The 461373-nt window shown below is 33.3% G+C and carries 460 protein-coding genes, 1 tRNA gene, 1 other RNA gene, 3 riboswitches and 5 other annotated features (1 of these 470 only partly in view); of the genes, 82 read left to right on the forward strand and 380 right to left on the reverse strand.

The annotated features are described in order from the left end of the window. Window positions 1–377: 377 nt before the first annotated feature. Window positions 378–1067 carry an MgtC/SapB family protein gene (locus CAB05_RS13180; protein WP_088000471.1) on the forward strand — a complete coding sequence of 230 codons (690 nt, stop codon included), beginning with the start codon at window positions 378–380 and terminating at the stop codon, window positions 1065–1067. Window positions 1068–1130: 63 nt separating this feature from the next. Continuing rightward, complete coding sequence (locus CAB05_RS13185) at window positions 1131–2123, forward strand: potassium channel family protein (RefSeq protein ID WP_158093266.1); 993 nt, start codon at window positions 1131–1133, stop codon at window positions 2121–2123. Between the two features lie 54 nt (window positions 2124–2177). Here CAB05_RS13185 and CAB05_RS13190 read toward each other — a convergent pair whose 3' ends face one another. Both CAB05_RS13190 and CAB05_RS13195 read right to left on the reverse strand, forming a co-directional pair. Then, window positions 2178–2582, reverse strand: a complete 405-nt coding sequence (locus tag CAB05_RS13190) for a YugN-like family protein (protein WP_088000475.1) — start codon at window positions 2580–2582, stop codon at window positions 2178–2180. Window positions 2583–2729: 147 nt separating this feature from the next. Further along, window positions 2730–4082 carry a glucose-6-phosphate isomerase gene (locus CAB05_RS13195; protein WP_088000477.1) on the reverse strand — a complete coding sequence of 451 codons (1353 nt, stop codon included), beginning with the start codon at window positions 4080–4082 and terminating at the stop codon, window positions 2730–2732. A gap of 195 nt (window positions 4083–4277) precedes the next feature. Between CAB05_RS13195 and CAB05_RS13200 the strand changes: the two genes are divergently transcribed. Further along, complete coding sequence (locus tag CAB05_RS13200) at window positions 4278–4511, forward strand: DUF378 domain-containing protein (protein WP_088000479.1); 234 nt, start codon at window positions 4278–4280, stop codon at window positions 4509–4511. Window positions 4512–4551: 40 nt separating this feature from the next. On the opposite strand, the gene CAB05_RS13205 is transcribed toward CAB05_RS13200, so the two are convergent. After that, entirely contained in the window at window positions 4552–4938 is a 387-nt protein-coding gene (locus CAB05_RS13205) for a CvfD/Ygs/GSP13 family RNA-binding post-transcriptional regulator (RefSeq protein WP_088000481.1), read from the reverse strand. A 387-nt stretch (window positions 4939–5325) separates the two neighbouring features. Between CAB05_RS13205 and CAB05_RS13210 the strand changes: the two genes are divergently transcribed. Then, the gene (locus tag CAB05_RS13210; RefSeq protein WP_235821490.1) at window positions 5326–6162 is read left to right on the forward strand and encodes an alpha/beta fold hydrolase; all 837 of its coding nucleotides are present in this window, start codon (window positions 5326–5328) and stop codon (window positions 6160–6162) included. 47 nt (window positions 6163–6209) lie between these two features. On the opposite strand, the gene CAB05_RS13215 is transcribed toward CAB05_RS13210, so the two are convergent. From CAB05_RS13215 to kapD, 6 genes are all read right to left on the reverse strand, one after another. Continuing rightward, on the reverse strand, window positions 6210–7610 hold the full coding sequence (locus CAB05_RS13215) for a sensor histidine kinase (RefSeq protein WP_088000485.1): 1401 nt from the start codon (window positions 7608–7610) through the stop codon (window positions 6210–6212). Next, on the reverse strand, window positions 7607–8287 hold the full coding sequence (locus CAB05_RS13220; RefSeq protein ID WP_088000487.1) for a response regulator transcription factor: 681 nt from the start codon (window positions 8285–8287) through the stop codon (window positions 7607–7609). The genes CAB05_RS13215 and CAB05_RS13220 overlap by 4 nt, the downstream gene beginning before the upstream one ends. Further along, window positions 8284–9270: a YncE family protein gene (locus CAB05_RS13225; protein WP_088000489.1), complete on the reverse strand. Its 987-nt coding sequence runs from the start codon at window positions 9268–9270 to the stop codon at window positions 8284–8286. Before CAB05_RS13225 ends, CAB05_RS13220 begins: the two co-directional genes overlap by 4 nt. Before the next feature lie 120 nt (window positions 9271–9390). Continuing rightward, window positions 9391–10137, reverse strand: a complete 747-nt coding sequence (locus CAB05_RS13230) for a FixH family protein (RefSeq protein ID WP_088000491.1) — start codon at window positions 10135–10137, stop codon at window positions 9391–9393. A gap of 116 nt (window positions 10138–10253) precedes the next feature. Next, window positions 10254–10427, reverse strand: a complete 174-nt coding sequence (locus tag CAB05_RS22305) for a hypothetical protein (RefSeq protein WP_167374471.1) — start codon at window positions 10425–10427, stop codon at window positions 10254–10256. Window positions 10428–10523: 96 nt separating this feature from the next. Then, complete coding sequence (kapD, locus tag CAB05_RS13235) at window positions 10524–11144, reverse strand: 3'-5' exonuclease KapD (RefSeq protein ID WP_088000493.1); 621 nt, start codon at window positions 11142–11144, stop codon at window positions 10524–10526. 240 nt (window positions 11145–11384) lie between these two features. Here kapD and CAB05_RS13240 point away from each other — a divergent pair, with 240 nt between their 5' ends. Further along, on the forward strand, window positions 11385–13256 hold the full coding sequence (locus CAB05_RS13240) for a transglycosylase domain-containing protein (protein WP_088000495.1): 1872 nt from the start codon (window positions 11385–11387) through the stop codon (window positions 13254–13256). Between the two features lie 105 nt (window positions 13257–13361). Here CAB05_RS13240 and CAB05_RS13245 read toward each other — a convergent pair whose 3' ends face one another. The 7 genes from CAB05_RS13245 to CAB05_RS13275 form a co-directional block, all read right to left on the reverse strand. Then, window positions 13362–13919, reverse strand: a complete 558-nt coding sequence (locus CAB05_RS13245; RefSeq protein ID WP_088000497.1) for a DUF5366 family protein — start codon at window positions 13917–13919, stop codon at window positions 13362–13364. A gap of 208 nt (window positions 13920–14127) precedes the next feature. Next, a complete protein-coding gene (locus tag CAB05_RS13250; RefSeq protein ID WP_217348569.1) occupies window positions 14128–14502 on the reverse strand; it encodes a PaaI family thioesterase in 375 nt (124 codons plus the stop codon). 162 nt (window positions 14503–14664) lie between these two features. Beyond that, the gene (locus CAB05_RS13255; RefSeq protein WP_088000502.1) at window positions 14665–15126 is read right to left on the reverse strand and encodes an SRPBCC family protein; all 462 of its coding nucleotides are present in this window, start codon (window positions 15124–15126) and stop codon (window positions 14665–14667) included. 22 nt (window positions 15127–15148) lie between these two features. Continuing rightward, a complete protein-coding gene (locus tag CAB05_RS13260) occupies window positions 15149–15781 on the reverse strand; it encodes a 3D domain-containing protein (RefSeq protein WP_174567296.1) in 633 nt (210 codons plus the stop codon). Between the two features lie 89 nt (window positions 15782–15870). Then, complete coding sequence (locus CAB05_RS13265) at window positions 15871–16188, reverse strand: YuiB family protein (RefSeq protein ID WP_088001676.1); 318 nt, start codon at window positions 16186–16188, stop codon at window positions 15871–15873. A gap of 82 nt (window positions 16189–16270) precedes the next feature. Continuing rightward, complete coding sequence (locus tag CAB05_RS13270) at window positions 16271–16750, reverse strand: NUDIX domain-containing protein (protein WP_088000504.1); 480 nt, start codon at window positions 16748–16750, stop codon at window positions 16271–16273. A gap of 226 nt (window positions 16751–16976) precedes the next feature. Further along, a complete protein-coding gene (locus CAB05_RS13275; protein WP_142283101.1) occupies window positions 16977–18194 on the reverse strand; it encodes an NAD(P)/FAD-dependent oxidoreductase in 1218 nt (405 codons plus the stop codon). Between the two features lie 425 nt (window positions 18195–18619). Between CAB05_RS13275 and CAB05_RS13280 the strand changes: the two genes are divergently transcribed. Next, complete coding sequence (locus CAB05_RS13280; RefSeq protein ID WP_142283102.1) at window positions 18620–19609, forward strand: NAD(P)/FAD-dependent oxidoreductase; 990 nt, start codon at window positions 18620–18622, stop codon at window positions 19607–19609. A gap of 279 nt (window positions 19610–19888) precedes the next feature. Here the strand turns inward: CAB05_RS13280 and CAB05_RS13285 are convergent, their stop codons facing one another. Continuing rightward, on the reverse strand, window positions 19889–20242 hold the full coding sequence (locus tag CAB05_RS13285; protein WP_088000508.1) for a HesB/IscA family protein: 354 nt from the start codon (window positions 20240–20242) through the stop codon (window positions 19889–19891). A gap of 15 nt (window positions 20243–20257) precedes the next feature. Continuing rightward, on the reverse strand, window positions 20258–21109 hold the full coding sequence (dapF, locus tag CAB05_RS13290) for a diaminopimelate epimerase (protein ID WP_088000510.1): 852 nt from the start codon (window positions 21107–21109) through the stop codon (window positions 20258–20260). A 426-nt stretch (window positions 21110–21535) separates the two neighbouring features. On the opposite strand from dapF, the gene CAB05_RS13295 reads away from it, so the two are divergent. Beyond that, window positions 21536–22219, forward strand: coding sequence for a DUF2225 domain-containing protein (locus CAB05_RS13295; protein ID WP_158093267.1), 684 nt, complete (start codon window positions 21536–21538; stop codon window positions 22217–22219). Window positions 22220–22301: 82 nt separating this feature from the next. On the opposite strand, the gene CAB05_RS13300 is transcribed toward CAB05_RS13295, so the two are convergent. The 4 genes from CAB05_RS13300 to CAB05_RS13315 all read right to left on the reverse strand — a co-directional run bounded on the left by CAB05_RS13300 (window position 22302) and on the right by CAB05_RS13315 (window position 26340). Next, on the reverse strand, window positions 22302–23402 hold the full coding sequence (locus tag CAB05_RS13300) for a Ger(x)C family spore germination protein (RefSeq protein ID WP_088000515.1): 1101 nt from the start codon (window positions 23400–23402) through the stop codon (window positions 22302–22304). After that, window positions 23399–24490 carry a GerAB/ArcD/ProY family transporter gene (locus CAB05_RS13305; RefSeq protein ID WP_088000517.1) on the reverse strand — a complete coding sequence of 364 codons (1092 nt, stop codon included), beginning with the start codon at window positions 24488–24490 and terminating at the stop codon, window positions 23399–23401. The genes CAB05_RS13300 and CAB05_RS13305 overlap by 4 nt, the downstream gene beginning before the upstream one ends. After that, entirely contained in the window at window positions 24480–25976 is a 1497-nt protein-coding gene (locus tag CAB05_RS13310) for a spore germination protein (RefSeq protein WP_088000519.1), read from the reverse strand. The genes CAB05_RS13305 and CAB05_RS13310 overlap by 11 nt, the downstream gene beginning before the upstream one ends. Before the next feature lie 127 nt (window positions 25977–26103). Next, window positions 26104–26340, reverse strand: coding sequence for a YuzB family protein (locus CAB05_RS13315; protein WP_088000521.1), 237 nt, complete (start codon window positions 26338–26340; stop codon window positions 26104–26106). A gap of 197 nt (window positions 26341–26537) precedes the next feature. Between CAB05_RS13315 and CAB05_RS13320 the strand changes: the two genes are divergently transcribed. Further along, window positions 26538–27605: an NAD(P)/FAD-dependent oxidoreductase gene (locus CAB05_RS13320; RefSeq protein ID WP_088000523.1), complete on the forward strand. Its 1068-nt coding sequence runs from the start codon at window positions 26538–26540 to the stop codon at window positions 27603–27605. 68 nt (window positions 27606–27673) lie between these two features. Here the strand turns inward: CAB05_RS13320 and CAB05_RS13325 are convergent, their stop codons facing one another. The 4 genes from CAB05_RS13325 to CAB05_RS13340 form a co-directional block, all read right to left on the reverse strand. Further along, entirely contained in the window at window positions 27674–28138 is a 465-nt protein-coding gene (locus CAB05_RS13325) for a YndM family protein (RefSeq protein WP_088000525.1), read from the reverse strand. A 142-nt stretch (window positions 28139–28280) separates the two neighbouring features. Beyond that, window positions 28281–29243 (reverse strand): SPFH domain-containing protein, encoded by a 963-nt coding sequence (locus CAB05_RS13330; protein WP_088000527.1) that lies wholly within the window; start codon window positions 29241–29243, stop codon window positions 28281–28283. A gap of 18 nt (window positions 29244–29261) precedes the next feature. Continuing rightward, complete coding sequence (locus CAB05_RS13335; RefSeq protein WP_088000529.1) at window positions 29262–29681, reverse strand: NfeD family protein; 420 nt, start codon at window positions 29679–29681, stop codon at window positions 29262–29264. 156 nt (window positions 29682–29837) lie between these two features. Next, window positions 29838–30140, reverse strand: a complete 303-nt coding sequence (locus CAB05_RS13340) for a YuzD family protein (protein WP_088000532.1) — start codon at window positions 30138–30140, stop codon at window positions 29838–29840. 119 nt (window positions 30141–30259) lie between these two features. On the opposite strand from CAB05_RS13340, the gene CAB05_RS13345 reads away from it, so the two are divergent. Beyond that, a complete protein-coding gene (locus CAB05_RS13345; RefSeq protein ID WP_025671774.1) occupies window positions 30260–30487 on the forward strand; it encodes a NifU family protein in 228 nt (75 codons plus the stop codon). 224 nt (window positions 30488–30711) lie between these two features. Here the strand turns inward: CAB05_RS13345 and yutH are convergent, their stop codons facing one another. Further along, window positions 30712–31719: a spore coat putative kinase YutH gene (gene yutH, locus CAB05_RS13350; protein WP_088001680.1), complete on the reverse strand. Its 1008-nt coding sequence runs from the start codon at window positions 31717–31719 to the stop codon at window positions 30712–30714. 742 nt (window positions 31720–32461) lie between these two features. Between yutH and CAB05_RS13355 the strand changes: the two genes are divergently transcribed. Further along, the gene (locus tag CAB05_RS13355; protein ID WP_088000534.1) at window positions 32462–32980 is read left to right on the forward strand and encodes a phosphatidylglycerophosphatase A family protein; all 519 of its coding nucleotides are present in this window, start codon (window positions 32462–32464) and stop codon (window positions 32978–32980) included. 76 nt (window positions 32981–33056) lie between these two features. Here CAB05_RS13355 and nucF read toward each other — a convergent pair whose 3' ends face one another. Further along, window positions 33057–33827 (reverse strand): 5' nucleotidase NucF, encoded by a 771-nt coding sequence (nucF, locus tag CAB05_RS13360; protein WP_088000536.1) that lies wholly within the window; start codon window positions 33825–33827, stop codon window positions 33057–33059. Window positions 33828–33858: 31 nt separating this feature from the next. Then, window positions 33859–34308: a DUF86 domain-containing protein gene (locus tag CAB05_RS13365; RefSeq protein WP_088000537.1), complete on the reverse strand. Its 450-nt coding sequence runs from the start codon at window positions 34306–34308 to the stop codon at window positions 33859–33861. A 270-nt stretch (window positions 34309–34578) separates the two neighbouring features. Here CAB05_RS13365 and CAB05_RS13370 point away from each other — a divergent pair, with 270 nt between their 5' ends. Beyond that, window positions 34579–34848, forward strand: coding sequence for a DUF3055 domain-containing protein (locus CAB05_RS13370; RefSeq protein ID WP_088000540.1), 270 nt, complete (start codon window positions 34579–34581; stop codon window positions 34846–34848). Window positions 34849–35059: 211 nt separating this feature from the next. On the opposite strand, the gene CAB05_RS13375 is transcribed toward CAB05_RS13370, so the two are convergent. Next, on the reverse strand, window positions 35060–35335 hold the full coding sequence (locus tag CAB05_RS13375) for a YutD family protein (RefSeq protein ID WP_088000542.1): 276 nt from the start codon (window positions 35333–35335) through the stop codon (window positions 35060–35062). Between the two features lie 90 nt (window positions 35336–35425). On the opposite strand from CAB05_RS13375, the gene CAB05_RS13380 reads away from it, so the two are divergent. After that, complete coding sequence (locus CAB05_RS13380; protein WP_088000544.1) at window positions 35426–36040, forward strand: YhcN/YlaJ family sporulation lipoprotein; 615 nt, start codon at window positions 35426–35428, stop codon at window positions 36038–36040. Window positions 36041–36260: 220 nt separating this feature from the next. Here the strand turns inward: CAB05_RS13380 and lipA are convergent, their stop codons facing one another. Continuing rightward, window positions 36261–37148: a lipoyl synthase gene (lipA, locus tag CAB05_RS13385; RefSeq protein WP_088000546.1), complete on the reverse strand. Its 888-nt coding sequence runs from the start codon at window positions 37146–37148 to the stop codon at window positions 36261–36263. Between the two features lie 177 nt (window positions 37149–37325). Here lipA and CAB05_RS13390 point away from each other — a divergent pair, with 177 nt between their 5' ends. Further along, window positions 37326–38327, forward strand: a complete 1002-nt coding sequence (locus CAB05_RS13390; RefSeq protein ID WP_142283114.1) for a M23 family metallopeptidase — start codon at window positions 37326–37328, stop codon at window positions 38325–38327. A gap of 154 nt (window positions 38328–38481) precedes the next feature. Here the strand turns inward: CAB05_RS13390 and yunB are convergent, their stop codons facing one another. The 18 genes from yunB to sufC all read right to left on the reverse strand — a co-directional run bounded on the left by yunB (window position 38482) and on the right by sufC (window position 57018). Further along, a complete protein-coding gene (gene yunB / locus CAB05_RS13395; RefSeq protein WP_088000550.1) occupies window positions 38482–39306 on the reverse strand; it encodes a sporulation protein YunB in 825 nt (274 codons plus the stop codon). A gap of 102 nt (window positions 39307–39408) precedes the next feature. Then, window positions 39409–40515, reverse strand: coding sequence for an HD-GYP domain-containing protein (locus CAB05_RS13400; RefSeq protein WP_088000552.1), 1107 nt, complete (start codon window positions 40513–40515; stop codon window positions 39409–39411). A gap of 207 nt (window positions 40516–40722) precedes the next feature. Continuing rightward, window positions 40723–41025, reverse strand: a complete 303-nt coding sequence (locus CAB05_RS13405) for a YunC family protein (protein WP_088000554.1) — start codon at window positions 41023–41025, stop codon at window positions 40723–40725. Window positions 41026–41094: 69 nt separating this feature from the next. Continuing rightward, entirely contained in the window at window positions 41095–42501 is a 1407-nt protein-coding gene (locus CAB05_RS13410; RefSeq protein ID WP_088000556.1) for a bifunctional metallophosphatase/5'-nucleotidase, read from the reverse strand. 15 nt (window positions 42502–42516) lie between these two features. After that, entirely contained in the window at window positions 42517–43347 is an 831-nt protein-coding gene (locus CAB05_RS13415) for a sulfite exporter TauE/SafE family protein (RefSeq protein ID WP_088000558.1), read from the reverse strand. A gap of 140 nt (window positions 43348–43487) precedes the next feature. Next, window positions 43488–44012 (reverse strand): DinB family protein, encoded by a 525-nt coding sequence (locus tag CAB05_RS13420; protein WP_088000560.1) that lies wholly within the window; start codon window positions 44010–44012, stop codon window positions 43488–43490. A 209-nt stretch (window positions 44013–44221) separates the two neighbouring features. After that, on the reverse strand, window positions 44222–44629 hold the full coding sequence (locus CAB05_RS13425; protein WP_158093268.1) for a polysaccharide biosynthesis C-terminal domain-containing protein: 408 nt from the start codon (window positions 44627–44629) through the stop codon (window positions 44222–44224). Between the two features lie 36 nt (window positions 44630–44665). Continuing rightward, window positions 44666–45637, reverse strand: a complete 972-nt coding sequence (locus tag CAB05_RS13430) for an NAD-dependent epimerase/dehydratase family protein (RefSeq protein ID WP_167374472.1) — start codon at window positions 45635–45637, stop codon at window positions 44666–44668. A 14-nt stretch (window positions 45638–45651) separates the two neighbouring features. Next, on the reverse strand, window positions 45652–47250 hold the full coding sequence (locus tag CAB05_RS13435; RefSeq protein WP_088000567.1) for a glycosyltransferase: 1599 nt from the start codon (window positions 47248–47250) through the stop codon (window positions 45652–45654). A 65-nt stretch (window positions 47251–47315) separates the two neighbouring features. Next, window positions 47316–48569 (reverse strand): UDP-glucose dehydrogenase family protein, encoded by a 1254-nt coding sequence (locus tag CAB05_RS13440; protein WP_088000569.1) that lies wholly within the window; start codon window positions 48567–48569, stop codon window positions 47316–47318. Next, window positions 48566–49666 carry an NAD-dependent epimerase/dehydratase family protein gene (locus tag CAB05_RS13445; protein WP_235821493.1) on the reverse strand — a complete coding sequence of 367 codons (1101 nt, stop codon included), beginning with the start codon at window positions 49664–49666 and terminating at the stop codon, window positions 48566–48568. Before CAB05_RS13445 ends, CAB05_RS13440 begins: the two co-directional genes overlap by 4 nt. A 78-nt stretch (window positions 49667–49744) precedes the next feature. Beyond that, window positions 49745–50533, reverse strand: coding sequence for a glucose-1-phosphate cytidylyltransferase (rfbF, locus tag CAB05_RS13450; RefSeq protein WP_088000573.1), 789 nt, complete (start codon window positions 50531–50533; stop codon window positions 49745–49747). Window positions 50534–50765: 232 nt separating this feature from the next. After that, window positions 50766–51284 (reverse strand): P-loop nucleotide/nucleoside kinase family protein, encoded by a 519-nt coding sequence (locus tag CAB05_RS13455; RefSeq protein WP_088000575.1) that lies wholly within the window; start codon window positions 51282–51284, stop codon window positions 50766–50768. A 517-nt stretch (window positions 51285–51801) separates the two neighbouring features. Continuing rightward, entirely contained in the window at window positions 51802–53199 is a 1398-nt protein-coding gene (gene sufB, locus CAB05_RS13460; RefSeq protein WP_088000579.1) for a Fe-S cluster assembly protein SufB, read from the reverse strand. 46 nt (window positions 53200–53245) lie between these two features. Continuing rightward, a complete protein-coding gene (gene sufU, locus CAB05_RS13465) occupies window positions 53246–53695 on the reverse strand; it encodes a Fe-S cluster assembly sulfur transfer protein SufU (protein ID WP_088000581.1) in 450 nt (149 codons plus the stop codon). Next, window positions 53685–54905: a cysteine desulfurase gene (locus CAB05_RS13470; RefSeq protein ID WP_088000583.1), complete on the reverse strand. Its 1221-nt coding sequence runs from the start codon at window positions 54903–54905 to the stop codon at window positions 53685–53687. Before CAB05_RS13470 ends, sufU begins: the two co-directional genes overlap by 11 nt. Then, window positions 54905–56212 carry a Fe-S cluster assembly protein SufD gene (gene sufD, locus CAB05_RS13475; protein ID WP_088000585.1) on the reverse strand — a complete coding sequence of 436 codons (1308 nt, stop codon included), beginning with the start codon at window positions 56210–56212 and terminating at the stop codon, window positions 54905–54907. Before sufD ends, CAB05_RS13470 begins: the two co-directional genes overlap by 1 nt. Before the next feature lie 20 nt (window positions 56213–56232). Continuing rightward, a complete protein-coding gene (gene sufC / locus CAB05_RS13480) occupies window positions 56233–57018 on the reverse strand; it encodes a Fe-S cluster assembly ATPase SufC (RefSeq protein WP_088000587.1) in 786 nt (261 codons plus the stop codon). A gap of 390 nt (window positions 57019–57408) precedes the next feature. On the opposite strand from sufC, the gene CAB05_RS13485 reads away from it, so the two are divergent. After that, window positions 57409–57507 (forward strand): hypothetical protein, encoded by a 99-nt coding sequence (locus tag CAB05_RS13485; protein WP_158093269.1) that lies wholly within the window; start codon window positions 57409–57411, stop codon window positions 57505–57507. Window positions 57508–57736: 229 nt separating this feature from the next. On the opposite strand, the gene CAB05_RS13490 is transcribed toward CAB05_RS13485, so the two are convergent. Next, complete coding sequence (locus CAB05_RS13490; protein ID WP_088000591.1) at window positions 57737–58462, reverse strand: DUF3298 and DUF4163 domain-containing protein; 726 nt, start codon at window positions 58460–58462, stop codon at window positions 57737–57739. A gap of 289 nt (window positions 58463–58751) precedes the next feature. On the opposite strand from CAB05_RS13490, the gene CAB05_RS13495 reads away from it, so the two are divergent. Then, on the forward strand, window positions 58752–59723 hold the full coding sequence (locus tag CAB05_RS13495) for a 2-hydroxyacid dehydrogenase family protein (protein WP_088000593.1): 972 nt from the start codon (window positions 58752–58754) through the stop codon (window positions 59721–59723). A gap of 90 nt (window positions 59724–59813) precedes the next feature. Here CAB05_RS13495 and CAB05_RS13500 read toward each other — a convergent pair whose 3' ends face one another. The 11 genes from CAB05_RS13500 to CAB05_RS13555 all read right to left on the reverse strand — a co-directional run bounded on the left by CAB05_RS13500 (window position 59814) and on the right by CAB05_RS13555 (window position 70975). Beyond that, window positions 59814–60647, reverse strand: a complete 834-nt coding sequence (locus tag CAB05_RS13500; RefSeq protein ID WP_088000595.1) for a MetQ/NlpA family ABC transporter substrate-binding protein — start codon at window positions 60645–60647, stop codon at window positions 59814–59816. Window positions 60648–60671: 24 nt separating this feature from the next. After that, window positions 60672–61340: a methionine ABC transporter permease gene (locus tag CAB05_RS13505; RefSeq protein WP_088000597.1), complete on the reverse strand. Its 669-nt coding sequence runs from the start codon at window positions 61338–61340 to the stop codon at window positions 60672–60674. A gap of 1 nt (window position 61341) precedes the next feature. Next, window positions 61342–62355 (reverse strand): methionine ABC transporter ATP-binding protein, encoded by a 1014-nt coding sequence (locus CAB05_RS13510; RefSeq protein WP_088000599.1) that lies wholly within the window; start codon window positions 62353–62355, stop codon window positions 61342–61344. Between the two features lie 136 nt (window positions 62356–62491). Further along, window positions 62492–62602: riboswitch (SAM riboswitch) on the reverse strand. Between the two features lie 63 nt (window positions 62603–62665). Then, window positions 62666–63028 carry a hypothetical protein gene (locus tag CAB05_RS13515; protein WP_088000601.1) on the reverse strand — a complete coding sequence of 121 codons (363 nt, stop codon included), beginning with the start codon at window positions 63026–63028 and terminating at the stop codon, window positions 62666–62668. Between the two features lie 467 nt (window positions 63029–63495). Further along, window positions 63496–63819 (reverse strand): thioredoxin family protein, encoded by a 324-nt coding sequence (locus tag CAB05_RS13525; protein ID WP_088000605.1) that lies wholly within the window; start codon window positions 63817–63819, stop codon window positions 63496–63498. A 13-nt stretch (window positions 63820–63832) separates the two neighbouring features. Beyond that, window positions 63833–64183, reverse strand: a complete 351-nt coding sequence (locus CAB05_RS13530; RefSeq protein WP_088001682.1) for a ribonuclease M5 — start codon at window positions 64181–64183, stop codon at window positions 63833–63835. A gap of 213 nt (window positions 64184–64396) precedes the next feature. Continuing rightward, window positions 64397–64780, reverse strand: coding sequence for a glycine cleavage system protein GcvH (gene gcvH, locus CAB05_RS13535; protein ID WP_088000607.1), 384 nt, complete (start codon window positions 64778–64780; stop codon window positions 64397–64399). 40 nt (window positions 64781–64820) lie between these two features. Beyond that, the gene (locus tag CAB05_RS13540; protein WP_088000609.1) at window positions 64821–65177 is read right to left on the reverse strand and encodes an arsenate reductase family protein; all 357 of its coding nucleotides are present in this window, start codon (window positions 65175–65177) and stop codon (window positions 64821–64823) included. A 386-nt stretch (window positions 65178–65563) separates the two neighbouring features. Continuing rightward, window positions 65564–67348 carry an acyl-CoA dehydrogenase FadE gene (locus tag CAB05_RS13545; RefSeq protein ID WP_088000611.1) on the reverse strand — a complete coding sequence of 595 codons (1785 nt, stop codon included), beginning with the start codon at window positions 67346–67348 and terminating at the stop codon, window positions 65564–65566. A 49-nt stretch (window positions 67349–67397) separates the two neighbouring features. Then, the gene (locus CAB05_RS13550) at window positions 67398–68573 is read right to left on the reverse strand and encodes an acetyl-CoA C-acetyltransferase (protein WP_088000613.1); all 1176 of its coding nucleotides are present in this window, start codon (window positions 68571–68573) and stop codon (window positions 67398–67400) included. A gap of 20 nt (window positions 68574–68593) precedes the next feature. Then, window positions 68594–70975 carry a 3-hydroxyacyl-CoA dehydrogenase/enoyl-CoA hydratase family protein gene (locus CAB05_RS13555; RefSeq protein ID WP_088001684.1) on the reverse strand — a complete coding sequence of 794 codons (2382 nt, stop codon included), beginning with the start codon at window positions 70973–70975 and terminating at the stop codon, window positions 68594–68596. A 217-nt stretch (window positions 70976–71192) separates the two neighbouring features. Here CAB05_RS13555 and CAB05_RS13560 point away from each other — a divergent pair, with 217 nt between their 5' ends. After that, window positions 71193–71333 carry a YuzL family protein gene (locus CAB05_RS13560; protein ID WP_088000615.1) on the forward strand — a complete coding sequence of 47 codons (141 nt, stop codon included), beginning with the start codon at window positions 71193–71195 and terminating at the stop codon, window positions 71331–71333. 181 nt (window positions 71334–71514) lie between these two features. On the opposite strand, the gene CAB05_RS13565 is transcribed toward CAB05_RS13560, so the two are convergent. Together CAB05_RS13565 and CAB05_RS13570 are read right to left on the reverse strand one after the other, a co-directional pair. Beyond that, complete coding sequence (locus CAB05_RS13565; protein WP_088000617.1) at window positions 71515–72432, reverse strand: proline dehydrogenase family protein; 918 nt, start codon at window positions 72430–72432, stop codon at window positions 71515–71517. A 189-nt stretch (window positions 72433–72621) separates the two neighbouring features. Further along, the gene (locus CAB05_RS13570; protein WP_088000619.1) at window positions 72622–72882 is read right to left on the reverse strand and encodes a DUF2573 family protein; all 261 of its coding nucleotides are present in this window, start codon (window positions 72880–72882) and stop codon (window positions 72622–72624) included. Between the two features lie 238 nt (window positions 72883–73120). On the opposite strand from CAB05_RS13570, the gene CAB05_RS13575 reads away from it, so the two are divergent. The 4 genes from CAB05_RS13575 (at window position 73121) to CAB05_RS13590 (ending at window position 76750) form a co-directional block, all read left to right on the forward strand. Next, window positions 73121–73924 carry a formate/nitrite transporter family protein gene (locus CAB05_RS13575; RefSeq protein WP_088000621.1) on the forward strand — a complete coding sequence of 268 codons (804 nt, stop codon included), beginning with the start codon at window positions 73121–73123 and terminating at the stop codon, window positions 73922–73924. A gap of 118 nt (window positions 73925–74042) precedes the next feature. After that, window positions 74043–74852, forward strand: coding sequence for a GDSL-type esterase/lipase family protein (locus CAB05_RS13580; protein WP_158093270.1), 810 nt, complete (start codon window positions 74043–74045; stop codon window positions 74850–74852). Continuing rightward, window positions 74845–75762 (forward strand): ABC transporter ATP-binding protein, encoded by a 918-nt coding sequence (locus tag CAB05_RS13585; protein ID WP_088000625.1) that lies wholly within the window; start codon window positions 74845–74847, stop codon window positions 75760–75762. Before CAB05_RS13580 ends, CAB05_RS13585 begins: the two co-directional genes overlap by 8 nt. Further along, a complete protein-coding gene (locus CAB05_RS13590; RefSeq protein ID WP_142283104.1) occupies window positions 75755–76750 on the forward strand; it encodes a DUF2705 family protein in 996 nt (331 codons plus the stop codon). The genes CAB05_RS13585 and CAB05_RS13590 overlap by 8 nt, the downstream gene beginning before the upstream one ends. A 229-nt stretch (window positions 76751–76979) precedes the next feature. Here CAB05_RS13590 and CAB05_RS13595 read toward each other — a convergent pair whose 3' ends face one another. From CAB05_RS13595 to CAB05_RS13625, 7 genes are all read right to left on the reverse strand, one after another. Next, window positions 76980–77852, reverse strand: a complete 873-nt coding sequence (locus CAB05_RS13595) for a cation diffusion facilitator family transporter (RefSeq protein WP_088000627.1) — start codon at window positions 77850–77852, stop codon at window positions 76980–76982. Window positions 77853–78027: 175 nt separating this feature from the next. Beyond that, entirely contained in the window at window positions 78028–78726 is a 699-nt protein-coding gene (locus CAB05_RS13600) for a tryptophan 2,3-dioxygenase family protein (RefSeq protein ID WP_088000629.1), read from the reverse strand. A 12-nt stretch (window positions 78727–78738) separates the two neighbouring features. Next, a complete protein-coding gene (gene kynB / locus CAB05_RS13605) occupies window positions 78739–79362 on the reverse strand; it encodes an arylformamidase (protein ID WP_088000631.1) in 624 nt (207 codons plus the stop codon). A gap of 12 nt (window positions 79363–79374) precedes the next feature. After that, complete coding sequence (kynU, locus tag CAB05_RS13610; RefSeq protein WP_088000633.1) at window positions 79375–80649, reverse strand: kynureninase; 1275 nt, start codon at window positions 80647–80649, stop codon at window positions 79375–79377. Between the two features lie 177 nt (window positions 80650–80826). Next, entirely contained in the window at window positions 80827–81621 is a 795-nt protein-coding gene (locus CAB05_RS13615; RefSeq protein ID WP_088000635.1) for a DUF2705 family protein, read from the reverse strand. A gap of 24 nt (window positions 81622–81645) precedes the next feature. Beyond that, window positions 81646–82443, reverse strand: coding sequence for a DUF2705 family protein (locus CAB05_RS13620; RefSeq protein WP_088000637.1), 798 nt, complete (start codon window positions 82441–82443; stop codon window positions 81646–81648). A gap of 3 nt (window positions 82444–82446) precedes the next feature. Next, on the reverse strand, window positions 82447–83334 hold the full coding sequence (locus CAB05_RS13625; RefSeq protein ID WP_088000639.1) for an ABC transporter ATP-binding protein: 888 nt from the start codon (window positions 83332–83334) through the stop codon (window positions 82447–82449). Between the two features lie 158 nt (window positions 83335–83492). On the opposite strand from CAB05_RS13625, the gene CAB05_RS13630 reads away from it, so the two are divergent. After that, window positions 83493–84086, forward strand: coding sequence for a TetR/AcrR family transcriptional regulator (locus CAB05_RS13630; RefSeq protein ID WP_088000641.1), 594 nt, complete (start codon window positions 83493–83495; stop codon window positions 84084–84086). Between the two features lie 406 nt (window positions 84087–84492). On the opposite strand, the gene CAB05_RS13635 is transcribed toward CAB05_RS13630, so the two are convergent. Beyond that, the gene (locus CAB05_RS13635; protein ID WP_158093271.1) at window positions 84493–85443 is read right to left on the reverse strand and encodes an ABC transporter permease; all 951 of its coding nucleotides are present in this window, start codon (window positions 85441–85443) and stop codon (window positions 84493–84495) included. Beyond that, window positions 85436–86353, reverse strand: a complete 918-nt coding sequence (locus tag CAB05_RS13640; RefSeq protein WP_088000645.1) for an ABC transporter ATP-binding protein — start codon at window positions 86351–86353, stop codon at window positions 85436–85438. The genes CAB05_RS13635 and CAB05_RS13640 overlap by 8 nt, the downstream gene beginning before the upstream one ends. Window positions 86354–86481: 128 nt before the next feature. Between CAB05_RS13640 and CAB05_RS13645 the strand changes: the two genes are divergently transcribed. Further along, complete coding sequence (locus tag CAB05_RS13645; RefSeq protein ID WP_088000647.1) at window positions 86482–86733, forward strand: transporter suffix domain-containing protein; 252 nt, start codon at window positions 86482–86484, stop codon at window positions 86731–86733. Between the two features lie 58 nt (window positions 86734–86791). Here CAB05_RS13645 and CAB05_RS13650 read toward each other — a convergent pair whose 3' ends face one another. Then, window positions 86792–87376 carry an LOG family protein gene (locus CAB05_RS13650; protein WP_088000649.1) on the reverse strand — a complete coding sequence of 195 codons (585 nt, stop codon included), beginning with the start codon at window positions 87374–87376 and terminating at the stop codon, window positions 86792–86794. 99 nt (window positions 87377–87475) lie between these two features. Between CAB05_RS13650 and CAB05_RS13655 the strand changes: the two genes are divergently transcribed. Next, window positions 87476–88462 (forward strand): Gfo/Idh/MocA family protein, encoded by a 987-nt coding sequence (locus CAB05_RS13655; RefSeq protein ID WP_088000651.1) that lies wholly within the window; start codon window positions 87476–87478, stop codon window positions 88460–88462. A gap of 126 nt (window positions 88463–88588) precedes the next feature. Here CAB05_RS13655 and CAB05_RS13660 read toward each other — a convergent pair whose 3' ends face one another. From CAB05_RS13660 to CAB05_RS22695, 4 genes are all read right to left on the reverse strand, one after another. Then, a complete protein-coding gene (locus tag CAB05_RS13660) occupies window positions 88589–89620 on the reverse strand; it encodes a tetratricopeptide repeat protein (protein ID WP_088000653.1) in 1032 nt (343 codons plus the stop codon). A gap of 213 nt (window positions 89621–89833) precedes the next feature. Beyond that, entirely contained in the window at window positions 89834–90130 is a 297-nt protein-coding gene (locus tag CAB05_RS13665) for a hypothetical protein (RefSeq protein WP_088000655.1), read from the reverse strand. Window positions 90131–90251: 121 nt separating this feature from the next. Further along, the gene (abc-f, locus tag CAB05_RS13670) at window positions 90252–92129 is read right to left on the reverse strand and encodes a ribosomal protection-like ABC-F family protein (RefSeq protein WP_088000658.1); all 1878 of its coding nucleotides are present in this window, start codon (window positions 92127–92129) and stop codon (window positions 90252–90254) included. A gap of 112 nt (window positions 92130–92241) precedes the next feature. Beyond that, window positions 92242–92403: an RAxF-45 family protein gene (locus tag CAB05_RS22695; protein WP_371870401.1), complete on the reverse strand. Its 162-nt coding sequence runs from the start codon at window positions 92401–92403 to the stop codon at window positions 92242–92244. A gap of 172 nt (window positions 92404–92575) precedes the next feature. On the opposite strand from CAB05_RS22695, the gene CAB05_RS13675 reads away from it, so the two are divergent. Next, the gene (locus CAB05_RS13675) at window positions 92576–92947 is read left to right on the forward strand and encodes a VOC family protein (RefSeq protein ID WP_088000660.1); all 372 of its coding nucleotides are present in this window, start codon (window positions 92576–92578) and stop codon (window positions 92945–92947) included. Window positions 92948–93030: 83 nt separating this feature from the next. On the opposite strand, the gene map is transcribed toward CAB05_RS13675, so the two are convergent. From map to CAB05_RS13815, 28 genes are all read right to left on the reverse strand, one after another. Next, a complete protein-coding gene (gene map / locus CAB05_RS13680) occupies window positions 93031–93777 on the reverse strand; it encodes a type I methionyl aminopeptidase (protein ID WP_088000662.1) in 747 nt (248 codons plus the stop codon). 161 nt (window positions 93778–93938) lie between these two features. Next, window positions 93939–95225 carry an Ig-like domain-containing protein gene (locus tag CAB05_RS13685; RefSeq protein WP_088000664.1) on the reverse strand — a complete coding sequence of 429 codons (1287 nt, stop codon included), beginning with the start codon at window positions 95223–95225 and terminating at the stop codon, window positions 93939–93941. Between the two features lie 9 nt (window positions 95226–95234). Beyond that, the gene (locus CAB05_RS13690; RefSeq protein ID WP_158093272.1) at window positions 95235–95654 is read right to left on the reverse strand and encodes an ankyrin repeat domain-containing protein; all 420 of its coding nucleotides are present in this window, start codon (window positions 95652–95654) and stop codon (window positions 95235–95237) included. A gap of 17 nt (window positions 95655–95671) precedes the next feature. Then, window positions 95672–96655 carry a FecCD family ABC transporter permease gene (locus CAB05_RS13695; RefSeq protein ID WP_235821494.1) on the reverse strand — a complete coding sequence of 328 codons (984 nt, stop codon included), beginning with the start codon at window positions 96653–96655 and terminating at the stop codon, window positions 95672–95674. Continuing rightward, entirely contained in the window at window positions 96645–97634 is a 990-nt protein-coding gene (locus tag CAB05_RS13700; RefSeq protein WP_235821496.1) for a FecCD family ABC transporter permease, read from the reverse strand. Before CAB05_RS13700 ends, CAB05_RS13695 begins: the two co-directional genes overlap by 11 nt. Before the next feature lie 20 nt (window positions 97635–97654). Further along, window positions 97655–98590, reverse strand: coding sequence for an ABC transporter substrate-binding protein (locus tag CAB05_RS13705; protein WP_088000668.1), 936 nt, complete (start codon window positions 98588–98590; stop codon window positions 97655–97657). A 294-nt stretch (window positions 98591–98884) separates the two neighbouring features. Beyond that, window positions 98885–99295 (reverse strand): NUDIX hydrolase, encoded by a 411-nt coding sequence (locus CAB05_RS13710; RefSeq protein WP_088000670.1) that lies wholly within the window; start codon window positions 99293–99295, stop codon window positions 98885–98887. A 14-nt stretch (window positions 99296–99309) separates the two neighbouring features. Then, window positions 99310–99903 carry a histidine phosphatase family protein gene (locus CAB05_RS13715; RefSeq protein ID WP_088000672.1) on the reverse strand — a complete coding sequence of 198 codons (594 nt, stop codon included), beginning with the start codon at window positions 99901–99903 and terminating at the stop codon, window positions 99310–99312. Window positions 99904–100287: 384 nt separating this feature from the next. Then, on the reverse strand, window positions 100288–100530 hold the full coding sequence (locus CAB05_RS13720) for a hypothetical protein (RefSeq protein ID WP_088000674.1): 243 nt from the start codon (window positions 100528–100530) through the stop codon (window positions 100288–100290). Between the two features lie 116 nt (window positions 100531–100646). Continuing rightward, window positions 100647–101660, reverse strand: a complete 1014-nt coding sequence (locus CAB05_RS13725; protein ID WP_088000676.1) for a S66 family peptidase — start codon at window positions 101658–101660, stop codon at window positions 100647–100649. Between the two features lie 352 nt (window positions 101661–102012). After that, complete coding sequence (gene nagA, locus CAB05_RS13735) at window positions 102013–103155, reverse strand: N-acetylglucosamine-6-phosphate deacetylase (RefSeq protein ID WP_088000680.1); 1143 nt, start codon at window positions 103153–103155, stop codon at window positions 102013–102015. Between the two features lie 80 nt (window positions 103156–103235). Continuing rightward, complete coding sequence (locus CAB05_RS13740; RefSeq protein WP_158093273.1) at window positions 103236–104171, reverse strand: ROK family protein; 936 nt, start codon at window positions 104169–104171, stop codon at window positions 103236–103238. 1 nt (window position 104172) lies between these two features. Then, complete coding sequence (gene pfkB / locus CAB05_RS13745) at window positions 104173–105108, reverse strand: 1-phosphofructokinase (RefSeq protein ID WP_088000684.1); 936 nt, start codon at window positions 105106–105108, stop codon at window positions 104173–104175. 4 nt (window positions 105109–105112) lie between these two features. After that, the gene (gene gatY, locus CAB05_RS13750) at window positions 105113–105964 is read right to left on the reverse strand and encodes a tagatose-bisphosphate aldolase subunit GatY (RefSeq protein ID WP_088000686.1); all 852 of its coding nucleotides are present in this window, start codon (window positions 105962–105964) and stop codon (window positions 105113–105115) included. Further along, entirely contained in the window at window positions 105961–107172 is a 1212-nt protein-coding gene (locus CAB05_RS13755; protein ID WP_088000689.1) for an SIS domain-containing protein, read from the reverse strand. The genes gatY and CAB05_RS13755 overlap by 4 nt, the downstream gene beginning before the upstream one ends. Window positions 107173–107239: 67 nt before the next feature. Next, the gene (locus CAB05_RS13760) at window positions 107240–107959 is read right to left on the reverse strand and encodes a GntR family transcriptional regulator (RefSeq protein ID WP_088000691.1); all 720 of its coding nucleotides are present in this window, start codon (window positions 107957–107959) and stop codon (window positions 107240–107242) included. A gap of 100 nt (window positions 107960–108059) precedes the next feature. Continuing rightward, complete coding sequence (locus CAB05_RS13765) at window positions 108060–109325, reverse strand: Gfo/Idh/MocA family protein (protein WP_088000693.1); 1266 nt, start codon at window positions 109323–109325, stop codon at window positions 108060–108062. A 28-nt stretch (window positions 109326–109353) separates the two neighbouring features. Continuing rightward, entirely contained in the window at window positions 109354–110112 is a 759-nt protein-coding gene (locus CAB05_RS13770) for a carbohydrate ABC transporter permease (RefSeq protein WP_088001692.1), read from the reverse strand. Window positions 110113–110201: 89 nt separating this feature from the next. Next, complete coding sequence (locus CAB05_RS13775; RefSeq protein ID WP_371870405.1) at window positions 110202–111104, reverse strand: carbohydrate ABC transporter permease; 903 nt, start codon at window positions 111102–111104, stop codon at window positions 110202–110204. 107 nt (window positions 111105–111211) lie between these two features. Continuing rightward, window positions 111212–112456, reverse strand: a complete 1245-nt coding sequence (locus tag CAB05_RS13780; protein ID WP_088000698.1) for an ABC transporter substrate-binding protein — start codon at window positions 112454–112456, stop codon at window positions 111212–111214. A gap of 411 nt (window positions 112457–112867) precedes the next feature. Next, window positions 112868–113437: a manganese catalase family protein gene (locus CAB05_RS13785; protein WP_088000701.1), complete on the reverse strand. Its 570-nt coding sequence runs from the start codon at window positions 113435–113437 to the stop codon at window positions 112868–112870. A 15-nt stretch (window positions 113438–113452) separates the two neighbouring features. Further along, the gene (locus CAB05_RS13790) at window positions 113453–113716 is read right to left on the reverse strand and encodes a spore coat protein CotJB (RefSeq protein ID WP_088000703.1); all 264 of its coding nucleotides are present in this window, start codon (window positions 113714–113716) and stop codon (window positions 113453–113455) included. A gap of 5 nt (window positions 113717–113721) precedes the next feature. Beyond that, entirely contained in the window at window positions 113722–113967 is a 246-nt protein-coding gene (locus tag CAB05_RS13795) for a spore coat associated protein CotJA (protein ID WP_088000705.1), read from the reverse strand. Window positions 113968–114047: 80 nt separating this feature from the next. Next, window positions 114048–115526: a flavin monoamine oxidase family protein gene (locus CAB05_RS13800; protein ID WP_088000707.1), complete on the reverse strand. Its 1479-nt coding sequence runs from the start codon at window positions 115524–115526 to the stop codon at window positions 114048–114050. 217 nt (window positions 115527–115743) lie between these two features. Continuing rightward, window positions 115744–116154 carry a hypothetical protein gene (locus CAB05_RS13805; protein WP_088000710.1) on the reverse strand — a complete coding sequence of 137 codons (411 nt, stop codon included), beginning with the start codon at window positions 116152–116154 and terminating at the stop codon, window positions 115744–115746. Between the two features lie 137 nt (window positions 116155–116291). Next, on the reverse strand, window positions 116292–116435 hold the full coding sequence (locus tag CAB05_RS22155) for a hypothetical protein (RefSeq protein WP_158093274.1): 144 nt from the start codon (window positions 116433–116435) through the stop codon (window positions 116292–116294). A gap of 137 nt (window positions 116436–116572) precedes the next feature. Further along, window positions 116573–117550, reverse strand: coding sequence for a ring-cleaving dioxygenase (locus tag CAB05_RS13810; RefSeq protein WP_088000712.1), 978 nt, complete (start codon window positions 117548–117550; stop codon window positions 116573–116575). A 336-nt stretch (window positions 117551–117886) separates the two neighbouring features. Continuing rightward, window positions 117887–119461, reverse strand: a complete 1575-nt coding sequence (locus tag CAB05_RS13815) for a histidine kinase N-terminal 7TM domain-containing diguanylate cyclase (protein ID WP_088000715.1) — start codon at window positions 119459–119461, stop codon at window positions 117887–117889. 536 nt (window positions 119462–119997) lie between these two features. Here CAB05_RS13815 and CAB05_RS13820 point away from each other — a divergent pair. Next, on the forward strand, window positions 119998–121437 hold the full coding sequence (locus CAB05_RS13820; protein ID WP_088000717.1) for an alanine/glycine:cation symporter family protein: 1440 nt from the start codon (window positions 119998–120000) through the stop codon (window positions 121435–121437). A 184-nt stretch (window positions 121438–121621) separates the two neighbouring features. Here the strand turns inward: CAB05_RS13820 and CAB05_RS13825 are convergent, their stop codons facing one another. From CAB05_RS13825 to CAB05_RS13865, 9 genes are all read right to left on the reverse strand, one after another. Further along, window positions 121622–122386 carry an ABC transporter permease gene (locus tag CAB05_RS13825; RefSeq protein ID WP_088000719.1) on the reverse strand — a complete coding sequence of 255 codons (765 nt, stop codon included), beginning with the start codon at window positions 122384–122386 and terminating at the stop codon, window positions 121622–121624. Between the two features lies 1 nt (window position 122387). Continuing rightward, window positions 122388–123149 carry an ABC transporter ATP-binding protein gene (locus tag CAB05_RS13830; RefSeq protein WP_088000721.1) on the reverse strand — a complete coding sequence of 254 codons (762 nt, stop codon included), beginning with the start codon at window positions 123147–123149 and terminating at the stop codon, window positions 122388–122390. Window positions 123150–123234: 85 nt separating this feature from the next. Then, the gene (locus CAB05_RS13835; protein ID WP_088000723.1) at window positions 123235–123579 is read right to left on the reverse strand and encodes a DUF1048 domain-containing protein; all 345 of its coding nucleotides are present in this window, start codon (window positions 123577–123579) and stop codon (window positions 123235–123237) included. Window positions 123580–123592: 13 nt separating this feature from the next. Next, complete coding sequence (locus tag CAB05_RS13840; RefSeq protein WP_088000725.1) at window positions 123593–123976, reverse strand: DUF1048 domain-containing protein; 384 nt, start codon at window positions 123974–123976, stop codon at window positions 123593–123595. Continuing rightward, window positions 123977–124300 (reverse strand): PadR family transcriptional regulator, encoded by a 324-nt coding sequence (locus CAB05_RS13845; protein ID WP_088000727.1) that lies wholly within the window; start codon window positions 124298–124300, stop codon window positions 123977–123979. It abuts the gene before it with no gap. 595 nt (window positions 124301–124895) lie between these two features. Continuing rightward, window positions 124896–125253, reverse strand: a transfer-messenger RNA (tmRNA) gene (gene ssrA / locus CAB05_RS13850). Window positions 125254–125477: 224 nt separating this feature from the next. Further along, complete coding sequence (gene smpB, locus CAB05_RS13855; protein ID WP_088000729.1) at window positions 125478–125945, reverse strand: SsrA-binding protein SmpB; 468 nt, start codon at window positions 125943–125945, stop codon at window positions 125478–125480. A gap of 264 nt (window positions 125946–126209) precedes the next feature. Further along, window positions 126210–128651 carry a ribonuclease R gene (gene rnr, locus CAB05_RS13860; protein ID WP_088000731.1) on the reverse strand — a complete coding sequence of 814 codons (2442 nt, stop codon included), beginning with the start codon at window positions 128649–128651 and terminating at the stop codon, window positions 126210–126212. Window positions 128652–128724: 73 nt separating this feature from the next. Beyond that, entirely contained in the window at window positions 128725–129465 is a 741-nt protein-coding gene (locus CAB05_RS13865) for an alpha/beta hydrolase (protein WP_088000733.1), read from the reverse strand. A gap of 283 nt (window positions 129466–129748) precedes the next feature. On the opposite strand from CAB05_RS13865, the gene CAB05_RS13870 reads away from it, so the two are divergent. After that, window positions 129749–130234 (forward strand): DinB family protein, encoded by a 486-nt coding sequence (locus CAB05_RS13870; protein WP_088000735.1) that lies wholly within the window; start codon window positions 129749–129751, stop codon window positions 130232–130234. 25 nt (window positions 130235–130259) lie between these two features. Here CAB05_RS13870 and CAB05_RS13875 read toward each other — a convergent pair whose 3' ends face one another. The 3 genes from CAB05_RS13875 to CAB05_RS13885 all read right to left on the reverse strand — a co-directional run bounded on the left by CAB05_RS13875 (window position 130260) and on the right by CAB05_RS13885 (window position 131984). Then, window positions 130260–130694 (reverse strand): hypothetical protein, encoded by a 435-nt coding sequence (locus CAB05_RS13875; protein ID WP_142283106.1) that lies wholly within the window; start codon window positions 130692–130694, stop codon window positions 130260–130262. A gap of 70 nt (window positions 130695–130764) precedes the next feature. Beyond that, window positions 130765–130998, reverse strand: coding sequence for a preprotein translocase subunit SecG (secG, locus tag CAB05_RS13880; protein ID WP_088000739.1), 234 nt, complete (start codon window positions 130996–130998; stop codon window positions 130765–130767). A 59-nt stretch (window positions 130999–131057) separates the two neighbouring features. Then, the gene (locus tag CAB05_RS13885) at window positions 131058–131984 is read right to left on the reverse strand and encodes an alpha/beta hydrolase (protein WP_088000741.1); all 927 of its coding nucleotides are present in this window, start codon (window positions 131982–131984) and stop codon (window positions 131058–131060) included. A 296-nt stretch (window positions 131985–132280) separates the two neighbouring features. Here CAB05_RS13885 and CAB05_RS13890 point away from each other — a divergent pair, with 296 nt between their 5' ends. Then, on the forward strand, window positions 132281–132856 hold the full coding sequence (locus CAB05_RS13890; RefSeq protein ID WP_088000743.1) for a DUF2238 domain-containing protein: 576 nt from the start codon (window positions 132281–132283) through the stop codon (window positions 132854–132856). Between the two features lie 52 nt (window positions 132857–132908). Here the strand turns inward: CAB05_RS13890 and CAB05_RS13895 are convergent, their stop codons facing one another. The 10 genes from CAB05_RS13895 to rpoN form a co-directional block, all read right to left on the reverse strand. Continuing rightward, window positions 132909–133304 (reverse strand): TM2 domain-containing protein, encoded by a 396-nt coding sequence (locus CAB05_RS13895; RefSeq protein ID WP_088000745.1) that lies wholly within the window; start codon window positions 133302–133304, stop codon window positions 132909–132911. Window positions 133305–133310: 6 nt separating this feature from the next. Further along, window positions 133311–133646, reverse strand: a complete 336-nt coding sequence (locus CAB05_RS13900) for a TM2 domain-containing protein (RefSeq protein ID WP_088000747.1) — start codon at window positions 133644–133646, stop codon at window positions 133311–133313. 236 nt (window positions 133647–133882) lie between these two features. After that, complete coding sequence (gene eno / locus CAB05_RS13905) at window positions 133883–135178, reverse strand: phosphopyruvate hydratase (protein ID WP_088000749.1); 1296 nt, start codon at window positions 135176–135178, stop codon at window positions 133883–133885. A 59-nt stretch (window positions 135179–135237) separates the two neighbouring features. Then, entirely contained in the window at window positions 135238–136773 is a 1536-nt protein-coding gene (gene gpmI / locus CAB05_RS13910) for a 2,3-bisphosphoglycerate-independent phosphoglycerate mutase (RefSeq protein WP_088000751.1), read from the reverse strand. Continuing rightward, window positions 136773–137528 carry a triose-phosphate isomerase gene (gene tpiA, locus CAB05_RS13915; RefSeq protein WP_088000753.1) on the reverse strand — a complete coding sequence of 252 codons (756 nt, stop codon included), beginning with the start codon at window positions 137526–137528 and terminating at the stop codon, window positions 136773–136775. The genes gpmI and tpiA overlap by 1 nt, the downstream gene beginning before the upstream one ends. 75 nt (window positions 137529–137603) lie before the next feature. After that, entirely contained in the window at window positions 137604–138785 is a 1182-nt protein-coding gene (locus tag CAB05_RS13920; RefSeq protein ID WP_088000755.1) for a phosphoglycerate kinase, read from the reverse strand. 295 nt (window positions 138786–139080) lie between these two features. Continuing rightward, a complete protein-coding gene (gene gap / locus CAB05_RS13925) occupies window positions 139081–140088 on the reverse strand; it encodes a type I glyceraldehyde-3-phosphate dehydrogenase (RefSeq protein WP_088000757.1) in 1008 nt (335 codons plus the stop codon). 45 nt (window positions 140089–140133) lie between these two features. Further along, complete coding sequence (locus CAB05_RS13930) at window positions 140134–141162, reverse strand: sugar-binding transcriptional regulator (RefSeq protein WP_088000760.1); 1029 nt, start codon at window positions 141160–141162, stop codon at window positions 140134–140136. A 196-nt stretch (window positions 141163–141358) separates the two neighbouring features. Next, window positions 141359–141595: a glutaredoxin family protein gene (locus tag CAB05_RS13935; protein WP_235821498.1), complete on the reverse strand. Its 237-nt coding sequence runs from the start codon at window positions 141593–141595 to the stop codon at window positions 141359–141361. A 15-nt stretch (window positions 141596–141610) separates the two neighbouring features. Then, a complete protein-coding gene (rpoN, locus tag CAB05_RS13940; protein WP_088000762.1) occupies window positions 141611–142912 on the reverse strand; it encodes an RNA polymerase factor sigma-54 in 1302 nt (433 codons plus the stop codon). Between the two features lie 147 nt (window positions 142913–143059). On the opposite strand from rpoN, the gene CAB05_RS13945 reads away from it, so the two are divergent. Next, on the forward strand, window positions 143060–145771 hold the full coding sequence (locus tag CAB05_RS13945; RefSeq protein ID WP_088000765.1) for a sigma-54-dependent transcriptional regulator: 2712 nt from the start codon (window positions 143060–143062) through the stop codon (window positions 145769–145771). Window positions 145772–146081: 310 nt separating this feature from the next. Here CAB05_RS13945 and chbG read toward each other — a convergent pair whose 3' ends face one another. The 12 genes from chbG to CAB05_RS14005 form a co-directional block, all read right to left on the reverse strand. Further along, window positions 146082–146801, reverse strand: coding sequence for a chitin disaccharide deacetylase (gene chbG / locus CAB05_RS13950; protein WP_088000767.1), 720 nt, complete (start codon window positions 146799–146801; stop codon window positions 146082–146084). Window positions 146802–146891: 90 nt separating this feature from the next. Next, window positions 146892–148229, reverse strand: a complete 1338-nt coding sequence (locus tag CAB05_RS13955; protein ID WP_088000769.1) for a 6-phospho-beta-glucosidase — start codon at window positions 148227–148229, stop codon at window positions 146892–146894. A gap of 114 nt (window positions 148230–148343) precedes the next feature. Further along, window positions 148344–148676 carry a PTS lactose/cellobiose transporter subunit IIA gene (locus CAB05_RS13960; RefSeq protein ID WP_088000771.1) on the reverse strand — a complete coding sequence of 111 codons (333 nt, stop codon included), beginning with the start codon at window positions 148674–148676 and terminating at the stop codon, window positions 148344–148346. A 20-nt stretch (window positions 148677–148696) separates the two neighbouring features. Further along, on the reverse strand, window positions 148697–150052 hold the full coding sequence (locus CAB05_RS13965; protein WP_088000773.1) for a PTS sugar transporter subunit IIC: 1356 nt from the start codon (window positions 150050–150052) through the stop codon (window positions 148697–148699). Window positions 150053–150092: 40 nt separating this feature from the next. Further along, complete coding sequence (locus CAB05_RS13970; RefSeq protein ID WP_088000775.1) at window positions 150093–150395, reverse strand: PTS sugar transporter subunit IIB; 303 nt, start codon at window positions 150393–150395, stop codon at window positions 150093–150095. Window positions 150396–150841: 446 nt separating this feature from the next. Beyond that, window positions 150842–151165 (reverse strand): PTS lactose/cellobiose transporter subunit IIA, encoded by a 324-nt coding sequence (locus CAB05_RS13975; RefSeq protein WP_088000777.1) that lies wholly within the window; start codon window positions 151163–151165, stop codon window positions 150842–150844. A 23-nt stretch (window positions 151166–151188) separates the two neighbouring features. Further along, the gene (locus CAB05_RS13980; protein WP_088000779.1) at window positions 151189–152544 is read right to left on the reverse strand and encodes a PTS sugar transporter subunit IIC; all 1356 of its coding nucleotides are present in this window, start codon (window positions 152542–152544) and stop codon (window positions 151189–151191) included. 42 nt (window positions 152545–152586) lie between these two features. Further along, the gene (locus tag CAB05_RS13985) at window positions 152587–152889 is read right to left on the reverse strand and encodes a PTS sugar transporter subunit IIB (RefSeq protein WP_088000782.1); all 303 of its coding nucleotides are present in this window, start codon (window positions 152887–152889) and stop codon (window positions 152587–152589) included. A gap of 349 nt (window positions 152890–153238) precedes the next feature. After that, window positions 153239–153532, reverse strand: a complete 294-nt coding sequence (locus CAB05_RS13990) for a DUF6509 family protein (protein WP_088000784.1) — start codon at window positions 153530–153532, stop codon at window positions 153239–153241. Window positions 153533–153842: 310 nt separating this feature from the next. Further along, window positions 153843–154001, reverse strand: coding sequence for a DUF3934 family protein (locus CAB05_RS13995; RefSeq protein ID WP_088000786.1), 159 nt, complete (start codon window positions 153999–154001; stop codon window positions 153843–153845). A gap of 312 nt (window positions 154002–154313) precedes the next feature. Beyond that, window positions 154314–154386 (reverse strand) — tRNA-Arg (locus CAB05_RS14000). 270 nt (window positions 154387–154656) lie between these two features. Next, on the reverse strand, window positions 154657–156096 hold the full coding sequence (locus CAB05_RS14005; protein WP_088000788.1) for a 6-phospho-beta-glucosidase: 1440 nt from the start codon (window positions 156094–156096) through the stop codon (window positions 154657–154659). A gap of 192 nt (window positions 156097–156288) precedes the next feature. On the opposite strand from CAB05_RS14005, the gene CAB05_RS14010 reads away from it, so the two are divergent. From CAB05_RS14010 to CAB05_RS22160, 3 genes are all read left to right on the forward strand, one after another. Beyond that, window positions 156289–157257, forward strand: a complete 969-nt coding sequence (locus tag CAB05_RS14010) for a LacI family DNA-binding transcriptional regulator (RefSeq protein ID WP_088000790.1) — start codon at window positions 156289–156291, stop codon at window positions 157255–157257. Window positions 157258–157447: 190 nt separating this feature from the next. Then, window positions 157448–158041 (forward strand): ATP-dependent Clp endopeptidase proteolytic subunit ClpP, encoded by a 594-nt coding sequence (gene clpP / locus CAB05_RS14015; RefSeq protein WP_088000792.1) that lies wholly within the window; start codon window positions 157448–157450, stop codon window positions 158039–158041. A gap of 173 nt (window positions 158042–158214) precedes the next feature. Beyond that, on the forward strand, window positions 158215–158379 hold the full coding sequence (locus tag CAB05_RS22160) for a hypothetical protein (protein ID WP_158093275.1): 165 nt from the start codon (window positions 158215–158217) through the stop codon (window positions 158377–158379). 37 nt (window positions 158380–158416) lie between these two features. Here the strand turns inward: CAB05_RS22160 and CAB05_RS14020 are convergent, their stop codons facing one another. The 14 genes from CAB05_RS14020 to hprK form a co-directional block, all read right to left on the reverse strand. Further along, entirely contained in the window at window positions 158417–158926 is a 510-nt protein-coding gene (locus tag CAB05_RS14020) for a DinB family protein (RefSeq protein ID WP_088000794.1), read from the reverse strand. A gap of 70 nt (window positions 158927–158996) precedes the next feature. Beyond that, window positions 158997–159422, reverse strand: a complete 426-nt coding sequence (locus CAB05_RS14025; protein ID WP_088000796.1) for a DUF1801 domain-containing protein — start codon at window positions 159420–159422, stop codon at window positions 158997–158999. 208 nt (window positions 159423–159630) lie between these two features. Continuing rightward, window positions 159631–159888 (reverse strand): HPr family phosphocarrier protein, encoded by a 258-nt coding sequence (locus CAB05_RS14030; protein WP_088000798.1) that lies wholly within the window; start codon window positions 159886–159888, stop codon window positions 159631–159633. Window positions 159889–159910: 22 nt separating this feature from the next. Then, complete coding sequence (whiA, locus tag CAB05_RS14035) at window positions 159911–160861, reverse strand: DNA-binding protein WhiA (RefSeq protein ID WP_088000800.1); 951 nt, start codon at window positions 160859–160861, stop codon at window positions 159911–159913. Window positions 160862–160897: 36 nt separating this feature from the next. Further along, a complete protein-coding gene (gene mgfK / locus CAB05_RS14040) occupies window positions 160898–161884 on the reverse strand; it encodes a gluconeogenesis morphogenetic factor MgfK (protein WP_088000802.1) in 987 nt (328 codons plus the stop codon). Then, complete coding sequence (rapZ, locus tag CAB05_RS14045; RefSeq protein ID WP_088001696.1) at window positions 161884–162744, reverse strand: RNase adapter RapZ; 861 nt, start codon at window positions 162742–162744, stop codon at window positions 161884–161886. Before rapZ ends, mgfK begins: the two co-directional genes overlap by 1 nt. 54 nt (window positions 162745–162798) lie before the next feature. After that, window positions 162799–163257, reverse strand: coding sequence for an NUDIX hydrolase (locus tag CAB05_RS14050; RefSeq protein ID WP_088000804.1), 459 nt, complete (start codon window positions 163255–163257; stop codon window positions 162799–162801). 396 nt (window positions 163258–163653) lie between these two features. After that, the gene (trxB, locus tag CAB05_RS14055) at window positions 163654–164601 is read right to left on the reverse strand and encodes a thioredoxin-disulfide reductase (protein WP_088000806.1); all 948 of its coding nucleotides are present in this window, start codon (window positions 164599–164601) and stop codon (window positions 163654–163656) included. 137 nt (window positions 164602–164738) lie between these two features. Continuing rightward, the gene (locus tag CAB05_RS14060) at window positions 164739–166238 is read right to left on the reverse strand and encodes a tetratricopeptide repeat protein (protein ID WP_088000808.1); all 1500 of its coding nucleotides are present in this window, start codon (window positions 166236–166238) and stop codon (window positions 164739–164741) included. A 190-nt stretch (window positions 166239–166428) separates the two neighbouring features. Beyond that, entirely contained in the window at window positions 166429–166935 is a 507-nt protein-coding gene (locus CAB05_RS14065; protein ID WP_088000810.1) for an acyltransferase, read from the reverse strand. Continuing rightward, window positions 166932–167579, reverse strand: coding sequence for a pyrophosphatase PpaX (ppaX, locus tag CAB05_RS14070; protein WP_088000812.1), 648 nt, complete (start codon window positions 167577–167579; stop codon window positions 166932–166934). The genes CAB05_RS14065 and ppaX overlap by 4 nt, the downstream gene beginning before the upstream one ends. 23 nt (window positions 167580–167602) lie before the next feature. Continuing rightward, window positions 167603–168544 (reverse strand): nucleoside recognition domain-containing protein, encoded by a 942-nt coding sequence (locus tag CAB05_RS14075; RefSeq protein WP_235821499.1) that lies wholly within the window; start codon window positions 168542–168544, stop codon window positions 167603–167605. A 33-nt stretch (window positions 168545–168577) separates the two neighbouring features. Beyond that, window positions 168578–169390 carry a prolipoprotein diacylglyceryl transferase gene (gene lgt / locus CAB05_RS14080; RefSeq protein ID WP_088000814.1) on the reverse strand — a complete coding sequence of 271 codons (813 nt, stop codon included), beginning with the start codon at window positions 169388–169390 and terminating at the stop codon, window positions 168578–168580. 22 nt (window positions 169391–169412) lie between these two features. Continuing rightward, window positions 169413–170369, reverse strand: a complete 957-nt coding sequence (gene hprK, locus CAB05_RS14085) for an HPr(Ser) kinase/phosphatase (RefSeq protein WP_088000818.1) — start codon at window positions 170367–170369, stop codon at window positions 169413–169415. 300 nt (window positions 170370–170669) lie between these two features. Here hprK and CAB05_RS14090 point away from each other — a divergent pair, with 300 nt between their 5' ends. After that, entirely contained in the window at window positions 170670–171632 is a 963-nt protein-coding gene (locus CAB05_RS14090) for an Ig-like domain-containing protein (protein WP_088000821.1), read from the forward strand. 75 nt (window positions 171633–171707) lie between these two features. On the opposite strand, the gene CAB05_RS14095 is transcribed toward CAB05_RS14090, so the two are convergent. The 16 genes from CAB05_RS14095 to CAB05_RS14170 all read right to left on the reverse strand — a co-directional run bounded on the left by CAB05_RS14095 (window position 171708) and on the right by CAB05_RS14170 (window position 185387). Further along, window positions 171708–172082, reverse strand: a complete 375-nt coding sequence (locus CAB05_RS14095) for a phage holin family protein (RefSeq protein WP_088000823.1) — start codon at window positions 172080–172082, stop codon at window positions 171708–171710. Window positions 172083–172087: 5 nt separating this feature from the next. Further along, complete coding sequence (locus tag CAB05_RS14100; RefSeq protein ID WP_088000825.1) at window positions 172088–172279, reverse strand: PspC domain-containing protein; 192 nt, start codon at window positions 172277–172279, stop codon at window positions 172088–172090. A 222-nt stretch (window positions 172280–172501) separates the two neighbouring features. Then, a complete protein-coding gene (uvrA, locus tag CAB05_RS14105) occupies window positions 172502–175360 on the reverse strand; it encodes an excinuclease ABC subunit UvrA (protein ID WP_088001700.1) in 2859 nt (952 codons plus the stop codon). A 14-nt stretch (window positions 175361–175374) separates the two neighbouring features. After that, a complete protein-coding gene (uvrB, locus tag CAB05_RS14110; RefSeq protein ID WP_088000828.1) occupies window positions 175375–177363 on the reverse strand; it encodes an excinuclease ABC subunit UvrB in 1989 nt (662 codons plus the stop codon). Between the two features lie 248 nt (window positions 177364–177611). Next, complete coding sequence (locus CAB05_RS14115) at window positions 177612–178832, reverse strand: hypothetical protein (protein WP_088000830.1); 1221 nt, start codon at window positions 178830–178832, stop codon at window positions 177612–177614. A gap of 12 nt (window positions 178833–178844) precedes the next feature. Further along, window positions 178845–179693, reverse strand: coding sequence for a hypothetical protein (locus CAB05_RS14120; RefSeq protein ID WP_088000832.1), 849 nt, complete (start codon window positions 179691–179693; stop codon window positions 178845–178847). Then, window positions 179690–180379: an ABC transporter ATP-binding protein gene (locus tag CAB05_RS14125; RefSeq protein WP_088000834.1), complete on the reverse strand. Its 690-nt coding sequence runs from the start codon at window positions 180377–180379 to the stop codon at window positions 179690–179692. The genes CAB05_RS14120 and CAB05_RS14125 overlap by 4 nt, the downstream gene beginning before the upstream one ends. After that, on the reverse strand, window positions 180376–180771 hold the full coding sequence (locus CAB05_RS14130) for a GntR family transcriptional regulator (protein WP_088000837.1): 396 nt from the start codon (window positions 180769–180771) through the stop codon (window positions 180376–180378). Before CAB05_RS14130 ends, CAB05_RS14125 begins: the two co-directional genes overlap by 4 nt. A 176-nt stretch (window positions 180772–180947) precedes the next feature. Then, a complete protein-coding gene (locus tag CAB05_RS14135; RefSeq protein ID WP_158093276.1) occupies window positions 180948–181430 on the reverse strand; it encodes a DUF1648 domain-containing protein in 483 nt (160 codons plus the stop codon). A 29-nt stretch (window positions 181431–181459) separates the two neighbouring features. Beyond that, complete coding sequence (locus CAB05_RS14140; RefSeq protein ID WP_088000841.1) at window positions 181460–181666, reverse strand: transcriptional regulator; 207 nt, start codon at window positions 181664–181666, stop codon at window positions 181460–181462. Between the two features lie 4 nt (window positions 181667–181670). Then, complete coding sequence (locus tag CAB05_RS14145; RefSeq protein WP_088000843.1) at window positions 181671–181970, reverse strand: YxlC family protein; 300 nt, start codon at window positions 181968–181970, stop codon at window positions 181671–181673. Further along, window positions 181963–182502: an RNA polymerase sigma factor SigY gene (gene sigY, locus CAB05_RS14150; protein ID WP_088000846.1), complete on the reverse strand. Its 540-nt coding sequence runs from the start codon at window positions 182500–182502 to the stop codon at window positions 181963–181965. Before sigY ends, CAB05_RS14145 begins: the two co-directional genes overlap by 8 nt. A gap of 253 nt (window positions 182503–182755) precedes the next feature. Next, the gene (locus CAB05_RS14155; protein ID WP_088000848.1) at window positions 182756–183361 is read right to left on the reverse strand and encodes a flavin reductase family protein; all 606 of its coding nucleotides are present in this window, start codon (window positions 183359–183361) and stop codon (window positions 182756–182758) included. A gap of 11 nt (window positions 183362–183372) precedes the next feature. After that, entirely contained in the window at window positions 183373–183978 is a 606-nt protein-coding gene (locus tag CAB05_RS14160; RefSeq protein ID WP_088000850.1) for an alpha/beta hydrolase, read from the reverse strand. Continuing rightward, complete coding sequence (locus CAB05_RS14165; protein ID WP_088000852.1) at window positions 183979–184923, reverse strand: ring-cleaving dioxygenase; 945 nt, start codon at window positions 184921–184923, stop codon at window positions 183979–183981. It abuts the gene before it with no gap. 26 nt (window positions 184924–184949) lie between these two features. Continuing rightward, complete coding sequence (locus CAB05_RS14170) at window positions 184950–185387, reverse strand: MarR family winged helix-turn-helix transcriptional regulator (RefSeq protein WP_088000854.1); 438 nt, start codon at window positions 185385–185387, stop codon at window positions 184950–184952. 179 nt (window positions 185388–185566) lie between these two features. Between CAB05_RS14170 and CAB05_RS14175 the strand changes: the two genes are divergently transcribed. Then, window positions 185567–186394, forward strand: a complete 828-nt coding sequence (locus CAB05_RS14175; RefSeq protein ID WP_088000856.1) for a DUF2935 domain-containing protein — start codon at window positions 185567–185569, stop codon at window positions 186392–186394. 83 nt (window positions 186395–186477) lie between these two features. Here CAB05_RS14175 and CAB05_RS14180 read toward each other — a convergent pair whose 3' ends face one another. Then, the gene (locus CAB05_RS14180; protein ID WP_088000859.1) at window positions 186478–186987 is read right to left on the reverse strand and encodes a P-loop NTPase family protein; all 510 of its coding nucleotides are present in this window, start codon (window positions 186985–186987) and stop codon (window positions 186478–186480) included. A 132-nt stretch (window positions 186988–187119) separates the two neighbouring features. Between CAB05_RS14180 and CAB05_RS14185 the strand changes: the two genes are divergently transcribed. Further along, the gene (locus tag CAB05_RS14185; RefSeq protein WP_088000861.1) at window positions 187120–187773 is read left to right on the forward strand and encodes a glycosyltransferase; all 654 of its coding nucleotides are present in this window, start codon (window positions 187120–187122) and stop codon (window positions 187771–187773) included. Between the two features lie 70 nt (window positions 187774–187843). Here CAB05_RS14185 and CAB05_RS14190 read toward each other — a convergent pair whose 3' ends face one another. Continuing rightward, window positions 187844–188629 carry an EcsC family protein gene (locus tag CAB05_RS14190; RefSeq protein WP_088000862.1) on the reverse strand — a complete coding sequence of 262 codons (786 nt, stop codon included), beginning with the start codon at window positions 188627–188629 and terminating at the stop codon, window positions 187844–187846. Between the two features lie 470 nt (window positions 188630–189099). On the opposite strand from CAB05_RS14190, the gene CAB05_RS14195 reads away from it, so the two are divergent. Continuing rightward, window positions 189100–189849, forward strand: a complete 750-nt coding sequence (locus tag CAB05_RS14195; protein ID WP_088000864.1) for a TerC family protein — start codon at window positions 189100–189102, stop codon at window positions 189847–189849. 116 nt (window positions 189850–189965) lie between these two features. Here CAB05_RS14195 and CAB05_RS14200 read toward each other — a convergent pair whose 3' ends face one another. From CAB05_RS14200 to CAB05_RS14210, 3 genes are all read right to left on the reverse strand, one after another. Continuing rightward, the gene (locus CAB05_RS14200) at window positions 189966–190316 is read right to left on the reverse strand and encodes a VOC family protein (RefSeq protein WP_174567291.1); all 351 of its coding nucleotides are present in this window, start codon (window positions 190314–190316) and stop codon (window positions 189966–189968) included. A 107-nt stretch (window positions 190317–190423) separates the two neighbouring features. Further along, complete coding sequence (locus CAB05_RS14205; protein ID WP_235821501.1) at window positions 190424–190855, reverse strand: YkvA family protein; 432 nt, start codon at window positions 190853–190855, stop codon at window positions 190424–190426. A gap of 149 nt (window positions 190856–191004) precedes the next feature. Beyond that, the gene (locus CAB05_RS14210) at window positions 191005–191370 is read right to left on the reverse strand and encodes a hypothetical protein (RefSeq protein WP_088000866.1); all 366 of its coding nucleotides are present in this window, start codon (window positions 191368–191370) and stop codon (window positions 191005–191007) included. A gap of 279 nt (window positions 191371–191649) precedes the next feature. On the opposite strand from CAB05_RS14210, the gene CAB05_RS14215 reads away from it, so the two are divergent. Both CAB05_RS14215 and CAB05_RS14220 read left to right on the forward strand, forming a co-directional pair. Beyond that, entirely contained in the window at window positions 191650–193383 is a 1734-nt protein-coding gene (locus tag CAB05_RS14215) for an ABC transporter ATP-binding protein (protein ID WP_088000868.1), read from the forward strand. A gap of 266 nt (window positions 193384–193649) precedes the next feature. Next, a complete protein-coding gene (locus CAB05_RS14220; RefSeq protein ID WP_088000870.1) occupies window positions 193650–194267 on the forward strand; it encodes an RraA family protein in 618 nt (205 codons plus the stop codon). Window positions 194268–194427: 160 nt separating this feature from the next. Here the strand turns inward: CAB05_RS14220 and CAB05_RS14225 are convergent, their stop codons facing one another. From CAB05_RS14225 to CAB05_RS14250, 6 genes are all read right to left on the reverse strand, one after another. Then, window positions 194428–195090: an amino acid ABC transporter permease gene (locus CAB05_RS14225; RefSeq protein WP_088000872.1), complete on the reverse strand. Its 663-nt coding sequence runs from the start codon at window positions 195088–195090 to the stop codon at window positions 194428–194430. Between the two features lie 12 nt (window positions 195091–195102). Then, window positions 195103–195741 (reverse strand): amino acid ABC transporter permease, encoded by a 639-nt coding sequence (locus tag CAB05_RS14230; RefSeq protein ID WP_088000874.1) that lies wholly within the window; start codon window positions 195739–195741, stop codon window positions 195103–195105. Window positions 195742–195829: 88 nt separating this feature from the next. Next, window positions 195830–196636, reverse strand: a complete 807-nt coding sequence (locus tag CAB05_RS14235) for a transporter substrate-binding domain-containing protein (RefSeq protein WP_088000876.1) — start codon at window positions 196634–196636, stop codon at window positions 195830–195832. Window positions 196637–196652: 16 nt separating this feature from the next. Continuing rightward, window positions 196653–197381 (reverse strand): amino acid ABC transporter ATP-binding protein, encoded by a 729-nt coding sequence (locus CAB05_RS14240; RefSeq protein ID WP_088000878.1) that lies wholly within the window; start codon window positions 197379–197381, stop codon window positions 196653–196655. A 231-nt stretch (window positions 197382–197612) separates the two neighbouring features. After that, window positions 197613–198485 carry an RNA polymerase sigma factor SigJ gene (gene sigJ, locus CAB05_RS14245; protein ID WP_235821503.1) on the reverse strand — a complete coding sequence of 291 codons (873 nt, stop codon included), beginning with the start codon at window positions 198483–198485 and terminating at the stop codon, window positions 197613–197615. A gap of 20 nt (window positions 198486–198505) precedes the next feature. Next, complete coding sequence (locus tag CAB05_RS14250) at window positions 198506–199804, reverse strand: phytoene desaturase family protein (protein WP_088000881.1); 1299 nt, start codon at window positions 199802–199804, stop codon at window positions 198506–198508. A 175-nt stretch (window positions 199805–199979) separates the two neighbouring features. Here CAB05_RS14250 and CAB05_RS14255 point away from each other — a divergent pair, with 175 nt between their 5' ends. From CAB05_RS14255 to CAB05_RS14265, 3 genes are read left to right on the forward strand one after another with little or no spacing between them, the layout of a single operon-like run. Continuing rightward, entirely contained in the window at window positions 199980–200306 is a 327-nt protein-coding gene (locus tag CAB05_RS14255; protein ID WP_088000883.1) for a PadR family transcriptional regulator, read from the forward strand. After that, a complete protein-coding gene (locus CAB05_RS14260) occupies window positions 200306–200710 on the forward strand; it encodes a permease prefix domain 1-containing protein (protein ID WP_088000885.1) in 405 nt (134 codons plus the stop codon). Before CAB05_RS14255 ends, CAB05_RS14260 begins: the two co-directional genes overlap by 1 nt. A gap of 10 nt (window positions 200711–200720) precedes the next feature. Then, window positions 200721–201353, forward strand: coding sequence for a hypothetical protein (locus CAB05_RS14265; protein WP_088000887.1), 633 nt, complete (start codon window positions 200721–200723; stop codon window positions 201351–201353). A 271-nt stretch (window positions 201354–201624) separates the two neighbouring features. Here CAB05_RS14265 and CAB05_RS14270 read toward each other — a convergent pair whose 3' ends face one another. From CAB05_RS14270 to CAB05_RS14290, 5 genes are all read right to left on the reverse strand, one after another. Beyond that, window positions 201625–202263, reverse strand: coding sequence for an NAD(P)-dependent oxidoreductase (locus CAB05_RS14270; protein ID WP_088000889.1), 639 nt, complete (start codon window positions 202261–202263; stop codon window positions 201625–201627). Window positions 202264–202401: 138 nt separating this feature from the next. Continuing rightward, window positions 202402–202830, reverse strand: coding sequence for an Rrf2 family transcriptional regulator (locus tag CAB05_RS14275; RefSeq protein WP_088000892.1), 429 nt, complete (start codon window positions 202828–202830; stop codon window positions 202402–202404). 97 nt (window positions 202831–202927) lie between these two features. After that, a complete protein-coding gene (locus tag CAB05_RS14280) occupies window positions 202928–203527 on the reverse strand; it encodes a LysE family translocator (RefSeq protein WP_088000894.1) in 600 nt (199 codons plus the stop codon). Between the two features lie 71 nt (window positions 203528–203598). Further along, window positions 203599–204216, reverse strand: a complete 618-nt coding sequence (locus CAB05_RS14285) for a LysE family translocator (RefSeq protein ID WP_088000897.1) — start codon at window positions 204214–204216, stop codon at window positions 203599–203601. A gap of 11 nt (window positions 204217–204227) precedes the next feature. Further along, window positions 204228–204698 carry an Lrp/AsnC family transcriptional regulator gene (locus tag CAB05_RS14290; RefSeq protein WP_088000899.1) on the reverse strand — a complete coding sequence of 157 codons (471 nt, stop codon included), beginning with the start codon at window positions 204696–204698 and terminating at the stop codon, window positions 204228–204230. A 227-nt stretch (window positions 204699–204925) separates the two neighbouring features. Here CAB05_RS14290 and CAB05_RS14295 point away from each other — a divergent pair, with 227 nt between their 5' ends. Then, a complete protein-coding gene (locus CAB05_RS14295) occupies window positions 204926–205552 on the forward strand; it encodes a hypothetical protein (protein WP_088000901.1) in 627 nt (208 codons plus the stop codon). A 388-nt stretch (window positions 205553–205940) separates the two neighbouring features. Here the strand turns inward: CAB05_RS14295 and CAB05_RS14300 are convergent, their stop codons facing one another. The 9 genes from CAB05_RS14300 to CAB05_RS14340 form a co-directional block, all read right to left on the reverse strand. Beyond that, the gene (locus CAB05_RS14300) at window positions 205941–206339 is read right to left on the reverse strand and encodes a VOC family protein (RefSeq protein ID WP_088000903.1); all 399 of its coding nucleotides are present in this window, start codon (window positions 206337–206339) and stop codon (window positions 205941–205943) included. A 19-nt stretch (window positions 206340–206358) separates the two neighbouring features. Beyond that, window positions 206359–206907: an NADPH-dependent FMN reductase gene (locus tag CAB05_RS14305; protein WP_088000906.1), complete on the reverse strand. Its 549-nt coding sequence runs from the start codon at window positions 206905–206907 to the stop codon at window positions 206359–206361. Window positions 206908–207088: 181 nt separating this feature from the next. After that, window positions 207089–208018, reverse strand: a complete 930-nt coding sequence (gene panE / locus CAB05_RS14310; RefSeq protein ID WP_088000909.1) for a 2-dehydropantoate 2-reductase — start codon at window positions 208016–208018, stop codon at window positions 207089–207091. A 92-nt stretch (window positions 208019–208110) separates the two neighbouring features. Next, window positions 208111–208758, reverse strand: coding sequence for a response regulator transcription factor (locus CAB05_RS14315; RefSeq protein WP_088000911.1), 648 nt, complete (start codon window positions 208756–208758; stop codon window positions 208111–208113). 16 nt (window positions 208759–208774) lie between these two features. Further along, window positions 208775–209893 carry a GAF domain-containing sensor histidine kinase gene (locus CAB05_RS14320; protein ID WP_088000913.1) on the reverse strand — a complete coding sequence of 373 codons (1119 nt, stop codon included), beginning with the start codon at window positions 209891–209893 and terminating at the stop codon, window positions 208775–208777. Beyond that, entirely contained in the window at window positions 209893–210336 is a 444-nt protein-coding gene (locus tag CAB05_RS14325) for an SRPBCC family protein (protein WP_088000915.1), read from the reverse strand. Before CAB05_RS14325 ends, CAB05_RS14320 begins: the two co-directional genes overlap by 1 nt. Before the next feature lie 31 nt (window positions 210337–210367). Next, entirely contained in the window at window positions 210368–210910 is a 543-nt protein-coding gene (locus CAB05_RS14330) for a GNAT family N-acetyltransferase (RefSeq protein WP_167374474.1), read from the reverse strand. Between the two features lie 99 nt (window positions 210911–211009). Continuing rightward, window positions 211010–211999 (reverse strand): GNAT family N-acetyltransferase, encoded by a 990-nt coding sequence (locus CAB05_RS14335; protein WP_158093277.1) that lies wholly within the window; start codon window positions 211997–211999, stop codon window positions 211010–211012. Window positions 212000–212115: 116 nt separating this feature from the next. After that, window positions 212116–212949 (reverse strand): YwqG family protein, encoded by an 834-nt coding sequence (locus CAB05_RS14340; protein WP_235821505.1) that lies wholly within the window; start codon window positions 212947–212949, stop codon window positions 212116–212118. Between the two features lie 143 nt (window positions 212950–213092). Here CAB05_RS14340 and CAB05_RS14345 point away from each other — a divergent pair, with 143 nt between their 5' ends. After that, window positions 213093–213833, forward strand: a complete 741-nt coding sequence (locus CAB05_RS14345; RefSeq protein WP_088000920.1) for an MBL fold metallo-hydrolase — start codon at window positions 213093–213095, stop codon at window positions 213831–213833. Window positions 213834–213894: 61 nt separating this feature from the next. On the opposite strand, the gene CAB05_RS14350 is transcribed toward CAB05_RS14345, so the two are convergent. The 4 genes from CAB05_RS14350 to CAB05_RS14365 form a co-directional block, all read right to left on the reverse strand. Further along, a complete protein-coding gene (locus CAB05_RS14350; protein WP_088000922.1) occupies window positions 213895–214263 on the reverse strand; it encodes a VOC family protein in 369 nt (122 codons plus the stop codon). Between the two features lie 122 nt (window positions 214264–214385). Continuing rightward, window positions 214386–216122 (reverse strand): aromatic amino acid hydroxylase, encoded by a 1737-nt coding sequence (locus tag CAB05_RS14355; protein ID WP_088000924.1) that lies wholly within the window; start codon window positions 216120–216122, stop codon window positions 214386–214388. A gap of 444 nt (window positions 216123–216566) precedes the next feature. Beyond that, window positions 216567–216797, reverse strand: a binding site (T-box leader). 50 nt (window positions 216798–216847) lie between these two features. Continuing rightward, window positions 216848–217079: a binding site (T-box leader), on the reverse strand. 460 nt (window positions 217080–217539) lie between these two features. Then, a complete protein-coding gene (locus CAB05_RS14360; protein WP_088000927.1) occupies window positions 217540–218493 on the reverse strand; it encodes an ABC transporter permease in 954 nt (317 codons plus the stop codon). A gap of 73 nt (window positions 218494–218566) precedes the next feature. Beyond that, window positions 218567–219463, reverse strand: coding sequence for an ABC transporter ATP-binding protein (locus CAB05_RS14365; RefSeq protein ID WP_088000929.1), 897 nt, complete (start codon window positions 219461–219463; stop codon window positions 218567–218569). Between the two features lie 712 nt (window positions 219464–220175). Between CAB05_RS14365 and CAB05_RS14375 the strand changes: the two genes are divergently transcribed. Further along, complete coding sequence (locus CAB05_RS14375) at window positions 220176–220745, forward strand: biotin transporter BioY (RefSeq protein ID WP_088000933.1); 570 nt, start codon at window positions 220176–220178, stop codon at window positions 220743–220745. A 151-nt stretch (window positions 220746–220896) separates the two neighbouring features. Here the strand turns inward: CAB05_RS14375 and CAB05_RS14380 are convergent, their stop codons facing one another. From CAB05_RS14380 to CAB05_RS14545, 34 genes are all read right to left on the reverse strand, one after another. Next, window positions 220897–221247 (reverse strand): GDYXXLXY domain-containing protein, encoded by a 351-nt coding sequence (locus tag CAB05_RS14380; protein ID WP_158093279.1) that lies wholly within the window; start codon window positions 221245–221247, stop codon window positions 220897–220899. Next, on the reverse strand, window positions 221237–222475 hold the full coding sequence (locus CAB05_RS14385; protein WP_088000937.1) for a DUF2157 domain-containing protein: 1239 nt from the start codon (window positions 222473–222475) through the stop codon (window positions 221237–221239). Before CAB05_RS14385 ends, CAB05_RS14380 begins: the two co-directional genes overlap by 11 nt. Window positions 222476–222733: 258 nt before the next feature. Then, window positions 222734–223204: a DinB family protein gene (locus tag CAB05_RS14390; protein WP_088000939.1), complete on the reverse strand. Its 471-nt coding sequence runs from the start codon at window positions 223202–223204 to the stop codon at window positions 222734–222736. 148 nt (window positions 223205–223352) lie between these two features. Next, a complete protein-coding gene (locus CAB05_RS14395; protein ID WP_088000941.1) occupies window positions 223353–224882 on the reverse strand; it encodes an acyl-CoA carboxylase subunit beta in 1530 nt (509 codons plus the stop codon). 5 nt (window positions 224883–224887) lie between these two features. Beyond that, window positions 224888–225667, reverse strand: a complete 780-nt coding sequence (locus CAB05_RS14400; RefSeq protein WP_088000943.1) for an enoyl-CoA hydratase-related protein — start codon at window positions 225665–225667, stop codon at window positions 224888–224890. Then, window positions 225668–226579 carry a hydroxymethylglutaryl-CoA lyase gene (locus CAB05_RS14405; protein WP_088000946.1) on the reverse strand — a complete coding sequence of 304 codons (912 nt, stop codon included), beginning with the start codon at window positions 226577–226579 and terminating at the stop codon, window positions 225668–225670. A 10-nt stretch (window positions 226580–226589) separates the two neighbouring features. Then, on the reverse strand, window positions 226590–226811 hold the full coding sequence (locus CAB05_RS14410) for a biotin/lipoyl-containing protein (RefSeq protein ID WP_088000948.1): 222 nt from the start codon (window positions 226809–226811) through the stop codon (window positions 226590–226592). Window positions 226812–226821: 10 nt separating this feature from the next. Continuing rightward, window positions 226822–228162, reverse strand: a complete 1341-nt coding sequence (locus CAB05_RS14415; protein ID WP_088000950.1) for an acetyl-CoA carboxylase biotin carboxylase subunit — start codon at window positions 228160–228162, stop codon at window positions 226822–226824. An 11-nt stretch (window positions 228163–228173) separates the two neighbouring features. Next, entirely contained in the window at window positions 228174–229319 is a 1146-nt protein-coding gene (locus tag CAB05_RS14420; RefSeq protein WP_088000952.1) for an acyl-CoA dehydrogenase family protein, read from the reverse strand. Window positions 229320–229741: 422 nt separating this feature from the next. After that, window positions 229742–230725: a quinone oxidoreductase family protein gene (locus CAB05_RS14425; protein WP_088000954.1), complete on the reverse strand. Its 984-nt coding sequence runs from the start codon at window positions 230723–230725 to the stop codon at window positions 229742–229744. A gap of 174 nt (window positions 230726–230899) precedes the next feature. Further along, the gene (thiE, locus tag CAB05_RS14430) at window positions 230900–231535 is read right to left on the reverse strand and encodes a thiamine phosphate synthase (RefSeq protein ID WP_167374475.1); all 636 of its coding nucleotides are present in this window, start codon (window positions 231533–231535) and stop codon (window positions 230900–230902) included. Further along, window positions 231532–232338, reverse strand: coding sequence for a hydroxyethylthiazole kinase (gene thiM / locus CAB05_RS14435; protein WP_088000957.1), 807 nt, complete (start codon window positions 232336–232338; stop codon window positions 231532–231534). Before thiM ends, thiE begins: the two co-directional genes overlap by 4 nt. Further along, entirely contained in the window at window positions 232325–233560 is a 1236-nt protein-coding gene (gene cytX / locus CAB05_RS14440; RefSeq protein ID WP_088000959.1) for a putative hydroxymethylpyrimidine transporter CytX, read from the reverse strand. Before cytX ends, thiM begins: the two co-directional genes overlap by 14 nt. Next, window positions 233553–234359 (reverse strand): bifunctional hydroxymethylpyrimidine kinase/phosphomethylpyrimidine kinase, encoded by an 807-nt coding sequence (gene thiD, locus CAB05_RS14445; RefSeq protein ID WP_088000961.1) that lies wholly within the window; start codon window positions 234357–234359, stop codon window positions 233553–233555. Before thiD ends, cytX begins: the two co-directional genes overlap by 8 nt. 139 nt (window positions 234360–234498) lie before the next feature. Beyond that, a riboswitch (TPP riboswitch) is annotated at window positions 234499–234609 on the reverse strand. Window positions 234610–234779: 170 nt separating this feature from the next. Then, entirely contained in the window at window positions 234780–235154 is a 375-nt protein-coding gene (locus CAB05_RS14450; RefSeq protein ID WP_088000963.1) for a hypothetical protein, read from the reverse strand. Continuing rightward, a complete protein-coding gene (locus tag CAB05_RS14455) occupies window positions 235144–236640 on the reverse strand; it encodes an FTR1 family iron permease (RefSeq protein ID WP_088000965.1) in 1497 nt (498 codons plus the stop codon). The genes CAB05_RS14450 and CAB05_RS14455 overlap by 11 nt, the downstream gene beginning before the upstream one ends. A gap of 348 nt (window positions 236641–236988) precedes the next feature. Beyond that, complete coding sequence (locus CAB05_RS14460; protein ID WP_088000967.1) at window positions 236989–238227, reverse strand: type III PLP-dependent enzyme; 1239 nt, start codon at window positions 238225–238227, stop codon at window positions 236989–236991. A 20-nt stretch (window positions 238228–238247) separates the two neighbouring features. Beyond that, complete coding sequence (locus tag CAB05_RS14465; protein WP_235821507.1) at window positions 238248–239495, reverse strand: MFS transporter; 1248 nt, start codon at window positions 239493–239495, stop codon at window positions 238248–238250. Further along, entirely contained in the window at window positions 239492–241585 is a 2094-nt protein-coding gene (locus CAB05_RS14470) for an IucA/IucC family protein (RefSeq protein WP_088000971.1), read from the reverse strand. The genes CAB05_RS14465 and CAB05_RS14470 overlap by 4 nt, the downstream gene beginning before the upstream one ends. Further along, the gene (locus CAB05_RS14475; RefSeq protein ID WP_088000974.1) at window positions 241585–243582 is read right to left on the reverse strand and encodes an IucA/IucC family protein; all 1998 of its coding nucleotides are present in this window, start codon (window positions 243580–243582) and stop codon (window positions 241585–241587) included. Before CAB05_RS14475 ends, CAB05_RS14470 begins: the two co-directional genes overlap by 1 nt. Before the next feature lie 191 nt (window positions 243583–243773). Beyond that, window positions 243774–244481 carry a YjjG family noncanonical pyrimidine nucleotidase gene (locus CAB05_RS14480; RefSeq protein ID WP_088000976.1) on the reverse strand — a complete coding sequence of 236 codons (708 nt, stop codon included), beginning with the start codon at window positions 244479–244481 and terminating at the stop codon, window positions 243774–243776. A 60-nt stretch (window positions 244482–244541) separates the two neighbouring features. Further along, window positions 244542–245006, reverse strand: coding sequence for a DMT family transporter (locus CAB05_RS14485; RefSeq protein WP_088000978.1), 465 nt, complete (start codon window positions 245004–245006; stop codon window positions 244542–244544). Between the two features lie 35 nt (window positions 245007–245041). Then, window positions 245042–245740 carry a Crp/Fnr family transcriptional regulator gene (locus CAB05_RS14490; protein WP_088000981.1) on the reverse strand — a complete coding sequence of 233 codons (699 nt, stop codon included), beginning with the start codon at window positions 245738–245740 and terminating at the stop codon, window positions 245042–245044. Between the two features lie 38 nt (window positions 245741–245778). Next, complete coding sequence (locus CAB05_RS14495) at window positions 245779–246204, reverse strand: DMT family transporter (RefSeq protein ID WP_088000983.1); 426 nt, start codon at window positions 246202–246204, stop codon at window positions 245779–245781. Window positions 246205–246330: 126 nt separating this feature from the next. After that, on the reverse strand, window positions 246331–247116 hold the full coding sequence (trpA, locus tag CAB05_RS14500; RefSeq protein ID WP_088000985.1) for a tryptophan synthase subunit alpha: 786 nt from the start codon (window positions 247114–247116) through the stop codon (window positions 246331–246333). A gap of 1 nt (window position 247117) precedes the next feature. Next, window positions 247118–248317, reverse strand: a complete 1200-nt coding sequence (gene trpB, locus CAB05_RS14505) for a tryptophan synthase subunit beta (RefSeq protein ID WP_088000987.1) — start codon at window positions 248315–248317, stop codon at window positions 247118–247120. Between the two features lies 1 nt (window position 248318). Then, window positions 248319–248927: a phosphoribosylanthranilate isomerase gene (locus CAB05_RS14510; RefSeq protein WP_088000989.1), complete on the reverse strand. Its 609-nt coding sequence runs from the start codon at window positions 248925–248927 to the stop codon at window positions 248319–248321. Next, a complete protein-coding gene (trpC, locus tag CAB05_RS14515; protein ID WP_088000991.1) occupies window positions 248924–249712 on the reverse strand; it encodes an indole-3-glycerol phosphate synthase TrpC in 789 nt (262 codons plus the stop codon). The genes CAB05_RS14510 and trpC overlap by 4 nt, the downstream gene beginning before the upstream one ends. Beyond that, window positions 249713–250741, reverse strand: a complete 1029-nt coding sequence (gene trpD / locus CAB05_RS14520) for an anthranilate phosphoribosyltransferase (RefSeq protein WP_088000993.1) — start codon at window positions 250739–250741, stop codon at window positions 249713–249715. Beyond that, complete coding sequence (locus CAB05_RS14525; RefSeq protein WP_088000995.1) at window positions 250710–251324, reverse strand: anthranilate synthase component II; 615 nt, start codon at window positions 251322–251324, stop codon at window positions 250710–250712. Before CAB05_RS14525 ends, trpD begins: the two co-directional genes overlap by 32 nt. Beyond that, window positions 251308–252720 (reverse strand): anthranilate synthase component I, encoded by a 1413-nt coding sequence (gene trpE / locus CAB05_RS14530; RefSeq protein ID WP_088000998.1) that lies wholly within the window; start codon window positions 252718–252720, stop codon window positions 251308–251310. The genes CAB05_RS14525 and trpE overlap by 17 nt, the downstream gene beginning before the upstream one ends. Window positions 252721–252815: 95 nt before the next feature. After that, window positions 252816–253077: a binding site (T-box leader), on the reverse strand. Window positions 253078–253119: 42 nt separating this feature from the next. Beyond that, window positions 253120–253366: a binding site (T-box leader), on the reverse strand. Window positions 253367–253490: 124 nt separating this feature from the next. Then, window positions 253491–253853: a hypothetical protein gene (locus CAB05_RS14535; protein WP_235821509.1), complete on the reverse strand. Its 363-nt coding sequence runs from the start codon at window positions 253851–253853 to the stop codon at window positions 253491–253493. A gap of 100 nt (window positions 253854–253953) precedes the next feature. Next, entirely contained in the window at window positions 253954–254094 is a 141-nt protein-coding gene (locus CAB05_RS22700) for a helix-turn-helix transcriptional regulator (RefSeq protein WP_088001716.1), read from the reverse strand. 118 nt (window positions 254095–254212) lie between these two features. Further along, the gene (locus CAB05_RS14545; RefSeq protein WP_088001002.1) at window positions 254213–255259 is read right to left on the reverse strand and encodes a two-component system sensor histidine kinase NtrB; all 1047 of its coding nucleotides are present in this window, start codon (window positions 255257–255259) and stop codon (window positions 254213–254215) included. A gap of 367 nt (window positions 255260–255626) precedes the next feature. Here CAB05_RS14545 and CAB05_RS14550 point away from each other — a divergent pair, with 367 nt between their 5' ends. Further along, complete coding sequence (locus tag CAB05_RS14550) at window positions 255627–256205, forward strand: DUF2087 domain-containing protein (protein WP_088001005.1); 579 nt, start codon at window positions 255627–255629, stop codon at window positions 256203–256205. A gap of 103 nt (window positions 256206–256308) precedes the next feature. Here the strand turns inward: CAB05_RS14550 and CAB05_RS14555 are convergent, their stop codons facing one another. Both CAB05_RS14555 and CAB05_RS14560 read right to left on the reverse strand, forming a co-directional pair. After that, the gene (locus tag CAB05_RS14555) at window positions 256309–256620 is read right to left on the reverse strand and encodes a putative quinol monooxygenase (protein ID WP_088001007.1); all 312 of its coding nucleotides are present in this window, start codon (window positions 256618–256620) and stop codon (window positions 256309–256311) included. Between the two features lie 142 nt (window positions 256621–256762). Continuing rightward, window positions 256763–257488: a MurR/RpiR family transcriptional regulator gene (locus CAB05_RS14560; RefSeq protein WP_088001009.1), complete on the reverse strand. Its 726-nt coding sequence runs from the start codon at window positions 257486–257488 to the stop codon at window positions 256763–256765. A gap of 247 nt (window positions 257489–257735) precedes the next feature. Between CAB05_RS14560 and CAB05_RS14565 the strand changes: the two genes are divergently transcribed. Further along, window positions 257736–259172 (forward strand): glycoside hydrolase family 1 protein, encoded by a 1437-nt coding sequence (locus CAB05_RS14565; protein WP_088001011.1) that lies wholly within the window; start codon window positions 257736–257738, stop codon window positions 259170–259172. Window positions 259173–259276: 104 nt separating this feature from the next. Here the strand turns inward: CAB05_RS14565 and CAB05_RS14570 are convergent, their stop codons facing one another. After that, a complete protein-coding gene (locus CAB05_RS14570) occupies window positions 259277–259801 on the reverse strand; it encodes a GNAT family N-acetyltransferase (protein ID WP_088001013.1) in 525 nt (174 codons plus the stop codon). Between the two features lie 344 nt (window positions 259802–260145). Between CAB05_RS14570 and CAB05_RS14575 the strand changes: the two genes are divergently transcribed. After that, window positions 260146–260562, forward strand: coding sequence for a methylglyoxal synthase (locus tag CAB05_RS14575; protein ID WP_088001015.1), 417 nt, complete (start codon window positions 260146–260148; stop codon window positions 260560–260562). Window positions 260563–260753: 191 nt separating this feature from the next. Continuing rightward, a complete protein-coding gene (locus tag CAB05_RS14580) occupies window positions 260754–261389 on the forward strand; it encodes a pentapeptide repeat-containing protein (protein ID WP_088001017.1) in 636 nt (211 codons plus the stop codon). Between the two features lie 305 nt (window positions 261390–261694). Here CAB05_RS14580 and CAB05_RS14585 read toward each other — a convergent pair whose 3' ends face one another. The 5 genes from CAB05_RS14585 to CAB05_RS14605 form a co-directional block, all read right to left on the reverse strand. Then, window positions 261695–262372, reverse strand: a complete 678-nt coding sequence (locus CAB05_RS14585; protein WP_088001020.1) for a response regulator transcription factor — start codon at window positions 262370–262372, stop codon at window positions 261695–261697. A 142-nt stretch (window positions 262373–262514) separates the two neighbouring features. Continuing rightward, window positions 262515–263204 carry a response regulator transcription factor gene (locus tag CAB05_RS14590; protein ID WP_158093280.1) on the reverse strand — a complete coding sequence of 230 codons (690 nt, stop codon included), beginning with the start codon at window positions 263202–263204 and terminating at the stop codon, window positions 262515–262517. Between the two features lie 950 nt (window positions 263205–264154). After that, window positions 264155–264856 carry a DUF4386 domain-containing protein gene (locus CAB05_RS14595; protein ID WP_088001022.1) on the reverse strand — a complete coding sequence of 234 codons (702 nt, stop codon included), beginning with the start codon at window positions 264854–264856 and terminating at the stop codon, window positions 264155–264157. Window positions 264857–264915: 59 nt separating this feature from the next. Beyond that, the gene (locus CAB05_RS14600) at window positions 264916–265137 is read right to left on the reverse strand and encodes a helix-turn-helix transcriptional regulator (RefSeq protein ID WP_088001024.1); all 222 of its coding nucleotides are present in this window, start codon (window positions 265135–265137) and stop codon (window positions 264916–264918) included. 1 nt (window position 265138) lies between these two features. Then, window positions 265139–265585: a hypothetical protein gene (locus CAB05_RS14605; RefSeq protein ID WP_088001026.1), complete on the reverse strand. Its 447-nt coding sequence runs from the start codon at window positions 265583–265585 to the stop codon at window positions 265139–265141. 435 nt (window positions 265586–266020) lie between these two features. On the opposite strand from CAB05_RS14605, the gene norA reads away from it, so the two are divergent. Then, window positions 266021–267211, forward strand: a complete 1191-nt coding sequence (gene norA / locus CAB05_RS14610; RefSeq protein WP_088001028.1) for a multidrug efflux MFS transporter NorA — start codon at window positions 266021–266023, stop codon at window positions 267209–267211. Between the two features lie 42 nt (window positions 267212–267253). Beyond that, the gene (locus tag CAB05_RS14615; RefSeq protein WP_088001030.1) at window positions 267254–268105 is read left to right on the forward strand and encodes a MerR family transcriptional regulator; all 852 of its coding nucleotides are present in this window, start codon (window positions 267254–267256) and stop codon (window positions 268103–268105) included. A 130-nt stretch (window positions 268106–268235) separates the two neighbouring features. Here the strand turns inward: CAB05_RS14615 and CAB05_RS14620 are convergent, their stop codons facing one another. Beyond that, window positions 268236–268592 carry a DUF2500 domain-containing protein gene (locus CAB05_RS14620; RefSeq protein ID WP_088001032.1) on the reverse strand — a complete coding sequence of 119 codons (357 nt, stop codon included), beginning with the start codon at window positions 268590–268592 and terminating at the stop codon, window positions 268236–268238. Between the two features lie 214 nt (window positions 268593–268806). After that, on the reverse strand, window positions 268807–269148 hold the full coding sequence (locus CAB05_RS14625; RefSeq protein WP_088001034.1) for an ArsR/SmtB family transcription factor: 342 nt from the start codon (window positions 269146–269148) through the stop codon (window positions 268807–268809). Window positions 269149–269262: 114 nt separating this feature from the next. Between CAB05_RS14625 and CAB05_RS14630 the strand changes: the two genes are divergently transcribed. Beyond that, window positions 269263–270639: an MFS transporter gene (locus CAB05_RS14630; protein ID WP_088001036.1), complete on the forward strand. Its 1377-nt coding sequence runs from the start codon at window positions 269263–269265 to the stop codon at window positions 270637–270639. Between the two features lie 240 nt (window positions 270640–270879). Here CAB05_RS14630 and CAB05_RS14635 read toward each other — a convergent pair whose 3' ends face one another. The 4 genes from CAB05_RS14635 to CAB05_RS14650 all read right to left on the reverse strand — a co-directional run bounded on the left by CAB05_RS14635 (window position 270880) and on the right by CAB05_RS14650 (window position 274434). Then, the gene (locus tag CAB05_RS14635; RefSeq protein WP_088001038.1) at window positions 270880–271215 is read right to left on the reverse strand and encodes a hypothetical protein; all 336 of its coding nucleotides are present in this window, start codon (window positions 271213–271215) and stop codon (window positions 270880–270882) included. 145 nt (window positions 271216–271360) lie between these two features. Continuing rightward, window positions 271361–272743: a glycosyltransferase gene (locus CAB05_RS14640; protein ID WP_088001040.1), complete on the reverse strand. Its 1383-nt coding sequence runs from the start codon at window positions 272741–272743 to the stop codon at window positions 271361–271363. 599 nt (window positions 272744–273342) lie between these two features. Next, complete coding sequence (locus CAB05_RS14645) at window positions 273343–273837, reverse strand: GNAT family N-acetyltransferase (protein ID WP_088001042.1); 495 nt, start codon at window positions 273835–273837, stop codon at window positions 273343–273345. Between the two features lie 210 nt (window positions 273838–274047). Then, window positions 274048–274434: a cupredoxin domain-containing protein gene (locus CAB05_RS14650; protein WP_088001044.1), complete on the reverse strand. Its 387-nt coding sequence runs from the start codon at window positions 274432–274434 to the stop codon at window positions 274048–274050. Between the two features lie 308 nt (window positions 274435–274742). Between CAB05_RS14650 and CAB05_RS14655 the strand changes: the two genes are divergently transcribed. Then, window positions 274743–275441, forward strand: coding sequence for an FHA domain-containing protein (locus CAB05_RS14655; RefSeq protein ID WP_088001046.1), 699 nt, complete (start codon window positions 274743–274745; stop codon window positions 275439–275441). Between the two features lie 148 nt (window positions 275442–275589). On the opposite strand, the gene CAB05_RS22170 is transcribed toward CAB05_RS14655, so the two are convergent. Beyond that, window positions 275590–275757, reverse strand: a complete 168-nt coding sequence (locus CAB05_RS22170; protein WP_158093281.1) for a hypothetical protein — start codon at window positions 275755–275757, stop codon at window positions 275590–275592. 314 nt (window positions 275758–276071) lie between these two features. On the opposite strand from CAB05_RS22170, the gene sspL reads away from it, so the two are divergent. Beyond that, a complete protein-coding gene (gene sspL, locus CAB05_RS14660; protein WP_088001048.1) occupies window positions 276072–276206 on the forward strand; it encodes a small, acid-soluble spore protein L in 135 nt (44 codons plus the stop codon). Window positions 276207–276418: 212 nt separating this feature from the next. Here the strand turns inward: sspL and CAB05_RS14665 are convergent, their stop codons facing one another. The 5 genes from CAB05_RS14665 to CAB05_RS14685 form a co-directional block, all read right to left on the reverse strand. Then, on the reverse strand, window positions 276419–276709 hold the full coding sequence (locus CAB05_RS14665) for a hypothetical protein (RefSeq protein ID WP_088001050.1): 291 nt from the start codon (window positions 276707–276709) through the stop codon (window positions 276419–276421). A gap of 9 nt (window positions 276710–276718) precedes the next feature. After that, on the reverse strand, window positions 276719–277105 hold the full coding sequence (locus CAB05_RS14670) for an SHOCT-like domain-containing protein (RefSeq protein WP_088001052.1): 387 nt from the start codon (window positions 277103–277105) through the stop codon (window positions 276719–276721). A 12-nt stretch (window positions 277106–277117) separates the two neighbouring features. Then, window positions 277118–277483 (reverse strand): DUF2089 domain-containing protein, encoded by a 366-nt coding sequence (locus CAB05_RS14675; protein WP_088001054.1) that lies wholly within the window; start codon window positions 277481–277483, stop codon window positions 277118–277120. 396 nt (window positions 277484–277879) lie between these two features. Then, window positions 277880–278464 carry a hypothetical protein gene (locus CAB05_RS14680; RefSeq protein ID WP_088001056.1) on the reverse strand — a complete coding sequence of 195 codons (585 nt, stop codon included), beginning with the start codon at window positions 278462–278464 and terminating at the stop codon, window positions 277880–277882. Between the two features lie 280 nt (window positions 278465–278744). Continuing rightward, entirely contained in the window at window positions 278745–279278 is a 534-nt protein-coding gene (locus CAB05_RS14685) for a DinB family protein (protein ID WP_088001058.1), read from the reverse strand. Window positions 279279–279594: 316 nt separating this feature from the next. Between CAB05_RS14685 and CAB05_RS14690 the strand changes: the two genes are divergently transcribed. Then, entirely contained in the window at window positions 279595–280062 is a 468-nt protein-coding gene (locus CAB05_RS14690) for a hypothetical protein (RefSeq protein ID WP_088001060.1), read from the forward strand. 100 nt (window positions 280063–280162) lie between these two features. On the opposite strand, the gene CAB05_RS14695 is transcribed toward CAB05_RS14690, so the two are convergent. Beyond that, the gene (locus CAB05_RS14695) at window positions 280163–280651 is read right to left on the reverse strand and encodes a VanZ family protein (RefSeq protein WP_088001062.1); all 489 of its coding nucleotides are present in this window, start codon (window positions 280649–280651) and stop codon (window positions 280163–280165) included. A 358-nt stretch (window positions 280652–281009) separates the two neighbouring features. Then, window positions 281010–281456, reverse strand: a complete 447-nt coding sequence (locus CAB05_RS14700) for a MarR family winged helix-turn-helix transcriptional regulator (protein ID WP_088001064.1) — start codon at window positions 281454–281456, stop codon at window positions 281010–281012. Between the two features lie 125 nt (window positions 281457–281581). Here CAB05_RS14700 and CAB05_RS14705 point away from each other — a divergent pair, with 125 nt between their 5' ends. After that, window positions 281582–281884: an alcohol dehydrogenase catalytic domain-containing protein gene (locus CAB05_RS14705; protein ID WP_088001066.1), complete on the forward strand. Its 303-nt coding sequence runs from the start codon at window positions 281582–281584 to the stop codon at window positions 281882–281884. 251 nt (window positions 281885–282135) lie between these two features. Here the strand turns inward: CAB05_RS14705 and CAB05_RS22175 are convergent, their stop codons facing one another. Next, the gene (locus CAB05_RS22175; protein ID WP_158093282.1) at window positions 282136–282309 is read right to left on the reverse strand and encodes a hypothetical protein; all 174 of its coding nucleotides are present in this window, start codon (window positions 282307–282309) and stop codon (window positions 282136–282138) included. A gap of 401 nt (window positions 282310–282710) precedes the next feature. Here CAB05_RS22175 and CAB05_RS14710 point away from each other — a divergent pair, with 401 nt between their 5' ends. Then, window positions 282711–283808 (forward strand): glycerophosphodiester phosphodiesterase family protein, encoded by a 1098-nt coding sequence (locus tag CAB05_RS14710; protein ID WP_088001081.1) that lies wholly within the window; start codon window positions 282711–282713, stop codon window positions 283806–283808. 594 nt (window positions 283809–284402) lie between these two features. On the opposite strand, the gene CAB05_RS14715 is transcribed toward CAB05_RS14710, so the two are convergent. The 21 genes from CAB05_RS14715 to hag form a co-directional block, all read right to left on the reverse strand. Next, on the reverse strand, window positions 284403–285596 hold the full coding sequence (locus tag CAB05_RS14715) for a PDZ domain-containing protein (RefSeq protein ID WP_088001083.1): 1194 nt from the start codon (window positions 285594–285596) through the stop codon (window positions 284403–284405). A 236-nt stretch (window positions 285597–285832) separates the two neighbouring features. Continuing rightward, window positions 285833–287266, reverse strand: coding sequence for a S41 family peptidase (locus CAB05_RS14720; protein ID WP_088001086.1), 1434 nt, complete (start codon window positions 287264–287266; stop codon window positions 285833–285835). Between the two features lie 174 nt (window positions 287267–287440). Next, window positions 287441–288907, reverse strand: coding sequence for a catalase (locus CAB05_RS14725; protein WP_088001089.1), 1467 nt, complete (start codon window positions 288905–288907; stop codon window positions 287441–287443). A 297-nt stretch (window positions 288908–289204) separates the two neighbouring features. After that, the gene (locus CAB05_RS14730) at window positions 289205–290515 is read right to left on the reverse strand and encodes a murein hydrolase activator EnvC family protein (RefSeq protein ID WP_088001091.1); all 1311 of its coding nucleotides are present in this window, start codon (window positions 290513–290515) and stop codon (window positions 289205–289207) included. A gap of 131 nt (window positions 290516–290646) precedes the next feature. Beyond that, window positions 290647–291540: a permease-like cell division protein FtsX gene (gene ftsX, locus CAB05_RS14735; protein WP_088001093.1), complete on the reverse strand. Its 894-nt coding sequence runs from the start codon at window positions 291538–291540 to the stop codon at window positions 290647–290649. Then, on the reverse strand, window positions 291530–292216 hold the full coding sequence (gene ftsE / locus CAB05_RS14740; RefSeq protein WP_088001095.1) for a cell division ATP-binding protein FtsE: 687 nt from the start codon (window positions 292214–292216) through the stop codon (window positions 291530–291532). The genes ftsX and ftsE overlap by 11 nt, the downstream gene beginning before the upstream one ends. A 344-nt stretch (window positions 292217–292560) precedes the next feature. Continuing rightward, window positions 292561–292887 (reverse strand): cytochrome c551, encoded by a 327-nt coding sequence (gene cccB / locus CAB05_RS14745; protein WP_371870402.1) that lies wholly within the window; start codon window positions 292885–292887, stop codon window positions 292561–292563. A 79-nt stretch (window positions 292888–292966) separates the two neighbouring features. Continuing rightward, window positions 292967–293839, reverse strand: coding sequence for a YitT family protein (locus CAB05_RS14750; RefSeq protein WP_088001097.1), 873 nt, complete (start codon window positions 293837–293839; stop codon window positions 292967–292969). 369 nt (window positions 293840–294208) lie between these two features. Continuing rightward, a protein-coding gene (prfB, locus tag CAB05_RS14755) for a peptide chain release factor 2 (RefSeq protein ID WP_096777894.1) occupies window positions 294209–295307 on the reverse strand; the annotation gives its coding sequence in 2 pieces (ribosomal slippage) (window positions 294209–295234 and window positions 295236–295307; 1098 coding nt in all). Between the two features lie 140 nt (window positions 295308–295447). Further along, on the reverse strand, window positions 295448–297958 hold the full coding sequence (gene secA / locus CAB05_RS14760; RefSeq protein WP_088001101.1) for a preprotein translocase subunit SecA: 2511 nt from the start codon (window positions 297956–297958) through the stop codon (window positions 295448–295450). Window positions 297959–298440: 482 nt separating this feature from the next. Next, window positions 298441–298983 carry a ribosome hibernation-promoting factor, HPF/YfiA family gene (hpf, locus tag CAB05_RS14765; RefSeq protein ID WP_088001103.1) on the reverse strand — a complete coding sequence of 181 codons (543 nt, stop codon included), beginning with the start codon at window positions 298981–298983 and terminating at the stop codon, window positions 298441–298443. Window positions 298984–299305: 322 nt separating this feature from the next. Further along, a complete protein-coding gene (gene cspD, locus CAB05_RS14770; RefSeq protein ID WP_088001105.1) occupies window positions 299306–299503 on the reverse strand; it encodes a cold-shock protein CspD in 198 nt (65 codons plus the stop codon). 210 nt (window positions 299504–299713) lie between these two features. After that, window positions 299714–301537, reverse strand: a complete 1824-nt coding sequence (gene kimA / locus CAB05_RS14775) for a potassium transporter KimA (RefSeq protein ID WP_088001107.1) — start codon at window positions 301535–301537, stop codon at window positions 299714–299716. A 199-nt stretch (window positions 301538–301736) separates the two neighbouring features. Further along, on the reverse strand, window positions 301737–302087 hold the full coding sequence (locus CAB05_RS14780) for a flagellar protein FliT (protein WP_088001109.1): 351 nt from the start codon (window positions 302085–302087) through the stop codon (window positions 301737–301739). Continuing rightward, on the reverse strand, window positions 302087–302488 hold the full coding sequence (fliS, locus tag CAB05_RS14785) for a flagellar export chaperone FliS (protein WP_088001111.1): 402 nt from the start codon (window positions 302486–302488) through the stop codon (window positions 302087–302089). The genes CAB05_RS14780 and fliS overlap by 1 nt, the downstream gene beginning before the upstream one ends. Window positions 302489–302507: 19 nt before the next feature. After that, the gene (locus CAB05_RS14790) at window positions 302508–304052 is read right to left on the reverse strand and encodes a flagellar hook-associated protein 2 (RefSeq protein ID WP_088001113.1); all 1545 of its coding nucleotides are present in this window, start codon (window positions 304050–304052) and stop codon (window positions 302508–302510) included. 12 nt (window positions 304053–304064) lie between these two features. Next, a complete protein-coding gene (gene flaG / locus CAB05_RS14795; RefSeq protein WP_088001115.1) occupies window positions 304065–304418 on the reverse strand; it encodes a flagellar protein FlaG in 354 nt (117 codons plus the stop codon). A gap of 205 nt (window positions 304419–304623) precedes the next feature. After that, window positions 304624–305697 carry a glycosyltransferase family 2 protein gene (locus CAB05_RS14800; protein ID WP_088001118.1) on the reverse strand — a complete coding sequence of 358 codons (1074 nt, stop codon included), beginning with the start codon at window positions 305695–305697 and terminating at the stop codon, window positions 304624–304626. 16 nt (window positions 305698–305713) lie between these two features. Then, on the reverse strand, window positions 305714–306934 hold the full coding sequence (gene fliB / locus CAB05_RS14805; RefSeq protein WP_088001120.1) for a flagellin lysine-N-methylase: 1221 nt from the start codon (window positions 306932–306934) through the stop codon (window positions 305714–305716). A 182-nt stretch (window positions 306935–307116) separates the two neighbouring features. Then, on the reverse strand, window positions 307117–310011 hold the full coding sequence (locus CAB05_RS14810; protein ID WP_088001122.1) for an IPT/TIG domain-containing protein: 2895 nt from the start codon (window positions 310009–310011) through the stop codon (window positions 307117–307119). Window positions 310012–310131: 120 nt separating this feature from the next. Then, entirely contained in the window at window positions 310132–310962 is an 831-nt protein-coding gene (gene hag / locus CAB05_RS14815; RefSeq protein ID WP_088001124.1) for a flagellin Hag, read from the reverse strand. A gap of 379 nt (window positions 310963–311341) precedes the next feature. On the opposite strand from hag, the gene nagE reads away from it, so the two are divergent. Beyond that, window positions 311342–312697: an N-acetylglucosamine-specific PTS transporter subunit IIBC gene (gene nagE, locus CAB05_RS14820; RefSeq protein ID WP_088001126.1), complete on the forward strand. Its 1356-nt coding sequence runs from the start codon at window positions 311342–311344 to the stop codon at window positions 312695–312697. A gap of 57 nt (window positions 312698–312754) precedes the next feature. Here nagE and csrA read toward each other — a convergent pair whose 3' ends face one another. From csrA to CAB05_RS14895, 15 genes are all read right to left on the reverse strand, one after another. After that, on the reverse strand, window positions 312755–312976 hold the full coding sequence (gene csrA, locus CAB05_RS14825) for a carbon storage regulator CsrA (RefSeq protein WP_088001128.1): 222 nt from the start codon (window positions 312974–312976) through the stop codon (window positions 312755–312757). 4 nt (window positions 312977–312980) lie between these two features. After that, on the reverse strand, window positions 312981–313427 hold the full coding sequence (gene fliW / locus CAB05_RS14830) for a flagellar assembly protein FliW (protein ID WP_088001130.1): 447 nt from the start codon (window positions 313425–313427) through the stop codon (window positions 312981–312983). Window positions 313428–313437: 10 nt separating this feature from the next. Further along, window positions 313438–314016: a DUF6470 family protein gene (locus CAB05_RS14835; RefSeq protein ID WP_088001133.1), complete on the reverse strand. Its 579-nt coding sequence runs from the start codon at window positions 314014–314016 to the stop codon at window positions 313438–313440. Between the two features lie 58 nt (window positions 314017–314074). Continuing rightward, the gene (gene flgL, locus CAB05_RS14840; RefSeq protein WP_088001135.1) at window positions 314075–314986 is read right to left on the reverse strand and encodes a flagellar hook-associated protein FlgL; all 912 of its coding nucleotides are present in this window, start codon (window positions 314984–314986) and stop codon (window positions 314075–314077) included. A gap of 6 nt (window positions 314987–314992) precedes the next feature. Further along, a complete protein-coding gene (flgK, locus tag CAB05_RS14845) occupies window positions 314993–316507 on the reverse strand; it encodes a flagellar hook-associated protein FlgK (protein ID WP_088001137.1) in 1515 nt (504 codons plus the stop codon). 24 nt (window positions 316508–316531) lie between these two features. Then, a complete protein-coding gene (locus tag CAB05_RS14850) occupies window positions 316532–317020 on the reverse strand; it encodes a flagellar protein FlgN (RefSeq protein WP_088001139.1) in 489 nt (162 codons plus the stop codon). 24 nt (window positions 317021–317044) lie between these two features. Next, window positions 317045–317314, reverse strand: coding sequence for a flagellar biosynthesis anti-sigma factor FlgM (gene flgM / locus CAB05_RS14855; protein WP_088001141.1), 270 nt, complete (start codon window positions 317312–317314; stop codon window positions 317045–317047). 46 nt (window positions 317315–317360) lie between these two features. After that, window positions 317361–317774, reverse strand: a complete 414-nt coding sequence (locus CAB05_RS14860; protein WP_088001143.1) for a TIGR03826 family flagellar region protein — start codon at window positions 317772–317774, stop codon at window positions 317361–317363. Between the two features lie 92 nt (window positions 317775–317866). Next, on the reverse strand, window positions 317867–318547 hold the full coding sequence (locus tag CAB05_RS14865) for a ComF family protein (protein ID WP_088001145.1): 681 nt from the start codon (window positions 318545–318547) through the stop codon (window positions 317867–317869). Beyond that, entirely contained in the window at window positions 318544–319911 is a 1368-nt protein-coding gene (locus CAB05_RS14870; RefSeq protein ID WP_088001147.1) for an ATP-dependent helicase ComFA, read from the reverse strand. The genes CAB05_RS14865 and CAB05_RS14870 overlap by 4 nt, the downstream gene beginning before the upstream one ends. Window positions 319912–320050: 139 nt before the next feature. Next, a complete protein-coding gene (locus CAB05_RS14875) occupies window positions 320051–320893 on the reverse strand; it encodes a DegV family protein (protein WP_088001149.1) in 843 nt (280 codons plus the stop codon). Between the two features lie 222 nt (window positions 320894–321115). Then, a complete protein-coding gene (locus CAB05_RS14880) occupies window positions 321116–321742 on the reverse strand; it encodes a response regulator (protein WP_088001151.1) in 627 nt (208 codons plus the stop codon). 163 nt (window positions 321743–321905) lie between these two features. Then, on the reverse strand, window positions 321906–323075 hold the full coding sequence (locus CAB05_RS14885) for a sensor histidine kinase (protein WP_088001153.1): 1170 nt from the start codon (window positions 323073–323075) through the stop codon (window positions 321906–321908). 292 nt (window positions 323076–323367) lie between these two features. Continuing rightward, entirely contained in the window at window positions 323368–324387 is a 1020-nt protein-coding gene (locus CAB05_RS14890; protein ID WP_088001155.1) for an LCP family protein, read from the reverse strand. 89 nt (window positions 324388–324476) lie between these two features. Next, window positions 324477–325097 carry a YigZ family protein gene (locus tag CAB05_RS14895; protein WP_088001157.1) on the reverse strand — a complete coding sequence of 207 codons (621 nt, stop codon included), beginning with the start codon at window positions 325095–325097 and terminating at the stop codon, window positions 324477–324479. 215 nt (window positions 325098–325312) lie between these two features. Here CAB05_RS14895 and CAB05_RS14900 point away from each other — a divergent pair, with 215 nt between their 5' ends. From CAB05_RS14900 to CAB05_RS14910, 3 genes are all read left to right on the forward strand, one after another. Further along, on the forward strand, window positions 325313–327322 hold the full coding sequence (locus tag CAB05_RS14900) for an N-acetylmuramoyl-L-alanine amidase (RefSeq protein ID WP_088001159.1): 2010 nt from the start codon (window positions 325313–325315) through the stop codon (window positions 327320–327322). A 309-nt stretch (window positions 327323–327631) separates the two neighbouring features. After that, window positions 327632–328288 carry a sugar transferase gene (locus CAB05_RS14905; RefSeq protein ID WP_088001161.1) on the forward strand — a complete coding sequence of 219 codons (657 nt, stop codon included), beginning with the start codon at window positions 327632–327634 and terminating at the stop codon, window positions 328286–328288. 567 nt (window positions 328289–328855) lie between these two features. After that, a complete protein-coding gene (locus tag CAB05_RS14910) occupies window positions 328856–332224 on the forward strand; it encodes a S8 family peptidase (RefSeq protein WP_088001163.1) in 3369 nt (1122 codons plus the stop codon). Between the two features lie 118 nt (window positions 332225–332342). Here CAB05_RS14910 and CAB05_RS14915 read toward each other — a convergent pair whose 3' ends face one another. The 4 genes from CAB05_RS14915 to CAB05_RS14930 all read right to left on the reverse strand — a co-directional run bounded on the left by CAB05_RS14915 (window position 332343) and on the right by CAB05_RS14930 (window position 339334). Next, entirely contained in the window at window positions 332343–333728 is a 1386-nt protein-coding gene (locus CAB05_RS14915) for an Ig-like domain-containing protein (protein ID WP_088001165.1), read from the reverse strand. A gap of 479 nt (window positions 333729–334207) precedes the next feature. Next, window positions 334208–336643: an SH3 domain-containing protein gene (locus tag CAB05_RS14920; RefSeq protein ID WP_088001167.1), complete on the reverse strand. Its 2436-nt coding sequence runs from the start codon at window positions 336641–336643 to the stop codon at window positions 334208–334210. A 279-nt stretch (window positions 336644–336922) separates the two neighbouring features. Beyond that, window positions 336923–337516: a lysozyme family protein gene (locus tag CAB05_RS14925; protein ID WP_088001170.1), complete on the reverse strand. Its 594-nt coding sequence runs from the start codon at window positions 337514–337516 to the stop codon at window positions 336923–336925. A 501-nt stretch (window positions 337517–338017) separates the two neighbouring features. Continuing rightward, on the reverse strand, window positions 338018–339334 hold the full coding sequence (locus CAB05_RS14930; protein WP_088001172.1) for a TcaA 3rd/4th domain-containing protein: 1317 nt from the start codon (window positions 339332–339334) through the stop codon (window positions 338018–338020). Between the two features lie 260 nt (window positions 339335–339594). Between CAB05_RS14930 and CAB05_RS14935 the strand changes: the two genes are divergently transcribed. Then, window positions 339595–340989 (forward strand): M48 family metallopeptidase, encoded by a 1395-nt coding sequence (locus CAB05_RS14935; RefSeq protein ID WP_158093283.1) that lies wholly within the window; start codon window positions 339595–339597, stop codon window positions 340987–340989. A 41-nt stretch (window positions 340990–341030) separates the two neighbouring features. On the opposite strand, the gene CAB05_RS14940 is transcribed toward CAB05_RS14935, so the two are convergent. Continuing rightward, window positions 341031–341522 carry a hypothetical protein gene (locus CAB05_RS14940; protein ID WP_088001176.1) on the reverse strand — a complete coding sequence of 164 codons (492 nt, stop codon included), beginning with the start codon at window positions 341520–341522 and terminating at the stop codon, window positions 341031–341033. Between the two features lie 365 nt (window positions 341523–341887). Between CAB05_RS14940 and CAB05_RS14945 the strand changes: the two genes are divergently transcribed. Further along, a complete protein-coding gene (locus CAB05_RS14945) occupies window positions 341888–343984 on the forward strand; it encodes an LTA synthase family protein (RefSeq protein WP_158093284.1) in 2097 nt (698 codons plus the stop codon). 242 nt (window positions 343985–344226) lie between these two features. On the opposite strand, the gene CAB05_RS14955 is transcribed toward CAB05_RS14945, so the two are convergent. Then, on the reverse strand, window positions 344227–344940 hold the full coding sequence (locus CAB05_RS14955) for a DUF3298 and DUF4163 domain-containing protein (RefSeq protein ID WP_158093285.1): 714 nt from the start codon (window positions 344938–344940) through the stop codon (window positions 344227–344229). Window positions 344941–345379: 439 nt separating this feature from the next. On the opposite strand from CAB05_RS14955, the gene CAB05_RS14960 reads away from it, so the two are divergent. Beyond that, window positions 345380–345802, forward strand: a complete 423-nt coding sequence (locus CAB05_RS14960) for a hypothetical protein (RefSeq protein ID WP_088001184.1) — start codon at window positions 345380–345382, stop codon at window positions 345800–345802. A 166-nt stretch (window positions 345803–345968) separates the two neighbouring features. Here the strand turns inward: CAB05_RS14960 and CAB05_RS14965 are convergent, their stop codons facing one another. From CAB05_RS14965 to CAB05_RS14985, 5 genes are all read right to left on the reverse strand, one after another. Beyond that, window positions 345969–346298 carry a hypothetical protein gene (locus CAB05_RS14965; protein ID WP_088001186.1) on the reverse strand — a complete coding sequence of 110 codons (330 nt, stop codon included), beginning with the start codon at window positions 346296–346298 and terminating at the stop codon, window positions 345969–345971. 116 nt (window positions 346299–346414) lie between these two features. Beyond that, window positions 346415–346816: a hypothetical protein gene (locus tag CAB05_RS14970; protein WP_088001188.1), complete on the reverse strand. Its 402-nt coding sequence runs from the start codon at window positions 346814–346816 to the stop codon at window positions 346415–346417. A 251-nt stretch (window positions 346817–347067) separates the two neighbouring features. Continuing rightward, window positions 347068–348519 (reverse strand): pre-peptidase C-terminal domain-containing protein, encoded by a 1452-nt coding sequence (locus tag CAB05_RS14975; RefSeq protein ID WP_088001190.1) that lies wholly within the window; start codon window positions 348517–348519, stop codon window positions 347068–347070. 298 nt (window positions 348520–348817) lie between these two features. Next, the gene (locus CAB05_RS14980) at window positions 348818–350167 is read right to left on the reverse strand and encodes a S1C family serine protease (protein ID WP_088001192.1); all 1350 of its coding nucleotides are present in this window, start codon (window positions 350165–350167) and stop codon (window positions 348818–348820) included. 602 nt (window positions 350168–350769) lie between these two features. Then, the gene (locus CAB05_RS14985) at window positions 350770–352404 is read right to left on the reverse strand and encodes a hypothetical protein (RefSeq protein ID WP_088001194.1); all 1635 of its coding nucleotides are present in this window, start codon (window positions 352402–352404) and stop codon (window positions 350770–350772) included. Between the two features lie 535 nt (window positions 352405–352939). On the opposite strand from CAB05_RS14985, the gene CAB05_RS14990 reads away from it, so the two are divergent. From CAB05_RS14990 to CAB05_RS15000, 3 genes are all read left to right on the forward strand, one after another. Beyond that, a complete protein-coding gene (locus CAB05_RS14990) occupies window positions 352940–353590 on the forward strand; it encodes a hypothetical protein (protein WP_158093286.1) in 651 nt (216 codons plus the stop codon). Window positions 353591–353667: 77 nt separating this feature from the next. Then, the gene (locus CAB05_RS14995; RefSeq protein WP_088001199.1) at window positions 353668–354129 is read left to right on the forward strand and encodes a hypothetical protein; all 462 of its coding nucleotides are present in this window, start codon (window positions 353668–353670) and stop codon (window positions 354127–354129) included. Window positions 354130–354446: 317 nt separating this feature from the next. Beyond that, complete coding sequence (locus CAB05_RS15000; protein WP_235821511.1) at window positions 354447–355022, forward strand: restriction endonuclease; 576 nt, start codon at window positions 354447–354449, stop codon at window positions 355020–355022. Between the two features lie 197 nt (window positions 355023–355219). Here CAB05_RS15000 and CAB05_RS15005 read toward each other — a convergent pair whose 3' ends face one another. From CAB05_RS15005 to CAB05_RS15020, 4 genes are read right to left on the reverse strand one after another with little or no spacing between them, the layout of a single operon-like run. Beyond that, the gene (locus tag CAB05_RS15005) at window positions 355220–356062 is read right to left on the reverse strand and encodes a tyrosine-type recombinase/integrase (protein WP_088001202.1); all 843 of its coding nucleotides are present in this window, start codon (window positions 356060–356062) and stop codon (window positions 355220–355222) included. An 11-nt stretch (window positions 356063–356073) separates the two neighbouring features. Beyond that, window positions 356074–357636 carry a site-specific integrase gene (locus tag CAB05_RS22505; RefSeq protein ID WP_235821512.1) on the reverse strand — a complete coding sequence of 521 codons (1563 nt, stop codon included), beginning with the start codon at window positions 357634–357636 and terminating at the stop codon, window positions 356074–356076. Between the two features lie 20 nt (window positions 357637–357656). Continuing rightward, window positions 357657–358490 (reverse strand): site-specific tyrosine recombinase/integron integrase, encoded by an 834-nt coding sequence (gene xerA, locus CAB05_RS15015; protein WP_088001205.1) that lies wholly within the window; start codon window positions 358488–358490, stop codon window positions 357657–357659. 6 nt (window positions 358491–358496) lie between these two features. Then, window positions 358497–359384, reverse strand: a complete 888-nt coding sequence (locus tag CAB05_RS15020; RefSeq protein ID WP_088001207.1) for a tyrosine-type recombinase/integrase — start codon at window positions 359382–359384, stop codon at window positions 358497–358499. A gap of 307 nt (window positions 359385–359691) precedes the next feature. On the opposite strand from CAB05_RS15020, the gene CAB05_RS15025 reads away from it, so the two are divergent. Next, window positions 359692–360609, forward strand: a complete 918-nt coding sequence (locus tag CAB05_RS15025; RefSeq protein WP_088001209.1) for an AlbA family DNA-binding domain-containing protein — start codon at window positions 359692–359694, stop codon at window positions 360607–360609. A 231-nt stretch (window positions 360610–360840) separates the two neighbouring features. Here CAB05_RS15025 and CAB05_RS15030 read toward each other — a convergent pair whose 3' ends face one another. Next, window positions 360841–363261, reverse strand: coding sequence for a hypothetical protein (locus tag CAB05_RS15030; protein WP_088001212.1), 2421 nt, complete (start codon window positions 363259–363261; stop codon window positions 360841–360843). A 500-nt stretch (window positions 363262–363761) separates the two neighbouring features. On the opposite strand from CAB05_RS15030, the gene secA2 reads away from it, so the two are divergent. Both secA2 and CAB05_RS15040 read left to right on the forward strand, forming a co-directional pair. Further along, window positions 363762–366149, forward strand: a complete 2388-nt coding sequence (secA2, locus tag CAB05_RS15035; protein ID WP_088001214.1) for an accessory Sec system translocase SecA2 — start codon at window positions 363762–363764, stop codon at window positions 366147–366149. Beyond that, on the forward strand, window positions 366133–367038 hold the full coding sequence (locus tag CAB05_RS15040) for an accessory Sec system S-layer assembly protein (protein ID WP_088001216.1): 906 nt from the start codon (window positions 366133–366135) through the stop codon (window positions 367036–367038). Before secA2 ends, CAB05_RS15040 begins: the two co-directional genes overlap by 17 nt. Window positions 367039–367070: 32 nt before the next feature. Here CAB05_RS15040 and CAB05_RS15045 read toward each other — a convergent pair whose 3' ends face one another. Continuing rightward, on the reverse strand, window positions 367071–367610 hold the full coding sequence (locus tag CAB05_RS15045; protein ID WP_088001218.1) for a competence protein ComK: 540 nt from the start codon (window positions 367608–367610) through the stop codon (window positions 367071–367073). A 308-nt stretch (window positions 367611–367918) separates the two neighbouring features. On the opposite strand from CAB05_RS15045, the gene CAB05_RS15050 reads away from it, so the two are divergent. Further along, entirely contained in the window at window positions 367919–368434 is a 516-nt protein-coding gene (locus CAB05_RS15050) for a sigma-70 family RNA polymerase sigma factor (protein WP_088001221.1), read from the forward strand. A gap of 44 nt (window positions 368435–368478) precedes the next feature. On the opposite strand, the gene CAB05_RS15055 is transcribed toward CAB05_RS15050, so the two are convergent. Beyond that, on the reverse strand, window positions 368479–368928 hold the full coding sequence (locus tag CAB05_RS15055; RefSeq protein WP_088001223.1) for a chemotaxis protein CheX: 450 nt from the start codon (window positions 368926–368928) through the stop codon (window positions 368479–368481). 389 nt (window positions 368929–369317) lie between these two features. Further along, window positions 369318–369440, forward strand: a riboswitch (cyclic di-GMP riboswitch). A 35-nt stretch (window positions 369441–369475) separates the two neighbouring features. Between CAB05_RS15055 and CAB05_RS22185 the strand changes: the two genes are divergently transcribed. From CAB05_RS22185 to CAB05_RS15065, 3 genes are all read left to right on the forward strand, one after another. Beyond that, complete coding sequence (locus CAB05_RS22185) at window positions 369476–369613, forward strand: hypothetical protein (RefSeq protein WP_158093288.1); 138 nt, start codon at window positions 369476–369478, stop codon at window positions 369611–369613. Window positions 369614–369673: 60 nt separating this feature from the next. Beyond that, window positions 369674–369997, forward strand: coding sequence for a helix-turn-helix domain-containing protein (locus CAB05_RS15060; RefSeq protein WP_088001225.1), 324 nt, complete (start codon window positions 369674–369676; stop codon window positions 369995–369997). Between the two features lie 209 nt (window positions 369998–370206). Further along, window positions 370207–370482, forward strand: a complete 276-nt coding sequence (locus CAB05_RS15065) for an Ig-like domain-containing protein (RefSeq protein WP_088001227.1) — start codon at window positions 370207–370209, stop codon at window positions 370480–370482. A gap of 42 nt (window positions 370483–370524) precedes the next feature. Here CAB05_RS15065 and CAB05_RS15070 read toward each other — a convergent pair whose 3' ends face one another. The 5 genes from CAB05_RS15070 to CAB05_RS15090 all read right to left on the reverse strand — a co-directional run bounded on the left by CAB05_RS15070 (window position 370525) and on the right by CAB05_RS15090 (window position 374384). Then, window positions 370525–371583: a hypothetical protein gene (locus tag CAB05_RS15070; protein ID WP_088001229.1), complete on the reverse strand. Its 1059-nt coding sequence runs from the start codon at window positions 371581–371583 to the stop codon at window positions 370525–370527. A gap of 92 nt (window positions 371584–371675) precedes the next feature. Next, window positions 371676–372458 carry a hypothetical protein gene (locus tag CAB05_RS15075; protein WP_088001231.1) on the reverse strand — a complete coding sequence of 261 codons (783 nt, stop codon included), beginning with the start codon at window positions 372456–372458 and terminating at the stop codon, window positions 371676–371678. Between the two features lie 67 nt (window positions 372459–372525). Further along, window positions 372526–373179: a hypothetical protein gene (locus tag CAB05_RS15080; RefSeq protein ID WP_088001233.1), complete on the reverse strand. Its 654-nt coding sequence runs from the start codon at window positions 373177–373179 to the stop codon at window positions 372526–372528. 21 nt (window positions 373180–373200) lie between these two features. After that, the gene (gene lepB / locus CAB05_RS15085; protein ID WP_088001235.1) at window positions 373201–373770 is read right to left on the reverse strand and encodes a signal peptidase I; all 570 of its coding nucleotides are present in this window, start codon (window positions 373768–373770) and stop codon (window positions 373201–373203) included. A gap of 65 nt (window positions 373771–373835) precedes the next feature. Then, window positions 373836–374384, reverse strand: a complete 549-nt coding sequence (locus CAB05_RS15090) for a hypothetical protein (protein ID WP_088001237.1) — start codon at window positions 374382–374384, stop codon at window positions 373836–373838. A 459-nt stretch (window positions 374385–374843) separates the two neighbouring features. Here CAB05_RS15090 and CAB05_RS22190 point away from each other — a divergent pair, with 459 nt between their 5' ends. The 3 genes from CAB05_RS22190 (at window position 374844) to CAB05_RS15100 (ending at window position 377921) form a co-directional block, all read left to right on the forward strand. After that, complete coding sequence (locus tag CAB05_RS22190; protein WP_158093289.1) at window positions 374844–374981, forward strand: hypothetical protein; 138 nt, start codon at window positions 374844–374846, stop codon at window positions 374979–374981. 210 nt (window positions 374982–375191) lie between these two features. Further along, window positions 375192–377414 (forward strand): right-handed parallel beta-helix repeat-containing protein, encoded by a 2223-nt coding sequence (locus CAB05_RS15095; RefSeq protein WP_235821537.1) that lies wholly within the window; start codon window positions 375192–375194, stop codon window positions 377412–377414. A gap of 186 nt (window positions 377415–377600) precedes the next feature. Next, window positions 377601–377921: a helix-turn-helix domain-containing protein gene (locus tag CAB05_RS15100; protein ID WP_088001240.1), complete on the forward strand. Its 321-nt coding sequence runs from the start codon at window positions 377601–377603 to the stop codon at window positions 377919–377921. 97 nt (window positions 377922–378018) lie between these two features. On the opposite strand, the gene CAB05_RS15105 is transcribed toward CAB05_RS15100, so the two are convergent. The 29 genes from CAB05_RS15105 to CAB05_RS15240 all read right to left on the reverse strand — a co-directional run bounded on the left by CAB05_RS15105 (window position 378019) and on the right by CAB05_RS15240 (window position 407190). After that, window positions 378019–378930 carry an LCP family glycopolymer transferase gene (locus tag CAB05_RS15105; RefSeq protein WP_088001242.1) on the reverse strand — a complete coding sequence of 304 codons (912 nt, stop codon included), beginning with the start codon at window positions 378928–378930 and terminating at the stop codon, window positions 378019–378021. Window positions 378931–379053: 123 nt separating this feature from the next. Further along, a complete protein-coding gene (locus tag CAB05_RS15110) occupies window positions 379054–379707 on the reverse strand; it encodes an HAD hydrolase-like protein (RefSeq protein WP_088001244.1) in 654 nt (217 codons plus the stop codon). Continuing rightward, window positions 379704–381365 (reverse strand): aldolase catalytic domain-containing protein, encoded by a 1662-nt coding sequence (locus tag CAB05_RS15115; protein WP_088001246.1) that lies wholly within the window; start codon window positions 381363–381365, stop codon window positions 379704–379706. Before CAB05_RS15115 ends, CAB05_RS15110 begins: the two co-directional genes overlap by 4 nt. Continuing rightward, complete coding sequence (locus CAB05_RS15120) at window positions 381353–382093, reverse strand: 3-deoxy-manno-octulosonate cytidylyltransferase (protein ID WP_088001248.1); 741 nt, start codon at window positions 382091–382093, stop codon at window positions 381353–381355. Before CAB05_RS15120 ends, CAB05_RS15115 begins: the two co-directional genes overlap by 13 nt. Window positions 382094–382367: 274 nt before the next feature. Then, on the reverse strand, window positions 382368–383096 hold the full coding sequence (locus CAB05_RS15125; protein WP_088001250.1) for a 6-hydroxymethylpterin diphosphokinase MptE-like protein: 729 nt from the start codon (window positions 383094–383096) through the stop codon (window positions 382368–382370). A gap of 189 nt (window positions 383097–383285) precedes the next feature. Continuing rightward, window positions 383286–384482: a leucine-rich repeat domain-containing protein gene (locus CAB05_RS15130; RefSeq protein ID WP_088001252.1), complete on the reverse strand. Its 1197-nt coding sequence runs from the start codon at window positions 384480–384482 to the stop codon at window positions 383286–383288. Between the two features lie 32 nt (window positions 384483–384514). Further along, on the reverse strand, window positions 384515–386287 hold the full coding sequence (locus CAB05_RS15135; RefSeq protein ID WP_088001254.1) for an ABC transporter ATP-binding protein: 1773 nt from the start codon (window positions 386285–386287) through the stop codon (window positions 384515–384517). A 40-nt stretch (window positions 386288–386327) separates the two neighbouring features. After that, entirely contained in the window at window positions 386328–386669 is a 342-nt protein-coding gene (locus tag CAB05_RS15140; protein ID WP_088001256.1) for a helix-turn-helix domain-containing protein, read from the reverse strand. 22 nt (window positions 386670–386691) lie between these two features. Then, complete coding sequence (locus CAB05_RS15145) at window positions 386692–387822, reverse strand: DegT/DnrJ/EryC1/StrS family aminotransferase (RefSeq protein ID WP_088001726.1); 1131 nt, start codon at window positions 387820–387822, stop codon at window positions 386692–386694. A 54-nt stretch (window positions 387823–387876) separates the two neighbouring features. Continuing rightward, window positions 387877–388521 carry an acetyltransferase gene (locus CAB05_RS15150; RefSeq protein ID WP_088001259.1) on the reverse strand — a complete coding sequence of 215 codons (645 nt, stop codon included), beginning with the start codon at window positions 388519–388521 and terminating at the stop codon, window positions 387877–387879. A 1-nt stretch (window position 388522) separates the two neighbouring features. Beyond that, window positions 388523–389122 (reverse strand): sugar transferase, encoded by a 600-nt coding sequence (locus CAB05_RS15155; protein ID WP_088001261.1) that lies wholly within the window; start codon window positions 389120–389122, stop codon window positions 388523–388525. Between the two features lie 35 nt (window positions 389123–389157). Beyond that, on the reverse strand, window positions 389158–389307 hold the full coding sequence (locus CAB05_RS22195) for a YwzD family small protein (RefSeq protein WP_158093291.1): 150 nt from the start codon (window positions 389305–389307) through the stop codon (window positions 389158–389160). Between the two features lie 22 nt (window positions 389308–389329). Continuing rightward, window positions 389330–390400 carry a UDP-glucose 4-epimerase GalE gene (galE, locus tag CAB05_RS15160; protein ID WP_088001263.1) on the reverse strand — a complete coding sequence of 357 codons (1071 nt, stop codon included), beginning with the start codon at window positions 390398–390400 and terminating at the stop codon, window positions 389330–389332. Window positions 390401–390558: 158 nt separating this feature from the next. Then, window positions 390559–391131 carry a dTDP-4-dehydrorhamnose 3,5-epimerase gene (rfbC, locus tag CAB05_RS15165; protein WP_088001265.1) on the reverse strand — a complete coding sequence of 191 codons (573 nt, stop codon included), beginning with the start codon at window positions 391129–391131 and terminating at the stop codon, window positions 390559–390561. 24 nt (window positions 391132–391155) lie between these two features. Next, window positions 391156–392067 carry an NAD-dependent epimerase/dehydratase family protein gene (locus tag CAB05_RS15170; protein WP_088001267.1) on the reverse strand — a complete coding sequence of 304 codons (912 nt, stop codon included), beginning with the start codon at window positions 392065–392067 and terminating at the stop codon, window positions 391156–391158. 5 nt (window positions 392068–392072) lie between these two features. Continuing rightward, complete coding sequence (gene rfbG, locus CAB05_RS15175; protein ID WP_088001269.1) at window positions 392073–393152, reverse strand: CDP-glucose 4,6-dehydratase; 1080 nt, start codon at window positions 393150–393152, stop codon at window positions 392073–392075. Next, window positions 393130–393930, reverse strand: a complete 801-nt coding sequence (gene rfbF / locus CAB05_RS15180; RefSeq protein ID WP_088001271.1) for a glucose-1-phosphate cytidylyltransferase — start codon at window positions 393928–393930, stop codon at window positions 393130–393132. Before rfbF (CAB05_RS15180) ends, rfbG begins: the two co-directional genes overlap by 23 nt. An 81-nt stretch (window positions 393931–394011) precedes the next feature. Beyond that, the gene (locus CAB05_RS15185) at window positions 394012–395043 is read right to left on the reverse strand and encodes a glycosyltransferase family 2 protein (protein WP_088001273.1); all 1032 of its coding nucleotides are present in this window, start codon (window positions 395041–395043) and stop codon (window positions 394012–394014) included. Further along, window positions 395036–396067, reverse strand: a complete 1032-nt coding sequence (locus CAB05_RS15190) for a glycosyltransferase family 2 protein (protein WP_088001275.1) — start codon at window positions 396065–396067, stop codon at window positions 395036–395038. The genes CAB05_RS15185 and CAB05_RS15190 overlap by 8 nt, the downstream gene beginning before the upstream one ends. Then, complete coding sequence (locus tag CAB05_RS15195) at window positions 396067–397074, reverse strand: glycosyltransferase family 2 protein (RefSeq protein ID WP_088001277.1); 1008 nt, start codon at window positions 397072–397074, stop codon at window positions 396067–396069. The genes CAB05_RS15190 and CAB05_RS15195 overlap by 1 nt, the downstream gene beginning before the upstream one ends. Before the next feature lie 37 nt (window positions 397075–397111). Beyond that, a complete protein-coding gene (locus tag CAB05_RS15200) occupies window positions 397112–398221 on the reverse strand; it encodes a glycosyltransferase (RefSeq protein WP_088001279.1) in 1110 nt (369 codons plus the stop codon). Continuing rightward, entirely contained in the window at window positions 398221–399222 is a 1002-nt protein-coding gene (locus tag CAB05_RS15205; RefSeq protein ID WP_088001282.1) for a glycosyltransferase family 2 protein, read from the reverse strand. Before CAB05_RS15205 ends, CAB05_RS15200 begins: the two co-directional genes overlap by 1 nt. Then, window positions 399219–400232 (reverse strand): glycosyltransferase family 2 protein, encoded by a 1014-nt coding sequence (locus CAB05_RS15210; RefSeq protein WP_088001284.1) that lies wholly within the window; start codon window positions 400230–400232, stop codon window positions 399219–399221. Before CAB05_RS15210 ends, CAB05_RS15205 begins: the two co-directional genes overlap by 4 nt. An 87-nt stretch (window positions 400233–400319) precedes the next feature. Further along, window positions 400320–401543 carry an O-antigen ligase family protein gene (locus CAB05_RS15215; RefSeq protein WP_188483386.1) on the reverse strand — a complete coding sequence of 408 codons (1224 nt, stop codon included), beginning with the start codon at window positions 401541–401543 and terminating at the stop codon, window positions 400320–400322. Window positions 401544–401562: 19 nt separating this feature from the next. Beyond that, a complete protein-coding gene (locus tag CAB05_RS15220; RefSeq protein ID WP_088001288.1) occupies window positions 401563–402669 on the reverse strand; it encodes a glycosyltransferase family 4 protein in 1107 nt (368 codons plus the stop codon). 24 nt (window positions 402670–402693) lie between these two features. Then, on the reverse strand, window positions 402694–403578 hold the full coding sequence (galU, locus tag CAB05_RS15225) for a UTP--glucose-1-phosphate uridylyltransferase GalU (protein ID WP_088001290.1): 885 nt from the start codon (window positions 403576–403578) through the stop codon (window positions 402694–402696). A gap of 20 nt (window positions 403579–403598) precedes the next feature. Beyond that, window positions 403599–405425, reverse strand: coding sequence for a polysaccharide biosynthesis protein (locus tag CAB05_RS15230; protein WP_088001292.1), 1827 nt, complete (start codon window positions 405423–405425; stop codon window positions 403599–403601). A gap of 414 nt (window positions 405426–405839) precedes the next feature. Next, window positions 405840–406496 (reverse strand): CpsD/CapB family tyrosine-protein kinase, encoded by a 657-nt coding sequence (locus tag CAB05_RS15235; protein ID WP_217348568.1) that lies wholly within the window; start codon window positions 406494–406496, stop codon window positions 405840–405842. Next, on the reverse strand, window positions 406468–407190 hold the full coding sequence (locus CAB05_RS15240; RefSeq protein WP_158093293.1) for a YveK family protein: 723 nt from the start codon (window positions 407188–407190) through the stop codon (window positions 406468–406470). The genes CAB05_RS15235 and CAB05_RS15240 overlap by 29 nt, the downstream gene beginning before the upstream one ends. A 408-nt stretch (window positions 407191–407598) precedes the next feature. Here CAB05_RS15240 and CAB05_RS15245 point away from each other — a divergent pair, with 408 nt between their 5' ends. Next, window positions 407599–408765 carry an acyltransferase family protein gene (locus CAB05_RS15245; protein WP_088001297.1) on the forward strand — a complete coding sequence of 389 codons (1167 nt, stop codon included), beginning with the start codon at window positions 407599–407601 and terminating at the stop codon, window positions 408763–408765. 200 nt (window positions 408766–408965) lie between these two features. Here CAB05_RS15245 and CAB05_RS15250 read toward each other — a convergent pair whose 3' ends face one another. The 4 genes from CAB05_RS15250 to CAB05_RS15265 all read right to left on the reverse strand — a co-directional run bounded on the left by CAB05_RS15250 (window position 408966) and on the right by CAB05_RS15265 (window position 417476). After that, window positions 408966–409478, reverse strand: coding sequence for a signal peptidase I (locus CAB05_RS15250; RefSeq protein WP_088001299.1), 513 nt, complete (start codon window positions 409476–409478; stop codon window positions 408966–408968). Between the two features lie 163 nt (window positions 409479–409641). Next, window positions 409642–410214, reverse strand: a complete 573-nt coding sequence (locus CAB05_RS15255) for a hypothetical protein (RefSeq protein WP_088001301.1) — start codon at window positions 410212–410214, stop codon at window positions 409642–409644. A gap of 84 nt (window positions 410215–410298) precedes the next feature. Then, a complete protein-coding gene (locus CAB05_RS15260) occupies window positions 410299–411072 on the reverse strand; it encodes a tyrosine-protein phosphatase (protein WP_088001303.1) in 774 nt (257 codons plus the stop codon). Between the two features lie 155 nt (window positions 411073–411227). Continuing rightward, a complete protein-coding gene (locus CAB05_RS15265) occupies window positions 411228–417476 on the reverse strand; it encodes an Ig-like domain-containing protein (protein ID WP_088001305.1) in 6249 nt (2082 codons plus the stop codon). 317 nt (window positions 417477–417793) lie between these two features. On the opposite strand from CAB05_RS15265, the gene CAB05_RS15270 reads away from it, so the two are divergent. After that, entirely contained in the window at window positions 417794–418990 is a 1197-nt protein-coding gene (locus CAB05_RS15270; protein ID WP_235821516.1) for a HupE/UreJ family protein, read from the forward strand. Window positions 418991–419070: 80 nt separating this feature from the next. Here the strand turns inward: CAB05_RS15270 and CAB05_RS15275 are convergent, their stop codons facing one another. Both CAB05_RS15275 and CAB05_RS15280 read right to left on the reverse strand, forming a co-directional pair. Next, window positions 419071–420177 carry a hypothetical protein gene (locus tag CAB05_RS15275; RefSeq protein WP_088001307.1) on the reverse strand — a complete coding sequence of 369 codons (1107 nt, stop codon included), beginning with the start codon at window positions 420175–420177 and terminating at the stop codon, window positions 419071–419073. Between the two features lie 228 nt (window positions 420178–420405). After that, a complete protein-coding gene (locus tag CAB05_RS15280; protein WP_158093294.1) occupies window positions 420406–421347 on the reverse strand; it encodes a lipase family protein in 942 nt (313 codons plus the stop codon). Between the two features lie 192 nt (window positions 421348–421539). On the opposite strand from CAB05_RS15280, the gene CAB05_RS15285 reads away from it, so the two are divergent. Beyond that, window positions 421540–422025 (forward strand): CarD family transcriptional regulator, encoded by a 486-nt coding sequence (locus CAB05_RS15285; protein ID WP_235821518.1) that lies wholly within the window; start codon window positions 421540–421542, stop codon window positions 422023–422025. A 220-nt stretch (window positions 422026–422245) separates the two neighbouring features. Here CAB05_RS15285 and CAB05_RS15290 read toward each other — a convergent pair whose 3' ends face one another. The 3 genes from CAB05_RS15290 to CAB05_RS15300 all read right to left on the reverse strand — a co-directional run bounded on the left by CAB05_RS15290 (window position 422246) and on the right by CAB05_RS15300 (window position 424859). Beyond that, window positions 422246–422446, reverse strand: a complete 201-nt coding sequence (locus CAB05_RS15290) for a cold-shock protein (RefSeq protein ID WP_056469390.1) — start codon at window positions 422444–422446, stop codon at window positions 422246–422248. A 230-nt stretch (window positions 422447–422676) separates the two neighbouring features. Continuing rightward, entirely contained in the window at window positions 422677–424308 is a 1632-nt protein-coding gene (locus tag CAB05_RS15295; protein WP_088001310.1) for a M14 family metallopeptidase, read from the reverse strand. Between the two features lie 95 nt (window positions 424309–424403). Beyond that, the gene (locus CAB05_RS15300) at window positions 424404–424859 is read right to left on the reverse strand and encodes a C40 family peptidase (protein ID WP_088001312.1); all 456 of its coding nucleotides are present in this window, start codon (window positions 424857–424859) and stop codon (window positions 424404–424406) included. Between the two features lie 326 nt (window positions 424860–425185). On the opposite strand from CAB05_RS15300, the gene CAB05_RS15305 reads away from it, so the two are divergent. Next, a complete protein-coding gene (locus CAB05_RS15305) occupies window positions 425186–426817 on the forward strand; it encodes a hypothetical protein (protein WP_088001314.1) in 1632 nt (543 codons plus the stop codon). Continuing rightward, window positions 426795–429551, forward strand: coding sequence for a DEAD/DEAH box helicase (locus CAB05_RS15310; protein WP_088001316.1), 2757 nt, complete (start codon window positions 426795–426797; stop codon window positions 429549–429551). The genes CAB05_RS15305 and CAB05_RS15310 overlap by 23 nt, the downstream gene beginning before the upstream one ends. Before the next feature lie 708 nt (window positions 429552–430259). On the opposite strand, the gene CAB05_RS15320 is transcribed toward CAB05_RS15310, so the two are convergent. The 5 genes from CAB05_RS15320 to CAB05_RS15340 form a co-directional block, all read right to left on the reverse strand. After that, window positions 430260–430649 (reverse strand): hypothetical protein, encoded by a 390-nt coding sequence (locus tag CAB05_RS15320; protein ID WP_088001320.1) that lies wholly within the window; start codon window positions 430647–430649, stop codon window positions 430260–430262. Window positions 430650–430835: 186 nt separating this feature from the next. Then, window positions 430836–431258, reverse strand: coding sequence for a 3-hydroxyacyl-ACP dehydratase FabZ (fabZ, locus tag CAB05_RS15325; protein WP_088001322.1), 423 nt, complete (start codon window positions 431256–431258; stop codon window positions 430836–430838). 105 nt (window positions 431259–431363) lie between these two features. Then, window positions 431364–432185, reverse strand: a complete 822-nt coding sequence (locus CAB05_RS15330; RefSeq protein ID WP_088001324.1) for a flagellar hook-basal body protein — start codon at window positions 432183–432185, stop codon at window positions 431364–431366. A 134-nt stretch (window positions 432186–432319) separates the two neighbouring features. After that, complete coding sequence (locus CAB05_RS15335) at window positions 432320–433153, reverse strand: flagellar hook-basal body protein (RefSeq protein ID WP_088001326.1); 834 nt, start codon at window positions 433151–433153, stop codon at window positions 432320–432322. 433 nt (window positions 433154–433586) lie between these two features. Continuing rightward, complete coding sequence (locus CAB05_RS15340) at window positions 433587–434861, reverse strand: MFS transporter (RefSeq protein WP_088001328.1); 1275 nt, start codon at window positions 434859–434861, stop codon at window positions 433587–433589. Between the two features lie 164 nt (window positions 434862–435025). Between CAB05_RS15340 and CAB05_RS15345 the strand changes: the two genes are divergently transcribed. Then, window positions 435026–435283 (forward strand): YczF family membrane protein, encoded by a 258-nt coding sequence (locus CAB05_RS15345; protein WP_088001330.1) that lies wholly within the window; start codon window positions 435026–435028, stop codon window positions 435281–435283. Between the two features lie 19 nt (window positions 435284–435302). Here the strand turns inward: CAB05_RS15345 and CAB05_RS15350 are convergent, their stop codons facing one another. The 7 genes from CAB05_RS15350 to spoIIQ all read right to left on the reverse strand — a co-directional run bounded on the left by CAB05_RS15350 (window position 435303) and on the right by spoIIQ (window position 443701). Continuing rightward, window positions 435303–436421 carry a GerAB/ArcD/ProY family transporter gene (locus CAB05_RS15350; protein ID WP_088001332.1) on the reverse strand — a complete coding sequence of 373 codons (1119 nt, stop codon included), beginning with the start codon at window positions 436419–436421 and terminating at the stop codon, window positions 435303–435305. 15 nt (window positions 436422–436436) lie between these two features. Next, on the reverse strand, window positions 436437–437618 hold the full coding sequence (locus tag CAB05_RS15355) for a Ger(x)C family spore germination protein (RefSeq protein ID WP_088001334.1): 1182 nt from the start codon (window positions 437616–437618) through the stop codon (window positions 436437–436439). Between the two features lie 3 nt (window positions 437619–437621). After that, the gene (locus CAB05_RS15360; RefSeq protein ID WP_088001336.1) at window positions 437622–439145 is read right to left on the reverse strand and encodes a spore germination protein; all 1524 of its coding nucleotides are present in this window, start codon (window positions 439143–439145) and stop codon (window positions 437622–437624) included. 184 nt (window positions 439146–439329) lie between these two features. Further along, window positions 439330–440664, reverse strand: a complete 1335-nt coding sequence (locus tag CAB05_RS15365) for a UDP-glucose dehydrogenase family protein (protein ID WP_088001338.1) — start codon at window positions 440662–440664, stop codon at window positions 439330–439332. 519 nt (window positions 440665–441183) lie between these two features. Beyond that, the gene (locus tag CAB05_RS15370; RefSeq protein ID WP_088001340.1) at window positions 441184–442185 is read right to left on the reverse strand and encodes a rod shape-determining protein; all 1002 of its coding nucleotides are present in this window, start codon (window positions 442183–442185) and stop codon (window positions 441184–441186) included. 157 nt (window positions 442186–442342) lie between these two features. Next, complete coding sequence (gene spoIIID, locus CAB05_RS15375; protein ID WP_088001342.1) at window positions 442343–442612, reverse strand: sporulation transcriptional regulator SpoIIID; 270 nt, start codon at window positions 442610–442612, stop codon at window positions 442343–442345. Window positions 442613–442903: 291 nt separating this feature from the next. Further along, on the reverse strand, window positions 442904–443701 hold the full coding sequence (gene spoIIQ / locus CAB05_RS15380; RefSeq protein ID WP_088001344.1) for a stage II sporulation protein SpoIIQ: 798 nt from the start codon (window positions 443699–443701) through the stop codon (window positions 442904–442906). Between the two features lie 333 nt (window positions 443702–444034). Continuing rightward, window positions 444035–444334 (forward strand) — a binding site (T-box leader). A 47-nt stretch (window positions 444335–444381) separates the two neighbouring features. On the opposite strand from spoIIQ, the gene CAB05_RS15390 reads away from it, so the two are divergent. After that, complete coding sequence (locus tag CAB05_RS15390; protein ID WP_088001346.1) at window positions 444382–446001, forward strand: peptide ABC transporter substrate-binding protein; 1620 nt, start codon at window positions 444382–444384, stop codon at window positions 445999–446001. A 445-nt stretch (window positions 446002–446446) separates the two neighbouring features. Here CAB05_RS15390 and spoIID read toward each other — a convergent pair whose 3' ends face one another. From spoIID to CAB05_RS15470, 16 genes are all read right to left on the reverse strand, one after another. Next, entirely contained in the window at window positions 446447–447478 is a 1032-nt protein-coding gene (gene spoIID / locus CAB05_RS15395; RefSeq protein WP_088001348.1) for a stage II sporulation protein D, read from the reverse strand. Between the two features lie 320 nt (window positions 447479–447798). Beyond that, window positions 447799–449103 (reverse strand): UDP-N-acetylglucosamine 1-carboxyvinyltransferase, encoded by a 1305-nt coding sequence (murA, locus tag CAB05_RS15400; protein WP_088001350.1) that lies wholly within the window; start codon window positions 449101–449103, stop codon window positions 447799–447801. A gap of 32 nt (window positions 449104–449135) precedes the next feature. Continuing rightward, window positions 449136–449855, reverse strand: a complete 720-nt coding sequence (locus tag CAB05_RS15405) for a YwmB family TATA-box binding protein (RefSeq protein ID WP_088001352.1) — start codon at window positions 449853–449855, stop codon at window positions 449136–449138. Between the two features lie 83 nt (window positions 449856–449938). Next, window positions 449939–450175, reverse strand: coding sequence for a DUF1146 family protein (locus CAB05_RS15410; protein WP_088001354.1), 237 nt, complete (start codon window positions 450173–450175; stop codon window positions 449939–449941). A 79-nt stretch (window positions 450176–450254) separates the two neighbouring features. Next, window positions 450255–451751, reverse strand: coding sequence for an NADH-quinone oxidoreductase subunit NuoN (nuoN, locus tag CAB05_RS15415; RefSeq protein WP_088001356.1), 1497 nt, complete (start codon window positions 451749–451751; stop codon window positions 450255–450257). Window positions 451752–451754: 3 nt separating this feature from the next. Continuing rightward, a complete protein-coding gene (locus CAB05_RS15420) occupies window positions 451755–453263 on the reverse strand; it encodes a complex I subunit 4 family protein (RefSeq protein WP_088001732.1) in 1509 nt (502 codons plus the stop codon). Then, a complete protein-coding gene (gene nuoL, locus CAB05_RS15425) occupies window positions 453263–455119 on the reverse strand; it encodes an NADH-quinone oxidoreductase subunit L (protein ID WP_088001358.1) in 1857 nt (618 codons plus the stop codon). The genes CAB05_RS15420 and nuoL overlap by 1 nt, the downstream gene beginning before the upstream one ends. A gap of 17 nt (window positions 455120–455136) precedes the next feature. Beyond that, entirely contained in the window at window positions 455137–455451 is a 315-nt protein-coding gene (gene nuoK, locus CAB05_RS15430; RefSeq protein ID WP_088001360.1) for an NADH-quinone oxidoreductase subunit NuoK, read from the reverse strand. Further along, entirely contained in the window at window positions 455448–455966 is a 519-nt protein-coding gene (locus CAB05_RS15435) for an NADH-quinone oxidoreductase subunit J (protein ID WP_088001362.1), read from the reverse strand. Before CAB05_RS15435 ends, nuoK begins: the two co-directional genes overlap by 4 nt. Beyond that, entirely contained in the window at window positions 455963–456382 is a 420-nt protein-coding gene (gene nuoI, locus CAB05_RS15440; RefSeq protein ID WP_088001364.1) for an NADH-quinone oxidoreductase subunit NuoI, read from the reverse strand. Before nuoI ends, CAB05_RS15435 begins: the two co-directional genes overlap by 4 nt. Window positions 456383–456413: 31 nt before the next feature. Next, complete coding sequence (nuoH, locus tag CAB05_RS15445) at window positions 456414–457415, reverse strand: NADH-quinone oxidoreductase subunit NuoH (RefSeq protein ID WP_088001366.1); 1002 nt, start codon at window positions 457413–457415, stop codon at window positions 456414–456416. After that, the gene (locus CAB05_RS15450; RefSeq protein WP_088001368.1) at window positions 457415–458515 is read right to left on the reverse strand and encodes an NADH-quinone oxidoreductase subunit D; all 1101 of its coding nucleotides are present in this window, start codon (window positions 458513–458515) and stop codon (window positions 457415–457417) included. Before CAB05_RS15450 ends, nuoH begins: the two co-directional genes overlap by 1 nt. Before the next feature lie 8 nt (window positions 458516–458523). Continuing rightward, window positions 458524–459846, reverse strand: a complete 1323-nt coding sequence (locus tag CAB05_RS15455; RefSeq protein ID WP_088001370.1) for an NADH-quinone oxidoreductase subunit C — start codon at window positions 459844–459846, stop codon at window positions 458524–458526. Continuing rightward, on the reverse strand, window positions 459843–460361 hold the full coding sequence (locus tag CAB05_RS15460; protein WP_088001372.1) for a NuoB/complex I 20 kDa subunit family protein: 519 nt from the start codon (window positions 460359–460361) through the stop codon (window positions 459843–459845). Before CAB05_RS15460 ends, CAB05_RS15455 begins: the two co-directional genes overlap by 4 nt. Beyond that, window positions 460352–460720: an NADH-quinone oxidoreductase subunit A gene (locus tag CAB05_RS15465; protein WP_088001374.1), complete on the reverse strand. Its 369-nt coding sequence runs from the start codon at window positions 460718–460720 to the stop codon at window positions 460352–460354. Before CAB05_RS15465 ends, CAB05_RS15460 begins: the two co-directional genes overlap by 10 nt. 490 nt (window positions 460721–461210) lie before the next feature. After that, window positions 461211–461373: the 3' portion of a F0F1 ATP synthase subunit epsilon gene (locus CAB05_RS15470; RefSeq protein WP_088001376.1), read on the reverse strand. 239 nt of this gene lie beyond the right edge of the window; 163 of the gene's 402 nt are visible here — the last part of the coding sequence; its start codon lies off the right edge, out of view; the stop codon is at window positions 461211–461213.

Consider the following 461373-nt stretch of genomic DNA (forward strand, 5'->3'; position numbering starts at 1 on the left):
GTCCTGAGCCAGGATCAAACTCTCCATAATAGTTAAGTTTAAATCTTGTATTGCTCAAAAAACTAATAATTGACGTTTTACTTCATGTTTTGTTTAGTTTTCAAAGTTCACTTTGTCGCGTCATTGGCGACTTTCTTATATTAACATCTCTTTATTTGAGAGTCAACATTATTTTTGAAGTATTTTTTATAACTTCTTTTTTGTTAATTTGTCGCGTCAACTTGGCGACGTATATTAATATAACATCATGTTTTCTTCATGACAAGTCTTTTTTACTATTTTTTTTAAAAAAAGATAAAAAAATTTTCATTAAGAAAGGAAGAGTAATAAGAGATGTCGAATTACGCATAAACTATATAGAAAAAGGAGTTTTCATTATGGAGCTACACCCAGACATTTTAATTAAATTACTCATTTCAGCCATGTTAGGTTCCATTATCGGTCTAGAAAGAGAATTAAAAAGAAAACCACTTGGATTAAAGACATGTCTTGTTATTTCTATTATGAGCTGTCTTTTAACAATCGTATCAATAAGCTCAGCTTATAATTTTCCAAGTAGTGATTTTTTAAACATCACAATGGATCCATTACGATTACCTGCTCAAATTGTATCAGGGATTGGTTTTGTCGGTGCGGGAGTAATCTTGCGCAGAGGTAATGATACGATTGCAGGTTTAACGACAGCTGCAATGATTTGGGGTGCTTCCGGAATTGGAATTATCGTAGGAGCAGGTTTTTATTTAGAGGCCTTAGCTGGCGTAGGCTTACTTATTATAAGTGTCGAGTTGATTCCATATTTAATTAGTAAACTTGGACCAAAGCGATTAAAAGAACGAGATATCATTTTAAAGATGATAGTTAACGGGATAGAGAACATAAATACTGTAATTGATCAAATTAATGCACAAGAAATTACAGTGAAAAATATTAAAATTAAAGGATTAAGTAATGACGAACATTTTGTCCAAATGAAGCTTTTAGTTTTCAATAAACGAAGAACAACTGAAATTTATTATGATATAGAACAAATCGACAACGTTAGAGGAATTGAAATAGAAAGTATTTAATAGTGATAACTTACATTTAATTGGTAAAAATAAGTGTTACGAGATAGTGATGGAGGAATGCATTTGAAAGTATTTCGTAACACACCTACCTATTTTAAATCCTATACTCTTTTAAAAGTTACATTCATCCTAATTACACTGATCGTTGTTTTTGGTGTCATTATTCACTTTGCAGAACCATTTACTTTCCCAACGGTTTGGGATGGACTCTGGTGGTCACTAGTGACAACATTTACAGTTGGTTATGGTGATTATGTACCTTTCTCTCCTGTCGGTCGTTTTTTTGCGGTTGTCTTAATTCTACTTGGTACAGGACTAGGATCCTATTACATGATTTCTTTTTCCGCACAAGCATTTAGAAATCAGGATGCCGATTTTAAAGGAACACTTACATTTTCTAAAAAAAATCACATCATAATAGTTGGATGGAATGAACGCGTAAAAAATGTCATAAAACAATTACGCGAAACGTCAAACTCCACGCATATTGTACTAATCGATGAAAGTTTAGAATTATTACCGCCCGATTTAGAAAAAGTACATTTTGTAAAAGGAAGCGCAGCAAGCGACCAAATTTTAGAAAAAGCAAATATACGATCAGCACATACCATACTAATTACCGCTGATCAAAATAAAAATGAACATGATGCCGACATGCAAACGATCTTAACGATCATAGCAGCTAAAGGTGTGACATCATCAATAAATTGTATTGCTGAAATCCTAACAAAAAATCAAGTTATCAATGCATCTAGAGCTGGAGCAGATGAAATTATTGAGGTAAATTTATTAACATCATTTGTCATGGCAGGTTCAATCGTTCATAAAGGGTATTCAGATGTACTCCTTAAACTATCAAACCAACTTGAAAATTTTACTGTTAAAATGATTGAAGTAGATCGACACATGATTGGCCAATTCTTTTATGACGTTGTAATAGAAGAGATGAACAATAACAAAATTATTATCGGCGTTGTCAGAAATAAAAACACGATGATTAGACCTGATAATACGTTGAAGATTGAAGAAAACGATTTACTTATTTCTCTAGTTTGAATTACATATATATACAAAAAAGAGCCATTTCACCTAAGGATGGCTCTTTTTTACTTAAGTTAAGTAAGATTCAACTAATTTGAGAATTTCTCTACCCTTTTTTTGATACTTTCCTGGTACATTTGCATCTGCCTCAATTGGCTCCTGGAACTGATTGATCGAAGCTGTTGCATTTCCTTCAAGCCCAATGTTATCATCTAAACCTTTATTATAAACATGGGTTAATAAGTAAGGTGTTTTAAATTGAATAACAGCACCATCCATATCTAATGATCCAGATGATACTTTAAAAGGTAAACGCAAATATTGATAACCATGATCATTTGCCATTAACAAATCAAAACTACCATGATCGAAATCCCAATTAGGTCCAATAACAAACCCGTGACTTTTTAGTTTTTCTTCAATATGGTTCAGTACAAATGTTTGATTTTCTATCTTTGATTCTAAAGGATACATTCTTTTTCTCCTCCTTTTTATAGATAGTATTTTCCAATAACGAAAAAACATGAACGTTAAATTAAAGCAAATTTTGAATAACTTATCACTTTTAGTAAGAAGAAAAAAAAAACCGCTGTTAAAAAATTAACAACGGTTTCTTCTATATTATTTCAAACGCTCTTCTAATTGCATTTTTAATTCTTCAAATCCAGGCTTACCTAAAAGTGCAAACATGTTTTTCTTATATGCTTCTACACCTGGTTGATCAAAAGGATTCACACCTAACAAGTAACCGCTCATAGCACACGCTAATTCAAAGAAATAAACCGTATAACCAAAAGTATACTCGTCTAATTTAGGTAAATTGACAACTAAACTTGGTACACCACCATCTGCATGCGCTAAAATTGTGCCTTCAAAAGCTTTTTTGTTAACGAAGTCCACAGACTTACCTGCCAGATAGTTTAAACCATCTGAATCGTTATCTTCAAGTTCAATCGTTAATTCATGACGAGCATTTTCAACATTAATGACTGTTTCAAACAAGTCACGACGACCTTCTTGAATATATTGTCCTAAAGAATGTAAATCAGTTGAGAAGTTTGCTGAAGATGGGAAAATTCCTTTTTGATCTTTTCCTTCACTTTCTCCAAACAGCTGCTTCCACCATTCACCAAAATATTGAAGTGAAGGCTCATAATTCACAAGCATCTCAATTGTTTTACCTTTGCTATATAAAACATTACGTACTACCGCATATTGATACGCTTGATTATCTTCTAACTCAGAAGAATTATATTCATTTAGTGCACTTTGAGCACCTTTCATCATTTGTTCAATATCTAATCCAGCTGCAGCAATTGGTAATAGTCCTACTGCTGTTAAAACAGAATATCTTCCGCCAACATCATCAGGAATTACAAATGTTTCATATCCTTTTTCATCTGCTACTGTTTTTAATGCACCTCTAGCTTTATCTGTTGTTGCATAAATACGAGCTTTTGCTTCTTCTGCTCCATATTTTTCTTCTAATAATTTTCTAAAGATACGGAATGCAATTGCAGGCTCAGTAGTTGTTCCTGACTTAGATATAACATTAATCGAAAAGTCTTTGTCTTTTAACAGTTCAATTAGATCATGCATGTATGTAGAACTAATATTATTACCAACGAAGAACACTTGTGGAGCTTTTCTTTCTTCCTTCGATGTTATATTGAAAAATGAATTTTGAAGCATTTCAATTGCAGCTCGAGCCCCTAAATAAGACCCACCGATTCCAATGACTAAAAGTACGTCTGAATCTGATTTAATTTTATTCGCAGCTTTTTGAATACGAGAAAATTCATCTTGATCATATTCATTCGGTAAGTCTACCCAACCTAAGTAGTCATTACCAGCACCTGTTTTTTCATGAATCGTATGATGAAATAATTTTACTGCATCTCTTAAATATGTAAGTTCATGTTCTTGAAAAAATGATTTCGCTTTTGAATAATCAAATTTGATATGAGAAGTCATTTGAAACCTCCTAAAATAATTTATACTTTACAATGTACCGAAATATAATATCCAAAGCAAGTATCTACACTTAAATATTTGTGAATTTTTTAACATTCACTCATTCGTATTGCAAATTATTTTTTGTTCATTACATAATCTCAAAAAAATGAGAGAAAATATGTTAGAAGGTAATGAAAAAGGAGGTAAACTTTAATGAGTACTCTACAACGTATTGCACTTATCTTCACAATTATTGGAGCAATAAATTGGGGGTTAATTGGTTTTTTCCAATTTGACTTAGTTGCAGCTATATTTGGCGGAGCAGATTCTGCCTTTGCTCGAATAATATACGGTATCGTTGGTATTTCAGGTTTAATTAACCTTGGCTTGTTATTTAAACCTTCTGAAGAGCTAGGTACACATCCTGAAACTAACGATGTTAGATAATACATTTATAAATTAAAAAGGAAGGGAAACCCCTTCCTTTTTAATTTGTCATATTCTCTTTTTTCATTTCAACATGGATCCATTCATTTAACTTTTTGTGCAATGTACTAAACCCATCTGGTTTTAATTCTCTTAACAGCCTTGCCGCATGTTTTAAATTCTCATCACCATTTATTCCTTGATCAAGACTTGCTCCTTTTAAAGATAAACTAATTTTCCCGGTCATCTCGTCAATAGACAGTACACGTACATTCACTGTTTGCCCGACAGAGATATAATCTCGAATATCACGAACATAGCCATTAATAATTTCGGATATATGGACTAGTCCTTGTGTTTGGTGATCAAGTGAGATAAAGGCACCATACGTCTGAATTCCAGTTACTTTTCCAGTGTAGACTTTCCCAATATTGTAGTTTTGTGCCATTAAAAACACTCCTATTTTCGTTCAATCCAAATAAATTTTAGCACACACAGTCCAACTTTTAAAGCAACTACATAAACACTTCATGGCACTTTTCTAATAAATTTGTTATTTACCCTTATTGTATTATAGTCATTTTAAAGGTTGGGCTATATCTATTATTTAAAAATTTCCTTCTTTATTTAGAATTGACGAAAAACTAAAAAAATAAAAGCGCTGTATATAGGAACATTTTGATAAATCTTTTATTCAAGTACCATTTTCTTTTAAGGTAAGTACTCGTTGAAAAGACTCACCTAAGATCCAATAAAAAGAATCTCATTTTAAAAAAAGCATTTTCTCCTTTCATTTGGACATAATAATCCAAAATCTAAGAAAGGAGTTTTGATGTTGAGTCATTCTGAAACAATCCAATCTACTTATAAAGTCTTTGGGCTGGATGTCTATTATGAACTTTATGGGTATCAAAATATCGATAAGAAAGATTCTAAGGTATTCGTATGTATCCATGGGTTTTTATCATCATGTTTTAGCTTCCGCAGACTGATACCTTTTATCGCAAAGGACCATATTGTACTCGTTATTGATTTACCTCCGTTTGGTAAAAGTGGAAAGCACCTTAACTTTACTTACTCCTACGATAATTTTGCCAATGTGGTTATTTCACTTGTAGATCATCTTAAGCTAGATAAAGTTAACTTAGTAGGACATTCTATGGGTGGACAAATATGCCTTTATGTTGCTAAGAAGAAACCTGAATTTGTAAATAAAGTCATTTTACTTTGTAGCTCGGGGTATTTAGGTAAAGCAAACCCTCATTTAATACTTTCATCTTATTTTCCTTTTTTCCATCTATACGTAAAGAGAACAATTACCAAGCAAGGAATTATGAATTCACTAAACTCAGTTGTTCATAATCAAAATTTAATTGATGAAGAAATGATAAACGGCTACAAAGAACCTTTTTTACAAGATGAAATTTTTAGAGCACTAACGAAAATGATACGGGATCGTGAAGGAGACTTAAGTCCAACTGATTTGCAAAACATCTCAGTTCCAACTCTTCTAATTTGGGGAGAAAAAGATAAGGTTGTACCGCTTGAAATCGGAAAAAGACTACATCAAGATTTAAAACAATCTATTTTAGTCACTTATCCAGAAGCTGGTCACTTAATTCCAGAAGAAATTCCGGAGCATATTTATGATCGAATCGCTAATTTTGTTTAATATATTTAAACAAAAAACAAACCTGAAGCTAATTTGCTCAGGTTTGTTTATATTTCAAATAACGGTAAAGAGACAATTGTTTTTAATCCTTGACCCTCAATATTCTTAAAAGTGATGTTCCCATTATGTTGTTCAATGATTTGCTTAACAATCGCTAGTCCAAGGCCTGTTCCACCTTCATTTCTGGATCTTGCTTTATCTACTCTATAAAATCTTTCACCTAAGTGAGAAATTTCCTTTTCTGGAACACCTTTACCTTCATCTACAATTTCAAGTACAACTTTTTTACTTTGACTTAATGTAATCGTAATTGATTTACCTGAAGGTGTATAACGAATTGAATTATCTAGTAAATTGTGAATAACCTGTTGAAAACGATCCGGGTCAACACTCGCAATAATTGATTCATCTAAATGTTTATACACAATTATGTTTTTATCTTTCAGTATCTGTGTATAAGTTTCGAGTGTATCTTCAATTAATTGGGTAAGTACATTCGGCTCTTGTCTTAAAGGAATATTTTGACCATCTAAAGTTGCTAAATCTAGTAAGTCACGAACGAGTCTTTGCATGCGGCCCGCTTCCTTTTGAATGATGCCTACATATTTCATTTGCTGTTCAGGTTTCACTACTCCATCTAGAATCGCTTCACTATAGCCCTTAACATAACTTAGCGGAGTTCTTAATTCATGAGACACGTTTGCTAAAAATTCTTTTCTATTTTCATCTTCTTTTTGTAAGGATTCTGACATTGAATTAAATGCGATCGCTAGTTTACCAACTTCATCCCCGCTATCATGCTGTATTCGTTCAGTATAATTACCGTTTGCCATTTTATATGAAATTTGTTCCATACGTGACAATGGCTTAATCATTTGTTGAATAATTCTCCTGCCTATGATTAGTATAATTACTGCAAATAAAAGTGCACTCACAAAAAAGATCCATTTCGATTGCTGAATTAAATCGGTAATACTTCTTAAAGGCAAATGTAAGTAGATAATTCCTTCAAGCTTTTCTTTTTTCACAACAGGCACAACAACTCCAATAATTTGGCGTTTAAATCTTTCTTCAAAACCTGTTTTTGTAATAACTTTCCCTTGTAACAATGTTTCTCTGTCATCTTCAGTAATAAATGATTGGTGACTTACATTATAAGGAATACATGCACTTAAATCTCGAGGATTACTTACATATAATACATTCGCATTTGACACCTTATCGAATTCTGATACAAATCTCTTAAAATCTTTTATATTACTCTCGTGATAGTGCTTTACTATATTTTTACCTTCTTGAATCAATGTAGATCTTACATATGAAACGTATAATTGTTTATATGCATATTGAAACAATAGAAAAAAGAAAATTGTTGTGCAAATGACGATTATACAAATTGTTAACCATAGCTTTTGTAAAAATGAAAATGAATATATGATGTTTTTCATCCATTCATCCCAAACTTATACCCTACACCCCAAACAGTAGAAATATAATCCGCATCTTGTCCAAGTTTAATTCTTAAAGTTTTAATATGAGTATCAACCGTTCGAGCAGTTCCAAAATAGTCGATTCCCCACACCTTCTCTAAAATCTGTTCACGACTGAAAACATAATCTTGATGTTTACTAAAAAAAAGCAGTAAATCATATTCCTTTAAGGTAAGTGATAGTTCTTTGTTAGTGACAAAAACACTTCTAGCTTTTTCGTTAATCTCTATGTTTCCTATTTTTAATAAAGTCGAACTTCCGTCATGATTCTTTGTTCTTCTAAGAACGGCGTCTACTCTTGCAATTAACTCTCCTGGACTAAATGGCTTTACAATATAATCATCTGCTCCCATTTTTAATCCATTCACTTTATCCCATTCTTCCCCTTTTGCAGTTAAAAAAATGACTGGGACTTCCCGTGTTTCTCTTATTTTCTTACAAAGAGTCCAACCATCCATAATAGGCATCATAATATCTAATATTAATAGTTCATAATTATATTGATTGATTAATTTTAATGCATCTTCTCCATTGTTTGCCTGGTGCCAACTATACCCATTATTCTCTAAATACATTCCAACTAATTGGCAAATTTCTTGTTCATCATCTACGATTAATATTTTTCTTTCATTCATTGATGATTACCCTCTCTTAATAATAATTGAAAAGGCCCTCTTCCCACTGCGGCTTCTTTAGTGATCTTCATTGTTGAAGTATTTATTTCATACAATTTGTTTAAATCATAACTCGCCACGTAAGCTGTATGTTGGTACCCGATTGCTGAATATGGATTAGAACCTACTTCTAGAAATTCTTTCTGATTTGTCATGTTCGGATTTAACTTATAAATTTGATTCGTTCCGTGAGCAATTGTAAATACCCCATCATTATTTTGAAAGAATGAAATCGGCATTAATGGTGTATGAAGAGCTTTTATAAACTCACCACTGACAGTAGAAAAAATTCTCACATCTTCGTTTTCAACTTCACCATTTCCATGTCCCCCAATATAAAGCTCAGAAGAATCCTCATTTAAATATAATCCATTTGACGTTAATGGCACTTCGATTGTTTGATCTATTTTTAAGCTATCTAGATTTATTCCTACTACTCTTTTTTCATTAAATAAACTCACAAATAGCTTATTATGAACTGGATCTTCAATCATTGAAGTAGGATTATTACCTACTTTTAGTTTTTTTACTACTTTTCCTTTTTGGCTAAAAAACGTAATTGTATTTTCTTCTCCATTAGAAACCGCAACCATCTTTTTACTATTTAAAGAAAGCATATTCGTAATCCCTTTTTCACTTTGCCAACTATTCATTTTCTCCCCGGATGAAAGTTGATATGAATCAATAATTGGATCTTCAGGATGGAAAACAGCAATTACCTTTCCATTATTAAGTAAGGCTGCTCCACTTACATCTCTATTTAAATTCCAATCAGTTATCTTTTTTAAGTTTATTTGATTTAGAAATGTTAAACTTCCTACTTTTTTATTTACTGAGATAATTAAGTCCTTCTTTTCACTAATCGCATCTAATTTATGATTCATGCAGCTCGACAGCACGAAGCTACAAAATAGTCCAATCATACAGATCCATACTTTCTTCAAGCCCATCACCACCATTACTTAACCTTATATCAACTTAAGCTTATATCATTTAACAGTCTATCTAAAAAAGAAGCTATCCTTATTGAATTCTATAATTAAAGGATAGCATTAGTATTTTATTTAGTTAACAATTACTTCTTTTTGAATATGATCGTGTAGTTCACCTTTTTCAACATGGACTTTCATAAAGTTCTTTCCGTTCGTCTTAAACGTATATTGCACTTCGTATTCACCCGGTGATACTTCTTTTGCATCAGTGTAATCATGTTTACCCTTTGCGTCTTTCCATGTTTCAATACGCACATTTGCTTTGTCTAATGCTTCACCTTCATCCGTTTGAATGTGAATTGTATATTTATTTTCTTTATTTACTTGAATCTTTTCTGTTCCCATTAAATGAATCATGATTTCGCCGTGATGATGCCCTTCTGTATGAACACTATGGTCATCTTTTGTACTACTTTTATCATTAGAAGCTGTAGCATCTGTTACTTTAAAGTCTTTTTTAGGCATTGAATGTTGATCCCTTGCAGTAATATGAGCAACAACATAAAAATCACCTGGCTCAGTAAATTTATATTTAGCTGAGTAAATGCCATCAGCACCATTTTCTGCTTCAAGCATTGCTAAACTATCTTCGCCTTGCTTACCAATTTCGAATTGAACTTCGTCTGCATCTGAAACAACTTTTTTATTTTGTGTAACTTCTGCTCGGAACGTGATCTCTTTATTAACATTTATATCAGCTGTTGGTAAAAGAATAGAAACATCTAATGGTTTTTCAACTTCTTGCTCTTTTTCTTTCCCATTTGAGCAGCCTACTGTAATCATCATACATGCAATTAATACACTAAGTACTTTTTTCATATGTATTGCCTCCTAAATTTCTTCCATAAAAAGATTAACAGATAAATGTGATGAAAATGTGATATATCATTCAAAAAAAAGAGACCTTATATAGTAAGTCTCCATTTTAAAAGAATTTATTCGTTTGACTTGTTTTTTTCATCAATTTCCATTAATCGTTTCTCTTCTTTTAAAGATGCTCTTTTAATTAAATAAAAAGTTGCAAAGGCACCAATCATAAAAATAATTAGAGAAATAACAGCAGGTATATACTCTGTTTTATCCTCCGGAAAATATAAGAATTCCATCATAGCTATATCACTCCCACTGCCAATTATACTTATTTATGGTACATAAGCATAGTAATAACCAAAATAAAAACCAATTGATTGATTTTCAATTGGTTTTTAATAAGAAGATATTCTTTTTTTAAATGAAGAAAAATCAACGATATCACCAATAGTAGCTGGTGCGGGCTTCTTCATATATTGTTTATCTTTTTCTACTAATTTAAAAATATGATAAGTTGTTAGTGCGTCATCTAATGCTTTATGATGATTCCCTGTTCCATCTTTCCCGTATTCTTTCATAGCATTCCATAATCCTGTTTGATTTTGATTGCCAAAAAAGGTCTTATACTCTAGACAAAGGTCTCTTACTTCCCCTTTAATTGGAAATGGAATATTAGCAGCATCACAGTTATGTTTTAGTACTCTCATATCCATATTTCCCCAAGTAATAACGGTCGTATTGTACCTACTAGTTGCATCATTTAGTTTTTCTGCAAGCTCCTTAAGCTGGATGCCTTGATCAACATTTTTCTGTGAAATATTTAAAAATCTTTTACATCTTGAGGATAAGGTCGGAAATTGAATTGGTTTCACAAATGAGGAATAGGTCTGGTTGATTTCTTCATTAACGACACTTACAAAACCTACTTCAATAATTTCAGGATAAAATTTAATTCCCTTCGATCGACCATCTGGCATTGTAAATTCAAAATCAATAAACAAGAACTGCTCTTTCATTTCCTCACCTCCTGAAAAAATAAATATTTTCTGATTTTTTACTATTGTCTTATATGATAAGTGATTATTCAAGTATGATATCTATTTTTCATAATATTTGCTTATTAAATTAATATATCAGCATTGTGTAAAAAATAACAAAGAGTGACCAACTAAATGAAATTTCATGTTAAAATAATATACGTTCGTTTAAATAGTATTTAACGAATTAAAAAATACGAAAGTATATAGAGGGCTATTATGAGAAAAATTATTGGTTTTATCTTTATTATAATAAGCTTTCTTGTCTTTTATTTCACATCTGAGAAAGCCTTGTTTGCATACGAGAACTCCAAAAATATTCCTAAGAAAACAGTTGAAGAACTGCCAGTCATTTCACTGTCGCAAAATAGTATTTTTTACGACCGAAATAACAAACCTTTTTACATTCCAGGTTCTGGTGAGAATAGAATTAATTTAAAAAGTAGTGAAATTCCTCAACTTGTTAAAGATATTTTTATTTCAACAGAAGATCGATACTTTTATTCTCACAAAGGGGTAGATCTTTTTGGTGTCGCAAGGGCAATGATGGTAAATGTCTCAAATAGTGGAATAGAACAAGGAGCTAGTACAATTACACAGCAGCTTGCTCGTAATCTATATTTAACACATGAACGATCAGTTGAACGAAAAGTAAAAGAAATTGAAATTTCACTTCAACTAGAAAAGCAATTTTCTAAAGATCAAATATTAACGATGTACATTAATACAATTTACTTTGCAAACCGCAACTATGGAATTGAAGCAGCAAGTAAAGCATATTTCAGTAAATCAGTTAAAGATTTAAGCTTGGCTCAAACTGCTTTTGTTTGTACAATTCCGAATAACCCAACTCTGTATGATCCATTTAAAAATTTTGATCATTCAAAGAAACGTCAGGAAAGAATTCTTGGTATTTTAAAAGAACAAGGAATTATAACAGCTAAGCAATATGACGTAGCAATTAAAGAAAAAATTAAGTTAAAAACTGATAGTAGAGTACAAGAATACCCAGATTATTATTCATATGTAGATTATGAATTAAAGAAAATACTTTCTGGACGAAAAGGTAAATTCCTAACTTCTAAATTAACAAATGCACAACAAGCAGAATTAAGAAAACTTAAGACCGTTGATGAAAGAGTCACTTATTTACAAAACCAAGGGTTAAGTATTTTTACTAGCTTAAATCCATATGTACAAGAAGCGACTGTCAAAGCTGTAAACCAAGGTACCTTATCTACTAATACTGATGGAGCAGCAGTCGTAATAAGAAATAATAGTCATGAAATTATAGCCCTTTCTGGTGGTAGAAACTATGAATCTCAAAATCTAAATAGAGCGTATCAGGATTTTAGACAACCAGGTTCTACGATCAAACCATTACTTGTGTATGCACCTTATATTGACTATCTAGGCGCAACACCAGATACAAAAGTAAGTGCTGATGAATATTGTAAAGGGACTTATTGTCCGAAGAATGATAGCGGAAAAGAATATGGGGATGTTTCTTTACGAACTGCAATGCAGAATTCATATAATACAGCAGCAGTTCGATTATATGAACAGCTTACACCAGGTGTTGCTTATCGTTATTTAGACAAATATAAATTTGAAAAAATATCAGCTAAAGACCGATACGAGTATGGCCGTGCTCTTGGTGGATACGATATTGGTATGTCTCCACTAGAAATGACAAGTGCTTATACAACATTCGGTAATGATGGCGTATATTATGAAAATAGTGCTATTCAAAGGATTACATTGAGAGATGGTACAGTTGTTTATGAAAATAATCCGTCCTCTGTCAGAGTGTATAGTTCAAATACAACGAACACGATGAGAAGTATGTTACACTCTGTCGTTCAAAACGGTACTGCACGTCGTATTAATATGCCTTTAGATTATATTGGTGGGAAAACTGGTACGACAAATGATAATACGAATTTATGGTTTATGGGATTAACTTCAAATTATACAATTGGAACTTGGATTGGGAATAAACGTCCAAACCAGCCAATCCCTAAAAATTACACTGTTCCACCTCCACAAATTATTTGGAGAGACATTGTACAAGATACAAACTTAAAATAAGTCACAAAAAAAGTAGCACTTTTGACGAATATCAAAAGTGCTACTTTTTTATTTAGGCTCTTTTCAAAAGCATCCTGGAGTTGTAATCAACTAACGCTTTCTTTTTTAGAATGGTAATGCAGTGATAAATTCAGCAAATAATGTAAAGTAAGCATATATTACGCCACTTCCTATTACCGACCAAATCGCTAATTGAAAAACGATAAAACCAATCATACCAAGCACTGTAAAGTTAACAGACTGCTTAATAAGAAATAAGATAATAAACGCAATAATCGTTACAAGAAGAACAATTGCAATATACAATATTGAGCTATTTAAGAAAACTGCTAATAGTCCACCTAAAATAAATACATATGAGAATTTTTTACTTGCCAATAAGTCTATACCCTCACGATCCTTTGAGAAGAAAAGTAAGGCAAACTGCCAAAATAAATCAGTAAGTAATTTTAACCCACATAAAACTAAAAAGATAATAAATGAAATACCTAAAAATGTTAATATTCTAATTTCCTTTTCAGGCATAATATCAGTAAGTGGTTGAAGAATACCTGATACTGATAAAAAGTTTATAGTCAATTGGAATAAATTCAATGTAATGGCGACTGTAAACAAAATAATAGATAAAAACGCAAAGTAACTTGTGTAATAAATATTTTTCATTAAATGTCTCCTTTCTTATCTACAAAGGAAATATCCCTTTTGTAGAGGATGTCTCGCGTTACTTATGAAACCTTTTATACACAACAGTAATTATTTTACCATAAGTTTATAGAAATTTAGACTTGTTTATTATATTTCTTTATTCTAAAAAGTATAAAAAAGAAAAAGGATGCTATTTCACATCTTGTGAAAAGCATCCTTTCGTTTACTATTTACGCTTATCTTTAATAGCAACTGTACATCTAGAGATACAGATTAAGTGCTCGTCTTCATCGTAGATTTTAATATCCCAAACCATTGTTGTTTTTCCTGTATGTACGGCAGTACCAACCGCAGTGACAAATCCATCACGTACTGAACGCAAATGATTTGCATTGATTTCAAGTCCAAATGCTAATTGATTTTCTTGATCAATCATAGAGAATGTACCAACACTAGCAACTGATTCTGCTAATGCCACTGATGCCCCACCATGTAAGTAACCAAATGGCTGATGTACATTTTCTGTTACTTCCATCTTCATGACAACTTTACCTTCTTCTACTGATTCAATCGACATGCCTAATGCCTTCATTAAAGTCATTTTGTCTTCCATTACTTCTCCGCCTCTCATGTTCCCACTCCTATCATACTGCTCTTTCTCTCTTATTAAAAATATTTCACATACAATAAATTCTACAAATAAACTTTATTTCCTTTACATTATAAATCCCTCTAACTCTTTACAGTTAGAGGGAATACTTATTTAATACACACCGTCAAATCTTTTTTCAGCGTATGCCTTTAAATCATTCATTTGTTTTGTTAGGATTCGCTTTGTAAACCAGCTAAAAAGAAATCCCATCATCTTTGCCATAGATGAGAACATTTCAACCTTGCACTCATAATCTAAGCGGGTTTGATTTGTTTCAACAGAAGTAAATCGATAATAAACATCTACCTGAAATGATGAGTGCTTTAAACGAATTCCAAGCTCTTTTGGTCGGTTATACGAAAGGACTTCTCCTTCGTATTCTTGAATTTTCCCACCTTCTTTTAAACGTTGTTTAAACTTTTTACCAACAGGATTTTCATAATCGAAATTCTCTTCGTGGATATTTTCCACAAAGCCTTCCATCCAATTTTTAATATGTTCGTCAGAATTCACTACTTCAAAAACAGTATTGATTGGTGCATTAATTACTAGGCTATAAACTGTTTTTTTCATAATTCATCATTCTCCATCCAAATTAATTCCTCGTTTGTTGTCTAAATACTTGTAATGCATTCTGCTCATTTAAAGTCTTTAATTCAGTCTCAGTAAACTTTCCTGACCCTTTTTTTATAACATAAACTGTTAGTCTCTTCTTTCCCCAATGCTCAAAGACATCTCCTACAGTATGATAATACAAATCCAAATGATGTCCTTTTACCGCTGCACCTTTATCAGCTACAACACCATATCCATAGCCCGGAATAAATAAGATGGTTCCGATTGGAAAAACATTTAAATCCGCTGCGATAGTTGAAAATACGTCCCGTTTTACACCAACACCTGAATACGTAATTCCATAAGATTGATCACTTGGATTCTTACCCGTAGATTCCTTTCCAGCAGTGTAGCCTGTTGCAGTTACCGTTATTTGCTTATAGCTACTCCAGTTTGTATTCTTTTCAATATTTTTCACAATAGTCGTCATTGTTTTTTCGTTAATGATTTGATTTGAATTTTCCTCTGCATAAACATGATGTAGTTGTGCAGAATGATTGAACCACTTCGTAAAATTAACTAATTGTGCATTAGAAACGATTTTAGCTGTTGAGACTAATGCAAGAATGAATAATATAGTAATAATCAATTGACTAAACAATTTTTTATTTATACGCAATGAATCATTTCACTCCTTTTCATTCTTTCATCATTCCCAAAAATAAAAAAAATATAAAAAAAACTTTCTCATTGATGAGAAAGTTAAAACATTTGATATCCATTTTTTCTTAAACTTAGAATGACTACTCCGGACATAATCGCACCAATTAAGCCACTTGATAAAATAATTACATCACCCATGCCAACTGCTAATAAATTTGTTTTTAAAATCGAAAATGCATTTGAAGTTTGTGTAAAATATTTCATTGTATTAATTTTATCTACAATCATCACAATAATAATTGGATAAATAACAACCATGAACCAGGTTGTCCTAAACAACATATTTGCTAAAAAACCAATTCCAAAAGCTAAGACAAAAAATAGTAAAATTGAAATTAGTAAAACTGGAATACTCATTTCCATCCAAAACACCCCACAATTATTCTACTTACAGTGTAAAACCTTCTGTTCTTAACGTCAATTTTTTATATATTCTTAATCATTTGATAAAACGATATGTAGTATACTGAAACTGATCTCCAGGATTCAATCCATCATGTACAGCCATTGGTTCATTTGGTGGATTTTGAATTAAATATTTAATTAATAATGAAGAGGCTGGATCTTCGAGTAATTCCTGTTCAGAGATAAATTTGGCATCTGATAGTTCTTTCTCTTGTATCGTAATTTTCGTATCATTCGCTTGTAATAAGAAAATTAACATATTATCACTGATTTCTTCGCGAATGACACCAGTTCTAACTCCTATTAAGCCGATACATGTAGCGTTCACACCTGTTTCCTCTGTTACCTCTCTTAAAACAGCCTGATCAACAGTCTCACCTTCTTTTACAAATCCAGCAGGTAATGACCAAAGATCCTTAAGTCCACTATATTTCTTCTTTACAACTAACCATCTACCAGCAGAGTCTTTAACTAAACCTGCAACAGCTAACCATACATTACCTCTTTTACTCATTGCTTTGATCCCACCTTTTCTACAAAAAAAAGCCCGACTACTGTCGAGCTTTCAGACTATTGACAAACGCTCGCTTCTCCGTTGCTTCGCCTGCTAGTGGTGCATACTACCATCTATCGTAACCTTGCTTCCACTCGGCCATGCACCTCGAAAATCAAGCGTTTAATCAGTTTGAAAAAATTTCTTATACACAATGATAGCCCGACTATTGTCGAGCTATATTTTCTTAAAGGAGATTTAATTTACCTTTTTTAAGAACTAGCATTGGGCCACCAAGTACGAATAAGTAACGGTTATCAATTACTTTTTTCATAAATGAAGCTTTCCAACCAGTTAATTTTTTACCGAATACTACACCAATTGCATCATCATGTCCTAATGAACATACAGTACCTTTAATATCTGGAGTGAATTCTTCTAGCTCGCCTTTTCCACGAACTAATACTGCTAAGTTGTGTGCAACATTGAAACCTTGTTGAATTGCAATTTGTGCAGTTGGTGGATATGGACGGTTATTCACTTCATCAATTAATAAAGCAGAATCACCTACGATAAATACATCGTCATATCCTGGAACACGCATGTCTTTTGTAACTTTTACACGTCCACGCATTGCTTCAAAGCCAGCTTGCTCAACTAAAGCATTACCACGAACACCTGCAGCCCATACTACTGTTGCAGATTTAATTTCTTCAGTTTCTTCACCTTTAGCAACGATGATTCCTTCTTCAGTACATTCTTTAATTGCTGTACCAATTTTGAACTCAACGCCTTTTTTCTCTAATTGAGATACAGCGTAGTCAACTAATTCTGGATCAAAACCAGGTAATACCATTGGAGCAGCTTCAACGCATACAATACGTACTAAATCACGGTCGATATCATATTCTTTACATAATTCTGGCACACGGTTTGCTAATTCACCAACAAATTCAATACCAGTAAATCCAGCACCACCAACAATGATAGTTAATAACTCATCACGTTTTTCAGCTGGCGTGTTATGATATTTTGAAAAACTATAGTCAATATGCTCACGAATTTGACGTGCAGCGTTAATACTTGCAATTGAAAATGCATGTTCTTTTAATCCTTTAATTCCGAAAGTTTCAGATTCGAAACCAAGTCCAATTACTAAATAGTCATAATTTAATTCACCGTGAGTAAGAACAACTTTCTTATCTTCTGGTTTAATTTCTGTTACTGTATCTTGAATGAAGTTGATTTTACTTGGATTAATCACATCTTTAATATCTAGACGTGTACGGTCATGGTGTAATGTACCTGCTGCATTTTCATGTAACCACGTAGTTTGGTAATGGTAGCTATTTTTATTTACTAAAGTAATTTCTGCCTCATTTGCAGATAATGTTTTTTGAAGTCGAGTTGCAGTAATAATACCACCGTACCCAGCTCCAAGGATTACAATCTTAGGCTTATTCATGATACTAACCATCCTTTTAATTATATTAAGTACTTTCCTACTGTTACCTAAACGAGATAACTTAGTACAATAGTGAGCAAACTTTTCTATGCGACATAACTTAGTACATTAGTGAGCAAACTATTATATAGGGAAATTTGTCAAATTATTTCGTAATAATTGTCACAAAATGTTAACAATTAGCCTATTACAATATTAAAGTTTTTTCTTAAAGATTTCAAGTATAAACTAAACGCTTGAATTCTCAAAACATTAAGTCTTATTATTTAGAAAATTTACTTTCGAATACGTATTTTTAAATTTTGCATTTGAAAAAATTCTATACCATTTTTATTCGCTTTTTTTCTTATATCTCTATAAAATATGATATTATTCTATAGAAGACATGCGTTAATGCATATATACACAAGGGGGATATTCCGTTTATGAAAGACGAAAAAGTATATGATATTACAATTATAGGTGGAGGACCAATTGGTTTATTCACTGCTTTTTATGGTGGAATGAGACAAGCTAGTGTAAAAATCATTGAAAGCTTACCACAATTAGGTGGGCAATTATCAGCACTTTACCCTGAAAAATATATTTATGATGTTGCAGGTTTTCCAAAAGTACGTGCTCAAGAATTAATCGATAACTTAAAAGAGCAAATGAAAAAATTTGAACCAACTATTTGCTTAGAGCAATCTGTACAACAAATTACTAAAAACGATGATGGCGTATTTCATTTAGTTTGTAATGATGGCTTTGAACATTATACAAAAGCAATCATCATTACTGCTGGAAATGGTGCGTTCCAACCTCGTAAGTTAGAAATTCCTGGTTCTGAACGATTTGAAAAAGCAAACTTACATTACTTCGTAGATGATATGAATAAATTTGCTGGCAAACGTGTAGTTGTATTTGGCGGTGGTGACTCTGCAGTAGACTGGTCATTAATGCTAGAACCAATCGCTGAAAAAGTAACACTAATTCACCGTCGTGATAAATTTAGAGCTCATGAACACAGTGTAGAAAACTTAATGAACTCAAAAGTTGAAGTAAAAACTCCTTGGATTCCAGTCGAAATTATTGGTAATGATCGTATCGAAAAAGTAGTTCTTCAAAATGCAAAAACTGAAGAGCGCGAAGAAATCGAAATAGACGATGTAATTGTAAACTACGGTTTCGTATCTTCATTAGGTCCAATAAAAGATTGGGGCTTAACAATCGAAAAAAATAATATCGTTGTTAATTCTCGCATGGAAACAAATATTCAAGGTATTTATGCAGCTGGTGACATTTGTACTTATGATGGAAAAGTAAAACTAATTGCATCTGGATTCGGTGAAGCTCCTACAGCAATCAATAACGCAAAAGCATATATTGATCCAAGTGCAAAATTACAACCAGGTCATAGCTCATCAATGTTCTAAAATAGAGTACATCAGACTGTCCATACAATGGGCGGTCTTTTTTTCACTAAGTATGTGATATACTGAACATACAATAACATACTTAGTGAAGAACTTCACAACAAAATGCAAACTAAAATAATTGATTACACTATATAATAGTATCAATTTAGAAAAATGATTCGTTATTTTAACTATATTTTGTAAAAATATTAACAAACGTTTTAGAACCCCAGCCTATTTCAAAATAAAACCTTCTTACAGTAGTCGTTACACTAACTGTAAAGAAGGTTTTTACTATTAACATTCTTCAGGCGTACCTGCGTTCGAAGCAGTTCTAAAGCTTGAGCCACATCCACATGATGCAATCGCATTTGGATTTTCAATTGTAAATCCGCCACCAAGTAACGATTCTTTAAAATCGATTACAACACCTTTTAAAATCGGCGCACTTTCAATATCAATTAGAAATTTGATATTTTGAAATTCTAGTTCAGTGTCATTTTCATTTTTTTCAGGATCAAATCCTAGACCATATGAAAGACCAGAACAGCCGCCACCTTTTACACCTAAACGTACATAAACGTTTTGATCTTCTTCATTTTCAAGCATTTCTTTAATTTTTAATCCTGCTTGTTCAGTCACTGTAATCATATCATTCACTCCTCTTTATAAATAATATATGCCTTCTGTTATTGTAACTGCCGGGCCTTTCATCCATACATCTCCATCCGAAGACCATGTAATTTGTAAATCTCCACCTTGCAAATGAACAGTAATTGGCTCGTCTTTATTATATTTACCTTCTTGTACCATTGCTACTGCAGCTGCGCATGCCCCTGTTCCACATGCTTGGGTAACGCCAGAACCACGTTCCCATACTACAAAATTGATTTCATTATGAGGTAAACATTCGATAAATTCAACATTTACGCTTTCAGGAAACAATTCATGCTTCTCTACATATGGACCAAGTGTAGTTAGCGGAGCATTTTTAATATCTCTGACTTCAAATACTGCATGTGGGTTTCCCATCGAAACACCAATGAATGAATGAAGCTCATCTTCAAATAATATTTGATCTTTTGCAAATTCCTGTTCCTCTCCGCTTATAGGAATTAAGGAACGCTGGAATATTGGTTCTCCCATATTAATAGTAACCAAACTAACAGCATCATTTTCAAGATGCACAATAGCCTTTACTATATTACTAATCGTCTCGATCTTAAAATTAGTATCCTTCACTAAAGCATGTTCAAAAGCATATTTAGCAACACATCTTAAACCATTTCCACAATTTTTTGCTTCAGAGCCGTCATTGTTAAATACTCTCATTTTCACATCAGCTACATCAGACGGGCAAATTAAAATCATCCCATCACTACCGATACCTGTATGAATATTTGAAACGCTAATAGCAATTGAAGAAAGATCTTCTTCCTTCAAATTTTCTTCAAACATATTTACATATATATAATTATTACCTAAACCATGCATTTTTGTATAACGAAAAGAATTCATTTTCATGACTCCTTACTATTTTTAATAATACAAGTATAAATTTTTAATGAACTGAGCACAATAAGAACATCCCCCGTTTCTCGATATAGAAACATTTTTTGAGCGATCACTAACATGTGACTGCTCATTTTTTTGTCTATTTTTTCAATCCATATTAAAACTAATAAACAACTCCATTATAACAATATTCGATTTCTTTTATATTATAGTACGCCACCAAATAGTTTATTGCTCATGCCAATATGTCTCAACACAATAAAGATAGAACCTTCCATATTATTTTGTATCCGATTAATCTAAGCCCAATATCGTTACTTTTGAATTATTTTATTATATTTCTTTATAAAATAAACATTCTTACGACTCACTGCCGATATAGGATATATAGAACATATAAATCAGCTGAAAATGGAGCTAAGTGAAATTATGACTATAACACCAACTTTTTCCCGTACTTTGAAATGCCCATGTTGTTCAAATTCTTTTTCTACTGTCAACGTTAGAATTTCATACCCAAAAACTGTCGAAGTAAGTACTGATTTCTGTGTAACATATCAAGATGAAGTCAATTCCCCTTATTTATATTACGTAAACGTTTGTAACCTATGTGGATACGCCTTTACTAAGAATAGTAGTTTGATTTCCTCAATATCTAAAGCAATCATTCAAAAGGAAGTTTCTGAAAAGTGGCGACCTCGTAGCTTTGGAGATATCCGATCGGTTGAGGATGCCATTACATGCTACAAGCTTGCAATCTATTGCTCAATACTTAAAAATGAAAAATATTATATTTTAGCTGGCTTATTATTAAGAGTTAGCTGGTTATATCGAAAGTTGAACAATCAAGTTGAAGAAGAAAGATTTATGTTAAAAACAGTTGAAGCCTATAAAAAAAGCTATGACATAGCAGAATATGTTGGAAGTGAAATGTCTGAAATTAGAGTCTTATTTTTAATAGGAGAGCTTTCTAGGAGATGTAAACTATATGAAGATGCCATTAGTCATTTTTCAAAAATTGTAGCTCATTCAAATGCTCAACTAGAAAAAGGCATTGTAGAAAAAGCGCGCCAACAATGGCAAATCACGAGAGAAGAAGCGAAGAAACATTAAATCAAAAAATTAAAATACCTCCTTTATTGGAGGTATTTTTATTCACAATAATTTTTAACCTTTAACTGTGTTAGTATTTTTCTCAAAATACAGCTCCAGTCTTAGTAATATTAACTTTTACTTTTGTTTCAAACTGAACATTTTTATAATCCTTTTCCCAGTCTAATTTCTTCCAAATGTCAGGATGAGAACTAGCAAGCTTCCTCCCTATTCCTAACGCATCGCAGTTTGCTTCCAAAAGAATACTTGTCAGTTCTTTTGCCTCTTTCGTAAGTAGAGTAGATATATCTTTGTTTAAAGAATTAACATTGGTTTTTTCTTCTAAATTATTTGAATAACTAACTAGATTGACATCTAATTCCAAGTTTATTTTACATTTTATTTTCCGATTCGCTTTGTCAATTACTAAGTCCATCTTCCTTTTTTCATCCATCACTCTAAGGGCAGTTGATCGATTACGTTTTAAATTCACTGCAACAAGTCCTTCCTTTTGTATACCGTTGGATAATAATAATAGTAAAGTGCTTTTCTCTTTCGGTATGCTATATCCAGTATATTTATCTTTATGAAAAAGATAAACGCCACCGATAGCCACTCGATCATTTTCAACTTTTTCTACAAAAGGTAACAAAAGATCTTCTCTAGAGTCTACAACTTGAGACCAAGTTGAAAAGACAGTTTCTTTCGGAATATTCGTTAAAGACTCTGATGATTTCAAGGCTTTTAATATTTCAAATGCAATTGGACTTTTTTGAGGGTTTACAGATAGAATGTCTGAAGCACTTCCTTTTGTCATTACAACCCTAGCTGTGACATACGCATCTTTTGGGCGATAAAAGATTTCTAAAAAAGGATGTATACCTTGCTTCCCTAGCTCTTCTCCAATTAGTATGATATGGGCTTTACTTACATCTATTTTTCCAGGCATCTTAAAATTGATTTCCGGTCCAACTTCTGAAGAATATTTACTTTTCGTTTCTATTAACTCATCTTTAAGATCAAATTGCCCTCCGCCTTTACTTTCAATATTTAAAATTCTTGCAGAACCTAATAATTCATTTTTATCAGTAATGTCGAAACTAACCCCATTGATAAGAGTTTTATTTACAAGAAGACTTTGATCCCAACAACCCGATAAGAATATTAATATCACACAAAGATAAATTAAAAAAATTTTTTTCAAGCATTTTCACTCCTTTTCAATGTTTTTATAAACAATGTCAAAACAAGGAGTAAAATTGGCAAAATAAAAACAACAAAATAGCTTAAATAGGTAACATACGTACTAAATTTTGTAATCATATTTTCATCAAATGGATAGATCGAAATAAGAAAGATGATGATTGCGTTTACCAAAACAGTTTTCTTATAAGACTTCTCCTTACTGATACTCTTACTTGCAAAAAATAAGTATGCGATAATGGAAGTCGTCATTGGAACAATCCAGCTTGATATGAAAATTAAATCAATCCTATCCAACATTTCATAAGATAGAGCTTTAAATAGATACAAAACCGGTTCCCGTATTTGTTTTAACTGCATTGGACTAAAACTGATGAGACAAAGAAATAAGAAGTATGTGTATAATGCGGTGACAGTTAGATTCGCGAGTGATACTGATTTTAGCAATCCTTTTTCTTTGTTAATAATAAAAGGATAAACTATCAAAACACCTTCAAAACCTAGCATAGAAATGATTGACTTATTACTACCCATCATTATATTTTTCATGCCGGAATGCCCGATCGGCAAAATGTTTTGAAACTCTTTTTCCAATCCATATGTTAAAAATGATAGCAAAATTAATAAAACTAACATAAATGTAGCTATTACAAAGAATCTTGCTATGATCGTCAATTCACTAAGCGCTAAATATATACTTGATAAAATGATAAACAATGATAAGACCCATAAAGGTGTTAATGGTAGTAGCCAAAGACTAATACAGTTTATATATAGAATGAGTGCTAGACTACCAGTCAAAATAAAATATAAATAAATGATAAAATTTAATAATTTCCCTATATATTTTCCAAATAATCTAATTGTGATTTTTGAATAATTTTCATTCGGGAATTGTTTAAATAAAAACCAATAAATAATTAGCATGATTTGAACGATTACTCCAGCAAGAATCGTTGAAATCCATCCATCACCTTTTGCTGTAGCTTGCACAACATTTGGCAATGATAATAGTCCAATGCCAACTTGACTTTGAATTAAAAAGAAGAATAATTGAAATTTAGTAATTGAATTTTTTTTAGTGATCATTTTTCTTCCACACCCTAGACATTCCTTGTTGTCTTAATTTTTTTGGCTTAGCGTCAGTTGGTCTAGTATTTAGTTTCCAAAATGGAAGTCTAATAAAAGTATCCTTTAAGTCTTCTTTTTTAAATGGCGCAATTGGAGAAAAGTATGGCATGCCAAAAGATTGTAATTTACACAAATGCATAAATATAAGCATTAACGATAGAATGATTCCAAAAAATCCAAATACCGATGCCGCAATCATAGTTGGAAAGCCTAATACTCTAGCACTTGTTCCCATTTCATTAATTGGTGCGACAAACGAGGCGATTGCAGTAAAGCCAATCACGACAATCATTGTATTTGAAACTAGATGAGCTTCTACAACAGCTGTCCCAATTACAAGTCCTCCAACAATACCAATCGTTTGCGCAATAGGAGATGGCAGACGAATTGAAGCTTCCTTTAATAATTCTAAAATGATTTGCATAGCAAATGCTTCTACTAATGGCAGGAAAGGTACAAATTCTAAAGATACACGTATAGAATATAGAATCCCAATTGGAAGGACTTCTGAATGAAATGTAACAATGGCAATATAGATAGCAGGCAAACTAATTGCAACGATAAAGCTAAAAACCCTGATAATACGAAAAAAAGACCCAATTAACCATCTATGATTATAATCATCAGGTGCCTGATAAAAAGAAAAGAATGTAATTGGTACTATGGACACCATAGGACTGCCATCAACTATCAATGCAATTTTTCCATCTAATAAATAAGAAGTAGCACGATCAGGTCGTTCAGTATTTAACACTTGAGGAAAAGGAGAATATGGATTATCTTCTATCAGTTCTTCTAAATTTCCAGTGGACTGTAGTTGATCAACCTGTATGCTTGAAATTCTTTTCATAATTTCTTCAACGAGCATACGATTAGCAAGTGAATCGATATAAACCATTGCAACTTTCGTATTTGTCATTTTTCCAATCGTAAAATATTCCACTTTGAGATCTGTATTTCTCACTCTTTTTCTTAACAATTGAATATTTGTGCTGAGACTTTCAATAAACCCGTCATGTGCACCATTTATATTTTGTTCCGTATTCGGCTCACTAATTGAGCGTCCTTGACTATCTGACACTTCCATCATAAAGCCTTCTATACAATTCTCCTTTAAGATTACACAATAACCATCTACTATCCTTTTACCTAGTGTTGATATTCTAGAAGATCTATTTAATTCTAATTTACTTAAAAATTTTAAATCAGTTGAATCGAATAGGGGATCTACAACATAGGAAAAAAGTAAATCCTTTTTCACCATAGTATCCAAATACAATAACGTTAACTTTTCACTATTTTTATTGATTTCTGTCACAATTAAATCTTCTGTATTACACAAAAATTCATTAATTTTTTCTATATTACTTTTTAAATCAACTGTTAATCTATTTTCATTATTTGCCTGTTGACCGGGGGATAATGTATCTTTAGAAAATCTCATGATGATACTCCTTATGTCTAATTAAAAATTATTCTATCCAAAATTATGTAGTTTATGAAAAATATACTTGTCTTCCATTTATATAGATAAAATAAAAAAAACATCACTATTATAGAGTGATGTTTTTTTATATCAATAAATTTTCTTCTAGAAAATTATATATATTATCAACTAGTTCTGTCGGAGTCTCCCCCGTAATAACTTCCCCTTCAACCAATGCAAAAAGTGATAAACTACATTTTCCACAGTATCCAAGGCATCCGTATTCCAATACATCTAGATTCGGATCTCGTTCAAGCTGCTCTAATGCTTTTTGGGCACCGTTTGCTAGGTTTTTAATACAAAATTCAACTAATGGTCTCAATTATTTTCACTCCTTGCTCCTCATAAAGTTACTCTTTTTTTTTTAAAAGGTCAATCATTTTAGATTTATTTAGAACAAGGTTTATTTTACAAAGTAAGGCGTTGTTATTTCACCTCAAAATATATATAATATAATTGTCGAAAATTAGAAAATTTTTTTTTATTTATTGCTAATAAAACAAAAGGGGAACAACAACTATGAAAAACCTCGTATTACTAGGTGGCGGATACGGAAATGTTCGTGTTTTATCTCGATTATTAACATCGGCCTTACCTGAGGACGTTCATATCACACTAATTGATCGGAATTCTTTTCACTGCTTTAAAACTGAATACTATGCGTTAGTTGCTGGTACAGTACCAGAGCAGCATATCAGAATTCCATTTCCAACTCATGAAAAATTAACTGTTGTATATGGGGATATTACAACAATTGATACATCAAACAAACAAGTGATATTAAACAATGGTAAAACAGTATCATATGATGATTTAGTGATTGGTCTAGGTTGTGAAGATAAATATCACAACGTACCAGGTGCACAAGAGCATACTTATAGTATTCAAACTATTGAAAACACAAGAATTGCTTATGAAAATGTAAATAGTCTCCCTCCTAACTCTGTAGTTGGTGTTGTAGGTGCTGGTTTAAGTGGTGTAGAAGTTGCAAGTGAATTAAGAGAAAGCAGAAGCGATTTAAAGATTTTACTATTCGATCGCGGAAGTAGAATTCTATCCATGTTCCCAGAAAAGCTCAGCCATTACGTTCAAAAATGGTTTGACGAGCATGATGTAAAAATCATTAGTAATTCAAATATTACAAAGGTTGAAGAGAATACTTTATTCAACCATGATGATGAAATTCATTGTGATGCTGTAATTTGGACAGCGGGCATTCAACCAGTTGAAGTTGTTCGAAATCTAGATGTTGAAAAAGACAACAGTGGAAGAATTGTGATTACAAAACATCACCATATTCCAACAGATGAACATGTATATGTAGTTGGTGATTGTGCAGCATTACCTTATGCACCGTCTGCACAGCTTGCCGAAGCACAAGCAGAGCAAATTGTTACCATCTTACACAAAAAATGGAATGGTGAACAGCTGCCAGATGAAATGCCACAAATTAAACTAAAAGGTATTATGGGATCTCTTGGTAAGAAACATGGTTTCGGCTTATTTAATGAACGCCCTCTGTTAGGCCGTGTACCAAGACTGATTAAGTCAGGTATCCTATGGTTATACAAATATCATAACGGTTGATACACCATATAGAATAAAATACTAATTTAATTTCTGTTCCAGAAAAAAAAGTAACTCTTAAAATAGAGTTACTTTTTTTTCTTTTTCTTTTTATAATGCTTTTGATTCTTAAAATCAGGAGTCAATTCTTCAGATGCTTCAGTTTGAAATCTTAAATTCCTAGTGGAGATATCCTCTGATACATTTTCATTATGGATTACATGAGTATAAACATATTTATGGAAAAAGAATTCAAATAAACCTATTCCAATTGCGGAAATTAATGATGGATAAAATAGATTGCCATCATAAGTTAACACTGACCCTATATAATAAATGAAAAAAAATGATAATCCAACATCTGCAATCGTAGCAACAATGTTATTTGATTTTGATAAAATTAGCATATCACCAAGTAAATAAGAGCTAACCCCAACAACTAGGGTTATTAAGAACACAGTTCCAAACGACATATCGTATAATACAGCCAGAACCATATATAATAAAGCAAAACTAGCTATAAATTTTATTAATAGTGCTTTAACATGCCTCAACTTAATCCCTCCTTGCACTTATTATGATAAAAAGTAATTAAACTATTCATTTGATATTTTTAAAAGTCTGTATGTCCATTAACGGTTAATCAACAAAAGACCCTTAGCTAACGCTAAGGGTCTTTTGTTTCATTCATTCATTTTATTGTTCAGTTTTATCTGAACGCATAACTTCTTTTACACTTTCAACCATACCTAAAAGTTTTGTAGCATCTGTCGGAATAACAAGTTTTGATGCAGTTCCATTTGCTACTTTTTCTAATGCTTCCATTGAACGTAATTGGACCATTTCTTTTGTAGGTGAAGCAGCTCTCCAAACATCTAATACTACTTGTTCACCGCGGGCTTTAGCTTCTGCAAGCTTAATGATTGCTTCTGCTTCCCCTTCTGCACGTAACACTTGTGACTCTTTATCTCCACGTGCTCTTTCGATCTGACTCAAGCGTTGCCCTTCAGCTTCAAGAATTTGAGATTGCTTTTCCCCTTCAGCTTTAAGAATTTTCGATTCCTTTTCACCTTGAGCGTTTAGTACTTTTTCACGACGAGTACGTTCTGCTTGCATTTGACGTTCCATCGCATTTTGAATATCAATCGGTGGAATGATATTTCGAATCTCAACACGATTAACTTTCATTCCCCATTTATCTGTTGCTTGGTCAAGTATTGCACGTAATTTATTATTTACCGTATCACGGCTTGTTAACGTTTCATCTAAATCTAATTCCCCAATTAAGTTACGCAATGTTGTTGCAGTTAGATTAGAAATCGCTGAAAGAGGGTTTGCAATTTCATACTCATGTCGAACTACGTCAGTAACTTGGTAAAACACTACTGAGTCCACTTGAATACTTACATTATCTTTCGTAATCATTGATTGTGGTGGAAAATCCACAACTGTTTCACGTAATGTTTTTTTACTTGCAACTCTTTCAATAAATGGAACGACAATATGAATACCACTCTCTAATTTACGATGAAATTTACCTAAGCGTTCAACTAAATAAACTTCAGATTGACGTACAATTCGAATGCTCGATAATAATAGTAATACGACGAATAAAACAATAATCCCTATAATAATTGGACCATATGGAATTTCAGACATAACCCACTTCTCCCCTGACTAAATATTTGTTACGTATAATGTTGCACCTTCTATTTTTGTTACAACAACCTTTTCACTTAATACTAGTGGTTCGGTCGAGCGAATAGTCCACTCATCTCCATAAACTTTTGTAGTGCCTAATGTATCATCTGTCAATTCAATGGATGATACAATTACTTCCTTTCCAATTAAAGAATTTACACCATTTTCTATCGTTTTATGTTGATGTATTCTCTTGGCAAAATTCTTTGTACTTAACCAAAGAATAAGTGCACTTATTATAAAAGTAATAAAAGTTAAGATGATCGAGCCAGTTAAATAACTTACGATTGCTGCTAAAATACACGCTATTCCAATCCATAAAAAAACAAATGTAATTGAAAACATTTCAATAATAACTAATATAACGCCAATTACAAATAAGCTAATTGCGACCATACCACCCCTCCTCCCAGTCTATATATATGCCAAATTTTGTAATTTATCTTTCACTTCTATTTTAACATGTAAATTAGTCCAATTTACATAGAATTCTTGAACATTATTAAAACCACATTAAAAAAACCTCCTTATTTGCATAAAGAGGTAACAACATTATTGTTCAATTGCTTGATACACATCTTTCAGTTTTGGATTACCTTCTCCAACAACTGTTCCATTTACTAACACGACTGGGTAGAAATATTCATCATTTCTAACTCTTTCTGCAAAATCTTCTTTTTCGTTATTATCAACATTAAAAATATCGATATATTGAAAATCAAATGCTATGTCAGGATATTTTCTTTGTAGTGCTGCTTGAAGCCATTCAAATGTTTCGATTGAAGATGGCATTCCTACACAACTTGCACAAATTACTTCAGCCCCAAAAACTTCCACTAAAATTTTATTACTCATTTTCTCCTCCTAGCATACAATAACTGTGTGTCCTAAAAATTACACAACACAAAGTACTCTGTAATAGATTTTTTCCTCTTAACTGATTATAATAAAATTAGTGAAAGGAGTCGATAAGTATGGACATGAAAGAACAAGTACAAGAAGTATTAGATAAATTAAGACCATTTCTTCTTCGCGATGGTGGAGACGTTGATTTAGTTGATATTGAGGATGGTATTGTTAAACTACGCCTTTTAGGTGCATGTGGAAGCTGCCCAAGTTCAACGATCACTTTAAAAGCTGGTATTGAACGTGCTCTATTAGAAGAGGTACCTGGTGTAATTGAAGTAGAGCAAGTATTCTAATTCAATTCATTAAAGAGAAGGGAGATTCCCTTCTCTTTTTTATTTGTAGACAAAGTACAAAAAACCAGAGTATCAGACTGATTGAAAACGCTTGTCTTTCGAGGCGCAAGCCGGATGAGGAGCGGAGTTACCTAGACGGTAATGAGCACCGCAAGAAGGTTAAGCATCGAAGAAAGCGAGCGTTTGGCGGCAGTCTGAGAGAAGGGAGATTTCCCTTCTCTTTTTTACTTTAACCAATTAATTTCTCTAATTCCTAATTTAACTATTGGCAGACCAATCATTTCATAGAAGTTACCTAAAAACGATTCAAACTCACTTGTCGTTTCCAAATAAGTGACTAGCTTACGTTCATGCCTTTTTCGATCCGCATCTGTCTTAGATAAATAATAGCCTTCAATCGTTTCAAAATAATGTACTGGGAATAGAAGTCTTGCATATAATAATCGCCAAGAAAATGTTGATAAAGGACTTTTCTTTTCATAACTATACAAAAATGAGAGTATTTTTTTTCGATAATTCCCGCCGCTGTTTTCTAAATATTCATCTCTAACCCACTCCGCTAAATCCCTAGAAGGATGATCATAAATCCATTCTGTAGGTATTTTTGCAAAATGTATTTCTTTCATTTTTCTCTCAGCCATTTTTTGATGACAAATCGTCGCAGAATCAACAATTTGAGGGGTGTCATCTAATTCTGTATCAACAACATATTGAATCGCATTCTCCGTCATTCCAAGATAGTAAGGAAACGATTCGATGAAGATTTGTTCAAAATAATTTTCAGGATGACTATTCACCTTCTTTTGCCAAAATCTTTCTAACTGCTCTAAGCGTTTCTCCCATAAAGACTTCCATTGACCAATTCTTTTTAACTGCTTTAAATCCTCGCTATACTTCTTACCACGTAAATGAAAAACTGCTAATTCTTCTCCAAAGCTCGTGCTTGTGCTTCGTTCACTTTGACGAAAACTTTTAAATAAAGAATAATTACTACCACCAATCTTACTTACATAATACCCTTGAACATTTTGAACAAATGTTGCAACTGTTTGATCACCTGTTGCACTCATAAAATCACTCAATCGTTTCATTTCCTGTAAATCATCTTCTTTTAAATTTCCAATTGGCACAAGAAAATACACCCTATTCCTCTGCCAAAACATGTAATATGACTGAACTGAAAGAAGCTCAGCTGGTTGAATTTGATAATGATGAAACAAATCTTGAATGATGTTTTGATTTCTAATAAACATCATCACTCACATCCTTTAAATTACTACTTATTAATGTATATGTCACAAACCCAAAAACCTGTACCCATACTTTCACTTTAAAACATAAACCGAATGACCCTTCACAAAAAAGGTGAAAATGACGTATAAATATAGAAAGGTGGAGGCGACTGGTTAGCTCCGACAAGCATAAGACAAAAACCAGTAAAGGTGGCTATTTACCTTTAATGGAGTTTGACTTATGACCTCGAGGAGCTAGGAGCCGGAACTAGACAATTCGAAAGGTGGAGGCGACTGGTTAGCTCCGACAAGCATAAGACAAAAACCAGTTAAGCAGGTCGAAAACCAGTTTGTTCATCATTACCAAGTAAACCTTTACTACATTTTTCATAAAGTATTGGTAAGAACTAACATAGAAAAAAAGCTATAAAGATACTCAAAACTTGAAAACATATCAAGAGTTAGATTAGGAAGAAACTATTCGAAATTTGTTTATTTAAGTGAATTAGATATATGGTTGGAGCCTTAAATGTAATTTTTTATATAAATTGAGTTCATTTTGATGATTAACATTTTTTTATAAAGGGGAATTATGTTCAATCTAGAATCATATATATTTAAACCTCTGTTTAATTAAAAAATTGGCTCTTTATCCTTGCATATTTCTAATCGTTTCAGTAGTTCATTCAATTTTAGTTACATTCCCACTAAATAAATTAATTGATAAGGAAAAGGTGATGACATGGAATTTTTAAATCACGATCTAGAGAAGACTGCACTATCATTATTAGAAAAAAGAGGTGTAACGCTTGATGATATTGCCGATTTAGTTTATTTTTTACAAAGTAAATATCATGATGATTTGTCGATGGAAGAGTGTTTACACAATGTTAAAAGGGTCTTAACAAAGCGTGAAATACAAAATGCCATCATTACCGGTATTGAGTTAGATATATTAGGTGAGCAAAATAAATTGCAGGAGCCTTTATTATCCATCATTAAGCGAGATGAAGGTTTATACGGAATAGACGAAATCATTGCTCTTTCGATCGTAAATGTTTACGGGTCGATTGGTTTTACGAATTATGGTTATATCGATAAAATGAAGCCTGGCATTTTAGAAAGATTAAATGATAAGTCCACTGGTATGGTTCATACGTTTTTAGATGACATTGTTGGCGCAATTGCGGCTGCAGCATCTAGCAGATTGGCTCATCGTGCAGCTCATAAAAACTCAGATGAACGTAAAGGTGATAAATAAAAATGGAAAAGCACTCGGCTAATAAGCTGAGTGCTTTTCCATTTTGCTACGGTCGTTTTCTTTATCAGAGATTTTATTAAATATATTGTAACCATTCTTCTAATGAGTGAACTGAATAAGTAGGTTGCTTTTCATAATCAGCTAACATTTCTTTCGTAGTTACACCCGTATGTACAAGTAAAGTATCTATACCAGTATTAATTCCAGCTAAAATATCGGTATCATAATAATCACCAACCATTAGCGTATCTTCTTTTGGCACTCCTAGTACTTTTAATGCTTGTTCCATAATAATTGATTCAGGTTTGCCAATAAAAATTGGTTTGACTGTCGTAGAAACTGCAATCACAGATGTTAATGATCCATTGCCAGGTAATAGTCCTCTTTCAGTTGGAAGTGCAATATCACCATTTGTAGAAATAAATGTGGCACCGTTTCTAACTGCAAGGCATGCTTTCGCTAATTTCTCATAATTGATATCTCGATCTAGACCACTTACAACAAAATCTGGTTGATCATCAGTTATTTTTAGGCCAACTTCCTCCAAAGCAAATGTAAGCCCCTCTTCGCCTATCATATAAACTGATGCATTTTCTTTCTGTTCTTTTATGTAATTGGCTGTTGCATTACTTGTTGTAAATACTTGTTCCTTTGTCGTAGGAATATTAAAGCGATTAAGCTTATCTGCAACTTGTTCTGGTTTACGTGTTGAGTTATTTGTTACAAATAAATAAGGAATTCCTTTTTCTTTTAATGCTTCTATAAAACGACTAGCCTCTTCAATTTGTTCTTCACCTCGGTACATGGTACCGTCTAAGTCAATTAAATAACCTTTATACTGCTTCATGTTGACACTCCTTCAATCCTTTTAAGACCTTTTATTTCTCTTTGTCGCTACTAAAGGCATTTACGACACCAAGTTCTTTATTCAAGTAATTATCCACTGCAATTGGAAATTCTTTATATGCACTAATATTTTCTGAAAAAGTAGACATGATTGTTTCGGTAATTGATGTTGTATAATCCTGTAATAAATGCTTACGAATCGGTATTAGTTTTTTAATTGCTTCTCCTAATTCTTTCGTAATTACTTTTTCATCCATTAATATATCAACAATATCATCATAACTACCAGGATCCCTCATGATGAATCCGTCAATCATTGCATTACCAATGTCTAAAATACTGTCGATAAAAAGCTGCGCCATTCTTTCAAATGCAAGCACCTCAGTTTGATTACTTGGTTTACTATTTGAATCATAATAATTAAGCATTGAGTTGATTACTTCTATTCGATCAATAATACTTTGACGATTAATAAAGTACATATGTACACTTCCTTCTCAGTTCTATCTTCTACATTTTATGAACATATATTTATTTTATAGCTAAATTCGAAAAAAATCGACATCAATGAAAGCGTTTCTGCTCGATATTTGATATAGTAGATAGGTAAATGATTGGGACCCGACAGTTAATCTGTTGAACTTTGTAGTTAAAACAGCATTATATATGTTTACTCAAATTGAAAATCCCATCAAAAATGTAAATATTTTAAGAAAAATATATTGAATGATAAAATTAGGGGGTAACAAATAATGGGTGAACGTTTTTTCTTATATGATGATGTAACTCAAGCTAAAACAAGATTTGTAAGCTTTATGGGAGATGAAGAAAGGCATGACCTTGCTTTAATTTATTCTGATCGTCACTACGGAAAAGTTATTGTATTAGACATTCAAAGTAACCGTTTTGCAATTATTGGATCAGATGATTTGAAAGAAGAAGGTTATTTAGAATTTGCTTTTGGAATCACAGAAGAAAAAGCCGCAGAGTTATTAGATTTCCTTAGTGAGATAATTTATTAATTTAGATTTTTTTGTGGATAACCTTAATCGAATTGAAAAAGAGTGGATAACAATTAAAGTTGTCCACTCTTTTTGTGATTAAGTTCTAACTTATACACAAACTAATCTCATTCTTTACACTTATCCACATTATTTTTCACTATTTAAAAAAATCTAAAAATAATTATCCACAAAAATTAAATAAAAAAATTGATGGGTACTACACCACCAATTAGTTTTTAATCTTTTTCAAGACAAAATATTTACATCCAAAATTGCAGTATTCATAAATATATTCACGCAATGTACTAATTTTAGAATCATATGGTACATTTTTTTGCGAGTCATCAAAAAATCCTCTTAAGCGCAATTGCTCATATCCCCAATCGCCTACGATATAATCGTACTTCGAAAGGATTTCTGCATATCTCGCTTTAAAAGCTTCTTCATTAAAGCCTTCACGATAGTCTTCAACAATTTCATAACAGGTATTTTGAATGCAAACCATATTATTTCTCCTTCCTTATACTCCCATAAATATGTAATCAACTTATTTGGCATACTAATTTTACAATCCTAATAAAAGGTGGTTTTAGGTATGCGCAAAATTTTAGTTTGTTTTATCACTTTATCATTTTTAGGTGGTTGTTCATTTGGTCCAAGTCAATCTAGACAATTTGAATATGAGGATACTTCTTATAAAGATGAGCAAAGAACAAATACGCCTAAAAAGTTAAATACAGCACCAATGGAACTAGGTGATGTGAACAATAAAGAAGAATCTTCTTACAAAGATTATGGCTTTTCTAGGCTACAAAAGCAAGAGGTTTCAGGTAGAGATGGCGAATATACTTTAAAAATCGATAAACAAGAAGTTGCAAAATTTATTTCTTATTTAGAAGTTAAACTCCCTTCAGTTGATGATGCTGCTACATTTGTAACTGATCAAGAAGTCTTTATCGCTTATAGTACACATGATGATCAAAACAAAGTTAGACATCAAGTTGAAAAAACTGCCCGCTCTGCTTTACCTAGTTACTATCATATTTACACATCAAATAGAGTAGAAAATTTTAATAATATTGAAGAGCTTCAAAAATATGGTGATTTAACTGACGCACAATTAGAGGAAAAAATTAAATTTTTAGCAGAAGGTTTCGACGTTGATAAACAAAGCTTACACTTCGATAAAATGTCTAATGATCCACATTAATGTCAACTTGAAAAGCACTAGTAAAAGCTAGTGCTTCTTGTATGTAGAGAGTAAAATTAGAGTTCAGACTGCCTGAAAACGCTTGTCTTTCGAGGCGTGAAGCCTGAAGAGGAGCGGAGTTACCTAAAACGGTAATGAGCACCGCATGCAGGCGAAACAACGAAGAAAGCGAGCGTTTGTCAGGCAGTCTGAAAGCACTAGCTTTAGCTAGTGCTTTTTATTATTGTGCCTGTTTAGCTGATTGAACTTGCTCATCAGCATGGTAAGATGAACGAACTAATGGTCCAGATTCACAGTGTGAGAATCCTTTTCCTAGTGCAACCTCTTTAAGCGCTGCAAATTCGTCTGGAGTGTAATATTTCTTAACTGGTAAATGATTTTTCGTTGGTTGTAAATATTGTCCAAGCGTAATAATGTTTACACCTGCAGCGCGTAAATCATCCATTGCTTCATAAAGTTGTTCATTTGTTTCTCCTAGACCAAGCATGATACTTGATTTAGTTGGAATATCTGGATTAATTTCTTTTGCTCTACGTAAAAATTCAAGAGATCTTTCATACGTTGCTCTTGCACGCACACGTGGTGTTAAATCGCGTACAGTTTCGATATTATGATTCATAATATCTGGCTTAGCGTCCATTAACATTTTTAGGTTTTCAAATTTACCACCCATATCAGAAGGTAATACTTCAATTGTAGTAAATGGATTTGCTTTTCTTACTTCTTTAACGGTTTCAGCAAATACCGCCGCTCCACCATCTCTTAAATCATCACGTGCAACTGCAGTAATAACTACGTGTTTTAAATTCATTTGTGTAACGGATTCTGCAACACGTACTGGCTCTTGTAAATCCAGTTCAGTAGGTAAGCCCGTTTTAACAGCACAGAAACGGCATGCTCGTGTACAGATTGCTCCTAAAATCATAAATGTAGCAGTTTTTCTTACTGCCCAGCATTCATGGATATTTGGACAACGAGCTTCTTCACATACTGTGTGAAGATTTTTTGAACGCATCATCTTTTTTAAATCAGTATACGATTCATTCGTGTTTAATTTTATTTTTAGCCATTCAGGCTTTCTCAAATACTCTTCTTTTTTTGATGCCATTTGAAATTCCTCCAACGTTTATCGTTTACGACATATTTCAATATCAATTCCAATATTACTATATATTACTACATTTTTCACAGAGATGAAAAACTTTCGTCTATATCTCCCTATAATTTCCATCTATGAAAGTCGCTCCTTTAACCAAACTAAAGAAGAAAATCTAATTAAGGGATGATGGTTTTGAAAAAAATAATTGTACTCTTTTGTATGGTGGTTATCTTCATAACACCATCATTTGCAGGTGCTGAGGAAATTGACCAGGCAAAGTTAGACCTGGAACGAATGTCATTATATAAAAAAGGCGAAGCATTAACTTTTATTCCATGGTACTATTTCGCAGCAATTGATACATATGAGCGAAACGTCCGAAGTGTAAGAAATGATATTCCTAAACGTGAAAATGGCGTACTTTCAATTTATATTAAGCCTGAAGACTGGAGCGGATTAGTCAATCCAGTTAAAGAAGACTCTTACCTTCCAACCATTCATTTATTTGGTGGAATAGGAATGGATGGTAATAACGATGGTAAAGCTTCAATCCAAGACGACGAAGACTTATTATTTGCATTCATACATCGTTTACATTTCTATGGACCTTCAAGGCAGTATATTAGAATGATGTTATGGGATTATTACCAAAGAGCGATTACCGTTGATATAATCGATGAATATGCACGTATATATCAATACTTTGGAAAACTCAATATTACAGGAAATGCATTCCCGCTACCAATCCGGAGTGAACATAGTTATCGAAGTACTTGGGGTGCTCCTCGTAGCTTTGGAGGACGAAGAGTACATGAAGGGACAGATATTTTCGCAAACTATGGTACGCCTGTTAGAGCAACCTGCTATGGCGTTATTGAAACAAAAGGTTGGAACCGTATTGGTGGGTGGAGAATTGGAATACGTGATTTAAATAATAACTATCATTACTATGCACATTTAGGTGGATTTAATAAAGAAATACTAAAGGGTCAGGTAGTAGAGCCAGGAACAATTATTGGCTATGTTGGCAGTACTGGATACGGTCCTCCTGGAACATCAGGCAAATTCCCTCCACATCTACATTATGGAATTTACAAGGATAATGGCTACTCAGAATGGTCTTTTGATCCATTTCCAAGGCTTCGATTATGGGAGAGACAAGATCGAATAGCACGAAGAAGTAGCTGATCAAATTAAAAAGCAGACATTGTGGTGTCTGCTTTTTATTTTTTGGCTCTGTTAATATTAATTGTTTATTTTAGCTAAATACATCAAGAGTATGAAAAGAGGATAGCCGGTTCGAGAGTAATTGGAGTGGAAATCAACATTCTTTTAACAGAGCCTATTTTTTATTAGTCGTATTAGGTGTCGTTTGATTTGGTGCAAATGGAATATAGCTTGGAACTTCCCCGTCAATAATCTCAGATGCAATTGGCACTTGTACTTTAACCTTTGTCGATTTGGAGGTAAATGGAATAATGACATTCATATTTACTTCAACATTCATGATAATTTCTACAACTGAATTATCAAATCCAAATGGCTTTACCTTTTGTGATACATTCGCAACTGCATCTCCAACTACTGAGAATCGAACAGGAATTGTCGGTCCAAGTTTTCCTAACAACACGGTGTTTGTCATGACCCCAATTGGTACGTCTATATAAAATCCTTCATTATCACTTTTCATCTTCTTTAATTCAGATTTTGATAAAGATAGAAACGAAAGATCTCCTTGTTCAACTCTTCGAATATTCTCTTCAACATTACTTGTCGTTGAACCGATTATTTTATTGATTAAATAAGTATTTGTACTAATAACTGTTTTTCCATTTTGATCAACATCGCGAATAATAATATCCTGCCCTTCCAGTTCTTTTGAAGCAGATTCATAAGCTTCATTTATGACAAGATTGGCAATCCGTTTCGTTTGCTTTTCTGAATACTTTAAAATTGTAGGAGAAAAAATCTTATCAACTTTCCAAAAGCCATAACAACCAAGGATAAATAGTAACAGGACAATGACGACATACTTATTAGGTAGCTTTTTTCGAAATGATTGTAGAACTGGAATTGATTTAAAAGAATTAGATTTAAAAACACCCTGTGATTTTTTTTTCGTAATAAATCTATTTCCTGGAACACGTTTGTGTTTAAATTTTTTCATCCGTATCCATGCCCCCCTATTAAATGGGTATGCATGTCATGGCATGTTCATTCATCTTCTCTTCAATACAAAAAAGATGTTCCATCTTACATGGAACATCTTTTATTGAAATACTCTTTGTTTTAAAGTTGTATCACATTCTGTAATCAATAAATGCAGGTCATCAAACAAATTCACTTCGTATGGAATACTTACTTCATATCCATTTTCTTCAATAATACGAATAATTGGACGATCAGATGATGCTGCATTTTGTCTGGCAACGATCCCACGACGACCATCATTTAGTTTAACAGTTAAGCCTGTAGGATAAATCGACAATGAATCTCTGAATAATCGGACTAATTTTGCGTCAAACAACTTATGACTCCCGCTGTATAAAAGCTCTAATCCTTCATGAGGTAACATCGCTTTTCTATATACCCTGTTAGAAGTAACCGCATCAAAAACATCCGAAATCGCTATTATTTTAGAGTACAGATGCATTTCTTCTCCAGATATCCCTTTTGGATAACCGCTTCCATTTATACGTTCATGATGTTGTAGTGCACAAATCGCCACAACTGAATGAATATTAGGAACTTCTCTAAGAATTTCATATCCAGCAGTCGTATGTTTTTTAATTAATTCATACTCTTCTTCAGTTAAACGTTCTGGTTTATCTAAAATCTGAATCGGTACCACCATTTTGCCAACATCGTGTAGCAGTGCCCCGAGACCTAATAAATCTAATTGGCTTTTATTTAACCCTAATTTCGTACCGATTGCTAGTGAGTACATTGTGACATTTAATGAATGCGTAAATATATACTCATCATAAGAAAATACGTCCGTTAATAGTGAAAGCATATCATTGTTATTCCTTAATTCTTTTAACAATGATTCAATTATGCCTTTTAATTGAGGAGCCGACTTTTCTAGTGAAAGCCATCTAAGGTGAAGCTCTTCATTTTTAAATTTTACAAAAGCATCTTCAATTTTTTTGGTACTCTCAATTCTAAGCTCGTCTGAAATAGTAGAGTCTAATTCTAAGCCATCAGAAAGAGGATCGTGAATGAAGACATAGGATATACCTAACTTATGTAGACGATTAATCATCATCACTGTTAAAGGAACATTAGCATTAACTAAAATTTTTCCCTGTTCATTATAAATTGGCTTCCCTAAAAGTGTGCCTGGAACAAGAGTTGAAGTCACGACAATTCTCATAGTTTTCTCCCTGATATACTTTTTATTAAATATATGGTTGCTCAGATGAGTAAATTCGTGATGTCATTTCTTAATAAGATTCTAGTTGATTTTTAGCACCTGAATAGATTTTTCTACTTTTTCTGACTATATTTTACTTTATTATACTATTTATAACGGTTAAATTTTAAAAAAATTAAGCCACTAAACGAAATTTAGTGGCTGATTTTATAACATTTTTAATAATGCTTCCCTTCCAATCATACCTTTTTGAATCCCGAGTCTTTCGGCTTCAACAGTAATTGATTCTAATGGGGCATTTAATAACTCTTCAATTGTTTTGACTCCGACTGCTCGACCGGCAATAATTTTGCGATCAAGAAGCCTCTCATTTAAAAGTGCGACATCTAAAGCCCCACACATAATATACCCTTTATCATTCATAACGACTAATAAAGTAGTTTTTGGAAGAAGGACAGTTACCGCATTAAATGTATGATCCTCAATCTTAATAGGTGTTAGTTGAATCAAGTTCACCGCTCCTTTCTCATTCTAAAATATGAGAAAAATTTAATAAATGAACCTGTCTACCATACAAATTTACATACTTTTTAGAGCCCAAAGTAACACATCTCGGATAAATTCAGGCATATAGTATTTCTTATTTTTCGCTTCACTTATTTGTGGGAAAAATTTCCCAAAAGTAAATAAATCTAATGTGCCTAACTTATAGTTTCTCGATAAATCTAACATTTCACCATTAATAAATATATCTTCACGGTAAAGATGTCTTTTTACATGCCTATTTACAATTGTGACCCCGTCGTATACCATCATCCCAATCACTTTACCTCTAAATCCAAAACCCTTCATTTTTAAATGCACTAGCTCTTTTTCTTCTCCACGGTTGATTACTTCTAGTAATTCTGATCCAGATAAATAAACTGTACATGGATTGATTGGATGTGGGCAAATACGATGAATATGACCTCTCGTCACAACACCTCTGTTTAGACCATCAAGTAAAATCCCAGCATTAATTAAACTAATATCGGCCTCTGTCCACTGCTTTAAAGAATTTGCCAAAATTCTTGGAAGTAAACTTTCTTTAAACCAGTTTGTTGGTAAGTTTTTTGAGAGTAGAGCGGTAGGTTCACTAAGAATTTCTTCGCTCATTCTCATTAAATATGCTAAATAATGGCTTGTAGGTTCATCTTGGTAATGTTTCGGTATATTATGTATTTCTATAACCGATGCAGTTTTATTGATTATTTGTTTCGTCTGTTTGTTCACAGTCAACAATACTTCACCAAGATAATTACCATGTTTGCCGGTTCCACATAATAATGTATTTTCTAGATATTCTCCGTTAGGTAGCAAATGATGTGTATGGGCACCAAGAATCACATCGATTCCCTTGAATTGTTTTGCAATCATTTGATCGATTTTTAACCCTAAATGTGAAAGTACGATAACGATATCTGACTGTTCAGTAACGATCGGGAGTATTTGTTCTAGACTTTCTATAGGGTCTTGAATACTCCAACCAAGACAATCATAAAAAACTGGATAAGAAATCGTTAATCCAATAACGCCAATTTTCAAGCCATTTCTCTCATAGATTTCATACGGCTTACTGAATGCTTTCGAATTTTCCTCTTTGATCATTAAGTTACTTACTAAAACGTCAAAACTTGCATGCTCATATAATTTTAGTAAATCCTCTTTAGCTAAAGTTATTCCTTCATTGTTACCAATCGTAACAGCATCATACTCTGCTTCATTTAATAGATTTACATTCCCTTTTCCTATAGTTGCTTCAGAAATTGGATGAAATCGGTCGACGAAATCTCCAATATCAAAGGTTAAATATTCTTCACCATTTGTTCTAGCAAGTTCCCTTTTCGATTTTAATAGCCCCACAATTGTTGGCCAAGTTTCAAAGTGACTATGAATGTCATTTGTATGGAACAATCGAATATTTAAATTTTGATTATTTGAATCCATTGTTCCACTCCTTCGTTATATATTTTCTAACATCAATTTTATACCATATATTAAAACGACTAGTCTTAACAACAAGGCAATTGTTTCTGTTTTTAATTTTTGATTGATAAAGGCACCAATCTTTCCACCAAACCATGCACCTGGTATTAATAAAAGTGCATAATAGAAGTTTATTGATCCAATCGCTAAATACGAAATAGAACTTCCAAGAGTCGTAAACATCACTACAAACATCGATGTTGCGACAGCGAGTTGTGGCGGAAAACCAAATAAAAAGGCCATCATTGGAACCAACATAATGCCTCCACCAATCCCAAATAAACCTGAGATTAGACCAATCAAAATAGATAATCCGATAGCCAATGGTAGACTATAACTATATGTATATGCTTCACCTTCATCATTTGTATATGTTCGAATAACACCTTTATATATTTCTTTTGATTTTCTATTCAGTTTAGTTGAAACAAATAGAAATGCAGAAATACAAACTAAAAGAATCCCAAAAAATAATGTAAAACGTTCAGTATTTAAAAGCGAATTTATATAAGTACCTAGCAGACTCCCAGGAACGCTTCCGATTAAAAATAAAAGACCACTCTTAAAATCAATTCTTTTTTGTTTATGGTAAGCAAGAGTTGATGAAAGTGAGGAAAATACGATTGTAACTAAAGAAGTAGCAACTGCAACATGAATCGGTACCGTCGAAAATGCAGTTAAAAACCGATCTATATTTAAAAGCATCGGAACAATAATAATTCCTCCGCCTAGACCAACTAGCGAACCGACTGTTCCTGCTACCAATCCTATACTCAGTAGTATAAGAACCTGTAATAAAATGTCCAACCCCTATTTCTCTCCTTAAGTAACGTTAGTTGTATTAATCTCTCTTTATGATAAATAATAGTTTAACACAAAAAAACTCGAATTTCTTCGAGTACTGTTGTTAGGATTCTCATTGATACTAAAATACTAATGATGAAAATCTACTTTTTAAGTATACTTAAATATTCTTTCCATGGTCCAACATCTTCTCCGTAACTCTTTGACATTACCCTGACTATTTGACTGATATGTGTCAAATCATGGACAACCCAAGTAGACAGCAATTCTCTTAGTTTAACACTGCCAAATTCAGGATGAATACCAGATAACTCAAGATGTTCTTCAGGGTCTATTAGCAGTTGTAGTTTTGCGATATTTTGAGCCCTAATTGACTTAAATTCAAGCACTCTCCCTTCAATCGACTTAGTCTGTTCTTTATTTAAGTGCGAAAAACGATCAAATAAAGGAAAATGTTTATTTTCATCTTCACCTAGAATGCATTCAATTCTTGCCATCCAATTTGTTTCCTCTGCTTCTATTAGGTGATCAATCACTTCAGAAACATTCCATGTTCCTTCACCTTCATTACTTTGTAACCATCTATTGGAAAGACCTGATAAAAAATATTCTAATGTTAGTGGGGTGCGTTCTAAAACCTCAATTGCTTCATTCAGATTAAAATTCATCTAACCACTCCATTCTTTGATAAAAACTAAATAAACTTAATTAATTATAGATTTTAATTGTCACAAATAAAACATAAATTCGATCATCCCTTTTATTACATTGGTAAATTAGATCAAAAAAAAGAAGACGAACTTAAGCAGTTCGCCTTCTTATCCTTAAAGAATATTAGCCAATTGATCCTTCCATCTAGGCCTTAGATGAAAATTATTTATTGTAAGATTTCCATATTGAATGTATCTGTATCAAGTTTATTATATTCCTTAGATGAAACAGCAAGCATGATTAACGGCAGATCTCCTTCGTTTTTAAAAGCATGCACTACATAGGGTGTAACTTTTAAAATCAAATTATCACTTGATGAAATATTGATTTCTTCCAATGTACCTGTTTCCAGATTCTTTAGTGCAACCTTTGCCTTCCCACTAACAATCACAAAATACTCTAAAGTTTTTTTATGATAGTGGTTCCCTCTAACACTTCCCTTTTCAGAATACAGCAGGTACACCTCTTCAATTTGTACATTTTCCACTAACTGACTTTTCATTACAATTTTTTTTAGACTTCCTCGCTTATCTACAAAAGGTCGAATGGAAATTAATTCAAATCCTTTCTCCAAAATAACAACTCCTTCCCACCCTATTACCGTCTTCCTTTATCTACCTGTTCCTTTAAATTTTTCTTTATTTCTTGTATACCAATCAATGGTTCTTTTTATGCCATCATGGAGGCTTATTTTAGGTTCCCATTTTAAAAGGGTTTTAATTTTAGTGGTATCAGGCTGTTGTCTCCAAACTTCATTTTCCCTATAAGGAAGTGCACCATAATTTGGTTTTTTATTTGGGGTCATTTCATTGTAAATCATGTCAACATAGTGCTTTAGCTTATAAATAGCACCACTGCCTATATTGAACATATCGTTTTTAATAGTTTCATTTTGGGCAGCCAAAATAAAACCTTCAATAATATTTTCTATATAACAATAATCCCGATATTGTTCACACGGAGTTAAATTAACATCTTTGCCATCTAAATTAGATAAAATAATATAAGGAAAGAATTTATGACTTCCCTCTTTCTCTCCAAATACACCAAAAGGCCTCAGAGTTACAATATCTATTTCATTTTCCGCAGCAATTTGGTGGGAAATAATGGAAGATGAGGCTTTAGTACTTCCATATATACTATCGGGCTCTAAATGAGAGTTCTCTTTGATAATATCCTTTTTATCACCGTACTCCATACAAGTACCTACATTAATAAATTTCTTGCACCCTACACCTTTTAAAGAATTTAACATATTCATAGTCCCTATGATATTGGTGTTAACTGCAGTTAAATAATCCTTTTGTCTAGAATCTACCCCATACGCACCAACATGAAAAATATATTCTGGCTTAATCTGTTTTACGCAATTGTCAATTGAAACGGAATCTCTTAAATCAATCAGATGGATGTTAATATCCTTTTTTAATTCTTCAATTCTCCATAAATCGGATGATTCCCTAACTATAATGGATACATCAGCTTTTTCATTTACCATTTTTTGCACGACATGAGATCCAATGAATCCATTTGCTCCAGTAATTAAAACCTTTTGATTATAAAAATAATTAGTCGCTGCCATAAATTCCTCCAAAGTTATTTTTCTGGATCAAAAGTTCTAGTGGGACTCTCCATGACTTTTAAACCTGAAAACTTATTCGGCCATTGGTCTAAATACTTTTGGTCTAACCATAGCTCTACTTCCACTTTGTTAAAACACCAATTAATACAATCCTTCTTCCATTTGTACAGGCATTCTAGTCCGATTTCATCTCTGTTAAATCCTATTAGTCCAGCATCATACACACCATAATTCTTTTCTTCTTCAGAAGTAACCGGCCTCCTGAAAATTAAAAGAGAGTTCCCACGCTTCAATTCATAAAATAAGTTATTAAAATCTATATAAAGGTTGTTATCAACGTCGGTATAAACAAGAGAATTTACTTGATAATTATTTTTAAAAATATATGAAATAAAGGAAGGTTTTAATGTCCGGTTATATTCCTCAGGGTTTCGAGTATCTTTGATACTTAATAACTCGTTGCCTTCAAGATTTGTTAAATTGATAAGAATGACATGATCTAAATTCAATTTGTAAAAGAAGGAATAGGTGCTCTCATCTAGACAGCAAATCCATAGTTGAAAATTGGGTGTATTCTTCTTTAAGGAGTTAAAAAGTGCTAAACCTTGTTCTAGGGATTCTTTGCCTATAATTGTACATAGGTTATTTTTTTCTTTATCTGCTGACGAATTTATTTTAAGGTTAAAATAATTTCTTATATGATAATCTTTTTTACTCTTTTCTTGAACGAAGTTACTGTCCACTTCTTTTATTTTATTCATCATTGCTATTGAGGCATTTATATAGGGAATATAAATATGCTTAGTGACGTCATCTCTGCAATTCATTACATAATTACAAATATCAAAGACATTGCCATCATAGTATTTAAACCCATAAAAATGGAAAAATATTATTTTTTCATTATTTATAAATATATCTTTGTCTTTTTTAATAACTGGACTTTCTATTAACCTGTAATTTATGATATAAGGAGTAAGATTGACCCCTACATTCTCAATAATACCAATATTCTGAAATCTTACCGGCCAATCATTTGCATATACCTGGTCGCTCCAACGTCCTTTTTCCCATCTGTCAAAACACCATTCTATCAGCTTCTCTCTAAACCAATGAAGGCATACCATCGAATATTCATCTCTTTTAAAACCCATAAAACCGGTATTATAGATGCCGTTCGTTTCGCCTAATATACTATGTTCCTCAAGCCATTTTTCAGCTGTTAGCGTAACAGAGTATTCTCCCCATTCGGTAAAAATAGGTTCCGGATTCGAAAAAAAGAAGGTATCTCCGTCCAGCCATACAATATGATCGATTTCTTCGAATTGGTTTAATAGATATATACATACCGACGCTTTACAGGTCCAAATATATTCCTTGTCATTTCGAGAGCTTTTTACCGAAAGTAATTCTTTGTCTTCCTTTTCAATCTCTTCCAAACTTATTATGGTTGCATTAGTTAGGTTCATTTTCTCAAATAATTTTTTTGCTTCTTCATGAAGACATATCATAAAAAAATGAAAATCTTTATCATGTTGTTCAATTGAGTTGTATAATAATAAACCTTTATAGGCGTAATCCTTACTAAAGGTTGAGCAGTAATAATGTTTCAACTGTTCAAACTCCTTTCAAGTTTAAAATTTAGTCTGCAGCGCTTAGGTATCCCTTTTATCGTTAACTATTGGTAAATAAAACGATAATCGAAAACATTCTTTTTCTTTATCGACTCTTCATTTTTAATAAATTCATCCCAAGCTGTTAAAATTACAACATGATTAACCATTGAAAGCAGTGATGATAAGTTAGGAGAATATTGAATAGGAAATCCATATACCTCTTTAAACTCTTCGTTTGCCATAGGATCATAGGCGATGATATTTTTGTACCCTTTTTGAAGCAAACCTTGAATAATAGCTTTTGCCGGTGTATCCCGAATGTCATTTGAATTTGGCTTAAATGCTAACCCGAGGATTCCTATATTTTCATTCTTTTCAACTATTCTTTCTACATCACTGACAACAAATTCTTTAATGGCTTCATTTACTTTTAGGGTACTTGTTAATAGTTCTGGTGTGTAAGAATTCTTTAAGGCCTGACTAACTAAAGCCATCGTATCTTTAGGAAGGCAGTAGCCGCCAAATCCACAACCTGGGAATACATAAGATGTCATATTAGCTGGTGCGCCACTCCATCTTCTATCAAGATGTAAGACCTGAAATGCTTTTTTTATATCAATATTTCCGATGGACCTGGCAATTAGTGACTGTTCATTTGCAAAACTGATAAGAGTTGCCAGCATCGTGTTCGATAAATACTTAATAAATTCAGCAGTATTTAAAGAAACCCGGTAAATCGGAGCATTAAAAGTGTGGTATGTCGTTTCGACTATCCGTCCACTTTTATCATCATCCTGGCCAATAACAATACGATCTGGATTCATAAAATCGTCCCAAGCATATCCTTCTCTTAAAAATTCAGGATTATTGGTTAGGCCAATTTCAACTCCAACCTTAAAACCTAAATTTTCCAGATAGGGTTTAATCCTTTCACTTGTTGTGGATGGAGGAATAGTCGATTTGATCACTAATACTTTAAACTCCGGCTTTTTTATATAGCCTGCAACATTTTTAATTGCTTCCAAGATATATCCCAAATCCGCACTACCATCCGTTTTGCTCGGTGTTCCTACACAGAGAAAGATAACTTCACTGTTGATTACAGCTTCCTGTAAATCATCTGTAATCGTAAAACCTTTATTTAAGTGCTTATTTAATTTTTCATTAAGATTAGGTTCATAAAAGGGAATCTTACCATTTCTTAATTGCTCCTTCTTCTTTTGATCAATATCAAAACCGTAAACATGATACCCTTTCTCGCTAAATCCTAAAGCCGTAGTCAATCCAACAAATCCAAGGCCAATTACAGTAATCAATGAATTTCACCTTCTTCCTTCAAAAAGCTTAGAAAGCGATTGACACCTTCAACTATTGATATTGAAGGAGAATAGTTTAAAAGTTTTCTTGCCTTTGAAATATCAGGACATCTTCTTAATGGGTTATGTGTTAGATAACTCTTTTCTTCCGATTCTTTAAATTCTATTGACTGATTAAAACCAAAATTTTCTGAGCCTGCATCCTTATATATCTGAGCTAATTCTTTGATTGAAATTTCGGGTGTATCTATTCCTATATTAAAGTAGTCAAATGGTTCATATAGTAGCGCCTTTAAATAACCAGTGATGGCATCTGTAACATAACAAAATGTTCGAGTTGGTTTTCCGTCGGAGTGCATAATCAGTTTTTTATTTTCAATAATGGCTTTTGCAAAATCAGCTGGTACCCTTTTATCATTAAGCCTCATTCCGGGTCCATAATTATTAAATGGTCTGACAATTGAAATGGGCATACCAAATTTTTCGGCATATAAGTAACATAACGTCTCTCCGAATCGTTTTGCCTCATCATAGCATGCGCGCGGTCCTATCATAGCCACATTTCCTCTATACTCCTCGGAAGTCGGAATGTAATCCGGAAATGGATCACCATAAACTTCACTGCTGGAGAAAAACAAGAACCCTTTAATGTTTTTATCCTTATAAAAATCTAACAAAGCTCTTAGTCCTATTACATTAGCATCTAAGGTTTCAAGAGGATATTTTCTATAAAAGGTTGGTGAGGCAATCGAAGCCATGTGGATAATAAAATCAACATCCTTAATTTTATTAGTATCAAATAATGAAAACTCAGTAATATCAAACATGTATAATCCAATCTTTGGATTTAATTTCTTTAAATCTTTAATCCATTTGGGTTTCCCTAGTTTAAAATTGTCAATTCCAATAATCTTTTTAATACCAAGCTGCGCTGAATAATCAGATAAAAATGACATGAAATAATAGCCTAAGAATCCGGCGCAACCCGTAATGAGGATTGTTGAATCCTTAAGTTTTTCTATTTCTGTCTGATCAAGATTTTTAAATATATATTGAAGATCTGACTGATAGATATTGTGTTTTTCATATAAATCCAAGTTATCTACCTCCACATTCATTCTTTTAAATAAAACAATTGCACCAATTACAGAGGCATAAACTAAAAACTGTTGTTCTTAATTATTTTTATCCCATATTTTCCAAGGAGCTTTACTGGACTCCCACATTTCTTGTAAATATTTCTTATCCCGCAAAGTATCCATTGGATACCAAAAACTATTATGTTTATATGCCATTAATTGACCATCTTTAGCAAGGTTTTCTAACGGCTCCTTTTCAAATATGGTTTGTTCACCGTTATTCAGGTAATTAAATACTTCTGGCTGCAATACAAAAAAGCCAGCATTTATCCAACCGCCATCTCCTGGTATTTTCTCTTGAAACTTCTCTACTTTCTGATCATTGGACAAGGATAAAACTCCAAATCTGCCCTGAGGCTGTGTAGTTGTTAATGTAGCCAACTTCCCATGTGAGCGATGGAATTCTACTAATTCCTTAATATTTACATCACTTACTCCGTCACCATAAGTCAACATAAAAGATTCATTACCAACATAATCCTGCACTTTCTTAATTCGGCCACCAGTCATTGTATTTAAACCAGTGTCAACCAATGTAACCCTCCAAGGTTCAACCGAATGCTGGTGAATAATAAATTCATTTCCCTTCTGAAAATCAAGTGTTAAATCAGAATTATATAAGTAATAATTTAAAAAATACTCCTTGATTACATGGCTCTTATACCCTAAACAGATAATAAAGTCGTTATATCCATAACTAGAGTAAAGCTTCATGATATGCCATAAGATGGGCTTTTCGCCAATCTCTATCATAGGTTTCGGCTTTAAATGGGTTTCTTCACTTATTCTTGTGCCAAACCCCCCAGCTAGAATTATGACCTTCACATTTTTCTCTCCTTTCGAGACATTCTGCTTCTTTGAATAAACATCGATTAGTTGCCGTGTCCATTTCTTAATAACATATTCTTAATTTTGAAAATTGTTTAGGCATATCCAACATTCAAAACGCATTTTAGAAAGGAGAGTTAAAATGAGGCTTACTTGAAACGGAAAAGTATTTAAGAAGGACAGGAGAGAGCTAGGGAAAACTGACATCCAAATGTTAGTGTAGTCAAAGTTATAGACAAAATTGATCGAACCGGCTTATTAAATCATGAATAATTTCACCTGGCTGTTTATTTGTTGTGTCATAGAGATAGTTTTTGTTTGGTAAAAAGTTTTCAAGTTTGTCTAATAAATATAAAGATCCTTCTATTAAATAATCATCCCCTCTTTGATTTAATCGTCTAATAATCGTTTCATCATCTGCCCGTAATACGACATAATGAATTTTTACATTTAAATCCGATAAGTGCTTATCTAACCACTCTAACTCACTGTAAACAACATAATCTATAATTACATTAATGTTATTTTCAAGGAAGTTCCTTGTTAATGAGAGAATATTTTTCCATATAATAGCTCTCATTTCTTCCCTCGGAGGTTGTATTTTTCCTCTGAACATTAATTTGATTAAGTCACCTTCTATTAATGCAGCTTCTTCTATCTCCTGGGCAAGTGCATTTGAAACTGTCGATTTACCAACTCCATATGGACCTGAAATAATATAAATGGAACTATTGTTTCTATTTTGCATATTAAGTTTCCCCTCCAGAACCTAGTTAATAGGGAATTAAGGATTTCTATAAAGACTATGCGTATACATAACATCTTGTGTAGACAAAAGCATTTTTTGTATAAAAAAGACCCCCAACCAAATTGGTTGAGAGCCCTTGAAAAATGGAAGAGAAATTATTGAGTGAATTAAAGAAGTTTAAACTGAAGCAAAATGAATTGATAATAGGAAACGAGAGGTTTCATCGAAAATGAAGATGGTATTGTTTTTCAGAACTGTCATGGGCATTAACTAACACCTTTAAAGTTAGAAATTCCATTCGTGATTACTGCAAAACAGCTGGTGTAGGATACAAAAAAGGACACATGTTTTTGACATACTCATGTTGTTCTGCTACTTGAATCAGGAGTAAGTATTAAATACGTGCCAAACTGCCTAGATCATTAAACAATCAAAATAACAGATGATATTTATCTCGATATTACCGAAAAAAAAGAAGACGAACCTAAGCAGTCCGCCTTCTTAACTTTAAAGAATATTAGCCAATTGATCCTTCCATCTCGAACTTAATCAGACGGTTCATTTCAACAGCATATTCCATTGGTAATTCTTTTGTAAATGGCTCAATGAATCCCATAACGATCATTTCTGTAGCTTCTTGCTCAGAAATACCGCGGCTCATTAAGTAGAATAATTGCTCTTCAGACACTTTAGAAACTTTCGCTTCATGCTCAAGAGAAATATTGTCGTTTAAGATTTCATTGTATGGAATTGTATCAGAAGTTGATGCATTATCCATAATTAATGTATCACATTCAATGTTTGAACGAGATCCAGCAGCTTTACGACCAAAGTGAACAATACCGCGATATGTTACTTTACCACCGTGTTTTGAAATTGACTTCGAAACAATTGTAGAAGAAGTATTTGGTGCTAAGTGAATCATTTTTGCACCAGCATCTTGGTGTTGACCTTTACCAGCAATTGCGATAGAAAGTGTAAGGCCACGAGCACCTTCACCTTTTAAAATAACTGCAGGATATTTCATCGTAAGTTTAGAACCGATGTTACCATCAATCCATTCCATTGTTGCATTTGCTTCACAAACAGCACGCTTCGTAACTAAGTTGAACACATTGTTCGCCCAGTTTTGAATTGTAGTGTAACGGCAGTAAGCATCTTTTTTAATGATGATTTCAACTACTGCAGAGTGAAGTGAGTTTGTTGTATAAACAGGAGCTGTACAACCCTCAACATAGTGTACACTTGAACCTTCGTCAGCAATAATTAGCGTACGTTCAAATTGTCCCATATTTTCAGAGTTAATACGGAAATATGCTTGTAGAGGCGTATCTACTTTTACACCTTTTGGTACATAAATAAACGATCCACCTGACCAAACCGCAGAGTTTAATGCTGAGAATTTGTTATCTGTTGGTGGGATTACTTTACCAAAGTGCTCTTTGAAGATTTCTTCATGCTCACGTAAAGCTGTATCTGTATCAGTAAAAAGAATACCAAGATCAGTTAAATCTTGTTTCATGCTGTGGTAAACTACCTCAGATTCATACTGAGCAGAAACACCCGCTAAATACTTTTGTTCTGCTTCAGGGATACCTAGTTTATCAAATGTATTTTTGATTTCTTCAGGTACTTCATCCCAAGATTTTTCTGTTTTCTCTGATGGCTTTACATAATAAGTAATTTCATCAAAGCGTAAATCAGACATGTCTCCACCCCATTGAGGCATTGGCATATCATAGAAATATTGTAAAGATTTTAAACGAAAATCTAACATCCATTGTGGTTCATTTTTCATACGTGAAATTTCTTCAACGATTTCCTTTGTTAAACCACGCTCTGAACGGAAGATTGATACGTCACGGTCATGAAACCCATATTTATAATCACTAATATCTGGTAAATTCGTAGACATCATTCATACTCCCTTCTAATAGAAGAGAGGATTAAAGCTCAGAAGATTATTCTTCTGATTTTAACCCCTTCTCCATCGCTTTCCATGCAAGTGTTGCACATTTAATTCGTGCAGGAAATTTCGAAACACCTTGCAATGCTTCAATATCATCTAATTCAACTGAATCATCGTATTCTTTTCCAAGCATCATGTCAGAAAATATATGAGAAAGATTTAATGCTTCCTCAATTTTCTTACCTTTAATTGCGTGTGTCATCATTGAAGCAGATGCCATTGAAATGGAACAACCTTCACCGTCAAAACGAGCATCAGATACGATACCATCTTCAACTTTTAAACGCAATTCAATTCGATCACCACAAGTTGGGTTATTCATGTTAACTGTTAAGTCACCATCAGAGATAGCCCCAACACCCTTATTACGAGGGTTTTTATAATGGTCCATAATCACTCGACGATACAATGCATCCAGATCTATATTACGATTAATAGACATCACTAAAGTACTCCTTCGTTTTTACTAGTCCTCTTACAAAAGCATCTACATCTTCTTTTGTATTATACAAATAAAAACTTGCTCGAGCAGTTGCAGATACTTTTAACCATCTCATTAATGGCTGTGCACAATGATGACCTGCACGTATTGCTATGCCTTCAACATCTAAAACAGTCGCTAGATCATGTGGGTGAACATCATCAATATTAAATGTTACAAGACCCGCACGATGTTTTGGACCATAGATTGTGATACCTTCTACAGAAGATAACTGTTCCAGTGCATAATCTACAATCTCATGCTCATGTTTTTCGATATTGTCCATACCGATGTCATTTAAGAAATCAATTGCTGCACCTAATCCAACTGCACCAGCAATGATTGGTGTACCACCTTCAAACTTCCAAGGTAGTTCTTTCCAAGTTGAATCTTGTAAGTCAACGAAATCAATCATTTCCCCACCAAATTCAATTGGTTCCATGTTTTCAAGAAGATGTTTTTTACCATAAAGTGCACCAATACCTGTAGGAGCACACATTTTATGACCAGATAATGCATAAAAATCACAATCTAAGTCTTGTACATCCACTTTCATATGCGGTGTACTTTGTGCACCATCAACAAGCATAACTGCTCCATTTTGGTGTGCAATTGCTGCAATTTCTTTTACAGGATTAATTGAACCAAGTACGTTTGAGACATACATGATAGCAACAATTTTCGTATTAGAATTAATTGTAGCTTTTGCTTGCTCGATACTAATCGAGCCATCTTCTTCTAAAGGTATATATTTAAGCGTTGCGCCAGTTGCCTTTGCCACCTGTTGCCATGGAATGATATTACTATGATGCTCCATATAAGAGATCACTATTTCATCTCCAGCTTTCAGGTTAGCTCTGCCATAACTAGCAGCGACTGTATTGATTGCCGTTGTTGTTCCTCTAGTGAAAATAATTTCTTCCATTGAAGAGGCATTAATGAATTTACGAACTTTTTCACGAGCTCCTTCATATGCATCTGTCGCTTTTGTTCCTAGCGTATGCACACCTCTATGAACATTGGAATTAATTTCTCGATAATAGTTAGAAACTGCCTCAATTACCTGTACAGGTTTTTGTGAAGTTGCTGCGCTATCCAGATACACTAAAGGATGTCCATTTACTTCTTGATTTAGAATAGGAAAGGCTTCACGGATTGATTTAACATCCATTACTTAACCTTCCTCTCAATTACATCAACAAGCATTTTTTTAACTTCATCAACCGGTAATTCCGAAACTACAGGTGCTAAGAATCCGTGAATAACTAAGCGCTCTGCTTCCTTCTTCGGAATACCACGACTCATTAGGTAGTAAAGTTGAGTAGGATCTACTTTACCAACTGAAGCTGCGTGTCCTGCCATTACATCATTTTCATCAATTAATAGAATTGGGTTTGCATCTCCACGAGCTTTTTCACTAAGCATTAACACACGAGAAGTTTGTTGTGCATTAGATTTAGAAGCACCGTGCTCAATTTTTCCGATTCCATTAAAGATAGAAGTTGCTGCATCTTTAGATACACCATGCTTTAAGATCCAACCTTCTGAACCTTTACCAAAGTGGATAATGCTCGTCGTAAAGTTTTGCGTTTGCTCACCACGACCAACAGTTACCATTTTCATATCTCCAAATGATCCGTCGCCAATTAGGTTCGTAACGTTTTCAAATACTGAGTTTCCATCGTTCATTAGACCAAGTGCCCACTCAATTTTACTATCACGACCAGCGTGACCACGACGTACAACATAAGCAGTTACACCTTTTGCTAATGTATCAACTGCACCGTAACGTACTTTAGCATTATCTAAAGTAATTACCTCAGTTACTACATTTACAACAGCGCCGTTTAAGTCTTGTGAAGTTGAAACATAGTTTTCTACATAAGTTACTTCACTGTTAGCGTCCGCTACAACTAACACGTGATTGTAAGCAGGTACTGTTTCTCCATCCACTACGAAAATTGCTTGAATTGGTTTTTCAAGAACAACATTTTTAGGAATGTATAAGAATGCACCACCATTTACTAATGCAGCATGTAATGCGATTAATTTGTTTTCGTCTACTTTTACAGCTTCTGTCATGAAATACTTTTTAACAAGGTCTTCATGATCTTTAATAGCTGTGTGTAAGTCAATAAATAGAACACCTTTTTCTTTTGCTTCTGTTGAAAGCGCGTGATATACAGGTGAACCATTGTATTGTACGTATACTGATTGATCAGCATCTTCGTTCATTAAAGATGTAACTGATTCTGGTAATTGATCCTTCGTTGGAACATTGCCAGTAGTTACATCAAATTCTTTACCAAAGAAATCCCATTTAGAGATATTCGTTTTATCTGGTTTTGGTAGAGAAAGTGTTTCAGCTTTAGCAAGTGCGTTTAAACGGAACTCTGTGAAGTAAGCTGGTTCATTACGCAGTGCAGAAAGCTGCTTTACTGTTTCTTGACTAAATGGAATTGTAGTACCAGTTGTCATGAGAATCCCCTCCTATCCGATTAAGCTTCTTGCCCAACTGTCTCGTCTTCGATACCTAACTCTTGTTTAATCCAGTCATATCCTTCAGCTTCTAAACGAGCTGCTAATTCAGGACCACCTGATTTTACAATACGACCTTGCATCATTACGTGAACGAAATCAGGCGTAATATAGTTTAATAAGCGTTGGTAGTGAGTGATGATTAAGCAACCGAACTCTTCTCCACGCATTTCGTTAACACCTTTAGATACTACTTTTAATGCATCAATATCTAACCCTGAATCAATTTCATCAAGAATTGCAATTTTTGGTTGAATCATCATCATTTGAAGAATCTCATTACGTTTTTTCTCTCCGCCTGAGAAACCTTCATTTAAATAACGTTGTGCCATTTCTGGATCCATTTCAAGGAATTCCATGTTTTTATCTAAAGTACGGATAAATTTCATTAATGAAATTTCATCGCCTTCTTCACGACGAGCGTTTACCGCTGAACGTAAGAAATCAGCATTTGTAACGCCACTGATTTCACTTGGATATTGCATAGCAAGGAAAAGACCTGCTTGAGCGCGCTCATCAACTTCCATTTCTAATACATCGTTGCCATCAAGCTCGATGCTTCCACCAGTAACTTCATATTTTGGATGACCCATAATAGCTGAAGATAAAGTAGATTTACCTGTACCATTTGGTCCCATGATTGCGTGGATTTCTCCACCTTTTACTTCAAGGTTTACACCTTTTAAAATTTGCTTACCTTCAATAGCAACTTGAAGGTCTTGTATTTTTAATGTAGAAGCTCCCATTGTTTACCCTCCATAATCTTAACAAATAAAATTTCTATAAAATAGAAAATGGCTATTTTAGTTCATTCTCATTTTATTCTCATTCTAATCTTAAAGCAATTAAAAAGTATTTTCAAGCAGTGTACTATTTTATTAAAAAAGTTTTATTGTCACGCTAAATTTTTTGCAAAAATAGAAATTAATAAAGATACTATATATATAGGAAATAATAATTTCAACATTAACAATTCAAGTGAGGTAAAATATGTCAAAATTAACTAAACTCTCATCTGAACAACAAAAGTATGCAATTAATCACCTTCAAAGCTTTTTCTTAAACGAAAGAGATGAAGTACTTAGCGAGTTAAGCGCATTTTTGTAATTGACTTTATCACTACAAAGCTTGGTCCCTTGTATTTTAATAAAGGTATTGAAGAATCCCAAAGATTTATGTCAGAGCGTGTAGAAGACCTTTACGCATTATTGTTAAAAGAAGATCTTGAATCGTAATATTCTCTTAAAACAATTTTTTAATCATATTCAATTTAGCTTATTCAATACTAATATAGTTGTTCGAGTTAAATTGGGTGATACGCACTTAAAAATTACTCATATATTTAATAAAATTCGCACTCTTTCATTATTAACTAAAAACCAATTTTTCATAAAACAATTTTATATGTTATTAAATGTAAAAGAACCTTATTTAGAAGGTTCTTTTGCATTCACATATCTAATTTTACTGTTGGAATATATTATAAGGTACAACGATTTCCGGCATACCCGCCGCATATGCAGCTACTTCATATTCACTAAAAATTAATTTAATGCCTTCCTGATCAAATACCCATAATCTATTTTTATCATTTAGAGATATTTCATTTGGTGACTTAATTAAAACATATCCACTATATTTATTTTGTAATTGTTGATAAGTATAATCTTGTATAGCTTTTTCCTTTCCTTTTATTAGGCTTGATAACCGAATGAGATCACCTGTTTTTAAATCAAAATTAAAGACTGTCCCAGTTGTCATCCCATGTGCGCCGCCAGTATAAACATATTCATAATAGACAACACTTAATTTTCCAGCATCATTAAAAGGAACCTTATAAGTAAATACGTACTCATAAGGTCTCCATGGACCTTGACTTGAAGTCCATTTTGCCTTCGCTTCTTTTTCGTCTGCAAGTAATTTTAATCTATGTTGATTAGCTACTTTCGCACCTTTTTGTAAAGTTGTATTTATTTTATGCTCGGCTTTTTTGCTACTCAATCCTTTTACTTGTGGATATTTAATTGGTGTATTTCTCAATTTCACTTCATACACTTGCGCTTTTTGTACAGTAGCAGGCGACAATTGTACTAGTTTACTGTTTTGTTTGACCGCTGCTTGTGAATAAGTCGGTATCACAATAGAGCTTGTCATGATACAAGTAATTAAAAATCCAATAACTTTTTTCATCTTTGCTCCTCCTTAAACCAAATATTACCTTTAGTATGAGAAATTACGGATAGATTTATTACCTTCACAAATATCCGATTCTAGATTCCCTTCTATTAAACTCATAAAAAAATGCAGATCCTTATACAAGGATCTGCACTTGTTTATATATTTAATAACTGCTTGATTTATCCTTTATTGATATTCGACAAATTCCTTCTAAGTGCATTCAAATTTAATAATTACAATCAAATCATTTATAATAAAAAGATGCATAATAGAAGATTTTATTCAGAAAGTGGGATATAAAGTGGCCAATATTTTTGTAGCAGGCAAAATACCTGAAAAAGCAGAAGAAATCTTAAAAGGAAACGACATAACTATTTTCACTGGTGAAGGACTAATCACTGAAGACGAGCTTTGCGAAAGTGTAAAAAATGCTGATGCAATTCTAAGTTTACTATCTACCCCAATTACAAAGAATGTAATCGATGCCGCGAAAAATGTGAAGATTATTGCTAATTATGGAGCTGGATTTAACAATATTGATGTTGAGTATGCTACTAGCAAAGGAATTCACGTAACAAATACTCCATTTGTTTCTACAGATGCAACTGCAGAATTAACGCTTGCTATCCTATTAGCAGTTTCGAGAAGAGTAGTAGAAGGCGATGAGTTATGCCGTACGACTGGTTTTGATGGATGGGCACCATTATTCTTTAGAGGCACTGAAGTTTCAGGGAAAACACTTGGAATCTTTGGCTTCGGTAACATTGGACAAGCAGTTGCAAAACGAGCAAATGCTTTTAATATGAAGGTATTATATACTCAACCTAGAAGGTTAAGCCCAGAGATTGAACAACAATTTAACGCAACCTATGTTTCATTTGATGACTTACTAAAAGAATCTGATTTCATTTCACTTCACTCTCCATATAAGCCTGAACTGCACCATCTATTTGGAGAAGAAGAATTTGCAAAAATGAAAAAAACTGCCTTCTTTATAAATCCAGCAAGAGGAACACTCGTAAATGAAGCAGAGTTAGTAAATGCTTTAAAAAATGGTGTGATTGCGGGCGCTGCGTTGGATGTTTTTGAATTTGAACCAACCATTACGGAAGAATTAAAAACATTATCGAATGTAGTTCTAACACCTCATATTGGAAATGCAACTTATGAAACGCGTGAAGCAATGTCTGAAGTAGCAGCTAAAAATATTATAGAAGTAATAAATGGACGAAATCCTATTTCTGCTGTAAATGAAATATTTGTTAAAAACTAATCTGTACAATTCCCAATTATTATTAATAAAGATATTTGCTAAAACAAAAAAACTCTTAGCTAAATTGCTAAGAGTTTTTCTTTTGATTACTTATTCACTTACAGGTACTACAGCACCTTCATATTTTTCAATGATGAAATCTTGAATTTCTTTAGAGTGTAATACTTTTACTAATGCTTTGATCTCTTTTTTGTCTTTGTCACCTTCGCGTACTGCAATGATGTTTACATATGGAGATTCTTTACCTTCTAAAGCAATTGCATCCTTCATAGGATTTAAACCAGCATCAATTGCATAGTTAGTATTGATTAAAACAGCATCGCCTTCTTTGTTTTGATATACTTTTGGAAGTAAACCAGCTTCAACGTCAGCTTTGAATTTTAAGTTTTTAGGGTTTTCAGCAATATCTTTAATTGTAGCAGTTGTTGGGTCTACGCCTTCAGCAATTTTAATTAAACCTTCTTGTTGTAACAGGCTTAACATACGACCGTGGTCCGCAACTGAACTACTCATGATAATTGTTGCACCTTTTGGTAGATCATCTAAGCTTTTATATTTTTGAGAGTAAACACCGATTGGTTCAATATGAATTCCACCAGCATTTTCAAATTTATATCCATTTTCTTTCATTTGTGATTCTAAGTAAGGAATGTGTTGGAAATAGTTAGCATCTAATTCTTTTGATTCTAAAGCTTTATTCGGTAAAACATAATCTTGGAATTTAACGATTTTTAAATCAATACCTTCTTTTTTCAGTAAAGGTTTTGCTTCTTCTAAGATTACTGCGTGAGGTACGTTTGAAGCACCTACTACTAATTCTTTATTTCCTTTTCCACCAGCTTCGTTTTCTCCATTACCACATGCAGCTAACGATAAAGCTAATACGCCTGCTCCTAATAAACCTGTAATCTTTTTGAAATTCATGTTCTTTTTCCTCCCTAATTTGAATTAAGCTCTTTTATCTATTTTTGTTGTTATTAAATCTCCAATAAATTGAAGTATAAATACAATGATTAAGATGATGACCGTTGCCACTAAAGTTACTTCATTATTTGATCTTTGGTAACCTTCCATAAATGCTAAGTTACCAAGTCCACCGCCACCTACAACCCCAGCCATTGCCGTATAACCAACAATTGCAATTGTTGTAACAGTTAGGCCTGAGATAATAGCAGGTAACGCTTCTGGAATAAGAACTTTTAAAATAATTGTTAAAGTGCTTGCTCCCATTGCTCTTGCTGCTTCGATTACACCCTTATCAATTTCACGTAATCCGATTTCAACCATTCTTGCATAAAATGGTGCAGCTCCAATAATTAAAGCAGGTAATGCAGCTTTCGCACCAAGCATTGAACCCAGAATAAACATTGTAAACGGAATTAATAAAATGATTAAAATAATAAACGGTATTGATCTGAATATATTTACAAATCCAGCTAAAATCATGTTGATCAATTTGTTTTCTAACAGCTGGTCTTTACTTGTTAAGAATAATAGCAAACCAATAATTAACCCTAAAATAAAAGTAGCTAATGCTGCTATTACTGTCATAAATAATGTTTCTTGTGTTGCTAAGATCATTGTTTCCCAATCAACATTCGGAAAAAGTTGTGTCATATTACGCTACCTCCACTTCAACTTGCTTTGATTCTAAGTAAGAAATTGCCTCTTTGATGTTATTTAAATCTCCTACAAGTTGAATAGTTAGTGTTCCGTAAGACCCTTCAGCGGTTTGAACAATTTTTCCTTGCAAAATATTGATTTCAATATCAAAGTGCTTTACTACTTCAGATATATGGGGTTGATTAGCTTGTCCATTTTTAAATGTTAGCCTATAAGTTTTATCATTCCCATTGCTTTCTATAATTACTTGTTGATTAAGTTCCTCGTCTGTTCCTCTAACCTGCTTTACGAATTTCTTCGTAATTTCTTGTTGTGGATGAGTAAACACATCTACTACATGTCCTTCTTCAACGACTCTTCCATTTTCCATTACAGCTACTCTCTGACAAACTTTTTGAATAACATGCATTTCATGTGTAATCATAACGATTGTAATCCCTAGTTGTTTATTAATACTTGTTAGTAGTGAAAGTATTGAATCAGTTGTTTCAGGATCTAAAGCAGAAGTAGCTTCATCACATAATAATACATCTGGATTATTTGCTAATGCTCTAGCAATCCCAACACGCTGTTTTTGACCACCACTTAGTTCTGAAGGATATGCATTTTCTCTTCCTTCAAGCCCTACAAGCTTGATTAATTCTTTTGCACGCTCTACACGTTCCTTTTTTGAAACATTAGCAATTTCAAGTGGGAAAAGTATATTGTCTAAAACTGTTCTAGACCATAATAAGTTAAAGTGTTGGAATATCATCCCGATTTTCTGTCTTGATTTTCGAAGCTCTGCTGATGAACACTTTGTGATTGATTTCCCATTAACGATAACGTCACCATCTGTTGGAATTTCAAGCCCGTTTAGCATTCGTAATAACGTACTTTTCCCAGCACCGCTATATCCGATCATGCCAAAGATTTCGCCTGCTTCAATTGTTAGTGAAACATCCTTTACCGCGGTTACAGTGCCCTTTTTACTCCTATATATCTTACTTACATTATTTATTTGAATCATTCATGATTTCTCCTCTCAAACATTCTAACAACTCTCTTTTCAATTTTTTGTAAGAAATAACTTTTTTAGTCTTAAAAAACAAAAAAACCTTTCTACTCACATGAGCAGAAAGGTTTAACATAAAAAGTAATCCTTTCTCTCATCTCTCAAAGCAATTGCTTTGCAGGAATTAGCACCATTTCAATGACAAGCATTGACGGTTGCTGGGTTTCACAGGGCTCAGTCCCTCCACCTCTCTCGATAAGAGTTAACGTATCAAATATTCGGTTGTTTAATGTAATTTTCATTCTACAAACTTAGACATAAGTTGTCAACAATTTTCTAAAAGTTTTTTCTCATTCTCCACACTCGTGTATTGAAAAATTGTTTCAATGAGTAATAATAATCGATAATTCCCCTCATAAGAAGCGTCATTTAACTTTAATAATAGACCTAAGCGTTCCCTACCTAAATTTAACGATTTCCAACCATCTTTCGTTAAATTAATTCTTAACTGTGGAATAGCTCGATCTAATATTTCAATAAATGGAGCTTTCTTGCTGAATTTGATATATGATTTCTCATTAAGACAATTTAGTTCGAAAATTCGATCCTCAATCGGTAAAATTATTTGTAAATATTCTTTATTAATAAATAAATTTCTAGCTTGTCCAACCCACTCCTTAATTTCCATATCGTTAACACCTCTCCCGAATTCTTTAAAACTATTTTCTCATAGATAGATGTTATGTTCTTTACTTTTCGCTCGACAATTACCATGGATAAACGCATGTCATTCTACAACTTTCACCTTATTTCCCAAGAAATATGTCAGAAGTTGGGTAATATTTATAAGTTCAGGCTCGAAACTTTGTTGCTATAAAAAAAAGAATTCGTCGATTTCCACTCCAGGTTGCTCGCTTTCCGTGGGGCGTGCGGTGAGCCTCCTCGGCGCGCCTGCGGGGTCTCACCTGTCCCGCTACTCCCACAGGAGTCTCGCACCTTCCGTTCCAATCGTTATCTTTGCTTATAAATGAACTCTTTAAATACAAAATTTCTAAAAGAATCAATAAAAATGGCAACTAATCAGTTAATTAGTTGCCATTTAGAATAATATGTTATTTGTATCTCCAAGAGAAGAGAACACTTTTCTCTATGCATTCATCGTTTAATATACAGATTGTATTTTTTTAATAAGTCATGTAAGTACGGAACAGATTGGAAAGCGTATATTTTTTGTTTGATTTCTCCTTTATCGAAGATAAGTAAACAAGGTACACTTTCAATTTTCCAGTGCTGAGCTTCTTGTGTTAGATCATTAATATTTTGCTTAGATAATGGTAAGTTAGGCAGTATTTCATTAACGATTTCTAACATTTTTGATGCTACTTGGCAAGTACCACACATAGCGGTATATATATATAAGATTGTTGTTTCTTTTGATTCTATACGTTGCATTAATTCATTCTTTGTCCACTGGTGCATATCATTAATCCTCTTAAATTGTTCTTAAATAGTCTGTAAAAACGGAAATATCCGCTCCTAATAATACACTTGCTAAATGTTGACTTGGGGCTGTTGCAACTTCACGATAGCTTCTGTCGATATACAAATGCTCCGCTTGAGGAAATTCTCTTTTTAATAATCTTCTCAGTTTTTCTCCAGCCTCATCAGCATCAACTAGTACATAGATTTCTCTAAAATCTAACATTTCGGCTAGTTCATCTAATTTAGTTGTCCCTACAGTTCCATTTGTACAAATGATATCTACAGGTTCTTTTATAATAGACTGAATCTTTCTTTTATCAGTAGTACCTTCGACAATGATTACTTTTCTTTGATCTTCAATATTCACTGGGCATCACCTAATGTAAAGGACTCTAAAGCTTAATTCATTTATATAGTATATTCTATTTTCGTTTGTTGTTTCCTTTTTTTCATAAAAGGAAAATAAACTAACCCAAAAACAAGACAAAAAATAACATAAAAATAGTATTTTGTATTTATTAGTATACACATAAATTAAGAAAAGCGCCCATAATTGGACGCTCTTAATAGATAATTAATCTTGATTAATCATTTCTTCGTATTTTTCAGCAGACATTAACTCTTCATATTCAGAAGTGTTAGAAGCTTCAACAACTACCATCCATGCTTTTTCGTATGGAGATTCGTTTACGAATTCTGGATTATCATCTAGGCTTGAGTTTACTTCAACAACTTTCCCACTAATAGGAGCATAAAGTTCAGAAACTGTTTTTACAGACTCAACGCTACCAAATGGCTCATTTACTGTAATATCATCGCCTACTTCTGGTAACTCAACAAATACGATATCTCCAAGTTCTGATTGTGCAAAATGAGTAATACCGATATAGTACTTATTACCTTCAACTCTTACCCACTCATGTTCTTCTGAATAACGTAATTCTTTTGGAATTGACATTGTGAATCCTCCTCGATTAATTACCATAATTTATGTTATTTTATAACCAAACTTTTTCAAATACTTCTTCGTTAAAACCAACTGTCGCTTGATCTCCATTAAAAAGAAGCGGTCTTTTGATCAGTTTGCCATCAGAACTTAGAAGTTCTAGAAGCTCTTCTTCAGTTTTAGTTGGAATAACATCCTTCAAGCCAAGTTCTCGGTATTTTACACCACTTGTATTAAATAATTTATTAATAGAAATTCCACTTACTTTTAAAACATCAGCAAGTAATTCCTTTGAAGGCGGATTTAATGTAATATCAACTGCTTCCACAGTTACATTATGTTCTTTAAGCCAAGAAGCAGCTTTTCGACAAGTTCCACACTTTGGATATGTATAAAAAATGATACTCATATTAGCAACTCCTCCCATTTTCTATTTTATCACAGTAAATAAGTGAGTTAAAATAGTTCGGTTAGAAAATTCTGTTATAAATTGTCATTTATAAATATTATAACAACATTCGACAATATTAACTAGTTAAACGTTCGGTTATTTTTCAATTTATCACGATATTTTTTTCATATCCTAACCATCATTCGTATTTTCAAGACCAAATTATACTGTCAGAAATGATTTAATCTGATTTAAATTTTAGAATAACCTATATTAGTATGTCATATCTGAAGATAGATTATCCTATTTTTACCATATCATCAAATATTTATTGGGGCAGAAAGTAGTAATTCCTTTCATAAAAAAACTGCCAATCTCTTAAGAAAGGCAGTTTTTCTAAAATCTTATACTGTATAACGCTCAGCAGCTAATACACCAGCTGCGATTTCACGCTTTTTAGCAATTACGTTAATCGGCGTGTGACGAGTAAATTTACGAAGCGCAGAAGTCATCATACGTAAAGAATCGCCTGACTCAACAGCTACTAAAGTTTCTTTTGCATGAGCCTCAATTTCATTGAACGCTTCTTGACAGAATACTTGAGTATAAAGTAGTTTTTGGTTTGATTTTTCTACGCCTACTTTGTTGATTGCTTTTTCTGTACGAAGAATTGCAGATTCCATTGCATAAATATTGCTTGCAATATCAGCAATGTTTACTAAGATTTCTTGCTCTCTTTCTAATGCTTTACCGAATTTTTGAGCAGCTAATCCTGCAATCATGATACCGATTTTCTTTGCATTACGTAGTAAATGCTTTTCTTGCTCTAGTGGAGCATCTCCTACTTCTGAAGGCATAAACATCATAAGCTCTTCTTGAATTGCTTGAGCTTGTTGAAGTAAAGGTAATTCACCTTTCATAGCTTTACGTAAGAATGTACCTGGTACGATTAATCGGTTAATTTCATTTGTACCTTCAAAGATACGGTTGATACGAGAGTCACGATAAATGCGCTCAATTTCATATTCTGCCATGAAACCATAACCACCGTGAATTTGAACACCTTCGTCAGCTACATAGTCTAATACTTCTGAACCGAAGAATTTATTTAATGAACATTCAATTGCATATTCAGAAACAGCTGCCGCTACTGCTTTTGGATCTTTTGCTTGTTCCTCAGTTAATTGACTAAAGCGGTCTTCAAATAATCCTACAGTACGGTAAACTGAACTTTCATTTGCATAAATTTTCGTAGCCATGTTCGCTAATTTTTCTTGAATTAAGCTAAATTTAGCGATTGGTGTTTTAAACTGTTGACGTTGGTTTGCATAAGTTGCAGACAATTCTAAAGCACGTTTAGAAGATCCAACTGTACCTACAGCTAATTTGTATCGACCAATATTTAAAATGTTGAATGCAATGACATGGCCTTTTCCTACTTCACCTAAAAGATTTTCTACTGGTACTGCAACATCTTCTAAAATTAATGTACGAGTAGAAGATGATTTGATACCCATTTTCTTTTCTTCTGGGCTAGTTGAAACGCCTGGATAGTTTCTTTCAACGATAAATGTAGAGAAATGCTCACCATCGATTTTTGCATATACAACGAATACATCTGCAAATGCAGAGTTAGTGATCCATTGTTTTTCTCCATTTAAAATATAATGTGTACCTTCAGCATTTAATTTCGCTGTAGTTTTCGCTCCTAATGCATCTGAACCTGAACCTGGCTCTGTTAACGCGTATGCAGCTAATTTTTCACCAGTAGCTAAATCCGGTAAATAGCGTTTCTTTTGATCTTCATTACCGAATAAAACGATTGGAAGTGATCCAATTCCAACATGTGCTCCATGAGTAATTGCAAATCCACCAGCTAAAGAAAACTTCTCTGAAATTAATGAAGAACTAATTTTATCTAATGCAATGCCACCATATTCTTCTGGAATATCAGCAGCAAGTAAGCCTAGCTCACCAGCTTGTTTTAATAAACGAACAGAACGCTCGAATTCATGTTTCTCTAAATACTCTAATTCTGGTAACACTTCATTTACAACAAACTCTTCAGTTGTCTTCGCAATTAATTTATGCTCGTCAGTATAATCCTCTGGAGTAAAAATTTTATCAAAAGTAATTTCTTCTGTTAAAAAGCTTCCGCCTTTAATGACACTACCGATTGTTTTTTCCATCATTTCTTCCTCCTGTTTCGTTTTCATTTATTTTGTATTCGTTTTTTTATTAAATTAATTCAAATACCCCAGCAGCTCCCATTCCGCCACCGATACACATTGTTACTACACCGAATTGCTCTCCACGACGCTTCATCTCATGTAATAAAGATAGTGTTAATTTTGCACCAGTACAGCCAAGTGGATGTCCTAATGCAATTGCACCACCGTTTACGTTTACTTTGTTTTCATCTAAACCTAAATGACGCATTACTTGAATTGACTGTGAAGCAAATGCTTCGTTTAACTCAAATAATCCGATATCAGATAAACTTAAACCTGCTAGTTTAAGAGCTTTTGGAATTGCTTCAACTGGACCAATCCCCATCACTTCTGGTGCTACACCAGCAACTGCAAATGAACGGAATTTTAACAGTGGACTTAATCCTTCCGCTTCAGCTTTTTCACGATCCATTACTAGTACCGCTGCTGCTCCATCACTTGTTTGTGAAGAGTTACCAGCAGTCACTGATCCTCTCACATTAAATGCTGGACGTAATTTTGCTAAAATTTCAGAAGTTGTACCCTCACGTACGCCTTCATCTTGAGAAAAAGTAAATTTTTTCTCCTCTAATTTGTTATTTGAATTAATTGAACGTAGCGCAACATCAACTGGTACAATTTCATCTACAAAGCGACCTTCACGAATTGCAGCAGCTGCTTTTTGATGGCTTCGAACCGCAAATGCATCTTGGTCTTCACGAGAAATTCCATAGCGATTTGCTACTTGCTCAGCAGTGTGTCCCATACCCATATAATATTCAGGTGCATTTTCTACTAGTCTACTATTTGGACGAATTACATGTCCTGACATTGGTACTAAACTCATAGATTCAGCACCACCAGCAATCGCAGCTTCTGAGTGACCTAACATAATTCGCTCTGCAGCATACGCTATACTTTGTAAACCTGAAGAACAATAACGATTGATAGTGATAGCCGGAACTGTATTTGGTAATCCAGCAAGTGCTCCAATATTTCTTGCCATATTTAAGCCTTGTTCAGCTTCAGGCATTGCACATCCAAAAATTAAATCATCAATTGGACCATCATAATTACCAGCACGTTTTAATGTTTCTTTTACTACTAATGCTCCTAAATCATCTGGTCGAACTGTTGCAAGTGAACCTTTTTTCGATTTGCCTACAGGTGTTCTTGCACCTGCTACAATGACAGCTTCTCTCATGTTCTTCCCTCCATCTCCGATTAGTTACGTAACGGTTTTCCTTTTACAAGCATGTGCTGCATACGAGCCTGAGACTTCATTTCAGTGATTAAGCTTAAGAATGCTTCACGCTCAATGTCTAATAGATATTGCTCATCAACTTTTGTACCGAATGGAACTTTACCACCAGCAATTACATAAGCTAATTTCTTAGCAATTGTTAAATCATGCTCACTAATATATCCAGATTGATACATAGCTTGAGCACCTAATAATAATGTTGCATAGCCTGTTTCACCTACAACAGGTACTTTCTCACGTACTGGTGCACTGTAACCAGCTTCATATAATTCAAGAACTCGTTGTTTTGCTTCATAGATTAAATGATCCGCATTAAACACTTTGCGATCATTGTGATTTAAGAATCCGTTTTCAAATGCTTCTTGAGCAGATGTAGATACTTTAGCCATAGCAACTGTTTCAAACACTCGGTTTGCTAAAGTTTGTAAGTCAAACTGCACGCCTTCTGGGAATTGCTTTAATTGTTTCATATAAAGCTCTTTACTACCGCCACCGCCAGGAATTAAACCTACACCAACTTCAACTAATCCCATATAAGTCTCTGAAGATGCAACAATACTAGAAGCCGGTAAACAAATCTCTGAACCTCCACCAAGTGTCATTCCATATGGTGCTACTACTACTGGTTTATCAGAGTATTTGATTTTCATCATTGCGTTTTGGAAGCCTTTAACAACCATTTCAATTTCAAAGTAGTTATCATCTTGAGCTTCCATTAAAATCATTGCTAAGTTTGCACCAACACAGAAGTTCTTAGCTTGATTTCCAATGACTAACCCTTTGTAATTTTTTGATACTTCCTCAACTGCGAAGTTGATCATTTGTGTAATATCCATACCGATTGCGTTGCTCTTTGTATGGAACTCTAAGCAAGCAACACCATCGCCAAGGTCAATTAAACTTGCACCAGAATTTTTCTTAATGATGCGACCTTGTTCTTTTAAAGCACTAAGTTTAATTTCTTTTTCATTTCGATCTAATTGAACATATTCTCCATTATGATAGAAACTAACAGCACCATTATCTTGTTTGTAGAAGCTATCATTACCGTTATCTAACAGATCCTTAACCCAACCAGGAACAGAAATGCCTTCGCTTTCCATGCGGACTACTGATTTAGATACACCAATTGCATCCCAAATCTCAAAAGGACCTAAATCCCATCCAAATCCCCATTTCATCGCTTGGTCTATTCCAACAATATTATCTGAAATTTCACCAGTTAATTCTGCAGAGTACGCTAATACTGGACTAATAATACTCCATAGGAAGTTTCCAGCTCTGTCATCAGCGTATACAAGCGCTTTCAACTTATTTGGTAAACCTTTTACTTGTTTAACAGTTTCTGTAGATACAGTCGTTAATTTTTTTCTTGTACCATATTCAAAAGTAGCTGGATCAAGTTCTAAAATTTCTTTACCTTGCTTCAAGAAAAATCCTTGACCACTCTTACTTCCTAACCATTTACGATCCGCCATTTCCTTCATAAATTCAGGAACTTTGAATACTTCTTTTTCTTCGCCTTCTACTAAGTCATAAACATTATTTGCAACGTGGATAAATGTATCTAATCCAACTACATCTAAAGTACGGAAAGTAGCACTAGATGGACGACCGATCATCGGACCAGTAATTGAATCTACTTCACCAACGCTATATCCACCTTTAAGCATCTCACGAACTGTTACAAGTAATCCGTAAGTTCCAATTCTGTTACCGATAAAGTTAGGTGTATCTTTTGCAAGTACAACTCCTTTACCTAAAACATCTTCACCAAATTTTTTCATAAATGTAAGTACTTCATGAGATGTATGTTGTGTAGGAATTACTTCTAGTAATTTTAAGTATCTTGGTGGATTAAAAAAGTGTGTGCCTAAGAAATGTTTTTTAAAGTCTTCAGAACAATCTTCAGACATCGCTTCAATTGAAATCCCTGATGTGTTAGAGCTTATGATTGATCCCGGTTTACGAACAGCATCAACTTTTGCTAACACTTGTTTTTTTATCGCTAAATTTTCAACTACTACCTCAATGACCCAGTCAACTTCACTTAAACGACTCATGTCATCTTCAAAATTTCCAGCTTCAATTAAAGCTAAATTTTTCTTTGAGGCTAGAGGAGCTGGTTTTTGTTTTAATAATTTCTGAATAGCCGATTGACTAAAACGATTACGAAATTCTTTAGATTCAATAGTAAGACCTTTTGCAGTATCTTCCTCAGATAATTCTCTTGGGACAATATCAAGAAGTAATGTTGGAATACCTATATTCGCTAAGTGTGCAGCAATACCTGAACCCATCACACCCGAGCCGAGTACAGCGGCTTTTTTAATTCTTTGGATCATATGCATTTCTCCTCCTTGTTTCTTGAATGAATACTCATTCACTTTCAAGATAGAATTTCCCCATCGCAAATGAGCTCTACTTTCACTATATGCTAAATTCTAATTTTTCGCAATAAACAAAAAGTTCAAATTAATAATTTTTTATTTTAGCCAATCCTATTTTTACTAATAAGATTACTTTATTAGGTTAGTCTAATGAATGGAGGTGATTACTATGCGACGGAAGAGAAATCCATCTAAGGGTGGGGTCAGTGCAGCAAGTGTACAAGGGAATGCAGGCCATGGAGATCAAAAGCAGGAAAAAGGAAAACAAAGTAACAACCAGCAGTACGGACGAGAAAATATGGGTCAATAAGATTAGTTTTTTTACTAAGGTTGTTTCATAGACTAGGACGATGAAATCATTAAAATAATGTTGTTTTGTTTTTGAATTTATATTAAGGTCGATTCACAAATAATCCTGTATAAAAAGTAAAAAGAGACTGTTGAAATAAGGATCTCGGACAATCCTCTTTTCAGCAGTCTCTTTCATTTCATTATTTACTGAACATACCCTTTAATACGAAAGCTACGTTAGCTGGACGTTCAGCTAAACGACGCATAAAGTATCCATACCAGTCAGTACCATAAGGCACGTAAACACGCATGTTATAGCCCTCTTTAACAAGCTCTAATTGGCGTTCAACACGAATACCATATAACATTTGGAATTCGAACTGATCGTTAGGAATATTATGTTCTTTTACTAATTGCTTAGTATATTCAATCATCGCTTCATCATGAGAAGCAATTGCAGTAAAGTTACCGTTTAATAAGTGCATTTTAATGATTTTTTTGAAATTCTCATCCACATCTTTTTTATCTGGGAATGCGACCTCTGCAGGTTCTTTATATGCACCCTTAACAAGACGTAAGTTTGGATTTAAACTATTTAAATCATTGATATCGTTTTCAGTTCTGTATAAATAAGCTTGAATTACAGTACCGATATTTTCATACTCTGATTTTAATTGTTTAAAAATGCGAATCGTTTTTTCACAACGAGTAAAGTCTTCCATATCAATCGTTACAAACACATTGTGTTTTGTAGCAACTTCAAGAATTCGGCGCATGTTTCCTAATACAAGCTCGTCCGAAATATCAAGACCCATAGAAGTCATCTTTAATGAAAGTTGTGAATTTAACTTATTTTTTCCGATTGCTTCAATTGCTTCGATACAATGATCAGTCATTTCGTTTGCTTCTTCAACCGTATCAACGAATTCACCTAAATAATCAATTGTAACCTTTAAATCTTTTTTATTTAAATCTTGGATTACTCTAGTTGCTAAATCGATTGTTTCACCTGCAACGAATCGAGCTGCACCAAAACGAAGACCGTATTTCTTAGCCATCTTCGTTAAAAACTTATTTTTTGACATGAATAAAAAAGTATTTTTCATCAGTTGTTCCATCTCTTAACCCCCAATTTCTAAATAGTACTTCTCTCTCTATATAATACTAATGTATCATTTAATGAATATCGTTAAAACATTTTTTTAGCGAATTGTCGAATTTTGTACAAACAATAAAACGCTTACTAAATATTATATTATCATAATTTTAGTCATCAGTCATCCATACGACGCCCTAAATCTTATTACCTATTTTTTCTTGTTTGCCATTTCTTCTCGATGTTGTTCGTTTAACGTTTTGATTTCTTTAATTAAATGAATCATTTCATCCTTCGCATCTGGATATGTTTCATTCCAATGCTTCGTCAAAGGCGGCATAGATTTAGATATATATGTGTACATAATCCACTTCTCAACTTTTTCTTGCTTTTCCTCTGACCATTCTCCAAGCATTAACTCTGTATATTTTTTTATTAGCGCTTCAAATTTTTGTTCAAATTCCTTTTGCATAAAATCACCCCTCCATCATACTGCACAACTTTTTTAAAATGTTTATTCTGATACACGAAATTATATTATACATTCACAAATAATAAAAATAGATGATGCGAGAAGTTCATTAGTTTTTCTATTACGAGCATTTTCTTTTTTCACACATTGTTCATACTTTCACAATCTTTTCTTTAATATATGTCCTTATACTAAATGGTGTATTCATTTATTTAAGCAATGTATTGGAGTGATCATCTTGGAACGGGAAAGTATACAGTATTGTATCGAATTGGCACTTAAAAAAAAGAATGTATTGGATCAAAATATAAATAAATATTTAACTCGTGCAGCTTTGGCTTCTATTTACATCAGTTTTATTTTAATTGTGTGCTTAAAATTAGCAGAGATTTTCCGACTTCAAGAATCACTATTCACTTCAGTGGCATATCCTTTTGTTTTCGCCACTGCACTCGTCATGATTATTTATGGTGGTGGAGAACTATTTACTAGTAATACAATGTATTTTACGATTTCTACTTTGGCTAAAAAAACAAGTAACATTGATTTAATCAAAAACTGGACTGCTTGTTACTTGGGGAATATTTTAGGATGTTTTGTCTTCGCCATTTTGTATTATTTTACTGGTTTATCAAAGGAATTTCCAACAGATCATTTCTTAACAAATGTTGTAGATCATAAAATACACGCTTCTTTTATTCAATTGTTTTTTAAAGGTGTTTTATGTAACTGGCTAGTCTGTCTTGCTTGTTTTTTACCAACCAGATTAAAAGATGATCTTGCAAAAATGGTAATGATTTTCTTATTAGTATTTGCTTTCTTTTTTTCCGGTTATGAACATAGTGTTGCAAATATTGCCGTCTTTACTTTAGCATCAATTATGCCTCATGATATAGCATTTACTTTTAGTAATGTTTTACACAATTTAGTTCCTGTTACATTAGGAAATATTGTTGGTGGTTCTGTAGGTGTAGGTGTTAGTTATTATTATTTAAACAGTCGTAACCATGTTAATCCTAAAAAATTAAAACAAATTTCATGATTTTTTGACTAAACCTGTCTGAAAACTAACTAGACAGGTTTTTTCGTGCAAATCTATATTTAATATGGTAATAATGTGATTATATATGAAAAATTTACCTTTTTTGGTGGTGACAAATTTGAAATACAATAAATTCGTTTATTTTATCATGATCAGTTCATTTTTGTGTTTTTTACTTTTAACATTTGGATTTATAAAAGGTGCATACACAGTTTTAAATCCTCAGAAAAGCAAACTGATCGTTAGCCAAGAGAATAGCACAGAACAAAGTATTCATAAAAAAGATTCGATCATGATTGTTTCATTAGGCGATTCGATTACGCGTGGAGTTGGTGATGATGAAGGACAAGGTTATGTAAGAAGAGTAAAAGAAACACTTGAAAAAGACTACAATCAAACTTCAACAATCTCTAATTTAGCAGTAAGTGGCGCAAAAACATCAGATTTAGCTACTCAACTTAATAATAAAAGCGTACAAGAAGCTATTCGTACTGCGGATACAATTATGTTATCAATTGGCGGTAATGATTTATTTCCTGGAGCAGATCAACTAAATCAACAATTCCTAAAATCATATCGACCTGACGAAAAAACATTTCAAAAAAATCTTCAAACGATCTTTCAGCAAATACGGAAACAAAATCAATCTGCTCCTATTTATGCATTAGGTTATTACAACCCTTTCCATAATGTAGAAGGCTTAGATGCCTCTTCAAGCTTTGTTTCAAAATGGAATGAAATATTAGAACAGACTGTACTTCAGCTTGATAATGCATATGTGATTCCTACTTTTGATTTATTTTACAACGAAGAAGAAAAATATTTATACACTGATCACTTCCATCCAAACAAAGCCGGATACATTGAGATGGCAAATCGCTTATCTAAAAAAATAGGAAGCCAGCTTCGAGGTGAGAAAAATGAATAAAGTATTAAAAGTTGAAAATGTTTCAAAAATCATAAAAGGCAAAGTACTAGTTGACCAAATTTCATTCGAAGTAAACGAAGGTGAGGTCTTTGGATTTTTAGGACCTAACGGAGCTGGTAAAACAACGACCATTCGAATGTTAGTTGGGTTAATTTCTCCAACAAAAGGAAAGATTGAGGTTGCTGGCTATCAAGTCAAAACTCACTTCAAAAAAGCGATGGAAGAAATTGGTTGTATTGTTGAAAACCCTGAGCTTTATGGGTACTTAACTGGATGGGAAAATCTAGTACAGTTCGCTAGAATGTTACAGATTACTGACGAACTTAAAATCAACGAAGTAGTAAAACTAGTAAAATTAGATGAAAGAATTCATGAAAAAGTAAGAAATTATTCGCTTGGTATGAAGCAAAGACTTGGAATCGCTCAAGCTTTATTAGGAGATCCAAAGCTGCTTATTTTAGACGAACCAACAAATGGTTTAGACCCGGCTGGCATACGTGAATTAAGAGAATTTATACATATGCTTGTAAAACAACATAATATCAGTGTGTTTATTTCAAGCCACTTACTTAGTGAAATTGAAATGATTTGTGATCGAGTAGGCATTATCAATAAAGGAAAAATGGTCAGAGTATCTACAGTAAAAGAACTTGTAGAAGAAGCTGCAGAACGAGTTGAATGGAAAGTATCTCCTTTAAGTAGTGCACAAGAATTACTGACTAAGGATTCCTCAATTCAAGACCTTGTTCAAAAGGATGATGTTATACAATGTCGCATGTCACCTGAAAAAATCCATGATTATATTCAGCTTTTTATGAATGAATCAATACAAGTAAACGGCGTTCGTACAATGTCCGTAACATTAGAAGATTTATTTATGGAAATGACGGGAGGCGAAGCACTTGGCTGAATTAATAAGACTCGTCTTTAATGAAATTGAAAAAATGGTACGTAAAAAAAGAATACTAGTCATTTTTCTAATACTATCTGTCTTAATTCCGATTTTTGTTTATGCTCAGCTACAGCAAACGCAAGAAACTGTTAAACGATTGGGGACTGATGATTGGAAGGTTGCTCTCCAACAAAAAATTGTTGATCAACAAAACCGTTTGAATTCATCCGGTATTCCTGAAGAATGGAAAAGCTGGTTAAAAGTCCAAATTGATCAAGAACAATACTACTTAGATAATAATATTAATCCTACAACACCTGGTGCTCCTACATTCATTCGAGAGCTAATTGAACAAAGTATCGGATGGTTACTCCTACCTTTACTCGTAATGGTCATTACAATCGATATTGTCTCTGGTGAAAGAAGTGATGGGACAATCAAACTATTACTCACTAGGCCTGTTAAACGATGGAAGGTTTTATTAAGTAAATGTATTTCAATTTATTTATTAATTTCATTTCTAATCGTTTTATACGGATTGATGGCTTTTCTAGTTTCTGGATTTGTATTTAGCTTTAAAGGTTGGACTGTTCCTGTATTGACTGGATTTATCATAAAAAATAACAATTTAATAACTGATTCAGTTCAACTCATACCTCAATGGAAATATGTCATTATGGCATTTGGACTAGCATGGTTTGTCTGCATCATTATTGGAACATTATCGTTTATGGTGTCTGTACTTGTACGAACGACACCTGCAGCGATGGGAATTATGCTTGCGGCTTTAATTACAGGAAGTGTTTTGAGCGGACTTGCAACTTCATGGTCTGGTGCTAAATACTTCTTTAGTGTAAACCTCGGTCTAACTGATTATTTACAAGGTCAATTACCTTCAATAGAAGGACTGAATATGCAATTCTCTCTGATTAATCTATCAGTCTGGGGAATAGCTGCTTTAATCATTGCATTCATTACGTTTATTAAACAAGACATGTTAGGTTAAATAGAAGACCGTCAATCTGGCAATCTTAATGTTTGTAGACGAAGTACAATAACTAAGAGATTCAGACTGATTGAAAACGCATGTCTTTCGAGGCTCAGGAGCAGGATGAGGAGAGGAGTTACCTTTATCGGTAATGAGCACCGCAAGCAGGCGAAGCAACGAAGAAAGCGAGCGTTTGGCGGGCAGTCTGAAGGTGACACGATTTTTAGTGTCACCTTTTCTTATTATGTCACCTAAATTTACTCTTAGGTTCTACATGAATATGTGTATATTGAATACTATGTTGCTCGTGTAAAATCATTTCAATTTGATCAGTAATGCCATGACTTTTGCTTACGTCGATTCCACCATCTACTTCTATGACTACATCTGCTATTGTTGTATTCCCATACATCCTTGCTCTTAAATCGACTACTTTATATACACCCGGTACTTTTTCCACCGTTTCAGTAAACAGCACCATTTCATCTGGATCAAAGCCATCGGTTAATGAATGGGAAGCTTCATAAAAAATCTCCCAAGCTGTTTTGCATATGATTCCACCGACGATGATCGCCACAATTGGATCGATAATTGGATAGCCAAAAGATGCTCCTAATACACCTATTGTCGTTCCAAAGCTGACTAATGCATCTGATAGATTATCCTTTGCAGAAGCTTCAAGTCCTTTACTTTTAGTTTTTTTTGCAATTTTATTATTATAAAAATAAATTCCAATCATAAATATTCCAGAAGCAAAAGCAACAATCGCCGCCATACTATTCGGCGTTTCAAATTCTCCCTTTATTAAAAGTCTTACATTTTCTATAATGACTTGTAAACCTACTGACATCATGATGAAGGAAGCTATTAAAGTCGCAATTTGCTCCGCTCTTGAATGACCATATGGATGATCCAAATCCCTTGGCTTTCTTGCAATTTTAATCCCAATAAACACTGCTAATGATGCACCGATATCCGTCACATTGTTAAGACCATCTGCAAGTAACGCACTTGAATTTGTTCTAAAACTAACAATTACTTTAATCGCAGCTAGAATTAAATAAGCTAGAATACTTAAAAAAGCTGCCGTATCTAGTTGTTTTTGAAGACTTTTATCCATCTAAACACTCCGCTCTACTTTGAAACTTACATCTTAATTTTTCTCATTTATTTATCATTCCCATAAATGATTGTTTCCATCGTTTAGTAACTAGAAAAAATAAAACCAGACTCTATGTAATATATACACATAGAGTCTGGTATGTTTCGTTCATAAAGTCATTGAAGTTAATTTATTAAAGTGGTTTTGGGTTATAGCTAGATCCAGTTAAATCCGTTAAATCACAAACTGCTTGCCATAACTCAGGATAAAATTCAAATCGAACTGCACGCTCTAAAGCTTCAGCAGGTACACCTTTTAAGCTCTTCGTATTCATTCCAATCATTCTTCTAACAAGTTGGATATGCTGTCTGCGGAAAGTTTGGAAGCTTTCATCAAAGGCAGTCAGTTCTTGCATCAGCTGGAATAATTCAAAGTGAGTCGACGCATTTTGATGTAATTGAACTGGTGTAAGTAAGTTTTCATTTAATAAATCTACAAAAGGCTGCCAAAGCGTTGGTCCCAATTTTAAGATTTCATTAAATCCAGGTGAATCCTGACCGCTACCTCTGCCTAATGCTAGACGAATAATATGGTAATCACTTGGACTTACAGCCTTCACCATATCAAAAACTGCCGGTAAATGTTTTAGGTGATTATTAATTCGACCAAGATGATGGATCGCTCTAGTTACTTCCTTTGCACGCATATGTTGATCTGCAGCATGAATTGATTGAATGATTAATTTAAAATGCAACTCAGCAATTTGATGGATTGTTTGAAATGTTAGTTCATCAGGACAAAATAATTCAGCGTCTGGTTTTTGTAAACTTAATAACTCTTCTGTTCGGATGTATTTCTCATAATCAGTTAGTTTCTTTTGCTCTTGTGTCATTTTCATATCCCCCTAAACATATTTACGTAAAACTGCACGAACTGGACTTCCATCTGCATCGGTTAATGGTAAAGGTAACGCAATAAGCTCATAATCACCTTCACTAACACTTCGTAAGTCAATCGACTCTAATATATGGATTCCATTTTCTTGTAGCGCATGATGTGCAACTAATTCCTTACTATCAAGCGGATCTACTGATGGTACATCTATCCCTAATAATTTAATTCCATTTTCTTTTAAAAATTCTGCTACATCTTTTTCGATATGAGGTATTCTCTCTGGGAAAGCGTTATCATTTTTCCATGAATTTGTTTTAATTAATAAACGTTTTACCCCATTCAATGAAAATGCCTCTAAATCTACTTTTTTAATACTTTCAACATCTAGTAATTCAATAACTCTCGCTTCACCTACATAAAGATTTGGATCTAGGTCGATTACCTTTTTACCATTTTCATCAAAATGAAAAGGCGCATCGATATGTGTTCCTGTATGTGTACTTAATGTTAATTTACCAACATTCACTGAACCACTTTCCTCTTTAGTCCAGCTCAGTTCGAATGAGAAATTAGTATCACCGGGCCATACAGGCATTCCGTTTTGTAATCTTCTTGAGATATCAATTAAAGACATTTCATACAACTCCTAAGCAATAATTTCTCGTTCATTTTGGAATTGTTCATATTGCTTTTCCACCATGATTTTCTTTAAAATTTGTACACTATTCCAAATATCAACATAAGAAGTATAGAATGCAATTGGAGCTAGTCTAATAACATTTGGTGCACGAAAATCTGGAACAATTCCTTTCAATTTTAATGCTTTACAAATTCTTGCTGCGTCCTCATGCTCAAGACAAACGTGACCACCACGAGAAACATCGTCGAGTGGATTTCCAATCGTAAATTCAAACTCACTTAATTCTTCGTTAATTAAGTCCATTAAATATGCTGTACTTTTTAATGATTTTTCTCGAACTCTTTCAATTGTCACTTCATTAAATAGTTCAAGTGAACCAGCTAAAGGCGCCATACTTAATATATGTGGTGTTCCAATTTGATAAGCGCCAGCTGTTTGAGAAGGTGAAAACTCATGTTTCATATCAAACTGCTTTTCCTTATCTGAACCAAACCAACCCGTCAATCCAGGCATTTTACCTAAATGTTTTTCATGTACAAATAAACTGCCAACCCCACCTGGTCCACTGTTTAAATATTTATAATTACACCAATATGCAAAATCTACATCCCAATCATGAAACTGATGTGGGATTGCTCCAACTGAATGACAGCCATCAAAACCAATCAATATTCCACGGTCATGTGCTGCTTTTGTTAAGCGCCCTATATCCAGCAATTGACCACTTCGATATAAAACTGTTGGCAAAATGATTAACGCCACTTCTTCAGTCATCTCATTGATAATATCTTCTTCATTAATTGTTCTTCCATCACGGCTCTTCACTTGAATTAAATGTGTTTCCGGATCGAATCCTTTTAACTTTAATTGACTTTGAATCGCATAAATATCAGATGGAAAATTTAATTCATCAGCTAATATTTTCGTTTTATTCCCATTTGGTTGATAAAAAGTTGCAATCAACTGATGTAGATTTGTAGTCGTAGAACCTGTTACGATTACTTCATCTTCTTTTGCTCCAACTAAAGGTCCACTTAAAGCACCTAGTTTTTCTGCAAAATAATACCAAGGGTGCTCCCCTTGCATCCAGCCATCGATGGCTAATGTTTTCCAAGAAGCTAGTAAATCTAGCAAACTTTGCTCTGCTCTTCTTGAAAGAAGTCCAAGAGAATTTCCATCTAAGTAAATTGTATTAGGTTGTAGATAAAATTCATTACGATAGTTAGCTAAAGAATCTTTTTGATCTAGAATCTCAGCGAATTCTTTTGTTGCTTGAAACATCCTCTTTACCTCCTAACAATTAAATGCCTTATATACTAAAGGTATTGTAGTTTGATAACTGATGTCAATATTTTCTGAATATAATTTCTAATAAAAAAATAAGTGTCTAGAACTCTTTGTGTGTTCACAATAGTTCTAGACAACTTCATACAAAATATTATTTGTTAACAGACCATCTTATACATGTAAATCCCGCTTATTATAAAATAAGAAGGTGATAAAAGTTAATGCAATGATCAAAACAAATGAAATTATAACAAATGCTATATCAAATCCCCCACCATACATAATATTTTTCGCTTCAAAATATTTAAATGGTGACAGGTATTTCAAACTGTCTATTTTTTCATTCAAGTCAATTGCAATCGATAAAATAAATGTTAATAAGAGAATTCCTGTAGAGTATGAGGCTGCCTTTTTAGTATTTTTACTTACTGCTGCAATCGCAGTTCCGATGACTAAAAATAATAATTGTAAAATAAACATTCCAACCATTACGATGGCAATATCCCCATTCACTTGTTCACCATTACTATATTTCCCAACAAACAGCACACTTGAAATCCAAGAAACAACATTAAAGATCAATACATTCATTAGAGCACTTAACAATTTATACAATATAACACTTGTTCTAGAAATCGGTTTTACAAATATAAATTCCGCTGTTTTATCACGTTCTTCTTTTGCAATGATACTAGCTCCTAGCATCGCCGCGTGAATTGTTGCCATTAAAAATAAATAGAGTACTAGTAATCCAAAATAACCACTTGCTTTTGATAAATCAAATGCACCCGAACCTACAATTGCTTGAAATGATTTTGGCATTTCGGCAAACAATTCATTTATTTCACCATTAGCCCCAGTAGCCTTATATTTTGCCATCCCACTCGCCAATAAGAAAATAATACCAATACTCCAAAAGATAATAGATTTTCGATAAGCCTTCATTTCTCTAAGAAATATATTCATGTCTACCCTTCCTTTTAAGATCATTTATACCGCGTGTACATCTTTTTTCGTATAAATGAGATAACTAACAATGATTGAAACAAGTATGATTCCGACCGTAACAATTAAATATGCTAATTCGAACTTTGAATTAGCGATAATATACTTTGTATCAAAATATTTAAAAGGTGATAAATAACGTTTAGCCTGACTGCTATCACTAGAAACAACCATGCCGATTACAAAAAATGCGAATACTGTACCTAGTGAAACCGATAGTACTGCTTTTATTTTAGAAAAGATAACTGATATTAAAATACCCAATGTCAAAAATATAAACTGCAGGAAAAATAAAGTGATTGATACTAAAAATAATAATTTACTACTAAAAGCTGCTTCCGAAACTTGCCCCGCCATTATATAAACTGTTGCGAAGTAAAATACATTCGTAATAGCTAATGAAGTGATTCCCGCTAATAGTTTTGACGTTAATACTTTCGTGCGGGTAACTGGCTTTGTTAAAAGAAAATCTGCTGTCTTTTCACGAATTTCCTTTGAAACAATTGATGTTCCTAATACCATTGCTTGAATCGATCCACAAAGGGAGATATATAAAAAGATATAAGAATAGAAACCTAGAATAGATCCAAAACTCTCAAGCTCAAGTCCAAGTGCTTTTCTTACCCCCTCAGGATATCCCTCCAACACTTTTGAAAATTCCAAGTAATCTTTAGAAATTGCAGGAAACATTAATAAAAAGAAGATGACAATCCCCATTAAAGAACTGGTCCAAATAATCGTGGATTTCCGATAAGCCTTTAATTCATGTAAAAATATATTCATAGCTTATTCGTTCTCCTTTTCATAATAATGCATAAATATTTCCTCTAAATCCGGCTCCTCTATCCATAGATTTCTTATATCTATTTCAGCTAGTTTTCTCAATACTGTATTTATATTTCCTTTGAATAAAAAGCTAACTTCTTTACCTTTCACTTCAAGATTATTTACGCCCATCATTTGAAAGAAATTCTGATCGACTATATCAGCAGTTTCCATTTTGAAACGCTTATAATTGTTCTCCTTTAATGTACTAATCTTTTCAACCGTTACAACTCTACCTTCTTTTATAATAGCAACTCGATTACACAATCGCTGAACTTCACTTAAAATATGAGATGAAAATAAAATCGTCGCACCTTTTTTATTTTCTTCCTCCAGTAGCTCAAAAAATCTTTGTTGCATAAGTGGATCTAATCCGCTTGTTGGTTCATCTAAAATAATTAGTTTAGGCTCATGTAAAAGTCCCTGTACGATCCCTACTTTTTTCTTATTCCCTAAAGATAAATCATCAATTTTCTTTGTTAAGTCTAGATCCATTATCTCCGCTAATTCTTTAATTCTTTTCGTGCAGTCTTTTTTATAAAAGCTAGCTGAATATTTTAATAGGTCAATTACCTTCATATTGTCATAATAAAAGACTTCCGACGGTAAATATCCGATTTCTTTTTTTATTTCTGGGGCAAACTCAATACAATCCTTCCCAAAGATTTTAGCACTACCACTCGTTGGGTATATTAGGGACAGTAATGTTCGAATTGTCGTTGACTTCCCAGCACCATTTGGGCCAATAAATCCAAATATTTCGCCCTCTTCTATGGAAAAACTAATATCCGTAATCCCTCTTGAATTCACGTAAACTTTGGTTAGATTGTTAATTTCAATCGCATACATTGTTGCGCCTCCCGCATAGTTTTGTAATATCTAACACTTAATATTACAAAATCAGTATATACCTCTTTTTCTAAAATGAGAATACTTTTTGAAATAATTTTTATAGAATATTTCAAAACATGATACAATAGTAATAGTTATAATTGGAGGTAAACATTTTGGACGGCTATCAAAAAAGAACACAACTAAAAATGGAAAATATTGAACTGAGTACAATAAAATTATTATCTTTACCTATCAATGATATAAAGATTATGGATATTGCAAAATTGGCAAACGTATCTCAGGTAACAATTTACAACTACTATGGAAGTAAGGAAGCATTGCTAAAAGCGGCATTTCTAAGATTAATGGACCAGCAATATGAAGAATATAAAAAGCTTCTTTCAAGTGATATAGCATTTGAAGAAAAGATAAAAGAGATGTTACTAAGAAAGAAAGATGGAATAGATATTGTCAATCTCGAAACATTTACGTCCCTAATTCAAAAGGATGAAGAGCTTCATGCCATTGTATTAGATTTTTCGATGAACAAATCTTTTAAGTTATTACTTGGACTAATAGATGAAGGGCGAACATTAGGTGTCATTCGAAATGAATTCAGTCCGAAAACCCTGCAAATTTATATTCAAGTACTTAGTCAGGCCTTTATGAATATGGATGCGACTACATCTCAATACATTCAGCAAAAAGAAGTAATCGATGAAATTATGAACTTATTCCTATACGGAATGTTAAAACAGGAATCTTAATATAAATTAAATGAATTGGAATGTTCGTTAAAGATAGCGAAATTCTAAGTAAAGAGAAACATAGGCGCTGTAAAATATGAGAAGTATATTTTCACAATTTTAGAGTATGACTTTTAATAAATTGTAGTATTAAGGAAGGTTCTCTTAGAGTCCTCTGATTAACACATAATGATTGGAACGGAAGGTGCTCGACTCCTATGGGAGATGCGGGACAGCTGAGACCCCACAGGCGCGAATGCGCCGAGGAGGCTCGGCGCACGCCCCATGGAAAGCGAGTATCCTGGAGTGGAAATCAACACATTCTTTTTTTAAAAAAATAAAGAGGACCAAATCATATGCGATTTGGTCCTTAAATTATTTATCAAGTACTATTTCGTACCCTTAAACCGAACTCTCTGTTTTTTAATTACACCACATCTCTTTTTTTAAACACTTCTCCCGCACTAACGAGAAATAATGCCGTATAGAGTAGTAACATAAATATTGAAAATCCTATGTGCATGTCATTTACGATATTAATGCCTTGTTCATACACTGTTAAATCTGTGTGCATAAATGGTAAATACTTCGACCAATTTTTTGAGCTTAATAGTGCTGCGATAGGATCTGATGTTGCAAATAACACGATACTAATTAGTAAAGAAATACTACTCGATTTTAAAATTGTTGATAAGAAATAAGCAATTGATACGAATAGTAGGAAAGGTAATAAATTTATTAAATAATTATATACTAGACTCGTAAGAACACTTTGTTCTATTACATGATTATTAGCGTAAGTTAAAACTGGTTGTGCGCTAAAATCAAAACCATTTATAACGCATCCAATTACAAAGGAGTAAATTAGGATTGCTAATGAAAAGATGAAATACAATAATGAAAGAGTTGTAAATTTCGCATAATAGATCATTCTTCTTGTCGAAGGTTTAACTAATAGGAAATTAATTGTTTTCCATTGATGCTCTTTTGACATCATATTACTTGCAAAATATAGTAATAGAATACCGATAAAGTTTGTGATAGACGCACCTTTATTCATAAAGTCTATTACTGAATGTTGTTCATAATGTGAGATATTATGTTGAAGGCGATAATTATTTATCGCTAGTTTCTCTAGTTGCTGATCGGCAGGTTCTGAGATATCTGCAGATTTTAGTTCCTTTTCAATATTTTCATTATCTATCCTTATTTCTTCTTTCCAATCAGCCTCTTTAGAAGCCCCTACTTCCTTTCCAACAAATTCCCATCTTCCAAGTACGATGATTAGAATTAATAAGATCACTAAGGATATGATAAATGACTTTTGAACAAAAATTTTACGACATTCATTGCCAATTAAACGAATAAAATTACTCAATGACATTCCCTCCTGTCAATTGAATGAACAAGTCCTCTAAACTTTCTTTTTTCCGTGAAATATAGAATACTTCTATTCCTCCCAATACTAACTCTTTATTTAAACTAGGGATTTTTTCTTCATCAATTTCAAAAATAATCGTACGCTCGTTAATGATTTCAAATTTGTAATCTTTTTGCTGTAATACAGTTTCTATATCATTTGTTTGATTAACGATAATCTCGATTACTAATCTCCCATTTGCTTTTTCATTCATATCGATTGCTTCAACGAATTGTCCATTTTGGATAATGATTGCCCGATCACAAATTAATTCAATTTCCGATAGTAAATGACTAGATAACAGGATCGCAGTATCTTCAACTTCTGCTATTCTTTTTAAATAATCACGTATTTCTCTTACTCCAGCTGGATCCAAACCATTCGTAGGCTCGTCCAAAATTAAGATAGCTGGATTATGTAACAATGCTTGAGCTATCCCTAACCTTTGCTTCATTCCTAACGAATACGTTGAAAACTTTTTATGAATCGCACTAGAAAGTCCTAGTAAATCGATCACTTCCAACACTCGATCCTTTGTTACACCTTCAAGCATACGTGAAAAATACATTAAATTTTTAAACCCACTATAGAATGGATAAAATGCTGGTGTTTCAATCATTGCACCAACATGCTTTATAGACTCACTAAAGTTTTGGTTAATGGAATTCCCCTTGATGTAAATCTCTCCATCAGATAAGCTCATTAATCCAACGATCATACGCATTGTCGTTGTTTTACCAGATCCATTCGGACCTAGTAATCCTAAAACCTCACCCTTACATAACTCAAAGCTAATGTCCTTTATAATTTCTTTATTCTTAATTGTTTTTTTTACATGACAAAGCTCAAGAACAACTTCTTGTTTCATTTTGACTTCCTCCTACAATTTATCATCAGCACATTCATACTTGTAATGATCAGTAGTAAAAACGATTCTTCTCTTTCAATTCTACTTAAATAATGCTATCCTCAAGATGGAATTGAAAGGAGAACTTTATGAAAAGAATACCATATTACTTAGTATTTGGTTCATTTATTCCTTACTTATTAATATTCGCATTACCATTTTTACCTGTTTCTGGCGGTGTAAAAGCTGGTCTCATTCCAATCCTAGTTATTCTTGGTGAAGTTATGTTTTGGATTGGTGGAATATTAGTTGGCAAAGAAGCCATGGCTGCTTATCGAAAGAAGTTCAATCCAGCAAAATGGTTTAAAAATAAAAATAGAACTGAAAAGAACGAAAACTAAATGGCCCATTGGGAAGAGAATAAACCTCTTACTCAATGAGCCATTTTTGTATAATCGATTATTTACCGTCTAATTGTTTCCATTTATTTTGCATTACAGGTGCAGTGAAATTTCCCATTAAGTCTATTAATTCTGCTGCATCATCAGATACGACGAACAATGATAATGTATTTTCATTCATGAATCCTTCTTTAACCGCATGGTTTAATAAATTTAAAACTGGCGTAAAAAATTCATCTACATTTAATAATCCAATTGGCTTATTATGAATACCAATTTGTGCCCAACAGATGATTTCAAATAGCTCATCAAACGTACCAATTCCACCCGGTAAAGCAATAAATCCATCTGATAATTCATTCATTAATGCTTTACGTTCGTGCATAGATTCAGTTTCAATAAATTCAGATAAACCTTGATGTGCAATTTCACCCTTGAATAATCCGCTTGGCATAATTCCGATCGCATTTCCACCTTGTTTAAGAACTTCGTTTGCAATCTCTGCCATAATCCCTAACTTTGAACCACCATATATTAAATCTATATTTTTTTTAGCAAATATTCTACCTAGTTTTTTTGCTTCCAAACGATAAGAGTCTCTGTTTCCAAGATTAGAACCTGCATACACACAAATTTTTCTCATACATTATCACTTCCTTTGATGTATTTTACTTTATTTTATCATATGTTTCGATTAGGATTGTAAAGATAGAGTTAACAACCTGTTTAGGAGTTGAGTTTAATGAAGTTAGGAACCATTGGTACAAGCTGGATTACAGAAAGTTTTATTGAGGCATCAAAAGATAGTAAGCTTCTTACTTTAGCAGCTGTTTATTCAAGAAATGAAGACTCTGCACAAGCATTTGCAAAGAAACATGAAGCAAGTACATACTTTACAAATATAGAGGAAATGGCAAAAAGCACAAAGATTGAAGTAGTCTATATTGCATCTCCTAATTCATTACATTACGAACAAACAATCATGTTTTTAAAAAATAAAAAACATGTTATCTGTGAAAAACCAATTTTCTCGACAACAAAAGAATTAGATCATGCCTACCAAGTTGCTGAAGAAAATGGCGTATATTTATTTGAAGCAATTCGAAACTACCATTCTCCAAACTTCACAGTATTAAAAGATAATCTAGATAAAATAGGTCAGATTAGAAGTGCTAATCTTCATTATCTACAATATTCATCTCGTTACGATTCATTCTTAAGAGGAGAAAATCCAAATGTATTTTCACCTGAATTTTCTGGTGGAGCACTAGTAGATCTTGGTGTATATCCTCTTTATGTAGCGATTGGATTATTCGGCCAACCTACTAGTGTGGATTATACTCCCGTAAAATTGAGAAATGGTATTGATGGTAGTGGAACTTTAGTGTTGAATTATAAGGATTTCATTTGTAGTATTCAATGCTCTAAAATTTCTCAATCCTATATTCAAAGTGAGATCACTGGCGAAGTTGGCACATTCGTACTCGATAAACCTTCACCAATTTCTAAGATCACACTGATTAACAATAAAACACAAGAAACAACATCATTAGAAGTATCTCAAGTAAAGAATGATATGCTGTATGAAATACAAAATATCACTAAAATCATTCAAAATCATCTAGTTGAAGATTACAAACGTTTAAAAGAGATGAGCTCGATCGTATTAACAATTACAGAAACTGCTCGTAAGCAAAGTGGAATTGTATTCGGTGTAGAAAAAAATTAATTTTTTTCGTACCCTTGAGTTGTTTATAACAAGATTAGCTGATTTCCACACCAGGAATTTATATACAGCAATCTTAAAATACCATCACCCATTAGAGATACTATATTCTCTAAGAGGTGATGGTATTTATTTATTAAGTGATTTTAATAATCTGGCTGCGGTATTTGCAGTCCATTCTTTTTTATATTTGCTCACAATTTCAGTTAGAAGTTTCTCAGCTTCTTTATTCTTCCCATCAGTTATGAACCACCTAGCTTGCATTAAAATGACATCATCATAATACGGTGACTTTTTAAAAAACTCATTTTTCTGGTTAACAAATTCTGTAATATAAGGTCTCACATTCGTCTTTTTATTCATTCTTTGTTCAGATAAAATTAAATAGTATAGAGCGTCATCACTACTGTAATTAGTAGAATCTAAGGTATAACTTAATTTTAATTGTTCTATTGCTTGCTTATAGTTTTTATTCTGAAAATGTTTAAAACCTTTTTCATAAGATTCTACAGATTCTTTCACTACTGTGTCTGGCTTTAAAGAATTTGTTTTAGAGGTTTCTAGTTCTGATTGATTTTCCTGTTGATCAGTTTGTTTAGAGGCTGAGGCTTCCGTCAACTTTTTATTTGCCTCATTAACCTGCATTTCCATTGTTTTATTTTTATCTTCTAAATCCTTTATTTGTGCCTTTAATACATTCACATCTTTACTTGCTTTTTCTGGACGGTTTAAAATATCAATTTTTTTCAAACCAATTCCAATCATACAAAGGATCAAAATACTGATTAAAGAATACATCATTTTTTTAGACATATAATTTCTTTGTTTTTGAACTTTTTCTGAAACAACTAATTGATACTTTTGTTGAATTTGTAAAATCTCACCTGCATATTTTATCTCATCTGGAGCATTTGAAAGAAATAGGCGTGCTTGTTTTTCTTTCTTATTCGTTAGTAGCAATAGTATATATGTTTTATATATTTCAATTGGTACTTGTAAGTCTTTATGAGCATTAAAAATTTCTTGTAAAATGAGTTCAGCACTATCTAAGTTATCTTCTTTAATTAATCTTGTTGCGTGATGATACATTGAATAAATTTCTTTATATTGATCAAGAACTGATTTATTTACAGTCCCTTGAGAGACTTTTTTCCCTATCACATTGACACCTCATTACTTATCCCGTCTGAAAAATAGAGGCAATAAGCTTTTCTAATATATTACAAGTTTAACATATCTATATACTAAACATATGTATAATTTATTGGTTAAAATTTGGTAGCCTGAATTTCCATTATAGTTGTTATTAAGTGAACAAAAATAATAAAAAGCTGATTAATATAATTTATATTAAACAGCTTTTATAGTTTTCAATTATACAAAAACCCAACCAAATCCTGGTATAAAGTACCATCTTCTACCTTGGAAGATGTAAAATCCACCTGACCAATAACCTCCAGGTCCTGGCCACGGATATCCATGTCCACCATGTCCGTGTCCACCTCCATGTCCGCCGTGCCCACCTCCGTGACCACCGTGTCCACCTCCATGTCCACCGTGTCCACCTCCGTGACCGCCGTGTCCACCTCCATGTCCACCGTGTCCACTTCCATGTCCACCGTGTCCCTGACCTGGTGGGCTAGGATAACGTTCATATAAATAGTCGCTCATATGCTCACCTCCAAAATTAGAAAATATATCTTAATATCCTATGATTTAATTTTGGTAATGAGCATGTACTTTGTAATTTGATATTGTCATCTAACTCAAATTTTCATGTTGTCAACAATTGTCAATCACACCAAGCTTCATATTGAACATATAATTCCTGGCATTTTTCTTCTAAGCTTTCTTTTTCCACATGAAGTTCTTGTAGTGTATCAATACTACTTTCTACCATCATTAATTTATTTAACTCACTTATTTTTTGTTCAAATAATGCAATGTCTTTTTCAAGATCATCAATACTTCTTTGTTTTTCTTTCTTAATTGGTTTTACTTCTTTTTGTACTTCCAGTTTTGGGTATTTTTCTTTTTTATTTTTACGTAAACTCATTTTTTCTTTTGCATGCTGATAGTCTTCAATAAATTCATGGATCGCGCCATCAGCTAACCAATAAATCTTAGAAAATAACTTATTAATAAAGTAACGATCATGAGAAACAGATAAAATTGTACCTTTAAATTTTTCAAGTGCATCTTCTAACACTTCTCTTGATTCAATATCCAGATGATTTGTTGGTTCATCCACTACTAATAAATTAATATCCTGATACATGAGTTGAGCTAATCTTAGTCTCATTCGCTCTCCTCCACTTAGCTGGCCAACTTTTCTGTAAACCATATAACCATAAAACAAAAAGCCTGCTAATATATTTCGAGCTTCTCCCTCTGTAACATGGACTTCTTCTCTGAACTCTTCAAGTACTGTATGCTCTGAATTAATTGCCTCATAATGCTGTGATAAGTAACCAATTTTGACATTACTTCCTATTCTCAGTTTTCCTTCATCTACTGAAGCCTCACCAAGTATCATTTTTAATAAGGTCGATTTTCCAGTCCCATTATCACCAACAATAACCGCCCTTTCTCCATAAAATAAAGAAAAGTTAATATCCTTAAACAATACCTTATCCTGAAATGCTTTTGATAATTTCTCAGCAATTACAACATCTTTACCACTTCTACCAGCTTCTTCTAATTGAAATGCCATTTTCTTTTTTTGTAAAATAGGGCGTTTGAGTCTTTCAATTCTTTCTAATGCTTTTTCCATACTTCTTGCGCGTCTATGCAGTCCAGCATTAGGTGGATTAGCCTGATTTGCCCACTCTCTCAACCGTTTAATTGTTTCTTTCATTTTTTGAATTTTCTTTTGTTGTTCTTCATAAGCTTGAAATTCTTTTAATAGTCTCTCTTCTTTTTGAATAACGAATTGTGAGTAATTAGAATGGTAAACTGTTATTTCTCCATCTTCCAATTCCAAAATACTCGTTACAACCTCGTCTAAAAAGTAACGATCATGAGAAATTGTCATAATCGTACCTTCATATTCTTTTAAAAATGCTCCCAACCACTCAATTGCAGATAAATCTAAGTGATTCGTTGGTTCATCAAGCAATAAAAGATCAGGTTTTTGTAATAATACAATTCCTAGTCCAATCTTGGTTTTTTCTCCTCCACTTAAAGAAGCAAATTTCTTTGGTAATAAATCATTAATCCCTAAACCATTAACAATCTTTGAAAGCTCTGCTTCCATTTCATATCCACCATTTAAAGCAAATTTTTCTTGTAATACCCCATAGTTACTTAGCAATTGATTAAGTGAACGATCATCTGATATATTTGCCATCTCGATTTCTAGTTGTTTCATGTTATGTTCAATTTTTCTTAGGTCCTCAAACACTGTTAATAACACATCACGACTTGTCATTTCTTCTGGGAAAGAAGGGATTTGAGCTAAATAACCGGCCTTTAATCCTTTCTTAAAATGAATAGTCCCGCTATCTGGCGCTTCAATTCCTGTTAACAGTTTAAATATACTTGTTTTTCCGCTACCGTTCGCACCAACTAGCCCCACTCGACTACCTTGGTTTATTTGAAAAGATAAATCTGTAAAAAGTGTATTTCCTCCAAACATTTTTGAAATTTTTTCTATACTACATGCAATCATTATGATTCTCCATTCTATTCACCGTACAAATTCCATAGAAAAAAGCCATGGATCAATAAACTCATCCATGGCTCTCAATAATGATTCATTAAAGTGCGATCACACATTTAACTTATTTTATGAAGTCGTAGGAAAGAGTACGTTTCTTTATTTGAGTTGATAATTTGTTAAAAAAGGACACACGTATCCCGTTAACAGTTAAAAACGCAAATTTCGCACGACAAAAATATAAAAATTCTACCATTTGCGCGCACACCATTTGAAAACGTAACATCTTTCCTACACCTCCTTTTCGTCCTAAATTTATCTAAATTATAAAATAACTTAGCATATTGTACAATACTTAATTTATTTGGATATACTGATTTTGTGCATTAGTATTTACATAACTTTGAAAATTAACCAAAGAAATTGATAAAACTAGATAATTAATGAGGAGAAATGAAATGAAAAAATTATTACCGCATATTTATATTGAGAATTGTAAAGAAGTAATTGAATACTATCAGCAAGTTTTTGGTGGAGAAATTAAAAATACGCAAACAGGTGATGGAATAGAGATGTTCAAAGGCCATGAAGGAAAATACATTCATGCTGAACTCCATATAAATGAAGATTGCGTTATGTATTTTGCAGATGTTTTTACTCCTCTAACAAAAGGAAATAATATTTGGACTATGCTTGAAATGAGTTCTGAGGAAGAGATTCATTCTATTTATCAAACATTATCAAGAGATGGTGAAATTAAAATGGAACTTCAAGATACATTCTGGGGTGCTAGATATGCAGTTGTAACAGATCAATTCGGATTAACTTAGGAGTTAAATTTAAGTAAAGTACATGCCCCAGAATGATAAATAAAAAAAGCGAAAACCTACGATTAGGTTTTCGCTTTTTTGTTTTAAAGTTGTGTTAATATAATTGGTTCACCTTTTGTAACAACAATTGTATGCTCACATTGTGCCACTAAACTTTTATCAGGTGTTACAAATGTCCAGCCGTCACCTGATTCAATAATATGGTCAGCGTTTGCTGATACGAATGGCTCAACTGCTAACACTAATCCGTCTTTCAGTAATGCCCCGTCCATTGGATCAAAATAATTTAAAATATGCTGTGGTTTTTCGTGAAGACTTTTACCAATTCCATGCCCAGTTAAGTTTTCAATGACATTAAATCCGTTTTTACTTGCCTCATTAAATACAGCTCGGCCAATTTGATTTTGTTTAGATCCTGCCTTTGTTTTTTTCATTGCTGCCCAAAATGCATCTTCTGCAGCTTTACAAAGTTTTTCCTTTAAAAGATCACCTTTTCCAATCACAAATGAAATTCCAGTATCAGCATAAAATCCATCTAATGCTGCTGATACATCAATATTCACTAAGTCACCTTCCTTAAGTACGCGATCACTCGGAATACCATGAGCAACTTCTTCATTAACACTGATACAAGTAGTTCCTGGAAAATCATATTCTTTTTGAGGTGCTGAAGTTGCACCATGTTCATCTAATACTTTTTTGCCAATTTCATCTAGTTCTTTAGTAGTCATTCCTGCCTTCGCTTTTTCTTTCATCTCTTCTCTAGCTAAAGCAACAATGCGGCCGATTTTTCGTAAAGCTTCTAGTTCTTGTTCATTATTTATAATCATTATATTTTTACTCCTGATTCGTTATTGAAATTCGTCTATCTATATATTATGCCATAATATTACTATGTTATAGTTTTTTAAATACTTATACAATGTATTTCTTTAAATAAGCAAAAAAAAGAGGAGACCCATTTTTTTGTGGTATCCTCTATGTTATTTGATTAGTTTTTTAAAATTGTTACCGTTACAGGTGTACTTGAGTTGTTTGCACTGTCTAATTGAGAAGCAATAAAATAGACATTTCCAGATTGTAAAGTAGTTAGATTAAGATTCGTTGTAAACGTACCTTGTTCATTTACTATTACAGTATTGCTTACGGTCGTTTTACCATCAGTTACGAATATTTTAATGATAGAACCAATTTCACCCTTGCCAGAAACTGTATAGTTCGCCACGTTTTCCTGTTTAATTGAATCTAAAGCATTTAGTTCAGGAGCATTTGGTCCATTTGTATCTTTCATAAATTTTGTTACTGATTCTACACTCGTATTACCAGCAGTACTTGTTTGAATAGCTGTAACAGTGATTTCTCCACTTTGAAGGTCAGTTGTTTCGATCTCTACTTCAAAAGATCCATTTGCATCAACTTCACCAATTGAACTAACGTCTATAATACCGTCACTTAAAACAACTTCAATTTCAGAGCCAGCTTTTCCTAAGCCTTTTACTTTATAAGTTGTTTGATCTGTATTCGCAGTAATATTTGATGCCTGGAATAATGTTGGCTTATTAGGCGATTTTGTTTCTTTCGTTACATTTACTGCTACATTTTCTGTGTTTCCTGCTTTATCCACTTGTTTTGCTTGAATAGCTACTTTACCTTCAGCAAATTTTTGTACATTCACATTTAATGAATAATTTCCAAATTCATCAACAATCGTTTTTCCACTTACAATTTGCTTTCCACTTTGTAATGTAATATATACCGTCGCTTTTGGGTCACCCGTTCCAGAAACAGGAAAATCGCTTACATTATATGAATTGATAAAACCTTCGTTCTCAACTGTCAATTCTTCTAAAAATGTATCTTTTAAAATAGATACATTTTTCACTTTTCCTTTGTTACCACTCGCATCAACATTATATACAGAAAGTTTAAGTGCTCCATCTTTTAATTTTTGTGTATTAAGGAACGATTTAAAATTTCCTTTCTCATCTGTTTTCGCTTCAAAAGTAATTTGGTTATCCATACTCTTTAATTGTCCAACTACTTTTGATTTTGGTTCTGCTACCCCTTTAACCTCAAACTTCTTTTGATTAAGTTTATTAATCGTTTTTTGAACATAAACCTTCGGGATTGCAGGTGCTTTCGTATCATTTACAGCTGAATGTTTTGCTTTAAATGCTGTATGTGAAACACTAACCTCAGCATGAGCAAATCCAACCGTATATATCGCAAAGCTTGTTGCAAGCACACTACTAACTAATACTTTTTTAAAAGTTTTCATTTTATCCTCCTATTTTGCTCCATGCTCTTTTAATAGTTCTACAATTTCTTTATTGTCATTTTCAATTGCCATGGCAAGAGGGGTAATTCCTAGGTCGTCTTGAATATTTGGGTCAGCTCCGGCCTCAACCAATAATTTTGTTATTTCAACTTCACCGTATTGAACTGAAATAATTAAAGGTGTATTTCCTAAATCGTCCTTTTTATTTGGATCTGCATCTTTTGAAAGAAGTTCTTTTACTTTCTTTGAATCGCCGTTTGAAATTGCATCCATTAGAGCTTCTACTGAATTTTGGTTATCTTTTTTAACTTCATTTTGTTGATCTTTATTTTTGTCACCATTAAATGTTGACGGTCTTTCACCCGAGCAACCAGTTAGAACTATTAATAATAATGTAATTACTCCGATTACTATATTTTTTTTGTACAAAATTCTCATCCATTCTTTTATAGTCTTGATTTTTTAAGCAAATATAGGAAATAGGGAGCACCTATTAATGCTGTAACTACACCAACTGGTATTTCAATCGGTGCCAAAATTGTCCGACCAATTAAATCACTAACAATGGCGAGTATTGCACCTAATAAAGCACTGATTGGTAACACCCATCTATGATCATTTCCTACTAAAAGTCTACTTAGGTGAGGAATGACTAATCCAATAAATCCGATTGGTCCAGAAACAGCTACCGCACTACCAGCTAATACAACTGTAATGATTAATAGAAAGATTCTACTTCTCTGAACTGACACACCTAAACTCGTTGCAATATCGTCACCAAGTTGAATTGCGTTAATACGCGCAGACATCATGATTGTAATGATAATTCCAATAATAGACCATGGAAGAATCATCATTACATGCTCCCATCCTCTACCCCAGAAGCTTCCTGCTAGCCAAACGATTGATGCTTCAATTTTTTTTGACGCAAATACAATCATCCCTGTTGTAGCAGCTTGAAATAATGCATCAATTGCGATACCTGCCAATGCAAATCTTTCTTTACTAATACCATTCTTCCAAGCTACTAAATATACTAAAACGCCAGCTATGGCTGAGCCGACAAACGCAGCAAGTGGTAAATATGCAATTGGTAGAGAAGGAATAAAAAACATAGATAGCACTGCTATAAAACTAGCTCCTGCAGTTATTCCAATAATATTTGGTGCCGCCAATGGATTTTGTGTAACTGCTTGTAAAAGTGTCCCAGCTATTGCCAAGTTCATTCCGACAAATACCCCAATTAATGTTCGAGGTAATCTATACTCCCAAATAATGATGCTTTCAACAGAATCATTTGGGTGAATAAGAGCTTGAAAAGACTTCATAAATGGAATTTTAATATCACCAAATTCTACACTTAATGGAATCAGTAGGATTGTAGCCAATAAAAACATGATTAATAGAATAGCAGGTTTCTTATTTTGCATGACGATCTCCCTGCTTTCTAACTAAATAAAGGAAATATGGACAGCCGATTGCAGCTGTAAAAATTCCAACTGGCAATTCGATAGGCTGTACGATTGTTCTTGCTAGTAAATCTCCTGCTAATAATATGCATCCTCCAGTTAAAGCACTAAAAGGAATGAGATTTTTATGGTCTGGCCCTAAAATCTTCCTAACTAAATGCGGAACGATTAAACCGATAAAACCTATGCTACCTGCTACTGAAACAGAGCTCCCTGCAAGTACAACAACTAGTATCGCCATTGTAATTTTTAATAGACCTACCTTAACACCTAACCCTTTAGCCATATCATCACCAAGTTCTAGTAGGTTCATTTTTGAAGAAAGAGCCAGTGCCACAAATAAACCAATAATTGACCAAGGTGCTATTAACATTAAATGAGACCAAGTTAAGCCATTTAGCCCTCCAACTAGCCAGGTATAGACCGAAGCTGCATCTTCCCCGAGAAGAATTAAAATTCCGACAGTAATTGCATGTAAAAATGCACTTACAGCAACTCCAGCTAGTGTTAACCTAACTGGAGAAACATTTCCTTTCATGCTCAAGGTATATACTACAGCTCCTCCAAGGGCTGCACCAATAAATACTAATGGAGAGAACCATATATAAGGTAGACTGACTAAGAAATACTCAATGATTACAACCATTGTAGCTGCACCAGCTGTAATTCCTAATAGTTTTGGTTCTGCAAGCGGATTTTTTGTCATACTTTGCATTAATGCCCCACTCACGGCAAGATTTGCACCAATTAAAAATGCCATAATTGCTCTTGGCAATCGTAAATCCCAAATAATTGTTCTTGCTTTTGAACCATCATCTGACATCAAAACTTCTACTATTCTATTAAACGGCACATTTACAGTTCCATACATTAGAGAAACAATTACAAGTGAAGTACAAATGAAAAGCAATACTAAGAAAAAAAGATATTTTTTATGCACTTATTTGCTTCCTTTCAAGTTTAGTAGCGTGAAAGGATACTAGTTGCTTCCTTAACAATTAATTTTGCAGCTAATGGACCACGGCTACGAGACCAAAGATCACGATTTACTTGTACAACATGTTTATTTTTAACCGCTTTTAATTTTGGCCAAATTGGATTTTTAGAAACATCTTTTAAATCACTTTTACCAGGATCTACATATGCAACAATTAAATCTGGATCAATTGAAAGAATTTTTTCTAAATTAACTGTTTGAAAGTCTGAATACTCTCCACCACGTTCTTTATAAGCATAATTTGCTTTTAATGCAGTAAAAATAGTTCCTGAAAAAGAATTATCTTGCCAAACATTTATTCCACTTTTATTAACAAAAAATCCAAGTACGTCGATATTTTTGTCTTTTAATTTAGCTTTTGATTTATTTAATTCACTGTCAAACGAATTTACAAATGCTTTAGCTTGTGCTTTTTTCCCCATAATATCTCCTAGAGTCATTAATTGACTCATAGATTCCTTATAGCTGTTTGCTCTAAATCCAACAACTGGAGATATTTTTTGAAGTTTTGAAAGGATTGCTTTATGAAATTCATAATCTTGATCGATAATAATTAGATCTGGTTTTAAAGCTGTAATTCTTTCTAGACTTGGCGCACTTAATGTACCAACTGATTGAACACCTTTCAGTTTATTTTTTAAGTATACAGGTGTTGAGTTTGAATTCGAAATTGTATATCCAACAGGTTTAACGCCTAAAGTTAATACAGCATCAGTACCTGCCATGCTTAATGTAACAATTTTTTTAGGAATTCCTTTTAAAGTAACAACCCCTAATTCAGTTTTAAATTTTCGAGTTTTTGTTGCAGCATCAGCTGTATTCCCACTAAATGCTGAAGTAAATAATAAAATGAATGATAGCAATACAGTAAGTAATGTTGTCTGTTTTTTATGTAACATTTATTTTTCCTCCGTTTATATATATTGATAACGATAACCATTCTCAGTATAATGCTTGAATATTTAGACAGTCAATATATTTTTGTAAATATTTTGAAATATCATGTAGATTTATGTAATAATTTTAATCAATTCGTAATAGATTTGTTAAAAATCATTTCTTATTCTACTAAAGGGAACTACAAAAAAGAGCCTCAAATTGCTTGAGACTCTTTGTGAAGTACTTTTTGGCTATTTAAAAAGGGAAGTGACTGATTTCCGATTCAGGATGCTCTCCTTCTACAGGGCGGAAAGTTAGCCTTGGAATGTATATGGTACAGATGACTCTAATAAGCTTTTTATTCCTAGTTTATGAAACGGCATTAATTGATCTGCTGTTTCAATATCTATCCATTTAATTTGTAATATCTCATCAGGATATTTAATAGAAATATCACCGCCAATTATCTTTGCAGAAAAAGTAATTAATAAAGCATGATGATCCCTTTCTGGGAAAAACGCTTCATTAATAGCGACTACATTATCTACTTCTACCTCTAATCCTGTTTCCTCTAAAGTTTCCCTAACAGCTGCTTGTTTTAACGTTTCGTTTGGCTCCACTGCACCACCAGGCAATGTCCAAATTAGATTTTCATTTTGAACCATTAATACAGTATGATCATCTTCATTATAAATAAGAGAATAAACGACATTCACATTCTTCATTTTACTGTCTCCTTTTAGGATTTTTTAATATGATTTGTATCATTTAAAAAGCGAATATATCTACCTTTTTCATTTATCTCTATAAGGTGAATACCTGAATCACCTGTATAAAATCCAAATTCAGTCTCGATTGGCATTTTTAAAAAGGAGTGTAAAAGATTATTTATTACACCACCATGTGCAACGATGGCAATTCTTTTATAGGAACTTGATTGCACAATTATTCTGGAGAAGATTATTTCCATTCTCATTCGAAATTCAATATGTGACTCTCCATTTTCCACACTTTCATGAGGGTATTTTGGGATTGGTATCTTTTTCGCTTCTTCAAAAGATAAGCCTGCTAAAACACCATTATTATGTTCCATTAAATCATCTTCAAAATGTAATTCACTGCCTATTTCTTCTGCAAGAATAATAGCAGTCTCTTTCGCCCTCTTTAAAGTACTCGACCAAATTAATTCAGGAGCAAAATCGTTATGTACTCTTTTTGACATTTTTTGAACTTGTTTTATTCCTAATTCAGTTAACGAAAAATCTGCTCGCCCTTCATGAACATTTAAGATATCAGCCTCGGATTGTCCATGACGAATTAGTAATATTTCCATGCTTCCCCACCCTCTCATTTAAAGATTATTTTGAGACACGGAAAAACATTATAACACCAAATACTAAATTATCATATATTTCTGTCATCTTTAGTAAGATTCTTTCTAGAATTCCTGTTGTTAATCTTTATGAAGCATACTTTTTTTACATAAACAGTTGGAGCGGAAGGTGCTCGACTCCTGTGGGAGTAGCGGGACAGGTGAGATCCCAAAGAAACGTATGCGATGAGGAGGCTTTAGCGCACGCCCCACGGAAAGCGAGCATCCTGGAGTGGAAATTAACACAACACTTTTTTTAATAGGAAATATTAAAAATAATAACAAAGATTTAATTTTAATAACAAAAACGATTCTAATCATTAGAACCGTTCTTCAAAGTATCCTTTATTTTTCTATATGTCTCTCATACACTAAATACGAATACAATCGATATAAAATTGGAAACACCATAAAAACAGCTAAAAAGATCATCGTATCCTCTTTAATAAAAAAACTAACAATCAAAACGATTAAGGCAAAAAAAGCGAGTATATTACCTGAAAATCCATTAACTGGTTGATTATTTAAAAATAATGTCTTAACACCTTTTAAATCCTTTGCATAGCAATCTTCATGATATGGAATCACTTCAAAAAATATTGTTGCGGTTACTAAATCATCTCTTACTTTTATCTCTTTTAAACACTTATCACAATAGATTTGCTTCAGAAGAATCTCTCCTTATTAAATAATAAGCCAAGCTTTTATTTAAAATATTGAATCACTTTCCCTTTGCCTTCATCAACTTCTATCTCAGCAAAAGCACCATTGATGAAAGTAATTTGTGGAGGTTCATGACCACAATCAATATCAAATACAACTGGGATACCTAACTCTTCACTAAGTTCATTGTAAACATCTTCTATCATGTAATTTTCTACTGGTTGATTTGCTGAACTACGTCCGAATAAAATTCCTGAACAATTCTCAAACCAACCTGCTAATTTCATCTGTACCAAGGATCTTCGTAAGTCTGTTGTATTTAAATCACAGTTTTCTAAATACCAAATAACTGCCTCATCTGGTATGAATTTTTCTTTAAATGCTTGAACATCTCCATATGGAGTTCCAATTAAATGTCTAATAATATCAATACAACCACCAAGTAAACGGCCTTGAATCGTTTCTTTTTTATGGGAAACTGTTTTCCAATATGTTTCCTCAGTTAAATGAAAGACACATGGAGAAGGATCAGCATGATTCCATTCTTTTTGGTATCGTTCAGAAGAGTATTGTGTAATAACACCTTCACTTTTTGTTGATAAAACAGATTCCCACATCGCTGTCGTATCATCAGCAAATTCGCCTCTTAAATCTAATAAGTTGGTACCATGTGCAGTAGCCATACCTGTTTTCAATGTAATTGCTAAAAGAATGCTACTCGTATCGGAATAGCCTAATATCCACTTTTCTTTTACATGATCGTAATCTATAAGATGAATCATCTCAATTGCTAATTCTCCACCCCAAGGCGGAATAATCATATCAATATCATCATTTTTCATCATTTGATTAAACTCAATTGCCCTTTTTTCAGCAATGGCTGATTTAGCTTTATCTTGAGTCCAAACCGTATCACCACAAATTACTTTGTAGCCATAGTCTTCCATCCGACGACAAGCTTGCTTAAATATATTATGTAAATCTAACGGTACTCCAGATGATGGAGCTGTTACACCAATCGTTGAATTCTTCTCAAAAAACGGATATTTAATCATATGATCACCTATTTGCTTTTAGTTGATTCTATTAAAATCTAATTCTATAAACAAGACTTTTTTGTGATTTTTAGAAAAAAATACCTATTTATTGGTTCTACGATTCCTTATCGAAAGGCTCTGTTAAAAAAGAAATGTTTGTTGATTTCCGTTTCAGGATGCTCGCTTTCCATGGGGCGTGAGCTGAGCCTCCTTGGTCCACACGATGTGGACCATGCATGCGTTACGACAGGACGTCGTGTTTTTAGCATGCCTACCTTACTTGGGAGGGGTCTCACCCTTCCCGCTACTCCCATAGGAGTCTCCTTAATTATTTAATTAATTACTAGTCAAACTCCGCTTTATTATTGGATCAGTCACTATAAACGATTTCTCCATTCACAAACGTAACTTTAACGTTTAATTCTTGGTCTATTAGAACAATGTTTGCTTTTTTCCCACTCTCTAAGCTACCTACTTCATGGTCAATTTTTAGCAGTTTTGCTTGGTTAAGACTGACCATAGGTAAAATCCTTTCAAGTGGAATTTCCAAAACATCTTTTACATTTTTGAGACATTCCATTAAATTAGTTGTACTCCCAGCCAAAGAACCTGTTTCTACTGTCCTTGCAATTTTATTTTCTACTTTTACCGCTAAAGTTCCAAGGGAATATTGACCATCTGGTAAATCAGCTGCGGCCATGGAGTCGCTAATTAATAATATGTGGTCATTCCCTTTAGACTTATAAAGTAGCTTTATTGCACCAGGATGAACATGCTGCAAATCAGCAATACACTCACAATAACAATGATCATTCGTAAGGACTGCTCCAACGCAACCCGGATCACGATGATTAAATCCTCTCATTCCATTATAAGTATGAACAGCGATCCTTGCTCCCTGTTCAATTGCCTTATTTGTTATATCAAAGTCCGCATTCGTATGACCAATCGAAACATGAATTCCTTTTTCTGTTAAAAACCGTATTGCGTCAATTGCTAGTTTTTTTTCAGGAGCAATTGTCATTACTTTAATTGTATTGTTTGAAGCTTCAATTAACTCAGTCAACTCACTCAAAGAAAGTTCTCGCATAAATTTAATTGGATGTGCTCCACGATATTCTGGTGTAATATAAGGACCCTCCACATAAGAACCAATGATTTCCGCACCACTTGTTTGCCCAATTACTTCACTAACAATCTTTACAGCGTTCTTAATCTTTTCAAAATCATGGGTTAGCGTTGTTGGCAAAAATCCAGTTACCCCATGTCGGACAAGCGAAGTAGACATTTCTTGCAAAGAATGAATACTTCCATCCATTGTGTCATTGCCCGCAAGTCCATGAATATGAAGATCAATCATGCCTGGAATCGCTGCATATCCTGAGAAGTCCAAAATCTCACAAGAAGGCTTTTTTGTTGTAATGTCCATTATTTTTCCATTTTCAATTAATATATAACCGGTATCGATGACTTGTTGCTGTGTATAAACTTCTTTCGCCTTAATCGCTATCATTGCATTGCCTCCCATCTATAAAAGCATCTTACAGACTAAAGGCAACACCACAAGCGATGCTGCCTTTGTACTGATCCGAATTAAACTTGTAAGTGGCTAAATTTTTTTAATGTTAGGTAACATGCCCCATACAATCCCGCATCATTTCCTAAAGTTGAAGGAAATACTAAATCCTTCTGGTTATGGTAAATAGGCATCATTTCCTTCTTAATCACGATGTTGATATCTTGTATAAATTGTTCAGTTTGTTCAGCAATACCGCCGCCGATTATGATCGCCTCTGGATTAAGTAGATGTACTATATTTACCAAGCCTATACTTATATAAGAAATAAATCTCTTATATACCATTGAAGCAACTGGATCTTTTTCATTTACCAACTGGAGAATTTGTTCACCAGAAACATTTTCCAATATGACCCCTTGTTTCTTTTTTTCCTCAATATAATCATTTACAAAAGCAGACGTAGCAGCATAGCGTTCATAGCAGCCTCTTCGACCACATCCGCAAGTCCGTCCATTTGCGACAATAACCGTATGACCTAATTCACCAGCTAATTGATGGGATCCATTAACAATATTCCCGTCTATAATAATCGAGCTACCTATTCCAGTTCCTAGTGTTAAAAACACCACGTTTTGCTTCCCTTGAATGGCACCCTTCCACATTTCACCTAAACAAGCGCTTTTCACATCGTTTTCAACGACTACTGGTAATTCAATTGACTTAAACAAAGTTTCAGCTAATTTCATTCCAGAATAGCCTGGTAAATTATTAGAAAAGAGAATTTCACCCTTTTCATGATTAACAAGACCACAAGAGGAAATTCCGATTCCAGTTATTGCAAAATCATTTTGAAGTAATTTTACCTTCTCAATAATCAGTTCAGGAAGTAACGTTTGAATATCATGTTTAGGAGTTAGTGCTTTATCTTTAAACATCATTTGACCTTTTTGATTGATTAGACCATATTTGATAAATGTACCACCGATATCAAAACAAATAATATAATCCAACCTATACACCCCCTGTTAATTCCTTCACCTCGATGAAGTTCAAATAGTAATGTACTTGCGATAAATCAATTTCTCCTGTTCTCTCAGATGCTGCATTTGACATTCCGCAGGCACATGCCCACTTGAGTACTTCTTCAATTGAATAATCCTTCGCATGGGCGTATGTGAATCCGGCGAGCATACTATCTCCTGAACCTACTTGATGAACTGACGTCAAGGTCGGAATATTTGCCTGAAGAACTCTGCCACTACTTATTAATAGTGCACCTTGTTTTCCTAATGAAAGAAGGACGAATTTTATTCCCTTCTGACAAATGGCCCGAGCATGTAGAATCATATCCTCTAAGGTAGCATCCTTTTTTCCAATCAACTTACAAAGTTCTTCCCTATTAGGTTTTATTAAAAAGGGATTACCTTGAATTCCCTTTTCTAATGCCTCATTGCTTGTATCTAAAAGCAAGTACTTCCCTTTTTGTTTCGCCTTCGCTGCCAGCTGTCGATAAAAATCCGACGACAATCCACTTGGCAGACTGCCAGAAACTACAATGTATTGATTAGTATCAAGGATCCTATCAAAATTCTTCAAAAACTCTTCTCTTTCATTTTCCTCTATCAAAGGACCTTGTTCAAGAATTTCTGTATGACCTTCGCTTGATTCAATTGCTAAACAAAATCTTGTGTTACCCTGGATTGGTACAAATTGATTGTTCAATCCCCATTTTGGAAATTGATCAGCGATCCATTCACCGCTTTTTCCTCCTAGAAATCCTGTGCAGGTTACCTTAATTCCTAATTGTGATAATACACGAGAAACGTTTAATCCCTTTCCTCCTGCAGTTTTATCCACTATGGAAACACGGTTCACCTCATCCAACTGAAAAACTGGAAGATTGTATCGAATATCTATGGCTGGGTTTAATGTTACAGTTGCAATCATTCTACTAACCTCGATTCACGCTACCACACATTTTGATTTTATCTGCAACGACTTTTTTCATTTCAATAACTGCTTCTTGAAAATAATATCTTGGGTCATTTGCATCTGGGTGTTCATGTAAATATCCACGTAGTCCTTTTACGAAAGCCATTTTTAATTCAGTAGCAATATTTACTTTGCAGATTCCTCTCTCAATCGTTCTTTGAACTAGGTCATCTGGCAAACCTGAAGCGCCATGGAGAACAAGCGGAATATTAACTTCCCTTTGAATGGCTGCTAATCGATCGATATCTAATTTTGGTTCCCCTTTATAAAGTCCGTGAGCAGTACCAATTGCGACAGCCAGTGAATCGATTCCAGTTCGAGAAACAAACTCCTGAGCCTGCATCGGATTAGTATAAATCTGATCCCTTTCATCCACTTCTAAGTCATCTTCTATCCCACTAAGTCTGCCAAGCTCCGCTTCAACTGCTACGCCAAATGGAGCTGCATACTCCACAACTTCATGCACGATTCTAACATTTTCCTCAAAGTCATAATGCGATGCATCTATCATGACAGATGAAATGCCCATTTGGATCAAAGTCTTAATATCCTCCACTTTTTCATGATGATCGAGGTGGAAACAGATTGGAATATCGTAACTTTTTTTAGAGGCTTCCATCATACCAATTAAAAAATCCTGACCAATGTAGCGCACAGTACTTGGTGTAACAGCGATCATAACTGGGGATCGTAGCTCTTGTGCAGTTTCTAAAACAGTTTTCATCGTTTCTAAGTTATGAATATTAAAAGCTGGTACTGCGTAGCCCTTTGACTGTGCATCTAATAGAATCGCACTTCTTGAAGTAATCATGATAAATCTCCTCCATTTTTCGAATCTTTAGCATAAGGGTGGATGGTAACGCCTTTCACAACTCTATTAACAACGCCTGATGGAGATGGATTATCTGGAGAAAATCCAAGATTAATAGATTTATACATAGCAAATGTTTGAGCATATAAGATGTATGGGAAAGTAAGTAAAATATCATTATTTATCTTCGGAAGATCCACATGATAGAAAAGATCACAATGATTTACAGACATTTCATCCTTAATGGAGGATATCGCCACAACCTTTCCCCGATCTGTTTCTCGATAGATTTCTTCTAAAATATCCAAATCGTATTGTCTTGTATATGAGTGACTTGATAGGAACACAAATACAATTGTTTCTTTATCTAAAATTGATTTTGGACCATGACGGAAACCTAAGGATGTATCAAAGGTAGATGGAATCGTTCCACCTGTTAGTTCCAATAATTTTAATGAAGCTTCTCTTGCTAACCCTTCAAATACACCAGACCCTAAATAAACAACCTTTGAAAATGTTGAGGTAGCTAGTTCTTTTACACTTTTTTCACTTTCACTGATAATGGAATTTCCTGCTTGAACAAGATCATCAAGCGTTTTCTCCAATGTATGAATATGTTTAACATGAGATAGAAGTAAAACAGATAGAAGCATAGTTGTAAAACTACTTGTCATCGCAAAGCCTTGGTCATTTGCTTCTGTTGGCATATAAATGACTAAGTGATTTGAATCATTTTTCTTTTTCTCAGCTAAAAGTCCATCTGGATTACATGTAAAAATAATGCCGTAAAAATCTTTTATGATTTGCTCTCCTAAGTTAACCGCCGCTAAACTCTCTGGGCTATTTCCAGAACGCGCAAAGGAAATCATAATTGTTGGAAAGTTTTCATCTAAAAACGAATCGGGATTTGAAACAATATTCGTTGTAGCAATACTTTCTACCACTATTTTTTTGTTATTCACGATTCCTTTTAGATGCGGAAGGATGGTATCACCTACAAAAGCTGAAGTTCCAGCACCAGTCAAAATGATACGTAATTGATCATGCTGATTTTTAATACTTGTTAAAAATGAAAGAATCCGTTCTCTATGATATAAAATAATTTCCTTTGTCTCGTTCCATAATCTAGGCTGCTGGGCTATTTCCTTTGCTGTATGGCTGGCACCTACATTCATTCTCTCGAATTCACTTGATTTTAATAGCTCCATTTTTTTCCTCCTATCAAACAGTTAATGTCGTCATTACCAGTTAAATTGAAATAGATACATAAAGTATCTATTTCAGTTCTACTGTATAAGTAAATTTGTCACCTCTAGCAATAGAAATCGTGTATTCAATCACTTTGCTTTGGTCATAGGTAATACGTTTTAACATAAGACATGGCGCACCTTCATTTATGTTTAACATGTCTGATTCAACATTATTTGCACTAACTGCCATAAAGCTCTCCAATGCTCTAGAAATTTTCACATTATACTGGGAACGAAAAATTTCATACATTGGTGTCTTCTCTAATTCCTGACTAGAAAGATTTTTAAAATCTTTGACTGGAACATACGATGTTTCGTATAACATTGGATCCTGGTCAGCAAGCCTTAACCGAACAATCTTAAATACTTCTTCTTCAACCGGTAGATCCATGACTTTTGCAATTTTATTATCACAAAATACTTTCTCAAATGAAACGACCTGAGTGGTTGGAAGTTTTCCGACTTTTTTCATCTCTTCTGTAAAACTATAAAACTTAACAAGACTTTGATTATGGGTTTTTGGTGAGACATACGTTCCTTTACCATGAACCTTATAAATAAACCCTTGTTTTTCCAATTCCTGCATTGTTTGCCTAACAGTTGTCCGGCTCACTCGGTAGGAATCACATAATTCTCGTTCAGATGGAAGTTGATCATTTTCAACAAGTTCACCTGATTCGATTTTTTCTAATAAAATGTCCATTAATTGATAATACAGAGGAAGTCGAGAATCCTTTTCTACCATGATATGCTCCTTTAGGTGGTATCTTTGTCATAACCAGTTATTAATAAGTATATTATACATAATATTGAAAAAGTTACCACATTTTGCAGCAGTAGATTTTTTATAAAACTTCCTCTTTTATCTCTTTCAAATTTTCCACATATTCTTTTAATGATACGATTGCACCTGTAACTCTTGATTCCTCAGCTGCATAGGCAATCATGTGACTTTGCGCAGAAACAATTGCGGATGTTAAACTACTATTACTTTTCTGTTTTACACTATGAATAAAGTCCGCCATTATACTTGTATCTGCACCCATATGCCCTCCATCTACTGTTTCAGGATGGATCATTTCTTTTTTCCCTGAAAAATAATTGATTTCAAGCTCATTTTTTGCATCATTTCCATTAATTTCGCCTTTTGTACCCATGATTTTAAAGTTTCGGAAAGTTTCCTTTGTAAAAGCAGTCATGGTGAAGGCAACTGTCACATCATTATCAAACAATAAATTAACTACTTGATGGTCAACTACATCATTATCACAATGATACACACAGCGACCATATGGACCTTCTTGAATCGCCTTTAATCTACTTTCAATACTTGAATCTGCCGAAATGACATTTGCTGGCCAAACATCACGATCGTGTAAATACCATTTAGCAGCTGAATATGGACATTCTTTTTCCACCTTGCATCCATCCAAACAGCGATATGTTGAGCCTTCTGGAGCATTTTCCTTTTTAAAATAAGATAAACTTCCGTAAGAAGAAACACTTTGACATTCCTTACCTATTAACCAGGCTAGCATATCCATATCATGACAGCTTTTTTGAAGGATCATCGGGCTTGATTCCCCTGAATTGCGCCAGTTACCACGAACAAAGCTATGTGCTTGATGAAAATATCCAACATTCTCATTCCATTGAATAGATACAATTTCTCCGATTGCTTTTTGATCAATGACTTCTTTTAATGCTTGATAAAATGGAGCATATCGCATCACATGACATACCGTTAATAATGTATTATGTTTGCTAGCTGCTTCGGCAATTTTTAATGTCTCATGTGGAACCGGTGACATTGGTTTCTCTAGTAAAATACTATATCCTTTTTCAATTGCTTTCATAACCGGTTTAAAATGGTTCCGATCTGGACTACATATTAAGAGTGCCTCACAAAGCTGTTCTTTTTCTAAAAGCTCCGTCCAATCTTCAAATCTCATATTCTCTGGAATATTATGTGTTTCAGCAAATTTCTCTCGCTTTTCTTTATTTGGTTCAGCTACCGCAATGAATTGAATTTCATGTGGATATTGAAGAGCATACGATCCGTATGCATAAAAACCCCTGCTTCCCGCTCCGATTAAAGCTGCTTTCATCATCAGTTTCCTCCTAGCTATATTAAATCCTTTATTTTCCGCCTGTTATGGCAATTCCTTCAATAAATTGCTTTTGCAGAATCATAAATAAGATAAGCATTGGTACGATTGCTAAAAAAGATCCTGCCATTAATACCGGATAGTTTGTTAAATATTGGCCTTGCAACGAAGACAAACCTACTGATAGAGTCATAGATTCTGGTGAACTATTAACAATCATAGGCCACATTAACTCATTCCAGCTCCAAAGAGTTGTAAAAATTCCTAAAGCAACTAAACCTGGTTTTGCTAGAGGTAGCATAACGCGCCAGTAAATTTGAAAATGATTACACCCATCCAATCTAGCAGCTTCTTCTAACTCCTTTGGAAGCCCCATAAAAAACTGACGTAATAAGAATGTGCCAAATGCACTAAATAAACCAGGAACTACCACGGCTTGTAAAGTGTTTAACCATCCTAATTTCACCATAATCATATATTGCGGTAGTAAAAAAACTTGCCCTGGTACCATTAAAACAGATAATGCTACTAAAAACAGAACATTTCTACCTGGAAATTCTATCCTCGCAAATGCATAGGCAGCTAGTGAGCATAAAAATAGTTGGCCAGCTGTCCGAAGAACAGTAACGATTAAGGTGTTAAGCATAAATTTGAAAAAAGGAAGTAATGTAAAAACTTCTTTATAGTTTTCCCATTGAAAATCCTTTGGAATGATTACAGGTGGAACATGAATTGACTCCGCATAAGTCTTTAATGAAGTGAGGAACATCCAAATAAAAGGTAGGACCATCGCAACGGCGCCGACTATTAGGATGATATGGATTAGTAGTGTTTTACTTGTAAAAAGCTGTCTCGTTTTTTCCAATGGTTACTCCTCCTTTAATCATAATGAACCCATTTTTTCTGTAAAACCATTTGAATCGCAGTAATGATGAGAATAATAATGAGTAATAGAACAGCGATTGCGGCTGCATAGCCTTTATCGTTTAACACGAATGCATGCTGATAAAATAAATACACAATTGATTGCGTTTTTTCCAATGCTGTACTGCCTTTTCCAATCATCATGAAAATTAAATCAAACACTTGAAATGCCCCAATAAAGGACATAATCGTAACGAAGAAAATGACTGGAGATAGTAATGGTAGGGTTATTTTAAAGAACACCTTGATTGGACCTGCACCATCAATTTCCGCTGCTTCGTAATACGTCTTCGGTATTCCCTGCAAACCTGATAAGAAAATGACTACGTTATAGCCAATTCCACTCCAAATTGCTACTACTATGATTGAATACAATGCAATTTTTGGATCACTTACCCATTGCGGACCCTTTATCCCGATAAGAGATAAAAGATAATTAAGTAGTCCATAATCTGAATTATAGAGCCATCTCCACACCATTGCGATTGCAGCTGGCATTGTAATCACCGGTAAAAAATATAACGTTCGATAAACGGATTTCCCCTTAATTTTCTGGTTTAAGAGAACAGCTACTAGAATCGAAAGGAAAATTCCAATTGGAACTGTAAATAAAATATAAATGCCAGTATTCTTGAATGACTGTAAAAGATTAGCATCATCTACCATTCGTTTATAGTTGTCTAACCCCGTCCACTCATACTGCCCAAATGCTCCCCATTCTGTAAAACTAAAGTAAATCGTTTGAAGTATTGGCCACAGGTAAAAAACCAATAAGCCTAGCATGGTAGGTGCAATCATCAGATACGCCCAAAAGAAATCAGAACGTTTTCTTGTTTTGCTTAAGTTTGGTACCTTCAATTTTCTTCTTTTCGCGTTTACTTCAACTTGTAGAGGAATTTCCTTCACTATACTCCCTCCTTTTAAGGAAAATAAAGAGAAGAAACTACTTCTCCTCTTCATTTTTTCTAGTTATTAGATAGTGCCTCATTTGCCTTTTTCGTTAACTCTTTTACAGCATCTTCTACACTTTCTTCCTCGCTCCAAGCCTTTTTCAAAATATCAGTTTCGTACTGCCAAATTTCCCCTGTATTTTCCACGCTTGGTAAAGGTACAGAATAATCAACACCATCAATAAATGCTTTAAGATTCAAATTTGGGACAGATTGTAACCAAGCATCTTGCGTACCATTGTAAGCAGGAATAACTGTTCCTGTTTTCGCATATACTTCCGCTGCTTCTTTAGAGCCTAAAAACTGTACAAACTTCCAAGCTGCTTCTTTATGCTTTGTATTCGCCGCAATAACATTAGATAATCCATGAATCGCAACAGCACGTTGCTTTCCTTTTGGTACAACCGCGACATTTAAGTCAGGATTTTTCTTATATTCTGGAACCATCCAAGGTCCATCAAACATCATAGCGATTTTACCTGAAGAGAATAGTTCAGAAGCCGCTGTTTCCGTCATTTGTGCTTGTGTTGGAGAAAGCCCGTCTTCAATAAAGCTAATATTATATTTTAATGCCTCGATCGCTTCAGGTTGATCAAATCCAACAGACTTACCATCCTCTGAGATAATATGACCTCCATTTTGCCAAATGAAATCATAATATCCACCTTGGTTACCCATTAAAGCAGCATAGCCCCAAATACCCTTATCTTTATTTGTTAGCTTAGTAGCTACTTCTTTTAACTTGTTCCAGTCCCAAGTATCATCTGGATACGGTACTCCTGCTTCATCAAAAATCTTTTTGTTATACCATAAACCTGTCGTATCAAAATCTTTAGGAATTCCATAAACTTCTTCATCAACTGTATAAAGATCAATTAATGACTTTGGATAATTATCAAAACTATAATCATCTTTTTTAGCCATGTCACTTAGTGGAAGAATGACTTTACCTTTTGCATATTGAACAACATGCGGACCATTCATCCATAACACATCGGGTAGCGCCCCACCTGTAGCAGCTGTTTCAAGCTTTTGGAAATACTGTGCATAAGGAGTCAGCTCAGTCTTCACTTTAATATCAGGATTTTTTTCATTAAATAATTTTATAATTTCTTCAATTGCAGGGACTTGCTTCTTATCCCAAAATCCATAAGTAATCTCGACTTTTCCATCACTTGATGTTTCATCACTAGAACTACATCCTGCTAACCCTAGTAATCCAAGCGCCAAGGTTAAAATCATGATAAGCCATTTTTTCATCTCTTTTCCCTTCCTTCTTCTGAAAGTTTAATAGATTTCCAACCTAATAAAACACATCTCATCATGATGTTATTACCAGTTGTATTGTAAAGGCTTTCAAAAATGTCTTACAGTAACTTCAATTTCAGTATATGGATCAGCACCTCCTAGTAGCATCATAGTAATGACGTCATTACCAGTTGATGATAGTATAACACCTCTTTTTCAAATCCAAAATACCTTTTCATCATTTTTATCTGAAAATTAAATCGACACAATTCATCATTATTCTCAATAACATACATTTGTCTTAGTTTAATGGCTTCTCTTTTATATGAAAATGAGACTTTATTATACTTGCGTTTTTTATTCTTTCACTTATGAAAAAAACCTCTAATGTCCCATAATACACTAGAGGTTTGTTATATATATTTAAAATATTTTTCTTTGCTGGCGATCGTCTTTTACGATTTCTACTGCTTCTCTGAATCTTTGTGAATGGATGATTTCACGCTCTCTTAAAAATCTTAAAGAGTCATTTAAATCCGGATCATCTGACATATCAATAATCCATTGATATGTAGCGCGTGCTTTTTCTTCAGCTGCAATATCCTCGTATAAATCTGCAATTGGATCTCCTTTTGCTTGGATATAAGCTGCAGTAAATGGAACACCGTCAGAATTGTGGTAGAACAAAGCGCTATCATGTGATGCATAGTGTGCATCTAACCCTGCTGCTTTCATTTGGTCAGGAGTAGCATCCTTTGTTAATTTATAAATCATCGTAGCAATCATTTCCAAATGTGCAAATTCTTCCGTACCAATATCAGTTAATAGTCCTATTACTTTGTCAGGTATTGTGTATCGTTGGTTTAAATATCTTAAAGCAGCAGCAAGCTCTCCATCTGCTCCACCATATTGTTCTACCAAAAATTTAGCTAACATTGGGTTGCAAGTACTTACTTTAACTGGATATTGTAATTTCTTTTCATAGATCCACATCTGATTCTCCTCCTTCTAAACTTGCCATGGCCATGGGCCTTTGCCCCAGCCCCAATTCTCGTCAGAGTAACTATTGCCATATTGAAAAAGTGGACCATACTTAGCTTCGAAATTAGATTGAATTTGTTTCTTATACTGTGCATACTGGTTAAATTGGTTAATTGCATTCGCATCATCTGGGTGAGTATCTAAGTATAAAGTCAATTCAACTAATACAAAATCAACTGCTTGTATTTCTTCTAATTCTTGATAGTATTCCGGCGGTAAGGAACTTGTCATCTTTTTTACCCCCTTGCTTTATAAGGATTGTCATAAAAATCATAGAAAACTTTCCAAAGTGTTCCTTTTTGCAATGCTTCCTTATAAGGAAATTGTTCTAAATTTGGTGGTTGGAATCCTAGATAAAGATGTGGTGGAGTTGAATAGTATTTCTGTCCAATTGGTGGACAAGGATCATTTGGTCCATGATAAACACTATATGCTTTAACTTGGGTAAACTGGAGATTATTATCTTTTTGATTATCGTTCAAAGTGATCACTCCTTTGAAAGTAAAAACATCAACTAATTCACTATATTCATAATTTATAAAATTAATGTGAAAGAAATGGGCTATTCATGAAATGACCTTTTATTTATCTCATAGGCAGCTCGTATACCTGATTCAACAGCTCCTTCAATCCAAGCAGGTGCTGTTGAGGTATGCTCTCCGGCAAAGTGAACTCTTCCTTCTGGCGTGTAAACATGAGGTGAGAGTTCTTTATTTTGTTCAGGTTTAAACATTGAAAATGCTCCACCAGAGTATGGATACAATGCCCAACTATGTGTGTAACCAGTAATATATTCTGTATACACTTGGTCGCCGTGTATCGTTGCCAAGTCTCTCAACGCATTCAAAATGCGATCTTGTTCTGACATACTATCCCAAATTAATGCATCATCTTCCCAAGTGTAACTAGCAAGTACTATTCCAGAACCATTCAATCCATTATGATTACTAGGATAATAAGCGAATCGAATTGGTAAATCCGTTGTAAGTTTCCCGCCAAGTATTCCTTCCTTCTCCCAAAACCTTGATTTAAATTGCAAACCTATCTTTGTAGAGGCTACATAATGGAGCTCTCGAATTGCTTTCCATTTACTATACGAAAATGAATCACGTGGGCACACTTCAATAAAGTTTAGCAAGGAGAACGGAATTGTCATAATCGCATAATCACCCGAAGTTTCAAAAGGAATATGGCTAGTATAATGATCTGAATGAATCGTAACTTGGTGATTTTCTTGCACGATTTTATTCACTTTTTGGCCAAAATATATATGTTTTTTTAATTTCTCATGAAATTTATGTGCCAATTTATCGTTTCCACCAGTAATTTCATAAAACTTAATCTCTTTCGTAAGCAAAACGATAAATTCTCTTAATATTGCTGTAAATGCAAGCTCTGGAAATCCCTCCAGCCCTACCAGCACTTTAACTTTTTCTACTGCTCCTGGAGAAAGAGGCTCGCCTACGGGGTTATAACGTAAAAAAGAGTCCATCGAATAATGATCTAACTCCTCAATGACTTTCTCCCAATTCTCTTCAGGATTTTGATTAATATAATCGATTACCGGTTTAATTGATCTTTCAATTAAAGAATCTACATTTATTCCTTTTTCATTTTCATTCACATGATACCCTAGCATATCTGGATTTTTTTCATACTTTTTTTGTATAGTTTTTATGCCATTCGCATAAATAACATCATCTGATTTACCATTAATAAATTCATTGATTTCTAGGCCGAATTTTTCTATATACGCCAAAACAAGATGATGGGTAGATGGTATTCTCATTGCACCTAGCTCAAGATATTGGTCATTAATAAATGGATTTCTTTTCGTGTAAATGCGTCCCCCTGCTCTCCCATTTGCTTCTAAAATAACAACATCATGACCAGCTTCCTCTAGTAAAGAAGCAGACACTAGCCCCGCAATCCCTGCCCCAACAATAACAATTCTTTTAGGATTGGTTGCTTTTTCTAAACCGTGTTGGATACAAGAAAGCATCTCTTCTTTTGACATAACCTTCTTAGATGTACGATTCATGTCTTCTCTCCTAAAAAAAAATTTAGTTCAAAAGAATCTTATTCACTAAAATATTTCAATAGAAGGTTTTTTTAAAATATTCATTAAAAATATTTACTTTTTCTAACAAAAACAAGGTGAATAATAAAAATTTATTACAACGCATATAAAAAGATGATTTTTTGAGAAATAAAATAGGCAATACCATATTGATACTGCCTTTCACCACTGGAAGGAGTTACTTATGAAAACTTGTTATAAAAATATAACCTAATATTACATTCGAAAGTACTGTCGCTTTTACTTGTAGAAGCTCCACCGCTACAGAATTCCATAACTGTAAAGAAGGTATGTTGTAATGTATATACGTATATCCAGAAAGATATAAAGCTGGAATCCCTAACACAATAAGCTTTGTTATATTAATATTCCAGCTCCCATTTTTCTTCCAATCAGCCAATAATTGTGGCAACCCAAGACATAAACCAATCGGAACATATAAAAATGATAATATTAATATATAGTCTGAGTAGTCATATGTCTCAGCTGCAATTTTCTGTATATGACTATTAATATATAAACAGCCTATTGTAACTCCGAACAATAAGATTAGAAACGCAATATATTTTAATGCTTTATAAAAAATCATATGATCCCTCCTTATACTATATTTATTTCTTGGTAGAGCTTGAAAGTACCTTTAAATGTGCTGCCTAAGTGAACTATAGAAACAAAAACACCTTTTGAGGACTCTTTCTCAAAAGGTGTTTTTCGTTATTACTTGTTTTATTCGGTTTCTTTTGTAGATAGTTCTTGTTTCAGTTCTTTATCTTTGATTTCAACATTTTCACTATTTTTCAGTTTTTTGATTACATCATCAATTGATTTTGCATTGGCATTTAAATAGTCTTCCTTCACTTTTTCTTTCATTTTCCCTCCTTTCATTCTTGATAAGTAGAATAATAAAGACCAATGGTGAAAATATGGTGAAAAAATTTCATTGTTCAAAAAACAAAAAAAAACACTCAAATATTAATGAGTGTTTTCTTTTTTATCTATTAAAGAGGTTATTCTTTTACAAATTCCTTCGTACTTCTAACAGTATCAATTGGACGAACCATACTTTCAATTTCAGTTCGTTTTGATTCTAAAAATGGAGGTAATGATAATTTTTCTCCTAGCGTTTCATAAGGTTCATCCCCCATGAATCCTGGGCCATCTGTTGCAAATTCAAATAAAATTTGTGGCGCAACTCTTACATATAATGATTCAAAGAAGTGACGATCTACATACCCAGAAGTTGGGAATTTGAAAGATTCGAAGCGTTTAATCCACTCTTCAAGAACAGATCGATCCTCTACACGGAATGCAGTGTGATGTACAGTTCCAAAACCTTGGATCGCTTGAGGTAAAATTGTATTATACTCAACGATTACTTGTGCACCATTTCCACCTTCTCCTACTTCGAATAAATGAACTGAACCGTCTTTATCAATCTCTTTAAATAACATAACTTTTTCTAGTACTTCTTTAAAATAGTCGAAATGGGCAGTTCGTACAAAGATCGGTCCTAATCCAGTAATCGCATACTCTAAAGGAATTGGTCCGTTTTGCCATGGTGTACCAGATTCAACACCTGTGTTGTCTTCATCTGATATTAATTGATATTGTTGATCATCAAAATCAACAAAAGATAAAGTCTTTTTACCAAATTGTGTTTTAATCCCAGTATGTTTTACTTCTAATCGATCAAAACGTTTTAACCAATATTCAATTGCTTCATCACTTGGTACACGGAATGACGTTTTTGAAATTTCGTTAGTTCCATGCACTCCTTTTGGAATACCTGGAAAATCAAAGAATGTCATATCTGTTCCTGCGCTACCTTTATCATCTGCAAAGAATAAATGGTATGTTTGAATATCATCTTGATTTACTGTTTTTTTAACTAATCTCATTCCTAATACATACGTAAAAAATTCGTAGTTTTTTTCTGCACTACTTGTAATGGCTGTTACATGATGGATTCCTTTTAAACCGTTCATATTTTTCCTCCTACTGAACATTACGTTCGATCCATTTATATTTTGTTTCATTATCCATACTTGAATACGGGTTGTAAAAAATATCTCGAATTCAAGATATCTTGAATTCGAGATAAATATATCATGAATCACTTTTTTCTGTCAAACAGTAATTTTAAACCATAACCTCTGTGAAAAAAGACGGTGATTTCACTACCCCATGTTGCTTGTTCCACAGACGTTGGTGAAACATTGCATTACGACAGTTCTTTGCGGACTTATATAAAGTCTATATCAAAAAAAGTACTACCGAATTCTAAAATGGTAGTACTTCTCTAATGATTAGTTCTATTTTAACTAATGTGAATATTCATGAACTTGTTCAAACATCTCAACACGATCCCTGCCACCATTCTTCGCAACATAAAGTGCCTGGTCTGCTTCTCTAATCAAAGATTGCATCGTTTTAATTTCGTCTCCGATCAAAAATTGCGTAGACGTTACCCCAAAACTTGACGTTACCTGTATTTCTTCATCATTTATGTTTGTCTTCCATTCAGCAATTTTCTCTCGAATATGATCAGCCATTTTATATGCTTCAAGAATATTTGTATTTGGCAAACAAATAACAAACTCCTCTCCGCCATATCGTCCTATAAGATCTGAACTCCTTAAATGATCTTTTGCTAATTTAGCAACACTCGATAATACAATATCTCCCACTTCATGACCAAAAGTATCATTAACATTTTTAAAATGATCTATGTCAAACATTACAACTGCAATATTCTCTCCCATAGCTTTTAGCTCATTATAAACCTCTTCATATCTATTCATAAAAAATGATTTATTAAATATTTGAGTTAATCCATCTATACTTGCTAGACGTTTTAATTTTTTTAGTAAATAGATCCTTTCCGTTATATTAGTGAAGGTAAGAATCTGTCCAACAGTGATGCCGTTTTTATTCAGAACTGGTGCAAAACGAATATTGTAATGGATGTTTTGGCTATTTATTAACAATTCACAATCACAAGATTGTCCTTTTTGAATTAGCTCAAATAAATAATGATGGTCACATAAAATGTCATCAATCGGTTTACCAATCATGTGTTTATTTAGAATAGGTAAAACATCCTTCATTGCATGATTATAGTCCACCACTCTATTATTTTGACTTAAAACGATTACACCGTCTTTCATACTTTCAAATACCGTATCTCTCGCTATTGGTGCTACATTAAACATTTGAAAAGTTAGCAGAGCTGAACCATGAAATAAAAAAGAAATACTCATAGAAACAGGACCTAAATCTATTCCATAAGGGCTTAATCCATTTAAATAGAAATGATTTGCAGCGATTGGCATGATCAAACCAGCTATCATCATAAATATTTGTATTTTAAACCGAAAAACAGCAGCTTTTCTTAAACGAACAAATAACATAATCATACTGATCATTAGACATAAAAATAGGAAAATTGAATGGACATAAAAAAATGGACCATACTCTAGTTTTACGATTGGAAAAGGAATTTCGCTATTTAAACTAAACGATTTGTAATATAAATGATGAAGATCATTTGTATCATGCATAAAGATTGTAACAATTGGGGGTATAAATAGAATATAGTAAATCCAATTCTTTAACCTGATTCCTATGTACTCTAAACACATCAACAAGATAAAAACTGGAATAAATGGCATTGCTAAATACTCAATCTTTAACCAAAATTTTATTTGTTCTAAAGACTTACTACACAACTCAAATACATACGAGTATGTAAAAATAGTAGATAAAATGGTTACAGCAATATATTGCTTCGCACCGGGCGCATTTTTTAGATTAAGATGAGCATATAACGATAAAAATAGACTTAATGAACCTGCAAATATAATAACCAACACATAAAATATTAATTCATGAGGCATCCTTATTTACTCCATCTGTAAAATTGAATTGAGTCTTTTATTAAAAAAACTAGTAAAACTATACCAAGTTTATAAATATATAGCTAATTATTAGATGTTAAAACAAACTTTTTGTTAAGTCTATATGCCTAGAATTATTTTTTCTCCAACTCGTGATATATTATTAAAATATCAGTGTTGATTGCTATCATTATCTTATCACATTTCATTTATTTATCATTCTTTTTTATACACAACACAAAAAGAGCTATTCCATTATTCTTGGATAGCTTTTTCTTTAAGATAATTGAGTTATCGAGGACTTCTTATGTTGATTATTAAATAAATATTTTATTTTTTAGACTTAGTAGATTATTTTCTTTTTTGCACAAGATATGTTATAGGGATATACTAAAGAACTGCCATTACATTTCCCTTCTAATTGAAATAATCGTTGATATATCAGTATTTTTTCACAAAATTCATTTTACAGAATGCTCTAACTTATTTTATAATCATTAGTATTGCTATTTTTGCAAAAATTTTACAACAAGGAGATGAAATTCATGACAGAATTTATTTCAGTACTAAATGACTATTTATGGGCCAAATTAATTGTAATTTTCTTAGTTGCAATCGGCTTATTCTTAACAGTTTATTTAGGCTTCTTACAAATTAGATTTTTCCCTGAAATGGTACGTCTATTAGGGGATGGTCGTAAGAATAAAGACAAAGACAAAAAAACTGTTTCATCATTACAGGCATTCATGATTGGGATGGCTGCTCGTATTGGTACTGGTAATATTGCCGGTGTTGCAACAGCAGTAGCATTAGGTGGTCCTGGTGCAGTATTTTGGATGTGGCTAATCGCACTGATTGGTTCTGCTTCTGCTTTCGTAGAAAGTACGCTAGCTCAGGTTTACAAAGTTAAAGATGGTGATTCTTGGCGCGGTGGACCTGCTTATTACATGGAAAAAGCTTTAGGAAATAGAAAGCTTGGCATTATCTTTAGTATTTTAATTACTTTATCTTTTGGTCTTATTTTTAATGCTGTACAAGCCAATACAATTGCTGCTTCAATTGACAATGAATTTGGCATCAGTACGTCAACTACTGCAATTGTACTTGCTATTATTACTGCTATCATCATTTTTGGTGGAGTACACTCAGTCGCAAAATTCTCTACAGTATTAGTACCAATTAAAGCTGGTGTTTACATAGTTTTAGCATTATGGGTAATGATTGCTAATTTTGATATCTTACCTAACGTTTTCGGTGCAATTTTCTCTGAGGGTGTATTTACTTTCAAACAAATGTTTGGCGGTGTAATGGGTGCTGCTGTGCTTCATGGAATTCGTCGTGGATTATTCTCGAACGAAGCAGGTATGGGTTCTGCTCCAAACGCAGCAGCTACAGCTGATGTTACTCACCCTGTAAAACAAGGCTTTATTCAAGCTTTAGGCGTAATCGTAGATACATTTATCATCTGTTCATCTACTGCTATGATCGTATTAGTTTCAGGTGTTTACAAAACTTCTGAGTTAACAGGTATTCCTTTAACACAAGAATCATTACGTGTAAGTCTAGGTGACTTTGCAGCAACATTTGTATCTATTTCTGTATTCTTATTTGCCTTAAGTACAATTATGGGTAACTACTACTATGGTGAATCAAATATCAGTTTCATGAAGAATAGCAAAAAAACAATTTACCTATATCGCTTTGCTGTAATTGGAATGGTATTATTCGGAGCATTATATAGTGCCGAATTAATTTGGTCTTTAGCTGATATCTTTATGGGACTAATGGTTTTAGTGAACTTATATGCAATTACGCGTCTATCTAAAGTTGCTAAAGCTCTCTTAATGGACTATATCGCTCAAAAGAAAAAAGGTTTAGATCCAGTCTTCCATGCAGATTCTATTTCTGAACTACCAGGTCGTGAACATTTAGAAGCTTGGGTTGATGAAAAAAAAGCTAATAAACAAATCGGATAATGTATTTGAAAAAACCATCATTGCGTAGTATTCAAACTACGAATGATGGTTTTTTTATATCTTTTAGACTTTACTGCATATTCCCGTGATATTACTAGTAGGATAAAGATATACAAAAATAATAATTTATTCGAAATAAAAAAAGTACAGACTGAATGAAATCTCCAACCCGTACTTAAGCAATCTATTTCATTCGTTTTTTGTACACCTTCATCGATATCAAGTAAAACAAAATCCCAATTCCCACTAACCATATTACTGCTGTTAAAAGGTCACCATAATTTGGTTGCCCAGCTAAAAGTGAACGCACACTTTCGGCAAGTGGTGTCATCGGTTGATTTTCGGCAAAAGCTCTAAGTTTACTACCCATGTTATTTGTTGGAACAAAGGCTGAACTGACAAACATTAGACCCATTAACAGATAAGAAAACACGCTTGCACCTTCATAAGACTTAGCCATAAGTCCGAATGCTACCGCCATCCAAGTGAAAGCGAAAATAGTAATTAGTATCATACCTATCGCTAACAACCATTCCACAAAATTAGCGTGTGGACGGAATCCCATCAGAAAAGAAATGAGAATCACAGCAGCAACTGATAATAAGTTTAATAGCAAAGTTGAGATTACATGCCCTCCTAAAATTGAAGATTTGGCGATTGGCATGGAATGGAAACGGTCAAAAATCCCTCTTGTCATATCCATATTCACCCTTACCGCTGTGTAGGAAATCCCCATTCCAATACACATTAGCAGTACACCTGGTACGATAAAATTAACATACTCTGCTTTATCCATTGTCATAGCACTACCGAAAATGTAGACAAATGCAAGCATCAACATAATAGGTGTAAGGATTGTAGTAATAATTGTATCTACACTACGAAGGGAATGCTTCATCACCCTTGTGCTCATGGTCATTGTATCACTGATTAAATGTTCTTTACTCATGTTATTCCGCCCCTTTCTTGACAGTGACAGCCAGGAAAATTTCCTCAAGTGTCGGCTGTTTTTCCACATATTCTACTTTTTTAGGAGGAAGAATTGCTTTTAGTTCTTCCATTGTTCCTTGCACGATAATTTTTCCTTCATGCAAAATGGCAATGCGGTCAGCTAATTGTTCGGCTTCTTCTAAATATTGAGTAGTGAGAAAAACAGTAATACCAGCTTTCACCATATCACGAATCACATCCCATAAAGCCAAACGTGCTTCAGGGTCAAGCCCTACAGACGGCTCATCAAGAAAAACAAGTTCAGGGGAGCCAAGCACAGTCATAGCCAAATCCAAGCGTCTTTTCATCCCACCTGAATAAGTGGCAAGAGCTCGATCACCGGCTTCCAAAAGATCAAAGCGACGCAGACTATCTTCTACTGCTTCTTTTCGATTTGGTAAATGACGAAGTTTTGCAACTAAGTCAAGATTCTCTCGTCCGCTTAAAATATCATCTACGGCCACATTTTGCCCAGTCAGGCTGATTTTCTCACGCACTTGCTCTGGATTTGTTCGAAGATTTGCACCGCAAACTTCAATCTCACCTTTATTAGTTTTGAGTAAAGTAGTTAAAATTTTAATGATAGTTGTTTTACCGGCACCGTTTGACCCTAGAAGAGCAAAAACACTGCCTTTTTTCACTTCAAAATCTACACCTTTTAAAACTTCATGATCTTTAAAAGATTTTTCAAGCCCTTTCACTGAAATTGCTGTATTACTCATAATTGTTCCCCTCCCTATATAATGCTGAAGGCGCGTTCTAAAAAGTCGCCAACAACTGGTTTTCTCTACATAGATTCTTCTACGCTTATTTTTTTTTACCCACACGATCTAAAATGCTTTTGTTCAAATTATTACGTAACTTATCATCCCATCTTTTCGCTTGTTCGATCAGTCCATTAGCGAATGCTGTCACGTCTTCACCTGTTATTTCCAAAACGTCTTTTCCATCTGCCGCACCATCTTCAAACAAGTCGATGAGATCATACTGGATTCTTAGCATATCCATGCCGCTACCGGCAGAGAAAGTCCACATATAATTGCAGATTTTTTTATAGGCTTCTGGATAGTCTCCTGGCAAAGCTTCGACACGCGCCATCATTTCTTTATATTCTTTTTTGTCATTTAGTATCTTTTTGATGAAATTTACCATTGTATTAAACCCCCTATTTATTTTTATTCGTCCATATTTTTACTTGCTGTTCTACTCTACTCTCAATTTCTTTTTTCAACTCAACTTGCTCTCCTAATTTAATCCCAGATTCTTCACCATCTAACTTTGAAAGAGACATCAACTCGTCGGCAAATGCTGCCACGTCTTCCCCAGTAACATCTAATACATGCTTACCTTCTGCTGCACTAGCTTCAAACAATTCATACAAATTGATGATTTCTTCACCAAAGCCATATCCGAAATTCCACATGTACTTTTGAATTTTTTTGAACACAAAAGCGTAATCCTTCGGTAGCGAATTTACTTTTTTCATAAATGCTTTGTATTCCTTCTTACTTTCTAAATCTCCAATGATTAACTCTATAAATTTCTTCAATTATTTCTCCCCCTTTAAGATATTAATTTTTGATGAAAGAAAATCCCATTTTCCCCAAAATTGTTTTAATTCCTCGTGTCCATCTTCGTTTAATGAATAAAACTTACGAGGCGGTCCCATTTCAGATGGTTTTTTTTCAATATTCACCAGCTTTTTCTTTTCCAGCCTAACCAAAATGGTGTAGACTGTACCTTCGACAACCTCTGTAAATCCTAGATCATTAAGGCGACGAGTAATCTCATAGCCGTAAGTATCACCTCGACTGATGATTTCCAGTACACAACCTTCTAATGAACCTTTAAGCATTTCTGTTAAATTTTCCATGGTATACACCTCCTTATATATATAAATTAAATTTCTTTTTAGTATAGCTATTTAGTAACACGGATATTCAGTATCACTGAGTAGCGATTAATAAAACTCTAAATAACTTACGGAGCAAGGGTTTAATAAGCCACCTTTTTATATAACTCTTTTCAGCTATTTAGCATTACTGATATTCTGTGTTACTTAGTAATAGTATATTGTATTACTGAGTAGTTAAAATGTGAACCTATTTTTTTAAAAAATTTTATAAACATTATCAACTATTTAGTATTACATATATTCTGTATTACTTAGTACCTGTATATCGTAACACTAAGTAGTGAAGTTGTAAAGTAGATAAGTAAAAATGTTTTTTACCCAACTATAAATATATCCATACAGTCCTCCACACCAGATATATATGCTGTAATAACTGAGAAACTTAGAATAGATCATTATTATAAATTCTTCAAAAAAAATTGGGCTATCGTAAATTTTCATTTTACGGATAGCCCATTTATCTATCATATATTTATTCATTAAAAAATTTTAAAGTAGCTTTCAACTATTAAAACCGAGTTTTTGACATAAAAAAACCACCAACAGTATGTATTGGTGGAGACGGTGGGAGTCGAACCCACGTCCAGAAATATCGGCACTTAAGCTTCTACGAGTGTAGTCAATATATTCGCATTTCGCATACTATTCAGCCCATTGACAGGCTTCCTAGTAGCTAGTCTGGTTAGTCTCTTCCTTTCCCCTCAGACGGTGAGGTCCGGCGTAGCCCACTAATGAGTGAACCCCTCTAAGCTATGCACATGGGCGATACATAGGAGGAGCCTTTAGTGCAATTAAGCAGCTAAAGAGAAATTGTTGTTTTTGCCAGTTATAGGCTTTTGCGTTTTAACGAGGCCGACCCCTCGACTCGCGACTTAAGCTCGAACTACCCCTGTCGAATCCGTAACGTCCCCATATAAAATGCACACTCGACATTATTTCAGTCTTCGTGGCTATGAGTGACTTACGAAGCACTAAACAAAAGCTTAGCTTCATAATCTATAAAATCTGCACATCATCGTGCTCATTTATGTGTTTCATTAACTTACAAACTTATTATAGCACATTCGACATCAGTTGCAATTAACAATTGTTGTTAATAGTTAAAGAGAATGGAAAAGCTTCAACTATTATCCAATTAACTTTTTTGACGATCTCGGAACGCTCGTTCAACCTCACGTTTTGCTTCTTTTTTCTTCAAATCATCGCGTTTATCAAATTGCTTCTTACCTTTACCTAACCCAAGTAATAACTTTGCATATCCATTTTTTAAATAGATTTTTAAAGGTACTAATGTGTAACCAGTTTCTTTTGTATAACCAATTAATTTCACAATTTCTTTATTATGAAGTAAAAGCTTTCTTGTACGTAATGGTTCATGATTATATCGATTACCTTGTTCATACGGACTAATATGCATATTATGAAGCCATACTTCACCGTTTTGAACACGAGCAAATGAATCCTTTAAATTAGCCTTTCCAGCACGTAATGATTTTATTTCAGTACCTTGTAGTACGATACCCGCCTCATACGTTTCTTCAATAAAATAATCATGATAAGCTTTTTTATTTTGCGCGATAACCTTACCTTCACCTTTTGGCATGTTTAAAACACCTCACTATCCTTACTTATTTTACCATAAAATGAAACTATATTCTATGTACATAGGACCGCTCTTGGTCGTAATCAAAAAGAATAAAACAGTGAACATTTCATCTGTCCACTGCTTTATTTTTTGACTGTTTTCTTACCCTTTGTTGCTGTTTATGTATGCGTTAGTTGATTACAACTTCAGGTTGCTCCCTTTCCGTTGTAATCAACTTCTGTCTTTCAAAACAACAATCTTTAAGAAAAGAGCATGCTTCTATTATCTCTTCTTATTCCCTTTTGCTACTTTATCATAGAAAGGTTTTTTCTTTTTACTTTTACTTTTTGTTGGGTTAAAACGATCATCTCGTTTGTTACGAGGTTTCCCGTTTCTGCCATTGTCTTTTTCTTCACTTGATGAAGTTGTGGTACTATCTCCTCCACGTCTACCGCGTGAACTACCACCTCTATTGCGATCAGTACTTCGATCTGTTGGTCCTCTTCCACGACCTCTACCTCGGCCACCTGAAGTGCCACCATCTCGATTCACTGGTCCTCTTCCACCACTTCGACGAGGTTTATTTGATTTCATACCAACAATTTCAAAATCAATTGCACGCTCTTCTTTATTTACATTGACTACTCGAATAGAAACCTCATCGCCAATTCTAAAGATCTTACCAGTTCTTTCCCCAACCATCGCGTAATGACGTTCATCATAATTGTAGTAGTCATCCGATAAATCAGCTACACGAACAAGACCCTCAATCGTATTTGGCAATTCAATAAACATACCGAAGTTAGTAACTGAGCTAATAATTCCTTCATACTCTTCGCCAATTTTATCAAGCATAAATTCTGCTTTTTTCAAATCATCGGTTTCGCGTTCAGCTTCTACAGAGCGACGCTCCATATTTGATGCGTGTTCAGCAATTGCTGGCAGTTTATCATCCCATTGACGCTTCGTATCATCATTCATTTGACCCTGAATTAAGTAAGTACGGATTAAACGATGTACAATTAAATCTGGGTAACGGCGAATTGGTGAAGTAAAATGCGTGTAGAACTCCGCTGCTAAACCAAAGTGACCTAAATTATCTGCTTCGTACTTCGCTTGCTTCATTGAACGTAGCATAACAGTTGAAATAACTGTTTCCTCTGGTTGACCATGTACCATTTCAAGTACTTGCTGTAATGCTCTTGGATGAACATCATTAGCAGCACCTTTTACTGTATAGCCAAATGTTGAGATGAACTCAAAGAAACGTTGTAGTTTTTCTTCTTTAGGATCTTCGTGAACACGATACATAAACGGAACATTTAACCAATGGAAATGCTCTGCTACCGTCTCATTCGCAACTAGCATAAACTCTTCAATTAATTTCTCTGCTGTCGAACGTTCACGTAAAATAATGTCTTCTGGATGACCTTCAGCGTCTACAAGAACTTTCGCTTCTTTAAAGTCAAAGTCGATTGCTCCACGATTCATTCTTCGTTTACGTAAAATGCTTGCCAAGTGCGCCATCTCTTCAAACATAGGTACCAATGGCTCATAACGCTCACGTAACTCGACATCTGCTTCATCTAGAATTTTGTTAACATCACTATATGTCATACGTTCAGTTGTCTTAATGATACTTTCGAAGATTTCGTGTTTAACGACATCACCTTTTTGGTCAATTTCCATTTCACAAGAAAGAGTAAATCGATTAACTTGTGGATTTAAAGAACAAATACCATTTGATAGTCGGTGAGGAATCATCGGAATCACTCGATCAACTAAATAAATACTTGTTCCACGATCATAAGCTTCTTGGTCAATTGGAGAATTCTCTGTTACATAATAAGAGACGTCAGCAATGTGAACGCCAAGCTTATAGTGTCCATTTTCTAGTTTTGTAACTGTAACTGCATCATCTAAATCTTTCGCATCAGCTCCGTCAATCGTGACAATTTGTTGATCTCGTAAATCACGTCGAGTACCAATATCTGCTTCATCAATATCTTCAGGAACAGCATTTGCTTGATCCATTGCTTCTTTAGGAAATTCCTGTGGTAATCCAAACTTATGAATGACTGAAAGAATATCTACACCTGGATCGTTTTTATGCCCAAGGATTTGAACAATGATTCCTTCTGCATTTTTGCCGTTTTCAGGGAATTGAGTTAGTTCTACAACTACTTTGTGCCCTTCAACTGCACCTTGTGAATTACTTCTTGTAATAAATATGTCACTACCAAAACGTTTATCGTCAGGAATCACAAATCCAAAGTTTTTCTGTGCTTGGAACGTACCAACCATTTTCGTTTGACCACGTTCAAGAATTTTTACGATTGTGCCTTCACGACGTGCATCACTTTTTTCTTTCGTAATTCTTGCTAAAACAACATCTCCGTGTAGTGCACCATTTAAGTCAGAAGGCGAAATAAATACATCCTCTGCTCCCGCTTCCTCTGGAATTACAAATGCAAAACCACGTGCGTGACCAGTAAGTTTACCTCTTACTAGATTTGATTGTTCAGGTAAACTGTATTTATTATTTCGTGAACGGACAATGAAACCCTCATCTTCTAATGTGACAAGCGCTTTAACCACTTCACGAAAATCTACAGCATCAGTTAATTGTAATTCGTCTTCTAGCCCTTGAATATTTAAAGGCTTATAGTCTTCACTTTTCATTAAAGTTAATAACTTATCTTTCCATTGTTGAAAATCTTGCATATATATTTCCCTCCTTTTCTCACCAATCCGGTTAGGGGTCTTTTATTTTAAGTTTGTCCAGAATAACATGATTCTACCAATCCAAATCATCAAGAAACGCTAAGACATCTTCATGCAATTGATCCTTCTCTTGTCCAAGCGTAATGACATGTGTTGAATTTTCATACCATTTTAATTTTTTCTGATCAGATTGAACTTCATTAAAAATAATATTTGCACTATCTGTATTAATCATTGCATCAACTCTGGATTGCACTACAAATGTAGGTGCGTAAACAGTGTCTACATTTTCACGAACTTCTTTTATTAGCCCTTGAAGTTCTTTTAATGTTTTCATTGGTGCTTTTTTGAACTCTTCCATTTCTATTTCAATTTGTTCAGGTGCTTTACCTTCTCGTTTCTTAAACTCAGCAGCGTATGCAAGAACACCTTCGTACATTATTTCTTCACTTTTTATGTACATTGGGGAACACATTGTCACAATACCATTTAATGGAACTGTGTAGCCTAGTTTCAGTGCAAAAACTCCACCTAGAGATAAACCTACTGCAGCAATTTTTTCATGACCACGGTCCTTTAAAAATTGGTAAGCTTCCATCACATCTTGCCACCAATCCTCTGGTCCAGTATGAACAAGCTCCTCTGGTGGTACACCATGCCCTTTATAATGCGGTGCATGACATGTATAACCACGTTTTTCTAAATAGCGACCTAGCATTCGAACGTCGGCTGAATGCCCTGTAAAACCATGTAATAATAAAACTCCTCGCTCTCCACCCTCAAATGTGAAAGGCTTAGGCATTGTTACTTTCATTTATACTCACTCCAAAACTGTTCTATCCTTTTTTCATTAGATTCATTTATTTTTACATCTTATATACTAATAAGTTTCAATATTCATTCTAAAATACATCTTAGAGCCAAACTTGCATTACTCTTCCTTAATAGATTACCCTTACTAGGAAGCGTTCTTTTATTTTACCTTTCATTTGCATTATTTACCAATAAAGAGTTTTTTTCTCTTTATGCTTATGATTTAATGATAATTGAGGCTATAATAACTTTGTATTTACATAAGAATCATTAGGAGGCATTTTATGTTTATTAGCGTTGACCAATTTATTAATGAGTGGACACACGAGGCAGAAGGTACTTTAAAATATTTAAACGTGTTGACTGACGATTCACTTGATCAAGCAATTGAAGAAGATCATTTTTCGCTTGGAGAACTTGCTTGGCACGTCACTGGTGCTGCTAAAGAAATCGTCTCACAATCTGGCTTAAAAATTGACCTAACAATCCAAGGCGAAATGCCTGGATCAGCAAAAGAAATTGCTGAAACATACAAAAAAGTAAGTAGTGCAGTAGTGGAAGCTGCTAAAGCTCAGTGGAATGACGAAAACTTAAAAGAAATGAAAAATTGCTTTGGTTTTGATATGCCTGTGTTTGCAATCCTTCGTATGACGCTAAATCACCAAATCCATCATAGAGGTCAAATGACTGTACTAATGAGACAAGCTGGATTAGTCGTACCAGGAATTTATGGTCCAAGTAGAGAAGAATGGGCTCAAATGAAGAAGTAACTAAAAAGTAGAAGAGACAACCATTTTAAGGTTGTCTCTTTCTTTTTGTGCTGACTATATTTCTAAATAGTTTTATAAAAAATAACACATGAAAATATAGAAAAAAAGCTGGAACACTGAATAGTGCGTAGAACATCGTTAGTTCAATACTCTGAGTAACAGCAAATATCATCGCTACAACAAATCCAGCAATTATATACATTATTAATTGAAACAAGTAAATGAACTTATTAATATGAAACATTTTTGTCAACTCTTCAATTATATAGGCAAACCCGAGTCCAAAAATCATATAGCAGGTAAATGTAATTGACAACGAAATCAAAAATCCTTCAAAAGCTCCTGTGTAACAGCACTCATAAACTCTCTCTTCTTCTGGCGTACTAGAAAACCATCCCCATGTTCCACTAATCATGATCGCGGATAAGATGACTGCATAAAATTTGTTTAGGAAATTCATATGTACTACCCCGTCTTTCATTGTGATCAAGCCAAAATAAAAAAGCCACCTTTAACAGGCAGCTAGTTTATTACAGTTTTAAATAAGTTACAGCAATTGTTAAAATGAAGAATAATACTGCTACAACAACTGTTATTCTTTGTAAAACTAATTCGAAACCACGTGCTTTTTGTTTTCCGAAAAGCTGTTCAGCTCCACCAGAAATCGCACCTGATAATCCATTACTTTTACTTGATTGAAGTAAAACAAGAACAATCATAAGAACTGAAACGATAATTAATAAAACAGATAAAAACGTATGCATTTCTTCACCTCCACAGTAAACACTGTTACTTATTATTCTACTATGAAGAACGGTTTACTTCAAGATGAGAGTACATGTTGTTCTATCCATGTTTTAACATCTAGGTAAACATCCTCTTTATTTATTTCATGTAGCATTTCGTGACGACCCTCATCGTATAGTTTCATTGTTAAATCATTACAACCTAAATTTTTATAGAGCTCGTATACTCTTTTCACTCCATCACCATTTTGACCAACAGGATCTTTACTTCCAGAAAAAATATAAATAGGTAAATTTGTTGGCGTTTTTCTTACTTCTTCTTTTCTATGGATAATCCCAACCCCATTTAAAAGCTCCCGATAAAAACTCGGTGAACAAATAAATCCACAAAAAGGATCTTTAATATAACGATCGATTTCAGCTTCATCGCGCGTTAACCAATCATATTTAGTTCTTGGAAATTTAAAATGATTATTAAAATTACCAAATGTTAAAAAATCCAATATCTTACTTCTTCCTTTTGCACCCATGATAAATGATTCAGAACCTGATAAAAATACCCCTAACTTTCTTAAAATGCCAGGATCAAACCCGGTACCTGATAAAATTAGCCCATCATATAGCTCTCCATCTAATTGAACAACTCGTCTACTTAAGTACGAGCCCATACTATGACCAAATAAAATAAGCGGAACACTCAACTCTTCTTTTATAATTTTCGTTATATAAATAATATCTTTTGCAATTTGGTCCCATGCAATTTTATCTCCAAAATAACCTAAGTCATCCTCATTCTTGGCAGTCTTTCCATGTCCTCTTTGATCATGTATATAGACTGCAATGTTTTGGTGAACTAAGTATTCAATGAATTTCTCGTATGCTCCCCCATGTTCAGCCATACCATGTACAATTTGAACGACTGCAATCGGATGATCTGGAATAAATTTTCTAACATAAATTTTCGTTCTATCTTCGGCCGAAATTAACCCTTCCCAGTTTTTCATCTTAACCCCTTCATTTCATATGTAATAAGTAACTATTTAATTTATCGTATGTTATTAAATGACCTTTTTAGCACTGATAAAACCGCAGATTAATCAGTATATATATACAATACAATCATTTTAATAGTATACCAAAAGTAACCTTTTAAGTATTCGAGAAATCCTTTATTGATTCCTTCCCATCATTTCATTATGCAGTTTAGTTCATGTCATTTTGCTTAGAATTTATCAATTAGGGAAAATTGTTAGTAATGAATATTTCTTAGTTTTTAAATGGAATAAAAGAGGTGTGGAAAATGAAAAGAGGTTTTCAAACGATATTAAGTCTTGGTTATGCCATATTAATGGTTGCTCTATTTGTCATCTTTTTCTTAAAAGGAGATACGTATCGGTATCAAATTGCAATCGGAGGTATCATATGCGGTCTCATTCCATTTGCTTTAGATAAATTTTTAAAAATCCGATTTACTTTACCATTCATTATTTCATATTTTGCTTTCTTAATCGCTTCACAATGCCTTGGTTCGATGTTAGGACTTTATTCATTAGGTTGGTGGGACACACCCTTTCTTCACTTATTAAGTGGTGCTTTAATATCCTTCTTAGCCGTCGACTTGATGGAAAAGTTTACGACTGATCAATCAAGGAGTGATATGTCTGCCTGGTTTATATTTCTCTACGTACTCTCTTTTGGTGTTTTTGGAGGAGTACTTTGGGAAATTTATGAATTTAGCGCAGACCAATTCATCGGAACAACAACCCAAGGTGGAGGAAACTTTGACACAATGACAGACCTAGTAGCAGACACAGTAGGTGCACTAATCATCGCAATTTGGGTCGCTAGGAGATCGAAAGTTAAGACAATAAAATAACTTTATAAAAAAAGAAACAGGACAAAAATTTTTGCCTGTTTCTTTTTTTATATTATGCATTTCTATTTTCTCTAATATTTTCCAAAATAGTCTGCTCGACAGTCTCGTTGAATTGATTAAGTCTGGAATTCAGAAAAAAAGCATCAATCCAACTCCATAGTAAGGAGCATACTATTAAACATAAAGAAATATAAAATAATAAGTTTACTGTATCAGTAAAAAATAAAAATATAATTGCTATTAACGGTAACATTATTGATAAAAACATTGCACTTCCATATTTATAGTCTTCAGTATAAAAACGATGTGCACCAAAAAAATGAAGACCAGCCCATAAACCCCAGGCAGCATCTTTACTTTTCATTTTTTTTAACATTTCTGACTCTAAGAAGCCAAGTTCTTCCAAAGTTAGATCTCTCTTGTTAATTTTACTGTTGAAACCACTCATAAAAATTTATTCCTTAGTTGAAGCTATTTCAGAATTCTTCTTAGCATTCTTAATTAAACGAATTTCAGAAATGATATCATTCTCAATTTTCTCATTTGTGCTTTTAACCATTCCATTTATTAGGAATAAATCAATAAATGACCATATGCCTAATCCACCTAATGTTAATAACATTGCAACAGCGGTACCAGTTTTACCTAAATAAAAGCGATGTCCCCCAAAACCACCTGTAAAAAGCCATAATAACCAAGTTGTTCCTGATGATTTTTTCTTTTTAGTCATTTCAGAACTTAAAAGTTGTAAATCTCCAGAAGATAGATCCTGTTTTTGTAAAATCGACATAAAAAATACCTCCGTTTTAAAATTTTTAACACAATTGTAAATTATACACTATATTTGTAATATTTTGCGTAGAAATAGCAAAATTCATTTATTTACCTTTCAAAACTACTTTTAAAGACACAAAAAAAGAGAAGGTAAGGGGCCTTCTCTTTTTAGTGTCTATAATGGATTATGTTTTGTTTTGCTTTGCTTAACATACATTTTTACTTTGTTGTGTCTATGATGTGATTTTTAAATTATTTACGTAAGTTGTAGAAAGATTTTAAACCTTGGTATACTGCGCTTTCGCCTAACTCGTCTTCAATACGTAATAATTGGTTGTATTTAGCGATACGGTCTGTACGAGATGCAGAACCAGTTTTGATTTGACCAGCGTTTGTAGCAACTGCGATATCAGCAATTGTGCTATCTTCAGTTTCACCTGAACGGTGAGAAACTACAGCTGTGTAACCAGCACGTTTAGCCATTTCGATTGCTTCGAAAGTTTCAGTTAATGTACCAATTTGGTTAACTTTGATAAGAATCGAGTTAGAGATACCTTTTTCAATACCTTCAGAAAGCTTTTTAGTGTTTGTAACGAATAAGTCGTCACCAACTAATTGTACTTTTTTACCTAAACGGTCAGTTAATAATTTATGTCCATCCCAGTCATTTTCATCTAAGCCATCTTCAATTGAAAGGATTGGGAAGTCGTTGCAAAGCTGCTCGTAGAAATCAACCATTTCAGCTGAAGATACGCCAGTACGGCCTTCACCTGCAAGATCGTATTTACCAGTTTCTTTGTTGTAGAACTCAGAAGACGCAACGTCCATACCTAAGAATACTTCTTCGCCAGCTTTGTAACCAGCTTTTTCGATTGCTTCCATAATTACTTCTAAAGCTTCACGGTTTGAACCAAGGTTTGGAGCAAATCCACCTTCATCACCTACAGCAGTGTTTAAGCCTTTAGAACTTAATACAGCTTTAAGGTTATGGAAGATTTCAGTACCCATACGGATTGCTTCTTTAAAGCTGCTAGCTCCAACAGGTAAGACCATAAACTCTTGGAAGTCTACGTTGTTATCAGCATGAGATCCACCATTAATGATGTTCATCATTGGTACTGGTAATTGTTTAGCGTTGAATCCACCAAGGTATTGGTATAATGGTAAACCTAATTCGTCAGCTGCTGCACGAGCTACTGCCATAGATACACCAAGAATAGCATTTGCACCTAATTTACCTTTATTTTCTGTACCATCTAATTCAATCATACGTAAGTCGATTGCAGTTTGTTCAGTTACTTCGTATCCTACGATTTCTTCTGCTAAGATATCATTTACGTTTGAAACTGCTTTTTCTACACCTTTACCAAGGTAACGTGATTTGTCTCCATCACGTAATTCAACTGCTTCATATTCACCAGTTGAAGCACCACTTGGAACTAATGCACGGCCAAAGCCACCATCTTCAGTGTAAACTTCTACTTCAACAGTAGGATTACCACGAGAATCTAATACTTCGCGAGCGTAAACATCAATAATCATTGACATAATAAAATCTCTCCTTTAAATGCGCTATACGCTTATTGTAAATCTTTTATATTAACTGTTCACTTATTAATAAGTGATTTACCAGTCATTTCGTTTGGTTGTGTTACTTTTAATAAATCTAAAACAGTAGGAGCTAAGTCTCCTAAAATTCCATCTTCACGTAAAGTAATACCTTCTTCAGTTACGATTACAGGTACTGGGTTAGTAGTATGAGCTGTCATTGGTTCACCTTCTGGTGTAATTTCTTCATCAGCATTCCCATGGTCTGCAGTGATGATCGCTTTTCCACCTTTAGCAATAATTGCATCTACTACTTCTCCTAAGCATTCATCCACAGCTTCAATCGCTTTAATCGTTGGCTCAAGTTTCCCTGAATGCCCAACCATATCTGGATTTGCAAAGTTTAAAATAATTACATCATGCTTATCGGCAGCAATCTCTTTTAAAAGAGCATCTTTCACTTCATAAGCACTCATTTCAGGTTTTAAATCGTAAGTAGCAACCTTAGGTGAATTAATTAAGATACGTTCTTCACCTGGGAACTGTGCTTCACGACCACCACTGAAGAAAAATGTAACATGTGGATACTTTTCAGTTTCAGCAATACGTAATTGAGTTAAATTATTTTGAGCTAGAACTTCACCTAAAGTGTTATCTAAGTTAGCTGGTTTAAATGCAACATAACCTTGAACCGTTTCACTAAAATGTGTTAAGCACACAAAATGAACATTCTTTGGAAACTCTGTTCCACGATCAAAATCACGGAAATCTTCATTTGTGAACACATTTGAAATTTGAATTGCACGATCTGGTCGGAAGTTGTAGAAGATAATAGAATCTTCATCTTCAACAGTTGCAACAGGTTTACCATCTTCTTTTACGATAACAGAAGGTAAAACGAACTCATCATGGATCCCATTTGCATATGAATCTTCAATTAATTCATATGGATTTGAGTAGGTAGGACCTTCACCATAGACCATTGCACGATAGCATTTTTCAACGCGATCCCAACGTTTATCACGGTCCATAGAGTAGTAACGACCTGAAATTGTTGCAAATTCACCTACACCAATTTCTTTAAATTTTGCTTCTGTTTGATCAATATACTTTTTAGCTGTTGTTGGCCCAACATCTCTTCCATCAAGAAAAGCATGAACATATACTTTTTCTAAGCCTTCTTCAGCAGCTAATTTTAATAAAGCAAACATGTGGTTAATGTGACTATGTATACCTCCGTCAGACAATAAACCGAAAATATGAAGTCCTTTACCTTTTTCTTTCGCGCTCTTCATAGCATCAATAAAAGTGTCATTTTTTTCAAATTCACCTTCACGAATAGCTTTATTCACACGCGTTAAGCTTTGATAAACGATACGTCCAGCTCCGATATTTAAATGTCCAACTTCAGAATTACCCATTTGTCCTTCTGGAAGTCCAACTGCTTCACCAGATGCAGTTAATTGTGCATGTGGATACTGATTCCAATATCTATCATAGTTTGGTTTTTTTGCTTGCGCAACAGCATTACCAAATGTTTCTTCACGCAAACCAAATCCATCAAGGATGATTAGAGCTACTGGTTTTTTACTCATTACTTAACAGCCTCCAATAAAGCAAGGAAAGAAGCTGGTTCTAGACTTGCACCACCAACTAAAGCGCCGTCTATGTCTGGTTGTGCCATATATTCTTTAATGTTTTCTGGTTTTACACTTCCACCATATTGCACTCGTACAGCTTCTGCAACATTTTCATTGTAAAGACTAGCAACAACATCACGAACAAACTTACATGATTCTTGTGCATCTTTTTCAGTTGCAGATTTACCAGTACCAATCGCCCAAATTGGTTCATAAGCAATTACTAAATTACTAACTTGATCTTCAGTAAGGCCAGCAAGATCAGCAGTTAATTGAGTACGAATTACTTCCTCAAATTTACCACCTTCACGTTCCTCTAGCGTTTCACCACAGCAAAGAATTGGTGTTAAACCATGTTCAAATGTTTTTTTAGTTTTGCTGTTAATGAATTCATCTGTCTCGCTGTAGTATTCACGGCGCTCAGAATGACCAATGATAGCATAAGTTACGTTTAAGTCTTTTAATGCAACTGGACTAATTTCTCCAGTATAAGCACCGCTATCTTTATCACTTACATTTTGTGAACCGATTTTTAAATCAGTTCCTTTTACTGCTTCTACCATTGGTGCTAGAAATAATGCTGACGCACAAACAGCTGCATCTACTTTATCAGATGCTGGCACACTATTTTTTACTTCCTCAACGAATGACATTGCTTCGCTAAGCGTTTTATTCATTTTCCAGTTACCTGCGATAATCGGTTTACGCATGTGAAACACCATCCTTACGGTTAGTAAGACATTCTATCTTACTCTATATTCTAAAATAATTCTATTCTTGTGATCTTATTTATCATTTAAAAGTGCTACACCTGGAAGTTCTTTACCTTCCATAAACTCCAATGAAGCACCGCCGCCAGTAGAAATATGGCTCATTTGATCTGCTAAACCAAATTTTTCTGCAGCTGCAGCTGAATCTCCTCCACCAATGATAGAGTAAGCGTCAGAGTCTGCTAATGCTTGAGCAACACCTTTCGTACCTTGAGCAAATTTATCGATTTCAAATACTCCCATTGGTCCATTCCAAATAACTAATTTAGAATTTTTGATGACATCAGCATAAAGAGCTGTTGTTTTTGGTCCAATATCAAGAGCTTCCCAGTCCGCAGGAATTTGATCGATATCAACAACTTTTGTGTTAGCATCTTCACCGAATTTATCAGCAATTACTACATCAATTGGCATATGGAATTTAACGCCTTTTGCTTCTGCTTTTTGCATAAATTCATTTGCTAAGTCAATTTTATCTTCTTCTAAAAGTGATTTACCAATTTCAAATCCTTTTGCTTTTAAGAATGTGTAAGCAAGGCCTCCACCGATAATTAAGTGATCTACTTTTTCTAATAAGTTTTCAATTACACCTATTTTATCGCGAACTTTTGCTCCACCAATGATTGCAGTGAAAGGACGTTCTGGGTTTGAAAGTGCCTTACCTAATACATTGATTTCTTTTTCCATAAGGAAACCAGCTACTGCTGGGATATGTTTAGCGATTCCAGCTGTTGTAGCATGTGCACGGTGAGCAGCACCAAATGCATCATTTACATATACATCAGCAAGTGCAGCAAATTCTTTAGCTAGAACTTCATCATTCTTCTCTTCACCTGGATAGAAACGAACGTTTTCTAATAATAAAACATCGCCTTCGTTCATTTTGCTGATTTCTTCTTGAACTTTTGGTCCGTAAGCTTCATCAGATTTAAGAACTTCTTTACCTAATTTTTCACCTAAACGTTTTGCAACAGCATTTAAGCGTAATTCTTCATTTACTTGCCCTTTTGGACGTCCTAAATGAGAAGCTAAAATTACTTTTGCTCCGTTTTCTACTAAATATTGAATAGTAGGAAGTGCAGCACGGATACGTGTCTCATCTGTTACTTCACCATTTGCCATTGGTACGTTAAAATCTACACGGCAAAATACGCGTTTACCCTTTACATCAATGTCACGTAAAGACTTTTTGTTCATTTTAGGTGCCTCCAGTACGTTTTTCATATTCATTCCACTATCCATTGAATTGGAAAAAAGCCAATCAGATATTGAAACTTTTCTTCTCAGAACTGACGAAACTATTCATATTTCTACAAATACGTCTTCTATTCTGTGATATTGTCACCGCAATTTTAACAGATTATGTATATTGTTGGAATTTATTTCTTGAGTATTTTTTACATTTTTGTTGGGTGATTGACCTATAGAAGATTTATTTCATATAAAAGAGGGGAGGAATATCCTCGCCCTCGTATTTATTTTTCTATTAAAATTATAGGCCTTTAGAAGCGATGTAATCTACTAAGTCAACTACACGTGTAGAGTAACCAGTTTCGTTATCGTACCAAGAAAGGATTTTAACCATGTTACCTTCCATAGTCATTGTAGATAATGCATCGATAGTTGAAGAGTTAGAACATCCGTTATAATCGATTGATACTAATGGCTCTTCAGAGTATCCTAAGATACCTTTTAATTCGCCTTCAGCAGCAGCTTTGAATGCAGCATTTACTTCTTCAGCTGTAACTTCAGCATTTAATTCTACAACAAGGTCAACTAATGATACGTTAGCAGTTGGAACACGAACAGCTCCACCGTTTAATTTACCTTTTAATTGTGGTAATACTAATGATACAGCTTTAGCAGCACCAGTTGTTGTAGGAATCATGCTCATTGCAGCAGCACGTGCACGACGTAAATCTTTATGTGGTAAATCTAAGATTTGTTGGTCATTTGTGTAAGAGTGAACAGTTGTCATCATACCACGTTTGATACCAAATTTTTCGTCTAATACTTTAGCGAAAGGAGCTAAACAGTTAGTTGTACAAGAAGCATTTGAAAGTACGTTGTGGCTAGCCGCATCATACTTATCTTCGTTTACACCCATAACGATTGTGATATCTTCGTTAGAAGCTGGTGCAGAGATAATTACTTTTTTAACTGATCCACCTAAATGTTTTTCAGCGTCTTTTTTATCTGTGAAACGTCCAGTAGATTCAACTACTACTTCTACTCCGTAATCGCTCCAAGGTAAAACTGCTGGGTCACGCTCAGCAATAACTTTGATTTCGTTACCGTTAACAACGATAGAATCACCATTTACAGTTACATCAGCGTTAACTCCACCGTGTACTGAATCATATTTTAATAAGTGTGCTAATGTTTGAGCATCTGTTAAGTCATTAATTGCAACAACCTCTACATTAGGGTTATTTAAAGCTGCACGGAAAACCATACGTCCAATACGTCCAAATCCATTAATACCAATTTTAGTTGCCATTATAATTTCCTCCTTATAGTAGGTAGAATCTAAATTTTATTATAGTTAAAGGGTACTTCCTTTAATTAACTCTCTTGCTGCGCCTTCATCTGTAACGAGAATATTTACGTGCCCTTTCTTTAAGAAAGAAGCAATTGATTTCGCTTTTGAAGATCCTCCAGCCACTGCCAATACATATGGAATATTTTTTAATTCATCAAGCTGCAAACCTATTGTTCGCACCTTGTAGACATCTTCTCCATTTTCATTAAAATAATATCCAAACGCTTCTCCAACAGCTTCGGATTCAATCAAGGTTTCTAATTGTTCAGAAGATGATTGCCTTCGTTTCGCCATTGTAAATGCTTCACCGATACCATGAATCACGATTGATGAAGAACGAATTAAATTTAAAACCTCTTTTACTTTCGGTTCTTCCATCATTGTGAGATATGCATCCTCACTTAATTCATCTGGTAAATGTAATAAACGATAATTACCTTTAGCCATTTCGGCCATTTTTGCACAAATTGTATTTGCTTGATTTCGTACTTCTTCCCCTAAACCGCCTCTAGCTGGTACAAATAAAGGATTAAGTTCTTTTGAATCTGCATTCATCATTTCAGCTACGGCAGCTAAAGTGGAACCACCAGTAACAGCAACAATATTATTTGTATCTATCCTTTGGTTTATACAGCCAACGGTTGCACGCCCCATCTCTTTTTTAACCCAAGCCAACTCATCACTATCGCCTGAAACAACTATGACTTCTTTTAGGTTAAACATATCCTTCAATTGGTCTTCGATGTTTTTCAAGCCAAATAGTTCACGCATTGGTTCTTCTAAATCGAGTAGTAAGCTTAATCCTTCTTCCGTTAATGTCATACCTGAGGAAGCAACATTAATTAATCTCTGCTCCTTTAAAAGAGCAACTTCTGATCTAAGTACTCTTTCTGTTATCCCTACGCTAACGGACAAGTTTCTGCGTCCAATCGGTTGCATAATTCGAATGTATTGTAGGATCAGGAATCTTTTTTGAATAACCGGAATTAGATCAGGTAACAATTTGTGTTGTAGCTTTAAAATATGGTTCATTTTCATCTCCTCTTTCGCAGAGTATTTCTGATGGACGGAATAGGTCCCACTATGACGTATTATGTCCCACTTGTTATAAAAAAATTACAGCGTTTTTCAACGTTGTTTTTCGATACAAGATATACTCCAGAAATGAAATAACCCTGCTACATTTACATTGTAACAGGGTTATCTATTTCTTTCAATAGATAAGCACCTATTTAATGGCATTTAATATGTCGTTTTTATGAATTTTCCCATAAGCAATGGTTTGGCCATTGATTTGAATGACAGGAATCATCAACTGATATTTCTCTAATAATTCATCATATGAATAGATATCTATTTCAGTTACTTCTATTTCATGTTCTAATCTAAGCGACTCAATTATTTCTTTTGCTTCATTACATAACCCGCAATTTTCTTTTGTAAAAAATGTTAACTTGATTGCCATGCAATTGTTCTCCTTTTAACTAAAGCGCTTTCGTTTGGAAGATCCAGGTATCCTCAATATATCTCTATATTTAGCAACTGTTCGTCTAGAAATCTCAACGCCATGCTTTTGTGATAATAGTTCTACTAACTTTTGATCTGATAAAGGCTTTTCTTTATTTTCTTCATCAACTAGTTGTTTAATAAACACTTGCACACTCGTAGAAGCAAGTTCTTCCCCATCGGCACTTACGCCTTGATGAAAAAATTGTTTCATTTCAAATAATCCAAAAGGTGTTTGTACATACTTATTTTTGCAAGTACGACTTATTGTTGATTCATGTAGTGAAAGCTCTTCAGCAATTTCTTTCAAAGTTAATGTTTTTAAAAATGCTGGTCCTTTGTCAAAAAACGCTAACTGTTTATGAAGGATACAATTCATTACTGATAGCATTGTTGATTTTCGTTCTTCAAGACTTTTCATTAACCAATTCACTTGTGTATTTTTATCCTTTAAATAGGCAGATACTTCCTTTTCATGTTGCCCGTTTAAAATTGATGAATACTCATTTAATACTTTTAACCTTGGCATAATTTTATCATTGATCAGTACAACAAATTCTTCACCAATTTTTTCGACAGATAAATCAGGCGCTACATAATTTACTTGATCTTGATAGTAATTCAATCCAGGTCTAGGTTGTAATGTGAGAATTAGATCAATTTCTTTTTGTAATTCTCCTAAACTCATTTTCAACTTCTTCGCAATTTCTTTCCAATTTTTATTTACAAACATATCAAAGTATTCATTTATAATTTGTTTGGCAATTGAAGTGTCACGATCAAGTCCGTTTAATTGAATGGATAAACACTCTTTTACAGATCTAGCGCCAACACCGGCTGGTTCAAACTTTTGTAGAATTTCAATACAAATCTGTAATTGTGAATATGGAATCCCTAGTTCATGAATAAGCTCTTCATCTGTTTCCATTAAAAAACCGTTCTTATCTATGTTATATATTAAATATTTTATAATCCGATATTCATCATGATCTAATTTCAACTCATTCAATTGACTAATTAGTTCTTCCTGCAAACTTTCTGTCTTACGAGTATACAATTCCATACCATGATCGTGAGTAGTAGTTTGCTTACTGACTTTTGTAGATGAATAATCGCTATAAGGAGTTTCAACTTCAATTAATGGATTTTCTAACGATTGCTCAAATAAAAAATCAGTTAGCTCTTGGGCATTATACTGAAGCATTGTAATGGCTTGTCGCAGTTCTTGGGTCATAGCTAGTTTTAATGATTGTTTTTGCATTAAATTCATTTCCATACTACTTCACTCCCTTAAGACTATTTTACTCGATATTTAACTTTTTCATAGTACTTGACGAATTGTTTCAATATTAAAATATAGTGAAAACGTTTACTATTTCCTGTATAGTAAAAGTATACAACTTCAAATTACGGGTGGGCTAATATGAATAGAAAAAACCAAATTTATGAAGTTTTTGTCCAACAAAGTAATGCACAAGGCTATACTGCAATTGAAATTGCTACAATGTTAAATTTAGATCGTGCAAACGTTAGCAGTGATTTAAATAAATTAGTAAAAGAGGGTTTATTAGACAAAACAAATTCTAGACCCGTTTTATTTAAGCTCCAATTGAATACGAACTCAAAAGCAAAACATCAGGTTGCTGTTCCAGGAGAGAAACCTTCTTCTGAATATAAGCACGAATATTTTTATGATGAGAATATTAGTTTAAGACCTGCAATTGAAAAAGCAAGGTCAGCCATACTATATCCGCCTAATGGAATGCATACTTTAATTTTAGGTGAAACAGGAGTAGGTAAATCTGCTTTCGCAGCTAAAATGCACGAGTTTGCAATACGATCCAATATTTTAAGTCAGGATTCCCCTTTCATTATATTTAACTGTGCCGATTATGCAAATAATCCTCAGCTTTTATTAGGTCAACTTTTTGGGGTAAGAAAAGGCGCATACACGGGAGCAACAGAACAAAAAGGATTACTTGAAAAGGCAAATAACGGTATTTTATTTTTAGATGAGATTCATCGTCTTACACCTGAAGGGCAAGAAATGTTATTTACTTTCATTGACTATAAGTTGTATAGACGACTAGGAGAGACTGAGAACGAACGTACATCAAACGTACTCATCATTTCTGCTACAACCGAAGATCCAAGCTCAACTTTATTATCTACATTTACTCGTCGAATTCCGATGGTCATTAAATTACCAGCTTTACGGGACAGAACTTATGAAGAAAGATTTACGCTTATTAAAAGATTTTTCTCAGAGGAAAGTCTTCGTTTAGGTAAAGAAATTGTTGTCAGTGCAAATACGATTCGTTCTTTTCTTTTCTATCCATGCCAAAACAATATTGGACAATTAAAAGCTGATATTCAATTAGCGTGTGCGAAAGCGTATGCAGACTTTATTACAAATCAAAACGATAAAATCCGAATTTACAGTACAGATTTAAATTGGTATGTGAAGGAAGGGTTGTTTATTGAGAAAAAAGTGAAGCATTCAATTACTCTTTTAAACGAGCATTTTGAATTTTCACCAACAAAAGGCATGATTAGTAATCCGCAAATGGATGATACTGATACAATTTATGACCGTATAGATACGAAATATGAAGAATTAAAACAGCGAGGAGTCGCACAAGATGAACTATCTTTACTAATGGAAAACGATATTGAAAGTTATTTTACACACTACTTAACTTCAATTAATCGTAAACTCTCAAGTAAAGAAAACATTCAAAAAATCATGCAACCAGAAATAGTAACTTTAACTGAAAAAGTTTTAAAATTGGCTGAAGATAAATTAAATAAAAAATTTAGCGAGAAAATTCTTGTCGCATTTAGTTTGCATATACAAACTCTCTTACAACGTATTCAGTCAAACAAGAAGATTTACCATCCAAATATAACGCAAATTCGTGATCAGTATAAAAATGAATTTTCGATTTCAATTGAATGTGTAAAAATGATTGAAGATTATACAAATGTCTCTATCCCATTTGATGAAGTTGCTTTTATTACGATGTTTTTCGTATATGGAAATGAAGACTTCAAGGAACAAAATTCAAACGTAAAGGTAATCGTTCTTGCTCATGGTAATGGAATCGCCAGAGAAATGGCATCTGTTACAAATGAGTTATTAGAAAATGATGAAGTCATTGGAATCGATATGCCATTAAGCGAACCACCTCAAGATTTTCTAGTTAGAGTTAAAGAGTATATAAAATCATTAGGTAAATTAAATGGCATTTTATTATGCATTGATATGGGTTCATTGGCATATATCGGAGACATTATAGAAGCAGAGTGTTCCATTCCAGTTCGTGTCATTCAAATGGTTAGTACTGCACATGTAATCGAAGCATCTAGAAAAGCTACTTTAGGTTATAGTTTAGATGAACTTTATCAAGATGTTCGTAATCTTACTACTTTCTTTATTAATGCACATTCAAGTAAGAAGAAACCAACTGAGTTTTACCGCTCTGTTATTCTAACTGCATGCTTGACTGGTCAAGGAAGTGCTATCGCCATTAAAAATATACTAAGTAATAACTTGTTCTATGATAAAGAGATGATAGAAATTGTGCCAATTAGCCTTTTAAATAAGGAAGAATTACAGAAAATGTTAAATGATATATCAAAAGAACGGAATATTGTTTGTATTGTTTCCAATTTTGATATTCACGTTCCTTATAATACATTTCACTTACAGGATGTCCTAAATATGAAAGCAACTAAACGGATACAAGAGTTAATCACTTATGAGGAAACATATTTAAAAATGGCTGAAACCTTGCAAGATACAATTTCTTTAAAAAATGCTAAGAACGTTATTAGTGTCATCCGACGTTCATTAAATGATATCCAAGTACAAACAGGTAGATTCTTTAAAAATGAAGATTTAATGGGAATCGTTCTTCATATGAGTTGTATGATCAATCGCATTCAAAACGAAGAACCACTAACTCCATTTAAAAACAAAGAAGATAAAATCAATAGTCACTATATGCTTTATTTAAAAATGAAAAAAATACTTCAACAAATTGAAGAAGCATGCGATATCATCATTCCAGATGATGAAATATGTTATTTACTAGAATTTTATTCACGCAATGAAGTCCCAATAACCAACTAGAAAAAAGCCACTTACTCTATATTAAGATAGAGAAAAGTGGCTTTTTATTTGGCTCTGTTAAAGAAGATTGTTGATTTCCACTCCAGGATGCTCGCTTTTTTGTGGGGCGTGCGATGATCCTCCTCGGTGCTTCGCGCCTGTGGGGTCTCACCTGTCCCGCTAATCCCACAGGAGTCTCACACCTTCCGCTTCAATCAACTTCTTAATAAACCGTTAATTTTCTTTATAAATCACAGGTTTAAAAACAACAATTATATAGAAAAATGATTTTGTTAATATTTCAACATTAAACATTAATAGAGCCTTTATCTTAAAACTTTACTAATTCAATCTCACTTGGAAGTTTTGCAGTTGTTAAAATATCTAATTCAGTTAATCTTTCAAAACAATAGGATGTACCATTTTTCAAGTGATTGTCTACTAACGCTGGATGCACCATAACCTCGACTGATCCCACTCCACTTTTAATTCGTTCAGTAATAGTTTCAAAGTAATCTAATGGAATGTCACTTCCGTAAAAGTCAGTTAATAATTGATCCGTAAAAGGTTTGATTCCATCTATAGCATGTTGTTCTGAGATTCGAACAGGCAAATCATACTTTTGGGACAATTTAGCAATAACTGGTTGAAGAACAGGAATCATGTGTACATGGTGATGGCTATCAAGATGCGTTGGTGTTAGCCCAAAAGACTGGAATCTTTGAATTTGAGCGTCCCATTCTTGTTCAACTTCATCAACACTTGCCTCTGTTGGATTTCCATACCAGTATGTTTGTTTTAGGAACACCCCATTTTGATCTACTATACCTTCTAAATCCTCAAGTAAAGGCTTTCCGGCAGTTAGTACTAAATGAACACCAAGTCCTAATGTTGGATATTTTTTAGCTAATTCAACGCCATGCTCTACTGCATACATATTCATCATCATAGTTGCTGAATTCACAATTCCATTTACATGAGCCTCAATTATGCCTAAGTTAACTCCCTTTGAATAACCAAAATCATCTGCATTAACAATTATTTTCGTCATAAGATTGCTCCTTTACCGTACGTAGGATAAAAAAAGGATGATACTCTACTAGATGAGTTACATCCTTTTTTGCAAACATCGTGTTACCTATTAATTAGCAGTTACTGTTTCATTTTTAAAGAACTGTGGTAAATGTTCTTTATGTGCTTCTAACATCTCATCTAAAATTTGTTTTGCTAAGTTATCAGATCCAACAAGTGGATTAATGCACATTGCAAGTAATGCTGTTTTGTAGTCTCCTGTTACGCCCGCTTCTGCTGCAACTCGCTCAAACGATTTAATCTGTTGAACTAATCCGCGAGCTGCGACTGGTAAATCACCCATTGTTAAAGGTTTTGGGCCGTCTTTCGTTATAACTGCACTAACTTCAACCGCGCAATCATCAGGAATAGAAGCAATCGCACCATTATTCATTGTATTAACTGGCTGTATATCACATTTATTGTTATATAAAGATGTAATTAAACGACATGCTGCATCACTATAATAAGCTCCACCACGTTTTTCTAATTGAGGTGGTTTAATATTTAAATTTGGATCTTTATAAAGTTCAAATAAATCATCTTCTAATTTTTTAACGACTTCTGCACGCGTTCCGTCTTTTTTCGCTGCTTCCAATTCTTCTTCTAGCATTACTTTTGATTGATAATAGTAACGGTGGTAAGGACAAGGGATTGCACCTAACGCTTCAATAAAGTCAGGATTCCAATCCATTGCTTTTATATTTTGCATGGTCATACTTTCAGTCGGACGAGCGAATTCACTAATTACTCTACTTGTAACATCTTCACCATCTAATAATACTTTTGTTCCATAAACCATGTGATTTAAGCCCATGAAATCAATGTGAACACGTTCAGGCTCTACACCTAATCCTTTTGCAATATTCATATGAATATGAATTGGAACATTACATAAACCAACTACTTTACGGAAATTCGTATATCGTAAAATAGCTTCTGTTAAGATACCAGTTGGATTTGTAAAGTTTACTAACCAAGCATTTGGACAAAGTTCTTCCATATCTTTTACGACATCTAAAATAACTGGAATTGTACGAAGGGCTTTAAATAATCCACCTGGACCGTTTGTTTCTTGACCGATTACTCCATATTTTAGAGGAATTCTTTCGTCTTTCATACGTGCCTCAAGTAAACCAACACGGAATTGAGTAGTAACAAAATCAGCGTCTTTTAAAGCTTCACGGCGATCAAGAGTTAAGTGAATTTCCATTGGTACTCCTGCTTTTGCAACCATGCGTTTCGCCAGATTACCAACAATCTCAAGCTTTTCTTTTCCAGCTTCAATATCAACTAACCATAATTCTCTTACAGGTAGCTCATCATATCGCTTAATAAACCCCTCAACTAACTCAGGAGTATAACTAGAACCGCCACCAATAGTTACAATTTTAATACCATTACTCATTGTCCCCACTCCTTACACACTATTTTGTATCGCATTAATACCTAGTTTTCTATACAACTTTTATAAAAGAAAAGTAGTTAGTTCAATATGGTTAACTACTTTTCTTTTTCATTATTATTCTATTATTTTTTTATTTATTTTTTCATGTAGATGAATAATCTCAGTTACTAACTCTCTCATTGTCAAAGCATTCATCAAGTGATCTTGTGCGTGAATCAATAGAATATTTAATTCTACTTTCTCTCCGCGAGCTTCACCCTGAATCAGCGAAGTTTGAGCATGATGTGCATGATTTAATTCTACTTTTGCTTCTTCAATCTTACTATGTGCTTCATCTAAATTTCCTGCACGAGCAGCTTGCATTGCTTCCATTAATGAACTTTTGGCATTTCCAGCATGTAAGATTAATTGAAACGCTGTTTGCTCAACATTCACTATAGTACTCATTTCGTATCCCCCTCAATCTATTACATTGAAGCACTTTGATTATTCGATGCCTCTTTAATTTTTCTGATGTCAATTCTCTCTTGCATTACAACAAAAGGAATATAAATTAATATCGAGATTACTAAGTTAGCAGCTGCTAGGATGGCACCAGAAATGTGACCACCAGTTGATAACCAACCACCAACAATTGCCGGTGTAACCCAAGGGATGTTTGTTGTAACAGGGTGTACTAATCCCCAAGAAATCGATAAATATGAAGTGATTGTTAATACAATTGGCGTTCCGATAAATGGAATAAACCACATTGGATTTAATACGATTGGCATACCGAAAAGTACTGGTTCGTTAATTTGGAAAATACCAGGCGCACCACCAAGTGCTATCATTTGTTTATTACGTTTTCTATTTACTAATATCATTGAGATAATTAATCCCAGTGTTGCACCAGATCCTCCTAAAAATACGAATGCATCAAAGAATGGTCCTGCCATAACATTGTATTTATCCCAATCTTGTACACCTTTTGCAGCTAAGTCGATGTTTTCATTTCCTAATGCTGTAAATAATGGTGTTGTAATTCCACCTAAAATGTTTGGTCCATGTAATCCTAGCACCCAGAAGAAGTGAATGAAGAATGCGATACCAATTGCGAATGGTAATGAATCCGCTGCATTCGTTAATGGTTTAACAAGTACAGAGTTTAACCAATCATTGAAGTATACTCCATCTGATAAGTATAATCTGAATACTAATCCTACTAAAGCGATTACGAAAATTGTTAACATACCTGGAATCAATTTTGCGAACGCCTTAGATACTGCTGGTGGAACACCATCAGGTAATTTAATAACTAATTGTTTTACTTTGGATAAACGAACAAATATTTCAGTTGCTACAATCGCTACAATAATACCTGTAAATAATGCAGTTGAGTTAGTATAAGTAGAGTTTACTAGACCCCATACACCACCAGTTGCTGTTTCACCATTTTCAAGCGTTACAGTTACTGCGCTTAAAGATTGTGGTACTAATACAAAGTATGAAGCCAGTGCAACTAACATTGCTTCGAAACCTTCATCTCCGTACGAACGGGCAAGTTTATTTGCGATCCCCACTACTGCAAATACAGTCATGAATGCAAATGTACCCCACCAAATGTCTCCACCTAAGGTTTTCCAGTTTACTCCGAAAACCGCTTCCATCATTTTATCGTAGCCTTTAATAGCACCACCTAAATTGTTTATTAATACTGCAAACGAACCGACCATTGTTATTGCAATCATTCCGATTAACGCATCACGGATCGCTAATAAATGACGTTGGCTACCAATTTTTCCAGCAGTAGGCATAATATACTTTTCTATAAAATTCATCATTTTCATAGAGCTCCTTTATTTTCAATTAATAATTCAAATATTATTTTTTTAGACTTAGAGCTAATTCTAATACAGCTTCTCCGTTCATTAATCCATAATGTACTGGATTAATAACATCTACTGGAATTCCTTTTGGTTCCGCAATCTTTTTCATTTCTGATGCTAAGTAACGTACTTGAGGACCCAATAAAAGAACATCTGCTTTTTCTAAATTTTCCTTTGCAGCATCTCCTGAAACAGCCCAAATTTTTGCTTCAATACCTTTTTCTTTTGCCGCATTTTCCATTTTTGTTACTAGTAAACTAGTAGACATTCCCGCAGAACAAGCTAATAAAATATTCATTACGATTCCTCCTAAATTTGATATTATTTGTAGCGCTTACAAAGTAGATTAAATTATTCATCTAATATAATAAACTGACTACAAACTATTTAATTTGTGTTTACACTCTTTTATATTGCAATTACCATGCCAAGTCTTTTAAAAGAACTAATTATTATTTGGAAATATTAAAAGAAGCCTATTACACCAGTAGTTCATCATTCAAAATATTCCATTAATCAAGTAAGTCATTTTAGCGATGATTATTAGTGTGTTGTCATAATACTGTGATATTTCACAAATATATCTTTAGTGTGTTATATCTATAAGTAGTGTGTCGTTTTTAAAACACACTAAATAAAGTAGTGTTTTATTGTTTAAATGAAATTAAAAAGTTAAATTTACTAAATTATACACTTTAACATAAGAAAGGTGGTATAGCCCAATGCTATACCACCTTTTTTTATTTATAGATGTGAAGTTTTTTCATGTAAAAAAATAATTTCTTCAACTAAATCCCTAGTTGTTAAACAGTTCATTAAATGATCCTGTGCATGTACAAGCAAAATATTAATAGGATATTTCTCCCCATTCGCCTCACTTTGAATTAAAGTCGTTTGAGAATGATGAGCTTTTCTTAGTTCGGCATTTGCTTCAGTTACCTTTTCGCGTGCTTCACTAAATTTTCCTTCTCTTGCAATGTACATTGCTTCCATTAATAAACTTTTAGCGTTTCCAGCATGTAATATTAGTTGGAATGCAATTTGTTCTATATTCGTGTCAGTAGTCATTTGCACTCTTCCCTTCACATCTATTAAATATTTAATGTGTTATTATTAGAAGTTTCTGTTGCTTTTTTAACTTCCATACGCTCAGCTACAACAACGAATGGTAAATAAACGATGATCGAAATAACTACGTTTACTGCTGCTAAAACAGCACCTGATACATGACCACCTGTTGCTAAATAACCACCAATAATCGGAGGAGTTACCCAAGGAATTGTTGATACAACTGGGTATACTAAATGTGAAGCAACTGCTAAATAAGAAATAATTGTTAATAAAATTGGTGTTAAAATAAATGGAATTAACCAAACTGGGTTTAATACGATTGGTAATCCGAAAATGATTGGTTCATTAATATTGAATAATGATGGTGGAGTACCTAATGCGATCATTTGTTTATTACGTCTACGGTTAACAATAAACATCGCGATCAGTAATCCAATTGTCGTACCAGATCCACCCATATAAACGAATGCATCTAAGAATGGGCCAGCTAATACTGCATATTTATCTAAGTCTGTTACATTTTTTGCGTATAAATCGATATTTTGGTTACCTAATGCTGTTAATAATGGTGTTGTAATACCACCTAAAATATTTGGACCGTGTAAACCTAATGCCCAGAAGAAGTGAACAAAGAATGCGATTGCTACTGCAAAGCCTAATGAATCTGCAGCATTTGTTAATGGTTTTACAAGTACTGAATTTAACCATTCATTAAAGAATACGCCGTCAGAAATATATAATCTAAATAATAATCCAACTAAAGCTACAATAAAAATTGTTAACATACCTGGTAATAATTTTGCGAATGCTTTAGAAACCGCTGGCGGAACACCATCCGGTAATTTAATTACTAATTGTTTTACTTTTGCTAATCTAACAAATATCTCAGTCGCAACAATCGCTACAATGATACCAGTAAATAGTGCGGTAGTATTTAATGAATTCCAGCTAATGAATCCCCAAGCACCACCAGTTGCTGTTTCTCCACCTTCAAGCGTAACCGATACTGCCGCTAAAGATTGAGGAACTAATACGAAGTAAGATGCTAAAGCAACTAACATCGCTTCAAAACCTTCATCACCATAAGAACGTGCTAGCTTATGGGCAATACCAACAACAGCAAATACTGTCATGAATGCAAATGTTCCCCACCAAATGTCGCCACCTAGTGTTTTCCAATTCGCACCAAAAATTGCTTCCATCATATTGTCGTAACCTTTAATAGCTCCGCCTAAGTTATTGATCAGAGTTGCAAATGCTCCAATCATCGTGATTGCGATCATACCAATTAACGCATCACGAATTGCTAATAAATGACGTTGGTTTCCGAACTTCGCCGCTGCCGGCATAATATACTTTTCAGCAAAACGCATCATCTTGAATACACCTTCTTTTCTCTTTAATTTTTAAACGCCCCGTTATTTCTTTAAATTTAATGCCATTTCCAATACCGCTTCACCGTTCATAAGACCATAATGAACTGGGTTAATAACATCCACTGGTATTCCCTTAGGTTCAGCTAGCTTCTTCATTTCTGAGGCAAGATAACGAACCTGAGGTCCTAGTAGTAATACATCTGCTTTTTCTAAATTTTCCTTTGCTGCATCACCTGCAACAGCCCAAATCTTAGCTTGAATTCCTTTCGCCTGTGCTGCTTGTTCCATTTTCGTAACAAGCAAGCTAGTAGACATCCCTGCGGAACATACCAATAAGATATTCATTCTCCACCTCCAAACTTAAATTTACTTATTTTTGTAACGCTTACATTTTTACATATAAAGACAAAAGATTTTATTCGTTACAAAAACAAGTGATTCATCAATTTTAATATTGCAATTACTGTGCCAATTTTCTAAAAAATCTCATTATTATTTTTTAACAAATAAAAAAACCTTGAAAAATCAAGGTTTTAATTATGAAATATATTTATCGATTCGGCTAGTATATTATCAGTGTGTAATACACCAAACACTGTGTTAATACAATTCACTTAGTGTGTTGTGATTTCGTCTCATTTTTCATGTTTCGACTACTAAGTGTGTTCCTTTTGACACAATAATCATAAATGAATTAATCTTCGACAGTTAAATGTGTTTTACAAAATTCTTTTAATTCAACTTCTTCATCTTCCTCTAAATCAAAGTCTAAATATTGATTTGTTTCAACTTCCAATAAATCATACTTAATTACTTTAGATTCTTCGCCATTAACACCAAATAACGCTTTTATGTATATACCTTTTTCATTGTATAATTCATCATCCTCAGGCACATCAATGAATAGGATAAACTCATATCTGTCACCTTCGATAATTCCAAATGGATCTTTGATTTCTTCTACAGTGTATTCTTTAATAGTTAACACACAAACATTCCCTTCAATCGTAATATTTACTATTATATACAAAAAAAGAAACAAAAAGAAAGACGCCTGCCGCAGCAGACGTCTTGATGCGTTTGAGGCGAGAGACCGGGCGACCACATTCGCGCGTTTAGCTTACGCATATCTCTCGACTTACTCAAATTAGCTCATCGCAAATAAAACTATAACATGATAAAATGCAGAAAGCAATAAAATCATAATTGGTAAATTATCCATACTATCTAAATCAATGACATAAAATGCAAAATTTTGAAGACCTTAAAATTACACAGTATCTTTTATAAACTACAAATTATGAATTACTAGTTGAATTCGATGTTCCTTTATTCTTAGTACCTTTACTTACATAAGGTTTCGCACTCGCTTTTTTCTTAGCCTTTGCTTGCCAACGATTCCAACCTTTCTTATCAGTACCTCTTCCTGTTCCGCCCTTGCCTTTAGCTTTACTCATTTATACACCTCATAATTCTAATTAATCATTTCTCATAACTTAATTTTATCCAAACTAGACTATTTCATTTCGTGTTGATATACGAATGTTCAAACATTCGATTTTAATACACATATTGTGAAAGATTCATTATAACAGTTTTTCAGATCAGTATTGTATTTTATTTGATGTAGTGTCTTTTACACTATAGGTGGTCACTTTTTTGGCAAGGCTAGCTAACTGAAAATTTACCGTAATAAAAAACCACGTGTTAGTCATCTCAGTCAAATATTCAACCAAGATGTCTATTTCACGTGGTTTTCATAAAATTAGCGCGCTCGACAGGAATCGAACCTGCGACACACGGTACCGGAAACCGTTGCTCTATCCCCTGAGCTACGAACGCATAGTATAATGTGAATTACTCAAATTTAAAACCGTCACCCCAGTCTCAGTAGGATTACGCAAGTAGCAGCTCGACTGGTGTGCTGTAGCTTTGCTTCGAAGCTTAATCGAACGTGCTTTATCCCCTTAGCTATGCCTTAAGATTAATTATATCGTTTGAAGTTTCTTACCGCAACGGTTTAAGCTTTTTAGCTTGGAAACTTTTGTATAATCTGCAAAAAAGTAGGTGCATTGATAAAAGATCATAAGCACCTACTTTTAATTTTGTAAATTATAAATTTTCACCGTTTGATTGAATGATATCTTGATACCAGTAGAAGCTTTTTTTCTTAATTCTTTTTAGTGTTCCGTTACCTTCATTGTCTTTATCTACGTAAATATATCCGTATCGTTTTTTCATCTCTCCAGTTCCTGCACTAACTAGGTCGATTGGTCCCCAGCTTGTGTAGCCAAGAATGTCTACTCCATCTTCTATGGCTTCTGCCATTTCGATAAAGTGTGATTTTAAGTATTCAATGCGATAGTCATCGTTTATTGAACCTTCATCACTTAAAACGTCATTTGCTCCTAATCCGTTTTCTACTATAAATAATGGTTTTTGGTATCGGTCATGTAGTTGATTACAAGTGACTCGTAATCCTTGTGGATCAATTTGCCATCCCCACTCTGATTCATTTAAATATGGATTTTTTATTGATGCGAATATATTACCTTCAGCTAATTGACTTAGCACTTCAGGGTCAGTACTAGCACATCGACTAGCATAATAACTAAATCCGATATAATCAACTGTGTGATTTTTTAGGATTTCTTCATCATCTTTTTCCATTCTAATTTGTAAATTGTTTTCTTTAAAGTACCTCTTTGCATAGCCTGGATATTCACCCCTTGATTGTACATCAATGAAGAAATATGATTCGCGGTCTTTATCGATTGCTTCCCATATGTCATTTGGATGACAAGTATAAGGATACGTTGCGCCAGCCGCTAACATACAACCAATCTGTCCATTTGGAATAATCTCATGGCATGCCTTAACTGCTAATGCACTTGCTACTAGCTGGTGATGAGCCGCTTGGTAAAGAACCTGCTTTTTTTCCTCATCATCTTTAATTACAATTCCAGCTCCGATAAAAGGGGCGTGTAATAACATATTAATTTCATTAAACGTCATCCAGTACTTAACCTTTTCTTTATATCTTTCAAAGATTGTTTTTGTATAGTTCTCATAAAACTCAATCATTTTTCTATTTTTCCAGCTGCCGTACTTCTCAACAAGATTGATCGGCACATCAAAATGACATGTGGTAACGACTGGTTCAATATTATATTTTAATAGTTCATCAAAGACTTGATCATAAAATTGTAGTCCCTCTTCATTTGGAGCTGAATCGTCTCCGTTTGGAAAAATCCTTGCCCATGCAATCGAAAGTCGTAAACATTTAAATCCCATTTCTGCAAATAATGCAATATCCTCTTTAAATCGATGGTAGAAATCAATTGCTTCATGTGAGGGATAATAAACCCCATCTTTTAACTCCAATGAGTCTACATTTCCTAACATCAGTGAAAAGCGATCCTTCCCAATTGGAAGTAAATCAACTGTAGTTAATCCTTTTCCCCCTTCTAAATATGCACCTTCAGCTTGATTAGCAGCTATTGCACCACCCCAAAGAAAATTCTCTGGAAATCTCGTTTGATTAGTACGCATACTTAATGTCCTCCTACTAGATTTTTATTTTTATATTCTGCTTACACCGATATCATAATTTCTGAAATGCATTTCAGGTCAATCCCTTTCGAAAGAAAAATTTAAAATTTTCAAACAAGAGTCGTAACCACTTTTATGATAATGTAGTAATAATAGGAGTAATTCAGTTTTTCATGTTAGGAGATTGAGTTAATGTTAAATATAAAAGAGATTGCTAAAATATCAAATGTATCACCAAGCACTGTTTCTCGTGTATTAAACAACCATCCTCACGTGAACGAAGAGACAAAAAGAAGAGTCCTAAACATTATTGAACAATTTGATTACGTCCCGAATTTAAATGCCGTAAAATTAAAAAGAGGAAGAAACTTTTTAATCGGTATAATTACCCCTGAAATTAATGAGATCAGCTTACCTTACATCAATAGTTTTATTTCCATTGCAAACGAACATGGTTTTAAAACAATTACGTATAATACAAGTTATGAAAAAACAGGTGAAATAGAAGCATTGGAGGCTTTACGGAGAAAAGAGATAGATGCTCTAGTTATTACTGTTAGGGCTTCAGAATGGCGTGACATTGAACGATATTGTAAATATGGACCGATTGTTGCGTTAGAAAGAGTCGATTCAGACTTTGTCCCTTCTGTTTATTTAGACCAATATATCGGTTATTACATGGCATTGGAATATTTAATTCAAAAGGGTTATCGAAAAATTGGAAATGCCTTTGGAAGAATGAATGGATTAAATACAATTAGAAGAATTCAAGCCTATAACGATCTATTAAAGCTCAATAAAATCCCAATTAGGAAAGAGTATACCTTTACTGAAGTGTATTCTACCGCTGATGGTGAAGAAGTCGTAAATCAATTATGTAAATTAAAAGATAGACCTGATGCCATCATTTGTGCCAATGACTTCGTAGCAGCTGGTATTGTTTCAGAGGCGAAACGAAAAGGTATCAATATCCCCCGTGATTTGGCTGTCGTTGGTTTTGATAATCACTTAATGTCCAGAGTTTTAGACATTACTACAATACATAATCCAATCAAGCAGCAAGCAGAAAATGCATTTAAAAGTATCTATGAAAAACTAGAAAACACAACTCAAATTAGCGAATCTTTAGAATATAAATTAATCATAAGAAAAACTACATAATCTTTCGTTTAAAAATAGGAAAAGTCGTTAATGATGTTGAAGTATTACTTAATGAATATTTTTTAAAGTCGTTAATATTTTTTAGTCGAAAGAATACACTGAATGTAGCATCTCTTTTATTTGACCTTTTCTGACCTTAAAGGTATTATTGAATTAATCAATCTTTTGTTTCTAAGAAGGAGGAGAAAAAATGAATTTAATTCCTACAGTTATTGAACAAACAAGTCGTGGTGAGCGTGCGTATGATATTTACTCTCGTCTGTTAAAAGACCGTATCATCATGTTAGGTAGTGCAATAGATGATAACGTAGCTAACTCGATTGTCTCTCAGCTTTTATTCTTAGCTGCTGAAGATCCAGACAAAGATATTTCACTTTACATAAATAGTCCTGGTGGAAGTATTACTGCTGGTATGGCTATTTATGACACAATGAATTTTATTAAGCCACAAGTATCTACTATCTGTATTGGTATGGCTGCTTCAATGGGTGCATTCTTATTGGCTGCTGGTGAAAAAGGTAAAAGATTCGCTCTTCCAAATGCGGAAGTAATGATTCACCAACCATTAGGTGGAGCTCAAGGTCAAGCAACAGAAATTGAAATTGCTGCAAAACGTATCTTATTCTTACGTGATAAGTTAAACGGTATTCTTGCAGAGCGTACTGGTCAACCTTTAGAAACGATCGAGCGTGACACAGAACGTGATAACTTCATGACATCTGAACGTGCGTTAGAGTACGGTTTAATTGATAAAGTAATATCTAGCACTGCAACAATTAAGTAATAAGAATAGAAACTAGTCGATTTTTTTCGGCTAGTTTTTTTTTATTCTTTTTATGCTGTTTCATCATGTTACTTTCCAATTTGTTAAAACTTGAATGAAGCTCGAAAATTCGTTAAGAATAACGTTAGAGAATCGTCTCTTACATTTCAATTTAATTTGGAGGTCTAAACAGCATGGACAAAAAAAAGAAGCCCCTTCATCTTGAGGAGCAACAAAAGATCACCGCGGATTTAAACAATCTTGAACCAGGAGAGTCCGTAAATGAACATCGAACCATTGAAACGGCCAATATCATTTTAGCTGGCGAGGAAATTAAACAACAAAATAACAATCTATAAACAAGAATCCTCCAATGAACAGTTTGGGGGATTTTTGTTAGTTTCTCAGAAATGCAATTCTATCTTCTAATTCTGACTTCTGACGTAGATGATGACGGAAATGCATGTCGACCAAATCATACCATTCCCTCGCATTGAGCCAGCCGAATCCACCATGTTTAACCTTGTAATTTGAATTTATTTGATCTACAGTAGACTGCCAATATTGCATTTTTTTCTCAACTTGTTCTAGCCGACTCAAAAGGACTTCGTTACAATCTGAATTATTTGGTGGAGCATTTAACTCGTTGGGTAACTTAATTTTAATTGGAGGAAATCCTCCATTCTTAAACAAGTTCTCACCAAACTCTGATTTCCCGAGCTTTTGCTCTTCCTTTGATATTGCACATGCTTCCACTTTTTCAAGGTATTCTAGTGCAACAAGAATTAAATGGTCATACATTTGACAAATTGACCATACCCCATCTGCTGAAATATATCTTAGTTGCTCTAAAGAATAGTTTTGAAGGGCGTTTTTGAAGGTTTCGATTACTTTTACATCACTCATTTCAACACTCCTTCTTCACAATCATTACATCGTATATAAGAAAAGTTATGTATTAAATAAGTAAGAAGAACTACTTATTGTCCGGATAGCTTTCCTTCATAAACTTTACTGTATTCTCAATTAAAGACCTCAAGACATTAACATCAACATCAGCTAATTTGTTTATGTACACACATGATTTCCCAGTTGTATGCTTACCTAAATTCTTTAATAATGACTCTCGATGCGGATCATCAGGTGCAAAATATAAACTAACTTTAGCCTTACGTGGAGAAAAGGCAACTAATGGCGCATCACCTTCGTGGCCGGTTTTATATTTGTAATGATATGCACCAAATCCAATAATACTTGGTCCCCACATCTTCGCTTCATAACCTGTTACTTCAGTAAAAAGATCTAATAATTTATATGCATCTTCACGTTTTTTAGGATTTTCAACATCTTCAATAAACTCAATGACACTATTATTCGTTTCTTTCGTTTTTGGTTCATACATAGTGAGAAGCTCTCCTTTTCTTCTTGAATTGCTTGTAAATTTTTGAACTCAATATAAGTAGCTACTCTAAGATTCTTCTACAAGAAAAAAATTTTTCCTCCTACTTCAGTCAAATTACATATTGTAGCTAATATCAAAGTGGTTTATACAATTCAGCCAGGGTTCTATGAAACCTAAAAAGGACATTCAATATGAATGTCCTTCTACATTATACTTCTTCCCCAATAAACTTAATCACTTCTTGCATTGCTTCGATCTCATCGTCGCCAGTTACAGTAATGACTACTTCTTCACCAAATGGTACAGCTAAACTCATTACGCCCATAATGCTTTTTACGTTAACTTGCTTACCTTTATATGCTAACAATACTTCTGAACGAAATCTTGTTGCGATTTGTACAAATTGTGCTGCTGGACGAGCTTGAATACCAGTTTCCAGTAATACTTTCCCTCGTTTTTCTAACAAAATACGTCCCTCCCTGTCTTCTTTATTTTATTTTTATCGGCTCACCAGCTCGTAGTTTATCAGCAATTTCATCTATTTTTCTTAGTCGATGATTTATACCTGATTTACTAATTGATCCGCTTGATACCATTTCACCTAATTCTTTTAAGGTTACATCCTCGTACTCTACACGTAGTTCTGCAATTTCACGTAATTTAGGAGGTAAAATATCTAAACCAACTGAGCTTTGAATATATCTAATATTTTCAATTTGGCGGAAAGCAGCACTAATTGTCTTATTTAAGTTCGCAGTTTCACAATTAACTAGACGATTAACACTGTTTCTCATATCTCTCACAATTCGGATATCTTCAAATCGTAATAAAGCCGAGTGAGCACCAACAATATTTAAAAACTCTGTAATTTTTTCTGCTTCTTTTAAATAAGTAATATAGCCTTTTCGACGTTCTAATGTCTTTGCATTTAAACCAAATTCATTCATCAAACGACAAATTGCTTCTGTGTGTTCTTTGTATAATGAAAAAATTTCTAAGTGATAAGAAGATGTCTCTGGATTATTTACCGATCCTCCAGCTAAAAATGCCCCTCTTAAATATGAGCGTTTACAACATTTCTTTTCAATTAATTCTTTCGCAATTTCATTCGTAAATGTAAACCCTTCACCTGTAATATACAGGTCATTTAAAATGTGTTTAGCTTCTTCTTTAATGCGAACAATGTACACATTATTCTTTTTTAAACGCATCTTTTTACGAACGAGTAATTCAACGTCCACATCGTAAACACGTTTAATTAATACATATATTCTTCTGGCAATCGCAGCGTTTTCAGTTACAACATCTACAATAAATTGGCGATTTGCAAATGATAAAGAACCATTCATTCGAATTAATGAAGATAATTCAGATTTAGAACAACAATCCTTAATTTCAATTGTTGTTAATTCTTTCTTTGTCTCGGATGCAAAGGACATTTGAATCACCCCCTCCTTTTAACACATTTTAAAAATTTATTTCATTTTACCTTTTTTAACTTTAACTTTAGTTGGAATTAAGTCACATAATATTTCAGCCAGTTTTACAGTGTCATGTCTAATGACGTTATTATCATATTTAATGATTGGCTTTGTAACAACTTCAAGGTTTAATTCATTCAGTTGATCTAAATCAAATAATACTTGTTGTGATAATTCCTCATTATATCGTTTTAAAATATTAGTTGGGATTTTCCCTTCATTTACGATAATCGTGTCAATAAAGCTTGAATCCATGTGTTGATTCAATGCTTTTACATGATCACTTGCACTATAATGTAATGTTTCGCCAGCCTGCGTCATTACATTACATACATATACTTTTTTTGCTTTAGCAGAAATAACAGCCTTACCAATGTCTGTTACTAATAAATTAGGTAGAATACTTGTATATAAACTACCCGGACCGATCACAATTAAATCAGCCTTCTCTATTTCAACAATAGCCTCATTTATCGGTTCTACATTACTAGGAGATAGAAAGACTTTTTCAATCTTCTTACCGGAATAAGGTATCTTCGACTCACCAGAAACAATCGTTCCATCTTCAAGCTCTGCTTTTAAAACAACGCTCTGATTCGCAGCCGGAATGACCTTCCCTCTTACATTTAATACTTTTCTCATCTCTATAATTGCGCGATAAAAATCCCCAGTAATATCCGTCATTGCACTTAACATTAAATTCCCAAGTGAATGACCTGATAAATCTCCTGTTGTTGTAAAACGATGTTGGAATAATTCTTCTAGCATTGGTTCCACGTCTGACAACGCTGCCAGTACATTACGAACATCTCCAGGAGGTGGAATTTTCAGTTCATCTCTTAAACGTCCTGAACTTCCACCATCATCAGCTACTGTTACAATTGCAGTTATATCTACCGGATGTTTTTTTAAACCACGTACTAAAACAGACAGGCCCGTACCGCCTCCAATAATGACGATTTTTGATTGTTCGCTCGGCATTATTTGTGACTCCTTTTCTCAACATCACGATGACTAACGTTTGTATCATATTGGTCTTTAAAGTAGTTGGCTAAGTATTCTGCTAGTGTAACTGATCGATGTTGACCCCCTGTACAACCAATCGCTATGATTAATTGTCTTTTACCTTCTCTTTTATATTGAGGTAACATGAAACTAACTAAATCAATTAATTTCAACATAAATTCAGTTGTCTCGTTAAATTTCAGTACGTATGAGGAAACCTCTTTATCAAGGCCAGTCAAAGGTCTCATCGATTCAATGTAAAAAGGATTTGGTAAGAAACGAACGTCGAATACTAAATCAGCATCAATTGGAATGCCATACTTAAATCCAAATGACTCAATATTTACTGAAAAACCTTCTTGTTCATTCTGACGGAATTGCTTAATAATCTTTTCTCTTAAAGCTTTAGGCTTTAAATCTGACGTATCATATATTAACTGCGCGCGCCCCTTCACTTGAGCCAATAATGCTCGTTCCATCTCAATTCCTTTTAAAGGAGATCCTGTTGGTGATAATGGATGCGAACGACGAGTTTCTTTATATCTTGTAACTAATGCAGAATCTGTAGCATCTAAAAATAATATTTGTGGGATGATTGAAGGAGTTGTCATTAATTGATCTAATGAACTTCCTAATTGATCAAAAAATTCTCGTCCACGAAGATCCATTACAAGCGCAACTTTATCTGTTGTATGATGATCTGGATCTTTCAATAATTCTACAAACTTAGGAAGTAATGCTGGCGGAAGATTATCTACACAGAAATATCCTATATCTTCTAATGCTTGCACAACTACTGTTTTACCAGCACCTGACATTCCGGTAATAATGACCATGTTTACATGTGATCTTGTAGCCACTCTAATTCCACCCTTTCTAAGATTTATTCATTAACTTGGATTTAATCGATAGCGTAATAGTTCAAAATCTGGTGTATATACAAATGTACCGTGTAGAATTTCAGTACCTTTTAGTAGATAGTCAATAATATGAAAATCCCCTTCAGCCATTTGAAGGTTTTTTACATCATCAATTGAATGCCAACGAAGAATCCCTTCTTCACATTCATCTTGGTTTTCACCGTCAAATTCAGTAGCTAAAAATGAAAACATCATCCACTCATTAACTACTTTTGCATTTTCTTCTATAATTATTGTAAAAACACCTTTTAATTTCGGGTTTTTTAAATAGACACCGGTTTCCTCTCGATATTCGCGAACAACTGCTTCTCGAATATTTTCACCTGGCTCCATCTTTCCGCCAGGAGCAACCCACCAGTTTCTTCTAGGCTTTTGTAACAGGAGGATGTTATTTTCTTTTAACAAAACACAATGTGTAACTCTTTGCATTTTCTATACCTCACTTACAATCTTCTTACAGTTAGTTGTAACTGCCCAATCTATATTATACCTTTAAACAACTACAACAACAACTTGTAACCATGAATGATCACTTGAAATACTGAAAGGAAAATTGACATATAAAAATCCTAGTTAAAACATAATGTTATGTTCCAATCTAGGATTTAATTTAGGTTATTTTCGATAAACAAAAAAAGGGAACATGGACAAGCGCATATCCATGTTCCATATATATTAGGGGGCTCTCTGGTTGTTATCTATAATACAGTATTTATATTGCAAGAAAGTTACACCCTAATTACATATAAATTTCAGAATATTACAATTCCATTTACATTTTAACGTTTCTACCATTCGGCAAAAAAAGTAAGCTGTTTGTTGGAATCAGTTTGTTTTCGTTAACTCTTCTTTTAGTTCTTCAACATAATGTTGAACTGCTTGAGCTGCAATACTTCCATCACCAGTAGCTGTTACTACTTGACGTAATGTTTTTTCACGTACATCGCCAGCTGCAAAAATTCCAGGAACTTTTGTTTCCATTACATCATTTGTTTCAATATATCCATTTTCATTTGTGATACCTAAGTTAACAAATGGTTTTGTAAGTGGAAGCATTCCAATATAGATAAATACACCATCAGTTTTAAACTCTGATTCGTCACCGCTTTGTGTATTTACTAATGTAACTCCACTAACTTTGCCATCTGTACCATTAATTTGCTTTAATGTCGTATTCCAAATAAATGAAATTTTTTCATTTGCAAATGCACGATCTTGAAGGATTTTTTGTGCACGTAGTTCATCACGACGGTGAACAATTGTCACTTTTGAAGCAAAACGAGTTAAATACACGCCTTCTTCAACAGCTGAATCTCCACCACCTATTACTACTAATTCTTTATCTCTAAAGAACGCGCCATCACAAACAGCACAGTAAGATACTCCGCGACCGCCAAGCTCTTGCTCACCAGGAACACCGATTTTCTTATATTCTGCACCTGTTGTAATAATAATCGCACGCGCTTTATATTCTTTTTTACCTGCAATAACAGTTTTATATTCTTTACCATCAACGATTTCTTTTATATCACCATAAGCATATTCAGCACCAAACTTTTTTGCATGATCAAACATTTTGTTTGATAAATCAGGTCCTAAAATACTATCGAAACCAGGATAGTTTTCAATTTCTTCGGTATTAGCCATTTGGCCACCTGGCACTCCACGTTCCATCATTAAAGTAGACAGATTTGCACGAGATGTGTAAACCGCTGCAGTCATCCCCGCTGGTCCTGCACCAATGATAATAACGTCATAAATTTTTTCTTCCATTACTTTTCCACTCCTTGTACTTGAATAACGCTTTTACCTAGATTATTAACTAACACTATCCTATAACTAAACCACAGAAAACGACAAATCATATGCTCATGTAAAAATAAAGAAAGCTTGCCTAACACCATTTGGTATTAAAACAAGCTTCGAATGGCGCTAATGCCTTTATTTAACAAATAAGTAGATATATTATAGTTTGCTGCAATTTTCTTTTGTGATACACGTTTTTCTTCATTTTCTACAAGATAATGCGTAGCTGCTAATAAAACATTTTCATTTACTGGTAATTCTTTATACTTCAATGTTAATTCACAAATTGAGAAAAACCATAATTGAAGCTGATTTCGTAGAAGTACATAGTCATCTTCCCAATGAGTTTGAATTTTTTTCGCACCATCTATGACAATTTTTAATGATGGATGTGGTTCCATATAGCACATATTATTTAACAATACTTGCTCTATTTGTTCATCGATACCGATATGATCTAACGGTTCTAAATCTTGAAGGATTGAACTAAATTTTTGATCATAATAATATTCCTTCATAAAATAGATTAAACCCCAACGCTCACTATTAGAATTAGAGTATTTTGCTTGATACTCTGTTTCTGACATTAGTTTTTCAATTTCATTCGTTGAATGTTTTTTCTCGACCCAGGGAGCCAGCTCTTCATGGTCATCAAAAGCTTCTGACATTTCTAAATTCCAGATGCGCTCTGCAAGTTCAATTCGACCAGATCTGTATGCTGCATCACTATACATATAATAAAATTGGACCTCACGATTCGGTCTATCTATATAAAGTAAGTGAAATAGCTTAAATGCCTGTTCAAATTGTTGGAATTGATAAAACAATACACCAAGTTTATGGCGATGTTCCTCCGATATCGGAACAATATTAGACAAACTCATCAAGTATTCTTGAGCAGCCTCTTGTTCATTTAGAATTCTTTTTAACATTGTTAAATGAATAAGTGCTGAAAGGTTTCCAGGATTTTGTTCTAATACATAATGAAGTACTCTTTCGGATTCTTCATGATTCCCTAAATGTAGTTCAACTAAAGCCAAGTTATTGTATGCTGGCCAAAATTCTTGGTATTTATCCACTATATTCAGTAAAGTTGTTTTGGCAGATTTCCAATCATGGTTAGCTAAATAACTTGTTACTCTTTCTTGAAGAACAAGCAAATCATCATTTATGCTTAGATCATCATCTTCTTCACTATGGATAATATCTAAGTAATCTTCCAGTTCATCTAACTGGTCTTCATCAGTACCTATTTCTAAGTACTTTTGGGCGTAAAGATTAGCTTTTTGAAATAATCCCAACTCAAAAAATGCAAATGCTAATAAATAATACACATCTTCATTTGCAGGAAATTTATCTAATATATATTCTAAAATTGTAATAGACGTTTGGTATTGATGCATTGTTAAAAGCTTACGAGAAATATCAACTAGTACAGTCTGATTTTCTTCGTTTTCAGCAGCTTTCTTTAAATAATAAATCGCTTGGTCAGTATCGTTACTATTATAAGCTTTCATACCTTTTTCGTAGAAATAATCTTTCGGTAACGAGAACGAAACGACATTATGAAATTGATTTGTTTGATTCCCCAAATTTTCAGACATTCGATCCTCCAGTTTTTCCAGCTTATCACAGTATATCATACAAAAAGAGGAAATAGTCGTCGTCCAAATTATAAGAATTTGTATACGACGAACAATTTCCATCTTTAAAAAATTCAAAAGTAGTCCAATTTATTATTTTACATAAAACAATGAATAATGGAACCACTTTTTTTATTTTACAAATATTACCTTACTTACTAATACTACTTTTAGCATCAGGTATCGAAATGATTGTCATTGGATTCCCTCCAACAAATGCTCCTGCTGGTACATCTTTATTGACTAAAGTTGCTGCAGAAATTTTCGCTCCATCACCAATTACTACGCCAGGTAATATCGTAGTATTTGCGCCAACTAACACATTATCCCCAATTATTACTTCTCCTAAACGATATTCATTTATTAAATATTCATGTGCTAAAATCGTAGTATTATAACCAATGATTGAATTATTCCCTACTGAGATTAGCTCTGGAAACATTAAGTCTGGAGTAACTTTAAAAGCAAAAGCAGTGTAATTACCAATTTTCATACCAATTAGTCGTCTATACATCCAGTTTTTCACGCTAAAAAATGGAATATATCGTGCAGCTTCAATTACGATTACATTTCGAAAAGTTTTCCAAAATGATACTGTCTTGTAAAGCTGCCAAAGTGAGTTTTTCCCCTCAATATTGTATCTTTTTGTATTTCTCACTTTTCTTCGCTTCCTATTATTGTTAAGATATCACTCATTTTTTCTAACATATAGTCTGGATGATACGATTCTAAAAATTCTTTTCCTTTAAGTGACCATACAACGCCTGCCGTTTTCGTTCCAGCATTTTTACCACCTTCTATATCGTGGTAGTTGTCGCCTACCATAATAGTTTCCTCAGGCGTAGCATTTAGCTTTTTCAACGCTAATTGTATTGGCTCTGGATGTGGCTTCGCATTTTGAACATCGTCAATTGTAATAACAACATCAAAAAATTGTTTCAAACGACTATAGCTTAAACCCATTTCTACTACATTTCTTGCCTTCGTCGTCACAATACCAATTTTATAACCTTGTTCGTGTAATGTTTCAATCGTTTCATAAACAGTCTCATATTCTTCTACAAATTCATCGTGCATCTCAACATTAAAGCGACGATATTCTGTAATTAGCTCATCTACACGATTTTCATCAACTGTTGAAAAAGATTCCGTTAATGTTGGTCCCATAAATGGAATAACATGCTCACGTTTATATTTTCCAGGATAAAACTTCTCTAATGTATGCATGAATGACGCAATAATTAGTTCGTTTGTGTTGATCAATGTACCATCTAAGTCAAATAATAATGTTGTAATTTTCATTAGATTTCCCTCTCTAACTGCTACTATTTCATTTCTGCGTTCAAGCTAGTTTCGGATTTCTTACTAACCTTACCTATTATTCTTGCTACAAAGCATGTAACAATTAATGCAACAAAGAATCTTATGGCAAATAAATACCATACTGGAATGCCTAATGGGATAAAGATCAGTGTATCTTCAATTACCGCATGACATGCCACTAAAAACAAGAATACTAAATATAAATCCTTCTTTGATACGCCATCTTCTTTTACTGCCTGAATCATAACACCAGCACCAAAAGCTAATCCGAAAAATAAACCTGCTGCCAATGTAACACCAGCCTTAGATTCTACACCTAGTAATTTTGTAAAAGGTGATAAGAATTTTGTAATGTAGTTCATCCAGCCTAAATCTTTTGCAAATTGAATCACTACCATCAAAGGAATAACGATAATAACTAACTTATAAATGCCAAGAGCAGATGCAATAATGGCTGTTTTTATTAACTCCATACCACTAATGTTTGCTACCTCTGCAACTGCTATTCCCTTATGAACAATTTCAGTTCCACCTGGCCAGAAGAAATGCAAACATAATGCAGATATGATTGCGAAACCTACCCTCACAAAAACTACAAAGGAAGCTCGAATCCCTACCGCGGTTGCTACACTCGTTTCTATGAATAAATTATGAGAGAAACTTAGCATAACTGCCAAAATTAAGGCTTCCTTCATCGTTAAATCCATTGGAAGCATCGCGCCAATCGCGGCATATAAATTTAATACATTACCTAAAACTAAAACGATTGCTGCATCACCTTTTAAACCGATAAAACTCATTAATGGTTCAAGAAGGTTAACAAACCAGTCCATGAGACTCGTCTCTTTCACGATCGTTAAAATGAATGAAATTGGAAAGATAATTTTCCCCATCTTCCAAGATGTCAACAAACCTACTTTTAACCCATTTTTCAATGTTTCCAAAACGAATCCCCCCTCACCCGATATTTCTATTGATTATGCATCTAAATAACGATCATTAGATAATCCTTTAACCCTGCGATAAACAAGAACAATAATCGCAAACACAATAATTAATACAGAAATAAACTGAGCCATTCTAATTGTATCTGTTAACATTAAGCTATCTGTACGAAGACCCTCAATAAAGTATCGACCAACTGAATACCAAATTAAATAAGTTAAGAACATTTCACCACGTCTTAGATTTACCTTTCTTAAAGACAATAATAAGATAATTCCTAGCAAGCTCCACATTGATTCATATAAGAATGTTGGGTGGTAGTAAGCACCATCAATATACATTTGATTAATAATCCAAGTTGGTAAATGTAGACCCTCTAAAAATGAACGAGTAACTTCTCCCCCATGAGCCTCTTGATTCATAAAATTTCCCCAGCGTCCAAGCATTTGTCCAACAAGAATGCTAGGAGCTGCAATATCAGCTAATTTCCAGAATGATATACCTTTTTTCTTTGAAAAAATATAACTAGCAATAAATGCACCAATTAAACCACCGTGTATAGCCAAGCCACCATTCCATATTTGTGGAATCTCATTTAAATGCTTAGAATAATAATCGAATTCAAATAATACGTAGTAAATTCTTGCCCCTAATATTGCAGATGGAACTGCAATTAATACGATATCCATAAAAGTTTCTTCATGAACCCCGCGGCGTTTCCCTTCACGAATGGCTAACCATAAACCTAATAAGACACCTATACCTATTAATACCCCATACCACTTAATAGAAAGAGGTCCTAGCTCAAAAAACACCTTATCTAATGGTTGTATATTTGATTCCATCTATTTTTTCCCCACTTCATTTTTATATTAAATCGTTTAGATCATCTAAATTTGTATTATTACCGCCCTTTATTACCTTTTCTAAGCGATCAGCAAATTGTTGAGCTGCATTAACACCCATATTTTTCAATCTAAAATTCATTGCTGCAACCTCAATAATAACAGCTAAGTTTCGACCAGGACGAACAGGTAAAGTAATTTTTGAAATGTCTGTATCTAAAATTCTTAGCTTTTCATCATCTAAACCGACTCTATCGTATACTTTTTGTGAATCCCATATTTCTAAATCAATATTTAACGTTATTCGTTTATAAGTACGGACTGAACCTGCTCCAAACAGTGTCATCACATTAATAATACCTAGTCCACGAATCTCTAATAAGTGCTCAATTAATTCCGGAGAAGAACCGATTAAAGTATCTTCATCAGTTTGACGGATTTCAACTGAATCATCAGCAACTAAGCGATGACCTCGTTTTACTAATTCTAGTGCGGTTTCACTTTTACCAACACCACTTTTACCAGTAATTAATACACCAACACCATAAATATCAACTAATACACCGTGTAATGCAGTTGTTGGTGCTAATTTAGCTTCTAAATAACTAGTCAGTCTGCTATATAATTTAGTCGTCTTACTACCAGAACGTAAGATTGGAACCCCTGTTTCTTCACCTGCTTCAATTAATTCTGTAGGAATTTCAAGCCCACGGGACACGATAATACAAGGTGTATCCTCTGCACAAAGTTTTTTTAATCTGTCTTCTTTTTGCTCGTCCGTTAAACTTTCATAAAATGTTAGCTCAGTCATCCCCAATAACTGTACACGATCAGATGGGTAGTATGTAAAAAACCCTGCAACTTCAATTCCAGGCCGAGATAAATCAGTCGTATTAATGGACCTTTTTAATCCTGCGCTACCACTTATTACATCTAATTTAAAATGCTCAACTATATCCTTCGTACGTAACTTACCCATTCATGAGCCTCCTAGATTATAAATTTCGTTTTTCATATCAATTTATAAATTTATCTTTTCATATTGTACCATTTTTAAAGTTGGTGGGAAAATGTCGAGAAATAGTAGTTATATTTTTATAAAGCAAAGTTGTGTAGGAATTTTCTACTTTTAATATGAAGGAGCTATTAATGTTTATTTTTTAACAATAGCCTAATTGAAAGAAATAAGTTTTGCTAATTGCCTTTGCTCATATACAAAAACATTAAAACGATGCCGATATTAATATTGTTAACAAAATAAAATGATAGAGGTGGAATTATGTTTAAGAAATGGACTAATGGAGTATGTTCTTTCCTACTTGCAGTTACTTTTTTTATGCCGTTTTTTACTAACGTAGTAGCTCATGCAGAAGAAGTAAATCTCGTTGAAGATCGATTAACACTATCTGAAAACGAAATAACAATCACACCTGGTGAATCAAAAGAAATTATCCTTACTTATATAAATGATCTTGGCGAAAAAGAAGACGTGACAAAGAGTCCTGAATTGAAAGTTGAAAATATTGATGAACTTGTAAAATTCGAAAACGGTCTTATTACTGCTGGGGAAGACATTGGCACAACAGAATTACAATTCTCTTATAAAGATTTTAATGTTTTATTAACGATAAACGTTGAAGACAAAGTCGAATTAGAAAGTATCAAAATTGATTTAAAAGAGTTTAAGTTAGCTGTAGGTAAAACTCTTCCATTAAAGGTTTATGGATATTATTCGGACGGTTCAAAGGAAGTTATAAAAGATAATTTGACTTGGCAAAGCTCTAATACTTCAGTTGCTACTGTTAAAGATGGAATTGTAACTGCAGTGAAAGAAGGAAAAAGCAATGTAATCATTACTGTTTCTTATGAGGAGTTTAGTGCAAAATCAGAAGGTAAAGTTTTTGTACAATCACCAGTGAAAATCAAGAACATTATTGCTAACCCTTCAAAATTGAAATTACAGCAAGGTGATAAGCAGTCAATTACAATTTTTGCAGTTTATACAGATGGAACAAAAAAAGATATTACTAAAGATGTAAAATATAAAATTGGAAATACAAAAATTGTTACCTTCTCAGACGGCAAAATTGTCGCAAAAGCTAAAGGTGCTACAAGCATTAAAGCTAGCTATCAAAATTATTCAGCGAATATTACAGTTGTCGTTGAGAAAAAAAAGAAGCATGATGACGATGATAAGAAGCATGACGATGACAATCACCATAAAGGTAAACATGGTAAATAATCATTCCCATTCATTTTGAAAAAAACTCTTTATTGAATTTTCTTCAAAAGTAAAAAGCTCCCAAAAAGGGAGCTTTTATTTGCGTTCAGATGTTTTTTTGTTTTTTGGATCAAATACAAAATACTGTATTAACATACTAAATGTACTAATCAAAATTGACGCTAATATTGCTGTACCAAATCCATTAACCCTGATTGCATCTCCAAGGATATAATCCGTCATTTCTAATGTAATCGCATTGATAATAAACAGGAATAAACCAAGTGTAAAAATCGTTACGGGTAATGTGATAAATATTAATATTGGTCTAATGATCGTATTTAATACAGATAAAACTAGTGCAGCAACGACTGCTGTTGGTATATTTGCTACATAAAAATCTGGTTGAAGAAAACCAGCTACTACAATAAAAACTAAACTATTAATTGCTAATGAAAATAACCATCTCATAAAATTTACACTTCGCCTTCTTTTGGAACAATAAAAATCCAAACTAAGTAAACTAAAAATATAGCACCAAATCCGATAAAAAATAATAAAACAAAAAGTAATCGTATTAATGTACTATCAAAATTAAAATATTGACCCAAACCACCGCATACTCCTGCAAGCATTGAGTCTTTAGAAGATCGATATAATTTTCTCACAGTAATCTCCTCTCTAACTATCCAGCCTCTATTTATATAAAAATTATTATAATAAATACTTTATAATTTATTCTATGCCAAAACAAACAAAAAGAATGTCCAAAAAACGAAAACTAGCATATCAAATCCTTTTTGGGTTCTTTTTATCAGAAAACTGCTCACTTACACATACAAAAACAAAGAGGAGAATGTAGTTTCCCCTCTTTGTTTTTCATTACTTTTTTATGATTCCATTAATGCCATTCTTTGTTCCATTCGGCTTTTGTCTCGATCAAGAACTGCTTTTAAATACTTCCCTGTATGAGAAGCTTCTACTTTGCAAAGTTCCTCTGGTGTACCAGTTGCAACAATCGTTCCACCTTTGTCTCCACCTTCTGGCCCCAAGTCAATCAGATGATCGGCTGCTTTAATGACATCTAAGTTATGTTCAATAACAAGAACCGTATCCCCATTTTCTACTAATCTTTGTAGTACGACTAGTAGTCGTGAAATATCATCTACATGTAATCCTGTTGTCGGTTCATCTAAAATATATAATGTTCGACCATTGGTACGCTTATGAAGTTCAGAAGCAAGTTTTACACGTTGTGCTTCCCCTCCTGATAACGTTGTCGCTGGTTGTCCAAGTGTAATATATCCTAAACCTACATCATTTAATGTCTGAAGTTTTCGTTTGATTTTTGGGATATTCTCGAAAAATACAACTGCATCTTCAACAGTCATATCTAATACTTCTGATACAGATTTATCTTTATATTTCACTTCTAACGTTTCTCGGTTGTATCGTTTCCCATGACATACTTCACAAGGTACATATACATCCGGTAGGAAATGCATCTCAATTTTAATGATTCCATCTCCGCGACAAGCTTCACATCTTCCACCTTTTACGTTGAAGCTGAATCGACCTTTTTTATATCCTCTGACTTTTGATTCATTCGTAGACGCATATACGTCACGAATATCATCAAATACGCCAGTATATGTCGCTGGGTTCGAACGTGGAGTACGACCAATTGGTGACTGATCAATATCAATTACTTTTTCTAATTGCTCAATCCCTTTAATTTCTTTATGTTCTCCCGGACGAACCTTTGAACCATTTAATTTTTGAGCTAATGATTTATATAGTATTTCATTAATTAAAGTACTCTTTCCAGAACCAGACACTCCTGTTACAGCAACAAATGTGCCTAATGGGAATGAAGTTGAAACATTTTTTAAATTGTTTTCTTTTGCACCGACGATTTTAATTTCACGACCGTCACCTTTTCTTCGTTCAAGAGGTACGGGAATAAACTTTTCACCTGATAAATATTTACCAGTTAATGAGTTTTTATCTTCCATTACTTCTTTTGGCGTACCTTGAGAAATGATTTGTCCACCATGAACACCAGCGCCAGGTCCAACATCAATTAAATAATCTGCCGCTAACATTGTATCTTCATCATGTTCAACTACAATCAGTGTATTTCCAATATCGCGCATATTTAATAGTGTAGAAATTAAGCGATCATTATCTCGTTGATGTAACCCAATTGACGGCTCATCTAAAATATAAAGAACACCTGTTAATCTTGAACCGATTTGCGTTGCCAAACGAATACGTTGTGCTTCACCACCGGATAATGTACCAGCTGCTCGATTTAAAGTTAAGTAGTCTAATCCTACGTTAACAAGAAATCCTAATCTCTCCTTAATTTCTCTAAGGATTAGGTTAGCAATTTGTTCTTGTTTCGGAGTTAAGTTTAGGGTATCAAAGAAGTCAAATGCTTCTTTAACAGACATCTTTGTTACTTCACCTACATGTAACTCACCAATAAATACAGCAAGTGCTTCTTTTCTTAGTCTATGTCCTTTACATGTTGGACAGCTCTGCACACCCATGTATTTTTCCATTTGCTCACGAATATAATCAGATGTTGTTTCTTTGTAACGTCTTTCAACATTTGAAATAACACCTTCAAATTCAATCATTGCTTCACGAACATGACCTTGTTCATTATCATATCTGAAATAGATTTGTTCTCCGTCACTACCATAAAGTATTTTGTCTCTTTGGTGTTTCGGTATATCTTTATATTGGATATCCATATTGATTCCATAATGATTACATACACTTTCAAGAAGTTGTGGATAATACATAGAACTGATTGATTCCCACGGTGCAATTGCATTTTCTTTTAAGGTAAGTTCTTCATTAGGGATGACTAAACTTAAATCAACTTCCAATTTTGTACCTAAGCCATCACATGAATGACATGCTCCAAATGGGCTGTTGAATGAGAACATTCTTGGCTCAAGCTCTCCAATTGAAAAACCACAATGTGGACAAGCATGATGTTCACTGAAAAGAAGCTCTTCTTCTCCAATTACATCAATAATAACTCGGCCTTCTCCTAGCTTTAATGCAGTTTCAAGTGAATCAGCTAGTCGAGATGCTACTCCATCTTTAATCACAATTCGGTCAATTACAACTTCAATTGAATGCTTCTTATTTTTTTCTAATTCTATATCATCCGATACGTCATAAAGTTCCCCATCTACACGTACACGAACAAAGCCTTCTTTTTTAATCTCTTCAAATACTTTTACATGTGTACCTTTACGACCAGAAATAACTGGAGAAAGCACTTGTATTTTTGTACGCTCAGGATATTCCATCACACGATCAACCATTTGCTCTACTGTTTGAGATGTAATTTCAATTCCATGAGTTGGACAGATTGGTGTACCAATTCGAGCATATAGTAGACGTAAATAATCATAAATCTCCGTTACAGTACCAACTGTTGAACGAGGATTTCTACTTGTCGTCTTTTGATCAATCGAAATGGCCGGAGATAGACCCTCAATCGAGTCTACATCCGGTTTATCCATTTGGCCTAAAAATTGACGAGCATATGCAGATAATGACTCTACATATCTTCGTTGTCCTTCTGCGTATATTGTGTCAAAAGCTAGTGAGGATTTTCCCGATCCAGATAATCCAGTAACGACAACAAGTTGATTACGCGGAATCGTCACATCAATGTTTTTAAGATTGTGTGCCCGAGCCCCTTTAATAATAATTTCATTCATACTCTTCAAGTTCCTCACCTCTCAGCCTTTAACTCTAGTATTAAGTCACGTAGCTCAGTTGCTCTTTCGAAATCAAGCGCCTTTGCAGCATCTTTCATTTCCATTTCTATAGATTGAATGAATAGATGACGTTCTTTTTTGTTCATTTTCGAATACTTAGCTTGAATACCATTTTCATAAACTTCTTCATCCTCTGCGACAGAAGTTGCTCGAATGACATCACGTACTTGTTTAATAATTGTTTTTGGTGTAATACCATGTTTTTTATTGTAATCTTCTTGAATTTCACGTCTACGTTTTGTTTCTGTAATTGCAATATTCATTGAATTTGTCATCTTATCCGCATACATAATAACATGACCATTTGAGTTCCTCGCAGCACGACCAATTGTCTGAATCAATGAACGTTCAGAACGAAGGAACCCTTCTTTATCTGCATCTAAAATCACAACTAAAGAAACCTCTGGAATATCAATACCTTCTCGCAATAAGTTGATCCCGATTAATACATCGTATTTACCTAATCGAAGGTCACGAATAATCTCAATTCGCTCCAATGTTTTGATTTCTGAATGTAAATAATTTACTTTGATCCCGATTTCTTTCAGATAATCAGTTAAATCTTCACTCATTTTTTTCGTAAGAGTTGTAATAAGTATTCTTTCATTTTTTGCGATTCGTTGGTTTACTTCTTCAATTAAATCGTCAATTTGACCTTCAATTGGTCGAACATCAATTGTCGGATCTAATAGACCAGTAGGACGAATAATTTGTTCTACTTTTTCTGGACATAAATCAAGTTCATATGGTCCAGGTGTTGCCGTAACATAAATTGTTTGCTGAACCTTATCTTCAAACTCTTGGAATCGTAAAGGACGATTATCAAGTGCAGATGGAAGACGGAATCCATGGTCAACTAATACTTGCTTACGCGCCTGGTCTCCATTAAACATACCTCTGATTTGAGGCACAGTTACATGTGACTCATCTATTACCATTAAGAAATCTTCTGGGAAGTAATCTAATAAAGTATACGGTGTTGAACCTGGTGGCCTTAATGTTAAATGACGTGAATAGTTTTCTATTCCTGAACAGAAGCCCATTTCATTCATCATTTCTAAATCGTATCTTGTTCTTTGCTCTAATCTTTGCGCTTCAAGTAATTTACCGTTCTCCCTCATTACTTTTAAGCGTTCTTCTAATTCAACTTCAATATTTTTAATGGCAATCTTCATTTTTTCTTCACGTGTTACGAAGTGAGATGCAGGGAAAATTGCTACATGATCTCGATCGCCTAAAATTTCACCAGTCAGTGCATCCACTTCTCTAATTCTCTCAATTTCGTCTCCAAAAAACTCCACGCGAATACAATGTTCGTCTCTTGACGCAGGGAATATTTCCACAACGTCACCACGAACTCGAAATGTACCACGAGAGAAATCAATATCATTTCTCGCATATTGAATATCTACTAATTTATGCAATAACTCATCTCTACTGATTTCCATGCCAGTACGAAGAGAACAAACTAACTCGCGATATTCCTCTGGAGAACCTAAACCGTAAATACAAGAAACACTGGCTACGATAATGACATCATTCCGTTCAAATAATGAAGATGTGGCTGAGTGACGTAGTTTATCAATTTCATCATTTATACTTGAATCTTTTTCAATGTAAGTATCCGTTTGAGGTACATACGCTTCCGGTTGAAAGTAATCATAGTAACTAACAAAATATTCAACAGCATTATTCGGAAAAAATTCCTTTAACTCACTATATAATTGACCAGCAAGTGTTTTATTATGGGCAAACACTAATGTTGGTTTTCCAATTTCTTTAATAACATTTGAAATCGTAAATGTTTTTCCCGTACCTGTTGCACCTAGTAACACTTGATGCTTTTTACCATTTCTAACCCCGTCTACAAGCTCTTTAATTGCATTTGGCTGATCGCCTTGAGGTGTATAATTAGAAACTACTTCAAAATTTTGCTGCTCCATCGTCCCCGCCTCCATTTCCAAAACAAACCTATCCTTCTATTTTACCACATTTTTTCAAAAATCAATCAAAAACAGAACAAATGTACCTTATATTTTCAATTAATATTCATGATTGTCCTCGAAATGTAAAATACAAGCCTCTTAAACTAGAACGTACATTCCTTCATCCATTTTATTTATAAGCTACTTTCGTTGTGAAAGCAAATAAAAAAAACTAACCTAGTCCTTTACGGAACTAGGTTAGTCTACTAGCGCACATTAAATTCATATAACTCTAACTTTTTCAGAAGCTGTTCTTTATTTTCTTGCGTATTTTTAACTTTAATTGCACCTTCATAAATTGTTTTTCCAGTAGCTAAATCAAAAATATATATTGAACGATCTTCACCATTTTCTCTATTTGCAATCGTATACAACTTGCCATCAATTATTTTATTACCAGAAAAAGAGACTCCACTTTCTATCGAAATAACTGTTGGCTCACCTTCAATTTTTTTGCGTTCTAAACTATATTTTAATACCGTTACGTTTTGATCATTATGGCTGATAAAGTAAAGCATATTATCACTCTGAAATAATTCGCTTTGCTTGCTCATTTCTAATTGTTCTTTTGTTAAATTTAATTTGTCTTCCTTACCTGTTTCTAAATTCCATATGTGCATTGCACTATGAAGTTCTTCGCTTAATACTTCTCCGTCTTCTTGATTCGTGGTTTTCATTTTTACTTGTTTATAAACATAATACTTTTTTGATTTTGTAAAATCTATTTCGGATGGGTTAGTATATTCTGTATGAATAGTAGCTTCTGCATCTTTGTCTATAGTAATCTGTTTACTATCAATCATTTGTTTTTTATTTATACTAATTCGATAAATATAACGTCCATTTTCTCCATAATTCTTGTTTTGAAATGTAGTAACAACTAATTCTTTGCCGACTAGCTGAACATCTTCAATTCCTATATATGAATACTCTTCTTCATTAGGAATATTTACTTTAAACTTAAAGCGATCTTTACTTTGTAGATCTAAACCGTCTATATATAATTTGTAATCATTATTTCTCGCTTCAAAATTTACATTCTTTCCTCTTACATCTGCATACCAAACATAATCTTTATCTAAATAAAAGTTAGACTCATTATTTTTCCCACGCATAAAATTTTTCTCTTCATTTTGTAAAGTATTTAGTTTTTCTAGACTATATGTTTTGCGATTAATTACATCAAATATTGAGTTATCATTTTTGTACTCACTACCTTTTGTGGTAATGTCTACACTTCTATTAAAATTATTTTCAAATAGATTCCCCTGAATCTCTAAATTATCAGCAGCGCTCGTTTCCCCTTGCTCTGTACTAATATAGAAAACAGGACGATTACTTTCTGATGTGGCAACCTTTGTATAAAACACTCCAAGGCTGATTGTTGTTACGGCTGCAATAACAGCCAGATTTCGATATCGTTTCATTTTTACTCCCCCTTACACCGAAACTTTATTCTGTAGCAAGTACTTACTTAACATGATTGAAATAGCTGTGATCAAACCGATTAAACCTAACTCAATATAAAATACTTCGTTTGGATAAAGTGAAAAGCCATTATTAGGCATTAAAACTAGCTCATTAATTAGAATAGGTGATATAAGAACAATCACAATAAATGCTGCATATAAAATTCCCATCAAAATTCCTTTCCATCTAAAGCTACGCTCTAATAAAATCACTGTGAAAATCGCAAATATAGATACTAAACCAACACCATACGATAATAAAAACTGAATAAAGTTACTTGGTAATACTGTTGTAAACAACATATTATTTAAGATTAAATCTACTGTACTAACCTTACTTAGTAATTCACTAGGAACACTATTTTCAAATATTGTTATTTCAATTGGAAGTAAAATAAATTGGTAAGCGATTAAGCTTAATACCATGATTAAAATTGTGCTTGCTTTTGCAAAATAGATCGTCATTCTTGATGTTGGGACCATAAATAGACGATAAATAAATGTGTTTTTACCAAAATAATCTCTATACCAAATCATAAAAATATAAAGGAGCATTAACGCCACACAAATCGCTATTGGTGCTACGAAGAAAATATTATTTGTCACATGATGAAAACTAATAGTGCCATTTACCGAAATAAATTCTTCTAACGCTTTGCTTGAACTAGCATATTTAGCTTGTTCTGCTCGATTTAAGTAATCAGATTTTGCTATGAAAATACTCACAAACTGTGAAATTGCAGTCAAAACTAGTAATCCAATATATAATTTGATAAAACGGTTAATTTCAAAATTTACTAATTTGATAAATCGATTCATGATTGATACACCTCTCTCATTACGTCAATCACTGACTTTCCTTCTTCCAATCGTAATTCTTCTGTATAAAATTCTTTTAAGATTTCACCATTGTCCAATAAGATGACCTTATCTAATAAGTGTTCAATATCATTAATTTCATGGGTTGTAATAATAACACCACGATCTTCTATTAAATGACTCGTGAACACTTTAGCAATTTGCTCTCTACTAAACATATCAATACCAGAAAATGGTTCATCCATTAGAACATAATCTACGTCTAACCCAAGTCCAAATAATAAATTTGCTTTTGCTGCATTCCCTTTAGATAACTCACCTAATTTTTCATCTAAATTTAATCTGAAAAATCCAAGTAATTCTTTTGCACGTTCTTGATTCCAATTTACATAAAAATCCTGCATGAATTGGATTGCTTCGCCAACTGTAAAACTTGGAAGCATCGTTAAAGTATCAGGAATAAATGTAATATTTTCATACATTGAATGATGAATCTTCTTTTCATCTATTAAGATTTCACCTTGATCAATTGGAGTTAAACCCATAATTGCTTTCATCGTTGTAGACTTACCTACTCCATTAATTCCAATTAAACATGTAATTTCACCTTTATTAGCTGTAAAATTGATATTTCTTAGAACATGTTTTCGTCCGAATTTTTTAGAAACATTACTTACTTTTATCATTTAGACTCTCCTTCCTCATGGTTAGTCTGCTTCAATTCATAATTTTTCTTAACCATTTCTAGTAATTCCTCAACTGGGACATTGATGACTTTAATCGAATCAACAAACTCATTAACTGCTTCCATAATTAACTCATTTCGTATTCCCTTTAATATTTCAACATCTGTCGTTATTTTACTTGGGTAATTTTTTTCAGTCGTTATCAATCCTTGTTCCTCCATTTCCTTGTACGCTTTTTGTACAGTATTTGGATTTATATTAAATTGAACAGCGAGTTCTCTTCTTGATGGTATTTCTTGTCCAGCTTCTAGTAGTCTCTTAGCAATTTGTTGTTTAAAATGCCTAACTACCTGTAAATATACTGGCTCTCTATTGTTCACAATAAACTCCATCAGCCCACCTCCTATAATCATCATTCCAATTTCAAGTGTGTGTACTACTTGGTTCATACACCGTATACGTGTACTATACAGTTAATACACTAAACTTGTCAAACAAAAATTCAAAAAAAAATACCAACCTTATTTAGAAATGCTTCTAAAATGGTTGGTATTCTATCAATCCTAAGTTATCTATATTTCCTTGAATTCACTAAATACATTATTAACGTACTGAACAATATGATTAAAAATAAAATCATGACATATGAATTCAATTGTATATTTTCAACAATTACCCAGCTTATATACGAGGTGAGGAGCATAATCTCTAAGTTCATTATAGACATCATTCTGACAGCCATTTGATATTGTTTTTCAGCATTTTCTTCAGTAATTTCTACAATATAATTAAACTTATGTGGTATGTGCTGAGTTCTTGTATTTAGTATATAAATTAAGATGCTGACTCCCAGTAGTATGAAGATACTTTCTTTTGGCCCCCAATAGTCTACCTCTCCCAAATAGTTGAAATGCATCGGAATTTGATCTAGTAATTTCGCATAATTAACTAGTAAATATATTGCCGTTCCCCCCATTATAAAAACTGAAATAATATTAATCCAATTTTGCAGAGGCGTTCTTTGTATATTTAACCTTGGTCTACTCTCCATGTTTAGTCCCTCTCTTTCCATTTCACTATTTATATTCTATTTGCCTTCCGATCCTTTCTAACTACTAAAAAGTAGAAGAAAATACTGGGGAAAGGAAACTGAATCATTCCAACTAGTCCCCAAAGCCACGAAGAACGATTTCGCTTTTTAGCATTCGTAAACAATAGGATGCTTTGTGATATTAAAATGATAAAAACTAAAACCAATATAATTATATTTTCAACTGTCCATTCCATTGATCTACCACTCGCTTTCGATTTTCTTTTTATCTCTCATAAAAATTAATGGTATTGCTATAAACCCCAGCACTTGTATGATAATTAGATTCATCGGTGTTTGAAGTGAAAGAAGGATTGCTCCGACAAAAAGACTACAAGCTACACAAATAAACAAAATTAATTCCTTCACATAAGACGACCTTTTTTGTTGCTGATGCAAAGAAATTTTTTGAGTGATGGTATTTAACGTTGGGATCTCAACTTCAGTTAATTCATCGATTTGCTTCATTGCTGATAACAGTTCATCTGTTTCTTTACTCATCCTGCATTAGCTCCTTTCTTAATTCCTTCATACCATTATGAATTCTTGATTTAACCGTACCTTCACGTATGTTCATCATTTTGGCGATTTCTTCATTTGTGTATCCGTAGTAGTGCTTTAATAAAATTGCAGTACGAACTTCAGATTTTAATTTATTAAATCCTTCCATTACATCACCCCATTCAAAACCTTTATAGGAAAGCTGCCATTTTAATGAACGGGACAAATTCTCTGTTTCAGTTTTTTGCCAAAACCACTCGCGCTTTTTTCTTCTTTGCTGATCTAAATAAAGTCTAGTGGCAATTGTAATTAACCATGTAGAGAACTTAGACTGACCGTTATATTTTTGAATATGATCGAAACCCTTTAGCATCGTATCCTGCACGAGGTCTTCAGCTGTCTGTGGATCGAGTGTCATTTTTAATACATATTTATATAAAAAGGAATAGTATGTTTGAAATAACTCTGCAAATGCTTCCTGATTACCCTCTTGGGCGAGTTTGACGACTTCTAATTCTTCGAAAGAATCCATTCCTTCCTCCTTCCACCAAGCAATAGATGATTCATGTTTAATTTGATTACAAAGGTTATACGTTTATCTTCTACAAATCGTTCATTTTTCTTATTAAATTTTTTTTGTGATTCGTTAACATTGTTCTTTTTAACATAAGATTAGGCTCCGATGCCTCAACTGACCAGCGAAAAATCCACAAACAAGGAGATTTTTTGAAACAAAAAATAAAACCCTATCTAATGTTAGATAAGGTTTCATTTTTATTATAAGATTATTTTGGTCGTTCAATTGTAAAAATTTCACCGATCTTAGCATAATGGTCTCCAGCTAAACGGCTGACTGCCTTTAAACCATTTGAGTCAATTCGTCCATTTTCATAAATAGCTTCATCGATATGATAATGTACAATTTTGCCAATTAATAAATCACAGGCTTCATTATTCGTTCCTAAAGGAATTGCCTGTTCTAGTTTGCATTCTAAACGAATTTTCGCTTCTTTGACACCTGGCACTGATATTTTCACACTATCTACTGGCGTTAAGCCCGCTAATTGAACTTCACTTTCGTTAGGAGGTAATGCTGCTGCTGTTTTGTTGATTGCTTCAACATTTAGTTCATCGACAATGTGAACTACAAATTCGTTTTTCTCAATGGCATTTCTTGCAGTATCCTTTTGTTTACCCGCTTGTCGTTGTACTGAAATAGATATCATAGGTGGATTTGCCGTTATGATGTTGAAATAACTGAATGGTGCACCATTTAAGATCCCATCACTTGATTCTGTTGTGACAAAAGCAATCGGTCTCGGAATAATACCACCAATTAAAAACTTGTAATTATCACGTTCACTCAAATCTGTTGGAGAAAAAGATTTCATGAATTCACCTCTTAAAAGTTTTTTTCGTACCATTCTGCTGCTTTTTCGATTTCAGTTCTTGTTAAGCTATGACCATTATTTTCCCAATGCGTTTCTACTGTAGCACCTGCCCCCTGTAATAAAGAAGCTAACTCTTCTGTTTCTTGAGGTAGACAAATTGGATCATTTTTTCCTGCACCAATAAAGACTGAAATATTCTTCATTTCTGGTAAATCTAGATTTCGAATCGGTACCATCGGATGTAACAACATAGCACCCTTCAATGCATCTTCATAATGGAATAGTAAGCTTCCGGCAATGTTAGCTCCATTAGAGTAACCGATCGCAATGACATGATTCGGATTAAAATCATAGTCAGTTGAGGCTTGATCGATAAATTCTTTAAGCTCTTTTGTACGGAATACTAAATCCTCTTCATCAAATACTCCTTCAGCTAATCGCTTGAAAAATCTTGGCATACCATTTTCACTTACATTTCCTCTAACTGATAGAATTGAAGCTTCATCATCAATCATACCAGCAATTGGAAGCAGGTCATGTTCATTTCCTCCTGTACCATGTAGTAATAGAAAAGTTGGCTTACTCGGATTCGTCCCTTTAATGAATATGTGTTTCATTTAAATTTCTCCCTTCACTTCTCTGATATTGATTGGTTGCAAATGATTTTCGATGCTTTCACGGTTTACTTCCTGCCATTTAGGAAGCATTAGCTTTTCCCCTAAGCTATCTTTCGGTTCATCAATCATAAAGCCTGGAGGATCAGTTGCAATTTCAAATAATAGTCCGCCATGCTCACGGAAATAAATTGCATGAAAATAATTTCTATCTTTTATTTCAGTTACACCATATTGATGATCATGAATCTTATGCTGCCAATTTACATGTTCTTCATCATTACTTGCACGCCAAGCGATATGATGTACTGTTCCAACACCCATCACACCTCTTCCAACTGGTGCAAGCTCGATATCTATGATATTACCAATTTCGCCACTTGCTTTAAAACGCAAGTAATTTCCTTCTTGGCCCAAGCTCTCTAATTCCATTACATCTTCTAATAACTCGGCAGTTTTATGTGGAGCACCAGAATATAAAACCGCTCCGCCAAAACCTTTTATTGCCACCTCTTTCGTTACACCGTTAAATTCCCATGAATTTGTTGCACCTGTTTCTCTTTCAACTAGCTCTAAATGTAAGCCGTGTACATCTTCGAACTGTAAAAAAGTTTCACCAAATCTTGTTACTTTTTTCGTTTCAATATGAAAAGATTTTAATCGGTTTTCCCAAAAATCTAATGAGTTTGTTGGAATTAAAAATGTGGTAATCCCTACCTGGCCACTTCCTACTTTCCCTTTATATGCGTTTGCCCAGGGAAAAAACGTCATAATCGTTCCTGGATCTGCATCTTCGTTACCAAAGTAAAAATGGTATGTTCCTGGATCATCAAAGTTAATTGTTTTCTTTACAAAACGTAACCCTAAAATACCAGCATAGAAATCCATGTTTTCTTGTGGATCGCCAACAATGGCAGTTATATGGTGTATACCTTTCATTTTTTCCATTTTTTCTCTCCCTTTCTAAATTGTGATTATTTATTTAGTTTTCTTAATAAGTTAAGCAATTGTTTTTGTTCATCTTCGGTAAGTTTGCTAAATTGGTTTTGTTGAAAGTGTTCTTGCGTCGGAACAATTTCTTCATACATTTTTTCACCAAGTTCAGTTAACGAAAGATATTTATTCTTCCATTCAACCTCCCTCTGAATCCAGTTCATCTCTTCCATCTTTTTCAACAAATGAGTTACATTTCCCTTTGTTACGACTAATTTATCTGCTAATTCTTGCTGTGTAATTCTCTTATTTCTGCCAACATGTACGATTACATCAAATTGAGCAGTCGTTAAGTCCCATTTCTTTAGGTTTTGATTAGACTCTCTAACATTTTTAAGATAGAAACGCGCTAATCGAAACCATAATAATATTGCTAAATTTTTTGATTTATTTGAAGAAAGTTCATGATTATCTTTCATAGTAACCACCTCTAAGATCGATCTTGTTATCAGTTTAATATTAAACTGATAACAAATCAAGTAAAATCTTTTATAAATTTATTATGTTTGTTTCCTTTTATTATTATGACTTGTAATGTTCGCGTACACATTAAAATACATATTAATGGAAGCGGTAAATACTTAGTAGGGGTGATGTCATGTCCAACCTTTTTGTTTCACGTTCATTAGATGAAATTCTTTTTTGGTCAAGAATTATGAAAGAGCATTCATTATTTCTCAAGCTTGGATTTAATTGTGATGATACCGAACTCATAAATGAAGCAGATCACTTTTATAAATTATTTGAAGCAATTGAAACGAAAGCTCAAAATTTCACCATGCAATCAGATCCTCGACAAATACAACAATTTAATATAGAAGTTCATAATGCTGCTTCCATGATATGGGCCTTTAAGCGAAAAATACTGGGGCTCATTATAACTTGTAAAATATCAGGTAATAATTTTCCGCTGCTAGTTGACCACACAAGTAGAGAAGCTGCATACTTCGCAACTCGTTTAAAGGAATTAAATGAAGGGAAACTAAAACCACAGCCTGCAGCCATTATTAGAGAGAATGTATTCTTCCTAAGAATTATGGCAGATCATGCAAAGTTTATTGGACATCTTTTAGATCCTTCAGAAAGAAAACTAGTAGAACAAGCACGAGATTTTAGTCATGATTTTGATCAATTACTATTTCAAGCAGTCGATTTAGAAGCGATGCAACCGCAATCTGAAACTGTTCCACTAATCGATAAATTACTTGATGAAAATCGAGTTTCAGTAAAATCTCTTAGAGACTTTAAAAAATCCGCTCGTGATCTAATTGAAGCATGTAAAATTAAGAGTATTATTCATCCACTTTTGGCAGACCATGTGTTTAGGGAAGCTGAAAGATTTTTACAAATTATAGACTTGTTTGAAGCAGAGCTCACTGGAACAAATACACAAAGTATTGAAGATATCGCAAACCATGGTTTTTAAAGACTAGATTTCATATAAGGTTAGTAAAAAAAGCAAAAAGATAACTCTTTTTGCTTTTTTTGTTTATGCTCTTCATTTATTTACTAATGTAATAATTTATCTATATCTTTATTGTCCTTAAGTAGGTACACCTTATGGTTGTACTGCTTAAGCATATTTAATATATCTGGTTTATATAGCAATTCAAAATTATGATTCCACTTATACATTTTCCTTAACATCTTCAATGTCGGCTTATAGTTCGCTTTCTCTATATTTAATCTTTGTAAGATAAATCTTTTGAGAATTCTATACTTCCTTTTCTTCTTTGAAACATCTAAAAGCAAAATCATGTCTGCAAGTTCGAAGCTCTTTTTAACCCATTCATAATGGACCCCTTCAACAATCCAATAATCTTGACCAATGATATTCTGAAAAATAGCATCTCGATCGTCCATACTATTTCTTATATCTCCATTACTAGTTCTTTTCCAAACTATGTTATCCAATTCGTAATAAGGAATAGATAAAATATTTGATATATTTTTTGCTAAAGTTGTTTTTCCACTACCTACTGAGCCAATTATATGAATTCTTTTCGGCTTATTTTTCATGCATGTTACTCCCAATAAGTTGCATTAGATTATTTTGAAAATTTATATAATTTTAATTATGAATGAAATTACTAAAAAAATCCAAAATAATATTTGAGCTTTATAGAAATTTATTAAAAAGGAGATAACAAAGTGAAAAAACAATTCCTTAAAATGGCAGCAATGTTTCTATGTTTAAGTTTAATAATAGTACCTTTAAAATCATACGCAGAAACTGATTCTCGAGTGCAATCAAAATGTATGAGTAAGTCAGCCGTCCAACTTAAAGACGATATGCGAAAACTTTGGACGGATCATGTTATTTGGACTAGTAACTACATCACTAGTGCTGTTTCCGAAGCACCGGATCAAGAAAAAGTATTAGCAAGATTATTACAAAACCAAAAAGATATCGGCAATGCAATTAAAACTTACTACGGTGTTGCTGCTGGCGATCAACTTGCAAAGTTATTAACTGACCATATTCTAATAGCTGGTAAAATAGTTGAAGCTGGAAAGAAAAATGATATGAATACATTAAATAGCTTAAATGCTGAATGGTTTAAAAATGCAGACGAAATTGCTAATTTTTTAAGCAAAGCAAATCCGCATTGGAACAATAAAGAATTAAAAGATCTGTTGTATACCCATTTAAAAATGGTTACTGAAGAATTAATTACAAGACTGAAAATGGATTGGGAAGGAAATGTAAGAGCCTTCGACCATGGCTTGAATCACATTTACAAATTGTCTGATGTACTTTCTGAAGGCATAATCAAGCAATTTCCGACTAAGTTCAAAAACTAAACAAACGTTTGATTAAAGACTGTGTAAACAAAAAGATGAACCCATTTTTCGGATTCATCTTTTTTGGTCTTTATAGACTTTTCATTCTCTCCATTACTTTTCTCTTTTTATATAACATTCTTCCTACTTCACCAACATCTTCTATTGCCTGTTTATTTACATATGCACCGAATACTAATCCCGCAATTGGAACCATTTGAAATAACTTCTTCCATCCCATATTATCTCGATAAGTAAAAAACACTTCTCTCCACCCTTCAATTTGAGAAAAAGCCTTTTTCCCTTCGACATTTGTTAATTCCTCTAATATCGCTTTCTTACCTACAATATCAGAGGAAGTAAATTGAAGACATTTAATGATGAAAATTCTTTCTTCCTGATCATTCGGATCATATCCATATGAAATTGCAATTTCTTGAAGTGTTTTTAATGTAAGCCCTAATAAAATAGGAACATCGATTGCAAGTGTGAAGATTCCACCAAAACCAGTTGTAGCACCTTGTACTTTTGCAAATTGTTTCCGACTCATAACAAATGCACTTGCAGCTTTGTCCATTTGTTCAATTGATAACTGATTCACATTTTCTAATTCCGTTAACTCTTCGACGGAAAGTTCTTTACTCATTTTAGCAAGTGTAGACGGAACGCTAACTAAATACTGCCCACCAGCATTTACATATTTTGAAAGTTCATCTAAAATACTACCGATTTTATCGTGAATAAATTTTGGTGTGATCTTATCTAAAATCATAAATGGAATTCTGCCTATTTTCTCCCAAAAAAATAAGTTCTTTTGATCTTTTTCCCACTTTTCAATTTCTTTTAGTTGCGCTAATAAATACTCTTTATTTTCCATAAAATCTCCTATCATTCCGACTAATATAGTATCACTATAAAGCTTTGTTCAATATAAAGTAAATGATCCAGAGGCTATTTCATTTTTTTGAAAGGCTGTTTTTGTATACATTGTTGCTATATAAGAATGCTTTAGTTGATTAGTATCAAAAAAAACTACAATCTTTTAGTAAAGAGTTTTTGAAAAAGACTTATTCAAATTCAATTATAGAATAATAATTAATTCGAATTGAATATAATTTATAATAGGAGTTTTTTAAAATTAGACGAACACCACAAATTCTCACAAACAAAATAGCACCCCCGAGTGGAATCTTGATTTCAGAGCCCTCGAATTTCAATAAATAAAAATTGTTTACCTTCAGAAATCTAAAGTTGGATAAGTAAAGATTTATTAAGGAATTATATTGGGGAGGAGTTTAAAATAATTTTTACATTTAAATAAAAAGATCTATTAGTTAGGAGGAATATATGGAACTGTCTTTATTATTAGAGTATGGATGGGTTTTACTAATTTTGATTCTGTTAGAAGGATTGTTATCTGCAGATAATGCCTTAGTTTTAGCAGTAATGGCTAAGCATCTACCAGAGGATCAACAAAAAAAGGCTATTAATATTGGGTTACTTTTAGCGTTTATCTTTAGAATCGGTGCTATATTTATTATTTCATTTCTTTTTCATGTTTGGCAGGTTCAAGCGATCGGCGCTGCATATTTAATCTTTATTGCTTTAAAACATTTATTCAAAAAACATGATGATGGAAAAGATCAAAAAGGAAAAAGCTATCGAATGACCATCGCTCAAATATCATTAGCAGATATCGCATTCGCGATCGATTCTATTTTAGCAGCAGTTGCACTAGTTATTGATTTACCAGATACAAAAATGGGTGAAATTGGTGGTATGGATGGAGCAAAATTTATCGTCATTATCATTGGTGCCATTGCAGGCTTAATTGTTATTCGATTTGCTGCCGGATTCTTTGTTAAGATATTAACGAAACGACCTAAACTTGAAACAGCCGCTATGTTATTGGTTGGTTGGGTTGGGGTTAAATTAGTCATGCATACACTAGCGCACCCTACAGTACACATACTGTCTCACGATTTTGTTGAAGGACCAATATGGAATACAATTTTTTGGTCAGTAATGCTTCTGATTGCTTTAGGTGGTTGGTTTTTATCTAAGGAAAATACAAATCAAACGAATGAAAATAAATGATCATAAAACGAAAACGCTTGGATACATGTCTACATCCAAGCGTTTATTATTTTTTCTCTTTAATAGTGCATATATTTGATTAAGTTAACATGTTCAAGGTACGCTTTATTAAAAGCTTAACATTTACAAACCATTAAATGATTTCCATCAGGATCTTTAAAATTAAAATAATGATCATGTTTTATATCTGTTGTTAGGAGTACATTCATACTTTTCATATACTCAAATGCATTTTCAATATTGTCTGTATTAAAGTGAAAAAGTGGTGTCTTTATCACGTTTTCCTCTGAAAAAATCTTGCTGTCTAATACAATACCTGTCCCATTCATTGGAAGGATATATAAATGACCATACAATATCTCCCCATCTCTAGGTAATCCTAGTATTTCACAATACCAATGACTTGCTTCCTCAATATTTTTGACAGGAATAAAAATGGTTCCCACCTGATTAAATATAGGTTTCATGATATCCTCCCAATACATTTTTTATAAAATTTTCATTTCTATAATTGACTATTATTTTCCTCTAATTTTAATTTGAATTGCCTGATTTTCTTATCACAATAAATGTACTAGATAAATATATGATAAATTTTAAAAATACCCCAAGCGAAAAGTAAAATCCAGATAAATACGATGACTGCACCGACAAACCAATTCTTCGGCTTACCTTTCTTCATCATTTCGGCTGCCTTCGCCTCACATTCCACTATTACATTCTTTGGTATCATCTTTAATGCAAGTATGATTCCTATCGGAATTAGAATGACATCGTCTAAGTAACCAAGAATGGGGATAAAATCCGGAATTAAGTCGATTGGACTAAATGCATACGCAACAACACAAGCCGTAAAAACCTTCGCATACATTGGTACCCTTTCATCTTTACATGCAAAATAAAGAACATATATTTGCTGCTTTATTTTCTTAGCCCATTTCTTCATTTTATTAAACATTTCATTCTCCCTTGGCAACTTAAAATTTTCATATTGATCATTATTCATTTAATTTACCTCTTATAGTATATTGTTCGAGGTTTAATGCGCTTTACCTCTACTTTTTATACGATAACCATACCATCTTTGCATAGAAAAGATACTTTAGAGTGTAAAAAAACAAACCCTGTTATCGGATCAGATACAGGGTTTGTTTTTTATTCTTCTTCAATTTGTTCAAAAGGGAATTCTTGCATCGAATAAATATCTCCGTTAGCTTGGTCAATCCGAATAATCCATTCAGTTGGCACATCTATTCGTTTGGCAATATTTGCCCAAAAGTTCACTGACTTATATTCAAATTCATAAAAATCGTCTAATAGTTCTTTGTAAGAGTTAATTGTTACATTCATTTCCATCAGTCGCATAAAAGAATAATGCTTCGCTTCGAGCTTAATTGATTTTTCAATTTCATCTTCGGTAGCTTTTCCTAATATCGTACCTATTGGCGGTAAAAATTCAAAAATATTAGGTGGATATTCTTCTTCTGATTCAACCTCAGTATTTTTATCTTTAAAAAACATACGAATACGCTCCTTTTTTCAGGTTCTACTTCATTTTCTGTAAGGCGCAGACATATTATTCGTCTACCGTAAAATACAGTCCTTACATTGACTGATTTACAGTTCTCTCTTTTTGGTAATGTGTATAAAATAAAAGTAATAATGAAAAAGGAGGAAAAAACATGAGAAACTTCGTGAAACAAACTGTACAAACATATAAGGGTGGAACACTTTCTTAAAATGTAAACGGTGTGCCCCCATATATGTGTTAATGTAAATAACACAATAAAGGGGTAATTTATGCATTTTCCAGTTAAAAAGTTTTTCTCATATTACAAACCGTACTTAAAGTTGTATCTTTCCATTTTAGTCTGTGCCTTTTTCGTATCCACAATAACTTTGGTATTTCCACTGCTCGTTCGATATATTACAAAAGATGTTTTGGAAGGCAACATGTCCAGTGCACTAAATGATGTTTACTGGATTGGAGGGTTGATGTTAGTCCTAGTGATAATTCAGAACCTAGGCAATTTCTTTGTGGACTACAAAGGTCATCTAGTCGGCGCACGTATGGAACGTGATATGCGTAGTGAGCTATTTTCACATATGCAAAAGCTTTCTTTTAGTTTTTACGATCAGGAAAAAACCGGCCAGCTCATGTCTCGAATAACGAATGATTTGTTACTTCTTTCTGAGTTGTACCATCATGGTCCAGAAGACTACATCAAATATCTCGTCCGCTTTATTGGGGCGTTTGCTATTTTGTTTTTTATTAACGCACCATTAACAATCGCAGTATTCTGCTTTTTACCTTTATTAGGTGCTTTTACATTGTATTTTAATAAGGTTTTGAATCAGGCATTAAGAAGAAACAAAGAACGAATTGGAGATATAAACTCACAGGTAGAAGATAGTCTATCTGGAATCCGAGTTGTAAAATCATTTGCAAATGAAAATGTAGAGATTGAAAAGTTTAATAGAGAGAATAATCGTTTCCTCGATAGTCGAAAAGAAACATACAAGGCAGAAGCCTACTTTTACAATGGCGTTGAAACATTGCTCCAACTAATTACCATTACGGTGATAATTTTCGGTAGTACCAAAATCGTCAATAACGAGATCGATTTAGCAGATTTGATTACTTTTTTAATGTATATCAACTTCATGATTGAACCAATTCAGCGACTTACGCATATGAGCACTCAATTTCAAGAAGGTGTTACCGGTTTCCAACGATTTATGGAAATCATGAATCTAAAACCTGTGATTGAAAACAGTCCAAATGCGATTATCTTTGATGAAGTGCAAGGGAAAATTGAGTTTAAGGATGTTTCTTTCCAGTATGATGAAAATCTGGATCATATCTTAGTCAATATTTCACTCCATGTTCAGCCTGGTGAATACGTTGCTTTAGTTGGGGCGTCTGGAGCAGGAAAAACAACATTATGCTCTCTCATTCCTCGTTTTTACGATGTGACTGATGGTGAATTACTTTTAGATGGTATCAATATTCGTGATATCGACCTACATTCATTAAGAAATGCAATCGGTATTGTTCAACAAGATGTTTATTTATTTGCAGGCACAGTGATTGAAAATATCCGATATGGAAATCCAACTGCTAGTGAAGAAGAAATCATAACTGCTGCAAAACATGCCTATGCACATGATTTTATTATGAGTTTACCAAATGGTTATCACACTGAGATTGGACAACGAGGCGTTAAACTTTCAGGAGGTCAAAAACAGCGATTAAGTATCGCTCGCGTATTCTTAAAAAATCCATCAATTCTCATTTTAGATGAGGCAACAAGTGCACTTGATAACGAGAGTGAGACCTTCATTAAGGAGTCACTAGAGTCGCTCGCGAAAGGGCGTACAACGATTGTTATTGCCCATCGACTTTCCACTATTCGTAATGCCGGACGGATTCTCGTTTTAACAGATGAAGGTATTACTGAACAAGGTACACACGATGAATTGTTAACAAATGGCGGGGTATATAAACAACTATATTCCAAGCAATTTGAATAACCAATATAAGCATAATATAAAAATTGGTCACTCTTTTTCGAAATGAGTGGCCAATTTTTTAATTAAACATTATTACAATCCCAAACTCTCTATACGTGCTCTATATAAATTCGTTGTTGCTATTATACGAACAAGTCATATAAATAAAGAGGTTGCTCAATAACCCAATAATATTTGTTTATGACATTCAATAACTTTTATGTATTACTCATCTAAACCATTAATTTATATAATTTTATCAAGAAACCTATATAAAGGAGAATCATATGACATCTATTATTCATCTATTTAATATCATACCAACAACCTGTATATCAGATGTAATGAATGGATTAAATAATATGCATCCAGCAATTAAACCTTTAAAGGAGGAGCATAAGTTTGTTGGAAGAGCTTTAACTGTTCAGATTCCAGTAGGTGATAATCTATCTGTATTAAGAGCAATTAGAGAAGCCAAGACTGATGATGTAATCGTGATCGATGCTAAAGGTGATCAATACCGAGCTATCGCAGGTGACTTTGTAGTTGGCATGGCTCAGACACTTGGCGTAAGCGCAATCGTTGTAGATGGAGTTATTCGTGATATCATTGGAATTAAAAAATTAAACTTTCCAGTATTCTCTAGAGGAACAACTGTAGCGGCTAGCGGAAAAGCTGGAGTTGGTGAAATCAATATTCCAATTTCTTGCGGTGGCACCTCGGTTAGTCCTGGGGATATCATAGTTGGTGATGCTGACGGTGTAGTGGTAATTCCTCAATCCGAAGCACAAAATATATTGGAGAAATCATTAGATAAATTGAGAAAAGACGAATTAAGAGAAGAAAATATATCTGGAAATATTGAAGCTATAAAGGCTTACTTAGATCATATGCTTTCTCAGTAAATGTAAAACATTTGGTTTTTTTAATCAAATGTACTGTTTATTAATAGCATAACTACTTTAAATGTTAGAAAGAATCGTACTTTGCATTAATATCCATAAAAGAACCCTATAAAGTAGACTTTTTAAGTGTCTACTCTATAGGGTTCTATTAGTTGGATTTTTATATCTGTTTTAATTCTAATCTTCTCGCGATCATTGACAAAGCATAGTTAACGATGAAATACATGAACGATACAATGACCAGTATTGGTACTACATATGAGCCTTTTTGTGCATATATAATTTGTCCATTATGCAATACATCAGGCAGCGCGATTACGACAGCTAGTGATGTATCTTTTAGCAAAGAGATAAATTGACTTACAAGAGGCGGTACCATTCTTCTTAAGGCTTGGGGCATTATGATATAGTGTAATGTCTGAATGTAATTTAGTCCTGAAGCACGTCCTGCTTCAATCTGTCCTTTTTCAATTGAGTTTAAGCCACTTCGAATGATTTCTGAAATCATAGCTGATTCAAAAACCGTCAATGCAGCAATAGCTGCTGCTGTTATTTCCATTTCGATTCCGATTTCAGGAAGTGCAAAATAAGTAAAGAAAATAATTAGTAATAAAGGAAGGTTACGAATCGTCTCGACAATTACGGCAAACAACTGAGAAACAACCGGAATTTTCGCATATCGAAGAGTACCTACAATACCGCCGATAATGAAACTAAGAACAATTGAAATCGCAGCAACCTTTAGAGTAACCCAAAATCCTTCTAGCAGAAATCTTAAATGGTCAGTTGTATATACTTCTATGAACGGCGCTAGAAAATCCATCTATGCACCTCCTTAATTACTTCTAGCCAAGCGTTTTTCTAAAAAGGCAACGCCTAAACTTAAAGGAATCGTTATAATTAAATAAAATAACCCAACTAAAATATAGGTATCAAAGGTTGCATAAGTCATAGCAGATATGAGATCTCCTTGATACATTAAATCTCCTCCTGCTACGACTGCTAATAATGAAGAATTCTTAACTAAATTGATAAATTGATTGCCAAGAGGCGGGGTGACGATTTTAATCGCCTGCGGTAGTATAACCATTCTCATTGCCTGTCCGTATGTCAACCCTGTTGAACGGGCAGCTTCCATTTGCCCTTTTGGAACAGACAAAATCCCCGCACGAATAGCCTCAGCAATAAATGCCGCTGTGTAGATGGTCAATCCTATTGTTCCTGCAGTCATACCTCCAAAGTTTCCAACTAAGAAAGTGAAAAACACGATAACCAGTACAGGTATGTTACGAATAAATTCTACATATGCCGTGCCAACCCAGTTAAGTAGCTTGAATGGAGCAATTCGCATTACAGCAATAAGTGTTCCTAGAATAAAGCTACATATTAAAGCAATTAAACTAGCAATGATAGTTATTTTTAAACCTTCCAAAAATAAATCCATATAATTCGTCAGTATCGAGAAATCAAGCAAACGATCTCCTCCTAATTAATCAGGATGAGCAGGTCCGAAGCTTGCATGGACCACTGCACATCCTGACGAGAATCCCGATAGTTATTAATTAGTTTTTAATCCACTTATCCTTTATTTCATCGTACTTTCCTGAATCCTTTAGACTTTTTAAAGCTTTATTTAACTCATCGACAAGCTCTTTATTGCCTTTTTTTACAGCAATTCCATAAGGCTCTTCAGTGAATGTTCCCCCTACCAATTCAAAAGAAGGATCTTCTTCTGCCATACCATATAGAATTGCGTCATCTGTCGTGAGTGCATCACCCTTTCCAGACTTTAAGGCTGTAAATGCTTCAGCATAATTTTCAAATTCAAGGACTGTTGTTTCAGGAGCCTTCTCACGAATATTGATTGCAGATGTCGAGCCTTTAACCGCAAGCACCTTCGTTCCTTTTTTTAAGTCTTCAATGCTTTTCACTTTGCTTCCTTTTTTCACAAGCAATGACTGTCCGGCATCAAAATAGACATCAGTAAAATCTACTTCCTTCTTACGTTCTTCATTAATTGTCATTGTTGCAACAACAGCATCAACCTTTCCATTATTCAAAAGGCCAACCCTCGTTTTAGAAGTAACCTCTATGTACTCAGGCTTAACATCATCGCCAAACATTTCCTCTGTTAATGCCTTTGAAAGGTCGATATCAAATCCTTCTACATCACCTGTTGAAGGATTTTTCAATCCAAACAAACGAGTATCATGTTTTACGCCAAACACAATTTTTTTATCTTCTTTGATTTGAGAAAATACATCCTTGCTGCTTCCTTTAGAGTCCTTGTCCCCGCCGCAACCAGCAAGAAAACTGGCCGCCATAATTGACACAAGCGCTATTTTCATGAAATTTTTTGTTTTAAACATTTCCTTTTCCCTCCAATTAATGATTTAATATACGGCTGAGAAATAAACGAGCCCGTTCTTCACGTGGATTCTCATAAAATTCAGCCGGAACTGCTTCCTCCAATATTCGCCCTTCATCAATAAACACAATACGGTCTGCAACCTCTCTTGCGAAACCCATTTCATGCGTTACTACGACCATTGTCATACCTTCTTTTGCCAGGGCTTTCATAACATCAAGGACCTCCCCGATCATTTCTGGATCAAGTGCAGAGGTTGGTTCGTCGAACAGCATAATATCTGGCTTCATGGCAAGTCCGCGGGCAATTGCTACACGCTGTTGTTGACCTCCAGAAAGTTGGGAAGGATAAGATTCAGCTTTATCTAATATACCTACCTTATTAAGGTAACGACTTGCAGTTTCCTTAGCTTCTTTTTCGGATTGGCCCAAAACTTTCATTGGAGCAAGTGTAATATTTTCAAGTACGGTTTTATGGGGATATAAATAAAAGTGCTGAAAAACCATTCCAATATTACGTCTAAGCTTATTAACATCTGCTTTTTTATCCCCTACTGAAATTCCATTTACGGTGAGAGTTCCTTCTGAGATTGATTCCAAATGATTAATACAGCGTAACAAAGTACTCTTCCCTGATCCGGACGGACCAATTATGACAACCACCTCACCTTTATTAATTGTTAGGTTGATATCTTTTAGGACTTGAAAAGCCCCGTAAAACTTATTCACTTGATTAAATACAATCATCCCTGACCTCCTAACAAAAAAACTATTAAACTTAGAAACTCCATTCTTGTAAATTTTGAGAACTAATTAAACTATATTCATATTGTGTCCAATACATTCGTCATAGTTTTGTCCATACTTTTCTCCAACAAAAAAAGCCGCTATAGCGGCTTATGGTTTTGAAAGACTAATGTATACCTTTATTAAATAGTAAGAAAATCATTATACAAGGAACCTTTTCATTTAAATTACTTACTTTATCCTTATTTTATCTGGGTTTCTAACTAGGTAAATTCTCTTATAGCAATCTCCTGCTTTTTCAAAGCAAATGATTGTAGGATCTTTGCCATCTACTAGTATTCCAATTTGACCATTTACCATGACTAGTTTGACTTCCGCAGAGTTAGCTTCCTTCTTCGCTACACCTGTTAAGAATGCAATAACATGATTCTTGTTGGATAAAGGACGCAAGGCTGCCTTAACTTTGCCACCACCATCAGAAATAAGAACAATATCGTCTGTTAATAGTGAGATCAAAACTTCTAAATTTCCAGTCCCAACGGCTTCGATAAAACGTTTTGCTAATAAGAAATCTTCTCTAATATTTGGTTTCGTATTTTGATGATCAGCTTGAATTTTTTCTTTAATTCTACTAAAGATTTTGCGGCAATTCATTTCTGTCTTGCTTAAAATATCTGCAATATTTTTGTAATCAAATTCAAAAACCTCTCGTAGAAGAAAAACTGCTCTTTCAACAGGAGTTAGTTGTTCAAGTAGAACTAATAGTGCATATGAAATCGTTTCATCTAAAATGACTTTTTCCGCTGGATCTTCATGTGTGCCTTCTAATTTTAATTGAAGAATTGGTTCAGGTAACCATGGTCCAACATATACTTCCCTTTTCTTTCTTGTAGATTTTAATAAGTCCAAGCATCTATTTGTCATAACTTTACATAAAAAAGCTTTTATATTATTCGGTTCTTCGTTTGAAGTTTTACTCAGTTGGTGAATGGCAACAAAAGTATCCTGTACTAAATCCTCAGAGTCCTCGACTGATCCCAACATATGATAACCAATTGAAAATAAAAGTGGTTTATATTCAGAATATAGTATATCTATATCCACGAAGTCTCTTCCCTTCTGTTCTATAAATGTTGAAATGCTAATTTCTTTTCTAGTAGTTTCGTAGCATTTTTAACACTACTTAGTGACGCACTCAAAAGTATTTCTTTATCTCCTACCCAATCTCCTGCAATATACAAGCCCTCTATCCCAATTTCATCTGCTTCTACTATATTTTCTCTTGGTTTTTTTATTGCATTGGAAACGACTATCTTCGGAAGAAAACGACGCGAGACAATATAATTTCTCCACCCAGGTTGGATTACATCTAGAAAACATTCTAGTTCATATTCATCATTTTGTGCTTCAGTTTCAATCATGGAATCTAAATACTTCATCACATGTACTACAATTTGACCAGGCTCATCTGAAAGCTTTGCTACTGTTGAATGATTTGAAAAATACCATGGATTTTCCACACCTAATGCTAAATTTGTTTTAGGATTTGGAAGACCAGACATGACAAGATCTAAACAAGCTGCACGAACCGGTATCATTTGATCTACTTTTTTACGAAAAGATTCCGATGCCTTCTCACCTACAAGTTTCATTAAGTCATGTGGATTAATTGTTGAAACTATACTACGTGATTTCATCATTTGCCCATCTTTTAACGAAATTGTTAATTCAGGATATTCACCTGAAATTTTACTAGCGACTGCTTTCTTTTGAATTGTGACCCCTACTTCTTTCGCCCTACTGATCAGATTATTAACAATTGTTTGCCAACCTTCATTCAAATACAATACACTTGTTCCTCTTAATTGACTAATTGCTACACGAGCACTGATTAGTTCAGGGTTATTTGAATATGTGGATAACCGAACAAATGTATAAATTAAGTCTTTCACCTTGTTACTTGATAGTGCAGTAGATAGATACTGCTTTAAACTTATTCCATTTAAAGGGTCTAACTCCATTTTACGTATATGACGATAAAAACGGATAAATTCCATTTTCTCTTTCCACTTCAAATGGCTACCAAGAAATAAATTCACTATATCTACTACGTTCATTTTTTCATTATCTTTTCCAAACACAAATGCTCCGCCGCTTAATTTAGGCGATTTACCTGTAATATTGACTCCAACCTCATTAAATACCTCAAGTGTATCTGTAAAAAGTGCATGTGGGCCTAAATTCACATGAGCTTTTCCTAAATTATTCGAGATGCCCCTTCCACCTAAATTACCTCCTTTTTCTAGCACCAATACTTTTTTCCCCTCTTGTGCTAACAAAATAGATGCTGTTAATCCAGCTATTCCGCCACCTAATATGACAACATCCCATTTTACGCCTGTAATATCTTCTGTCGAATACATATTTCTTCACCCTTTCCTCTTATCTCATTACTTAAGACGAATAGCGCAAGGAATTTGTGACAAAACAGAAATAAAAAGAATGACGAAATTTTTTCCTGAAATTACTTTGACAGATAGAGTAATCATTGTTAGTATTACTCTATCAGATAGAATAATATGTTTTAGAAGGTGAATTATGGTTAGAAGTGATATCATACGTGGTCATTTGGACTCAATTATATTGAGGCTTATTTTTGAGAAGGATCGATATGGTTACGAAATTTCTCAAGAAATCGGCTTACGTACAAATAATCGATTCCAAATTAAAGAAGCTACTCTTTACGCCGTTTTTCAACGCCTAGAGAAAAAAGAACTAGTCGAGCCTTATTTCGGTGACATTACTCACGGTGGAAAACGAAAGTATTACAAAATTACATCATTAGGTAAAGCATATTTAAATGAATTAGCAAAAGAATGGCAGGAAGTAAAAGAAATTATTGATTTATTTATGGAGGACTTGTGATGAAAAAAATCAAAAATCATATTGAAGAATTATTTAAAGAAATTCCTAGAACACAAGAATCGGAACTAGTAAAACAAGAAATTATTCAAAACTTAGAAGAAAAAGTAATCTATTTAATGGAAAATGGTAAGGAAGAAGAAGATGCAATAAATAAAGCAATTGTTGAATTCGGAGATATAGATGAACTAAAAAAAGAGCTAGGGGTTAAGAATCCCGATCAAAAAAAGAGTAAATTAGCAAAACTAAACTTAGCTTATTCACTTTGTGGTAGTGGACTTTTAATTGCACTTTTCCTATTTATTAATTTTTACTATACACCAAATACGATATGGTTTGTTTATCCCACATTTGGTCTACTTTGGTGGCCACTTTCAATGTACTTTTATTGGCAACGAAATAAGTGAGGTGTAAATGATGAAAAATTATGTTGGATTCGCCACTGCTGGTTGTATAATGAGTATGATATTTTTTATGATCGTAAATTATATTACCTCGCCTAATACACTTTGGTTTATATATCCTTGTTTTTTCCTGTTATTATGGCCTATTAGTTTATATTTTGTATTTAAAAAATCCGCAAAACAGCTTTCATTATTTTGTAGTTTAGTACTAATTGCATTCCTTATTACTGAAAACTTAATTCATTCACCAGATTATTTATGGTTTTTCTATGCAGCTTATCCAATTATTTGGTGGCCTATATTAATGCACCTTGGAGCAAAATCAGGTTCATTACGTGTTGCAATCGTCGGTAGCTTAACAACTATAATCTACTATTCTAGTTTTAATTTTTTCGGTTCCCCAGATTACCCTTGGGCAATCTATCCTGCATTTGCTGTCATTTGGTGGCCATTAGCACTTTACCATGCAAAACGAAGAAGCTTTGTGTTCTTTTCATTCACTGCAAGTTTATTAATCAGCGTATTCTTTATTACCGTTAATATCGTATCCTCTCCAGATACAGTATGGGCTGTTTACCCAATCTTCGCAGTGATTTGGTGGCCATTAAGTATGTATTTTTATGTTTACAAAAAGAAAAGTATCTAATTGAAATTAAGAGGCTCTTTTCTAAAAGATTGTTGCTTTTTGGATATAAAACGACTATTACAAAAGTTGATTACAACGGAAGGTGCGAGACTCCTGTGGGAATAGCGGGAAGGCAGAGACCCCGGAGGCTTGCCGAGGAGGCTCAGCTCTCGCCCCACGGAAAGGGAGCAACCTGGAGTGGTAATCAACTAACGCATTCTTAAATAGCAACAATGTAAACGAAAACAGCCAATTAAAAAGAGATTCTTCAATAGAAGAACCTCTTTTTTCATTATTCAGCTTCTGAAACAAGTGTAAATCGTTGGTTAATATGTTTTGGTTTTTCGATTTCGTCTAATACTGCAATCGCATAATCTGCATAGCTAACATAACTATTACCTTTTGCATTTACAATAAAATTGTCTTTTCCTAATTGATAAGTGCCTGTTCTTTTCCCAGTTGGATCGAAATGTGCTGCTGGACTAATAAATGTCCAATTAATACTCGATTTCTGTAAGTCCTCAAGATTTTTTGTTTGGTTGGATGCAGTTGCAAAATACTCTTTAGGGAATTCAGGCGTATCAATTAAACGAGTTGTTTTTTGTTCATCTATATATAAACTTCCTGCCCCACCTACAACGATTAATCTTGTTTCATTTGTACCTTTGATTCCTTCAATTAAAACATTCCCTGCTTCCACATGAAGATGCTCTTGGCCAACTGGTGCACCATAAGCATTTACTATAACGTCAAATTGATTAAGATCGTTTGCATGTAAGTCAAAAATCTCTTTTTCTAAAACTGAATCAATTTGACCGGCTAATTTAGAAGCATTTCTTACAATCGCTGTTACCGAATGCCCTCTTTCAATGGCTTCCTTTACTATTAGATTCCCTGCTTTACCTGTAGCTCCAATAATTCCAATTTTCATCTTAATTTCCTCCTAAAGTATGTTGTTTAAAAATATTTTTATGTTGTAACCACTTTAGTTACAACGTTATCAAAAAAATAAAACAATCCGTAGTTGTAACTAATAAGGTTACAACTGCTTCAAAAAAAATTGAACTGTTTATCCAATTTTTTTAGTTAATACTGTCACTAATTCTTCCATCGTGACCTCATCCAAAATACGTTCCATAGCTTCTTGAGCTCGGTTTAAAATCAATTCAAGTACTGCTTGAATATTAGCCCCAACAGGACAATTTGGATTTGGATTTTCATGAAATTGAAAAAGTTCTCCCTCTTCCACTACTTCTACTGCATGGTATACATCTAGAAGAGAAATGTCTTTTAAAGGCCTTAGAAGTGAAGCCCCTCCTGTTCCTCGACGAACTTGAATTAAGCCAGCATTTTTAAGTTTTCCCATCACTCTTCTGATTACGACTGGATTCGTATTGACACTTTCTGCAATCCACTCAGAAGTGCAAAGTGCACTATTCTCGATCGTAACTAAGGATAAAATATGAACAGCGACGGTAAAACGACTACTGATCTTCATAGGATTCAACCTCCCGATGTAATCATTATAGTTACATCAAATATAAATGTCAATTCCATATTATATAAGTTGTATAAAGGAGCACTAGGCTCCTTTATCATGTTTCTATAAAGGCTAAGATACCTAAAATTATTATAAGTAGTCCGGCTATTTTGTTGACCCTACTTAAATGAGGTCGAATTTTATTCCTAAATAAGCTTACAACATAGCTTAAAATGATCCACCAAGAAATAGCTCCTAAAAATACGCCACTAATTAAAGTTACTGCGACTAAACTAGAGGTGGAGTCTTGTTCAAAACCTAAACCAGCAAACATCGCGACAAAGTTTAATATGGTCACTGGATTCGTAATCATTAAGACAAACGTTGAAAGAAACATTGCAAATATACTCTCACCTTCTAAATTCGCTGCAGTATTAGAAGGTTTTTTAATAAATGTTTTAATCCCTAAGTAGAATAAAAATACGCCACCAATCACCCTGAATACCAATTGTTGTTCAACTAAAAAAGAAGAAACAACTGAAAATCCAAACGCGGCGATGCTTGCATAAATTAAATTAGCAGTTGCAGCACCAAAACCTGTCACAAAACCTGCCGTTCTTCCTCTAGTCAGGATTCTTTGTATACACAATAAACCAATTGGGCCAACAGGAGCAGAAACTGAAAAACCCAAAATAAAGCTCTTTAATAATAGCATTGAAACGTTCCTCGCAGTCTAGCTTTTTAAGTTGGTTCCTTTTATTAGACTCTAATCTTCTAGAAGAAGCTTTATTTAATTAACTCATATAAAGCAATACCACCAAATATAAGGATGATAAATCCAGATAAACGGTTGATAACTGTTAACGATTTATTTGTAATCTTTTTTCTAAATAACCCTACTCCACTACTTAAAATGACCCACCATAAAGTAGAACCACAGAATACACCTATTACTAAAACAACCGCGGATAACAAATTACTATTTGAATTAGAGATCCCCAAACCTGCAAAAATCGCGATGAATGATAAAATTGTCATTGGATTTGTTAGTGTTAAAAACAAAACTGATAAAAACGCATTCCACATATTTTTCTTTTGGGTTTCAGTTTGAGTAAAGCTTGCTTTTGACATCAGTGTTTTTACACCTAAATAACAGAGAAAAATGCCACCAATTAATTGAATCCAAAAATGTTGTCCAATTAAAAAATTCGTAATTACCGTCAACCCAAACCCAGCAATTAAACCATAAATCCCATCCGCTGTTGCTGCCCCTAGACCGGAAACTAAACCCACGACTCTTCCATGTGCTAGTGTTCTACGGATACATAACACACCAATTGGACCAACAGGAGCAGCAATTGATAAACCGATTATCAAGCCTTTTAAAAAAATCGCCAATTCCATACTAACCCTCCCTACTCAATTGAAAATTTATGATTTTGTAATGGCATTCTAAACGTTTCTTTCGTTGTATCCATTACAATTGTTGTTTTTGTTCTAATGACTCCTTTAAGGCCTTTTATTTCATGACTAATGACTCGATCTAAATCTTTCGTATTTTTACTTCTTATTTTTAATAAGTAATCGTCCTCACCTGCGATGTGATGACATTCCTGTACCTCTTCTAATTGATTAATAAGTTTTAAAAATGATGCTCTGTTTTCGGGGCGTTCAAGTGATACTGCAACAAAAGCAGTAAGCTCACTCCCAACCTTTTCAGCATCAATTAATACACCAAAATTTTTTATTACGCCTTGCTCTACCAGTCGGTTTACCCTTTCTGCAGTAGCTGGTGCAGACAAACCGATTTCAGCAGCCAGATCAGCCCATTTTATTCTTGAATTATCCATCAACTGATTTATAATCTTTAAATCGTAATTATCCAATATTAAATACCTTCTTTTTATAAGTTTTATTATATATTAACTTATTTTATGAAGGTCGTTCAATGTTATTTTAATAAAAAAACTACTTCATTGATGAAGTAGTACAAATTGTAAATATTAGTCTGTCCGAATCCAAAATTTAAAGTATTTAATGAATTATTTGACTTTTATTATAATCTATTAATATACTTTTAAAACAAGTCTTTATTTTGGAGAGTGTTACAACAATGAAAATGACATTAACACGTGCTTTAGCTGAGTTAAAAATGTTAGATAAACGTATAGAAAAAACGATCAATGAAAGTCAATACATTGCGTATGAAATTGGAAATAAAGGAATTAAAGGTTTCCAGCAAAAAGATGAATTTATTACATATGCAAAAGGTCAGTATGAAAGTGTACTTAAATTAATTGATAATAGAAAAAAAATTAAAGCTGCTCTTGTAAAAGCAAATGCAGTTACAGTTGTAGAGATTGCTGGTGAAAGTATGACTTTAGCTGAAGCAATTGAGCGAAGAAATAGTATAAATCATGAAGCAGTTTTACTAAGAGTATTATCCCAACAGTTTTCAAAAGTGACGAATAAAGTTGAATTAGAAAACATTTCTGTTCAAGAGCGTTTAGATAATTTACTAGAAAGTCAATTTGGGAAAGACGGCAAGACTAAGAATGACGATACGAAAGATTTAATCGATTTGTATAATACAAAACATGCAGCAAAGATAGTTGATCCAATTGGATTACGAAATGTCATTCAGAAATATCAAGATAAGTATGATCAGTTTTCTACAGAAGTTGACTTTATCTTATCTGAAACAAATGCCAAAACAGAAATTGAAGTTCATTTAGATTAATCTAATTTCTAAATTGCTACTATTACGAAATGACTCAAAAAACTGCCCGAACGGAACGGGTTATTTCCGTATCTAATTAAGTAGATTAATATCTACAATCCTGAGACTCTATGATAAGAGAAAGAAAACGTTAAATTTTAGCGTTTAAATCTTAAAGACTAAATTGTAGCGATTAAACTTCTAACGATTAACGATTACATTTTAAATTTTTTTAAAACCCAAGAGTACTGCTTTATAGGTGTTCAGCTTCTTACCTTGTCATAGCACTTGGCTGTTCTAGTAGCTCCCCCTCAAATTGTTTTAGTTTGAGGGGTCTTTTGTGTTCAGTTTCTTTCTAAGTAAACCTAATAGGTTAACTCTACTTTAAAAGTGACAATCGTTTCGTTTTCTATTTCTTCAATCCTTCAGTATTCATTAATACGATTCTCCAACCATCAGGGTCCTCTACTGTAATACTTTTCCCAAGCCAGTAAGGATTTTCTGGTTCAACTTCTTCATATCCCATTAATTCTAATCTGTTTTTTATCTCATCTATTTCATTTTTATTCGGTATATAGAATACAAGAAGATTATCTTTTGTTGGTGCAGGACACGGACTTCCGCCAATATATTGAGTAAATTCTAGGTGATACTCCACATCGGGTAAGCCATACATGACTCCATCATACCCATCATGATTTTCAAATCCAGATACACGCTTTAATCCTAGTCCTTCACCATAAAACTTCTTAATTTCATCTAACTGATCTGTTGGTCTTGCGATTCTGAATTGCACCCAATTTTTCATTTTACTTTGGACTCCTATCTTAATAGTTTGAAGCACTCCACTCTTCGTTTAACTTTTTTGTTAATTGAGTATAGATTTTCAATTCTTGAATTAAACCATTTACTAAGTAAGATGATTCTTCAGCCAAAGCAATGCCACCTTGGATAAAATCAGTTGGATCAATGACTAGTTGTTTAGATAATACATTTGCATATAGTGCTCTAAGTACAATTCGCATATTATTCAACGCATTAATCCCTCCCTTACCACCACCAGATACAGCCATTAAAGCTACAGGTTTATCTTTAAAATGCTTACTACCTAAAAAATCCAATGCATTTTTCAATGCCCCACTCATTCCACCATGATATTCTGGTGTCGCGACAATCATTGCATCTGCATTTTCTAATTCAGCCCTTAACATTTTAATATTAGCTAATTCATTTTGATCTTCTTGTCCGTTATAAACTGGTAAAGTTAATTCACTTAAATCGATCGTCTTAATATTATATTTTTTAGAAATAATAGCTGACAGTTTACCAGTACGCCCTTCTTTTCTTGGACTACCATTAACAATGACAATATTCATAAGTCCCACTCCTCTTTTATAAGTACTTTTAGTATAGTCAATAAATAGAGTGTAATCGTCAGTCGTTTGGTAGAACTTTACTACACGTTTTGGTGTATCAACAAAATAAAAAACCTACAACTAAAGTTGTAGGTTACAGACTGAATCTCCTAGTTTTTGAACATCTTCTACAACCTAAAGGTCAAAAATGATTTTCCATATGCATTTTTTCGTATACTTTGAGGTTTTGATAAATTATCTCAAGCAATTGAACTGAAAGATGTTTCGCTTTCGCAAGTTTGAGCAAGTATCCTTGCAAATGATCGCTTTCAATAGAAGAACCTTTTTCCATATCTCTCTGCATTGAAGATTTCATATCATATCCAAGAGCATCAATTGATTTCATATGTTCATCAACAATATTCTCGTTGATTGGAGCATCATGGGCATGCATTATGTTAGCACACTCTTCAAATAATTGACGGATGATTGTCCTGCCGCCTTCACTTTCTCTGATTGGTCCAATTGGTGCTCGCATAAGGGAGGTTACACCAGACATGACCGTAATAAACATAAATTTATGCCACATATCTCGCTCGATCTGCTCACTTAATACAAAATCAGCTTTCGTACCACTAAATGCTTTCTTAATTTTATGGATGCGATCAGTGTCTTTATTCATAAATTCACCATATACAAGTCTTGCTGCCTTACTTGTTTGAACAACTTCTCCATCATGATTTAAAGTCGTTTCAATAAAACATAAACCACCAATTAAGTTACTTTCCCCAAACGCTTCTTTTAAAGTTGTTACATGTGAGATACCATTTAGTAGTGGTAAAATGACTGTATGTTCACCTACAAATGGCTTTACATCTTTAATGGCATCATGCAAATGATAGGATTTAGTTGAAAAAAGCACTAAATCGAATGTTTCGGCATTCTCACTCGCTGTGATCATCTTAGGTTGTACTATCATATCACCGTGCACACTACTGATCACTAGTCCTTTTTCCTCTAACTGTTTTTTTCGATTTGGTCGTACTAAAAAAGTAACATCTTCCCCTTTTTCTACTAAACGGCCGCCAAAGTATCCGCCTACTCCTCCAGCACCTAAAACAAGAATTCGCATCAAATCTTCCTTTCTATCAGTATATTGTTTACGTTATCAATAATCTCACGAAAAATATCGACCGCTCCTGAAATAAACCTTTTATCACCTTATTAATCTGATATTCCATTTCGAATCGCATAAAGAGCAAGCTGCGTACGATCCTGAAGTTGTAACTTTGCTAATATATTCGATACATGAGTTTTCGCTGTTTTCTCAGTAATAAATAAAGAAGAAGCAATTTCTTTATTACTCTTACCTCGTGTAATTTCCTTTAATACATCCATTTCACGTTTCGTTAGTTTGTCGTGAATAGTCTGTTCAGATTTCGATTCACTTTTACTCGTTAATGCAGAGACCAACTGTGTAGTAACCTTTGAATGAAATTGTTTTTCTCCGTCATGGATTTTCCGTATTGCTGTGACAAGCTCATCTGGATCACTATCTTTTACATAATAGCCAGCCGCTCCTGCCTCAATTGCCGGTAAAATATGATCTTGATCATAAAAACTTGTTAATATCATTACTTTAACAGGCAATCCTTCATTTTTAATTTGTTCTGTTGCTTCAATTCCATTTAACTTTGGCATTGATAAATCCATAATCACTATATCGGGATGCAATTCTTTTATTAACTGTATAGCTTCTTCCCCGTTTGATGCTTCACCAATGACCTCGATATCTTGTTGAGTATTTAAAAAAAAGATTAGTCCTCTTCTGACAACATGATGGTCGTCAGCAATTACTAATTTTATTGTCATTACGATTTCTCCCTCTTTAAAAAGGAATATTTATTATTATTTTCGTTCCTTTATTTATTTCACTTTCCACGATAAACGATCCTTCTAATACTTCTACTCGTTCTCTCATACTTTTTAACCCTAATGTAGGAATGCTTACATTTTCTGGACACACAAAACCCGCGCCTCTATCTTCAACCACCATTTTAATATTTTTACCATTACTAGATAGTTGCAAATAAATGTCCGTTTGCCCAGAATGTTTTCTACAATTATTAAATGCTTCTTGGCCTACTCGCCATAGTGTCTCTTCTATTTTGGAAGGGAGAACACTGACCCCCTTGACTTGGCTATGTACTTTTAAACCTAGCATTTCACCATAGTTAATTAAAGCGCTAACGATTCCCTTTTCTATTCCTTGCGGTCGAAGTTGCCATATTAATGCTTTCATTTCTGCCTGCGCTTCTTGAGCAATTTGTTGGATATGATGAAATGTATCTTTTACTTTTTTGTTATCTGATACATTGCCCCCAGCTTTAGCTGTTACATTAATCGAAAAGAGCAATTGGCTGACTGAATCATGTAAGTCTTTAGCTAAACGATTTCTTTCTTCGATGACTTGAATTTCCTTCACTTTTTCTGTTAGTTGAATTCTTTTAATTGCTGTTCCAATTTGTAATGCTACTGCTCCTAAGAGGTCTAACTCTTCTTGATCAAATTGTAATTTATTTGATGCTGCTACATTTAATAATCCAAATGATTCCTCTCCGGCTTGAAGTGGTACTGTCGCATGGTGAGTTACACCATTTGTATCACCCCAATTATGAATCACAGATTCTTCTAATCTTTTACATTCCATAATATTTGATGCTTTATTGAGTCTTCCTTGTACGTATTTGCTCACGCACCAGCAATCTCCACAACACATCGGCTTAACTTCCTCATTTGTTAACGCTGGTGGTAACTCATGAGAGGCGACTAATTCATAGCTACCATTTTTATCTATTAAAAAAATCCAACCAGTTTCTAAGCCTGTAATTTGAATTAATTTTGCTAATGCACAATCAAGGGTACTGTGTAAGTCAGTACCCTCGTTTAATATCTCTGCAATCTCTTTTAATACTTGTAGTTCTAATAGAAAAGATTTTTTTCTCATTACTTTATTGTTTCCTTCATACGTTTATCAAGCTGTTCTAGTACATAAGGCCACGCTTCTTCATGCTGATCTCTCGATAATTCATCAGTGAAACCGGCATGTGTTAATTTAATCAAAACGCCATTATCTTTTGAAACGAATTCTACTGTAACTACTGTTTCAGCTTTCGTTCCAGCTGTGATCCATGTAATTTCAACCTGTCGATTTTTCTCTAGTTTTAAGAACCGCCCATAATGTGGATGACGCATCTCATTAAATTCTGTTTCAAAGAAAAAGACAGAATTCACTTTTGCTTCCATAATGACGGAATCCGGTGCTGCAAACCAAATACCAAATCCTTCAGTCCAAGCATGATATAAAACGTCTATTGACACTTCCATTTCCCGTTCAACCTGCAAGCTATACGGTCTATTCGAAAGATTAGGGTAACTAACGATTTCCATCTTAATACCTCCAGATATTTATAGGCTTTTATTATTCATTTTCATTTATAATAGCAAGCACTTGATGATCTTCCCATTTCCCATTAATTCTAACGTTTTTCTTGGCAATTCCTTCTTTATGGAAACCTGATTTTTCTAATACTCTAATAGAGCCAATATTATGTGGCATTACGCCAGCCTCAATTCGGTGAAGCTTTAATTCAGTAAAAGCATAATCAACTACAAGCTTAACTGCTTCAGTCGTATAACCTTTACCATTTTGTTGCTCATCTAAAGAATAGCCAACAAAACAACTTTGTAAATCCCCTCTTAAAACTTCAGCTAGCATCGTATTTCCAATCAATTCATCAGTTTCTCTCAAATAGATACCGAAAAAATAGTACTGATCATTATCACTTTTTTCTTTATTTGATTTAATGCGTTCTCGTTGAAACTCTACTGTATAAAAACTCTCGTCTTTTATATACGTAAAGGGCTTAAAGAATACTCTATTTTTCACTTCAAAATTTAAAAGCTCTTCTGCATCATTAACATCTAGCATTCTTAAATAAACATTATTCCCTATTAATTTCACGATTATATCCCCCTCAAACAAACCAACTATATTATTATGTAAATTTTCTATCTATTATTATAATACTTATAAATTGTCTTTCCAAAGTAAAAAGCTAACCTATTTTCCCTTTGCCCATAAAACCCTTGAATCAATATGACGAACTAATCGATGGACTGACGGTTTAAATCCATTTTTTGACCAAAATCTTGAAGATTCTAGATTTGTCATTCTCCAGTCAGTCTCGCAACTTGTATAACCTAATTTCTTTGCATGAGTAAGACCATTTTGTAATAAAGCTGAGCCTACACCCATTCCTCTAGCAGACTCAACTGTCGCACCAACCACCAAACTTACACATGAATCTGGTATTAGCATATTTTCATCTGATGTTTCTGCTGGCATATAAACTTGAAAACCAACGACTTCACCTTGGTGAATGGCTAACCAAAATGTAACTGTTTCATCATCTATTAATTCAGCATACCCATCTTGATAATCAACTCTTTCTTCTATAAAACCAGGTGCGAATACTGGAGATTTAGCTTGATGCTCCATAATAACAGTCGCCAATGCTCGAATATCTTTTTCATCATCTTTAGATGCTAAACGGATTTGAAGATCTGGATGAATACGATTTGGCTCTATCCCCTCTGAAATGTCACGAATTCCGTGGACTTGTTCATATGCAAATCCTAAACGAAACCAAGTATTCAACATATTTGCATCACCGCTTGGTACCATCACGTAATGATGGAAAGAACCATTATTGACCATTTCGCTTGCAAATACAGCGTACAACTCACGGTATAATTCTTCATTTTCCCCTTGAGCAATTGCTACTCCCGCATACTGAATCCATGTATGGCGTTCACGGTTTTTATCAGTTTGAATTGTACCAATCATATAACCAACTAACAGATCGTCTTTTATTGCTGCTACGCCAATCCAACTCTTCGCAACCAATGATTCAATTGCTTTCTTTGCATACGCTATTTCTTCAAACTTAACTGGCAATTCTTTATTTACTTTTCTCTCATTTTGATGCCTTATCGCAAGTAAACTTGCTGCATCATCTATATAAGAATGTTTAAACTCTACAATTTTCATCATAAACCTCCGTAACTAAAAAAAAAAAAGAGTGTATTTCTTTCGACTCTATTAACTTCAATAAAAAGAGCACTACTTCCTGCTAAAGAAGTAATGCTCTTTTTATACTGACATAACTAGCAACAATCCCAATTGTATAGGACATTCGTAAAATTTTTATTTAATAAATCTTCTCTAGAAATAAAGAAGTTTGCAACTCCAACATCACCAAACATACAGTCAATTAAATCATCCGAATCAATTTGTAAAAGTAATATAGGGTACTCGTCTTTATTTCTAGGATCGGCCTGTGTAAAGTATGGATAGCCACCAATTCGATGACCGTCTCCTACAAACTTTTCAATATATAATTCATGTAAATCATTACAATTTTCATGCTCTATTTTTTGATCGAGTGGAATATTTTCTTCTATTATATCAAAATCAACTGAAAAAGCTGACACAGGTTGAACTACCAAATCAAATGTCATACCTGCCTCTTTTCCAATAGGAAACTCTATTTCTCTATCATCCGTCACAAATGAGAAATCTTCAATTAAATCTGTTTCATTTAATTGCTCATGATAAATCAGTTTAAAGTTATTCTGTTTAGCTGGTTCATCGAAATCAATACCATAAACGTCATCATCAGCTGATATGTAAAATTGTAGCAAACCCGAGTTTGGAAACTCGTTCATTTGTGGTATCTCTGAAAAATTTATTTGTGCAAGGAGCTTCATCGGTTCCCCATTTTCATCCTTTGGATATTCCATTTGTTTAGGAAAATACGGATCACCACAAAACTTACTTTCTGTTAAACTCGTCTTTCGAACATCAGGCTGAATGACCACTGAGTCCTTAACTGTCGACTCTATTAGATCCTTGAAGTTTAACAATTCTTTCGGTATTTCTAAACTTTTCACCATGATACACCTACCTTTTTCCATTGTTAACTTAATCATATCAATCATCGCAAAATTGACAATTGCTTTATAAAATATATTCTACTAATCTCTATCAAACACATTTCTTTAGATGAAAAAATCAGCTAATTTTTAACAGTTTTACTCACTATGTTATAATACTCAAAAACCAATTGAAAAGAGTGTTAAACATGGATATTACATTTATTGGTTGTGGCGATGCATTTAGCAAAGTATTAGGGCATAATAGTGCCTTGCTTACTTTTAATCAGACAAATTTATTAATTGATATTCCAGATTCGAACTACTATCGAATAGATAAAATGGGATTATCTTATAGTGATATTGATAACCTATATATCACTCACTTGCATGGAGATCATATTAATGGTCTTGAGAAATTAGCATACTTTAGAAAATTTATCTCTCCATTAGAGCAAAAAGATAAAACTGTGAAAAAGATTAATCTATACATACATGAAACATTGCTAGACGGTTTATGGGAAAGTGTAAAAAATGGATTAAAATACACAAATGACGGTGAAAAAAAATTAGAGGATTACTTTAATATATATACTGTAACTGACGATTTTCAAATCGACGGCGTACTATTTAACTTAATTCAAAGTCAACATGTTCCAAACATGCCTGTTTTCGGTCTCTTTGTTGAAGACGAATTTTTCTATTCAGCAGATAGCGTATATAATCACCCACTATTACAAAGCTTACTTCCAAAAGTGAAGAAAATCTTTTATGATATTCATTTCTATCCATTTCCAATTCCAGTACATGCTAGTGTTCGAGATTTTGAAAAATTACAGATTGAGGACAAGGAAAAAGTCTATGCTATGCACTATGATGATAGTAAGGTAAATACCTTGTGCATTGAAGGTATAAAGCTAGTCCAACCATTTCAAAAAATTCATATTTGATAAATATAAAAAACCACTGAATATGATTACTCAGTGGTTTTACCTTCTAACATGACAATTCTTAATGATATTCTAAGAACTCAATGCGATTTCCGAATGGATCATTCACAAAAAATCTTGTTCGACCTTCTATTGGGGGTTCTTCTTTTATTTCCATTTTTAGTGAAATCAATCTTTCTCTTAAATTTTCAATATTTGTTACGATTAAACCAGGATGAGCTTTTTTAGGAGGTATATGATCTTCTTGGATACTAATATGAACTTCTTGATGACCACAACTAAACCAACAGCCACCTCTACCTTTTAAGTTATCTGGTTTCGGTATTTCTTTCATTCCAAGAATGTCGCCGTAAAATTCCCTTGCTCTATCTTCCCCACCCTTTGGTGAAGTAATTTGAATATGATCGATGCCATTTATTTCAAAACCCATTTAATCCACCTCTTCATTCATCGTTCTATCACATTAAATTATTTTACATCTTTAGCATATCAGAACAATTAAAAATGAAAAGCATTACCTCTAATTGAAGTAATGCTTCCCATAATGAACGATTAAATTAATTTCAAACCATTTGTAATCAGATTTTTCAGTGAATTAATTTTACTTAATTCTTCTAAATCCTTTTTAAGAGGTAATACTAAATGGTTTAATTTCGGATTTACAATTGATAATTCAAGTAATTCCAAACGTAATAACCAATCTTCTTTATGTGAACGATTTAGTTCATCATGCGTATCAATTAGCTTTTTAATACAATCATCACAGAATGTATTCTTCTCTCTAATGACTCTAACTTGTTGGTATAGTTTTTCTAATTCAGTTAATGGTGCTGGCGTTTCCTCAACAACTTCTACTTCTTTTAGTGAATCATTAAAGTAAGTAGCTGGATCAGCTGCACCTGGATAAGCTGATGTAACTTTAGAACCAACAGCCATATCAAAAGTGCCCCATTCCTTTTTAAACAATTCCTTACCTTCATAAGTAACTGTGCAGTCTTCAAATGAAATTAAAGCGACTTTATCATTATTTTTGATGATATTCACAATTCTACCGGAAGCGCTTACATTGCTCAAGAATTCTAAATCAACATAGTTTCCTACAACAATACCTAAATTTTTAAGCATGTCATCGTCACATTCTTCTAATTCTATATTTCCTTTAAGAAGTCCGATTGGTGTACCAAATCCTTTTGCATGGTAATCCTTACCGTGACCCTCTAATTGTTGATGATTTACTGATAATGCAGTCTCTCCAGTTGTATTAACATAAATTGCTTCACCATTTTCATCCTTTAAAATTGCGTGAACAATTCCTGTTACACTTAAGCCTGAATTTAATTCAAATGTGGCAACACTTTTCGATTTTAACGCCTTATCTAAGCTTTCAGTACCACCAATGCGGAATGCCATTGTATTTGCTAGTTCTTCAGCACCCTCCATTAGCTCTTCAAAGCTTTTACATACAAATAGCTGTGATTGCATTTCCGTTACATTTTTTGGTTGCAACGTAGCAGCTTCTACAGTGAAAGGTAATCTCTCTACAGCATCTGTAAAGCAATGTGTACTTTCACCAACAGAAGATAATAAACCTGCGCCGTAAATTTTTGGTTGATCAACATCGCCTATTAAACCATATTCAACTGTTCTCCAAAATACACGTGAAATTTTTTCAGCTTCTGAAATTCCTACAATAGCGTTTTGTTTTTCCTCAACCAATCTTTGAGCTGCTGCTTTTTCTTCAGCAGTTGATTTTGGATCTTCCATCACAATCGTTAAGTTTCTAACTGCCTCAAATAATTCCTGCTTTTCTTTTGTAGCAAAAGCTTTTGCACCAATTGAACCAATTTTTTGTACATACTCTCTAAAAACTGGGTCAAATAAGATTGGAGCATGCCCAGCTGCTTCATGAATAATATCTGGTGCAGGTGTGTATTCGATGTTTGTAATCTTTCGGATCTCAGTAGCGATTGGTAAAATTCCATTTGCCAATAATTCAAAAAATGCAGCCCCAGGAATTAATCCATTTACAATTCCAGCACCCCATCCAATTTTAGAAAGGCACTCGTTCATTTCAGCAACATTTGGAATTTTTTCCGTTTCAATTCCAGATTGTTTTAATCCATCAACAAATGCAGCGTGCGCTTTATCTTTTAAAGCATGATGATTTTGTCGCATAACATAACGCCACACAGCATGATCAATCGGTGTGTACAGATCATAATTTTGTTCCGACAAATATTGTTTTAAATGAGGTGGTATTATTTTTGTTTCAAAAGCAGCTTCTTTCATTTCTCAGTTCCCCTTTTTTTGTTTTTCACATAATAATCTATTACCTTACTTTCTTAAAAATACCCGTTCCATCTATTCTTGCTAAAGCTTTTTTCGAGCATTTCTAAGCAAGTGTTCATCATTAAACCATTTCTACTTTTTCCAAATTACTCCTTCTTTCCCCATAATCTTTTTTTATTCTGTATAAATAGTCATACTCATCAATCAAAAACATCACTCCTTTCAAAACTAGAAAAGTGGAACCGCCGCGCTCAGGACCGACAAGCATAAGATAAAGTTCAGTAAAGGTTGCTCTTTAACCTTTGCTGGGCTTTGGCTTATGACCTCGAGGGACTAGGGCGTGGAACTAGACATCATAAAAGTGAAACCGCCGCGCTCATGACCGACTTTTAAAAACTGTCTATATTACAGGCCAAAAATAAAAAAAATCCCTACTGTTTTCACAGTAGGGACGAACATTCAAGTCGCGGTACCACCCTAGTTATTAGTACACAAATGTACTGTACTAATATCTTCATTTCATAACGGCTCTTCGCCGTCTTCCCCTCACAGATTCGTTTCGAAGAAGATGCTCCAGGACTGTAATTCATGTTGTTTTTTGTACTGATTTGCACCAACCATCAGCTCTCTGTCACAGGGAAAACATCACTACTTTGTTCCTTTCATTGCTTTACACTATTCAATTGATTTTCTTCTAAAAATAAAAAAGTCCCTACTGTCTACACAGTAGGGACGAAATGGTTAAATTCGCGGTACCACCCTAAATTATTAGTATGTAAATTAGTATACTAATATCTTCATTTCATAACGGCTCTTCACCGTCTTCCCCTCACTATTTGCTTCGAGGAAGATGCTCAAGGATTGTAATTCATGTTGTTTTTTGTACTGATTTGCACCACCATCAGCTCTCTGTTACAGGGAAAACACCACTACTCGAGTTCCTATCATTGCTTTTCGTCATTTGATTAATTACAACTTTATTCCTAAACGAAACAAATGTCAATAATTTTTTATTTTAAAAATAAAATTATATTAATATACTTAAATTCAGTTGGTCCTCTCAGATTAAAGTACCAAAAAATATATTTTATTAAATGAACAACTAACAGGACTAGCTGGACTAGTTGAATTTATAATTAAGCAAAATATACAATCGTATTCGATTCATACAAACACGGTCAGCTTTACATGGTCCGAACAGCAATCATCCTCAGTAATTACTTTCTACGGTGTCTCACAACATTTCTACTTCACAGAATCCTTACGTAACTGCTCAATACAGCTTCTCTGAATTTTATTATATTGTTATAGTTTTCAGTTTTATTCTAACAAAAATAATTCTAACTTTATCTTTAACCAAACTACGCAAAATCAATAGAAAAAGCACAATCTTGATAGATTGTGCTCATAAAATTATTTATGCAGTTACATCTCGTTTTGAAAATACATAAAAAGCTAGGAATAGGAAAACAACTAAATAACATACAAGTACGATGCATGAGAAAACCATCGTCATCCCTTCAACAAGAGGTGCTCCATCCATATATTGCATAAGATTTGTGTTTGCAAAAAGTATGTATTTTGCCCATTCATATTTCGTTGCAACGATCGTAGTAATCACATTACCCATAAATAATAAAAATATAGATAAACCAATTGCGATCGTATTGTTTCTAAAGATTGTTGAGACCATAAAAGCCATCGTAGCAAGCATAAATGTCTCAATGAAACTTAATAAATATAGCTTTGCAGAATATAGTAAACGACTTTGCTCTTCAACATGTCCATCAACATATGCTAAGTAAGATGGATTCCCATCAGCCGGTCCAAAAAGTATTAATCCTATTATTAGCGACGCACAAAATAAAACTGCTAAAAATACAAGACCAAACAGAATACTAGTTAAATATTTTGATAAAATAATTTTACTTCTAGAATATGGTCTAATTAATAACAATTTAATCGTTCCCCAATTAAATTCACTTGCTACAATATTTGCGGCTATTATAATTGTGAATAAACCGACTAGTACAATCACATCAGATGTGCTATCAATAAATGTCCAAACATTTCTCTCCTCATTCGGAGCTATATTATGTTTTATTCTATATTCATTGACCGCTATGTTTTTTTCAATAAATTTTCTATTTGGATCGTTTTTACCGGCTTCTTTTAAATCTTTTTTCAGTGAATCCGTATCTTGTTGTAGTACTTGTTTCCATTTATCATTAGTTACTTGTTGAGATTTACCTTCCGAATATTTTGTAAAAGCACCTACTACTCCTACTAAAATAATAACAAGAGCAATCATGACAAGTGTTCCCGGTCTTTTTATAATTTTTATCCATTCATTTTGTATCAATTTTATCATGGTCATATTCCCTTCTCTTAGAAATACTCAAAGTATGTATTTACAGTTAATTTCACTATCTTACATCGTTGAATTAAACATTCGTTATTTCAAGGAAACGGTCTTCTAATGTTTTTGAATTCACCTTAATTCCATATATTTTTATGCCTGCGTGCACTAATTTTTCAATAATATCTGGAACGCCTTCTCTAGATGCTTGAACATAAATATCACCTTCATTAATCTCAACACTATATTTAGACAGTACTTTTTGAGCAGCACTTATATCACTAACTTCAACAATATATGTTTGAGATTCTTCGTTAATCAGCTCATTTACCGTTTGGACACCAACGAGCTGACCTTTTTGAATAATACCAATTCGATCACACATCATTTCCATCTCAGATAAAAGATGACTAGATACAATGACAGCCATCCCTTTTTCTCGTGTTAATTTTTGCAAATAATCCCTCATCTCACGAATACCAGCTGGGTCAAGTCCATTGGTTGGCTCATCTAAAATAAGAACTTTTGGATCATGCAATAAGCATTGAGCTAGTCCCAAACGCTGCCTCATACCGAGTGAATATGTTTTGACTTTATTGCGAATCGCACTTGTTAAACCTACAAGCTCTACAACCTCATCAATTTTCTCTTTTGTGATCCCTTGTACCATTCTTGCATATTGCATTAAATTATCGTATCCGCTTAGGAATTTATATAACTCTGGATTTTCAACGATCGCACCAATATTCGCAACAGCTTTTTCAAAGTCCGTTTTTATGCTATTTCCGTTGATTATTACATCACCTTCAGTAATACTCATTAGTCCAACCATCATTCTAATAGTCGTTGTCTTACCAGCACCATTTGGACCTAAAAAGCCAAAAACTTCTCCTTCATAAATATCAAAACTTAAATCAGAAACTATTTTCTTATTTTTGATTACTTTCGTTAAACCTTTCATTTGTACAATCGATTTTCCCATGTTGTCCTCCTTTTAAGCTGTTTAACAGTATTTCAAAATAAAATAAATCCACCATACATCTTATTCTATTAAATTAATAGAAATCCTTTAAAAATGTTAAATTTTTCCTTTTTTATAATGATATGTGAACTCTATTGTATATTTTATGCACTTAATCTAGATAAAAAATCAGATTGTACAATCAAAAATGAAACAAGCGTAATATAATATACAAATGGAACAGTGAGCTAATTTTTATAAGTTCATAGACAAAAAATGGCCTCACATTAAGTCTATACCATAAAGAAGTACAGATAGAGATTATTGGAGCTTAACATAAAGTTAGACACAGCTCGTTCTTGAAACATACTTTTAAACAATTTGTCATACGATTTAACACAATTCAATACGTAATGCTCCTAAATGAAATAGTATCAACTGATGATCGATATTCACATGCCTAACTATGCGATTTTGATGGAGGATACTTGATTGGTAAACTATTTAAAATTATTTATGTATATTATTTTTTTACTTATCGCAATTTATTTGGATATAAAATTGTAACTTGTAACCCTTTTGAGCAGATAAAAGAGAAAACCAAACTGATGGTTTTCTCTTTTTTTATATCGTATTTAGTTATTGACAATATTTTTCCTTATAAAATATAATTAACTTATCATATGTTAACTAAAAATATAAATAAGTTAACATTAAGAATGGGGGATTTAAAATGCATCCAGAAAGATTGAAAATGCTTATTACTGCAGCTTTATTTGCATCGATTATTGGTATACTTGCACAAATATCTATTCCTTTACCATTTTCTCCTGTACCAATTACAGGTCAAACACTTGCAATTGGACTTGCTGCAACAATTTTAGGTAGAAAATATGGAACAATTTCAGTACTGATCTATTTAGCAATTGGTGCGATCGGAGTACCTGTATATGCGGAGTTTTCAGCTGGATTTAGTGCACTTATTGGGCCAACAGGTGGCTATTTAATTGGATTTTTACCTACTGTATTGATCATTGCTTACTATATAGAAAAAACTAGTTTCACAGTTTTACAAGTATTCGTAGCAAATACAATTGGAATGCTAGTTACATTACTATTCGGAACAATTTGGTTAAAAATCTCTCTGGATTTAGGTTGGAAAGCAGCACTAACAGGAGGATTTTACCCGTTTATCATTTTAGGTCTTGTTAAAGCATACTTAGCTTCTACAATTGGCGTAATTGTAAGAAAGCGTCTTGAGAAAGCTAATTTATTAAAAGTAGAAAGCAATATTTCAGCTTAATAAAAAAAAGAACCCTTTAATTAGGGTTCTTTTTTTATATTCATTTTTTTAATTAAACGTTTGTTTGGTTATTTCCCTATACTCCTCTCCCCTATTTATTTCTTGATAAATAAGTCGTTATCAAAAGAAAAACCACTCTAGAGTGGTTTAGTTAATCATATACATATGATATTTCAGCGCTAATATATTTAAATTTGTCAGGGCGTTGATCAGTTACAAAATCAAAAACGTAGAGTCCCTTTTCACTCTTCTTGAAAACTATGAAAATCTTCTGCCCTTCTTTCGGCTTCGCTTCACCCTTCCAATCCTTATCGGTAATTTCATCGAATTTATATGATAGTGCTGCATAGTGACCGAATAATGGCTCAATTGGATCTAAGCTTTCTGCCTCAATCTTAAAAGTGTCAGCAGTTTGTTTAAAGTACATTATGCTTCCAAGTAATGAAAGCAGCAAAATTAACTGTATGAATGACAATAATATTAGTTTCATTTTATTTTGCATATTCATCACCTCTTGCTTTTTTCGATTGAATAAAGACGATATAGAGTATAGCTGCAAGTATGATGAATACGATTGATTTACCTATGAAAGTAACAGATAATCCTGTGTAAATACCAATTACAAGAATAATAAAGGTAATAAAGCCGATGATCATGCTTCTTTTTTCTTGATGAGAAACACCAAAGAATAAACGAATACAAGAATAAGCAAATAAAATGAAGACACCAACAATCATATTAGCTAATTCGTCTTGCATACCCAAGATTGGTAATAAGAAAATGAATAGGTAAATCCAAAGATAATTTTTGATTTGCTCATTACTTCTCCATTTTCTATAAACAGTATAAACAGCTAATAAAGTGAACAATAACATTACAATGTTGAAAACTGGAAACGATAATTCTTTTTGAATTTCATGAATTACATCATAAATTACGCCCATAGTCGTCGTAATAAAGGTAGCAATCCAAATAAATGGAGTAATGAAAGGAAGTAGTACATAATCAATCACTCCCCACTCATTAAGTAGCCACAGAACAAATATTACCGCGATGATCGGAGTAACATACTGACCATCAGAAATCGTCTCAAAAAACACGATGAGTATATATCCTAAAAATGTATAGTTGAAGCTCGCATTCCAACGAGTTTTCATTTTCAATAGAAAATAAATTGAACAAAGTAATAATGGTAGCTGTAAAAGATATACATAAGATGTTCCATTACCAGCGCTATAGTTTAAACTAAATAATCCAATTCCTAAGAATAAATAATAAAACATATCATGCCTTAAAAAGTAATAATAAAGAAAGGCTAATAATGTCCAAGTAATAAGAAATATTGGGCTATCGCTAGAAAATTGATACATTTGTACAATTAAAACGAAAGCACAAGCATATCCAATTACATTTATGAAATTCAAACAATTTCCAAAAAGCTCTTTTCCCTTTTGATAACTAATAAACGCCGCTGAATGAAAAATTATTAATGTAACAAAAATAATGACTAATCTTACTGTTTGATCATAATTATTCCAGTTGCTTCCAACGAGCGCTAGTATTGAAAATGCAACTAGTAAAGCGATAAGAAAGGGTACGATATTCATTAAAAATGATTGCTTCTCACTTCTATTCCTATGATTTTCATAAGTTAAAATTCTGCTCACAGTCTCGTCATCTATTAACTCATGAGACCGCCACTCTTTTAGTTTTCCATCAATTTTATTCATTGTTTGCCCCCTGTTTGTAGTGCAAAATATATAGGCTACTTTCACATCAAAATATATCGACGTTTTATGAAACTTTAAATGTTCACTATCATTATAAGCACCAAATACTGTTTCTAGTATAAATAGTTCATAGTTTTAGATGATTAGGAGAATGAATCAAACGTTTGTTTAACTATTTAGATAAAAAAGAAAAGCCGCCCATTTCTGGAATGCTTCACTTACATGTCTTTCTCTAATCTTCACTATTCTCTATATCTATTAATCCCAAATATTCGGTCGTTCAATATTCATCGTTCGCATATAGTCCAATAATTGGCCAGTATGTACAGATTCATGATAAGCCACTCTTAGTAACATATCTCCTAAGGTACGGATATATCCCACGTCTGAACGATCTATTTTTACATTCTCAAGATCAGACACTTCTATAGATTTAATGTAGTTAATAAATTCATGTCGAAGAGGTATTGCTCTATCTAAATCATCTTGTACATTCGTAAATTCAACTAATTCGTATGGATTTTCAGGGTGTGATATACTTTTTCTATTTTGTAAAATTTGAAGATATATATATTCACTTTCTAGTACATGTCGAACCATTTCCGCACAAGTTAAAGCTTTTTCATCAGGCTTCCAATTTAACATATTAGTAGGAATTGACTGCCAAACCTTAATACTTCTACGTCTTATTTCTTCAAAATTTAGTACAATTAAATCGATTTGATTCATTAAAATCCCTCCTATTTATTATTAGTAAATTATACCATTATTTAACTCAAAATGCGAACTAACGTTCCTGTTAAAGTGAACTATTTTATGCTTTCAGTAAGTTACTACTCATAAAAAAACAGTCCTCTTTGGAGGACTGTTCTCACTATTATACCGGGTATACTCCATGCTTTTTTGTGCTTGGCGTTTCGTATGATTCCAAGTAGTATTCAAATCGTTTAATTAGTTCAGAACGTAGCTCTTCTGGTTGAATGACAACATCAACAACTAATTCTGAAGCTAATCGATAAATATCAATATCCTCAGAATACTCCTTACGTTTTTCTTGGATGAATGCAGCTTGTTCTTCTTTCGGTAAGCTTGCAATTTTGTTTGCATATACTGCGTTTACGGCAGCTTCTGGACCCATTACCGCAATTTGAGCTGATGGGAAAGCAATTACACAGTCCGTTTCAAATGCAGGACCAGCCATTGCGTATAAACCTGCACCATATGCTTTACGAACGATAACTGAAATTTTTGGCACTGTCGCGTTACTCATGCTGTATAGCATTTTCGCACCGTGTCGGATAATTCCTGCTCGTTCTACTTTTGTACCAATCATAAATCCTGGTACATCCATTAAGAATAATAAAGGAATATGGTAAGCATCGCATAAATTGATAAATTTAGCTGCTTTATCCGCTGAATCTGGGAATAATACGCCACCTTTAACTTTAGGCTGATTCGCCACAATACCAACACTTCGTCCATCAATTCTAGCAAAACCAGTTACTAACTCAGGCGCGAATAATTTTTTAATTTCAAAGAATGAATTTTCATCTACTACTCGATCGATAAATTCATAAATTGAAAATGGTACGTTTTGATTACCAGGGATAATTTCAGCTAATGATTTTTCTTTAACAACTGGGTTCTTTGCTTCTACAACAGGAGACCCTTGTTTAAAGTTTGCTGGTAAAAATGATAAATACTCTTTTACTTGTCGAATTGCATCTTCTTCTGATTCACATAAAACATCCCCACACCCTGAAACTGAACAGTGCATTCTCGCTCCGCCCATTTCTTCAAGCGTTACTTTTTCACCGATTACCATCTCAGCCATACGAGGTGATCCTAAATACATAGAAGAGTTGCCTTCAACCATGAATACAGCATCACAAAATGCTGGTATATACGCGCCACCTGCAGCCGATGGGCCAAATAATAAACAGACTTGAGGTACTTGACCAGATAGCTTAATTTGATTATGGAATATTCGCCCTGCTCCACGTCTTCCCGGGAACATAAATACTTGGTCAGTAATACGTGCACCAGCTGAATCTACAAGGTAGATCAGTGGGCACAGCATTTTTTGGCAAGTTTCTTGGATACGAATAATCTTCTCTACCGTCTTTTCACCCCAAGATCCTGCTTTTACAGTAGAATCATTTGCCATTACACAAACTGTACGACCATTAATCTTACCGATTCCTGTTATAATTCCGTCTGCTGGAAACTCATCATTTACACAATTGGCAAATAAACCATCTTCCACAAAACTATCTTTATCTACTAGCTGATTAATTCTCTCCCTAGCAAAAAGCTTACCAATTTTAGCATTGCTCTCATGATACTTTTCTTTCCCACCAGAAAGTATTTGGTCTTTTCGAGCTTGATATGTTGCTTCGTTTGACATGTGAGTTACTCTCCTTTGTATTGTGGTTGACGTTTTTCTTGAAACGCATTTAAACCTTCCATACGGTCTTCAGTATGTAGCAATCTTTCATACTCGTAAGTTTCTAATCTTAAACCTAAATCTAATGGTAGATCGAAACCAGATTGAATCGCTTTTTTTGCTGCACGTATTGCAAGCGGTCCCTTACTTGCAATTGCTTCACAAATTTCTAATGCTTTATTTTGTAATTCATCTAATTCAACAACATGCTCCAAAATTCCAATTTGCTCGGCTTCTTGTGCATTTAATCGCTTACCTGTATAGATCAATTCTTTAGCTTTTCCAAGTCCAACTAAGCGTGGTAGTCTTTGCGTTCCACCCGCTCCAGGAATAATTGCTAAAGATGTTTCTGGTAAGCCAACAATTGCATCTTTATGAGCAAGTCGAATATCGCAAGCTAAAGCAAGTTCCAAGCCTCCGCCTAGTGCAACACCATTAATAGCTGCAATTGCTGGCATTGGAAGCTTTTCAATTTTAAAGAATAGGGATCCAATCATAGCAACTGTTTCCCTAGCTTCGTTTTCAGTCATGCCTCTTCTTTCCTTTAAATCAGCTCCACTGCAAAAATAAGAAGAACCACTGCCTGTAAATAAAACTGCACGAATCTCTGATGCTTTTGATAATTTATCCATTTCATCATGAAGAGCTTCTAGTAACTCGCGAGATAAGGAATTTGCTTGTTTCGTTCGGTTAAGCGTAAATACTCTTACATGACCAATATCATTCACAAGTAAACAGGATTCCATTTAAATACTCTCCTTTGAACCATTCCATACGGAAAATAATTTACTAACTGGCGTCAAGTTCATCGCCTCAGAAATATAATTAGTCGCATGGTGAAGTTTCTTTTCATCAACGCCAGTTGAAATACCTAATCGATGAAGTAATGAAACAATATCTTCAGTTGCTACATTTCCGCTTGCACCAGGTGCATATGGGCAGCCACCTAAACCTCCAGTTGACGAATCGAATCTTTCAATTCCAAATAACAACGAAGTATAAAGATTTGCCATTGCACGACCGTATGTATCATGAAAATGCATTGCAATCTGGTCAACAGATATTTCTTTTAATAAGTCTTCCAGAAATTCATTTACTTGATATGGTGTAGCAATTCCGATTGTGTCTCCAAAAGAAATTTCATCTACACCGCACTCAACTAATTGATTAGCCATCTTAATAACCTGAACAGTATTGATATTACCTTCATAAGGACAACCAAATACTGTTGATATATATGCTCTTGTTGTTTTTTTATGTTGTTTACATTCAGTGATCATCGAACGGATTTCATTCATTGAATGCTCAATATTGGCATTTTTATTTTTCAAATTATGTGTTTCACTTGCAGAAACGAAAAAGTTAATTTCATCTGCATCAGCTTCAAACGCACTAATTAGTCCTCTTTTATTTGGGACAAGTGCTGCATAAGTAACCCCATCTTTTTTGTTAAGTTTTGTGAATAGATCAACAGAGTCACTAAGTTGAGGAATCCAGTCTGGCCTTACAAATGAAGAAACTTCAATATAAGATAAACCACTTTCTACCAATAAATCGATCCATTCAAGCTTCTTTTCTGTTGGAACAAATTGTTTCTCATTTTGTAACCCATCACGTGGTCCAACTTCCCTTAAAATAACTGATTGAGGTAGCTTCATCTATTTACTCCTAACCTAGTTTTTCAACTTGGATTAATGAGTCGCCTTCATTTACAAAATCGCCTTCTTGCACAAATACATTTACAACCTTACATTTATACGGTGCTGCATGTGGAATTTCCATTTTCATAGATTCCAAGATAACATATTCCCCGTCACTACTAATTTCGTCACCAACTGCTACTAGTAATTTCCATACGCTACCTGCCATCATTGCCGTTAAATTTTCCATTATATGAACCTCACTTTACTTTTTGATATTCACTGATAAAATTAGTCGCATAATCGCCTTCTTGGAAGCCTTTCGTAGAAAGAATATCAATTAAAAATGGCACATTCGTTTTAATTCCTTCAATACGTACACTTGATAAATACGACTGTAGTTGTTGAACTGCGTCTTTTCTAGTTTTTGAAGTAACAATTACTTTTGCTAAAAGTGGATCATAAAATGGAGATACAACCCAACCATCGTAAAGATGTGTATCAACTCTCACACCTTCAACTTCTGGAAAACTACAATGTTGAACAGTTCCAGGAGATGGGAAAAATGTTTTAGGATCTTCCGCATAAACCCTTACTTCAATTGAGTGTCCATTCATCTCAACATGATGTGGACGAATTGGAAGAATTTCACCAAATGTAATTCGGAATTGCCATTCAACTAAGTCAATTCCTGTAATTCCCTCAGTAACTCCGTGTTCTACTTGTAATCTAGTATTCATTTCTAAGAAATAAATATTTTCGTTTTCATCTACTAAAAATTCAATCGTGCCTACATTTATATATTTCATTTTCTTTGCAATTGTAAGTGCATATTCTTCAAGCTTCTTACGACCATGTGAAGAAAGAAACGGTGATGGTGCCTCTTCAACAACCTTTTGGTTTCTTCTTTGAATTGAACAGTCTCTTTCGAACAAGAATACGATATTGCCAAGTGTGTCTGCTGCAATTTGTGCTTCAATATGTCTTGGTTTTAAGATTGCTTTTTCAATAAAAACATCATCATTTGCGAAGAATTGAAGCGCTCTAGTTTGAGTTGCAACAAATTCCTTTTCAAGTTGTTCTTGATTCTCAATTAATTTCATACCAATTCCACCGCCACCACTGGAGGCTTTTAACATGACTGGATAACCAATATCGAATGCAATTTCTTTTGCTTCTTCTACCGATTGAATTGGATGAGAGTTCCCTTTGATAACAGGAATATTTAATTGCTCCATCAGTTGCCTAGCTCTAATTTTTTCACCCATCATTTCTAAATGTTCAGGCTTTGGGCCAACGAATAAGATTCCAGCTTCTGCACATTTTTTAGCAAAATCACTATTTTCTGATAAGAAACCGTAACCTGGATGAATTGCAGTTACGTTGTTTTCTTTAGCCAATTGAATAATATATTCGCCATTTAAATACGTATCTTTCGTATGATTTCCTTTAAGAGGGAAAGCCTCATCACTTAACTTAACATGCAAACTTTCCTTATCAGCCTCTGAAAAGATAGCAACAGTTTGATAACGCAGTTTTTTACATGTTTGGATAATTCTGCATGCGATTTCTCCGCGGTTTGCAATCAGTATTTTGATCATATTCTCGCTCCTTATCGGCATCCTAATTGTCTTGCAATAACGATACGTTGAATTTCAGAAGTTCCTTCACCAATTTCAAGTAACTTAGCATCACGAACTAAACGTTCTATACCATATTCCTTCATGTATCCGTATCCGCCATGAATTTGTAATGACTCATTCGCAATTTTGGAAGCGATTTCAGAAGCGTATAACTTAGCGAACGCCGCTTCTTTTGTAAAAGGTTTTCCATTATCTTTTAACCATGCAGCTTTGTGTACCATATTTCGAGCTAATTCGATTCCCATTGCCATATCTGCTAGCTTAAATTGGATTGCTTGAAAGCTAGAAAGAGGCTGGTTAAATTGTTTACGTTCTTTTGAGTAAGCTAATGCTTTATCAAAAGCCTTTTGTGCAATACCTACAGCAAGAGCTGCAATTGAAATTCTTCCACCATCTAATGTATATAAGAACTGGCCAAATCCTTTATCTGGATTGCCTAGAATATTTTCTTTTGGTACTCGTACTTCATTTAAAACGATTTGAGTCGTATTTGATGCTCGTACACCCATCTTGTCGTAAGGATCTGTAATCGTTAAACCTTCAGAATCCGTTGGTACAATAAATGCACAAATATTTTTCTTTCCTCTTTCATCAATTGAAGTATAAGCAGTAACAATAATTGTGTTTGAATACTGAGCATTGGTAATCCAGCATTTCTCTCCTGTAATAACGTACTCATCACCATCTAATACTGCTCTTGTTTGAGTTCCCCCAGCATCCGAGCCAGCATTAGGTTCTGTTAAACCAAACGCTCCAAGTGTTTTCCCTTGTGCCATTGGAACTAAGTACTTTTGCTTTTGTTCTTCCGTACCAAAATAATAAATAGGAGAAGCTCCAAGTGAAATTGTGGCTGCAAAACTTAATCCAGTTCCACCACATGCACGTCCTATTTCTTCTACAGCTATTGCATAACTAATTGTATCGCTTCCGCTTCCACCGTATTCTTCAGGAAAAGGAATACCTAACAAACCTAATTCACCCATTTTTTGGAATGTTTCAATTGGGAATCTACTATCGCGGTCATTTTCTTCTGCAAAAGGCTCAATTTCCTTCTCTGCAAAGCTTCGTACCATTTCTTGAATCAATTGCTGTTCTTTAGATAATAAAAAATCCATGTGCTAGTCACTCTCCTTTTAATAGTAAGGTACGTTTTAAAAAACGTAAGAATGCCTCCAACTGTCGGTTTTCTCAGTGGAGTCAGTTTATATCTATATTAAAAAATAATATAGTCTTACAATTGATAATATTCGATATTTTATATCAATTTCCTTTATACAAAATTCTTATAATTTCGACAAATTAAGACAAGTACTTAGTATAAGGTATTAAATATCGATATTCCTTTTTCTATAAAACAAAAACACTACCCTAAAGTAGTGTTTACTTAATATATATATGAATTTAGCAAAATAGATATTCCTTTTATTTTGTCCCTGTATAGAAATTGTTGGACCACCCTGGACAGCCTGATCATATAACATATATACACGGCTCATCAGTCCCACTATTTACAACTTCCGCTACAATAAATCTTTATTCATTTATTCCTTACATTCAATAAAATCTTTCCAATACTTTGACGACTTTCTAGTAATCTATGAGCACTCTCGGCGTCTTCTAAAGAAAATTGATGACCAATTTTAATCGTTAATTGGCCTTTTTCAATAAAGTTGAAAACTTGTTTAGCCGTATCCTTCAATAATTCAGGGCGTTCTTTTCTTGTTGTACCTAAACTAAACCCTAAAATTGATCGACAACTTGAATGCAACTGTTGTGTATTAAAATGTCCTATTTCCCCACTTGAGTTTCCAAAATGAACGAGTCGGCCATATGGTGCTAAACACTGTAAGCTTTGCTCAGATATTCTCCCGGCTATTGAATCTAGTATAATATTTGCGCCCTTACCTTCTGTTAGTTCATTAACTTTTTGAGCGAAGTCTTCATTTTCATAACAAATAACATGATCAGCACCAGCAGCTTGTGCAACTGTAGCTTTCTTTTCATTTCCAACCGTTCCTATGATTTTACCTGCACCTAAAATCTTAGCAAGCTGTATAGCTGTAGTTCCTACTCCTCCAGCTGCAGAATGGATAAGGACAGTCTCACCTTTTTCAATTCTGGCTAAATCTGCTAATAATTTATATGAAAGAAAAGATACAGTTGGACACGCTGCAGCTATATCAAATCCGACTGTTTCTGGTATATGAAATGTTAAATTTTCATTTGCTACTACGTATTCGGCATATGAGCCACCAACTGGAAATGCCGCTACTCTCTCTCCAATTTTAAATTGTGTTACTTCGTTTCCAACAGCAATAATAACACCAGCAGCATCCAATCCTGGAATAAATGGAAATTTGCCTTCCCCTTTTTTTCCGTATCTTGATTTTATATCTGCAAAATTAACACTGGCTTTTTCTACCATAATTAACACTTGCTTTGAGTTGAATGTTGGGATTTCTAAATCAACATACTTTAGTACTTCTGGTTTTCCGAACTCAGTTACAACAACTGCCTTCACGCTAATCACCTCTTCTATAACCTTTGCCTTCATTTTACAATTTGAAAGGTTGGTTTAAAAATAGCGTTTTATTATGAGGTATGATAAGAAAAACTTATTCATGACTACCTCATTTCGATTAAAATTCACCAATAAAAAAACTACCTTACCATAAAGATAAGATAGTTTTTACGATTAATCATTCATTTTAATGATGAAATTTTCTGCTGCTGCTTTAATATCTTCTTTCCCTAAAATGGCCGATACAATTGCAACACCATCTATTTTCGTTTTCATAAGGTCTGTTACATTGTCTTCATTAATTCCGCCAATCCCAACAATTGGAATTGAAATTGCTTCACGGATTACATGTAGTTCTTCTAATGAAACAGGCTTTGCATCTAGTTTTGTATTTGTAGGATATACAGACCCAATACCAACATAATCAGCACCTTGTTTTTGTGCAAGAAGTGCTTCTTCTAAAGTCGTTGCGGACACTCCAATGATCATATCTTTTCCGACGATTTCCCTTGCTACCGTGATTGGTAAATCCTCTTGACCAATATGTAGACCATCCGCTTTAATTGCAAGTGCAATATCTAATCGATCATTGATAATAAGTGGAATATTATATTTTAATGTTACTTCTTTTACCTTTAGAGCAAGTTCATAAAAGTCTAAACTACTGCAGTTTTTCTCTCTTAGCTGAACAATCGTCGTGCCACCTTTAATTGCAGCTTCAACTGACTCGATTAAATCTCTTTTCCCTAATACATCACGATCTGTAACCAGATAGAGCTTATAATCAACTTTATTTCTCAATAGACTCATTCAACTTTACCTCTGCTTAGCAATGTTTCTGCTGACATTTTAGAGATTTCATCAAATAAATTTACTTTAAATGTTCCAATTCCTTGGTCCTTTGTTAATCGTTCTTTTGCCAACTCACCACTTAACCCCATGATTGTAATACCGGCAATAGCAGCAAGGAAATAATCTTTTGTTACACCAGCGAATGTTCCAATCAGCGATGTACTCATACAGCCTGTTCCTGTTACATCCGCAAGCATTTTATCACCATTTGAAATTTTGCAAACATGATCTAATGATGCAACAATGTCAACAGCACCAGTAATCGCTACTACTGATCCTAATTTCACTGCTAAAGCTTTTGCAATTTCAATACCATTTTCTTCACTCGCAATTGAATCAACGCCTTTAATCTGCACGTTTAATCCTGCAATCATTTTAATTTCAGACATATTTCCACGTATGACCGCGAAACGAACTTCTTTTAATAAAATTGCCGCTGTCTCTGTTCGAAGAGTAGTAGCTCCTACACCAACTGGATCCAAAATAACTGGGACTCCTAGTTGATTTGCTTTTTTTCCTGCCGTGATCATTGATTGAATGGTTCTTTCGTTCAACGTACCGATATTGATGACAAGTGCTGATGCAAAGGCCAACATTTCCTCGACTTCTGCTAAATCATCTGCCATGACGGGTGAACCTCCCATTGCAAGAACCATATTTGCACAATCATTAACCGTTACATAGTTTGTAATATGATGTACCAAGGGTTTTTTACCCTTTACATCTCCAATTAACTGACTGATTTCATTAAGAACTGACATGTTTATTTCCCCCTACTTGCTGATTAGCAAATTTATTTATGACAAATTGAACGACAATATAAATCACACCAATGACAACCATACTAGGAACAGTTGCTCCTAGAAAACTATCAAATTGTACAAACTTACGATAGATACATATACCAATTACCCATATGAGCATTGCAACCCAGTCTACCCTTAAGGTTTTTCTAATCTTAGTACGCTTTAAAATAAAATAGTCAGTTAACAAAATTGCATACAAGGGTGCAAAGAAAGAACCAATTAAATATAAAAATCCTTCGTACTTTTCAATCGGAAATACGATTGCCAGTATTGTTCCTATGATTGTTAGTACGATTGCGACATGCTTTCCATTTAATTTAGGAAATACAGTTGTCAATGAAATGCCACCAGAATATGCATCCATAAAAGTGGTTGTAACTGTGGCCAATACAACGATCCCAACTGCAAACAATCCAAGATTTGCACTCATTAGGACTGCCACTGGATCAAATTCATTAAATGCTAGCGCAGCTCCGAGTCCGATTGCATACATCCATGAACTACCAATCATATAACCAACAAAACTTCCAATTGCACCTTCACGAGTTGACTTAGCAAAGCGAGTATAGTCACTTATTAACGGCAGCCATGATAGTGGCATGATAACGGATAATTCAACTGCGGCACCAAAAGACATCTCAGAAGTACCTGGTTCAAAAAGTAATTCACTATGCTTAAAAATGACGAAGCACAATACAATTGTTAGTAAAAATAATAGTGTTACTGCTACACTATTTAACTTCTTCCAAGCATTTTGACCAAAATATAACCATGTACAAATTAATAGTCCAACTACAAGACACCAAACCCAAGGCTGGTTAAAATGAAAATCAGATGTAGTTACTACATTAATTGACCTGGCTCCTGTCACAATCATAATTGCTGTCCAGCCTAGTAGCTGTAATACATTTAAAATAGAAAATAAATAACTACCATAACGTCCAAATGATATTTTAGTAGACTCCATTGCTGTTAAACGCTCTCTTGAACCAATGACACCACCTAATACAAGAAGTAGTGTACCTAGTAGATGACCGATTAATATAGCAGTCAATCCTTTTGAAAAACCTAAAGGTGCAATAAGCGCACCTGTCATAATTTCAGCGATTGAAACTGCGGCTCCGAACCAAAGTGTTGCGAAGTTCCATTTTGTTAACTTTCCAGTTAGTTTAGACATGCTGTATACCCGCCTTTTGATACATCGAATAAAAATGATGTACTGGACCTACACCTTTTCCAATTGAGAATGAATGTTGAATTGCTAGTGTTATATATTCTTTTGCTTTACTAATTGCTTCGTTTAATGGGCATTCATTCGCTAGATTAGAAGTTATGCTTGATGACAAAGTACACCCAGTACCATGAGTATTGTTAGTTGCTATTCTAGTACCCTTATAATAAGTAAATTCGTACCCATCATAGCTAACATCTGTTGCATCGTCCTCTAAGTGACCACCTTTTACAAGAACAGCTTTAGCACCTAATGAGTGAATTAAAATAGCAGCCTCTTCCATCTCTTTAAGAGTTGATATGTTTCTACCAGTTATAACTTCTGCCTCCGGAAGATTAGGCGTTATGACAGTTGCCAATGGAATCAGTTCTTGAATTAAAGCTTCTTTCGCATCTGGACTTAATAAATCATAACCACTTTTAGAAACCATAACTGGATCAACAACAATGTGCTTCGGCTTATATTGTCTTAGTTTTTCAGCAATGACTTTAATCGTATCAATTTGTGACACCATCCCAATCTTTACTGCATCAACTTCAATATCAGTAAAAATTGCGTCTAGCTGACTTGCAATCATTTCTGGTGTAATGTCTTGAACTGCAAATACCCCTTGTGTATTTTGAGCTGTCACTGCGGTAATCACACTCATACCAAACACACCATGAGCTGAAAATGTTTTTAAATCTGCTTGAATTCCAGCCCCACCACTCGAATCGGACCCCGCAATTGTCAGTACTTTTTTCAATTTCTTTCCTCCTACTTAATGAATAGACTTTTTTGATCTAACAGATAGAAGTTGTGGATTGATTTAGAAAACAAAAAAGCACAAATCCCCATAGGGACTTGTGCTCGAACAAATCAATGTTATAAATACATAAAAATATGCATTTATTCGCTCACTTTCCTACGCTGGCATTATCCAGATCAGGTTAAAGGGTCAAAGACAATTGTGTCTTAATCTCAGCCGACCATTTACGGCACCCCTAGTACTATTCAAAATATCAAATTGTAATTCTACTTCATATTAATTAATACTATTACTAAATTCAAGTAGTTAGACTTTTTTATTCCATTCTAAATAAAAGCTTTTGAAAGGATATTTACAAGCTTACACCCCACTGAGTAGACCATCTATAAAGAATCTACCCTTTTGGGTGTTTTAGTATTATTTTAAGTCCTTAACTTCATTAAGAACATCATTTAAATCATCTGCAGCTTTGTTAAGAGTATCTGCGTCAAGTGGAGAAACTTTTACACCAGCTTCAATAATGTGTAGAGGAGTTTCAACCTTTTCATAAAGATCTGCATCTTTATCTTTTACTGAGTCTTCAAATTTCTCCCAAGACTCTTCAAGTGCCTCTCCGCTTTCTTTTGCTTTTGTTTCATCATTATCAGCAACTTGCGATTTTAAATCTGTAATTGTTTGAATCATATCATCTGATCCACTTTTAATTGATTTATCTTCTTCTGTGCCACATGCAGATAAAGTTAATGATAGTGCTAAAGTCATTGATAAAACTAATTTTTTGTTAGATAACATGTTCAATTTCCCCCGAATTTTGTTTTTTTTCATTTTTTTTATTAGAAAATCTATTAAAGATTGCTACGATACATGCAATAAGCAAAAGTATGATTTGTGGTATGAAGCTCTCCCAAGTAGAATAAATTGCAAAGAAATCCACTGTTGGTATTGGTGCTTGCGTTGCTGGTAATAATCCGGATAATTGTAAACCGTGAATGCCCATACCTGTAAATTTGAAACATAAATAGAACATAAGAATACTAGATATAAGGAAAAATGGTCTCATAGGAACTTTTAAACCAACTTTTAAAATTAAGTAACTTAGAATTGCTAAAATGAGAATCCCTAATACAATGCCCGTTAACAAACTTGTTAATTTTATAGATGAAGCCATCCCTATAAAGAACAAGACTGTTTCAGTTCCTTCACGAAATACTGCTAAAAATGAAAGAATTGAAAGTGATAATAAACTGCCAGTGTTTAAAGCTTTCGTACTTTGGGTTTGAATATAAGATTGCCATTGTTTTAAATTCGATTTACTGTGAAGCCAATAACTCATATAAAGCAACATGACTGCAGCAAATACTCCGGTCCATCCTGCAATTAAGAAATTGTTACTTCCAAAAGCACCTGCTGAAAATAATAAGTTCACGATAACGCCTAATATTATACTTACACCTAATCCAGCTCCGACTCCAAACCAGATCCACTTACTTTTTTTCTCATGACCAGACTTTCTTATAAATCCTAATAAAGCTACCACAACAAGTAAGGCCTCTAATCCTTCTCTTAATAAAATTGTGATTGCATCTAACATTGTATAACTAGTTTTAGCTGCTAAAGGTGAAAGATAATCTCGCATATCTTTTATCGTTTTAGTTGCTGCTTTAATGTCAGGCGTTTTGCCGGACAGCATCGCGTACGAAGTAACCATATCTCTTTCTGCATCTGTATAAACTTTTTGGGATTGTGTTAATACTACCCCTTCAATACTAATCCAAGATTTTCTAAATTGATCAATCTCTGATTTTGCTCCAGATACATCATTTTCTTTTAAGTTTGATAATGCATTGTTTAATATTTGTATTAAATCTTCAACACTACCTGTATTCTTTATATTAATTTTGGATTCAGCAAACTGATGTGTAATGAACTTTTCATTTACTGCTTCCAATTCTTTTAAAGAAGTAACAAGTGTATCTTGATTGATTGTCTTTTGGGCTAATGAGAATTGAACCATTCCCATCGCTTCCTCAATTTTGCCATATGCTTCAATTGACTTATTTTTAATCCCATCTTCTTTGGCTAACCATTCACCATTGAATTTTTTATAGTCCTTCTCAGCAGATGCAAAGTCTCCTTTCTGAGATGCTTGTATAGCTCTTTCAATAAATACATTTGCATGAGTTAAATCTTCTTCAGGACTTGCTGCAAATATTTTAGATGGAACTAGTAATAAACAAAGTAGTAAAGGTAAAATTAATTTCGTTAAATTTTTCTTCATTTTCATTCCCCTTAAACACGAATGATAATCATTTTCAAATAGACTATATACTTAATTAGTTAGATAGTCAAAGATATTTTTTATCTAGACTAACTATAAATAATCATAAAAATTAATATTTATAAACTACTGTTAAAATTTAACATTTATATCACTTGATATGATTTAAATTAATGTGAACTAAAATATTAGTGATGAATATGAACTAATATTCATTTAATAAAATATATTAAAATATCATTTTAAGTGATAATTGAAATCTAACCCCATGATCAAGAAAGTTAAAATATAAAAAAGTTGAGGATTCCCCCCAACTTTAATTATAAAATTTATTTAGCATATAGGAATTTACTGAAAGCTATTACGTATTTCTTTTATAATAAGCAGTTCATTTTCTTGTAGATTTTGATCAAGATAGAATCTGTCTGGATGTGGATGACTGAGAAAATCATGATGAGAAATAGACCAACCGTATGCCCCTGCATAGCTAAATAAGAGAATATCACCTACTCTTAATCTAGTAATATTTACATCCCGTGCAAGTACATCATTAGGAGTACATAACTCACCTGCTACAGTAATATTCGTATTAACAAGTTCTGGGCGTTCAAATGAGTATGACCATTTTTCTACTGGAACAACCGTAAAAGGATGATTTTGTTTCCAAGCAGCTGGAAGTCTTAAATGGTGACTTCCACCTCGGAGTACACAAAAATATTGTTCATGATTTTGTTTTATATCTAATACTTCTGTCGCATAGTATCCACATGATGATGTAATATAACGGCCACATTCAAATAAAATTTGCCAGTTTTTATCTTTGTTTTTTTCTATGATTTTATGTAAAACAAGCATAAACTCTTCCCAATTAAACTGATCATGTATATCTAGATAGTTAATACCGATTCCACCGCCGACATTCATATAAGAAATGTCTAGATTAAACTCATTTTCCCAAGCTCTTGATAATGCAAAGCAATGGTCAACAAAATAGGCATGTGACATCGCATCAATATTATTAGACATAGCATGAAAATGAAAGCCACATAGATTTATATTTGGCATTGGATTCACTAATGATATTGCTTTTGGTATCTCTTTTTCATCAATACCAAACTGAGTTGGAACACCCGCCATCTTTAATTTCGCATTCGGTACCGACCTACGAAGATTTACACGTAATAAAATTGAGACACTGACTTCTCTTTGTTTCGCTATATGATTCACTACATTTAGTTCATGGAAACTCTCCACATGTAATAAAGTCACACCGTGATGGATTGCCATGTCAATTTCCTCATAAGTTTTCCCAGGACCACCAAACAAAATTGGTATATGCTGATCAACTGACCTTACTTTTTCAATCTCCCCTAATGAAGCAACTTCAAAACCACTTACATGTGGAGCTAACGTTTTAAGCAACGTTTCATCAGAGTTCGCTTTAATTGCATAGAATAGCTGACAGTTTTCTGGTAAAGTTGTCAATAATGCTTCGACGTGACTACGCAATTTTGATAAGTCATATATATAAGCACAAAGTGGTTTTTCTTGTTTCATACGATATGTTTGGACAATATTTTCAATCAACTTCCTAAACCTCCCACGAACTATATTTTCATGATTTGTTTTCTTTTCATCACAATTATTAATGTCGTTACTATACAACCTAATCCCATTACATTGCCTGCCCAATGAGTTCCTAAACTTGTTGCGATTGCCCCAATTAATAACGCTCCTAAAGGAATAAAGCCTCTGTCCATTAAGGCAATACTCAATATTCTTCCACGAAGATGATCGGGTACTTGCTTTTGTAACGTAATACGGCTTAATGTACGATAAGTTTGACTAGTTAATCCAACTAAAAACATCGCAATACCAGCTATCATCAGATTAGCTGTTCCAATAAATAAAAGTAATGAGCAGCCAAAACTAATAATTGAATAGATTAACCATTTACCTGGTTCATTAATTTCTTTACCAATTGATAACCATGTCGTACCCGCAATTGCTCCGACTGATGAAATCGAAAGTAACATACCAAACCCTTCAGGTCCTAAATGAAGCAGTTCTCTAGCAAATAGAGGCGTCATTGTCGTATAAGGAAATCCAAATATCATAGGGACAATTGCTAGAATGAGTAATGATTGTACTGACGGTTTTTCTCTAACAAATTTTACAGCCTCTGAAAAGGTAATCTTCTCTCCTTCTACTTTTCTTTTTAATGGTTGAAAGTTATTGCGAATAAGAGATAAAGAAATTAATACACTGAATGTTCCCCAAGCATTGATATAAAATATATTGGCAATATCGGTCATTCCAATTAGTATTCCTGCAATTGCTGGACCAATCATACGTGATAGATTAATAGTCATCGTATTAATGGCTATCGCACTTGCCATTGAAGACTGAGGAACAAGATTAGGTATAAAAGCATTTCGGACTGGTGGATCCATAGCCGCGAGCATGGCCCTTAAAGTCACAATGAAGGCAAATAACCAAAATGCTGGTTCCTCCTTAATGAGAAAGCCAAGTATGAATGTTAAAAACATCATCCCGATTTGTAGCCAAATTAATACTTTTCTTCGATCCATCCTATCAGCCAATATTCCAGCCGGTACACTTAGTAAAAACGTAGGAACTAAGCGACATGCATTGATAATACCTAAATGAATAGGTGAATTTGTAAACTGAAGGACTGCCCAATTTAGTGCAACTAAATCCATCCAATCGCCTACTCTAGAAACGAAACTACCAGACATGAAGATTGTGAATGACTTAGATTGAAACGCAAAGCGCGGCGTTTTTTTTATGTCTTGAACTTCAATTTGTGCCATGTAACTTACTTTACCTTTCACTTAAATTCATGAAGTGGATTAGGGACAATTGCATACGAATATCCTTTCATTTCCGGATCTAAACGCATTTTCGCAAGTGCCTTGTGTTCTACTTTTGCTTTATATAAAGCATCCCGATCACTAATGACATTTTCGGCATATTTAGCATCAGCTTCAAGCTCTTCAAACACTGAACGACATAATAGATGAATTTCGTTCCATAACGCTCTTTCACTTAATCCATAAGTTTTACAGGCTTGAAGAATTAACTCACCAAAATGATTTTGAAAGACTGTATAAAATACTTTATTATGAACTTCATTTAAATGACTCGTTACAGTTATTGATCCAGGATAAAACTCAGCTTGAAATTGGTGCTTCTCAAGCCTTTCCTTATGTATTCGTACACCACCCCAATCTCGGAATAGCAAACGAACAGGTCGACCATCTTTAAATACCATCACACTATTTTGTAGATGTCCTTCTAAACCAATTCCATATTTAACTAGAAATGTTAGAGCACCAGGAATGATCAACGAAGCGTATTCCTTGATAAACTGAGTAACAGCATCTCTAATTGAAGTTTCTTTCGTTTCTTTTGCAAACTTCTCAATTAGTTCAGCAAAAATTATCTTTTCTGAAATCGGTGACTCGGAAAATAGCGAACTACCAACAATTGCAACTTCATTCTCCTCTATAAACGACTCTATATTTTCTCGGAGTACCGCTGAGAGATTTCTATTTTTATGCTGATGATCTTCATTTATTTTAAAATTATAGCCAGCTACCTCACATACAGGAACAAAAGTTTTACTTAACCCCTTCTCCATGTTCATTACGGATTGGATTAGTCTTGTAAAGACTGTTGAATTATTAGTTGTATTTGCAGAAATAGTACGGACAGTAGAAGTCATCTGGCTATTTACTGCTACTTTTATTGCAAATGAATCCACATTCCTATTTTCAAGAGGCACTACCGTTCTAAATGATGATGTGGAGCCACTAGAAACAGTAAAATCATCAATCGGTACGATTACCTTATTTACTAATTCTTCTTCATAAATAGAAGGAATCGCATTTTCTAGCTGCCATTGATGTACTGGAACAATTACATAATCTTCAATAAGAAGATTTATGTCTCTAAATTGCTTTTTTACTGCCCTTACTAATTCAGGGTAAGATTGGAAAAGTAGTGCATTCGCATCTTCTTCATGTTCATTTACTACACACCATTCAGCATACGCTTTATTGATCGCAACAAAGTGAATTTGTGCAACTCCATCGAATTCTGGGGCAAATTGAAAAACATCATCAGGCTTCATGCCAACTTTTGTTTTTGTACCTGGGTGAAGATTATGACCTTCAATCGTTAATTGCTCGAAAAATAAGCTCGTATCAAACTGACTCATTTGTTTTTTTTGTATTAGTACCCAATCAATCGAATTAGACACACCTAATTGGTTTGCATCACTTTGTAGTTCTTTCTTCTTTCGTTCCCAATATGCGTATGACAATGCCAAGTTGGCGCTACCATTTACCAATTCATTTGCTAATTGCTCCCAAGCCATTTTAGTCCCTTCTTGATGAGCTACTTTATATCGTCGAATTAACGCTAAAAACTCCACCGAATGAGTGATTACATTAACATTATTTTCTGATACATGTAAAATATCGCCGTCAACATCAATTCGATTAAAAGCATAGGTTTTGCTGATAGGAATGACAATGCATTCATTTTGGTGAAGTGGATAAATTTTATATGTTCTTCCTTTATCTAAACCGAACGATTGTAGCTTTTGAAGTACTGTTTGCCAAAACTCATCAATTGCAGAAACATTTAATGCATAAATCGTATCAATCACATATAAATCATGAGAACCAGAAGTAAGTTCCAGAATATTTTCTCGCAACATTGAACCAACAAGTCGCTTTAATATTCCTTTTCTTCCTTTTTCAAGTGAGTTCATAAAGAGAGAAACCAAATGAGGACTATTTTTTTCTAAGAATGTTTTTATCTCCATTTCGTCATTTAATAATCGTCCATCTTGAATGGTTTTAAATGCAACTTCCAAATCATCAAAATCAAGAACTTGAGTTGAACTTGTATTCATTATTGGTTCGCCCCTTTCCAAATATCTCTCATTGGATTTTGAACCTTCATAAATGAATAAGCAGCAATATCTCCTCGAAGTCTCATTGTAGCTAAAGCTTTTAAGTTAATCATTGGTTGAAAAAATGCTTCTTCATCTGCATTTGCTTGGTCTTTGATCGTAGCGTCCTTTTTTAATTCTTTAAAAACAGATTTACTAACATTCATGACGACTTTCCAAAGTTGCTCTTCATCAATATCTAAAGCTCGAACGATGCATGTAATTAATTCTGCAAAATGATTTTGCATTACTGAATACGAAATAATACTACGCAATTGACTTTCTTGGTTTGTTACTATAGATGAATTTGGATAAAACTCTGCTTCGAATCCCTGTCTCCATAATCTTGCTGGTAAAATTCGAATGCCACCAAAATCTCTAATTAACATACGTACAAGTTCTCCGTTTCGAAAAACTGATACACTATTTTGCATATGGCCTTCCAAACTAATTCCGTATCTCACCATTAATGTTAAAAATCCAGGTAAAGCTACTTGTGCATATTTTTCAATAAATAGATTAGTAGCTTCTAAACGATCTGTTACATTATGTTTTTGCGCGAATTCTTCAATTAATTCAATAACGATTGGCTTTCCACTAATCGGTGATTCTGCTATTAATGAAGCTGCTGCCATAGGAATTTCATCCTCGTGACGAACATAATTTTCAGGATTCTCTCTTAAAATTGAAGCTAAATTAGCCTGGAGTGTTCCTAAATCATCCTCAGATAGTCCATTTCTGTCTGGTTGAAAAAATACACCTGCTTGTTCCTTTAGAACAACGAATTTTCCGTCAAACTCGCTTTCTTTCTCTTGTATAGCTTCAAGTATTTTCGAAAGAATTGGTCCATTTACAACAGAATTAGGTGAAACCGTACGAATTGCACTTGTTGTTTGTACATTCACCGCAGTTTTTATATGATGCTTTCCTTCGCCTAATTTTTGGATTGGTGCTAATGATCGGAAGGAAACTAATGATTGTGTTGAAATTCTATAATCTTCAATTGGAATGATTTTTTCTAGTTTCATTTCATCTTTGTAAAATACGTTTAAAGTATTTTCAAATTGCCATGGATGCACCGGTATTAACTCGTACTGTTCAGGATTTAATCCTTTCTTATGTAAAGTATTAAAAACAGCTAGTTGTAAACCTTCATACTCCTCGTATAAACGTCTCGTTACAGAAAGGTGATCAATCGATGATGTATGACAACTTTCCTTTTTAACTGCTACTAAAGCAACCTCAGGTGTTGCCCCCCACTCGGGTGAATATTGAATCACATCAGCAACCTGTAAACCAAACTTAGTTTTAGCTCCTGGATGCAAAGGATGACCTTCGACTACACATTGTTCATAAAAAGCTAGTGGACTGAAATACTCATTTTCTTGCTTTTGCTTCTGTACCCACTCTAACGAGGTTTCACAATTATTTTTTTCTGCTTCATTCATTAACTCTATATTTCTAACTGTAGCGCCAGTCAATGCTAATGTTAAATTGGCTACTCCATTTTGTATTTCAAGCTTAAAACGTTCATATTGTTCTACTTTTGCAACTTCTAACATTCCTTCTTGCTTTAGCAACTCTAAAAATGCAACAGGATGAGTTAGTATGTTTGTATGTTCCTGATGATCAACAATTGGGTCACCTAAAACATCAAACCTTTCTAGTGAATGGTGTTTACTTACCGCAAATTTTACTGTTTTTCCGCTAGGAAGATGAATGCATATATTCGATTCAATTCCATCAATTCTTACAACTCTATCTTCTTCAATGAGCTTCTCACGAATAAAAGCTTGAAGAAGACGTTGGAAAATACCTCTTCGTCCAGCTTTTATATTTGCAAGATAACTATTCAATAAATCAGGTTTTTCACTCTTAATAAACGCTAGTGTATTTAGCTCCTCCTGATCAAATAAAGTATGATCGATTGTTGTATTTTTGTTCTGAACATCAAGCATTTCAAATCATCCCCTAATCTTAAATTATATCATTGATAATGATAATTATTATCACCTAAAAACTCAGTTACTATAATAGTTGAAAATGATTATCAATGTCAACCTTATTAATGCCAAATTTTTCTAAATGACAATATAAAAAAGCGAAAAGTCCAGGACTTTTCGCTTACTTTTTCGCTATTTCGTTATTATCAAACTAGTACTTTTTTATCAACATGTAAGATTTGATAAAGTTCATCAAGATTTTGTATTTCAAAGGTTGGAATTAGATCAGTATCATTTTGCTTCTTATGAGGATTAAACCAGCAAGTATCTAATCCCGCTTGTTGACCGCCTTTAATATCAGCGTTTAACGAATCCCCTATTATTAACCCTGTGTTCACATTAAAATTTGGGATTCTCTCAAAAACATAATCAAAATATTCCTTCATAGGTTTCTGGAAACCAGTGTCCTCAGAAACAAAAATGTCTTTAAAGATCGGCTGTAAACCTGACGCACTTAATCTCTTATATTGTGTCAGCGAATCCCCATTCGTCACGATATAAAGATCGAAATGATTTTGTAGATTTTTTACTAATTCAAAAGCACCATCAACAAGTTGTTTACCATCTTCTAAAAACACGCGATAACTATTTTCTAGTAATGTTCCGTCAACAATATGTCCATACTCTTTTAATAAAGTTGAAAAGCGAGTATTTAATACTTCAGAGCGTTCAATAGTCCCATCTTCAAATTGCTTCCAAAGACCCTGATTGATGACTCTATAATGTGACTCAATTTCTGGTGTTAAATTCAATTGATGCTCTTCAAAAAGTAAACGTAAAGCAACTTTCTCAGCAGCACCAAAATCTAATAGTGTATCATCTACATCGAATAATAAAGTTTTATACTTATTCATGTTTATCTCCCCGTTTAATCGTATCAAAAATGATATGATCATAGATTCATTCCAGAAATATTAAGCAGCCTGTGATTTCTGTTTTTCACTCTCTCCGCTCAATTTAAATAAAATCATACCAAACATAATAACTATTACGCCAATACATTCTTTCATGGTAAATGGTACTTTCTCAAGTCCAAAAATCCCGAAAGAGTCAAATAAGACTGCAAAGAGCAATTGAGAGGCTAATGCGATTGATATTGCATACGTAGGCCCAAGATGTTTGACCCCTTGCACTAAACAAGTAACGACACCGACACCAATAAAACCACTAAACCAGTACCATGGTTTCATATTCTGAAAAACAAACAAACTCGTTCCTTCAATGATTAGACCTATGACTAAAGATGCTAAAAATCCCATTCCTAAAACAAGTGTTGTAGTGGTCTGAGACCCAGCTCTTTCGTTTACTTTACTGTTAAATATATTTTGAAGGCCGACTAACGAACCTGCAAGGATCGCCAAAAATAACCCGATAACCATTGTGATAACACCCCTAATTTCGTTTATCTTCGTAACTATTCATAAATGCTATGACCTGAAAGAGACACTAATCCTTCTCTATCCTTTATAAGGATAAAACCATCCTTACGCTCGACTAAACCATCCTTACAAAACTGTTGGATGACACGATTCATATGTCGGTAACTCGTTCCGATAAAATTTGCTACATCTTTTAAAGAAGCTGAACTTAATTGATCTTCCAGTAGCGAATCTGATTCATCGAACGATACCGATAATAGATAACTAGCTAAACGGACTTCTACAGGATGCATTAAATTAAAGCTTAAAGAATTTGATTTTATATAAAATTTTTCCGTAATGATCTCTAGTAAAAACTGTAGCAATGGTGAAAAATCTTTTCCGTATTTTTTTAGCCATTGATGATGAACGCCAATCATGTGAACTGAAGAAACTGCCTCAGCTGTATTGAGAAAATCTGTACCCCGAACGTACTCAATATCACCAATTACCTCTACCGGCTTCTTAAATGAAAGAATTAATGTTCTTCCATCTACTGAAGTCGTATAAATCTTCAGTTTCCCTTTGACGAGGAAGTATAAATACTGTGGAGAATCTCCTTGAGAACAAATAAGCTCTCCTTGATCAAAGCTATACAAAATTAAGTGTGGCATTAACTTATCATTAAAAATGGATTCGATTTGATGATTTTTTAAATAGTAGCTTAACAGCTCTTGATCCTTCAATTCCTTCATAATTTTGTTCACCTCCACACTTTCACAGTTCATTTATCTTAATAGCCTAGGATCATAACTCCAGCAATCATCATTGAGATACCTATAAATTGTAATGGTCTTTTTTTCTGCTTTACGACATCGAACCAACCAGTCAAATCCACTAAATATGTCATACATAGCTGTGCAATTAATAAAGCCGAAATCGAAATTGTTACACCAATCTTATGAATAGATGTAACATTACTGAAAATAATGATTGCACCCAACGCGCCGCTAGTCAAATATAATGGCTTTACTTTTGTTAGCATTTGCCATTTTTCGTCTTTCACAAATAATAAAATAATAAATGCTAATACAAACCCAGCAAATTGTGTAATCGTTGCTGTTTGCCAAGTACCTATATCCTGACTAATATGAGCGTTAGCTACACCTTGTAGCGTTATAAATGCGCCACCCAAAAAAGCAAATAAACTCCCTTTCATTTCCGTTCTCTCCCTAATTTTATTTTCTCTATTTATTAAAAGATATCTACATATATCTTGGAAAGGACATATGTCCTAAAAGTACATAATAAAAGGATCTTCTGTATAGAAGATCCTCCGTCAATATTACTTCATTATTTCTGTTCCTTTTATTGAATGAATCAAATGTTTAATCTCAGAAACTTTCTCTTCCTTAAATAATTCTACAATTTTACTACCAACAACTACACCATCACAATCTCGACTTAATTTTTTCACTTGTTCAGGAGTAGAAACACCAAATCCAGCGAGTACTGGTATACTACTTGATTCCTTTACACCTTTTAAAAATGCAGACAAATCTCCATTAAATTCGTTTCGAACTCCAGTTATACCTTTTACTGTAACAGTATAGAGAAAACCTCTACCTTTTTGAGCAATTTTCTGTATTCTGTCTTTCGGAGTCGTCATTGTCACTAATCGTATTAATTCAATTCCAGCACCCTCAAGTTGATCAACAATCATCCCTTCTTCCTCAATCGGTAAGTCAGGTATAATACATCCATCTATTCCTGCTAACTTACATTTTGAGACAAACTTCTCTATACCATATGCCATAATTGGATTCATATATGTCATCATGATAAGTGGTATTGAAATCATTGGGCGAACTTCTTTCAATTCATCTAATACATCTCGTAATGTAGTTCCCACTTGTAAAGCACGAATACCTGCTTTTTGTATTGTTGGACCATCGGCAACGGGATCTGAAAACGGTATACCAATTTCAATTGCAGATGCCCCAAACTCTTCAAGTAGAGCAAGTCGCTCTCCAAGCACATCTAATCCACCATCACCTGCCATTATATATGGAATAAAAAGCTTTTCTCCGTTTGATAGTCGCTTTGAAAATTGCTGTTCAATTCGGTTCATTTTAAGCTTCCCCCTTTAAAATTTCTCGAACAGTATGAACATCTTTATCACCTCTACCGGACAAACAAATGACTAGACTTTCATCCTCCTTCATACTTGCTGCTTGTTTTATCGCAAATGCTACTGCATGAGCACTTTCTAATGCGGGAATGATTCCTTCTAATTTCGCAAGCAGTTGATACGTGTATAATGCTTCTTGATCAGTGATTGATTCGTACTGAACTCTACCTATATCCTTTAAGTAACAATGCTCCGGACCAACACCTGGATAATCAAGTCCAGCCGAAATTGAATGTGCTTCTTGTATTTGGCCGTGTTCATCCTGTAGAAGATACATTAGCGCACCATGTAAAACGCCAGGAACTCCTTTTGTTAATGAAGCTGCTTGTTTATCTGTATTCACACCATGACCTGCTGCTTCAACACCAAAAAGTTGCACAGTATGATCTTCAATAAATGGATGGAACATGCCAATCGCATTACTCCCTCCGCCAATGCAAGCCACAACTGCATCTGGTAGTATATTGTTTCTAGCTAAAAACTGCTTCTTTGTCTCTTTTCCAATCACACTCTGAAAATCTCGAACCATCATAGGAAATGGATGTGGTCCCATTACAGAACCTAGTAAATAGTGCGTATCATCCACATTTGCAACCCAATAACGTAATGCTTCATTGACAGCATCCTTTAGGGTTGCACTTCCTGATTCAACACTGATTACCTTTGCACCAAGTAGTTCCATACGGAAAACATTTAGCTCTTGTCTTCTAACATCTTCAGCGCCCATGAATATGACACAATCAAGATTTAGCAAGGCACAGACCGTTGCAGTCGCTACTCCATGCTGTCCCGCCCCAGTTTCTGCAACTATTTTTCGTTTACCCATTTTGACTGCAAGTAGTGCTTGACCAATTGTATTATTGATTTTGTGAGCTCCAGTATGATTTAAATCTTCCCGTTTCAAATAAATTTGAGCTCCACCTGCGTACTTTGATAAATTCTCAGCATAATAAAGGGGTGTTTCACGACCAACATAATCTTTTAATAGTTTTTCTACTTCAGCAAAAAAACTCGGGTCCTTCTTTACGTTTGCATATGCTTCCTCTAATTCAGTAACGGCTTGAACAAGTGTTTCAGGTATATATTTTCCACCATACATTCCGAAGTGTCCCTTCAAATCGGGCAAGACATAACTTTTCATCTCAAATTCCTCCTCTTTTTACTGTATTAATAAAAGCTTCTATTTTCTTTTCATCCTTTTTGCCATCTGTTTCTACTCCACTACTTACATCAACCATCACTGGTTTCACAATTTCACTTGCTAATAAAACATTATCAATCGTCAAACCACCTGCTAAAATCAACTTTCTTTCAATGTTTTTATTATTAAGGAGATTCCAATCAAATGTTGTTCCATTTCCGCCTCTATACGGTCCAAGCGGGCTATCTACTAAAATATAATCACATGGATACTCAGCAATTTGATTAATATCTAACTCAGTTTCAATTCGAATAGCCTTTATGACTGGATATCGCAATGTTTGGCAAAACGATGGAGACTCGTCTCCATGAAGTTGTAAGTGGGTCAATCCAACCTCTTCAAAAATTGATTCTAAATTTTCCTTTGTTTCATTTACAAACACACCTATTTTGAGAATATGTTTTGGGAGTGTTTGAATGATTTCCTTAGCTTTAGATACACTAATTTGACGTTTACTTTCAGCAAAAACAAAGCCGATTGCATCAGCACCTGCTTCAATAGCGAACTGAGCTGTTTTACAATCCGTTATCCCACAGATTTTTACATTCACTGTTTTGCCCCCTTCAAATTAGGAACCATTAAATCATTCATACTAGTAGCCAAATCTCCACTTCTCATTAACGCTTCTCCTACAAGTACACCGCTCGCACCTGCATCACTGACTCTTTTCGCATCCGTATTCGTAAAGATCCCACTTTCACTTATGACATAGCTTCCAAATGAACTAATAGATGGTGCCAATCTTTCAGTTACTGCTAAATCCACTTCAAATGTTCTTAAGTTTCGATTATTAATTCCAATTATCTTAGGACCAACTTTAAATGCTTTTTCTAAATCCGCTTCATCATGAACTTCCATTAACACTTCCAAATTTTGTTGTATAGCATATCCATACAATTCACTGAGTTCAGAGGGAGTCAGGGCAGCCGCAATTAAAAGAATAATATTTGCACCATTTTCTTTTGCTAAATCTATTTGGACTTGATCAATAATGAAATCCTTACATAAAATCGGAATATCAACAGATTCTCTAACAAGTCTCAAATCATGAAACGATCCTTTAAAAAAGGTAGCGTCTGTTAAAACCGAAATTGCTGCTGCACCATTTTCCGAATAATGTTTGGCTTGTTCTGCTGGGTTTAAGTGAATATTTATATCTCCTTTGGAAGGCGAAGCCCGTTTAAACTCTGCAATCACTGATAATGTGTTTGCCTGTTCAAGCTGTTGGATAAGGGAATACGTCATTTCTTTCTGCATCTCTTTTCTTTTTAACTCTTTTAAGCCTTTTATTTCTTTCCTTTTTTCAAAAAGAATTCGCTCCAAAATCGTTTCCATTTAAATCACCTCTTTTTTGAATTTAGTAGTTTGTTCGACTAACAGACATAATTTTTCATAGGCCGCTCCAGAGTCTATACTCTCTTGCGCTTTTTTGATTCCATCTGAAATGTTTTGTACAGTACCCGATGTATAGATTGCAAGACCTGCATTTAATAAGACTGTGTCACGAAATGCTCCTCTTTCTCCTTTTAAAACGCCTAAAAGTATGTCTGCATTCACTTTCGAATCTCCCCCAATAATTGATGCATTAGGGTAGCACGTTAGGCCAACTTCTTCCGGATGTAGAGTCATTTTTTTCAGGATGCCATTTTCCAATAGGACTAAGTGATTTTGTCCTTCAAGAGAAGCTTCATCTAGATGTCCTGCGCCATTGATCACTATTGCTCTTTTTCGTCCAAGTTTTTTTAATACCTCAGCAAACATTTCTAAATAGTCCCGTCGATAAATACCTAATAATTGCGTTTCTAACTCAATTGGATTTGTCAAAGGTCCGATTAAATTAAAAATAGTAGGAATTTGCAATTCACGTCTTACTTTCATCACTTTTTTCAACTTCGGATGAACATGAGGAGCGAATAAAAAAGCGATCCCAATCTTTTCTAATAATTCTTCTGCATAATGAGATGGAATTGATAAGTGAACACCAAGCTCTTCTAAAACATCCGCACTTCCGGTTTTACTAGACATACTTCTGTTCCCATGCTTTGCTACTGGAATTCCAGAACCAGCAATGACGAATGCTGAAGTGGTACTCACGTTAAAGCTAAGTGATCGATCTCCTCCAGTTCCGCAATTATCAATGACGTTCTGAAACTTTCGTGAAAACCCAATCGTATTGTTCCTTATTGCATTTACAAGCCCTGCAATTTCATCAACTGTTTCACCCTTCGTTTTTAAAGCTATTAAAAATGCAGCAATCTCACTATCAGATATCTCTTCATCCAAAAGCATTTGTCCAACTGCTAATTGCATTTCTTCAGACGAAAAGGATTCTTTATTTGCTAATCTTTGAAGATATTCTTTCATTGCTAAACTCCTCCTTAATTTCATTTAAAAAATTTAGTAATAACTGCTTACCTTGCTTAGTACCGATCGACTCTGGGTGAAACTGCATACCATAGATTGGATATCTTCTATGCTTAATTGCCATAATTTCTTGATCATCCATTGATGTTGCTAATGTTTCAAAATAATGTGGTAAACTGTCTTTTTGAATCACCAAGGAATGGTACCTCATTACCTCCAAAGGTTGATGTAAGTATTCAAATAAATTACTTCCTTGGTGAGTAATATTTGAGGTTTTTCCATGCTTAATGGTCCTTGCTTTTTCAATGGTGGCACCAAATACATAACCAATTGCTTGATGACCTAAACAAATACCAAGCATTGGAATTGATTCATAAAACCTTCGGATCAAATGAAGCGTTTCGTGTTTTTCTTCTGGTTTACCTGGTCCCGGTGAAAGTACAATTGCTTTTGGCTTTAACTGTTCGATTTCATTTATGCTGATTTTGTCATAACGAGCTACGTATACTTCTTCTCCAAGTTCTCCTAAAAATTGATAAAGATTGTAGGTAAATGAGTCATAATGATCAATTAGTAATATCATGATTTCCCTCCAGAAAAGCTTTCATTTTATGAATGGTTTCCTCAAACTCTTGTTCAGGTGAACTGTCATAAACAATCCCTGCACCTGCTTGAATAAAGGCTTCATTGTTTTTAAAAACGATTGTTCGAATCGCTAAAGCAAAGTCCAGATAACCATTTGCTGAAATATAACCAACTGCCCCGGAGTATACACCTCTTTTTGACTCTTCTAATTCATTAATGATTTCCATTGCCCTTATTTTCGGTGCCCCTGAAACAGTCCCCGCTGGCAAACATGATATAAATGCATCAAGTGCTGTAAATGGTTTCTTTAAAGTCCCACTAACCTCAGATACTAAATGCATGACGTATTTGTATTTTTCAATATCCATAAATTTTTCTAATCTTACCGAACCAAACTCACAAACTTTCCCAAGATCATTTCTACCTAAATCGACGAGCATTTTATGTTCAGCTAATTCCTTTTCATCTTGAATCAAATGTTTCTCAAACATCTCATCTTGTTCGACGGTCTGCCCTCTGCCCTTTGTACCAGCAATTGGGTTCGTTATCACTTGACTACCTCTAACTTTAATTAAGCTTTCTGGTGATGTACCAGCCACCACGCTAGTTCCAAAATCTATATAATACATATATGGTGAAGGGTTTTGGATTCGTAACTTACGGTAATAATCAAACGGATTCCCTTCAAAACTTGCCTTCATTCTCTGTGATAATACGACTTGAAATATATCTCCTGACTGAATATACCCCTTTGCCTTCTCGACTTTTGTCATATATTGCTCCTTCGTTACTTCAGATTCGAAGGGGGAAAATCTGAAAGGCATTTGCTTCAGGTGTATATTTTCATTCAAAATTTCTTGTTTAAGATCTTGAATTTCCCTTTCAAGCATTTCAGTAGTTGTTTCTTTTGAAAGCTTAATCCCGACAATTGATATTTGTTGCTCTAAATGATCGAAAACAATAACAACTTCAAAAAACATGAGATGAATATCCGGCAATCCGATTGTATCTTCTAAAACTTCTCCAATTTCTTCAAACTGTCGAACGATATCATAACCAACATATCCAATTCCTCCGCCTATGAAGGGTATTTGGTATTCTTCAATCGCTGTTTGATTAGGTATTAGCTCCTTTAACTTTAAAATTGGATTACCGCTGAACTCTTCTTTATGACCATTTCTATATAAAACTTCTCCTTGTTGATTCGTCCCAATTAACTCAAATACTGGACTGCGACCAATAAATGAGTATCTGCCAGCATCCTGGTGTTTAAATGAGCTTTCGAATAAAAACTTCTTTGTTCCAGATAATTTGTTAAAAAGAGATATTGGTGTAAATGTATCTCCTTGCAATGCTTCAAATATGATTTCAACTTTGTTTTGCAATGATGACATGTCATTAACCTCCTAAAAATTTACTTGTTTATAGATGGTTCTAATTGAACCAAGTGAATAAAAAAAGTCCCCTATACGCACAGAAAACTGTACATATAGAGGACGATTATTTTATACCGCGGTACCACCTCGATTGGATTAGAAAAGGTCTAATCCCACTTTTCAGATACGGGAAATGTTGTTTGTAACAATCCGATATCCTATCCTTTTAACGGTGGAAGTCCGGGCATCCCTACTATAAATTTCAAGATGCCTCTCGTAAGCCCATTCGATATAGGTTCCTGTGTTAGACTCTCACCATTGTCTAACTCTCTGTGACATTCACCAATATTTACTCTTCTTACTCAGCGATTTAACAATATGATTTTAAAAATAAATACAAAAAGGGCCCCCCGTCTTAAAAAGGACGAGAGACCCGTGGTGCCACCTTCATTAGCTGATTAACAGCTCGCTTTGTCAGTATCCAAATTATAATGAATACTCGCCTCTTGTAACGAGGAGGCTACTCGCCAAAGCCTACTACTAAACGAACGGTTCGGTTTGGAAGCTCGGAAGTCCATTCGCAATTACTTTCACACTGATTCTCACCAACCATCAGCTCTCTTTAGTTTCCGTAATTGTTACTACTCTTCGTCAACGCTAAGTTAAAATTTAATTGTCCTAATACTAATATGTGATAAAAAAAAAGTCAATGACTAGAAATAAAATAGTAAAAATATTATTCGAGCGCAAGAAACGTTTTTTGTCGATAAATTACGAAAATATATTAGTCAGATAACCATTTTCCAAATGGTTTTATTGATATTTTTGGCAACTAAAAATTCTACAAAAGGTAATGTAATCATTGATAATATTAATAATAATAATAGCAGCATTATATTAATAGAACCTAAAACTAATTTATCAATAACTGCCGCTAGAAACACGAACACCATTAAAAGAAAATAACTTATTTTAGAGCTTTTTTCTATGATTCTTTGTCCTAATTCTTCCTCTTGTAAAATACCAAATTTCTCTTCTTTCGATCCCCAAGTAATCGCTGTTAAAAACAATATTAATAAACCGCCTATCGAACCGACTTCATTAAAACCAACATCTTTTCCAATCCAAATTTTATAAATAGTAAATCCCACTACAATTAATGAAGCTATACCAGATAATAATGCTGTTATACGTCGAGTCCTCCTGATTCACTCATCCCCTCAAAACAAAATAAATCATCTACTGTAATGCCTAATGAAATGCGAGTTGTAAACTTGGATCATATTTATTATTCTCGATTGCATTGATCGTCTGTCTAATTACATGACATAAGTCTGCTAATTTCCCTTGTGAAATCTCTAATTTTTCTCTATATTCTTTGATTCTATTTATCCATGTTAACTTCACCTTCACAGTAATATATGTAAAATATGTTTTACACTGCGTTCAGACAAATAAAAAAAGATCTGTTTCACCAGACCCTTCATTTTACTATTCTAATATAATTATCTTATTGATTAAACCTAATATTAAACGTCGTTCCATCTGGACTTGATACAAAATCAATCGTGGCATTATTTCTTTTTGCGATTGCATAACAGATTGCCAATCCTAGACCTGTACCATTCTCCTTTGAAGTGACAAACGGAGTAGATATTCGATCATTTATTTCAGGAGGAATCCCTTTTCCACTATCTATAATTGATAATACGACCGTACCTTCTTTTATATACGTTTTTATAACAACCGAATCGTGTGGTTTCATCGCATCTAAAGAATTACTAACCATATTCAAAAGAAGCTGGCGAATCTCATTTTGATCAATTTTTATAGTTGGAATACTAGACAATTCTAAATGAATGAACTTATTTTCTTTTAATGCTCTTGTTTCAAGCAATGGATTTAATGTTTTTATGATCCCATTTAAATCATTAAACTCAATTTTATTTGGCTTAACTTTAGCTATATCAAGAAATTCCGAAATGATGTTATTTACGCGGTTCATCTCGTCAATCATTAACGCAAAAATATCCTTATAGTCACTTAAATCATCATTTTCTGAGATTACTTGCAAAAAGCCTTTTACAATTGTAAGTGGATTCCGTACTTCATGAGCGACCCCCGCTGCCATCTCACCAATAATTCTAATTTTCTCTATATACATCTGTTCTTCTTCATACTTTTTCTTCTCTGTTACATCCGTAAATATGGATAAAATCCCATTTTTATCAGGGATAACTCTAATTTCTACATCTCTTTTAGAGTATTCCGTAACAATTTCAAATGTCTGTATTTCCTGTTCATCATAGGCTTTATTATAATATTTATAAACATCAGTTCCGATATAGTTAGGTAGAACATCCCACATACATGCTCCTAATAGCTCTTCTTTTGGCTTCTCAATCATCGCTTCCGCAGCTTTGTTAATAAATACAAATTCCATTTTTGAGTTTAGGTAATAACAACCTTTGACCATATTCATTAGTACATCTTGCATGTCTACGTGTTTAATTAGTCTTTTCTCGTCTAGAAAAGACATATTTTCTAATGATTCCATAAAGATTGTCCTCCTCACCTATAGAATACCAACGTAGATACTAAGAAATAACGGAAGAGACTGTTGAGGAACCCAATATGTATTGTCTATCTTCCAAATTTTCAATATGTTAACTTCCTCTCAATCTAGAATAACATATTTCTAAAATTTCTGAAAATAACGTTACAGGTCATTTCTATTAATTTGATCTATTATTTTTAGTGAACTCTACTTAATTGTTAAACTTTTCACATCAAGCACTTCAAAATGCAATTTACTTTTCATGATAAGTATTCAATAAATACCACATTTTTCCTTTTAAAACTTGCAAATTAATTCTAATTAGACTATCATCTAATTAGATACTTATAAAAGTAGGTGATCAATAATGCAGTTGAATAAGATTGTCGAGTTTCATAAAGCACTAGGTGATCTAAACCGCGTTCGTATAATCGCTTTGCTTCAACAAGGTCAATTGAGTGGGCAAGAGATTGCCGGGAAGTTAGGACTAAAACCACCGACAATCACACATCATATTTCAAAACTTAGAGAAGTTGGCTTAATTAAAGAACGCAGAGATAAGAACACTATCTATTTTTCTATTAATCTAAAGATATTAGAAATGAGTGCAAAATCGATTATGACTGTCGGTACAGGAGGGAATACAAATATGGAAATGTCAGTAACGGAAGAAGAACGTTCAGCCATTATCAATAATTTCTTCACAAAAGATGGAAAATTAAAGATATACCCTGCACAAAGGAAGAAAAAACTAGTAGTCCTTGCACATATGATAAAAGGATTAGAGTTTGGGAGAGTTTATCAAGAAAAAGAGATTAATGAATATTTGAAACAATACCATGAGGACTATGCTACACTTCGACGAGAGCTCATTATGTGTCAATATATGTATCGTGAAAATAGTTTATATGAGTTAAACCCTGTTGAATTGTGGTGGTTAAGTTAATAAATGTGATACCTATTCTAAAATATGAAAAAGCCTACCTCAGAACGAATTCTAGGTAGGTTTTTTAAATATGGAACTTATAGTAAAAATTAGACATTTCGATTTAAGCTGAAATACCCTTCCCACCCTCTGGCTTGAGAGTTGCAATTCTTTCCATTCCTGTAATGATTGGTTTTGCACGTTTGATTAATATTTGTGTAGATTCAAGAGTGAGCGACTCTTGATGAGCTTGCACGCTACACCATACTTCATATACAAACACTGAATTTGGCTCATCCTCGCAAATACTTACATGATACATTTCACATTCATCCAAATTCTCCATTGATTCCGCTGCTTCCAATAAAATATTGACTAACGATTCACGTTCTCCCTCTTTTACTGTAAACTTGCCGAACAATCCAAATTTACTCATTCTTTTTCTCCTTTATGGTGTTTTTTTCATATTACTTATTTCTACAGCGAACTGACATTTACCTATTATTTCCATAAATAAATAAGTTAACATGTAGTCATTAACTAAAAGAATAAGAATTTACATTGCAAACAACACCAACCTAATGGTTAAGTCTGTAAATTTGGCGCGCAATCGATTCGATAATATAAACTACCGGTACTTGTGTAGTAATATTAGCCTCTTCAAAATACTCCTCTGTTACGTAGTATGGAATGTTAATATTAGAGATTTTTGCAATCGTCGACAGCTTGTTATTCGTAATACTAATAATGTTACTTCCCTCTTGTTTTAGCAAATTCAGATGATTAACAGTGAAAGGATTTTCTCCAGAGACTGATAATGCTATCGTTACGCTATTATTCCGAAATTTAGAATGGATTGGAAAATGTGGATCCTTTATATATAGTGAAAATTTTCCTAAACTTGAGAAATACCTTGCTCCATATTCAGCAAGAATTCCAGAGCTTCCTATTCCAATAAAGATTACATTTTCTGCATTTTGTATTTGAATGGCAGCCTCATTAATTTTTTCATCTAGATCACCTTTAATTGTCCGCTCGAAAAACTCAACAATTGAATGATGGGCACTTTTTATATAAGTTCGTTTATCTTCTTCTAAATACATTTTAAGCTTTACTTTAAATTCAGAAAATCCGTCGCAATTTAGCTTTCTACAAAAGCGTAATATCGTTGCTGTTGATACATGAGTTTCATCTGCCAACTCACGAATTCGCATGTAAGCAACCTTATCCATGTTTTGCGAAATATAATTATATAATGATGTTTCTAACTCATTGAAAGAAGCAATACTATCATTTGAAAACATTTCGTATGTATCTCCTTCTATGTAATAGGCACTTATTTTAATTGCTTATACCACTAATTTAACATAAATCACCCTATGAAACATGGTGTTACAATTTCGTCACAAATATTTTCTATTGTTATTAAAAACTAGATTCTGTTCACTTGTTTACTATCTACCTTATTGTCGTTATGATTCCATTGTAGACTACTCATACAGTTATAAATCAAAACACTTAATGATATGAAAAATATTGGGAGGTAAAGAAATGAAACAGTTTAAATTTCCTGAAGGTTTTTTATGGGGTGGTGCAACAGCTGCCAATCAAATGGAAGGCGGCTTTTATGAAGGAAATAAAGGCCTAAATATTGCCGATGTTCTTCCCGGAGGAAAAGAAAGACTTAGCATTTTACAATCTCCTGGCTTTAATTTCGAAATTGATCGAGACAAATATAGTTACCCTAACCATGAAGGAATCGACTTTTATCATCGATACAAGGAAGATATTGCTCTATTTGCTGAAATGGGATTTAAAGTGTTCCGTATGTCAATTGCATGGACGAGAATCTTTCCAAATGGAAATGAATTAACTGCAAATGAAGAAGGATTAGCTTTTTATGACCGTGTGTTTGACGAGTTACACAAATATGGAATTGAACCTGTAGTAACAATTTCCCACTATGAAATGCCTGTAAATCTTGTAAAAGAATTCGGTGGTTGGAGAAACCGCGAAGTTGTTACATTCTTTGAAAGATACGTGAATGCAATCTTTAATCGATACAAAAATAAAGTGAAATATTGGATGACATTCAATGAGATCAATAGTGGTTTAATCATGCCAATTATGGGTCTTGGTTTCTCAATCCAAAAAGAAGAAGATAAATACCAACCTACATTCCAAGCATTTCATCATCAATTTGTTGCAAGTAGCATCGCAGTTAAAGCTTGTCACGAAATTATTCCAGATGCTCAAATTGGTTGTATGATTTTATATGCACCAGTCTATTCTTATGATTCTAATCCTAAAAACGTGATGTACGCCCTGCAAGAAGAACGTTTCTTTAACTACTTCTGTGCAGATGTTCAGGTTAGAGGTGAATATCCTGCTTTTATTAATCGTTTCTTCAAAGAACATAATATTGAGATTGATATGAAGGACGGTGATCTTGAGTTAATTAAAGAAGGAACTGTCGATTATATTGGATTCAGTTATTACATGTCTAGAACAGAGATCAAAGATAAATCAGATTTAGAAAATTCACAAGGAAATCTAATTGGCGGTGTTAAAAATCCATTCCTAAAAGCAAGTGATTGGGGTTGGGAAATCGACCCAGAAGGTTTACGTATTAGCTTAAATCAATTATATGACCGTTACCAAGTTCCATTATTTGTTGTAGAAAACGGATTAGGAGCTTACGACAAAGTAGAGGAAGATGGATCAATTAACGATCATTATCGAATTGATTATCTTCGCGGACACATTAAAGCAATGGCTGAATCTATTGAAGATGGCGTTAATTTAATGGGTTATACTAGCTGGGGTTGTATTGATTTAGTCAGTGCATCATCTGGTGAATTCTCTAAACGTTATGGATTTATTTACGTTGATAAACAAGATGATGGAAGTGGTACATTAGAACGCAAAAAGAAAAAGTCCTTCTTCTGGTATAAAGATGTCATTGCTTCAAACGGCGAAAAACTATAAACATTTCTAACTATTATTTAAGTCCCAGGCATACAGGGACTTTTAGTTTGTAAACAGATTACTAAAAACTAGATATCCAGACTTTCTTGCTATTCATTTAACTTTTACCTTAATAAAGAATATATATTTGTATCAAACGGCACACCATTTTGGTATAGATAATTTCTCAATACCCCTTCTTTTTGAAAGCCCAGTTTAGTCAATAACTTTATTGAAGCTTTATTCTCAGAAAAAACGACTGCGCCAATTCGCTTTAAATCTAACTCTTCAAAGCCATAAGAAACCGCTTTGCTTACAGCCTCAGCTGCGTAACCATTACCCCAATTCTCTGGGAAAAGTGCATAGCTTAGATCCGCTCTCTTGTGCTCTTGTGACCACTCCTGAAATCCAATTGTTCCGATAATACCTTCCTTCCCTTTCAATTCAATACCCCATTTTATCCCACGTTTTTCATTGAAATTCATTGAAAAATTACGAATGATTTGTTTTACTTGGTCTGTGCTTGTTAATGGTTTTTGCCCATAATAACGCAATACTTCTTTATTTGAAAAACAATTTAATATTCCAATAGCATCATTTTCATTTAGTTCTCTCAATACTAACCGTTCAGTTTCTAGTATAGGAAACATTCTCAAACATCCTTCGCCTTAATAATATACCCCTCACAATGTTTAGCTGTTTTAGAAAAGAGTATAATATTTTATTTTTTACGTATCTTCATTTATGGTGTTTTAAAAAAGTAATCTTAATAATTGATTACTATTCTATAGCGATCCTTAACATTCCTTGTTCATTCTAATGCCCGTGCCCGTATTTTAGCTTCTCTAACATCTAGTGGGTTAAATATGAATAAATTTAAATTTTCTATATTTGGAAGAGTCTTTTTTTGAACATAATATTATAATTAGTTAAGATCCGTTTTATCAAATTACAGTAGTTGTGTTATTCATAACTTTTGAAAGGACTGTTTTTATTGAAGATCGCATTTATTGCACATGATGGTAAGAAAGCTGACTTAGTAAATTTTGCAAAAGCATATGAATCGATTTTGTCTAAGCATGAGCTATATTCTACTGGTACAACTGGTACAAGAATTATGGAACAGACAAAATTACAGTTACATCGTTTTAAATCAGGTCCACTTGGTGGAGATCAAGAAATAGGAGCATTAATCGCAAAAAATTTAATGGATATCGTTATTTTCTTTAGAGATCCGCTTACACCGCAACCACATGAGCCTGATATTTTAGCGTTACTTCGCTTATGCGATGTTTATTCAATACCTTTGGCGACGAATATGGGAACTGCAGAAATTTTAATACATGGTTTAGAGCGTGGAGATTTAAATTGGAGAACACTTATTCATGAAAAGGAAAATGAAAATAAGTGATTCTCAGTGGGAGAATCGAAAAGCCGCAATTGCGGCTTATTTTTATGGAATTGTTCATTAATTAGTTGTTTTGTACACAAATTTTTAAAAATTATAAGCCTTTTTTTTAACCTAAATTTCTTTATAGTTAAAGTTAATAATCTAGAGTTTTTTAAGTACTGTCCCAATTTATATATAAGAGAGGAATTAATATGAAAATTGATTCACCCAATATCCCAAGAGAATTACAACTGAGAAACTTTAATGATATTTTTTATGAAGAAGATCCTGAACTTGAAATGTGCGAAATAAACGACTCTGTTTTTGAAAATGAAGTTGTTGAAAGAGCAAGATTATCAAAAATGGTGATTAGAAATTGTAGGTTCAACAATACAGATTTTAGTAAAATCGATTTAATTGATGTACATTTTGAAGACTGTGATTTTTCAAACTGCAATATGAGCAAGTCTTCCATTCACAGAGTCATATTTAAGAATTGTAAATTATTAGGTGTAAATTTCACGGATTCTAGCTTTGGAAATGTACAATTTGATCAATCTGTCTTAAATTTGGCATCACTTGGAGATTCCAAGCTAGAGAAAGTAGTTTTTCAAGATGCTTCGTTAAAAAGTACAGATTTTTATGATTGTAAATTTAAAAAAGTTGATTTTAATAGATGTAATCTTGATGAAGCTAATTTTGAACAAACATCGTTAAAGGGCATTGATATTAGTTCTTCAACATTTAATGTATTAACTGTTTCAATAGAAAGTTTAAATGGATGTAAAGTATCTTCTTATCAAGCGATTCAGTTTGCGAGCTTGATGGGATTGAAGATTACTGATTAGAATATGTTTTAATGCAAAGACATAAATAAAAAAACGAGTCGCAAAAATAGCTACTCGTTTTTTAGATTTCTAAATATTGCTCAAACTTTGGTAAATATGTTAAAAAAAACAGTTCCAAAATACTAATTAAATAATTGATACGAAACTTACGAACTTTGTTTGCTAACAATTATAAAACACAATATGAATATAATAATAGTATAAAATAAATGTATATTTAATAGTAATTCGTTCATATGAAAACTCCTAACATAGCAATCTAGCTTATCGAAGTTGTTTTGCCTTAGTATATTATTATTAACGCTTTACATTTTTCCCCACTTAATCTTTAAAAATTTTATAACAGCATTTAACTTATCTTTTACTTCCATCTTCTTTATGATTTTAGAAATATGTAATCTAGTTGATCTTTCTGAGATAGCAAGCTTATCAGCTATTTGTTTACATGATAAACCTTCTGCAACTAAATTTATGACCTCGTATTCTTTATTTGTTAATAATTTCTTTATATTTATTGCTTTTACAGGTTTATTTTGAAGTGAATTTATTTTTAATCTACTATAATCTTGTATTAATAATTTTAAATACCGATTTTCGATGAATATATATCCTAATGCAACTTGCTTAATTGCTTGAACAAGTTCATCCTCTTCCAGCTTATTCGATAATATTCCCTTCACGCCTAATTCTACTAGCTTCTTAATTTCATTTATTTCTATCTTATTATTAATCGTCATAATTCTAGTTGAGCCATCCGTAGATAATAGCAGTTTTACTTTATGCAGCATTGATTCTTTTGAAACTTTTGTAATAAATATTGTGTTTTGATACTGTTTCTCCATTAAATTTTCAAATTCTATCATCTCTATTTTTAAGTTATAGCAATCTAAAATTCTACAGACCCCAAGAACAATTAATGAATTCTCTACTAGTATTACAGTATTATGTTTATAAATGCGATCTGTTTCTACTTTTGTTATCATTTGCTCCTCCCTTTATCGGAATTTCAAAAGTTTCTTTTATTCGAATCTCAACTAGTGTAGATTTGATGAAGAACTCTCTCCTTCCATTTATTTTCTATCCATCTCAATATATTTACCCTACAAATTCTGAAAACAATATTACCTAACAAGCATCAATTTTTATCCAATTGTGTCTTCCCCCTTTAATAACAGCATTTAAACGATCTTGGACTTGCATCTTTGCTAAAATATTAGAAACATGATTTTTTACTGTTTTCTCAGAAATATATAATCTTTCGGAGATTTGGTTGTTTGTACAACCTTCAGCTAAAAGTTTTAATATTTCATATTCTCTTCTTGTTAATAAAGTATTGATTGATTCAAGATCAACTGTATGTTTTTGTTTATATATTTTTTTATACGATTTATATTCTCTGAAAATTTCATTCGTAAAACGGTAATCAATAAATAAATTTCCTAAATGAACTTGTTTTACTGTCATCACTAAATAAACTTCATCTAAATCAGATTGCAAACATCCCTTTACACCTAAATCAACAAATGCTTCAATTTCATTCACCTTGAGTTCATCCTTTATGATGATCACTTTAGTTGAACTATCATTTTTCAAGATTGATTTAGTTTTTGTTTCCATGTCTTTACTGGCTACTTCACATATAAATATAGAATTTAGACAATCTGTTTGAAACAAATCATCAAAAAATGGAATCCTTTCAACCACTATTTGATAATATTCTAATATTCTACAAATTCCTGAAAGAAACAGTAAACTCTCCACAAATATAACAGTATTATTTTTTCGATTAATGAAGTCTGACTTAGTTGCTAGCATAACTGTCACTCCTTTTTGTGATTTCATTCAAATTTTCTATTCACCATTAATTGGATAAATACAAATCACGATAAATTAATGTTTTTTTGTGATATAAATCACAATATCCGCGTTATTGCTGTTATCACTCCTTATAATTCATACTTCTTTTACTTCACATTTTTTATCATTAAATATGACGTGTACACGTTCTTCTTAATTTATTTTGTTATCCATTTGTGTATTTCTTCACAAAACATCTTACAAAAATGAGTCTCATTGTTCACTCCTGACAGATTCTAATACATAATGATTGAATAACATTGTCAAAAAGGTAAAAAATTTTCATTCCAAACTAGCTAGTTATGAGTCCTATCACAAGTAAAATATAAAATAGTTCCGACTATATTACCACGTTTTTTTTTTACCTTATTAAAAGATAAAAAATAACAATTTAATTGAAAAAGTCCTTTTTTCACCAAATAAAGTTACTGATTTGAAATTAATCTTATTAAGATATTTCTAAGTCTATGAATAAGACAATTAAAAAAAGCAAAATATAATGAACATATAAAATAAAAACGGACATGTAAGGTGATATTTTGGAGCAAAATAAATTTAAGCATTACATAAAGTTGATCTTATTACCCATATCAGTATTTTGTTTAATAATGGCTTACATAGATAAAAATATACAAGTAGGTCTTATTGGTATTGTTCTCCAGATATTTGGATTATTAACTGATTACGCGATATATGGAAGAGAGTCAAAGGAATGATTACTTTCAACTGAACCACATTAGTGTAAGTACTATTACAATTAACCTAGACTTAGTTATTTAGAATACGAAGCATTTAAAAACCTCTAATGTTAGCATTAGAGGTTTTATATTTTCTAAATCTCTGAGATTTTTATTTAAAGTTATACAGTCCCCTACGCTTTATTGAGTGTGTAGAATGATCTCGTTACCTTACTTTTTTATAGAAATATCAGCAAGAGCAGATTCATTGAATCCTTTAACAATCAGCCATATGGCTAAAATGATTTCATTCGCTGCAACTGGCAATGCCATAATAGCACCCAAAACAGAAATTTGTTGAATGAACCCGAACATTACTAACAATGAATAGATAAAAACAACAATTGCTCCAGTAATACCTAGGCATGATATAAACCTAGGTACGAGATTTGATTGATAAAATATATAACTGTACATCAACGTATTTATACCCAACATGAATAATGGACCAAGCATAAATGTCCAGTCATGTACTGCTTTTAATAGAATGCCTGAAGTTTGATAAGCAGCTATTTCTGATGCACCTGCTGCTACAAATTCCCTGCTTAATGTTAACAATGAAAGGACACTGATTACACCAACTGTAATGATAATCGCCTCAAGAAACCTGAAGCTGACATGCCAAAGAGCGATTGTTTCATTATACTTTCGTAAAATTGGAAACATTGTTGTTGCAGTTCCGACAGCTGAAACAACCAGAAGTAACTCCATTAGTGCCCCCAGTACCACTTGGTTGGCGTGTTCAGAGCCTTTGATCAAGTAATCGGGGTCTTTGAGGATTGGATCATACAGTTTCAGACCAATTATCGCCGTAACGGCTGCAAGTAGAAACAGTACTCCCACTATTTTTGCAGATTTTCTATATGAATTCATTTTTCATCTCCACCTTTTATTAAGTTTATAAACGGTAAAGCATATCATCACCATTCTTGCTACTTGGTGTTTTCCCCATAGAAAAATACTTCTTCCAACGGTAAGTTAAAGGCATGAGCGATGCGAAAAGCAAGTTCTAGAGATGGGGAATAATTTCCCTTTTCGAGTGCCACGATGGTTTGTCTTGTTACGCCAACCTTGTCAGCTAATTGCTGTTGGGTCATTTCATCATGGTTGAAACGTAATTTACGAATGTGATTGCCAACAAGATTTTTTCCCATTTTAAACTCCTCTCCTATAATGATAGAGTTTCGTAACAGAACCGGTCACATCGGAAAGAAATCCTGAAAAAATTAAGATTATAAACATCACCTGTGAGGGCTGAAAAAGAATCAGCGATCCCATTGCAAGAAGAAAGCCAATGATAAATACAAAAAATGAATTTCGGTGTGCCTTCAATTCTATTAATTGATCTAGTTCATCTGCAAATGATGGTTCCCTTTCTCTAGTCGTAATTCTATAGATAATATTAAAAATGATACTAATAATGATGTGCGCAACGATTGAAACAATAGTCAAAATAAGGACAAAAGAACCCCAGAAGCGAAAGGTTTCGTTTAATTCCAAACCACCTTTTGGGTACCCAGGGTACATGTACAGGCAATATGATACAAAAATGAGGACGGTGCTAATTAACAAGACGATACTTTTCTTTTCTTGATAAGTCATTTATTTACACCCCCTGTAAACGCAATTTTACTTCGTGTATAGAATTGTATGCATGATGTAAAGAAAAGTTTACATAAAGTAAAATTTAAATTACATAAAAAGACAGAATAAAGCCCAATTTACGAATTATCTCCCCTTTTTTTATGAGGATTTTAGCTGATGGGAAAAAATAAAAACCCTTGAATATTCAAGGATTTTTTATTTGATGTTTACACATGCGTAGGCCTTCAGTCAGAGGTACTTAAGCTTATTGCTTAATTTGAGTTTTCCATGTCTATTTTTTACCTTATTTAAATTTCCATATGGTTAAGAGAATAGGGAAATTCTGATAGCATTATTAATTTTTATTAAGATATACATAATAAAACTGTTGACTCTCCCCTTATGGGAGGCTTTACATTATGTTTTGTAAGCTTTTGAAAGGAGTAAAACAACATGAAAAAACAAAACATGATGTTAGCGATCGTATTAACAAATTTATTTATTGTCTTTTTAGGAATTGGCCTTGTTATCCCGGTTACTCCTTCTATTATGAATGAGTTGAATATATCTGGTTCGGTTGTGGGCTATATGGTAGCAGCATTTGCTATCACTCAGCTAATCATCTCGCCGATTTCAGGTCGCTGGGTAGACCTTTTTGGACGAAAAAGAATGATTATTATAGGATTAATTATTTTTAGTTTTTCAGAACTATTATTTGGGATTGGAAAAACTGTTGAGGTTTTATTTATCTCGCGTATGCTTGGTGGTGTAAGTGCAGCATTCATTATGCCAGCAGTAACGGCATTTATTGCAGATGTCACAACGGTTGAGACACGTGCAAAAGCACTTGGCTATATGTCGGCAGCTATTTCAACAGGATTTATTATAGGACCTGGGGTTGGTGGTTTTTTAGCAGAGATTAGCTCACGCTTACCGTTCTTCTTTGCTTCAGCCTTTGCTGTATTGGCAGCCATATTATCCATTTTATTCGTTCAAGAACCAGAACGAAATCTTGAAAATATAGAAGTAAAAAGCAAAAAAGAAGGAATAAAACGAATTTTTGAACCGATGTATTTTATCTCTTTTATGGTTATATTCATTTCTCAGTTTGGATTAGCAGCCTTTGAATCATTATTCTCTCTATTTGCTGACCATAAATTTGGTTTCACACCAAAGGATATTGCCATCATGATTGCAGGCGGAGGTATTTTTGGAGCGATTTTCCAAGTTTTATTATTCGATCGTCTTACAAAATGGATCGGCGAAATTCGTTTGATACGATATAGTCTGATTCTCTCAACGATACTTGTGTTTCTAATGACTCTTGTGAACTCATACGTTATGATTTTATTTGTTACGGTAACTGTATTTTTAGGCTTTGATTTAATGCGACCGGCATTGACAACTTATTTATCGAAAGTAGCAGGCAATGAACAAGGTTTTGTTGGTGGCATGAACTCGATGTTTACTAGTATCGGTAATATAATCGGTCCAATTATTGGTGGAATTTTATTCGACATCGATTTAAACTATCCGTATTATTTTGCAACAGTTTTATTAGCGATTGGTATTGGGTTAACCCTTGCATGGAAAGAACCTGCATATCGAACAAGCTTAAGCAATCAAAAAGAGTATTCATTATGATGAAAACTAGAAGTCGTTTCTTTTACTAAGGAGGTGAAAGCAATGAAGGAAAAGCTTTACACCATTGGAGAAGTCTCAAAACTGGTGAACATTTCAATTAAGGCCCTTCGTTATTACGATAAAATCAACTTATTTAAACCTGCATATGTCGACCCGGACACTAATTATCGGTACTATAAAGACTCACAACTTCACCTTCTAGATTTAATCAAATCATTAAAATATATTGGTACACCACTAGAAGAAATGAAGGAAGTACAAGGTTTACAAAGAGATGATTTTTTCGCTTTTTTAAGCGAACAAGAACAAATTGTAAGAAAGAAAATTGAATCACTAGTAGAAATCGAAAAAATTATTGCTAATGCCAAAAAGGGATTGCAAAGGCAAATGGAATATCCTTCTCTTGGTCAGGCGTTTATTTTATATGAGGATGAATTAAAAATTTTACAAACCAAAGCTTACGGAATTGATCCGAAAAATATCTTAAATGCTTCATATAGTAAATTAAAGAAATTTGCTGCATCAACAGAAGGATTTAGAAATAATGGTTACGGAGTGATTTTTTCCTATCAACCATACAAACATATTGATGAGGTAAGTTATCAATATTTATTTACACCTGTTCTAACAAATAAACAGATATCATTGCTTACTAGTGATACAGATGTTGCCATCATTCCAAAAGGAAAATACGTATGTATCACATTTAAATCTGTTTCCATAGATGATTATTTTTTAAACTTACAAAAACTAATTCACTATGTAGAACAACACCAATTACAAGTTATCAGCGATATATATGAGTCATTAATTTACAATCATCACTCTCTTAATCAACAAGAAGAATATTTGATAGAAATGAGGGTGCGAATAAGAGAAGAATGCTTTAGTTGATTACAACTTCTGCCTGTAGTTTTTCAAACTAAAGAGCATATAATCTTTTAAAAAAGTACCTTTTTAAAAAATGAAGACACTCTGAAAGTGTCTTCATTTTTTAAATATAGTAAATACATCACTTTCGATTCTATCGAGATCTATTAAAACCTAGATATCTTGTTCCTTGAAATGCAAGCTCGCCTTTGTCTCCTTCAACAAGCATGCCGTATTCAGTATCCTTTACCATAAATTCTAGCCTATCTCCACTTTCCACTTCGAATGTTACAAAATAGCTACTATATGACGAGCTTTCCCCACCGCCATGTACTGATGTTCTTTTAGAAACAACTCTCGCGTTTACATTTAATTTTGGTGAATTGTTATTTTGATTCCATTGAGTAACACCTTTTATAATTGCAAATACAAATATGGATATAACGATTACAAATATGATTCCAATAAAAATAGGACCGAACGTAAATAAAAAATCCCCGCCTGGAGTCATTCTACCCCTCCTAGAAACCTTTTTTTCCCTATTTTAACATATGTATTGTTTATGTTGGTTATTTATAAAATTAACGTGAATCATCTTTATCTTTTTTGAAAATGAACAAACATTGTCTTTAAAATCTAATTAATAAATAATCTACTTCAAATAGCCACCAATCCTTTTTATATCAAGGCTTAGAGGCTATTTTTTACGGTATAGGTTACAAACATTATTGTTCTGGATTTAGTAACTGTTTCTTTTCTTCTGAGGTTTCAAAAGCTTTTAAAATTGATGAAAGAAGCCCTGGAAAACGGTTTTCCAAATCATCCTTTCTTAAAGAAAGAATACGCTGGGTTCCTTGTACACGAACATTCAAAATACCCGCTTCCCTTAAGGTACGAGTGTGATGTGAAAAAGTGGATTTTGCAACGGGCACTCCAATATCTCCACAAGATCTTTCACCTGCATTGTTAACATTTGAAACGATTAATAAACGAACAGGATCGCTTAGAGCAGACAGAACGTTAGATAAATGAATATCAGCGCGATCCGGGTGAAATAAAATCTTCACAATATACCTCCTTAAAATTTTTTCAAGTTTTATGATTGCATTATATCATATCGCATGATATATTTCTATTGTTCTATAAACATCGAAGTATAGAACTTAAAGCGAGGGGAAAAAATGATATCTGAAACTACAATTAATTCTATAAAGGGTAAAGAAACGCGCGTCATGAACGAAGGAATAGTTACTCTCCTGCTTGGTATATCGATTGTACTCGTTATCATGAACACAATGATGTTCAATTTAGCTCTGCCAGATGTTGCGGCAGCATATCAATTATCAGCATCTACAACCTCTTGGATCGTGACTAGTTATTCAATTGTATTTGCGATTTCATCCATTACGTATAGTCGACTAGCAGATTTTATTCCAATCCGAAGACTTTTCATAATTGGAATTCTATCTCTAAGTCTTGCTGCAATCATTGGATTGTTTAGCAATAGCTTTATTATGTTGCTAATTATCCGTATTTTTCAAGCATCTGGAGCTGGTTCAATCCCAGCATTGTCACTGATATTAATTTCACGTTATGTTCCAATAGAGCGTCGCGGAAAAGCGATGGCTATGATTTTGTCCTCAGTATCACTCGGTCTAGGTCTAGGACCTGTTGTTGGAGGAGCAATCGTAGAATATATGGGCTGGCATATTTTGTTTGTCGTAACTTCGATAACTTTACTGTTAGTTCCTCTTTTTGCGATTTTAATTCCAAAAGAGGATCCGAAAAAAGGGTCTTTCGACGTTTTAGGTGCACTATTTATTGGCGTTGGTACTACGGGACTTCTGCTTTTCTTAACTAATCATTCCTGGATCCTGCTAGGGGTTGGTCTAATTGCGCTTTTTCTATTTATCGTACGTATACGATCAGCAAAAGAACCTTTCGTGCTCCCATCACTATTCCTAAATCGCAAATATCTAATTTTAGGGGCAGTTGGTATTGCAGCGTATATCTGTAGTTTTTCAACGCTATTTTTAATGCCACAAATCCTTGTTAAACAATATAGCCTTAGCGCGATTCAAGCCGGGCTTGTGATTTTTCCAGGTTCATTTTTAGCAATGCTTGTCTCACAAAAGGTAGGACGAATCATTGATTCAAAAGGAAACAGTTCGATCATTAGATATATCCCGTTTCTTCTTTTGACATCTGTTATTTTATTCGCTCTATTTGAAGGAGTATCATTTCTTGCAATTATGTTCATTTACATGTTAATGAGTATTAGCTTCACGATCTTATCGAGTAGCATTTCGAATGAAATGTCAAGATTACTATTACCAGCACAAATAGGTTCTGGCCTTGGACTATTTCAGCTTCTTCAATTTTTCAGTGGTGCATTCGGAGTTGCTATATCGGCAAGCGCTCTAAGTTGGCAAAAGAACTTACCGGTAGCCCACGCATACAGTAATATCTATTGGGGCCTAACAATCATCGTCATTCTATCAATTGGATGTGCGATGATTTATGTCCGATCAGCTTTTCGTAAACCCATGACTTCATAGTCAAGTTTTTTCAATAAGTAGGCTAGGGGCAAGAATTAAATAATGAAATTTAGTTCTCAGTCCCTAGTGTTACTACTTATTAAAAGCAGATAGCTTATAGTATGTAATATTATCCTAATGAACTGATTTTACATATCTCTTCATAAAAAACATTCAGTAAATAGTAAAAAGTTTAGTTGGCGATCAATTCTTATTAGAAAATGACTTCCGAATAGCTCCTGTAGTTAGTTAAAAGCTTAATCAATGTACTCCATCAATGACTTTTTTCGTTTTTGGATTCACATTTAGCCAAGCAATTCCTTCATTATAGTTGCCTAAATCACGATAAACTTGGACGGTGTATGTTCCATCCTTTTCTTTTTTTGCATCAAAATGCTGATTATCCGTTAACTCGCCATATGTTTTTTTTACATAGTTTTTTGCAATTTGAATTACCATTCTTTCTTCTACTACTTTTTGTTCTTTTGTCAGTTCTGAGCTCTCTTTCGGCTTATATGTACTATCTACTTTTCCACATCCAGACAAAATGACAACAGCTGAGAGGATGATTAACATTTTTATTTTGAATCGCTTCATTTCCTCACCTCTTGTTTAAGAATTCGATAAAATAAAGTTTAGGACCTCCTCAGGTACTCTTTCTATTTTTCTATTTGAATTATTACTACTCTAGAACAAGCACTTATCTTCAAAAAAAATAGCCGCAGGTAGCGACTCATAAGAACTATTCTTTGATGGATGCAGTAACAATAAATTGGTACGTTCTAATATCAGTAGCAAATGGCTCATCTCCCATTTGTAGCAACTTACGCAAAGGAAATAAATGCGAAATCCATTGTTCACAATATTGATTTGTACTGGTAATTGAGTCAATTTCTGTAATATGATATCCTGTGCTATTAAACAGTTCTAAAATTGTGCTGCGAGTGAAAAAGCGAAGATGAGTCTGATCGAGAATTCCATTTTTCGTATAATTCCAATTACCCGCTATTAATTCTACTAGCGCTGAAATATGTCCAATGTGAGGTATACATGCTAAGATGGTACCATTTTTCTTTAAATAAGGTTTCAACTTTCCAAGTACAGCCCATGGATTTTTTAGATGCTCTAATACATCCCCAAAAATTATATGATCAAAAAATTGTTCTGGATAAGGAAGGTCAATTTTTTCAATATCACCAATTATTACATCAGTTAATTTTTGCTTAGCCTGAACTGCAGCTTCTGGAAATAACTCAATACCATATACTTTTGCATTATATTGTTGTTGTATATAGGCTCCCAGTTTTCCTTCTGAACAACCCACTTCTAATATAGTCGTGCTATTTTGAGATATCTTTTGGAATAGCTTAACGTTTAGACCTTTAAAATAGTCTGAGTGTTTATTTTCGTATAAGCCTTCATAAGAGTCTTTATCCATCCTACTCTCCTTTGATAGCTCCTTATTTCCTGTCATATATTCCTCGAGAAATGTAGTACGAGCTTTTTCAAAAGCCTCTACGTCCAAGTATCTACCACTATTGTGAATACACCATAGATCTTCCATATGAGGTACGCCAACCTCAAAACCATTCCGCTTCATTTCAAACGAATGGGATATATCGTAGAAATGAAAACCTTTAAATAAATCTTCTCTCCAAGGAATATCTGTTTGAGTAATCATCAACAATCCGTCAATTGCATCTACTGACGTGTATGACTCATGCTCGTCAACTTGATTAAAAGATAAAAGTCGGTATGTTTCTGGTATATCGATAACTTTTCCATATAAATTATCGCCTTCCCACCATTTTCCATGTTCCGGAAGTTGTTTACAGCCTACTACACCAATCATTCCAAGTTTAGGATGGTTTGAAAATAAATTAATAATATCAAATAAAATAGTTCGATTAATAAGATAAGTGTCTTGATGGAGATATATTTTATATCTAAAAGGATGTTGTAGAGCCCTATTGTATCCCTCTGCCATACTCTTCGCATCATCAATGCATAGAAAATCGATTTCATAATCTGCTGGAACTTGTAATAAGTCAATATGGGCCCTGCAATATTGATATTCTTCCGGATTGTTAACACAGGTTACAAATAAAAAACCTTTATCATTCATTAGATTCACCTGCTTCTACCGCTTTCTTGGATACTGTAAAAACTCCTCTATATCAGCTATATAAGATACGTATCTCTATCTAAATTGTATACATTCCCACAAGCAGAATAGAACAAAAAAACTAGAGTTGTATTTACTCTAGTTTATGAATTCATTATTTTTATCTTTGAAAAGCAAATTTTATTGCTTTATTGACCAGTGTGGCAGAACTAAAATTTCTTTCCACATTCTCTCCGAAAATTCACCCTATAAACACAAAAAAAGCTTGGGGACTACTCAAGCTCTGTTTGTGTGTAAAAGTATTAAAGGGAATGGGGAATTTTCAACAAAATAGTCCAGTTAGGTTTCATTACATCATTAATCAATACTAGGGTATTTTTGTATTGATTATTACTACACTTTAAATGATAATGATTTTCAATCTCATTGTCAATAGTTTTTAGTCATTTCCTACAAAACAATTTTTAAAGTAATTTAGTTTAAAGTTCTACAAATCCAACTTCCTTCGCTTCATTAGTAAAAATGAACGTAATTTAAAGTATTGACTAGAGTTTAAACCCAATTATTTTATTGCCCCAATTAATAAATATGTAAAATATCTATTCTACCAAATACTGATAGAATTTTTTATCAACCTGTAAAACTGGAAAATTCTCAGGTAGCTCTGTCATTCCGATTGTTGTAAATCCGTTCTTTTCATAAAATCTATGAGCAGCTAGAAATTGTGGGGTCGTTCCTAGATAAATTGCTTTAATTTCATTATCCTGTGCCCACTTAATTGCATTTTTTAATAAGAAACTTGCAGTATTATATTTTGCACCTCGGTAATCCTTATCTACAAACATCTTTCTCAACGCAACTTGTTGATTACCAATATCTAAAAAACTGATTGTGCCGACTACTTTATCCCCAATAAGAGCCAACCAAAAATTCCCTTTACCATTTTGATAAAAATCTCCTATAGAAAACAAATCCGGCTGGTCACTTTTTGTGATCGGAATATTGTACTCTTTTTGTTGTATATTGAGAATTAAATCTACGACTTGGTCCTGATATTCACTAGAGTATTCTTTTACAATAGGACTATTATTCATCAATTTACACCTCCAATAAGTATTTTTACTATCAACTTTGTAGCCTTTCTTTCTTACTTTTATCTCTTTAATTCACTCTAGTGAACAAAATACCCTCTTTTTTGTTCAGGTAAATTTAGATAAGCACAGTAATCATTTAATAATTAACTTATTCAAATATATCAATGTAAATTAGCATAATAAAAAGACAAGGCCGATTGGCCCTGCCTTTTATTTGACTATTACATTTCCTACCATTCCTTCATTGAAATGGTATCGACAAGTCAGTTCATATGTACCCGACATTTTCGGTTGTACGGTAATTGTTTTGGTTTGCCCAGGTTGTACTTCGGTGTCAATGTTGAGCTTTGCCACTGTGAATGTATGCTTTTTGCTACCTACATTTTTTAATAGCAACGTTGTCATTTTTCCATTCGGAATAGTGATGACTTTTGGATTAAAGTAATCATCGTTCAACTGGACCTCAATCGTATTCGCTGTAAGGGGCTGTTTTGCAAGGCTAGATGCAGCGAAAACACTAAGTGAACCTGTAGTTGTCACCGCCATAATCACCGCTAATAAAACCACCACTCCATTTAACCACTTTTTCACAGACATACAATCCCTCCTTTCCTATGTTATTGTTTTCCAATTTATGAAATATTATCATTATATTTTTGTAGCTGACTTGTTTCAGGAGCTAAATCAACTGAACACTTTATGGAATAATCACTTTTAAAAGATGCAGGTCACAAGTGACAATAATTGAGGCCAATACAAGAAATTAAAACCATGTATAGTTATTACGCCTTAATTTCTATACTCACGAATAGAAACAACAGTTTAAATGTTCTCTTTACAAATCGGTTGCGTATGTTATACTCTTCTTGGTTAATTACTAGATTAGTGATCAAAGGAGTAACCACATGATGATTCAAGATGTGTACCTTTCTATAAAACAGGGAGAAACAGCTACGAAAAAGGATAGAATACCTATTTCCTATAAGGAAACTTTGATAGGACGCACTTGGGGTAATGTCATCCCCGATATTCCTTTTACAAATCAATATATTTCTAGAAAGCATGCCTTAATTCAGTTTGATCAGGAAAACTACACTATAGTTGATCTTATGAGTAAACATGGTACTCAGGTCAATCATACTTTCATAGAAAAAAACAAACCCGTTTTCCTTCGTGATGGGGATATTATTAGTCTTGCAAGTGGTGCCGCAGTACTCACCTTTCATAACCCTTCTGAAAAGAACTTCGGAGACACACTTGATATGCCATTATTTATAGATAAACATTTAAACGAATTGAATGGCCTAACTGTGAATGTTGTTAGAAGAGAAGTATTAATTGATGGTGTTAAAATTCACCTTACAAGTAAAGACACAGAATTATTTCTATTGTTATACGAAAAAGCCAATAGTGCAGTTAGTTATAACGAAATTAAAGTAGATGTATGGCCAGAACGTCTTACAAATGAATCGGATCAGCCGGATGTAGGTCGCGAAGAAATTAATACTCTTGTATATAGATTACGGAAGAAGTTAGGTAAATACGGACAATGTATCATTTCTGTCCCTCGATTTGGATATATGTTAGATTTAGAAAGCATGTAATCTGTTTTTAATGATTACAACAAGAGAATTGTATCGTTTTAATTTATAATAATTAGGTGGATATATTAAATAAAATAGAAAAAGAGTGTAGATATGATTTTCATATTCTACACTCTTTTTTATGTTATTTTTATGTTCTAGACTTAACTTAAGAAAGTGTCGCTTTTAACTTTTTTTCTATAATTATTAATTCAATATATATTCCAATTAGAGTACTTAATACGCCTCCTAAAAGAATCATTGCACTTACATATTCTGGTAAGTTTGAAAGTAGATAAACTAGTAATGTTCCAACGATTATTAATAAAAAAATCAATTAAAATACCCCCTTATCATTTTAGAATTTAATCATTCATCTGCTTTAATTACATGAGTCCAACTTGAACTATTACTCCCTTTTTTGATGTTCATTCGAGTAACCATAAATTGACTAATCAGAGCCTATTTTTCAGTACCAAAAGGTTAAATCCCTTATCATATGTAGACAAAAATAAAGATGTTTTACTCTTATCATGGTATACCTACACGGTTTTTCACTCAATAGCACACCGATAACAAAACACTAACAATTATATTGAATTTCATAAATCAGTTATGATAGGAAATACTATCTTTGGAGGTGAAGACGCTATGAGTAAAAAATCAAGTGGAAGAGGACAAAAAGCTCCAAGTGTAAACCCACAAGGTTATGGAAAAGACGTTGAATTTTCAACTGAGCCTAAAAGTGAGCTACAGAATTTAGCAAAAAAATCAAACAAAAAATGAATCAATAATAAGAACTGATTCTCTTTAAACGACAAAAATAACCATCATTGGGGATGAAGCGTACTCCCACTGATGGTTTATATTCATTTTCATATTTTATTTAAATCCTCATAAATACAAATTAAAAAGGATTAAGCCCTGTGCAATAAAGGGTTCAATCCTCGAAAGTAGCTTAGATTTATTTTTTATCTAACTTTATGGCTGCAGTTTAATTAAACCTTTACTAAAACTTCAGTACCATCATTAGCTTTGACATCCACTAGGACAAGCCCTTTATGTTTTCGTAATTCTTTAACCACTAATTTGAGAAGTTTTTTGTCTATTTGTGGAATGGTCAAAGTAAACTTTTTATCATCCGTGTATCCATCTTGATGATTTAACCATTTATTCATTTGATTATGAAGAATTTTAGAAGAAAGAATAGAAATACCTAAATGTAAAATGGCATATGGAACTGGGATCGTGAAGCGAGCTTCTTTAGTTTTCACTTTTAGCTTTAGCATAAGCAAGCCCTATTCAATGATGACAGAAACTATATCGCCGTTTCCAGTTTGAATATCCACAAGCTGACCATCCAATTCGTTTTCAATTGCTTCAACTATAAGATTAATGTCAATATCCTTTACATATTTTTCTGATTCAGGAATACTTGCTAAGATGCTATTTCCAGCAACTAATAGAGCCTTAACAAGTTTGATTGGAACATTGATTTTAACGTTATCATTTTCAGCAGATAGAACACGAATTTTCAATATTTTTTCTGCATAATTAGATGATTTATACGTTTGATTGCTTCCTGCTTCTTTTTCTTTTAGCACATCAATTAGTTCCGATGCTTTTTCTGCATCAATTTTTCCGTCTTTCACCATCGTTAATACTTTTGCGATTTCTTCTTTCATCATAAATTCCTCCTATTCCTCTTTTAATAACCTAATTGCTTCTTCTGTAGAAATTTCTCCATTTTCTAGCATTGCAACAACCTTTTTCTCATCTACTTCATTTTTCTTCTTTGTCTCGTAGCCAAGTGATGTGATAATGTCAGTGAGTTTACCTCTAACAGTTGGATAAGAAATACCAAGCTCTTTTTCTACCTCTTTGATGTTCCCCCTACATACCAGGAATACTTCTACAAAATGAAGTTGTTCCTTCGACAAGGAGGAAAAAGGTGAAAGCTCAAACTCATTTTCAATTGTTGTGTGGCAGTGAGTGCAATTTAGTTTTGTAATTTTTAAAGTCTTGCTGCAAACAGGGCAATTTGTAATTACTGGATAAGCCATAATCAAATCCTTTCTTTCATTTGATTAGATTATATGATGATAAATTAAAAAAGTAAACACTTAAATTTTAAAATATTTAATTTTAACTTTAATAATATTAATAACTATATTAATTATATTGATTTTATTGATTAACATTCTTAAAAAAGACTACTCCTTCTTGATTGATGACCTAAATTACATATTCGACTTGGATCACTAAGTTACTCTGTTTAACAAAATACTGTCGCTTAACGCAATAAAAAAATCGACTATAAAGTCGATCATGTCGTATAAGCATTAGTTTGTCATTAATGAATCAGGGTTCCAGCCATTACAATGAACAGAAGATTAATCGTTATTCCATGGTAGTCTATTTTCGAGTTAATCATTTTTTATCGTGATTTAAGTACCATGCTACTTTTCGTCAGTGGAATCAATTCTTTCAAATTCAATATGTTTATCGGTACGGCGGTCATATGTACCAGTTAATGCATCCATAAAGTCTTCAGTTAAGTCTACTTTCCATTCATCTCCAACTTTTACTAATTTAATTTTTACTGGTAATGTCACTTTTTCTGCAGAAGGACTTTCAACAACCTTTAAAACGTAAGGAATTGTATCAACTACATGGGACTCAATTGAATCTTTTTCTAATATTTCTTTTCTTATTTTTTCGAATGCTATATCTTGCGCTTTACGTTTGTCGATTGCTATGATCTTTACACTTATTGATGCTTGTTTATCATCTTTTTTAATTTTACCAATTTCATATTTTATTTTTTTAAACACGAACCCATTATATTTATCTTGTGTTTCCTCAAGGAAATATTCTTTTGCATCTGAATTTTTAATATAACTTGAAGCACTTTTCCAATTACCTTTTTGAATATTTTTTAAAAAAGTATTTGTACTTTTCTGAGGTGAATTGAAACTTCCATTCCAAACTATAAAACCTACTATAGTTATGATTATTGCAAATAATACAACAATTTTCTTCATTATGTTCTCCTATTTCTTCTAATGATGTCAATGAAACCTTACCTATTTTAACTTATAACTTAATAAGAAAATAGCATTTTTTAATAATTCATCCTCTAGTAATGCGATTTATCACACGCAAAAAGATGCTATACATTTTGAAACATACTTCTATGAAGCAAGGTTAGTATATTTATGAGATGCTGTTTTATTTTATTTCATTCTTACAAAAAAGATGGAAATTGCAGAAAATATTCCCCGCAATTTCCATCCCTTTTTGTACTACTATATAGAAAATACACTATTTCAAATTATTTTTATATAACTTACGAATCATTCTTATTTGACCTCGATGATTAATTTCATCTTCAAATACATGAAACCATTTAAAGTAATTTGTCGCTAAATTCCTTCCAAACTCTGACCTCTCATATAACCACTCATCTGATAGTGTATTAAATTTTTCAAATGTATCTTCTCGAATCGTATCTAAAAGGTTAATATAATAATCTGCATCATTACCTTTAATTTTCTCTCTTGCCTGTTCATCTAAATCTAAACCAGGTAACCATATCACTTCTTCCTCTTCGTTTAAATCTCTATTTTCGAAAGTATTAAGTTGATACCAATATTCAACACCTGCCATATGGGTAAGTAGCATTCCTATTGTATTACCTGTTGGAGAATGCAGATAATCTAGCTCCTCTACAGTAATATCTTTAATAGCTTCCAGCGTTGTATATCTTACGTATGTCATCATTGACTTTAATGTATTAAAATCTCCTTTAACTCCATCTTGTTCCCCAACTAATAATATATTGTTCGTATCGATCATTGTTGTAACCCCTCCCATTTTAGTCCAACCTATTAATTTCTAGATAAGTAAGTAAATCCCCTACATAAATTGAAAGTTTATTTGAGGTAACTTGTTTTAATCACTTCTTGCTGAATGTTAAATGAAGTAAAAAAGGAAGAGAAGAACTTCTCTTCCTTCTCATTGTTTTTGAACTAATCATCATTTAGCCAACATATATACTATACATCCAAACACTCTGAAGTCAGTTCTCTATTGTAGAGTTTGTTTCTCCTATATATTTTTTTAATTCTATCTCGTAAGATGAAACTAGAGAATTAAACTAGGAGTGTTCATTTTGAAAGAATTATTTAAGAAAGTATCTGCATCAATTGGTTTTACAATACTCGTAACAAGCCCGTTTATCTTTCCAATGTTGTTTTTTTTATTTGGGATGTCTACTGACGCCGACGGTACTGAGGCTGGTAATGATTTATCGGGATCTTTTTACTTTACAATGTATTTAATAGAATTTTTTATTGCAATCTTGCTGATTACATCTATTGTTACTAAACTGATTATTAATAAAAGTACAGTCTTTAAGCTTTTTAGCTGTACTGCACTATTGTTTTTATCCTTTATTTTAGAGAAATTCCCTTACACTGGTATGTATAGCTTCTTATTAATTCCATTTGGGGTTATCTTATTAATCACTATAGCAATCTATGATAATATCGATAAGTGGAAAAAGCCTTTTGTATGGTTTTTAATCCTCTTTCCATATCTCATTTTCTCACTTATGCTTTATGTTAGCTTAAGTCTTTAAGCTATATAAATTTACAATTAAACGGAATCAAACAAGCCCCTTCCAAAATTTGGCCGGGGCTTATTTTTTACTTATTGTAACTATATTCGCTTACTAATCTCTATAAATTAAGTATCACGAGTCTATTAAAAATAAAGATAATAAAAAATAATGCACAAAAAGTTAACACCCCAGCAAATAAATTTATAAATTTATTTGTTCTGTGTTTTAGAATTTTGAATAAAAGCTCATAAATTCCAATACCAATTGCACCTCCAAGTGTATTGGCCAGTATATCAGTAATGTCACTTCTTCCAATAGCTAAAACAAATTGTGTCGTCTCAAATGCCAGAGTTAAACCGAAAATTGAAAGAAGTTTTTTCATAAAAGACCACTTACTTTTAAAAATGCAAATATAGATACCTAATGGCACAAAAATCCTAATATTGTTATACACCTCTGAAAAGACAAAATCATTAAGTGGAATCATATTAATTACTCGCACTCTGTCTATTTGATCAAAAGAAAAATGTAACTTAAATAGGACTAACCAATTAAGTGCTAATAAATAAATTATGAATAATACGAATGTCAATTTTTTATTTCCCAATATATTTTCCTCCGATTCTTGTCACACCAACCTGAAAAAAAAGCTGCTTCACTACAGCTATATCTAAAACTCAATGTACTTCTAGTTGTAACCAGTACTCTCTCATTTCTTCTTCAGATGTTTCCAACAAGCGGTATTTTCATATATAGTAGGAAAAACAATTTAAAAAAAGAGTAGGATAAATCTTAAATTTTTCTTAAGTCCATTAATTGAATCACATTTCAAAACATGTTCATCAATAAGCTTTACCAAACATAGAGAGTGGTAAAGGCGAGCGTAAAAAGAATATCATGCCTTTTCGCATTATAAAAAATGACTGCATAAGCAGCCATTCGTTGTTGAACTAACATTTTTTAAACTAGTTAATATCCTCTAAGTTTCCTATCAATTTAAGTATCTTTAAAATTTGCTCCTGATCTTCTTGTGATATATTTTTTAACGTTTCCTCAGCTGCAAGACTCATTGAGGCTCTTGCTTGATTTATATCATTAATGGCATGATCAGCCACCTTTAATAATGTTGCACGTCGATCCATGGGGTCAGGCATTCTAATTAAATACTTTTCTTTTTCCAATGCATCTACAAATTGAGTAACTGTCCGTGGTTGAATACCTAATTTTAACGCAATATCACTCATTCTTATTTCTCCGGCTTCCAATACAGTAACTAGTAATCTTAGTCTAGGTCCAGTTAATACGACTGGTGTTTCATATTTACTTAAATTATTCTCAAACAAACGATGTAACTGATGAGTTGTTTTAAACAATGTTTCTAATACTTCACCTGATTTATTTTTACGTATCATTATTAAACTCCTTGACGATTCATTTTTTACTGAGCATACTCAGTATTTTGTTAAACTTCATTATTTACTGAGTTTACACAATTTATATATACTTTGTAAAAAATTTTACGTTTAAGGAGTAAATCATGGGACCAAAATTAATGAAATCTATCCAAGTCTATGAATATGGTGATATTGATGTTTTAAAATACGAAGAAGTGATTGTGCCTGCTCCTAATGAAAATGAAGTATTAGTTCGAGTTTATGCTTCGGCAGTACTTCCCATTAAGTGGAAGATTAGAAAGGGATTCTTTAAATCCTTTTTTCCAGTCAGTTTCCCATATATTCCAGGTTCTTCATTTTCGGGTGAAGTCATTGCTGTAGGCGAATCAATAAAAGAATATGAAATTGGTCAATTTGTTTTTGGTAGAAACACTAAAGGTACTTGAAGCTAGAGAGGCACACAAATTAAGTGAAACAGGTCATGGTACTGGTAGAATCATTCTTAAAATGAATGATTCTTACAAACAATAATAGAAAGAACCTCAGATTTATTAGTATTAACTTATACAATATAATTAGCTGTTATCATTTTATTTAGCGAATTTTAGTCAGCTGGTGACCGAATAACTAAGTACAATTAATTTACTGAACCTGTGTCATAGATTACTTGATAATCCATGACACAGGCTATACTTTCTTATTGATATCGATTTCCTAAATATCTTTTCCTGTACGACTTGCCTTGATCTGGAATATCAAATAAACCTTGTGCGCCCCAAACTTTATGCTCTGTTATTTTATCAATACTGCCACTTAGCTCTACCGTTTCTTCCATTTCAATATCATCATCTTTCGGAATGTCCATATCCATCGTTAAATCATCCTTTCCTTATCATCCAAAGCCGTACGATACGCATTCTAAATTAATGTGATCGACATTATAGTTTTCTTCCAATGAATATTTTTATTCCTTATTCTTCCAGTTTTTTCAATAAAAAAAGCCGCATTAGCGACTCATAATTGTGGTGAAATCCACCAAAATTCCTTTTCCTTGTTTCTTTACTTTTAGATAAATTTGTTATACTTTCCTCTTGGTATTTAAAGAAAGAAAAACTTTATATTATCCTATCCTGTTCAAGTATTAATATTGTTACATTTTTCAATTTTTCGTTTACTTTTCTTTACTCCTTTTTATTAGAGTAATAGATAAAATTTTACATCGGTCATCTAAACTTATAAGAGTAATAGATTTTATAAGGAGATGAGCAATAAATGAATGGAAGAAAGTTTATATTAGCGACATTGGCTTCACTTATGGTGTATTCAGGAGTTAGCAAAGTATCAGCACAATCTACCCCTGAGACAGAGTATTCAACCTGGTCATATAACTCAAAAAGCTTTGATCCTAAAGGTTTTGATCTGCAAGCACACCGTGGTGGACTTGGGCTTACTGTTGAGTCAACAATTGCATCATTCTCACATGCACTAGAACTCGGTGTGAGCACACTTGAGCTTGACGTGCAGATTACTGAAGATCATCAAGCTGTCATTACCCACGACCGCAAAATTTCGGGTGCCAAGTGCGCAGATATGAGACCGGCATTCGTTGGTGATACAGAATACCCATACGTAGGCAAGTACATAAAAGATCTAACCCTTGCACAAGTGCGTACACTAGACTGTGGCTCAAAAGGATTGCAACAATTCCCTGATCAGCAATTGAGCCCTGGAGCTCAGATGCCACTACTAACTGAGGTTTTCGATCTTGTTAAGCGCTACAAAGCTAACAAAGTGTGGATGAATATAGAGACGAAAGTAGAGGCTGGGGCCCCTGAGCAGACAGCTCCTCGTGAAGAATTTGTGCAAATTGTTGCTAAACAAGTTCGCGAAGCTGGGATGCTCGATCGAGTGTCAATTCAAAGTTTTGACTGGGGTGCGCTCAAGCGTATGCATGAGGTTGAACCTCACTTGCCTCTCGTTGCCCTAACCAACGGACCACAGTTCCTACAACCTGGACAGCCAGGCGCCTCACCGTGGTTGGGTAGAATTGATATTGATGACTTTGGTGGAGATCTCGTTGCTGCGGCACATTCGTTAGGAGTAGATGCTATCTCTCCAGTACATGGTTTTCCGCAAAATGGCAAAATTACTGATGCAAACTATTTACCTTACGTTACGAAGAGTATGGTTCAAGATGCACACAAGTACGGAATGAAGGTCATTCCATGGACGGTTGACGACCAGCCTACTATGCAAAAACTTATCAATGATGGCGTTGATGGAATCATCACTGACTTCCCAGACCAACTACGTGTTGTAATGGAACAGAATGATCTAAAGCTACCTAAGAGCTACTCTATTCGTAAGTAGTAGTACTTATCTCTTTAAATACTTTTTTACTAATCTCTTAAAACTATATTGTAACAAGGTTGCAGTTATAGGATTGATAGTAAAGGCACCTATCTTTTAGATGGGTGCCTTTTGTTATTTTGAATCTTTAGGGTAACCTAGCTTTTTCTTTTTTAGATGAACCTTTCGTTATTGAACTACTATGGAAGTACAATAAAAATTTCCATTCACTGTTGTGAATCTAAGTCTATGGTTGGCTAGCATGCTTTTGTTGAATTTGAAATAATAAATATTTTATGTTCTTTGCTTAGTTTTTCTAAATAACCAAGATAAGAATGATTATATTCAAAATAAAAATGGATTTTTTTACTTTCATATTGATTTCTTTCTCCTTCTTAAACACGTTATCGCAAAGTCTTTCTACTACATATTCTTATTGTTTTATTGTTATCCTTCTTTAACTATCCTGCCATTTCGTTGCATAAGAAGAACATATATATTTAAAAATAATAGAAAAAGACTGATTCAAAAATTCATGAATCAGTCTTCTTATTTTTTTAGGTCCATTCCGGAGAACTTTGACAAAATTCCGGTTAATAATGAAAAATCACAATTCTATCCAACCTCACCACTATACTTCGTTTCTTCCTCAGGGAAAATGAAACCTAGTTCATGGTGTTCTCCTTCGTATACTGCACATTGTGTAATGCGGATTTCTGAGTTGAAGTCGATTACTTCAACCTTGCAGTATGCTCGGTTGATTTGGAGTGCATTGTAGAATTCATCAACGGTGGATACGCTTTGCCCGTTTACTTTTGTTATGCTTTCGCCTACATGTATGTCCATTTTATCTGCTACTGAGTTTGGTAAAATGCCTAATACAATTAGACCTACTGTTTTTGATGTAAAGTATGATGGTGTATTGAAGTCTCTATTTTTATGAATATAGGAAATAGCTTCACGTCCAACAATTGCTAATGCAACTGTCACGAATGCGACAAACCCAACAAAGTAGCTTATAACTCCACCAATACAAATTAATAATGATAGTGTAACTATTTGTTTGCCAACCAGTTTGATTGATTCTTTTGGAACCATTCCTTTAATTAGTTGGTAGAACCCAATTCCAAAAGGTACACATAAAATTGAATAACCACTATCTCCTAATGATAGAATTGGCCACCATGCAAAATCACTCACTATTGTTCCATTTGGAATCAGTAAAAATAATGGTACGATCCAAAGTTTATTCGCTTCATGAGCACCAACTCTTTTACCACGTTTACTTTCAACAAATAATGGTGATGTATAATTCGCAGCATTCCTTTGTACTAAAACACCTTCAGCTAACAATAACAAGCTTAATAAGATTGTAACTGCTGGTAGCATTCCATTCATATCTTTTGGAACAACATTTTCTAATATGGACAGTGATGATACGCCTTTATTTAGTAATGGAATAGCAATCAGTGCTAGTCCAATTGTATATGCAGGCGACATCCAACGAAATTGTAAGGTTATTGTACATAAAATTGTTATGATACTAATCAAGACAACCATCTCAATTGGAATACTGATTCCTACAAGTAATGAAACGACTGATAATATTGCACCTAAAAATAACCCATACAATAAAGATGTCTTCCATTCAAACGAAACATTAAAAATACGTGTAGAAAAATGTTTTCGTTCTCTTTTCACACGTAAATACCCGCTAAATAATGCAGCGATAAAAAACAAATAAACAAATGGATGCAAAAATAATTTAGCAAAACCAATTAGTAATTCCGATATTACATTTGACCACATATCTTTCACCACCTTTTTAAAAATTTTATAGATTCATATATATTTATGTTATCGGTTTATATCATTTTTTTCAAAGGGAAATATATAATATACAACTAAAAAAGCACACTTTCCCCTAAAGTGTACTTTTCGACAAACATCTTCCATTCTCCTGCCTAGTATGTAGCATAGTAGCTATTTCCCGGGAATTATGTCAAAAGAGGACGAAAATCATCGCCCTCTTTCACAATCAATCCTTATTCAGATACTAATTCTAAAGCTTCCTCTAATTGAACGTCATTCTTCTCATCACGTATTTTTTCAATTAAAGATGCTTCTAATTTTTCAGAAGTTAGTTGATCAAGTTTACCATTTACAGTAATACCAACTGCTTTTTGATATTTTTTAATTGCCGCTTCTGTATCTTCACTAAAATATCCATCTTCACGTCCAGGATCATACCCTAAACCTTTTAGCATGATTTGAGCTTGTTTAATATTTTCGTTATTGTCGTCATATTTAAATGTCTTCGTTTTATCAATTGGTGTTACATAGAAATAATCAGGTTGTTTTATTTCTATATCCGGCTTAATTCCTTTTTTATGAATCCAAGTACCATCTGGTGTTAACCATTTAAACTGCGTTAACTTAATGTTACTACCATCTTTAAAGTCAAGTGTTGACTGAACTGTACCTTTACCAAATGATTTTTCACCAATTAGTTGATAATCTCCAGCTTCACTTAATGCCGCAGCTAAGATTTCCGCTGCTGACGCACTTCCTTTATCTATTAATACATTAATAGGATAAGGTTTCGCTTTGTTTAATTTTGTATAATACTTCTCACGTTGACCTTCTCTATTTTCTACTTGTAAATATGGTTCATTTTTAACTACTAATTCCTCTAGTACACCTTCGACAGCTTGTAAGTAGCCACCAGGATTACCACGCACATCTATTGTTAAGCCTTCGATATTTTGAGACTCTAGTTTATCTAATTCCTTTTTAAATTCATCAGCAGTCTTTTCATTAAATGAGGTGATGTGAATATATCCAATTTTTTCGTTATTTACATTCTTAACTGACCCAAAAACTGTGTACATTGGAATATCATCACGCTTAATGTTAAATGTGATTGGATCTGCAACACCTGGTCGTTTAATCTCTAGTGTTACATTCGTTCCTTTTTTACCACGAATTTTTAATACGGCATCATATTGTGATAACCCTTTAATACTTTTTCCATCAACTGTCAGGATTTCATCTTTTGGTTTAATACCCGCTTTTTCAGCTGGAGAATTTTTAATAGGTGATACGATGATTAGTTTTTCTCCATCCTTCGATACTTCGGCTCCAATTCCTTCAAACGATGAACCTAATGATTCATGGAATTGTTGCGCAGTTTTTCCATCCATATAGGACGAGAATGGATCATCTAAAGTCGTTACCATTCCTTGAATTGCACCTTCAGTTAATTTATCAGGATCAATTTTTTTCACATATTGATTTGCAATAATCTCGTAAGCTTTTTGTATTTTCGCAATATTTTCGTCCTCAGACGCTTTTATTTCTTTGCTTTGTGTTAAGTTTGAAACAATTGAACTTGTACTATTATTAAATGCTAATGAGCCCACTCCAATTCCAACAACGAATGTTGCTGATGCAAGTAGTGCTGATGTTTTACGATTCATATAGAACCTCCTATCCGTTCATGCTTGAACGTATCAATCTACTATTTAGTGTATGTATTGAAAAAGCATCACACAGACGTGCGATGCCTTTTCTGTTCTATTATATGATAAGCCTGTATCACTTATGTTTGCAAGTAGAACACTAATTAATAAAATTTTATTAAAAGGTTTTAATTATTTTGTCGTAAGGTGTTGTAAATATGGAGATAAATCCAATCCTAACTCATTTGCAAGTCTTTCACCTAACTGTACATTCGCACGGTAGAAGTTGCATACTGCACGAAGCTTAATCTTTTCATCAACAGACGCAATATCTGCACTAATGTTTTTAATGACAGTATCTTTCTCTTCTTTACTATATCTATTCCAAACTTCTCCTGCTTGCCCAAAGTCATTTGTTTTTTCTATTTTCTTACGAGCTGACACACCAACAAGTGGTTGATCAACTTCTACATAAGCTGGATCTTCTTTAGGTGTATCTGAATAGCTGTTTGGCTCAAAATTAATTGGATGAGTTTGTTGACCAAATGGCATATGTCCATCACGTTGATTGTTTGCTACTTTTGCAAATGGGCAGTTAATTGGTAACTGTTGATAATTTGCTCCAATACGGTATCTTTGTGTATCAGAATAAGAGAATAATCTTCCTTGTAATAATTTATCTTCAGATGGTAGCATACCAGGAACTAATACGCCTGGATTGAAACCAACAGATTCTGTTTCAGCAAAAACATTTTCAGGGTTACGATTTAAGATCATTGTTCCTACTAATTGACGTGGAATTACATCCTCAAACCAATCCTTTGTAGGATCTAGTGGGTCAAAATCAAAATCATCCATATCAGCTGGATTCAGAACTTGCACATATAAATCCCACTCTGGGAAATCTCCATTTTCGATTGAATCAAATAAATCACGGCTAGCATGGTTAAAATCATTCGCTTGAATTTCACTTGCTTCTTCCATTGAAAGGTTTTTAACACCTTGCTTAGGAATCCAACGAAGTTTTACATATACTGTGTTTCCGTATTCATTAACCCATTTAAATGAATGAACACTCGAACCTCTCATTTGACGGTAGTTTGCTGGAATTCCTTCGTCAGAGAATAAATGTACTAACATATTTGTTGTTTCTGGCGTTAAAGACCAGAAATCCCAATAACGATTACCTGTTTGAAGGTTTGTTCTTGGGTCTGGTTTTAATGCATGAACCATATCAGGGAATTTCATAGCATCACGAATAAAGAATACAGGTAAGTTATTACCAACGAAATCGTAATTTCCATCTTCAGTATAGAATTTTACTGCAAATCCACGTGGGTCACGTAATGTTTCAGGAGAATGCATACCATGGACTACTGTTGAGAAACGTGCAAATACTGGTGTTTCTGTTCCAGCATCCTGTAAGAATTTTGCTTTCGTATATTTCTTCATACTATTTTTCGTAATAAACACACCATGTGCACCTGCGCCACGTGCATGAACTACACGCTCAGGTACTCTCTCACGGTCGAAATGAGCTAACTTTTCAATCAGTTGATAATCTTCTAAAAGAGTTGGACCTCTTCGTCCTGCAGTTAATGAATTTTGGTTATCTCCAATTGGTACACCTTGATTTGTTGTTAAGCGATTATTTGTCATATTTTGTCTCCTTAATTAGAATTATTATTATTTAGTATTAATTATATGATAATTTAATTTAGAATGAAAATCAATATTAAACTATAATTATTATAAACTAGGAAAATTTTGGGAGTTTCCACCACCTCTTTACTATGTATCAACATTACTAAATGCTTATTTCTGCCTACAAGTAACCCTGTCTATTTATATCTATTTCATTGGTTTATTTTTTAGCATAAGAAATTAATGAGAACTTAAATGAACACAAAAAAAACCTATCTCCGATGTTTTGGAGATAGGTTCATAGAATAGATATTAGAAATTAATATATTTTTGTGGATCAACGGCATTTGATTTGCTAGCATTCCACTCACCTTTATGAAGTTCAAAGTGTAAATGCTGACCAAAAGAATGACCAGTGTTACCCATAAAACCAATTTTTGTACCTTTTGAGACAGATTGTCCAGTTGACACGTTAAAGCTATCTAAATGCGCATATACCGTTGTCCATACTTGTCCACCAATATTATGAGTAATAAATACGCAGTTACCATATGATGAAGAAGTATATGCTCTGATTACAACGCCATCACCCGCCGAAACAACAGGAACTGTTCCACTACCTGCTATATCAACTCCATCATGGAATCCTCCACCATCAAAAGATCTGTTACCAAATCCTGAAGAAATATAACCTGCAGCTGGTCTTGTAAAGTTTCCACTTGAAATAGGTGGCGTACTTCCCCCTCCAGAGTTCCCAGAGTTTCCTGAATTACCAGAACCACCATTTGATGGCTTGTTATCATTTTTCTCTTTCTCTCTTTCAGCTTTTAATCTTGCTTCTTCTGCAGCTTTTCGTTTTGCTTCTTCTGCTGCTTTTTTCAACGCAATTTGCTGGCTGGCTAATAACTCATCCTGCTCTTTTAAATTTAATACGTCTTCATGAGCTTCTTTTTCTTGTTCTTTTAGAGACGCCATTAAATTGTTTTGTTCATTGACTTGATTTGATAGCTGTTTATTTAAGGTTTCTAAATTCGCTAAATCTCGCTCTATTTTTGCTTGTTTGACTGTCATTTCATCTTTTTTACTGTTTACGATCTTTAAATCTAAGTTTTGCTGATTAATAATATCTTCATCTGCTTCCATGATTACTTGTACAGCACTCATTCTTTGAATTAAATCTCCGAAACTATTAGATCCTAAAATAACATCGATGTAAGATAGCATTCCGCCAGACTTTTGAAGCGATCGCATTCTATCTTTTAATAATTCTTGTCGAGACTCAATGCGTTTCTCAATAAACTTTATTTCTTCCTTCAATTTGCTAATTTCTTTTTTACCACTCTCAACTGCATCCTGTGTTTGGTTAACTTGGCGTTTTGTTTCTTTCATTTTTACGTCAAGCTGTTCAAGTTTTTTAACAACATTTGCCTGATCTTGTTGTAAATCATCAATCTTGTCTTTTGTTGCTTCTGTCTTTTCCTTAACCTCACTACGTTTCTTTTCGATACTGTCAATTTGTGTTTGGTATTTACTCTCAGCAAAAGAAACGGATGGGATGGCCCCGATGATGAAAGTACTGCTTAACACCATAATCATTACTTTCGATTTTTTATTCTCTTTCATCTAAGATCCCTCCTTATGTATATAGAAAAGCTTTAGTACCTTAATCAACTCAGCTAGACGTTAAAAATAGACACTAAAGCTCATCATTTCATTACTCTATTAAAACAATAAAACTTTTCAATGCATTTATATTATTTACGTAAGAATTTTCGAATTGACATGACACTACCCCACATACCAATAACTGCGCCGATTCCAATTAGAATAGCAGCAATTTGATAAACAAATGGTGAGAATGGAAGTAATGTAAACATTGTTCCTGCTAATTTTGGCATTAACATATTATAAACAACATTATAGCCAGTTAAGATTAATGCGATTGGTAGTATCGCTCCCATAACGCCTAGTAATAATCCCTCTAAAAGGAATGGCCAACGAATAAAGTTATTAGTTGCACCTACTAATCTCATAATCTCAATTTCACGTCTTCTTGCCATAATTGTAATTTTAATTGTGTTTGAAATTAAGAACATTGCAGTGAACAGTAGACCAACAATTAGTACTAAACCAATATTTCGACCAACTGAAACTGCATTAAACAGTTTTTGAACTTGTTTTTTACCGTATATTACTTCATCGATGTAATGTAAACCTTCAATTTTTTTCGCAACTGGTGCGATTTTATCAGGTGAATCTGTTTTTACAATATACGTATCATTTAATGGGTTTTCTTGTTCGAAAAGCTCAAACGCTTGTCCATCCTGACCCATACTCTTAATCAAATTATCTAATTCTTGATCTTTTGACGAGAATTTAACTGTCGTTACATGATCAATTTTTTTAATTTCATCTTTTAATGCTCTTTGTTGTTCTTTAGTAGCCGTTAAATCGACTAAAACACGTATTTCAACATCTTTTTCTAGAGTTGTACCAATATGGTTAACGTTTAAAATTACAGTTAAAAATACACCAACAAGCATTAAAGTAACCGCAACAGCACTAACAGATGCAAATGTCATCCAGCCATTACGTCTTAAATTTCGTAGTCCTTCACGAACATGTCTTCTCGCAGTTCTAGCTTTCATAACCGTACACTCCTCTCGCTTGGTCGCGTACAATTTTTCCGCCTTCAATTGCAATAACACGTCTCTTTAAGTTATTCACTATATCCTTATTGTGTGTGGCCATTACAATAGTTGTGCCACGATCATTAATCTCTTTAAAAATATCCATGATCTCCCAAGTAGTTTCAGGGTCAAGGTTACCTGTAGGCTCATCGGCAATAACAACTTTTGGTTTATTAACGATTGAACGAGCGATCGAAACACGTTGTTGTTCACCACCGGAAAGTTCCGTTGGTAAGAATCGAGCTTTATGCTTTAACTTAACAAGATCAAGTACTTCCATAACTCTCTTCTTTATTGTTTTCGGATTTTCTTCTATAACTTCAAGTGCGAATGCAATATTTTCATAAACAGTTAAAGTCGGTAATAATTTATAATCTTGGAAAACAACTCCGATATTTCTTCGTAATAAAGGTACTTTGCTATCCTTCATTTGTGCTAAATCAATACCATTAATTAATATCGTTCCTTTTGATGGTCTTTCTTCACGATACATCATTTTAATGAAAGTCGATTTCCCAGCTCCACTAGGTCCAACGACATATACAAATTCACCTTGGCGAATTTTTACATTAATACCATTTACCGCAAGAACACCATTAGGATACGTCTTATAAACTTCTTTTAATTCAATCATGACATTCTCCTTATAGTAATTGTTCCTTATTATTTATAGATCGAATCGGATAAGATCGATTTTATTGATGTCTTAACTTAACTTTTCACAATCTTTCTTGCTTACCGAACCATAATCTCAAATCTGTTCTAATCTACATAATTCGATATTTTTCTGCTAAGCTCCTCTATTATACCACTTAAAAATTGTCACTACTGATAAATTTATGTTACATTTTGTTTAATAGTCAATATTTATTTCGACCTATTTCTAACCACTCTTTTAATAATAGTGGTATTTGTAATATAAATGAAAAAAACAGACCAATTCTAAGTAATTAGATAATTGGTCTGTTTTTTATTTATTTATTTCTTTGTTGCTAGCCATTTTGCAACACTTTTTGCGTCATTGCCTTCAACTACACCACTCGGCATCTGTCCTCTGCCCTCATGAATGATGGTTTCAATTTCCTTTTCAGAGTACTTTGCACCAACAGTCTCTAATGATGGTCCAATTCCACCTTCAAGTTGCCCACCGTGACAGCTTGAACAGCTTTGTTTAAAAAGCTTTTCTCCAGCACTTGCTGATACAGGCTCACCCGAGTCCTTATTACCAGCATTATTATTTGAACCACAAGCTGCTACTGTTAACAGCATTCCACCAGTGACAAAAGCAAGCAATAGCTTTTTCACAAAAATCTCCCCTTTAATAATCCCAATAAAGTCTTATACTTTTAGTGTACTACTCATAGGATGTCACAACTTTTCCTTTTTATGTCAAATTTGTGAAACCTTCGCCAAGTACTTCAGTTGCATCGACTACAGTTATAAAGGCATTTCTATCAATTGATTGTACAATATCTCGTAATGTTATAAATTCTGATTGGTCTAAAACACACATTAATACAGGGCGATTTTCATTCGTGTAACCACCAACCCCACTTAATTTCGTTACACCTCTATCTAATTCATGTACGATTGCATTTGTAACTAGTTCTTCTTCAGAAGTAATAATTAATGTCATTTTTGATCTAGCAAGACCGATTTGTACTAAGTCGATTGTTTTACTCGTTACAAACAATGCGATTAATGCGTACATACCACTTTCTAAATCAAATACGATTGCCGCTGTTAATACGATTAATCCATCGATAAATGCTACACAAATACCAAGTGATAATCCTGAATATTTATGAACAATCTGAGCTGCTAAGTCTGTACCACCCGTTGATGCTTTTCCACGGAATACAATACCTAGACCTAATCCAATACAAAGTCCTCCAAAAATTGAAGCTAATAATGGGTTATCTGTAGCAGGGCTTAAGTCTTCTGTTAAAAGCACGACAAATGGTAAGAAAATTGTACCTGCTAATGTTTTTATTCCAAATTGGCGACCTAATAATACAACACCTGCAATAAATAATGGAATATTAAAAGCCCATTGTACAATTGCTGGTTTAAATCCAAGTGTACTTTTTAGAATTGTTGAAATACCACTAACTCCACCTGAAGCGATATTATTTGGTAATAAAAAGACGCTAAATGCTACCGCAATAATTGCTGAACCTAATAAAACAAAAAGATAATCGATAACCGTCTTCCCCCACCCTACATATAAAGTGGTTCCATACTTTACTTTCTTCAATGTAATCCCCCAAACTTTCTCTAGTTGATAATTTTAAATTTTGTAACCTTTTATAAGGTCTATATCTCTATTTTTTATTAATCAAAAAGGCTAAAAGCTTTCTAACATAATGAATGAAAATTTACTTTTTAATTTTTGTTAAAAAAATATAATTGCAATAATATTTAAATAATCCCCAATATAGCTAGTTGCTATCTCCCTAGAGAGAAAACATTATAAAGAGAACATCTTCAAAAAGAAGATGTTTACTTTGAAGTCTTCAGTTAAACCTCAATAAAATGGCTGTTAAGAACGCAAACTTTCCCCTGTATTCTTAACAGCCAATTTTTTTAGTCATATCAGCATTTCTACAAGACTTATCTATTTATATTAAATTTTTGAACGTAAGTAAGCATCGATAAATGGATCAAGTCCACCATCCATTACTGCTTGTACATTACCTACTTCAGCACTTGTTCGATGACCTTTAACCATTGAATATGGGTGGAATACGTAAGAACGTATTTGGCTACCCCAACCAATTTCTTTTTGCTCACCACGAATTTCATCAAGTTGAGCTTGTTGCTCATCTAATTTACGTTGATATAACTTAGCTTTCAACATTTTCATCGCTGCTTCACGGTTTTTGATCTGAGAACGTTCAGATTGACATGTAACAACTGTGTTCGTTGGTGTATGCGTAATACGAACTGCTGAATCAGTTGTATTAATATGCTGTCCACCCGCTCCACTTGCACGATACGTATCAATTTTCAAGTCTTCTGTACGAACTTCAATTTCAATTTCCTCATTGAATTCAGGCATAACTTCACATGACACAAATGAAGTATGACGGCGACCAGAAGAGTCAAATGGAGAGATACGTACTAAACGATGAACGCCTTTTTCCGCTTTTAAATAGCCATAAGCATTGTGACCTTTGATCGCTAAAGTAACACTTTTAATTCCAGCTTCATCACCTGGTAAGTAATCTAAAGTTTCCACTTTAAAGCCACGTTTTTCAGCCCATCTAGTATACATACGCAATAACATTGAGCCCCAATCTTGTGACTCAGTACCACCTGCACCTGGGTGAAGTTCTAATATTGCATTATTTTTATCATAAGGCTCACTTAATAATAATTGAAGTTCAAAATCATTTAGTTTAACCGTTAATACTTTTACTTCAGAAACTAACTCTTCAAAAAGTTCGTCATCGTTTTCTTCTTTCACTAACTCATATGTTAATTCAAGATTTTCATAGCCGTCATTTAAATCATTGAATTCATTAATGACTTCTTTTAATCCACTTACTTCACTAATAACAACTTGAGCTGCTTTTTGGTCATCCCAGAATGTTGGTTCTGACATAAATGCTTCAAGCTCGTCTAATCTACCTTGCTTTGTTTCTACGTCAAAGAGACCCCCTAAATGCTTGAAGGCGTTTCGCCATCTTTTCTAATTCTTGCTTTACTTCTACTAATTCCATTACTTACACCTCAATTAAAATTTTATGAACAATAAAAAGCAGGTAAAGACAAGTAATTAGGAAGTGTAACCATTAATAGTTACACTGATTCCCTAATAACTACTTGCCCTTGCCCCTTTTTTCATACAGTTTCTATACTATTAGATTCCTTTTCCGTGGCAGTTTTTATACTTCTTACCTGAACCACAAGGACAATCGTCATTTCGGCCAATTTCGTCGCCTTTTACAACTGGTTTTTTCTTAACTTCACCTTCATCAGTTCCTACATGAATTGCTTCACCTTGAACTGCTTCACGTTCAACATCTGCTTCAATTTCAGCCTTCATAATAATACGAGAAACTTCTTCTTCAATAGAAGCAATCATTTCTTCAAACATTGCGAAGCCTTCCATTTGATATTCGCGAAGAGGATCAATTTGTGCATATGCACGTAAATGAATACCTTCACGCAGTTGATCCATTGCATCAATATGAGCCATCCACTTGCTATCAACAGTACGTAATAAGACAACTTTTTCAAACTCGCGCATTTGTTCAACTGGTAAAAGTTCTTGTTTTTCATCGTAACGTTCAAATACTGCCTTTTGAATTAGTTCAACCATTTCATCTGGCTCAATTAAACGTAATTGTTCAACACTAATTTCATCTTCATTTAGCAATGTAGCTTCAACGAAGTCTACAATACCTTCTAAGTTCCACTCTTCTTGAAGTTGTTCATTAGGTGTATGAGCTGAAACGACACGATTAATCGTTCCTTCGATCATGCTCTTCACAATTGGTTGTAAATCATCTGAATCAATTACTTCAGAACGTTGAGCATAAATTACTTCACGTTGCTGACGTAATACATCATCATATTGTAATAATTGTTTACGAGCATCAAAGTTATTACCCTCAACTCGTTTTTGTGCAGATTCTACTGCACGAGAAACCATTTTACTTTCGATTGGTTGAGTATCATCTAAACCTAAACGGTCCATCATAATTGATAAATTATCTGAGCCAAACCGGCGCATTAATTCATCTTCCATAGAAAGGTAGAAAGTTGTAACCCCTGGATCTCCTTGACGACCAGAACGTCCACGTAACTGATTATCAATACGACGGCTTTCATGGCGTTCAGTACCAATTACTGCTAATCCACCAAGCTCACGAACACCTTCACCTAATTTAATATCCGTACCACGACCAGCCATGTTCGTTGCAATTGTAACAGCACCTTTATGCCCTGCTAATGCGATAATATCTGCTTCACGCTCATGGTTTTTTGCATTTAATACTTCATGCTTAATCCCTTTACGTTTTAATAACTGAGAAATTAATTCAGAAGTTTCAATCGCAACAGTACCAACAAGAACTGGTTGGCCAGCTTTGTGACGCTCTGCAATCTCTTCAGCTACAGCATTAAATTTACCAGTCATAGATTTATAAACTAAATCCGGCTTGTCATTACGAGCAATCGGACGGTTAGTCGGAATAACTAGTACGTTCATATTGTAAATATTGCGGAATTCTTCTTCTTCTGTTTTCGCAGTACCAGTCATACCAGATAACTTTTTGTACATACGGAAATAGTTTTGGAAAGTAATCGTAGCAAGGGTCATACTTTCATTCTGAATTTTTAAACCTTCTTTTGCTTCAATTGCTTGGTGAAGACCTTCACTGTATCGACGACCTTTCATTAATCGTCCAGTAAATTGGTCAACGATTACAATTTCACCGTCTTGTACAACATAATCAACATCATTTGTCATCGTAACATGTGCACGTAGCGCTTGATTAATATGATGGTTTAAGTTTACATTTTTTAAATCAAATAGGTTTTCAACGCCAAACGAACGCTCAGCACGAGAAATACCTTCTTCAGTTAATAATACAGATTTCGTTTTTACATCATACGTAAAATCTTGATCCTTTTGAAGCATCCCAACAAAAGCATTCGCTGCGATATAAGCTTGAGCTGATTGTTTTGCTTGTCCAGAAATAATTAAAGGAGTACGTGCTTCATCGATTAAGATTGAGTCAACCTCATCAATAATTGCATAGTTTAAAGGACGTTGAACTCGTTGCTCAGCGTAAACTACCATGTTATCACGTAAGTAGTCAAAACCTAGTTCATTGTTTGTACTGTACGTAATGTCACATGCATATGCTTCACGTTTTTCATCTGACTCCATACTATTTAAATTTAAGCCTACAGATAGACCTAAAAATTCATATAATTGACCCATTTCGCGCGCATCACGGCTCGCTAAGTATTCATTTACTGTAACAACGTGAACACCTAAACCACTTAATGCATTTAAGTAAACTGGTAAAGTAGACGTTAATGTTTTACCTTCCCCAGTTTTCATTTCTGAGATATTACCTTCATGTAATGAAATTCCACCTAGTAACTGAACAGGATAAGGTGTCATACCAAGCACACGAGTTGCACCTTCACGAACTACCGCAAAAGCTTCAACTAGAATATCATCAAGCGTTTCACCTTTTTGAACACGTGCTTTAAACTCTTCTGTTTTTGCTCTTAATTCATCATCTGATAATTTTGCATACTGATCCTGTAATGCTACTACTTGATCAACCTGCTTTTGCATTTTATTTAATTGTCGTTGATTAAGGTCAAACACCTTTTTTAACATTCCAAGCATTCGTAACGCTCCTCTATTTTAAAGTCATAAACAAATGTCTTAATTGATTAGATTTAGATACTATTTCTAATTTTATCATTAAATGAAGACAAGTGACAACCTTATGGACACAATGTACCATTAGAATTGTTTAATTCTTTCGAAAATAATCGTTTTCATTAGTATTTTCACCAATTTACGATGAGAAACTTAAATAAAACTCTGTTAAAAAAGGTTTTTGATTACCACTTCAGGATGCTCGCTTTCCGGGGCGTAAGTTGAGCCTCCTCGACGCCTTCGCGTCTGTGGGGTCTCAACTGTCCTGTTACTTCCATAGGTGTCGAGACTTCTTAAATAATTGTTTGATTGCTTAGAAAAACCCTCTTTTTAATCAACAATCTTCTAGATCAAAACATTATTTTAAAAATAAACAATAAACAAACTCTAACAAAAAAGGACTAAGCAAGAATATTCTGCTTAGTCCTATTCACTCTATTATTCTATTATTTAGCTTCAATCAATCCATAACGACCATCTTTTCTTGAATACACGATGTTCGTTTTATTCGTTTCACCATTTAAGAATACGAAGAAGTTATGGCCTAACATGTTCATTTGTAGAACTGCTTCCTCTGCATCCATTGGTTTTAAATCAAATTGCTTCGTACGAACCAATTCAATTTCATGTTCTTGATCCTCAACTGCAACTGCAGCTTCAGAAGATGTCGCAAACATATATTTTAAAGATCCTTTTTCACGAAGTTTGCGGTTTACTTTTGTTTTATGTTTTCTAATTTGACGATCTAGCTTATCAATAACTAGATCAACAGCTGCATAAAGATCAGCATGTTCTTCTTCTGCACGTAATAACATATACGTACCTGGAATAGTGACTTCAATTCTTTGCTTGTCGTGGAATACCTTTGCGTTTACTCGAGCTGTTAGATCCTCATTAAAATGACGATCAAAACGTGATAATTTCTTTTCTACGTATTCACGAATTGCTGGAGTAATTTCAATATTTTCGCCTCGGATGTTTAGCATCATATGGGTTTCCTCCTTCATCAAGCTCCAAAAATGAAAGCTGTCTATACTTATATTCTACACTAGATTGATATATTCCTTCAAAGAATATTTGTCCAATATCAGAACTTTTTTATCTTTACAAGAGATTATATTTAAAGATTTCGTTAAAGATTCACTGTATTTTTTTCCAAGTAATAAATATAGAAAAAACTTTTCCAAACCGACCATTGACACCGAGGGACTGGGCACAGTAAACAAGATAAAAACAAACAAAGGCTTACTCAATTGAGTAAGCCTTTGTGTTCCGAATCTATATAAGCAAATAATTACTTATTAACGGATATTAGATTTTAGTTACGTTAGCAGCTTGAGGTCCACGGTTACCTTCAACGATTTCGAAGCTAACTGCTTGGCCTTCTTCTAAAGATTTGTAACCATCAGCGTTGATCGCTGAGAAATGCACGAATACATCGTCTCCATCTTCGCGCTCGATAAATCCAAAACCTTTTTCTGCATTAAACCATTTTACTTTACCTTGCATTCAAATCCATTCCCTTCAGTCGAAAACTTGTGAATCTTCTCCACAATTCAACTATACATCAAAAAAGTGGAACAAGTCAAAAATAGCTTATCGCCTTTTTTTCCGACAATTCGACAAATTCTAAATTCAAGATAAAAGGGTTAAGGGGATGGGTTGAAATAAGTAATTTCCAACCTTACATTTCCCTTAACTCCTTATTTTACAAGCATTTTATACCTTAAATCGATAAGGTACCGTCGTTACAATTACACTTCGTTTGTGCAGTAAGTATGCACGAAGTAATAAACTAGATTGATTATGTAAAACATTATGCCAGTTTTTCTTTGTAATAAATTGAGGAATTAAAACAGTGATTTCAAATCCATTTTCATGTGCTTTTTGTTCCATTTGATCAATTACTTTTAATAACGGTCTAGTAATTTCTCGATATTCAGAATGAACAACAATTAGCTTTACATTTGGATTCCAAGTTTCCCACTTATCTCTCATTTGCTGTTCACTTTCTTTATCAAAAGAAATATAAACTGCGTAAACCTCATCTGCAATACCCTGTGCATACTGCATCGTACGCTCTACAACTTTTGTAATACCAGCAACTGGTACAATCATGATATTCCCTTTAATTTTATCAGGAATATCATTATTTAATCTAAGCTGATCCCCTACTGCCTCATAATGTTTTCTAATTGTTAAAAATAGATACACGATGAGTGGTAAGAAAACAAGAATTGACCAAACTTGATTGAATTTAGTTGTTAAGAAAATAATTGAAACTAATGCTGAAATTAATGCACCAACTAAATTTGTAATCATTTTTGGGAACCAATTCGCAGGCTTTTCTCTTAACCATTTAATAACCATACCTGTTTGAGAAAGTGTAAATGGTACGAATACACCGACTGCATATAATGGAATTAATTGTTCTGTTTTCCCTTGGAATGCAATAATTAAAAGAATTGATGCAACACCAAGAGTAATAATTCCATTTGAATATCCTAAACGATCTCCACGAAGTAAATACATTCTTGGCATAAATTTATCACTAGCTAAGTTATATGCAAGTAATGGGAATGCTGAGAAACCTGTATTTGCTGCCAATACAAGGATTAACGCTGTTGTTCCTTGTATGAAGTAGTAAATAATATTACGGCCAAAAATTTCTGAACCTAGTTGTGACATTACAGTTTCTTCCGCATTAGGCGTTATGCTATACCAATAAGCTAGGAACATAATACCTGAAAAAAGAACCGCTAATATTAGTCCCATCATTGTTAATGTTTTTGCTGCATTACGTTCAGATGGTTCTTTAAAATTAGGTATTGCATTCGATATGGCTTCTACACCCGTTAAAGCTGAACAACCTGATGAAAATGCTTTTAATAGTAAAAATAATGAGATTCCACCAGGTATAGTCGTTCCAATTGGTGAATGAGTTACTTGTGGTCCATTGCCAGTTATTACATTAAAGAGCCCCACAACTATGATAATTACAAGTGCAACCACGAATAAATACACTGGATACGCTAAAATAGATGCTGATTCAGTTAATCCGCGTAAATTAAGAATCGTAATAAAAATAACGAGTAAAACTGCAATAAACACTGTATGACTATGTAAGATTGGAATTGCTGACGTAATCGCATCCGTTCCAGCTGACACACTAACTGCTACAGTCAAAATATAATCGACAAGTAATGATCCACCAGCAACTAACCCTGGAATAACACCGAGATTTTGCTTAGATACGACATAAGCACCACCACCATGTGGGTAGCTAAAGATAATCTGGCGATAAGACAAAATTAATGCTAACAATAAAATAAGTACGCCAATACCGATTGGAATTGAATACCAATATGCAACAGCACCAACAGTTGCTAGCACAATTAATATTTGCTCTGGTCCATAAGCAACAGAAGACAATGCATCTGACGATAAAATTGCCAATGCCTTTGTATTAGAAAGCTTTTGCTCCCCTAATTCAGTTGTCTTAAGTGGCTTACCGATTAAGTATCGTTTTAAAATCGATAACATAAGTACACCTCTACATAATAAGTATGAAACTAAACCATTTGAGTTTATCACAAAACTAGTATAAATTGTGTTAAATTCATGAAAATAATACCAATATTTATTACACTTCACGTAAATTAATTACTATTAAGTTACCTCTATTCTTAAATAAAATACTACAAAACAAAAAGTATCCTGTTCCCACAGGATACTTTGATTTTTATTCCTTTTTATCAAAAAAAGCTGAAAGATTATTTAATGATTTATATGGGTTGATATATTGGTTGTGTACTTTTTTTTGGTCTTTTAATCCTGAAAGATCTTTCTTAATATCAGACAAAATGATATTCATAGAACGATTAATTTGATCATTCAAATCAACGATTTTGTTTATTAGTTGTCGTTCACCCTCATCCTTGGGAGGCTGAACACTAGGAAGCAGTTCATCTCTTTCATCTAATAAAGAAAAGATTTTCTCTATGATTTCATCACGATTTTCCTGAGACGGAACTATCGATGTTAGTTCTGCAAGCTGAGTAGTAACCGAAAAAAGTGTTTGGTTCACATTCATTATGCCTGTCCACCATTAGCAAACGTTTTTTGACGGTTGATTTGGATGACTTCTTTCCATGTATCACGGAATTCTGTAACAAATCCCTCAACTTCTTCAAGAATAGTAACATCATTTTTGATATTCGCTTGAATCAATTGTCGATTCAAATAATCATAAAGTTGCATTAAGTTTTGTGATACTTCTTGTTCCATATCTAAAGTTACCATTAACTCTTGAATGATGTCTTGTGCTCTTAAGATATTTTTATTTCGTTCTGCAAAGTTCTTTTGTGCAATTGCACCTTTCGCTAAGTGAATAAATTTAAGACAACCATTATATAACATCAACGTTAATTCACCTGGAGATGCTGTATTTACTGAGTTTTGTTGGTATTGTTCATAAGGGTTTTTCATTGCCATCTTTTGTCCACCTCAACGATTATTGTCCACCAAAGGATTGCATTAATTGTGCACTTTGTGCATTTGCCCTTTGCACCGCATTTTCCATTGCACTAAATTGACGATAATATCGATCTTCTATTTGAATTAAGCGGTCTTCAAAATTGCCTATACGTTTATTTAAATCTAATAAGCTTTTTCCCAAACTAAATTGTTGAGAAGAATAAAAAGCTTTACCAGCTTTTTTTGTCACATCATCAATAGCAGATTTTAAAGTGTTTTTTAATCGAACTGCAATTCCTTGATCTTTCGTATCCGTTCCAGATCCTGGTTGTGTGAATAAATTAGCTACTGCATTTGGGTCATCTTGAATGGCTTGTTTTAATTTCTTTTCATCTATAATTAATTTTCCACCTTCTAAATAATCCTTGCTTGTAGTTATACCAATTTTACTTAATAAATTTATTGAAGCACCGTCAACTGGATTACCTAATTCTAAGCGCATTTTATTTAAGACACCATTTAAAACGCCATCACCACGTAATAATCCACTAGTAGCTTTTTCTTCCCACTTTTTAATCTGCTCTTCTTTCATTGAATCTTTTTGTTCATCAGTTAAGGGTTGAAAATCTCTGTATTTTTTTTGTGTTACTCGTTCGTTAATTTTTCCGATTAATTCATTATATTTATCAACAAAAGCTTTAATATTATCAAAAACCTTATTCGTATCTGTAGTAGTTGATACAGTGATTGGTGTTGCTGAGGTTTGTTTTAAGGTATAGGTTACGTCACCAATTGTAAAAGTGTTCGATTTACGGGTTGTAGTTAGACCATTGATTTTAAAGCTTGCGTCTGAACCATTTGAAGAAGGAATTAAGTTATTTGAAGCATCAGATGTAAATCCAATCGCTTGCATAAAATTCTTTGTTCCAGCTCCAGCACCTGATTCATTTATTTTCACATTTGCTCCTGAGCCAGTCGCTTTATTAGTAAACACTATTTTTTGAGTTGCAGAATCATAAAATGCTGAAACACCAACGCCAGAATTGTTAATTTTTTTAATAACATCATTTAATGAATCAGTCGAACCATCAATATCAATTGAAACTGTAGACGTTGCTCCTTCAGGTGTCGTTACATCAAATTGTAATTTTTGAGCACCTGATAGCTGATAACCACCATTAAAAGTGATTGTATTTAATTTTGCAGTAGGATCAATTGCACCCCCACCACTATTTACGACTGCATTTGAAGTCCATCTTGCACTTGATGCTAATGAAGTAATTTCATCAATTGTATTCACAACATTACTAGTAGAATTACTAGAAGTTGCAGTTACAACATTTTCATTCGAACTAGAAACTGCTTTAGCATTAAATGAAGATACTAATCCAACTCCATCTGTAATTTGTTTTCTGAAATCATCCATTAATAAATTTAAATCACGATATTGTTGTGTTTGCCACTCATTTATTTGTTTTTGTGCTAAAAGTTTATTTAAAGGGAGTCTCTCAGCATCCATTAATTTTTTAACAGTTGTCTCTATATCCATTACGCCTGTAAAACCATTTAGGCGATTAACCATATTCTCACATCCTTAAATTTTCTTATCAAACATTAATCCTAAAAATTCTTCCATTGCTGCATAAAAATCTAATAGTTTTTTAGAAGGAATTTCTCGAACTACTTCTTTTGTATCTGAATCGACTAGAACTGCATAATAACTATGCGTTTTATCATGTAATTTAAATTCTAATGATGTCTGTGATGGCTCTAATAATTTGTTCATGCCATTAATAATCTTTTCCAAATCTTTCTTAGGCACAGTAATTTCGTCAGTGTCTTTTCCAATTTCTTTTAAACCATATTCTTTAACTTCTTGGCTTTGTTGCGGTACAGGGATGATTGGGACATTCTTAGCCAAAGTCGTTGTTGATACATTGTTTAACATCACGACTTCCTCCCTCATCAAATAACTTCATTTTTCTTTATATCGGTAATTTTTTTAAGAAATATAGTAATTAATTTTTTCTAATTTATTTTCTAGTATAAAAGTACTTTGTGAGTATAAAAAAATAAAAAACGCTGAAGTCAATATTACTGATTCCAACGCTTTAATTTTTCCTTAGTTATTTCAGGGATTAATTTATTTATTTTTAATTTTTTAACATTTTTAAACGTTCTTCTGCCTTTTGGTATCCATGTTCAATAGCTTTCATATAACACATCTTTGCTTTTTCTATTTGATTAGAAGCTTCATAGAATGTTCCTAAGTTATATTGAGCCAAAAATGATCCAGTGCCAACAACACAATCTGTATTATTTCGCTCACCGATTTCTAAACACTTCATGTATTCATGCTCTATATTATGAAAATATTGAATATATTTGTTTATATCACTGAAAACTAATTCCATATAGAATAGGGCGCAGACAAAATGAAAGTCAGTACTATTTATTAAATAGTTTTGTATTTTCTTTATGAGATTTAAACCTAAATCAAATTGTTTTGATGAATTAATTGAATACAAATAATCTACTATCATCAACGCAAAATAATTATCAGAATAACTAGTATTCTCATAAGATTTCCTATAGAAATTTAAAGCTAATTCATATTTGTTTTGTAATGAATACTGCTTTGCAATTTGATATAGTATATACCCGTCATTTTCATCCTCTTTTAACTCAAGTAATAATAAGGGTAAATTACGATCAGTTTTATTTGAAAGTAAGTATCCATCATGATGAATTTCTATTTCAGTATTTTTTCTGGGAAAATCTATATTTACTTGTTCATGTATTCTTCCAGTAAAATAAACACCTTTAGGTAAAATTCTAGAAACCAATGAACGAGTATATTTTATCTCTCCGTCTGAGATGGTTTTACTATTTATTATTACTTTTCCAATAACGTTTTTTTCTTTATTTTTTTCAATAAATTCTTTAAGGCTTTCTATGTTAGATGTAATATACTCATCTGCATCTAATACAATATTCCATTCAGAGCTGGATTTTTCTAATGCATAATTTCTAGCCTGTGCAAAATCGTTTGTCCATTCGTAATGATACACGTTTGCACCATATGACTCGGCAATATTAATAGTTTTGTCACTAGACCCGGTATCCACTATAATAATTTCATCAACGTGAGAATAAATACTATTTAAACATCTGCCTAGATATTCTTCTTCATTCTTTACAATCATTACTAAAGAGATTTTTGACATTCTTCTTATCCCCTTACTAACCCTTAATTAAAATTGCCATATGAGCCAATGAATTTAATTCATTTTTCTTTAATAACTCGAGGATAGTTTTTAAATATACATTAAATTTCCCTATACATTTTGAAAATGATTGAATGACATAAACAATGAGTTCGTCATTTAACTCTTTATATTTTGAGGCAATTCCATAAAGGTGTAGTTTAATCAAAGAATACTTAATTACTAAAACAATAAATTCTTCAAATATTTTTGAAGTATCCTTACCGAAACAATCAGTAAATACTTCATTTACTAAATAATTTTCCAGGATATAGTCATGATCTTTAAAATATGGATTATAATACTTTTCTTTTATACCAAAAATCATCTCGCCAAAATCATCTGGAAGTGTGTCTCCATTTATATCGAAACCTTCAGAAATTTCGTTTAAAAGCTCAATATAACGTCTACTTTCTAATCTATATAATTTTCTGATAGATAATATTTCATAACAGATTTTCGTATAAAGATCATAATTAGGTTTGATTTTCGATAATGAATTTTTTAAATTTTGGTTATTTAACGTTTCTTTAAACGAATTAATATTCTCTAAAAGCTTTTCCTCACTATTTAATTCAACAACTTCATTTAACTTACTAATCCACATACCTAAATTTATTAAACGATCATCTACACTATATCTTTTGTCTTGTAAAATAAAAATTGCAAAAGATCGAATATCCCAAAATAGTTTAAATTTATCTAGATTTGAATTAATATTATTAAAGGTAAATCCTCTTGTGTTATCATCTTTTATTGTCATCTCAAAATCAATACCTTTAGGATTTAATAAAACTAACCTTGCTATTTCCGGACATGAGAGGGATGCGCCAATCTCTAATACATTATTTACTTTATTAATCGAACGTGGAAAAATCGTACAAGTATTTGACAAGTAACTTTCGCCTAATTCACTGTGAATACGACATAACCCTGTTTCAGATAGCATAGAACAGCCATTTACTCCAATAGGAAATTCCGCATAGAATCCCTCCGAACTATTTTTCTTATTTCTTTTTATATTTTTGTTTATATCATCCTTAATTTTTTGTGAACTTAAATTCTTATATTTTTTATAAGTGTTTTTATCTATATTTATTGTCCACCCATTACAACAAGTGTCCTCACACTCCGAACCGATACACGAAAAATGTTTCATGTATTCTGGTATTAATGTTTGTTTTTGAACATTTCCCATTGATGTCATCCCCTAAAAATATTAATCTATTAATTTAATATCGAATTAACAAAGAAAGAGACTGAGAAGTTATTATTCTCAAGTCTCTTAACTTTTCTATTTTTACTATAACTCAATAATACTTTTAAATAATGGACTATAGTACTTATATTACAATTAATTTCCTACTATAAATGAACTAGTTAAGGAATATAATTTATAGCAACTACATTTGATATTTGATTATCAGGATTAATTATCTTGATATTGGTTGTTCCTGCAGGCAAGCTATATGGCACTCTAAAGCGAATACTTGTACTATTATAAAAATTCAACGGTGTTACAATCGTTCCACCAACATCCACCTTAACTCCTGAAACCATATCTTTACCATTTAAGTAAATTATAGTTCCTCCTTGAACTTGTTGAGAAGTAATGATTGTTCCAGTACTAAGCGTTAAATTAGTAATAGTAGGAGCTGGTATAGCTGGTGGTGCATTATAGGTATAACTTGTTGTTGCAGTTGTACCATCCGGATTTGTTAGTACAACTGGTACAGTACCTGCAGATGTACCTGCTGGAATTTGGATTCGAATACTACTTGATGAATAAAAGTTCACTACTGGTGCATTTTTCCCACCAACAGTTACGGTTAAACCTGAAAAGAAGTTTGTTCCATTTAAATAAATAAGTTCCCCACCAGCTAATGCTCCATTATTTGGTGTAAGACTAGTAATAGTTGGTTGTGCCACCGTATACGTATATCCCTGTGATAACGTTACACTTTGGCCATCTGGATTCGTTAAAGTAACATCTACAGCACCTATAATTGAAGAAGCTGGTACTTGAATACGAATTTTTGTTGCACTATAGTAATTTAGAATTTTTGCATCTACACCATTAAACTTAACAGTTAAACCATTGACGAAATTAGTTCCATCTATATTAATTATATCTCCGCCAATTTTTGTGCCATTATTCGGTGTAATAGCAGTAATTGTAGGTGCCGGTGGTTTAGGTGGTTCAATATAAGTATACGCATTTGCTAATGACCCACTCTGAGCATCTGGATTTGTAAGTGTAAGATCTACACTCCCTAATTGGGCTCCTGTTGGAACTTTTATTCGGATTTGCTTATCGTTATAAAAATTTAAAACTTGAGCATTTACGTTTCCTAATTTGGCAGTTATGCCACTAACAAAATTTTCACCATTTACATAAATAATATCTCCACCAATAAGATAACCTTCAATTTGACTAATACTTGTAATTACTGGTGCTTTTGCTGGTGGTGGTGCGATATAAGTAAAAGCATTAGTTAAAGTCGAACGTGTTCCATCTGGATTTTCTAATGTAATATCTACGGAACCCGCAATAGTACTAGCAGGCATTATTATACGAGCACCAATTTTAGAATAATACATATTTAATGGAATCAATTGTGTTCCTACGTATACTTTTACATTCTGATCAATATTCTTCCCAGTTAGAGTAACAATTGTTCCTCCACTTAATGGACCCTCTGCAGGAGAAATCGAATCTAACTGCACATCTGTTTTAATAGGTGGATCATAGGTGTATGCATCATTCAAAGTTAAATGAGTACCGTCTGGATTTTCTAATGAAATACTAGTTAATCCTTCTACAGTTGCTGCTGGTACTTTTATATTAAGTTGTGTACTATTTATATAATTTACCTCTGCTTTGTTAGAACCAAACATAACTTTAATTCCAGGCATGAAATATTTCCCATAAATAATTGTTGAATTCTCACCTAAAAACGGACCCTTATTTACCGTTATTGAAGTGAATTCGGGATCAGCAAAGTATGCGAAATTAATTTTCGCACTTTGATTATCATCGTTCTTAACAGTTACATCAACATTCCCTTGATTACCAGGAGGAGTAGTAACTGTAATTGTATTTTGATCCAATACATTAACATTTGTTCCCTCGTTTGAACCAAATAATACTTTTACTCCTGGACGGAAAAAATCACCTTTTATCGTGACTGTTTCTCCACCTTGAGCCTTACCTTTCGTTGGATCAATTGAAGTGACTATTGGTGCTGGGTGTTTAACCTGTAAATTACTATTTTCAATAGTATACGCTCTATTCGACCCTGCATAATCTTTATAGGTAATTGTTGAGTAATTAGCAACACTATAAGTTCCTACTTGCTGACCTTGTTTTAAACGAATTTTGTATTTTAATTGCAAAGTATTGTTTTTCAATTCTTGTATATTCCATTTTAAAGTGTTTCCTGTAACTGTAGGTTGTGGAATACTAGAATTATATGAACCTGGAACTATCTCAAATTGAGGAGAGACTGTTTCAGTTATCTCAACATCATATGCACTTGCTAAACCTATTTCTTGAACGATTGCTTTATATACGTCTGCTAACCCTACTGAACCCAGTACAAAATGGTGATGCTGCTGTGTTGTTGCCATTTCACCTAAAAGTAAATTAGGTGCGCTTGTAAGCGGGTCTTCATTTGGGCCTAATAGTGCGATCGTATAAAATACAATTCCTGCATCCTTAGCTGCTTGTGCTGCTTGTTTTGCTTCATCATACGAATTTGCTTGACCATCAGTTAATAATACGATAACAGGCTGAGCGTCAGTACGATGATTACTAAGAAGATTTATTGCTTGGTTAATAGCTTCCCCTGTATTTGTACTTCCACCCATTGCAATTGAGTCAATATAATTTTTAACGGAATTTGGATCCGTGTTTAACCCAAATGTACTTGTAGTTGAACTAAAATCTACAACACCAACTTGATGTTTTGTAAAATCGATTAAATCTACAAAACTTTTTGAAGCATCAATCATTGCTTTAAAACGATTATCTGTTTGCATACTACCTGATTTATCCATAATTAGTACAACATCATTCGGTTTTACAACATTTACTGGTGGTGTACCTGTTATATTTAATGTTACTTCTGCCTCACCATTCGACAATAGTGGTGAAGGTGTTACAGTTCGATTTGCTGTAACATAATTGGTAGCCGCTGCATTCGTAGTGCTAAATGGAAATAAAATCCCATTTATCAGCACTAAAACACTACTAATTTTCCAAATTTTACTCATAATTTCGCCCCTTCCATTAAGGAATTAGTTAGATAACCCTTCATTGAAACATGTAATTTGTACTAGTTTTTAATTCTAAAAAAAGAGCATCCCAAAATAGGATGCTCGCTCTTTTAAAGATTAACGAAGAAGTTGTAATACGCCTTGTGGTTGTTGGTTTGCTTGAGCTAGCATAGCTTGAGCAGCTTGAGTTAAGATGTTGTTCTTAGTGAATTCCATCATTTCTTTTGCCATATCAACGTCACGGATACGAGATTCCGCAGCAGTTAAGTTCTCAGCAGATGTACCTAAGTTATTAATTGTGTGCTCTAAACGGTTTTGGTTAGCCCCAAGTTTAGAACGCTCTGCAGATACAGTTTCGATAGCAGTATCAAGTTTTGCGATACCAGCTGTTGCATTTGCATTTGTATCTAATTGAACTGAACCTGTGTCAACTTTTAATGAAGCTGAATCCATTGCACCAATTTTAAGGTTTAATGTTTGTCCTGTATTTGCACCGATTTGGAAATTTAAACCTGTAGTTGCTACAGCAGGATTTCCATCAAGTAATTTTTGAGTATTGAACTCAGTTTGAGCGCTAATACGATTTACTTCATTAGCTAATTCAGTGTATTCGTTAGTGATCGCCGTACGGTCAGTTGTAACGTTTGTATCATTTGCACCTTGTACTGCTAATTCACGCATACGTTGTAAAATTGAGTGTGTTTCATTTAAAGCACCCTCAGCAGTTTGAATTAAAGAGATTGCATCTTGAGAGTTTTTAGAAGCCATTTCTAAACCGCGAATTTGTCCACGCATTTTTTCAGAGATTGAAAGACCAGCAGCGTCGTCACCAGCACGGTTAATACGTAAACCTGAAGATAATTTCTCCATGTTTTTGCTAGCTGTTGCATTGTTTGAAGTTAATTGACGGTGTGAGTTTAAAGCAGCGATATTGTGATTAATTCTCATTTTAATTTCCTCCTTGAATGTGTAGGTTCACTTCCTTGTGAACACCATTATTATTAGAACCTATTAGAAAATCTCGAGCTTCTCTTTTTAAGTTCCTTACACAAATTATATCGACGTTTTTTTTATATACTTTAGTCATTTTTGCTAATAGATTTTTCGACAAAATCTAAATTGGTACTATTATCCTAAGGGTAATTCGAACAAAACCTTAATACCACTACGTTTTTTATTTTTTTTTAAGACTTAACTTCTTAAAAATAGGTGTTTATCCTTATTTTTTTACCCTCTATTTTGTACTAACTATGTTTTTGTCACATAGACTGGTCATGAAGTAATTAAAAGTTTTGCTTCAAATATCTTGTAAAAAGGGGGAGTTACTTTGTTAAAGTTCTTGCAACGAATAGGGAAGGCATTGATGCTTCCAATTGCAGTACTACCGGCGGCTGGATTATTACTCAGGTTTGGTCAAGGAGATTTACTGGACATACCTTTTATGGCTGCAGCTGGTAATGCAGTTTTCTCAAATTTAGCTCTAATATTTGCGATTGGTGTTGCGGTTGGCTTAGCAAAAGATCAAAATGGGGCAGCCGGATTATCAGGTGCCATAGGGTATTTTATTTTAGTTGAAGGTGCGAAAGTAATTGATAAAGATATTAATATGAGTGTTCTCGGAGGTATTTTATCCGGGGTGATTGCTGGACTTTTATATAATCGTTTTAAAGAAGTAAAACTACCGGACTTTTTAGGATTCTTTAGTGGCCGCAGATTCGTTCCAATCGTGACAGCAGCAGTAATGTTTATTCTAGCTGGATTATTTGGCTATGTTTGGCCTCCAATTCAAGATGCGTTAAATACGTTCGGAAATAATATGATTGATTTAGGTGCAGTTGGAGCTGGATTATTTGGATTCTTTAATAGATTATTAATTCCGCTTGGCTTACACCATGTTTTAAATAATATTTTCTGGTTCGTTTTTGGAGACTTTAATGGCGTAACAGGTGACTTAAATCGTTTCTTTGCTAATGATCCAAGCGCGGGAATTTATATGGCAGGTTTCTTCCCTATTATGATGTTTGGATTACCTGCGGCGGCACTGGCAATTGCAACTACAGCTAAAAAAGAAAATCGAAAAGTCGTATTAGGTGCAATGATTAGTTTAGCGTTTACTTCGTTTTTAACTGGAATTACTGAACCTATTGAATTCTCATTCATGTTTTTGTCTCCAGTTTTATATTTCATCCATGCTTTATTAACTGGAAGCTCACTGTATATTGCGAATCTGTTAGACATTCATGATGGATTCACTTTCTCAGCTGGAGCAATAGATTATCTATTGAACTATGGCATCGCCACAAAACCATTACTCCTATTACTCCAAGGCTTGGTCTATGGGGTCATTTATTACTTTGTCTTTGTTTTCTTTATTAAGAAGTTTGATTTGAAAACACCTGGACGTGAGGACGAAGATACATTGGCTGAAGAAATCTCTTCAAACAACACAGGAATTGCAGAAAGTTATGTAAACGCATTGGGCGGTGCTGAAAATATCGTTTCCGTTGATAATTGTGCAACAAGATTACGATTAGAGCTTGTAGACACAAGTAAAGTAGATGAAGCAGCTATTAAAAAAGTAGGTGCGCTTGGTGTACTAAGACTTGGTTCATCTAGTTTACAAGTTATTATCGGCACGAATGTTGAATTTGTTGCAGAAGATATTAAGAAATTTTTAAAATAAAAATTTACCAAATTCAATATCTAAATTTAGAAAAAGAGTAGAAACTTTTACTAGTCTCTACTCTTTTTGATTAAAAATATTATTTATATCGATTAAACCAGTCGCAGCTTCCTGATTTTCCTTTTTAATGGATAAATATATTTCTTTCCTATGAATTTCAATATGTTTCGGCGCAGAAATTGCAAGTTTAACTTGATCTCCTTCAATTGAAGCAATGGAAATTTCAATATCGTCACCAATCATTATCGCTTCTTTAAGTTTTCTTGTTAGTATTAACATACAATTAACCCTCCTGAGCGAAAGCTGGAGATCCAACTAGTTCATGCTTCGTTTTATAGTTTGGTTGGTTTAGTACAACTTGTTTACCAATTTTATTTGATGTATTGATTACAATTGGTCCTTGTAAATTCGCAGTAGAATTAACAAATGGATCCTTAACCGTAATGATACAATATACTATTGCATCTTTTGGTTCATCTATCTTTAATACATCAATCGCATTTTGGGTTAATTCAATTTCATAGTCTGGAAATAAAGTAAACACTTCACCAATAACAAATGCTAATGTTGGCGTTTGAACAGATTGAAGAATTGAAAAAGGTGTTCCATTTTGAAGAGGTAAATTAACAAATTTCGTTTCATCTTCAAATGCAGGAATTCCGTTAGGAAAGGTTACTATATCTTCTTGTTGAACAACTAATTCTCCGTGATATTTTGTTTGAATATTCATAACTTCCACCTTATCCTTTTTGATCTATTGTAATGCCAGTATAATCTATTTTTAAATCATTCCAAGTATCCATATAAGTACTTACTTTACCAGGCGTAATATTCGTAATTGCTTTTTGAGGATTAACCTCAATCTTTGGTTTTTCATGAGTTGTCCAATTAATTTCTAGACTACCTGGATCATAAGACATTTTAAAGCTTCCATATCTAGGTAAAAAAGTGATATTAAAACCATAAACTGGATTGCTACTATTTTCTTTTGCTATATCAGAAATTGCATTCTTATTGTGTTGAACTTTCATCATTTGATCACCTTGTTGAGATACTCTTGCAAGACCATCTAACCAAGCTTGATATCCATCGTTAAAGGCATCTTCAATTCGACGACGCACACTCTTCAAATCAATATCTGCTCTTGCTTCATATGAATCCATTTCTAAAGTAGGTGATACTCTTTCAATTTGCATTTCTGCATTTTCTTGATCTATAGTTATTTCCGCTTTTGGTTGTTGAAAATCAAGAATTGGTTTCTCAATTTGTAGCCCTATTTTTGCAAAAGTAGATTCTAAACGTATTTGAGGAAAATGCATTCTTTTCATCCTTTCGCTTTCATCATTCTAAAAGAAAAGCTATCAAATAACTGATAGCTTAACGTAAAAAGTCTAATAATGATGGTTGAATAATACGCGCACCAACACCTAGTGCTGCATTGTGCACACTCTCTTGGGTTTTTAAATCTGTTATTACTTTTTCTATATCAGCATCTTCATTATCTGACATAATACGGTTTGCAATTATTTCTTGCGTACCTAAACGGTCATCAATCATGTCAATACGATTTTCCGTAGCACCGATTTTTGTTCGAGCTGTTAAAACGTTATTCAAAATTGAATCTAAATCAGAAATTCCATTATTTATTACAGTTGTATTATTAGTTTGTAAACCATTATGAAGAGCAACTAATTTATCTAGTGTCGTTTGATCAAACATATTATTTGGGTCAGTATTTACCGAAACACTTACCCCTCTAGAAACCTCTACATTAAACGGATTATACGTTGTCCCATCCGGAAATGTTCCAGTTAATGAAATTTGGCCATCAGCAGCTGTATTTACAGTCATATTAACTGGTGGCTGAGTTGTATTTAATCCATTAAAAATATACTTATCTCCAACTTGAGTATTTGCAACTGAGCCAACATGTGTAATTAGCTGTTTAATCTCAGCTGCTAAAGCTTGACGGGAACTTACACTATTTGTTTCGTTTGCCCCATTAACAGCTAGTTCTCTCATTCGTTGAAGCGACTGCGTTACTTTATCAAGTGCATCATCACTAGATTCAATCCACATATAGCCTTCTGATAAATTACGTTTATATTGTTCAACTTGCGTAACATCTGATCGATAATAAATACCTTTCATAGCAATTACCGGATCATCTGAAGGACGGCTAATTTTTTTACCTGACGCAAGCTGTTCATTGTATTTATCTAGTTTAGAATAACTAGAGCCTAAGTTTCGAAGCATATTATTGCTAATCATCGTTTGCGTAACGCGCATTAATCATTACCTCCCAACTATACCCATACCATTAATTATTTTATCAAGCATTTCATCAATTACAGTGATGTTTCGTGCAGCAGCATTATATGCATGTTGGAATTTCACCATATCAGTCATTTCCTCATCAAGTGAAACACTACTTACAGATTTTCGATGTTGATCAACCGAATCAACTAAGATGCCACTGTTTGTCATTAATCTATTTGCTTCTTGAGATTGTACACCCATTCCACCAATAATACCTTGGTAAAAAGCTGTAATACTTGTATTAGTCGTAGTACCAATAGATAAGTCTGTTCTTCTCATTACATCTGCTAATAATAAGGCATTTTTGCCGTCTCCATCACTAGTAGTTGATCCAGCAGCGATATCATTGATATTAGTGATTAGAACCTTAATATTACTTGCATTAATTGGACCAGCACTTGAACCAAAGAAGTTTCCACCATTTACATCACCTAATGTAATTCCACCTGCATGGACTGTATTAAATGTAGTCGCAAAGGTATTTGCAATATCATCTAAATTTTTTAACATTTCAGGGTATAAACCTACTTGTGCATTTGTGCTATCTAAATAACCGAATGATTTGATTAAACTATTAAGCTTACCCATCCCATTAAATTTTTCAACGTCAATTATATTATTTCCAATTGAAACAGTGTCCACTAATCCCGTCGTTGAATCATAGTTTACCTTTAGGAATTTTGGATCTGTTTTTATATCTATTCCATCAATTACACGACCAGATTCAATTACCGTTCCATCCTCAGCAACTAAATCAATCGTTGCTTTCCCTTCAGCTGTTGGTAATGAATGTCCTCCGCTTGATGAATACGTAACTTTGATATTTACTAAATTAGATAATTTATCGATTAAGCGATCGCGCTCGTCGTATAAATCATTAGGTAACATACCATGAGGTTCCACGTCAGCAATTTGGCGGTTTACGTTTTGAATTTGATTTAGAAGCGAATTAATATTTTTTGTTTCAACCTCTATTTGATTTTTTTGATCGTTTTGAACAGTTTTTAAAGAAGTAGATAAATAGTTAAACGTTTCAGCAACGGCTTTACCTCGTTCTAAAACTACTGCTCTTGCCCCTGAGTTAGATGGGTTTAATGATAAATCTTGAAGAGATTGCCAAAAACGGTCTAATGTTTTTGAAAGACCTTGTTCAGAAGGTTCATTCATAATATCTTCCATTTTTTGTAGAGCATCATTACGACTAGCATAATATCCTAATTGACTATTATCATTACGATATTGAATATCTAAAAAAGATTCTCTAATTCTTTGTATTGAAGTGACTTCAGAACCTGTTCCAATTTGACCTGGTATATATGGTCTTTCCATTCCTGGACCTGGAAAAGGTGAAGTTTGTTGCATATTCGCACGTTGACGAGTATAACCTTCAGTGTTTGCATTTGCTATGTTGTGTCCTAATACGCTTAGGGCACTTTGTTGGGTATACATACCCCTTTTCGCAGTTTCTAATCCCATAAATGTTGGGCGCATAGATTTGGAACCCCCTAATTTTATCTATATCTGTGAGTCAAATAATGTATCTATTTTTGGTGATTGTTGTTTAGAAGTCGGACCGTAATTTGGTGCTGTTTGTTTTGGTTTCAACATGGACAACGACAAAGATACAAACTGCATAGATTGATAGATAAGCTCTTGATTTAAATAATTTCTTTCTTTAAGTTCTTCTATGATTACTTTTAATTCAGATTGCATATTTAGTAGCTTAGTAGCTTCTTCATTTGAAACAACGTTCAGACAATCCGAAAGAGTAGGGAGATCCCCACTCCATTCATGTCCACTTAAAACAGCGTAAACTGCTTCAACTCTTTTCTTCTCTAAAACATCAAGTGATAATAAATATTTCGCTTCTTTATTAATGATTTCATTTAAATTTAATATGTCATTTTTCTTAATTAATTCAGTTTTTGCAACTGACAATTTATATAATTCTGTGTATTCTTCTAATTGTTGTTGGAGTGTAGTAAGTAAAAAAGATGTATTCATGCCGATCCTTCTTCCTTCTAGTTGTTAGTTCTTGCTGAAATATTGAAGCATCTTCTCGGCTACAAGTGATGGTTGTACTTTGTAGGAGCCTTCTTCAATTTGCTTTTGTATTTGTTGAATACGTTCTTCACGTTCTGACTTTAACTGAGCAGCTAATTGAAGATCTTTTGCCTGAGAGGAAATTTCTAGTTTGTCCGCACTTTTTTGTTTCGGTTTGTCATTTTCAATCTTGTTTATTTGATTTTGATATAATTGAATTCGATCAATACCTGTAGAGTTAGAGTTAATCTTCATTTTTTTCACCTCATTGTCAATCGTTTCATACCTTCTTTACATCTTATTACTTCTTATCATCAAAGAAATAAGTTGCTCTATCTCTTTTTCGTAACTCTTCAATTCTTCTTCTTTCTTCTTCAACTTTATATAAATCTTTTTTTAATCCAGTTGAACAGTCTGTGCAAATAGATCCTTTTTGAATAAGTGTTCCACATTTATCACATGGATATCCCAAATTTGGGAGGCCAGTTACACGAAGTTTTCCATTTCGGATCCATTTTATAATTAATTCTTCCACTACTTCTGTAGCAGTTACAATTTCATCTATGGTTGCTTTTCGATTTTCACTTTTACGAATAAAACTATAAACTGTATCAAATTGTTTTTGTTCAGCTTTATAACAATTTTCACATACATCTCTTAAATTTGTTTTAACAAATAAGCTATTACAAGTTGGGCAATTACGTATTTCTCCCATTCATTTCACCTCATTTTCCGATGTATCATTGTTTATATCGGCAAAATGAACCATAAAATTAAGTCATTTTTCACATGACAAATTACCAATTTTTACGCACGAATTAAAGTGAGTGAAAATACCTCGCTAGCACCATTTTGTAACAAAACGATTGCAGCATCTCCGACTGTTTTCCCAGTTGTATAGACATCATCTAAAAGTAATATCGGCACATTTTGAAATTTTTCCCCTCCGCAGAATGAAAAAATTTGTTCACGGTTCAATCGCTCAGTTCGATTTAGCTTACTTTGCCTCTCCGTATGAACCCTCTGAAGGCATCTCGTTAATTTGAACCCAGCAAGCTCCGCAAGCACTTCAACTTGGTTAAAACCTCTTTCTTGTAACCTTTCCTCACTAAGAGGAATAGGAACTATTATTTTAAACCGTTTAAAATACTTTTCATAGTATTCTTGCAAATCTGTAATAAACATTGTTGCTAATGTAACATCACCGTAAAATTTATAACGGTTCATCCAAATTTTCATTTCAGGATTGTATAGAAAAATTGAACGGTTTAATGTTAACACTTGATTAAGATTACTTTCCACAAGTTCATTACATTGGACACATATCTTTTTTTCCCCTGAAACACTACCACATCTTTCACAAACAGCTCCAACTATTTTTTCAAATTTAGCTAAACATTGAATACAAGCAGTCTCTTTACGCTTGAAGAATAATTGATGTAGAGAAAATATTTCTGTAAATTTACGATCACAGTAGATGCAAATCATTTTTTATCTAACCATCCTTTTTCAAATCCAAGTTGATTCATTTGCAATATTTGTTTTTTTGCTCGTACCATCTCTTCACTAATGCCATTATGAAAAAACATGATTTCTCCAGAAGGATAATCAATATGTCGTCCTGCTCTTCCTGAAATTTGGACTAGTGCGCTTTCCGTAAAAATTTCTTCATCAGAACCTAGTACAGCTATCTGGCTGTTCTTAATTGTCACACCACGCTCTAAAATGGTTGTTGTAATTAAAACGCTGACATCTCCATTTCGAAACGCACTGACTTTTTCATGTCTAAGTGGATCTTGACTATGAACTGATGTTGTTTTAACCGTTAGCTTTTTCACTGCTTCTTCAACAGCACTACTTATATCAATCGTTGGAATAAATAAAAAAATAGAGGAATTTGCTTTCAATATACTTTGGAGCCACTTCATTAAGGGAGCTGGTAGTTTATTGTTTTTTTGAATTGTTTTTCGCCAATTTCCAATCCATTGAAAGTCTGGAACAGGGAGTGGCTGTCGGTGATATCTTGCGGGGACCATTGCGTATTCAATTTTATCGCGGTGCGCCAAGTGTTGTTGTTTCGTTGAGGGGGTTGCTGTTAATTGGATCGTCGAACCGGTTTTTGTTCTTGCTTCATCAACTACCCAGTGCAGATGTTCTTCAATATTATATGGAAAAGCGTCAACCTCATCGATTATGAGGAGATGAAATATACGTCTAAAATTCATCAATTGGTGAACTGTGCTAATTGTGATTCGTTGCCCCTCCCATTTATCTTCACTTCCGCCGTAAAGTATAGCGATCGGTGTTTTTGGAAAAGCAGTTTGAAATCTTTTCGCTAATTCTATTACAACGTCTACACGAGGAGTTGCAATACAAACAAATTTCCCTTCTTGTAAGGCAACATCTATCGCTTCAAATAACATTTCTGTTTTTCCTGCTCCACATACTGCCCATAATAGTAAATCTGTATTGCCCTTTACTGCTTCCATCACTTTAAGTGATGCTTCTTTTTGCTGCGGGGATAGTTTTCCATCCCATTCTAAGCCACCTCTTTGATCTTCCTTTTTCATGTCTAATTCGTTTACGATCAATTTTGTACAAGTTGTCATTTTGCCCATCACGATACACTTTCGACAGTATGTACACATTGAAGAGCATCTTGCACAAAAGTGACTACAAAAATAGTTTTGTTCACGATTGCCACATCGAAAACATTGATAAGTGACCTTATTTTTTTGAACAGCTTGGATGATCTTACTCGTTGAAGGAATTTCTTGTGGATTCATTATTTGATGATAAGGGAGCTTTCTTCCGACATATAGGTATTTGTTTTGAGCAGTTTCTTGGTTCATTCGTTCGCCTTCTTTCTTAGAATTAGTTGAACTGTAACACGCATTCGTAATCAGAAGAAGATGAAGAGCTAAATTTAATTTTTACAATAAAAAAATGCCCCAATTATAGGGGCATTCCAAAGTAAAATAAATCAGATTTTTAAATTACGTACCAGCCTAATCCTAACGAACCCTCTCCAAGATGCGTTCCAATAACTGGTCCAAAATATGAAATTTCAATTTCTACATTTGGGTATTGTTCATGAAGCTGTTCTGCAATCTCTTTTGCGTCTGCTTCACGGCTTGAATGAATAACAACAGCTTTCATTTTTTCACCCTTTGAGGCAACCTCACCAAACAATTCAAATATTCGTTTCATCGCTTTCTTTTCTGTACGTATTTTTTCAAAAGCAACGATTTGTTTATTTTCAAATGTAAGGACAGGTTTTACCTGGAGTAGACTGCCAACAAATGCTTGTGCACTCGAAAGGCGTCCCCCTCTTTGTAGATGACCTAAATCACTTACCATGAAATATGCATTAATTGTTTTTTTCATTTCGTCCAATCGCTCAATGATTTCAGTAGGCTCTGCACCTTTAGCCGCCATTTGTGCAGCTTCAATCACATAAAAACCTTGAACCATGCAGCTAATTTCAGAATCATAAGCTACTACTTCTAAGTCATCAAACATTGAACCAGCTGATACAAAGCTTTGATATGTACCACTAATTCCACTTGATAAGCTGATTGCTACAACTGCGTCATATTCCTTTGAAAGCTGTTCAAATTTATTAATAATCTCACCATAAGCAGGTTGAGAAGTTTTGGGTAACTCTTCTTGTTCTCGAACTTTTAAAAAGAATTGTTCTGCTGTAATCTCAACTTCTTCTTGGTAAGATGCATCACCAAAAATAACGTTAAGAGGAAGCATGTGAATATCTAAAGAATCCCTCAGCTCTTGAGGTATATACGCCGTACTATCTGTAACGATTGCAGTTCTCATTGTTATGTCCTTTCTTGCGAATAGTAATCTAGCACTATGTATTTAATAGTTTCATTTTACACAATTTAGTATGTAAAATCATTGTAATTTATTCTCTTTACTATGAGTTATTTCGACAACTCACTTGATCAGAAGTACTTATTATACTTTAACACGATAAATGATGAAAATAAAAACAGAGCACCATAACGATACTCTGCTTTAAATATTTTCTTATTAAAACTATTTCACTTCAACCCATGAGTTACGGATCGCCGTTACTACAGCATGTGTACGATCATTTACTTCTAGTTTCTGTAAAATATTACTTACGTGGTTTTTTACAGTTTTCTCACTAATAAATAACGCTTCGCCAATTGCACGATTACTTTTTCCATCAGCTAACATTTGAAGAACTTCACATTCTCTTCTTGTAAGTAAATGTAGTGGTCGACGAAATTCTTCAACTAAGTTATGAGTAATTTTCGGATGCAAGTAGCATCCACCTTTTGTCACAACTTTAATTGCTTCAATAAGCGTATCCGAATCCATTTCTTTTAATAAATAACCTCTAGCTCCTACTTTAAGAACATGAGTTACATATGATTCATCATCATGAATTGAAAGAATGATTACTTTAGCATCAGGGTATTTTTCTAATAAAGCTTTTGTTGCTGTTACACCATTCATATTTGGCATGTTGATGTCGATAATAAATACATCTACTTGATGATCGTCCATAATTGCGACAACCTCAGTACCATCAGAACCTTCTGCAATAACATCAAAACTTTCTTCAAAATCTAGAATTCTTTTAATTCCTTCACGAAATAGTTTATGATCATCCACTATGGCGATTCTAGTTTTCATTTTATTACTCCTCTGCTATTATTCTAGTTTGTTTATATGGTAATTTTGGTAATTATTTCTAAAATATAGTATATTTTAACATATATTTACAAATTATTCGACTTAAATCTGCAAATTGGTCAATCTGAAAAATTCACTTTTATAAATTTTCAGACGTTTCTTCTTATACCTCTACTTTTTGTTCGGCATCTATTTCGATTTCTAAAGTGATTCGAATCGTTGTACCGAAATTTAATTTTGAGTCAATTTTAAAATCACCATTTAACAGTTCTACGCGTTCTTTCATTCCGACTAAACCAAAAGAATTTTCTTTTTCACCGCTTTCAATATTAAAGCCAACTCCATCATCTCTTACTAATACATTAATTTTATTTCTTAAAAATTCTATTTTAACAATGACGGTTGATGGATTCGCATGTTTACAAGCATTTTGAACTGCTTCTTGAATCAATCTGAAAATAGCTACTTCTAACTTGGTATCAAGTCTTCTTTCATTATTGCCACAATAATCGAACTGTATTGAAATATGGTTATAGTCTTCTAGTGATTTCAAATATTTACTTAAAGTTGGAATTAAGCCTAAATCATCTAATGCCATTGGACGTAAATCATAGATAATTCGTCGTACTTCACCTAAAGCACTACGTACTTGTTCCTTCATATCTCTTAATTCTTTAATCGCATCTTCTTCCGGTCTTTGACGATAGGTTTTAATTAAAAAGTCTGATCTCATTAATATATTGGCTAACATTTGAGCAGGACCATCATGAATCTCACGAGAAAGTTTTAAGCGCTCTTCTTCCTGCGCTTGGATCAGCTGAAAACCAAAAGCTTGCTTTTGTTTTGCATCTTCAAGCATTTGACTAACTTGTTGGAAGTCTGTTTTTAAATAGTTTAAGATAATTGAAATACGTGCAACTAATAACTCCGCTCTTCTTAACTGTTCAAGTAAAGTTTGTAGTCTGCGCTCCAACTCATTTCGGCGATGGATTAACACTTTTTCTTCTTTTAACGAAAGAATGTGTTGTTCTTGAATATTTTGAGCCATTTCATAAGCGTCTTTTACTTGTGACTCTGTATATCTCTTAAAATCTCCATCTACTTCCATTAGCTTTTGCCTTGCAGCTCTTACAAGATTATCCAATCTTGCAGTGTTCTCAATTTTTTCTACTACCTGTACCTTTACTTCCTCAAGTTCAATCCTCAATCTCTCATATTCTGACCGAGTGTCTTCAACAATATCAAACACCTGTGACTTACTATCAATAACAGTTGTAATCATATTATTCATAACTTCATCTAGCGTTTGCTTGTCCATTTTTCTTGTTGTCATTTACAAATCCCCCATTAGCCAAAACATTGAGCCCTGCTAATTTATGTATATGTATTCATTATAATGCAATCTTTAATATAATTGTACAAAAATTTAAACTAAACAAAAATTTAAATATATTTTGATTATACTTTATTCTCTGTTACCTAACATTGTTATTTTATAATAAGTTTTAAAAAATACAAGGTGCATCATGACATTTTTAACAAATGATTCACAAAGATTACAAAAGTATTACAAAGACAAGTGCAAAAAGGACCAGATTCTCAAATGAACCTGGTCCTTTTCTCACTTATTGATTTGTATTTTCTGATGAACTACTATCATCAACTGAATTATTTGGTGAAGGTTTATCTAAATCCAGATGAACTCGGAATTTACTCGATACCTCATTGATATTATCTTCATAAGGAACATAGTAATAGATTCCATTTATTGTATCATCATACCCTTCAATTTTTAACGTTTCGAAGTCTTTATCATTTATGTTTGGTAAGTGTTTTGCTAATGAAATCCCACCAGAAATTTTCATATTTGTACTAATGTTATCACTAAACACTTTTGCATAATCATCCATTTTAACAATTGTTTCAGGTGATTTTATTTCACTTAAAATCGATTTAATCACTTGCTGTTGACGCTCTTCACGTCCAAAATCACCACGTGGATCACGCTTACGCATTCGAGAGTACGCTAAAGCTTCTTGTCCATTTAAATGCATCATTCCTTTTTCGAAATAAAGCTTCTGACGTGGATTCGTATCTGTGTATTCCCAGAAATCGAATGGTACTTCAACATCAATACCACCAACAGCATCAACAATATTTTTAAATCCTTTAAAATCAACCGTTACATAGTAGTCGATAGGAACATTTAAGAAATCCTCAACTGTTTCAACTGTAAGTTGTAATCCACCATAAGAATACGCGTGATTGATTTTCGTTTTTTCACTATAACCAGGTATACTCACATACGTATCACGTGGAATACTCATCGTTTTAATCGTTTCTTCTTTCGGATTGAAGGTAGCAAGAATCATGGAGTCAGTACGTCCACCTTTTCCTCCAGTAGAATAATTTTCAATACCTAAAAACAGAATCGAGATTGGATCCTTTGATATTTTCACTTCGCCATCTCGTAATTTTGAACTAATTTCTTCACCATTTGTAGCTTTATTTAACTCAAGATATGTTTTAACTCCTTGATATCCAATAAATGCTAATGCAGCAATCAAAATCAATAAAAATAATCTACCTATAAAGCTTTTTTTACGTTTCCTTCTTTTTTTGGTCATTTTTCGAGACTGATTCATCTTACGAATAGACCTCCTTTAACGATAATATAAATGAACGATATGGATTAAATCATAAATTGTCATAATTGATCAAAATGTGAAAACTTCTACATGTATTTAACAATACTTTCAGATATATCGCAACTACCATTTGTAAGTTCAACCATCCACTCGGTAAAAGTATTCACTTCATTAATCTTTATCCAAAGTTCAAACTCAACTTCTTCAAGGTGATTAACTTTTTCTAAATGGTAGTTTGAGTTACGCAGAGCATGTTCAACTTTTCCTAATAATTTATAACTTACTCTTACATTTATAACCTTTACTAAAGTACGTTCTACAATTCCAACTTCGTTTAAACCTTCACTAACTGATTGACCATAAGCTCTTATTAGTCCACCAGCACCTAGTTTTTTACCACCAAAATATCTAGTTACTACTACGACTGTATCTTTTAATCCACGTTTTTTTAAAACCTCTAGCATTGGTACTCCTGCTGTTCCACTAGGTTCACCATCATCACTTGCCTTTTGGATTTCATCTTTCTCACCAATTAAATAGGCAGAACAATTGTGATTTGCATCCGAATGCTTTTTCTTAATTTCTAAAATAAATTGTTGAGCATCTTGTTCACTCTTTACTTCATTTATATAACAAATAAATCTAGATTTTTCGATTTCAATTTCATGACTACCAAAGCCACGGACTGTAAAATAATTCGGTAGCATTTATACACCAAACCTTTCAAATTAACCTTATAAAAAAGCATAGATTTTCGCAAACCATCAGCACACTTCATTATATTACTACAATTATTGATTCCCTTCCTTAAAAAACACTAATAATCGACAAATCTTAGTATTTACTGACAAGGTTTGATACAGTAACATAATAGTAAGAAGATTCTAAAAAATAAATGAAGGGAGTCATTTGAAAAAGTAAAATGAAGAAATGTAAAGATATAAAAATGATTTTTTCACAGCATCGAAAGCACGGTTTTTTAATGATTTTAATCTGTTTATGTTTCATTAATTATCCACTTCCATCCAAAGCCAGTCCTTTAGAATATGAAGAACCAATAGCTAGCAAGCAGATACCTGAAGCACCTTTAGCTAATTGGGATATGTTATTCTTCAACAATGGGAATACAATAAAATCTTCGACTACAACGACTGCTGCATCTCCAATCAAATTTTCGTATCCTAAATTTGATCAGTCACAATTGAACAATTTGAAATCAATACGATCTACCACAACCACCAAGATCCATAGTGGTAAATATTATGTATCGGGTGAATTCCTAGGAAAATTAGAAATTTATGTCGATAACAAATTATTCTTTAAAGACGAAGCGATATCAACCTCAAAGAAAATTAAGAAATCAATACTGATTACAGAGCTTTTAAACAAATCCACATCACGTGATATCCATACAATTCAATTGGTTCATTCAAATTTTCAAAGCATTCCTACTTTAAACTTCACACTAAAACCAATACAGCAAACTGTTAATTTAAATGAAAGAGATATTTCTTATAATTGGGGATATTATTCTCCAATTGGTCAAGCATTCGATTTTTTCCATCTGAATTTTATTCATTCAAGTATGTATAAACAAGGAGACTATTTTGCAACACTTTATACAGAAGATCTTGCAAGCATATTTTTCGATGAACAAAAAATTTTAGAATCAAATCCAACAAGCACTAATATGCTTAATAATGCAGTTATTGAAAATGTATCCGTTGGAGAACATATAGTGAAAACAGACTATGCTGACTCTAACGGTGGTGAAGCCGCTATTCATTCAGCAATAACACCATTTTCTAATTGGGTCGCTTATTATTTTAACAATACAAGCTCAATTGGATTACCTGTAAGTAAGCAAGTCATTACCAGTCAAAGTCCAAATATACTATTAAAGGCTAATAATGAGAGCAGTAGTACGATTCCAAGTGTCGTTGCCAAAAATTATTATAGTGCTAGGTATATTACATATAAAAGATTGCCGGCAGGAACTTATCATCTAGAATATAAATCGGGCGAAGGGGTTGGTGTTTGGCTGGATGGTAAGCAAATTGCATATGAATGGAAAGATGGCAAGAAACCTTTAAGAAAGCTCTCAGTTAATGTAAGTGATGATACGCTCTATTCAAATTCAAAGGATATACATCAACTTACAGTTCGTACTTATAACCGAAAAAGCCCACAAGACTTATTTGTGTCATTCAAACCATCTATTGAGAGTCCAGTTACACAAATAAAAACGATTGTAATTGATCCTGGTCATGGAGGTAAAGATACTGGTGCGATTGGAATTGGCGGATTAAAGGAAAAGGATGTTGTTTTAGACGTTAGTCAGCGAGTTGAGACATTATTTAATGATTTGACCCCTTACAATGTTTATTTAACTAGATCAAAGGATATTTTCATCCCATTGGATCAGCGTCCAGCTCTTGCGATTTCCAAAAAAGCACATGCATTTGTGAGCATTCACGCTAATGCAGGTAGCTCTTCTGCAAGTGGCCTTGAAACATATTATTATGGTATAAAATCATCAGCTATCAACAAAACAAATATAAATGCAGCAAAGACAAATTATCCTACTTTCTTTTCAAAGGAAAGTTCAATCACATCTGTACTTGAACCAACAGCTTCTAAAACAAACCCGTATATTACTGATAGTAAAACATTAGCAAATTTTATCCAAAAGCGAATGGTTGCATCCTATCAATTACAAGATCGCGGTGCAAAGCACGGTAATTTCCAAGTCATCCGATCAAACAATTTACCTGCAGTTTTAACTGAATTAGGGTTCATTACGAATAAAAATGATGCTAATAAATTAGGCTCTCCATATTGGAGACAAATTGCAGCTGAAGCCATTTACATGGGCATTTTAGACTTTTTCGAGTCAAAAGGTAGCGATGTGTCAAGCTATCGACTTTATTAGAAATTTCATCATTGATGTATGATTTACATTATTGTATGTAAAGATAGTAATACTATCCTAAAAGTCGACATTCAACAATTTCTATAAAATGACATGCTGAGTACTACAGTTAATGGACACACTATGGCTGTAAGGTACCCTTGTGTTAGCTTTTTGAGGCATAGTAATAAAGTTGTAACAGAAAAACAATTGATTTTTTTCTGTTAACCTATATAATTGGTATGATGTTAAATATATGTGACGTTATACATTAGGACAGGTTGCACACATTTGCAAAAGATGGCCTAAATTATTAACTGGGGTGTTTATATGGCCTTACAGAATACTCAGCAAAAACTTGAAACGGGTTATTCATTTCAAGTATTTGAATCCATTAAAAGAAAAAGTATTGTTTATTCATTTATAAAAAGATCAATGGATCTAATCCTTGCATTAATGGCATTTATCATTACTGCTCCATTCGTTTTGTTCTTTATTGCGTTAATTAAAATTGATTCACCAGGACCTGCTCTTTTCATTCAAGAACGAGTAGGATTAAACGGTAAAATCTTTAAAATATACAAATTAAGAACGATGCGATTAGATGCAGAAGTAAATGGACCACAATGGGCAAGTACAGATGATCCTCGAATCACTAAATTAGGTCACTTTCTTAGAAAGACACGCATTGATGAACTACCTCAATTTATGAACGTAATCCTTGGGGATATGAGTCTTGTTGGACCTAGACCGGAACGAGCTTTCTTTTTAGTGAAATTCAATCACGAAGTACCTGGATTCACTAATCGTTTAGCTGTTAAACCAGGTCTAACAGGTTGGGCACAAGTGAATGGTGGTTATGAATTAACACCAAAAGAAAAATTAGATTTAGATTTATACTATATTGAACACCAATCAATATTGTTAGACATTAGAATTATGTTTAAAACAATTAAAGTCGTTTTAACTGGCGAAGGTGCGAGATAGTTAAAAGAGTATAATTTTTAAAAATGACATGATTAGACAAAAAGAGAGCATAAATGCTCTCTTTTTAATTTGCCTAAAAAATGTTTTCCACAATTCTCATGCATTTTTCCACAGTTATACACATTCTGTGGATAAATAGAACTGTTTATCCACAAGTAAACTGTTTATAAGTTTGTAAAGTGTTAACAAGTTGATCTTTCTCTGATTGATCAAACTAGTTCAATCCTGGTTATGCAAATCCAACGATAGTTCTAACGTCATGTTTACTTCAGATTATTTTGACGAATTTTCTTATGTTTTCACTAAATAAACTACATTAGACCTATCCACTGTTATCATTACTTATCCACTTTATTTATCCACATCTTTATCCACATATCCATCATCATTATGTTTACAGCTATCTTTTCTTTGTATCTATCCTCGTATTGCCATAAAACTCAAACTCTATTATTACAATCATTAAAAAAATTATTTCATAAAAGTATAACGGCTCTGACAAATAATTTAGTATAATTAAGTCTACTAATTCTTAATATTAGAAAAAAATTGAAATGAGGGGTATGTTTGAGAAAAATTCTAAAGTATACTACTGCTTTTACACTTGCAGCTAGTTTACTTTCAACTAACTCAATCTATGCAGCTACAAAAAAGGAACCATTTAAAGCAAACTTCGTTAAAAAAAGCGCTCCACTACCTTTTTTAAATAACAAAAACCAAACTAGTGAAACAACATACGTCGTTAAATATAAAAGTACTGTTTCTTCATCTATACATAGAAGTGCAGGGATGAATGTTGTTAAATCATTCCCATCACTTGGCTATGATATTGTGAAAATTCAAAATGGCAAAAAACTAGCTACTGCTCTATCAGTCTATAATAAGTATGATAATGTTACGTCTGTTTCACCAAGTGTACAATATAAAGCTATGTCTACTACTGCTAATCCAAAAGAAAGTGAAGCTTATCATTTATCGCAGCTTAAAATTTCTTCTGCTCAAAAGCTGGTAGCCAAGAAGCCTATTACGGTTGCTGTTATTGACCAAGGTGTCGATACGAAACATCCTGACTTAGCAGGTAGAATTCAAGGTTCTTATAATGTAGTGAATCCTGCTACAGTTGGAGCTAGAGAATATCATGGTACACATGTCGCTGGTATTATTGCCGCAACTAAGGACAATAAATTAGGTGCATATGGCGTGAACCCGAATGCAAAAATTCTTTCTGTGAATGTATTTGATGGAAATGAGTATGTATCGGATTATACAATTTCAGAGGGAATACTGTACGCAGTTTCAAAAGGCGCTAAAGTCATTAATATGAGTCTTGGTGGATCAATGTACAGCCAATTACTTGATGATACAATCCAATACGCAGTTAGCAAAGGTGTAGTAGTCGTTGCTGCCGCTGGAAATAGTGGCATTAATGAATATAGCTATCCTGCATCATATGACGGTGTCATTTCAGTCGGTGCTACTAATGACCAACGCAAGCTAGCATCATTCTCTACTTTTGGCCCTGGTGTAGATGTTGTTGCTCCTGGGGAGTTTATTTATAGTACAATTTATGACTCAACACTTGGTAGCACATATTACTATTTAAGTGGTACTTCAATGGCAACTCCAGTTGTCAGTGGAATTGCATCTCTATTAAAAACAAAATATCCAAATCTATCATCTTATGATGTAGAGCAAATATTAGAAGAAACTGCTACTGACCGTGGCACAACTGGTTATGATATTAAGTACGGGTATGGTTTAGTCGATCCTGTAAAAGCATTATCTTATAATATAAAGAATTTAGTTTCTTATAAAAAAACATCTGATGCAGGGATTTTATCAAGCGCATCAACTGTTACTTTAACAGGAAGCGATGTAGCAACATTTAACGGTTCAATTACAAAACCACATCAAACGAATCGCTATAAAGTAAATGTTAAGAGTGGCGATGCGATTGGACTAACTTTAAAAATGGCGAATGATTATGATGATCAGCTTTCACTTCGTTTTTATGAAGGCACAAGTACAAAATCGTCAAAACCAATCGTAATTGATGAAGTACTTGCTGGAAAAACTGAAGGAACAGTTTATGAAGCAACTAAGGATGGTACGCTTGTTATCGAAGTTAGTGATAAAAACGCTAGATATAGTCTTCAAGGTAAATCTACATTTACGTTAGGCATTAAACAAAAAGCTAATACTAATGAAGATACTGCAACAAAAACGAATCCTTTACCTGTCACGCAGTTACCGTTCAATACGAATAACTTATCACTTCAACTATTTAATAAGGGCGCAACAGGCACTAAATATCTTGCATTCCAACCAACTGATGATCAATCGGTCTTAATGGGTCTTGATGCAATTCCTGGTGTAAACAGCTCGATTAATGTGTATGAAAAATCAACTTGGGATGACTATGTTGCTTCGTCTGCTACAGTACAACCATTACCTTTATTTTCAATCGATAATAATGGAAAAAGCGATGGAGAAAAAGCAGCTTATTCATTCTCAAAAGATACATCTTATGTAATTGAATTATCAAGTGCATCAAGTACTGTATTTACTTTACCAAAATATGATGAGCAACCTGGTTCAGCTGTTCCATATACAGGTTCATTAGAAAATGTTCATTTTACAATGTCTAATTTATCACTTCCAAATGATGAAGATGGATTAACAAACAGTGTGAATGTTGATGATACAAACTTCTTAACTCAAAATGTTGGTTTCGTCGACTCAAGCGATGTAGGACAAATAGTAGAGAATGCTCGTACAATTAGCCAAAATGCATCTCAAACTGCATATATTCAATCAGATAACGATGCCGATTGGTATAAATTCACGACTACGAAAAATCAATTTGTACAATTAAATTTAAATGCAAAAAAAGAACAGCAATTAACTGCATCTTTATATGCATATAACGCAGAAAAGAAAGTGTTTGAGTATATTTCATCTTCAAATAACTACTTCACAGATCGTACTTATAATGAAAATAATCAAGACATATTTACTGGACTTGATAATGGTGTAACGTATTATGTTCGTGTTTCATCTTTTAATGGTGTTACTGACTTATCTTATAAATTGTCATTAAAACCACATGGTGAAAGCGCTGATGATGATTTCGAACCAAACAATAGCTTTGAAACTGCACGTTCAATTAAGAGCTATAATGAATTAACTGGTAACTTCTCATCATCTAATGATGTTGATTATTACTACTTTAAAAATACTAGTACGAGTACAGTGTTAAAAGGCTTCGAATTTATGGCATTCCCTCTTTCTGAAGATGAATCGGGGACAATACCAAAAGTATTAACAGAAGATTTACCAATTAATATCACTGTTTACGAAGATTCAAATGGCAATAAAAAATTAGATGGAACTGAACAAGAAAAAGGTAATTTCTATCAAAACTACGGTGACTTTACAAAAGGTTCATTCCAAGCAAAACCAAACCATGGTTATTTTATAGAAGTAGCAAATGCATACACTGATATTCCAAACATTCATGAATATGGATTCCGCTTCTACTCAATGACAAGAGCTGATGAAGATGCTAAAGCAAAATATCGTTATGGTTTACCATCTATTTTGCTTCCGTTAAAATATGCTGGCTCTAGCACATATGCAGGTTATGGCTATTTAAATGCGAATGTAGCAAATGGAGATAAAGATTTCTTTAGATTTGTGAACGATAAAGCACGTACTGTTTCATTCACATTAGACATGCCGGCTCCTGGTATGAATGGAAAACTATCAATCTATGATAGTAAAGGAAAACGTCTTGCAACTTTTGACCGCTACACATTTAACGATGCTGAAGTTGGACAAATTGCTCTGAAAAAAGGTAATTATTACTTCAAAGTAGAAGAAGCAAACGGTATTGCCGACTTCGACGAGTATCAATTAATAATTAAAAAGCAGTAAAATGAAAAAGAGAAGGTAAATTACCTTCTCTTTTTTTGTACTCTCCGTTAGTTATCGTTCATAAAAAAATGCGATGTAAAGTGACGATTCACTTTTACATCGCATTCCCATTTATCATTTACAAAACTTTCACTGGTTTTACTTTACTCGTATTGCCTGCTTTATCTTTTACGTAGACTTTTAAAATAGTTGATTTCTTTTGTGCCTTTATTTTTACTGTAAAGCTTCCTGTTGATTTAGATGTAGCTTTACCAATAAGTGAACTGCCTCTATAAATTTCAACAGTTGAATATTTTTCAGCTTTTCCAATAACTTTGATCGTTTTACTTGTAACTTTGTTTACAGTTGGAATTGCTGGTGGTGTTAAATCGATTGAAAATTTAACAGTCATTGTTTTTCCCGCTGCGTCTCTTACAATTAAAGTATAGCTACCCGCTTTATTGACAACTCCACCATTTGCAAAAGCTTTACCGTTTAATGTTGCAGTTCCCTCATTAAAACGAACTGTTACAGCTTTACCATAGGACTTACCATTTGTGACACCACTTACAACAGGATTCATCTTATAGATATATGGAGAAGCAACATAACCTTTTACTTTCCCATCTATTCTAACTGGAATCCATACAAATTGATTAGAAGTGCTTGTTTGATCGTACGTAAATTCTCCATTCATAATGACTGGAGTTTGGTTTGTAAATTGCTTAATGTAAGTTGAAGTACTAGTAGGATTAGGTCTCAATTTTACTTTATCTCCTGTAACTACTACCTTTTCATTTAATTTATAAAAATAAGCTGATTGATGAAGCTCACTAGCTACAGTGTATTCTAGATTTAAAAATTTAATATTTTCAGTGCTAGTTGGATCATAATCAAAGTCAATTGTTTTAAATGGCATTTGAGCTAATGTCGTTTCTCTTATAAAGCTTTGCTCTTCGATGATTTTAAATACTTGCTCTTGATAAGCACCACTATTTCTTATACCTTTTTCTTGTATAAGTGGGCTATTCACCGGTTTAATTCCATTATAAGCCATTACTGAGAAGTACCAGTTTTCAATCATATGACGATTTGCACCTTTAATTTTCGGCATTGTTTTTAAACTGTATTTGCTGTTTAAAATGTTAACACCAATCTGAATATTATAGGCAATATCCTTTTTTAATTTTTCTGTGTCATAGCCACCATCTGTCACTTGCATGATTCCAATTCCATTATCATCAGAAATAAGTGGTTTGCCATCTACAAACTGTTTCCAACCTGATTCTTTCCAAGCAATTGCCTTTACTACTTCTGGTGGAATATCCGCATTAACAGCAGCATTCGTTAATAAACAATTGATATGTTGAAAAGAAGGATTTACATTTTGTTTTATTTGACCAAGCGTAGAACATTTAGATGACCATGTTGTATCAACAGATGCTGTTTCAGCAGATGCTGTTCCATTAAATAGACTAACGGTTAAAGCTGATAATATACCTACTTTTAGTAAGAATGATTTCATGTAACTTTCTCCAATCTATTAAAATAGTAAACAATATGAAAATATTACCATAGTTTTTAAGTTTCCAATTTTAATAGTATCATGTAATTTCTTTTTCATCACTAAAAATAAGGAAAAGTGGAATTTTTAAATCTGTCTAAAAAATTTCTGATATTAGGCGATTTCCACTCCAGGATGCTCGCTTTCCGTGGGGTGGGCGCTGAGCCTCCTCGGCACATTCGGCCTGTGGGGTCTCAGCTGTCCCACATCTCCCACAGGAGTCGAGCATCCTTCCGTTCCAATCTATCTCTATATTTACCATTTGATTATAAAAGTGTTAAGCATAATCTTTTGGAAGACGATCTACTTTAATAAATTTCTTCTTAAATGAAAAAAAAATCGAGTACAAAATCTATCCGATTTCATACTCGATTTCTATTTTCTTAAATGTTCATTTGGCATTTAATCTACTTAGATTAAATCAAAAGGCACTATTATCCTTATTTCAATTCTTGTGCCACATAGCTAGTTGAAATCCAGCCCATCATTCCATTACCGATTTGGACTTTATACCAGCTTTTTGTGTAGTCCATTTCTAGACTTCCATTTGGTAATGTCACAATGTTTATATAATCATTTAGATTAAATTGTGCAATAATATTATTTCCTGAAGTAGTTGGAGCTGAGCGAACATTTAGTCCATCTATTAGGATCCTGCCTAGGTTTTTAACTGAAACGTATCTATTATATACATCAAATTTAATCGTGTTTGTCCAATAGACAGTATCATCTATCATCAATTTAACCCAGTAGTCGTTCGTTTTTTCTAAAAGAATAAAACTTGTTCCAGTTGTGATTGTATTTACTTTTGTTGTATCCCCTTTATTGGCGAATAGGTTTAGACTGCTGTCTGCTACTGCTTGTATACCGACTGGGAATACATCACTACCTTCAGGTTTAACTGGAGCTGAAGGAATCGTTGTATTAATTTGTGCTGATTTATAATAGTTCTTATCATAAGGAAGGATTTTTTCCATATGCTGTGAGATTGCTTTTCCCCAGTTTGAGTCACTAGCATAATAAAAATTCATACCTTCACTTTTGGAGTCGATTCTTTTCCCATTTGCATCTTTTGTCGTATAACCAAGATACGCGCCATTATACTTCCAGTTATTCGGGTTCAAATAAGTCGTTTTCATTTCACGAGCAATATAAGCTATATTCTCTTTAACTGAAGTAAATTTGTATGAAGCAATGTACGCAGTGGCATCATACGATCCAAATCCAAATAAATTTGATTTACCTAAAGAGATCGCTGACGTTCCGTACCCACTTTCATGGATTGCGTGAGCAGCTAAGTAAAGTGCATTTACACCGTATTGCTTTCCAGCGTCAATAAATAATTGTCCTTGGCCAGTTAGCACACTTTTCTTACCTTTTAAGTTAACATAGGCAGCTATATAATCATTAATTTGCTTTGCTGTAACAGATGACTGAGTTCGTAAATCAACAAACTGGTAAGTATCACGGTTGATTCCCGGATCAGTTGTGACTTCTTTTAAATACGCACCAGATACAAATCCCGTTTGACCATTATAAGTAACTTTGTACCAGTTATTTGAAGCTTTATGTGTCGCAACAACTGTCGCTGACTTTGGAATAACTGTAAGGATTGCAGATGATGCGTCATATGAAGCTCTTAGATTTAATTCAGCTGTTGTTGTAAAGTTCTTATCGGGTATATCTGTTACTGTAACACCGTCACTTTTAATAAAATCACTTATATTGATATATCCCGTTTTGCCATTATAAGTAACACTATACCAATTTCCGATTTTTTTACTTGATGCCACTACAGTATCTATTGGGATTGTTACTAGCTTTCTAAACTGGCTTCCGAACGATTCGTATATATATGTTTCTTTTGTAGCTTTATAATTTGTATTTGTAAAAGTCGAGAATGTATTTACGGTTACATCTACACTATTAATATAGTAATCTTGTCCATTATAAGAAATGCGGTACCACACTTTCCCTAATTGATCAGTTGCTTTTTGTGTAGAAGCAAATCCGTTATTTCCTTCGATAGAGGCTACTTCCTGCGTATCTCCAGGAGCAATATAGTATTTAGTAAGGTTTTTTGTGAAGTAGTAGGTCGTAGGTGTCGTTTCATATTTCACTTCATTGATGTTGTTTGTAAAATCAGCAATATTGATATACCCTTTTTTGCCACCATAGGATACATAATAAAAATTACCGATTTTTTTACTTGTTGAAATGATTGTGTTTTTTGGTACGTTTACAAGTTTCGAGAAAATTGTACCGTAATATTGATATACGTATGTGTCTTTCGTTGCTTTATATTTTGTATTCTTAAATGTAGTAAACGTGTTATTAACAACATCAGTATTGTTGATGTATAAGTATTTACCTTTGTAATAAACACGGTACCAAGTTTGTCCGCTACTATTTAGGACTAATTGTGTGCTACTAAATCCATTATTACTAGCAACCGTGTAGACTTCTTTTTTCTTTGTGTCTGGAGTCGAATAAAGCTTGGCTGTTTTATTAGTAAAATAATACTTCGTTGGCTGAGTTGTGTACTTATTATATTCCTTTAAATATGTACCATCTACCCAACCAGTTTTAGTTGTATTTTTACCTTTGTATTGGTACGTATAAGAAACTTTATACCATCTATCTTGTTTTAACGTAACTGTTAAAATAGCGCCCTTTGGTATTGTAAGAAGTTTTTTATAATTCGTACCTGGTTTTTCTCTCATTACTAGATTGGAAGTATTTTGGAACTTTCCATTCATTTTTTCAATCGTAGTACTTGCCTCTGTTTTTTCGATTCCCATTGTAGGAAAAGGAATGCTAGAAGTGCCCACTAATATACCCGCTGACACCATCAGTGCTTTACTAATATTTTTCATGTAATCACTCTCCCCTTTCTCCAACCGTCATTAAGAAATAAAAGCCTTTTTACTTAAAAAAATAAGTAAAGTTGAGATTCATGTTAGTAGTTTTATAGAATAACAGTTAAATCTACAAAGTTGACTTTTACAAAAAAATTGGATAAATTATGTATATTTACCAATTATATCGGAAAAAATCGAAAAATGTTTTGGCTTATCACAAAATGTAATCAATTTGACATACTGTTTACATAAAAATAGCTCTAATAGTAAGATGCTCATCTCTTACCATTAGAACTATGCTTCTCTATGCTTTAATGCTTCGTACAGTTCAAAGTACTTTGTTTTCTTTAATACCTTGTCACTATAAGTAAAATCTCCATAACAATATGGATATCTGAAATTTTCCTTATCATTATTACATGTGTATAGCTCCGGATTTGTATCGACCATTGAAAGCGAGTACGACTTCGCAAGTGGTACCGAATGTTTCCCTCCGTGCCCTTTTACAAAATCAATATAAGATATCCCCATATTATAGCTTTGTATAATTGTCTCTAAATCTACACCTTGCTTTTTCCCATATTGATAAACATCTGCAAAATGAATAACGCCTTGCTGAATACTTTTTGAGGAGCTTTTAATACTGTCCTTAGCTAGCCCAAGTGATTCGGAAGCCTGCATTGGATCAGTTCCTTTTCCTTTTGTTTCCTGCATCATAAGACCTAGTAGTAATGGGGTATACTGCTCCAAGCCAACAGACTGCAGCTCTGAATAGATTTGTTTTTCATATTTCAAAACATCATGAAAGTAATAACGATATATAGCAAACGATCCAACGACCGTTAATAGAAATGTTAATAACAAAAGATTCTTAAGAAATTTCAACATTATAACCCTAATTCAATACCTCCATTTACTGTCTTTTTATTCATTATAACGTATATTTTCATATTAAAAAGCAATGTTAGAAAACTACATATAAATGAAATCGAATTGAGAAAAAAGTTACATTACATATTAGTAATATATCAGTAAAATGTACTATCTGTATATTGGTATTTATTAATAATTGACACTATACAGAAAAAAGAGCCATTTTTCAAAAGAAATTCTTACATTTTGAATCCAGCTATACGATTTCCTCGTGCTCTCACCTTTCTCACTTCCACAAAAGAAGTCTCGCTCCAATCTCTCTATTTTTACAAGTAAACATTGATTAAAATTGCATATTTATCCTTTTGGAAAACAAAAACATTTCATTCTTTCTACATAATTATGTCATTATGGTCAATAAAAAATGGCAACTAATTAACATTCTAATTAGTTGCCATTCATTATATTTTTGGAAAAGTTACTCCGAAGAAAAGCTATTATTTCAAAAATATAATTTTATGATTTAATTTCCTTAACTTCTTCAATACGATCCATTTTTAATTCATCATCCACTCTTGAAAAATGATACGTAATTTCAAATGACTTCGTTTTTGTTTTTCCTTTTTTATCAGTTATCTCATATGTTTCATTTGTCACGATTACCATACCTGAATCGTCTTGCTTTGAGTTTTTCATCGCAAAGCTAACAAGCTTTTGTGTTGTATTTTTCTTTTTAATTTTTTTCTGATATTCTTCTGATTCTAAAAATGCCTGACCATTTTGGTTAAATAATCCGTCAATGAATTGCTTTTCTTCTAAATTATTTGTTGATGGTTTTGATTCGGGTAAGTATCGATCAAAGAAGTCTTTAATACCTGCAAAAAATCCACCATCTTCCTCGGTCTTTTCTTCATTTTGTGTAGGTGTATTGAACAATAAATCGATGTATTTACCATTAATCGGTACTTCGTCTGTTTTGATTACTTCACCATTTAATTCTATTTCTGCGTGCACAATCGTTTGACCATTTAATAAAAACGGACCAAACTTCTCAACTTCACTTATTTTTTTACCAATATCTTTCCCATTTACGAACAACTTTGCATCTGGTTCATTCGAATAAACTTGTACATAACTAACATTAAATGTTAATTCTTGTTCTAGTTTATTTTTAGTAGCTTTTGAAAAATCTAAGTCTACTGTTTCTTCAACCTCACTATATTCACCTTGGTAAATTGCAGATAATGAATATTTACCAGGCAAAATTTTCTGATATGACTTTTCATATTCATCTTTATTTAAACGAGTCGTTTCATTATTTAATTGAAGCTCTAACTCATCAATTGGAGACGTTACTGTTAACTCAAATGGCTCCGCACTAATCGTATAAGTTTGATAGATTCCTAAGAATTTATTTCCTTTAGCAATTGTCAGCACGTGATTACCGTTTTTATCAACTAACTGAGCATTTTGAATTGCACCATCTTTTACTAAATCATCCACTTGGTTAATCAATTCAGAACTATTCATATACTCCATAAATGCTTTTACTGAATTTTCATTAAGTGTGGCACGTGTACCACCTTCCTCTAAAATATGTGAAACTTCTTTATAATTATGTTCAGAAACAGCTTTTTCGAATGATCTAACCATTCGTTCAGGTGTATACATTGATTTTACGATCAAATGCCCACTAATCAGTATGATAATGAATGCCGCAATCGAGATCATCCATTTTTTCTTATTTTGAGGCAACGATTTTTTTATTTTATGATTTCGAATACTCGTTCGAGAAATCGAAGTCTTTTCCTGCTCTCTTAGTTGATTATTCATTTATTATACTTTCCCCTTAATTCGCAAGTTAAATTTCTTTTAATTGAGTTATATTTTAAGAACCGTAGAAATAGTTCATATTTTTAAAAAGCTATTAACTATCATACTAGATTTTATTAGCATGGTAAAAAGAAATCTTTATCTTTTTTCATGTAATTTTCACTTTGGAAGTAATTGGTCTAATCAAAATTTAATAATTCAATGACAGGCTTATTGTTGCTTGGTACACTTAAAGAATGGTGAATAAAGGAGGAAGTAGCTTGAAGTCATTAGTTAATCGTAAAGAAACCATCTATTTTATATTATTATTACTAGCGAGTATACCAATGTATATTATGCTATTCGTGAGCATTGTAGGTATTTTTGTTTTAGGAATTTTAGTACTCATCCCTATTATTGCACACTTAATTTACACTGCTCATATCCGAACAAACGGTGTAAGAATTACTGAAAAGCAGTTTCCTGAGATTTTTGAACGAACTAAGGAAATTGCAAAAGAAATGGGCTTTTATATACTTCCTGATATTTATGTAATGGAGTCTGGTGGATTTCTAAATGCTTTTGCCACAAGATTTTTTGGACGAAATATGATTGTATTATATGCTGACCTATTTGAAATGAAAGAAACAGATCCAAAAGTAGTTGATTTTGTAATCGCACATGAACTTGCTCATATTAAACGAAATCATATTATTAAAAACTCTTTAATTTTACCAGGGAACTGGATTCCTTTTTTAGGTTCTGCTTATTCACGTGCATGCGAATATACATGTGACCGCATGGCAAATCATTATATTAATGATTTTGAAGCATCAACTCGAGCTCTATCAATGCTTGGAGTTGGTAGAAAGTATTACAATACAATTGATATTCAGGAATATATGTACCAAAGCAGTAGAGAAAAAGGATTTTTCATTTGGTTAAGTGAACGACTAATGTCACACCCAACATTACCAAAACGAATTTCTGCTTTGTACCGTTTTAATAATATAGAAAATAATATCGTTTTTAAAACGCCTAAACGAGTGCTGGCAGTTGGTATAATGGCTGTTGCTTTATCAATCGGTGGGGTTGTACTCATTACACTTTCAGCAGATAAACTTGTTACATTTTTTGAAGAAGTGTCACAAGAAATAGCTGAAGAAGAAGGTTTAATCGAAACTGAAATAGATCCAGATGTAGAAACTCCATTAACGCTAGCTATTTTAGATAATGACATTAATAAAGCTAAAAAATTAATCGACGAAGGTGCAGACGTAAACGAAAAAAATGATCTAGGAGAATCACCAATCATTGCAACATCTTATCTTGACACAGACTACATCGATTTAGATATGCTAAAACTGTTACTTGAAAATGGAGCAGATCCATCCATTGGTGACGAAGAGGATTATACGGTGCTACATGCGGCTGCCTCAATGTCAGATATGGAAGCAATCGATTTATTATTAGAATACAATGCTGATATTAATATAAAAGATTCATACGGACAGACGCCAATTTTCGAAACAATTTATGATGACAATGCTGTAACCTTTAAGCACTTAGTCGACAAAGGTGCGAATTTAATGATTGTGAACGTCGATGGGGATACACTCAAAGATACTGCAAAATATTACGAGGCTACAGAGATATTAAAACTATTAAACAAGTAATAAAGTAAAAAGGATATGAGAAATTCTCATATCCTTTTTTTCTATGAACCTTGTTTACTAGTCCAACTAACCCAAACATTTGAACTAGAACCAGATATCTTTTCATAATCATTTGGGCTATTTAAATTTAATCTTCTTCCATTTTGTGAAAACGAGACAATCGTTTTCTGGTTTCCTACACTTAAGCCTGCATAAATTCCCCTTGCAGCTAATGTTTCATCTGGATTTGCACTAGCTGTAATAATTGGAGCGACTGATTCAGTGACAATTTCTAAATCACCCTTATGATTTATGTATGCGTTAATGATGCCGACACTATGATGAGTTTCATTTGCGTGAAGATAGATCCCATCAGGATCAAAACGGATGACTCCGCCTCTTTGTTTGATTTGACTTTGAGGTACTTGCGAAGATAGAAAGCTGAAGCTACTAGAACCTGATACTTTTTCTGCTATGTAAAAAACAGACGTAAGTGCCATACAACTAATACCCACAATTTTAATACCTTTAAACAGTTTACGAAAAGCTAACATTCATATCAAAAACCTTTCCAAAAAGAAGAAAATTTTACCATCTCCATTCTATCATGCATTAAATCTGCTATACAATCATTATTCATTATATTGAAATTTTTTAGTAAGTTCCTAAAGTTTAGAAAGATATGCAATATAAATATGCAATTTCGTTAATTTAATAGAAACCTTTTTATAATAAAGTCGACACAAAAGTTTTCGCTCTTGGATGCTCGATTCCATAAAGCGTGTTGTAACCTAATTCCTAAAAATAAATGTGCAGTCAATTAAAGCATTTATATTTGGTATAATAGGATTGTTAAGTATATGTAAATTATATTAATAAATTAATAAAAAGGATTCCGATTGGATTGATGGGGGATTTAATGAACAGTTCGAGAAAAACATTTACATTAAATAGTAAGGTAATTCTTGCAATTTTAGTACCATTACTGACGCTACTATTTATTGAGAGTATATATAGAGAACAACTACTAAAAGTATGGATTTGGATAAAAGAATTTCCACTGAACTTTACTTTTGAATATTTAATTTTATTTGTATGTATGAATAGCTTCTATTTTTTGAAAAAAAGAGCTTATCTGTTCATGCAATCCATATTGTTTTTGATCTTTAGTTTTTTCGCGCTTGCTAGCTTAGTGAAAACGCAAAAACGGGGAGAACCGATTGTACCAAGTGATTTTTTATTGCGTAATGAAGCACTGAACATATCGCAGTATATTTCAATTGAAGGATTATACTTCACGATTGGCATACTATTGATCGTCACTTTAATCGGATTCATTGTCAGTTTTTTACTTAAAAAGGATAAAGAAAGTAAGAAAGTAAATTTTATTTCTTCTATTATATCTATACTTTTGGCTTGCTTTTTAATTGGTGGTATTCCATTCAATCTGTATTCTCATTTAAAAATAGAATCAATTGGCTGGAGCCAAAAAGTAAACTCACTGACAAATGGCAGTGTGCTTGGGTTCGTTTTAAATAGTATTAATTCATCTATTAAGGAACCATCAAATTATACAAAGAAAACAATTGATTCAATTATGGAATCTTCTAAAAGCACTAAATCAAATGAAACCAACGAGCAGAAACCAAATGTTTTGTTTATCCAAAGTGAAGCATTTTTTGATCCGACCGTATTAGGTGAGAATGTGTTTAAAAATGATCCTTTACCGTATTTCCATTCACTACAAAAGGAACACACAACTGGACAGATGATTACACCAGTATATGGTGGAGGAACAATTAATACGGAATTGGAAATTTTAACAGGACTTTCAACAAACTTTATTCCTTCTGTTTCATTAGGATTTCAAAATTACATTAATAAACCAGTAAACTCCGCAGCAAGAATTGTACGTGACCAAGGTTATACTGCTACGAGTATTCACACTTATCATTCATGGTTTTATCACAGGGAAGAACTTTATCAAAAGCTAGGCTTCAATTCGTTTCAGACAAGAGAAACGTTCACAAAAGCACAGCTTTCAGATACGACAAAATTCATATCGGATACTGAAATTAGTAAACGTATCATTCAAACGATAAAAGACACACCAACGCCTGACTATATCTATTCAGTTACAATGGAAAATCATGGCCCTTACGATCAACCAAAAAAGCAATTTAATGATTCCGCTACGAATTTACCATTAGAAGAAGGAAATAAGAAGATTTTAAATACGTATGCCCATAATTTAGTAAACATCGATCATGCGCTGAAATTATTAATTGAATCACTAAAAAAATTAGATGAACCTACAATTGTTGTATTTTATGGAGATCACCTGCCAATGCTTGGTGATGAAATGAGTGTTTATTTGGATGCTAATTATATTAAGAATGCTGAAACAAAGGCTGATTATATCAAAATGCATACAGTTCCATTACTTATATGGAGTAATACGCTACAAAAACAGTCACCTATTGAGATTAGTAGTAATTTCTTAACACCATACGTTTTTGACTTAGCAAATATCAAAATGAATACGAATTTCTCATATTTAGCCGATTCCATTCATAATGGACAAACAAAAATTCTCCCTTCAAAGTTCCAAAAGAACTCGAAGGAATCAACGAAGTTTTTAATGAATTATGAGATACTACAATACGATGTCCTTAAGGGTAAGCAGTATTTGTATCAAAATGAAAACGAGTTAAAGAATCTATCCTATTTTTTAGGAAACCCAAATTTTACGGTAAAAGATGTTTCACCTAAAGTACTGAATGCTAAAGAAAGTAAGCAATTAGTTACAATCACAGGGACGGGCTTTTCAAACTTAACAAAAGTGAAAGTCAATAACCAGATGATCGGTTTGTCTTCCCGTACGCCAACAAAAATTCAGTTCTTTATTACAAAGAAATATTTTGAAAAAGCCAAGGACATTTCAATCAAAGTTTACATGAGTGATACATTGAAAAATGTAGTAGATGGACCGGAGTTAAAACTTAGCGTGAAATGAAGTAATATCAAAAAAAGTAGAGTCATGTAGACTCTACTTTTTCTTTTTAATTTGGCTTGTTAAAAAAGAATGTTGATTTCCATTCCAGGTACTTCGCTTTCCATGGGGCGTGACCCTGAGCCTCCTCGGCAAGCCTGCGGGGTCTCAAGTTTCCCGCATCTCCCATAGGAGTCTTCGCACCTTCCATTCCAATTACTCTCGAACCAACTATTCTCTTTTCATACTCTAACATTTACGAGCCTTTAATTTAAATATACGCTAGATGGAATAACCACTTCGGGCATCCCCGCTGCATAAGGTAAAACTTCATATTGACTAAAAATAAGTCTGATTCCTTTTTTATCAAAAGTCCATAGTGTGCTACGATCATTTAGTACAATCTCACTTGGTTTCGAGATAAATAATTCATAGTCGTATTGCTCGGATAAAGTATTAAAAGCAGCTTCTTTTACTGCAGTCGTCTTACCATTAATAGTTGATGTTAATTTATATAATTTCCCTGTCTTTACATCAAAATTATAACTTTGACCTGCTGTCATTCCGTGTGCCCCACCTAAGTAAGTGTAAGTATAAAAAATAATACTTAATTGATTATTCTCGTTGTATTTCACCTTATAAGAATAATCGTATTCATAGCCCCACCAATCACCAAGGCTTTCATCCCACTCTGCTTTATCTTTTGCTTCTATTGCCTTAAATTTAGTATAAGCTTTCGCAGCATTTAAACCTTTAGTTTTTAAAAACTCATTTATTTTCTTACGAGCATTTTGATCCTTAACTTTACTAATTTGTGGATATGTAACTGGTTTGTTCTTAATTTTTACTTTCGTTACAGTTACAGGTTTTACTACTACTTGTGTATTACTACTCATTTTCTCTTTTGCACCTATAGGTAATGGCTTAACTAAGGCAAAAGTTAGTGCTGCTGCTAAAAAAGCAAATAAGATTTTCTTCATTTTATATTGGTCTCCTTTAGATTGGGATAATTTTTTAAATGGAAGCATAAAAGAACATTTAGTAGTTATATATATTTGTATTATTTAAGTATTTTAACGTAAGGGTTTCATAAAACCTTATAAGAAAACATTTGAAAATCATCAACGTTCATAAACTAAAGCATAGATACCTTATATAAAATTCTTCTGATTCACCACCCTCTTCAACTTAATAAAATCTCTTCTAAAATATTCCAAATAAACTACAATACGAATTATATTACATAATTGTTACAAAATAAATACAAATATTACAAATTGTAATATTTATTTTTCCCTACTTTTATATTGGAAATCTTAATTGTTAATGAAATGTTTTCCAAGGCGGATTGTAAGCGCATACTCAAGGTTGTATACTATACTTATCTAGTAATCTATACAAGTATTCGGAGGAGAACAAATGTTAAAACAAATTCAGTTTTTCTTAGCCTCATCCAAGCTAGCAACTCAAATGCCTGGATTTCGAACTAGAACACCTTGGAAACAGCTTGCCGCTTTAATTGGTTACCCAATTCTTTTCGTACTGTCTTATGTTTACATGAGTTACCAAATGAATCACGTAGCATCAGCTCGTGACGGCGTTCTTTTAGGCATTAACAATTTCGTTGTAGTTTTATGTATGATTATCCTTCCGTTTATTCTGATTACAAACATAAAAGACATTCGAAATAAGCTACCACTATTTAAAGAAAAGAATACCGGCAGAAAAGTTGCTGGTACTGCACTTACTGTGTTTCTTTTGTTTGCGGTTATGGGTGTTTTGACTACTTCGATTAGTAAGTTTTATTCAGAGGAATTTGTTGAGAAGATTAGCGAAAGTTGATGTGTATATAAAACGGAAGATATAAGTGGATAGATAGAATTTGAACAATCTCTTCAAATTGCATTTATAAAGTAAAATATGATTTTTATCGAGTTTGATCCGTAACTTTTTATATTGGATCAAACTTTTTTTATTTAAGTTAAATTCTTTTCTTCCTACAATGTTACTACAAAATCTCTTCTCTAAATATTTCTTCAATGTTCATTATTACTTCATTATGAGTGTTTTTATTAGCACCAAGATCAAGAAACTCACCTACTTTCCCTCCAGCCGTTACCACATTAACTTTTGTTAAGTTTTTCTGTGCAGTGATTACTATTGTAGATACCAATTTACACCCTAATGAATATAAAAACTTTTCAATAACTATTACCTTACCATTATAGACACTAAAGTTGCCTATAACTTTAAAGTTTAGACTGTGGAATTTTTCAATTAATTTAAAATCATAATCTTCGAGACCAATACTAGTAAATTCTTTCTCATAATTTCTCATATTCTACCTCCTAAATTATGTTAATATTATTATTTTACTATGATTTTATAATTAAATTTTACTAAAATTACGTCAAAAAAATGTCATTGAATTAATTCAATGACATTTCTTTATCCTTAAATAAATTGTGCAGTTTGTTTTGATGTGTAGCTCCACATATTACCTGATGCAGAACCTGTAAATGTTTTATAAATACTAGTTTTAATTCTTAAATATTTATATGTTCCACTTTTTAGTTTAGACATATTTGAGACATAATTTGCATTTTCCAATGCCTTTTGTATTGCAGCTGCAGTGCCCGCTATACCTAGCGCTATACCCGCAACTGCACAAACAACCCCTGCATAGAAAATACCTATTATTGCTATGACTGTTCCGGTTGCGCCTACACTTAAAGCAGAAACGATATCTTTATACCCTCCAGAATTTTTTCTAATAAATTCATCATTTAATTGTTTATATGTCTTGTCAATATTACTTATAGTTTCAACATAAAACGTCTCTCCTGGTACTGGCATACAAATCTCTCCTTAAATTTAATTAAACATAATCAACCGGTTGTAATGTTTATAGTAATATAAGTGAAACATTTACTAATAATTTAAACCTGTTGATTAAAATTTTTCATAAATTCTTATGTAATATATAAGATTTACCATTTACTACTTTTGGTGTTACTACTTTTTACAAGTGCACTTAAATGTCTTATCTGAAAAGATAATTGAAGCACAAAAAAAGACGAAACCTCTTTTAAGGCTTCGTCATTCTCTTATTTATTTACTAATGTATAACTAGTTTTAATTGAAGTAGGTACTGTATAGTATTTAACAGCAGTACTTTTCTTGATATACAAACTATTACCTAATTTGTAACCATATTTGTCAGTTCCATAAACACCATTTTCTGCGCCTTTATAAATTGTTTTGTAGTAAGTTAGTTTACCAGATTTTAATTTGTAGATTTTCGTTGTTGCCACAGCAACTGTTTTACCAGTCATACCAGGTTTATATTCAATCTTACCCCACATTACTTTTGGTTGTAAGTTTAATTTATAAGGTACTTGCTCATAGTCACCTTTGTAGTGAGAAACTTTTAAGAAATAAGTTCCTTTTGGTAAAGTAATATTTCCAAGTGAAACATTATTGCTAGAACCAGCTTTTGTATAGAATGTTTTTAAAACTTTATTTTGACTGTTTACTAAAACTGCTTTCAATGCAGTATAAGGCGATTGTGACATGTTTAATGTTACATTTGCTGTAGCAGGCATCGTTAACTTGTACGTATCAATATCAGATTTCCAAGATAAAATTCCATTATAAGCACGCTTTAATGCGACTGGTGTTGCAGTAGTTGTTGTTTCGTTATTCTCTTTTTCAGTATAGTTATCAGCAACGAATTTTGCTTGAGTCGTGTAATATTCGTTTACATCCACATCTTCAACATCGTGTGTAACAACTAAATAGTATGTTCCAGCAGCTACACCTACAGTAAAAATATCATCAACTTCATCTGTATCGTCTGGATCAATTGTCCAATCTTCAACAATTTCAAACTTAGAATTAACTAATAAATAATTTAAAGCAACATACTGAGAATAGCTTCCACGAATTGTTAATTTACCAGTAGATGGAGTCTTAATTTTAAAAACATCATCTGCTTCAAAATCAGTAAATCCACCGTAATATTTATTAAGCACCATTGGAGTTGCAGTTTCAGGGTCATCATTAAGCTCTTTTTCTAAGTAGTCATCAGCCCAGTATAGAACTCGCATACTATACATATTTGAATTATTATCGACGGTACCACTTTCAACATACAATTTAATATAGTATGTTCCAGCAGCTAATCCTTCATAAAATGCATCAATCGATTCTTCGCCTTCTGGTAAAGACCAACTTTGTAGCATTTCATCATTTTCATTGAAAAGTTCGATAGAAGTAACGGCAGTTCTTAATAATGAAGTTTGAACTTTAATTCCTCCATCTTCATTTAATGTAAATTTGTAAAAATCAACATCTTCAGCTGTTTCAAATGTTCCATTACCATAAGCCTCATACGGCAATTCAACATCCCCAGTTGATGTAAAGCCAATATTTGTCGCAGTTTCCTTTGTACCATTTTGTTCTACTTCTGTTGTTTCAGCAGAACCGACTGTAGCAAACCCACCAATAGCTGACAAAGCAAGTGCAAAAGCAGTTACATAAGTTAATAATTTCTTCACGTTGTACTCTCCCTTTGTTGTTATTCTGATATTGAAATTTTTCTTTCCGTTTTATTTTAAGTTAAATTAAGATATTTTAATAGATTAAAATATACCTAATATGATCATTAATTTTTAACTGTATATTACTCGTATAAATACCTTTTATAGTAAATCTAAAAATGATTTTTAGTTCTATATTCCAAATAAAACTTAGTAAACAATTAAAATTTGATTATATTAAAACATACAGCCTAAAATAAAAACAACCTGTTCCAAGTTTTTAGGAACAGGCTGTTTTTTATGTATCAAAAGATGTTTATTGAGTAATCACTTCAACCGTTGTATTATAGGCCGAGTTTGAAAACACTTGAGTAGTATCTAAATAGGTTGCAAATTCTATGATATAAATTCCGGGAGGCAATTTAGTCTCAGATTTTGAAACGATTTTTCCCGTTGCGTCTCTTTCTTCTTCTCCCCAATCAACTGTTTCACCATTCACATCATATAATTCAAAAGAATATTCTCCCTGTAAATTAGCATCTAGTGCATATGATTCTATTTTTACTGTAGATTCTTCAGTTAACAGGAACGCATAATAATCAAAATCATCATTATTACTAATCGTAGCTTTAATATGATTTTTCTTATACTCTAGTATATCAGAATCCTTCGGTAAATCATTTGGTTCTTCCTCTTCTATTGTCCCTTCACCACTTAATGGCGCATAATACAAGCGATTTACATTTAACAATGTATTCGGAGATGTTAATTTTATCTTTTTATAGTAATTGATCGGTATCGCAAGGTTCATATTTTGCCCCTCAATTAAAGTAGCTACATTAATACCAATTACCTCACCAAACTTATTCACAAGCGCACCACCACTATTTCCACTACTAATTGGTGCAGTACTTTGAATGTATGGTGTTGAATCACCATCTAATTTCACAGATTTATTACTAATGATTCCCTCAGTAATTGTATTACTAATTCCTAAAGGGCTACCTAAAGCAAAACTCTTCTCACCAGTCTTAATTGAACTTGAATTACCTAATGTGACTGCTTTTAAATTAGAAACACCATTTATCTTCAATACAGCTAAATCTCGATCGGCATCAAACCCAATTACTTGATTCGTTTTAAATTTTCTTCCATCACTTAAAACAATTACAACGTAACTTGGTTCAATAATATTAGTTATAACATGGTGATTTGTTACTACAACACCATCAGATTTTGTAATTACACCACTACCAGTTTTTAACAACTTATCCTTCGCATCATATAGCTCAATATATACGATAGATGGATTTACCTTTTGAAATACTTCTTGCGTAGTTAAAGCTTTCTTAGAAACAGTAATAGTTGTCACTGCACTATATTTTGTATTAGGAAGATAAGCAGTAACCTTCGCAGAACCCTCTTTAATTCCCTTAACAGTACCAGATTGATTCACTGTAACAATCGTACTCGAACTAGACTTCCACTTTACTTTGGAAAGCTTCGTCCCCGAAACTGAAATTCCAACCTTAACGCTCTTACCAACTTCCAAACTATACTTCGTCTGTTTCATTGTTAATTTAATACCTGCTGCAGAAGCCTGTGGTGAAAAAACAGAAAAACTAAACAATAATGCACAAACACAAATCATTAACAGTTTTTTCATTTCTTTCCTCCTATGTAAGAGCGCAGTAACCTTATGATATAAACATAGATTCTTAGGATATTAGAATTTGATTATATAAGTTAAGGTTAAATTAACCTAGTGTAGGAAGATTTTACCATATAAAAACATGGTAGATATTAACAACTTCCTAACAATTTTAGGACCATAATAGTAATATTTTTTAAACCATACTTAGAAGTATGCTTAATTTTTCATGAGTAATTATTAAAATCTTATTGACTAAAAAATGAAATGGAATGCACTTCTTTATATTTTTCTATTTGTCTAATGTCTACTTTTTCAGTATCTGTAATAGCAAGAATACTACCAACAAATTTTAAATACATTCTAATCAAACATTTGCCATAGTATAAATTTCATTAATAATCTTGATATTGCAAAAAAGCTCTGCAGAGAAAACTCTACAAAGCCTTAGATTAATTATTTAGCTACTCTTGTATTAATGCTTATATATTCAAATGTTAAATATTTAATATCTTAATTAGTTGAAATATGATCGAGTTTATAATAGAAAAGCTCTAAAGAGTAATTAACTCTTTAGAGCTTTTTAACTTATTTATATTGTTGCAATATATTTTATATTATTTAGTTAAAGTTACGTTTGTAACTGTATTTCCAGCTAAGTCAGCAATATTAGAGTTAGCGAATTCAACTGTAATAACATCTGTAAGTTTGAATGCTGTAGCAGAAAGTGCTTTAATTGCTACAACTTTATTAGCTCCACCTAGAGTAAATGGAGTTGTAGTGTCAAGAGCAACTTCGCTTCCGTTTACTTTTACTTTTACTCCAGAAACTGTTCCTGGAAGTGCAGCTAAAACTTCAGAGAAATCAACAGTTAAGTTTTGTCCGTCTACTAGTGTTACTTTTGAAGCTGTTGGAGCAACATTTTCTTTAACAGCAGCAGCAACTACAGAAGTTTTACCTGCTTTAAGAGTGTTTCCATTAGCATCAGTTAAGTTTGCAACTACTAAAGTTCTGTCACCGTTAGCAGTTACGAAACCTGCTGGTAATGTGATAAGAACATTTTTCTTATCTCCAATGAAAGTTAGAGTTGTGCCAGCTGGTAATGTTTCTCCACCTAATTTGTAGTTTGCAGCTACTAGAGCAGAAGTACCCATAGCGTTATTAAATGTTGCTAAAATTTGTCCAGGTGTAGTTGTTTGAGTAGCTGTTGCAAGCTCAACAATTGCACTTGAAGCAGTAGTTCCAGTTACTGTTGCACTAAATGTAACTGAAGATGCTTTATTTAAAGCTACTGAAGTATCAGTTACTTTATCAGCAGCAAGCGTTACTGTATAAGTACCAGCAGTTAATTTTGTACCAGTTACAAATTGAGAACCAGTTAATGGAATTACGATATAGTTTTCTTCATCACCATCAATTTTTCCATTGCCATTAGCATCATAGCTGTCAGCAACAGCACCGATTGCAGATGGGCTAGCAGCTGGATGTAAAACTCCATCAGCATCAACGAATTTGATAGATAAGTCACCTGCAGCAAGTGAAGCATTTTTTACATCTTCATTATATTTAACAATTAATTTGTCATCTTTTGTAGTTGCAGATACAAATGTTGGAGCAGTTTTATCTTTTACTAGTGAAACTGAAGTAGTAGTAGCATCACCAGTTAAACTTGCTTTATCAACAAAACCTTCAACTTTAACAGTGCTATTTAAGAAATCTCCTGCAACACTTGCATTAAAGTCAACTGTAAATTTAGAAGCATCATCTGCATCTTGATGAGCAGTAGTTAAGTAAACTGGAGTTCCTGCTCCTAATGTTACTTTTGCAAATTCATTTGCTCCAGCAACACCATCAAGATCAATTGCTTTTAAATCTTCAGAGAAATCAAATGTTACTTTAGTTCCAGTTACTGAAACAGCAACAGTTGGTTTAACATTGTCAGTTGGTAATGTTAATGCAGTAGAAATTGCATTTGGACTTGTGTAGTTACCTTTAACATCTTTCGCACCAACTAAAGTTAGTGTGTTAGCTTTTCCAGCTACTAAGTTTTTAATTACAAGTTGTTTAGATCCTGCAACAAATGCATCATAGTCTGTACCAGAAGTTAATTGTACACCGTTTAAAGATACAGTTCCTTCTGTTTTTAAAGCTTCAGAGAATGTTACAACAGCTGAAGATCCATCGTAAGTTACACTTGCAATAGAAGGACCAGTTACATCATTTGCAGTAACTAATGATTTGTGTTCTCCCACAAATTTAGTAACATCGTCTCTTAATTTAACTGAGTTTTCAAGTAACTCAACAGCGTAAGTACCATCTAAAAATTCAGTTCCACCAATTACAGTTACAGTAAGAACTTTACCGTCTGCATTTAAAGAACCTTTAAGGTTAGCACCTGATACAGCAGCAGCTGAAGCTGTTCCAGTTACAGTTAAAGCAGTTGGTTTAACAATTCCAGTTGCTGCATCATATAAATCAGATGCATTTACCGCTTTGTTAAATTCAACTTGAAGAGTAGTACCGTTAATTGCAGTTTCCTTTCCAATCGCCCAACAATAAAAAACCGTCTGAACCCTTTAATATCAAGAGATTTAGACGGTTTTTCTAAAGTAATTTTATTAAGGTTAGTTTTACCATTATGGAATAGTCCCTTAATAGATGTCAAATAGTGTGAAAGTGAATAATAGTTACAAAACACGAAAAGAAAGAATAATTTGTGTGGTTAATATTAAATTTCATTTTTTTAAAGAGGAAGTCGTAAAGCATTGTTGTGTGTTTAGTATACATTTGAATACTAAAATTATTCAGCTATATGGCAGTTTAGTTGAAGAACGATGTTATAATGTAAGCATTATATTATGTTCTTATGGAGGAGGGATGGTTGAGGTGAATATACGAAAAAAAAACATTAACCCTAGATTGAAAGATAAGATTAGAAAATGTATCAATCTTTTAAATGTTGAATACAAGGAACTGGACTATACAATCGAATTTTACACAACAAGGGACCAACTGGAGAAAGAGCGAAAAAACAAACCAGATTTAGACGATAAAGCTTATAATCAGATTTTTAACGGAAAATTTGAAACTCCAGCGATTACCCTGGGAGAGAAGAAAATAATCAAGATTTTCTTATTTATGTATGACAACCCTGAAACAGATTTTGACCAATTTATCAAGCTGATAGTAAAGGTTTACCACGAGATACGTCACGCTTGGCAAAATACCAATCATCTTTATGAAAACGAACCAGAAATACTTGACATTGACGCAAACTGGGAAGAGTATGTAAGATTACCTTCTGAGAAAGACGCTTATAAGTTTGAAGAACAACAAATGAACGAGCATATGTTGAAAATATGTGAGATATTTGGGTCTGAGAAAGGGTTCAAGTATACTCTTCACAAGCCCATAAGAGATATAGTTTATTCAGAATGAATGGTTTACTGAGAACTATTTCTTATTCAATTAACGCATGCGTTAGTGAATTAACTTGATCTAAAGGAAGTACTATTATGGATACCAAAATTTTGTACTTTAAAAAATATGAAAGCGAAGTAACTTCTGATGATTATGTGAATTGGGCTATTGCAATGTTATTAAACGGTTACTCAACTTATTCATTAAATATCTTAGCATCACTTAGCGAACCACGTAATATTTTTGAAGTAGAAGAATATTTTAATAGGGCTTTTAAAGAACTAAGTTTAAGAGAACCCACACTTCAAGAATGTGTAGAAAGTTATTTAAGCCATTTAATGCGAAGAATTGTAGACAATGAAAATAATGCTATTGATATTGCTTATAATGAAGTGTATTTCATGGTACGAGATCATTTTATTAATGAGGAACTATCAGTTTGGTATGAAATTAGCGAAATGATCGATGATTACCGTTATGGTGATAACATTGGAAAAATAACAAAAGAAGTTATAATTACTAAAATTGTTGAAGAGGCTAAGAAACATATCAATTAGTAACTTGTTATGCAACTAACGCATGCGTTAGCCATCCATGAATCCTCATATTCACAACAGTGAATGGAAGTTTAAATCGTACTCCCATGGTAGTTGAAGAAGATTCCAAAATTGTTGTTGTAGTAAATGCGGTCATATATGGTTCAAATAGGATAGAAATTGTAGATATTATTTCTGCTTTTCTATCCTTCTTTTTTTTATTATACGGTATGACATTAAATAAAATATTTATGAGTATTACCTATTAAGTATTTATAAAAATTTGCCGATAAAAATATATGTATTATGTACGGTTGAATTCAAAAAAGGAGAGTATTATGGCACGTAGAAGAAGCAAGAAGCAAGAAAAAGCAATCGATGAATTATTGTCTTATTTAACTATTGGAATAGGTGTATATATCTATTATCTTACTAATTCAATATCAACTTCAGTTCTAATAACTAGTTTGCTATTTATATGTTTAATAGCATTTATGTTTATAAAGAAATCCATACGAAATGAACGTTTAAGACAATCTGGAATAAATGAAATTGATAAGATGGATGGAGTAGCGTTTGAAAAATATCTAAAAGAATTATTTGTAAAGATGGGTTACAGTGTAAAGTTGACCAGTGTCACCGGTGATTATGGAGCAGACCTTATTTTAGAAAAAAACAACAAAAAGATCGTTGTTCAAGCAAAACGTTATTCAAAATCAGTTGGCATTAAAGCAGTTCAGGAAGTAAAAAGTGCAATGTCACACTACAAAGCACGCGAAGCATGGGTTGTTTCAAATAGTTTTTATACACAAGCTGCAATTAATTTAGCGAAATCAAATAATGTAAGATTAATTGATAGAAAAGAGTTAATTGAGCAATCTCTGGCTATTAAAAACGCATCAAAGAATAAATAGATCTACATCACATTCAAATGAAGAGAGTTAAGATTTTCTTTTTCCTTATTGTACTAGACTTCGCTAGTACTGGTCATTTAGTTCATGTTACAAAAAAACTCTTGGAATAACTCTGTCCAAGAGGGTGGATTTAATCTAGTAATAAGAATTATGTCATAAATAGACGCACCTATGTTTAGATACATGTTTGGCCAAATTCACATGAACTCATCATATAGTTCTTTTCGTGCATGGTTATACAAACGAGCATAATAACGTGTTTGCTGTGGACTTTCATGACCCAAAAGTGTTTGAATATATTCAAGAGGCATTCCCTTTTGGGCTAGGTGGGCAGCGAATGTATGTCTAAGAGTATGAGGTGTTACCCTAAACCCAAGTTGCTTCGAATAGATTTCCCTGAACCTTTTCCCCACATAGTAAATCTGAATTGGTCGGTCTGCATACTTCGGACTTACAAACACATATGGAACATCATCCATTCGAGTGTCCAAATATGCTTTTAAATGTACTTCACACTCCTTTGTAAATAATACAATTCTCCCTTTTTTTCGCTTTCCTTTTTGAATCTGAATGGTTCGTTCATTCCAATAAATATCCTCTCTTCTCATATTAGAAAGTTCACTGATTCTCATCCCAGTGGCGTATAAAACCTCAATGATAGCTCTTTCCGCCAGAATACGTTTATTTACTAATTGTCTTAGTTTTGTAAGGTCGGTTAAAGATAAATAAAAGGGTTTTGATTCTTCCATCTTAATTGAAATCCCCACAGCAGGATTAGTTGAAAGAATTCCCTCTTCACAGCAATACGTAAAGAATGTTTTTAATCCTCCAAGCTTTGATGAGATTGTCTGAGGTTTATAGCCCTTTTCCGAAAGATAATATAGCCAAAGACGAATATGTTTTTTGTTTAGGGTATCGATGGACTTTCCACTGTGTTCTATTAACTGTTTCACACTCAATAAGTATAATTCCACCGATTTTGGATCTAAACAGAACTGATAATCTAATTCAAATTGATTAATACATGTTTCGCAATCCATTTTCTTCCCCCTTACCCCATATATTTTCTATACATTGAAATAATCTCCCGTTTTGGAAGACGGGCATATACCTGTGTCGTCATTAGATTTGAATGTCCTAACTCATCTGCTATAAAGGACAATTCTGCCCCTTTTGCTAATAAATCAGTTGCAAAAGTATGTCTTAGTCGATGAGGATGGAGAGTTCCTCTTAAACCCACTTCCTTGCCCAACTTTACTAAAAGTTTTCGCATTGTATCTGCTGAAAGTCGGTGAAAATCCCCATTTAAGGTCACAAAGAGGGCAGATTCGTTGTCTTTTCGAGAATCTAGGTAGCGTTCTAAAAGGAGACTACACTTTACAGAGAAATGAACTTGTCGATATTTTCTTCCTTTCCCCAAGACGAGTACAGTCCTTTTTTCGAAATCAATATTTTCCCGTTCAATATTATGAACTTCTCCAATTCTACATCCAGATGTAAGCAAAAATTCGAACAAGGCACGGTTTCTTATGTTTTCTTTCTCCATACGTTGTTGTACCTTTACTATTTCTTCCTTTTCTAGATACTTTGGGACAGGTTGCGGAAGTCGCGGAAACCATCTCGATTTGATCGGCGAACTTTCTAGATAATCTTCTTCGATACAAAATGCATAGAAACATTTTAGATCACTTATATAATTAGAAATTGTTTTTTCTTTCTTACCTTTAGATACCTTTTTAATTTTTTCTAGAATTTCATTCGATTTAAGGTTAGAAAAAAGTTCTTCTTCTTCTCTAAAAAAAGATTGCAAAAAATTTCTTCTACCCAAAATGGTACCTTTGCTATAATTCGAAACTTTCAAACTTAATAAATACTCATTCAGAACTTCTTCATTGTTTTGGTTGGGTAACGAAATAACAACCCAGTATTTTTCTGGAACTTCATCTTTCTTTAGAATCCCTTCGAATATCGTTTGAATATTAGGTGATTTCTCTAGATGGCATTTCTCCACACAAAAATTAATAAAAGAACGCATGTAAGAAATATAAATATTGACCTTTTCTTTCATACAATTAATTTTATGAACCTCCAAGTAGTCTTTTATATCATCAGAAGTGAGGGCTGAGATTTTTTCCTCTCTAGTCTCTAAAAATGATTGCAAGAACTCTCGAATATTGACAATTGTTGATTTACTTTTATTCGCTTCTTTCAGACTTAATAAAAATGAATTGAGTCGCTTTTGATTTTCATCATTAGATATTGATATATTTGTTTCCCAATACCTTTCACTTTTTTCATTCCTTATAGGCTTTGTTTCCATATACTGTTTTTCTACACAAAAACCGTAAAATGAGCTTAGTCCTACTAAATAACTACGAATTGTATTTTTCGTCCGTATCTTTCGACGTTCTTCGATTAACTTATTGATATCATTAGATGTAATTAATAAATAACTTACTTTTCTGTCCTTAAAAAATTCTTGCAAAATATACTTGTAGTTCATTATTGTTTTTGCACTTTTGTTTTCTCTCTTCAAATTTAGTAAAAACTCATTAACCACGATCTCATTCTCCGCATTACCTAACTGTACATCCACCTTCCAGTATGTTTTCATATATTTTCATTTCCTCTTTCTTATATCTGGTATCGGTCATACTGTTTTTTACGGGCATGTTCCATTAAACGTGTATAGATACGGGTACTATTAATATTGACGTGACCTAGTAATTCCTGAATATAACTTTGTGGCATATTTTTTTCTGCTAAATGTGCAGCAAAAGTATGTCGCATAGTATGAGGAACTACTCTAAATCCCAACTTTTTTGTGAACTCTTTAAAGCGTACTTCAACCGTTAGTCGACTTAGTATACCGCCACGTTGGTTACAAAATAGATATTCACTTTCAATTTTTCGATCTTGAAGATACGCTTTTAATCTTTCGGAACATTCATGAGTAAATAATACAAAGCGTTCCTTATTTCCCTTACCTTTTCGAATCCAAATTTGCCTTGTGTCCCATTTTATATCTTCTAACTTAATATTAAGTAGTTCGCTGATTCTAACTCCTGTTGTGTATAACGCTTCTACAAATGCTCTGTCTCTTTTGTTATCTCTTGTTAATTCTTGAAGTAGTGCAACTTGCCGTCTACTCAAATAATATGGAAGTGAATCATCAATCTGAGGTGTTTTTACGATAAGTGTTGGATCTTTTTTAACAATATTTTCTTCCTTGCAGTACTGGTAAAATGATTTTAGGGCGGTTAGTTTTAGATGTATTGAGCGTGGTTTTAATCCTTTTTCTTCCATTGAAGCAAGCCATGTACGTATATCAATTGGTTTCACTTCATCATATTGCTTCTTACTAAATTCAAAAAATTGTTTAAGGGAAATCTTGTAACTTCGGGTTGTTTCAGAACTAAAACGAGCTTGATAATCGTTTAGGAAAGATTGTTGAGCATCCATATTCATATTTATCTACTCCATTCTATTTTGATAAGCAGATATCATTTCTTCCGTTGGTATTTGTGAATAAATACGTGTTGTATTCAAATCGTTATGCCCCAGTTCATCCGCGATAAATTGAAGATCTGCGCCTCTTGCTAACATGTTTGTTGCAAAGGTGTGTCGACAAAGATGGGGGTATAGCTTTTGGTTTAATCCTGCCTTTTTACCAAGTTTTCTAGTAATCTCATAGATTCCTTCTGGTCCAAGTCGATTACCAAATTTATTGATAAATAACGCTTCATTTCCATCATTTGTCCTTTCACTTAAGTATTCTTTTAATACAAGTGCGCACTCTTCTGAAAAATGAACAGAACGAATCTTCTTTCCTTTTCCTTTTACTTCAGCAGTTCGTTTCTCTAAATTGACATTATGAATTGATAAGTTAGAAACTTCTGATTTACGACATCCCGAGGAAAAGAGAAATAAAATGATTGCTCGATCACGATGAGATAATTCTTCGGCAGTTAATTTCACCCTAGCATATTCTTGTTCACTTAAATAACGCGGGAGTGTTTGGGGCAATTTTGGTCTCCATCGTTTTTTAATCAGCATGGTATCCAGATATTCCTCTGCAAGACAAAATTTAAAAAATGAAGATAATGTAGAAATATACAGTTTAACTGACTTTGGTTTTTTACCTGTAGAAAACTCTTTTAAGTATCCAAAAACATCATTTGAAGTTAATAGATTAAGAGGTATAATGCAATTACTAAAAAATCGCTCTAGTATCGATCTATATTTCACTATTGTCGCTTCTGCTTTATTCTCAAGTTTTAAACTTAACAAGTACTCATTTATGATTTCTCTGGTTTTCAATGGGACAATTTCGTGTTTACTTTGCCAATATTTATTTTCCATTTTCTATTAACCTCATTTCTATTATTTTGTAAAACTTAAAAATATGATAATTACCATTGTTTACTGATATTCACTTTTTAAACAACAATTAATAAATTAATTTTAATTAGATATAATTCAACTAAAATATGCTTGGAAGTAATAGTGTTTCTTCTATTTAAACTATGAAGATCTTTTTCTAAAATTAGATAGATTATCTAAAACATTGAGGTTAGAATGAATGTTGAGGAGTTAATTTACATAGAAGCCAGACATATATTTTTCATTAACAGTAAATTAAATATATTTAGGAGACGGGCTGTAAACAATGGAAATAAAAGAGAAAATTAAAGTACTAATTGAACATGGTTATGAAAACAACTTTCTTGATTTTAAACTTAAGCAGTACCCAGCTAAAGTAACACCAGATTTAATAAAAGATGTTATGGCCATGGCTAATTCACCATTTGAAGAAGATAAGTTCATTATCATGGGGGTTAATGATGACTCTGAAGTAATTGGAATAGAAAACGATATTGAATTAGTAGATTCATCAATTTATCAAAATATAATCTTGCAATATATAGAACCTGATATAACTATAGATTACTTTAAATATATTTACGGAGACAAAATTCTAGGAATCCTAAAAATTGATCATAAAAATAACAATCAACCTTATTTAATAAAAAAAGAACTACCTACCTTAAAGATTGGAAGTTGTTTAATTAGAAAGGGGAGTCAAAATGCTCCTGCCAATAGAAGGGACTTCGATAATTTTTATATAAAAAAAGAAAAATTTGAAGTAGATATATTAGACCCGAGCCTACGTGCAGTAAATGATGAACTTGCTGTCGCTTTTCTTGAGGTCTCAATAAAGAATTATACTTCGTTACCAGTGACCATAGTAGGTGGTACTCTATACATTATGAATGAAAATAACCAACAACTTTCGAGACATTCTATTTATGGATTTGAAAATTTTATAGGTGCAGATTTTAAATTGGCACTTTCTCCAAAATCCGAAATGGTGGGGGATTTATACCTAGGCTTTGAATCATCGGATTGTCTTAGACTAAATTTAGACGAATACGGTACTACTAACCAAAAATTTCTTTTCAAATTGGTACTTTTTGATACAAATAACGGTGAGTATATTATTGAAGAAAAAGATGCTTCGGTATACGCCTTGGGTAAATTTTTATGGAAAGTTAAACAAAAGAAAAAAGGTATTGAGCAGTTATAATTTTATGCTCAATACCTTTTCTTTAATTTTTGAATCCGATGATATACACAATATAATTGACTTTTGAGTACTAGCCATTAGTGTCTTCAACAAATAGCGTTAGTTTCATAAGCCAGTGAATCTATTCTTTATTTTTTAGTGCTGCATATCCACGGTAATAGTAAAAAGTTGTCTTAATCATCATACGAAAAAGCCTATCGAATTTTCGATAGGCTTTTATCATAATTAATATTATTTTTGAACGTTTACAACTGTACCAGTTGTTAGTAAGTTACCAGCAAGGTCAGTAACGTCACCTGTATCAACAGCTTTTACAGTGATAACACTGCTAGCTAATTGTTGAGCAGTAACAGCAGTTGTTAAGTTAAGTTCAAATTTATTATCGTTAGCAACAGTTCCTACACCTTGAGTTACATTAGCTAATGATACTTTTTGACCATCAATGTAAACTTCGAAATCTGTAGTGCCAATTGTTGAATCCTTAATGTACTCGCTGAATGTTAATTCAAGAGTATCTCCATCAACTAGTTTACCAGTAGATAATACAGGTTTAACGTTTTCTGTAAACTTTTCAACGTTTGTAGTTGCGTTAATAGCAACATTGTTTTCACCAGTTACTAAACTACTTACTGTGAAGTTACGATCTCCAGTAATTCCAACTACTCCGTCTTTAATTGTTAATTTTACTAAAGTTTTATCTCCAACAAATACAGCATCTTTGAAAATAGATACTCCATCAACTGTATAGTTATTTGGATTTAAAGCAGCTGCTGACATGTTATGTGAGTACTTAACATAAACAGTGTTTAATGCAACTGTGTCTGCACCCATAAGCTCACCAGGAACGTATACATTTTGTACAGATGGTTTTGTTGTATCAGCTGAAGAGCTTAATGAGAAGTTTACTGAAATAGCCTTATCATTTTTAACTCCAGCGTTAGCAACAAAGTTAACTGGTAAAGATAATGTATAGTTTCCAGCTTCTTTGCCAGTTACTTTGATTTTTACTTTTTTGTTATCAACTAAGTCTACTTTAACATCTGTAGCTTCAGTGATAGCAGCATTATCTACAACTTTATAAATATTTTCTGGTGTTACGTAAGAACCAGTTACTTCTAAAGTAGTATCTAATGTTACAGCTTTATCAAAAGATAACACTGCGAATGTATCGTTTCCTTCTTTAACAAGAGAAGTCGCTTGTAATGTTGGAGCAGAATTTGAGAATGAAAGTACTTTAGTTACTGCAGAACCATCATTACCAACTAAATCCTCGTAACCTGAAATATTGATTGAATGTACTGCACCATTTACTACTGCTACACCAAGAGATGATTCTAATCCAGTAATTGTTAATGTATTAGTTTTAGCATCAAAAGTTTGAACAGTAGCTGCAGATGAATCATAGCCATCTACTTTAACTACAGTTTTAGCACCGATTGATTTTACTGCTTCAGAGAATTGTACTTGGATAGATCCAACAGCATTTGCAGTAATTGAAGTAATTGTTGGTACTACAACATCAGTTGCAGCATTTTTAACAGCAACTTCAATTGGAGTTGCAATTAAGTTACCAGATTGGTCTTTTGCACCTGTTACAACAACTTTGTACTCTTTGTTTGCATCAAGTGCAGTAAGAGAAATAAAGCTTTGTCCAGCAGTATGTGCAACTGTGTATACAGTTGATGTTACATCAGTTAGACCGTCATAAACTTTTACAGTTCCAATAGTACTTAATTCTTCAGTAAAGTGTACTTCAGCTTTTCCAGGAGCTGTGTATTTTACTTCAGATAATGCTGGACGTACAGTGTCACTAAAAGTTAATGTTTGTGTATATTTAGCAGTTTTAACATTAGCATCTGCTTTAGTTGCAATTTCAGATACAGTTGTTACAAACGTAGTATCATTAGCAATTGCACCTGATAATGTAACAACTACAGTTTTATTATCTTCTTGTAGTTCATAAGCTGTTGCAGTTACAGCATTACCGTCTTTGTCTTTTAATCCAACAAAAGTATAGTTACCAGCTGTTTCTGCAGCTGTTTCATTTACTTCTTTATTAAATTTAACTTGAAGTTTAGTAGCGTTAATTGCAGTTACACTAGCAACTTTTGGAGAAGCTAATTCTTCAATTTTAGCTAAAGCGTCAGCTTTCATTTTGTCAGCAGCAGCTTTGAATTCAGTTTTCTTAGCTTCTGTTTTTACTTTAGCGATTAAAGCAAGTACATCAGCGTATGCTTTTTCTACTTGTTCTTTAGTAGTTTCAGCAGTTACTGGTACTTGAGCAGCAGCTTTTAAGAAAGCGTCTACAGCAGCGATTGCTTTTGCTTCGTTTTCAGCAGCAACGATTACTGTTTGGTAGTATTTGTTGATAGCAGCTGATTTCTTAGCTACTTTAGCAGTTAAAGAAGCTTTTAATTTAGCGTCTTTTTTGCTTGTTAATTTAGCAACTTTAGCTAAAGCTGCTTTTTTAACTTTAGCAGAGTTAGAAACGTCCGCTTTAGTTTTTACTGATAATTTGTAGTATCCGTCTACCGCTTTCGTCGCGTCTTGAGCCGGAGTTAATTTTGCAGCAGCTACAGGAGCTACAGCAGATGCTACCATTGCAGCTGTTAAAGCTGTAGTAACGATTTTTTTGTTTTTGTTAAATGCCATTCTAGTGTTCCTCCCTGTGATCTTATGTAGTATTTTACTAGAATAAAAGATGCATTCTCCTACTCTAGGTATTAACTCAATTGTAGGTAAATATCTCTATCCCCTACTGTCAAATTTACAAATTTTGTAAGAATTTGACATAATTTACTAAATGGTTAACAACGCTAGTATACAACAATTAAATCGAAATTTGTACAAAAAATTTTAAATATTAGTAATAATTTTATATTACAAACTTTTCAGTTTTGTTACAAACGCTTTGTTGTACACTTAATACATCGTCATTAATAGTCATATTTGTAGTCTTTTTTTAAACTTTTTTATTAAATTCTAAAAGATAAGTCCTTTATCCTACTTTTGTCGAAAAATTTTTGTGAAATCAGTTCCCTTTTTCACTATTTTCACCGAATTCAAATTTTTTCTAGTTCGAGAAGAGCAGAACTTATGTTACATTAATAGAATAGAAACGATATAGATTACCATCTTAGGAGGGAACATCCTTGATCCAATCATTGCAAAAAATAATTGGCAATCGAAAATTAAAAGAATATGAAAAACTAGTTTCTGATATAAATGCACTTGAATCTTTCTTTGAAGATCAAACTGATGAGGCTTTACGTGAGTTTACTTATACATGGAAACAAAAAATTAATAATAATGAAGCAACGATTCATGATTTGAAAGTTGAAGCGTTTGCTTTAGTACGTGAAGCTTCAAAAAGAGTACATGGCATGCGTCACTATGATGTACAGTTAATTGGTGGTCTTTCATTATTAGATGGAAACATTTCTGAAATGCCGACTGGTGAAGGAAAAACATTAGTTTCTTCATTACCAGCTTATACACGTGCACTTGAAGGAAAAGGTGTTCATATTATTACTGTAAATGAATATTTAGCTCGTCGTGACTCCGAGCAAATTGGCCAAATTCATGAATTTTTAGGACTAACTGTAGGATTAAATATTCCAGACCTTTCAATAGAAGAAAAAAAATCTGCATATAACGCTGATATTACATATGGTATCGGTACCGAATTCGGATTTGACTATTTACGTGACAATATGGTGAGTTCACCTGAGGAACAAGTACAACGTCCGTTCAATTATGCAATCATTGATGAAATTGATTCGGTATTAATAGATGAAGCAAAAACGCCATTAATAATTGCTGGTAAAAAATCAGCACAATCACATTTATATTTACTATGTGCCAGATTTATTCGTACTTTTAAAAGAGATACGGATTATTTATATGATGAAGAGTCAAAAGCAATCGCTTTAACAGAGGATGGTATTTCAAAAGTAGAAAGAGCTTTCTCAATTGATAACTTATATGACTTAGAACATATGACTCTTTTCCATTATGTTCATAACGCTTTACGTGCTGAAGTTTTGTTTGAACGTGATGTAGACTATATTGTTCGAGATGGAGAAATTCAATTAATCGATTTATTCACTGGTCGTATTATGGAAGGCCGTTCACTTAGCAATGGTTTGCATCAAGCGATTGAGGCAAAAGAAGGATTAGAATCAACAGAAGAAAATCATACTGTTGCTTCTGTAACAATTCAAAATTACTTCCGTATGTATCCAATCCTATCTGGTATGACAGGAACTGGTAAAACTGAAGCAAAAGAATTTTTACAAGTTTATAATATGGAAGTTATTCAAATCCCTACAAATCGTCCGGTTATTCGTATTGATCATGAAGATGCGATTTTCGCTAAGACAGAGCAAAAGTTAAAAGCAGTTATTACAGATGTGAAAACGCGTCATGCAAAAGGACAACCAATATTAATAGGAACAACATCTATTCGCCAATCTGAAATTGTTGCTGAGTTATTAGAAAAGGAAAGTATCTCATTCCAATTACTAAATGCTAAGCACGTTGAAAAAGAAGCAGAAATGATCGCACTTGCTGGCCAAAAAGGAATGATTACCATTTCTACAAACATGGCTGGTCGTGGTACTGATATTTCACTTGGTGAAGGTGTTCCTGAACTAGGCGGATTACATGTTATTGGGACAGAGCGTCATGAAAGTGAACGTATTGATCTTCAATTAAAAGGTCGTGCTGGTCGTCAAGGCGATCCTGGTTCATCACAATTCTACTTATCATTAGAGGATGAATTATTTGTCCGTTACAATCATGAAAAACTAGAAAAATATGTGAAACAAGTAAAAGTAGATGAAAATGGCAAAGTACTAAATTCTACGATTCAAGAGTTTGTTTCTACAACACAACGTCTATGTGAAGGAAATCAATACTCTATTCGTGAATGGCAGCTTAAATTAGATGGCGTTGCAAATGAACACCGTCGTGTTATGTACGAATTCCGTAACAATCTACTAATTAATGATATCGATTTAGACTGGTTAACAAAACAAGTAGACCAAACAATTGAAAAATCACTGAAGATCTACTATCCAGAAAATAGTGTTGTGGAAGAATGGGATCAATTAGAAGGTAAAACTGCTCTTGAACAACTAATTCCACCACTTCGTATTGATACTGAGCATTTAGAAGATGAACAAGATGCTTGGCAAGTTGTTAGTGAAGCGCTTGCTGTTTATAAAGATCTTCTAAATAATCTTGATGAAGAATTAAAGGAATCTGTTGTGAGCTTAATGAAATATACAGCTTTAGAGATTGTTGATCAATATTGGACTGAGCATTTAGATCACTTACAAAATCTAATAGAAGGAATTCATTTAAGACAATATCAACAAGAAGACCCTATTCGTCTATATGAGTTCGACGGTTTCAAACTATTTGAAACAACTTTTTACCATATCCAACGAGAAATTTCTGTAAATCTTGCTTCGACATTTCAAGATTTAAGTAACCCAGCACTTGAGGAGGAAGAAGAACATGTTTTCATCGATTAAGCGTTTATTACAAAAAGGTAAAGACTCAACTGTTTCTTCGAATGATTTATTACACGATTCTTCTAAAGCTCTACCTGAACAAACTGAACAAGAAGCAGTGGAAGAAATTTTTCCTAAAATCTCATTTCATCCTTTAATGTATATTGAGGATGAAACTCGCTATGTTTATCAATTTTTAAATAATGAATTGCCTCCATTACAACCTAACCAATTGTCATTGTCTGCCATTGATATTGAAGTTGATGAAGAAGGTGCAATGGTAACGGCATTCATTCGAAATAGCCTAGCAAAATCTATTCTATTACAAGATGTTAACTTATTGCTTTTAAGCGAAGAAAGAGAGCTATTAGCTAGAAAAGAATTTAGCTTAGAAGAGCTTGGGGAATTACCTGCTTCTAGTAGTCGTCCTTGGCGTTTCTACTTTGAACGTGAAACACTATTAAAAGAAGAGCTTCCTAAATCAGGATTCCAATTAGCATTTGATTTAACAAAAAATGAGCATAAGTTAGACCTAGAACCAACTTGGGAAGCACAATTATCAGATGTGCAAAAAGAGGAATTAACGAAACTTGTTGCCTCATTACCTAAGCTTGGTGAAAACGAACTATGCTTACACTCAATTTCTGCTAGTTTAAAAGAGGATGGAAACTTAGCTGCAACATTATTAATTCGAAATGGATCAAAACAAGCTGTAAACCTTGAAGTATTACCATTAGAATTATTTGATGAGAACTTTGAAATCATCGCACGTGGTTCATTTACACTTGCACCACTTACTATTTTGCCGAATACAAGTAAGCCATGGACGTTTATCTTCCCGGCTAGCTTGGTTGAAAAGCAAGAATTTACTAAATGGAGTGTAAGAATTCCAAATGAACAAATGATTTAATGCAAGAAGCTAGAGAACAGTGTACTTGTTCTCTAGCTTTTTTTCATTTCATAATAATCCTCCACTAATTCTTTTATTAATAACAACTTCTCTTCTTCTGACTTCAATTCATATTCCACTTTTTGATGTATATAAATTCCAATTAATTTTGCTGCTTTACTCATCTGCTGATCAAATGTGTAATAAGAAATTGGAAGAATAACATCATCTCCATTTCGAAATCTTATTTTCGTTTGTTTTTTCGTCGGTCGATATTGATCAATTTGAATAAAGTTTAACCATTTACAGGAAGTTTGGTTTGGTGATGTTGTAGGAATCATTAGAATAGATAATGTGGGATTAACCATGAGAGGAATTTTTTTCATTGTTGGATACTTATTTTTCACTATCTCTAAATGACCTTTTACTGAGTAATGATACGTAAGTGCTGATTCATTAATAAGTGATTTTGCTGATCGTTTTGAATAAATAATTCCTTTGTTTTTATCTGTAATTTTCGTTAAATATTCTGGGTGGTCTGCAGGTTCAAGTAACATCGTTTCATATGAAATAACGTAATCTAACTTCGACATTTTTACCTCCCTTTCATACTGTTTCCTTACCTAAAATTATATCAAAGTCATGTTCATTAATTTATGACAGTTCTTTGACCAAATTAAAGTCTTCTTGGGAAGAAAATAATTTCTTTCATAAAATCACTTCATTTATCAATTTTCCTCAAAAAATACAACCCAAACATTAAGTTTCAGCTTCAAAACATAAACTTACACATTCATTCTCTTTTCATTTTTAAAGTTTACTGAGGTGAGATAAGCAATTTAATTTTATATAGTTACATCACCGCGGAATAACAATTGGCGCGCCTAAAAAGGGCGAAAAAATGAAAACTCTAAAACAAACGAACTCAGGAAGAATGAAGCCTAAATCATTTGAGGACTGCTTGATTCAATACACACCTATGGTTAAATCACTCATCAAAACACTTAGGATCTATAAAAACTACGAGGATTATTATCAAGTTGGCTTAGTTGCTTTGTGGCACGCATTTGAACATTTTAAGGAGGAAAAAGGCAGTTTTTCAAATCATGCTTATACAACGGTTCGTGGCCATTTATTAAACGAAATGACAAAAGAAAGTAAGTATGATCAACGTTTTGTTGTAGTTGATTCGTACAAAGAAGAAGTACATTATCATGACGAAGCATTTTTATTTGAGCAATTTATGAGTCACTTAGAAGGCGTTTCTTCACTACAAAAACAAATATTAATAGATCGCTTTTATTTGAGTAAATCATTTAGTGAGATTGCAATTAGATGTAATATGCCGGAAGCTAGCGTTCGGTCAAGTTATCTTTATGCTTTAAAAAGATTAAGGAAACAAAAAACACAAGATTAAGGAAACAAAAAAAGAGTAATCAATCAATTTGATTACTCTTTTACTTACGCAACAGAAATGATTAAAGACATTTCTCCGGCACCTTCGAAGTTCATTGTTAATTCGATTGGTGTTTTAATATTGTGTAGTGTAGTATTTCCTTCCCAAACTGTTGGTGGCGTGATATCCATCTCAACTCCTTGCTCTGATGCAAACGTACTTAAATTACCAGCAATCATATTCCCTAACTCACCCGTAAATGAGATCAATATTTCATTTTCTACTGGCATTCCGAACATTGCTAGTGCAAGTTGGCTAAATGTATTCGTTGGTCCTTTTAAAATCGTTTGACCCTTACAATCTCCAGTCATTCCCACAAGTACACCTAAGTGTGCTTCTACAACATTTCCATTAAGCCTTTTCGGTTCGCCTATTGTAAATGTTAATGGGATAACAGTTTTAATTGACTGAACTGCACTATTTAACAATTTAGTAATGATCATTGAATCGCTCATAATTGTCTCCTTTTATATAAAACTTTTATCCTATTTTTAACCCCATATATTTTCTATGTATTATATCGGCAACCTTTCAGGAATTTTAAAAATTTTAAAAATTAAATATAATTCTTCATACCTAGTACTTAAATCTATTAAATTCACTATATATTGATAGATTTCCTTTATTCGAGGATATTTTTACTAGATGTCGAAAAGATTTTTTCTGAAAATTTTAAATTATATTACGTAATTAACAAATTTCCCTTTATTTATCACACGAAAATAATATTATTGAAATTTTTTTAATTTATTGTGTAGTTACAAATTCCTACAATCTGTGAATGTAATTCAGTATATAATTTCTACTAGAACTAAGAATATATTAAAAAGTCGAGAAATTATCCCCCAGAAAAAGGCAAACCACTTGAAAAATTGGGACGCAAAACCACTGATCTTCTGTTCAAACGTGATATATACGACCTAGTATTATATATATTTTACTGAACAAAGATGGCAGGGTTACCTGGGTATCATATACCTTAATTTTGGGAGGTTTAATTCAATGCAAGTAGAGTTAAAGGAATATCATATTGAATCAAGCTGGACGGATTTATTATTAGAATGTATTGAGGCTGGGATTACACCTGAAGAAGTTCGCACATTTCTTTACAATTGCATTAAGGATTCATGTCAAAACTAGGTGATCTACTCTCTACTATGATATACTTTTTGTAATAGTCAAAAGATATGGAGTAGGAATATGATCGGAGAACGCATAAAGAAACTACGTTTACAACATGGAATGTCTTTAACTGAGCTTGCAGAACGCGCAGGCATCGCAAAATCTTACATAAGTTCAATTGAACGAGGCTTACAAAGCAACCCTTCAATTCAAGTGCTAGAGAAAATAGCTGGTGTCTTTAACACGACGGCCGAAAACCTTTTAAAAGAAGATGATATTGCACCAACAAAGACGATTGATTCTGAATGGATGAATATCCTTCAAGAAGCAATTAATTCGGGTATTCCAAAAGAAGAATTAATGAAGTTTATTGAGTTTAATAAGTATAAACAAGGTAAATAATCCATCAAATTTAGATATAGAACTTATATCTAGTTTGATGGATTTTTGTTGTTATTAAAAAGCAAATCTATTAAATAGATCTTTTATCATAGTAAATTCCACTAAACTCCCTTTCAAAAACACCACATATTCCATATGATAATTTGTACGCAAATTTAACTACCTGGAGATGATAAAAGATTTGAAAATGATAACTAGATTTCTCTTAAGTGCAATTATATTACTTGCTATCAATAAAAGTAACTGACCAATCTAATAAACCAGTTAGCAATGCGTCGATTTATTTCAACTCACAAGCTCCTTCTACTGGAATGATGAGTATTGTAACAACTACGACAAACCGTCAAGGACTCGCTACAATTACCCTACAAAGTTATACTGGATATCAAACTTCTGAAGTAGGTAATTATTTGGTCATCATTAAAGCATATAAAGAAGGCGTAGTTGGTAGCTTTGGAAGTACAAGTTTTACTGTGACACAATAAAAAAATGCAATGGCTAATTGCCATTGCATTTTTGATTTTATATTAGTTATAAATAGATCCAGTTACCCAATCACCATTTTCATTTTGCCATTGAATTATTACAACCCCACCAAGTACTGGTGTATTAAAGTAACTTACTCCCATAGCTGCACTACCTTCTTTAGATTTAGTTTCACTTACACCATCAGCGTTTGTGAAAGTTAATTTCCATTTGTAAACTACGTCAAATTCATTTGTATTTTCAACTTTATAAGTTCTGTTGCCATCGATAATTCCAAGATCAATAACTTTTAACTTTTGTACATCAACTTTAATTGGTGTTTCTTTATCTAAACGGCTAATTACTTTATCGAAGTTTAAGATTGCACTATCTTCAACATCTTGACCAGCTGCTGCGAATGCCGCAACCGCATTAGCTTTTAAAGTTTCAATCGTGTTATTTAATGTAGTATTTGCTCCATTAACTTGTGAAGTTAAAAATGCATTTACTTCTGTTGTAGCTGTATTTTGCTCAGCATTAATTAATGCTTGTAAATCTGCTTTTACTTTATTGATTTTCGCAATTAAGTCAGAAGTTGCTTGGCTCTTCTTTAATAAAGACTCTTCAGTTACTTTTTCAACACCTGCAGCTTGTGCCGATGTAATTGCTGTAGTTAATTGACCAGTTAACTCAGCTACTTTTTGACTAAATAAAGATTGAGTTGCAGCATTTTGTAGTGCTACGAATGCATCAAACTTTGCACCAAGAGTTGATGAATATGAGTTAAATGCATTTTGTAAACTAGCTAAATGCTCATCAAGCTTAGCTTGAATTGCAGCTTGAGTTGCGTTTGATTCAGTTTGAGCTGCTGTATTTACTTCACTTACAGCTGTATTTTTCTTTGTGTTCGTTTCATTTTGAAGCGTGTTTAATGCGTTTGCTTTTGATAGACCTAATGCAAGTCCAACTGCGTTTTGAGCTGCTTGAATTCTAGCATCTGCCCATACTCCAAATTGTGTTCCTGCATTACTGTTTGCAAATGCTACTCCAGTTGAACTTAATAATGTTGCTGCTGCAAGACCAGCTGCGATTTTCCCTTTTAATGATAATGCGTTTTTCATAAATAATCTCTCCCTAAAATTTATATTTTTTATTTTTTGTTCTTTATTGAGAACGATATTTTATGCATTTGTCACAAAATACCAATTACTACCTAATTGTTTGGAATTCCATTTACAATTGCTTGTAAATCTGCTTCTGCTTGCGTAACGATTGGATCGCCAGTTTGATTAATCACATTAATCGCATTTGTTTTTAATGTGTTAATTAAAGCGTTTAGCGTATTCGTTGCTTCTGTTAGTTGAGCAGCTAAATATGCGTTTACTTCACCTTGGGCGATATTTTGTTCATACGTAATAATTGCTTGAAGATCTGCTTTTACTTGATTAATTTTTGAAATTAAATCAGTAGTTGCTTGGCTTTTCTTTAACAGTGCCTCCTCAGTAATTTTATTTACACCAGCATTTTGCGCTGTTGAGATTGCACTTGTTAACTGAGTTGTTAATTCAGCTATTTTTTGAGTAAATGATGACTGAGTTGCAGCATTTTGTTGTGATACGAATGTATCGAATTTAGAACCAAGAGTTGATGAATATGAGTTGAAAGCAGTTTGTAAACTAGCTACATGCTCATCAAGTTTAGCTTGAATTGCAGCTTGAGTTGCATTTGATTCAGTTTGAGCTGCTGTATTCACTTCAGTTACTGCACTCGTTTTCTTTGCATTAGTTTCATTTTGAAGTGTAGTAAGTGCACTTGCTTTCGATAATCCTAATGCTGTTGTAATTGTTGTTTGTGCTGCTTGGATACGTGCATCTGCCCAAATACCAAATTGTGTACCTGCGTTACTACTTGCAAATGCAACTCCTGTAGAACCTAATAATGTGGCTGATGCTAAGCCTACTGCAATTTTCCCTTTTAATGTAAGTACTTTTTTCATTGCAAACTCTCCTTATTTATGTAATTTATATATTAGTACCGTTCTTTATAACGAACGACGAAACATATCAGTGTTCATTTTTTTCGATATTTTGAATGATGATTTCTAATACCAATGCTTTATCAAGTAAAAATTTTTTCACATGACTGTCTTGTGATTGATCAGCCATACTTTTCAATTGATTAATTGTTTTCTTCGTCTTTTCTATTTCTTCGTTTACTAATAAATGAGCGTCTTCATATGAAGGAAAATCAACTTTATGAGTATCATCACTTGGAACTAATTGTGGATCTTCATAAATTGTATTTAATTCATTATGAATATTACCAGTTACTTCCTCAACAGCTAAGTCAAAATCTCCAGTTACTTTTTGTTTTTTCACTTTATATGAATTATCTAATCTTGATTCAAGAGATGAAAGTTCTTTCTGAATATCAGATATTACTTCTTTTTGAATTTTAGATTGAGAGTTTTCAATTTCTTTTAAAGTGTTTACGTTTAAACTAGTTACTTGCTTAATGATTGCTTCTTGTTCTTTATTTAAAGCTTTCTCTTGTTCAACATTTAGTTTACTTTTGACTAGATTTATTTTTCTATCGGCCCATTGAGTAAACAGTGTTTTTACATCTGTGTTAGCATACACACTTCCCATACTTAATGCCATGGCAAGTCCAATGAATACACAAGCAAAAGCTCTTTTATAATTTAGTAGCCTCTTCATATTCCCACCTCTTAATCAATATTATTGGAGTACCAATGGTTTAGGAATACTATGGAATGGTAGTAATGAATAAACAACATATCCTTTAATGAAGTTAACTGAGATTGGTCCAACACTTGGGTCTCTACTATCTAGGCTTTCTCCCGGTGTACGATTATCTCCCATAACAAATACTGAACCATCAGGTATAGTTTGCTCTGCCAAATCAGTGGATTTGCCTAATGCTATTACTTCCGGTATTGGCTCATTATTCACATATACAATACCTTCTTGAATTTTCACTACATCACCAGCTACACCAATGATTCGTTTTACAATATCAATCCCTTGATCTGGTTGACTTATAATAGCAACATCTCCAAGCTTTGGCTCTTTATATAGTTTTGCTATTTTATTTACCAATATCAATCCACCATCTTGAAAAGTAGGATTCATTGAATTGCCACTTACTTTCGTTAATCCAATTACATTATGGAAGATAAAAAACACAAATATTAATATAATAATATATTTAATCCAGCTTACTAGTTTACTAGTAAATTTTTCAGTACTTTCATTTAATTGAACACTACTCATATTAATCTGGCTCATATGGTTCTCCTATTTGTTTAATTTTATTGATTGTCTTTATTTGAATACTCTATGGCGTGTTCTTCTTAATTTTTCGGTTTATCCTTCGATTGATCATCTTGTTCTTTTGAATCGTCAATTGATTGTTCATTCTCATTTTTTGAATCATTTAACTGATCATCAGATTTTTTATTATCTTTGTCTTTTTTTATTTCTTCCATTTGAGCTTCGGTAGATTGTTCAATTTCTTCTTTTACCTTATTTTTATCTTCACTATTCTTCTTGATTATTTCTTCCTCTAGCTCTTTCCTCTTTTGCTCGATCGCCAGTTGAATTTCCGCGTTTTTTTGTTCTGAATAAAGAACGATTTCTGAAGCAGAAGTTTCAATATCAGTTCGAATTTGTTCTATTAACTTCGCTTTCTCCACTTCAGTTTTTACGATAGCTGCCTCGGTAATCTTGTTTTTTTCTTCTGTTATTTTTGTTTGGTACCAGTTAGATAGTAAAGTAGATACATCAGCTTCACCAAAAGCAATACTTGTGGATGATACTACAATCGCACCAGCTGCTATCATACTAACAATAATTTTAGTTTTCTTTGATTGTTTTTTATGTTTTTTCTTCCGGGTAATCATTTAGTATTTACCCCTTTCATCTCATTATGTTCTTTATAATGAACAACCTCACAAGCTTCATTATATAGAACGAATTTCCTAATTACAACACCTTTATTCCAAATAAAATAAAACAAATATCGACTTTTTCAAATCATTCTTTGTAGAAAATTGATAAAAAAAGAGACCTGCCTAGGCTATTCGTACATCATTTAACCTCTCTTCATATAGGCGAAAGTCCTCATATAATTGGTGTTGTATGGGACCTAAAAAATAAAGTTCCTTAATCATAGGTCCACACCTGCAATCGTTTTTTTATATCCTACTGAATGCATATTGAATCAATTTCCCCACATTTTCTAAGAATGATTTATAATCATTCAACGTATAAATAAACTATGGGTCAATACTTGTCCATTTTTATTTAAAATATGATTGAATTATGTAGGCTCATATTTAGATTTTTAGGAGGAAGATTGTATGAAAGAAAGTTTACTAGACAATTCAAATGAACCTAGCTGGTTAGATTTGATATTAGACTGTATTGATGCGGGTATCTCGCCATCTGAAGTTCAAGCATTTCTAACACAATCATCTTCTTCTGTAAAACGAGTCTAGCTGAAAATAATTACATAATAAAATATGAAATAGTAAACCCTATCAACGTTTCCTAAGAAAGGAAACATTGATGGGTTTTTTTATTTAATTACTTTTAAATTATTCAACTTTTAAAACTTCCACTTTTCTACTATCACATTGATAGACTTGTCCCATACTATACTATATAAATAATTAAATACAATTGGAGATGTTTATTAGTTGAAAAAAATGCTTCTACTCTTCATAAGCACTTTATTATTAATAGCTGTTGTTGTAGTTCAAGTAGTTGCAATTAAAGATCCCCTAAATTTCACACCAAAAACCTCTAAAATTGCTAAATCTAAGTTAAGTAGTATTAAGTCCCTTTCGTTTAATTTACCAAATTATAGTTTCAGCAATATCAACCAAACCACACAAGTGAAAGTAACAGCTACTTATACAAATCTAACGAAAAAAGATGTAACAAATTTAGTAACATACTCTATCTCAAATAATATGATTGCAACGATTAGTAATTCAGGCCTAATTACAGCCAAAAATAACGGTTTAGCTACAGTTACAGCTACTCTAAATGGTGTAAAAGCCACTAGCACGATTACGGTCAACAGTTCTTCAGTCAAAGAACTTGTCTCATTATCTGTTATACCTAATTCAATTGACTTAAAAATCAATGAGTCCAAATCTCTAGCTGTTCAAGCGAATTATTCTGATCAATCGGTTGCAAATGTTACAACTAACAGCCAATATTCTTCCTCAAATCCAAATATTGCATCAATTAATGTTAATGGTGTCATAACAGCCATTAATCCCGGTTCTGCTACAATTTCTATTAGCTATGGAGGAAAAACACAATCTGTATTAGTAACTGTAACAGCTTTAGATACAAATCAAGTGAATGTCAAAAATTTTGGCGCAGTCGGTAACGGTAGCTCAGACGACACAGCTGCTTTTCAATCAGCTATCGATTATCTAGGTTCTAGGGGTGGAGGGAATGTGTATATTCCTGCGGGAACGTACAGTTTACGTCCAATCTATCTAAAACCATTTGTAAATATAGTCGGTGAAAATCGTGATACCGTTACACTAAAACTATCTGATACAAGTGGCTCAGGTTACTATCGTGTCATTAACATGGCAAATGATACAAAAGTACAAAATATCACATGTGATGGCAATGCGCTTAAACATCCAGATGGAATCGAGCATATGCATTGTATCTTTGCATTCGATGCGGACCGTATTGTTATTGATAACAATCGATTAAAAAATGCGGTTGCAGATGGTATCTCAATTTCAGGATCTACTGCAGCAAGTGATAATGTCACAATTTCAAACAATATTTTAGAAAATAATGGACGTTCTAATATTGTTATAGAACAAGTAAATCATTTAAAAATCTACAATAATATTAGTACAAATACTTTGGGACGACCGGCTCTACACTTCGAGCCATGGGAAGAAATGAATTTTGATGATGCGAAAATTTACAACAACACTTTTACATCAAATGCATCCAATGGTGACTACTGCGTCCAACTTGAAGGCGGAAAAAATGATAACAATTATTTTAATCATGTAGAATTCAATAATAATACCGTCAATTGTCCAACAGGCAGATTCCTAGTGATGGAGACAAATGGTGCAAAAATTTTTGATAATAAATTAAACGTTAGTCAAATTTTTGTTTGGATTAAAAATAAGGATCTCGAAATCTACAGAAATACAATCAATTCAGCAGACGGATTTAGAATCGAGGGCACTTGGGGAATAAATTCAATTAATACACAAATTTACGATAACACTGTTTCGGCAACTGGGGACGCCGTTTCTATTATAGCTGGATCAGAAAAAACAACTTTTTCAAGAAACGCATTTACAGGTAATGGTCAGGGGGCAGCCGCTTATACTTTTGCTACTGTAACAGATATCAAAGATACGTCTTTCATTGATAATACGTTTACAAATTTCGAAGTCGGAATTATTACGGATTATTATGACGTTCTAAAAATAGATGGATTACTCGTTCGCGGCAATACGTTTAAGAACACTAGTTACTATTCTCTTTATATAAAAGGGACGACAAAAAATGTGACAGTAGATCAAAACACCATCACTAATTCTTCCGGTGTTTTCATTACTGTACAAGATGGACCTATGGCGAACATATCCATTACAAATAATACGATATCAGGTGGAAAAAATGGTATTTTCCAAACTTCAAGCGGTACAAAAGGCTCCTTAAATGGATTATTGATTACAGGAAATCGCATTTCAAACACTACTGATCCAGGTGACACATGGCATACTGGTGCAGCAATTGAATTAAACAAAAACTCAACGATCCCAACAAATGTATCAATTACTAATAATACGTTAACTGCAAACGTTGTTAATAAGATTACTGTACCAAGTGTATTACTTCCTTATGTTAAAAATAATATCTTTAATTAACAAACAAATAAGACAAGCCTCGTCCCTTTTATCTTTCAGTTTAGCAATCACTTCATTTCAAAGAACAAGCGAATCCTAAATTGATTCGCTTGTTTTCATTTTAATTCACATGAAATTTATTTAATTTACTCGAAACTTATATGATATACTTTTTTATTATAGCTAAAAAGATGTGGGGTAACATGTATGATCGGAGAACGGATTAAAAAACTACGTTTACAACATGGAATGTCTTTAACGGAGCTTGCCGAACGAGCAGGTGTTGCTAAGTCTTATATTAGTTCAATCGAACGTCAGCTTCAAACTAACCCTTCTATTCAAGTACTAGATAAAATATCAGAAGTTTTTAATACAACAGCAGAAAACCTACTTAAAGAAGATGATGATGTAACCAATGTAATAGATTCGGAATGGATGACAATATTGCAGGAGGCTATTGATTCAGGAATTCCAAAAGAGGAGTTAAAAAAATTTATTGAATTTAATAAGTTTAAACAAGGTAAATGAAAAAATAGTCCATAAAAAACCTACTAAAAATTTATTGGTAGGTTTTTATGGACTATTTAGTATTAATAAACATTAGGAATAATAGGATCTCCTATTTTCATTCTAATGAAAGTTGTTTACGTAACTCATTTGAAAGTGTAAGACGGTTTTTTTCTGGCACTTGGTAATAATAAATACCTTTGATTAGTTTTCCACTTCCTTGTAGTTGTTCTTGTTCAATATTTCCACTTGCTTGACGGTACTCTCTTTGAATTTTATAAATTTCTTGTATTGTAAAATTTGTTACTAAATTGTTTTTAATCGATTTTAATATCTCATCATAACCTATTAAATTTTCTATCTTTGCTCCTTGCGTAATGACAGCTTCAATAATTTGCCGTTGTCTAGCTTCTCTTCCAAAATCACCATTCGGATCATCGTATCGCATACGAGTAAAACTAAGTGCATCGCTACCATTAAGAAAAAGGCTTCCTTTTTTAAAATGAACACCATCATTTGTAAAATCCAACGTATTATTAACCTTTACACCACCAATTGCATCTACCACATCTTTGAACCCTTCCATATTAACTTCCATATAGTAGTCAATTGGTATATTTAAGAATTTTTCAACCGTATTAACCGTCATTTGTACGCCACCAAATGCATATGCATGATTAATTTTATCTATACGATTTTTACCAACTATAAGGGTTCTCGTATCACGCGGAATACTAATTATCTTTGTTGTGTCATTGTTAGGATTAACTGTTAATAACATTAAAGAATCAGAACGTCCTCTATCACCTTCGCGTTTATCAACACCCAAAAGTAATACAGAAAACGGATCTTTTTCCACTACATTAATCGGTTCAACTCGTCTAACTGACTTCTTAATTGGTTGATAAATCACTTTAGATGTACTTACTACCTCATGATATATATACATTCCAAGTACTCCAACGATTAAAGCTAGACTGAGTAAAGTTAAACCCGCTTTTAACAAGATTTTTTTCCAATTCACGATCATATGCCCCTTTTTCACTTGAAATTTGCAAATGAAAATAACCACTCTTTTATTAAATAAGTGGCATTATCATTAGAAATTTATTCTTTATTAAGAACAACGATGTGTAAGTGAATGTATTTTTGTTTATAAATTCAAGTATTTTATTATCTCTTCAACACTTTCCGCGATAAATACATTTTTACTTGCACTTACTTCTTCTTTATTTTTAAACCCGAATCCATACGTTACAGCAATAAAGTCAATACCCACCTGTTCAGCACCAATCGCATCATGCACACTATCACCGATTAAGACTACTTTAGATAAATCATTCTGTCTTAATTCGTTCAAACACATTAATATAATGTCAGATTTACTAAGCGTATCCATGTCATCAATTCCATTTATCGAGTCAATGTATATCGATAATTCGAAATTCATTAAAATCTCTTTCGCTAAATCATCTCTTTTTAAAGTTGCTACTCCGGTCTTATATTCTTTATCTTTTAATGCTTTTAATAATTCCTTTACAAACCCATAATGTTTTGCCTCATAAAGACCTTTTTCTTTATACCTTTGTCTATAAATTTCAACAGCTTCTCTCGCTTTACTCTCAGTAAAACCACATTCGCGAATAAAAGAGTGATAAGGTGACGGACCAATAAAACTTCTTTGTTGTTCGCTTGTTAATTCTGAAACTCCCATTTTACTAGCGGTATAACTTGCACCCACCATTATTCCCTCGGAAGTATCTAATAATGTTCCATCTAAGTCAAAAATTACAGTGGAATATTTCATTTTGCCTCCAGCTCAATTAATGATGAAGTTTTATCATTTGGATCCAAATCATGATAAATAGTAGTCGTTACAAAATTTATTTCCATGTTTTTCTCAAGGAAAGCTAATTGCTTTCTAATCACTTCGTTTTTCTTCACAAGTTCTTCCATTTCAATATTATAAATCAATTCAGTAGAGTAGTAGTTTGTCGATTTATCGAGACTAAAGCCATCAAATCCAGCTAGATACACCTTGTTTACAGATAAACGGTTCAGAAGATTTAATAACATTAAACCCGCGTTATCCGATATTGTTGGATTATCAAGAAGTAAATCAGAGTAATTTACAACTAAAGAATTATTCACCTTTGATTTAGTAATATTTGAAGTAGTTATTAATAATGTATTATTTGTAATTTCTTTAATGGTATCTGCTATACCATCGAATCGTTTTAAATTACTAATAAATATAGCATCACTCTTATAACTATCTGGGTTAAAATTCACACTAACAATAAAAGGATTATACTCTTTTATAAACGCCCTTATTTTTTCTACTTGTGTTTCAACAGATTTTCCAGGTGCGATTATAAGTACTTTTTGATTAGCAATAAGCCGATTTAATGCATCAAGATTTTCTGAATCATCAATTAAATAGATTTGATGATTAATATATAAATCCTCAATATATAACTCATCATAAATATCCCTTTTTTTCAATGGAAGCTGTTTTAATATCGTATTAATGGATTTTACTGATATCGTTTGTTTATTCATTAAAAAAGAAGCGTAATTAGGGTGACAGTTATTGATCGCTGCAATAAAATATGGAACTGAATAACCCCATTGAGATTCAGATGAAAATTTACTTAGATGCTCATCAATGATTTCTAATATTGGTACCACATTATATTTTTCTTCTATGTTTTCATTAATATATTGAGTTACAAGCTCTGTACATAGATTACCTGCGCCTCTTCCCATTCCAAATACAGAAGAATCTATGATTATATTTCTCTTAGTGTGTAGCATTAATAACTCTTGAGCATTTGAAAATGATAATTGAAGATTATTATGTGAATGAAATCCTATACTAATTGATTCATCCAGATTGTGGTCAATCAGATGATACATTCTTAAAAGATCATTTTTATACATGAGTCCAAGAGTATCCACCAAATAAAAAGCGTATGGTTTTAACTTATTAACTTTTTTAATAAGTTCTAGGAGGCTTTCATCCGAATAGCTTGTAGTTCCAACCGGTTGAATAAAGACTTTATAGCCTTTCTCCATTAATATTTTGCCATAGGTTAATGCCTCTTCAATTTCTTTTTCATTCTCATGAAAGGTTAGACGAAATCCATCAATAGAAGTTCCATCGTACTCTTTAATTCTATCAATTGGAATATACGGTTGATCAATCATACCTACATAAGTAATATTTCTATTCTTCGGGCTAATAAATTCTTTAATAGTCTCGACATCATTAAAAATCGACTTATTATTAGTAAATTCAATATCTCTAACAAATCCACACTCGATAATATCAATGTTAGATATTGCTAACTTTTCAATGATCTTCTTAATGCTTTTTTGTCCAAAATTCCAATTATTAATATACCCACCATCTCGTAACGTACAATCCAGCAACCTAATATTATTCACGTTTACACCACGCATTCAAGTCGATTTTTTATGATCATTTTGACTTTTTCAAGATCTTTTGGTGTATCAACAGATAAAGTAGTTACATCAGCTTCGATAAATTTAATTTTTTGTCCATTCTCTAAAAATCTAAATTCATCAATATCTTCTGCTTCTTCAATTGGTCCCCTTTTAGACTTATTGCAAAATTCAAGTGCACTTTTAGTAAAACATTGCACACCAACAAATTTTTTATAGTTAAATTCATAAGTTCCCTTCGGATAAGGGATTGGACTTCTAGCCATATATAGTCCATATCCAAATACATCTGTCGCAATTTTTATTTTCGAAAAATCAACTGCTTCTAATGGATTCTTTAACTCTGTCATTAGATTTGATATATAAATTGAATTTGGATCAACGTCTTTTGGTAATATTTTAGAAATCGCTTGAGACTCAATTAAAGGCTCATCTCCATTTACATTCACGTAAAAATCTGCGTCAATCTTTGTAGAAACTTCATGTAGTCGATCTAGATGTGTTTTGTGACTTTCGGAGGTCATTACAGTTTTAATTCCATATTCTTCGCAGACATTTTTAATTCTTACATCATCTGTAGCTACATAAACATCAAAAAGTTCATTTACTAATTTCAACTGCTGGTGTACCCACCATATCATTGGTTTCCCACATATATCTGCTAATGGTTTCCCTTTAAATCTTGAAGAATTAAACCTAGCTGGAATAACTCCAACAATTTTCATAGCGTTTCCTCCTATTTATCGAATATTTGTTTCTTATAACGAACGAAAATATAAAAAAATAGAGTTATTTCTATTCATAACACTAATTATTTAACAAAATTAAACTGATAGTACAAGGTAAAATTCCTCCTTTGTTCGCAATAAAGAACGAACTATAAAATAAAACTAACACTTATTGATAAGTGTGTCAATTAAATAAAATAGAATTTTCAGACTTTAAAACAATCTTATAAATTGCATAAATTTGCTGTAACTGCCCTTTTATTTTAATAACTTATATAGTTTTTTCTCTTAATTCTTCTAACTCTTTATTTGTTGATAATACTTCGTCAAGATTTACTCTCTCAAATACTTCGAGCATCCCGCCTCTTGTGGCATTATAAATTTTGATTTGACTCCGTTCTGAAAATTTCTTTGCTTCCTTAAAAGCACTAATCATTCTTTTTACAGCTTCAGAAGATTGTTCTATTAATCCATAATCTTTAAAATGCTGTGCACTATTAATTGAGTAATTACAGTCAACACCCACTAAATAAATTTCACTAAATCCCATATAAACTGCTAACTGAATCATTGAATACGTAATTGAATAACCATCATAGACCACTGAATATGAATCATTACTAAATTTTGTACGATAATTTTTATGAAAAGTATTATGGTTTAAATAATTTAATGGGAATACAAAATAACCATCTAAAATATTCTTTTCTTTTGAAATCGAGTCACTAATAAATTTATTTTTTAAATCATACTTTTCAATTGAATTTTCTAGTAAATTAAAGACCTTTACATCTTGTATACCATAATAGGTGGGTCTCCAATCTGTTTCATCAAAAGATAAACAGATTGAATTCATACTAATGGTTGTTTCATTTTTTAATTTTTCAAGATCATCAATTGTTAAACTCGGCCCTGTAGCAACAATAAAGCATCTCTGGCCTTTATGTGTATTTTTAAATAATTTCATTTTTTCATATTGGCTGCTTTTATTAATATTCATCACTCGACAGAACTTTTTTATGTTGAAATAAATCCTTGGGATCAAGTGAAATCGAATATTAGATTTTGTTCTACTAATATGGTAAATAAAAAAGTATGTGAATTTATTCTTGCTTAAAGTATTGATTAATGTCACTATTTATCACCTCTTTTAAATAAAAAATTCTACCTTTTTAGTGAAAATTCTTTCTCATTCTGCAATCTTTTTAGAATGATAGAATGTTTCATTTTTACTTTCTAAGTTATTACTAAGATCTATCTTTTTTAACTTTGGAAGCTTTTCTAAAAGTCTAAAATCTGTAATATTATTATTACTTAAGTTGAGTTTTTCTAGATTCAAAAAATATTGTATGCCATCTAAATTTGAAATGTTTTTCCCACTTAAGTCTAATTCTGTTATTTTACTTAGTTCTGAAATAGATATCCATTGTTCAAGTGGATTCGAGATTATTTCTCTAATCGAACTTTCCATATTACGATCAATAAATGTAGCCACCCCAGCAATTTCAGATGTTGTATAAAATTCTAAATCGATATTTTTTGCCTCATCAATTATGTCTTGAATCGTTTTAGGCGAGATTCTATATTTACCACTTTCCAAAGACTGTTCTTCCCAACCAAAATCATTCCAATCTACCTCATCAGGTAAAATAGAATGGCACATAAAGATTACATTCGTACCTAATTCTTTAGCGATTCTCAATATTTTTTTTACGTAATCTACATCACTTAATACAATTTCATCAATACCAATAGAAGGTGCATAACCTGTATGATTAAATCCGACTAGATTATTTCTATCGCTAAATCCACCTCTCACAACTTTAAAATATTTAGAAACCAATTCTAAAATGTGGCTTTCAGTGTAACTAACATAAGGGAAAGAATAAGTAACGGGTTTTTTGAATTTTTCTTTTGTTTTAGAATGGCTTTGATTTTCTATCCATTTAAATAAAGGTTTAATTTCATGTTCTACCCAGTTATTTAATCCGAACTCATTTGAGTAATTAACAGCATTCTCATGTTTGAATCCATGATGTGCGATTTCATGACCTTTTGACTGTAAATCAATCAACATATCTATTTCTTTTTGGGTATGTTCCCTCTGTCCTTCAAAGTGATGAAAAGCATTTATATTAAAGGTAACCTTTACATCGTAAAATCCAAATAAATCTTTTCCATATTTGTACCAATCATTTATTCTAAAGCTATCATCAAATGAAAATGCTATACCAGGTTTATTAATATATGGAATGTGTTTGTCTTCACTTTTTATGTGTATATTAGAATTTTTATTTTTTATATCTTTGATTAACCTTTTCCAAAACTTCCCTTTATAATATGTTGAAATACGCTCCCTAAGATATTCTTCAATTAGTACTCTCATTTGATTCCTCACTATTCATTTATTTTAATTCTTTAGATTGCAGGCATTCCTAATTTATCCTCAACAGATACTAATCTACCTTTATTAATTTTGAATACCTTATCGCAATTTTTAATCGTACTTAATCTGTGAGCTATAATGATTAAAGTCTTTTCACCTTTCAAATCATCAATTGCACTCATAATGTCCTTTTCAGTTTCATTATCTAGAGCTGATGTAGCTTCATCCATAAAAATAATTTCAGGATTATGATATAAAGCCCTAGCAATTCCAATCCGTTGACGTTGACCTCCAGAAAGTCTAATTCCCCGTTCTCCTACCGTTGTGTCTAACTGATTTGGTTGGCCTTCTATAAAGTCTTTTAACTGAGCTTGTTCTAAAGCATTCCACACTGCATGATCGTCAATCTGATCCTTCGGTACTCCAAATGCAACGTTTTCTCTTATCGAATCATCTGTTAGAAAAATAGATTGGGGGATATATCCTATTTTTTGTTGCCATATAGATTTAATTTCACTTATATTTTCACCATCTACTAAAATACTACCTTTTTCTGGTTGAAATAGTCCAAGTATCATATCAACCAATGTAGTCTTCCCAGCACCTGACTCTCCAATGAATGCTACTGATTGACCGATTGGTATTGTTAAAGAAATATCCTTTAAAGAATACTCTTTTTGATTTGGATAACGAAAAGAGATTTCATTTAACTTTATTGAATCCGTAAACTTCCCAATATCACTCTTATTTACAGCCGGTTCTATTGTCCCTCTACTTGAATAAGTTTCATTATTTGTAAACAAATCCTCGTAAACAACTGTTAATGCAGGCTTACTAAAACGGATAGCTGTTATCATATTCATTACACGATTAATTGATGGCATCAGGCGAAATGCTGCCATTCCAAATAATGCCATTGTAGATACTATATTGGCTGTATTTTTCCCTTGAAAAATAATGACTAATACCATTATGAGTACGATCATTACTAGTATTGTTTCGATAAAAAGCCTTGGAGATTGTTCTAGCATCATTCTATATCGCTTAATATTTGCGTTTATTTGACTCTTACTAGTGTAGGCACTAACAAAATAACTTTCTTTACCAGTGACCTTAACTTCCTTGCTCGCACCAAGTCCTTGATTGACCCATTTAATCATCATTCCATCAACAACTTGTTGCTGTTTTGCTAATTTATTAATTTTTTTACGAAAAATTTTAAAAAATAGGAATACGCTTCCTCCTAAAAGGCCTGAAGCTATAATTGTTGATATAGATGTCGTATATAACAACAAACCCATTATGCAAGCAATTACTAATATTTCTGTTATTAACATAAATGCTGACATAATAATTCCTTGAAACAAATTCGGTACTTCTATGTTTACATTTCGAAGTAGATCTGCTGTATTTCTTTGTAGATGAAAGGAATAGGGTTTTGATAAATATGTTTCAAATAGTCTTTTTGATAGTTTAACTTGTTGATTGAGAACGATCCTATTTTGCACATATAGAAAGAGGAGAATATAGAGATTTTTAACAATAAAAATAAAAAGTAAAGCGATTACTGCAAAAATCATAAAAGTAGTTGTAGATTGAAAATTGAAGAATTTGTATAAATAATTGATACTAGCTTGTTCAGTTATCATAGATGGATTTGTTACTATCCCTACAAAAGGAACAATGACCCCTATACCAAAAGTTTCAAAAAGCGCGGAAACGATCATCATAAAAAATATGAGTAATAATTTTTTCTTTTCTCCTTTGTTAAATAACAAAAGTACTTTTTTCGTATTATCAATCATTTTATTCACCTTTTCCTTCTAAATGTCCGCTCTGGTCTTTTTATTCTCTTTTATGTTCATTATTTTGCCATTTTATAAATTCAAAAACTGACCTATATTCATGTAGTTTTTCAATTTCAATTCCTGATTCTTTTAGTTCCTTTACTAAATCAAGCCAATCGCTTTCTGGAATAATTGGATTTTCGGGTTTATTGGCTAACAAGTTTTTCAAATCTACTCCTAGAACCTTGGATATTTTCCCCATTACTTGTATTGAAGGATTATGATTTATTTCACGTTCAATGTTGCTCAAGTAAGACTTGGAGATATTGGCTTGTTCAGCGAGTTCGGTCAGTGTAAGTCCCTTTTTTTTACGAATCTCATAAATGTTTTTTCCAATCATTTTCTATACCTCATTCTTTCCGTCACTCAACGCCTTGTTTACTCATACTTTGTATTGTATGTTTAAGACAACTAATGACTTTGTTTTGTTCGTCTTCCAATAGATTAGAACCGGAAGGAAGACAGATCCCTGTTTCAAACAACTGCTCAGCAACATGCTCGCCTTTCGAATGGGAATAATAACGGGTATTTAGAAAGATAGGTTGAAGATGAAGCGGTTTCCACACATGTCGAGCTTCAATATTATTTTTATTAAACATTTCAATCAGTTCTTTTGCAGAAACTCCTGACTGCCCTTTATTTATCGTTAAAGTAGTTAGCCACCGATTACTACGTGTATTCTCTAACTCAGGCATAAATGTAACACCTGGTAAATGTACTAATTCTTGATAATAACGTTTGAATATTTTTCTTCTTGCTTCTACTCGCTCTTCTAAAACTTGCAATTGAGCTCTTCCAATGCCAGCTAATATATTGCTCAATCGGTAATTATAACCTGTTACACTATGCTGATAATGTTGAGCAGGATCTCTAGCTTGGGTTGCTAAAAATCTAGCTCTTTTTATAGCCTCTGCATTTTCAGATATAAGCGCTCCTCCACCAGAAGTCGTAATAATTTTATTACCATTAAAAGAAAAGATACCAAATTCACCAAATGTACCACTTGGTCTTCCTTTATATGTAGAGCCCAATGATTCAGCTGCATCCTCAATCATTGGAACACCATATTCAGTACACAAAGATACGATCTCATCCATCTTTGCTACTTGACCATAAAGGTTCACAACTATGACAGCTTTTGGTAAATTTCTTTCTAAGTAAGCTTCCCTTAATGCTCTTTCAAGTGCTTGTGGGGACATGTTCCATGTTTCTGGTTCTGAATCAATGAAAACCGGTTCTGCACCCTGGTAAATAATAGGATTAGCACTTGCTACGAAAGTAAGACTTGAGCAAAATACTTTATCACCTTTTGAAACTCCTAATAAAGAAAGAGCCAAATGAATAGCAGCCGTTCCTGAACTGACGGCAATGGCTTCACTGGCTCCCAAATAGTTTATAATTTCTTTCTCAAATTCATCTACATTAGGCCCTAAAGGAGCAACCCAATTTGTATCAAACGCATCTTGTATATACTTTTGTTCGTTACCACTCATATGTGGCGGAGATAAATAGATTCTTGATAAAGACACTTTAATATGACCACCTTTTTAGGAGATTTCTATACCCAAATCTATATTTTTTATAATTCTTGCAGGACTCCCGACCGCTGTACTATATGAAGGAATATGATGAATGACCGTTGAACCTGCCCCAACAATCGACCAATTTCCAACCTTTATTCCAGGTATGATTGTCGCCGAAGCGCCGATATGGGCTCCTTCTTCTACTAAAACATTACCCGTTAATGTCGTATTTGGTGAGAGATGAGTATAATGACCAATATTATTGTCATGCTCTATAATCGCTCCAGTATTAATAATACAGTGCTCACCAATTGTCGCATCTGCATTTATGATTGCATTTGGCATTACAACTGTTCCATTTCCAATTTTGGATGATGAGCTTACAATTGCCGATGGATGCACTACAGTAACATATTTTTCATTTTTTAAATTGATTGTATAAACGATTTGTTTTCTTATCTTATTATCACCCACAGCAATTACAACTTTGACATCATCATCTAAAAATTTTTGCAAGTAAGAGATAGGCGCATAGATGATTCCATTTTCTTGTTTTTCATCTGTATACTTTTCATCTAAAACTGCTAAAATTTCATGGTTTTTTAAAGAAGAAATCATATCTTGGATGACCTTGCTATGTCCACCATTACCTAAAATAATTATTCTCATCTTACATCACTTCATTAGATCCCGTGAATTTTTCCATTGTTACTTGGCCCTGGTGCGATATTCCTTCTTTCCTTAAAACTTTTTTAGCAGTCATCGTAAGGATTTTTAAATCTAAAAGTAGATTATGATTTTCTGCATACCATACGTCCATTTTAAATTTCTCCTCCCATGTAAGTGCATTTCTACCATTTACTTGAGCCCAACCAGTGATTCCTGGCTTCACATTATGACGAGCCATTTGTTCTTTCGTATACAAAGGTAAATATTCCATTAAGAATGGTCTAGGACCTACTAAACTCATCTCGCCTTTTACTACGTTAACCAGTTGAGGAAATTCATCTACACTATATTTCCTTAGAAATTCTCCAAATTTGGTTAAGCGTAAATCATCTGAAAGTTGATTTCCATGTTCATCTTGTAAATTTTTCATTGTACGAAATTTGTATAGATAAAATGACTCTCCATGCAATCCAGGTCGCTGTTGAGTAAAAAGTACTGGTGCCCCCATTTTGAATCTCACCAATAAGGATACTACAACTAAAATTGGAGAAAACAATATTAAGAGAGTCAGAGAAATGAATAAATCTATTACTCGTTTCATATGAACTTTACCCCTATTTTTAGTCTATTTAGTATTTACCTGTTAGTAGAACAAGTTGTTTGTATATACTTAATCATATCGTTTAAAAACTCTTTAGTTTTTATCTCACTCTGCTCATTTCCTTTTTTATAAAAATCTTCAAGTAATTCTTGAAACTGCTTTTGGGTTAAATTAATCGATTCCAATGTTACCCCTCACTTAAAAAAATTAAAAATCCGCTGCTTTAGTTAGAACCGGTTGTTTATCACTATGTTGAATTTCCAACTCTTCGTTATATCCGTTAGGATTATTCTTTTGCCATCTCCATATATCTCTACACATTGCTTCAATTCCTCTACTAGCTTTCCAACCGAGTTGAATCCTTGCTTTTGTAACATCAGCAAAACATATTGCCACGTCACCTGGACGGCGATCCTTCATTACATATGGAATACTTATACCAGAAGCTTTTTCAAATGCTTTTACCATCTCTAACACACTATATCCAATCCCTGTACCGAGATTATAAGCATTTATACCATGAATACACTGCACTTTCTCTAAAGCTCTGAGATGACCAATCGCCAAGTCAACCACATGTATATAATCTCTTATTCCTGTTCCGTCTAACGTAGGATAATCGTTTCCATATACACTTAAACTCGATAACCTCCCCACTGCCACCTGTGCAATATACGGCATAAGATTATTTGGAATTCCTTTTGGATCTTCTCCAATAAGACCACTTTCATGGGCTCCAATCGGATTAAAATATCGTAATAAAGCAATACTCCAAGACTGATCTGAATGATATAAGTCTCTTAAGATCTCCTCAATCATCAGTTTCGTGCGACCATATGGATTCTCAGCTCCTAAAATTGTTTCTTCTTTAATTGGAACCTGATTAGTTGATCCATATACCGTAGCTGATGAGCTAAATACAAGTTTCTTTACTCCATATTTTTTCATTATTTCACAGAGGTTAATTGTGCCAGTTACATTATTTTGATAATACTTAAGAGGGAAATTATTAGATTCTCCAACTGCTTTAAGCCCAGCAAAATGAATAACAGCACTAATATTATTTTCAGAAAAAATAACATCTAAAGCATCTTTATTTAATAAATCTGCTTCATAATATTTAAAATCCTTACCAGTAATTCTTCGAACGCGATTCATAGATTCTGCTTTACTATTTAAAAAATTATCTACCACCACTATTTCATAACCTGCATTTAACAGCTCTACACAAGTATGACTACCGATATAGCCTGATCCACCTGTTATTAAAATTTTCATTATTCCGTCCCCTTTAGGTTTCAACAGTTTATTACTATGAAATAAATAAAATATTAATCATATATAAAAATGCATCTCACTTAGTTATCTAATTAAGGTGCATTTTTATAAATATTATTTTCAATTAGCAAAATTTAAGGCTCCATCTAATATAGACTTTAAATAGACGTAGTAATTTTCCCAATAAACTCTCCAAGACTCTGAAGATTCTTATCCTTTTCAGAAAGAATAATTTTATTATCTACCAAGTCCAATGGCCAACTAATTCGTAAATCTGGGTCATTCCACATGATTCCATCGTCTAAGTCTCCATAAAATTTTTCTGAACACTTATAAGAAACAATTGATGGTTCAATGACCAAATACCCGTGCCCAAAATGTTCAGGGACATATAGAGATTCTTTTCGATCTCCAGAAAGATAAAAACCTCTCCACTTTCCAAAAGTTGGCGAGGTTTTTCTTAAATCGACAATTACATCAAATATTTTCCCTGTTAAGCAACGAACTAATTTAGCTTGTTCCTTTACTCTTTGAAAATGTATAGCTCTTATTACTCCCTTTTCTGAGCTAGTATAAAATACTTCTTTTAACTCATGGTCAAGTCCGTTTTCTTTAAACACTTCTTCGGAATAATCTTTAATAAAGTCGCCTCTTTCATCTTTTGCTACAAAGGGCTTAATTATATATGCACCTTTTAAATCTAACTCCTCAAATTGAAACTGTTGAATCATTAAATTAACCCCCTTCAAATTTGTTTATATTTTTACTTCCTGCAAAGCATTAATAGTTTCCTGGATATTTTGTTCAAAAGTATTTTTAATTGTAAATCCAGTATCTCTTTTTAAACTGGTTGTATCGAACCATTCCATATCATACTCCAGACCATCTTCAGGCCTTTCTCCTAGACCAATTTCAGCATTACTACCATAAATGTCTTTAATAGTTAGAAGATACTCTTTCAAAATACGAGGAGAGCCGCTTCCGATAAAATAACAAGATTCATTTGTATTTTCCTTACCTATAAGGTATAAAGCTTTGGCTGCATCTTTAATGTACATTAAATCGTATGGCTGCTCGGCCTTAGAGAAAGAAGGCTTGTTACCTTGTTGTAGTTCTTTGAGAGTGTAACTTATGATATTACCCGTAAGGTTATTGCCACCATATATATTTGACAACCTTGCCCAAACAAATGGTAAATCTAGATTTTTACATAAAACTTCTAATAAACAGTGCGTAGTATGTTTAGCAACACCATAAATAGAATTCATTGCATTTATATCGAGATTTAATATATTCTTTGCTATTTCTTCTGTTATTGTTCCTGTACATATGAATTTTTTACAATTTAATTTTTTGGCAACTACAGCACTATCACAAGCATATTGGGCATTTAACAACTGTAACTGATAATCAGCTCGATCACTACCATTTGTGCCATCCCAAGCTAAGTGGTAAAAAACGTCAATATCTCTATCACGTACTAAATCTACTAAAGTTTCAATAGAATTTAGCTCAACATATAGAATTTTTACGTTTTCTGGAAGAGTATCAATCTTTGAATCTCTGTTTCTTACTATAGCAATAACTTCTACATTATTTTTTAGTAATTCTTTAATAAGCCATGTTCCTATATAACCATTTGCCCCTGTAACGATTGCTTTTTTCATATGAGTCACCTATTCTTAATTTTTATATAATTGCGCTTATTATGTGTCATAAACTCTTCTATTTGCTCTTCCATCGTAAGAGCTATATTACCTTTACTAAGGTATGCTCTTGTCCATTCAATCGTCTTCTCAATTGCTTTTTCTATATTCCATCTCGGTTCCCATCTAAATGTATTTTTTATTTTGGAGCAATCCAACTTTAAGAAATTGGCTTCATGTACCCCACTATCGGACTGATTTACCCAAAATAAACCCTCACCCCAAATTTCACAAAATAACTCTGTTAATCTCTCGGTTGTAACACAGTCATTTTCATTAGGCCCAACATTATAGTAGTCTTCGTAATTTTTGTTTTGAAACTGCTTTTCGCAGATTAGTAAATAAGCATTAAGTGGCTCTAAAACATGTTGATATGGTCTGATAGATAAGGGATTTCTTAAAATGATATATTCTTTATTCGTTGCTGCCCTTATACAATCAGGAATTATGCGATCATTTGCGAAGTCTCCTCCTCCAATTACATTACCTGCCCTGGCAGTCGATATTGAAACATCTGTATTTAGAAAGAAAGAGTTTTTATAGCATTGTGTTATTATTTCAGAACAAGATTTACTATTAGAATAAGGATCATATCCGTTCAATACATCTATTTCTCTGTATCCCCAATCCCATTCATTGTTCTGATAAACTTTATCTGTTGTTACGTTTAATACGGATTTTACAGTTGTGCTTTCCCTTATACATTCAAGAAAGTTTACTGTACCCATCACATTTGTCTCATAAGTTAGATGAGGATCGCTATAAGAATCTCTTACAATGGGTTGTGCAGCAAGATGAATAGCTATCTCTGGTTCTGCTTCAAGGAACGTCTGCTTTAGTAATTGTAAATTTCTTACATCACCTATTATTGAATTCATTTGGCTCTCTATTCCACTAAGTGAAAATAAATTCGGATCAGTTGGTGGTTTTAAGGAATAACCCGTTACTTCTGCCCCTGCATTAATAAGCATTTTACATAGCCATGTTCCTTTAAAACCTGTATGACCGGTAACAAATACTTTTTTACCTTTGTAAAAATCCAGCATAAATATCCCACACTTTCCACGGGGCTTTCCCATTTTCCCACAAACGTTCTAAAAGTTCTTTATCACGTAACGTATCCATACACTGCCAAAAACCATAATGTCTATAAGCCTTTAATTCTCCTATGATGGCTAAAGTCTCTAAAGGTTCGTTTTCGAAAACCGTGGAATCTCCATCAATATAATCTATAACCTCAGGATTCAACACCATAAATCCTCCGTTAATCCAACCACCATCTTCTTTCGATTTTTCTTTGAATTTATTAATCTGTTCTTCTTGATCAATATCAAGCATCCCAAAGCGACCACCTGGTTGTATCGCAGTAATTGTAGCCATTTTCCCACTAGATTTATGGAATTGGACTAATCCTTGAATATCAACATTTGCTACTCCATCACCATAAGTAAGCATAAAAGGCTCATTTCCAATATATTCTTTAACTCTTTTAATACGACCGCCTGTCATTGTATTAAGCCCAGTGTCCACTAGAGTAACTTTCCATGGTTCAGTATTATTATTATGAATAATCATTTTATTTTCAGCAGTAAAGTCAAACGTTACATCAGACATATGTAGGTAATAATCAGCAAAAAACTCTTTTATTACATACTGTTTATAACCACAGCAAACGATGAAATCATTATAGCCAAATGAAGAATAGTATTTCATAATATGCCAAAGAATAGGCTTTCCTCCTATTTCAATCATTGGTTTAGGCTTTAAATGACTTTCTTCACTAATTCTAGTTCCAAAACCACCCGCTAAAATAACAACTTTCATGCTAGTTCCTCCATTCTTAACATCTATGAAATGTTAGGGTTTCTTTCAAATGAGATCACAATTTAGATAAAAAAAGAAAGGTTAGTCAACAAACTTACCTCTCTTTAAATAAAAATAGACTCTAAAAATAGAATCTGTTGTATTGATCGATTTATATATTTTATATTTAATTAAATTTGTTAAAAGTCCACTATAAGAGAAATATCTCAATGCTTTTTGTGTCCATTGATTATCTAAGATACTTTTTAAATAAGCCCTTCTAACTTTTTTCGGTACATCCTTACTAGTCATATAAGCTTGGGCAACTAGCGAAAACATTGTAACTGCATATTGGTGTTCTAAATATTGCTCGTTACTATGATATACCCTTTGTTCATATAAGTAATCGCGAAATCGCCCATAGGTTATATTCTGCATTTCAACATCTTTCATTTCAAAGCCCTTAGTTATTGAGTTAACATTCGAACGGTTATAGATATAAAGTGGTTCCTTTATAAAACTAAAACTATTCGCGTGTTTTATATATTCTAAATTAAAAAGAACATCTTCACTTCTTGTAATACTTTCATCAAACCAAATACCCTTATTTCTTATCACATCAGCTCGATAAAATTTATTCCAAACAAAATAAAGCATAAAGTTTTGACAATACTTTGCACAAACTAATAAAAAGTCTGTTTTGCTATACGTTTGATCTTCAACTTCACATTTAACAAAGTACTCTTCATCTTTTTCATTTAAATACATTTTTTGATATCCACATGTTATTAAATCTGAATTACTTTGAATGTAATTTGAATACATTTTCTGTAACATGTTAGGAGCTATTAAGTCATCAGCATCCATAAACTGGATAAACTGTCCTGTGGCATTCTTTAATCCAACATTTCGTCCAGATGCAATCGATCCATGACTTTTTTGGATAAATTTAATCCTCTCATCTTTTTCCTTGTAATTTTCGCAAATTTCAGTAGAACCATCAGTAGATCCATTATCAACTAAGATTAATTCAAAATCTTTAAAAGTTTGATTAAGAACCGACTGAATACATCGCTCTAGATACTGTTCCACTTGATAGATTGTGACAATTAGACTAATCTTTGGACTATTCATACAACCAACCTTTCAATAAGTATCTAAGTTTAAAAACTGTATAATATACAATTGGCCACTGATATTTTAAACAGTAAAAAGCCAAGCGATTGAATTTATATCTATTATTGTTTCTTAATAACTTACGAACATCCTTATCAGATATATATCGCTTTAACTCCATAATTTTATCTTTTAGTGTTAGTTTATTTCCTTTCTTTGCTACCTCAAACATAGCTCTTAAAACACCACTAAGATAAGATTCCTCTACAAAATTCCGAGAATAAGAATCGTTTATATTTAAAGATTTTATTAGTTTTAATGACTCTACATAGACCGTTTTAGCAATTTCAAATCGATTATAAAAGATTCTAGAAGTTAAACTATTTTCATATTGGACGTAATTATAATACGGAAAATCAACTAAAACTGCAGATTGGCATTCACGATAAAAATGCAAATTAAATAAGTAATCTTCGGCGATATAAAAATCATTATTAAAACTAAAATTATATTTCTGGATAACCGTATTTTTAAACCATTTATTTCCGCAGCTACCAAACAAGGGCTCACCTAACCAAATTCCCCTCAAAAAATCATCCTTTTTTTCATTCTTCAGGAATGATTTTTCTTTATATTGGTTATGTTGTAGTGGTTCTAGTTCAGTATTTACAACGTTAAAAGGCACTACGATTAAGTCATAATCATTTATACTAACTTTATTTGCAGCATCTGAAAAATAATTGTTAATATAATCATCTGCATCAATAAACGTTATGTATTTTCCGACTGCATGATTCAAACCGTGGTTACGAGCACGTGAAGGTCCTCCATTTAACAAATGGTGAACTTGAACGCGTTTATCATACTCACTGTAAAAGTCACAAATTTCACCGCTACTATCGGTCGAACCATCATTTACAAGAATTAATTCCAGGTCCTTGAAACTTTGGTTTAAAATAGAATCTACACATCGTTTAAGGTATTTCTCAGCATTATAAACAGGAATAACAATAGTTATTAGGGGTTTATTTATAAATTGCATTATAAATATCTCCTTCTAAATGTTCTTAAAAATACATCCATTATAGTTACACTTTTAAAACGAACTAGTATTCTTATTATTTTTTGTAAATTACTACGACGATTAGGTATTTCGTAAACTTCTTGTACTAATTCATTTTGTATAATTTTACTGACCATTTTTTTTCTATCTAATGAACTCATTGGGCAATCCGGCAAGTAATAATTGATGAACACAAAGGCAAATTCATATTGATAATAAAGATACATGCTTTCAATCGAATTGGTATTCGACACTTCATTAACTAGTTTTTTTAGGTTTTCATATAGTAAAGTTTGTATTTCAAACTTTTTTTGAAAATAGCTATGAATGAGGCTTCCATCGTTTTGATGGTATTCATAAAATACACTTTCCTCAAAAGAAATCCTTTTTGATTGTTTTATATATGATAGGTTAAATATTGCATCTTCACCTATGTTAAACTCCGTGCCGAAACTAATATTGTTACTTTTAATAATATCGTTTCGATATAATTTGTTGCATGGTGAATAAGCCAGACCTTTTTCTAGCAAATTAACAAACAACTCGATATACATTTTTTTAGGATCATCCAATTCTTCTTTAACTGTAAGTTCGTTTATCGTATTATTATTTTTTACATTTTTAATACCACAAACGACCAAATCAGCATTTTCATCTTCAATCCGATATAGCATTGCTTCTAAAAAGTTAACAGGCAAAGTATCATCACTATCAGTAAACTGAATATATTTCCCTTTTGCATTTTGCAGGCCGATATTGCGCGCATAACCTGGTCCATGATTATCTAAATGTAATACTCTTAATCTTTTATCTTTAGCAGCATAAGCATTACAAATTTCAGCACTGTTATCAGTTGAGCCATCGTTTATAAGAATGACCTCAAACGAAGTGAGTGATTGGTTTAGAATACTTTCAATACATCTTGATAAGTACTTTTCAGCATTGTAAATAGGGATAATTACAGTTACTAAAATATTATATTTCATAGCTTTCTTCCCTTAATAATATTTTTAGATGAAGATTCTATACTTCATCTATTAAACTAAGAACCCGTTCCATCATGACATCCATACCGAAATCATTCGCCCGTAATTTTGATATTTTGCTAAACTTTAAGAGTTGTTCATGATCCTGTGCAATTCTTATTAATATTTTATTTAAGCCTTCTTGGGAATTTTCGGTTAGTAATCCATAGTTTCCATTATCCAATATTTCTTCTGGTCCACCACATTTAGTCGATACTACTGGAAGACCTAAATATAGTGCTTCAAGTAAAACGATGCCAAAAGGTTCACTAATAGCAGAGTGTATATAAATGCTTGCCTCTCTTAAATAAACATATGGGTTCAATTGTTTTCCAAGAAAATAGACTACATCATTTACATTTAGCTCTTTTACAAGTTTTTTAAGCTTATCTTCTTCAGGTCCATGACCAATAATATGCAATCGTATCTTATTATTAATTTTATAACCCTCAGCAAATGCTCTTATTAATCTATCAATTCCTTTATCCTCATGCAATCGAGCAATTGTTATCAGGTTTATCATACTTTTATCCATAGATATATCTGGATCTTCTTTCAACTTCATAACTATTTTTTCAGACTTAATTGCATTATAGATTTTTTCAACGGGCGTTTCTGTTTTCGTTACATTTAAAAATGCCTTTTTACATTTATCAGATACAGTAATGATACGGTCATATTTGTTATAGCATTCTCTTTGTTTAAATGCGGTTATATGGCTCTCTATTCCAAAATTCTGATATTCCATATCACCATGAATCCATGCTATTTTTTTTGACTGAGGATTACGGGAGGCTGCTACAATTTTTTCAGGCATTCCTGTTTTAAACGAGATTTCGATGTCATACTCCTCACGAATCAATTTGTTATAAATGAGACTTGGACTAATGAATCGTAAAACTCTATAAATACCTTTATATTGTTTTGCAAATAAAAAAACATGCTTTACCGTCTTAGGTAACTCATGTTTAAGCTCTCCACCGTCAAATAAAGTCATTACGGTTACACTGTATTTTTTTGTATCTAGACTATTTAATATATCGAGTAAGAGTACTTCAACACCACCCATTACCATACGATCAAGTACAAATAATACCTTCTTTTTCATTACTTTAATCCTACCCTTCTTTCAATTAGGTTTTTAACTGGATAAAAACCCATGGTCAGGCGAACTAACCAATTACCAGGTAGTGATAAAATTATGATTATTTTACTTAGCAATGAAATTCTTTGGTTCAGTAATTTATGAATTGATTTTTTTTGAATACTTTTAGCTAGAACTGTAGCAGTACTCGTGTGAAGTGATGTTTTATTTAATGCATTTCCAGCGCTGATATCGAATAACATCCTACATTTTACATTTAAAATTCTTGTTTCTAATATTTCATTGTAAATTGTTAGTTGTTTTTCTTTTAAAAACTTTTTAATTTCTTCTAGTGCTTCAAGTTGATCAAACTGTTTTTCGCTAAATCCCTTTCTTAAAATACTACCATCACGCTGAATATAATAATATAAAGGTTCATCGATATATACAACTTTATTAGCCTTAAAGAACAACTTATAAGTCGTAAATACATCTTCATACATCTTTCCGATAGGATATCTAATGTCTTCAAACAATTCTTTTTTATATATTTTATCCCATGCATAATCATGTAGGTTCTTGCTAGCGATCAATTCCTCTAATGCCTGTTGAGAAGAATAATGAATTATTTTTTTTGTATTTGATAAAACTTCTCTATTTGAATATTTTCTAATGTATCCACACACTGCTATATCACATTGTGATACATTGCATAATTCATGTAACTTTTCATACATTTCCTCTTTAATATAATCATCACCATCAATAAATCCAATATAATCACCCGTTACTATGTCTAACCCTGCATTTCTAGCCGAACTTAGTCCGCCATTGGGCTTATCAATTATAATAATTCTATTGTCAATTTCAGAAAAGTTTTTGATTAATTTAAGAGTATTATCTGTTGAACCATCATTGACTACCACTATTTCTAAATCTTTGTGTGTTTGTGAAATAATAGATTCTAGACATTTTTCTATATAGTTTTCAACATTATATGCTGCTATTATTAAACTTATTTTCATCTAAACCCTCTTTTCAAACTCAATAGTTTCGCAAAGAATAAAATGATCACACTATTTTTTGTTCTTAATAATACTTTCAAAATATAAGTACTTAAATCTGGAGTGCTGCATTTCTTCAATTTATTATCTTCTCTTATCAAAACATTTTTAATAAAAGTCAATTTTTCTTTATTTGAGAACTTACAAGTTTTTTTGTATAGATCAATAAAACTTGCCATAAAATCTCTTACAATCAATCGATCCAACATAGATTGATTTTCAGATAATATATTCCAGCAATCTAACGTTCCTTTTATTTGATCTAAAAGTGAAATGCGTATTTCTAATCGATTAGGTCTAAACCGAGATACTAGACCTTCTCCTTTTTTCACCGTGTAATTTACCAAAGTTTGATTACATACTTTTACAAATTTTATCCCCTTTATGACTAATAAATTAAAGCTTAAATCCTCACCTATATCTATATCAGTTGGAAATTTAAAATTGTTATTTTTTATATAACTTGTTAGGTAAATCTTATTCCATGGAGCGTTTATCATTTCATTACTAATAAGAGACACTGCAGTTTCCCTAAATTCATATTTATTTCTAAACTGAACATTTTCTTTTAAAGGAAGTCTACTAACCATGAGTACTCCGTTGCGAACTATGTTATATCCATATAAAAGCAATTGAGTATTCTCTTCTATTTCAGATGTAATTATTTTAAAAAAGTTTTCACTGTAATAATCATCTGCATCTAGGAATGTAATATACTTTCCTCTAGCCTGTTCAATACCATAATTTCTTGCGGTGCTCACACCAGAATTTTCTCTATGGAATAGTCTTATCATTTGATTATTTAATGAAAGTTCCTTACAAATTTGAAAGCTTTGATCAGTTGAACCATCATTAACAATAATAATTTCAAGATTATCAAATTCTTGAGAGGTAATACTTTTTATCGCACGGCTAATTGTATGTTCAGCATTGTATACCGGGATTACTATTGAAAGAAATGGAACATGCATTCAATTTTCTCCTTTGTTTTTCAAACTCAAGAAATAGATCAGTCTAAAACCATTTTCTAGCTTAATTTATTGACTTCTTAACTGGCTTTATCTGATATTAACAGTGGCTCTTTCACTTTTTTCTTCTTCGCCCTTGAGGTTAAGAAAGTAAAATAAAATATAATAAAACCACAAAACCGTTCTTCTTAAATCATTTATTCCTAATCCGTATATAACCAGTGCAATGACAGCACATAATATATAAACATTTACAGAAGTGGACTTAGTTAATTTTGAAATTAATAGTATATATGCGATACCTCCCAAAATGCCTCCCTGAGTTAAAATTTGAAGAAAAGTATTATGAGCTTCGTAGCCGAAAAATACTTTAGTTCCACTAAATGAACCAGGTCCTAACCCTACGATTGGCGAATATCCCCATGCTTTTATAGCGTTACTCCAAATTACTAGCCTATTTTCTCCGTTCGAATCACCTTTAAAAAAATTACTTATTAAAGTCAAAATACTTTCGTAATTGAAAATAAAAATAATAAGAATTAGACAAAAGAAAGCTAGAATGATACTCCTTGATCTGTTTAATTTATTCAAAAATTCTAAAACCTTCAAAGTGCAAAATAAAAAGGCTGAAATTGCCCATGATGAAACCAAAGTGGAGGATGTAGTGGCTAGCCCAATTTTTATACATAACAAAATACAGAGGAGAGAAAGAAATTTAACTATTTTTCTTCTTTCTTTTCCAAATATAAACAGTCCAATAAATGGTAAAGGAGCTACAAAATAGGCAAACTGATGATAGTCATTGGCAAATGGAGAAAATATATCCGCTCCTCCATATGCTAAAGAGAAAACAGAAAAATTTCTCAGGCCGCATAAGTAAAGGAAATACAAGAACCCTACTGCAAATAAACCACCAAAATAAATAAACCGTATTAACCTATATAAATAAGAAAAACTACTCCCTTTAAAGGCTAATTCAAAAGTAAAACATAAAAATAAGATCACGATATACGCCATAAGATCAAAATGTATTAATTGTGATTTAATTTTAAAAAAAGTATTAAAACTATAGCCTATCATAATTATACTTATGTAATAGAACCAAAATAGAGTGAACATGTGATTACGTATTGATAGGAGTATAGTTTGTTGGCTATTTAGCTGAAGAATGCAAAAAAACAGTAAGATAATTTCACCAACTCCAAACATACCAAATCTTAGTGAAGTAAAACCAAAAAACAGTAACATTACCAAGATTAATATATTTTGAAAATTAAATGTAATATCCTTCTGTAGTATTAATTTATTTTCCATATACGAATTATATTTTACTTTATACATAAACTTCGACTAGACTTTCTATCACATTATCAACATCATAATCTTTAATAAATTTATAGGCGTTACTTCCCATACTTTCTAATAGCTCTCTGTTTTTAAAAAGAATTTCTATTTTTTTAGCAGTTTCAGTTGAATCGTTAACATTCACTAAATATCCATTAAAACTATCATTTATAAGATCTCTTATCCCACGTATATTTGTACCTATAACTGGCTTTTCACAAGCCATTAATTCCATAATATTTCTTGGTAAACCTTCTCGAAAAGAAGTTAGTATTCCGATGTCACAAGCAATTATCAGTTCATTTATATCTCTTCTATTACCTAGGAACCTTATATTTTCATTTAACTTTCTATTTGTAATATCTTTCTTTAAATCCTCCATTAATGGCCCATCACCGGCACAAATCACCTTGACATTTATTCCTCTCTTTTTAAGAATATCGAGAGCATTAACCATCTGCTTGTGATTTTTATTTTGATTTACTTCAGCAATCATGAGAACAACAAAATCATCTTTTGCTAAATTCAGTTTTTTTCTTGCCTCATTCTTATCGAATAATTCAAGATTATATTTGTTTAAATCCACACCAACACCATTTATCTTTTGAGTGTTCTTTACCTTAAACTTTCTAGCTCTCTCATAATCTTCAGAGTTCATTGTAATAATCGTATCAGTAAAATTAGCCATAATCTTTTCGATTGGATAATAGATACCCCAGTTTACAATTGGTGCTCCTTTATAAAAGTGAAATCCATGCACCGTATAGATCGTTTTTAGTTTAGGAAATTTCACTTTCAAAAGCCTTCCATATAATGATGCTATAGGGGTATGAACATGAACAATGTCATAATTATTCTCTGCCTGTATTCTTAACAGTTCTTTAAAGGCTTTAATGTTTATAGGATGTAATGGGTTCCTTGTAAACGGGATATCAAAAATATTAACACCCTTGTCAGTAAGATTCTTATCAACTGTTACATCTTCTGAACAGGCACAGTCTACAATATTCCCCTCTTTAATAAGTTTTTCTATATGTGGAACTAAAAAAGCGTTTATCGTTCTGCTTAGAGTCGTTATATATAGTATTTTTTTCATAATATTCACCAGCTTTGCTAAATATTAAAATATACTTACTTTGTTTTTTTCCACTAAGTCAGTTAAATATTTCAATAAATCACCTTTTAGTTCTTCACGCTGTAGTGCAAATTCTGTTACCGTTTTAATAAATCCAATTTTTTCTCCTACATCATATCTGGTACCTTCGAAGTCGTATGCATAAACATCTTCATATTGGTTCAGCCCTTTAATGGCATCGGTAAGTTGTATCTCTCCCCCAGCTCCAGGTTTCTGATTAGTTAGTATTTCAAAAATTCTTGGATTAAGGATATAGCGACCCATAATTGCAAGATTTGATGGTGCTTCCTCTTTTTTTGGTTTTTCTACTAGATTACTAACCTTATATAAACCATCGCTAACTAGATTTCCATCCACGATTCCATATCTAGAAACATCTTCGTTTGGGACCGTTTTGACACCGATAATTGACGAGTTATATTGGTCATATTGTTCAATCAATTGCTTTAAACAAGGTTTTTCAGCTTGAACAATATCATCGCCTAATAAAACCGCAAATGGCTCATCGCCTATAAACTTACGTGCACACCATATCGCATGACCCAATCCCTTAGGTTCTTTCTGACGGATATAATGAATATCAACCATTTGAGACGACTTTTGAACTTCTGTTAATAAATCAAATTTTCCATTATCAAACAGATTTTGTTCTAGCTCAAACGAATGATCAAAATGGTCTTCAATTGCTCTTTTCCCTTTTCCCGTCACAATAATAATATCCTCTATCCCTGATTCAATTGCTTCTTCGATAATATATTGAATCGTCGGTTTGTCTACAATTGGTAACATTTCTTTTGGCATTGCTTTTGTTGCCGGAAGGAATCTAGTTCCTAACCCTGCTGCTGGAATGATGGCCTTTTTTACTTTCATGAACAATTCCTCCTTTATCATTAACTAGAAATTGAAATTAGTTTACGAGATTCCACTCGATTATTCGCAATGTTTAGCAGTCGATTCTTTAGTACTTCTTTATCTTCAGTCGCGTAAGTTAAAATTAATTCATTTATTTCCTCAACTAATAGATTTGCCGTTTTTCCAATATAAATTTTTGGATATACTTGCTTTTCATGTACTTCATCTTTATTTAACAGTTCTTCAAATAGTTTCTCTCCTGGACGAATTCCAGTAAACTCGATTCCGACCTCTTCAACTGAGTTACCAGAAAGCTTAATTAAATTTTTGGCAAGCTCTACGATTTTGACTGGCTCACCCATATCTAAAATAAAGATTTCTCCTCCTCTAGCTAATGCCCCAGCCTGGATAACTAATCTTGACGCTTCTGGAATTGTCATAAAATATCTCACCATATCAGGATGGGTTACAGTTACAGGACCACCTTTTTCAATTTGTTTTTTGAAAAGTGGAATCACACTACCACGACTTCCTAATACGTTGCCAAAACGAACAGCAACGAATTTTGTACTACTATTTTTATTCATATCCTGAATCATCATTTCTGCCAATCTCTTTGTTGCTCCCATGACACTTGTTGGATTTACCGCTTTATCAGTTGAAATCATTACAAACGTTTCAACACCAGATAATTTAGCTGCATTTGCAACATTTACAGTTCCAATTAAGTTATTTTTAACAGCTTCTTCAGGATTACGCTCCATTAATGGTACGTGTTTATGGGCGGCAGTATGATATATTACATTTGGTCGATATTTCTCCATAACTAATCTCATTTTCATCTCATCTTGTAAATCAGCAATTTCAGTAACAAATTCAATCAGACTGTTTCCATACTGTTCTTTAAGGTCCATTTCAATTGTATAGATACTGTTTTCACCATGACCTAGTAAAACTAAAGTTTTTGGGTTAAATTTTGATACTTGGCGACATATCTCTGAGCCAATTGATCCACCTGCACCAGTTACTAACACGACTTTATTTGTAATTGAATCTGATATCATTTCAATATCTAATTCAATCGCTTCACGACCTAATAAATCATCAACTTGTACTTCTCTAAATTGGTTTACTGATACTTTTCCGGTCACAAGATCCTCTAACATTGGAAGAATTTTTGTTTTAGCCTTTGTCTTCGTACATTCCTGCAAAATCATATTTAACTCTTTTTTACGAAGTGAAGGAATTGCTATAATTATGTTTTCAATATTTAATTTTTTAACTGTTGATTCGACTCGTTCGACTCCACCTACAACTGGAATCCCTAAAATATGGAGATTTTGCTTTTTTACATTATCATCAATAAATGCAACAGGGAGAAGCTCTGAGTCAATATTGTTTAGTAATTGTCTAACTACCATAGTACCTGCAGCACCAGCACCAATAATAAGTGTTGGCTTTTTGTTTAAACCTTTATTATGAGATGCGTCTCTATATATTCTCCAACATAATCGTGCTCCACCTATTAACAAAATATGTAAAAACCATGTAACGGTAAGTAAACGATAGTATGTGTCAGAAATCGTAATTTCCTGTACTATAGCTGTGCAAACAATTGAATAAGTAATAGATTTTAATATAATGATAAGTTCTCCGATACTTGCATATTCCCACGCCTTTTTATATAGCTTAAATAAAAAAGAAAATAAATGATGGCTTAATAATAATGTAATGGAGCTAATGACTATCGGAGCAGTTATAATATCGATCGTTGCGTTTACTAAAAATCGACTAAAGTAAATGGATGTTAAAACAATAAAAGAATCCAAACAAATAATAAAAGAAACTCTCTGCCTGAATGTCATAAATCTCCTTCCTTTCTACTCGCTCACTTTTAAAATTTTTGAATCTTTAAGCATATTTTTAATTAACTTTTTTAAAGTTTTATTCTATAAATCGCTCACCACTTTATTAAATATTAGAAACCTTAACTCCCAGTAGGTCCACTAAAGACTTATTGAAAAATTAAAGTCCTTAACTATGCTGTCTTATAAAAAACAATATAGTTAAAGATTTTAAATAAAAATAGGCATCTAACCTGCCCTCACATCACACTTCCGACGACTTGCGTCTAAGGTTTATTTCAACCCACAGCATAACCGAGTGCCTTCATTGATAATGGTAAGAAGACATCACCAAATACTTATTAATGACTGACATTAAATTCTTAATTAAGAACAAAACGTTATAATTTTCCACTATTTTTTTCAATCAACATTTTACTTTCTATCATTTAAGATTACTCCTACTAATTTAGTACTATCAGATATGATTTTTTGTGCAAGAATAACATCATTGCTTTTGGTTTTTCCCCATTGAATGACTAATATTAGTCCATCACAATGACTAGCTATAATTTTAGAATCTGTGAATTCTAGAACTGAAGGAGAATCAATCAATACCACATCGTATTTTTCAGACGCGGCCTCGATTAATGTCCTCATTAATGTTGATCCGAGTAAATCCGCCGGATTATAAGTATCCGGACCACTAGTTAACAAGTTCAAACCTTGTATTTCAGTTTCGATAATGGCATCCTCAAACAATGTTTTACCTAACAATACGCTACTTAATCCCACATAATTGCTTACCTTAAATGAAAAATGCAAAGTTGCCTTTCTTAAATTTGCATCAATTAAAAGCACTTTTTTTCCTAGTTGTGCTAAAGAAATAGCAAAGTTTGCAACTGTAGTCGTTTTCCCCTCACCTCGATTAGGTGAAGTTATTATAAATGTTTGGCTTTGGCTTTCTTTATCCTTAATTAATGAAAGGAAATTTGTACGGATTGATCGATATTCCTCTGAAATTTTGGATCTTTTATTATTAGCTGTTACTAAGTTTACTTTGTTAGTTAAGTGAGATGACTTTCTGTTCATTATTCGCATAAGAATCCTCCCTAGTTTCTACTCTTAACATGTCACTCTTTTTAAGCGTTGTATTTTTTTTATTCATTTTAGAAATAACTCCTAAAACTGGAATTCCTATTAAGACTTCAACGTCCTGTTCTGACCTAACTGAATCGTCTAGGAAGTCTAGTAAAAAAACATAACCAACGCCTGCAATTAAACCTACTAATAATCCAAGAAGTATATTTTTCAATAAATCATCATTTATGGGGTTACTATTAATCTGCCCTTCAGATAATACCCTTGTATCTTTAAATCCTAATATTTGTGGTATTTGATTCACAAAAGCATTAGCTGTAGAATTAGCAATTTCAACTGCTAATTCAGGATCTGAATATACTACTGAAATTCTTACAATAGAAGAACCTCCAATACTTTCAGGAAATATTTGTTTACTTAACTCTTCTGCAGATACTTTTAGATCAAGATCATCAACGACATTTTGCAATAAAGACGGTTCTTTTATCATGACTAAAAGTGTATTCATCATTTCAGGTGAGGTAGCATTAACTATTAATTTGGAAGATGTCTCATATAGCGTTTTGGTAAAAAATAAACTGTATCCTCCACCTAGTGTAGAAAAGAAGATAGAAAATACAATTATGAGCCATATTCGTTTTTTTATAAGTTCTAAAATCTTTTTTAAACTTAATTCATTCTCCACATTTCCCACCACTTTTTTTAAATTTTTGTTCTTTTTAACGAACAGACAGATAAAAAAATAATGTCTGTTTGAATAATAATAGTAATAACAGTGTATGTTTAAATGATAATTCTTTATAACGAACAAGTCAAATCAATCTTTCTGTTTTTTCTGACAATTCAAGACAATATATTTAGCGTTTTAATGCTGGATAGTATCACTTATTTTTTTAATTGTTTTGTATAAAAATACTAGATAAACTACGTCTAATAATCGATTTTATAAACAACTAGTACATTTTATATCTTTAAACTTTCCTATTAATATATCCAAGCAAATATATTATTTCTATGAAGGAGGAATTCCGTTCTTAATAAAGAATATACTTAAAAAACAATATTATTAGGAGAGATTAATATAAAAACTCGAATGAATCAATTAGACTCGATTCGTGGACTTGCGGCTTTTTGTGTATTAATAAGTCACTCATTTTCTTTATTTACACTACCAGTAGTAATCGATAAACTGTTAAAAGCTACAGGGGTAATCAATGCACATGGAGCAGTAATGCTATTCTTCGTATTAAGCGGTTTTGTATTATCACTTCCATTTTTAAAAGAAGATAAGATTGAGTACACTTCATACATGATTAAAAGATTATTTCGAATTTATGTTCCTTACTTAGTCTCCATCTCATTTGCCATCATCTTATCTCAAATATTCTTATCTAATAAAATAGGAAGTGTAAGTGGCTATATTGATAGTCAATGGAAAACAGTTCTAAATGGAAAATTATTATTAGAACATATTTACTTTATCGGGAACATTCACGCTGATTCATTTAACGGTGTAATTTGGACCTTGATACACGAACTAAGAATTGCTTTAATATTTCCTTTCATAGTCATTCTTATAAAACGTTTAAACTGGAAAATAAGTATTCTACTTTGTTTTGCTTTAACTAGCATAAAAGTACTGGACATTGTATTTCAAATACAGAAATCAAATGGATTTCATAGTTCTTATATTGATACATTATCTTACATTTCTTTATTTATTTTTGGTGTTCTTTTAGCAAAACATAAAACTGATGCCATTAGTTTTTTTAAAAAGTTAACATTTATTAAAAAAGTGTTATTCTTCATGATCTCCATTCTACTTTTTAACTTTTCTGGTTTAATAATATTCGATCTACTTGTATTAACTAAGTTTAGTGTATTTAGTAAATTTGGTTTAATTATCCAAGAATATGGTATGGGATTAGGAGCTGTCGGATTTTTTATTATCGCGATTGGTTCATCAAAAGTCGAAAAAGCCTTAATGGCAAAGCCTATTTCTTTCGTTGGAAAAATTTCATTCAGCCTTTACTTATACCATCCTTTAGTTCTGTTAAGTTGTATTCACCTTTTTTATTACACATTGCCATTCTGGAGTATTTGCATAATTACAATCGTATTCTCTTTAGTAGTAGCCTATACCACCTGGAAATTTATTGAAGTTCCAAGTATGCGATTAGGAAGATCATTGGCTAAGCGAGTAAGCACCAGCCAAAGTAATAGGATAAAGTCTCAACAAATGTTAACAAAAAATCAGTAATTAATTTTTAAAAAATGTGAAAATAAACTGATCTTAGTTTGAGAGATGTTCGAACATAAAGAACCACTTCATTAATATGAAGTGGTTTTCATTCGTACTAGGTACTCGGAGTTTAGAACTCCTCTTAGAAAATTACCTATAATTAATTTTATTCACATTATCTGCACGGCTACCCAATTGGCAGATTCCTTTTTACGCAATTATTGCTTTTTTGATAACCTAATTCCATAAGATATTAATATTAAACCTAAAATAATGAGTAAAAAGTAAATAATGAAATTACTATGAATCTCTTTGTAAATATGACCTATAAATGGGATTGTTACTCCACTATATACTGATACAATACTATTTTTATCAATGATCCATGGATCCTTTACTGGATTTGCATCACCTTTAGTTGTGTAGAACAGTTGATCATTATTATTAATGATATCAATAATTCTATGTGTTACAAGAATTTGTTCATTATAGGGCATTTTGAAAGTAATAATCTCACCAGTTGTAATTTTTGTCTGTTTTGTTCGTTTTTTTACAAGTATTATCGAACCGGTTTTTATAGTAGGTTCCATCGAACCAGATAATACATAATAAACTTGATGGCCAAATATAGTTGGAGGCAAATCTTTAATCTTTGCTTCTACTATCATAAATGAGGTTATGAGTAGCATAACAACCAATAGAATATTAACTAACTTTCCAAATACTTTCATATCCCCTCAACCTTCTTTAAAGAAGTTGTTATAAAAAAGCTACAACTATACTTATTCAATTCCAGTTCCTGTCCTATTATTGTATGCATGCGACTCTATCATGTTCATAAAAACAAAAAAATAGACATTTTATCGCTCAAAATGTCTATATCTTATATGGTTTTTATTCTAAATGATACGATATATCCATAATAATTCTAGATTCTGGATTATCGCTATTAAATGGTGCTAATCCTTTTTCATATTTACCTTGCAGCGTAAATTCTCTTTCTCTATTTTTTACTAGACTTCCCAAAGGAAAACTACATTTTGAAAATTCGTCTAATGAGACTTTTTGATTTTTGTTGAGATCAAAACCAAGATCTATAAGGAATGTAGGAGTGTAGATTTGGTCACCAAATTTTATCATTTGAATGTTAATATATTGTGCTTCATTTTGATTCTTTTTTTGCAATAAAAGCCCTTTCAAAGTAATTCTCGTGATATCTTTTCTGCCTGTATTTTTCAGTATGTGTTTGATCTCATACAATGAGCCATTTTTTTCTTTTTCTTTCACATAGATTAAATCCGTTGTTTTTGTGATTTCTTTATTTGACATATCCAACTGTACAGTTGTGTACGGGCTTGTACTTACAGTGGAAGAAAAGGTGTAGTAAGCAATTGTGCTAATCAGCATGATGAGTAGTCCTGAGGTCATTAATAAGAAGCCGAGTTGTTTATTGTTTTTCTTTTTCATCAATTCACACCCTACCACACATAATATATTTGTTTTCATTATTAAATGTATTAGGTAAACGTAAATATATGTCAGTCACAAATGCTATTTTTTAAATTGAAACGGAAAGAATATACTTTTTATATATGATGGTGAACGTTTTAGTAAATCTTCACCTACAGCGATCTTTTTGCTGTTTTCTAATAAATAACCATTCATTTTTGAACCAAATCTTTTTTCTATTTCTTGATGGGCTTCTTTTAAGAAGAAGACTCTATTTTTCGTGTTATGAGCATCTGAAGCTATACAGTGAGTTAGATTGTTTTTTAGAAGTTTATTAGTGTATTTTTGAATTTTGCTTCCAAATTTGCCGACTACACTATTTGCAGTAATTTGAGTTAGCGCACCTTTTTCAACTAGTTCATATAGAAGATTAGAATTCCGATGGAACACCGCATTTCTTTCAGGGTGTGCAATGATTGGTACAATTCCATTGGAAACTAAATTATGAACTAGTTGACTTGCATTTGATGGGACAAAGCTTGAAGAAAATTCGATTAAAATATATTTTTGTTTGTCATCTAAAAATAAGTATTTACCTTGTATTAAGTCAGTTTCAAATTGACTTGTTACTCGAATTTCATGGCCAGGAGATACAACTAATGGTATTTGATGCTTTGCTAGTTCTTGATTAAACAGATCTACCGTTTCTTTTACATGCGCAACAGAAATAGAGTACTCTCCATTTTGCGTATGTGGTGTTGCAATAATTTTTTTGATACCTTGGTCTACTGCTATTGTTGCTAATTGAAGTGCATCATCCATTATTTGTGGCCCATCATCCAAGTAAGGCAAAATATGACAATGTATATCAATCATTTAGTCTTCTCCTTTAAATTTCTATGTAACTGTTATCTTTATTTATATGAATCTAATTAATTTTTAATAGCAAATATATCAATTATCATCAAAATATTTTTAAGTATAAAAAAACCAGATGCCAATAATGGCACCTGGTTTATAAAACGACTATTTTACTTCTGTACAACTACTTTTACTGGTGTACTTTCGTTACCTTGTTGATCAATTGCAATTACATATAGGACTGTTCCTATTTTTTGTCTTGGAATCTCTAATGTGAACTTTCCTTTTGAATCCGCAGTATCAGCACTAATGATTTCATCACCAATTTTTACTACTACTAAAGAATTCGCTTCAGCTGTTCCCATAATTTTTTTATCATTATCTTTTACAACTCCCTTTACAATTGGTGAATCTGGTGGAGTTGTGTCAACTACTGTTACATGCGTTACAGAACTTCTGTTTCCTGCATTGTCGACAGATACAATAGATAAAATTGTTCCTATTTTTTGTTTAGAGCTTAATATAATAGAGAAATTTCCTGATTGATTCGCTATACCTTGACCAAGAATTGTATTTCCTACTGAAACAGTGATTGTTGAGCCTGCTTCTGCTTTTCCAATTACTGTACTATAGTCTTTTATCTCAGTTACAACAGGTGCAGATGGCGCAGTAGCATCGATAACAGTTACTTCAGTCTGAGTACTTCTGTTTCCTGCTTTATCAACTGCAACGACAGTGATTACCAATCCTGCTTTTTGTTTCTCGCCAATTGAAATGTCGAAATGTCCATCTTGGTTTGTTACACCTTGACCAAGAATATGATCTCCAACATAAGCGATAATTGTTGAGCCTGCTTCTGCATTACCTGAAACATTTGTTTCAAAATCTTTCACATCATTTACAACTGGTGCAGAAGGTGGAGTTGCGTCTATTACAATTACCTCTACACTGTCGCTAACATTACCATTTTCGTCAACGGCTGTTACCTTAACCTTTGTACCTGCATCCAGCTTTGTAATATTCATTTCAAATTTACCTGTACTGTCTGCTGTAGCCTTACCAATTTCTAAATCCTCTACTTTTGCAGATACTTTAGCTCCTGCTTCAGTTGTTCCGCTAATTGTTACATCTTTATCATTTAAAGTATTAACTTGTAAGATTGGGCTAGTTGTATCTGACCCTACTAGTTCCTTTGTATCTCGTACACGAACTCGGCTACCATCTGTAAATTTACCAGACAAACCAACTGCTTCTAATGTATCGCCCACTTTTAAGTCAGGTACAGGTCCACTTTGATTTGTAATGTATCCATCTGTAAATACAAGAGTATCTCCTGATCCATCATTAATGATATAAGAATTTGCGTCATACTTAGATACTACTTTACCCTTCACTTTAACAAGAAGTCCTTGGTTTTCTTCTGATGTAGCAGCACCAGTCGTCACTTCTTTAGGTGTTATCGGGGTTGTTTTACCAACTTTTATTACATCTGTAGCAAAACTATTAAACTCAAATTCTTTATTGTTCTCAAACGTTTTGATATGGCCATAAATTCTGACTTTATCACCGACTTCTAAAGATCCTTCTGGGGCTTCTTTAAATGCCATGATACCACCTGTTTCATCTTGTACATAAAATGCATCGAAGAATACACCTGCAGCAGTCGTTACCGTTCCTTCAATCACTGCTTCTTTTTCTTCTTCAAGCTTACGCACATCACCAATTTTAGAAACCTTCGTTTCGCGATGAGCTAACCAGTTGATTGCATTTAGAGAAAATTCATTATTACCTTTAGGTTCGTATGACTCATCCATTTGTTTATCATTAAAGATATTCATTCCCGAAACGATGATACGACCTTTTTCACCGATTTCCTCAGATGCGATTAATGGAATTGCTGATCCACCTGTTTCATCTGAAATATTATCATATGTGTATCCACCTTTAATATTTCCTTCATATGTCGTTTCGTTTCCTTTTCCGAGGATGACAACTTTACCACCTTCAACAAGTGGTCCGTTATTTTCTCCGGCAAGACTAACTCCACTATAATAATCAAGGAATGCGACTCTGTCTGTAATATAATTTGAAACTAAGCCTGGGTGAATTCTTACAGCATATGGTGATACTTTTGGGTCACTCCAGAAGTTACCTGACTTACTATCATCAAATACTCCGTCATTATTAATTCTAATTTTCGTTCCAATGTCAGCAAGTAATGGATTACTAATTGTTGGATCAGAACTGTTATTACTCTTACTTGTAAGTAGTAAAGAACCACCATTCTTCACAAAATTAGCAACCGCTGTTCTTTCGTCTGCTGATAAAGCTGTTCTAGTCGCAGTAATCATTAGGACTTGAACATTACTTAGCACAGCATCTGTTAATGCTTGTTTATTTTCTACAACTGTGTAGCCTTCTTTTTGAAGTTGAACTGTATAAGATTTTAAATTATCTCTATACGTTCCGCTATCACCAGACGTATTTTCATTACCGTGATATGCATCTATTAACACCTTGATGCCTAATGGTTCTTTTATTTTTACTGGTAAGTTAAATTTAACATCACCAATATCTAGACTATCAAGTGAAGTCACAACTGCAATTATTTGATGGTCTCCGACGAGTGGCGTATTCCATGTCGCTGTTGCCGTTGCTGAACTTTTTGATAGGATTGATGAAATATTATTTGTGCCAATAAAATTGTCTTGTTTTACTTCATCATAGTAAAAATCTACTTTTAAATTGTTGATTGTTTGCGTTCCGTTATTAGCAACTGTAGCTTTTAAAGTCGCTGGATTCCCTCCAACAATAACATCGCCCACAATATCAATTCCGCTCACTTTTACATCTACTGATTGTTCTTTAGACCAAATTGGAGAAGAATAAATTCTTTCACCATCCATTTGAGTTACTTTTACAACGAACCATTGTTGTCCACTTGGAACAGTAAATGTTGGTTTCCATGTAAAATCCTTCGTCATTGGTTGAATTGAATCTACTACTTTACCACCATTTGTGATTAATTCTACCTTTGCAATACGATCATCAGATTGGTAGCTTGATGAAAGATAACTATAATCGCTATCGGTACGTGATTCTGTTACTAAATCACTACCAGAAATATTAAAATTAAGTGTTTTACTATCAACTGTTGATCCCATGTAGTAACCATTTGCTAACACATCTAATGTAAAGTTAGGATCCTCTTCCATGTAAACACGCATATTTCTCATTGAATGCATTAATGAATCTTGAGATAGATCATCCGCAACAATAACTGTACGCGCATTTGTTTGTCCCCATGAACCTTCATGGTTATCTTCACCGTAAGTTGGTGCAACATGCCATCCTAAATCTAATGTTGAATAGAACTTTTTATCAGCATTTGCATAACCGTAGTGACCTGAACCATTACCTACTTCAAGCATTGTGAACAGTTTATCTACTTTAGCATCATAAGGTTTAAAATTATTAAAAGCATTTGCTGACATATCCGGATGGTTAAACTGACCAACAATATCATCATAAGTTAGTACCCATGAATAATATTTGTTTAAGTCTTGGTACTGTTTTCCATTGATATTACGGTCAATAAAGTTTTCAGTTCCAAAAATATTTGAATGTCCCCATGTTGTAGAAGTCATTTCAAATGCCGGGAATACTACGTAATCACCGTTTTTTGTATACTGTTTTGCTAAATCCTTTGTTAATTTCCATTGTTCTCCGCCTGTACGTTCTGTCATCCCTTTACGGTCAACGTTATCTGTACCTGAAAGACTTGCATCAATATCATGCGAGTGATCAGAAAATGCAAAGAAATCATAATTATGTGCTTTACCTGCTTTTAAAGCATCCTCTGGTGTCCCTGCTCCATCGTGTGAAATATTTGTATGGTTATGTGTTGTTCCACGATAATGTTTACCACCAGTAAAACGTTTAACAACTTCAAAGGTCCATTGTTTTTCACTACTGTTCCCTTTGCTATCTTTCGCTAATACTTTTACAGTATGAATTCCGATTGAAAGATCCTGAGTTACAGCATATTTTACTTGGCTTTTATTAATTGTTGCCGCTGGAGCCTTAATTTCAGTTCCATCAACCCACAATTGAACAGTATCAACATCTACACCACTTGGGTCATTCATTAATACAGAAATTTCTGGTTGTGGCGTTTCAACTTTTGATTGATCCTGTGGTGTTTCCCCATTAAAAGATGGACCTACTAAATCATCTTTTAAAGATACTTTATGAGGTGCAGTACTTGAACCAGAAGTTACAGTTCTTCCACCTGCAATCGCCTCGATATAGTACTCAAATCCATTTGAAGGAACGTCCTTCGCTTCTAACGTAACTGTATAACGTCCTTCACTACCTTTTATCATTGGTAATGCTGTATAAGTTGTACCACCTGTTGCTCTATAGTAAACTTTCACAGATTCTGCACCATCAACAGTTGCCTCGAATTCTATATTTGTATCTTTATAGTCTTCCGTAATAGGCGTATGAGAAATATTTAAAACAGATGCAATATCGCCTTTACCTCGTGGATACAATTGGTAACCATTCGTCGCATTTGCATTTGTCGTATATTGCCCTAAAATCCCAGTAATTGTGTATGTTTTACCGATAACTAAATCAGTATCCGGCGTAATACCCGTATTACTCATTACTCTCAAAGTAGTTGCTTTATTATTTTCATCAACTAGCGTTACATTGTAATTTGGTGGTGTACTTGCCGTTGCAGATACTTTTCCAGTTAGTGTTACTAAGCTACCCTCAAGTGGCTCTGCAACAGCAAAAGTTGTTAAATCTAAAATTGTCACATCTTTTGCAACTGGTAAAGCATTACCTTCATCTATTTTTACAATACTTGTCGTATCAAATTCTGTTAAACCATTGTAATAAATGACCTTACCTGTCACACGTATTTTGTCACCTTTAACAACCTTAAACCCAGGGTCATACGAAGTACTGAATACATTAATTCCACCTGTTGCATCTTGAAGATAGAAGTTTTGCTTCTGCGTCCCAAGAATTCCATTATCAACAGTTACTACACCTTCAATTGTGTAATACTTATTCAGATTAACTGGTTTCCCAGTTGTCGAATCTGATACGCGTACATCTTTTACTGGTGTAACTTGATCTGTAACTGTTTTAGTAACTGAAACTGTAGCGCTTTCAAGTTTAATCCCTTTTGCACTGCTTGATTGCTGTGTTACATAAATTGTGTTTGGTGCATTATTGATTGTAGCTGTAAAAGCACCTGTTGCACTTACTTTTACTTCTTGATTTAATAATCTTTCAGATAGAGTAGCAGTATCATTTGGATAAATATTAATGATTGAAGATGCAACTCCAGCACCATTATTCCCAATTAGTGTACCTACACCATTACCGTCTACCATGTAACTTAATTTGGTTCCATCAATTAAAGCGCTTTCAGTCGCTTTTAAAATCTCTATTACATCGCTTTCATCTTTAGTAGTTTCAGTAGCACTTACAAATACTGAAGTTAATTCTCCAGCAGGAAAGCTCACTTCGAAACTGCCATCTGTAGAAGCAACGATTGTTGATAGTTTAGTAGTTTTTGTAACACTATCATATATATTTACAGTTGCACCGCTTGGAACAGCACTAGTTAGTCCTATTACTTTCCATTCAGTATCTTGTTTCTTCAATTGAATATTGTTTCCAATTGGTTGTAAGCTCGTGTTTGAAACCATAGGAGCTTCAGTTGGACTTGCTGTGTTTTTTGGTACAGGCGTTGCTGCAACAAAATCCTTAGCATTATCGTCCGTATCCCATGCATTTCCTTTTCCACCACCTGGAGAAACGTTTGCATATGGTCTACGTTGTGCACTTGTAGTGCTTGTAAGAGATGGATTTGTTGGACCAGTCCCTTCAAATGCATTTGTTCCACTTCCATAACCTACAAAATCAATGATATTCGCTCCAGTTGGATTGGTACCTGAAAGTGCACTATTATTGTTTACTAACGCTACTTTTCCAGCTCCACCTGCCATAGTTAAAGAACCAGTATTATCAGGAGTTGGTAAAGGCTTATCCCTTACTGTAGTTCCTGCTGCTTCTTGTACTAAAAAATAACCATGAGCTTTGATCGTTCCAGTTAAATTAGTTAATGTCCAACCACTACCAGTTGAACTAGCGTATTGAACCGACCAATTATCTAATACAACATCACTGTCAGTTGGATTATAAAGTTCAATAAAATCATTTGTATATGTTGCTCCTGTATTTCCTCCGCCACCATATACCTGACTAATTACCACATGATTAGCAATTGCTGCTTCAGCTCTATTTATTAACCCACTCGGCAAAAACGTGCTTGTTAATAATAAAGCTGACATGACCATGCTTGTCCAACGCTTAATCTTTCTTGTTTTTAACTTCATTTCATCAACATCCTTTAATAAATTTGGTGAAATATTTATTGCTTAAAAACATTTTTTTCCTTTCTCTTCACGTGTAATATATCAGTAATTTCATAAAGATATATCGCCTAGAATATTATATGAAATTTTTAAATGTAAAGAAATAAGTTTATTTTAAAATTAGTTTACATTTTCTGTAAATTTTTTATTACTACTATACAAACTCAATTATTCTATGTTTATATTAAGTTGTTTCATTTTTGATATTTAATAAATATATTCATTCTAACAGCAGACCCAATTGATCAATATAAGAATAGAATACAGGGGGATATTTCGTGCTTTATTTTTTTGGTAATCTAAAAAAAGTTATACTAAGAAAGAAATCCAATAATTTAATTTTACGCCTTATACCAATAGCTTTACTATTATTTATTGCCCTTCCACCAAACGCATCAGCACATAATTATAGTGCTAGTTTTACAAATATTAAGTTCGAAAAAGAACAAACTGAAATGACATTCACAATTGATTCAATTTCTCTTATTGAATTAATCGATGGGATTGATCCAAATAATAATTTTAAACTTGAAAAATCAGAATTAAAGAAAGAAGAACACCATTTAGAAGAAATTGTTTCTGAAAAACTTTCTCTTGATAAGAACAACGAAGAACAAACACCAACCGTTGAAAAAATGAAGAAGATAAAAAAAGAGGATGTAGAATATATAGAGTTTACAGTTCTTTTCCCTGCATTTGCACCTGGCGACACAATCAGCTTAAATGATGGATTCTACACAGGTGACTCAGGAACAACGAATTATGTAAATCTATTAACAGCTACTTATGGATCTGAAACGAGCCAAGCTGCTCTACAAGGAACAAGTAGAACATGGACAATCCTTTTAACAGAAGCTCAACAAGATCAACAATCAACCGATGGACAAGCACAAGATACAAAACAAGTAACTGATTCTAAATCTGATGAAGATACTTCTTCTTGGCTATCATTTTTCAAACTAGGCATGCTTCATATACTAACTGGATATGATCATTTATTATTTTTATTTGCATTACTACTAAGCAGGCAGTCATTAAAACAATTTATCGGAACAATCACTGCTTTCACCATTGCACATAGTATTACATTAACCCTAGCAGTTTTTGGAATTGTTGACCTACCTTCTAAATTTGTTGAATCAGTGATCGCACTTAGTATTTGTTATGTTGCTATAGAAAATATATTCAAAGAAAAGATTAACTATAGATGGGCAATTACATTTATATTTGGTTTAATTCACGGGATGGGGTTCGCAAGCATTTTAAAAGAAATGGAACTTCCCAAATCAAATCTAGCTGTAGCATTATTAAATTTCAATCTTGGAATTGAGTTTATCCAACTATGTATTGCACTTCTAATCGTGCCAATCTTATTAAAACTACAAGCTCTTACAAAATACCAAAAATATGTAAAAATAGGTTCAGTTTTCATTTTTATTCTTGGATTAATATGGTTAGTTCAAAGATTAATGTAACTGATTTACATTCAAACAATCAGTCACAATAAATTAAAAAAAGAAGCTAAAGGAAACATCATTCCTTTAGCTTTTTTAATTTACTTTAAAGCATATTTGTAACTAGCACCCTCAACAGCAGCATCATTTGCTTTGTGGTCTACTAATTCTACTTTAATTTCATAGTTTCCTACTGAAGGAAGTTTCATTTTAAATGGAACTGGATAGCCTTCAGCCATTTTTAATAGTGTTAGTGAAAGATCACTTACTTGATCAACTTCTGGTACGTATGCAATACCTTGGCTATTAGTTTTTGATTCAAGAGCATATCCTGCTAAGTAGCCAAATGTTAGATTCTTAACTGGAGCACCATCTTTTGTGATCAATACTTTAAATTTAAGCTCTGAACCTGCTGGTCTTGTAAATGTTTCAGGAAGCTTTGCATTTACAATGAACTCTTGCTCAGTGTTAAATGCTAAACTTGTACCACCTAAATTTACAGCAATAAATCCAGCTGTTGTTTGAGTTGACTTAATTGATTTAACTACATTACCAGAGCCATCCTTCACTTCACCAACAAATGTTACGGCTGGTTTAGCAGTTAAATCACTTGTTGCTTGCTCTTCAAGTGTAAGCGTTGTCACTAGTCCTTTAGAAGAAGCATTTGTTACCGTGTAACCTTCTACATTAAAGTCAGCTTTATCTACACCAGATACAAGCTCTGAAAATTGTACTGTAACAGCATCTAACTTACCATTTTTATTCATATCAAGTGTTTGTACTTTTGTAAGTGTTACAGCTTTTGCAGCAATTTTAAAGCTAACATTTACTTTCGTTGTAGCCATTACTTTACCTTTATTATCTTTTACTTTTGAAACTGTTAGAGCTGCAGTAAATGATGCAGTTCTTTTTTCAACACCTTTAATTGTTAAAAGTGCTTTATTTCCAGACAATGTAACCTTCGTTACTGTAATCCCACTGTTTTTAGCAAATGAATAGTTGTTCACTTTTACCGCAGACTTTTTATCAACTGCTTTGTTAAATTCTACAACTACTGTTTTTGTATTCACTGCAGTTACTTTTTTAACTGTTAATTTTGGTTCTTTCACTGATTTAGCACTAATTACTGAAGGCGTTAAGGCAGATGCTACTAAAGCTGCCGACAAAGATGTCATTAGTACATTACGTTTAGAAAATTTTCTTTTCATACTAATCAATCACTCCTATATGTTCATTAATTGCTAGAATATACCAACTAAGTAGATTGTATATGATAAAGAAAAAGCAGTCTACTAATATTTTTATTATTTTGAATAATTAAAATACTAATATAGTTATTTATTTCATACTTCTCTATTTAGGAAGTATGGCAAATAAAAAAGCTATTACCGTTAAAGATAATAGCTTTTTACTGTTTTTGATATTTCCAAATATTACTACTGTGCCGTCCAGAAGTTAGTCTCAAAACCAGCTAGATCATGGTATGGATACAGAGGTTTTAATTGCTTCGCTTTTGTCCATAAATCTCTTGTTTTCTCCAAAGCTTGCAAGGACTTTTTATAGTTTTCATCTACTGTAATATAATTTACGTTTCCAAGATGTTGCAATGAGTAACCTGTAATTTCTTCAAAAAATGTCTTACTAGCGTAATCTAGAGGATCACCTTTTACAATATAATTTGTAAAAATTGGTTTGAATAGCGTTTGAATCTTTTCGGTTTTCGTATGAAGTTTTTTAGATCCATTATCTAATAAGACCCCAAGCGAATTAAATGTAACTCCTTGTACAAATGGGTGGTCTTTCATTTTTTCATCCTGCACAAGTTGATAGCCTATATACTGTGCCAAATAACCCCCAAATGAGTGTCCGGTTACATAAACACTCGCACCAGCATTTTCTTTTTTATTTAAGATTTGCTTTACCCATTTATATGCTTGCTGAGCTTGTGCATCAACAACTACTGGTGAAGCATTTTCAGGTGAATCAAAACCGATTAATCTCTGATATATATCTTGTAAATTTATTCTCTTTAATCCACTAAATGCAAATAAAAGACTATTGTCTTTCATATTTTTTAGAGCAATTGCTGAAAAACCGATTTTTCCAGATGTTAATGAAACTAACTCATAATCACTTAACCGCTCATGCATTTCTGTATAAAGTGGTTCAGCAACACCTTGATGTTCAGTCAATTGCTTACCAATTTCATTTTTTAGAAAAGGTTCATAGGATAACTCTGCAGCTGTTAACATTACGCCATCTGGTAAATTTTCTAAAACACTCTCTGGTAATTTTTCTAGAACCCTTTGTTCACTGCAACCTGTTGATGTAAAAAAAGTTAATACTGCGACACAAAATAAAACAACACGATAATTCATGAACACCCTCCTTTCCGACAATCTCTCCCTCCATATTATGTCCACGACCATTCGACATGTTCATCTTTTTCCCAAAAAAGTCTAAAATTATACATGTTTTTTATTGACAGTTTTACTTTTTAAATGATATTATAAAAATTTTGTTATTTCGTTAAACAATGTTATACTTGATTTATCATAGGTTTTTCGGAGGTGGATACATTGTTCAAAATTGGCGATCAAATAATTTATCCCATGCAAGGAGCTGCAGTGATTGATTCCATTGAAGAAAAGGTCATACAGGGTGTAACACAGCAATATTACATTATCCATATGCCTTCCAGTAATATGAAGTTAATGATTCCTAAAGGGAATGTTTCAAGAACGAAAATACGATTAGTAGAAGATCACGACCACTTAGAAACTGTATTAGATGATTTTTCAAATGGTCATCCAGACGACTCATTATCGTGGAAACAAAAGTATGATGTAAATATGAAAAAACTCAAATCGGGTGAATTACTAGCTGGTGCACAAGTTGTACGTGATTTAACATTACAAAGTAAAGAAAAACCATTAAACCCAAGTGAGAAAGAAATGCTCGACACTGCAAAAAGAATGTTTGTAGGAGAATTAAGTTTGATTAAAGGTATCTCTCAACTTGAAGCGACTGAATTTATTAATGAGGCATTAAAATAAATGAAGAAAAGAGCTGAATTCAGCTCTTTTTTTATTTATCTGTTTTACGCTTGTTAAACTTGGTCACACTACTCTTATAGGGACTTCTATTTGAAGCTTAACTTACAGTTTCAACTCAACAATCTACTAGGTAGTACATTTTAGTTTTATTGGAATTACTAAAATACAAAAAAAGACTGTTAGCAAAATTGCTAACAGTCTTTCATCTCATAAGTGAGAATTATAATTTAACTACGTTTTCAGCTTGAGCGCCACGGTTACCTTGAGTGATCTCAAAGCTTACTTTTTGGCCTTCTTCAAGAGATTTGAAACCTTCGCCTTGGATAGCTGAGAAATGTACGAATACATCGTCTCCACCTTCAACTGCGATGAATCCAAAACCTTTTTCTGCGTTAAACCATTTTACTGTACCTGTGTTCATAATGCGAACCTCCATATATCCTGTTTTTTTTACACTTAATGAGTATTGTTAAGAAAAAATACACACATTATAACAGGATGAAAATTCGTCCCTTTTAACACATGAATTGAATTAACCAATTCTTATTAAGTATGTAGTTATTGTACCACAGATTTTACTGAAAAACAAATTGTGTTCTAATTTTTAAAAAATAAAGTCCTTTATTCTAATATAGTACTTTATAAAACCCTTTATTTAGAAGGTTCTGCAGCCAATATTAATCCAATTGGTAAGTTTTTCTTCATAATACTATTGAAGTATGAATGTGGTACAGGTTTATTTCCTACGTATGGAGAGATTTCAATTGTAAATCCTGGGCGTTTTTTTACTGCAACGTACCAATCTTTATAACCGCCTCCCCCACCTTTAGCAGGTGCAACTAGACTATAACCTGTTTGTTTTGAAAGTTTAGTAGCGATCGCTTTATCTCTCGTAAACTGACTACCTTTTTGATTATAGTGCCAAAAAATAATATTGCCAGAAGAATGATATGCGACTGTATTTTTAAAGTTATGTTTATTCGTAAAATCATATAAAGCCTTCACTTCTGGTTCACTTAAAGGTTTACTACCTTTATGGTTATCCGGTCCAGGTTTAGGTTTATTTCCACTAATTTTACTCCAATTTGCTGGATATTGACGATTTAGGTCAACGCCTCGAATATTTGCTTTCCAAGCCTTAAAGTTCTTGCTTCCATTATTTAATTTAATGACTTGGCTCGGGTTTTTAGCACTATTTGCACCTTCTTGTACTAACATAACCCCGTCAGGGTTCACCATTGGTACAAAGTAAATAGATGTTCTTGTTAATAGTTTTTTTACATCATAGCCATTTATTTTTGTATTTTTTTCATAAGCATTCGCATATTGATCAAGCATTTCCATTAACACATTGGTTGTCATATGCTCACGGGCATGGTGAGAAGCATTTAAACTAATCTCTTCTTTACCCGTTCCAAGTTTAATCGAATAAAGATTTCGTCCATCAACAGATTTGCCAATGATTTCTACCTTTGTAAATGAAGGATACCATGCATTTAATTCTTGTAAATCGGCAATCATTTCATTATAGCTATAGTCACCTGATGGATTTACATAATTATTGGTCTTAAGAGAAATATTGGTTTTCGTAATGAATCCAGTATTCCCGCCAACTTTTACTACATAAAAAGAATCATATTCTCCTTTAATGTCTATCCTTTGACTGGCCGGAATCTCCGCAATGATGTTTGATTTATTTACTGCATTTACAATTTTTGTAGCTCGTTTCGTCATTCCAACCTTTATTTTAACTGCTTTAATTGAAATAGTTGGCACAGGTATTTTTCCACCTGGTACTGGAACTGTATTATTTTTTTCTATATAAGCAGTTGTATTTAAGTATTGAATAATAAGGTATTGATCTTTTTCACCTATTTTTTCAAATAAAGTATTACTCTTTACAATCCCTTTATTTACTAACTTACCATTTTCATTTAGTAATAGATTTGTATTTGCCATGACTTTAAAAACTTTTTCAGTTGGATTGATCTCCCATAATGTAGCATCACGAACTTTACTTTTTAGAACAGAACCTAAAGTTTCGTTGTATTGTACAAAAAATACTTCAGTATCTTCTTTTTCAACCTTTAATAATTGATTAGCTGGAATTTGTACAGTTGATATCTCTCCAGTTTCTACATTTTGTACTGTTAGTTCAGCTACTTCTAATGTAACCACCCATTTTTCTGGAACCACTTGATCAGTGGAAGCTTCCGCAAAAACATCCTTAACCATGTTAAATGTTAAGAAAAAAACAATAAAACTTATAAATAACTTTTTCAAAACGTTTCACCTCTCTAGTTAGTAAATTACAATGTTGTCTATTAAAAACGAAAAGCCCCCTGCATAGGGAGCTTATTTATATGTCTATTATTCTTTTACTTTATGATTCTTTTTGCTCCAGCATATTTAGGTCCCCAATAACCTCCACTTAGAGAGTCAATTTTGATTCCTTTACTACTTGAAGCACTGATGAATTTATTATTTCCAACATAAATTCCAGCATGTGAAATACCAGATTTGTATGTATTGCTGAAAAACACTAGATCACCTGGCTCTAAATCATCTTTAGATACAGATTTACCAACATCGTATTGATCAGAAGAAGAACGTGGTAAACTAATTCCCGCTGCTTCCTTGTATACATAACGAGTAAATCCTGAGCAGTCAAATCCATTTGGAGTTGTGCCTCCATAAACATAATCTACACCTATATGTTGTTTTGCTTCATTTACGATATCATTACCATCCATAGTTGCGGCTGATGTTTTACTTAGAGGTTGTCCAACTAGGAATAGGAAAATTACTGAAAGTAGTATAAAACCTTTTTTCATTCTTTTCACTCCTAGACATGTATGTTTCTACTTTATATACCAATTTATCTGATAATTCGATAATATCATGTTTTTTTCTCCCTTATGTTACAGATATATTACAAGTTGTTTACTATTTATTTAAATACACCAGTAATTTACAAAAAAAGCAGCATCAATAGTCAATATTCTATTGAATCCTACTTTTTTCACTTAAATTAACTCATTTATTTCTGTTTTCATCATAAGTAATGCGTGAACTGATACTTTTTCCTTTTCAACTATGTGAAACGTATCTGTTTAGGGTATAATTACCAATAAGAATGTTACGAGTTAGGAGGCAGAGAATGCTTCAACGTGATTTAAATAAAGATGTGATTTATGAACTCTCATACTCCCTTTTTTCTAAGCTTTCTCCACAAAATATGAGAGATGCGGAGCTTGTTGAAAGTGGCTTACAGCTTTATCGACAAGGACAAGTTTATAATGTTTCAGTTAGAGACGGTAGAATTGTCGGAGTGGTAGAAGAAGCAGATCAAATTCATTTACCAATATTACATATAAATAATCATGATCAAAATGGATGTGATTGTTACGAAGCACCTCCATGCCAACATCAGATTGCGCTTTTATGCTATGCAGCAGCATCATTTTCTTTGGTCGGAGACATCATGAGGAAATTTAAGCAGTCGAGTTTGAAAAGTATCCCAAATATTATGACTGGCCGACAATTGCTTGATCAGATGAATATCATTCAAGAAGATAAACCAAAGGAAACTGTAGAATTATTTGAACAGAAATATAAGGAGTATATAGAACAACAAAGAACATCATTTTACCAAGATGTTTATTTTGTTTACCCTTTATACGAACGTTTTTATCATGGATTGTTAAATCAACAGCCTCGACAAGAAAAGGAAAAACTACAGTACCAGCTTCTAGCAGCCATATTCACGATGAATAAAATGGTGAATCAAATTGAAATTCAAAGTACGGTCTATGATAATGCCCAATTACCAAGAGAAATGACAATGCTAGAAAATCAAATAGAGGCCGTAAGTAGACAGTTGCATAATATTACTGGTGGTTCTGTTTCACATCAATATGAGGATGTGCTTAGACAACAGCTAAAAGCTTTACTATTTGATCGAAAGCTTTGTTTAATACCGAGATATAATTCATTTCGTCATGTATATAAGGAGTTATTGAATAATCAGAAGAAATTACACCAAGATTTAGAAGAATTATCGAAGCTCCCAGAGGATTACTATGTTGACTTAGGTATGGCTCAGTTTCACTTTTTATTAAAAAATGATGATGACATGCTAGCCATTTTGAAAAAATATAGTCAGAATGAACGTACTATATATAGCTTTACATATTGGATTGAAAACTTACGGAAAAATAATGAAACTGAACGTCTTTCAAAATTTTTACCTTTATATTACGAAATGCTACTACACTATCTCCAACATGGAAATGATGAATATGCAAAGAGCACTTTTGCAAAACATTTTCTATCACATTATGAATACAATAGCTTCTATACAAATCAAACGGCTGGCTTAGAAGTCGTTTACCAAGCGCTTCTTCCTTATAGTGAGATGCAGTATACAGATTATTTAATGCATAATCAGGAGTATAAGCGTTGGACTGAATTACAAATGTATTTATATTCGTATCAACCTGAACAAATAGATAAACATGATTTACAGGAAGCACATAAGCATGACCCACAATCTGTTCTTCCAATTTATCATCATATGGTTCTATATTACATTGAGCTAAAGGGTCGTTCTAATTATAAATTAGCAGTTCGATATTTAAAGAAACTGAAAACTAATTACAAGAAATTAAAGCGTATCGATGAATGGAATGATTATATTCATTATATTGAATCTCAATTTATTCGTTTACGTGCACTTCAAGAGGAATTAAGGAAAGGAAAATTAGTCAATGAAGCGACTAGCAAATCTTAGTGTTGCGGTAAAATGGGTAGAGAATAAAGGACTACTCATTTATGGGATGCAAAGTCACGGTGGCATTTTACCGGTAAGCGTATGGAAGCATCTATTGTTTCAGTGGCATGTACCTTCATACTATGGGACTTTACTACAATCAAGTCGAGTTGGACAGATTGAGGGAATTCTATTAACTCCTATTGAAGCACTGACTTTTTTCAAAGAACATCATGAGAATTCTTTAGTAGAAGTAACTTATCTTGATGAAGCAAAGGAATTTCATCAAATTATTTCGCATCTTTATCCTTCATTTCATGAAGGGCAGGTTTCCCCAAGTTTTGCTCATTATCAAGCTGGAAATGAATTATGGAGAATCGATGGTACAGAGCTTTTGGAGCCTACTGTACAGGAATTAGTATCTGCAGCAATTAAGCAACAGTTTGAGATTGGTTCAATTCACTCAAAAAAATGGGAGATTGCAAGAGGTCTATATCATAATCCTACTTACTTAAAACAACAGCTCACTCATAGTATCGATGAGGATGACTGGCATGTGAAAATCGGACTTAGAGATGATGATGTTCCATTCTCTATTCGCTTAGTACTTGAAGAACCGATGAGTGAACATGATGATTGGCATTTACGTACATATTTAATAGATGAGCGAAAAGCAATCAAACCATATGAATATAGTGGACATCCATCCCTCCATAGTAAGCATGCATCATATGCAGAATATTTAGATCGCACGTTTCAGGGTGTTGGATTACTTGTTCCTACTTTAATTGAAGACAATCAACCGAGAAGTATTCTTTCGGAGCAAAATGCTTGGACATTTTTGACAGAAGATAGTGAAAAGGTACTCTCTGCAAATATCCAAGTACTGTTGCCGAGTTGGTGGCAGGCTTTAAAGCAAAACAAAATGACGCTAAAAGCAAGCGTAAAAGGCAAGCCTACAGGAAATTCATTCTTCAATATGGAAACACTGGTTGATTTTAATTGGCGAATCTCTACAAATGGAATGGAGCTTTCTGAACAGCAGTTCCAGCAATTTGTTGAAAACCAACGAAGATTAATTCAATTTAATGGACAATGGATAGCACTCGACCCAGCCTTTATTGCACGAATGAAGAAAATGATGGAAAAAGCAGAAAAGCAGGGCTTACGATTCCATGAAGTACTGCAACACGAATTACTTCAAGGTTCTGAAAAAGTTGAGGATGACAATTCACCGTTTGCTGAAGTTGAAATTGAAGTTGATGATGTTTTCCGCGAATTAACTAAACGTCTTACATCTATTAATGATGTTCCAGATTTAGAAAAACCAGCTGGACTACAAGCAACTTTACGAGCATATCAGCAAAAAGGATTTGAATGGCTCATTCATTTAAAAAACATGGGATTCGGCGCATTACTTGCAGATGACATGGGGCTTGGGAAAACCATTCAATCGATTGCATATTTAGCATATAGAAAAGAGCACGAGGAACAACGAGGTGCCTCTTTAATCGTTTGCCCTACATCTGTGATCAATAACTGGAAACGGGAAATCGAAACTTTTTATCCTGGTTTAACGATTCATGTTCATTACGGTGGAAATCGACTAAAAGGTTCTGACCTTCTTTCAATTGTCAGAGATGTTGATATAATCATTACTTCTTATGCTTTAAGTGTGCTGGATTACGAAGACCTTAAGCAATATGCATGGAAAAGTATCATTTTAGATGAGGCTCAAAATATAAAAAATCCATCGACGAAACAATCTCGAGCAGTTCGTGGATTAAAAGCCGAGCATCGTATTGCATTAACTGGTACGCCAATGGAAAATCGCTTAACAGAGCTATGGACAATCTTTGATTTTATTAATAGAGGTTATTTAGGTACTTTAAATCGATTTGTTGGAAATTATGTCAATCCAATTGAAAAAGATCGAGATGAGGAAAAAATTAGTGCAGTTCATCGACTAATCGCACCTTTCTTACTCCGACGAACAAAACAGGATGAGGATGTAGCCTTAAATTTACCACCAAAGCAAGAGCAAAAAATGCTATGTCCATTGTCTGTTGAACAAGCAGCTTTATATGAACAAGTCGTTCAGGATAGTTTAAAGCAAATTGATACTTTAAGTGGGATTGAAAGACGCGGTCGTATTTTGTGGATGTTAAATAAACTGAAACAAATTTGTGATCATCCTTCATTGTTTTTGAAAGAATCACAACTTGTCGAATTTGAAGATCGTTCAAGCAAGGTTGAACGACTATTTGAATTAATTGATCCGATTTTAGAACAAAATGAAAGCTGTCTAATCTTTACTCAATATGTCAGAATGGGTGATATGTTAAAAGAAGCTATTCAATCAAAATTTGGAGAAGAAGTACTTTTCTTAAATGGAAGTGTACCGAAAACTGCTCGTGACCAAATGATTAATCGTTTTCAAAATGGTGAAGTAAAGATATTTATCCTTTCACTAAAAGCAGGTGGAACTGGATTAAATTTAACAGCTGCAAACCATGTAATGCACTTTGACCGTTGGTGGAATCCAGCAGTTGAAAATCAAGCGACAGACCGGGCTTACCGAATCGGACAAACAAAGTTCGTACAGGTCCATAAGTTCGTAACGATTGGTACACTAGAAGAAAAAATTGATGAAATGCTACAACGCAAACAATCATTAAATGATACGATTATAACTAGCGAACAATGGATTACTGAACTATCAATGGATGAGTTAGCAGATCTATTGGGTGTTTAATAAGTTAAAATAAAAAGGAATGACATTTTGGGGGCTGTCGACATGAGGCTCCCTTTTTTATTGTTTTAAATAGAGGATTGCGTTGATTTCCACTCCTGGCTGCTCGCTTTCCGTGGGGCGTGAGCTGAGCCTCCTCGGCCCGCCTGCGGGGTCTCAGCTTTCCCGCTTTTCCCACAGGAGTCGAGCTGCCTTCCGTTGCAATCTCGTTCTTTATTTTCAATGCACTCTAAAATATATTTAAAACAATAAATTTAAAGAAGTGATAATCTTGAATAGTCTAAATCTACAATTTATATCCTATTTGGTACCTTTTTAGTTGTATTTAACTTAAGAAAAGAGAACCAATCTTTAATAACAACAATAATGCTTTATTTGCTAAAACAATGGCGAAATGGCATGTAAATCTAACTGCTTTTAGAAAACTAGAAATCATACATTGTATTTATTTATTTATTGTTTTATTCATATATACTCATAATTAATATTATGGTAGGAGAATAGCTGGTTCGAGAGTAATTGGAATGGAAGGTGCGAAGACTCCTATGGGAGATGCGGGAAACTTGAGACCCCGGAGGCTCGCCGAGGAGGCTCAAGTCACGCTCCATGGAAAGCGAAGTACCTGGAATGGAAATCTACATTCTTTTTTAACAGAGCTTAATAATAAACAAAATAAAAAACAGACCTCTATACAGGTCTGTTTTCTAGTTATTATACCGATTGCATTTCTTGAAGGCGTTCGATATGATATTTAGCTTCTAATTTACAAGAGTAAGATGGGTCTTCCACTTTTAGCTCTTTTACTAGTTGCTCGATTTGTTGAATTTGATCTTCTGTAGGATCATCATTCAAAATTTTTGTAATATCTGCGTTCATTTTTGTAGCTAATTCTTGGTGAAACTGTTCACTATTCAAGATTGAATCTTCAACAGTTGATTGCCATGAAGCGTATTGCTCATTGTAACTTTTCCACTCAGCTAAGAAATCATCCCAGCTATACGCTTCTAAATCCCACTCTAAGTTCCTCATATATAATTCAAAAGCAGTTTTGATAGAGTTGGTAATGCTAACTTTCGTACCACGTGGTAAATCTTTGAGCATGATGTACATACCCCCGTTTTAAAATTTTTGTAAATTCTCTAAGGTGTATTTTTTGATAACATTGTTATAATACCATAAAAAGACGAATTACAACAAAATAATTTAAATTATTCTACAATTTACACGTGGTATGGCAAAATCAAGAACCGTTTTTTTGAAATAATTGGTAAGGTAAGAAATATCTTGTTATTTTAATGCAAATGTTAATTCAACTTCACATGCAACTTGACCGTCAACTGTTGCTACGCCTTTACCTTTACCAATCGGTCCGCGCATTTTCACAAGTTCAACTTCAAGTCTAAGTGTGTCACCTGGTACTACTTGCTTTTTAAATCGACAATTATCGATACCAGCAAATAATGCAAGTCTGCCTTTATTTTGCTCTAAGCTTAGTGCAGCAACTGCCCCAACTTGTGCAAGAGCTTCAACTATTAATACTCCTGGCATTACAGGAAATTCTGGAAAATGACCATTAAAAAATTCTTCATTTGCCGTTACATTTTTTAAACCAATTGCACGCTTTCCTTCTTCAAGCTCTACAATTCGATCAACTAATAAAAATGGATAACGATGTGGAATAATCTCTTTAATTGCTTGGATATCTAACATTTTATTACTCCTCCTAGATTCATTTGACTGATTCGTACAAAAAAGAAGCAAGTCTTAAGACCAGCTTCTATTTTTTATAAGTAATATACTATCTTATTTTATTATTTAACGCAATCCATTAATTAAACCGCTCATTTCATCAGCCATTGTAATTGCACGAGAGCTGAATTGATAAGCTTTTTGGGTAATAGTTAAGTCTGTCATTGATGTCGCTAAATCGACATTTGATTGCTCTAGCACGCCACCCATCGTACTTACTTGATTTGCGTTAATCGGACGAACTGTTTGTCCCGCTGTTGCTGCTTGCGAAATTCGAAACAAATTACTGCCTGCACTTTCAAAGTTTTGGGGCTTCAAAACATTTACTACGGCAAGTTGATAATTCGTTCTTGTTCCATTTTGATTTGTTACTGTCAGACCACCAGTTTCATTAAAAGAAAAGTCCTTAGCGTTACCGTCCACAATAATCGGACCATTCGTACCTAATACTGGGTGTCCTTCACTCGTAGAAAGCTGTAATTTAGAACCATCACCGTTTATTGGTAATAGTTGAAAAGATCCGTCTCTTGTATATCTAGTTTCCGTTCGACCATTTTCAGTCACATTCACTTGGAAAAATTGATTTTTTTGAACTAAAGCTACATCAAGCTTTCGTTCCGTACGTTGAATTGCACCAGCGTCCAATTGTAGTGCTGTATGAGCAAGTTTTGCACCTACTCCATAACGAACTCCAAAAGGCGTGTTTCGACCCAACTCTTGATCATAACGCGTTTGATTATCATACTGTTGAGTAAGCATTTCACTAAAGTTAGTATCACGACGTTTATACCCTACTGTGTTTACATTGGCAATATTATTACTAATTACATCTAATTGGTTCTGTAATTGTCCCATTGTATTAGATGCGATTGTTAGCATGCGATTCATAGAATTTCCCTCCTCAATTTATTTTTGGCTGTTTTCATAACATTGTTTTTATATTACTTATTCTTAATAATCAGTCTAATTTTGTTACAGATCAATCCTAAACCATTCAATGAACATTCTTAATTAACCTGTGTTTATCTTAAGCTTCCAATATCATTAGCAGCTTTTTCCATGCTTCGATCATATGCTTGTAGAACCTTTTGGTTTGCTTCGAAGCTACGATATGCTGACATAAGTTCAGTGTATGTCTGTGTAACATCAACATTTGAACGTTCAATAAATCCTTGGTTAACAGAAAAAGCAATTCGATTATTCCCAGAAGCTGTCGGAAGTGCTTGTCCACTTGTCGTTTTGAATAGACCTTCCCCTTCTTTCACTAATGTGTTTGGGTTATCAGAAAATGCGACTTTTAATTTACCTGCGTTACGTCCATTATCAATAATCGTTCCATCTTCAAGCATTTTAAAATCAGAAGATTGAACTTGAATACGTTGATTATTTTCGCCTAAAACATAAAAGCCATTATTCGTTGTTAAATAACCTTGTTGATCTAGGGTAAAATTACCGTTTCTAGTATAGCGAACAGTCCCATCTGGATTTTGAAGCTCAAAAAATAAGGCTCCTTTTGTTTTAGCAGCCGTATTAAATGGAATAACACGCTCTTGAATCGCTATATCTGTGGATTTATTTGTTTGTTGAAGATCACCTTGTGTAAACTTTGGTAGTGTTTCTTGCATGTATACCCCAGTATTCAATCCACCTAAGGTTGGACCATTTTGACTAATATTTTTACCTGGAATATCTTCTGTGTTCATTCTTTTCATTAGTAATTCTGGAAAAGAACGCAAAGAAGCTTGTTCTCCTTTATAACCAGGCGTATTAGCATTTGCTATATTGTTGGTCAAGTATTCTGTTACTCTTTGCTGTGTGATCATACCTGATGCCGCTGCATAAAAACCTCTTAGCATTAAGCTACCCCTCTCTATCTATTTAGCTTCAATATTAGAAACTAAATGACATTCCACAATAATTGATAACATATAAATCTTTCTATTCGTACGAATCTATTTTCACTTTAAATATTGCATTTTTTAATCGAACATTGAGTCATTGTATATAAGATACGCAAAATTTGATAAATTTCATCAACTCTATTATATACCTTCTCGAAACTATTTGAATGGTCCAAATAGCTTATGTCGAAAAATGTTTTCTGTTGTAAAATAGTAGCTTTGTATCAAAAATCACTGATAGTAATATTTGGTTATTAATATGAAAAAAGACATACAAAAAACAGACTGGTTTTTTGGCTTGAAACTACTTCAGTTCTATAAAGGTAAATATTTAACTATAAAAAATAGCCTGTAACTAACTTTTAGTTACAGGCTATTACTATATTGATTATTGTGAAACTGACCTTTCAGTTTCTACAGCTGCATTACTCATATCAGTTTTCATATACTTAGGTAACACAACGAAATAATACACACCAACTATTGATAAACTTAATCCGACAATTGCATGTAACCATTCAATCTTTAAAATAGCTGGATAGAATAGCGCGATTAAGCCTAATGTAATACTTTGAGATAATAGTATAATCGGTTGAATCCAACCTTGAACTCTTCCCATCATCCGCTTTTCAACAATTTTAGGGAACCAACCTCCAATTCCAATATTTACGATTGGTAATATTAGTCCAATAATGAATTGCCATAGAATGTAAGCAAGTGGTGACGTTGAGAATCCTCCTGCAATGACACATAGTCCAGATATAATAAGTCCGATGATGATCATATTTTGAAGTTGCATCTTCTTAGCTAACATTGATCCGACAATGCTTCCAAGCAAGACTCCTGTACCAAATGCAACTCCAATATAGATTAGTAATTCTTCATAGTTATCAGGAGCTAGTTTGTATTTTAAGATGAATGAAGGCATAACTGAAAATCCTCCATTAATGACACCGAATAAGAAAAATCCTGATAAAAGAGACCTTAGTAATGAGTGATTTAAAATGTATACAATTCCTTCTTTAAAATCCTTTAGGACTAATGTAAACTTCAAATCTTTTAAAGTATGGTGACCATTAGGATTTGTAATTTCTTTCGAGAGTTTGGCCACTTGGATAAGCAGCCCAGAAAGGATAAATGATATCGTATCAATGATAATAGCAGCTTCTACTCCCATTTTCCAAAATACAATTGTTCCTATCGCTCCACCAAATAGCATAAATAAACTACTAACTAATTGATTTAAACCTGCCGAGGTTGCATATTGATCCTCCGTTAAAATCCCTTGTAATAGAGAAGACTGCGCAGGTTGAAAAAATTTCGATACACCACTTCTTAAAAAGAGAATACAGAATGATAGAAATATCCAATCTTGCATGATTGTAATTAACAATACTACTGATAAAAAAGCACTTATATAATCACAGTACATAGCAATTTTCTTACGATTTAACCGATCTGCAAATACACCTACTAAGAAAAATAAAAAAAGCATCGGTAAAGTATACATCAATTCGGTTATCGTCGCATATGAAGGTTGATTAGAAAATTTTCTTAATAAATAAAGCATAAATGCTGTCATACCTACTACGGATCCTAGCTGAGAAGTGAAATTTGCTAAAAATAACCATAAGAAATTACGGTTTTTAAAAATTTGTAACAACTTAAGTCCCCCTTTTTACGCCCTTATTAATTATATACTAAATTTTCAGAATAAAAAGCGCGATTATTGTCGGACTTTCTTTAACTTTTCGCATAATCTTTTCCATAATCAACCAAAATAATAAATGTCATACAATTGCATCGTGTTGACAAGGAGTTGATAAATTGAAGATATTTTTCATTTTTTTATGTTTATTCGTATTAACAATGGGTTTACTGGCAGGTATTGATTTAATTCAGGGCACAAGTTTTTCTGAAATGTGGAGCTATATCCTAATTAGTAAAACGGAGTTGGTTGGTGAGGATTATGTGGTGATCTTTTTATTTACTGTTCCGTTTGCAGTCGCAAATGCATTACTTAAATATTTGAATAAGAAAAAAATGAAAAACCGAGCAAAAAACCCACAAAATTCAACAAGTTAAAAAATCATCAAAAAACAGCTTAGTTATTTTCTAAGCTGTTTTTTTCTTTACCTTTTTTCTGTATGATTGCAATCACTAGCAAAGCAATTGGAATAATAATTTGAAGTGGGACATGTAAATAGTATGGAACAACATCTAATCCTTCTTTATAATGTTCTAAGTAATTAGGAGCCATCCAAACCGAACTGACAACGATGATAACTGCAATTGGGTAGGTTAATACATCTCTTTTCTTCACCCTGAATAAATCAGATGCACCGATCACTGCACAAAAAAAGAAGACCGCAACTTTTATAAATCCACCTAAAACCATGACGATTACAATTAATGAATCAAGTCTTTGAATGAAATTAGCAATGTTTATATAACTAACGGCTGTTAAAATAGGATAAGTTGTCCTACCTAATACATCCACTCCTAAAATCATTATGTTAATAAGTGTCAAGGTTGTCAGTAAAAATCCTGCAAATATCATCGCAGCCATACCAACCTTTATTGCGAGCTCAGGTTTTCTTAAATGTGGCATCAGCATAGTTAACGTAATAATTTCACCAAAAGGAAATGTTACGGTTAATGGGAAAGCAGCTTGTAAAACTGGTTTCCATCCATCTTCTAAAACTGGTCTTAAATTATTGATGTGAAATAACTTTCCAACAAGCTCAAATCCTACTACTACTAAGATAATTAACATGATTATATAAAACGAAAATTCATTCACTCTTCCAAATGTTTCAAATCCTTTATATACAGCATACATAACTAAAAAACTCATTAATATGCCAATTGATATCAGTGATGTTGCGTTGTAAAGTGAAATGACTAATAACTCCTCAAAATCACGTAGAACTCGACCAGCAATATAAATAAAGTAAATAGTATAAATTAAAGCAAGGAGTATTCCTGCATATTTTCCTAAAATTTTTTGGATATAGTGAGTAAACGGTAAGTCGGGGTACATTTCATATAACTTAATATAAATATAAAACAACAGACAGCCCATGAAAAATGCAATAATTAAGCTGATCCAAGCGTCTTGCTTTGCATCTGTTGCCAAACCAATTAAAGATGAACTTCCAATTTCAAATAAAACGATCATACAAAAAAATTGAAAGCCACTTATAGATAATTTACGGTTCATCTTATTACCTTCTTTTTAATATGGGTATGTTCGCTTTCTCATACCTACATTGTTGATTTGTACGTCTACAGTTACTTTGAATTTTGCTTTCTGAAATACTTTATTCCAATCTTTTTCATGTTTTTTGAAGGCCTTTGGGTCATTTATATGAAATTTTTCACCAAAGCCGAAAACATCGCCACCTAGTTTCTGTGCTTGAGTTAAGCCATCTAAGATCATTTGTCTAACGACTTTTTCACTATCCTTTTCATATTTATCAAGTGTTTTCGCCTTATCAAAGTCATCATTACATAGCACTTCATCAATATGACCAATCGACTTTACTTTTACATGAATATTCGGTATTCCTTTTTTCATTTTTACATCTGTTTTTGTTTTCACACGAGTCACTTCCATTGAATCATATCTTTGTTTTTTACATTGGATTTGAAGATTTGTTTCTTTAATTAAATTATCTACAAATTGGACTGATCTTGCTGGTGGGCCATCAAGCCACCCTACTAATTTTCCTTTTCTAAATACACCCATTCCATTTATGACAGCATATGTTGATTTTACTTTCTCAGTATTCGCTAATGATTCTGATTCTGGTGTCTCATACGCTAACGTTACACCGTTAATGGTTGGTTCACGTCCTGGACTTGAGATAGCTGAAATGACTTCCCTCATTTGAGTTTCATGATTTTCCCCTAACAGACTAGAGGTATTTTGAATTTTTCCTGTAATTGATTTAGCAGGAAGTTTATCAAGTGGTGGTATGTTATTTAACACTCGATAAACACTATCTTTTCTAGCAATAATGACCGGTATATTTACACGGATTTTCGAATCCCTCTCAAATACATCAAAAATCCAATTTAATGATTCTTCTCTGGCTAAAGTTTCGCCAATAGCTACAAGTGCTACATGAGAGTAAATATTTGGCCTTGAAACTCTTTTTGTCACTTTACGGGCTGCCTCTGAAATTGTTCTTCCCGTTTCGACTAGAGAAATAATCGGAATCCCTTGTGCGCCTGTTTGGGTAGCAATTGCATTTGGGTTAATGATTTGAACAATCATTTCATACTCTTTTGTTTTAGGAATATAATCTAAGCCCATTGCGACAACGATTGATAATCCATTTAATTCTCTATAATTTGAACATCCACTTAACAGTAGCATCACAATAAGAACAAACATACATAATTTCTTCTTCATGGTTTATTCCCCATTACTTTGTTCTTTAATTGTTTTTGTATTACCTTGAGAAGGAACAACTAAAATTGTATCCTTCTGACTACTTAAACGAAACGGTGCGAACGGCGCAAAATAAGGCTCCCCAAAAGAACGTAAGCTACACATATGCATTAAAATAATTAATCCACCAATTAATATGCCAAACAAGCCTATATAAGCTGCAGCTATTAATAATATAAATCTTAGAATCCTTGCTGCAATTGACATGTTGTAGTACGGGATTGTAAAACTCGCAATGGCAGTGATTGATACAATGATAACCATCGATGCTGATACGAATCCGGCTTGAACTGCGGCTTGCCCTAAAATCAATGCCCCAACAATAGAGAGTGCCTGACCAACCGCTCTAGGCATTCGAATACCAGCTTCACGCAATACTTCAAAAACCATTTCCATCCCGATTGCTTCAACAATGGCAGGTAAAGGAACACCTTCCCGTTGTGCGGCTAAACTTACTAATAATACAGTTGGAATAACCGCTTGGTGAAAGGAAGTAATTGCAATAAATATTGCGGGTGCAAATAAGGCAACCCAGAAAGATATATATCGTAAAGTCCTTAAAAAAGTACCAATATATGAGCTTTGATAGTAGTCTTCTGGAGATTGAAAAAACTGTGTAAAAGTCGCCGGTAACACTAATACAAACGGTGTACCCGCAGTAAAAATCGCGACCCGCCCTTCAAGCAAATTCCCAACTACTGCATCAGGTCTTTCTGTATGTAGCATTGTTGGAAAAATGGTCTTTTGGTCGTTTTGAATATAATTTTCTATATAACTTGACTCAAGAATCTCATCAACATTTATTGCCTCTAGACGATGATTTACTTCTTTTAATAAATTCTCATCAACAACACCTTTTATATACATGATTTCAACATCTGTTCTTGTGATTTCACCTATTTTCATTGATTCAATACGAAGAGCTGGATGTTGGATCCGATTTCGAATGAGCGAAGTGTTAGTACGTAAGCTCTCTGTGAAGCTATCTTTTGGTCCTCTAATAACTGTTTGAGTAGAAGGTTCCGAAATACTTCTAGATTGAACCATTTTCGTACACGCAACTAAGAAGTTCGTATCATGATCTAAAAGAATGATTGTGTCACCAAGGAGTAGCGCTGATAAGAGATTCGTATAACTTGATTGAGATTTTAAAGTAGAAACAGAGATGATACTCTTTAAACCATTTTCTAAATCTGATAAAGACAAGTATGTTTCTTTTTCTGTATTAATTTTTACGATTTTTTCCACGATACCTTCATTGACCAATTGCTCATTCGAAATTCCATCAATATGAATAACTGCAAAAGAATACTGCATCCCTTCCCCAATTGATTCATGTCTTATCATCAAATCAGAACTGTCGCCAAAATCTTCCTTAATTCGTTTTATATTTTCTATAATATCCTTACTTAAGGAACGAGATATATTATTTTGAAATGGTATTTTCTTATTAGTTGCTGCACTGTTAGTTTCTTTATAATTAAACATTAGTTACCACCGTCCATAATTTTTATGGCTTTATATTTCTATACTTTTTCCAAATTCTTTCATTTCATGTATTGATTTCTAACCATAAGAATTTACAACATGTTCTAATTAGACTTTTTGGCATAAAAATAACCCTTGCTACATGTTGATGTAACAAGGGTTGTTTAATTTTTTTGACTGCATCCTATAGCTTCTGTGCAATTTGCAAATTGACATTAACTGGTTTTCGGCCGATTGAATAATATTGTATGTTCGTATTTTGAACTTCTTCTAAATTAAAACAATTTCGCCCATCAAATATAAGTGGCTGCTTCATTCTTGTTTCAAATTGGCTGAGTTCCGCTTGAACAATTTCATTCCATTCAGTTACGATTAGTGCGGCATCTTGATTCGAAATTGCTTCATATAAATCATTGGAATACTTCACTGAATCTCCAAACTCTCTGTTTACTTCTGGTAGAGCGATTGGATCATATACAGTGATAATAGCTCCGGCTTTTAAAAACTCTTTGATCAAAGCAATAGAGGGTGCATGGCGAATATCATTTGTATTTGGTTTAAAGCTAGCTCCTAAAATAGCTATTTGCTTATCTTTCAATGAGCCAAAATATAGTTTTGCTAATTCATATAATTTCAATTGCTGATAATCATTTATATCAATGACTGATTTAAGAAGTTTTAATTCTAATCCTTCCAATGCCGAGCTTTTTACCAATGCTGAAGTATCCTTAGGAAAACAAGATCCTCCAAATCCAATACCTGCATTTAAAAATTGAGATCCGATACGGCGGTCAAGACCCATTCCATGAGCAACTTGTTCAACATCAGCACCGACCGCTTCACAAATTGAAGAAATTTCATTTATAAAACTAATTTTTGTAGCTAAAAAAGCATTAGAAGCATATTTAATCATTTCAGCACTTCGAACACTTGTTACGAAAATTGGCAGATTGAATGACTTATATAATTCCGATACGTAAGATGCAGACTGAGGATGGTCTGCACCGATGACAATACGATCTCCGTGGAAAATATCGTGTAAGGCTGATCCCTCTCTTAAAAATTCAGGGTTTGATACAACATCTATTTTGAGTTGAGGATGTGCAAATTCTTTCAAAATTTGTTTTACAACCTCATTCGTCCCAACAGGTACAGTACTTTTAATGACCACGACTAGATCTTTTGAAGCATTAATTGCTATATCTTTTGCCACTTCTTTTAAATATGTTAGATTGGCAGTACCATCTGGTAATTCTGGGGTACCTACTGCAATAAAGATAACATCCGCTTTACGATAGGCTTGATTAATATTTGTTGTAAATTCAATCCGCTCTTGCATGATACTCTCCAATAAAGCTTCTTGTAGACCTGGTTCATAAATAGGACATATGCCTTTTTGAAGTAAATTGATTTTACTTTCATCAATATCAACGCATGTTACCTTAAAACCAATTGTCGCAAATGAAACACCTGTGGCAAGACCAACGTAACCTGTACCAGCAACAATAATTTGCTTCATGCCCCATCCCCATCCTATATCATTAATCAATTTGAACTGTTTTTTGATACCTGTTTATGACTTACTACTTCTTCAAGAAATTGAATCAAATCGTGTTTAAATTCTTCACTATCCATCGCAAAATTAATTACCCTAAGGGTTTGCTCTAGCTCAAATGCATAATCGTCCCCAATAAAGTATGTTTTACCACAGTTCAATCCTCGAGATGTGTTTGGTACTTAAATTTATGAACACGCTACCCCTAACATCACTAATTTACAGATCATTTAACCAATCTTTACAATTTCTGAATCAGAAAAACTTTACATATATCCTTCTTTATTAGGTATTTAACTACCTTCAAGTTCATCTATTCTTTACAAAACTCAAACATAGGAATTACAATTCAAATAAAAAAATCTCAAGCAAAATTGCTTGAGATTAATAACAACTAAAAAAGGATTTTATATTAGGGAGATTATGGTTCTGGATAATTTCTCAAAAAAAATCTCGGGCATAGGCCCGAGATTTTAGAATATATTATTTTAAATAACGACTAGGAATTTTATCAATGTTTTCAAGCATGATACCAGTACCTACCGCTACACATTGCATTGGATCTTCAGCAATAAAAACTGGAACTTTTAATTCTTCAGCTAGTAAAGTATCAATACCATGAAGAAGTGCTCCACCACCTGTTAAGATAACTCCACGATCAATAATATCAGCAGATAACTCTGGCGGTGTACGTTCTAAAACAGTTTTTGCAGCTTGTACAATTAAGTAAACTGGTTCACTTAAAGCACGTTGAATTTCATCAGAATACACAGTAATTGTACGAGGTAGACCAGTTACCATATCACGTCCACGAATATCGATTGATTCATTTCGTGCACCTGGGAAAACTGTTCCTACTTCAATTTTAATTTGTTCAGCAGTACGCTCACCAATTAGCAGTTTATACTCACGTTTAATATAGTTTAAAATCTCCATATCAAACTTGTCCCCTGCCATTTTAATTGAAGAGGCGGTGACGATATCTCCCATAGACAATACAGCAATATCGGTTGTCCCACCGCCAATATCAATTACCATGTTACCGCTCGGTTGGAATATATCCATTCCAGCTCCAATTGCCGCAACTTTTGGTTCTTCCTCTAAATAAACTTGTTTACCACCGCTTTTTTCAGCAGCTTCACGAATTGCTTTTTGTTCAACAGACGTAATGTTTGTTGGACAACAAATCAAAATACGCGGTTTTGACATAAACCCTTTTACATCTAATTTATTAATAAAATAACGTAGCATTGCTTCTGTAATATCAAAGTCAGCAATAACACCGTCTTTCAACGGACGAATTGCAACAATATTACCAGGTGTACGACCTACCATGCGGCTTGCTTCTTCACCTACTGCTAACACTTTTCCGCTATTACGTTCAATTGCAACTACAGAAGGCTCGTTTAAAACGATTCCTTTACCTTTTACATGTATTAAGACATTGGCTGTACCAAGATCTATCCCGATATCCTTAGAAAACATTCTTTTTGGCTCCTCCTTATTCACTATACTCATGAGCAGTTCCGAATACGTGTTATACCAAAATATAATTTTACCATAAAAGGCTGCTTTTAGTAATTAATTTATTGTGAACAGGAGGTTAAATATTTCTAATTTTGTTTTCAAGGCTCGCCAATCCCTATTTTATAACCTTTTCAACGTCTTCTTTTTGATACTTTTGCTTTGTTGCTTCTCCACCGCGTAAATGACGAATTGATTTGTGATAATCTAATATTTCTTTTACCTCATTTGCCAAATCTGGATTAATTTCCGGAAGGCGTTCTGTTAAATCTTTGTGTACTGTACTTTTTGACACACCAAATTCTTTTGCAATTACACGTACTGTTTTCTTCGTCTCCACGATATATTTCCCTATCTTGATTGTTCTCTCTTTGATGTAATCGTGCACACTACTCTCCTCCTCGAATTGGATGTGAGAAGCGTGAAATGAGACTCGTTTTGACTGACTAAGCTGCTCTTTTTCCTGCTCTGACTGACCTGCTGAGGTACATTTATTTTGACTAGGTAGAAAATCCACGATCCCTCACCTCAAACACCTCTTTGATGGGTTTATAACATTGTATTAGCAAAAGCTTATAACTATGCACAATTGTCAGAAAAAAACAAGCGCCCAACACATATGGGATCTGAATCCCCTGTGTTGGGCACTTTGTGAATTACTTATAAATCATTCTTTAATTTAGTTTGAGTCAGTATTCTCTTCTGTAGAACCAGAATTTTCTTCATCTGATTCTGTATCAGAAACGTTTCCAGATGTATTCATTGTATCTGAATCTTTTGCTTCACTTTTTGTATTTTCAGCATTAATAATTGCAGATACATCTTGACCTTGATATTTCTCAGGGTTAATTGCTACACCATCTTTACGTAATTCAAAATGAACATGAATGCCATTTTCTTTACCGATTAATGATGTTCCAGCAACACCTAGAGCTTGTCCTTGCGTTACTTTAGAACCTTCTTCAACACTGATTGATTTTAAGCTTTGGTAGTAAGAAACTAAACCATTTCCATTATCTACTTCAACCACATAACCTAGTTCAGCATCTTTTTGTGCTTTTGTAACTGTACCACTTAATGCAGCTGTTACACCAAATTCTTTACCACTCTTATCAACTAAATCCATTCCTGTGTTGATTGCATAAGTTGAACCATCCACTAGAATTAAAGATTGTTGTTGTTGATCCTTTGAAGCTGAATCATCATAAAAATGACTCTTCACTTGAACTGTCGTATCCTTTGCAACAGGATATGATAGTTTTTCTTCTGTTTTTGTTACCGGTACTGCATCTGGCTCATTTGTGTCAATTGCTGTTCCAGTTTGTTTTGTTGGAGTAGGGGCATTACTATATTGATACCATAACGCACCTGTTAAAATAACTGCTGCACTCACTAAATAAATTGCTGGTACTACCCAACGCTTTCTTAACATTTTCACAACTTTTTGAGAAGTTTTTTTGTTTTGTTCCTCTCTCATCCTTATCACCTCTGCAATCATTGTCAACAGATTCCAGAAATTATATACGCAATTTAGAAAATTTTAATTCGACAAAATTCTTATTTTTCAAAATACTACCATCTAATCCACAATATATCCGTTAAATATTAACAATTGTTGCCTAGTTATACACAGATTCATACTAGTTATACACAACTTTTGTGGATAACTATGTTTATGTAAATATGAAAATGGAAGAATATTTTTCTTGCATTTTATTTTTATTCAAAATATAATCACACTACAAGCTTGTTAGACATTTTAATAATGGCTAGATCGATAAAATTAACTTTTAAATTCTGTTTATAATAAATTTCTGCAATGATGAAGAAGAGTAGACTATATGAATGTTTCAGAGAGCTGACGGTTGGTGCGAGTCAGTACGGACATATTTTTGAATGGGCTTCTGAGCAGCCAAACCGAACCACAAACTGTGCAGTAGGCTTTGGCGGACGTCTCACCGATAAAAGAGACAGGTATTCAAACTTATGTTTCGATACTGCTTTTTGTTTGTCACAAGTAGTTCAGATCCATTTGTTTTGATACTGCAAAGTGAGTCTAATACGGTATTAGACTAATTAAGGTGGCACCACGGGAGTCCTCGTCCTTTTTATAAGGCGAGGACTCTTTTTTGTGTCCAAAAAAAGGAGAGATCACACATGTTATTCAATAAAAAGAGCTTTATTACTTTCACAATATTACTTTCGCTGACATTAACAGCATGTAGCAACAAAGGAACTCAAGTTCAAAATACATCTAAAGATCAGACGCTACGATTAATGGATACTTCCGATATCGTAAGTCTTGATAGCTCACTTGCTTTAGATGGCCCTTCATTAAATGCATTAAATAGTGTCATGGAAGGTCTATATATGCCTAATGATAAAGGTGAGTATGTACCTGCAGCCGCTAAATCTCATAAAGTAAGTGAGGATGGCAAGGTTTATACATTTACTTTAAGAGATGCCAAATATTCAAATGGCGAAAAAGTAACCGCTCAAGATTTTGTTTTTGCAATGAAAAGAGCAATTGATCCAAAAACAAAAGCACAATTTGCTTACGACTTATATGATATTGAAAATGCCCAAGAAATTAATCAAGGAAAGCTTCCTGTGGAAAAACTCGGCGTGACTGCCTTAGATGATCAAACACTTGAAATAAAATTAGAGCGTGCTATTCCATATTTTATCCAATTAACAAGTTTACCTATGTATTTCCCTTTAAACGAGAAGTTCGTTAAAGAACAAGGCAATAAATACGGGTTAGAGGCGAATACAACTTTATATAATGGACCTTATGTTGTTAATAGTTGGGATCATGGTTCTGGATTTTCAATGAAAAAAAATGATCAATACTATGATAAAAAGAATGTAAAAGTAAATGAGATTGAAGTTAAGGTCATGAAAGAAACAACAACTGCAGTGAATTTATATGAAACTGGCGAACTTGATCAAGCAATTATTGATTCAAGTGTAATTGATCGTTTTAAAGACAATAGTGAATTACAAAAATTAGCAATGCCAATTATTTCTTATATAAGCTTTAATCAACAAAATCCATTATTAGCTAATAGTAAAGTACGAACAGCAATTTCAAATGCATTCAATAAAGAAGATATTAGTAATGTGTTATTAAACGATGGCTCAATCCCAACTGATCGAATTGTACCGAAAGGACTTGTAAAGGATTCAAAAGGAAATGATTTTGTCAGTTCAACGGAACATTCGTCATCAATTGAACTATCAAAAGCGAAATCACTTTTTAAAGATGCACTTTCAGAAAGTGGAAAATCTAATGTTTCACTTTCATTATTAGTTAATGATAGTAATACGTCTCGTAAAATAGGTGAGTACATTAAGTCTCAACTAGAAACGAATTTACAAGGGCTAACGGTTGATATTATTGTACAGCCCGCTCAACAGAAGTTTGAATTACGCCAACAAGGCGATTATGATTTATCTTTAGATACATGGGGAGCAGATTATCCTGATCCAACAACTTATTTAGAACTATTTACGTCTAAATCGGCTTTAAACGTACTAAATTACAGTAATAAACAATATGACGACTTATTACTCAAGGCGAACACAGTTAGCATTCAGAATGAAACAGAACGCCTTGAATTGCTTCATAAAGCTGAAGACATCTTATTAAATGATGCAGTTATCGAACCAATCTATCAAGCCGGCTATGTATACCTTCAAAAGGAATCAGTCACAGGAATTAAAGTACGACCGTTTGTTGGTTATTTCTATTACAAATATGCAAATAAGCAGTAATGAAGTTATATCATCAATTACTTGCCTAACAAAAAAACAGACCTATGGTGGTCTGTTTTTTTGTTTTGGCTCTGTTATTGGGAGTAATCAAACTTTTAAAACAAAGGCTCTGTTAAAAAAAGATGCTGATTTCCATTCCAGGTACTTCGCTTTCCATGGGGCGAGACTTGAGCCTCGGTTCCACACGATGTGGATCATGCATGTGTTACGACAGGACGTCGTGGTTTTAACATGCCTACCTTACTTGGCCTCCGGGGTCTCAAGTTTCCCGCATCTCCCATAGGAGTCTTCGCACCTTCCATTCCAATTGCTCTCGAACCAGTTATTCACTTTTCATGCACTTAATGTATTTAGCTAAAATCAACAATTAACCGCGCCTAAATACAAACAGGAGTCTGATTACGATCTAAATAAAATACATTCCATACCGCAATTATCTACTCTGTTATTTCTTTGCAGCTTCACTTAGTTCTTCAAAGTCTTTTTTATTTAACGATGTAATAGATATATCTTTATAATAGTACTTTACAATTTCATCATATAGCTTTCCTTGTTTTGCCATTTCATTTGCACCGTATTGACTCATTCCAACCCCATGACCATATCCCTTTGTTGTGATGATGATTTGGTTATCTTTTCTTTCCCATGAAAAGTCAGTTGATCGCAGCTCTAATTTTTCTCGAATTTCTTTTCCTGTTAGTATGGTCTTACCAAATGCTACTTGTTCTACTCTATTACTTTTTGTTCTAGAGATGACTTTTCCGACACTAGATTTAGAGGTAAGACTTATTCCTAGCTTTGATTCGAACTCTTTTACAGAAAACGCCTTTTTGGCTATATAATTTGGGGCCACAGAATCCCATGGACTAGCAACACTTTTTAAGTATGGTAGACTATTTTTCCAGTATTCTTCGGAATTCTCTGTATAACCATTACTTGAGGAGAAGAATGATGCTGTGATAGGTTGTCCATCGTATGTTAATATTTGACCTTCTGTAGCTTTTACAGCATCCTCAAGCTTCTTTATTTTCGAATCATAATCCGCTCCATATTTCTTTTTTAAATCGTCGCGATCCTGGAATACTTGGAATTGGACTGTATCATTTACAATCCCACCTTCATCTAATTCAGTACCCTCTTCTAAGCGTTTAACGATAAATGTCCTTGCACTTAAGCTCTGCGCCTTTAATGCTTCAGGCTCAAATATAGCAGGCATTTCTGATGCTACAACACCTAAAACATATTCTTCAATTGGAAGCTTTTCAACCTTTTTCGTTTTAGTTCGATAAACCGATATCTCTACTAGTTCATTTTTATTTTTACTAGCTGCCTCCACTTGATTCGCATTGTACTGTAATTGATCTGTTAATTTACCATCCGTCTGGCTATGAAACGGAAGAACTAGCAATGTTGGTAAAATAATTACAACTGAGCATGTTGTTAATCCTGCAGTAATTAATGTTTTAAATGATTTCATCCTTTTCCTCCTATCCATTTCCAAAAAGCATTCCCTGGCAATTTACATCTAATTGCCGTTCTAGAGCTAATTTATGAAGATGGACAAGCATTTAGAACAATTTTCGCAAGATGTTAGTATGTAAATATTATTCTTTTTCATTATTTTTAGAATATTTTATAGGATTTTTGCCTATAACTGTATAGTAGAAAGTTGATTAAAGTTTACATGCAAATAACTACATTCTTTTTCGCCATTATTCCATTCGCATGTAATAAAAAATGCCCGACTCCATGTGGGGAAACACATAGTGCCAGGCATTTCATCATTGTTTTTTAGTTTTACGCTTGTAAGTCTTTCAGTGTTTCTTCTTCAATTGCTGTGCTTGGTTCGTTTACACGTTCAATGTCCGCTCCAAGTGCAGCAAGCTTTTCATGGAAGTTTACATATCCACGATCTAAGTGTTTTAATTCTGTTACACGAGTATAGCCGTCAACTACAAGTCCAGCAAGGATTAATGATGCAGCAGCACGTAAATCAGTTGCAGCTACTTCTGCTCCTTGAAGATTGTTTGGTCCATGGATAATTGTAGAACGACCTTCAATTTTTATGTTTGCATTCATGCGTCTGAATTCTTCAACGTGCATGAAACGATTTTCAAATACTGTTTCAGTGATCATGCCTGTTCCATTAGCTCTTAATAGAAGTGCCATCATTTGAGATTGCATATCTGTTGGGAAGCCTGGGTGAGGCATTGTTTTAATGTCTACAGGTTTTAAATTATCCGTTCCAATCACTCGAAGACCTTCTTCTTCCTCGATAATTGTAACACCCATTTCACGCATTTTCGCTACAACTGAGCTTAAATGTTCTGGAACTGCATTTTCAATTAAAACATTACCATTCGTAATAGCAGCTGCAACCATAAATGTTCCCGCTTCTACACGGTCTGGAATAATATGATGAGTTGTACCAAATAATGTTGGTACTCCTTCAATACGAATTGTACCTGTACCTGCGCCACGAACTTTTCCACCCATTGAGTTGATAAAGTTAGCAAGATCAACGATTTCTGGTTCTTTTGCAGCATTTTCAATTACTGTTGTACCTTCAGCTAAAGAAGCTGCAGACATAATATTTTCAGTTGCACCAACACTTGGGAAATCTAAATAGATTTTAGCTCCTTTTAAACGGCCATTAGATTTTGCTTCAACAAAACCATTTCCAACCGTAATTTGAGCACCCATTGCCTCAAATCCTTTTAGATGTTGTTCAATTGGTCTAGAACCGATTGCACAACCACCAGGTAATGCCACACGAGCATGACCGTTCCTCGCTAATAGTGGTCCCATTACAAGAATAGATGCTCGCATTTTACGAACATATTCAAATGGTGCTTCAACATGTAAATCTTTTGAAGCATCAACTGTTACTGTATTGTTTGTGAACGCAACTTCTGTATTTAAATTACGAAGAACTTCGTTAATCGTGTAAACATCAGATAGAGTTGGTACGTCATGTATTATATTTTTTCCTTCACTAGCTAGTAGCGCTGCAGCAAGAACTGGTAAGACAGCATTTTTTGCACCTTCTACACGTACAGTGCCTTGAAGCTGTTTCCCGCCACGGACAATGATTTTATCCAAGCTTTTCCCCTCCGTGTCCTAAAATAGATCTATCAATATTCTACTGTTATAATCGGTGTTCCAATAATAATTGTTTTTGATTCATCAACATTGTTTTCACGAATTGCAATTTGTAAATTAATTTTTTTGCCATTTGCAACCAGAGCGTCATTCCACTGTTCAGTATATGCTGAGACAGAGACGAATGCCCCTTCTTTTATTTCTTCAATTTTTGTTGCTTTGAATGTCTCCAAAAAATCATTTTTTATACCCTGCAAAACACCTTCAAGTTTACCACCCATTGTCCCTTTAATACAAGTAAAAAAAGTAGGTTCTTCATTAAAAATATTTTCCAGTGATTGATCAATTAGATTTTTGGTTTCTTTTTCAGTTCGTTGGTCCCATTTAGTCCCTGTTAATTCATAAATAACATAACTACTATTGTCATTAGTAGATGTAACGACAAGTCTTTCTGTGACAAAAGTATGATTGGATACACCAATTATTTTATTTTTTTCTTTATCTATAGACCATTTAAAATTTTTAAAATTATTTTTATACTTTTTCATTACTTCTGTTGCCGAAGTATTTATTTTAGCTTCTCTTGCATATAAATTCCAATTTGTAATAGAAATGTCTTTTTTATTTAATACATCTGCAAAACGATTTAATTGACCTACTCCCGTCTCTGCCATACCGATTTTATTTATATTAAAGAACATTACTGATGCAACACTAATCGTGATTAATAATAAATAGAATATTTTTTTCATAAAAAAATCCCCCTCTCCTACTTTTCATTTTTCACAGGTAGAGAGGGGTTTATACGATGTATCGTAACACAACTTCTGACAAATTATTTCAACAAAAATGTGAGGTCTTTTGCATACTGTAAATAATTTAAGAAAAAACTACTGACTGATGAAGAAATCGTAATTGTTAACAGGACCATAAACAGTCGAATTTGGGGAACATGACCTTTTTTCATAATACTTTCCCACTTTATCGCTGTTATTGCCCACCAAGTTAAAATAATGAATATTAAATTGACAATAATAGCTAATAAAGCCTCTGTGCCAAGTAATGTTTTCATCATTTTCCCTCCTTTTTCGATAAACTAAAAAGAAAAAGTGTAGGAGTTACCCTACACTTTCAATCTTATTACATTCATTTTAAGCTTGAAAGAAATCTTTTACAATTTCTAACTGATGGAATACATCATAAGCTAAAGATGGTTTGATTCCAAGTGCAACAGTCATGATTACACAAATGATTACAACAAGGATATGCGTTTTTGGAAGAACAACTGGACGTTCTTCGCCACTTCTGAAGAATACATTTTGTAAAATGCCAAAGTAGTAAAAGTAAGAGATTACTGTCGTTAATAGTAAAATTCCACCAAGTACATAAAATCCTTTAACTGGAACAAAAGCCCCCATAAAGATATTTAATTTTCCGATGAAACCTGAAGTTAACGGAATCCCCGCTAATGACAAAACAAAAATTGTCATTGCAATGGCTAAATAAGGATTTGATTTAACAAGTCCAGCAAATGCTGAAAGCGAGTCAGAACCTCTTTGCTGTTGTACATTATAAACAATTGTTAAAATACCAATTGTCATGAAAGTATAAGCTAATAAGTAGAACCAAATACTTTCAAACATAAATGGTGAAATACTTAAAAATGCAACAAGTATATAACCGCCATGCGCGATACCTGAGTATGCTAACATACGTTTTAAATTGTTTTGTTTTAAAGCAATTGTATTCCCTATGATCATCGAAAGTGCTGCTAATACACCTACAACTGGCTGCATTACTTCAAATACTGATTTTTGCTGTTCCATCAGTAAAGCACCAGTGAAAATTGATAGGAATATACGTAAAACAATAATAAAACCGCCAGTTTTTGAAACTGTTGCTAAAAATGCTGTTACAGGTGTTGGCGCTCCTTCATAAACATCTGGTGCCCACATATGGAACGGTACAGATGCTAATTTGAATGACAAACCAACAAATACTAAAACGAATGCAATGATTAGTAAAAACTCATTACTACTAGCAACCCCTTGAGAAAGCGCTAGATTCATCTCTGTGATGTTTGTTGTACCAGTTAAGCCATAAGTATAGCTTAAGCCGAATAATGTAATAGCAGTTGAAATACCACCGTTGATTACATATTTAAGTGCAGCCTCTGAAGATCCTTCTCGTCTTTTTTGAATTCCTACTAAAATATAAGAAGAAATTGAAAGAAGCTCTAATCCAACAAATAACGTGATTAAATCACTGCTTGAAGCCATATACATAGTTCCAATTAATGCAGTAATAAATAATGTGTAGTATTCTGACTGCTCAGAGATTGTATGATCTCCTAAAGCTAGTAACAGTACTAAAATTGCGCCAATTAACAAAATTGTTTTAAAAACAAGTGAAAATGAATCAAGTTTGAATGTGCCAAATAATAAATTGACTGGTTCATGATTATATAGTGTGATAAGCCATACAAATGCTGCTACAACACTAATTAATCCTACCCAACCGATTACTTTACGACTTACGTTTTTAGGCAATACCAGTTCAAGAACTAATAGAAGAAGTGCGGCAGCTATTAGAATGATCTCTGGACCCATTGATTCCCATTGAAATTCAGATAATGCTTTCCATGTCATCTTCTATACACCTCGAATCCCTTGAATGATAAAGTCCACTGATGATAAAATCATGTCATTTACAAGAGCAGGATATACACCAAGCCCTATAATCGCAATGACTAAAATTACCGACGCGATTGTTTCACGTTTTGATAAATCAGTAAATGATGAAACGAATTCACTATTTTTTCCAAAGCTTAGTGCAAGAATTGCTCTTAAAATATAAGCCGCTGTTAAAATGATCCCTAAAGTACCTACAGCTGCAATAATTTTATGACTTTGGAATAAACCTACAAACGATAGCCATTCTCCAACAAAGCCTGATAAACCAGGTAATCCTAGTGAAGCCATACCACCGAATAATAATAATCCTGCCAATCTTGGCGTCGATTTAGCCAATCCGCTAATTTTATCAAAACTAGTTGTATCTCCACGATTTTCTAACATACCAACAAGTAAGAATAGAAGTGCAGCTATTAAACCGTGAGAAACAGATTGAAAAATTGCCCCTTGGATTCCAGCACTATTCATTGCTGCTAATCCGATGATGACAATCCCCATATGTGAAAAACTTGAATAAGCTAATACTGAACGTAAATCTTTTTGAGTTAATGCAATATAAGCTCCATAAAGTAAATTAACGACACCTATAATTGCAAGAGCTACTGACATTTTATCAAATTGGTCTGGGAAAATTCCTAATGCAAAACGAATTAAACCATATGTTCCGATTTTTAATAGGATACCCGCGTGAATAATAACAACAGCAGGATTTGCCTGTGTATGCACATTCACCATCCAACGATGGAACGGGAATAATGGTAATTTGATTGCAAAAGCAATTAATAAACAAACCAGCAGACCCATTTTTAGGTTATCTGATATTGGGCTAATTGTATCGTAACCAACCGGTATGATATTAGCTAAATCAGCATAATTTGTAGTGCCTGTTCGAGCGAATAATACAGCGATAACGAATAATAAGAATGCTGATCCTAATCCGTTGTAGATTAAAAATTGGTAACCAGCTCGCTCGCTGTCAAAACGTCCCCATCTTCCGATTAAGAAGAACATCGGTACAAGCGTTAATTCAAAAAATAAGAAGAATAATACTAAGTTTTGAGAAGCAAATACGCCATACATACCCACTTGTAGGATAAATAGCAATTGATAAAAGCTTCTTGAACCTTTATTAATTGAATACCCTGCAATGACAGAGATTAGTGAGATGACACCTGTAAGTAAGATCATTACTAATGATAATCCATCTACACCAAGTTCAAATTTAACCTCAAATAATCTAGTTGACTCTGCAAAGAATTTTCCAAACGAAAACCATTCGTATGAAATATTCCAATCTTGTAAATTAGAATGATTTTGTCCAGCAATATATGTAATTGCTGTTAAAACAAATGTTAGAACCGCTGTTGCAAGCGCCCAAAGCTTGTAAGAAGTCTTTGGCGCAAACGTTACAAGTAGTAAACCTAATAGAGGTGAGAAAACAACCCATAATAAAAATTGAGAACTCATCATAAGTTGTACCCCCCTGTCACAACTAATGTTAATAAAATAAGAGCTAGACCTAACAATGTAATGAATCCATATGTTTGGACTTGGCCACTTTGAAGTCGAGAACCGATACTACCAACTGTACTCACAATTCCTTTTACGACAGTCGCAATTCCCTCAATAACAAATCGTTCGATCGCATACATCACATGACCAATTGCAAACATTCCTTTTACAATCGTTACGTTATATAGCTCATCAACATAGTATTTGTTAAGAAGAATTTCATAGAATAACCCGTTTTCTTCTTGATCTGATTTCTTCGCTTTGCTGCCGTACATTGAATAAGCAAGCGTAATACCTGCAAGTGATACTAACGTTGCAACAATCATAATCCAAATTGGTTCATGACTATGCTCTGTTATTGTAAATGGTACATCCTCAAGTAAAAACTCATTTAAATATCGGCCAAAGAATGGTGTATTAATGTACCCTGCAAATATTGCAAGTACACCTAATAATGACATTGGAATAACCATTGACATTGGCGACTCGTGGGCACCTTTTGTTTTTTCTTCCCCAGTGAAAACTAGGAAAAATAAACGGAACATATAAAATGATGTGAAAAATGCTGCTGTTAGTGCAATGATGAATAATACATAATGTCCATTCGACCAAGCTGCAGCTAAAATTTCATCTTTACTAAAGAAGCCTGATAGTAAAGGAACACCTGTAATCGCTAATGTACCGATTAAGAATAAAGTAGACGTCCATTTCATTTTCTGACGTAGTCCACCCATTTTGAAAATATCTTGTGTATGAACAGCATGTATTACACTACCTGCCGCTAAGAACAATAATGCTTTGAAGAAAGCATGAGTTGTTAAGTGGAAAATACTTGCTGTATAACCACCAACTCCAAGTGCTAGCATCATATACCCTAATTGACTTACAGTAGAATAAGCTAATACTCGTTTTATATCTCTTTGAACTAAACCAATACTTGCTGCAAATATTGCTGTAAATCCACCAACAACTGCCACAACAGTTAAAGCTGTTTCACTTGCAATAAATATTGGATAAGAAGTTGCAACTAAGTAAACCCCTGCAGCTACCATTGTTGCTGCGTGAATTAAAGCTGAAACTGGTGTTGGACCTTCCATTGCATCCGGTAGCCATGTGTGAAGTGGGAATTGACCAGATTTACCCATTGCCCCAATAAAAATTAAAATGGCAATTAGTGTCAACATTCCTGTACTTACTTGTCCATCTTGGATTACTTTAAAGATTTGATCAAAATCAAAGCTCTTTGTTTTCCAGAATAAAAGTACCATCCCAATGAATAAGCCAACGTCCCCTATTCTTGTCATAATGAACGCTTTTTTTGCCGCTGCCTTCGCTTCTTCTTTATAAAAGTAGAAACCTACTAGTAAGAATGATCCTAATCCTACTAATTCCCAGAAAATATAAAGTTGTAGAATACTAGGTGATATAACAAGTGCTAACATCGCAAATGTAAATAACCCAAGGTAGGCAAAGAATACAGTTATACGATCATCGTCTTCCATATATGCTGTGGAATAGATATGAACTAATGTACTGACAAACGTTACGATTACTAACATTAATGCATTCAGTGCATTGACTACATATCCCACATGTACTTCAATATTACCAATAGTTAACCAAGTATATAATTCTTGTACTGTTTCCCCTTGTAGACGGTCAAATAAGACGAACAAGGAGATGATGAATGAGATTCCTGTTAAAGCTGCCCCTAATATCCCACTACTTTTCTTACCTTTTGTACCTGCTAATATAAGGATTAGAAAGGAAATTAGCGGAAGTACCGGAACTAGCCAAGCATACTGCATCATCAAATTCCACCTCCTAGTTATCTTTTCAATGAATCAGCTTCATCGATATTGACAGTTTGACGATGACGATACCAGGCAATTAGTATTGCAACGCCAACAGCTGCTTCAGCAGCCGCTACTGAGATTGTAAATAATGAGAAAATTTGTCCAGTTAATGAAGGTGTAACACCTAATTTACTAAATGCAACTAAATTAATGTTTGCTGCATTTAACATTAACTCGATACAAATTAATACGATTACTGTATTACGTTTCGTTAATGCACCGTACAATCCGATACAAAATAAAATTAGAGCTAAAAGAAGATAAGCATTAATTGGAACTGAACTCATTCCTTCGTACCCTCCTCTTTTGAATCATCAGATTTTGCTAAAATAATCGCACCAACTAAAGCGATTAATAATAAAACAGACATTACTTCAAATGGCACAACATAATTCGAAAATAATTGCAAACCAATATTTTTCGTATTATTTGTCGCTAAATCTACGTCTTGACTATCTATTGAAAGTCCATTAATTCCTAAAAATATAACTACCCCAAATGCTACAACGCCAATTAATGAAGCAATATTACGCCAATTTCTTTTTGGCTTTTCACTTTCAACATCATGCTTTGTTAACATGATTCCAAAAATCATTAGAATGGTAATTGCACCTGAGTAGATTAATATTTGTACAACGGCTACAAACTCCGCTGATAGAAGAACGTAAATCCCTGCAATGCTAATGAACGTCAAAACAAGTGAAAGCATCATATGCATAACTTTCGTTGAATTTAACATCATTACGCCGCCTAAAATTGCTGCAAGAGAAAGAAGAAAAAAAGCAACTACAAAACCACTCATGCTTTATTCTCCTTTCGAATGTTTTGGTCATTTTCATCAAGCCATTGTAAATCTTTAAATAATTCATCACGTGAATATTCAGCTAGTTCAAAGTTGTTTGTCATAATGATTGCTTCAGTAGGACAAACCTCTGTACATAAATCACATAAGATACAAATTTCAAAATTGATATCGTATGTGTCGATAATTTTTCCTTTTTTCGTAGGATCTGGATGTTTTTTACCAGTTAATGTAATACAGTCTGTTGGACAAATTGCTGAACATTGGTTACAAACGATACATTTTTCTGGATAAAACTTTTGAATTCCACGAAAACGATCTGGTAACGGAATCGATTGATTTGGATAATCATATGTTACTTTCTCGCGCGTTAAGTTTTGAAGCGTATATTTTAATCCTTTTACTAACCCAATCATGACTCACACCCCTTTAGATTGGTCTTCTAGTTTAGTAGAATAAGCTTTTCACTAAAGCTGTAATAACGATATTTGCTAATGAAACTGGTAATAATACTTTCCAACCGAACTCCATTAATTGGTCAGCTCTTAAACGTGGGAACGTTACACGGAACCAAATCAATAAGTATAGTACCGCACTAAATTTTAATGAGAACCAAACTGCACCTGGAATAAAATCTAAGAACACAATTGGTTTCCATCCACCTAAAAATAGAACTGTTATTAATGAACACATTGCAAAGAAGTAAACATACTCAGATAACATAAAGAATGCCCATCGGAAACCTGAGAACTCCGTATGATAACCTGCAACTAACTCAGATTCTGCTTCTGGCAAGTCAAATGGTGTACGATTTAATTCTGCAACTGCAGCAATTAAGAACACTATAAATGCAATTGGTTGAGTAACGATAAACCATACATTATCTTGAGCATTGACGATATCATTTAAATTTAAGCTTCCTGTTAACAAAATAACACCTAGAACACTCATTACAAGTGGAATTTCATAAGAAATCATTTGTGCTGCTGCACGCATACCACCAATAAGTGAATATTTATTATTTGATGCCCAACCTGCTGTAACAACACCTACAGTTGTTAAACCAGAAACTGCAATATAATAAAGTAAGCCGACGCCAATATCTGCAAATTGTAAGTTCTCTGTAAATGGTAAAGTTGCTAAAACCATAAATGCAGGAGCAAATGCAATAATTGGTGCAAGTAAGAATAAAGGCTTATCTGCTGCTTTCGGAATTGTATCTTCTTTCAGTAAAAGTTTTAAAACATCCGCTACTGTTTGAAGTAACCCGTATTTTCCACCTACTTGGTTTGGACCAATACGTCCTTGCATAAAACCCATAACTTTACGTTCTGATAGAATTCCAAAGGTTACGAACCCTAAAACAACAAATAGAAAAATAACGCCTAAACCTAAATAAACGAGAAAATTGATCCAAGTCGGTGTACTCTGTAGTAGATTTTCAATCATTAACCGTCTACCTCCCCAAGTACAATATCAATACCACCTAAAATAGTAATTAAGTTTGCTATGTTTTCACCCTCTAATAGTTTCGGGAGGATTTGTAAGTTATAGAAAGATGGTCGTCTAAACTTCAAACGATATGGTTCTTTTTTGCCATCACTAGCGATGTAGCAACCAATTTCTCCACGAGGAGATTCAATTCTTACATAGCCTTCACCTTTAGGAGCTTTAATGATTTTAGGTACTTTCGCTAAAATATCTCCTTCTTCAGGGAACTGTGCAACGGCTTGTTCTAAAATTTTCAATGATTCTTCAATTTCTAGCATTCTACACATATAGCGGTCCCATGCATCGCCTACAGTTCCAACTGGTACATCAAAGTCGAAACGATCGTAAATCGAATATGGTGCATCTTTACGAAGGTCATATTTTATACCAGTACAACGGAGGTTTGCACCACTTAATGAATAGTTAATAGCTTCTTCTTGTGTATAAGTACCAACGCCTTTTACACGATTAATAAAGATTTCATTTCCAGAAACAAGATCATGATAACCCTTTAACTGCTCTCTCATATATGGAATAAACTCTTCTACCTTTTCAATCCATCCCTCTGGAGCATCCCATTTCACTCCACCAACTCGCATGTAGTTAAATGTTAATCTAGCTCCACAAAGCTCATTTAATAGATTGATGATCATTTCGCGTTCGCGGAATGCATATAGAAATGGACTAACTGCACCAATATCTAGCAGGTTTGTACCCCACCAAACTAAGTGACTCGCAATTCTTCCTAATTCCATTGAAATAACGCGTAGGTATTCTGCACGTTCTGGAACCTTAATATCCATCATTGTTTCTACTGCATGGCAAATGACATAGTTATTTGTCATAGCAGAAAGATAATCCATTCGGTCTGTATATGGAATGATTTGTGTATATTGAAGATTTTCTGCGATTTTTTCAGTGCCTCGGTGTAGATAACCGATGACTGGAGTTGCTTCTTTAATGATCTCTCCATCTATCTTTAACACAAGACGAAATACACCGTGTGTACTAGGATGCTGAGGACCAACATTTAATAGCATTTCTTCCGTACGTATCATGGCTTATCTTACACCCCCTCATCAAATTGTACGTAATCTTTTCTTAACGGATATCCAACCCAAGTTTCAGGTAATAAAATACGTTCTAACTTCGGATGTCCTACGAACTCAATACCTAGTAAGTCATATGTTTCACGTTCAGGCCAGTTTGCACCTTCCCAAATCGTCGCTATACTATCAACTACTGGTTGTTCACGATCTGCTTTTACCTTTAAAGCAATACCATGCTTACGCTTATACGAATATATGTAAGAATAAACTTCCATGTATTCCACAAAATCCGTTCCATGTAATCCTGATAAATACGTGAATTCAAGTTGATCATTATATTTTAAGAATTTAGCTACTTTATAATAAGCATCTCTTTTAATTGTAAATGTTAGATCATGCTTAGAAAGGGTATTGATTGATGCTTCCTCAATAACCTCAGTTCCAAATTCTTTTTCTATTAAAGCTTTGACTTCATCAAGTAAAGGCTGATTGTGAGAAGGTTTTGCCTCTTCAACTGGCGCATTAGTGTCACCATCTGCTTTACCTTTAGCTTTCGCTGCAGCTGCTGCTTTTGCCTTTGCGATTGCAATCGCCTTTGCTTTGGCTTTTGCTGCTTCATCATCGGATCCCTCTACAGGAGCCGCTTCACCGCCATCTGCCGCTTTTTGTTTCGCTAGCGCTGCTGCTTTCGCCTTCGCTGCTGCGACTGCTTTTGCTTTTGCAGCTGCGATTGCTTTCGCCTTTTCATCATCCGTACCTTCTGATGGTGCTTCTTCTCCACCACTTGCTTTTTGTTTTGCTAATGCAGCCGCCTTTGCTTTTGCAGCCGCTACCGCTTTTGCCTTCGCTGCCGCTAAGGCTTTCGCTTTATCTTCATCTGAACCTTCTGAAGTAGACTCTGTATTTTCTGTTTCAGTCGAGCTTTCATTAGATCCCGAAGCTTCTAAAGCTTTTTGTTTTGCTAGTGCTGCCGCCTTTGCTTTTGCAGCTGCTACCGCTTTTGCCTTTGCTAATGCTAGGGCTTTTTCTTTATCTTCTTCTGAAGACTCATTTGTAAGCGCTTCACTTTTTTCTTCAGTGTTCGTTTCAGCTGCCTCATTTGCTTTCTGTTTCGCTATCTCAGCCGCTTTCGCTTTTGCCTCTGCTACTGCTTTCGCTTTTGCTTCAGCAAGTGTTTTTGCTTTATCTTCATCAGATACTTCCGAAGTTTCTGTTGATGGATTAGCTCCATCAGCAGCTTCTTTTTCAGCCTTTAGTTGTTCCATTTTACGACGTGCTGCTTCTTTTGCTTTCTCTACAGCTTCTTTCTTTAATTGTTCTTTTGATTTTTCCTCACTCATTTATTCGTCACCTGCTTCCCAGTCTTAGCTTCGTAACGAATTTTCTCTTTTAATTTATTGATACCATAAATTAGAGCTGCCGGATTCGGAGGACATCCTGGTATATATACATCAACAGGAATAATTTGATCGACACCTTTTACAACCGCATATGAATTAATATATGGTCCACCAGCTGTTGCACATGAGCCCATAGCAATAACCCATTTCGGCTCTGGCATTTGATCATAAAGTCGTTTCACAATAGGTGCCATTTTCTTTGTAACAGTACCTGAAACAATCATTACATCTGATTGACGAGGAGATGTTCGAAAGAACGAACCAAAACGGTCCAAGTCATAATGAGATGATCCTACACCCATCATTTCAATCGCACAACAAGCTAACCCGAATGTTAATGGCCATAACGAGTTACTTCTTGCCCAAGCTTTCACTTCTTCTAGTGTTGTGAAAAAAATATTCTTTTGAAGTTCTTCCATTTCAGCAACAGAAATTCCATCTAGCTTCATAACCATTTCAACACCTTCTTCTTCCAAGCATAAATAAGTCCAAGTAGTAGCATAAGAATAAAGATGATCATTTCTACAAAAGCAAAGAATCCTAATTGATCAAATGCAACTGCCCACGGATATAAGAAAACAGTTTCAACATCAAAAATTACGAAAAGTAGTGCGAAAATATAATAACCAGCATGAAAACGTACTTTTGCATCATGGAATGGTTCGATACCACTTTCATAAGTCGTTTTCTTCGCTTCAGTTGGTGCATGTGGTCTTAATATTTTTCCGATAATGGAAAGTGCAACAACCGGAAGTGCAATTCCTATAATTAAAAACACAGCAACAATCACATAGTTATTTAAATAAGCATTCACGAAACTTGTCCCTCCCCTTACTACAGAGCTCTACATTATATGTTTATTATAAATATAATGTATTTTTCATTAATTTTTATAATTCAGTTTTGTAATCGTATCCATTATAACAAATGTGACAAAAACGTGTCGATAATAATTAAGAATTATTCTAAATTTGAATAGTATTTTTAAAAAACAAAATTTACGATCCATAAATCTAAAAAATTGTATTAACTTATTAGTAAATCGTACTTTTTAAATAAAATAGGATGTTTATCAAATTTTTATATCAATATAAAAGTTATCCACAAATCCACAGAAAGTTATCAACATTTCCACAACTAACTCAATAAAAGCAAATGTCGAAAAAAAAATCTAAGTACATTCATGTGATGAGAAAAAATAAAGGAATTGTTTATGATGAAGAGATTAAGTAGACCGATACTATTATAACTTACTTCAAATCAATAAAAAAAGAGCCCATTAAGGGCCCTCTTTTTTATAAAAATTACTTATATTGTGCTACATTCAGACGGTTCATTGCTTTATGTAAAGCAAGTTCCGCACGTTTGATGTCTGTGTCAGGACGTTTTTCTTGTAAACGTTGTTCTGCACGTTTTTTTGCTTCTACTGCACGCTCAACATTAATTTCAGTTGATGCTTCAGCAGAT

This window comes from Gottfriedia solisilvae, assembly GCF_002128405.1.
Taxonomy (GTDB): domain Bacteria; phylum Bacillota; class Bacilli; order Bacillales; family Bacillaceae_G; genus Gottfriedia; species Gottfriedia solisilvae.

Bases quoted from the DNA above. Each gene is read 5' to 3' on its own strand.
- CAB05_RS13400 (WP_088000552.1), bottom strand. From the start codon at position 40,515: ATGAGAATTGTCGTGACTTCAACTCTTGTTCCAGGCACACTTTTAGGG.
- CAB05_RS14280 (WP_088000894.1), bottom strand. From the start codon at position 203,527: ATGCTATTATTAAAGAGCTTTATTTTGGGTTTTTCAGTTTCTGCTCCT.
- CAB05_RS14890 (WP_088001155.1), bottom strand. From the start codon at position 324,387: ATGAATCAGTCTCGAAAAATGACCAAAAAAAGAAGGAAACGTAAAAAA.
- CAB05_RS14025 (WP_088000796.1), bottom strand. From the start codon at position 159,422: ATGTATGAACCAAAAACGAAAGAAACGAATAATAGTGTCATTGAGTTT.
- thiE (WP_167374475.1), bottom strand. From the start codon at position 231,535: ATGAGTCTATTGAGAAATAAAGTTGATTATAAGCTCTATCTGGTTACA.
- CAB05_RS14155 (WP_088000848.1), bottom strand. From the start codon at position 183,361: ATGAAATCTTTTTCTCCAACAGATTTGAGTGAACGTGATAATTACAAG.
- CAB05_RS13305 (WP_088000517.1), bottom strand. From the start codon at position 24,490: ATGATCACTAAAAAAAATTCAATTACTAAATTTCAATTATTCTTCTTT.
- CAB05_RS14205 (WP_235821501.1), bottom strand. From the start codon at position 190,855: ATGAATAATGATCAATATGAAAATTTTAAGTTGCCAAGGGAGAATGAA.
- rfbG (WP_088001269.1), bottom strand. From the start codon at position 393,152: ATGCTGGATTTTTACAAAGGTAAAAAAGTATTTGTTACCGGTCATACA.
- CAB05_RS14650 (WP_088001044.1), bottom strand. From the start codon at position 274,434: ATGTCTGTGAAAAAGTGGTTAAATGGAGTGGTGGTTTTATTAGCGGTG.
- CAB05_RS13785 (WP_088000701.1), bottom strand. From the start codon at position 113,437: ATGTGGATCTATGAAAAGAAATTACAATATCCAGTTAAAGTAAGTACT.
- mgfK (WP_088000802.1), bottom strand. From the start codon at position 161,884: ATGCCGAGCGAACAATCAAAAATCGTCATTATTGGAGGCGGTACGGGC.
- secA (WP_088001101.1), bottom strand. From the start codon at position 297,958: ATGCTTGGAATGTTAAAAAAGGTGTTTGACCTTAATCAACGACAATTA.
- CAB05_RS13240 (WP_088000495.1), top strand. From the start codon at position 11,385: ATGAGAAAAATTATTGGTTTTATCTTTATTATAATAAGCTTTCTTGTC.
- ftsX (WP_088001093.1), bottom strand. From the start codon at position 291,540: ATGAAAGCTAGAACTGCGAGAAGACATGTTCGTGAAGGACTACGAAAT.
- CAB05_RS15390 (WP_088001346.1), top strand. From the start codon at position 444,382: ATGTTATTCAATAAAAAGAGCTTTATTACTTTCACAATATTACTTTCG.
- CAB05_RS13820 (WP_088000717.1), top strand. From the start codon at position 119,998: ATGAAATTCATGACAGAATTTATTTCAGTACTAAATGACTATTTATGG.
- CAB05_RS13180 (WP_088000471.1), top strand. From the start codon at position 378: ATGGAGCTACACCCAGACATTTTAATTAAATTACTCATTTCAGCCATG.
- CAB05_RS14235 (WP_088000876.1), bottom strand. From the start codon at position 196,636: ATGTTTAAAACAAAAAATTTCATGAAAATAGCGCTTGTGTCAATTATG.
- galU (WP_088001290.1), bottom strand. From the start codon at position 403,578: ATGAAAGTAAAAAAGGCCATCATTCCAGCAGCAGGGTTAGGAACTAGA.
- CAB05_RS13895 (WP_088000745.1), bottom strand. From the start codon at position 133,304: ATGAGTGGTTTCAACAGTAAAATTAACAAGAGAGATCTAACTTTGGAA.
- trpE (WP_088000998.1), bottom strand. From the start codon at position 252,720: ATGTCATCATTGCAAAACAAAGTTGAAATCATATTTGAAGCATTGCAA.
- CAB05_RS13875 (WP_142283106.1), bottom strand. From the start codon at position 130,694: ATGAATTTCCTAAACAAATTTTATGCAGTCATCTTATCCGCGATCATG.
- CAB05_RS14495 (WP_088000983.1), bottom strand. From the start codon at position 246,204: ATGAAAGGGAGTTTATTTGCTTTTTTGGGTGGCGCATTTATAACGCTA.
- CAB05_RS14870 (WP_088001147.1), bottom strand. From the start codon at position 319,911: ATGAACCAAGAAACTGCTCAAAACAAATACCTATATGTCGGAAGAAAG.
- CAB05_RS15410 (WP_088001354.1), bottom strand. From the start codon at position 450,175: ATGAAAACATTACTTGGCACAGAGGCTTTATTAGCTATTATTGTCAAT.
- CAB05_RS14470 (WP_088000971.1), bottom strand. From the start codon at position 241,585: ATGAATACAAGTTCAACTCAAGTTCTTGATTTTGATGATTTGGAAGTT.
- CAB05_RS13760 (WP_088000691.1), bottom strand. From the start codon at position 107,959: ATGGTAGAAAAGGATTCTCGACTTCCTCTGTATTATCAATTAATGGAC.
- CAB05_RS15350 (WP_088001332.1), bottom strand. From the start codon at position 436,421: ATGAACCGTAAATTATCTATAAGTGGCTTTCAATTTTTTTGTATGATC.
- CAB05_RS14160 (WP_088000850.1), bottom strand. From the start codon at position 183,978: ATGAAACACATATTCATTAAAGGGACGAATCCGAGTAAGCCAACTTTT.
- CAB05_RS13410 (WP_088000556.1), bottom strand. From the start codon at position 42,501: ATGGATTCAAATAATCAAAATTTAAATATTCGATTGTTCCATACAAAT.
- CAB05_RS13510 (WP_088000599.1), bottom strand. From the start codon at position 62,355: ATGATTCAAATAAATAATGTAAGTAAGATATATAGGAGTAAAAAGGGC.
- sspL (WP_088001048.1), top strand. From the start codon at position 276,072: ATGAGTAAAAAATCAAGTGGAAGAGGACAAAAAGCTCCAAGTGTAAAC.
- CAB05_RS13505 (WP_088000597.1), bottom strand. From the start codon at position 61,340: ATGACACAACTTTTTCCGAATGTTGATTGGGAAACAATGATCTTAGCA.
- CAB05_RS13705 (WP_088000668.1), bottom strand. From the start codon at position 98,590: ATGTTACATAAAAAACAGACAACATTACTTACTGTATTGCTATCATTC.
- CAB05_RS14400 (WP_088000943.1), bottom strand. From the start codon at position 225,667: ATGGAATCCTGTTTACTTGTGAATGATATTGGTCATGTAAGAGTATTT.
- CAB05_RS14730 (WP_088001091.1), bottom strand. From the start codon at position 290,515: ATGAAAGAGAATAAAAAATCGAAAGTAATGATTATGGTGTTAAGCAGT.
- CAB05_RS13230 (WP_088000491.1), bottom strand. From the start codon at position 10,137: ATGAAAAAAGTACTTAGTGTATTAATTGCATGTATGATGATTACAGTA.
- hpf (WP_088001103.1), bottom strand. From the start codon at position 298,983: ATGATGCTAAACATCCGAGGCGAAAATATTGAAATTACTCCAGCAATT.
- CAB05_RS14550 (WP_088001005.1), top strand. From the start codon at position 255,627: ATGCAGTTGAATAAGATTGTCGAGTTTCATAAAGCACTAGGTGATCTA.
- CAB05_RS13390 (WP_142283114.1), top strand. From the start codon at position 37,326: ATGGTTTTGAAAAAAATAATTGTACTCTTTTGTATGGTGGTTATCTTC.
- CAB05_RS14710 (WP_088001081.1), top strand. From the start codon at position 282,711: ATGAATGGAAGAAAGTTTATATTAGCGACATTGGCTTCACTTATGGTG.
- sufU (WP_088000581.1), bottom strand. From the start codon at position 53,695: ATGTCTATTAATCGTAATATAGATCTGGATGCATTGTATCGTCGAGTG.
- CAB05_RS15195 (WP_088001277.1), bottom strand. From the start codon at position 397,074: ATGAAATATAATATTTTAGTAACTGTAATTATCCCTATTTACAATGCT.
- nuoH (WP_088001366.1), bottom strand. From the start codon at position 457,415: ATGATTGAAAATCTACTACAGAGTACACCGACTTGGATCAATTTTCTC.
- CAB05_RS15370 (WP_088001340.1), bottom strand. From the start codon at position 442,185: ATGTTTTCTAAGGATATCGGGATAGATCTTGGTACAGCCAATGTCTTA.
- CAB05_RS14955 (WP_158093285.1), bottom strand. From the start codon at position 344,940: ATGAAGAAAATCTTATTTGCTTTTTTAGCAGCAGCACTAACTTTTGCC.
- CAB05_RS15000 (WP_235821511.1), top strand. From the start codon at position 354,447: ATGGCACGTAGAAGAAGCAAGAAGCAAGAAAAAGCAATCGATGAATTA.
- CAB05_RS14560 (WP_088001009.1), bottom strand. From the start codon at position 257,488: ATGTTTTCAAATGATAGTATTGCTTCTTTCAATGAGTTAGAAACATCA.
- CAB05_RS14165 (WP_088000852.1), bottom strand. From the start codon at position 184,923: ATGGAAAAAATGAAAGGTATACACCATATAACTGCCATTGTTGGCGAT.
- CAB05_RS14315 (WP_088000911.1), bottom strand. From the start codon at position 208,758: ATGACAATAAAATTAGTAATTGCTGACGACCATCATGTTGTCAGAAGA.
- CAB05_RS15100 (WP_088001240.1), top strand. From the start codon at position 377,601: ATGATCGGAGAACGGATTAAAAAACTACGTTTACAACATGGAATGTCT.
- CAB05_RS15115 (WP_088001246.1), bottom strand. From the start codon at position 381,365: ATGCGTGGTGTAAACGTGAATAATATTAGGTTGCTGGATTGTACGTTA.
- CAB05_RS15155 (WP_088001261.1), bottom strand. From the start codon at position 389,122: ATGAAACGAGTAATAGATTTATTCATTTCTCTGACTCTCTTAATATTG.
- ftsE (WP_088001095.1), bottom strand. From the start codon at position 292,216: ATGATTGAATTAAAAGAAGTTTATAAGACGTATCCTAATGGTGTTCTT.
- CAB05_RS14170 (WP_088000854.1), bottom strand. From the start codon at position 185,387: ATGAAAGATAATCATGAACTTTCTTCAAATAAATCAAAAAATTTAGCA.
- CAB05_RS15335 (WP_088001326.1), bottom strand. From the start codon at position 433,153: ATGCTAAGAGGTTTTTATGCAGCGGCATCAGGTATGATCACACAGCAA.
- uvrA (WP_088001700.1), bottom strand. From the start codon at position 175,360: ATGAATGAAATTATTATTAAAGGGGCTCGGGCACACAATCTTAAAAAC.
- trpD (WP_088000993.1), bottom strand. From the start codon at position 250,741: ATGAAAGAATATCTTCAAAGATTAGCAAATAAAGAATCCTTTTCGTCT.
- CAB05_RS14915 (WP_088001165.1), bottom strand. From the start codon at position 333,728: ATGAAATCATTCTTACTAAAAGTAGGTATATTATCAGCTTTAACCGTT.
- sigY (WP_088000846.1), bottom strand. From the start codon at position 182,502: ATGGATTCTTTCGAAGAATTAGAAGTCGTCAAACTCGCCCAAGAGGGT.
- CAB05_RS13615 (WP_088000635.1), bottom strand. From the start codon at position 81,621: ATGAATATATTTCTTAGAGAAATGAAGGCTTATCGAAAATCTATTATC.
- CAB05_RS14965 (WP_088001186.1), bottom strand. From the start codon at position 346,298: ATGAGAAATTATGAGAAAGAATTTACTAGTATTGGTCTCGAAGATTAT.
- hprK (WP_088000818.1), bottom strand. From the start codon at position 170,369: ATGGGTAAGTTACGTACGAAGGATATAGTTGAGCATTTTAAATTAGAT.
- CAB05_RS22160 (WP_158093275.1), top strand. From the start codon at position 158,215: ATGGACAAAAAAAAGAAGCCCCTTCATCTTGAGGAGCAACAAAAGATC.
- CAB05_RS15190 (WP_088001275.1), bottom strand. From the start codon at position 396,067: ATGCAATTTATAAATAAACCCCTAATAACTATTGTTATTCCTGTTTAT.
- CAB05_RS13955 (WP_088000769.1), bottom strand. From the start codon at position 148,229: ATGAGTAATGGTATTAAAATTGTAACTATTGGTGGCGGTTCTAGTTAT.
- CAB05_RS13805 (WP_088000710.1), bottom strand. From the start codon at position 116,154: ATGATTTTTTATAAAGCATTAAAATATATTGCGTTTCTAATCTTATTG.
- trpA (WP_088000985.1), bottom strand. From the start codon at position 247,116: ATGAACCGAATTGAACAGCAATTTTCAAAGCGACTATCAAACGGAGAA.
- CAB05_RS14670 (WP_088001052.1), bottom strand. From the start codon at position 277,105: ATGAAAGAAGAAATCGCAAAAGTATTAACGATGGTGAAAGACGGAAAA.
- flgL (WP_088001135.1), bottom strand. From the start codon at position 314,986: ATGCGCGTTACGCAAACGATGATTAGCAATAATATGCTTCGAAACTTA.
- CAB05_RS15460 (WP_088001372.1), bottom strand. From the start codon at position 460,361: ATGGTTATGAAGCTAGATGGAATTTCTGTTGCTGAAATGGAAGAACTT.
- gatY (WP_088000686.1), bottom strand. From the start codon at position 105,964: ATGATTACTTCAAGAAGTGCGATTCTATTAGATGCACAGTCAAAGGGC.
- CAB05_RS13825 (WP_088000719.1), bottom strand. From the start codon at position 122,386: ATGAGTAAAGAACATTTAATCAGTGATACAATGACCATGAGCACAAGG.
- CAB05_RS14130 (WP_088000837.1), bottom strand. From the start codon at position 180,771: ATGGAGTTTATTGTGAACAATAGAGAGCCAGTATATTTACAGGTAGTT.
- CAB05_RS14410 (WP_088000948.1), bottom strand. From the start codon at position 226,811: ATGGAAAATTTAACGGCAATGATGGCAGGTAGCGTATGGAAATTACTA.
- CAB05_RS14385 (WP_088000937.1), bottom strand. From the start codon at position 222,475: ATGAATAAAATTGATGGAAAACTAAAAGAGTGGCGGTCTCATGAGTTA.
- CAB05_RS14095 (WP_088000823.1), bottom strand. From the start codon at position 172,082: ATGAGATGGTTATTTTCATTAGCAATTAATAGTTTAGTTTTTATTGTA.
- CAB05_RS15025 (WP_088001209.1), top strand. From the start codon at position 359,692: ATGGAAATAAAAGAGAAAATTAAAGTACTAATTGAACATGGTTATGAA.
- CAB05_RS14585 (WP_088001020.1), bottom strand. From the start codon at position 262,372: ATGATAACAAAAGTAGAAACAGATCGCATTTATAAACATAATACTGTA.
- CAB05_RS14525 (WP_088000995.1), bottom strand. From the start codon at position 251,324: ATGATATTACTAATTGATCATTATGACTCATTTACCTACAATCTTTAT.
- CAB05_RS14115 (WP_088000830.1), bottom strand. From the start codon at position 178,832: ATGAAACGATATCGAAATCTGGCTGTTATTGCAGCCGTAACAACAATC.
- CAB05_RS14860 (WP_088001143.1), bottom strand. From the start codon at position 317,774: ATGGGAGAAATACGTAATTGCCCAACTTGTAATAGCTTATTTGTTAAA.
- CAB05_RS15070 (WP_088001229.1), bottom strand. From the start codon at position 371,583: ATGAAAAACGCATTATCATTAAAAGGGAAAATCGCAGCTGGTCTTGCA.
- CAB05_RS13885 (WP_088000741.1), bottom strand. From the start codon at position 131,984: ATGAAAAACTGGGAAGGGTTAATTTCGGCCGAAGATAGAACGAAAATT.
- CAB05_RS13755 (WP_088000689.1), bottom strand. From the start codon at position 107,172: ATGGAGCTATTAAAATCAAGTGAATTCGAGAGAATGAATGTAGGTGCC.
- CAB05_RS14340 (WP_235821505.1), bottom strand. From the start codon at position 212,949: ATGATTGATATGATTAAGTTAACAATGGAAAAAGGTAGGTGTATCATG.
- CAB05_RS15145 (WP_088001726.1), bottom strand. From the start codon at position 387,822: ATGAGTGGTAACGAACAAAAGTATATACAAGATGCGTTTGATACAAAT.
- CAB05_RS14215 (WP_088000868.1), top strand. From the start codon at position 191,650: ATGCATTTTCCAGTTAAAAAGTTTTTCTCATATTACAAACCGTACTTA.
- CAB05_RS14580 (WP_088001017.1), top strand. From the start codon at position 260,754: ATGAAAATTGATTCACCCAATATCCCAAGAGAATTACAACTGAGAAAC.
- uvrB (WP_088000828.1), bottom strand. From the start codon at position 177,363: ATGGAGCAGCAAAATTTTGAAGTAGTTTCTAATTATACACCTCAAGGC.
- CAB05_RS14940 (WP_088001176.1), bottom strand. From the start codon at position 341,522: ATGTTAGCTTTTCGTAAACTGTTTAAAGGTATTAAAATTGTGGGTATT.
- CAB05_RS22155 (WP_158093274.1), bottom strand. From the start codon at position 116,435: ATGAAAGAAAAAGTGAAGGAAGACTATTTAAATGCCAATGCAAAATCA.
- CAB05_RS14135 (WP_158093276.1), bottom strand. From the start codon at position 181,430: ATGGAGAGTAGACCAAGGTTAAATATACAAAGAACGCCTCTGCAAAAT.
- CAB05_RS14620 (WP_088001032.1), bottom strand. From the start codon at position 268,592: ATGACTCCAGGCGGGGATTTTTTATTTACGTTCGGTCCTATTTTTATT.
- CAB05_RS15045 (WP_088001218.1), bottom strand. From the start codon at position 367,610: ATGTCGAAGTTAGATTACGTTATTTCATATGAAACGATGTTACTTGAA.
- clpP (WP_088000792.1), top strand. From the start codon at position 157,448: ATGAATTTAATTCCTACAGTTATTGAACAAACAAGTCGTGGTGAGCGT.
- CAB05_RS14490 (WP_088000981.1), bottom strand. From the start codon at position 245,740: ATGAAGGAATTGAAGGATCAAGAGCTGTTAAGCTACTATTTAAAAAAT.
- CAB05_RS15405 (WP_088001352.1), bottom strand. From the start codon at position 449,855: ATGAAAAAAATATTCTATTTATTATTAATCACGATTAGTGTTGCATCA.
- nuoK (WP_088001360.1), bottom strand. From the start codon at position 455,451: ATGAGTTCAGTTCCAATTAATGCTTATCTTCTTTTAGCTCTAATTTTA.
- CAB05_RS15215 (WP_188483386.1), bottom strand. From the start codon at position 401,543: ATGGAAAATAAATTAATACTACAGAAGGATATTACATTTAATTTTCAA.
- CAB05_RS15020 (WP_088001207.1), bottom strand. From the start codon at position 359,384: ATGGAAAATAAATATTGGCAAAGTAAACACGAAATTGTCCCATTGAAA.
- CAB05_RS14250 (WP_088000881.1), bottom strand. From the start codon at position 199,804: ATGTATTCGACAGAAGATATTACAGGCGTAAAATGGGATGTTGTCATA.
- CAB05_RS15260 (WP_088001303.1), bottom strand. From the start codon at position 411,072: ATGATTGATATACATTGTCATATTTTGCCTTACTTGGATGATGGGCCA.
- CAB05_RS15360 (WP_088001336.1), bottom strand. From the start codon at position 439,145: ATGTTTAATTATAAAGAAACTAACAGTGCAGCAACTAATAAGAAAATA.
- CAB05_RS13715 (WP_088000672.1), bottom strand. From the start codon at position 99,903: ATGGAAATATTACTAATTCGTCATGGACAATCCGAGGCTGATATCTTA.
- CAB05_RS14345 (WP_088000920.1), top strand. From the start codon at position 213,093: ATGGATATTACATTTATTGGTTGTGGCGATGCATTTAGCAAAGTATTA.
- CAB05_RS14615 (WP_088001030.1), top strand. From the start codon at position 267,254: ATGAAGGAAAAGCTTTACACCATTGGAGAAGTCTCAAAACTGGTGAAC.
- CAB05_RS15300 (WP_088001312.1), bottom strand. From the start codon at position 424,859: ATGAAAAAAGGTTTTATACTACTTTCAGTAATTTTCCTATTCCTAGTT.
- CAB05_RS14020 (WP_088000794.1), bottom strand. From the start codon at position 158,926: ATGAGTGATGTAAAAGTAATCGAAACCTTCAAAAACGCCCTTCAAAAC.
- CAB05_RS15075 (WP_088001231.1), bottom strand. From the start codon at position 372,458: ATGAAAAAAGTACTTACATTAAAAGGGAAAATTGCAGTAGGCTTAGCA.
- CAB05_RS13420 (WP_088000560.1), bottom strand. From the start codon at position 44,012: ATGAATTTTAATCTGAATGAAGCAATTGAGGTTTTAGAACGCACCCCA.
- CAB05_RS15055 (WP_088001223.1), bottom strand. From the start codon at position 368,928: ATGAGCGATTCAATGATCATTACTAAATTGTTAAATAGTGCAGTTCAG.
- tpiA (WP_088000753.1), bottom strand. From the start codon at position 137,528: ATGCGTAAACCGATTATCGCAGGTAACTGGAAAATGAATAAAACGCTT.
- CAB05_RS14485 (WP_088000978.1), bottom strand. From the start codon at position 245,006: ATGGTTATCGGGTTATTTTTGGCGATCCTTGCAGGTTCGTTAGTCGGC.
- CAB05_RS13370 (WP_088000540.1), top strand. From the start codon at position 34,579: ATGGGTGAACGTTTTTTCTTATATGATGATGTAACTCAAGCTAAAACA.
- eno (WP_088000749.1), bottom strand. From the start codon at position 135,178: ATGTCAATGATTATTGATGTTTACGCTCGCGAAGTATTAGATTCTCGT.
- CAB05_RS15365 (WP_088001338.1), bottom strand. From the start codon at position 440,664: ATGAAGCAAATTATTGTTGCTGGTACAGGTTACGTTGGTCTTGCCACA.
- CAB05_RS15210 (WP_088001284.1), bottom strand. From the start codon at position 400,232: ATGCATGTTCCATTTCTTTCAATAGTAATCCCGGTATACAATGCTGAA.
- CAB05_RS13215 (WP_088000485.1), bottom strand. From the start codon at position 7,610: ATGAAAAACATCATATATTCATTTTCATTTTTACAAAAGCTATGGTTA.
- CAB05_RS15125 (WP_088001250.1), bottom strand. From the start codon at position 383,096: ATGAATATTAATAAAAGCAGCCAATATGAAAAAATGAAATTATTTAAA.
- CAB05_RS13345 (WP_025671774.1), top strand. From the start codon at position 30,260: ATGGACATGAAAGAACAAGTACAAGAAGTATTAGATAAATTAAGACCA.
- CAB05_RS13470 (WP_088000583.1), bottom strand. From the start codon at position 54,905: ATGGATGTTAAATCAATCCGTGAAGCCTTTCCTATTCTAAATCAAGAA.
- ppaX (WP_088000812.1), bottom strand. From the start codon at position 167,579: ATGAAAATTACAACATTATTATTTGACTTAGATGGTACATTGATCAAC.
- CAB05_RS13560 (WP_088000615.1), top strand. From the start codon at position 71,193: ATGCGACGGAAGAGAAATCCATCTAAGGGTGGGGTCAGTGCAGCAAGT.
- CAB05_RS22190 (WP_158093289.1), top strand. From the start codon at position 374,844: ATGAAAGAAAGTTTACTAGACAATTCAAATGAACCTAGCTGGTTAGAT.
- CAB05_RS13920 (WP_088000755.1), bottom strand. From the start codon at position 138,785: ATGAACAAAAAGTCTTTACGTGACATTGATGTAAAGGGTAAACGCGTA.
- sufD (WP_088000585.1), bottom strand. From the start codon at position 56,212: ATGACAACTGGTACTACAATTCCATTTAGTCAAGAAACAGTAAAGCAG.
- kimA (WP_088001107.1), bottom strand. From the start codon at position 301,537: ATGTTATCGATTTTAAAACGATACTTAATCGGTAAGCCACTTAAGACA.
- CAB05_RS13320 (WP_088000523.1), top strand. From the start codon at position 26,538: ATGAAAAACCTCGTATTACTAGGTGGCGGATACGGAAATGTTCGTGTT.
- CAB05_RS14645 (WP_088001042.1), bottom strand. From the start codon at position 273,837: ATGAATAATAGTCCTATTGTAAAAGAATACTCTAGTGAATATCAGGAC.
- CAB05_RS13585 (WP_088000625.1), top strand. From the start codon at position 74,845: ATGAATAAAGTATTAAAAGTTGAAAATGTTTCAAAAATCATAAAAGGC.
- CAB05_RS13965 (WP_088000773.1), bottom strand. From the start codon at position 150,052: ATGATGAATTTTATAGAAAAGTATATTATGCCTACTGCTGGAAAAATT.
- CAB05_RS13255 (WP_088000502.1), bottom strand. From the start codon at position 15,126: ATGAAAAAAACAGTTTATAGCCTAGTAATTAATGCACCAATCAATACT.
- CAB05_RS15005 (WP_088001202.1), bottom strand. From the start codon at position 356,062: ATGGATTGCGAAACATGTATTAATCAATTTGAATTAGATTATCAGTTC.
- CAB05_RS13570 (WP_088000619.1), bottom strand. From the start codon at position 72,882: ATGCAAAAGGAATTTGAACAAAAATTTGAAGCGCTAATAAAAAAATAT.
- CAB05_RS13770 (WP_088001692.1), bottom strand. From the start codon at position 110,112: ATGGTCCTACCTTTTATTTGGATGTTCCTCACTTCATTAAAGACTTAT.
- rfbF (WP_088001271.1), bottom strand. From the start codon at position 393,930: ATGAAAGTTGTTATTTTAGCGGGTGGTTTTGGAACTAGAATTAGTGAA.
- csrA (WP_088001128.1), bottom strand. From the start codon at position 312,976: ATGTTAATACTAACAAGAAAACTTAAAGAAGCGATAATGATTGGTGAC.
- CAB05_RS15420 (WP_088001732.1), bottom strand. From the start codon at position 453,263: ATGAGTTCTCAATTTTTATTATGGGTTGTTTTCTCACCTCTATTAGGT.
- CAB05_RS13800 (WP_088000707.1), bottom strand. From the start codon at position 115,526: ATGAATCGTACATCTAAGAAGGTTATGTCAAAAGAAGAGATGCTTTCT.
- CAB05_RS14335 (WP_158093277.1), bottom strand. From the start codon at position 211,999: ATGAAAATTGTAGAGTTTAAACATTCTTATATAGATGATGCAGCAAGT.
- chbG (WP_088000767.1), bottom strand. From the start codon at position 146,801: ATGACGAAAATAATTGTTAATGCAGATGATTTTGGTTATTCAAAGGGA.
- fliS (WP_088001111.1), bottom strand. From the start codon at position 302,488: ATGGCAATGAAAAACCCTTATGAACAATACCAACAAAACTCAGTAAAT.
- CAB05_RS14900 (WP_088001159.1), top strand. From the start codon at position 325,313: ATGAAGAAATGTAAAGATATAAAAATGATTTTTTCACAGCATCGAAAG.
- CAB05_RS14790 (WP_088001113.1), bottom strand. From the start codon at position 304,052: ATGGTTAATCGCCTAAATGGTTTTACAGGCGTAATGGATATAGAGACA.
- flgK (WP_088001137.1), bottom strand. From the start codon at position 316,507: ATGCGCCCAACATTTATGGGATTAGAAACTGCGAAAAGGGGTATGTAT.
- CAB05_RS14270 (WP_088000889.1), bottom strand. From the start codon at position 202,263: ATGAAAATTGGAATTATTGGAGCTACAGGTAAAGCAGGGAATCTAATA.
- CAB05_RS14050 (WP_088000804.1), bottom strand. From the start codon at position 163,257: ATGCAAAGAGTTACACATTGTGTTTTGTTAAAAGAAAATAACATCCTC.
- lipA (WP_088000546.1), bottom strand. From the start codon at position 37,148: ATGGCATCAAAAAAAGAAGAGTATTTGAGAAAGCCTGAATGGCTAAAA.
- CAB05_RS14395 (WP_088000941.1), bottom strand. From the start codon at position 224,882: ATGTCAAACGAAGCAACATATCAAGCTCGAAAAGACCAAATACTTTCT.
- CAB05_RS15090 (WP_088001237.1), bottom strand. From the start codon at position 374,384: ATGATTACCCGGAAGAAAAAACATAAAAAACAATCAAAGAAAACTAAA.
- trxB (WP_088000806.1), bottom strand. From the start codon at position 164,601: ATGGAAGAAAAAATTTATGACGTTATTATCATTGGTGCAGGACCAGCG.
- nuoI (WP_088001364.1), bottom strand. From the start codon at position 456,382: ATGATTGGGTTAGTAAAAGGATTAAAATATACGCTTCAAAACTTAACG.
- CAB05_RS14810 (WP_088001122.1), bottom strand. From the start codon at position 310,011: ATGAGTAAAATTTGGAAAATTAGTAGTGTTTTAGTGCTGATAAATGGG.
- CAB05_RS13665 (WP_088000655.1), bottom strand. From the start codon at position 90,130: ATGAGCGACTATTTATATGAACGTTATCCTAGCCCACCAGGTCAGGGA.
- CAB05_RS14570 (WP_088001013.1), bottom strand. From the start codon at position 259,801: ATGTTTCCTATACTAGAAACTGAACGGTTAGTATTGAGAGAACTAAAT.
- CAB05_RS14125 (WP_088000834.1), bottom strand. From the start codon at position 180,379: ATGATAAAAGTAAGTAATGTTTCTAAAAAATTCGGACGAAAACATGTT.
- rpoN (WP_088000762.1), bottom strand. From the start codon at position 142,912: ATGGAAATGAATTTAATGCAAAAACAATCATTAAAACTAGCTATGACC.
- kynU (WP_088000633.1), bottom strand. From the start codon at position 80,649: ATGTTTCAAGCAACAAAAGAATTCGCTGAGATTCTAGATCAAAAAGAT.
- CAB05_RS13620 (WP_088000637.1), bottom strand. From the start codon at position 82,443: ATGAATATATTTTTACATGAATTAAAGGCTTATCGGAAATCCACGATT.
- nuoL (WP_088001358.1), bottom strand. From the start codon at position 455,119: ATGATGCAGTATGCTTGGCTAGTTCCGGTACTTCCGCTAATTTCCTTT.
- CAB05_RS14835 (WP_088001133.1), bottom strand. From the start codon at position 314,016: ATGCATTTTCCTCAAATACGTTTAGAATCTACTTTTGCAAAAATAGGG.
- CAB05_RS14475 (WP_088000974.1), bottom strand. From the start codon at position 243,582: ATGCTTGATGTTCAGAACAAAAATACAACAATCGATCATACTTTATTT.
- CAB05_RS15290 (WP_056469390.1), bottom strand. From the start codon at position 422,446: ATGAACACAGGTACAGTAAAATGGTTTAACGCAGAAAAAGGTTTTGGA.
- CAB05_RS15130 (WP_088001252.1), bottom strand. From the start codon at position 384,482: ATGAGAGTACTAATTGAAGAATATCTTAGGGAGCGTATTTCAACATAT.
- CAB05_RS14595 (WP_088001022.1), bottom strand. From the start codon at position 264,856: ATGAATTCATATAGAAAATCTGCAAAAATAGTGGGAGTACTGTTTCTA.
- rfbC (WP_088001265.1), bottom strand. From the start codon at position 391,131: ATGATTCAACAGTTTCAATTTGAGGAGTTAGATTTAAAAGGTGCATAT.
- CAB05_RS14665 (WP_088001050.1), bottom strand. From the start codon at position 276,709: ATGCTAAAGCTAAAAGTGAAAACTAAAGAAGCTCGCTTCACGATCCCA.
- yunB (WP_088000550.1), bottom strand. From the start codon at position 39,306: ATGAAAAAATTTAAACACAAACGTGTTCCAGGAAATAGATTTATTACG.
- CAB05_RS14375 (WP_088000933.1), top strand. From the start codon at position 220,176: ATGCATCCAGAAAGATTGAAAATGCTTATTACTGCAGCTTTATTTGCA.
- CAB05_RS13545 (WP_088000611.1), bottom strand. From the start codon at position 67,348: ATGGAAAAAACAATCGGTAGTGTCATTAAAGGCGGAAGCTTTTTAACA.
- abc-f (WP_088000658.1), bottom strand. From the start codon at position 92,129: ATGATTGCATGTAGTATAGAAAAAATTTCAAAAATGTTTGGAGGAAAT.
- CAB05_RS13710 (WP_088000670.1), bottom strand. From the start codon at position 99,295: ATGAAGAATGTGAATGTCGTTTATTCTCTTATTTATAATGAAGATGAT.
- CAB05_RS14360 (WP_088000927.1), bottom strand. From the start codon at position 218,493: ATGATAAAATTGATACAAAATGAATGGATAAAAATTATAAAAAGACCG.
- rnr (WP_088000731.1), bottom strand. From the start codon at position 128,651: ATGCAAGATTTTCAACAATGGAAAGATAAGTTATTAACTTTAATGAAA.
- CAB05_RS15355 (WP_088001334.1), bottom strand. From the start codon at position 437,618: ATGAAGAAGAAATTATGTATGTTTGTTCTTATTGTGATGCTACTGTTA.
- CAB05_RS14725 (WP_088001089.1), bottom strand. From the start codon at position 288,907: ATGACAAATAATCGCTTAACAACAAATCAAGGTGTACCAATTGGAGAT.
- CAB05_RS15455 (WP_088001370.1), bottom strand. From the start codon at position 459,846: ATGAGTGAGGAAAAATCAAAAGAACAATTAAAGAAAGAAGCTGTAGAG.
- CAB05_RS13960 (WP_088000771.1), bottom strand. From the start codon at position 148,676: ATGAGTACTATAGTGAATGTTGAGCAAACAGCGTTTCAATTAATCTTA.
- sufC (WP_088000587.1), bottom strand. From the start codon at position 57,018: ATGGGAGCTTCTACATTAAAAATACAAGACCTTCAAGTTGCTATTGAA.
- CAB05_RS15060 (WP_088001225.1), top strand. From the start codon at position 369,674: ATGATCGGAGAACGCATAAAGAAACTACGTTTACAACATGGAATGTCT.
- CAB05_RS13550 (WP_088000613.1), bottom strand. From the start codon at position 68,573: ATGAGAGAAGCTGTCATTGTAGCAGGTGCAAGAACACCTGTAGGCAAA.
- CAB05_RS15280 (WP_158093294.1), bottom strand. From the start codon at position 421,347: ATGAATTATCGTGTTGTTTTATTTTGTGTCGCAGTATTAACTTTTTTT.
- CAB05_RS14685 (WP_088001058.1), bottom strand. From the start codon at position 279,278: ATGATCGATACGAACAATATATTATTAGTTGGGGAACAAGATGGAGTT.
- CAB05_RS13995 (WP_088000786.1), bottom strand. From the start codon at position 154,001: ATGAGTAAAGCTAAAGGCAAGGGCGGAACAGGAAGAGGTACTGATAAG.
- CAB05_RS13645 (WP_088000647.1), top strand. From the start codon at position 86,482: ATGAAAAGAATACCATATTACTTAGTATTTGGTTCATTTATTCCTTAC.
- CAB05_RS14415 (WP_088000950.1), bottom strand. From the start codon at position 228,162: ATGATCAAAATACTGATTGCAAACCGCGGAGAAATCGCATGCAGAATT.
- CAB05_RS22305 (WP_167374471.1), bottom strand. From the start codon at position 10,427: ATGATGGAATTCTTATATTTTCCGGAGGATAAAACAGAGTATATACCT.
- CAB05_RS14565 (WP_088001011.1), top strand. From the start codon at position 257,736: ATGAAACAGTTTAAATTTCCTGAAGGTTTTTTATGGGGTGGTGCAACA.
- CAB05_RS15275 (WP_088001307.1), bottom strand. From the start codon at position 420,177: ATGAAAAGAAAATTTTCTAAACGTAATGTACTAATGACATCTTTGTCG.
- CAB05_RS15205 (WP_088001282.1), bottom strand. From the start codon at position 399,222: ATGAAAATAAGTTTAATAATAGCAGCATATAATGTTGAAAACTATATA.
- CAB05_RS14320 (WP_088000913.1), bottom strand. From the start codon at position 209,893: ATGAGAAAAAAATCTTTTCTATTAGAACTACAAGTATTAAAAGAGATT.
- CAB05_RS14875 (WP_088001149.1), bottom strand. From the start codon at position 320,893: ATGAGAACTGCAATCGTTACAGATAGTACGGCGTATATACCTCAAGAG.
- CAB05_RS13810 (WP_088000712.1), bottom strand. From the start codon at position 117,550: ATGAACGGTTTAAAAGGAATCCATCATGTAACAGCCATTACAAGTAGT.
- CAB05_RS14350 (WP_088000922.1), bottom strand. From the start codon at position 214,263: ATGGGTTTTGAAATAAATGGCATCGATCATATTCAAATTACTTCACCA.
- CAB05_RS14380 (WP_158093279.1), bottom strand. From the start codon at position 221,247: ATGCAAAATAAAATGAAACTAATATTATTGTCATTCATACAGTTAATT.
- CAB05_RS13985 (WP_088000782.1), bottom strand. From the start codon at position 152,889: ATGAATATCTTATTGGTATGTTCCGCAGGGATGTCTACTAGCTTGCTT.
- CAB05_RS13815 (WP_088000715.1), bottom strand. From the start codon at position 119,461: ATGCCTCATGAATTAATATTTTATGTGTTGGTTATTATATTTGCAGGT.
- CAB05_RS14455 (WP_088000965.1), bottom strand. From the start codon at position 236,640: ATGAAGAAAAATTTAACGAAATTAATTTTACCTTTACTACTTTGTTTA.
- spoIIQ (WP_088001344.1), bottom strand. From the start codon at position 443,701: ATGAGAGAGGAACAAAACAAAAAAACTTCTCAAAAAGTTGTGAAAATG.
- CAB05_RS13830 (WP_088000721.1), bottom strand. From the start codon at position 123,149: ATGAGTAATACAGCAATTTCAGTGAAAGGGCTTGAAAAATCTTTTAAA.
- CAB05_RS13655 (WP_088000651.1), top strand. From the start codon at position 87,476: ATGAAGTTAGGAACCATTGGTACAAGCTGGATTACAGAAAGTTTTATT.
- CAB05_RS13295 (WP_158093267.1), top strand. From the start codon at position 21,536: ATGACTATAACACCAACTTTTTCCCGTACTTTGAAATGCCCATGTTGT.
- cytX (WP_088000959.1), bottom strand. From the start codon at position 233,560: ATGTCTAAACTAACTGGAAAGTTAACAAAATGGAACTTCGCAACACTT.
- CAB05_RS13355 (WP_088000534.1), top strand. From the start codon at position 32,462: ATGGAATTTTTAAATCACGATCTAGAGAAGACTGCACTATCATTATTA.
- CAB05_RS14675 (WP_088001054.1), bottom strand. From the start codon at position 277,483: ATGGCTTATCCAGTAATTACAAATTGCCCTGTTTGCAGCAAGACTTTA.
- CAB05_RS14480 (WP_088000976.1), bottom strand. From the start codon at position 244,481: ATGAATAAGTATAAAACTTTATTATTCGATGTAGATGATACACTATTA.
- CAB05_RS13310 (WP_088000519.1), bottom strand. From the start codon at position 25,976: ATGAGATTTTCTAAAGATACATTATCCCCCGGTCAACAGGCAAATAAT.
- nuoN (WP_088001356.1), bottom strand. From the start codon at position 451,751: ATGACATGGAAAGCATTATCTGAATTTCAATGGGAATCAATGGGTCCA.
- CAB05_RS14635 (WP_088001038.1), bottom strand. From the start codon at position 271,215: ATGAAGCGATTCAAAATAAAAATGTTAATCATCCTCTCAGCTGTTGTC.
- CAB05_RS14195 (WP_088000864.1), top strand. From the start codon at position 189,100: ATGGAACTGTCTTTATTATTAGAGTATGGATGGGTTTTACTAATTTTG.
- lgt (WP_088000814.1), bottom strand. From the start codon at position 169,390: ATGGAATCAAATATACAACCATTAGATAAGGTGTTTTTTGAGCTAGGA.
- CAB05_RS13285 (WP_088000508.1), bottom strand. From the start codon at position 20,242: ATGATTACAGTGACTGAACAAGCAGGATTAAAAATTAAAGAAATGCTT.
- CAB05_RS15305 (WP_088001314.1), top strand. From the start codon at position 425,186: ATGCTTCAACGTGATTTAAATAAAGATGTGATTTATGAACTCTCATAC.
- thiM (WP_088000957.1), bottom strand. From the start codon at position 232,338: ATGTCAGTTCTTAATGAAATCAGTCAGTTAATTGGAGATGTAAAGGGT.
- CAB05_RS13835 (WP_088000723.1), bottom strand. From the start codon at position 123,579: ATGGTAAATTTCATCAAAAAGATACTAAATGACAAAAAAGAATATAAA.
- CAB05_RS15230 (WP_088001292.1), bottom strand. From the start codon at position 405,425: ATGACATTCAGGCAGAGAGTTTCTTTTATTATTTGTTTGGATTCTTTT.
- sufB (WP_088000579.1), bottom strand. From the start codon at position 53,199: ATGTCTACGAATTTACCAGATATTAGTGATTATAAATATGGGTTTCAT.
- CAB05_RS14880 (WP_088001151.1), bottom strand. From the start codon at position 321,742: ATGAAAACTAGAATCGCCATAGTGGATGATCATAAACTATTTCGTGAA.
- CAB05_RS13980 (WP_088000779.1), bottom strand. From the start codon at position 152,544: ATGATGCGTTTTGCTGAAAAGTATATTATGCCGGCAGCGGCGAAGTTC.
- CAB05_RS15265 (WP_088001305.1), bottom strand. From the start codon at position 417,476: ATGAAGTTAAAAACAAGAAAGATTAAGCGTTGGACAAGCATGGTCATG.
- CAB05_RS13190 (WP_088000475.1), bottom strand. From the start codon at position 2,582: ATGTATCCTTTAGAATCAAAGATAGAAAATCAAACATTTGTACTGAAC.
- CAB05_RS14450 (WP_088000963.1), bottom strand. From the start codon at position 235,154: ATGTTATCTAACAAAAAATTAGTTTTATCAATGACTTTAGCACTATCA.
- CAB05_RS13340 (WP_088000532.1), bottom strand. From the start codon at position 30,140: ATGAGTAATAAAATTTTAGTGGAAGTTTTTGGGGCTGAAGTAATTTGT.
- CAB05_RS15320 (WP_088001320.1), bottom strand. From the start codon at position 430,649: ATGCTCAAAGATTTACCACGTGGTACGAAAGTTAGCATTACCAACTCT.
- CAB05_RS14295 (WP_088000901.1), top strand. From the start codon at position 204,926: ATGAAAATGACATTAACACGTGCTTTAGCTGAGTTAAAAATGTTAGAT.
- CAB05_RS15095 (WP_235821537.1), top strand. From the start codon at position 375,192: ATGCTTCTACTCTTCATAAGCACTTTATTATTAATAGCTGTTGTTGTA.
- CAB05_RS13790 (WP_088000703.1), bottom strand. From the start codon at position 113,716: ATGACAAGTTCCTTACCGCCGGAATACTATCAAGAATTAGAAGAAATA.
- CAB05_RS14655 (WP_088001046.1), top strand. From the start codon at position 274,743: ATGATGATTCAAGATGTGTACCTTTCTATAAAACAGGGAGAAACAGCT.
- whiA (WP_088000800.1), bottom strand. From the start codon at position 160,861: ATGTCCTTTGCATCCGAGACAAAGAAAGAATTAACAACAATTGAAATT.
- CAB05_RS15120 (WP_088001248.1), bottom strand. From the start codon at position 382,093: ATGAAAATTGTTGGAGTTATTCCAGCTAGGTTTAATTCTTCAAGATTT.
- CAB05_RS14180 (WP_088000859.1), bottom strand. From the start codon at position 186,987: ATGAAAAATAAGCCGAAAAGAATTCATATAATTGGCTCAGTAGGTAGT.
- CAB05_RS14190 (WP_088000862.1), bottom strand. From the start codon at position 188,629: ATGGAAAATAAAGAGTATTTATTAGCGCAACTAAAAGAAATTGAAAAG.
- CAB05_RS13335 (WP_088000529.1), bottom strand. From the start codon at position 29,681: ATGGTCGCAATTAGCTTATTTGTAATTGGCGTTATATTAGTTATTATT.
- CAB05_RS15110 (WP_088001244.1), bottom strand. From the start codon at position 379,707: ATGAAATATTCCACTGTAATTTTTGACTTAGATGGAACATTATTAGAT.
- CAB05_RS13595 (WP_088000627.1), bottom strand. From the start codon at position 77,852: ATGGATAAAAGTCTTCAAAAACAACTAGATACGGCAGCTTTTTTAAGT.
- CAB05_RS15310 (WP_088001316.1), top strand. From the start codon at position 426,795: ATGAAGCGACTAGCAAATCTTAGTGTTGCGGTAAAATGGGTAGAGAAT.
- CAB05_RS13695 (WP_235821494.1), bottom strand. From the start codon at position 96,655: ATGCAAAATAAGAAACCTGCTATTCTATTAATCATGTTTTTATTGGCT.
- galE (WP_088001263.1), bottom strand. From the start codon at position 390,400: ATGAAAATTTTAATAACAGGTGGATCAGGCTATATCGGTAGTCATACT.
- CAB05_RS14850 (WP_088001139.1), bottom strand. From the start codon at position 317,020: ATGAATACATCTTTTTTACTTACTACACTCCAACAACAATTAGAAGAA.
- CAB05_RS13330 (WP_088000527.1), bottom strand. From the start codon at position 29,243: ATGTCTGAAATTCCATATGGTCCAATTATTATAGGGATTATTGTTTTA.
- CAB05_RS14305 (WP_088000906.1), bottom strand. From the start codon at position 206,907: ATGAATATTGTCATTGTTAATGGTAGTCCAAGAAAAGAAGGGCGTACT.
- CAB05_RS14140 (WP_088000841.1), bottom strand. From the start codon at position 181,666: ATGGAATGGACAGTTGAAAATATAATTATATTGGTTTTAGTTTTTATC.
- CAB05_RS14120 (WP_088000832.1), bottom strand. From the start codon at position 179,693: ATGAATCGATTTATCAAATTAGTAAATTTTGAAATTAACCGTTTTATC.
- CAB05_RS14240 (WP_088000878.1), bottom strand. From the start codon at position 197,381: ATGATTGTATTTAATCAAGTGAATAAGTTTTACGGGGCTTTTCAAGTC.
- CAB05_RS14885 (WP_088001153.1), bottom strand. From the start codon at position 323,075: ATGACAACAAGAAAAATGGACAAGCAAACGCTAGATGAAGTTATGAAT.
- CAB05_RS13245 (WP_088000497.1), bottom strand. From the start codon at position 13,919: ATGAAAAATATTTATTACACAAGTTACTTTGCGTTTTTATCTATTATT.
- CAB05_RS13970 (WP_088000775.1), bottom strand. From the start codon at position 150,395: ATGAATATTTTATTAGCTTGTTCTGCGGGAATGTCTACTAGTTTACTA.
- fliB (WP_088001120.1), bottom strand. From the start codon at position 306,934: ATGGGAAATGTTCAAAAACAAACATTAATACCAGAATACATGAAACAT.
- cspD (WP_088001105.1), bottom strand. From the start codon at position 299,503: ATGCAAGGTAAAGTAAAATGGTTTAATGCAGAAAAAGGTTTTGGATTT.
- CAB05_RS13375 (WP_088000542.1), bottom strand. From the start codon at position 35,335: ATGGTTTGCATTCAAAATACCTGTTATGAAATTGTTGAAGACTATCGT.
- CAB05_RS14800 (WP_088001118.1), bottom strand. From the start codon at position 305,697: ATGTCAAAAATCTCTTTAGTAATGATTGTAAAGAATGAAGAAGAATAT.
- CAB05_RS13270 (WP_088000504.1), bottom strand. From the start codon at position 16,750: ATGAGTAAAAGAGGTAATGTATGGTTAGCTGTTGCAGGTTTAGTTAAA.
- CAB05_RS22185 (WP_158093288.1), top strand. From the start codon at position 369,476: ATGCAAGTAGAGTTAAAGGAATATCATATTGAATCAAGCTGGACGGAT.
- fliW (WP_088001130.1), bottom strand. From the start codon at position 313,427: ATGAATATTCAAACAAAATATCACGGAGAATTAGTTGTTCAACAAGAA.
- CAB05_RS22505 (WP_235821512.1), bottom strand. From the start codon at position 357,636: ATGAAAACATACTGGAAGGTGGATGTACAGTTAGGTAATGCGGAGAAT.
- panE (WP_088000909.1), bottom strand. From the start codon at position 208,018: ATGCGAATTCTTGTTTTAGGTGCTGGAGGAGTAGGCGGATACTTTGGC.
- CAB05_RS13930 (WP_088000760.1), bottom strand. From the start codon at position 141,162: ATGAACCATATTTTAAAGCTACAACACAAATTGTTACCTGATCTAATT.
- CAB05_RS14090 (WP_088000821.1), top strand. From the start codon at position 170,670: ATGTTTAAGAAATGGACTAATGGAGTATGTTCTTTCCTACTTGCAGTT.
- CAB05_RS14590 (WP_158093280.1), bottom strand. From the start codon at position 263,204: ATGCTAGCAACTAAGTCAGACTTCATTAATCGAAAAAATAATACTGTT.
- CAB05_RS13430 (WP_167374472.1), bottom strand. From the start codon at position 45,637: ATGGCAGCGACTAATTATTTTTATAATCAAAAGGTTTTAATTACTGGA.
- CAB05_RS14325 (WP_088000915.1), bottom strand. From the start codon at position 210,336: ATGGAAATCGTTAGTTACCCTAATCTTTCGAATAGACCGTATAGCTTG.
- CAB05_RS14630 (WP_088001036.1), top strand. From the start codon at position 269,263: ATGATATCTGAAACTACAATTAATTCTATAAAGGGTAAAGAAACGCGC.
- CAB05_RS14980 (WP_088001192.1), bottom strand. From the start codon at position 350,167: ATGAAAAAACTGTTAATGATTTGTGTTTGTGCATTATTGTTTAGTTTT.
- CAB05_RS13515 (WP_088000601.1), bottom strand. From the start codon at position 63,028: ATGGAAATTAAGGAGTGGGTTGGACAAGCTAGAAATTTATTTATTAAT.
- CAB05_RS14920 (WP_088001167.1), bottom strand. From the start codon at position 336,643: ATGAAAAATATTAGTAAAGCACTGATGGTGTCAGCGGGTATATTAGTG.
- CAB05_RS14300 (WP_088000903.1), bottom strand. From the start codon at position 206,339: ATGAAAAATTGGGTGCAATTCAGAATCGCAAGACCAACAGATCAGTTA.
- CAB05_RS13380 (WP_088000544.1), top strand. From the start codon at position 35,426: ATGCGCAAAATTTTAGTTTGTTTTATCACTTTATCATTTTTAGGTGGT.
- CAB05_RS14715 (WP_088001083.1), bottom strand. From the start codon at position 285,596: ATGTGGTCAAATGTAATATCGGAATTACTAATTGGTTTTGCTAAATTA.
- CAB05_RS14210 (WP_088000866.1), bottom strand. From the start codon at position 191,370: ATGTTTTTTAAAGATAAAAATACTGAGGTTGAATCAGAAGAAGAATAT.
- CAB05_RS15200 (WP_088001279.1), bottom strand. From the start codon at position 398,221: ATGAAAAAGAAGGTATTATTTGTACTTGATCGTATGGTAATGGGTGGT.
- pfkB (WP_088000684.1), bottom strand. From the start codon at position 105,108: ATGATTGCAACTGTAACATTAAACCCAGCCATAGATATTCGATACAAT.
- CAB05_RS14680 (WP_088001056.1), bottom strand. From the start codon at position 278,464: ATGAAGAAAATTGTTGTATTATTTGCAATAATCATAACTATAGTAGGT.
- CAB05_RS14960 (WP_088001184.1), top strand. From the start codon at position 345,380: ATGTTAAAACAAATTCAGTTTTTCTTAGCCTCATCCAAGCTAGCAACT.
- CAB05_RS14145 (WP_088000843.1), bottom strand. From the start codon at position 181,970: ATGAGTAAAGAAACAGATGAACTGTTATCAGCAATGAAGCAAATCGAT.
- CAB05_RS14285 (WP_088000897.1), bottom strand. From the start codon at position 204,216: ATGGAATTGGCGATTTTTTTAAAAGGCTTGATAATCGGTTTATCAATT.
- CAB05_RS13650 (WP_088000649.1), bottom strand. From the start codon at position 87,376: ATGAGAAAAATTTGTGTGTATGCAGGTTCTAATCTTGGAAACAGAGAC.
- CAB05_RS15250 (WP_088001299.1), bottom strand. From the start codon at position 409,478: ATGAAAGTATTTGGAAAGTTAGTTAATATTCTATTGGTTGTTATGCTA.
- CAB05_RS15135 (WP_088001254.1), bottom strand. From the start codon at position 386,287: ATGATTGATAATACGAAAAAAGTACTTTTGTTATTTAACAAAGGAGAA.
- CAB05_RS13780 (WP_088000698.1), bottom strand. From the start codon at position 112,456: ATGAAAAAATGGCTTATCATGATTTTAACCTTGGCGCTTGGATTACTA.
- CAB05_RS13625 (WP_088000639.1), bottom strand. From the start codon at position 83,334: ATGTATGCGATTGAAATTAACAATCTAACCAAAGTTTACGTGAATTCA.
- CAB05_RS13280 (WP_142283102.1), top strand. From the start codon at position 18,620: ATGAAAGACGAAAAAGTATATGATATTACAATTATAGGTGGAGGACCA.
- CAB05_RS14555 (WP_088001007.1), bottom strand. From the start codon at position 256,620: ATGAGTAAATTTGGATTGTTCGGCAAGTTTACAGTAAAAGAGGGAGAA.
- CAB05_RS13865 (WP_088000733.1), bottom strand. From the start codon at position 129,465: ATGAAAGTAACAATGCCTAAGCCTTTCACATTTGAGGGTGGAGAGCGA.
- CAB05_RS14355 (WP_088000924.1), bottom strand. From the start codon at position 216,122: ATGAAAGAAGCTGCTTTTGAAACAAAAATAATACCACCTCATTTAAAA.
- CAB05_RS14010 (WP_088000790.1), top strand. From the start codon at position 156,289: ATGTTAAATATAAAAGAGATTGCTAAAATATCAAATGTATCACCAAGC.
- CAB05_RS13935 (WP_235821498.1), bottom strand. From the start codon at position 141,595: ATGGCAATCAAGTTAACATTTTTTACAAAAGAAAATTGCGGGTTATGT.
- CAB05_RS14945 (WP_158093284.1), top strand. From the start codon at position 341,888: ATGAACAGTTCGAGAAAAACATTTACATTAAATAGTAAGGTAATTCTT.
- spoIID (WP_088001348.1), bottom strand. From the start codon at position 447,478: ATGAAATCATTTAAAACATTAATTACTGCAGGATTAACAACATGCTCA.
- gap (WP_088000757.1), bottom strand. From the start codon at position 140,088: ATGGCAACTAAAATTGGTATTAATGGATTTGGACGTATTGGACGTATG.
- flaG (WP_088001115.1), bottom strand. From the start codon at position 304,418: ATGTTAAACAATGTATCAACAACGACTTTGGCTAAGAATGTCCCAATC.
- CAB05_RS13365 (WP_088000537.1), bottom strand. From the start codon at position 34,308: ATGTACTTTATTAATCGTCAAAGTATTATTGATCGAATAGAAGTAATC.
- CAB05_RS15220 (WP_088001288.1), bottom strand. From the start codon at position 402,669: ATGAAAAAAATACTATATATAACGACTCTAAGCAGAACGATAAACGCT.
- CAB05_RS15030 (WP_088001212.1), bottom strand. From the start codon at position 363,261: ATGGCATTTAACAAAAACAAAAAAATCGTTACTACAGCTTTAACAGCT.
- CAB05_RS13525 (WP_088000605.1), bottom strand. From the start codon at position 63,819: ATGCACCAGTGGACAAAGAATGAATTAATGCAACGTATAGAATCAAAA.
- CAB05_RS14995 (WP_088001199.1), top strand. From the start codon at position 353,668: ATGGATACCAAAATTTTGTACTTTAAAAAATATGAAAGCGAAGTAACT.
- CAB05_RS14930 (WP_088001172.1), bottom strand. From the start codon at position 339,334: ATGAATAATCAACTAAGAGAGCAGGAAAAGACTTCGATTTCTCGAACG.
- CAB05_RS14970 (WP_088001188.1), bottom strand. From the start codon at position 346,816: ATGCCAGTACCAGGAGAGACGTTTTATGTTGAAACTATAAGTAATATT.
- CAB05_RS13500 (WP_088000595.1), bottom strand. From the start codon at position 60,647: ATGAATTTCAAAAAGATTACAGGTTTATTAGGAGCAGGCGTATTAGCT.
- CAB05_RS14275 (WP_088000892.1), bottom strand. From the start codon at position 202,830: ATGAAGATCAGTAGTCGTTTTACCGTCGCTGTTCATATTTTATCCTTA.
- CAB05_RS13565 (WP_088000617.1), bottom strand. From the start codon at position 72,432: ATGGAACAACTGATGAAAAATACTTTTTTATTCATGTCAAAAAATAAG.
- CAB05_RS15150 (WP_088001259.1), bottom strand. From the start codon at position 388,521: ATGAGAATAATTATTTTAGGTAATGGTGGACATAGCAAGGTCATCCAA.
- flgM (WP_088001141.1), bottom strand. From the start codon at position 317,314: ATGAAGATTAACTCTAACTCTACAGGTATTGATCGAATTCAATTATAT.
- dapF (WP_088000510.1), bottom strand. From the start codon at position 21,109: ATGAATTCTTTTCGTTATACAAAAATGCATGGTTTAGGTAATAATTAT.
- CAB05_RS13900 (WP_088000747.1), bottom strand. From the start codon at position 133,646: ATGTCGATTTTACAAAAACAGGATCTATCTTCTGGAGATTTACAACTT.
- rapZ (WP_088001696.1), bottom strand. From the start codon at position 162,744: ATGGTCATTATTACCGGAATGTCAGGTGCTGGTAAAACAGTAGTTGTG.
- CAB05_RS15140 (WP_088001256.1), bottom strand. From the start codon at position 386,669: ATGATTGGAAAAAACATTTATGAGATTCGTAAAAAAAAGGGACTTACA.
- hag (WP_088001124.1), bottom strand. From the start codon at position 310,962: ATGAGAATTAATCACAATATCGCTGCTTTAAACTCACACCGTCAATTA.
- CAB05_RS13220 (WP_088000487.1), bottom strand. From the start codon at position 8,287: ATGAATGAAAGAAAAATATTAATCGTAGATGATGAACAAGAAATTTGC.
- CAB05_RS15435 (WP_088001362.1), bottom strand. From the start codon at position 455,966: ATGAGTGGTTTTGTAGTTGCTTTTTTTCTTCTTTCTCTTGCAGCAATT.
- CAB05_RS22695 (WP_371870401.1), bottom strand. From the start codon at position 92,403: ATGTTACGTTTTCAAATGGTGTGCGCGCAAATGGTAGAATTTTTATAT.
- kynB (WP_088000631.1), bottom strand. From the start codon at position 79,362: ATGTCTTTAATTGATATCTCAAGAAGATTACAAAACGGAATGCCTGTA.
- CAB05_RS14365 (WP_088000929.1), bottom strand. From the start codon at position 219,463: ATGGGAAAATCGATTGTACAAATGAAAGGTTTAACGAAAGTAATCAAA.
- CAB05_RS14705 (WP_088001066.1), top strand. From the start codon at position 281,582: ATGGGACCAAAATTAATGAAATCTATCCAAGTCTATGAATATGGTGAT.
- CAB05_RS13975 (WP_088000777.1), bottom strand. From the start codon at position 151,165: ATGACTACTGACACGAATATAGAACAAATTGCATTCCAACTAATATTA.
- CAB05_RS13490 (WP_088000591.1), bottom strand. From the start codon at position 58,462: ATGAAAAAAGTTATTGGATTTTTAATTACTTGTATCATGACAAGCTCT.
- CAB05_RS13945 (WP_088000765.1), top strand. From the start codon at position 143,060: ATGAATAGAAAAAACCAAATTTATGAAGTTTTTGTCCAACAAAGTAAT.
- smpB (WP_088000729.1), bottom strand. From the start codon at position 125,945: ATGCCAAAAGGTGAAGGTAAGGTTATCGCGCAAAATAAAAAAGCTTAT.
- trpB (WP_088000987.1), bottom strand. From the start codon at position 248,317: ATGAAAAGTTATGTCTTGCCCGATTTGAAGGGACACTTCGGAATGTAT.
- CAB05_RS15185 (WP_088001273.1), bottom strand. From the start codon at position 395,043: ATGAATAGTCCAAAGATTAGTCTAATTGTCACAATCTATCAAGTGGAA.
- CAB05_RS13250 (WP_217348569.1), bottom strand. From the start codon at position 14,502: ATGACTTTAATGAAGGCATTAGGCATGTCGATTGAATCAGTAGAAGAA.
- CAB05_RS14060 (WP_088000808.1), bottom strand. From the start codon at position 166,238: ATGTCTGAAAATTTGGGGAATCAAACAAATCAATTTCATAATGTCGTT.
- CAB05_RS15330 (WP_088001324.1), bottom strand. From the start codon at position 432,185: ATGAATCGCATGCTAACAATCGCATCTAATACAATGGGACAATTACAG.
- CAB05_RS14225 (WP_088000872.1), bottom strand. From the start codon at position 195,090: ATGGATTTTCTAGCGCCGTTCATAGAAGTATATACAACTGACCATTTA.
- CAB05_RS13600 (WP_088000629.1), bottom strand. From the start codon at position 78,726: ATGACACAAGAGCAAAAGAAACTAACTGATTATGAGAAATACATCCGA.
- CAB05_RS15450 (WP_088001368.1), bottom strand. From the start codon at position 458,515: ATGATACGTACGGAAGAAATGCTATTAAATGTTGGTCCTCAGCATCCT.
- CAB05_RS13205 (WP_088000481.1), bottom strand. From the start codon at position 4,938: ATGGCACAAAACTACAATATTGGGAAAGTCTACACTGGAAAAGTAACT.
- gcvH (WP_088000607.1), bottom strand. From the start codon at position 64,780: ATGTCAATTCCAAAAGAATTACGTTATTCAGAAGAACATGAGTGGGTA.
- CAB05_RS14005 (WP_088000788.1), bottom strand. From the start codon at position 156,096: ATGCGTACTAATCAAACGAGATTTCCAGAGAATTTTCTTTGGGGTGGT.
- CAB05_RS13455 (WP_088000575.1), bottom strand. From the start codon at position 51,284: ATGCAAAATAGAAACAATAGTTCCATTTATATTATTTCAGGTCCATAT.
- CAB05_RS13845 (WP_088000727.1), bottom strand. From the start codon at position 124,300: ATGGAAAATTTAACAGAAATGCTTAAAGGTTCATTAGAAGGTTGTGTA.
- CAB05_RS15050 (WP_088001221.1), top strand. From the start codon at position 367,919: ATGAAAACTCTAAAACAAACGAACTCAGGAAGAATGAAGCCTAAATCA.
- CAB05_RS14200 (WP_174567291.1), bottom strand. From the start codon at position 190,316: ATGAAACCTATATTTAATCAGGTGGGAACCATTTTTATTCCTGTCAAA.
- CAB05_RS14605 (WP_088001026.1), bottom strand. From the start codon at position 265,585: ATGACTTATCAAGAAAAGAAAAGTATCGTCTTGTTAATTAGCACCGTC.
- CAB05_RS14390 (WP_088000939.1), bottom strand. From the start codon at position 223,204: ATGAATCAAATCGATTTAATTGTACTAAATTTTGAAGAAATAAGACGT.
- CAB05_RS14600 (WP_088001024.1), bottom strand. From the start codon at position 265,137: ATGGGAAAAAATCTTGTTGGCAATCACATTCGTAAATTACGTTTCAAC.
- CAB05_RS14720 (WP_088001086.1), bottom strand. From the start codon at position 287,266: ATGAATCGTAAAACATCAGCACTACTTGCATCAGCAACATTCGTTGTT.
- lepB (WP_088001235.1), bottom strand. From the start codon at position 373,770: ATGAGCCAGATTAATATGAGTAGTGTTCAATTAAATGAAAGTACTGAA.
- CAB05_RS15255 (WP_088001301.1), bottom strand. From the start codon at position 410,214: ATGAAAAAGAAAAACAATAAACAACTCGGCTTCTTATTAATGACCTCA.
- CAB05_RS13265 (WP_088001676.1), bottom strand. From the start codon at position 16,188: ATGAGTATTCCAGTTTTACTAATTTCAATTTTACTATTTTTTGTCTTA.
- CAB05_RS15080 (WP_088001233.1), bottom strand. From the start codon at position 373,179: ATGAAGAGGCTACTAAATTATAAAAGAGCTTTTGCTTGTGTATTCATT.
- CAB05_RS14220 (WP_088000870.1), top strand. From the start codon at position 193,650: ATGACATCTATTATTCATCTATTTAATATCATACCAACAACCTGTATA.
- CAB05_RS13870 (WP_088000735.1), top strand. From the start codon at position 129,749: ATGTTTATTAGCGTTGACCAATTTATTAATGAGTGGACACACGAGGCA.
- CAB05_RS13640 (WP_088000645.1), bottom strand. From the start codon at position 86,353: ATGAAACAAGAAGTTGTTCTTGAGCTTTGTCATGTAAAAAAAACAATT.
- CAB05_RS13725 (WP_088000676.1), bottom strand. From the start codon at position 101,660: ATGATTAAATATCCGTTTTTTGAGAAGAATTCAACGATTGGTGTAACA.
- secG (WP_088000739.1), bottom strand. From the start codon at position 130,998: ATGCATACGTTTTTATCTGTTTTATTAATTATCGTTTCAGTTCTTATG.
- CAB05_RS14865 (WP_088001145.1), bottom strand. From the start codon at position 318,547: ATGATTTGCATCTACTGTGATCGTAAATTTACAGAAATATTTTCTCTA.
- CAB05_RS13675 (WP_088000660.1), top strand. From the start codon at position 92,576: ATGAAAAAATTATTACCGCATATTTATATTGAGAATTGTAAAGAAGTA.
- norA (WP_088001028.1), top strand. From the start codon at position 266,021: ATGAAAAAACAAAACATGATGTTAGCGATCGTATTAACAAATTTATTT.
- CAB05_RS15105 (WP_088001242.1), bottom strand. From the start codon at position 378,930: ATGATCGTGAATTGGAAAAAAATCTTGTTAAAAGCGGGTTTAACTTTA.
- CAB05_RS15170 (WP_088001267.1), bottom strand. From the start codon at position 392,067: ATGAAAAAAGCAATCGTTACAGGGGCAAATGGTTATATAGGAACATGG.
- nagA (WP_088000680.1), bottom strand. From the start codon at position 103,155: ATGATAGCGATTAAGGCGAAAGAAGTTTATACACAGCAACAAGTCATC.
- kapD (WP_088000493.1), bottom strand. From the start codon at position 11,144: ATGAAAGAGCAGTTCTTGTTTATTGATTTTGAATTTACAATGCCAGAT.
- nucF (WP_088000536.1), bottom strand. From the start codon at position 33,827: ATGAAGCAGTATAAAGGTTATTTAATTGACTTAGACGGTACCATGTAC.
- CAB05_RS14780 (WP_088001109.1), bottom strand. From the start codon at position 302,087: ATGAATGTGAACCAAACACTTTTTTCGGTTACTACTCAGCTTGCAGAA.
- CAB05_RS13275 (WP_142283101.1), bottom strand. From the start codon at position 18,194: ATGAATAAGCCTAAGATTGTAATCCTTGGAGCTGGGTACGGTGGTATT.
- CAB05_RS14420 (WP_088000952.1), bottom strand. From the start codon at position 229,319: ATGGATTTTTTATTATCTAAAGAACAGCAATTGATTCAAGAAATGGTA.
- CAB05_RS14925 (WP_088001170.1), bottom strand. From the start codon at position 337,516: ATGTTGAAATTTCTTAAGAATCTTTTGTTATTAACATTTCTATTAACG.
- CAB05_RS14545 (WP_088001002.1), bottom strand. From the start codon at position 255,259: ATGGAATCATTAGAAAATATGTCTTTTCTAGACGAGAAAAGACTAATT.
- CAB05_RS14640 (WP_088001040.1), bottom strand. From the start codon at position 272,743: ATGAATGATAAAGGTTTTTTATTTGTAACCTGTGTTAACAATCCGGAA.
- CAB05_RS14255 (WP_088000883.1), top strand. From the start codon at position 199,980: ATGGTTAGAAGTGATATCATACGTGGTCATTTGGACTCAATTATATTG.
- CAB05_RS14895 (WP_088001157.1), bottom strand. From the start codon at position 325,097: ATGCTACCGAATTATTTTACAGTCCGTGGCTTTGGTAGTCATGAAATT.
- gpmI (WP_088000751.1), bottom strand. From the start codon at position 136,773: ATGAGTAAAAAACCAGTAGCTCTAATCATCCTTGATGGATTTGGTTTG.
- CAB05_RS13685 (WP_088000664.1), bottom strand. From the start codon at position 95,225: ATGAAAACTTTTAAAAAAGTATTAGTTAGTAGTGTGCTTGCAACAAGC.
- CAB05_RS13195 (WP_088000477.1), bottom strand. From the start codon at position 4,082: ATGACTTCTCATATCAAATTTGATTATTCAAAAGCGAAATCATTTTTT.
- map (WP_088000662.1), bottom strand. From the start codon at position 93,777: ATGATTATAAATAATGAACAAGAACTAGAAGCTTTACGAAAAATCGGC.
- xerA (WP_088001205.1), bottom strand. From the start codon at position 358,490: ATGAATATGGATGCTCAACAATCTTTCCTAAACGATTATCAAGCTCGT.
- CAB05_RS14700 (WP_088001064.1), bottom strand. From the start codon at position 281,456: ATGATACGTAAAAATAAATCAGGTGAAGTATTAGAAACATTGTTTAAA.
- CAB05_RS13540 (WP_088000609.1), bottom strand. From the start codon at position 65,177: ATGAGTATCATTTTTTATACATATCCAAAGTGTGGAACTTGTCGAAAA.
- CAB05_RS13200 (WP_088000479.1), top strand. From the start codon at position 4,278: ATGAGTACTCTACAACGTATTGCACTTATCTTCACAATTATTGGAGCA.
- CAB05_RS15235 (WP_217348568.1), bottom strand. From the start codon at position 406,496: ATGAACAGAAAGTCATCTCACTTAACTAACAAAGTAAACTTAGTAACA.
- CAB05_RS14175 (WP_088000856.1), top strand. From the start codon at position 185,567: ATGTCCAACCTTTTTGTTTCACGTTCATTAGATGAAATTCTTTTTTGG.
- CAB05_RS15040 (WP_088001216.1), top strand. From the start codon at position 366,133: ATGTTTTCATCGATTAAGCGTTTATTACAAAAAGGTAAAGACTCAACT.
- fabZ (WP_088001322.1), bottom strand. From the start codon at position 431,258: ATGTTAGATATCCAAGCAATTAAAGAGATTATTCCACATCGTTATCCA.
- CAB05_RS22175 (WP_158093282.1), bottom strand. From the start codon at position 282,309: ATGGATATGGACATTCCGAAAGATGATGATATTGAAATGGAAGAAACG.
- CAB05_RS13765 (WP_088000693.1), bottom strand. From the start codon at position 109,325: ATGATGAAAGCAGCTTTAATCGGAGCGGGAAGCAGGGGTTTTTATGCA.
- CAB05_RS14265 (WP_088000887.1), top strand. From the start codon at position 200,721: ATGAAAAATTATGTTGGATTCGCCACTGCTGGTTGTATAATGAGTATG.
- CAB05_RS15245 (WP_088001297.1), top strand. From the start codon at position 407,599: ATGAATCAATTAGACTCGATTCGTGGACTTGCGGCTTTTTGTGTATTA.
- CAB05_RS14905 (WP_088001161.1), top strand. From the start codon at position 327,632: ATGGCCTTACAGAATACTCAGCAAAAACTTGAAACGGGTTATTCATTT.
- trpC (WP_088000991.1), bottom strand. From the start codon at position 249,712: ATGGAAACGATTTTGGAGCGAATTCTTTTTGAAAAAAGGAAAGAAATA.
- CAB05_RS13890 (WP_088000743.1), top strand. From the start codon at position 132,281: ATGAAAAGAGGTTTTCAAACGATATTAAGTCTTGGTTATGCCATATTA.
- CAB05_RS14260 (WP_088000885.1), top strand. From the start codon at position 200,306: ATGAAAAAAATCAAAAATCATATTGAAGAATTATTTAAAGAAATTCCT.
- CAB05_RS14405 (WP_088000946.1), bottom strand. From the start codon at position 226,579: ATGAAGCTACCTCAATCAGTTATTTTAAGGGAAGTTGGACCACGTGAT.